The organism is Paenibacillus sp. FSL R7-0272, assembly GCF_037969905.1.
GTDB classification, from domain to species: Bacteria; Bacillota; Bacilli; order Paenibacillales; family Paenibacillaceae; genus Paenibacillus; species Paenibacillus polysaccharolyticus.
Map to the genome: position 1 here is coordinate 1,095,756 of NZ_CP150221.1, position 461,373 is coordinate 1,557,128.

Consider the following 461,373-nt stretch of genomic DNA (forward strand, 5'->3'; position numbering starts at 1 on the left):
GTCGATGTATTCGAAGATCGTCTGGAACTGGCGGCTAAACTTGGCGCAATTCCGGTAAATAGCAGTAAGTTGGATGCAACACAGGTCATTACGCAGCAATCGGGTGGAATCGATGTCGCGTATGAAGCAGCTGGCGTGCAACCGACGATGGACAGTGCTGTGTCCGTGATTAAAAAAGGTGGAGAAGTTGTGGTGATCGCCGCGATTCCGAACCCGCTTCACGTGAACTTCTTCGACATGCTGGTAAAAGAAGCGAATCTGACCGCCACATTGGCGTACCGACACATCTTCCCTGAGGTCATCTCACTCATTGCAGAAGGTGCACTCGATGTGAAGCAGGTAATCACCAAGAAAATTAAGCTGCATGATGTTGTGCAGGACGGACTTGAGCTGTTGATGAGCGACAAGAGTCATGCGAAGATTCTGATTGAGATTGGCGGTTAAGCTCGGGATCAACATGATAATCATGTAACTAATCATGTAAAGTTAAGATATCAAGTTTAAACAAAGAGGGCTGTTCCTCTTGTCATCTACAGATGGCAGGAGAACAGCCCTTTGTTTAATGGTATAAAGAGACATAACATTCTCCAGAATGCAAGAATACTTTTAATAAACCTTGTAAATCCGCACCTCTATGTTGTCCGTTAAGGCCCTATCTTATCTTATTTTATCTCGTAACGATAGCAGATTGCCTGCCCTCCGCCCTCCACGGGACTGAACTCCGGATCTTCAATAAAGCCAAAACGTTCATATAACCGGATGGCATTAACCATCTGACTACCCGTATAGAGATAAACTGCATTTTTGCCCAGCTCCTTCGTGGAATCCACACACCGCTGAAGCAGCTCACGCGCAATGCCATGTCCTCTCCACTCGGGATCAACGCCGAGTAGACGAATAAATGGATAATCGATCGGCAGATCAAAATTCGGGTAGGCTTTATGTGCCGTTTCAAATAACTGAACGGTACCGACAATTCGTTCTTCGATCTTGGCTACCCATAATTCAGTCAAGTATGGATTGTCCACGGATTCGCGGATATCTTTCAGGTAGGCTTCCCAACGATCCGATTGCTCAAACGAGCTCTGGTATTCCGCGTAACTGGCAACCAGAATGTCAACAATCTCAGCATGGTCAGCTGGGGAAGCGGGATGAATCGTAATGGCAGCCGTCGTCATATCTAAATTCTCCTTTTCTTATGAGTAAAGTAGGGAATAGTATTTCCTTGCATTATAACACAAGGGATTCAATCCTCTATATTAGAATCTTCTATAAGCGAATTCAACATTTCTATGAAGGGATCGGTTCAGTAACCAAGGTTTAGTTGCTCAACAAGCTGGAAAAAAGCTGTGAAAAAAATCTAACGATCTCCAGAGACGCTATTTGCCGCTTTTTAAGCGTTTTGCAATTTTAACGATCCCCAGAGAGCTTATTTTGGGAAAATAGCCCTTTTTCTAGCCACAAAGGCTGGTTTCAGACCAAATAACGTTCCTGGTGATCGTTAGATTTTCAATTGATCTATTTCGGGCTAAATAAGCTTCCTCGTGATCGTTAGAATTTGGCCTAGCATGAACTGAAGTGTCAAGCGTTCATTTTGTCCAAGTATCCACGTACTGGAGTGTTAAAGTGCTTATGTGTGGGAGATTTCACTAAGCCTCATCAAGCATTACTAAGAATCATATAGTAACCATTATGCTAGGCAATATAGATCTTCGCTTGTGTGGAGTCTATACAGTTATTCATCTCTATACGGAGCCTACAAACGATTCAGCTGTGTACTGTATAGATGATTGCGATATTCAGTTGGCGTACTTGCCTCGTGTTGCTTGAAGGTACGCAGAAACAGCTTGTAATCACGAAAGCCGCATTGGGCTGCAATCTCTTTCACACTGGCATTGGTGTTGAGCAACAGTCGTTTGGCACGGCGCATGCGTTCGGTGAGGATATACATTTTGAGTCCGATCCCCTTTTCCCGCTTCACCATTTTGGAAATGTAGTCCTTGTTGAAATTAAAGTTCTCCGCAATCTCACTCACCGTAATATTCAGATGCAGATGGATATCGACCCACTTACAGATATGATCCACCACGGCGTTATGCTGGCGATAGTCTGAGCGCAGGTTACGTTCCATTTCTTTGAGAAGTAATAGCGCAGCAGCATCCGCCTCTTCGGACGAGAAGGAAGATACATGCAATAACTGCTTGAACAGTTGATTTGCCATAGAAGGAATCTGAATGGTTGAATGGGTTGGGAAATCACCAAATGAGCCTGGTGCTGTCCCGTAATGTATCCAGTAGAAGCTCACAGGTGCATCACTAATCTGGTAACCATAATGCGTTCGGCCCGCCTTTAAAAATAAAAGATCATCCGCACGAACAACGTATCGTTTGTCCTCCTCCGCAATATACATCTCACCTTCCAGCATCAAAATGATCTCATGAACCGGCATGCTTCGACGCATATGACTCCAGTTGCCCTCTGATATGAATTTCCCACATAAATAGTGCTCCACTGGTTTTGACATAGGACGGATTTATCCACCTTTTCTTGGATTCTGAGTCTGCTGTAACTGTAGTTTATTTGATAATATGAGGACATTCAAGGGTGAAAGCTAGATGGCAGAGATAAGTTCTAGCCGGAGTGGAACACGGATTTTATCCTTTATCTCTAAATACAGCCCTACTAAAAGAAAGCATATGAAGTTATTTCATATGCCAAAGGAGCGAGCCACATGATCGATACGAGAAAAGGATTTCTGGGCCCCTCACAGGTTAACTTGCTGAAAGGTCCATTTCAAACGTCACAACATATCGGTGAACGTTACTTGTTATCACTGGAGATTGACCGCTTTCTGGCTCCATGTTATGAAGCCCACGGATTAACACCACGCAAGGAACGATATGCAGGCTGGGAGGCACGCTCGATTAGCGGACATTCCCTCGGACATTACATGTCGGCTCTCGCGGTGACGTATCAGGCGACGGGTAATTCTACTTTAAAGCAAACGCTCGATTATGCTGTGAATGAACTGGCGGCAATTCAACAGACGACGGGCAGCGGATATGTCGGAGGTTTGTCTGAGGAGGCTTTCCGTATGGCTTTTCGTGCGGAGAACATTGGCGGATTTAACATCGGTGAATATTGGGTTCCGTGGTACAGCGTGCATAAAATCTATCGTGGTCTGATTGACGCCTATCAAATGACGGGCAATGAGCAGGCGCTTGAGGTGGTTGCACGTTTTGCGGATTGGGCAGTGACGGGACTGAGTGCCATGACCGAGGAGCAGATTCAGACGATGCTGATGTCTGAGCATGGCGGGATGAACGAAGTGTTTGCCCAATTGTACGGGATTACAGGAAACTCAGCCTATCTGAGGGCTGCCCGTCAATTCACGCACCAACTCATTCTGGAACCGCTGGAGCAGGAGCGGGATGAGTTGCAAGGAAGGCATGCCAACACCCAGATTCCGAAAGTCATCGGCGCAGCCGAAATCTATAACCAAGACCCTGCACGGACATCGTACCGGACAGCGGCACAATTTTTCTGGGATACAACCGTGAAGCATCGTTCTTATGTCTTTGGCGCGACGAGCATATCCGAGCATTATGAAGCAAAGGGCATGGAGAGCCTTGGCATCAAAACCGGGGAGAGCTGCTGTACGCACAACATGATGCATCTGACGAAGCAGCTGTTTGCCTGGAAGCCGGACAGTGCCTACATGGACTATTATGAGAACGCGGTCTATAACCATATTCTTGGCACGCAAGATCCGGATACGGGCAACAAAACCTATTTTGCCTCCACTCTGCAAGGGCATTACAAAATCTACGGCACACGTGATACGGCTTGGTGGTGCTGCACCGGATCAGGCATGGAGAACCCGGGCAAGTATGCAGAAGCTATCTATTATGAGGATGAACAAGACTTGTATGTGAACCTGTACATCGCTTCCGAGCTGGAGTGGGCATCACAGGGACTGAACTTAAAGCTGGAAACGGACTTCCCCTATTCGGAAAAAGCAACCCTGACAATCACCGAAGGCAGCGCCTCGGCTTGTCTAAGGCTACGCGTGCCGTCCTGGCTCCAGGAGCCGATGACTGCAACTGTAGGCGGGGATTCGGCTCAGTCGTATACACGTCTGGAACCCGGCTATCTGTCCATCGATCGCACCTGGTCAGCGGGCGATACGATTACTGTTACGCTGCCGATGGCACTGCGTAAATATACAGCACGGGATGATGCCCACAAGGTGGCATTCCAGTATGGCCCGATTGTGTTAGCTGGTGCGCTTGGCAGTGAAGGACTTCCCGAGGATACCATTATCGACGAAACTGCACTGAATCCAAAAACAGCTCCCGTACCCGTTATCCAAACGGAAGAAGAGGATGTGAGCAAGTGGATCAAGGTTGTCGATAAAGAGACGCTTACATTTGAGCTTAGTGAGGAAGTGACATCTACAGATGAAGCGGTGAAACTAATTCCGTTTTATGAGGTGCATCATGAGTTCTATACGGTGTATTGGGCGTTGAATGATGAAGGGGATGCGCTGGAGAAAGCGTTGAACGATATCACCATCGATAGCGTGCAGCCGGATGGTCAGCAGGATGAGATCGGGCATCAATTGGAGAGCAACTGCCTCGGGGAGCAATATAATGGCTCCGGTACAGACGGACGCAACAGGTTGTATATGTGGCGTGAGGCTTACGGAGTAAACGAAGCAGCATTCGGCTACCGCTTGGCTGTAGACTCGGGTGCTATGAACTATTTGTGCGTAGCCTACTGGGGCGGGGATTATTTGCATTTTGACCGAGAGGGCATCCGGTATGAAAGGCAGTTTAGTATTTTGGTGGAAGATGTAGTTGTAGGGGAACAGCGCATTCATATGAACAAGATCGGCGAAGTATTCCGTGTCAGCTATGAGATTCCGGAAGAGGTCACCAGAGATAAAGAGACTGTGAAGGTAACATTCCAGGCAGTCGGGGACAACGGCTGTGCGGGAAAAGTGACAGAGGTTCGTACAACACGTAGCAGACCGGATTTTTGCGTGTGAGCGTTTGAGGAAGAAGCCTAATAGATGACCCGGCACAATGCTCAAAATTCTAACGATCCGTACGGAGCTTATTTAGGTGATTTTCCCCCTTTCGGTATTCTAACGATCACCAGCGACGTTATTCCTGCCAAAACGGACTAAATTCAATGAAATCACGTCTCAAATGTGAAAATAACGTTTCTCATGATCGTTAGATTCTGGATTCAGCTAAGAAACACCAAATAGCGTCATCTGTGATCGTTAGCCTGATGGGTAGTGAGTAGGTTGGATGCGGATGTGACGAACAATAGCTTACACAAGACGAAATGGGAGGTATTCGCCGTTTCGTCTTTTTGGCATGCAATTCCCTCAAGAAATCTCTTTCTCGCACCGAATCCTACTCCAGCCCGCTAAGACAAGTCTATATAAAAAATGACACGTAACCTGATTTTCCACGTATTACCGGATAACATTTCATTTACCACTAACGCGCCTCCGTAGTTCCTGGTTGTCCAGCAGTTCTTCTAAACAACAAGTTGTGAAGCTCGTTCTGTTTTGTCCGTGAAAAGGATAATGGGATAAGCTCTATCCACGTATATTACTATGAAGAATACTGCTCCGACATCATAGCTTATGGAGTACTGTACCAATACCAGCGCGAGTTCCTTTTAAATATCTGGCAAGAATCATTTAAAGATCTTTCAAATCCACTGGAAGACCACTCGAACTTCAAGTCAAACATCTACTTTATAGCGCTCTAATATTAACGTAAATATCCCTTCCATTTTCCAATCCTATCCACCTGAGAGCGTTCACATCATGTACAATAAGAAGATGAGAGACAGGGAATATACGACATTTAATCCTAATATCTAACATGAAAGGAGGCCTTAGGATCGACCATGACCAGGTACATACAATTGTTTGGGCTCATCATCGGCATCGTGGCCGTGAATGTTCTGGCCTTCTCCCCGGGTTTTGCTGGACTTGGATTCGGAGAGAATGCGTTCCAGACCGCACTTTCCGTGACGCTACTCTTCGGAAGCGTACTTGCACTTTTCTATGGCAGTTACAATGTATTGTTCAAACAGCCGGTGGTTTTACCTGTGAGACAGATCGAAACCCATGAAGATTATGTAGAAGCTTTATCTTTTTACAGACGCATCAAAATTCTTGAAGAAGATATTACGCTGGGGCTGTCCCAACTGAACCGGATGAAAAAGAAAAAAGAAACCCTGATGAATGTGCTTCATCAACGGTTTGACCCCGGCGAACTGAGTTTTAAGAAATTCGCTTCGGTCACGGAAGAGGTAGAGAAGCTGTTATATCTGAACATTCGCAGCATACTGAATCGACTGAACGTCTTCGATGAAGCCGATTATGCCAGCATGATGAAAGCCAAATCTTCCACGATCCCGCAGAGGATTTTTCAGGAGAAAACGAAAGTGTACAACGATTACCTGACCTACGTGAAGGATTCACTTCACACGAATGAAGAGATTTTATTGAAGCTGGATCAGCTGTTGCTGGAGATATCGCGCCTGGACAGTGTTGAAGCTGGAGATATTGAGCAGATGCCTTGTATGCAGGAGATTGATCAGTTAATCAAGCACACCAAATTATATAGACAGTGAGGGGTTGCACCTATGGCAAAGAAGGGAAAGTTTTTTCTCATATCCATGATCATGTTAGTCCTAGTATTTGGTCTCGTTTATGGAGGAATCACACTGACATCGAACTTTGGCAAGTCTACCACACAGGTCACGACCGAAAATGCAGGTAAGGAACTTGGCAAATTGTACGCGGACATTGCACCAGCTACGGCGGAACCGGTGAAAGGACAGATTGATCTTGATCCGGTTGATGTTGCAGAATCCCTTCCGGACATTTCAAAATTCCCGGTTACAGTGGAGAACACCACCAATGATTTCGTCGAAATTTTCTCCTCCACCGAGAAGTCGGGTAGTGGCGTGGATGGATGGTTAACCGAGGTTGCAGAGGCTTTTAACCAAGCAAAGATCACGGCCGGAGGCAAACAGGTATCGGTCAAAATCCGTAATATTGCTTCCGGTACCGCAACGGATTACATCAAGTCCGGTAAGTATGTGCCCGATGCCTTCACCCCGTCCAATGAGTTGTGGGGCGAGATGGTGGAAGCCAGCGGAGTGAAGACGAAGCTGATCTCGAAGCGGCTTGTTGGCAACGTACCGGGGATCGTCATCTCCAAAGCCAAATATGATGCACTGGTGAACACCTACGGCTCCGTGAACGTCAAAACGATAACCGAAGCTATTGCCAACAATGAGCTTACGATGGGATATACCGACCCGTTTGCGAGCTCTACAGGACTGAACTTTTTGGTTACCGCATTAAATACGTATGACAGTGCGAATCCGCTGGGTGAGAAAGCCATTCAAGGCTTTGAAAAATTCCAGGCGAACGTGCCATTCACAGCGTCCACCACGATTCAGATGAGGGAAGCGGCCAAGTCGGGCAGACTGGATGCTTTTGTACTGGAGTATCAGACCTATGTGAATACAGCCGATCTGAAGAGCGGATATGTGTTTACCCCATTCGGTGTGAGGCATGACAGCCCGCTATATGCTCTTGGTCAACTGCCGCAGAACAAACAGGAGATCATCCAGAAGTTTGCTGATTTTGTCACGCAAGAGCAGTATCAGAAAAAGGCAGTAGAGTTCGGCTTCAACGGCCTGCAAGATTACAAATCCGAGCTGGCTACGGTGGATGGTGGAACATTGCTGTCCGCGCAGAAAGTCTGGAAAGAGAAGAAGAATGGCAGTAATCCAATTGCCGCTGTGTTTGTGACAGATGTATCCGGGAGTATGGCCGGAGAACCACTCAACCGTCTTAAAGAATCTTTGCGCAAAGGCCAGAAGTACCTTGGTACGGACAACAGCATTGGTTTGGTTTCTTACTCCAGTGACGTGACGGTGAACCTGCCAATTGCGAAATATGATACGAACCAGCAATCCATGTTTGTCGGAACGGTGGATAGCCTGCAAGCAAGCGGGGGGACAGCGACATTTGACGGCATTGTGGTTGCGATGAAGATGCTGGAGGATTACAAAGCAGCCAACCCTAACGTGAAACCGCTGATTTTTGTTCTGAGTGATGGCGAGACGAACGAAGGACATTCCCTCAAAGATATTCGAGACCTGGTGGAGACGTACAAAGTGCCGATCTACACGATTGGATATAACGCCGACATCAAAGCGCTGGAGAGCATCTCCAGCATTAACGAGGCGGCGAGCATTAATGCGGACACCGACGATGTTGTCTACAAAATCGGAAACCTGTTTAACGTGCAGATGTAAATCCGAATGAATGGTTAGGAATGTTCAGATGTAAGCCTATAGTTGGGAACGAAAAGGGGGAGCTGTGAATGTCGTTTACGATGGAAATACCGAGCCAGAAGGAAATTCAGAAGGTGATTGAAGAAGAGATCAAACCGGTGCCCGCCGAGGTCGCGGAACTGCAACAGGTAGCAACTTCGAATGTGGATATGATTATGAATCTGGACCTCGAATCTCTGGAGAAGCGCAAAGAAATTTTGCAATCCATCGACGGCTTTGGCATGAACACCATGCGATCCTCTTCCGAGAAAAACGCGCTGCTTCAAGTCTCCGTTGGACATCTGTCCAAGACGGGAGACGAGGGCGGTCAGGTCGCCAAAGGCTTGACCGAGCTGCATATGCAACTGAAGGATCTCGACCCAAGCGTGGTCGATTTCGCCAAAACAGGTTTTCTGGGCAAGCTGTTCAACCCGCTGCGCGCGTATTTCCTCAAGTACCAGAAAGCCGACGCCGTCATCGCCGACATTGTCGTTTCACTCGACAAGGGCCGTGCCACGCTGCGTAATGACAACACCACGCTTGAGATCGAGCAGCAGAGCCTGCGCGAACTGACCAAGCGGCTTCAGAAGGAGATCCAGCTTGGTATGTTAATGGATGAATCCATTGATACACAGATTGAGACAGCCAAGGTTCGCGGGGAAGACCCTGAGAAGGTGCGGTTTATTACCGAAGAAGTATTGTTCCCGCTCCGTCAGCGTGTTATGGATTTGCAACAGATGCTGGTCGTAAACCAGCAGGGGATCATGGCGATTGAAGTGGTCATTCGCAACAACAAAGAGTTAATTCGTGGTGTGGATCGGGCGAAAAATGTGACGATCTCCGCGCTGAAGATTGCAGTCACCGTTGCCAGTGCACTATACAACCAGAAGATCGTCTTGCAGAAAATCGAATTGCTTAACCGTACTACGAATGATCTGATCGCCGGTACATCCAAAATGCTGAAGGATCAGGGCACGGCCATCCAGAAGCAGGCCTACGAAGCAAGTATCTCGGTGGATACGATGAAGCAAGCCTTTACGGATGTGCTGTCTGCGCTCGACTCCATCTCGGTCTACAAACAAGAGGCCTTGCCAAGAATGCGCGAGACGATCGGTCAGTTCCGTGAACTGGCGGAGAGCGGGGAACAGCAGATTCAGCGATTAGAAAAAGGACAGAAGCTTGGTCTGTAACTAATCCATGAGAATAACTAGAAAAAGCAACCATTCCCTAATAACTAGTTAAGGATGGTTGCTTTTTTTTGCAATAGTCGCATGCAGGTATTACTCGTACCCAATTTTGTCAGCATACGCTAACAATGAATCAGTAACTTGGTCAAGAATAACATCAGCAGCTTTAACTTTAGCATTACCTTGTTGAAGGATCGTGTAGTTCACTTTGTTTTTGGAAACAGCTTGTTTGTAAAGCATATAACCTTCAAGCTGCATATAAGTTCCTTTGATGAAGGAGGTATGAATTTTTTTGATTTCTGGGTTGTTGGATTGGATCAGTTTTGCTTTGGAGACGAATTTGGTATAATTCGGAATTACCGTATTCGTTAGCTTGAGAAACATCGATTTTCGATTCGCTGAAGATACGGTGCCACCTACACTACTTAAGGAATCAATGGCTTTAGATTCATAGGACCCGATAGCAAAAATCTGATCAAGATATTGTTTTAATTCCGCTTTTTCCTGAATAAACTCATCTTCTGCCTCAGGCTCTTCTGTATCGTCTATTAAATCTCCTTCAGATTGATATTCGTCGTCAAACTCGTCCTGTTCCCAATATGTAGAGAATTCTCCTTTGGAAGCATTGGCTTGAGGAGCAGGAAAGAGAAGCACCCCGCCAAGCAAAATGAAACTGGTCATTAATGTGATAATACTTGATTTTTTCATGTGAAATGTCACCTCCTTTTATCTTATTTCTGCACTCCTCTATAGTATACATGAAGCCGAGTGGGATTTCCTAGAACTAAAGGTGAAAAACGGTTGGCCCTTTTATTCAGGGTCAACCGTTTTTCAGACGTTGCATATAAACGACATAGGGGATAACCAGGACAAGAAACAACAGAGCCGCAATGAGGGATAGGAGCAGACCGCTATTAACGAGCATCCAGGCGCCCAGCGCCGCGCCAATGACAAAAATAAACCAGGATAGTGCCAGCACGGCCCATTCCGATACAGGAGCTTTGCCACGTATAGCTTTGGCCAGAGCCTGACCGATCCCAAAAAGCGTACCCGAAACAAAGCCTTTGCCTACATCTGCATGTGCAACCATCTGGTGCATCGTATTTTGCATGCCCATCGCCATGGTGATCGGGAATATAATATAATGCGTGTGGAACAGGAGCGACAACAGGATTGCGAAGAGAAACAATACACACTCCATGCCCAAAATAAGGGTCAGATGCCATTTCCCCCATGACTCTGTAATGAAAGTGCCGACAAATGCCCCTGCAATAAATAAAAGAACGACAGTCCCTGTCGTTGCCCATAACGCATAATCTGCTTCAAATAGAGCGATGCCCAGCTTGGTGCTGTTGCCGCTCATGAAGGATAAATACACTTTACCCAGCCCCAAATATCCAATGGAATCGATGAAACCGGCAAGCAATACAAGAACGGAAGATAACAAAAGCCGGGAAAATCCCGGCTCTAAACGTTCTACCGTGTGTCCGATACTCTCGTTGTTAACGTTCGGGGAAGACGAGTCATGTACGGAATGCATAGGCATCTGTCCTCCATTTTCAGATAACAATAGGGTTCACTTAATCTAGCTTAAGTTTATGTTGCATTCCCTTTACTGAGCTAATCTCCGGGAATGAACCTTGCGACTCACGTATAGCCTTCTTCGTTATTTTCCCTTGTTCTGATCGGGTGCAATAAACAGCGTATCGTTAGGAAGCTGTTCTGCCTCATCACGGGACATGCCGAGATTCGTGGAGAGCACGTCTACCGGGTTGCCTGCGATCCATTCACTCAGATCAATGGCTTCATAGTGTCCGCTGTTGAATCCAATCAGTACACGGCAGACGTCATCACCCGTGTTTTTGATATAATGCCCCGCACCCATCGGAGCGTACCCGACATCTCCAGCTTCGAATTGTTCAGTGACAGCCTGCCCTTCGGCGAGAAATACCGTCATTTCGGCACTGCCACTAATGTAATACTGCCACTCATCCGCATTGGGATGCCAATGCAGTTCCCGCAGAGCGCCTGGTTGAAGCTCGATCAGAGAACCCGCCATCGTGGTGGAGATGGGGAAATCTTCGACGGTTACCGTACGCTGCGTACCGCCACCTGGCGCGCGGCGTGGCTGTTTGGCATGCAAGGGATAACGATGCGGCGTGGTCAGTTCCGAGTTACGGCGATAAGTCGCAGAGGAGGAACTGTCATCGGGTACCGGGCCTTTGGCAAAATAGGCTTCGCCCTGATTGAGCTTGGCTGCTTGTTCGAGGGAGATACCAAGGTTCTGTGCCACGATATGATCCGGTGTCTGAGTCAGAAAGTCGGTAATGCTGAACGTATGATCCTCCGAAAAATCCCCATTGTCGAAAATCAAAATGAAATGGCATTCGTCCGGCCCGAGTCCCTGGATGGAATGACCGTATCCGCGTGGGAAATACCATACATCTCCGGGTTCAAAGGTATCGGTATACGCGTGTCCGTCCGGATGGATAACGGTGGTACGACAGGAACCGCTGATCACATATGCCCACTCGGCCGCATTTGCATGCCAGTGCAGTTCACGCATGCCGCCTGGTTCCAGGCGCATGGATACTCCCGCAATACCGATAGATGCGGGGAAGTCATGAACCGAGGCTCCGCGAGTGATGCCGCCGGGACCGGTACGGGGTTCTTTTTGCTCAAGACGATACTTGAAAGATTTCATCATCATTCCTCCTGCTTCAAATTTGAATTCACTAGACAATGTGTAAATAATTGAATAATAACTATATTATTATACCCATATTTTGAGAAATTATTCAGTTTTTAATCGTTGTGCGGGCGTATAATGAATAATTTTGAATAACTCTTCCGCCATGTAGGTGGGACTGTGCTTGAAATCCTGTCTGATCCACTCCATGATCATGCCAAATATGGCATGAGACTGATAACTTGCGAGCAGTTCGGGATTAATATGGGGCGGGAAAATATGATTCAGATCTTGTAAAGACAGATCCCGCAGCACATCACAGATCATACGCTGAAAGCTGGAAGAAGCTTCGGATTGCACAACGAGGGTGTAAAATTGGGCGTGCTGATGCACATGTTCGAAGATGGTAATAGCGGAAGAGGGCATAAGACCCACCTGAAATTCCTTCATTCCCTCATAAGGCTTGCGAAATGAAGTCACCAGATCCTGAGTCACATCATGCAGGATTTCGTTGAACAGGTCTTCCTTGTATTGATAATGTCTGTAAAAGGTTCCCCGATTCAGATCAGCTTGCTGCACAATATCCGAAATGGAGATTTCTTTGAAATTTTGCTTCTGCATCAAATGAAGGATTGCCTCCTTCAGGGCGGCTTTGGATTTGCGGATTCGTCGATCCATCGCGTCTGATGTTTCAGGCATTGGAATTCCTCCCGGGTGTATTTATAAAAAATAACGTACAAACAGGTGAGAGCCTGTTGTTTAACGTACATTTGGACAGGCTTTTACTGATTGTATCGAAAAGCTATGACTTATTATACTAAGGATAAGAGATAATGAACATTTGTTTGTTATCTTTATGTAAACGAATACATTTTAAAGGAGGAATAGACAAATGAAACTTCAAAATAAAGTGGCCATTGTCACAGGGGCAGGATCAGGAATGGGCAAAGCCATTGCCACATTGTATGCACAAGAAGGAGCCCAGGTCGTTGTTTCCGATATCAACGAAGAAGCTGCTCAGGCTGTCGTTCAAGAGATTCAGGCGAACGGTGGAGAAGCCTTCGTTCTTCTGGCTAATGTAGCGAAAGAGGAAGATGTACAGCAACTTATTGATCAAACGGTGAGTAAATACGGTACAGTAGACATTCTGGTCAACAATGCGGGGATTATGGATGGGATGGAGCCAGCTGCGGATATTAGCGATGAGCGGTGGGAAAAGGTTTTTGCGGTGAACACAACAAGTGTGATGCGAACCACACGCAAAGTGCTGCCAATTTTCCTAGAGAAACAGCAAGGGGTTATTGTGAATATTGCTTCAGCAGGGGGCTTGCACGGTGGACGGGCAGGAGCGGCATATACCGCTTCCAAACACGCTGTGGTGGGCTTTACCAAAAATACAGGATACATGTATGCCGAGCAAGGTATTCGTTGTAATGCCATTGCACCCGGAGCGGTTGCGACTAACATCGGGGCATCCATGACAGGTATTAACCCGTTCGGTGCGGGACGGCAGCAGCAGGGGATGGCGATCAACCCGCGAGTAGGAACGAGTGAAGAGATTGCCAAAGTGGCTCTGTTCCTTGGATCGGACGAGTCCAGTTTTGTAAATGGGACTGTCATTACGGCTGATGCAGGCTGGAGTTCGTATTAATTTGTTGGTAAATTAATTGTGCTTAGGAACTGGAAATAGTACTGACGCTTAGCAAGGATAGGGAAATAAAGCAAAAGAAAAGCCGCAGAAATGCGGCTTCTTTGGCATCTGTGCTCATCACAGATCTTGCCTGAGTTGTTAAAGGACAAACGTTTGCACTTCCCAAAAGATGAGGTAGAGCGCTTAACTCAGGAAGGGCTTTGCCTTCAAATATAGGGAGGACTCACGTACAATCAGGCGGTGCGGGATAATAACCGGGTTCTGAGCGAGAGGCTCGTTGCCAAGAATTTTTAGTAAAACCTGAACTGCGGTATACCCGAGCTGGTATGTGCCAATATCAATGGAACTGAGCGGAGGTGAAGCAAGTTCGGACAACGCGATATTGTTAAAACTGACCACACTGATATCCTCAGGCACTCGATATCCCAGCTCCGCAAGTGCTCTTAACACACCGAAAGCGACATTGTCATCGATAACTACAATGGCGGTAGGCCTGTCGGGCAGCGACATAAAAAGGGACATTGCCCGGAAGCCGCTTTCCTGTAAGAATTCACCCTCCACGATCCAGTCGTTCGTTGCCGTTAATCCGGATTCTTCAAGAGCCTTCCGATATCCACGCATGCGATCATGCGATAACGTAATATCAGGCGGGCCGCTCACAAAGCCGATGCGTGTGTGTCCCTGTGCAATAAGATGCTGCGTTGCATCATACGCGGTCTGCACATTATCGTTGTCGACCATAGGGGCATTCGGATGTGTCTCACTTCGGCCAATGAGAACAAACGGGAATTTTTCCTCTTCGAGAAAAGAGATGATGGGATCGTCCCGTTTGGAACCGAGCAACAGAATACCGTCGACCCTGCGACCATGCACGAGACGGGAAATGGCCTGTAATTCATCATCGGAGGACGTCTCGGTGGACAGCAGTAACTCATAGTTGTTACGAGTCGCGTGGGTAATAATGCCGCGCAACAACTCTCCAAAGAAATAATTTTGAAAAAGCTCCTCCGCAGGACGGGGCAGCATAATTCCAAGCGTCTGTGTTGTTTTGGATACAAGGCTCTTAGCCATCATATTGGGATGATAATTAAGTTCTTTCATAATTTGTTTAACTTTAAGAGATGTTTCCGTACTGATTCTGGGATGGCCTGAAATCACCCGTGACACTGTAGAAGGGGAAACACCCGCCAATTTGGCAATATCCTTGATCGTAATCATGTAAAAAACCCCTTCTGATTCAATCATTTCAACATTCTCCTATGGTAATGCAAAGGGTACCAGAAATCAATTGTTAACTCGTTAACCCGGAATGCAAGTGGAGCAAAATAAAGGAAGATAGAGTTAGATCAAGGAAATAGGAAATTACTGTGAACAAAATTCAGGATATGGTTAAATTTGAAGGAATACAGCTTGTGCAAACGTTTGTACAAATAAAGTTCGGTATTGTATGATGTGGTATATATTATAGCGCTTACATCATTGAATTTACATACTTTTAACTTATTTACCCCTACATATCGAATGCATCAGTGACATTGTGTTTCATTTTGAGCAAACGTTTGTACAACGATTCACATGGAACACAAATCCTGACAATCTACGGCGTTTAAAGGGTGAAAAGCGCAAAATTTTCTTGAACTACACAGAGGGAAAGGGGACATTTCACATGAGAAAATGGCAAGGCACAGTTCTGTCCATCGGAATGGCTTTTACACTAGCTGCATGTTCAACCGGAGGAGGAGGAAGTTCTACTCCTGCAGCGCCAAGTGATAATCCAGAGGATACCGTGCAGCTGACTGCTGAGAATCTCCAGCCAGAAGAGGGCGCAACACTGGTCATCTGGGAGGATAAAAACCAGAGTAGCTTTATTCAGCAACGAGTCAAAAAATTCGAAGAAAAATATGGCGTCACGGTCAAAATGGAGGAATTACCGCCAACAGATCAGGTAACCAAGTTAACGACGGATGGCCCTGCCGGGCTTGCTGCGGATGTCGTTGTGTTCCCGCATGACAAGATTGGAAGCGCCTCGGAAGCAGGACTTATTTTGCCTAATGATATCTTCGAAGCTGAGACCACAGCTAATACCAGCGAGAATGCGCTGAAAGCGGTGACGTTCAAAGACATTTTATACGGATATCCGTACAGCGTCGAGACGTATGCCCTCTTTTACAACAAAGCCTTGTACCCCGAAGCACCGAAAAACTTTGATGAAATTATCGATTTTGCCAAAACGTTTAACAATACCAAATCCAATCAGTATGCGCTGATGTGGGAATTACAACAATTCTATTATAACTATGCTTTCCTAGCGTCTCAGGGTGGATATATCTTTGGGAACAACGGGATGGATAGCAGTGACCTCGGTTTGAACAACGAAGGAGCGCAGAAGGGGGGAGAATTCCTCCAAAAGCTGAAGGCTGAGGTGCTGCCGCTCAAGATGGGCGATGTGAACTACGATATCAAAAAGGGATTGTTCTCCAGCGGCAAGCTGGCCATGGATATTAACGGACCTTGGACCATTGCCGACTATCGCAACGCCGGAATTGATTTTGGAGTTGCTCCGCTTCCCGCTATTGATGGCAAGCCAATGACTTCCTTCTCGGGTGTGAAAGCCTATTACGTCAATGCGTTTACCCAGTATCCTAATGCTTCCAAGTTGCTGGCTGCATTCCTCTCGAACGAAGAAGCCCAGATGGAGAACTTTGACATGAATGGTACACTTCCGGCGAACAAAAATGTGGCGGCAGACGCCAAAGTACAGGAAGATCCGATCAACAAAGCCTTCCTTGAACAATTCAACAACTCGACACCGATGCCTTCCCTTCCAGCCATGGACAGTGTATGGGGACCTATATCGTCAGCTATTACAGATATTTGGGATAGCGGCAAGGATGTGAAAGCCTCCCTTGACAATGCTGTGAAACAGATTAAGGAGAGCCTGGCAACCACACAATAATGACGAAACAGCGATGACACGAATGAACGGTGAACGATGAATGATACCAAACGGAGAGGAGGGAGCATATGCGGCAACAGCATGTCCCGGTGTCTGCCCAGCCCAATCGGGAAAAGCAGCACCGGATGACAGCAGCCATATGCTCCATCATACTGCAAGGTCTCGGACAGTTATACAATCGGCAGTGGATTAAAGGCATTATTCTATTGCTGCTGGAGGGAGCAGGGCTTGCATACCTGCTTCCTCGGCTGTCCCAAGCGGTATGGGGAATATGGACACTGGGGGAGAATACACAGCGTTTTGTGAAAGTGAATGGTTCAACGGTGCTTCAAAAGGGCGACCATTCTATCTTTTTGTTGCTTGACGGAATTATTGTGCTGCTGGTCTTTTTTGTGTTTGTGCTTGTTTACATTCTGAATATCCGGGATGCGTATATGACCGGACTTGCAAGAGAGCAAGGGAAACCGACGCTGGGAGCCGCGGCAACGATGCGCAATGTAATGGACAAAAATTTTCCGTATCTGTTCCTGTCCATCCCGGCACTCGGTATTCTGTTTTTTACAATCATGCCGATTCTGTTCACCGTTACGATTGCGTTTACGAACTATGCGGCACCGGATCATATTCCACCAGCCAAACTGGTGGACTGGGTAGGGTTCAAAACATTTACGGATCTGATCCAGCTCAAATCCTGGAGCCAGACGTTCTACGGGGTGCTCACCTGGACAGTCATCTGGGCTGTCTTGGCTACCGTAACGACGTACTTCGGCGGAGTTCTTGTAGCTTTGTTAATTGAACAGAAAGGCATCCGCTTCAAAAAGTTGTGGCGTACCATTTTTATTTTGCCTTATGCCATTCCACAGATTATCTCGTTGCTACTGATGCGCAATCTCTTCAACGGTCAGTTTGGACCAATCAATACGTACATGCGAGCATTCGGACTGGAAGGCTTGCCTTGGCTGACGGACCCGTTCTGGGCCAAAGTTACTGTCATTGTCGTCAACATGTGGATCGGTATTCCGGTCAGCATGGTGCTCATTTTGGGTGTGCTTACCGCTATTCCGCGTGATCTGTATGAGGCAGCCGAAGTAGACGGCGCTTCTGCGTTCCAGAAGTTCAAGATTATTACGATGCCGTTTATTTTATTTGCCACGACACCGGTGCTGATTATGCAGTTTGCCGGAAACTTCAACAACTTCAACGTCATTTTCCTGCTAACGAACGGTAATCCGCTTCGCGGAGACTATCAGTATGCTGGGGCAACGGATTTGCTGGTGACCTGGCTCTACAAACTCACACTCGACAATAATAAATTCAATATGGCTTCTGCGGTAGGTATCATCATCTTCCTGATTATTGCTACCTTCTCCATCTGGAATTTCCGCCGCTCCAAATCATTCAAGGAGGAGGACATGATCCAATGAAGAAACGCAACAATCCGATTCGTTTGACGCTTAGTTACGTGCTTTTAGTGATTATTGCTGTCGTATCCATATATCCAGTTTTATGGATTTTTCTGTCGTCCTTACGTCCCGGCGCGGCATTGTTCAGTGAACGCTTATGGCCGGAAAGATTCACGCTATCCCATTATGGAGAGCTGTTTAACAATCCGTCCTTTATGTACGGCAGATGGTATATGAATACGCTGAAAATCGCATTCTTCACGATGATTTTCTCCACATTGATGGTGACGCTGGGCATGTACGCGTTATCCCGGTTCCGTTTTCGGGGGCGTAAAACGATTCTGTCCACCATGCTCATTCTGGGCATGTTTCCAAGCTTCATGAGCATGATTGCCATCTATATTATTTTGCTGCAAATCAAACTGCTCGACACGCATGCTGCGCTTATTCTGGTCTATTCCTCAGGGGCAGTGCTCGGCGGATTCATCGTCAAAGGTTTCTTTGACACCATCCCGCGCAGTCTGGATGAATCAGCTCGTATCGATGGTGCCAGTCATCTGCGTGTGTTCACCAGCATCATCCTCCCATTATCCAAGCCGATGCTAACTTACGTTGCCTTAACCAGCTTCACGGGGGCATGGATGGATTTTATTTTTGCCCGACTCGTGCTGCGTACCAAAGAAAATTGGACTCTGGCTGTAGGAATGTGGGATCTCGTGAATCGATATCAGGACAGTAACTTCACGATGTTTGCTGCAGGAGCTGTACTGATTGCTATTCCAATTACTTTGTTGTTTGTATTCCTGCAACGTTTCCTCGTTCAGGGGCTGACCACAGGGGCGTCCAAAGGTTAACTGCACTTTATGACCTCCAGAGATCAACATTACTTCATAGCATACAAAGGGTAAGATGACACCGTGCCTTCAACAGTATAGTCAGCCGCATTAATGGCAAGATAAGCCGCAGTTGCGGCAATTCAACCAGGCACTTCCGCAACGTCATGTCTTTGTTGACTGGCCATGCTTCGGAAGTGTCTGCTTGTGCTTACGGGTATGTAGAATTATATCCAGGCTTTCTGATTAAGGCTTGCTTGTCGAGGGCTTCTAATGAAGAAAAAGGAGGAAGGTGATGTATGGGCATGAACCCTTCCAGTGAGCCTGAAGCTACAGTCTATCCAGGGGGACAAGCTACTCTGCAGAGCAGTGAAGCTCCGCGCACCCTATGGCGTAACAGGACGTTCCGCAGAATCCTGTACGGGTATGGCATATCTGTTTTTGGTGACTGTTTTAATAGTATTGCCATCAGCCTGTGGGTACTTCAGACAACGGGCAGTGCTAAGAGCATGGCTACTGTGCAGATCTGCAATATGGTGGTCAGTTTTCTATTTGGATCAGTAGCGGGTACGGTGGCCGATCGGCTGGATCGAAGGAAGCTGATGCTGGCTTCAGACGTGTTTCGCGGTGTGATCGCTTTGCTGGTTGCAGTTAGCCTGTTCAGCTGGCATGTACCTTTTCCTGTATTGCTGTTATTGCTCTCTTTATCGATGTTTTCCAGTTTGTTTCAGGCTCCAGCATTTCATGCTTCCGCTGCGAGCATCGTGGGTAAAGAGCGCATCCAGCAGGCAACGGGTACCATTCATCTGGTGGACAATCTGGCTCGTATAAGTGGTTTGGCGGCCGCCGGGGTCGCTGTAGCTGCGTTTGGCGGTTTTGTCGCCATCCTAATTACGGGGGCAACTTTCCTATTGTCTGCAATCTGTGTGCTGCTGGCAGGGCGTTTTCCACAGGTGATGCGTGCCAGTGGTGACCCGAAATCTTTTGCACAGGCGTGGCGCAGTTCGTTTGCTTACATCTATCGGAGTCGACTCATTCGTTCCATTGTATTACTCAATCCGCTGATACTTCTCTTTTTTATGTCAGCCATGATGCTCATTCAGGTGATGGCTGTTAACGTATGGAAGGCGAATCCAGTTCAATTTGGTTTGATCGAGACCTGTATTCCTCTGGGATACATGATTGGTTCAGGGGTATTGATTGCTTCGGGAAAAAGATTGAAACATCGCGGGCGCTGGGTCTTTATCGGCCTACTCGTGTTAGGGCCTGTTTATATGCTTCTGGCGAATGTATCCTCGCCTCTCATGGCCCTGCCGCTCATCATAGGCGGTGGAGCTATGTTTGCTTGCTGTACGATGCTCACCCAGATTATGCTTCGCACCGCCGTGCCAGATGAGATGCAGGGTAGCGTTTATGGTGTCGTTGGCACCATTACGAGTACGGCGCCGATCCTGGGCCTGACGGTAGTCTCGATCTTCGCGGATCACTGGGGTGCCGCCGCCGTATTGGAAGGCGTAGGGATGATGTTGCTTGCAACAGGAATCATTGCCATCACAACCTTGAAGTCCATTCGAACCTATACTTAGACATTCATACAAATGAAGACAGGCGGTTCTTTTAATAAGATCTTAACGAAACCTCCTCTGTCACCGATCCGATCGCATAGCAAAAACCCGGAGCATACGCTGCATTCGCGTACTCCGGGTTAGCTTGTGTATTAAATGATATGAAGCTTTACTGCCAGTTCACCGTAACGGTGGCTGTTCCGCTCGCTGGTGTAGTGAATGTGTGGTTAGAACCGTTTTCCCATGTAATCGTCGAACCGTTTTTCTTGAAAAATTTGAACTCCAGCTGTTTGCCTGCCGGTACGCTGACATCATAGTACCAGGTTGGGTATTGATGAATGACCTGATTGAATGCGGGTCCAATGGCAGTCGAACCGGTGCTCCAATTACCCAGTTCAGCCACATTTCCTGTCAAATAGAGGTTCTGTCCAAGCGTTGTGGACGCATTGTTTACGACGAAGCGAACGGTGACCTGATCGCCGGTCAGGATGGTGAAGTTGTTATATGCATTGCTGTTTACCCCGCTTGCCGCAACTTTGACTGCATAGTTGCCAGCGGCAACGGAAGGGATGGTTACTTTAATCTGTGTATCTTCCCAAGACGTAATCGCTGCTCCGGTAACCGCTGTAGTGCCGAAGTAGACCGTGCCTTTCGTCGAGCCGAATCCACGGCCATCAATTGTCACCACATTACCGGGTTTCCCCATAACCGGACCAACATGACCGATGGTTGGTGTTGTTTCGGCAGTTGTGTATTGCCATACTGCCGTTGCGCCCGCAGCAAGGGTGAAGTTGTTAATACTGCCGTTCGTGGAGGTGATGTTATTTCCGTTCAGCACACCGCCAAGTACATCCGTGTATGAGCCTGTAGGCAGGGAAGTACTTAATCCTGTAATGCTTGCTGACGTGGAAAGATTGCGGTTTACCGCGACAACGGCTACGCTCTTGCCGAATTTACGCTCATAAACATATACATCATTATTAATCCAGCGCTGCTGTGTGGAACCGTAGGCAATGGCCGGATTGGATTTGCGCAGAGGCGCGAGTTTACTTATGACGTTAAAAGCTGTAGTGGATTTGGAGAACGAAGGCATTTTGGCACGGTTATCCGGATCGCCATTCCCCGTCAAATACTGTTCAGTACCATAGTAGATGGCAGGTACACCACGTGAAGTCAATGTGAAGGCCAAAGCCTGTTCCAGGCGGCGATTGTTGACCGCGCTTGTTTTGAAACGATCCATATCATGGTTGTCGATGAACGTCACCTGATCGTTCACTTGGTTGTAGTCCGTAGCTGTGCTGTTAATCATGGAATCCAGAGCGTACATGTTGGACGTGTTATCACGGAACACATTACGCACCGCAGAGTTAAAGCGGAAGTCGAGCAGGCTCATACCAGACTTGTTAGCAAAGTCATTGTTATCTGCATCGGATGCAGCTGATCCCAAGAACCATTCTCCAAAAGTGAACACGGGTTTGTGTGCGTAGATGGAGGACATCCAGCTCTTTTGCCAACCGAGAGGCATATGTTTCACCGCATCCACCCGAATACCGTCAACGCCCATATCAAGCCACAGTTTGATTGCATCTTTGAAGTATTTGTCGATGGTCGCATTATTGTGGTTGAAGTCGGCCAGGTCATACAGATTTTTGTAGATGCCGTTCTCCAGAGAAGAAAAATCGGAACCCCCATTGTGATGGAAATATCCGTTGGTATCATTGGTATAACCGCCTACCAGTGTACCGTTATCGTACAGTCTGCCATTTTCGGCAAAAGAGGTGTCGGTTTCCATCGCTGGAGAGGTGTGATTCGGTGCAAAGTCAATGACAATCTTGATGCCTTTGGCATGAGCCGTCGTAATCAGGTTCTGAAAGTCCGCCATCGTGCCGAAGTACGGATTGGTCTTTTTGAAGTCCCGAGCCCAGTAGCCATGGTAGGCTGTGTTGGTTACACCGCTATAGTTGATCGTTGCAAAAATATTTTCGACAGGCTGGGAGATCCACAACGCTGTGACACCCAGATCACTGAAATAGTTATCGTTGATTTTGTTGATTAACCCTTGCCAGTCTCCTCCGCAGTACAGCTTCAAATTGCTGCATGTGGCATCATAAGCGGCTCCGGTGGGGTTGTTGGAGGGATTGCCATCCAAAAAGCGATCCGTAAATACTTGGTAAATCACATCTGTACTGAAGCTCTGTTTGTTGGTCACAGCGGTGTCCGGATCGGCGTATACAGCGGAAGCTGGCAAGAACGGCAGGGCGCTGCCGGCAAGCAAGCCGAGGGTCAGTGTAGTGCTGAGGAATGCGCGTTTGGCCATTTGAAACATGGTAATCCACCCTTCGTGAATGTAGTAGTTTTTGATAAACAACCAACGGACTTTGAATTATAGCGCTTACAATAGTACAGGTTGATTCACTGAGATGTTTGGATTCCTCCTTCCAGGCGCAAACGCAGGCAACCCCGGTATCTCCATGGGGAGTTACCGGGGTTGTCCTAAACCACTGGGGTTTAAAAGCATAGCCCTCGAGTTATGATCACAACGCTATCTTAAGAAAATTTGGTTTTTATGTCAATAACTTTTTTCTGAGTATTTTTTTTCTATTTTTATATTTACAAAAGTATCCCGCTCGATTTAAACTATTCGCAGATTCAATCAAATTAAGGGCTATGCTTTCCGGATCAGCTTGTAATTCAGCTGACCTATCCGGGACAACCCCGTCTCTCCTGAGGCGGGGTTGTTTGTTGTCACCTAGGATTCACAGCAGAATCCGGGGGAGGTTTGCTTATTTAGTTTGTCCTGAGGGAAAAGGAAGAGAGAGGCGGTTGATGACAGTGAGCACAGGATCGGTTATAGAGTGTCTGAAAAACATTCAAGCATCGCAGCTCGGCAATAAGAGAAACATTTACGTATATCTTCCGTCAGGGTACGAGGAGCAGATTGAACGGCATTACCCGGTGTTGTACGTTCATGCAGGACAGCGGGCTTTTGGGCCATCCAGTCCGGGAAACGAAACGTGGCAACTTGACCTGGCAGCAGATGAACTCATCTCTGCTGGCCGGATTGAACCCATCATTATTGTTGCCATTGCCCACGTTCGTCCGGTTACCCGCAACGAGTTCTACCACTACGTTGATGCTGAGCAGGAAGCAATCGGCATAGGAGGCTCCGGAATTGAATACGAGCAATTTATTATTGATGAGCTTAAACCGATGATTGATCAGCGATACCGGACAAAGAGAGATAGAGATAACACGGGATTACTCGGTTCCTCGGCGGCTGCATTATGCACCTTGCATATCGGGATGCGTCATCCAGATGTGTTTGGCAAGCTGATCATGATGTCTCCGTACTTTGTGGATGCACAATTGGATGAACAAGCTGAGAATGGACTGCGGGAGAAAAACATGTACCGACTGCCGGATACCATTCCGGATGTGAACATGTGGGTGGATATTGGAGACACCGAAGGACTGTTCTTGCCTGAACAGGTAAGAAGGGCTGTACAGAAGATGCTGGATCGGGGAGCGGATGCAAAAAAGCTGGCTTACTTCGAACAGGCAGACGCTTGCCATCAGGAAGCGGATTGGGGAGCGCGTGTGCAATTACCCCTGTTGTACATGTTCGGCCAAGAAGGGCAACCGACTTCATTAGAGCTGTATGGCAGAGATGTCATCGGACTAGAAGGTGGAATGCAGGTAAGGGTTCAGGCGCGGTTCCAGTGTGATAACGGTCTGAGTCAGACCTTGCTAAGCGGAGAGTATGTTTCAAGTCATCCTGAAGTTCTTCAGGTTCTTGCAGACGGTACGCTGATTCCTCAGGCCATAGGGAGTGCTACGATTACGCTGGAATCGGGTGATTTAACGGCTACACGAGATTACAGGGTTATATCTGAACTAACCCCCGTTGTACAGGTCTGTATGCAAGCAAAGCTTACACCAACTTTCAGGTCATCGGAGCTATGGGAAGAATTCATCTACGGCGGGATGGGCATGAAGCTTACGCATGCAGGTGATGGTCACTATGAAGGCTGTTATCTTATTCCGCGAGACAGTGGCTTCTCTTTTCGTTTTACCCGTGGTTTCCGGTTATTCGAGACGGATCAGGAAGGCAATCCCATAGCCAATCGAATATTTCGTGCAACCGAAGACATGTCTCTCCACTATCATATTCAGGCTTGGGGCAGTGCATCTGCCAAAGTAGAAATAGGAGGCTCCCTCAAATGATAATCCATTCCTTCGCTCCAACACTGGACATCCCTTACTATTATCCATGCAATTTCCCCTTGATTCATGAAGTGCTTGAGCGGCAGGGCTCCGTTTCAAGTCTTGCCATGCTGGCTGCCAGCCGACTATATACGCTGCCATCATGCGAAGATAATGGCTTGGTGAAGACTTATTTTCACAAGCTGGATTATGAGGAACCGATCTGGAAGATCAATAATCAGCGGGAGTTGGGCAGCTTTGAGGAAGGAAAAATAGAGATTCGGCGGCAGCTTGAAACGGGCAGACTTTTTTTGGCGACAGGCACCAGTTATCATCTGCCTTATTGTGACGACTATCACAATCCCGAGTATATTAACAAACATGTCAAACAAGGCTCAAGGCATTACCTGATGGATCATTGGCTTGCCGTGTATGGCATGGATGAAGACCATATGTATGTCTACGACCCTGTGTTTTACAAGTTTAAAGGCAAGGTGGAACATGCAGCTTTTCATGATTTTTGGAGAGGGCATCAGACGATCCCTGAACTTGCGGAGGTTAAACGGAAGGAGACGCTGCGAACCTACGGAACAACGGATATTCAGGCCAAAGTCCTGCTGGATTCACAGGGGTACCGGGAGATGCTGGCCCAGGCATTGACTACTCAGGTACATGAATTTTTGACAGGTAGAACGGTCATGGAGGGAGCACGGCGTTTTTATTTTGGACATGCTGTCTCTACCAGTCTGATCGATACACTGGAAGGAAATGCAGGAGGGAGTGCAGAGAGCGAAACGCGAATATCGGGTCTGCTTTTTGATATGCGGTGGAGTCGATATTATTTCCGGGACGTGCTCAAGGAGTCTGCTGAGTGGCTGGGTGCGCCGCTTGACCAATACGCCAAGGAATATGAGAACATCATTTTCCGATGGGAAAAGGCCAATAGCTTGCTTCAGGTGGCAAGGCTGAAGCAGCGTGAAGGGTGGCAAGCTCAGTTGGCAGGTGTAGTGCAAGAGCTAGCCGCAGATGAATACAAATGGTATTCGTCGTTAAGAAAAGCACTGCCTCAAGCTTCCACATATCCGCGGCAATCCCAAACAGATATAGACAACGAAAATGAACACAAGGCAGCTCTGCTACGCATTGTACTGGATAGCTGCCGGGAGCTGAATGCGTATCATAACACATTCATTGCCTTGGATGAGGGCGGTAATGCACCACTATATGGTCGGGATGGACGACTGAATTCACTGGAACTGGTGTCTTTACTGGCTGTGGTAGAGCAGGGCATTGAAGAGCATTGGGGAAAAGGCCTGGGGAACGCTCTCGCCGAGATTGCCGCTGCTTCCTTGCCAGAAAGCCCGTATCAGACGGTAGGCTCGCTGGTGAATTATCTTGCACAGCATCAGACCTTGGGCAGTGATGGGGAGGGTGTGAGGTGATCGATTTTTTGCTAGAGCGATTTGCGGCTCACGGGCAGCACCCGGCGTTTATTTGGGAGGATCAAGAGTACAGCTACGACTGGCTGGTTCGTCAGATTTTTCTCATGGGAGAATGGATCGCAAAAGAGGGGATATCGGGGCGGGTTGTCACATTGGAAGAGGACTATTCTCCCTATGCAGCATCGGCAATGCTGGCATTGCTTGGAGCAGGGTGCATCGTGCTTCCGATCGATCGTAATTTGGTCGAAGCGAAACGGGACGAGTACGTAAAGCTTGCACATGTAGCTGTACGCTTGGGTGTAGACGCAGGCAAGCTTTTGGTGAGACAGATACGCGAGACTCATGAAGAAGAAGCGATGCCGTCCATTTTGACTGAATTGCGACTGGAGCAGGTGGGCGGATTAGTTCTGTTCTCCTCAGGCTCGACGGGAGTAAGTAAGGCGACGGTTCACCGGGCAGACCGGTTGTTACAAGCCTTTCGACGGCAGGTGCGTCCGCTGCGTACTATCCCCTTCATGATGTTTGACCACATCGGCGGGGTGAACACCATGCTACAATCGCTATCTAGCGGCGGGTGCCTGTGTATTGTGATGAACCGTACTCCGGAGGAAGTGTGCCATACCATTCAGAAACATCGTGTACAGGCGCTACCTGTATCCCCGACTTTTATGAATCTGCTGCTTTTGGGAAAACAAGACGAGCATTACGACCTTTCCAGCCTGGAAGTGGTCTCTTATGGCTCGGAAGTAATGCCTGAGTCGGTTTTGGAAGCCTGGACCCGGCGCTTTCCGAGGATCAGGACGATTCAAGCTTACGGCATGTCCGAATTGGGTATTTTACCAACACGTTCTAAAGAACCGGGGTCGCTGTTATTTTCCATTCAGGATGACGAGGTGAAGTGTCGGCTTGTAGATGGGGAGTTACAGATTTATACCGCAACGGCGATGATGGGTTACCTGAATGCTCCGTCTCCTTTTACAGAAGACGGTTGGTTGCGAACAGGAGATGAGGCAGTGGTGGAGGAAGGATATATCCGCATCCTGGGTCGTCGTTCCGAGATTATTAACGTAGGTGGCTGGAAAGTGTACCCTGCTGAAGTGGAGAGTGTGCTTGAAGAGATGGATGGCATTGAAGCGGCGGTAGTTACGGGAGAAGTGAGCGGGATAACAGGCCAGCAGGTGAAAGCGACAGTGCGACTCGCTAATCCTAGTTCACTGAAAGAGCTTCGCAGGGCTATATGGACTTATTGCCAAGACAAACTACCCGCATACAAAATTCCGCAGAAAATTGTGATCACAGAAGAAGCACTCGTCAGCTCCCGTATGAAAAAGGTCAGAAAGCCGGTATGATTGCCGCCGGATCATGCATAACCGCTTAATCAGAGGATGATCGGACTGATGAATCCAATACAATCCATGAACTGGAGAACGCATAAATCCGAAGGGATGTGCGTTTTTTTTGTTCATACAGGAGAGACGTTGCTTCAGACGTAAGGGTGTGCTTTTTATACAAAAAAGGGCCGGACGTTATTCACGTTCAGCCCTTCGGAATTTTACCCTTTACCAAAATCATGCTTCTGCTGGCTGTTTCGCCTCACATTGCAACAAAGAGAAGCCGTATGCGCCGAGCTCCAAGGTCAACTTGTTCTGTCTTGCCTCAACCGAAGCCGCAGTATACAAGTCACGCCACACGTTATGATCTCCCCATCCAAGCTCCAGTTTACGAGGCTCATCACTGGCATTGATCACCAGTACCATACGTTCTCCCGTCTCCGAATCCACACGTTCCATAGCAAGGCAAGGATCACCTGCTTCGGCATACATAATCTTTAACCCCGCGCTGCGCAAAGCTGGATGTTTCTTCCGTACCTCAATCGTATGGATGAAAAATTCAAGCAGTTCCCGGTTCTGTTTGCCCACGTCCCACTCCATACATTTGCGGCAACCCGGGTCATATCCACCGTCCAGTCCGACCTCATCTCCATAATAGACGCAAGGCGCACCCGGATAGGAGAAAAGCAACGTGACAGCCAATTTCATTTTGCGTATATCGCCATCACATAACGTCAGTAACCGCGGCGTATCGTGGCTGCCCAGCAGGTTAAACGCTGCTTCGGTAACGGGTTGGGAGTACGCAGCAAGCAGTTTGCCAATCTCGTTGGCGAATCCGAGTCCATCCAGCTTGCCGTGCACGGCATAATCCAGTACGGAGTTGGTAAAAGGGTAGTTCATGACTGCATCGAACTGGTCGCCTTGCAGCCACATTAATGAATCATGCCAGATTTCACCGAGCAGATAAGCATCGGGCTTGATCGCTTTGACCGTCTGACGGAATTCACGCCAGAACTGGTGATCCACCTCATTGGCCACATCCAGTCGCCAACCGTCAATATCCATCTCCTCTATCCAGTAGCGTGCAACCTCAAGCAGGTACGCTTTGACATCCGGGTGCTCCGTGTTGAGCTTCGGCATGAGCGGCTCAAAGGCAAAGGTTTCGTAGGTTGGAATGCCATCCTCAACCCGTGGCGGCCAATCCTTGATGTAGAACCAGTCCGCATAAGGGGAAGTCGCACCGTTTTTCATGACGTCGACAAAAGGAGGAAACTCTCTTCCCGAATGGTTAAATACAGCATCCAGAACAACTCGTATACCACGAGCATGACATGCGTCCACTAGCATTCTCAATTGTTCATTCGTGCCAAACTGAGGATCAACTTTCAAATAATCCGCGGTATTGTATTTATGGTTGGTCGTGGCCTCGAACAATGGACAGAAATAGATGGCTGTAATCCCGAGTTTATGAAGATGATCCAGATGGTCCATCACACCTTGCAGGTCTCCGCCAAAGAAATTGGTAGGTGTAGGCGTACCGCCCCAAGACTCAGCATTTGCTGGCGTTAGAGATGGGTCGCCATTCGCAAAACGTTCGGGGAAAATTTGATAAAATACAGCATCTTTAACCCAGGCAGGCGGTTCAAAAATATCAACCGGATTCATGAATGGAAAATCAAACATTTCCAGCGGATGATCCGGCAGTACCTGTTCAAATCCTCGCTCTGTCATCCACACAGAATCTTCCCCCTGGATTAGCTGAAAGGCATAACGAAGTCTGCGGTAAGGCGGAGATGTCTCGGCTTCCCAGTAATCAAACATTTCGTCCCGGGCGAAAATTTGCATAGGAATATGTGTGATCGTCCGATCCCAGGCATATTTATCCCCTGTAATCGCAATAACGGCATCCAAATCTCCCCGTTTGGACCGCAAGCGAAGATGCATGGTTGTTCGATTATACGCATAAGACCAGTTCAGTTTGGGACGATGATAAATGGCTTCTAAAATCATAGATATCACTCCTTGGCACATGGTTAAATGCAAAATAGGGCTAGAGAATGCCGTGAAAAACGCGTAGAAAACGCAAAAAAGGCACAACCTCTCATGTTCACGAGGTTGTACCTTTCGGCAGCATAGCCTTTTGATTATACGGATATTATACGAATTATTTTTGCAAAAGAAAACACTTTTTTTCCTTAATTATCAATTAATTATGGAGCCGAGTATACTACATCTGGAATCCCAGTTGTTCTCCGTATGTCTTAACTTCTTTGAGGTACTGCTCGATGCTCTTCTTACCCGCAGCAACCTTGTCATTGCCCTGCTTGAGGAACGTACGGTTTATTGTTGTTTTAGACACGGCCTTTTTGAACAACTGATAACCTTCCAGTTGTGCGTAGCTGCCTCTAATCAATTTGTCATGGATTTTTTTCAACTCCGTATTCTCCGGTTTGATCTGCTTCAGCATGGAAACATACTTTGTGTAATTCGGGATAGCTGTGTTGTTTAACGTCAAAAAGAAAGATTTGCGATTGGCAGAGGTGATGTATGTGTTTCCGCCTATGGCGTTTATAGCTTTCGTTTCATAAACAGCCGCTGCTTCCAATGCATCTAAATAATCCAGAAAATCTTGGTTATCCGCCGTAAGTTCCTGTTCTTCCTGGTTGATTGTCTCTTCCGTGTTTACCTCGTCCGAAATCACAGTGGAATTGTCTGCTGCCGCAGCGTAATGCCCTGTTGGAAGAACTATGCCGCCGATCAACGCCATACTCATCAGGATCGAAAGAATCCAATTTTTTTTCATAATGTCCGTCCCCTGTCTCTATATGTGATTTTATTCCAAGGGATAATCTAACATAAGAAGAGTTTCATTTACAGGAATAATTTAGGAATAAATGATGAGTTATATGAGCCGACTCTAAGTACGAAAAGTACAAAGTACGGTCAAATTATTCATAAATATAAGACTTTTATGTATAAATATTAATTTACTTGTATACCGTCACATCATGAAATAGAAGGATAGTTCAAGTTGTATTTGGACCAGAAGAAGTAGGTGACAATTGGCATAAGTGGTTACACCAACGTTGGATAATATCGATTTATATTATATGTATTCACCTGAAATTTGCTTTTATAGCGGCGTTTATAGAATAAATGAAGCTGGATATGAATCGTAAATATTTTTCCAAATAAGTGCTTGTCTAAATCATCCAACTCCATTACAATACAATTGATAATGAGATTCAATATCATTTAGGGTGAAAAGGGGAGACGGGTTCCATGTTTCGATTCAGCAAAAAGTTATATATTTATGCAGTACTTATTCTTATGATTTCGCTGCTGGCTGGCTGTGCTTCAGGGGGAAGTGCGGGTACAACCAATACAGCAAGCTCAGCAACAAGTGGTAAAAGTGCTGAAGGTAGCACGGATGGAGATCAAGCGGTCAAAGCTACAGACGAGACTCGGGTAATCAAACATGCCATGGGGGAAACAAAAATCATGGGAACTCCGCAACGAATCGTGACACTGTTCCAAGGTGCGAATGATGTCGTTGTTGCACTTGGCGTGAAACCGGCAGGTGTCGTGGAATCATGGGTGCAGCAGCCGGTATATGAATATCTGCGTAAAGATCTGGATGGCGTACCGCAAGTAGGTCAGGAATCCCAGCCGAATCTGGAAGAAATCAACAAGTTGAAGCCTGATCTTATTATTGCTACCAAAATTAGAGATGAAGAAATCTATGATCAGCTGTCCCAGATCGCACCAACGGTCGTGACCGAAACGCTGTTCGATTGGAAAGAAACATTGAAGATGGTCGGGGAAGCAATGAACAAAACAGAGCAATCGAATAAGCTACTTGCCGATTGGGAGACACGCGTAGCGGATTTCAAAGAGAAAATGGGTGACCGTCTGCCGATTGAAGCAACCATTACTAACTTCAGAGCAGATCAGGTTCGTATTTTCTACATGGGTTATGCAGGTAAAATCCTGAAGGAACTTGGATTTACAAGACCAGCGGGCCATGATGCAGATAAATGGGGTGTTGAACTGACATCCAAAGAGGCCATTCCGGATATGAATGCAGACATGATTTTTAATTTCAATTCAGGTACGGATACGGCTGCGATCGAGAAAAATTATAAAGATTGGACGAGCAGTCCGCTCTGGAAAAACCTTGATGCTGTGAAAAACAATCAACTGTACCAGGTCGATGAGGTAGCCTGGAACATGGCAGGCGGATATACATCAGCCAACATGATGCTGGACGATCTATACAAGCTGTTCAACCTGAATAAATAATAACCGGATCAGGATCCGCCATGCACCAGAACTTTCGTTAGCAAAGTGTATGGGCAGGCAGGTCCTGTTTCACTTCATAGATGAAAGAGTGAGAGTATGTTTCCCCTTTTTACCAAGGCGAGTGCCAAAATATACGGGTTGGTTGGGTTGTTCATTCTTATGTTGCTCGCTGCAACCGCCAGCATGATTCTGGGACGCACCCCTATTACGTTTCATATGTTGTGGGATGCGGTTCAGTCCTATGATGAAACATCAGTAGAGCATGTGGTGCTTCTGACAGAGCGATTGCCACGCACGATTATTGCGGCTGTTGTAGGGGCAAGTCTGGCTGTTGCAGGCGGACTGATGCAGGCACTGACGCGTAATCCGCTCGCTTCCCCGAGTGTGTTCGGGATCAACGCAGGTGCAATTTTCTTTATTGTTATTGCTGTTGTCGTATTGTCCGTGTCTTCGTTAACCACGATGATGTGGTTTGGATTTGCCGGAGCGGCAATCTCGGCAGCTATTGTATATGGTTTGGGTTCACTGGGGCGTGATGGTCTGACGCCAATCAAAATTGTATTAGCGGGTACCGCTATTTCAGCCTTGTTTGCCTCTTTTACGCAAGCGATTCTTGTTCTGGACGGCACGGGACTGCAGGATGTTCTGTTCTGGCTTGCCGGTTCGGTAAGTGGGCGAACACTAGAAATGCTGTATCCCGTTTTACCTTATATGGCGGTAGCCGCAGTGGTGTCGTTATTTATGGGGAGAGCTATCAATTTGTTATTAACAGGGGATGACATTGCAAAAGGGATGGGGCAGAACGTACTACTGGTCAAAGTGATGATGGGAATCGTTACGGTAGTACTCGCGGGTGGTTCTGTAGCAGTTGCCGGTTCCATAGGTTTGGTGGGTCTGGTCGTACCACATATCATGCGTGCATTTGTTGGTAATGACTACCGCTGGCTTGTCCCGTATTGCTTCTTGGGTGGAGCGATATTGCTAATGTCAGCTGATGTCGTAGCAAGGCTTGTCATTATGCCGCAGGAAGTTCCACTGGGTGTAATGACGGCATTAATCGGCGGACCCTTCTTCATCTATATCGCCCGGAAGGGGGTGACGAAGATATGAGGAAGATGCTGACGTATCGGAATAAAAAAGATACTGTTTCCATTCAAGTGGAACGTAAGTCCGTGATGGTTATCGCTGTATGTGTCCTTCTGTTTCTGGTAGCAGGGGTAGTCGGAACAAGCTTAGGCAGTGACTTTATTTCTCCACTGGACGTCCTTCGCACCATTTTTGGACTGAATGCAGGAGAGCATGATTTCGTCGTGCTGACACTCAGGCTTCCACGTGTGTTGTTATCTCTGCTTGTCGGGGCCGCACTGGGAATGTCGGGAGCACTGCTCCAGGGAATTATCCGTAATCCACTTGCCTCACCTGATGTCATCGGTATAACTGGTGGTGCTGCAGTGGCAGCTGTAGGATTTGTAACATTACTGGGTGGAGCCGTAAGCATTAAATTGCTACCACTCTTTGCGGTCATCGGTGCGATGGTCACAGCATTCATCATTTATATCTTGGCCTGGAAAAAAGGAGTCAGTCCGATCCGGCTGGTGCTGATCGGTATAGGCGTATCGGCTATAACGGGCGCTGGCACGACCTTTATGTTGATTTTAAGCCCGTTCTATACAGCAAGTCAGGCTTATATCTGGCTAACTGGAAGCATCTATGGAGCCACATGGACAGATATTCAGACGATATTACCTGTGATTATCATCGTCCTGCCCCTCGCCATGTGGTTTGGTCGCAGTTTGAATGCACAGGAGTTCGGAGATGACCTTGCCACAGGGCTTGGCGTTACGGTGCAGTGGCATCGATCTGCCTTGTTATTATGCAGTGTGCTTCTCGCCGGGATTGCTGTGTCTGTCGCAGGTACGATTGGCTTTGTGGGTTTAATTGCTCCTCATATTGCACGAAAACTGGTAGGGCGGATGTTTGGCAGTTTGCTGCTGGTATCCGGCTTTGTAGGTGCTTTATTGGTATGTACAGCCGATCTCATTGCCCGAACGGTATTTCTGCCGATGGATATCCCTGCAGGCGTATTTACCGCAGGAATTGGTGCACCGTTTTTTCTGTATCTATTATTTAAGAATCGAAACCATTATTGAGGAGGAGAGAGCCGTGAGTATTCTGGAAGCCAAACAGCTTACCATCTCTTATGGAGCAGATCCGATTATAGAAAACTTGAACCTGACCATTCCGAAGGGAGAGATTACAGTCCTGATCGGCAGTAATGGTTGCGGCAAATCGACGCTGCTACGTACGCTGGCAAGACTGCTGAAGTCCAGCTCAGGTACCGTGTTGCTGGATGGTGAAGAGATTGCAAAGCTACCCACCAAAGAAATCTCAAGACGCATGTCTATTCTGCCCCAAGGACCGACGGCACCGGAAGGTTTGACCGTGATTCAGCTGGTTCGTCAAGGACGCTATCCTCATCAGACATGGCTTAAACAATGGTCGCGTGAGGATGAGCGCATGGTTGAACTGGCTCTTGCGTCCACACATCTGACAGAACTTGCAGATCGTCCTGTTGATGCGTTATCCGGTGGTCAGCGTCAACGTGCATGGATCGCGATGACCTTGGCACAAGGTACAGAAACATTGCTGCTGGACGAGCCTACAACGTATCTGGATATGACACATCAGATTGATATTCTGGATCTGCTGTTTGAATTAAATGAACGGGAAGGGCGTACCATCGTGATGGTGCTTCACGACCTGAATCTGGCTTGTCGATACGCACATCATATCGTTGCAGTGCACAACAAGTCCATCTACGCAGAGGGCAAACCGGAGGATATTATTACTCGTGATCTCGTACGAAACGTTTTTCAGATGGAGTGTGACATTGCTGTAGATCCGTTATTCGGTACACCCACCTGTATCCCGCACGGAAGAGGCAGGAAGCTGCATGAAACGCAGCAACGTTATACACAGATGGCTTGATAAACAGGAGCTTCGAGGCACCTGTTGGTCAAAGATACCCGTAATGCTGAATCGGTACGTTTGCTATGCCTTTTTTGGCAAATGCTACGATTCTTATAACATCATGGACACAGGCGTATACGTCATGTTCTTACGGCCATTCATCCCCAAAATTATTCCTCAGTACCATCAATTTATTGTCATGGGGATAACGAAACAGGCAAGCAGAGGATTTTGAAACTCCATAGCTTGCCTTGTTTGTTATGCCTAAGTATGCCAATACTCCACGATTACAATGCCAATACCCTTCTAAAATAAAGATATTTTTTCCTTAAAAGTTTCATATTGACAATGGGTGAATAATTACCATAAAATAGATTTTGCGTGATACTGATAATCATTATCAATAAAATCAACCGATAGGAAGGTCGGATATGAATTTACTTCGTTCCAAATGTTCCGTATTTCCAGAAGGTTTTGAGAATCTACAGAATCGGCTGATTCTGAACAAAGCAAGAGAGATGGGGATCGGGTGCGAGTTGCTGGTGGATGGTTGTGAGGATTTTCTAAAACTGTCCTTGGAGCACAAACAGATCATCATTAACAAAACGAGAACTCACCGGCTACCGCTGATCGCAGGACTGCTTGCCAAGAATAAACAGGCATGTAATCTGATCCTGCATGAACAGGGGATGCCAGTTCCCCCTCATATCGTTGTAGAGGCCATGGGAGAAGAGGCCGAAGTTTTCCTTCATCAATACAGTTCCATCGTAGTCAAACCGCTGGATTCGAGCAGCAGTCAGGGGGTTACGCTGGATGTACGCACCGTTGCTGAGCTGGAAGCGGCAATTCATCTCGCAACTCAATATGGCAGTAGCATTCTGCTGCAACAATACGTCATTGGAACCGACTACCGGGTGTTAATTATCAACGAACAGGTAGCGGCGGTTAACCAATACCGTCCTGTGTATGTGACGGGTAACGGCAGTTCGTCTGTCCGTGAACGGATTGAAATGCTGAACCGGAACCGCATGCAGGACACAGAGATCGGTATGTACGAAGCTTTCCCCGCGATTGACCTAGACAATACTCATCTGCTGGATACATTGCGTAAGCAAGGACTTGCTTTGAATGACGTGTCTCCTGTAGATCAGGAGATTGAACTGTATGACCTCCGTAATTCGGCGGCCGGAAAGATCAGTGAATTTTACAGGGATTGTACGGATGACATTCACCCTGATAATGCCCGCATGATGATACAGGCAGCCCGAGCGCTCCAGATTGACGTTGCAGGTATCGATGTTCGCTGTAAGGACATTCGAGTACCTATTACAACGGAACAGGGAGGCATTCTGGAGGTCAACGCCTTGCCAGATCTCACTCACCATGTGTATCCACATGGCGGCACGACACGAGACGTTGTTCGGCAGTATCTGGAATATCTCAGTCAGAGTTAGCGCTTAGCATTATTCAATAACGAATGTACAGGCAATTGGGCCTGAATCGATGATAAGGAGCGTTAGAGAGTTATGTCAGTAGAGGTTCAGACGGAATACCTGAAGCTTCAGAACGAGAAGGAGTCCAACGCACGAGCGTACCCACGGCATTTCCCGCTCGTCATCAGCAAAGCTCAAGGCATCAAGATCACGGATACGGAAGGCCGTGAGTATTACGATTGTTTGGCAGGTGCGGGCACACTCGCGCTTGGACATAACCATGAATCAGTCATTGGCGCTATTCGGGATGTTCTGGATCAGCAGATTCCATTACATACACTCGATTTGGCCACACCACTTAAGCTTTCGTTTATGCAAGAGATATTCTCTTTACTGCCCGAAGAGATGCGGAATACATCCAAAATTCAGTTCTGCGGCCCAACGGGAGCGGATGCGGTCGAAGCCGCAATTAAGCTGGTGAAGCATGCTACAGGCGGGAAGTCCATTCTGGCTTTCCAAGGTGGATATCACGGTTCAACCCAAGCGACGATGTCCATGAGCGGCAATTTGAGTAAAAAAGAAAACCTGCAAAGTCTCCTGCCGGATGTGCATTTCTTGCCATTTCCCTATGAATATCGTTGTCCGTTTGGGGTTGGCGAAGGCATGACTGCCCGATTAAGTGCACAGTATATCGAGAATGTACTGGATGATTGCGAGAGCGGAATAGCTGCACCGTGCGGAGTGATCGTAGAAACGGTACAGGGAGAGGGTGGAGCGATTCCTGCAGATATTGAGTGGCTGAAAGAGTTACGCCGAATTACTGCGGAACGAAATATTCCGCTCATTATTGACGAAGTGCAGACTGGCATTGCACGTACGGGTCGGATGTTTTCGTTTGAACATGCGGACATTGTGCCTGATGTCATTATTTGCTCAAAAGCCGTAGGTGGCAGTCTTCCCATGTCGGTTGTGATCTATAAGGAGGAGCTGGATCAGTGGAAACCCGGTGCGCATACGGGCACATTTCGTGGCAATCAGCTGGCCATGGCAGCAGGTCTAGCCACGCTCCGTTATATTCGGGAGCAGAATGTGATGCAGAACGTGCATCTGCGTAGTGAGCAGTTCATGGCAAGGTTACAGGCGATGAAAAGCCGTTTTGCCGAAATTGGTGATGTTCGTGGCCGCGGGCTAATGATCGGTGTTGAAGTGGTTAACCCGCAAGGGGGTAAGGATCGTCTTGGACATTATCTACAGCATGGTGAACTAGCGTCCATTATACAGCAGCAATGTTTCCGTAATGGACTCATTGTGGAAGTCGGCGGACGTCATTCTGCGGTTGTGCGTTTTTTGCCACCGCTGAATATTACGGAGAAGGAAGCAGGCGAGGTACTCTCGATCTTTGAGCGATCGGTATCGGAAGCCATTGCATTAACGCCAACTTTATGCTGAGTGTATCGCTGCTTCGGCGGCATGCGGTTTTACTTGCCATTCTGCTGGGAGCCTTCACGCTTGTGCTTACCAACAGTGCCTTTAACCTGCTGCTTCCGTATTTTATCGAATATTATGACATTTCCGCTACGGCGGGCGGCTGGATCATTGCCCTGTATATGCTCGCCATGACATTAACGATGCCGCTGGCTTCCCTGGTCGTAGATCGGCTGGGACGTAAGCGGACCTATATGCTCGGTATTTGCATCTATGGGGTATTTTCGGTGCTCGGAGCATTGCTCCATTCCTATATTGAAGTATTGTTGCTTGTAAGGTTCATGCATGGTGTGGCTGCTGGCCTGATGATTCCTTTATCCCTTGTGTTGCTGTTCGATGTCTACGGCCCGGAGGTTCGAGGACGCATTACGGGTGCGTGGGGACTGCTGCTGATGCTTGCTCCTGCGGCTGGACCGACCCTTGGCGGATTCATCATTCAGTATGGAAGGCTGGAGATGCTGTTCTGGCTGAATGTACCCTTGGCTGTTTTTTCACTGATCGGCTGTGGACGAGTGATTCAAGCCTACACACCTGCTCGCAGGAAAAAGTGGCATCCATCCAGTGTGATACGGCTTGTTGGCGCAGTGGGTGCACTCAGTCTGGGCGTACAGGTGTACGCCAGCCCGGGAGTAGCTCCATGGATATCCTGGACACTGATTGTGCTTGGCGTAGTGCTGCTTATTCGTTTTATCCAGGTTGAGAATGAACGTGATGAACCGCTGATCCGTTATTCGTTGCTACGGAGAAAAGGTGTATTTCCTCTTACCGTTCTGATCTCTACGATTCAGGATTGTGTCATGTTTGGCGTGATTTTTGCGGTTCCCCTGCTTTTTCAGGAGGTATTTCAGTTGTCTCCAGCGCTTTCCGGTGCCTTGTTCATTCCGCTCTCCATTTCTACGAGTCTGTTCATGTGGATCGGAGGAAACTTGCTGGATCGCGGGAGGTCACTTCAGTTTATCGCTTGGGGCACATTGCTGGTATCGATATCTATTCTGACGTTTGCCTTTCTGCCCATGGGGGCGTCCATATGGATCATCGGGGTGCTCATGGCGTGCCGGGGCATTGGCGTTGGCCTGTCCGGTATGAGCATTTCTGCAATTGGACTGCAGGCATTACCAGAGGAAGACATGCATGAAGGATCGGTGCTGTCCACAACGATTGAACGACTGGCTTCATCGTTTGCAGTCATGGGCATGACGCTGTATTACGATATGCGCTGGCAATGGCTCGCCGAACATGGAAGAGCGATTGAGCTAGCGAAATGGGGAGCCGTTAAAGAAATATGCGTAGGTCTTGGTTGTGCCATTCTGCTGACGTTACCTCTAGTCTTACTTATAACTCGAAAGAAGGTTGGCTTCATTGTTCAAAATGGAAAACAAACTCCGGTCCAAGGCGGAGCAACAGGCCGATGAGCATTCCTGCAAGTTGCTACTGAACTGTTATATCCGTGAGCTTGGGCCGAAAAAAGCTGAACATATGCAGCTTAACCCGGATACGCTGACGTATACGATTGCTTTTCCAACCAGCCGTGTAAGCGTGATGGGGTTGCTATCCTACTACTCGGCGATGGGGGAGCATGAATATCTCAGCATGAACTGGAATGGACAAGCCGTGCATAGCCGGGATCTGGTACGCTGGATCGCTTCTGAAATTAGTGGAGATCAAGGTCGGGGAGCCGAACGCGTTCGTGAATTTACTCAAAAAGTGGAGAACAGTGTGGCTAACATGACCTTGTACATGGAGCAGGCGTCCGATCTCGGGATATATGACTATATTACCTCTGAACAATCCCTGCTGTACGGTCACCCGTTTCATCCTTTTCCCAAAAACTCCAGAGGTTTCACTGCCACGGATGTACAGCGATACAGTCCAGAACTTCGAACCTCTTTTCAGCTCTGTTACATCGCCGTAAGGCAGGATGTGTATACAGAGGAATGGGTAGAACATGCGGACAAAATGGATCTGCATCAGCTTCTTGGAAGCCATGAATGGTCTGTCTCCAAAGAAAAGCTGGCCATGTATGGGATTGTGCCAATCCATCCGTGGCAGTATGCGTATATCTCGGGTCTGGACGAGGTTCAGTCCTATATCGTTGAAGAAAAGATATTGTTGCTCGGCCAGGCAGGGCCCCTTGCCTATCCGACTTCTTCCGTACGTACAGTATACATTCCGGACTGGAACTGCAACATCAAGCTGTCGCTGCATATGCAGATTACGAATATGATTCGCACCAATAGTGCCGAGCAGATGCGGCGGACACTGGATGCGTCCAACTATGTGTGGCAACAGGGCTGTTTCGAAGCGGAGCCTTGTACCCATATCGCATATGAGATAGGTGTAGCGACATGTAAGTTTGAGGACGAAGAACTTACCCGATTATTCACCGTTGCTTATCGTCCGATTGAGTTCGACGCTGCGAGTACCTATGTATTGTCCAGTCTGGTGGAGTCGCCATTGCCAGGAGCACCTTCCCGCTTAGTGACCATGCTGTGTGGTAGACAGGATGATGCCGATGTCGTTGATCGTGACAAGGTAGAGCAATGGTTGTCACGATACTTGGACTGTTCACTGTTGCCGCTTGTGCGGGCGGCTGGAGAGAAAGGCATTCATTTTGAAGCCCACTTGCAGAATACGTTAGTGACGCTGGAGCAGGGCATGCCGGTTGCTTTTATCGTACGTGATCTGGAAGGGGTCAGTGTAGATGAGCAGCTAGTGGATGGATGGCAGCGGCATGAGCAAAGGGAGATTCTAAGTTCAAAAGTGTCTGAGCTGTTACGTTATTCGCGTGAGAAGGCATGGGCGCGAACCTCGTATTACTTTATCGTAAACCATCTGGGATCGTTAATTCATGTATTGGCTCGGGATGTGAACGTATCGGAGAAATACTTCTGGATGCAGGTACGTGAGGTGCTTGAGGAAGAATGGGCACGAACAGGTAACGCTTATGTGGAGCATTTGCTGACCGCAGACGCTTTTCTGGCCAAACAAAATCTGGTGAGTTGTCTCACGGGCATTAGTCAAACTCCGGCTTATGTGCCGGTAGGTAACGTCATGAAACGTTTAGGGAGTGAAGCATGTGAGATTCGCGAAAATCGGTAATGAGGCAGAAGAGAAGAAGGAAAGTAAACCAGCAGAAATGTTAAAAACAGAGACAACTGAAATAAGCGGAACAAGTGGAACAAATAAGATTAACAGCACGAGTGAACGAAGCGGAAAAAACGAACAAAACGAACAAAACGAACCTAATGAATCACACGAATCACCTCAATCAAATGAATCACATCAACCAAACATAGCGAGTAAAGGACGTAGAATGCCAAATGACAACGCAGTCCCTGTGTACGTGGAAGTTCAGGAACGGATCATACGCCAGGCGCTGGAAGCGATGTGGTTTGAAGACATCTTGGATCGTCAGGTGAACGGGAATGAGTGGTCGACCTGCGGTGTTACTGCATCTGGTGAATCCGTGGTGTATACGTGTGACGCAGAGCAGAAGTTTTCGTTTGCACGGGTGAAGGTGAAGGCCGGGTCGATCAAGCGCGAAGGCTTGGTCTGCACGGATCTGGATCTGTTTTTGGAAGAGATGGTACTGAATCGTTTGCAGGGTGCGAAACTGACGGCATTTGTTCAGGAGTTGCAAGAAACGATGGCCAAAGACAGTCAGTGCCGGGCTTTGCTGTCTCTTCGCATTCCGGCAGAGGAGCGTCACTACGATGCGCTGGAAAGTCACATGACCGACGGCCATCTGTATCATCCAAGCTACAAGTCCAGACTGGGATTTTCGCTGAAAGACAATCTCGCCTATGGCCCCGAGTTCAATGCCGATGTTCCACTCGTTTGGGTTGCGGTGAGAAAAGAATTGGCTCAAGCGGCTACATCCGATGGATACGAACTGGCAGCACTGCTGGAACAGCATCTGACCAAGGAAGATTTGCAGCAATTCCGTCAGGTGATTTCGGACAAAACGGCTTCCTTACATATGGATGCTTACGTATTCATTCCGATTCATCCGTGGCAGTGGGAGCACGCGATCGAATCCATATTTGCCAAACAACTCATGGATGGAGACATCATATATCTGGGGGCTTCGGCGTCAGCCTATCGTGCGCAACAATCCATTCGTTCCCTCTCCAACCGGGAAAATCCAGAAGCACCTTACATCAAGCTGGCTTTAAGTATTACGAACACATCTAGCACACGTATCCTCGCCCAACATACGACGCAAAACGCCCCCCTGATTAGTGACTGGCTGGATCAACTGGTACGCGAGGATGAGGTGTTACAGCGGGAGCAGTTTGCCATTTTAAAAGAAATCATGGGTCTTTCGTTCCGTTATGAACAATTACCTGTTACGCAGTACGGCCGCGCTTACGGCACCCTGGGAGCGATCTGGCGGGAGAATGTATCCGTTCACCTGAATGAGGGCGAGACGGCTTGGCCACTGAATGCTCTTATGCTGGTGCAACGAGACGGGGTTCCTTATATCCAGGAGGCGATCGAGCGTCATGGGGTTCAGCCATGGGCAGAGGCCTTGGTGCGTACACTTACACTGCCTGTTATTCATCTTTTGTATGCGCACGGAATTGCGTTTGAATGCCATGCCCAGAATATCATTTTGGTGTTGGAAAACGAGTTGCCGAAACGCATCATCCTTAAAGATTTACATGATGGCGTTCGTTATATCCCGGATCAGCTGCTACACCCGGAACGTGCACCGCAGCTGCATCCTGAACCGGAAACTCATCGCAAATTCAATCGATATTCGTTCATCTATGCCGGAGATGTGTCGGAGGTACGTGACTATACGTACGATGCGTTCTTTTTTATCTGCATGACGGATATTGCGCTGTCGCTGGAGCCATATGGTTTGTCCGAAGAAGCCTTTTGGCAACTGTGTGCCGGAGTGATTATGGGTTATCAGCAGCAACATCCCGAGTATGCCGAGCGGTTTGACATGTTTGATCTTTTGGCAGAGGATGCCCTGATTGAAGAGATGACGAAGCGTCGTTTGTATGGGGATGGGGAGTTATATTTCCGCAAAACAAATAATCCACTCCGGCTAGCCAAGGATATGATTGAACAGAAGGATGAACACAAACAGAAGGATGAAGACGAACAGAAGGCAACAAAGCGATGAGGAAGAATACGCTTCAGGAAAAAATTGCTCGCAAACAGCAGGTATTTGGCCTATTTGTATCGATTCCGCACCCGATCATCATCGAGATGATTGGTCATGCCAATTATGATTTTGTCATCATTGATCTGGAGCATACGGCAACGTCGATGGAATCGGTAGAAGAGATGATAAGAGCCGCCGAACTGGTTGGTATTACACCACTTGTACGTATTGCGAAGGTCGAGCGCACGGAAATTCTAAAGGTACTAGACTGCGGGGCACAGGGGATCGTGATTCCTCATGTGGAGACGCTCTCGCAAGTGAAGGAAGCTGTACATCATGCATATTACCATCCATTGGGTATGCGCAGTCTTAACAGTGGACGTCCAGGTGTATTCGGTAAATTCCCGCTAGCGGAGTACATTACGGAAGCCAACTCGCAGGTGATGATTGTGCCGATGATTGAGAGTGTGAAAGGGGTACGTCAGAGCTCGGAGATTTTATCTCATCCGCAGGTGAGCTTTGTGCTGGAAGGTGCAGCGGACTTATCACAATCACTTGGTGTGCCTTGGCAGACCAACCACCCGGATGTGAGAGAAGCATTAGGCGTATTGTACGAGAACGCGCAACAATTCGGCGTACCTTATGCAACAGTCACAAGAGGCATCGAAGATATGGCGGTATGGCGTGAGCGTGGTGTGCACATCTATGTGCTTGGAGATGATCGGAATACGGCATTTCGGGCCTACGCCCAAAAGCGGAATGACTATGGAAGTGCAGGTGGACAGTTATGAAAACCAGTGTACAGCAAGCCTTAGATGTGATCCAACGCGAAAATAATGAACCGATCTGCGCGTACATTTACGATCTGGCAGGTATGCAGGAGCAGGTACGTGGTATGTTACAAACGATGCCATGGAATACGAAGTTATTTTATGCTATCAAAGCCAATCCCGATCCACGCATTATTGAAGCGCTACTTCCATTGGTGAAGGGTTTCGAGGTGGCATCTATTGGCGAGCTGCTCAAGGTTCGGGCGGTGAGCCAGGAAGTTCCAATCCTGTTTGGCGGCCCGGGTAAGAAGGAGAGCGAGCTGAAGCTGGCGATCGAGCATAACGTGAGTTATATCCATGTAGAGAGCCTGCTGGAGTTGCGCCGGATTATTGCGATTGCCAAAGAGAGAGAGCAACAGAAGCCCGAGGTGCGTGTGTTGCTCCGCATCAACTTGCGAAGTAACACATTGCCACAGACCAAAATTGTGATGGGCGGTGGCCCTAGTCCTTTTGGTATCGATGAAGAGACGGTGGAAGAAGCGATTGAGCTGATTCGTGTGGAAGGCGCGGGTACGGTTCACTTGTGCGGATTCCATTTCCACTCCTTGTCGAACAATATGGACGCAAGTCTGCATGCCGAGATGATCGAGCTATATTTGCAAAAGGTAGAGCGCTGGCAACAGCAATATAACTTGCAGGTGGACGTGGTCAATGCAGGCGGAGGGTTTGGTGTGACGTATGACGGCAGTCCGGGCTTCGACTGGTCGTTGTTTACCACGCTTTTGCAGCAGAGTGAAGCTAGAAATCGTCTAGCTACCCGAGGTGGAGAGTTGTTTTTTGAATCAGGTCGCTTGTTAGTGGCAGATCACGGTTATTATGCAACCGAGGTAACGGATATTAAACGTTCGCACGGACAGATGTTTGTCATTTTAAGGGGAGGTACACATCATCATCGGCTGCCTGCGTCATGGGGACATAATCATCCCTTCCACATTGTATATACGGATCGATGGAAGCATGAGTTTACAAGACCCGAGGTGCGGGGAGAGCGAGCCCATATTGTAGGTGAATTATGTACGCCGAAAGATCGTATGCACTCTGATGCAGAGATTGACCATTTAAGAGTCGGCGATGTGATTGTGTTCGAAAAATCCGGTGCGTACGCCTGGACGATCTCGCATCATGATTTTCTGGGGCATCCGCACCCGGCATTCCACTATTTGATGGAGGGTGATGAATATGTCAACGTTAATGCAACGTTCCAGTCGGCAAACTGCTGAACAGCAGGTGATGTCCGATCTGATGAATAGTCTGTTCGCTGAGCAGCTACTTCCACTGCAAGGTCATCATTTTGTTGATTTTGCTACTGCACCTGCACAACTTCGACAGTTATATGATGGGGTTGGAGCGGACTGGGAAAAGGGTAGCGCGAAGAAACATGTACATGGTCACATTGTCGATGAGCAGAACAAGAGTGGGTATAACTCCAATGAGTATAACTTTACGCTGGATAATTTCAGTGAGAGTAACTCTACTGAGGATCACGCTAGTGCTCAGGATATGTCCGTTGTTACGCCGATTTTCAGTCTGGGTTTGCATACCGAAGGAGTACTTTGTCTGGTTGAAAACGGAGTAAGGCAAGGCATTCAGTGGGTACAGGGATCACCGATCTATCAGCAACAATCGGATGGAAGCTGGACGATGCTGGATACTCCGGCGGCCGTGGGGCGTGCGGTATTACAACGGTCATTATCCGAAGATGCATACGCGCAGCCGGGTGTGGCAGATTTTCTGGCAAGTTTGGACCTGGCTGTAGAGCAATATGAACTTGGTTGGAATCAGGTGCAGACGTTGTCTGCTTATCATCCGAAGTCCGCATATGAATGGTTTGTGAAAAGTGAGCGCATTGCTGCGCTCCGGGATCGCCCGTTCCATCCTTCTTCCAAAGCAAAGGTTGGATTCAGCGTCGAAGATGTTAAGGCATACGCAGCCGAGTTCGGTAAGGAGATTCGATTGCGCTGGGTAGCGATCAAACGGGATGCTGTGCAGCAGGGATGTGAGGACGGCTTGTCGATTCTGGATATGCTGTATGATGCTCAGCGAGAGGAAGTCCAGGCTGAATGCTCTCGCAGAGGTTTGTCGATGGACGAGTACTTGCCTATGCCCGTGCATCCTTGGCAGCTGGAACACATCATTTTGCCGCGGTTTACGAAAGAAATCGTAGAAGGTAGCGTTGTGGTGCTGGATGCGCAGATTGGAGATGTATTTGCTACGTCATCTCTGCGGTCGATGGCCCAAGCGGCTGAGTCTGCACTCATGCTCAAGTTGCCCGTTAGTGTGCTGTCGCTCGGTGCCGCGCGATATCTTCCGGTTGTTAAGCTGCTGAATGGACTTGTGGGAGAGAAGATGTTAAGGCAGGCAGTGGCTTGTGACGAGACATTGAAAGAGAAAGTGTACATGTGTGAGGAACAGAACTGGTGGGGTTTCATGCCGGAGTCCATGGGATTGTTCGACGATCACCCGCGGCATCTGGCAGCACAGATACGTGTCTATCCCGCCGAACTGCTGGATGATGCCTACAAAATTGTGCCGATGGCTGCACTCGGCGTAAATCTGGATGGGCACCATCTGCTCACCGAAATCATGGGCAGGAACCTGAGTGTAGAAGATGTTCTGGAGTTCTACAATCAAATTGCGACTACATTCTATGATATCGTGATGCGTTTGTTCAAGGTGGGGGTTGTACCGGAGATTCATGGTCAGAACTGCTGTCTGGTGTTGGAGCATAATCAGGTGAAGGGACTATTATTCCGGGATCATGACTCTGTGCGTTTGCATCAACCGTATCTGGACAAACATGGAATTGTTGATCCGGGATATCATATTCGTCCGGGGTATTCGAACAGTCTCTATAATGAGACGATCCAGAAGCTGATCTTTTATGTGCAGTCCCTTGGGACGCAGGTGAATCTGGCTGCGATCATGGAGGCGATGAGCGAAGTGTACAACATCCCGGAAACGAAGTTCTGGGAGATCACGGAGCAGGCCTGGCGGGAAGCGCTGCACCAGGTGCAGCTTCCCGAGACGGATCGGGCCACGCTGGAGCGCGTGATCTTCGAGAGCGAGGCGTGGCCTGTGAAGTTGGTTGTCCGTCCGCTGCTTGAGGCGGACGGTGTGCCAGGTGCGATGCCATCGGGCAAAGGCCAAGGGTGGAACCCTTTTTACAAGGCATAAGATGGGGTGGGGAGTGTTTCTCCGATACCTTAACCGTGCTAACGATCTCAGATGAGCTTATTGGAGTGATATGGGGTTCTCTGGAATTCTAACGATCACCAGGGAGCTTATTTCGCAAAAAACATAGGTTTATCGTCTGTTTCCGCTCCCATTTCTCAAAATAGGGTTCCCTGCGATCGTTAGAAAATAAAACGGTGTGATTCTGCCCAAATAGCGTCTCTGGTGATCGTTAGAAAAAGGGACAGGTGGTAAGGGGATTGATTTAAGTTAGTGAGGCTTAATTAGAGAGATAATACGGGGAGTGCAAAACAGAATTTTAACTGATATCAGCCATTTAGAGGTGGCCCGTGCGCGGGTTGCCTTCTTTTTTTGCCTTTTTTTGATGTTGTTTTCGTCGTAGATCGTGAGATTATATTAGGGTAGCATGCGATAAAAGATCGACGTAAAGAATGAAGGTGAGTTATGAAAACGTTCACTTTTTTTGTTTGATTAGTTAGATTAAATTACGTTACAAAGATGAGATAAATGGTATAATTGTTGCATTGTTAACTAGCAAGTATTATTTTTTATCATTTTGCGAAAAGGTTTTCGATTATAAAGCGGAATTAGGCTGTTTAACGTAATAAACTATTCAACCAGAAGAGAGTGAGAGATGGCATGAATGTGAAAAGACTTTTTAATAACGGATGGCAATTTGCCAAAAGTGATTTAAGCGTTACAAAGCGGACGGAGTCTAATACAGATACTGATCTTACTAAAGATGCGGATTCTACTGAGCAAACTAATCTCAATGAGCGAACGGATCGGTTTGACCCTATTGATCTGACTGAGCTTTCCTTCGAGGCGGTTGAGCTGCCTCACGATTGGCTGATCTACAATACGCTGGATTTATATGAGAACAGTATTGGGTGGTATCGCAAGACGTTTGAATATACGAAGGATGAGCAGCAGGTGATTCTGTGTTTTGACGGGGTATACATGGATTCATCCATATATGTGAATGGGCAGTTTGTTGGGGAGTGGAAGTATGGTTACTCTGCGTTTGAACACGAAATTACGAATGCGTTGTTGGACGGGGTTAACGAAATTTTGGTCAAAGTTGTGCATCAGAGTCCGAACAGCAGATGGTATTCCGGGGCGGGTATCTATCGTAATGTGTGGCTGAAAACGAGGAGTCGCAATCACATCGTAACGGACGGCATCTATGTTTCCATAGAGCAGCAACCCGATGGTTGGCAGGTGGAGGTAGATACAGAGCTGTGTCTGGAACAGAATCAGCGTGCGCAGTTGGTGCATACGATTCTGTATAACGGTGAAGTCATTGCATCCTCTCAGGCGGAGATGGTGGCGAGCGCTATAGATGAAGGTGTTGAAGCACATGAACATCCAATTCAGTTTACAAACAGCCAGCAGCTTAACGTCCTTAATCCCAACTTATGGAGCCCGGATAAACCCCATTTATATGATCTCGTAACAGAACTACGTCTGATCTCGGGAGAGCAACATGAGGAGCTTATCGAGTCTGTTCCACAGCGGATCGGGTTCAAACAGGTCAGACTGGATGCCAGCGAAGGCTTTTATCTCAACGGTGTCAAAATGAAATTGAACGGTGTCTGCGAACACCATGATCTCGGCGCATTAGGGTCTGCGTTTAATGTGGCAGCGCTGAGAAGAAGGTTTGTTTTGCTGAAAAATATGGGAGTCAACGCGATTCGAACCGCGCATAACATGCCGGCGAAAGAGTTCATGGAACTGGCCGACGAGATGGGCATGCTGGTGGTGTCCGAAGCATTTGATATGTGGGAACGGGCGAAGACGCCGTATGACTATGCCAGGTTTTTCAAGGAGTGGACACATGCCGACGTAAGAAGTTGGGTAAGACGTGATCGGAATCAAGTCAGTCTAATCATGTGGAGTATCGGGAACGAAATCTATGATACCCATGCGGATGAGCGTGGGCAGGAAGTGACGCGCATGCTGATGGAGTATGTGCAGGAATTTGATCCGAAAGGAAACGCACGGGTGACGATTGGTTCGAACTACATGCCTTGGGAAAATGCTCAGAAATGTGCGGATATCGTGAAGCTGGCTGGCTACAACTATGCGGAAAAATATTATGACCAGCATCATGCCGAACATCCGGACTGGATTATCTATGGTAGTGAGACCTCTTCAGTTGTGCAAAGTCGGGGCATTTATCACTTTCCATATGAACAACCTGTTCTGGACGATGATGACGAGCAGTGCTCGGCACTCGGAAACAGCACGACCAGTTGGGGAGCGAAATCGCCGGAGTATTGCATCATCGCTGAGCGCGATCATCCGTTTTCCTTGGGGCAATTCCTTTGGACAGGGTTTGACTATATTGGCGAACCGACGCCGTATCATACGAAAAATTCGTATTTTGGACAGTTGGACACAGCCACCTTCCCGAAAGACTCGTATTACATCTATCAAGCCGCCTGGACGGATTATAAAAAAAGTCCAATGGTGCATATCTTCCCTTACTGGGATTTTAGCCCTGGTCAGATCATTGATGTTCGTGTGTGCAGTAACGCGCCCAAAATTGAATTGCAGCTCAATGGTGAAACCATCGGCACGTATGATATTGACCATGCTCACGGAACCCAGTTGTCCGGCTGGTGGAAAATACCTTTTGAAGAAGGTGAGCTGAAAGCTATCGCATACGATGAGCATGGTACGGTGATTGCTACCGATGTACAGCGTTCTTTTACCGATGCGAAGAAGCTTCTTCTGCATGCTGATCGGCAGGAGCTCCAGGCTGATGGGAAAGACCTTATTTTTGTGGGAATTACGGTTGAAGATGAAGCAGGTCATCCCGTGCACAATGCCAATAACCGTGTGCAGGTGAAGGTGTCCGGTGCGGGACGTTTGCTCGGTCTGGATAACGGGGATAGCACGGACTATGACCCGTATAAAGGGCTTAGCAGAAGGTTGTTCAGCGGCAAGCTGATGGCGATTATCGGTTCAACGCAAGAGGCAGGAACAATCCAGATCGAGGTGTCTTCGGAAGGATTAGAAGGAGCAACAGCGACATTCGAATCTAAGGTAGCGGATGTGGAGCGAGAATCCATAACAGTGGATGCAAAACCTGTCTTCATGAAAAATGAAAAGCGTCCGGTACTGACGGGTCACGCTCAGGAGATTCCTCTGCGCAAAATTGAAATCATCAGTGAATCAGGACAAATTCTTGATGCCTCTAACCCGGAAGTGATAGTTATAGCCAAACTGTACCCGGAAAATACCACTTATCGGGATGTGCAATGGTCTGTTGTAAATGATGCTGGCATCGTGTCCAATATTGCCAAGGTAGAAGTGATCACTTCTGGAACAGGCGACGAGCCAGGTTCACAGAGTATAGACGTAGACGAGAAAAGGCATAGGGTCAGAGTATCAGCTATGGGCGACGGGGATTTCCGCCTGCGTGCAACCAGCAACAATGGTACAGACAAACCCAAACTCATCTCCCAACTGGAGTTCAAGGCAGAAGGTTTGGGTACAGCCTACAAAGATCCGTATGGATTTATCTCAGGTGGCCTGTATGACTATACCAAAGGTGATGTGGGCAACGGTAATGAACGTGGCGTAGCTACCAGCAGGGACAGCGAAACTCATGTGGGCTTCCGCAATATCGACTTCGGCCCATACGGCTCGGATACGATCACGATTCCCATTTTTGCGCTGTCGAGTGAAACATATTTCATTCAAATCTGGGAAGGCATGCCGGGTGAAGAGGGCAGTGTGATGATTGCCGATGTCGTGTACGACAAGGAATCGATATGGAATGTATACCAGGAGGAGACGTATCGTCTGTCCAAACGACTCAGCGGCATTACGTCGATCTGCTTTGTGCTGAAACAGAAGATTCATATTAAGGGCTTTTCATTTGAACGCCAAAGCATGGCTTTTGAAACCAATGCGGCTGCGTCTTGCGATCATCTGTACGGAGATACGTTCACGATTGAGGACGACCGTGTGGCAGGCATCGGGAATAACGTTTCGCTGGAGTTTGAGCAGATGGACTTCACGAGTGAAGGTACGTCAAAACTAGTGATCTATGGCGCTTCAGCGATAGATAAAAACACGATTCATATCCGCTTCTCGGGTGCGGACGGGCAGAGCAACCAACTGGTGGAGTTTATTCAATCCGTAGGTTACGAGGAACGGACATTTGAATTAGAACCGGTATACGGGGAGCAAAAGGTAACTTTTATTTTTCTGCCAGGTAGTCAGTTTGATTTTGGCTGGTTCCGGTTCGAGAAGTAAATAAGGAAGAGCACATACACCTAAGTACCATGCACAAGGAAACGTACGAAAAATACAAGTTTATATCAGAAACCGCTTCTTGCATAAATAGATACAAAAATCCTCCTCAAATCTCAGATGCTGCTTCTTAACAGCCACTGATTTCAGGAGGATTTTTCAGTTCGTGTGTATGCTTAGCTTTCTAAGTTGGCTACAAGTGATAATTAATTTGTCCATGTGCGGGTAGTATCTTCCGTCATTTCACTTCATCAATCGTTACTTTGGCGGTGTTACTATCCCAGGTTACGTCCAGCCCAAGCTCCTGAAACATGTCATAAGGTGCTGTGGTGGCTCCAGAGTAGTTGCCAATGGGTTCACGTAGCGATATAACCTGTTCTTCCTGCGGGTCAAGCTTATTTAAGGTGGATACCGTGTATTGCAGTTCATTCGGCTTAATGGTAATGATCCGATCATTATATATTAATGTATAGTGGCTTATTAATCCTTCTGCGGTATGCACCTCAAATGTTGCTCCAAGTGCTAACGCAATCGTTTTGATCGGAAGTTGGAGCGTTCCGCTCGTTTCTACTGCAGGATATACGGATTGTAGTAACTTGCCGTTCACATAGATATCTGTACCTAGCTTAGCTTGAACAGGGATGTACACCATACCTCCCGAAGATGTGGCCGGCGCACCTGCCTCCTGATATTTGTCACCACCCCATCCCCAGATGTTTCCATCGGAGGAAAGTGCAAGACTATGGTAGTACCCGGCAGACACCTCTTTGATATCCGATAACTGCTTTATTTTCCCTTGTTTGCCTGTTACGGTCTTCCCGAAGCTGTATACCTCCCCTTTTGTAGTCACCAGAAGTACATAATAGGAGCTTGCATCCAACGTTTTCACTTTAAGCTCGTGGTGATATGGAATCGGTTTTCCTTGCGCATTCATTCTCCAGACTCTGCCTTTCGAATCGAGCGCTATCAGTTGTCCGCCTTTACCCGTGATGAACGTGATATTGGTGAGGCCTTTGACTGGCTTTGCTTTGGAAGGGGGACTGCCTGCTTTATCCGCTTCTTTCCATGTCCATACAGAACCGTCTTTTTTCAACGCATATCCATCGTAACCAGATAGCGTCGTTTGCACGACATTTTTCAAACCGCTGATTCGGTGCAGGGTGGGCTTCTTCCCAGCCTCCTCGTTCATCATGTTAGGAAGCTTCTGAGGTGGGGTCTGCCAGGATTGAACGGTACCGTCCTGAAGGAGGGCTACACTCGTGAAAGGTCCTGCGGTAACACCTCTAGCATTGGTGATTCCATGAACTTGACTGGGGGTTCTGCCATCTCCCCATTGCCACACGGTTCCGTCTGCTTGAACAGCTAAACTGTCCCCCCCACCGGAGTTAGAGATTGCTGTGACATTGGTTAAGTGCGGAATCCGGACAGGACTGAATGTATGGCGATACCTCACCGTGTCGCTGATTCCCAGCTCTCCTAACAGATTTCGTCCCCATGTCCAGACAGAACCGTCACTTCTTAACGCCACCGTGTAATAGTACCCCCCTGCTACTTGAGTGTAGTGGAGCTCCTGAGCTGTATTTGAAGTTAGAGAGGATTTAGGGGAGGAGCCTGAGGATGAAGCCGAAACTGCTCGATCCGGAGCGTTCCCTGTGAAAGCCTGCTCGTCCTTGGCTGCGTACGTAGTAGACACTGAAGGCAGCGTAGCTATGATCAGAGTAGAGACAACACTAGCTGAAATGATGATTTTACTGAAGCGGCGAAGGGATGCACTTTGTTGCTTGCGGGCCGGATTGACCAGCGATGAAGAGAGTGCTTTTTCTGTTGTTACATGATTAGCATGATTATCGGAATACATAAGATCGCCTCTTTTGGAAGAGTAATGGTAAAAATGGATGTGCTGTTAAATAAACGTAGGAACTGGGATGAAGGTTACATGAAATGTAGAGATTTCACTAAAAAAGTTGCAGGGGATGTTCCAAAATTCGGACGCTCATTTTCAAAAAATGTAACTTATCCAGTCCAGGTCACGTTGTACATATGAGGTGATTGCAATGGGAAAATATTTAATTATGTTATGTTTAGCAACTGTACTTGTAACAGGGTGTAGTTCGAATGATCCGCAGCAGACTGTCGATCCGGTAGAGAAGAAAAATCCTTTTCCTGCTATAGTTGAGCCGCATAACGGGGAGCAAGCAGAAAAAAGTGGAGATGTTGTCTTCCTCCATGGAGAGATGCGAAACCGAGAGAAGTGGGAGTCTTTTATGCAAAATGTGAAACAGAATCAACCGGATCACGTCCGGGTCACCATGTATACGATTGAAGGGGATCCCATCATCCATGAGCTAATCTATGACGGTACGCTGTTTCAATCCACCTATGATGCGACAAGAGATAAGTATGGCTCCAGAGAAGAGATCATGACGAATACTTGCAAGGGATTGGAACTGACCAAAATGGAGCGAGGAGAATCAGTGTACGTTTTAACCAATTGTGAGAAGCAAAATAGTTTCTACTTTCCAAAGATGTAGAAGAAAGATAAGAGTTACGAATGATGAATTATGAAACATGAAGCATGAATGATGAATGTTTAAGAATGAACACTGAAAGGCGCAGCGATGAAAAAAGGGTGGTCTGGTGGGATTCTTTTGGGATATGAACAGGTTTATATAGAGTAGGGTAGATTGCCGAAGTTTTATTTTTTCCTATGAAAGGGGTCATCACATGAGAGATGTACTAACAGATTGGCAAGCTTCATCTCAGTTCTATCATTCGGTTCTTGTCCAGAGACAGCTGGCCCCGATCTTGCAGGAGGCATGGTTGAAGCAGCTTATGGAAGGGATCATGTGGGTGCTTCTGGGTATTATTGTCGTTCAATTGCTGATCCGGGTGAGGGCTCGCTTGAGCAAGGGACCTTTCACAGACGAAGAAGTGGAGCAAGCAGACCCACTGTTTCTCGCCTATTTGCGGAGCAAGGGCAGGCTGAAGTTGAAGGACACGCAGGCGTCCATGTTCCAGTTAATTCGTAAAGGCATATTGTCGATGCGAGTTGTGAAAACCAAAGGACGATATCGGAATGATCCAGGTGAAAGCAATCCTCAACTTAGACCCAAAACAACGTTGGAGTACAGTGTGGAATCCTCGGTTACTAGCAGTTCGCCGGATGAACAGGGGCTGTTGCAGTGGCTATTCTCTACCTATGGTTTCAGTAAACAACGGCTGAGACTCGATGCTTTAGCCGGACCAAGCGAAGGGGAAAGTAAGCGGAGAGAAGCCATGCAGTACTACCGGCTTAAAGAAAAGGCGCTGAGCGAAGGCGTTCAGTCGTGGAAGGAACAAGTCGTAGAGACGAGAGACTGGGGACAGCTGATTCGAACACCGTTGCTTTTGCGATTGCTTGTCTATGTCATATTTCCTATTCTGATGCTCCTTACAGGTATCGTGTGTTTTGTAGATCGTGTGTCTGTGCCGGGCGTGATAGGTCTGGTAGTTACGGTGGTGATCTGGTTCTTGGTCATTCGGAAAATTCATGTGCGTTTGCTCTATCAAGCGGCTTGTGTAGGATTAATAATCAGCCTCACCGTGGCGATCAATGGCAATTCAGCGTTTACTTCATCGCTATACAGTATTATATTTCTATCTATTTTTGTTCGTCTGTTCTTGCCTGCTAGAGAAGTGGCTCCATCTGAGAGGGATTGGGAGGCCTCCATGCGTCACTGGCGTAAACGATACAGAAAGGGCATTCCAGTCGAGCGCCTGAGTGAGTCGCCAGAAGTGTTGGAACAGATCATTCAGACCGCTCTGGTACTGGGCATTGGATCACGATGTGTACGCAAAACGGATTGGTCTGTGTTACAGCAACACCATGATCCAGAGCTCAGACGCCTTGCGGATCGTGAACCTGCATCAGATAACAGTGTACCTGGATCAACAACATTAAAACATACACCTCTATTGGTGCTAGCTTTGCATCTGCGAGGCATATTCAGGCCGATGTTCGCGGCAGAGTTTCCGTTTGATCGCACTAATTATGTCTTCGCCACGATATTCCCTGATTCGGGTGGAAGCAGCGGTCACACTTCGGTCAATACGGATAGCTACAGCGGGGACGGTCATCATCACGGATCAGACAGCGGGGATTCCGGCGGAGGCGGGGACTCGGGCGGTGGTGGAGATTAATTATCATGGATTGAAATGATGCCTCCGCTGAACGCCTGTTCTTCATATGGGAGCCTAATAATACATCAAATTAGATAGGGTATGCGTACATGTGCAAGCTTGGCTGTGTAGAGCAGTTACCTAATTACTGAATCTTTGAGGGAGAAAATGATCCTTCTGTTCAATTTCAAAGATAAATTCCATTTGTTAAAATTTAGGTATAACGACTATGAACAGGTTTGGTGGTGAAAACGGCATGTTGCGGATTCAGGTACACCCCGATGAATTGGATGCCAAGGCACGTTATGTTCAGCAATGTAAATTGGATTTGGACCGAATGGTTCGTGAACTGGATAAATCTCTTAATATGCTACAATCCGAATGGTCGGGGGTTACACAAGAAAAGTTCTTCTGGGATTTTATGGAGATCAAACATGTTTTCCCGTCAACACTTGGTATGCTGGATAATATTCAGAAGGAGTTTACCTTCATTGCAAATAATTTTAGGACGACAGACAGCACAGGTGAGGTGGCTCTGTACATCCCCAATGAGTTGAAACCAAGTTTTTTCACTGGAGCAGTGGACAAAGCCATTGGTGACACCGTTACAGGTCTGGGCGAGACAGCCGAAGCACTCATCTATAATCCGTTAAGTACATTAGGCAGTTTGGCTTATGCGATGACTATAGGTAAGGTAGTTGACGCTGGACGTGGACTCGCATTTGCTTGGGATGCAGCCTGGGGCAACGGAACAGCAAGGTCTGAGATCGAGCAGTTTGTCGATGAGAAGAAGAAGCAACTCGACGAGGACGAGTCAGGTTATGTTAAAGGTGCGATGGTCGGCCAAGCCCTCTCTTATTTTATCTTCGGCAGAGCCTTACACCCGAAGGAACGTCATGAATCGGGTGGAGGTGGGGGAGGTAAGAAGGAGACTGATAAGGAGAGTGGCCTGAGTCATAACGGGAAAATAAGAATGGAAGGTACTAAAACCATATATACAAATTCATATGGGAATGAAATATCCTGGACGAATCAAGGCCCAAAAGATTTAGACGCAATTATTGAGAAGAATTTAAAAAGCTCGAAAACTGGCGATATTTTAGAAGGGCAAGTCGCAAAAGCGATAAAAGAGACAGGTAGATTACAAGGTACAGGTATAGAATTAAAACTGCAAAATAAGATGAAAGCAGGCGATATTGATATTTTGACAGATTCACATATTATTGAGGTCAAAAAGTCTTTGAGTGCTTTAGACGAAAAACAACTTGATAAGTTGATCAATCCATCTAATAAAAATTATTTTAATTATAATAATCGAGAAGTTATTTATTACATCGAAGATGTAACTGTGAAAAATAAAACCCAGTCTGACTTAGTTGAGAAATTAAAAGAGCAGAATATAAAATTAATTAGCTCAATAGATGAACTAAAGGAGGTTATAAGTAAATGAGTTCAGTAATAATTCTAAAAAAAATATCAAATTATTCTCCAGAGCAGACCCTTGAGAACTTCAAGAAGGCAGCGCGGAGAGCGAATATGTACTATTTTCACATTACAGTTGAACTTGATAAAGATCAGAACTTTCAATCTGCAGAAGGCACCTTATCTGAAGTAGATGAAGAGACTCTATTAAGTTCTGAAAATGAAGATACAATTAGGTACTTTACGTTTAACGTAAACAAAGTTGTTGAAAATTCATATGATAGTTTCACGTGGCTCACCCAATCAACGGATTATTTTTGGGCGATGGATATTGTGAATATCAATCATGAGTATGAATTTATTTACAAGTTTGTAGTGGAGTATTTTAAAGATAATCCAGAAGATTACTTGTGGTTTGATGATGCTGAGTGGTACTACACGGCTGATGATATCTTAAGGCTAAGTCAGGGACCTTATAATCCTAAGTGGTGTAGTGAAAAGGTTATTTGAGTGAAGAGGGCTGAAATAATGGGAATTTCAACTTTTGTATTATTTAGGCAAGGAGAAAGTATCTCGGCAAGCGATTTATTAAAAATTATTAGAGAAATATCTATTAATTACAGGCTCTACTTTGCTAACAATTATGACAAGTATGATGAAACTGGGAAATTAAAGTTTTGCTCAATATATATTAGTGACATTCCGTTTGAAGACAGTTATTCAAGGCAAATACCTTGGAATTTGTATGATGAGCCTTATAAATTTCAAACCGTAGAATTTGATTGGGATGATTCCAAAAGCCAATATTTTAAGGCATTAGTATCTGAAGATTTCTATGAGAATGAAGATTTATTATTTAAGATACTTTATGGAATTCTAAAAATATATCCTTCTGCAAAAGTATGGATTGAAGATAATTGGTTTTATACAATAAAGGATTTAGAAAAAATAAAAAATAAGCCATTGGACAATGAATGGTGCTATAAGAATCCCATAGATTTGTAAGAGAACTTACTTGAATGATTTGCTAATGCATTAAGAGAAAGTAATTCTCTGTTGAAATGTTGAAATGTTATTTGAGGCAGGGTGGGATGTGAATAGATTGGGCAATCTTAAAGGTGAGAAATATGCACTTAAATGATACGGTATGTAGAATAAACGAAATTAATTGGAGAAAAGTTGGTACTATTGTGTCTAATGAAGATGCAGATTTAGGGTATGAATTTCTAAGAAGGTTGGCTTTATTTTATAAAAATGAGGGTCTTAGACCCCAACCACCGATGTTTACTAATATTGCCAAATTACTTGGTGATACTGAGAATGAATTTCCGATTGCCATGTATTGCAATCCAGAGGTTCTGGAATTTATTGATGATTACCAGTATTTAAAAAAATATTTGAATTTTATATACAATTATCAATATTTGTTGAAAAAAAACCGGAATACACTGTTTATTTAAATGTATATGAGCCATTAATCAGAATATTGGAAAAAGGAGGATTTTTCGTCCTTAGGCCACAAGAATTAGAAATACAAAATGTGAAGTATATACCATTAAACAACTGGTATGATACGTTTTCAACAACTGAACCTTATAATATCAGTGAATAACTTCTACTACATAAAAAGTAGAGGAGACAAGTCTATGGAGTATTCACTTAAACTAAACGGAAAACAGAATGCCTTACGGATGAAGAATCTATTAATAAGTAAAAATCTTAAGGTGAGTTATAAAAAAAATGAAAACAATGATGAGTTTGATCTGGGCAACGGTTTGAAAATAAATATATATGATAATCATTTTCCGCCAAATCATCCAGCCTCTTCTTATGAAACGATGTTCCAAGAAGAGGATTTTATATATGAACAGACTATATCTTACGAATTAAAAAAAAATCAACATTATGAAATCTGTTATAAAATGATGTACGAAATCTCATTTGCAATTCTAGAATCGCTCCATGTAAGTGGAATATTCTATCACACATCCGGAGAGGAAATATTTTTTTATGCAGAAGGAACATATACGTTTAACATAACTTATCTTGAAATGCTTCAGACGAATTATGAAGAGCTTCTTGAGCATATTGAATATGAGAACTTTATGGAACGTTAAAGTTAGATTTAAAGGCACTTCTGCCATGTAAATGTAAGAGGGACTTCTTGTGTTGAATGTCTGTACGTTGTATTTATAGAAGAAGCGCTAATAAAGAAATTATTTTAAAGCGATAGTTTCTGACGATTTCGATGGTAACGAGGATTTATTATTTCAATTCCTATTTGCTCTCTTACAGGAGTATTCTGATGCAAAAGTATGGATTGAGGAAGAGTGGTTCTACACTTTTCCTGATCTTGAAAGGATAAAGGATTCATATAATAACAGTTGGTGTTACATTGATTCGATAATCATCTAGATAAAATTTCACAACTAAAACTATGAAAGACTTAAGGCACTTCTACCACATAAACGTAGAGGTGCTTCTTACTATAAAATCCAAGGAGAGCACCTCGCCATGATCCTTAAAAAACGGATTTTCAAGATCGGTTGTTGCCTTGCGTTTGTGATCTTGCTTGTTCTAACCTACAGTTTCTACAAAGAGAAAAGAATGTATGAACAATACCTGATCTCGAATATCAGCCAAGATATCGTTGATATGAAAAGTGCGATCATCACGAATGATCGTATTTTTAACCGCATACTGGAGGATGGCAAAATCATTAACGAGATGGTTGAGGACGGAGAGCAGGCAAGGCAAGTCTATTACGGTCTAATAGATATGATGCAGATCATCAATAAATATAACTTCATGAATCTCACTTTAAGTCAGGAAGCGAATTGGCTGGCTCAACCTGCAGCGTTATTTATCAATCATATAGAAGTAGGAGACATATGGCCGCAGGCGCTTCGCCGGATGCAGATGACATTCGAAAGGCTGGATATCAGCAATTATCCTGTATCCGCTGAACTAAAAGACAGAATACAGGACTACCAGGAGTTAAATCAGCGGTGGTTGAATATCGTCGGAGATTTTGAAACGAAAGTGATCGAAGAGAAGGACTGGCCTCAAATCCTATATGATCTGGAGCAAGAGACACGATCTTATTTTAAGGAGAAAAATGTTGATTTCGTGGAAGATGACGTTTGGAGAGATGCGTTGAATCCCAGGTATGATTTAAGAAAATAAGGGTGAAACAGTAAGAGGGAGGACTATAGCAGAAGCTGTAGTTATTTTTTATTGGGCTGTGGTCATAGTTATTCGCACACTCTCCGCATGTGCAGAAAACATAGTATAGGGCATATATACTGTGTTTACCGGCCTAAGGAGGGTGGCGACTTTGAAGCATACGAACAAGGTGAAAACGACTCTTCACTCAGTAAGAAAGAGACATCCTTCAACGAAACGCTGTAACAAGATTCCAAGAAAACGTAAGAAACGGTATACGATACGTAAAGCTGTGGGAAGAACAAGATGTGCTTGCAAGCAACGCGTGAGACAAAAGAAAGTATCTCGCAGATACAGAAATATTGCATTCTCTGGCAGAGGCAATGTTCCTCTCGCCTGTCCTGAGCCCACTTTGGATTCTGTCCCCGTTAAAATTGAAGAAATAAAAACAGTCAGTCTTCCCGAAACGCAGGGACTGATCGTACAACAAGGTTCCCAAAGCTTGGCAGGCCCTCGGGCTGAACAGGGTGAAGCAGGCAGTTCAGGGGCACAAGGTGTCGCTGGTTCTCGCGGTGAACCGGGAAGTCCGGGAGCTCAAGGTCCGGTTGGCCCTCAAGGTGTCGGCGGTGAGCAAGGCCCCTCTGGAGTGCAGGGACCTGCTGGTCCTCGTGGTGAACAAGGCGAACCGGGAAGTCCGGGAGCTCAAGGTCCGGTTGGCCCTCAAGGTGTCGGCGGTGAGCAAGGCCCCTCTGGAGTGCAGGGACCTGCTGGTCCTCGTGGTGAACAAGGCGAACCGGGAAGTCCGGGAGTTCAAGGTCCGGTTGGTCCTCAGGGTGTGGCTGGTGAGCAGGGGCCTCCCGGAGTGCAGGGACCAACAGGGCCTCAGGGTGAGCAAGGCCCACCGGGCAGTATCCCCGGAATTCAGATCATTCCTACATCAGACTGCTACTTTTATTTCCCTGACACTGATTTGGATTTATCGAACTCGGTTACAGTTGCTGCTGGTGAATTTGTTAATGATGAGGGAGGAAGTATATCTCAATTTGCAGGGATCGGCATGACGAGTTACTACAATCTTTATATTAATGGGATTGTACAACCTGGCAATTCGTATGTGTTAACTACAGATGATTTATTTATTCCGTCTCAAAGCGGTGTTCTGTTTGCTGAAACACCGGTCATTATCGAGATTGTTCAATTAACAGCGGTAATCATAAACAATTGAAAATGGTTATATCATCTCATCCCTCTGCCTTCACTACTCTCAAATCTACTACATATACTATGTCAGGTAGGAGGTGAGAAACATGCCACTTGTTACACCATTTCAGAACAGTTTAAGATTCGCCGCGACTATAGGGGATGGAACAGGAACCGGAGCAACGTTTGCAATTGCTGCAACGGCTTTTACGAACGATGCAGGTACAGCCGCAACAGCTTTTCCAGGCACGTTTAATTACTACAATCTCTACGTTAATGGCCTTATGCAAACAGCTGACACATCTTCGGTTACCACCACTACACTTACAATCCCCGGCGGAGATGCATTAAATGATGGCACCCCAATTGTCGTACAATTTGTAGTGTCATAAGGATTGCTTGAAGTGATTTAACAAAGCATTGTACGGCTTCTATCTGTGATAGGAGCCGTTTTTTTACTATACACTAAAATGAAAAGTTCTCTTCATTTATCTTCCTAGGGAAAGTTATTTCATTTGGGTGTATCTATACGGGAATCCTAATCATTTCAAATAAATTGTCGAATTTTCTTGGGATAGGATTTCAGACTATTCATTCAATAGTCATATTCAAAAGCAGTTTTTTAGGGTCTTTTTCCTCATTTTTAATGATAACGCTTGCGATTGGAAATCGGATTCAGTAATATTCATGTGAGTTTGTTATAACAACGATGGTTCACTGATCAAAGGGTTCGCCTAACAATCTAAATATGCTCTTTATGATTATTATATTTCTTTATACGATCAACAATTAAGATGATATATAAATCGAAGAGAGTACTTCAACGGCGAATTTCAGAATGTGAGCTAAGAATCTCTTAAGCTGGCCAGCAGACAAACGAAAGAGTTTCTTTATTTTCTTATTTTAACAGGAGGTTTATCCCTTGAAAAAAAGTCTAATGTTTCTAGCTTTGATTTTACTTGTTACCCTGTTTTCTGAGTCAACATATGCTGCAACGGATAGTCAATTTACAATAAAAAATGTATATGAATATGACAATGAAACTTATGATAAAATTAAACAATACGACAGTCTAAGCCTTGATCTGGTATCAGATAACACATTATCTATGGTTTTGGATACAGGTGAAGAAATCTTAAATGTCGATGATATTGCTTATGATTTGAATTATGATAGCGAATCGAATACAACGCTTATTTCAGCTACTGGAATGTTCCAGAATGGCAAATATTTTGTGTTGAAGTTGGGTTATGATAAAAAAGAGAACGCTAACGGGGATATCATAATTACATCAACTTCAGAAGAAGATGAATTTCCTAAAGAGAATTTTATCCGTTTTAATAATAATGAATGGATTTCTTTGAAAGATATGCATGAGGGTATCCAGGCTAATGAAAAGCCGATAGAGATTCCTTCTATGATAGGACCGATGGCTGCTGCCAATTTGCCTGTTGTAAAATCATCTAAATATGGTAAATATACTTTTTCCAATGTACAATGGAATACAACAAATTTGATGTCAAATAATGATAATAATATGCAAATTAAATTTCAACCTTTGTTATCTAATTTAGCAACATGGAAGGCACCTAATGGAAGTACAGGTCAGCTTATCAAAAAACAATCAGATATTCATACCATTTTAACTCGTTATGAATCTTATGATGTTAATTCAACATATGCTATTGCGTATACTAGACCACTTGTTAAGACGTCGAGTCAACGTACAATTCCTATTGCAATATCTTATGCAGGAATTGGAACTGAATTTCAGATTCCTATTGGCTCAAGCAATACCAGCACTGAAGGTAATCCTGCTAGATGGGATCTCAAAAGCATGTCGATTCCGCTTCAAGACAAAAGTGGGAGAGACCTCGATAAGTACACAATACAAGGTGTTACAAGCATTACGGGTAAAGGTAAAAATGTGAAGATTCAAGCTGGCGTCTATGTTAAAATTGGGGCATTTTATTCATTTGCTAACAAACCTGCTCAGTGGACTACCTTCACAGATACTTACACACACGATATAACTGCTAAAGTCCAATAATTACAGTTGCGGACGTCAGCTTTGAGGAGGAAATATGAAGAAACTGTTGCTTTTGGTATTAATGGTTACAATCATTTCTGGTTGCACTTCAAGTAATCAAGAAAAGGCTATAGATTATCTTGTGAAGAATCAAATCAATGATGCGACTGTTATCGTTTTTGGTAATAAACCGTCAGAGCGTACCTACATCATAGATTTGCAAAAGGGTCTCCAATTCATCAATGAGAACCTGAGAACAGATAATCCCATTGCAAATGTAAGTTATATTGATATTAGTGAAAAGCAACAGTATGATTTTGAGAAGATTTTTCAGATTGAAACGTATCCTCATATCATAGTATTTGAAAAGAACAAGATTGTCTTGGAAGCTCAAAAACCAGAAGAGATTGTTGAATTCTACAAGAAACAGAAATGAGTATCTGCTAAAGAGAATGTCTGTAAGTTATAATGCTTTGGACGTTCTGTTCCCGAAAATATAAAACGATAGAAGCCTCTCCTTGGTAAAATGGAAGTGTCGAGCAACCATTTTGAGGAGGGCTTCTTTAGTTTATTTAAGATATTTTTCTGGCAACGGATTTGTGGATAAAAGCAATGCGTTCCTGTACACTTGTCCACTGGATATCCACTGTATGTACTCCATAACCAAGTGCTCGCTGCCTTCGGCTACTAGAGGAAGCTGGCTATACGTCCCCATTTATCTTCTTGGATGAAGTAGATTTTGTGAGTCATGAGGGTGGACAGACCGGTGAACTTTTGGTGATTATGAGACGAGATGTCTGTTAAGATGGTGGCGATGGAGAAGAAGAACATTTTTTTGAAGAATATGTAATGATAAGTCTAATGCAAAGTGGGTTTACCTTTCTAATTACAAATGATTTAACTTAATGGTAATATGTAGAAGTAAGGATGAGAGAGGAGGGGAGTGTCATGAGAAATTTAAAGGGGTATAACTCCAGTGATAAACGAGGAAGTTATAAGTTTTGGATCATCATTGGATTCGTATTCGTTTTACTTGCTATAACGAACCCTAGTAAGGATGAGTTCGTAACATGGGTTGTAAACTCAGCAATAGAAGAGTCGGATAATGAATGGGTCAGTGCAGGAATTAATCTGCTTGGAAACCCAGTGATTAACGGAATTACGGCTCAGCAAGATTTAATATTTGTTTCTATTTTTAAAATGGAGCTGGGGTCAGAAACAACTTCCGTGTTGGGCTTTGGAAAAAGATTTTTTATTAGGCTCCCTTAACTGAGTTGAATTACGGTTTCACAGACAACGGAATAGGAGAATTATACGATGAAGTATTTAATAATCATCACTTTGATAATTGTAATTACAGGTTGTGAGTCTATTACGGATGTGGATAAGAAAGAGAATATCGTAACAAATGAGTCGAATACATATACGAGTGTTGAACATGACGAGAGCGATGTGGGATGGACCACATATCATAACAGCAGATTCGGCTTCAGTATTAGTTACCCTGGTGATTGGACAGCTGGAGAAGAATCAGATAATGGAGACGGAAAGCAGTTATATGTAGGAAACCCCGATGTTGATATTCGTGCATATGGTAGCCAAGTTTTTGAAGGTGTAGAAAATGCAGTATCAGAATCAATGAAATATCAAAGTTTAAAACTCGATAGCGAAATAAAGGCAGATATGTGGGTTGGTTATGAGGATGATATGGTTGTGATTGAAGTATCTTGGATGTCTGATGATGAAATAGAGTACCATTATTACGTTAAAGTGTCTAAAGACTTTTTTGATCGAAATGAAAATACAATAATACGTATCGCTAAAAGTATGAAAGCTATATAAGGAGAATAATTGTGAACGATTTTATATGGATTGTCATTGGTGTTGTTACATTGTTGGTTATTGCTGGGTTAGTACAACCCTCTAAAAAGAAAAAACGGAGAAACTCTAACACGCGAAAGAAACAAGCTACCAAAAAGTCGAAAAGCAATAGCTTTAATCGCTCCTCTTCTACGTGTAGAACAGATGATTTGATTCTAACCTTACCACTAGATAAAATGACGGGAGCAGAGTTCGAGCGACTACTGACACTCTATTTTAGAGACAATGGATATACGGTAAAAGAAGTTGGTGTTGGAGGTAGAGATGGTGGAGTAGATTTGGTTATCACCGATAAGCGTGGCGAAAAAACAGCGGTACAGGCAAAATGTTATGCAGATCATAACAAGGTGCAGGTGATGACTGTTCGGGAACTGGTAGGTGCAAAAAGAAATCATGATTGTATTCTCTCTTTAATCGTAACTACTTCTGATCTTACGGGTCCAGCAAGAAAAGAAGCTGATCAATTTAAAGTAGATTATTGGCACGGCGGTTTAGTTGACAGTAAACTGCGCAGTTGGGGAAAGTGGGTGCCATCTAATAAAAAGATAAAAACGGCTATCACTAAGAAAGAGCAACCTGTTTCTAAAGCAGTATCTAATGTTAAATGTAACTGCGGTGCTGCAATGGTAAAGCGTAAAAATAAAACTGGATCGGAATTTTGGGGTTGTAGTAATTTCCCAAATTGCCGTAAAACAAAGGCTGTCTGAGTAGATTTAAAAAATAAATGACCGAAGGGAGAGCGGCTTATATGTCGCTCTGCCTTCGGTCATTGTGCATCTTCAGTGTTCATTTTAAAATCTCTCGTATCACATTTTTGACTAAATGAATATTATCAGGAGAAGCTTCTCTCAGCATTGTTACAACTTCTTGGATGATTATTTCGGACTCTGTAAATTGATATTCTTCCTCCACATACGCAAATAATTGAATTAAGTTCACTTCAAGGGACTCAGCGATCTTTGCCAAGTTGACCAAAGAAACGTTCTTTTCACCACGTTCAATCTGACCTATGTAAGAAAAATGAAATCCGCCTTTTTCTCCGAGGGATTCTTGTGAATACCCTCTTTCTTTGCGTAGTGCACGAATTCTGGCTCCAACCAATTTCAAAACTTCTCTATCTTCATTCATGGTATTCACCTCTCTATGTTCAAAAGTGTAGTCAAGTTTCCTAAAGGTAAACACCAAACGAAAAGTACAAAATAAATATTTGATTACTATAAGTATCGTTTTGTTGTATAATATTGGTATTAATTCATTGGAGGGATGACAATGGCAAGAAATTGGTCCATTATCGAAGCACATTGTAATCACCAAGAAGCTTTCACTCCACGTTTTCAAGGATCTTATGACGCTATGAAATCTGAGTTCACACATAATCTAGATGACTATAGACTTCGTAATACAATATTGGACTATCACCAACATTCAAGGTATCACATCAAACTTGCCAACATAATGCATAGTCACAATCAGTCCCAGGCTTGTCTGATTCTCTGCGATTGGGCGCTGGCTTCCATGGTCAAGGCATTATATATCCAAGAGTACCATGTAGTACATCCACCGAAGGAGCTTACCATGAATGAGATTTTGCATATAGTGCATACGGATACTGAGCCCGGACTGGATATTGCTATGTTCATCGGTACGATTCAACATAGGTCTTCCATAGAAGAGTTTAACCATGATAGGAATCTACAACCAAACAACATCGAAAAGCTGCTTCAACGAACACAAGAAATACTAGAGGAGCTAGAAAACCAATTAAAGAATGATATAGAAATAAAGTAATATATTGATTTAATTTGTTATGCAAAGAGGCCGCTTTTTGAAGATAGGACTCCAGGAGTAACGGAGGCTGTGACTGTGGAAAATTTAGAGATTATCCTAATGGATTTTAGCTCCCACTTTTACGATAATAGCAGGGGAGAAGATACTGAATTTCAGGATATAACAAGTTTAGAGGAGATACTCACTCCTAAGGGAACGGGAAACCTGTTTCTGTCTGACCTTAACTTAGGGCACAATTTTATTGATGTGATGATTGTGTTTTCGTTTGATGAGAAAGACGGAGATATGACAATGAATTTCCCTGAAGAAGAGTTGTTTAGTGGAGAGAAATCCGAAACAGAGTTAAAAGTTGAAGGGTTAGTAAGATATATCTTTGATATAATGGATAAGTACGAAATTAAAAAGGTTAGAGTCGGATATGAACCAGCTACGGATGATGACACATGCTTGGTAGAGATCAATAACGGAATGAAGAACAATTTCAATGATATTGTTACAAAGTTATTGAGATAGATTCATATCATTCAAAAGCCCATTTCAACTCCCAAATGAGTAGTTATGGGCTATTTCAATTTTCCTCAATCGCTCCCGCCACTTTACAAAATCAACCCGTTCACCATTCATGGCAAATGGTATAATGGCAAAAAGGGAGATTCTGGCGCGGTGCTGGAAAGCTGCCACAGTAGAGAGGATGATATACCACATGCCTACATACAACAAATTGGTGCGAGACAAGATTCCGCATATTATTACATCCAGCGGTAAGGAGTGTCGGACGCGCATTCTGGACCCGGAGGAATATAAGCAAGAATTGAGAACAAAGCTGAGTGAAGAGTCGGAAGAATACATGAGCGCTGGAAGTGATCAGGAAGCGCTGGAGGAACTGGCGGATATGCTCGAAGTGATCCGGGCGCTGGCAGAGGTGCATGGAGCCAACGTCGCGCAACTGGACAAGCTGCGTGCAGATAAAGCCGAGGCGCGCGGAGGATTTCAGGAGAGAGTGTATCTGATCGATGTCGACGAAGCTTAATGTAAAACTGATTACCGACAATCTGGCCGATGAACTTATTACCCGGATGCAGCATGCGTCCGGGATTTATATTATGACGTCCTTTATGATGCAATCTGGAGTGAAGCTGCTTGCTCCACATCTCAAGCGGGCGGCAGAACGCGGAGCAGAAGTGCGGATGCTCGCGGGAGATTATTTATACATCACACAGCCAGAAGGGTTACGGGCGCTCTGTGAAGTTGATTCACGAATCGAAGCAAGACTTTGGCGAAGCATGGGGACTTCTTTTCACCCGAAAGCGTATCTGTTTGATCATGATCATGGAGAAGGCATGTTGATTGTCGGCTCATCCAACTTTTCATTCACGGCGCTCAAGACGGGTTATGAATGGAACTTGGCAATGAATGCGGAGGCGGAGCCGTATACGTTCCAGTCGGCATTGGAAAAGTTCATGCAGAGTTTCTATCACGAGACAACTTTGCCAGTGAACCCGGATTCCATTGCACAATATGAAGAAGAGTATCGGCAGTATCACCAGAAGAACCCGGAGATGATCCAGCGGATCACTGAGATGGAGGAAGCGGAGTTTGGCTCAAGGCTGCCAGATGTGGAGACTGAACAAGAGTCTGCTGTCTTGTCTCTTTTGTCTATTCAGCCGCGATTTGCTCAGTTGGATGCACTCGAAGCATTGAACGCCACGATGGAAGAGCAGTATGAAAGAGCCATGGTGGTCATGGCGACTGGACTTGGCAAAACCTATTTGGCGGGCTTTTTCGCCCAAAGGTTTGAGCGGATTTTGTTCATAGCGCACCGGGAAGAGATTTTGAATCAGGCGAAAAAATCGTTCCATCAGATCATGCCAGAACGTAGTCATGGAATATTTAACGGCAAGCAAAAGGATGGAGAGGCAGACTGTGTGTATGCTTCGATCTATACGCTGAGTTTGCAACGACATCGGGATGTGTTTGCTACTGATGCCTTTGATCTGATCGTGGTGGATGAGTTCCATCATGCGGCGGCGAAGACGTATATGAAGGTCATTGAGTATTTCCGTCCACAGTTTCTACTTGGCATTACGGCAACCCCGGATCGGCTGGATGGTAAGGATGTATATGCGCTGTGTGATGGGAATGTCGCGTACCAGATGCATTTTATCGAAGCAATCCGGCGCGGGTGGCTGGCTCCATTTCAGTATTACGGTGTATTCGATGATACCGACTATTCCAAAATCCGCTTAATCGGCACCAAATATGATGAAGAACAGCTTATGTCCATTCAGCTACAAGAGGAGCATGTGGAAACGATCTATGCGGCATGGATGCGACACAAGCAGACGAGAACCATCGGTTTTTGCTCATCCATTCGTCAAGCGGACTACTTGGCTGCGTATTTCCGCAGTCAGGGGGTGAAGGTGCTAAGTCTGCATTCACGTACGTCGGAAATGTCACGCGAGGAAGCCATCCGGCGGCTGGATACGGGAGAACTGGAAGTTGTGCTGACCGTAGATTTGTTTAACGAAGGAACGGATATTCCGAGCGTAGATACGTTGCTTTTCGTGCGTCCAACCGAGTCACTTACTGTATTCACCCAGCAGGTAGGTCGCGGTTTAAGATTGTCAGAAGGGAAGTCGCACTGTGTTATCATCGACCTGATCGGGAATTACCGCAATGCCGATGTGAAGCTTAGCCTGTTTGATGGACGGGGAGATGAGGAACGCGGTGGAAAAGCGCTGGACGTAGCTATACCGGAGATTCCGGATAACTGCGGCATTCATTTGGAGACCCGAGTGGTAAATCTGCTTCAGGAGTTAAGCCGCAAGCGGATGCCACGACGCGAGAAATTACATCAGGATTTTCTGGCTGTCAAACGTGAGCTTGGTCGCATCCCGACTTACCTGGAGCTTCATCTTATGGGACAGTCTAAAAGCATCGGATACCGGAGCGAATTTGGATCATATGTCGGTTTCCTGTACTGGGCGGAATTATTATCCCCGGCGGAGGGGGAAATCTATGTTCGGCACGAGGCGTGGCTGCGGGATGTAGAGAAGACGATTATGAACAAAAGCTATAAAATGGTCGTGTTGCTCTATATGTTGGAGCGAGGTGAGATACACTGGATGGAACCGATCACACCGGGTGAAATGGCTGAATTTTTCTATACGTACCTGACAGAGAAAGAGTATCGGAAACGAAAGGACTTTTCAGATAAAGGTAAGGTCGCGCTCACGGAATGGAATGAGAAAACGGAAAGTGAGATCAAGAATCTGATTATTGATATGCCCATGTCCAAGTGGAGCGGAGTCAAGGGAAGTATGACGCGGTTCGAAGATGACGTGTTCTCGCTGAATGTAGAAGTGCAGGATGCGGAGGAGCGTACAGTGTTATATCGCTGGACACAGGAAATATGTCTGTATCGGTTGCATGCGTATTTTGAGCGGGGATAATCCATTTTGAGTTAAGGAAGAATAGTACTAAAATTATCTAATAAGTAATTAAATAAATCAACAATACTAATCCATACGATTAAATATTTAGGGGAAAACAGCTTAGTAGTTAAAGCAAAAATGCCCCGAAAAATCGAATAGGATTAATGAATAAGGTGTGTGTATGATAAGAAAACCGGTTCATGTAGCAATGTACAGTGGTGGAGCTTCATCAGTATATGTGGCCTATCATATGCTAAAGACCTATGGGAGAGAAAATAGCCTTCTGTTTTTTGCCAATACTTTATGGGAACATGAGGATAGCTATCGCTTTATGCATGAGGTAGCAGATTACTTAGATATGGAAATTACCTATCGTGTAGATGGAAGAACACCAGAGCAAGTAATTTATGATTATGAATTTATTGGGAACTCTCGTCTTGTAAAGTGCGCAGATGAGCTAAAAGTTAGACAAATAATTATTTTCCTTGAAGAGCTTAGGGATGAGCATGATCTTGAACCTATTCTTTACTTTGGTACCGGGAGCCAAGAGCAACAAATGGTGGAGAATTTAAAGGAATTCTTTGCTGATTTTTTGTTTGAGCCAGTTGAAACGCGATTCCCGCTAATTTCTACTATTCTTGAAGAAATTGACATTAAGCAAATTATTGAGAAAGAATGGGGGATCAAGTTACCTATCATGTATAAACTTGGCTTTTCACACACGAATTGTGGCGGAAGATGTGTAAGAGGAGGATTCCAATATTATGCTCAGTTGTTTCAAACGTGGCCAGAAATTTATCGAGAACAGGAAAGAATGGAGGAGGAATTTCGGGGGAATTTCAATAAAAATATTTCTATTTTAAAGCGGGATGAAGGCCCTCTTACACTTCGTGAGTATCGTGATGAGTTGGAGCAGAATGGTTTACAACGATACTTAAGTTTTGATGATAATACAGTTCCATGTGTTTGTAAGTAATTAAAAAACAATTTTTTTGAAGTATCCTAAATTACAATACTCTCCGATATCTTGTCTTTGTTCGTGGCAAAGAATAATATTCCACAAACTAAAAAAAGCTTTCTTGCTTTGTCTATATAGAAGCAGATAAGCTTTTTTGCCATATCAAAATGATTTCTGAGGATTAATTAATCTTCCTTTCTGAAGAAGAATCTCGGCAATGTCGACTAACTCTTCCGAAGTAAGATCTCCTTAAAATCACCGACATATTTTCTTGTAATCATATCCTGCGTGTGAAATATACATATTCTGTTTTTGTTATTAAATATAATTGAATATATTGGATTTATGCTTAAAATATTGTAATTTAGAAAAGGTAATGATAAGATTAATATGTAAATTATAGTAAAAAAATTATAGGAGGGTTGAAGGTAATAATAAACAACTAAAAAAGGAGTTATTTTATATGAAAAAGTTTATGTCTTTAATAACAGTATTTCTATTAATGTTTGGTGTTTCTAGTTCTGTATATGCTGGTGACAGCCATATGGTAAAATTGGAATCGTTAAATATCAATTTAGATACTTACGATGAAGCTCTTCTGGAAAAACTACTTGAGGACAAGTCTTTAAGTTATGATGATGCTGTTTATTATGCTAAATTAGATAAAATAGTAAAAGAAATGGAAAAAAACGATATTGAATTTAAATTAGATGATCAACAAATTACTACTTCTATTAATGATGATTATATAAGATTAAATACTCAAGAATTCAGAGACCGAGTACTTTCTTTAGAAAAGGAAGCTGTTAAGAGCGCTTTGTTGTCTGATATTAGACTAAGAAGTGAAGGGCTTAGTGATTTACGAAATCTTTCTAAAAATTATTTATCAACTAATCAATATTCTCAACAATCATTTAAAGTTGAATATCCAGATGGCAGTTCAGTGAACTATTTCACTGAAACTGTTGAAGATGACCCACAAAACGTGATTTCCGTATTTTCTCCAGAAGAAAAAAGAGAGATTGAAAATGGATATAACAATAATAGTAATACAGATATAAAAATAGCGAGTTCACCATTTGACGGCTGCAGTCCGACGGGAGCGAGGCCTAATATAGTGGGACCTTGGAATAGTACATCTTGCATAGATCGTGAGTTTAACAAAATATATTATGATTATGGTGGTAAATGGCCAAGTGGGAAAACTTTACAGTATACTAGTAGAACGGAGTGGAGTTTCTCTTCTCCAACTAGTCACTCTAAAATTCAAGATTTATTTACTTGGCAGTGGTACGGTGTGGTTAAGAACCCAAACACATCACCTGAGTATAACTTTAGTGTTGCACCAGTAAGAGATGCAGGTAGTTCAACAAGTTCAGGGGCGGTACAAGTTGATACTGAGAGAATGAACAATATAAGTAAAAAGGGAAGTGGAACAAATGGGAGAGTACAAGGTTATGCAGACACAATTTTTAAAGTTACAAAAGCTTTTAGTGCAAGTTGGGGTGTTCTGAGTATTAACGTTGAAACAGGGCAAAAGTGGCACCAATATGCTATAACAGAGGTTGATGGTTGGTCCGAAGTAATGAAGTTTGCAGGAGAATATAAGTAATTCTCTTAAAAATAGGTAATTATATGTTATTGTATAATTACCTATTTAATCTATTTACTAAGGGAGTTCAATAAAAATGTATATAAAATTAAAACTGATTGCAATTCTCTCTGTTTTTTTTATATTACTTTCAGGGTGTGATCTTACAGACAGTAGCATAACTACAGAAAGTTCTTCGGAATCTGATAACGTTAAGAAGAAAAATATTAATGCGGAAAATATTTCACAAATATTAGAAACATATATAAAAAAGGAAAAGAGTAATATGAGTCATTTTCTAGTTACCGATTTAAAAAATTTAAAAGAACCTGATAATAATTTTTTTGCTCATTATACTTATAGAGTTAATGAAACAGACTACGAAGGAATTGCATATTTAGACAAGGTTAGCGGGATAGTAAATATTTCACGTACAGAGGAAGTAATGAAGGATACGGAGTCTCGTGTTACCAATCTTATGACAACTGGGGACTTTAACAATGCTAATAAACGATATGTTATCACAGCTGGTACAGTAAACGATCGAGATATTGATACGGTTCTTGTAACATATGTTAACCAAAATAATGTCTTCTTTAAGCTAAGTTCTACAAAAAGGAGTTTTTTAGATATTCAAGTGGTTGAGAGCGATGAACAAAGGATTGGTTTGGAACAAGTAATTGGATTAGATTCAGAACGAAATGAAATTTATAAAAGGGTTGAATAATGGGCTCGTTTTAATTTAAGTAAGTTACACCTCTTTGGTTCAATAGACAGGCTATCAATTGAAACAGAAGGGATGAGATTGCTATGAAAAAATGGATACTGTTCGCTACTGCACTATGCGTTGTCACCGTAGCCGGTGCGCTATATGCTTCAGCTACCAAAGCCAGTGCAGCAGCGTCCACACCAGAATACACCTTAACCGTGAACGGTAAAGAGATACAGACGAGTAAAACGAAATTGATGCCTTTCGAGCAAAAGGGAACGGTCTTGGTGCCTTTGCGCGCTACGGCAGAGTCTTTGGGATACAAGGTTAGCTGGATCGCAGCGGATAAAGCGACTCGTGTAGAAGACAGCATTCAATCCGTTATCGTGAAGGAAGGTAACACGCTAGCCAAGTTTACAGGGAAGTTGAAAGTCATCAATCTGACTCAGGATGTAGAATTGCCTGTGCCCGTTCAATCCAGAAAAGGCATAACGTACGTGCCTGCTTCATTCTTTGAACATTTTTTCAACGAGGTTATTGTAAAAGAGGGGAACGTGTCCATCTCAGCGCAAATGTCGAGCATCCAATAGCTACATGTCCACAACGATGTTTGAGTTAGATACGATATGGCTTGATGTTTGCAAACTGTTCATGGAAGGAAGCCCGATCGTTCCGAACCTAACCTTTGAAGATATGCTTCCACAATGGAGCATAAGTCTTGAAGGTTTTTCTTTTTTCAGGCGAGCGAACAAATCAAACAAAACAAACAAAACAAACAAAACAAACAAAACAAACAAAACAAGATCAGACCCGATACGCAACCCAACAGGCAAAAGTACATCAGCACGTATATTACTCACATAAATTACTGTAATCCGTATGTATATATCCACTCCTTTTCAACGAAAATATGGAAGAAAATACACCATCAAGATCCATATTCCATATTCTCGTCAACGTTTGAGATTACCTATGTCCCAAATGGACACATGTTTCAAAAAACGCTTCCAAAATTTCAATTCTGCCCTACCTTTTCGGCTCAGAAGCTGAGATAATGGGGATGGCTAATCCGATGAAGGATTTTAGACGACATAAGGGATAGCGGTTACATGCCGCTTGCATATGAAATGGGAGGAATAGAGATGACCACACAGGTAACAGAACTCATTCAATCAAAACAGGGACAGGCTTTGCTTGCGCAAATGTACGGACCACAGCATGTAGAGGAGCAGGGTGCCCGTTACGAGAAGCTGGACGCTTCGTTCCGCGAGCATTTCGGTGAGCAGGAGCACATGCATCTATTCAGTTCCCCGGGCCGCAGTGAGATCGGCGGTAATCATACGGATCATAACCATGGTAAAGTGCTCGCGGGAAGCATTACGCTGGACACGATTGCCGTGGCTGTGCCGACAGGCGACAACGTCATTACGTTCTACTCCGAGGGATACGACAAAAAGTATGTCATCAACCTTGCGGACTTGAAACCTAATGCGGAAGATGACGGTACTACCGGATTGATTCGTGGTATGGCGGCGGGCTTTGTAGAGCTTGGATTCAACATTGGTGGATTCAAAGCGGATATCTCCAGTAACGTATTTGCGGCTTCGGGTGTCAGTTCTTCTGCATCCTTCGAAATGTTGATCTGTACGATCCTTAACCATTTCTATAACGATGGCAAGCTGGATGTCGTAACACTGGCAAAAATCGGACAATATGCGGAAAATCACTACTGGAACAAACCGTCCGGCCTGCTGGATCAGATGGCTTGTGCATACGGCGGTCTGATCTCGATTGATTTTGCTAATTCGGCTGAACCTGTGATTGAGCCTGTGGAGTGGAATTTCCAAGAGAACGGATATTCCCTGGTCATCGTGAATACAGGTGGCAACCATGCCGACCTGACAGAAGATTATGCTTCTGTACCTAACGAGATGAAAGCCGTTGCGAAAGCACTTGGCGCTGAATACGTGCGTGAAATCTCAGAAGAAGATATTTATGCAAAATTGCCTGCGATTCGTGAGGCAGCAGGAGACCGTGCGGTATTACGTGCATTGCACTTCCTGGCTGAGAACAAACGTGTGGATGGACAGGTATCCGCTTTGCGCGAAGGACGTTTTGCTGATTTCTTGTCACTGATCACTGCATCGGGTAACTCTTCATGGAAATGGTTGCAGAACGTGTATCAAGGCGGGGCTTCCCGTGAACAAGAGATTTCCGTGGCGCTTGCCTTGACTGAGAATTACCTGTGCAACCTTGGCGATGGCGCATGTCGTGTGCATGGTGGTGGATTCGCAGGTGTTATTCTGGCGATTGTACCAAACGAGAAGGCAGAAGAGTATATGAACTGGATGCGCGGTATGCTGGATACACCAGTCATTGTCGTTAACGTGCGTCAGCACGGTTCGATCTGCTTGAATGCAGAACTGAATTAATCCGGCTTGATTATAGCTATATAAAGACAGAACGAATTCAAAAGCGGACTCGGGTAGGATTATTCCTTCCGAGTCCGCTTTTTTTGTTTTAACATGGAGATCCACCAATAGCCTCATGCTGCAACGATAGTTAAGATGGTCACTGTTTTCGAAGGATCGAATCAACGATATGTGTATATTGACGCTTGCTACTGTTTACTGCTCAGCTACATTTCGCATTTTGGAAGCAAACAGGAAGCAGGCCAGGATGTAAACGACGCTAAGTAATAGATAAGGCAATTGCAGTGAGAACAGACGGTCGAAAAAGGTTTCGCTCACGCGAACGAGCAATCCGCCCAGCAAGGTGCCGATGGCGCTTATGCCAAACGACAGAAAACGGAACACACTGCCTACACGTCCGAGCAGTTCATTTGGAACGGAGCGTTGCAGGATCGACGAACGGACCACGTTGTAGACAACAATGAAGAAGGCTGCGCAGAAGTATAGACCACCGACCACATACGCATTGGACGTTAGACCAACAGCTCCATAGAGTAGCCCCATCGACAGGATGGAGAGCAGAATGAGTTGCTTGGAACTCCAGCGTTTCCGCATATAAGCTACAGCCTGACTCCCCAGAATACTGCCGATGGTTGCAATAGAGATTAGAATACCGAAGGCATACGCTTCCAGCTGTAATACTTCACGTACAAAGAAAATTTGAGTCACCAGAATCATCGAGAACATTAACGTGATCGTTACCGACAAGATGGCCAGGCCGCGAAGAAACCGGTCTTGAAACACATACTGAATGCCGGACCACATCTCACGTTTCCAATTTTTCATCGGGCGAGTTTCCTTATCCGCCTTTTCTTCAACTTGGGATTCTTTTGATTTCGCGGGATGGAAGCTGCCGCGCAGGCCACTAATGAGTAACAACGAGAGTATAGCCGTCACGGTGTCAATGGCAAAAGGGTATACGATATGCATCGTAATAATGAAACCGCCAAGCGCTACGCCCAGAATATCACTGGTGATCAGTTGCCCGGCAGTAAATTGGCCGTTGGCTTTTTCCAGTTTTTTCTCCTCTACAACCTGAGGAATGATCGTCTGCACGGTGCTGTCAAAGACAACGCGGCTTAGACCAATCCCGAACATAAACAAGGCAAGCAGAGGTATGCTGATCCAGCCTCCCCAGATACAGATCGTCAGGAACAATAGAAATATCATCCGGGTAAAGCTGGCTCCAACCAGCATATGTTTGCGTGAATATCGGTCGATCAATACGCCAACCGGCAGGCTAAAAATCAGCCAAGGTAATCGCAGGGCAGTCATCGTAATGGATGCATATAACGTATCCGTTGTTAGGGTGGAGACAAGCCAGGGTACGGCAGCGAGCGTTAATCCATCTCCTAGAAACGTAAGGGAAAAGGCACCGAACAGCTTGGAGTAGTTTAATTTTGATTTCATATATTCCTCCGTTCGTAGATATGGTACTGGTATGTAGCGTGTAGATCGGATTCTCATGTAATAGATTAAATTAAAGGCTTTCTCTAGTACTAATTTATGTTATTTGGTAGAAATCCGCAAATTTTGGAGAGTGTATGATTCCTGTTTTCTTCAAAAGATATTGTTCATATATGCATTTATTGTCGAATTATGATGTCGAATATTGTAATAAATTGTAGATTAAATGAATAAATTACGCATTATATTAGAAAAAAGTATGGAGTGGTATAAAAGATTGGTTTTTGTTTTTTATTGTAGAAAATTGGCACAGAAAAGAGTATAGTTGAGGAAGAATTTAACTGTTGATTTCTGACATTTAGGTTGTAAACAGTATACTGGAATTTTACAGTGTATTGACCAGAATACATGCATTTATTATGAAGTTAACGGAGGGTACATATGAGTGCTTTTAAGAATTGGCTCAATTCAACCAAGCAAGGGTTAGAGGATCAAGTCAAGCGATTCAAGAACAAAGATTTCATGGATGCTGTAGTAGCTGGTTGTGCCCTGGTTGCTTTTGCAGATGGGTCCGTTGATGCCTCGGAGAAGAACAAGATGGCGGGTTACATTAACCTGAGTCAGGAATTGAAGGTTTTTGATATGACAACCGTGATTGAAAGATTCAATCATTATGTGAATAATTTCGAATTTTCCCCTGAGATCGGGAAGCAGGAAGCTTTGAAGGCGATTGCCAAGTTCAAGTCCAAACCTGAAGTAGGGCGTGTCATTGTAGGTGTATGCAGTGCTATTGGTGCTGCTGATGGTAACTTTGATGATCAAGAGCGCAGAGTAGTGGCGGAAATTTGTACTGTTCTGGGCCTGAATCCAGGTGAGTTTAGTCTCTAGAGTCTATTAGATAGAGAAGTTGAAAGGAGGTGAATATTAGTGGCCGGTATTAACTTGGTAAAGGGACAGAAAATTGATTTAACCAAAGGTAAAGCTGGATTAACCCATGTGATCGCCGGTTTGGGTTGGGACCCTGTAGCCTCGAAAGGGTTTTTCGGGAGAAAAAAACAAGCCAATATCGATTGTGATGCTTCAGCTTTGCTATTAGGTGAAAATGGAAAGTTAACCAAAGAAACAAATCTGGTTTGTTTTCATAACAAACAGAGTTTATGTAGATCTGTCGTTCACTCCGGAGATAATTTGACGGGCGAAGGTGAAGGGGACGATGAGCAAATCAAAATTAACCTCTCCGTCGTACCTGCTGATGTTCATAAAATTCTGATCGTCGTGAACATATATGACTGTGTTAATCGTAAACAGGATTTTGGAATGATTGAACGTGCTTATATTCGTATCCTGGATGGTAGAAGTTCGCAAGAGTTGGTTCGTTTTAACCTGTCGGATAGCTATGCAGGGATGACAGCCCTCATCTGTGGTGAACTGTACCGACATAGTGGCGAATGGAAATTCTCAGCTATTGGTGAAGGTGCTCATGCTGTACATATCGATGAGCTTGCTCGTCGTTATACGTAAAAATGAGGATTACCTGAAATGAATTCAGCAACTAAAATTATAGTGAGCGGAGATGAATCTTAAATGGCTATTAATCTGTCTAAAGGTCAAAAGATTGACTTAACAAAAACAAACCCGGGACTGGCTAAAATTACTGTAGGTTTGGGCTGGGACACGAACAAATATGACGGCGGTAAAGATTTTGACCTCGATGTCTCCGTATTCTGCGCTAATGCTGACGGTAAAGTAAACGGGGAGAAAAACTTTATTTTCTTCAATAATCCTCAAAATGAGAACGGTTCTGTCGTGCATACAGGGGACAACCGCACTGGAGAAGGCGATGGCGATGATGAGCAAGTGAAAATCGACCTGCCTAACGTTCCGGCTGACGTTGAGAAAATCGCATTTACCATTACGATCTATGAAGCGCAGGAGCGCAGCCAAAACTTTGGACAAGTATCACGCGCTTACGTACGCATTGTAAACGAAGCGAATTCCGAAGAATTGATCCGTTTTGACTTGGGCGAAGATTTCTCTATTGAGACAGGTGTTGTCGTTGGAGAGTTGTACCGTCATAGCGGCGAGTGGAAATTCAGCGCAATCGGTAGTGGTTACCAAGACGGTCTGGTTGGACTGACTCGGGATTATGGCTTGCAATAGAATTGTTAATCAAGCTGTGCATGTATAGCAATACCGGAAAGCCGTCGATCTGACGGTTTTCCTTTTCATTACATTAAGATCTTTTAAAATCTTTTGCTGAAAAGAAGGGCGGACGAATAGATGACGATTAGCTTGGCTAAAGGACAGCGGATTGACCTTACGAAAACAAACCCTGGTCTGACTAAAGTTGTAGTGGGCCTGGGATGGGATACCAACAAATATAGTGGCGGAGTCGATTTCGACTTGGATGCTTCCGCTTTCCTGCTTCATGAGGATGGTAAAGCCAAAGGAACAGATGATTTTGTCTTTTACAACAATCCAACAGGCGGCGCAGGATCATTGACTCACACAGGAGATAACCGGACAGGTGAGGGAGAGGGCGATGATGAGCAGATCATCGTAGATTTCAGCAAAGTCCCTGCAAACATCACGAGAATCGGCATTACAGTAACGATCTATGATTATGAAGCACGCGCACAGAATTTTGGTCAGGTATCCAACGCTTTTGTTCGTGTTGTCGATGCTTCTAGTGACCGTGAAGTTTTACGTTATGACCTGGGCGAAGACTTCTCTACCGAGACGGCTGTTGTGTTCTGCGAATTTTATCGTTCCGGTGCAGATTGGAAGTTCCAGGCGATCGGCAGTGGTTTTGCAGGCGGGCTCGCCGCGTTATGCCAGAATTATGGACTAGACGCGAAATAAGAGAAGGATAGGTGAATCTGTTATGGCTGTAACAGTCGTCAAAGGGCAAAAAACGGACCTCACTAAAACGAATCCCGGGCTTACCCGGCTGACGGTAGGCATTGGCTGGGATTCTTCTCCTGCGCTTGAACTAGACACATCTGCTTTTCTTCTTGGTGCTAGCGGGAAGGTATCGGGTGATGAAGATTTTATCTTCTACAACCAGCCAACAGGCGGTTTTATTACCTACAAAGACACACCGCAGCAATCAGATAAAAAGCAGTTCGAACTCGATCTGAGCCAAATTCCCGCCCGTATTGAAAAGATTGCGTTCAGTCTGACGATTTATGAAGGGGAGTCCAAAAACCAGAGTTTTAGCCAGGTTCAGAACACCTATATTCGTTTTGGTCATGCGAATAGCGGACAGGAAGCGTTGCGGTATGATCTAGCGAGTGGTTTTACCGTGGAAACGGCGATCGTTATTGGCGAGTTATACCGACATAACGGAGAATGGAAATTCAACGCTGTAGGTGCTGGTTTTTCCGGTGGACTGGATGCACTATGCAGTAACTTTGGCGTGAGTGTGGAGAACGACACGACTTCTTCACAGCCCGTCCCTCCAGTGCCTCAGCCACCTGCGCCTAAACCTCCTGCTCCACCAGTTCCACCGCCTCAACCCAAGATTGAGTTGAACCTGAGCAAGATTGAGCTGAAGAAAAAGGGCGATACCATCAACCTGAAGAAAAATGCAGGTGGACTTGGTGAGATTCTAATTAATCTGAACTGGAATCAACAGACGAGCAAGGGATTGTTCGGACGAAACAAGAGCGTGGATCTGGATCTGGGTTGCCTTTTCGAAATGAAGGATGGTAGCAAAGGAGTAATCCAGGCGTTAGGTGAATCGTTTGGTTCTTTGAATCGGTATCCTTATATTGCTTTGGATGGGGATGACCGGACAGGTTCAGTGAAAACGGGAGAGAATCTGCGTATTAACGGTGCACGTATTTCCGAGATCAAACGACTCCTTGTATTCACCTACATTTATGAAGGGGTTACGAATTGGTCGCAAGCGGACGGTGTCGTTACCATTAACCAGAAGGACGGCCCGGATATTATCGTGCGAATGAATGAATATGGAAGTTCCTTAGGGATGTGCGGAATCGCTATGTTCAGCAACGTGAATGATGAAACATTTAGTATTGAGAGGATCGTTCAGTTTTATAATGGACACCGCGCTCTGGATGAAGCCCATGGATGGGGTATGCGCTGGACTGCCGGCAGTAAATAACAATTTGAGTTAGCGGAGGCTCTCTGTTCATGTTTAGTGATTTCTTTAGAAGTATTAGTGAGAATTACGGTCATTTTTTCTCTTGGACCGAGATTGTGGCTACTCTCTCCGACCCCGTAAGTTGGGGAATCATCGGCAGTTTGATCTTGCTGGAAGGGCTTTTGTCCGCAGATAACGCTCTGGTGCTTGCCGTAATGGTTAAACACCTACCTAAGGAGCAACAGAAACGGGCATTGTTCTATGGTATTTTAGGTGCATATATTTTCAGGTTTATTGCTATTGGGCTCGGAACATTCCTTGTCAAGATTACCTTGATCAAGGTACTTGGAGCATTATACCTCCTCTATATTGCTTACAAGGGACTATTCAAGTCTCAGGAAGAGGAGAATCAGGAAGGAAAGCAATACTCGTTTTGGAAAACCGTACTTATGGTCGAACTGATGGACATTGCTTTCAGTATTGATAGTGTTATTGCTGCATTTGGTATCAGTGAGCAGATTTGGGTGTTGTTCCTCGGAGGGATTATCGGGGTACTCATGATGCGTGGAGTTGCACAAGTGTTCCTCAAACTCATTGACAAATTTCCTGAATTGGAAAAAGCGGCATTTATTCTTATCGCGATCATTTCCGTAAAAATGATGTTGAGTGCTTTTGGCTTCCATATCCCTAACGTACTCTTCTTCTCGTTACTGATTGTTGTATTTGTTGGAGCAATGCTGATAAGTTCCGCAAGAAAGAAAAAAGAAAATCAAGGCCAGGTTTAGTTTTAAAAATCGCCACACCTACTACCAATCCCTCCGCATCTTGGAGGGATTGGTTTTTATACCCCGACAGCATTCATTTTATAATGCAGAACTGACTTCAAGTCAGAAGTGCAAGGAGGAGAATAACCTGAAATATTTTAGTTTTTTGAATGCAGAGGAAGAAGAAGCTTTATTTTTTTCTTCGCCCATATCGTTTAGTCACCGAACCTCCAAAGAAATGCTGGCATACGCTGTTGGGGCTGCTTTGTACATGCCAGCCACACGTCCGCATATAGCAGACGATATTCTACAACGTAAACATGAAGGACTTACAACCATCGTTATTGATCTGGAAGATGCGGTAGGCGACGAGCAAGTCGAATTTGCGGAACAATGTCTGTCTCAGCAACTTGGACTTATTACAGACTACATGGAGGCAGGGAAATTACACACCAATGACATGCCTTTATTATTCGTCCGGATGAGATCCCCTGAACAGTTGGAACACCTTATAGAAATGTTGGGAGAACGAATCTCTTTATTAACAGGTGTTGTACTGCCGAAGTTTAGCTGTGAGAATGGACGTGCTTATTTGCAGCTTGTTCACCAGTATAATCAGCAGAAAGATCATTCACATCCACTCTTATATGCGATGCCCATTTTGGAGACGGCGGAAGTTATTTACCGTGAGTCACGTTGGCAGACATTAATGGATCTGAAACAGATTGTGGATGAGTATGCACCATATGTATTGAATATCCGAATCGGAGCGACAGATTTCTCAAGCCTGTTCGGTCTGCGGAGAAGCCCGGAGCTTACGATTTACGACATTGCAACGATACGTGATTGCATAGCTGATATTGTCAATTTATTCGGGCGTGCAGATCAGGGATATGTGATATCCGGGCCGGTCTGGGAGTATTTTAGCCAGCGTGAACGTGTATTCAAACCCCAATTAAGGCAGACGCCATTCGAGGAATCTCTGGGCAAGACAGGGCGGAACCTCAGAATGAAATATATTACGAACTCCATGGACGGGCTCATGCGTGAAGTGATGATGGATAAGGAGAACGGCATTGTAGGTAAAACGATCATCCATCCGACACAGATCAAACCTGTTCAGGCGATGTATGTGGTTACGCATGAGGAATTCATGGACGCACAGGGAATTATCACTCGAAATGATGGGAGCCTGGGTGTTTTTAAAAGCACGTATACCAATAAAATGAACGAAATTAAACCGCATTTAAGTTGGGCTAAACGAATCTTGATCCGATCACAAATATATGGGGTGTTACATGAACAGCAGCATTTTGTCGGGCTCTTGCCCAAACACGAACAGACTTACGTTTCCTATTCTTGATCAGTTTGAAGTCACCGTCGAGGCTACACATAATCCGCTTGCGATCCCATTGGAGAATCTGTTCTCCATGGCGGCACGCCTGAATAAAAAGAGATCTTTTCTCTTTGTCAGTAAGTTGCTGGGCAAGCATATTGCCGTCAATCCATATACCTCACTTCTAAGCGGCGCTGCTCTGGCCGTTCTATTGTATGAGGATGTAACGCACGGAGAAGACAAGCGTACTATAGAGTGGAAGCAACAAATGGTCCGTGGACTAATCGATCCAGAACAGGCCCGTGAGGCTTATGAATATCTAATGGGTGTGCAGATGAGTTTGCCTGAAGAGGTTCGCTTTGTTGGTTTTGCCGAGACGGCCACAGCTTTGGGACACAGCATGTACGAGCTATTTGCTAACCGTGCAACGTACATTCATTCTACGAGAGAATTCCTTCCCGAGATTGAGCCGGATATCCAGTTCGAGGAGGAGCATTCCCATGCCATGTCTCATCGCTGTTATGCAGTGGATTCTGCCTCCCTTGCTGAGGGTGGGCCGCTAGTCCTCGTGGATGATGAGATTACAACAGGCAACACCACGTTAAACATCATTCGGGATATTCAGCGTAATTATCCACGTAAACAATATTATATTGCGTCATTACTGGATTGGCGTACGGATGCAGATGAGCAAAAATTTTCTTCATTAGAAGATGAACTTGGAATAATTATCACCCCTCTCTCTTTGTTAAAAGGAAAAATTCAGGTCACGGGTGAGCCAGACATTGATATCTCGGGGGAAAAGAAAATCTCTGAATCCACATCTCTGATAAGTGTTATATCTGTAGCAGGTGAACTGGAGCCTTGGGCTATGGTGTCCGCAGATTCCGAGGGGAATCGCTGTTCACTGCCCTACCTGAAATATTCGGGACGATTCGGCATTCATTCCGGCCTTAATTCAATGCTGAGTGCAGGCATCACAAGGATTGCATCCATTTTACGTGAAAAAAGAAAAGGACAACGAACCCTTGTCATGGGAACGGGTGAGTTTATGCACATTCCGATGCGGATTGCAGCTGAGATGGGCGACGGTGTTCTCTATCAGTCTACGACTCGAAGTCCGATCTATACGGTCAATCGCCCGGGATATGCTGTTGTTGCAGGTGAAGGATATGCTTCTCCAGAAGATCCGGCTGTCCGAAATTATATTTACAACATATTGCCTGGGCAATATGATGAGATCTTTGTTTTGATGGAAAGACATATGTCAGAGGAACGCATGCGGCCTATGCTTGATGTGTTGTTACAACTCGGATGTAAGCAAATACATGTGGTGTACTGCGGTGCTCCACAGGAAGGCTGAGAAGACAAGCGATGAACTTACCTGCTATGGAAAGCATAATCAAGAAACAGATTAAACCTCCTGAACCCATGGGGAGTTATGACCCGTCCGATGTTATATTTTTGTTGAAGGATCTAAGTAACATTTCATTAGAAAAAGAGACCGGAGAACGTGAACATGCAATTCAGTCGGGCGTGCATTATTCAGAGATGCTACCTGTCGAGTATCACCCTTCGGATGAATATATTGAGCTATTTCACGAGACTTTAGCACAATCCGCTGAAAAAGTAGCCAGAGCCGCCGCAACGGTAGCGGAGATTATTGTACGCAAGCGGGGATTGAACACCGTTCTTGTCTCGCTGGCTCGTGCAGGAACGCCCATTGGCATTCTGGTGAAACGTTATATTTCCATGAAATATAACGTGGACTTGCCTCATTACAGCATTTCGATTATCCGTGGCAAAGGAATAGATGAGAATGCCATTTTATATATTTGGCAACAGCATGGGGTTGATATGCCAATCCAATTCATCGATGGCTGGACAGGCAAAGGGGCCATTCGCAAGGTGCTGGTCGATGCCTGCGACAGCCTGGATCAACGTTATGGTATTCGGTTGAATGATAATCTAGCCGTACTCGCTGACCCCGGTCATTGCTCAGATACCTATGGCACCCGAGAAGATTATTTGATTCCAAGTGCCTGTCTCAACTCGACCGTATCGGGCTTGATGAGTCGGACTGTGCTACGGGATGATCTCATTGGACCGAATGACTTCCATGGAGCCAAATGGTACAAGGAGTGGGCTTCTTCTGATCTGTCGACGATGTATGTAGACAAGATTTCAGAATATTTTACCAAGGTTGAAACGGAGGCCTCGCTTCAAGCAGAGGATGCGTTAGCCGATCCTCCAGAAGTCACATGGCAGGGAATGAAGGATATTCAATCCATTCAACAGACGTTTGATATCCAGGATGTAAATCTGATCAAGCCAGGGATTGGAGAGACGACGCGGGTACTGCTACGCCGTGTGCCTTGGAAAATACTGATTGACCGTCCGAACAATCCTAACCTGAAACATATCATGCTACTTGCTCAAGATCGTGGAGTTCCCGTTGAGGTATTCCCTGGGCTAAGTTATTCATGTTGTGGCATTATTCGATCTGTAAAGGGGGGCGGCGAATGATCTATGCAAGTGATTTGGATCAGACACTGGTCTATTCTCGTCGTTCTATGGGCGTTGGTGAGGATGCGCCCGGATTGGTTCCGGCAGAATGGATTCGTGGTGAGTTGTCTGCCTTTATGTCAGCCGAGACGTTGAACCAACTGATGACACTCCCTAAGGATATCCTGTTTATTCCTGTAACGACACGAACAGTGGCGCAGTATCAGCGGATACAGATCTTTCAGCAAGAGGTTATTCCGTCCTATGCGATAACTAGCAATGGTGGCAACATTCTAATGAATGGCAAGGTTGATCCCTCCTGGAACGAACATGTTCGTTCCAAGCTTCAAGAGCATGCAGCAACGCCTGCCGAGGTGCGTCAGATATTTGACGATGTACTGAACAAGGAATGGATTGTAGGAGAGCGACTATGTGATGAGTTGTTTTTCGCTTTTGTCATCCATCGTGATCTCATGCCGGTAGAAGAAGTTACAGAGAAGATCAAGCATGTGGAATCCCTGGGCTGGGAGGCTTCCATACAAGGCCGTAAGTTATATCTGGTTCCCTCGGCGGTGAATAAACGAGCTGCGGTAGAGCATATTCGCCATCAGATTGGCGATGTACCCGTTGTTGCGTCCGGTGATTCTTTACTGGATCGTTGTCTGCTCGATTTTGCAGATTATGCGATTGCTCCACGGCATGGAGAGTTATACCGCGAGAAACAGCGGAATCCTGAAACGGTTCACTACCAGTTCACCGAACAATCCGGTATTTTTGCCGCAGACGAGATATTGAAATATGTTCGCTCTATACACCACGCTGCGATAGGAGATGTTGTCTCATGACCAAGACTCGTATATATTTTAATCGCTGGTTTTCGGTGGCATATCACTATATGAATATGATTCGGAACAACGAAGATGGGATGCAGTTCGAAATCTATGGCACACATTCTGATCCGAACAACATGGCGCTTCAGGCATGTGATCATGCAGAGCTGGAGCCGAAGGTGACAGGAAAAGAGTATATCGATTTCTGTGTTGATTTTTGCCGCAGACATCAGATTGATCTATTTATCCCACGTCTCCACATGCTGGATATCAGTCGGAATATACATCTCTTTGAAGAGGTAGGAACCAAGGTTTTGGTTTGCAGAGATACAGACTTAATGGAAAAGTTGATGGAGAAGGATCACTTCTATGAATCTGTTCGTGAACTCGGGATCATGAGCATTCCAGATTACTTTACGGTCAGCAATGCATCTCAATTCAAACATGCTTATGAAGCACTCACTAACGCAGGACATGAAGTATGCTTCAAGCCTTGCAACGGTGAGGGCGGAATGGGATTCAGGGTGATTGACAATAGTCGTAATCCGCTGGAAGAACTGTCTGGACATACGCAGAATCGTATATCATTTGAAGACGCATTTCGAGCCTTTTCCTCTGTAGAATCTTTTCCGAATCTTATGGTTATGGAGAGACTTCAGGGATATGAGTACAGTATCGATTGTCTGGCTGACAGTGAAGGGAATCTGCTGGCAGCTGTGCCTCGCCGCAAAGCAGGCGGGCGTTTAAGAAAACTTGAGGAAAATGCAGACCTGTTGAACATTGCGAGTGAGGTGGCTAGCGCATATCGCATTCCATATAACTTTAATATTCAGATGAAATATCAGAATGAAACGCCAAAACTGCTAGAGATTAATCCAAGGATGTCTGGAGGGTTACATGTGTCTTGTCTTTCAGGAATCAATTTCCCTTATCTGGCTGTAAAACTGGCTTTGGGTCATGAGGTTGGGCCTCTACACCCGCAGTATGGCATATTGGGTAGTCATGTGGAGCAGCCACTCATTATGGATGAGCAGAAGGTTAGGAATCATTAAAGAACCGTTGCCAAACATTGACACCTTCTGACTGATTTTTTTACAATACGATTATATAGATGATCTTGAGAAGTACACCGCAGCGAAGTGATCAAGTGTAGTCTTCATTTGTTCATTGTATACGGTAGTGTTGTTACAGGCAGGAGGAAAATAGATGTTACGCAAAACAAAAATTGGATTAGGTGCACTGATCGGGTATGGACTTGCCGCTGTAAGCAGTTTTTTTGTCCCTGAATTTGTAACCTGGGCTATCCCGGCTGTGGCTACAATGGTTGGTGCCTTGATTCCATCCAGGCCGCATGAGCCCGTAGTGAAGACATTGGATTCAAATCGGTACCCTGAACCTTCGGCGTTGAATAGTGCATCCAGTGAGCAGGGGACAGTTGAACGTGTTGAACGTTCGGCTAATCAGCGAATCCATCCAACAATTGGACAAGCAGAGATGACCAGCGCTTCCGAAGTCAGTTCAAAGCATAAACACACGGATATGGACCCTGTTTTTGGGCCGGTCATTGAGTATCTTGAGGTGCTTGAGGATATGGTGATCTCCGAAGGACAAAAGAATGAACTGGACAATGAAATTGTGGAGAAGTCGTTAGCTTTGTTTGCCAGATTACAACGAGTTATTCCGGCACTGAAAGAGTTAAACAATGGTGATATTAACCATACGATGCGCAGACTGATTTTGAAAGATCTCAATGGATTTATTAATCCCTTCCTGCGTTTGAGTGGAGAAGCAAAGCGCACAAATCGTCGGATGTTGTTAAATGGTTTGAAGGATGTAGATTCCAAAGTTTCAGAGATTGTATCTACCATTGAGCATAAGGATTTAATGGAGCTTCAGAATAAAGCAGAGCTTATTCATCAAAGGTATAGTAGCTCCGAATTATAGGAGGGATGGTCAGAGATGGCAACGAAATATATTCAACTGAAGCAGGATGATCAGCAGCGAATTAACCAGGAAGCAAGCCAATTAATCCAGAAAGTATCACAGACGGATGTTGTTCAGCTAGATCTGTTAATGGATGATATCGGCAAACTGGGTGTCAAAACGCAAGAAAAAGCGGGTCAAACGCTAAAAATGCTGGACCGACCTGTTAATGATCTGATGTCTGGTAATCGGGCAGAAGTGTCAACGATGATCTTGAAGCTACGTGATGAGTGTGAAAGCTTGCAACAGAGCAAAAATGTGAGTTTTGTAGGACGGTTACTGCGCAAAAGCCCACTGAAAAACTATGTCTATCGCTACCAGTCTGTAAGAACCAACATTGATAGTATCATTAATGGGTTGAGAGATGGTAAGGACAATCTGGAAGAAAGCATTGTAAGCATGCGTCAGTTAAAACGCTCTTCCATTCAGGAAATCTATAACTTGCAAACCAAAATTGCTTTTGGTAATCAGTTGAAGGAACTATTCGAGGCGGAGATTTCCAAGCCGGAAAATGAGAACCGCAAGGCTCACTTGGAGCGCGGATTGCGAAAGGTCGTTACGCGTACACAATCCATGACCGAGATGATTATGCTCTATAATCAGGCGATTGCGGCTACCGATATTATTAATGATAACAATGATAAACTAATTGATTCCGTAAACAATGCGATTGATAAAACGGCTAATCTGATCACGGTATCGGCCATGATTGCGATGGCGTTGAATGATCAGGAGAAGGTCATCTCGGCTGTGGAAGCCACCAATAGAACGATTGAAGAACAGTTCAAGGAGAATGCAAGATTGCTGCGAACCACGACCGAAAAGACGAATGATCTGTTAGCCAAACCGGCAATGTCGATGGAATCGGTTAATCAGGCTATTGGAGATTTGATGTCAGCTCTGGATCTCTCGGAGCAGTCGAATCGTCGTATTATTGAAAGTTGCAATGATTATACAGCCAAGATGACTGCGCTCAATGCTGGCATGAGTGAACGGTTAGGCCTGGAAGCTCCCAAAGCCGGCAGTATCCAGACTAAAAAGCAACCGGATGCGAATGCGTTAAGCTCTTATCTGGATTAGTTCGGTGCCTATATAAGTTGAACTAAAGAGTTTACACAGTCCACTCCGATGACAGAAGAACCTGGAGAGTAGCGGTTATCCCCAGATTTTTTGGATTTCCTTTCACAAAGGTAAAAATCCGGTGATAAGCGTATGCTTCCGATGCAGCTTTCTTGCAGAAAGCTTTTAGGCGAGCGCTTCGCTTTTCCAGGTTTTTTCTGTCCTCTCCGTTAACGTGTAAAAGAATAGTTCAATTTATATAGCTTCTAGTAAGTCAGTTCATATATTAATCATAATATAAGCAAAAAGAGAGGCGCCGTGGCGTCTCTTTTTGTTTTTCTGTAGTTGCATCCATCAGAAGAAACTCTCAAGTCCGAAATTGGAACAGGTTTATTCCAATCTCATGCGGACGATACTGGGCATACATTGAAGTTTGTTGGCATACACATGTGAACATGTACATCTTCATCGTGAAGGGGGCAGGACATGTTATCTCTCATTATTGCCGGTATCGTGGGTGTTCTGATCGTCGTAGCAAGCAGTGAAAAAGCAGAGTCCATTGCGGAATTAAATGAACGTTAATATGCTGTATTTTCCGGGGAGTCTTTGATAAAATTAAGGCAAACCTTGGAAGTCGAAGAAGGAGCCGCCTAACATGCTGGAGTTTACTTTCGAAATCATTGATGAGGCCAAAATTAACATTCAATACAAGTATGGTAGTCAGTTTTTCAACTTTAATCTGTTCTGTTCCAATGGAGAATGGAAGCTGCATCCGTTTGATGGCATTCTGATTGAGAACCGGGAGATGTGTCGTCTTGTCGTTTCGGATCTGTTACAAAACAAGGATTTTCATGTGATGCTTGCCAAAGAAAAAATCGTATTATCGCGTCTGCGAACCACGGTTAATCTACAATCAGATGATTTGGAAGAGTTCGAGAGGGATCATCGGTGGGATGATCGATCATCACAGAACGATGAGTTAATGGATTACATAGAGAATCATAGTTTTGAAGAGGTGCTTGAACTAGAGAAACAGCAGCTGGGTGCAAGGGTGGACTTTTTTCAACAGATCATTCAGAGAATGTTTATGGAGGGAATCGGGCCTGAAGATCCTGACTTTCGCAAGGTTCAGTCTCTCATTAAAATTTATAAAGATACCATAGAAAGTCTGGGTGATATTAACGGTCATCAATCTGGAGATCATCCGCGTAAGAGATGGTAGATCCAAAAGTGAATTAACTTGGATTCGCTTTAATTTCAATATGTCTGATAAGAAGTTAACAAGCCCAAGAAAACTTGGGCTTTTTTCTATTATTAAAATGTTGAACGTATTGTCATCGACTTGTCTTTTTTATGAAATGGACCAAACTTTAGGGTGGGTTCGTTTGTTGAGTAGGTATAGGGATCATGATATGGGAGGTTAGAAGATGAGTAATCCACATATAGAAGAAACAAGTCAGGAAGAGGCTCGTTTATATGAGGAGCTTCGTCGTGCACTGGAAGACGTGCCGCAAGGGAAAGAACGGGAGCAAGTGATGCAGCGAATGATTCGTCAGTTAAAGTCCGCTAACTGGCGCAATGGACGTTTGAATGGGGTCAAGAAGTATTGGAGAGACGCTAGACCGGTTAAGTTATGGATATGGATTGCTGCCGGAGCGCTGGCTCCCGTTGTATTTTTCTGCTTATTTATCTGGGCATCCCTTTGGGTGGAGTGAAGCGCAAGACGAATGTCTCAATAACTATAGATATGACGATAACGAAGAAATAGTTAGAATCGGCAGATCAAAGGCTCCGAGTCTAACTATTTATAATATATGTGGCTGGCCTGAGATAACAGAGGCTTGTTGTTACTTATTCATCACCTTGACCTGATCTTGTACATATTCATGGTAGTCACGAAAGCTGTTGATATGGTGCAGGGCATCCGTCTTCGCAGACTGGATTTTAATTTTTCCGGACGGAGGATTGTTTTTCATTTCGGTGACTGCATTTTTGGAGCCCTCAATATCTCCTGACATTTCCTGAATCCGTTGTAACAAAGCAGGATGGCCTTCATATTGGAGCATCTCGGCGAGTGGTCTCATCTCTTCAAGTTTTTGACTTGAACGCTCCAGCGTTGTCATGACCTGATCGCCATCCGTGTTGACGCTCAGAGAAACCATGCGATGGATATGATCTTTCTCCATTCTTTCCAGAGCTTCCAGGTGAGAAGCTTCTAACCGTTTGGGATCTCCCCAGCTTCGGGTTTGTTGTTCGCTCGGGTTCGTTTGCTCGGCAGTGGGCATGTTGTTACTGTTGTTGCCGTTACCGCATCCCCAAACTAGAGATGTACATGCCAGAATCGCTCCAATAGCAACGATGCGTTTTAAACTCATGTTGTCACTCCTTCAATATTTTCCTGAAGGTAGTATGAGCTATTTTTTCCAAAAACATGCCTGAATTTTAAGGGTACGTTCCTATTCGGAATGGAATGATTAGGACGTAACAAGGCAGTGCTTCGATGTTAAACACAGGTTAAACAAGGAGGAAGGTCAAATATGAGGATTTATAAAAATCCAATCTGGAGATGGACGACTATTCTTCTGTATCCCGCCATTATTTTCATTTTTCAGAGCTGGGCCCTATCTTAAACTCATGGACGATTCCAATCTTATTTGTGGCTATATTTTGCTTTCTCTGGAGTGACGTCAAGGATATGCTGGCTTCGACGATATTAACATGGGTTGTTGCTATTCCGATATGGTGGTACTTTGTGGAGCGACCAAAGCCATCGTTTGGTGCTGAACATTTTGCCGCGCATCTGTGGCTAATTATTCTGATATATATGGTTTTTGTGTTTATTCCACAACTCCTGATTCTCGTTACTCGATTGCGAGTGATGGACTATTATTGGAAGTGAAACCGGAATAGGAGAGGATAGAATGAAGGTAATTAAACGCATTAACAAGCCGTATCTGATCTTCCTGATATGGAATGTGCTCATGGTTTTTGCCGTAGATGGAATGACGATCAAGCATGAAATGGGTAAAGGTGTATCTGGGAATGGCAATTTGGGCATTCTTGCTTTATTTCCATCCGTGCTTACTTTTCTGATCTTATGTTTCTGGACGGCATATGTCACGAAATGGTGGTTCTATGACCAACGCGAGTACTGGGGCAAATGGGGCAATGCGGCGGTCAGTATTGTTGCTGCAGCGTTGTGTATATTGTCTGTCTTCTGGGAAATCTACATCTTTGAAGACCTTCGTGTGCAGCTTAACGGTTATACACATGACCCGGAATCGGCAGTGTATCGTTTTGGCTGGCTGAACCAATATACGAATACGCTATACTACAACTTCCCGATTTTGCTGTTTGGCGTATCTTTCGCAGTCATCATCGGTTGGGTGCTGGAGCAGGTGCAGCGGTTACGCTCTAGATCTTGATGACAACGTTTGTTACTTGTACGGGTGCAGAACTTGATTGTTATTTCCCTACGATTATACTCACACCTACGCTAAAAAAACGAAATTTATAAACCCTTCTGCTGAACATGTTTTGTTATCAGCAGAAGGGTTTTTCCTTTACACTTTCCTCTTATATTTACCGGTATACGGAATCGTCAGGTGGATATTTAAAGTTTCAATGGAATCCTCCGTGAGAATGAGGTTTTCCCCATCCCCGGATAACTTGTGCCACAGTTTTGGGTTTTTGCGATACAGTTTTTCTTGTAGACCGTATACATCGACTCCCCGTTTTAATCCATTTCGATAGGTTTCCATGATCTGCTCTTTAAGCGTATCCTCGCTTACTTGGGTCATTTCGTCATATGTCATGGGAACGAGATATTCATACAGTGCAGTCAGATATTTGGCATCAATTCGAAAGGTAACTTTCTCTCCTCGGATGATCGGTTCAATTTTTATTGTGGGCAGTCCTACACTGAGTGCCCCATAGATTACCCCGTTTTTTTGAACCAGTAGAGGAGCCCGACGCATACCTTTAATCAACCAATGATAGCCGGACAATTCGTCTCTCGACAAAAAATTGAACTTTTCTCCCATCCTTTCGAAAAAAGCTCCTTCAATTAGAAACAAGTCATGTTCTTTTTTATTTTGCAGCCATAAGTCCTTGTTTAAAGCAATGACAGGTAGATATGTCGTAGTTGCGGGATCATTGTGCTTGGCAATCAGTTCGAAGCTGAGTACAGGTGCAAACAGTGAATTTTCCATGTAGCTGGGCAACGGATTGTGCAGGATACTGTCCAGTGGAGACAAGTTGTAGATTGAAGCGGTGCTCAGAATGTCCAGTAAAGGCTCTCGCGTGCCGTATACCCATGTCGTATATCGTGCTTCCGGAAATCGTCCGAGCATGTCAAACACATCCTTGATGTGCTGGTTGTTCAGCACGCTCTCTGCCATAACGATGGCCGTCACATGCCCCCAGGCAATGTGAAGCTGAGATGCACGCCATAACTCGTTCATGGCAAGGCTCATCGTTTTCCCTTGAGCATGTCCGACCCAGATTGGAGGGGATTCGGCTGTTTTTCCTGAATTATCCGTTTTGGCTATACTTGAAAAATCAAGAGTTTGCACGTAAATATGATACATGCCGTCCTTATATTCAATGCCAATGGCCTTAGCATAATCCACCTGCTGAATCTCATATGCACTCCAGCATCCCGTGGTCAGAAGGCAAAGCGATAGACTTAACATGCCAAGCAACCAGCGGTGTAGTAAGTTGCTCATCGGCCTTTGCCATCCTTACGCGGTTTTTGTGTTTCCAGGTAGACAGGTCTACGTTTTCCCAAACCCGTAGGGACTTTGAACAGAGAGGCAATGGCTTGTTTGAAATTCAGCGGTGTTAAGGGTGTAAGATATGGGATTCCAAACGATTTTAAGTCCGTCAGATAGATTAGAAAAAGGATCATGGACAGAATGAACCCGTAAATTCCCAGTGTCGCTCCCAAGATAAAGCAAAGGAAGCGCAAAATGAGTATAGAACTGGTCATGACTTGATTGACAATGGTTGCTCCAGCTACAACGGTTACGGCAATGACGACAATCATGAGCGGGGAGACCATACCGGCCCGGATAGCTGCATCTCCGATAATTAGACCTCCGACCACCGTTAAGGTCTGTCCAATGGCGCTGGGCAAACGGACACCTGCTTCCCGGAACAGCTCCATGAGCAGCATAATGAGAAACATCTCGATGCCAGACTCCATAGGAAGCCCCATGCGGCCGACAGATATCGTCGCGACGAGGGGAAACGGAATTTGATCCATATGGAAAGAAGTCAGCGCGATATAGAAACCCGGCAAAAATATAGTGACAAATAGACCAATGAATCGAAGCAAGCGACCCATATTCACCGGAAGGAAGGGGAAGCTGGCATCCTCTGGTGATTTGAGCAACAGAAACAGGTTTACTGGCCCGATAATCACACTGGGATTACCGTCTACGATCAGAACGAAGCGACCGCTTAGCAAGCATTCCGATGCAAAATCAGGTCTGCCCGTGTAATGCGTCAAGGGAAATAAGGTGATCTTGGCAGGTGAGAGCAACTCTTCCAGATCATTTGCCGTCATAAGACGTTCGGTTTGAATGGCATGGAGACGATGTTTTATATCTTTGATCAACTCTGGGTTGGCAATGTTTTTCATATACATCAGAGCCACTTTGGTTGCTGAACGTGATCCGATGAGTTCGATACTGCATGCAAGTTCAGCCGTACGCAACCGGCTACGAATCAAGGATACATTGACTGCAAGTGGTTCAATAAAACCATCCCTTGCTCCGCGGATCGAGACTTCTGTCGTTGACTCTTCTGGTGTTCGTGTAGCCATATTGGAGATATCGATGCTCCACATGGTCTGCAGAGAGGGCAAGCATAGGAGCAGATGCCCTTCAAAAACACGAAGCGATATTAGCTCCGTTCCATACTGCGCATCATCAAGGTCAACGCTGTTCCATTGCAGGTTAATATTTTTTTCAATGTCAGGCTTGTGAATGAAATGTGTGATGTCGTAGGTTCGTTTCATTTCCGGCAAGATGATGTCATGGATAATCTGTGTATCGACCATGCCACTGCAATAAGCGACAACCAGCTTCATCTGTCCGTCACCAAGCCGGTGGCTGTCGATAATAACATCATCGGAGCCTGCAAAAAAAGTTTCCAGATGATGCTGATCGATACGGAACGGTTTAGTCCCTGGACGGGTTGGTTTCGTTCGCGGCGTTTGAGCCATGAGCAGGAGCCTCCTTGTCCTTTTTATGAATAAGAGCGGCCAGTGTCAGAAGAGTGGTGATGATTGCCACGTAAGAGAGCATGGCTGGAAATTGAATGTGATCGACATAATAATCAACGTAATCAATGCGCCACCACTGAATGGCCAAAGCGCACATGATCAGCGTGAGACAGAGGATGGTAATGTAGCGTTTCTTAGGTCTGCGGATATCCAGCAGATCAACAATCAGGTACATGGAGATGGCAACACGTGCAAAGGAACCACTGAGCCATTGGTAGATCGAGAGAAAATCAACGTGCTGAAACAGCTTGCCGATATTGACGAGTTTCCATTGTTCGTATGGACTATTCCGCTGTTTCGCCGCTTCTTCTGGCCCGAATTCGACAATGGCTCCGAGCGTAGGCCCCAGCGCCATGCTGATCATGAAGAGGCCGAGCAACAACACATGCCACCAGCGTAGTTTGCCTTTAATGTCATGTTGAAAGAGCATCAACACCCAGATCTCCATGAGTCCCGCTAGAGAGTAGATCATTCCTCGGATAACGGGAGTCCAGCCATGTTCCATGATGGGGAAGAGCTGACTGTAATCTTTGTATTTCATATTGGCCGACATGACAAAGTAGCCAAGCAGAATGACCAAAGGCAACAGGATACTGGAAGTCATCGCGATTGAACGAATGCCTTTGGCTGCTGACCAGGCAGCAACCAGAGCACCTCCACCAGCCAGCACATAGGTCGGTGTAAAAGGGAGATAGGTGGATACCGTCCAGTTGGTGGTTTCATATAAGGTGTGTGTCCCTAGCGAGAAGAGCAACAAGACCGCAGTAATGCGAAAGATCCAGGAGGGAACGACGCCAAACTCACGCGTGATCCAATCGGTCAAGCGCTGTCCGCGAATACGGCGGATAATGATGTACATCATACCTAGGAACAGCATGAACAATGGCGCTGCAGCGAGAACAGAGAGCCAGCCATCTCTTCCGGCCACATCCAGAATGGCGGGGACAGACAAGACGTGACAGACCAGCCCGGCACTGAGCAAAATAATGGAGATGGATAACCAGATGGTGAGCTGTCCTTTTTCCTGATCCATGTCCATCCCCTCCCATTTCGATGTGTTTTCGTTAGATTGTACAGTCTATGAGAAAATGATTCGTTTTTCAGATTTTTTCACAGAAAAATCAGCCCGAGATGGACGGAGGGGAAAGAAAGCTATAACATATAAGAATAAGGTATAGGTCAAGGTATGAGGTGAAAGCTGTGAGAAGTGAGCACTCGCTCACCACTTAAATATTCTAACGATCTCAGATGAGCTTATTTAAGCGAAATGGAGAGTTACGGAATTCTAACGATCACCAGAAGCCTTATTTTGCTGAAAAGACAAGATTAACGCCCATTTTTGAACCAATTCTCCGAAATAAGGTCTCCTGAGATCGTTAGAATATAAAAAGGTGTGATATTGCTCAAATAGCGTTCCTGGTGATCGTTAGAGAATGATAGCATCAGTATCCACTTACTCACTCGCATCGGTGTCCCTGTCCGCGCTCGCCGCAGTATCAGCATTCGCTTCAACAGAGCTATGGACAAGCACTTATAGCACCCGATCTCACTATGTAGCACTTAATGTCACACTATATCGCTCAAGAACAGGGAGGAAACTTGCAATGACGCAATCAACTAAATCACCTGAAGAGATTAAAGTAGGCTTTATTGGAACAGGCGTTATGGGAAAAAGCATGGCTGGTCACATTCAGCGTGCAGGCTATCCGCTTCATGTATACACGCGCACTGCCGCTAAGGCAGAAGCGCTCGTGAAGGAAGGAGCTGTTTGGCATGGAACGCCTGCAGAACTGGCTGCTGCTTGTGATGTGATCATCACCATGGTCGGTTATCCCAAGGATGTCGAGGAGATTTATCTGGGAGAAGGCGGGCTTGTTGCTCATGCCAAATCAGGTTCAACCCTGATTGACATGACCACTTCCAGCCCGCTGCTGGCTGCGCGCATCGCCGAAGCTGCGGAGGCTAAAGGTTTGCATGCCCTGGACGCGCCTGTATCCGGCGGCGATATCGGCGCACGGGACGGCAGGCTGTCCATAATGGTGGGTGGTGACGCGCAAGCTTTTGAAGCGGTGCGTCCGATCTTTGAGCAGATGGGCACCAATATTGTGCTGCAAGGCAAGCCGGGCGCCGGGCAGCATACCAAAATGTGCAACCAGATTGCCATCGCCTCTGGCATGCTGGGCGTATGCGAAGCACTCGCCTATGCCAAGACGTCGGGACTGGACGCGGAGAATGTGCTGAAGAGTATTGCGACCGGTGCAGCCGGAAGCTGGTCCCTCAGCAACTTGGGTCCGCGGATGATCGCAGGCGATTATGAGCCTGGATTCTATGTGAAACATTTTATCAAAGACATGGGCATTGCACTGGAGTCTGCTCAAGCGATGGGCATGAACACACCGGGACTGGCTCTGGCGGAATCGCTCTATCAGGAAATATCGAAGAATGGCTTGGATGAGAAAGGTACACAAGTGCTGTATACGTACTATCTCCAGGCTTAAAAGATGAACATGGGAAGACAGCAGCGGACTCTTTTGATTAGGAAAAAGGGGATGCTGCTTTTTCCTTATATTTTGGAATTGAAGGGAACTTCATATGGATTTGATATGGACTTATTATGGACTTGATGTGCGTCTAAAGTCGCAGGTTTGGGTATATACTGTCGTGCACATTTAACGAAACAATGAATTTGGCCAATGTCTCTTTATTTTTGTTCGACTTTATCCGACATAAGGTATAGAAGTTTTCATGTAAAAGGTACTAGACATCTACATAAACCATAATTCATAAGCCATATTTCATTAACCATTCCAAATAGAACGGAGCTTGCCCATGTTCAAGAAAATTTGGTCTCTGTTCAAGACGCAGCCAGAGCTTGTGAGCCCGCTTACCGATTCTGTTGCAGCTTCGGTTCTGCCGCCAGTTACAGCAATTCCTCCCCGTCTGGCCCGTAGTCGGCGCAAAAAGAAGAAGTCCGAACCCGATTGGATCAGCACACCGCAAGAACCAACAACCGCCGAATTACTGCTTGGTTTGCCCAGTGAATATAGAGTGTTGAACGATCTGCTGGTTACCAATCCAAAGTCACGTTCGGGATATTCCCAGATTGATCATGTTGTGATTGGCCCGCGGGCGATCTTTGTCATCGAAACCCGGAATCTGACAACTGGAGAGATTCGTGGGGGACGCCGCGAAGCGAATTGGTCCGTTAGCAGCAGCAGGGTCAAAATGTATAATCCGCTCATGCAGCACCGCGCCCATGTTGAAGCGATTCAGGCACACCTCGGGGATTACAAGCGTGTTCGGCTGGTTTCCATGGTGACGTTCACGAACCGTTGCCGGATCAGTGTTGATCCAGCCGTAAGGTATGTCAATTCCGATGAAATGATTATTTATGATCATGAAATTGTGGAGACCATTCAGCGCAAAACAGAACGACTGGAGACAGAACTTCCGGAGACCTTATATCAAGAACAGGACACTCAGGCGATCTGGAACATGCTGAACGCAGTGAATTCAACGGATCATCAGATTCGGGCCGAGCACATGGCGAAGGCTAAAGGAATTAAATAAGCAATATATAGACAATTAAATCGCCAGTGCACAGATTAACGATTAACAAGTAAAGGTTCGCAAAAAAACATGAAACAGGGGTATTCCAGGCCATAGTGCCATTCTCCGGAATATCCCTGTTTGTGTTCTATTTTAACCATTAAGGTAAATGAAGCGTTTGAACATGGCTGGTGTGCATGAACCGCGTACCACCTTCAGCATCGATGACTTCAAGCAACTTGTCGTTGATACTTTTGAGCAATCCTGTCTGTTCGGGTTTGTAACCCAGATTTAAAATGACGAGTTCTCCGGCCATTTTTTGCAGCTGTTGATCGAGTGTGCGAGAGAGTGAGATGGATGATGGCTGTATGGGGAAATGTTGATGTTCCATCGCGAACGGTCTGCTATTGGAGGGAGAAGGGATAATATATTTCAGATGATGGATGGAAACATAGACCGAATGATGCAACGGAGAATAGAAGATAAAATAATCGTTCATGATGCTGGTGATATAACCGTGTAGCGTTCGCCGACCAATGGAAATTTCACTAAATCTTCCGCGAGCATTCATTAGTACTTTTCGATAAGAGATGTTGTCATGGTCCATTTCGGGATCAGGTGCAGGTACGTTCAGGCTAGTTGAAGTTTCCTCTGATTTCGTAAAATGCAACGTTTGAATATGATGTAGCGGCACATAAATGTAGCGCTGATTACCGTAGACAACGATGATATCCTCTCCTGCATCAATGACCTCCCCCTGAATAGGCAACTTGCAGCCGGACAATTCAAACTCTATCGTTTTACCTAACCACGTCGTTGCAGATTTCACAGTATACCTCCTCTCAATACAGCATAGCCACCCAGATATATAAGGAAAATAGGCTGATAATTAAACTGATGGGTATCACAATGAAGGTTACTTTCATATACTGTTTCCATGAGATCCGAATATGGTGGGTCCGTAATATATACATCCAGATTAGGGTAGCAAGCGTGCCTATGGGTGTTAATAATGCTCCGATGTCACTGCCTAGTATATTAGCGAGATATGCTAGATGAAGTTGAGTATCGCTCAAATGAAGGTCTGTAACGGCGAATGTTCCAATCATGACCGAGGGCAAGTTGTTGAACAAATTAGACAGCACCGTTAGTAATAACCCGGATACAGCAATCAGACTGGCATTGCCTCTTTCGGCAATCGGGCCTGTAAATTCGGTAATCCATGTTGTCATCCCGGCTCGGTGAAGACTGTCCACAATAATATAAATGCTGAAGGCAAAGAGAAGAATATGCCACGGCGTCTGTGTGACGACATCTTTCAGTCCCGATCGTGTACGATACCACCGTACAGCAAGCATCAGAACTACACCAGTAATGGCGACAATCTCCATGTGTATACCGATCTGCTCAGCCAGAAAGTATCCTGCCCGGATGAACACAACAATCCCGATACAGACACGGAACAACCACCAATCTACATTTGTTTTGGAGTTATCCGATTCAGATTCTGTGGTCTGCAGTGGATGATAGCCTGATCCAGATGAACTTTGCATGGATACGGGGAACTGATGAATAACTTTGGGTATGCTTCTGCGAAAATAATAGAGTAACAGCAAAGTCATGGCGATAATTCCGAGCATGGATGGTACAAACATCATCTGAGTGTAGGTGTTCAGGTTTAATCCAACCATTTTTAAGGCGATCAGGTTAGCGAGATTACTGAGTCCGATCGGAGCGCTGGAAGCTGTAGCGATGAGTGCACCAGAGATGAGGTAGGGCAACTGCTGATGAATTTTGAGACGTAACATGGAACAGATTCGAATGATGATGGGGGTAGTGATCAGAATGCTGCCGTCGTTGTTGAAGAAGATGGTCATGAGAAAACAAAGTAATAGAATCAGCCAGAACAATCGGAAGCCGGAACCTCGTGCCTTTTCAATCATGTTCACAGCGATCCAGCGAAAGAAGCCGATGCTATCCAGAATAATGGACATGACAATGGTGGAGAGAATCGTAATCGCTGCGCCAGATACAATTTCGAAAATGCCCAGGATATGCCCCAAACTGCTTACACCGGTCAGGATAAGAAGCAGCGCCCCAAGCGAAGTAGGAATAGATTCATTTAATCCGCCAGGCCGCCACATCAGGAAAATGACAGTGATGATAAATACCCCGAAGGTTAACCACAACTGGTAATCAGGCATTTACTGTGATTCACCTCCCAGGGGGAGAAGTCCTTGTGAAGACTGTTTCAGATGCTCATGAGTCGAAGTGGGCCTTCCCGGCATAACAATCCAATACAAAGGCACACCTGTCAAGACGATTGCGATAAAGATCAGCATGATCATTCCCCCCTTTAAACTGGTAGTAACTTAGCTCCTTGTGCTTCTCTAATTACCGTTTGCCACCAGACTTATTTCCGCGAGATTGATTTCCCCGTGATTTGTTACCACCAGACTTGTTACCACTCGATTTATTCCCGTGAGACTGATTGCCACGCGACTTGTTGTTGCCTGATTTATTTCCCTGTGATTTGTTTCCGCACGCTTGGTTGCCTGCACTGCGATTCCCTTGGGAACGATTGCCGCCAGACTGCGTATTTTGTGTTTTATTCCCTTGGCTTGTGTTTTTACCGTTGTTGCCGCTGTTATTGCTATTGTTGTTGTTGCTACTTCCACGAACCAGGGAGACGGATTTCACATGTTGTAAAGGAATGCGGATGATCTCCTGATTTTTCAAAGTCAGAATTAATTGACTCTGGTTGGCATCGGCCAGGATGCCTTCCACTTTTTCCGGGCCTCCGCGGTTGATCTGCACAGGACGGAAGCGAAGTGCCTGCATAACGCCAAGGAATGTGTTCGCCGGAATCGCATTCCCCATAGGTCCTCTGGCTCCGCCGGAACGACCTGTGTCTGTAATACTTTTGACATGAGCATCATTCACATACACCATACCTTCTTTGCAGCTCACAGCCATGTAGTCCCAGCGTACATCCATTAATGTGCCTTGGATTGCATCGGGTCCACCACGATTAATCTTGACTTCTCTTCCAACCAAACCTCTCATTCCCTGACCATTCATAGACATTGTATTTTGCCCCTTCCCAGATATAAGTTCAGATAGGCCGCTGACGGTTGTTCGTTGAATCCCTGCCACTCGTCATTGGAGTCTGTCTGTAGTTTAATCATATGTGTACCTAGCATCTGAGGAACCAGCAGACAACCATTTATATAGTAAATTGGCAGTAATCTATGAGAAAAATGGTGATTTATAGATTAGTGTGATATGTTTTCAGCAAATTTACATTGTGACTTCGCGGATGGTTCCATAAATGGGCTGTGCATTCGCCCTTACGGCCTGCTGTGCTTGTGCATAGGATGATGTAATAGCCTACGGGCTTAACTCACAGGTGACCGAAAGGCGGATGGAAATGACTCTACCTGTCTACCACATCCATGTGTCGACGAATGAATACCAGCGATTAACATCGAACATATGGTCAGAAGCGTTTGTAAACGGCACGATGCAGATGGACGGCAAGCAGCTTCCCATTCGAATTCGGTACCGGGGTGGGCATACACGCGCTTATGAGAAAAAATCATTCGAGATTCGTACGGCAAGCCGTACGTTCCACTTCAATGCGGAATATGATGACCCTTCACTGTTACGGAACGCACTTTCATTTCAGTTCTTTGAGTCCATTCGAGTTCCGGCACCTGCTACGCGCCACTGTGTGCTGTATCTCAATGATCAACTCGCAGGGGTGTATGTAAGAATTGAAGGCGTGAAGTCTTCTTTTTTTCGCCAGCGGAGAATGCCTGTCCGGAGTATTTTCTATGCCGTCAACGACAACGCCAATTTTGCATTATCAACCGGATCAACTCATTCAGAAAACAGCCAGTTATCTGGATACAGCCTGATCCGCGGCGATACAGAGGACCGCCGAAGGCTACGCAGGTTTATTCAACAATTGAATATGAAGTCCAAGATGGATCTGTTTCGTTTTTTACAATCGCGGGTGGATATCGATAACTATTTGCGATGGTTGAGCGGGGCTGTGCTGACAGGCAACTTCGACGGCTTCCATCAGAACTATACATGGTACGAAAAAGTAAAAAGTGGAAAATACGGTATCCTTCCTTGGGATTACGAAGGGACTTGGGGGAGGAATTGTTACGGCGCCAAGGTCAATCCGAATCTGGTTCGCATTCAGGGGTACAATAAACTTACGGGGCGTTTGCTCGCATTCCGCACGTTCCGTGAGCAGTATAAGAAGCTGATGAAACAACATTTGGAGGGTACCTTTACGGAGAAAAGAATCATGCCGCTAGTATATCGATTACACGATGGAATTCGGGAAGATGTAGGGAACGACCCTTATATGAAGTGGCCCATGAATGTCTTTCTGAATGAACCGGAGAAGATTCGCACGTATGTGAGAGAGCGGCGTGAGTACGTAGGCACCGCGTTGAAACAGCTGTAAAAGGGTGCCGAGGCAACGGGCGACGCTGCCTTGGGGATTTTATTTATAAGTTATATTAGTTGAACTATTCTTTTTACACGTTAACGAAGAGGATAGAAAAAACCTGGAAAAGGGCAGCTTTCGCCTAAAAGCTTTCTGGAAGAAAGCTACTTTGAAAGCAAATGCTTCACCGGATTTTCCCCTTGAAAAAGGGAATCCAAAAAATCTGGGGATAACAGCTACCCTCAAGGTTATTCTTTCATCGGAGTGGACTGTGTGAAATTTTTAGTTCAACTTATATAGCCTGTTTTTGAGCAGTCGATTGCAGCTTAAAATTTGAGGTTAATATTAAGAATGAGAAGAACATAACGGTGTGCAGATGGAAAATGCGATATAATAGTCGTATTGGTTACGTGAAATTTTACATAGCTTTAAAGAAAGAGAATAACGGAGCTGATGGTGTGATTGTAATGCAGTACCGCCAGTAACGTGCTCCGGGCCGGAGGAATGGGAATGCTCAAGCTGTTCGTTCACTTGAAAAAGTACCGGGTTGCCGCCATTGCAGCATTGGTTATGATGCTGATTGAATTAACGGTGGAGCTGGCTCAGCCTTATCTGATCTCCAAAATCATTGATAATGGCATTCAGCAGGGAGATCTGACCGTCGTATGGATGTGGGGGGGCGTGCTGGTCGGCAGTGCGGTTATCGCGTTTGCGGCCGGGATTGCCAGTTCATTCTTTGCCTCGCATGCGAGTCTTGGATTCGGGTATGATCTGCGAGAGAAGCTGTATGACAAGATGCAAACGTTTTCCTATGCCGTGTTCAACCGTTTTGCGACATCATCGCTAATCACACGGTTAACTGGGGATGTGACTCAGGTGCAGGATACCATCTTCATGAGTCTTCGCTTCATGACCCGTGTTCCGCTCGTGGTGATCGGGAGCATGATTATGGCGATTGTGGTCAGTCCGAGGTTGGGCTTGTTGCTTGTTGTCATGGTGCCGGTGTTGCTTGTTGTTGTGATCTGGATGATTAAAAAGGCAGCGCTGCTGTTCCGCAATGTGCAGCGCAGACTGGATGCCGTGAACGGTGTCATCCAGGAGAATCTGACAGGCATCCGGCTGATCCGTGTTTTTGTACGGATGGGCCATGAGATTGAACGCTTTGCCGGTTTCAGCGGCAAGCTGATGAAAGGCACGATCTCTGCGCTTCGCCTGACGGAGACCACGATGCCATTCATGTTGCTGATGATGAACGGTTGTATTATCGCCGTACTTTGGTTTGGACGGAAGGATATCGTATCAGGTTCTGCAACCGTTGGTGAAGTCGTTGCGGTCATTAACTATCTGTTGCGTACGATTGGAGCGATGTCGGCGCTCTCCTGGATTTTGGTTACATTCTCACGGGCAAGTGCTTCAGCACAGCGTCTGAATGAAGTGTTTGAAACCGAGGATACGTCAGAGACGGAGCGTACGAGTCAGCGGGAACAGGCCGGACACATGGATACCCAAAGCTCATTGAATCCTTTGCATAGCTCTGGTTCCTTACAGCATAAGCAGGAACAACGAGCCGTACAAGGTGAAGTTGAGTTCCGCGGAGTTGGTTTCAGTTATCCCAATAGTGAGATTAAAGTGCTGGAAGATATTACGTTCTCTGCAAAAGCAGGTGAGCGGATTGCGATTATGGGAGCTACCGGATCAGGAAAATCCTCTCTGGTGCAACTCATTCCACGCTTGTATACGGAAGAACAAGGTAAGGTACGTATTGATGCTGTGGATGCATCCGAGCTGGATTTGCCTACCCTTCGTAAAGCCATTGGTTATGTTCCTCAGGAAGTCGTACTGTTCACGGGTTCTGTGCGTGAAAACATTGCTTGGGGACGAGAAGATGCCACGATGGATGAAATTGTGGAAGCGGCAAAGCGGGCTCAGATTCATGAGACCATCGAGCAGTTGCCGAACGGATATGATACGTTGCTCGGTCAAAGGGGTGTTAACCTTTCGGGTGGACAAAAGCAGCGCCTCTCCATTGCGAGAGCTTTGGTACGCCGTCCGAGCATACTTATTCTGGATGACAGCACAAGTGCACTCGATGTAGCTACTGAAGGCAGGCTTCTAGGTGCACTGGAAGACCTCTCCTGTACGACGTTTCTTATTACGCAGAAGATCAGTTCAACCACTTCGGCTGACCTGATTCTGCTCCTGGATGATGGACGCCTGATTGGACAGGGAAAACACGAAGACTTGATGGAGTCGTCGGAGTTATACCGCCGAATTCATGAATCACAATATGGGGAGGGCGCACAGTATGTTCAAAGCAGTCATTGAGCCTTTCCGTCAGCCACAGCCTGTTCTGGATTCCGAGTCACTCCGTTCAGGGAGCCAGCGTAAGCCGAAAGTGAGAGCCAAAAACTGGTCAGGCACGCTTGGTCGGATCTGGAGTTATCTCTCACGCCGCAAAGTCAAGCTTTCACTTGTGCTTCTGATGGTATTTGCCAGCTCTGCGCTGGCTCTGCTTGGGCCTTATATGGTCGGTGTAGCAGTGGACCAATTTATCGCCGGAGAGGTGACCAGTTCAAGCTGGACCTGGTTTCTACTCGGACTGGTAGCGGTGTATGTACTCTTTTCACTTACATCCTGGCTCCAGAATATATGGATGATTGAAATTGCGCAGGAGACAGTATTCCGTATGCGTTATGATCTGTTTGCTCATCTACATAAGCTGCCGATTCCGTTCTTTGGGAAGCGCCAGCAAGGTGAGATTATGAGCCGGGTCACCAACGATATTGAGAACGTCAGCAGTACGCTGAACAGCTCAGCGATTCAGATTTTTTCGAGTGTGTTAACGCTAATTGGCACATTAGGTGTGATGTTGTGGCTCAGCCCGTTGCTCACGTTACTCACATTTATTGTTGTACCTCTAATGGCTCTGGGGATGCGCTGGATAACGCGCAGAACGGGTCCGCTTTTCAAAGAGCGGCAGCGAAATCTGGGGGAACTCAACGGTTATATTGAGGAAACGTTATCCGGACAGCGGATCATCAAGGCTTTTTCGCAGGAAGAACGGGTCATTCGCGGCTTTGAGGAGCGTAATATGCGCATTCGTATTTCCGCATTCTGGGCACAGACGATTTCAGGTTTTATTCCAAAACTGATGAACGGACTCAACAACCTGAGCTTTGCAATCGTCGCGGGGATTGGCGGTATTTTGGCGATACAGGGTTCCGTTACGGTAGGGGTTATCATTATTTTTGTGGAGTATGCGCGTCAATTCACACGTCCGTTGAACGATCTGGCAAATCAGTGGAACACGCTGTTGTCTGCGATCGCAGGGGCAGAGCGGGTGTTCGAGGTGCTGGATGAGGATGAGGAATCCAAGGATGAAGGGGCTGCAATTGCCTTGGATAATATTCAGGGCAACGTTCGGTTCGATAAAGTCTCCTTTGGATATGATGAGGGTCGTGATATTCTTCGTGACATCAGTTTTGAAGCGAAGCCAGGCGAGATGATTGCGCTGGTCGGTCCAACAGGAGCAGGCAAAACAACGCTGATTCAGCTCTTATCCCGTTTTTATGATCCGACAAGTGGAACGATTACGGTGGATGGGCAGAAGGTGACAACCATTCGGAGGGAAAACCTGCGGTCGCACATGGCGTTTGTGTTGCAGGATTCATTTTTGTTCCAGGGAACGATTCGTGAGAATATCCGGTTCGGACGTCTGGATGCAACCGATGAAGAAGTGGAGATTGCCTCCAAGCTGGCAAATGCACATTCCTTTATAATGCGAATGAAGAACGGGTATGACCGTGTGCTCCAGGCGGACGGGAGTGGCATTAGCCAAGGACAAAAGCAATTGCTTGCTATTGCCCGGGCCATCCTGGCTGATCCGTCCATTCTGGTATTGGACGAGGCGACTAGCAGCATTGATACGGTGACCGAGATCAAAATTCAGGAGGGATTGGAACGTCTCATGCATGGCCGCACCAGCTTTGTTATTGCCCACAGGCTGAATACGATTCGTCAGGCTGACCGCATTCTGGTACTTAAGGACGGGAAATTGCTGGAGCAGGGTTCACATGATGAGCTGCTGAAACAGGGTGGATTTTATAGTGAGCTGTATAACAGCCAACTGCGGAAGAAAGCACAGTAGAGTGTAGGCTGGCATGAAGCAAGCAGGAGAGTGGGACTTAGGCTAGCGATGTAACAGCAGAAGGATTGGAGCTCGGAAGGGGGCTTCAATCCTTTTTATATATGTTGATATGTGCAGTGAAGAAAAAGATATTGATCCTTGACAGAGAGGAAGTCACAGTTGTATATTTAGTTCGTGAATAGTTAGATATCTAACATTTAGAGATTTGATCTGTTCGAGTAAGTAAGTAAGTAAGTAAGTAAGTAAGTAAGTAAGTAAGTAAGCGAACAGTGATGAAACAAATTAAAGAGAAAGAAAAACAGGAAGGAGAGAATTCATGCGCGAAAATACGCCGTATTCGGATCTGTTTCAGACGATCGGCATCAAGATCAAACGCAAAGCCGATGAGCAGGTTAACGAACTGGGATTGAACGCACAGCAAGGAAGAATCATTGGATATATCTACGAGCATCAGGACGAAGGATTGATTCAGAAAAATCTGGCTGACGTCTTCAACCGCAGAGATGCAACGATTACAAGTATGTTAAAGGGACTGGAGAAGAACGGTTATATCGTTCGTAAAATTCCAGCGGATAATGAGCGGCAAAAGAATCTGTACGTGCTGCCGAAGGGCGAGCAGGTGATTCAAGATATAGAGCAGATGTTTGCGACCGTGGAGAACGAGATTGTGAAAAGTTTGACGGATGAAGAGCAGGCAACATTGATGCGTTTGCTGACCAAGGTGAATCAGAATTTATAAGCTTGATTACGGTAACTGGGGATGTATAGAGCAGATGAACTGCTCTTCAGCAAAAACTTAGAATTCAAACTATTAATGTTCTATTAATCAAGTTGTAAATGTAGCTGTCATTGTAAATGTAGCTGTAAATGTAATTATGAACGTAAATGCATCAAGCTGTATATTTCTTTGCAGAATATTATGAACTTCGATTCGTATTTTTTTAAACAAATACTTAGAAATCTAATTGTTAAAGGGTTAAGAAAGGTGGAAGTTAACATGAAAGAAAAACATTCAAACTCCTATTATCTGGATAAAGCGCCTGTCCACAAGTCGATTATGCATTTGTCCATTCCGATGATGCTTGGTATGTCAGCGGGAACGTTATACAACCTCATCAATGCGTTTTTTATTGGTCTGGTTCATGATACGGGCATGTTTAGCGCCATTACGCTGGGACTGCCGATCTTTACGGTATTAATGGCTTTTGGCAATATGTTCGGGGTTGGCGGTGGCACATTCATTACACGCTTAGCGGCAACGGGAGAGCAGGAAAAAGCAAAACGGGTCGCAGGATACTCCTTCTATTCCAGCTTGGGCATTGGTTTACTGATTGCCCTGATCGCCTGGTTGTTCATCTCACCTATTGTTCAGGGACTGGGAGCGGATCAGGCTGTATATGAATACACCAGTCAATATGCCATTACACTTTTGGCAGGCGGGGCTATCGTTATTCTCAATTTTACACTGGAACAGCTCGTTCGATCGGAGGGAGCTTCGAAAGAATCCATGATCGGCATGTTTATTAGCATCGCAGCCAGTATCGTTCTGGATGTGCTACTGATTCTAGTATTGAATTGGCATGTGGTTGGAGCTGCATTATCCATTGTATTAGCCAATGCGTGTTCTGCGGCCTATTATGTTTGGTTTTTGTCCCGCCGCAGCGAGAATTTGAGAGGGTTTCTGGGACATTGGAAACTTCAGGTCAAAGACCAGATGGAAGTATTCAAAATCGGAGTTTCCGAGTTGCTACAGACCTCTTTTCTAATCGTATCTACGCTGTTACTGAACCATTATGCCATGATCTATGGAGAAAGCGTAGTCGCGGGATTCGGTATTGCTTTACGGGTTGTACAGCTTCCCGAGTTTCTTGCAATGGGGATCTTTATGGGGATTATCCCACTGGTGGCACACAGTTTCGCGAGTAAGAAGTTTGGTCGTTTAAAAGCCACGTATAAGCAGGCTTCGCTGTATATCATCGGTATTGGTGTTCTGTTTATAGGCGTTGTATATATGTTCAAGGAACCTGTCATTCGGTTATTCTCTTCGGATGCAGCCGTACTGGAGGCGGGAAGTTCAATTCTGGTAGCGATGTTGATCTCTGCTCTGTTCACTGGATTAACAGGATTGTTTACAGGTATTTTCAAAGCAGCGGGAGAAGGCATCCCGACCAATGTCATGGCGATATGTCAGGGTACGCTGTTTATTCCGGTAATTATCGTATTCCATAAATTCTATGGCCTTACAGGTATCATCTGGTCTATGACAGTAACGGAGATCATTACAAGTGCGCTGGGACTTATCCTGTTTGCTTACCACTACAGACGCGTGAATAGAATGCACAAACAGGTTGCTGTTTGAAAGGAGATGTACATGGATATATACTATTGCTTTTAATGGTAAAATATACCATTACGTGATAGAAACAGGTGGATATACTGAAATGAGTTCATTGTTCACAAGGAGGTTGTCCATCTGTTTTGAAAAATCCCAAACTTGCATATCGGCTTATATTCTTCAATGTGATTTATGGAATAACCCTCTTGCCTTATCCGGTTGTGCTGATCATGAGTGTGTATTTATATGCCTATCGGGAATCAGGTGCACATCCATTGTTAGATACAATTGCGGCGGTCCTCATGGCTACGTATCCCATTGGTGTGTTAGCTTCCTTATTATGCTGGGCGTTCTATCATTCTGGCAAAAGCAAATGGGCAACCGCAACTGCAAATTTGTTTCTGCTCTGGTTAGGGGCTTTTCTCATTGTACTGCTTCTCTCGGATTCATTGTTTTAATAGGGCAATGTAGATCCTACTACTGATTCCATAGTCTTCGTTCCATAAAAAGTAAAAAGGGCGAAACCGGATAAAGCCGGCTCCGTCTTTTTTCACGTACTCGTCTAATTCTCGTTTTCTCACAATCCAAACTTCAGTTGGTGACCTTCCAGTTATTCACTTCCCGAACTTGTAACGGATGGTGCCTGCGAATGAAGTCTTCCACCAGTGCGGCCATGTCCGTGGCGCCTTCGTGTAGCACCTTTTTGCCCGGATACATCGCATAATCTCCACCGCCTGCCGCGCGGTAACTGTTCATCACGACGGAGTATGTACCATCCATCTCCAGCGGTTTTCCATCACGTTCCAACTTCACCACACGGCTATCTACAGGCTGTGAGATGTTCAGTTCGTATTCGATGCCAGCCCACATGTCGTAATTGTAGTGTTGAGGTTTGGGCTGCATATACGCCGGATTTACGACCACTTCTCCGGATATGTTCAGTTCGAAATAACGTGCAGTCTGCTCTAAAGCCTCCCGAATATCCTTTCCGCTGAGTTCAAGCACAGTTAGAGTGTTGGGATAAATGAAGTTTGATAACACATCCCGCACCGTAATTTGCTTGCCGAAACCACGAGCTTCTTCGCTAAGCATAGCCGTATTGGAAAGCTGGGCTCCGGTTGCTTCCATCTGCACCTGATGTACAAAATCAATAAAAGGATGCGCCTGCAGCCGTAGCTGGGTGGCACTGGATATCGATAAATCCCCGTCTCCGGCTACTTCGCCTATCGGCTGATCCAGCCATGTTTGTGCCGAAGCTTCCAGCTCATTAGTTAGCTTCATTACTGCAGGATCAGGCCTTAGATCAGGGTAATCCTCAAGCAACTGCAACTTCGCTTTTTTCTCCGTTACCACCCATTTGCCCGTGTCCGGCGATTGCTGAAGTTGCACAGACACTTGACCGAGTCCACTGCCATTAAACCCTGGTTGAATTACAGTTACTCCATGGATTTCGCCTGTCAATTGGCGATGCTGATGACCCGTCAGTAGTACGTCAATGCCATCAATCTCTCGGCAGATGGCATATGCCTGATTTTCCCCCGTTAAGCGCTCCGCGGGTTCACCCGTCTCCAGATCACACTCGAATCCCCCATGATAACTGACCACCAGCACATCGGGTTGTTCATGTTCCCGAATGTACTTCACCCAAGTACGAATCGTATCCATCGCATCCATAAAATGCAGCCCTTCAATATTTTTTGGATGCTCCCAGTTGGGGATGTAATGGGTGGTTGCACCGAGCAAGGCGATTTTTACACCACTAGAGAGTGTCTTGATCAGATACGGTTCGCCAAAAGCCGGAATGGCTGCTCCTTCAGGGACAAGCGGAAGTTCTGCAATATTGGCAGACAGCCAAGGAAAGGAGGAACCTTCCACCGCATCGCGCAGCAATTCCTGACCATAGTTAAACTCATGATTACCCATGACCGCTGCATCATATCCCAGCTCATTTAAGACGTGAATAAAAGGATGAGTCTGCGCTTTGGAGCCATGAGAAGCTGCATAAGAAGCCAGAGGGGAGCCTTGCAGCAAGTCTCCATTATCGATTAGCAGTAATTCAGGCGAACGTTCACGTTCCTGCCGAATCAGGGAAGCCAGCAAAGCAAGACCGGCATGACGATATGCGTTGGTATTGTAATGGATCGGGCGAATTGCTCCGTGAAGGTCACTTGTGAACAAGATATCGAAGTTTGTCGTAGGGGGAATGCGTGTCATTTTACAATCTCCTCTAATATATAAGTTTAGATATATGGCATAAACCGTAGAAAGAAGCAGAAGAACTAGCCTGAATAACGGGTGTAAAGCCTTAATCCAAGCGTAATTTCTCCGAATTCATCGACCATAATGAGCCTATTTTAACAGAAGAATGTCACGTTGACAGCCTGCCAGGAAACTTTACAAAACTCCAAATTTCGTTTCACATCACGCAAATATTTGCCAATTATAGTAGACAAGTATTGAAAATCAGAAAAACTTTTGGAGGGTGTTCGATTGAAGAAGTCTGCTTTATTTTTACCATTGTTGATTTTGGTACTGTTCCTGAGTGCATGTGGGTCTAATGCTACATCCAATTCGTCAAACGGCGCTGAAGCCAATTCAAGCGCGTCCGGCACATCAACCGACACAGCAGAGAAAGACAAAACCGCTGAAGGTTATGTACCTACGGAACTGACAGTGCAATTCGTTCCTTCACAGAATGCAGACACCCTTGAAGCAAAAGCAAAACCGCTGGAAAAACTGCTTGGCGACAAGCTGGGTATTCCGGTAAAAGTCAGCGTATCCACGGACTACAACACGATTATCGAAGCGATGGCTTCCAAAAAAGTAGATGTAGGTTTCCTGCCTCCGACGGCTTATGTACTTGCGAAAGAAAAAGGAGCAGCACAAGTCATTTTGCAAGCACAACGTTTCGGTGTAAATGATGAGACTGGCGCTCCGACAGAGCAACTGGCAGATTCGTATAAATCGATGATTATTGTCAAAAAAAACTCCCCGATCCAAACGGTTGAGGATCTGAAAGGGAAGAAAATGGCTTACCAGAACGTAACGTCTTCCGCTGGTTATGTATGGCCTGCAGCCTTGTTGCTGGATCGCGGCATTGATCCGCTCAAGGATGTACAGCCTGTAACCGTTAAAGGCCATGACCAAGCTGTTCTTGCCGTATTGAACGGTGACGTAGATGCAGCAGCTATTTTCCAGGATGCCCGTAACACGGTTTCCAAAGACTACCCGAATGTGTTCAAAGATACACGTGTACTTGCTTTCACTGAGCCTATTCCTAACGATACGATCGCCGTTCGTACCGACATGAACGCAGATTGGACAGCGAAGATCAAACAAGCCTTCATCGATATCGGTAAAGATACAGAAGGTCACAAGATCATCAAAGAAATCTACACGCACGAAGGTTATGTGGAGTCCGATGACAGCAAGTTCGATATCGTTCGCCAGTATAACGAGAAAGTGAAAACCGAGTAGTTTTTCGTTCCAACAAGCCATTCGTGACTTTGCACAGTGAACAGGCCAGTTCAGCGTAATTGACGCTGTTCTGGCTTGTGCCGTTATTATAAGTTTCTGCTAGGGAACAGCGGAAACGATATATGTCGAACTTTTAATTTACACAACAACGGAGAGGGCAGAAAAAACCTGGAAAAGCGGAGCGTTCGCCTTTATCACCGGATTTTACCCTTGAGAAAAGGGAATGAAAAAATCTGGGGATAACAGCGATTGTAAGGTTATTCTGTCATCGAAGTGCCTGTGTAAATCATCCTTTAGTTCAACTTATATCGATAAATATTATGGATGAAAGAAGGATTAACGCGATGATTGAGCTTCACAACGTGACCAAAACGTATGCAAACGGCACGAAAGGCCTCAATAACATAAATTTGAAATTTAAGCAGGGAGAATTCATCGCGGTGGTCGGTTTGTCTGGTGCAGGCAAATCCACATTGCTGCGGTCGATCAACCGGCTGCATGATATTAGTGAAGGTGAAATTTTGATTAACGGCAGTTCCATCACCAAGGCGCAAGGCAAACGCTTGCGTCTGATCCGCCGGGATATCGGCATGATCTTCCAGAGCTTTAATCTGGTGAAACGATCCAGCGTGTTGCGCAATGTACTGGCTGGTCGGGTGGGGTACCATTCCACACTTCGTACCATTTTGGGTCGTTTTCCGAAAGAGGATGTGGAACTGGCCTTTGATGCATTGGATCGGGTGAATATCTCGGAGAAGGCTTACTCTCGTGCAGATCAGTTGTCTGGTGGACAACAGCAGCGTGTGGCGATTGCCCGTGTACTCGCTCAGGAAGCCAAAATTATTTTGGCCGATGAACCGGTGGCTTCACTCGATCCGTTGACAACGAAACAGGTCATGGATGACCTCAAACGGATTAATCAGGATCTCGGCATTACAACGATTGTTAATTTGCACTTTATTGATCTGGCGAGAGAATATGCGACACGTATTGTTGGTTTGCGGGCAGGAGAGGTTGTATTTGATGGTCCGGTGGAAGAAGCGACGGATGAGCGTTTTGCTGAAATTTACGGAAGACCGATTCTGGCGGATGAGTTGTTGGACAAGCAGGCTGTGCATGAGCAGGGAGAAGTGCTGGTATGAAAGGACAATCCAACGTTTCACTTGAACATGAAGGGCGCTCAGGTGCAGGCAAGGAACCTGGTTCAAGCCCGAAGCAGATCGTGAATCGCCCCAAACCACCGGGGAAGACCAAACATCTGCTGACATTAGTCATCATTGTGCTACTCTTGTGGGCGAGCGCCAAGCAGACGGATGCGAGCTTTGCAGAACTGTTCACGGGTGGCCCGGAGATGTGGAAGCTGCTGAAGGAGATGTTTCCGCCGCGCTGGAGTTATTTTGACAATATCGTACAGGGCATGCTGGAGACGATCCGTATGGCTTTGCTCGGGACAACCATCGGTGCAATCATTGCTATTCCTATTTCCATCATCTGTGCAGGTAATTTGGCGCCGAGCCGCTGGATCTACTATCCGGCACGTTTTCTATTAAATCTGATTCGTACGGTCCCGGACTTGCTACTTGCTGCGTTGTTCGTTGCTGTATTTGGTCTGGGGCCGGTACCGGGTATTCTCGCACTGGCTGTATTCTCGGTAGGTCTGATCGCCAAGCTCACCTATGAAACGCTGGAGACGATTGACAAAGGACCGCTTGAAGCGATGACCGCTGTGGGCATGAACCGAATTCAGCTTATTGTCTATGGTGTCGTGCCGCAACTGGCAGCTCAGTTTACGTCTTATGTACTGTATGCCTTCGAAATTAACGTACGTGCCGCCGCCATCCTTGGACTCGTCGGAGCGGGTGGTATCGGACTTTATTATGAAGCTACACTTGGATTCCTGGAGTATGACAAGACGAATACCATTATTATTTTCACACTGGCCATCGTTCTGATTATCGACTATGTGAGCACTAAGCTGCGGGAGAAATTGTTATGATGAAAAATGAAGCGAGCCGTATTCGGCCAAGACCCAAACCACGGAAAAATCCGCTGCGCTGGCTTATCATTCTGCTGTTAATTCTGGTCTATGCGTGGGCGCTTGCGGGTGTACCCTTTACCGGATTCAAGGAAACTGCCGGACAGATCATGAAAGCTATTATTGCGGGTATTTTCTCGCCCGACTGGAATTTCGTATATTTGCCGGAAGGCGAGGATTTGCTGCGCGGACTGCTGGATACTCTGGCGATTTCTGTGCTGGGTACTGTGATCTCCGCTGTGCTTTGTATCCCGTTTGCCTTCTGGTCTGCACGGAACATGAGTGGCCATCGGGCGATCTCTGGGGCGGGTAAAATGATGCTTAGTTTCATCCGTACATTTCCCGAGATTATTATGGCTTTGCTTTTTATCAAGGCTGTAGGTCCCGGATCATTCGCAGGAGTGTTAGCCCTCGGACTTCACTCGATCGGGATGCTGGGTAAACTGTACGCGGATGAGGTTGAAAATATTGACTACGGCCCGTCCGAAGCGTTACTGGCTTCCGGAGCGACCCGGATGCAACAGCTCTGGTTTGCCATCTTGCCGCAGGTTATCCCGGGGTTCCTGAACTATACATTGTATCGGTTCGAAATTAATGTTCGTTCTGCCACGATCCTCGGTGTGATCGGCGCAGGCGGGATCGGAACACCGCTGATCTTTGCACTCAGCACACGTAACTGGCCGCGTGTCGGTATTATTCTGCTCGGCATTATCGTGATGATCACGATCATTGACCTGATCTCGGGTTATATTCGGAAGAAGCTGGTTTAGGTAACGGAATGAAGTGGTGGAGAGAAGGACTATCTTTTGCTGGATGATACGGCAGTGGATAGTCTTTTTTGTTGGTTTTAAATCAACAAGCTCTAAATGTAGTTATATGTTGGTAGTTGCCTAATTTTTCACTTGAAATAATTTGTAAAAATAGTTGTACAATTTGCTTAATTCTCTATTCAATTATTTGTAATTTATTCCGATTTTAATATGAGAAGGAGGTGAATTTCATTTTGAGAATTATTTTACCTATTATTGCATCGATATTGAGTATTGGAGGAGGATGGCTTTTTGGCTATTTAATAATGCTATTGATGCTATCTGGAGACGAAGGCCTCATTATCTTTGACGTTCCTCCAGCAAGTCATACTCTCTTGTATCTTGTGTTAACACTTCTTCCGTTTGTTGTCGCGGTGTATGTACTTAACAAGAAGGAGAAGTCAGGAATAATTGGAACCATTATCGTTTGTTTTATAGCATCTGTTGTAATGTATTTTATAGTAATTTTTAACCAAAGCGCAATTCAAGACTTCTTTAGAACGCCTTCGAAACATGTCCAATCGGAGATTCGAAGTCAAGTGCAGCAAATTATTGATGAACAACAGTTGCCTTATGTCATAGACCAGAAGGAGAGTGAGAGCCGGACCGATCACGAAGTCATACGAACCGTTGTTTATATGAGAAAAATACAAGAAGGAGATATAGAAAAAAACGAGGTAAAACCATTTGTTAATACAACATTTGAGACGGATGTTAAGCTAACTTTTAGGGGCCGAGCGGAAGATAATTATGTAACACAGTTGTAATGGACAGGAGCAAAGAAATATATTGTACAAATGAGTCTTATTGTAGGTAGATGAGTCGGAATTAACTATACATATTTTTTCCCGCTCGCAAGAATTTTTAGTTATCATTCATTTACCCGTATAAGATACCGATGCTCAAAGAGGCGTGGGTTATTATACGGATTATTTTGTTGATTCTAAAGGGCATTCTGAGTATTGCTGAAGGACCCGTATCATACTGAACATGGCGCTAACGCTGTTCCCATTTGTTGTTATGGTGATATATTTCCTTAAGCGAAAAAAAGAATATGTGTTCATTAAAATTATCGTGTATCTGTTTAGTACATCCTGGATACTTGGGTTTATGTGGTTCATTCATTCTTAGAAATTAGATATATTGGTAAAATTAGAATATTGTATGTGTTACAATTGCAGTAGTTGCGAGATGAATAGATAGCGCCGGTGAGTAAATCGAAGAGGTTTGAGAAGTCAGTTGCCCTGATGAATATAGCTGCTGGACAAGTTGGAACGTACATAATGATGTTGGATATATGGCTCGACACGTTAACTTTTAACGTTAAAGTTGACCTTTTTGCAAGGAGGTAACTATACTATGGAAAAATTTTATTTGATATGGATCGTCTTTATGGTGCTTATATTGCTGTACCGAATGATCTTTCAGAAGTTTAAAAAGCATAACCGGGAAAATATCGGACTCAGTGCAATTCTTATTATTTTTATGGGTAGCGGCGCTTCATTTACGCAGATGAACCTTATTTTTGTCATTGGTATCTTGGCCTTTTCGGCTTATTGTGCGGTGTGGAACAGTATTCTTTTTGTAAGGGACGGTTATGAGAAACCTCGACTGAGATGAGCTGATTTACGTTATGTGTAGCGAAAGTGTAGAGAGATGTGTACAAGTAGGTGAGTTAACTCTCTAGGATTGAGGGGGCAAGGTACTGTTGAACCTAGCTTGAATCGCTAACGATCACCAGAAGCCTTATTTAGCCAAAAAAGTCTGCATTAAAATTCTAACGATCCGCACAGACGTTATTTGTTGCAAATTGCCCGATTTATCTCTCGAAATATTGAAAAATAGCCAAATAGCGTTGCTGGTGATCGTTAGAATTTTAAATGTGGGAAAAAGGGGCAAATAAGCTCTCTCAGGATCGTTAGCGCTGAGGGAGTGGGGGTTCAATGCTTGGTTCAAAGGTACGTTAGAAATGAAAACACCATGCAACCATAATAAAACCACAATAGAACTACAATAGAGCATTCCAAAAACTGCAAAGACCTACAAAAGACTAAAAAAACTAAAAAAACCGAAATCACCGCAGCCTCTTTCCTGGCCGTTAGGGTGGTTTCGGTTTTTCGTTATGGTTTACGTTACTACTTTCATTTCTACTTACGGTATTACTAACTTTCGTTCCTGCATTCGTTTTTATTGGTGGTTACTATATTCGGTTTGATCTACGTTATGCCTAAGTTTCTGTTCATTTTCGGTGTGTTTACTTCTACTTTCTAAATTTACTCTTACCTCTAAACTAGCTCGCCAAAGGCAAAGCTGCTTTGCTGACTTGTACCGTGACGGTTTCCGTGTTAGTTACGCCAGCAGCATTAATCAGTTCCGCGCGATACGTGTATGTTCCGTTTGCACGACCGCTCAGGTCGGTTTTTGCCATTTGAGCAGATGGTGTAGCAGCGTTCAATGCTTGCGTATCGATCAGTACGTCATTTTCATAGAGGCGATACTCGGTTGCGTTGGTACCCCACCAGAGGTTCATCGTTACGGTGTAGTTGCCATCGCCGTCCCAGTTGTTTTGAGACAAAACGGCTTTACCTGGAGCCGCGTTCGCAATTTGAACCGTTAACTCGTCACTGCGAGTAGCGCCTTTGTCGTTGATCAGCTCGGCAACATACGTATAGGTTCCGTTCGCTTTGTCTTTAATCGCCGTTTTAGCAAACTGTGAAGAAGGGGAAGTTGCTGTTAACTTTTGCGTATCCACAAGGACACCGTTCTCATACAGCTTGTACTCGGTGGCATTTTCACCCCACCACAGATTCATGCTAACGTTGAATGAACCATCAGACAGCCCGGTGGTATGTCCGTTATCGGAAGAAAGCACCGGTTTACCCGGCGCTCCTTCGGCTGGAGTAGAAGGGTTTTCGCCTCCACCTTGTTCTTCCGAAGCTACAACGTCATCCAAGCTTCTTGGTTTCAATTGATAGACATCTTTGAAAATGGCAGACACACCTGTGATATCAATCTTGTCACCAGCAACATAAGGGAAAGTCGTTTCACTCACACCGGTACGCGTATCCACACGCACATGTGTGCTTGTCCCGTCCGCAGCTACCGCATCAAATTCAAATGAACCGGCTGGTGTAGCGCTGATGATGTTCTGAACTGTTACATTTTTCAATTGAACGAGTTGACCTTGATTCGCATCATTTATGGCTGTAACCAGCGCTGGAGCTGGAACAGAAGCGGTTCCAGTTTTCTCAATCGCAACCACATCGGTTAATTCGAACTCGCTGTTGTAGATCGTTGTGGGTGCAGTCACTTTCACTTTGTCACCTACATCGAATCCGCTCGTGTGCTGGAACACGTAGATTCCCGCTGTATCATCCTGAAGATAGAAGGCTTGTCCACCGAAAGAACCCGGTTTCGTTGTGACAACACCTTCAACGGTAACTGTAGTGCCAGCCGCTTTGGTGCGTGCCTCGGCAACGCTAATGGTTGCTGGAATTGGACCTTGTTCTTCTGGTAGTGGCTGTGCCGGTACGTTAGCAATGCTTACCGCACTGGTAATCAGGTTGCTACCGTTCAGACGCAGACGTAAGCTGGCGTTGCCATTCGTGCCTGGTTTGATGCGTACATTCAGATCTTTGATCCCGCGTCCCTTGCTATCTGACGTTACACTAAACGCCGAGCTGTATCCGTATGAAGTTGGCCATGTTCCGCTATCATTCTGGATCATAGCTACCTGTGTTCCACCCGTCAGATAAATACCTGCACTGTACCCGGAAACGGTAGTGTTTGGAGCCATATTTTCTACAACCACACGAATCTGGAAGTCCTCGGCATTCGGCAATGTATCTTGCTTCACGAAGCTGTAAGCTGCGTTAGCACTGGATGCAGGGCCGCCATAAGAGCCTGGCTTGAACGTGGAACGATCATACCACTTGTATCCGGCCGCAGGCGCAGCCCAAGGTTCAGCTTGCGGTTCAGTGGAAGCCGCTGGCTCCTCGAATGGTAACAGCGCTGTAGCTGTATCCAATGTAAGGCCGTTTACTTCGGACAGCTTAGTATAGTTTTCTTGTGTCGCCAGCCAGTTTACCGTATTCACGAGTAATACAGCATCATCGACTTCTTTGAAGCCGTCATATGTCGTTTTGCGTGTGCCTGTTTCTTCGCGCAAATATTTCGGGGATGCATCTTCCACCGGGGAAGAGTCACCGATGAAGGCCGCTTTACCTGCACCCAGTTTGGATACAGCCACATATGGACCTTCTTCGATACCGCCACCGTTATATACACCTTGGTCAACGGCGTTATTCCATTTGGCATTCGTTTTTGGCAAGTACACAATACCTTTGGCTTTCTCCGGATCTGTGATCGCCAGCGTGGAGCCTGCGTGCATCGCTACAGCAGATACGCCTTCGGTAATGCCGAATGCTTGATTCGCAGGTACGATGATATTGGCATTAATATCCCCGAGTGCGTTATACCGGAAACGTACGCCGAAGTTATCGGACAACCAGTCCGTGCTGGTTACATCTTGCATGGCTGCTGAATTGCGCTCATCTGTGCTCATGCCTTTGGTTGGATCTTCATATGCACCGCGGCGATAGCCGTTAATGACTTCAGAGCCATCCCAGCGGTTTTTGTTACGGTCAGCGTTGTAGTGATCTCCAATGAAGAAGATACTTCCGCCAGTTTCAACATATTGTTTCAATGCTGCCTGTTCAGACGTTTTGAAAGGAATTTGAGGTTCTGCAATGACAAATACGTTGTATTCTTTCAGATCATCATAGGTAAAAGGTGTCGTTTTGCGCAGTTCTTTCACATAATAACCGTCGTTCGCCAGAGCATTACCGAAATCCGAGAAGCCACCATCAATAACCCAATCGGCTGCTCCGGCAGTCTGACCGTGTGAATTGTCGAACAACACTTTCTTGCCAGCGTTCTCGTTAACGACCTTGGCTTGAATGAATGGTGCCGGGTCTGTCGGTCCTTCCGCATGAACCGAAGCATCTCCGTTCCATAATCCGATCTGAAGTGGCAAAGCCATGGATAATGCCAGGAGTGATTTTAACCAAACTCCCCGCAAACGTTTCATTTTACCCAACCAAATCCCTCCCAAATATTAGTTGATTCATGAGTTCGTCCATATTCTACCACATGAAAATCTCACATAGTCATAACAAAATGTAAAAATTAGATCGAACTTTGTAAAATTAGGCATTTTGGCATATGAATAGGTCATTTGGATTATTGGTTATTACAGGAATGGAAATAATAATGTGGTGGATAACGGAGTAGGGGAACACAAAGTAAAAAAGCCATCTCTACGAGATGACTTTGGCACGAATACGATTGACGGCGTGGAAAACGGAAGATTTGATCATGCCTTCACTGCGGTTCACCATCTGGGCTGTTTCTTTAATGGAATACCCATGGATCAGGCGCAGCTCCAAAATTTTGCGATGCTCGGTATTGTGGATATGGGAGACAATTTCGTTAACCCCCTCATTAATCTCCATCTGAGGAGTATCAACATGGTGGGCAGGGGTTTCCAGCCGGCTGTCTCGGCGTAAGGTCCGGGTACGTCTGCGAAAGCTGTCCATAGCCAGGTTACGGGCGATGCGTTTAAGATAGTAGAGAATTCGGTCTTCAGGAATATGGACAGTGACGTTCATGAGACGGATAAAACAATCCTGCGCCAAGTCTTCCGCATCCTGCGGCTGTTTGACGATTTGGGATAGATACCTGGTGATTTCTGATTTATAGTTAATGTAAGCATCGTTAATCTGTGTGTGGTTCATAAGATGTGAATCCCCCTTGGATATGGATCAAACCTTGGTTCCGGTCCGTTTGGCGTTCTGTTAATGCCAGTATAGCGGGAGGTTGTTTCCAAAAGGTTCAGAGTTGTATCGGAGTTGTAACATTTCTTGATTTCCTCTGTTCAAGCAGTCGGCTTGGGATACAGAATATAGACAGATGAAATTCATAGAGCAGGGAGATTACGAATGTATTATGAGACCAAAAGAGATATTAATCATCGAAGATGAAGAGTCCATTCGCGATATATTGTCCTATTCGCTTCGCAAGGAAGGGTTCGAGATCAAGGAGGCGGCTTCCGGTAGAGAAGGACTGAATCTGCTTCGGGAGTCGAGGCCTGATCTGATTCTACTGGATCTGATGTTGCCCGATATGAGCGGCTTCGATGTGTGCAGACAGTTGTCTGTGAATTCCAAAATCCCGGTAATCATGATTACGGCAAAGTCCGATATGCTGGACAAGGTGCTTGGCATGGAGCTAGGGGCTGACGATTACATTACAAAGCCTTTTGATATCCGCGAAGTGGTTGCCCGCATCCGGGCGATTTTCCGCCGGATCGATCTCATCAGCGAAACGCTGGAGAACCAGTCTTACGAAGTCGTTAGACTAGGCAAACATATCGAGATTCGTAAGGATGAGCGCGAGGTGTGGAAGGACGGGGAACGGGCAGGGCTCACCAACAAGGAGTATGATCTGCTACTCTTTCTCGTGAACCACCACCGCAAAGTACATACACGTTCAGAGCTGCTGGACAAAGTGTGGGGATTTGATTTTGCAGGAGATACGCGTACCGTGGACATCCATGTGCAGCGCATTCGCAAAAAGCTGGACAGCGGCGATCAAGGCATATCGATGATTGAAACGGTATTTGGCGTAGGGTACAAGCTGAATATTCAGGTGCAGACATGAAATGGACGATTCAGTTCAAGATGGTTGTGCTGTTCTCGGTGATCGTTTTTATCGGTTTCTCGGCACTGCTGATTCTGTCCAACAAGGTTGCTCAAGAGAATATGTACCGTGAAGTGCGAGAGGATATGGTGCAATCCAAAAAAAATCTGGATATCGCCCTGAATCAGTACTTTCTCATCCATAACAAACGGATCAGCAAAGATTCGCTGGAAGCAGGCAGCCGGGAGTTGGAAGAGCAGATTGGCTCTGCTGTGGGTGGGAAAATTACCCTCTATCGTCCCGATGCCTCTATGTATGGCTCCAGCACCAGTGAAGGGAAGCTGGTCAAACATACAGAGATAGAGGATTTGAGAGAAGCGATGCAATCTCGCATTGCCTATACGACAAAAGTGGATCAAGGACGGGTTGTCGCAAGCCTTTCTTTTCCGATTCAGAGTGACCAGCAACTTGTCGGCATTGTACAGCTCGAAAAGGATTATACGGATCTTTACCGGCGCAATATGCGCTTTCAGGATACAATTAAGCTGTTCGCAGCGACGATATTTGTGTTCGTTTTCATTGCTTCGATTTTTATTTCCCGGAAAATTACACAGCCGATTCGTGTGCTGACGAAACGTTCTGCCGAAGTGGCCCAAGGTAGCCTGAATGCGGATATTCAAATTGCCACGAAGGATGAGATTGGGGAACTGGCGGCGAGCTTCACGGTCATGATTGACCGGGTAAGAGAGCAGATCGATGTGATTGAGCGAGAACGGGACGAAGTGAAACAAGTACAGGCACGAAGCAAAGTTTTTTTTGACAATGTGACACATGAATTAAAAACACCGCTGACGACTATTCTGGGCTATGCACAGATTTTGCGGGATAATGGATTCACCGACCCGGATTTCTTCGACAAGGGCATGAATTATATCATCAAGGAAAGCCGTCGTCTGAATACGATGGTTGCGGATATTTTGGAAGTGTCCGTGTCTTCGGCAGTGATTGAGAACTACCGTTTTGCACGGGTTGACGTCTCGGAAGTTATTCGGGAAGCGTGTGAGGACATGTCGATCAAGGCAGGCAAATACAATATCGGCATTCATTATGAACTTGAAGAAGAGCTATATGTACGGGGGGATCGGGACAAGCTGAAAGAGGTATTCCTGAACGTACTGGATAACTCCGTCAAGTATAGTGATGTGAATTCGATCATTGAAGTGCAGTCCTCGCGGGAAGAACAGTCTATTGCCATTATGATTCGAGATCAGGGTGAAGGCATTGGTGCAGAAGCCCTGAATCATGTGTTTGAACCCTTTTACCAGGATAAGGGCATGAACCGTGTCGAAAAAGGCAGCGCCGGCTTGGGGCTGTCGATTGTGAAAAACATTGTGGAGCGTCATGGAGGAACAGTGGAGATGAAAAGCATCATGCGGGAAGGGACGCAAGTCCATATCCGCCTGCCGGGGGATCGAAACACATGAAATATACCGGCTTTTGGCGTAAACATCGCGATAAGCTGATGCTGTCCGGGCTACTCATTGCCTTTGTCGGGGGGATATTCGGGATTGGCAGCCTGTTCAGCATGAGTCACCTTAAACCACGTACTGTGATATTGCCTGGTGAGCAATTCAACAGTCGTCTCGCGCCCCCATCGAGCAGTACAATCCAAATCGAGTCAGCGACTAAAATTCCGAATGATTTTGTTATTTACGATTTTGATATGGGGGATCGGAATACGATTGTTGTTAACAGTACCGAACGTTCGTATACAGGACTGCGGCTGCTCAAGTTGCATCTGGATGATAACCAGGTGAAAGAGATCAGTGGCAACACGGATTTTGGCGTTGTACTGAGCCCGGATCGAACCAAGCTGATGTATGCTCAGTATCGTTCGGGACAAGCCCAACGCACGGCTTTTATATACGATATGAAAAGTGGTGAACGAACCAAACTGGGCAAGGAACATTCCTATTTCAGGGAGTTTCTCAGTAACGACACATCCATCAGTCATGATGATCGTGGTTTCATTCAGACCGATCTGAGAACGGGCAAAGAAGAGATCCTGTTTTCCGATGAGGTCATGATGAAGAAAGTCGGAGTAGAGACACATGAGGATAAATCGGGCAAGAATTACATCGTTATTGACAGTTTTGAGATTAGTCAGGATATGAAGCAGGCTTATGTTCTGGTCATGCACAAGGATGATTTTGCCGTCTATCGTGTGTCGCTGGAGAAAAATCCGGACGTGTCCTTATACCTGAGATCGAAGGATATCCAGCAATACCATCTGTTGAAAAATGGGGATATGATCTTTCAGGGTGAAGTGAATCAGGTGCAGGGACTATATCGATATCAGGTGGAAAAAAATAAGCTGAACTTGCTGGCCAAGGGCACATTCTGGAATTTTGATCTGAGCGCGGACGAATCCCGAATTGCTTATCTGAATACATTGGAAAATCAGAAAAATGAGCTTCATATTGCCTTCCTCAATGATCAGAACTTGTCCTCTGATACGGTGATCTACCGGAATATCAACAATTTTATCAAGCTGAAATGGTTTGAGGAAGAACTGTTCATGGCAAGCAGCACCGCCAGCAAGAGTGAGTTGTATCGTTTTAGCTTTAAGGCATGGTAGGTTTATGACAGGAGCACTACCCAGCGAGAGGTCGATTCATGTAGAGAATTTGCTGCCACAGCCTTAGTTTTATTCAGATATTAGAAAGAACATATATCCCTGCGGACAAGCATTGTACGCTCTGCCGCAGGGCTTTTTGTGTTGACATGTTACAAGTTGGATACAACTGCGTCCTGCCCCGATACATCTGCGCACTATAATAAAGTGAGATACACAGAAATACATAATCAGGAAATGGAAAGGAAGACAAGCCACGAATGCTTCAAGTTGAACAGGTATCCCATGCCTTCCGCAATGCACAGGGCGATGTTCCCGTGCTGCAAGATATTAATCTGACGATTCAAGAGGGGCAGATGGTTGCGCTGCTGGGTAGTTCAGGTTCAGGGAAGTCCACACTGCTGAATCTGATGGCTGGTTTGATGAAGCCAACACAAGGCAAGATTTGGATCGCAGGACAGGATATTGTGCGTTTCAGTGAGAATCGTCTGGCGGAGTTTCGGCGTAGTCACATTGGATTTATATTTCAATCCTACGAGCTGTTGTCCAATCTGACGATCCGGGAAAATGTAGAGTTGCCTCTGGTATTTATGGGAATAAGACCATCCAAACGTAAAGAAAAGGCGCTTCGCCTACTAGAACAAGTGGGGCTCGGCGATAAGACGAATCTCTTTCCGTCGCAGTTATCAGGTGGTCAGCAACAACGGGTCAGTATCGCCCGCTCGCTCATCACGGAGCCTTCGGTCATCTTTGCAGATGAACCGACGGGTAATCTGGATACAGAGACCGAGGAAGAGATTCTTTCCATTTTGCAGCAACTGAACAGAGAGATGAAAACAACCTTTGTCATTGTGACACACGAAGCCGAGGTGGCTGAACAGATGCAGGTTGTACTGACGTTACAGCAGGGGAGATTGGTCGAACAGCAACAGGTTGCCCAGTTGTAGCATATATGAGAGTTCATGTAAAAGGAGAGGAACAGTGAGAATACGGGACGTAGTGCGCATGGCCTGGGGACAGATCATTCGGCGCAAAGTGGTCACATTACTCTGTATGACCGGTCTGTCAATCGGTTCGGCAGCGATGATTATTGCACTGAGTGTGGGGCAGTCGGTACAGACATACAGCGAGAAAACGTTGAATGATAACTACAAGATGGACGAGATTACGATCAGCCCGAACGAGGGAATCAAAACGGGAAATGGAAGCGGCGGAGGCACGAAGAGTAAGTTTGAACGCGGCGCGCTGACGATGGAGAAAATTCGGATTATTCAGCGCCTTCCTCACGTTGTCGCTATGGCTCCTATGCTGAAACTGGATGCGCTCGATATGGTGCTTCCGGATGGGCGCAGCTCCTACGTGGAAGTGATTGGAACCGAGATGCAGACGTTGAGCGGGTTCGGATACAAATATGCACAGGGCAGCGGAACTGGCAATGGCCGAGTTGCAATTGTGAATTATGGAGCGACCTACGGCTTTATCGATTCCAAAGTGACTCAGAAGCTCTTTGAGCAGTTGAATTCCGATCCCTATAACAATGATCTTTTGCAACAGTACAATGAGATGATGATGAAGCAGGATCAACTGATGCAGCAACGTATACAATTTCGGTATGAGGATTTTACGAATGGCAGAAAGACCAAGATGAGTGGAACGATACGTGTATCGGGTGAACTAGCCAAACCGTCCAATATGGATGATATGAGCGCTCAGAATGACAAAAAAGTATATGTTCCGCTGGATACAGCACGTGCTCTGCAGGATGAGCTGGGATTGCAACAAACGGACAGCCCGGCACTCAAACGTCTCAATTCCGCATTGGTGAAGGTAGATAACAAGCGGCATGTAGCTCAGGTGGAAGAGCAGATCAAAAAGCTGACGTTAAACACGCAAAGTAATCTTTTTCAGGAAGAGGCCATGGCAGGACAGCTTGCGATGTACCAGAAAGCAGCCATCGGTATTGGCGGTTTTATTATGGTGCTGGCTTCACTGTCTATTATTGTGGCGATGATCATGTCCACGCATCAGCGGCGTAAGCAGATCGGGGTTATGAAGGTGCTTGGCGCCAACCTGTGGCAGATCCGTCAGATGTTTATTGCGGAGGCAGCCATGCTGGGGTTCATTGGTGGTGTGGCTGGGGTGGGGATTGCCTTTGCCGCGCTCGGCGGGGTGAACCAGCTACTTGCAAGTCAGATGGCGGATCAGGCGGGCGGACCGATGACAGTAATCATTCAGCAATCGGCATTGCCGCTGGGGATTGTTTTTGCCGTACTTGTCGGTGTGGTATCGGGTATCTATCCAGCCATCAGCGCATCGCGAACCAATGCGCTAAGTGTTATTAAATCGATGTGATGGATCTACGGAAAGGCTAACGTGCATGGCTGAACGTGGAACATTTGGAAATATGAACAGACTCAAACTTTTCAGTGGAAGGGAACTAAGCATGAAGAAATGGATCAGCATCATCACTACGATTGTACTTATGGCAGGTGCAGGGTATTGGGTATATGAGAAATACAAACCCCAGCCGGAAGCGCCCGTTGAGACTCCTCCGCCTATCACTTTTGATGTGACACAGGAGACGATGACACAGACCATCCAAGTGAAAGGGAAATCGGTCTATACCGAGCAGACGGACGTGTTTGCACCGTATGCTTCCAATATTAAACAGTGGCATGTCAAGAACGGGGAACAAGTGAAAAAAGGGGATGTTTTGTTCACGCTCGATACGTCGGCATTACAGACAGAAGTCAGTCAGATGCAGAGTGACCTGGACAAAGCACGGTTAGATGTGGAGATGAATCAGATCAGCATCGACCAGGCCGGCATGACTGAAACATTAGGTGTGACGGAAGAGGAACGTAAAAAAGCATTCGCGGACCGGGAGAGCAAACGTCTGGCGAACGAGCTTAGCCAAAAGGCTTTGGTTCTCAAAGAGCAGGAGATCCGCAAGAAGCAGGATGTTATGAGCAAGGCAGTGGTGCATGCTACGACCACAGGGATCTTTCAGTTGAATGAGCAGGATAACAAAACACGGGCCGTTACGGAAGGGCAGTTAATCGGCTCAATCACGAACACGGGCAAAATGAAATTCAATACTATTGTCGGTGAGGAAGAGATGTTCAAGCTGAAGGAGGGCATGCCGGTACAGGTGCGCATGAGTGCGCAGAAGGATCTGAAATTTACCGGAAAAGTAAGCAAGGTATCCAAATTTGCCCGGAAAAGTACGGATACCGATCTGAAGCAGGCCTCTCAGTTTGATGTTGTCATCGATCTGAAGCCAGATGCTCGCATGTATGGAGGTGTCAGTCTGGAAGGAGACATTGAAACGATGCGCAAGGACAAGGTGACTGCCGTATCGAGTCTCGCCATTATGCGTGATCAGCCCGAACCTTACGTGCTACTGGATAAAGGGAACGGACAGACGGAGCAGCAAGCGGTTAAGACAGGCATGGAATCCGGAGATAAAACCGAGGTTGTTAGTGGATTGAAGCCAGGGGATGTTGTTGTTATTCCATAGAAGGAGGTAAAAGCTTATTGCGGTTTTGTGCCGTAATGAGCTTTTTCTATTGCGACAGAGAGGAGCAAATTCCTTCTTTTTATGTGGAAAAAAATATAATTTAATTTATATAATTCAATTTACAGTAATATTTACATGTCGTATAATCACACTATAAGGAGGTGAACAAGCAGTCATACGCGAGATCACATTTTTTTTCAAGTTTTAATGGAAAGCGCTTACGCAAAGTTAGTTCGCATTCAACGTTCTCTTCACACTTCAATTCCAAGATGATGATTTAACTACTCCACCACGGTTTACTCTCAAGATTCAACCCCCACACAAGCTCACACACAGCAATTCTACTGAAAACACCCGACGTTTATTTTTATTTGCTCTTTGACTTCAGCCCTTTTAATGATGGAGGTGACCGAAACACCACACATTTTTTCATGCACTTTGTGCCATGCATCCTGCTTCTACACAGAGGAACAGCAGACATGAGTCGAGACCAATCTTATCTAAGGGAAAGGTGGAACTATGAAGAAAACATTGAAAACCAAATCAAGAGGCCAGAAGCTGCTGCGTAAAGGTGTAAAACAAATGATGGCAGCTGCGCTGCTTGCAGCAGGGATCTTCCCTGGCATGTCTCCAGGTGTGACACAGGCAGCGGAGGCGCATGTGAACAATCCGTTTGTGGGCGCCACGGCTTATCTCAATGAGGACTACTCTGCACTTGTGGACACCTCTATTGCAATTACCAGTGATGCTTCGCTGAAAGCGAAGATGGAAACGGTGAAATCTTACCCTACTGCGGTATGGATTGACCGTATTGCAGCCATCTATGGCGGGGCCGAGAATGCTGGTCGCAAGAGCGTGGAAGAGCATCTGGATGCGGTTCTCGCTCAGAAGAAGCCAGGCGTACCTATTACGGCTTCCTTTGTCATCTATAACTTGCCGGGTCGGGACTGCCATGCCCTCGCTTCTAACGGGGAGCTTCCTTTAACCCAGGCAGCATTGCAAACGTATAAAACGGATTACATTGACGTGATTGCAGATATTTTTGCTGATCCTAAATATCAAGACATCCGCATTATCGCTGTTATTGAGCCAGATAGTTTGCCTAACCTGGTAACCAATCTGAGCACACCGGCTTGTGGTCAAGCGGCTTCAACGGGGATTTATGAAGCTGGGATTAAATATACGCTCGACAAGCTCCATGCGATTCCAAACGTATACAACTATCTCGATATCGGTCACTCCGGCTGGCTCGGATGGGATAACAACCGTTCTGGAGCGGTCGCGCTCTATACCGATGTAGTCGGGGATACGCTGGGTGGACTGAGCAGTGCGGATGGATTCATTACGAATACTGCCAATACTACACCGCTGGCTGAACCAAACCTAACCAACCCGGATCTCAACATCGGTGGACAACCGATTCGTTCAGCGAAGTTCTATGAATGGAATCCGTACTTTGACGAAACCGATTTCACAGCGAAGTTGTATGCCGATTTCGTACAGGCAGGATGGCCAGCGAGCACGGGTTTCCTTATTGATACCAGCCGTAACGGATGGGGCGGTGTGAATCGTCCAGCTACAGCTACAGGCAGCAATATCAATGACTATGTAAATTCAGGTCGTGTGGATCGCCGTGAGCACCGGGGGAACTGGTGTAATGCAAGCGGAGCAGGTATCGGAGAAGCACCGAAGGCAGCTCCGGGACCAGCGCATCTGGATGCCTATGTATGGGTGAAACCTCCAGGTGAATCCGATGGCTCCAGTTCCGAAATTCCGAACAATGAGGGTAAAGGCTTCGACCGGATGTGTGATCCAACGTATACAACGAAAGATGGGGTGCTGACTGGTGCATTGCCTAACGCGCCGGTATCAGGTCACTGGTTCCATGATCAGTTCGTACAACTGGTGAAGAACTCCTTCCCTGTACTCTCTGAGAATGGTGGAGGCAACCCTCCAGGTGGAAACACAGCACCGGCAGCTCCTGCTACACTAACAGCTGCGGCCGGTAATGCTCAAGTGACGTTGACATGGGCGGCATCGACAGGTGCGACGAGTTATACGGTGAAACGTGCGCTGACGGCATCCGGTCCATTTGTAACGGTTGCTGCCAATGTCAGCGGAACAACTTACACCAACACGGGCTTGACGAATGGGACAACGTACTATTATGTCGTGACAGCAAGTAATGCAGCAGGTGAGAGTGTGAACTCTGCATCGGCCATGGCAACACCGGCAGCCGTTGCAACGGCTCCGGCGGCACCAACAGCGTTGACAGCAACAGCTGGCAATGCACAGGTGAGCCTGTCATGGACAGCTTCGGCAGGTGCGACAAGCTATAACCTAAAACGTGCCCTGACGGCATCGGGTCCATTCACGACGGTTGCATCGAATGTAACTGCAACGTCGTATATTAACACTTCGCTGACCAATGGCACAACCTACTATTATGTGGTGAGTGCGGTGAATGCAGCTGGGCAAAGTGCTAATTCTACTGTAGCCTCTGCGACACCAGCGGGTGTGGTTGTACCAACAAGTGATCTGGTGGTGCAATATCGTGCAGGGGATACCAATGCAACGGATAACCAGATCAGACCGTTGTTCAACATCAAAAACCTGGGCAGCACTGCAGTGGATCTGAGTGATTTGAAACTTCGTTATTATTTCACCAAAGAAGGTTCGGCGGCGATGGATTCTGCCATTGACTGGGCAGTGGTTGGCGCAGCCAACATCGACCGTACCTTTGGAGATGGATATGTTGAGCTGAGCTTCAAGTCCGGCGCAGGAAGCATTGCTGCGGGCGGGCAATCCGGAGATATTCAGCTTCGCATGTTCAAAACGGACTGGTCCAACTTTGACGAGAGTGATGACTATTCCTATGACCCAACGAAAACATCCTATCAGGATTGGGATAAAGTCACACTCTATCAAGACGGCAGTCTTGTATGGGGAATTGAGCCTTAAAGGTCATACATTTGGTGATTTAGTGCTAAGGTACGTGTGAGTGTACGCACAACTTATCAAAACAGAGCTGTTTTCTGGTCATTCATTGACCGGGGGCAGCTCTGTTTTTGTCTAACGATCTCAGGAGAGCTTATCTGGTAAAAAAGAGGCATGATGAAATTCTAACGATCCGTAGCGACGCTATTTCGATGAATTTCGGTGATTTCGATGTAATTTGCCTTGTTTGGGAGGAAATAAGGTCACTGGTGATCGTTAGAATTCAAAAGTGGTTGAAAACGACTGAATAAGCTCCGTGGAGATCGTTAGAATTTTTTAGAAGGACGTGTTTGGTGAAAAAGCATAATAGGATGAATGAGCTTGGAGCGCTATCCGACGGTTTGGAAGAATGAGCTATCCTGATATGACTTTGGGAACGGTTCATTTTTCATCATTCACCGTTGTACACTCTGACTGAGATACACTGAATATTGATCGTTTTGCACGGATATTTGCCTATGGTTAGGCGGTAAGGATGTCTATAATAGTACCCGATGGATGGTAACTCTTGCTACGAAGAAAGTGAAGGCGTGGAAGGGGGATCGGAGGAACTGGAGAAGGAAGTACGTCAGGCCAACTAAATGCTTTCTTGAATTTCATTTCGCTTCATAATGTAAGCGCAACCATTTTTCCTTTGATGTATGAAAATGAACCTGACCTAACATGAGCACGAATCTGATCTTCGTATGAACACGAAATTGACCAGACCATTAACATGTTCAGGTAGAAGTATCATTACCCATTCTAACCAGGGAGAGTGAAGGTTGATGAACTTAAGATCAGTAGAAGATAATCGAATTAAACATAGTAACAGCACTGACGATAGAACCCATGTCAGTACGAATGTCAGCCAAAAGAAGAGCGCTAGCACTCATAGGTCAAAACGATCACGCATGCCTCTCGGGGCCAAAGTGCTCTCTTCTGCACTCAGCTTGGCTTTAATTCTTAGTGGAACCGCCGGGATCAGTGGAGCGGATGCTTCACAATCCCAAGCTCAATCTCAGGGGAAAAGCATTCAACTGGAGAAGCTGGATCGCGGGCTGGTAGCGGCTTCGACGTCCGAAGGTGTGTTTCTAAGCTGGAGATTGCTTGGGGACGAGGCAACAGGGTACAGTGACAAGGGGCTGACCGGGACGGATTTCAACGTTTATCGGGATGGTAAAAGAATTGCAACGGTCACAGACAGCACGAACTATGTGGACAGCGCAGGTACGACATCTTCACGTTATGAAGTTGCCGCCGTGAATAACAAAGGTAAAGAAAGCAAACGAAGTGCATCCGTCAAACCTTGGGCGAACGGGTATATGGATATTCCTTTGCAAAAGCCGGCTGACGGTGTGACACCTGCGGGTGAAGCTTACACCTACAGTGCCAATGACATGAGTGTTGGTGATGTGGATGGGGATGGTCAGTACGAATTTTTTGTGAAGTGGGACCCCTCGAATGCTAAGGACGTATCGCAAAAAGGATATACCGGTAATACCTACGTTGATTGTTATACGCTGGACGGTCAGCTGTTGTACCGGATCGATCTCGGGGTTAACATTCGTGCGGGAGCGCATTACACGCAGATGCTTGTCTATGATTTTGATGGAGATGGCAAGGCTGAACTGATGTTCAAGACTGCCCCGGGCACACAAATTATGAAGTACAACAAAAAGGGCAAACCAACCTCACAAAAGTACATCACACTGCCGAAGGAAGATCGCAAAGCCGGGGTGACACACGAGGACGATTATCGCCTCAGTGCGGAAGGGTACTATGACCATGTGGTCGATATGTTCCGGAACTGGCATAAACACGAAGAGGTTGTAAAAGGAAACTGGCCTGCGACACTGGAAGAGGCATTTGGAATCGAGAAGAAGTACAGCTATCCGTTATCCCGGCAGGATGCGGAAAGTCTGGCTGACTATTTTATAGATGTATACGCACCGCAGCGGAGCGCCCGCAATGAATTGCGCAAGTTCGAAGGGTTTATTGTGGACGGGCCGGAGTATATTACCGTGTTTGAAGGCAAGTCGGGAAAAGAATTACAGACCGTCCCGTATGAACCCGAACGTCATGATGACGGCCTGATGTGGGGCGATTATGCGATGGCACGCATTGAACCGGCAAACCGGGTAGACCGTTTCCTGGCCGGGGTTGCGTACCTGGATGGCAAGAAACCGTCTGCGATTTTTGCACGCGGATATTATACTCGCTCCACCATGGCTGCCTACAACTGGGATGGCAAGAAACTGAAAAAAGAGTGGATGGTAGACAGTGGCTGGACACCGATGAAAAATCCGTTCAATGACGGGCCACATGGTGTAGATGGCACAGACCCGCAGTACGGTTCGATTACAACACAGGGAGCGCACTATTTCAGTGTGGCGGATGTAAACGGTGACGGCAAACAGGAGATTATCTATGGTTCGGCTACGATTGACCACGATGGTAGTGTGTTATATAGTTCCACCGATGTGATGCCGCCCGAGAGTGCTGCACCGGGAACGATTGCCCGTCTAGGACACGGCGATGCACTGCATGTGGCAGATATCGACCCGGATCGCCCGGGACTGGAGATCTTTATGGTACATGAGGGCGGACCTTGGGCGCCGTACGGGTATTCCCTACGTGATGCGAAGACCGGAGAAGTGATTTATGGCGGATATACAGGCAAAGATACTGGACGCGGTATGGTCGGAGATGTCGATCCAACCCGGCGCGGGCTGGAGACATGGGCTGTCGGATTATGGACGGCACAGGGTGAAAAAATAAGTGATCAGGCGCCCGGAACCAATATGAGCATTCGCTGGGCCGCCGACATGACCACCCAAATCGTAGACGGTGCCATCGATGTCACGCCTACAATCAAAGACTGGACACGCGGCACAGTGCTGACCGCGACAGGAACCTTAACCAATAACCACACGAAAGGTACACCATCGCTGGTTGCCGATGTATTCGGAGACTGGCGTGAGGAGATGCTGGTGCGTACAGCCGACAGTTCAGCGATCCGCATCTATCTGAGCACCGAGAAAACAGATCGCAAGCTGTATACGCTCATGCATGATGCGATGTATCGTGTAGGTATTGCTGGACAGAACAGCGGATATAACCAGCCTTCGTATCCTTCCTTCTACATGGCATCGGATATCGATTGGTCGAAGGTGACGTTGCCGAACTTCTATACTCCGGGGAAAGGCAAAGGGGATAAATAAGACTGTCCACTCAGATTAGAAAGAGAAATGATGTAAGCTAACCGCAAATAGCTCTGGAATTCGCTTCTGTGTAATGATCACGCAGAGACATTCCAGAGCTTTTTTGTACATCCAACTACTTCTCGATGTCTTCAGTCAAGTGTGTTGCGGAAGCGAATGATTCCAGTGTATATTGACCATCCTGAATCAGTAACTTGGTGATGGAACACTCGGGAACGAGACGTTTCTGCTCAACCAGGAAATTCGGATGCCATCTGTTCAGTTCTTGTTCGGAAAACGTTTGCACCAGGAAATCGGTAATCAGACCGCCATGGGTAGCCAATACAATATGACTGCCGGTTGGCACCTGTGTTGCCAGTTCGCCGAGCAAAGAGGCCAGCCGTGTGCCTGCCTGTTTAGCGGAGTCACCAACATGTGGAATGAACTCCGGGTCTGCGGTACACTGGTCCCACAAAGCTACAAATTGTTCGAAAGTCTGCTCGGGATCATCACCCCAATTGGCTCGCTCACGCAAGCGTGCATCTTCCGAGACGTCAGACCCGGTAAGGGAAGCAATGGCTTCGGCGGTTTCTTGTGCTCTCCGGAGTGGACTCGCTACGATCCGGTGGATGGGATATGGAGCTTTCGAGAAATGCCGGGCGGTCAATTGAGCCTGACGGCTACCTTCGGCAGTAAGTGGCACGTCTCCAATATCACTTTTTTTGACACCATGTCTGACCAGATAAAAGGTTGTACTCATCGCATGAAATCTCCTTCAACATTGGATTTAGAAATGGCAGATCATGATATAATGATTTTATACTAAGCTTATAGGAACTGAACGTTTCGATCCATTACAATTTGGAGGATATTAATATGAAAAAATTGTTTTTGTCATCTTCTTTTGTTGACACAGCAAGCTTGTTGAACACACTGGAAGAAACGTTAAACGGAAGGACCGTTACCTTTATTCCGACAGCTGCCGTTCCTGAACCATATGATGCATATGTACATGCGGGCAGGAAGGAGCTTGAGAAGTGGGGACTTATCGTACAAGAGTTGGAAGTATCCACGGCATCTTCTGAAGAAGTAGCAACCAAGTTGCAACAAAGTGACCTGATCTACGTGTCGGGTGGCAACACCTTTTTTCTATTACAGGAGCTTCGCAGAAGTGGGGCAGAGAAATACATACAGGCTCACATCCAAGAAGGGAAAATATACATCGGAGAGTCGGCGGGTTCCATCATTCTCGCCCCGGATATTGCCTATGTGAAAGCTATGGATGATTGCGCGGTAGCACCGGACTTGTCCAGTTACGAAGGGCTGAATGCGGTTGATTTTTATCCCGTGCCGCATGTGGGTTGTCCCCCATTTGTAGAGTCGGCAGCTCAGGTCATGGATGAGTATCAGTCCACATTGCCTCTCGTACCGATAACGAACTCCCAGGTTATTATCATGGATGGGGAGCAGTACCGGATTAGTAGCATTTAACGTCGATTTCAATGATGTTTATTCAAAAATAGAGCGAATACATCTGTACGCCATATCGCGCTTGAAGGGAGGTTGTAGAGATGGGGACAGGATCAGGATCAGTAACGAATCATACACCATCCTTTTCAGGCAGTCTTTTTCAGGAACGCCTTCGCACCGAAGATTGGGGTCCGCGTTTTTTCGCTTATTATTACAAACAATGGGATGATTATCAGATGTCCTACCACACTCATGACTCCACGGAAATTATGTACATCATTACGGGTATGTGTCGAGTGGATGTAATGATGGCAGACGGAAGCTCGGAACAGGCGGTGTTGAAAAAAGGACAGTTCATCCTGCTGGATGCAGGGGTTCCCCATCGGCTGTTGGTGCAGGACGGCGTGCCGTGCCGAATGCTCAATGTAGAATTCGGTTTTGCGCGTACTGCATCTGGACAACTTACCATAAAGCAACTTGCGCTGGAAGAGGATACGGTTCATGCTTTTCTAACTCGATCTACTCCTTATCTTGTTTTGCCTGACCCGGAAGAAGTGTATCACACGATGAAAAGCCTGGTGCTTGAACTGGATCAGCGTGGTTTGCTGGAGCAAAGGCAAGTACAGACACAGGTACAGGCACAAGGGCAGAAACAGAAACAGGAACAGGAACAATCACAAGAGCAGACGAAATCTGGACCTCCTTCTGTATACATGCGGGTGATTCCTGCCGAAGAGCGAATGCTTCATCGTGAAGCCCGAAACCTGAGCTCCCCGGAGCAGGGGATGCTGGTACGCACTCTTTTTGTCCAATTGCTCGTTCGGATTGCAAGACTGCGAGGCGAGATGGAACGGAGTGCACTGGATCAAACGGAGCTCTATGTCAAACGTACGATTGAATTTATGCATCACAATATGGATCGCAGTATTCAGATGAAGGATATCGCGGCAGCAGTCAATTTACATCCAGGGTATTTGCACCGTATTTTTCGTAATTATATGCAATGGACTCCGACCGATTATTTGACGATGCTACGGATGGAGAAGGCCAAGATGTTGCTGCAGCAGACCAATATTCCGATCTCCGAAATTTCAGACTATGTGGGTGTGGGCAGTAGGCAGTATTTTCATATGCTTTTCAAAAAGTATACGGGCCAGACACCTGTTCAATATCGGGGTTCCATGGAGCGAGAACAGTGGAGCTACCCGGAGGAATCGGAATAGAAGCAGGGCCGCCGTACTGGAACAGGAGGGTAGAAACTAAATGTTGAACTGAAAGGGTATTCATGATATCCTTTGTTCAGAAGTAACCATTCGTTGATAATGTAGTAGTAATTTAATATATTCAGGATTGTGACTGTTCGGCAGGCGATACCTAAATTGTTCGTAGTAAACATGAGTTGTGCATGTTACTGCTTCAATTTAGGTTTTTTTTATAGGAGATTTTGATTTTTCGAAGAATTTTATGGAATATTAACGGGACGAGCATGTGATGAGTTGGGGGTGATGCAGATGAAGATTAGGAAAATTTTTAATAATAATGTGATTTTACTGACGGATGATAACGGGCACGAAATGATCGTGATGGGAAAAGGGATCGGGTATAACAAACATAACAGTGATGTTATCGACTTTTCACAAGTAGAGAAAAAGTTCGTCGTTGAAAAAGCAACGTCTGACAAACTGATGGGGCTGATTGGCGAGATTCCAACTGAACATCTGGAGTTGTCGAACGAAATTATTGAATATGCCGAACAACAGCTTGCTCTCAAATTCAGTGACAACATCTACATCACCCTGACGGATCATATCAGCTTCGCACTGAGAAGGTTCCCTGAAGGCATCATTGTGAAGAATGCTTTGCTGTGGGAGATCAAAAAATTCTATGCAGCCGAATATGAAGTTGCCTTTAAGGCGCTCCACATTATTGAGCAGAAAACAGGAGTGAAGCTGCCAGAGGATGAGGCGGGTTCCATTGCCCTTCATTTTGTGAATGCACAGCAGCGTGGGCAGGATATGAAACAAACCTATCAGATGACGAAGATTGTTAACGATCTAGCCAATATTGTGAAATACCATTTTGGAATCAAACTGGACGAAAACTCGATTAATTACAGCCGTTTCCTCACACATTTGCGGTATTTTGCGTACCGAATTCTTCATGATGAGCTGATTCCGGAGGATCGAGATTCTTTATACGATCATGTAAAGGACAAGTACCCCGAATCGTACGCGTGCGCCAGAAAGATTAGAAACTATCTGGAGATTAATTACGAGAAAAAAACAACGAATGAGGAGATGGTTTATTTCATGATCCACATTCACCGGGTCACGAACCGTGAGCATGATCTGACGGAAGAATGAAGAAATATGGATACAAACTTATACATTAGGGATTGTGACTGTTCGGCAGGCGAAACCTGAACTGAGGCTTGTGTATTGACTAAGGTCAGTAGACGAGCTTCAGTTCAGGTTTTTATTTTGTCATCGTAATATGTCATCCGAAATGATGAAGTGAGATCTGAATTGTAGGGATTATACAAAGTATGGGGGGAACAACATGGATCATCTCAAATTAGCTCAAAACATTGTGGACCGCGTTGGAGGAAGGGAGAACATTCAATCGCTGACTCACTGCGCTACCCGTTTACGATTTGTCTTGAACGATAATCGGAAAGCCGATGCAGACACACTCGAAAACACAGCAGGTATCTTGAAGGTGGTTGAAAGCGGCGGACAATTTCAGGTTGTTGTAGGCAATGATGTGTCGGAGGTGTACAAACATATCGTTGCAGAAGGGGAGTTCGATGGAGCAGGGTCCGGTGCAAGCTCTGAAAAAGAAAAGAAGAGTATTCGTTCAGCCATCTTTGGTCTGATATCGGGCAGTCTAACGCCATTAATCCCGGTATTTGCCGGAGCTGGTCTGGTCAAAGCACTGTTAATCGTTCTTGAGAGAGCAGGCTGGATTGCTGTGGATAGTGGAACATACGCGATATTGGCTGCTGCGGGGAACTCGATCTTTTATTTCTTGCCGATTCTGCTTGGGATTACGATTGCTAAGGTTCTGAATGTGAACTCTTATGTTGCAGCGGCGATCGGTGCCGCATTAATGGAGCCAAATTTTACGGCCTTGACAGCAGCAGGAACTACAACTCATTTTCTAGGCATTCCGGTATCGTTAATGAACTACGCTTCGTCGGTCTTTCCGATGTTTATTGCCGTTAGCATCTACGCGGTTCTGGAGAAGTTTTTGAAGAAGATCATGCACAAAAATGTGCAGTTGTTCGCAGTTCCGTTCTTCTCTCTTGTCATTATGGTACCGCTCACGGCCATGTTGATTGGTCCTTTTGGGCAGTATGTAGGTCAGTGGATTGGGGATATTGTTAATTTCCTGATTAACAGTAACTCTGTCATCGCCGGAATTATTCTGGGGGGAACGTGGTCGTTTCTTGTATTGCTTGGATTACACTGGGCAACGGTGCCTATTATTATGGGGAATTTGAGCGCTGGCGGCGATCTTATTGCACCTCTTGCGGCAACATCCGTTGCGGCTTCGATGGGGATTGGTCTCGGGGTATTCCTGAAAACAAAAGATAAAGATCTTAAGGCTTTGAGCGGTTCATCTTTCTTGTCTGCGATCCTGTCCGGGGTTACTGAACCTATTCTGTATGGTATCATTCTGCGTTATCGTAAAACTCTCATCTATCTGGTAGCCGCTGGAGCCATTGCCGGTGGATTGATGGGATATCTCGGTGTGAAGTTGATTGTATTCAATTTCTTCCTTAATGTGTTCACACTACCTGCCCAGAGTCCAATGTTGTATTACATTATTGGCGTGTTGACTGCGATTGCAGGCGGAGCCCTGTGCGTGGTGCTGTTTGGCTACGAGAGCAAGAAAAATGATCAGGTTGCTGAAGGTCTGAAGGTACAGAAAGACAAGAGTCATCAAGTGGCAAGCGAGAATGGAAGTGGAAATAAAAATGAAGGTGAAAACGAAAGAGAAGGTAACCAGCAATTGATTTCTGGATCAGGTACGGGGAAAATGGAACAAAACGCTGCCGGGATCGACGCGAACGTTGCGATGGAAAGCTTGATTACGAGTCCACTCGAAGGCAAAGTGATTCCACTTCATGAAGTGGAGGATGTCGTATTTTCCTCGGAGTCGATGGGGAAGGGTGTAGCCATCATTCCGTCCAAAGGCCAGCTCGTATCCCCGGTAGACGGCGTCGTGTCGGTCACGATGAAAAGTGCACACGCCATCGCAGTCACCTCGGAAGAAGGCGTTGAAATTCTCATGCATATCGGCATAGATACGGTGAGATTAAAAGGGCAGTATTTTACTCAGAAGGTCCAGCAGGGGAACCGAATCCGTAAGGGAGAGGTACTGATTGAATTTGATATGGATCAGATTCGGAACGAAGGTTTTAAGCTGACCACGCCAATTGTGGTGACGAACTCCGATCAATTCCGCGATATTACGCCGTTGCTGTCAGAAGGAACGGTTGCTGTCACAGAGGAACTGTTATCTGTTCGATCCTAAATCAGATCAGAGGGGAGAAGAGCAAGATGAAGCTGATTGTTAATGCAGATGATTATGGCATCACGATGAGAGTGAGCGAAGGCATCATTCATGGAATGAAACAGGGTCTGATTACAGATACCTCGGCGTTGGTGAATTCGGTACATTTTGAGAAGAGTAGCATTATGGCCCTTGAAGCGGGCATTACGTCTATGGGGGTTCATCTGAACCTGACATTCATGACCCCTGTGCTGGAAGCTTCGGCTGTTCAGAGTATCGTGGACGAGTCGGGCCGTTTCTATCGAAAACCTGGACTTATTCCTTCGACCTATGATCCTGGGGAAGTACGCGCGGAGTTGAAGGCACAGATCGAGAAGTTTCTCGCTTCCGGGTTAACGTTAAATCATCTGGATACCCATCATGGGGTGAGTGTGAAAGATGCACAAATGTTAGATATTGTGATGGAACTGGCCCAGGAATATAATGTTCCCATGCGAAGAGATGATATCTTATCTCCGGAGTTGAACGGCAAGCTTGTGGATGTGGGGATTCGGTCTACGGATATATTGTGTGGTGATCCGGCTATGCCTACTCTGCAGGAATCATGGTTGCGCGGGGTACTGGATCAGTATAAGGATACGGAAGATATCGTTGAGATTGCTGGACATCCAGGTTATGCGGATGAGGAACTGCGCAGCATTTCATCTCTGGTAGATGAGCGTGAGCACGATCTTGCGGTATTGGTTAATCCAGCGTTGATGAACTATGTGAAGGAACAAGGGATTGAACTCATTAGCTACAGCCAGTTGTAGTGGAGGAGATGAGAAGAATCGAGAATAATATGAGATGAGAACAATCAAGAGATTAAGTTAGGATTTTTGACACTCTGCCTCCGAACAGGTCATGATTTTGATAACGCTCTCCATCTCACTGTTGCTACAATGAACCCATGAAGCAAGTCATTAACCGAAGCCGGAAGGTTCGGATTACGGGAGGACATGTACATGTCGTTCAAAGTAGCGTTTATCGGGGCGGGCAGCATTGGTTTTACAAGAGGATTGTTGCGTGATCTGCTCACCGTACCGGAATTTAATAACATCGAAATCGCATTCTGCGATATTAATCAGCACAATCTCGACATGGTCACCGAGCTGTGCCAGCGGGATATCCGAGAGAATGGATTGAATATTCAGATTCAGCCGACAACCAATCGGAGAGAAGCGTTGAAAGACGCCAAGTATGTTCTGTGTACGATTCGTGTAGGGGGACTGGAAGCTTTTGCAACCGATGTCGATATTCCGCTCAAATACGGGGTGGATCAATGTGTCGGGGATACGCTGTGTGCAGGCGGCATTATGTATGGACAGCGCGGAATCGCCGAGATGCTTGAGATCTGCAAAGATATTCGCGAACAGAGTGCGCCGGATGTGCTGCTCCTGAATTACTCCAATCCAATGGCGATGCTGACATGGGCCTGCAACAAATACGGTGGTGTGCGCACGATTGGACTATGTCACGGGGTTCAGCATGGACATCATCAGATTGCGGAAGTGTACGGGCTAGAAAAGAGTGAAGTGGATATTATCTGTGCAGGCATCAATCATCAGACATGGTATATTCAGGCGTCCCACAAAGGCAAGGATCTTACGGGTGGATTGCTGGAAGCTTTTGAGAAGCATCCCGAGTACAGTCGTACGGAGAAAGTTCGGATCGATATGTTGCGCCGCTTTGGTTATTACAGTACAGAATCCAATGGTCACTTAAGTGAATATGTGCCATGGTATCGCAAACGTCCTGAAGAGATTAATGACTGGATTGACATGGGAAGCTGGATTAACGGTGAAACGGGTGGATATCTGCGCGTGTGTACCGAGGGGCGTAACTGGTTCGAAACGGATTTCCCAAACTGGATGAAGGATGATCCGATGCAGTATTTACCGGAGAAACGCGGCGAAGAGCACGGCTCCTATATCATAGAGAGCCTGGAGACGGGACGTGTGTATCGGGGTCATTTTAACACTGTGAACAACGGGGTGATCTCCAACTTGCCGGATGATGCCATCATTGAAGCACCGGGTTATGTGGATCGTAACGGCATTTCGATGCCGCATATCGGCGAACTACCCCTTGGCCCAGCGGCGGTGTGTAATGTAAGCATATCCGTGCAACGTCTTGCGGTGGAAGCGGCAGTGCATGGGGACGATAAGCTGTTGCGACAGGCGTTTATGATGGACCCGCTGGTTGGCGCGGTTTGTAATCCGAAGGAAATCTGGCAGATGGTCGATGAGATGCTGGTTGCACAGGCGAAGTGGCTGCCACAGTACGGTGATGCCATTGCATCGGCAGAAGTGAGACTTGCTACGGACGATCTTATTCCAACCAAGGCATACGAAGGCGCAGCACGTCTGAAGGTCAAAACGGTAGAAGAGATGCAGCAAGATCGGGAGGCCGCGAATAAAAACGCAGGTGAGTCCGATAAAGGCAAGGACCGCGAGAAAGTGTAGCAGTAGAGAGTGCAGGAATAAGAGTCATTACAGCAGCATAACAATAACCAGAGAAAAAGCATAAAAACAGCATGATAATGAGGCATAAATAACAGCGTGAATGAAGCGGAAGAGAAGAGAAAATGAGGACGGAGCAGCATTAGAGCTGCTTCGTCTTTTTGTTGTGGGCACATAAAACCAATTACAATGCACAACATATTACCTTTACAGACATAGTAATATGTCTTATAGTATACTCAGAGTAAGAGGGAGAGCGGTGAGACGCACAGATGGATGTTCAAGTGATTAACAGTGACCTGATTCGGGGCAATATTGACCCCATTATTTTGAGTGTGCTTATTTCAGCAGACAACTACGGATATGGCATTATTAAGGAAATATATCGTAAAAGCGGGGAGCAGTTTGAACTCAAGGAGCCAACGCTGTATTCCAGTCTGAAACGGCTGGAGAAGAGTGGGTACGTGGAGTCTTATTGGGGTGAGGAGACGCAGGGTGGAAGGCGGAAATACTACCGGATTTCCAGCCAGGGACGTGAAGTTTATCAATTGCAGGTTCAAGCTTGGCATGCAGCCAAAACGTTAATCGATTGCATGATTGCCACCGGTGAAGAAGGAGATGAGTAAGGATGACGCTCGAAAGACGGATGAATCGGCATTTGGAGAGTTTATTTGCAGGTGCACAGGATACACTGGAGCATCGGGAGTTGAAAGAAGAAATTCGTAGCAACCTCGCCGCACGAATAGATGATTATCTGGCTGAAGGCATGAGCGAGGAGCAAGCTTTCCAGACAGCGATACAGCATATGGATGGTATGGAACAATTCATGAGTGATTACCGACATGTGAAACGTGTTCCTTATTGGACAGCGCTGTGGCAATCGACCTTGATCTACAGCCTGGTTGCCTGGATTATCACGATTCCTACACGAGTGATGTTAGGCGGTGCTGCTCTGAACAATCTGCTTTTGATCATTAGCCTGATTGTGGGCGCCGTTTATGTAGTTTATTTGATGAGCAACAGAGAGAATGGCAGTGGATCTTCCGATACAGAAAAGACCACACGGATTCGTGTGGTAGTGTTGAAGCAGTGGCAACGCAGAGCATGGTGGCTGTGGGTGGCAGTCGTACTTGCGCTTTGGGGTACGCAGGCAGCATTGCGATTTGGAAGCAATATTTGGTTTGACCGACCCATTCAGGTGAATGGACCCTACCAGCTCGCTGTCATTTTGTTTGCTTTTGCATTACCGCTACTTAGTATCCTCATTCCTCTGGTCGTTCACCGGGCATACCGGATCGTTAGCAAATACGAAGTGAGTGATAACATATGAACGGAAAAAATCGGTGGATTGTTTCCTTATTTATTATCGGGTTATTGGGTCTTGTCGTGGTGGAAGGGTTCGTTAATCCTAAAATTGCGGCAGATCAGAGTCGATATGAAGCCGAGCAGAATAGTCCGCTGACGCATGATTTTACGGCCTTGGCCAAATATCAGAACGCGTACATGGGGAATTTCTCGAATCTAAGTCATCTGAATCAGAATCTGCCGTTACATAAGCAGTTGGATGGCTATCAGCTGTTTCCTGAAACATTGACCGCTCAGATTAATTACAGTCTGAATACAGATGAGATGGATGCGGTGCAGCTTGATCGAATCCTCGTATATAACGCGCTTGCGAATTTTGTACTGATCGATAATCTGGAGCAGGTTGTCTACCAGTTCAAAGACACACGGGTTGTGTTCGACCGCAAGCTCGCGCAGCAATGGGCTGGAACAGAGCTTAAAGCGCTACAAAAGCCGGAGCGCTGGGATTCTATCGTTCGCGAGAAGCTGGTGCAACCGGCTGATGTGCGGGCTTTATTTTCACAAATTGTTGACAATTTTTAGGGTTGAATTCGCTGGAAATGGGCAAGGTGCTCGACTCTTCTCTCATGCTATGTTATTATAAGTCTCTGATAACGTGGTAACGAACTAAAGCGTTTGAGCTTGGTCATAGACATGGAGGGGTACGAGAGATGAGAAAGAAAGCAATTCTACTATTATTTATTAGCATATGTATGATCATTATGGCGGGCTGTTCCAGCTCGGCAAGTAAAGACGAGAATACGATTATTGTAGGGATCGACGATAAGTTTGCTCCAATGGGATTCCGGGATGAGAAGAATGAAATTGTCGGGTTTGACATTGATTATGCCCGTGCAGCTGCGGAGAAAATGGGTAAAAAGGTGACTTTCCAGCCGATTGACTGGTCTTCCAAAGAGTCGGAGCTGAACAGCGGCCGGATCGATATGATCTGGAACGGATATACGATTACAGACGAGCGTAAAGAGAAAGTGCTTTTCACCAAGCCTTATCTGGAGAACAGTCAGGTTGCAATTACTCTGGCAGACTCCCCGATTACGAAGCTGGACGAACTGGACGGCAAAAATGTAGGATTGCAGGCACTGTCCTCAGCAGCAGATGCGCTGGCGGCAAGTCCTCTGAAGGATAAAGTCAAAGCTTCCGAATTCAAAGATAATGTACTGGCGCTGACTGATCTGAAAACGAAACGTCTGGACGCAGTCATCATTGATGAAGTGGTCGCAAGATATTATATGTCGAAGGAAGAAGGCACCTTCAAATTGCTGGATGAATCACTGGCGCCAGAGCAATATGGCATCGGGATCAAAAAAGGCAATGAAGAACTTCTCAATCAGCTGCAAAATGCGCTGGATGAGCTGAACACGGACGGCCAAGCCGCTGAAATCTCTAAGAAATGGCTTGGTGAGGATAAGGTTCTGAAGTAAGAAGAATCATTTAGAATTTAATTTGCGAATTTGAAAGTAGCAGGGGAAATACACCTGACAAATAATGATGTGAGCTTTTCCCAGTTGGGGAAACTGTACTCACGAAAACGATGACCCCGTATTCCATGATGGAGCAATATGCTTCCAAGGAGTGCGGGGTTAACAGATTAGAGGAGAACTAATTCATGAATTGGGACTATATTTCAACGATTATAAAACCGATGCTGGAAGGTGCACAAACGACGATTTTCTTATTTTTACTTGCGATTGTGCTATCGGTCCCCCTAGGATTCGCGGTAACGTTGGCGATGCGGAGCCAGTTCAAACCGCTGGCGTGGATTGCACACACATACGTATATGTGATGCGTGGGACACCATTACTTTTGCAAGTTTTATTTTTCTGTTTCGGCCTTCCATTACTTCCGGTCATCGGAGAGTATCTGGTCTTTGATCGTTTCATTGCAGCGGCTATCGCATTTATTCTGAACTATGCAGCTTACTTTGCAGAAATCTTTCGGGGCGGATTGTTGTCCATTGATAAAGGTCAGCATGAGGCGGCCAAAGTGCTTGGACTCACGAAGTGGCAGATCATGACGAAAGTTATCATTCCACAGATGGTTCGGGTGGTGCTCCCAGCCACAGCGAACGAGGCTATTACGCTGGTTAAAGATACGGCATTGCTCTACGCTGTAGCTGTACCAGAGTTGCTCTATTATGCGCAAGCCGCAGTGAATCGAGATTTGCAACTCATTCCATTTTTCGTAGCGGCGATTATGTATTTGCTTATGACTCTGGTGCTTACCTTGCTATTCAAGGTTCTGGAGAAGCGCTTTTCGTATGAATAAATCAAATCTGTTCAATCAAAGGACTGTCTGCATATGACCTATAGTATAGAAGTAAATCAGTTGAAAAAATCATTTGGCACACTGGATGTGCTGAAACAGGTATCTTTTAACGTGGCGCCAGGGGAAGTCATTGCGGTCATCGGGCCTTCGGGTTCGGGGAAAAGCACAATGCTGCGCAGCCTGATCCACCTGGAGGATATTACGGGCGGAACGATTCGCATTCAGAATCAGACACTGGCGGATGACGGAAGGTACGTAGGTGCTGCCGAAATTCGGAAGATTACCGATCGTATGGGCATGGTGTTTCAGCATTTTAACTTGTTTCCGCATCTGACTGTACAGGCTAACCTGGAACTCGCACCGAAGACGTTGAAAAAGGAAAGTACCAAAGTCATTCGTAGCCGCAGTGCGGAATTACTTGCCAAAGTTGGACTGTCGGACAAGGCCGATGTTTATCCGGCCAATCTGTCCGGTGGACAGAAGCAGCGGGTAGCAATTGCCCGCGCTCTGATGATGCAACCGGACATCCTGCTCTTTGATGAGCCAACCTCAGCACTCGACCCGGAACTGACGGGAGAAGTACTTCGCGTCATCAAGCAATTGGCACAGGAAAACATGACGATGATGATTGTCACGCACGAGATGAGCTTTGCTCGTGATGTTGCGGATCGTGTCTTCTTCATGGACAATGGCGAAATTGCCGAGCAAGGCCCACCCGATCAACTGTTCGGTGCACCCAAGCTCGCACGTACCCAGACGTTTTTAAAGAGAGTAGATATGGAAGAATAACGGTGGAGCGTGATTTAAAACAGGTGCGAATGCCAAGCTCACATGAAATCCCTGGGAGATTCGCACCTGAGAAGAGGCTGATTTGAACCCTTTTGGCATATTACCTTGAATATTTTAAGTGTTTTATATTAAGATGAAACTAATTAGTAGAAGAATTAAAGGAGAACACGTAATAAAGTATACAATCTATGCTTTTATTACGTGTTTTTTCGCTGTCGCACTCCGTATGGAGTGCGTGGATTGAAATGAGTCGTTGTATGAAGCTTCGCGCAGGGTTATTAGTCGCACTCCTTCTGGAGTACCTGGATTGAACTCTGATTTTCCCGGCTTCGCTTACAACCAACACGCTAACGATCACAGAGAAGCTTATTTTGTCGTTTCGGCGACCTTTGGAATTCTAACGATCACCACAAGCGCTATTTGGGCTGAAACCCTCAAAATGTAGCGTAAATCGCTGTATTTCAAGTAAATAAGCTTTCTGGTGATCGTTAGATTTTATAAATGCCTAAAATAGGCTGAATAGCGTGGCTGGGGATCGTTAGAATCTGGCAAACCGGAGATCACCGACACGAGTGTGCATTTGGAACGAAACTTCCCCATAGGTAACATGGGTGGGAAAAACCTTGATTTAATCTGATTTTTCCGAGAGATACCACCTCAATTTCACATGGTTTTATGTGAGACACGCACCACTATTTTTGATAAAACTATGCCAGTTGGTTGATGCAGTCTTTAGTGTTATAGTTTTGACTGCGGGTGTATTTTACATATTAGGAGTACGAACAATATGCTACTTATTACTAGAAAATTAATAAATCGACTAAGCGAACCTTACAAAGAAGCAGATATGCTGGCCTGTTATGTTACGTCACAAGCGATTTCCTCAACGACAACTCGAGCTATATTGCTGATCAATCATGACGTGCTTAAAATTTTGTTTCTCAACGTATTTTCTTCCAAAGTTGTTCAAATGGTTCGAATATCACTTTCGGATCTGGAGCAACAGCGACTCAAATCCGGGCTTTCGTTAGCATCGATATGGTCTTTTCAGTCTCATGGTATTCATTATCGGTTTAGCATTATCAAAAAAATGCTTACTCTCGGCTCCATGCAAGCAGAGTTTCTAGCGTTTGTTGAAGAACATGTTGTGAGAGCCTGACGATAAGTATAGAATTTTATAGAGTATAATATGAAGCCGACAAAGGTTATTTTATGAAAAAAACAAATTAGCAAAAGCAAACTAAAAAGGCATATCCTTATGTCAGACTTGCTGTGAGGAAGCGAGTCAGAACAATGGATATGCCTTTTACATTTCTATAACAGTTTGTTGTGTACCAGAGCTAATTTTTGACCTAAGCTTGAAGCACAGCTTCACTACCAAGACTTTCGTTTTCTACCGTGCGATGTTTCAGGAAATACGTCAATGTACCGACCAGACCGAGAACAGCGAAGATGCACAGAATGCCGATCTGATCCCAGGCAACGCCGAATTGTCCGCTGGAGATGACCGCTTTGTATCCCGTTACGGAGTACGTCATTGGTAACCATGGGTTGAACACTTTCAGCCAGTTTGGAATGAGTTCCAGTGGGAACGTTCCCGCGCTGGTGGTGAGTTGGAAGATGAGCAGCAGGATGGCAATGAATCGTCCCGGATTTTCCAGCCAAGTTACCAATGCCTGAATGATGTACATAAAGCTCAGACTTGTCACAAAGCTGAACAAAAGGAATAACGGCACACTCTGTACCTTCAGGCCAAGCCCGTTCAATACCAGTCCGGAAGCGAGCAAAGATTGAACGCCACTCATAATGGTGAAGGCAAGGGTTTTGCTGACAAATCGATTCCAGCCACTTGCGTCACTTACACTACTACCACGTGTTGGCACAACCAGCGTTGCAATCAACGCACCGACAAATAATCCGAGTGATAGAAAATAGGGTGAAAAACCTGTGCCGTAGTTGGGCACTTCGTTTAATTTGTGTTCATCGACATGAACAGGTTCGGCATACATCGTAACCAGTTCATCGGTCTTTTTGACACTGCTCGTTTGTTGCGCAGCATCGTTTAATTTGGTGGCGAGTTCACCGGAACCGTCCGTTAACTTGATCGTGCCTTCTTGTAGCTTACCAGCACCATCAGCCAGCTTATGAGAACCGTCCGTAAGGGTGGAAACTCCGCCCTCCAGCTGGCTTACGCCAGACAACAGCTTACTTGCGCCAGTATTCAGTTGCTCTGATCCTGTTGCCAATTTGGCACTGCCAGCGGCGGCTTCGTTTAATTTGGCATTGAATTGGTGGAGTCCGGCACTGAGCTTTTCTTGTCCGCCGGATAACTGTGCAGCGCCTTGTACCAGCTGTTCTTCACCTTGAACCAACTGGCTACTGCCTTGATGCAATTGTTGCTGTGCAGCTTGCAGTTGCTGACTTCCGGCAACGAGTTGCTGTCCGCCTTGATATACCTGCTCACTGCCAGCGGCAACGGCCTGACTAGCCGCGAGTAACTGTTGAACAGCGGGGCTGGCTGCCAGTTCGGGACTGGACTTTGCTAATTGAGCCAGACCTTGGGCGACCGCTTTTGCGCCTTCGCTGACTTTGCCGCTACCTTCCACGGAAGTTTGCAGTCCGGCGGTCAGCTTGGCACTGCCTTGTTCGGTAGCTGCGAGTCCGGCGTCCAGTTTGGACGCGCCTTCTTGCGCAGCTTGGATACCGGCATGCAGCTGTTTACTGCCAGCTGCAGCCTGCGTTGCGCCGTCACCCAGCTTGGTGCCGACGGCAGCTAATTGTGCGAGACCACTGGATAATGTGCTCGCGCCGGAGTGAAGATCACCTGTGCCTTTGGCGAGGGTGGCTGTGCCTTCTTTTAACGAAACGGCGCCGGTTTGCAGCTTGCCTGCCCCGTCAGCCAGTTTCGCCAGGTTTTCTTTTAACGTAGCCGCCCCTTCGTCCAGTTTGCTTGCTCCATCATGGATTTTACCTGCGCCATCTCCGGCATCCGCCAAACCGTCCGAGATTTTCTCAACCTTATCCAGCAGGGTTTCGGTATATGATTCTGTGACTTTGGCAGAGACTTTGGAGCGAATCTGTTTCACCGCCGTACCACCGATCTGACCCGCAAGGAAGTTGTACCCTTCGTTGGGCTCGTAAATCAATTCTGCCGGAGCCGGATGCTCATTCATCAGCGTGGTTGCTTTGGCAGAAAAATCTTCTGGAATGACAATGGTCATGTAATATTTGTTATCCTTCATGCCTTGTTCTGCCTGGTCGCGGGTGACGAACTGCCAGTTGAAATCATCGCTTTTTTTCAGCTCATCGACCAGATTCTGACCGACTTCAAGCGATTTGTCATTGTAAACTGCACCCCGATCCGTGTTGACCACGGCGACAGGTAATTCATTCATTTTGCCATATGGGTCCCAGAAGGCGTTCAGGAACAGTCCGCTATATAACACGGGAATGAACAGCACCACGAGAATTGGAATAAATACTTTTGGTTTCTTGAAGGCGGATTTCAGATCCTGCCCAAATACACGAAATGATTTCATGATGTTCTCTCCCTATCTTACGCTTATCCCTTGTTTCTCTATTTAGTATGGTATGTGTGCGTCTGCGGGCGTTTTTCTAGTTGGGGGATAATCCATTTTTGAGAAAAAGACCTACAAACGCTTTGATCTGATCCTTGTGCAAGGTAGGATGCGCTTTATTCCAATCGGATGTTAGGCTGACGTATAACTTCAGTAGCACAAACGAAACCAGCTTGGGATCGTCGCTACGAATCTGCTGTAATTCCATGGCCCGACTCACTTGACGCTCGAGGTATTCGAGAATGGCTTTCTCTACTTTTTGCAGACCCTCTCTGGCTTGGGGTGTTCCGAAATCGTTGACCTCTTGGAAAAGCTTGATCAGCAGCTCATGCTCCTCCCGATATTCCAGCAACGAGTCCATACTCTGGTGTACGTTATCCAGAAAAGAGTTTTCTTCCTTCACCGTCTGCTCCGTAATCCGTTTCATGTCTGCAATAATCGAGCGCAGGATCTCATCAAACAATTCTTCTTTGTTCTCGAAAAAGGTATAGATCGTTCCTTTGCCCACATTGGCCAGTCTCGCCACTTGCTCCATCGTTGTGGCCTTGTAGCCAAACAGGGCAAAGGATTTCTCGGCAGAGTCCATCACCTGTTGCCTTCGATCTATCGTTTTCACGGCTATGCGCCTCCTTGGGGTCTGACGTGTGTAGTGGGTGAAGCGAGTAAAACATAAATTAGGATTGACCAGTTTACTGCATTGGTCAGTTGGTCGTTATTTAATGTAGCACTTGTGTATGGAGTTGGATGTGATCTATGTCATAGTTTGGAAAGTGAACGTTGTGATGGTGGGGAGAAGTTGGGAGAGTAGAGTAAGGTTCGAATGTGAAGCTCACATGAAAACCCCGGGGGATTCGCACCTTGAAAATAGTGAAAATAGGACATTTTGATGCCTTTTGGCAACAATACGCTGGAAAAAGATTGAATTCATTGGCGGTAACACATAGAATAGTAGTGAAAAAACGTAGTTTTGTGATGTGTACGAACGTACTATATGTGTTTTTCGCTGTCTCACTCCGTATGGAGTGTGTGGATTGAAATCATAGGTGGGAGTCGGTATCAAAATGAGCAATCGGCTACTCACTCGAGATTAGAAGTTTTGAAGATGTTATCCATATATCAACCGATGAGGAGTGTCAGGACATGTCCATACATCACATAGGTCAAAAGGTTACTTTTGCCGATATCAAAACGAGGTTGCCTCACGAAAGTTGGATGTATACACAGAATGATGCACATGATGGTGAATTTGATGCCGAGGAAGCATGGCTACATTCAGGTGATCTTCATATCAATGAGCTGTTGCTGGATGAGGGGCCTTTTTTAATTATGGTGGAGGGAAATCTGATCGTTGATCGTTATATTGGAAACACAGGATCGGACGCGGCTGCTTCTAACCTGGTTGTGCTTGGTGATCTTACAACGCCTTATATGCTCGTTGGAGGGCAGGAAATATATATTACAGGTAATCTTTATGTGGAGGATATGTTCTGGGGAGATTACAACCATGGAGAATTGACGGTGAGAGGCAACGTAGAAGGTGGGCTGCTAGTAAGTACAGAGCAATATAGAATTCAGGTTCAAGGACAGCGGAAAGTGAAGCGTCAGCTTGAAGAGTGGGAGGATCTCGGACCATGGCAAGGCTTTGACATGCTGGAGTTATTTGTTCCGGAGTGTGTCATTGACGAAGATACAGAAGAGCCTTTTCCATGGCGAGAAGAGATGATAAAGAGGCTACAACAGGGCCAGCCTATCATTAAACGAGAGTATATTTATGCCGCAGAACTAGCGCCAGATGTACCGGATTGGTTCGAAAATCATCAGTTCACCGCTGAGAACATTGAGCGTCTTACTCACCCTTCATTATTACCTGTAAGAGAGCAGGGTGAGTTGCTGAACAGCTATGAGTTTTGGGTGGATGGACAGTTTTGCCGAGGTTCTGTCTACGGGGATGAGTATACGGAAGGCTATTTCCGGAGTCTGTATTTTCAAGACGACCAAGGCTGTGCATTGTTGCTCAAAATAGAGCCAGCAGGCCAAGCTTCAGGCTCTCTTAATGAACTTGCTGAGCAAGCGGGCACTCCTGTCTGGATGATCTCAGGCGCATATCGTTATGTGAACAGTGAGAACTCCGAATGGAGCGTATTTACGGAAGACTCACCTTCGGATATTCAGCAGTTAAGCAACCGTGGATGGGATACTTTGCTGCAGTCCGTATCGAATTACCAGTATGTCCGCACCTTGATTTCGCCGCAACGTATTCGTGAATTATTAGCGTTGCCTATCGCGGAGCCGTATGACGATTATTATGATGATGACCGGCATGGGTTGTGGATTGAAGACTTCTATTTTGCATTTCGACAAGCAGGTCAAATGTATAATGATGTTCCCCAGCCAGCTATGCTGCGTATTGGTAGAGAGTATACGGATACACAAGGGGAGACGAAGGTCGAGAAATACTTCTATACGCTACACCGGCATGCGGACGGCACGGAAATTGTGTTAATTGAATACTCGGCTCAGGAGCAAGAGGATGAGGAAGAGCCATTGTTGCTTGAACTTCATTATGTAGGTGGTCCTCAATTACTACATGCCGTTCAATTGCTGGAACGAGGACGCAAAGAGCTGATGCAAGCGAATCAGGATTTGCTGAATGGGGAATTGCCCTATGCTGTTGAATCCTTTGCGAAGCGATATTGGAAATCCAAAGGATACCTTAAATAAAAGAGCTACACCATAAAACAAGGCGCCTAGACAGGATATTGCACCTGACCAGGCGTTTCTGTTTGGAGTTCGTCGATTGAAATATGTGAACTTAAGTAAGTTGTTAAAAAATAAAAAAAGATGCTCGTCTGAGCACCTACACACTGGGATAATTTAAAATGTACAGCCAATTTGTGGTGTCTATGAATTTCTCTTTTTCAGATGTAATCATGTTCGCAACGTTAATTATTGCGCTCCTGACATACATTGATCGAAAAAAGAAATAACCCGCCATAGGTTGGAGGCCTAGCGGGTTATTTCTTCACCTTACGAAACACACTTGGAGGATTATCCATCGCAAATGCTGTACAGGAGTAGCCATTGGCCTGGCTACTCTTATTTTTCCTTACTTTCATTTTATTAAACATTCATGCGACATACAACCGATGTATACATATTTTTATTCTTTAACTTTAATAACGAAGCGCAATAGTACAATATTGATAGAGACTCGGAAAGGTGCTGACGAACAAACGATGAATAACGAGCAAACCAAGTTACTTATCGGCGCGATCTCTTTGGAAGAGTATGTGCAAAAGGGGAAGTTGCCGCAGTGTTTACCAGCAGGTGTTCAGATCACACTGGAGAAGGTTAGAGCACAGGCGGATGAAGTGTGGAGTGTGGAAGCGGAAAAACTCGAAGTAATTAGCTTTGATTACGAAGGATACACGGTAAATATGACATTCCAGATGGACGGGACGTACTTGTTTGATAGTGTGGATGTTTGGGCCGAAGTAGGGAACAGCGTAAGAGTAGCGACAGAAATAGATGTAGAGTCAGATTCAGGTTCAGTAGAGTCTACTTTAGTTACTTCTAAATTAGCTGCAATGGAGACAGTAGAACGTATTCAACAATTTGCGGCAAATTTGGGAATGCAGCTGGAATGGTTCGAAATGGGTGATGAGCGAGTATGCCTGATGCCCAGCGCGGTGACGTTACACTATTTGAAGCAGCAAAATAGATGGAAGCTGGTTAAAATTGCGGGAGCTTACCGAAGCGTGGATGAAGTTAGGGCCGGCCTGAGCCGCATAGCTGATGCGGTGAATTAGTCTCGGACGAGCGCTAACGATCACAGGCTTTAAAGCCCCCTAATCCAATTGGACACTCGAAGCCACCTCAGATACACTAAATGAAATGAGGAGAGTGTTCATGAAAAGACGATTTAGATGCCCGGTTGAGGCGAAAAAGGAGTATGTCGTAGAGGTGCTTTCTGGCCTCCGGACAGAGGTCGTGGCACGAAAGTACGGCATGTCTCCTAAAACGCTGACGACTTGGGTTCGTCAATATGAAGATGAGGTGGGGGAACTGGTGGCTAAAAAACAAAAAGAAACGCAACAAATACAGCAAGATGCAGCCAACTATCAAGAATTACAAGAGAAATACGATGAAGCTTTGAAACTTCTCGGCGCAAAAGAATTAGAGAACCAGATTCTCAAGGATCTCGTTAAAAAAAAGTACCCCGACTACAAACCGCGATAGGTTGGATTGAGCGAGGATATCCTGTCCGTACGGTGCTTCGGATCTGCGATGTCCCTCGCTCAACATACTATTATCACTTGAAACACCCTGAACGCCAGCAACCCATAAGTAGCGGACGAAAAATCCCTGGATACTCTTACAACCAGCAGGGGAAGCGTATCTCGGACACTCGGATTTTCGGGTTTCTTCGTCGTTTGATCCAAGGGCCGGATGCGGCGTTTGGCTACCGAAAACTAACCGTGTTGTTGCGCCGGAAATACAACTTGGTGATTAACAAAAAGAAGGTATATCGGCTCTGTAAGTCTCTCTGTATCCTTCTCCCTCAGCGCGAACGAACGCATACTGTACCGAGAAAAGTAGCTAATAACCGAACGGTAGATGGGCCTAACCAATTGTGGCAGATGGATATCAAGTACGGTTATGTTGCAGGGAAACGCCGGCACTTTTTCCTCGCAAGTATTATTGATGTTTTTGATCGCCGAATCGTCGCTCACCATCGAGGTAAAGCCTGCGACACGCAGAGCATCTTGAATACGCTCCGGCAGGCTATGGTAACACGACGTATCCCTAAAACCGAGCCAAAGCTCGTGATTCGTACCGATAACGGCCCTCAGTTTATAAGCAAAGCGTTTTATAACTTCTGTGAAGAAGCAGGTTTAGAGCATGAGCGGACACCCGTTCGAACACCGAATAAAAATGCTTTTATTGAATCGTTTCATAGTGTTCTGGAACGTGAGTGTTACCAGCGACATTGTTTCGAAAGCTACGAAGAAGCCTTTTCCGAGGTAGATCGATACATCCGTTATTACAACAAAGACCGTATTCACGGCAGTCTACACGACTGGTCGCCGACAGATTACCTGCGCCTGGTCAACGAAGGAACCATAGAACCCAAATCCATTGCGTTATGATGCGTCAATCTGAGAAAAAGCTAGCTAGTGTCCAATATTAAGGGGTTGAACCGCAGGAGAGCTTATTTGGTCAGTTTATGACCTTTTCCAATTCTAACGATCACCACAGACGTTATTTGGAAGAAATACAGCAGAAAACGTCGGAAAACAAGGTGTTTCGAATAAATAAGGTTTCTGGTGATCGTTAGAGTTCTATGAGGCAAAAAAATAGGCAAATAGCGTCTCCTGAGATCGTTAGAATTAACGTCAATCAGAGCAAGCTAAAAAACCAAGGCATGAGTGCACAAACACTCAAGCCTTGGTTGATGGTACTTCTATGGCGCATACCGCCTATGATCAGTACTTGGTGATTGCCTGCAATTCCTCACAATTTCTGCGGGTTCTTATGCAATACAATTCACAACGACCGCATAATCTGTACTTCTCTCCTCCGCGGTATGCCTGCCAAGCCAAACTTCTCAGCTTACGCTTCTTTTACCTTAAAGAACGAGATGAGTTCTTGCAATTGCTCGGATACTTCAGCTAATTCGTCGGATGCGCTGACGATGGCAGCCATGGAAGTTTCCTGTTCGGCGATGGAGTTCTCGATGAGTTTGCTGCTGCTTGCTGCTTTGCTGACACTTGCAGAGAGTTCGTCTGCTGTCGCGGACATTTCTTGTGTACTTGCTGAGATTTCTTCGGTGGAGCTGGAGATATCCTGAATCTGGTTCGCTACTTTGTTGGTAGCGGTCAAGATATCTTCGAAGAAAGCTCCCGTTTCCCGCGTAACGTTGAGGCCTTTTTGTACTTCTTCCGAACCACGTTCCATCGCGTCTGCCGATTGGCCGATATCTCGCTGAATCTCATCGATCAACGCACGAATCTGGGTTGCAGATTCTTGGGACTGTTCAGCAAGTTTACGTACTTCTCCAGCCACGACTGCGAAGCCTCGGCCTTCCTCCCCAACGCGTGCTGCTTCGATGGAAGCATTCAGGGCGAGCAGGTTGGTCTGACCAGCGATATCCGTAATGATGCCGACAATGCTACTGATCTCATTGGAACGGTTCTCCAGAGATTGAATCGACGCATAGGTGTTCTGAACAGCACTTGAGATCAGGCCCATCTGGTCGATAACCTGTTGCATAATTTCATGTCCGTTATTCGAGCGTTGCTCCATGCTGAGCGCTTCATCGGCAACTTCAGCCGAACTTCCGGCAATGTTCTGCACTACGGTAGACATCTCGGTCATGGCGCGTGCACTTTCTACAGTTGCTTTGTCCTGAGAGACGAGACCTGTAGAGATTTCACGGATGTTGGTGCTGATCGATTGAATATTATCGTTGTTTTTCGCCGAAATATCCAGTAGTTCTTTCGACGAATTCGAGAGATGACGAGATGTATTTTTGACTTTGAACAGAGTCGTGTTGAAACGCTCAATCATCTCATTGAACTTTTCGTTAATGACTCCCAGATCATCTCGTCCTGTCCGAATCGTAACGTTTAGATTACCTGTGCTTACTTCCTCAATGCCTTTCATGAGGTCACGAATCGGGCGCATGGTTTTCTTCAGCATAATAAATTGCAGTACCATGAACAGAATCAGGAAACCGACCAGGTACATCAGGCCGTAAAGCAATAATTTATTCAGCCCATTGGGCACGGCACTTGCATCAACATCAAAGTACAGCGCTGCGTAGATGGAACCGTCTGCTTTTTTGATTGGATACATCAGTGTTGTCCATGTTCCGAAATCATCGGTATAGAAATCACTAAACGCAGGTGCACCGGTTGCATTCATATCATCGAGACCATGCTCAATCTGAGGAGATAACGGATAGTTTGTACCGGGCAGATACTTATCTTTCTCAAACGGTTCAACCAGACTGGTTGGAATCGCATAAATCGGAGCACTCTTTTCTTGATCCAGCTGTGAACCGAAAATGTAAGCTTGCGCGATATTGGGATTAAAGGTGTGGATGGAATCTAGATATTCCTTAAGCTTACTCTGATATGTATCGGAATAACTCTTCTCGGATGTGGCCTGTTCAACCTGACTTGTGTCCAGATCCTGAGACCATTTCAAGGTCGTAATCTCGGCTTGATCTTGCAATTGCTTGATTAATATACTTTTTTGCAACTGATAAGCTGCGGTGATCAGAATAATTCCAATCAGAGCGATGCTCCCGAATGAAATGATCAGATTTTTGGCGAAAAATGGAATGGTGCTCCAGCGAAGCTTTTTAAACAAGGTCATTCACTCCTCCTGTAAAATTAAAAAGGACTTCACCTGGACGTCGTATACGCTAGTGTTGCATTGCTTTCATGATGGATAGACATCTCCAATTACGATGAGATTTTCAATGTCGTTACAGATAAGAAGACTATAGTTGCTAATTATATTGTGTTTGTTCTTCACGTATATGAACTCCAGGTAAGTTCTACTCCTCAGTTATATCGTTATTTCGACATATTAATGTTAGATTTTTCAAACAAAATAGGACTTATGGACTGGAACTTTTGGATTATCTTCGTATTTTACGTAAGAAGTGTCATATTGTTAAGAGTGTTCTCTCCTGATTCGAATTACGAAAATGTTATTTTCTAAACAAAGAGTTATCTGCACTTTTAGGACATGTGGCATGGAATCCTGATCTTGAATATCCCAGCCCCATACATCTTTTGACACAATTACGGAGAATACGTAAACGACTAGTTAATATTTCGGAAAAAATGTGATAAAGGTCACAGTCAAGTTATAAAAAATGTGTATACCCACACCGATAAGTCTATATGTGAAATCTCTAAGCAGAACCCAATCTGCCAGAGATCAAGACAATTTAATCGTGAAAAGGGTGGCTCACACACATGCGTAGCATGAGTATTGGTACTAAAATCAGTTTGATCGTGATCGGTATTTTCATTTTGTTTTCCTCGGCCGTAGCGGTCAGCGTTGTGATGGAGATGCGAAATGGCATTAAGACCTTCGCTACCGAAAAGGCGAAACGGGATCTCGAGATGGCGAATCACATTTTGTCATACAAATACCCGGGAGACTGGGCCATTAAAGATGGACAGTTGTACAAAGGCGATGCATTGCTGGAAGAAAATTTTGATCTGGTGGACGAAATCGGCAACGCGTCAGGGGATACCGTTACCCTTTTTCGCGGAGATGAACGAATCGCTACGAATGTAATGGTTGACGGGAAACGCGCCATAGGCACGAAGGTGTCCGAACAGGTGGCACAGACTGTTTTGCAGAAGGGTGAAAAGTATTTTGGGGAAGCAGTTGTTGTCGGACAAAAGACTCAAACTGCTTATGAACCCATTAAAAACGCATCAGGAGAGATCATCGGTATTTTCTATGTGGGTGCTTCTCAATCATTAATTGATGTGATTATCTCTTCGTTTCTTCGAACCTTTCTGATCGTCGTTGGTATTGCGATGTTGATTGCCATTGTATTGATTGTTTGGTACGTCCGCAGGGTGAGAGCCAGAATTAACCGGGTATCTCTTGCCATTAAACGTGCAGGAACGGGAGACTTCACACAGCCAGTGGTCGATCATGTTAGAGATGAGATTGGTATGCTAGGTGCAGGTTACAATGAAATGAGAAGTAGCTTGCAGGGCATTATTCAAGGCGGGCTGGACGCAGCGGATAAAGCAGGTCATTCCACGGGATTGCTGCTACAGATTGCGGAACAGACCGCAAGTGTGTCAGAACAGATTGCTGTCTCTGTGGAACAGGTCGCCCGAGGGGCCGAAAGTCAGACTGTAAGTACGGAAGAGAATCTGCAAGCGATGGAAGAAGTGGCTATCGGCGTACAGCGTATAGCAGATAGAGCTTCCAGCATTGCAGATGCCGCAGTGTACTCACGGGAGCAAGCGGACACTGGAGGACAAGCGGTACAGCTAACGGTGGAACAGATGGCAGCCATTGAAGCTTCCGTCAGTGCGACGGATGAAGTGATTCGTATGCTGGAGGAGAAGTCTGCTCAGATCGGTCAGATGGTTTCTGCTATTCATGAGATTGCAGGCCAGACGAATCTGCTCGCGCTTAATGCTTCCATCGAGGCTGCAAGAGCGGGAGAGCAAGGTAGAGGTTTTGCCGTTGTATCTACCGAAGTGCGGAAGCTGGCTGAACAGGCTGGACAATCGTCGAGCCAGATTGAAGCGCTTGTCGGAGCGATGGAACAGGACATGTTGCATTCCTTGGCAGCGATGGCCAAAGTGAAGCAAGAAGTAAGCGAGGGTTTGCGACTTACAAAAGAAACCGAACAGAGCTTTACCCAGATTCGGGATACGAACCTGCGCATTGCAACAGAGATCGAAGATATGGCGGCGACCAGTGAAGAGATGTCGGCAGGTGTAGAGCAGATTGTGGCATCGGTGAACGAGATTGCACGTCATGCACAGACGGCCAGCACCAATTCTCAACATGCCGCCGGGTCTGCACAAGAGCAACTCAAATCTGTGGAGCAGATCAAGGAGTCCGCAGCGATGCTGTCTGATGTTTCGGCAGAACTGCAAGCATCCCTGAAACCTTTTAAGATATAACATGTAGCCTAGGCTTCTCCTTAATCTTTCAACACGATCCACCTACAGATTGAAGTGAAATTGCATCAAGTCCACCTGCGGGTGGACTTTTATTTACTTTGGGCTGGTTATACTGTTCCTAGATGGAGCGGTAAGAAGAGACGTAATATGAAAGAAAGTGAGGAATGTTAGATGTTGAATATGGTGATTACAGGTTTGATTATTGTATTGTTATCGATGAGGGAAAAAGAGGTTAAGCTTGATCGCATGTGGATACTACCTGTGATTGTTGCGGTTGCCATCTTTTTCAATATATCTCAAGTACCTCTTACAGGGCTGACGTTGCTTTTTTATATTATGTTTCTGGTCATTGGTTGCGGTATAGGCTTGTGGCGTGCCTGGATGGAACGGTTGCGGGTGGATGCGTTGACTGGCAAAGTGATGTCTAAAGGTTCCATGGGCACAGCTATTGTACTTATCATCATTATGCTGGTTAAGCATTACATCAGTACACTGGATGTACATCACAGTGTGGTTGCTCTGAGCAGTGCATTGCTATTTATACCGCTCGGGAGTATTGCTGCTCGTCGGTTTATCATTTATTATCGGGTTCGTCACATGCAAGCTGTCAAGGTATAGTTTTCAACGTATAGTCGAAATTAAACTGGAATCCTTACGAGGAGTCATCTGATCAGGCTCGCTGGATTCAAGGTGATGCGAAAGGGAAACTTATGCAGAATCAAATGGTCACGTTGAATAACATACGAAAATTTATAGCTGATCACACAGGGGATATGATTCTCAGTCTGTTGCTACTGTATAATCTGGTCAGTCCAATGGAACCATTCACCTGGCTCGGTTTGTGTGCAGGTCTCGTTATCCGTTTACCTTACTTTGTACTGGTCTGGACACCGAACTGGCTAAAAAAAGATCGGATTCGTACGATCATGATTGGTTTAACCTGGGCGGCTACGCTTCTCTATGCGGCATTGTTCCATGCAGAGTATCGTATTTTTGAGCTTACCTTTTATCTCATCGGATATGCTGCGTTGAATCTGCCCGTATTCCGTTCCTGGTGGCTGGGGTTAATCATTCTCGTGGGTAACGGGCTATTGTTGTATGCTGCCGGAGTGGAGTTACATCTGATTTGGTTATATACGATGGCTTATATTGTCACGTACATTTTCTGCTGGGGAGCACGGATCAAGCGGGAGAGCAGGCGAGAGAGCGAGCGTCATTATGCCGAATTACAGGCTGTACATGACGAATTGAGCCAGGCACATGATGAGCTTCAGCATACGCATGAAGAACTGGAGCGGGCAACCGTGCGTTTAATGTACTATGCGGTGATTGAAGAGCGGGGACGAATATCGATGGATTTGCACGATAGTATCGGGAATCGTCTGACATCGGCTATTGTGCAACTTCAAGCTATTCCATATATGATGAAGGTGGACGCGACTGAAGCGGATAAAGCCATTGGCACCGTGCTGGATGTGGTGCGGCAAAGCTTGCAGGAAGTGCGGACGGTGGCTCATCAGATGGGGAGCAGCGAAGCTGGGCTTGGGCTGGTTGCGCTGAACAGTCTGGTCAGTGAAGTACAGAAGTTAACCGGTTGTTCCATTGAACTGCGCTATGCTGGGCCAAAGGAAGCATGGTCGCAGGAGACGTCCGAACTACTGTACCGGATTCTACAGGAGGCGTTATCGAACATTATTCGTCATGCCCAAGCTACCCAAATAAGCGTACATATCAAGGAACAGGAAGAGGATCTGTTCATGCAGGTAGAGGATAACGGCGTATTCATCCAGCAACAACTGCTTGTACCGGGTTTTGGCTTATCCAGTATGAAAGCAAGGTGTGAGAGGGTTGGAGGATCAATGACCATCGAAGCGATCTATCCGCACGGGATGAAGCTGACTGTCTGCATTCCACATGGAGGCATAAAATCGACATCAGGAGGAGGGGAGCTATGACAGAGAAATCAACGATTCGTGTGCTTCTAGTGGATGACCAGCATCTGGTCAGGCATGGGTTGCGTTTTATTATTAATGCCCAGCAAGATATGGAAGTGGTTGGTGAGGCAGGGAGCGGACATGAGGCGGTGAGGCTTGCGGTAGAGTTAAACCCCCACGTCGTGTTTATGGATGTGCAGATGGAGGACGGGGACGGACTGGAAGCCACACAGGCTTTACTGGATTTGCAGCCCGAATGCAAGGTCGTCATCTTAACGACGTTTGATCAAGAAGATTATGTATATCAGGGAATACGTGCCGGGGCCGTAGGTTATCTGTTGAAGGACGCCGCGCCGGAAGAACTGATTGATGCGGTCAGGGCGGCTTATCGCGGTGAAGCGATCTACAGAACTGCTGTTGCGGCGAAGGTGATCGGCATTGCAGTACGGTCGCCCGGAACATCAGCCCAGGATGACAAAAAAGCCAAAGAAGCTGTAGATTCAACCTTCAGACAGGAAACGAGAGAGCTCGCATCGCTCGCAGATGCCTTCACGGGACGTGAACTTGAAGTGTTACAACAGATGGCTTACGGTCTAAGGAATGAAGAGATTGCCCGAAAGTTGTTCATTGGCGAGAGCACCGTAAAGACGCATGTGCATCGCATTTTGCAGAAAATTCAGGTGGAGGATCGCACGCAGGCAGTGGTTTTTGCCATTCGAAACGGTTATGTAAAATAAGCATACAGATGTAGGACTACAAATAAAATAGAAATAGGCCCTGTACCGTTCAAGCGGTTCAGGGCCTTCTGCTTTTGTCGGATAGGTTGCTGTCTTTTCGTGGTTAACGTTCGGCCTTATAATTCGTGTGATCCGTGTGTTTGGATGGATCAGCCGCACGCGCAGGACGTGAGTGAGCTTCGGTACGTTCAGTGCTCGTTTGCTGAGGCGAGTAGAAGTTAATGATGTCGTCAACCGTGGAAAATACAACGTGTTCACTTGCTTTATAATGATCTGTTGGAATAAAAACCTCTTTTCTGTGATGGATGTAGATAAAACAACAAAAAGTAAGTGTCGGTGGGCATAAATAAAGGGCTGCCGGAGGCAGCCCTCGTATCAATTACAGTTTAGTAACGTTCTCCGCTTGTGGACCACGGTTACCTTGAGTTACTTCGAACTCTACACGTTGACCTTCGTCCAACGTTTTGTAACCATCACCTTGAATGGCGCTGAAGTGAACGAATACGTCTGTTCCTTCTTCAGTTTCGATGAAGCCAAATCCTTTGTCTGCGTTGAACCATTTTACTGTACCTGTTTGCATGTGATTCCTCCAAAAATAATAAGTTTTGTACGACCATTGGTATGAGCTGCATTCAATAATTAATGCTCATTCGGTGGTTAGACCGTAGACGTTCTGTCCACTAATGTATCGACCTATATCATCATAACACGCGTACCAATATAAGTCAATTTTTGAATGTATTTTCTAAAAAAAAGAGCGCCCATAGAGGCGCAATCCCTTGCCAGACGGGATAAAATGATTCATCGGTAGATCATATTTTCTCACCAAAAAGAAAGCGATTACATGAATTGAATTTTATTGTATATTATGTTGGAAACCTTGCGCTTTATGATATCGGTTAAAGACCGTGCATATTCGTTCGTTAGAGAAAAAGGGAGGAAGCATATCATGTACCGGGTTCTGCTCGTGGATGATGAGGAAGATGTTCGTGAAGGGTTGGTTGTCGAGGTGGATTGGGAGGCACTGGATCTACGCATTGTGGGTCTGGCCGAGAATGGCCGTGAGGCTCTGGAGATGGCAGAGAGGATAGAACCCGACATCGTGATTACTGACATCAGCATGCCGTTTATGGATGGATTGGAGCTGGCACGAAGATTAAGAGAGCGAAATCCACTAGTGAAGGTCGTTATTTTAACGGGATATGATGAATTTGATTACGCTCGGCAGGCGGTATCGCTTAGTGTGGATGAATATTTGTTGAAGCCCTTCTCGGCTGGACATCTTACCGAACTGCTCACCAGATTGCGTGCTCAGATGGAGGCGGAGATCGCGGAACGTGAGGACGTGCAACAATTGCGAGAACACTATCGCACCAGCTTGCCTTTATTACAGGCTGATTTGATTGCAACGTTGTTACATCGCCAGAAATCATCAGCATATATATTAAGCCGGGCAAGCCAGTGCGGACTGGAACTGGGAGGTAAACGTTATGGTGTATCGATCCTTACATTGCATCCGACCGAAGATCCGGAATTGAAGCTGTTTGCAGCGCTGAATATTGCGGCAGAGGTGTGGGCGGATCACAAGGCAGGCTATGCCTTTATGCACCAAGAGACGGTTGTATTGCTCTACGTGGAACCGCTGGACGGAATAGAAGGGAAGGCGGAAAACCCGCAACAGCATGCACTGGAAAATGTAGTGCGAAGCATCCGTCACTATTTGCGTGTGCCTGTAACGATTGGATCGAGCAGGCTTGTGAACACCCTTCCCGATGTGAAACATGCCTATGAGGATGCCTTGCTGGCGCTGGATTACCGACTTGTGCCAGGGACGGATTCCTTGATCTACATTGGGGACGTGGATCGGCAGGCCGCAGGCAAGCTACGTTTTGATGAATTGAAACAACAGACGTTAACCCGCTGTTTGAAGGCGGGAACGCAGGCAGAGCTGGAGCAAGGGCTACAGCTCATTTTCCGGGAAATTACGGTGGAACACGGGCGCAGTGATATTCAGTTGTATTTGATCGAAGTATTAACTACCGTTTGGAAGGCCGCACAGGCTTCGGGTGAAGAGATGGAGGATATATTCGGTGCCGGATTCCAGCTGTATACGGATCTGTTCCGACTTCCGGGTCTGTCCGAGGCACAGCATAAGGTGAGTGAAGTCTGTCTGCTTGTACAACAGCGGATATCCAGCGGACGCCAGCATGTATACAAAGATATTGTGGAGCAGGCGCTTACGTTTACGAAGAAACATTATGCCGATCCGGATCTGTCCATTCAGAAGATATGTGCACATCTACATATCAGCTCCGGTTATTTTTGCAGCATTTTCAAAAAAGAAGTACAGCTTACCTTTCTGCAATATCTGATGCAGATTCGAATGGATGAAGCGAGGGAACTGCTCCGCTCTACGGAGCTGAAGTCGTTTCAGATTGCCGAGAAGGTGGGCTTTGCCGAGCCGAATTATTTCAGCTTTTGTTTTAAAAAGCATACTGGCGTCTCGCCCAAAGAGTATCGGAAACAGGCCATTATGACCCCAGAAGGTTCCCTTCAATGAACTGGAGCACGTTAACCGCACGAATCAAGTCTATTGTGATGAAGCTCCGCTTGGTTGTTCGTTCGTCCAAGGTCAGCAGCATTCGTTCCATTATTACGTGGTCTTTCTCCATCTTCATTGTGCTGGTACTCACCATTATGGCGATATTACTGCATGACAAATTCACCCAGGCTGCCGAGCGCAGTGCAGAATTGTCGACCAGACAGATCGTGGATCAGGTCAGTTATAACCTGGAGGATTACGTGCGCAGCATGTCCCATCTGTATCGTGCCATTGAGGAACATATGCTACGGGACGGTACATGGGAAGGGGAACAGGTGGACAAACAGCTGGATACATTGCTCAGTAGCCGGGAAGATATCATTTCCATTACACTGCTCGACGCCGACGGACAGTTGCTCAAGAACAGGCCGGCTGCCGAACTGAAGCGCAGTGCTCACGTCACTCAACAAGGATGGTTTCAATCGGCCCTACGTGTACCTAATCATCTAAGTTTCTCCTTGCCTCATATTCAAAACATGTACGCTGGACCCTATCAATGGGTCGTTTCCATGAGTAAGGGCATTACCATCAAACAGCAGGGCCAGGAGAAGCAAGTGATCCTGCTGGTCGATATCAATTTTAAACAAATGGACGAACTGAGCAGCCGGGTCAGCCTGGGGCAACGGGGTTACGTCTATATTATTGATGAGAGTGCTGGCAATATTGTGTATCATCCACAGCAGCAACTCATGTATATGGGACTGAAAAAAGAAAATATTGAGCAGGCTCTCGTGGCTACGGGGAGTTACGAAGATGAGGCGGATGGGCAGAAAAGGCTGAATACCGTCAAATCGGTGGCCAATATCGGTTGGAAAATTGTTGGTGTGGCGTATCTGGATGAAATCATGACAACACGTCAGGAAGTGAACGGATACCTGATTCGTGTGCTGGTTGTTGTGCTGGTGCTTGTCATTGTGGTATCCCTGTTTCTCTCTTCGAGTCTGACACGTCCAATCCGGTTGATGGAGAGAAAGATGAAGGCGGTGGAGCGAGGGGATTTCAACGTGGAGCTGCCCATAACGGGACCGCTTGAGGTCGAGCGCCTGGCGCGTAGGTTCAACCTGATGGTGAACAAAATCCGTAACCTCATGGATGAGATCATTCATGAACAGGAGCAGAAACGCCGTCTGGAGCTGGAGGCACTACAAGCCCAGATTAATCCGCATTTTCTATATAATACGCTGAATTCGGTTGTGCGCATGGTCGGCATGAGCCGTAATGATGAAGTGATTACGATGATTACGTCGCTTTCGCGCTTATTTCGCATCAGTCTCAGCCAGGGTAAAACGATCATTACCGTCCGCGAGGAATTGGAACATGCCCGTCATTACCTGACCATTCAGCAGATGCGTTTCAAACACAAGTTTACTTTCAATATTCATGCGGATGAGCAGGTGCTGGACTGCCTGACACTGAAGCTGATACTACAGCCGCTCATTGAAAACGCCATTGTGCACGGTATCGAGTATCACATGGACGAGGGAAGTATCGAGGTGCATGTGCAACGTGAAGAGCAGATTCTGATATTTCGCATTACAGATAACGGTGTAGGCATGTCGGAGGAACAGATGGCAGGATTGCTCAGCGGCCGTCCGGTTGTGAAGAGCGGGGCGGGTTCCGGTGTCGCTGTACGCAATGTGCATGATCGCATCCGGCACTATTATGGCGAGGGATATGGCCTGGAATTTGCAAGTGAGCTGGAGGAAGGCACTACGGTATGGATTCGGATTCCTGTTCAGGAGGAACAGAAGGAGGACGGGATAAATGATGGACGATAGCCTAATCAGTAGCAAAACCACTGGTGAAACCAGCAGCAAGATCAATAACCAGAGCATAACCACACGCGGTGTATTGGCAAAAGAAAGCCAGGCCACTCTTCCCGGTTCCCCGGGATTATGGCTATTCAAAACCTTGTGCCAGGCAGCTGCAGCCTGCTGCCTGTTCATCTGTGCCGCCTGCGGCATGGCAGGGGCGGATCAATCGGCGTCGCCACAGCGCATAGCGCTGATTACGCCTGCGGGCACGGGGGAGCTCGCCGAAGCGATCCGCCTGGGAGCTGAGGCAGCCGCCAAAGAGCGCGGCGCACAGCTCATCACCGTTGAAGCGTATCCCGTGGACTCCGCTTCACACACCTCATCTAATGCGGACTATGCAATAAGTCCGCCATCTGTGGGTACACCTGCCGCAGCAAATCGGGATTATACCCGCAGTGAGCGTGAACAAGCCCAGGTCCAGGCAGCTGAACTCGCATTGAAACAAGGGGCAACCGCACTGCTGGTTGATCCGTTAAGTGAAGATGTTCTTGGCGATATCATTCGGGAGGCAGAGACGGTGAGAACAGATGGAGGTATCGTACCTGTTATTGTGTTGAACGATGAGTTCCCCGTCAAAGGCATTACCAGTGTCATCTCCATGGATAATCTTGAGGCAGGACGTCAAGCCGGGCAGGGCATGGCTGAATTACTGGAAGGTCATGGCCTTATTGCTTTAGTAGGCCCGGACCCGCTAAGCGCAGGCCTGGTTCTGAGGGAACAAGGGATCGAGGAAGCGTTGCAGCAATACCCGGACATCAACATCATTCCCAAATCCGTATGCAACAACAGGGATGCGTGCTGGCAAACAGTCAAGCAACTACTGGATCAGCATGAGCTGACCGGAATCATTGCCCTGCAAGAGCCGGCATCGCTCGGGGCGGCAGATGAATTGCATCGTCGCAAGGATGGAAGGCAGATCAGCATTGTTGGGTTCGGTAGCGAACAACAGCAGTTAGAACAGTTGCAGGAAGGCGTTTTTCAACGATTGATTGTGCAGAATGGGTACAGTGCTGGCTACCTGGGGCTTAATCAGGCACTTGCCAAACTGAAGCGGGAGCATGTTCAGACAAGGGTCATCCTGGAAACCAAGGTCGTTAGCACAGATAATATGTTCTGGATGGATAACCAGAAGCTCTTATTTCCGTTTGTGCAATGAGTATAATTCTCCTGATTCATGTGAATTTGCTATATAAGTTGAACTGTTTATTTTACACATTAACGGAGAGGACAGAAAAAACCTGGAGAAGCGAAGCGCTCGCCTTTATCACCGGATTTTCCCTTTTAGAAAAGGGAATCGAAAAAATCCGGGGATAACAGCGATTGGAAGGTTATTCTGTCATCGGAGTGTATCGTGTAAAAACTTTTAGTTCAACTTATTTAGTATAGATGAACTGATGAGGATTTCGATAGAACAGATGAAGATATTGTATTCGAAAATAATGTAAACCCTTTCATAATAAAGACATCGGTAAAGCCGAATGAACTTGGGGGAGGTCATGAAGAATGAAAAAGAAAACGTGGATGACATTGTTGCTTACGGTGTGCATGGCTGTAGCGGCAGGATGCAGCAACGGGGGAAACAATGCTGGTGGGAGCGGAAGCGCGGGAACAGACAGTGGCACGAAGGCGGAAGCCGGAACGCAAACGGAAAACCCGAAAATTGGCGTTGCCATCTATAAGTTTGACGATACGTTTATGACAGGAGTAAGAAACGCAATGACTGCGGCAGCGGAGGGCGTAGCTACCCTTGATATTGTAGACAGTCAGAATGCGCAGCCGACACAGAATGAGAAGGTCGACCTGTTTGTATCCAAGAAATACAACGCGATGGCGGTGAATCCAGTAGACCGGACTGCAGCAGGTGTAATCATCGACAAGGCGAAAGCGGCTAATATTCCGGTAGTATTCCTAAACAGGGAGCCTGTAGCGGAGGACATGAACAAGTGGGATAAAGTGTACTATGTCGGGGCAAAAGCGGAAGAGTCCGGTACAATCTCAGGTCAGTTGATCGTGGATTACTGGAAAGCACATCCGGAAGCTGACAAAAACGGCGATGGCAAGCTCCAATATGTCATGCTAAAAGGTGAACCGGGTCATCAGGATGCCGAGCTACGCACCAAATATTCCGTTCAAGCTATTCAGGATGCCGGCATTGAAGTTGAAGCACTGGCCGAAGATACGGCAATGTGGGATCGGGTAAAAGGCCAAGAGAAAATGCAGGCATTCCTTGCTTCGCATGGCGACAAAATCGAAGCGGTACTGGCAAACAATGATGACATGGCACTTGGTGCGATTGAAGCATTGAAAGCAGCGGGTTACTTCAAGGATGGCAAAACGATGCCTGTCGTAGGTGTGGATGCTACAGCTCCAGCAATTCAGGCGTTGCAGGATGGGACCATGCTGGGCACCGTGCTGAACGATGCCAAAAATCAGGGAGCGGCAACGGTTGCACTGGCGGCTGTTCTTGCCAAAGGTGAGACACCAACCAAAGAAAATACCAAATTTGATATTACAGACGGGAAATATGTCTGGATTGCTTACAAAAAAATTACGAAAGACAACATTGCCGACGCCCAATAATAGCAGCAGAGAGGGACGTATGTCATCTTGGCAACGTCCTTTTTTTGCCGGTCAGATGAAAGGGGAAGATAGAAGATGCAGTCACCTTATCTGCTGGAGATGAACGGGATTTCCAAAGCATTCCCCGGCGTGCAGGCGCTCAGTGAAGTCACACTGAAGGTGAAGCCGGGAACCGTTCATGCGTTGATGGGCGAGAACGGGGCGGGAAAGTCAACCTTGATGAAATGTTTGTTCGGAATGTATCGTCCCGATACAGGCACAGTGCGCATCGAAGGCAAGGTTGTAGAGATTCCGAATTCGAAGGCCGCATTACAGCAGGGTATATCCATGATTCATCAGGAGTTGAATCCGGTTCCGCACCGTCCGGTGATGGAAAACATATGGTTGGGACGTTTCCCGATGAAGGGGCTTCTGGTGGATGAGAAACGGATGTATGCCGATACGCTGGCACTCTTTCAGGATTTGAATCTGGATATTGATCCGAAGGCACTTGCTGGAACGTTGTCTGTGTCCAAAATTCAATCCATGGAAATTGCCAAAGCGGTATCGTTTCACTCCAAAGTGATTGTGATGGATGAACCGACCTCATCCCTTACGGGTAAAGAAGTGGAGCAATTGTTTACGATCATCAATAAGTTGCGAAGCCGCGGCGTGTCCATCATCTACATCTCACACAAGATGGAGGAAATTTTAACGATCTCGGATGAAGTGACTATTATGCGAGATGGAGTTGTTGTAGGCACTTGGGATGCTGCGGATCTGACGACAGACCTGATCATTACACGTATGGTTGGACGTGATTTAAGTGAACGATTCCCGGAGAGGCTTAATGTCCCTGGTGAAGTCATTCTTCAAGCAGAGGGTCTGACGTCGAATCAGCCGAATTCGTTCCGGGATGTTTCGTTTCATCTGCGCAAAGGCGAGGTACTTGGCATTGGCGGTTTGGTAGGTGCGCAGCGGACGGAACTGATGGAATCCTTATTTGGACTGCGAGGACTGGCTTCCGGCACGATTACCATTCATGGTCGCAAGGTGAAGATTAACTCGCCCGCTGCCGCCAAGCGTCATAACATAGCACTATTAACCGAAGAGCGACGAGTGACCGGGATATTCCCCGTGTTATCCGTTTATGAGAATACGATTATCGCAAGCCTTGGTCGTTACCGAAATCGTCTGGGTTTGCTGGACGAGAAGAAGGGACGGGAAGAGGCGCGGGAACAGACGCAAAAGTTCAGAACCAAAACGCCTTCAGTTAACACGCTTATTCGGAACCTGTCTGGAGGCAATCAGCAGAAGGTACTGCTGGCTCGCTGGCTCTTGACTGACCCTGAGATTCTGTTGCTGGATGAGCCCACACGCGGAATTGATGTTGGAGCCAAGTTCGAAATCTATACGATCATTACGGAACTGGCCCGGCAAGGCAAAAGCATTATCATGATCAGTTCCGAGATGCCTGAATTGTTAGGGATGTCAGATCGCATTATGGTCATGAGCGAAGGACGCCTCACCGGTATTGTGGACGGAGCCGAGGCGACAGAACAGCATATTATGAGGCTGGCCGCGCAGCAGCGGATGGCTGGTCAGGAGGAACACAAATGAATACAACCCTTGTTCATCAAGTGAAGCAATATGTGGCTCAGCGTGCGATTTTTATTGTGCTGATCCTGCTTGTTATCGGTATCGCCATTGCCGATCCGAACTTTCTCGCATTTTCCACCCTGCGAGATATTTTACAACAATCTTCCACTCGCGCGATTATCGCACTGGGTGCGGCGTTCATCCTGGTGACGGGAGGCGTCGATCTGTCGGCTGGACGCGTAGTTGGTCTGACCGCAGTGGTATCGGCATCGATGTTACAGATTGATACGTATGCCAATCGCTTTTTCCCGGATCTGCCGCAATTATGGGTGGGCTTGCCGATCGTAATCGGCATCATAGCAGGGTTGCTCGTTGGTCTGGTGAATGGCCTTATCGTTGCCAAGCTACATGTCCCCCCTTTTATTGCCACACTGGGTACGATGGTCGCTGTTTATGGTCTGAACTCGATCTACTTCGATACAGAACCCAACCAGTCGCAACCCATCGGAGGACTTAGACCGGATTTCACCACAATAGGATCAGGTTATATTGATCTGGGTGGAGGCTATTCGATCCCCTACATCGTGCTCATCGCCATTGGAGTAGCACTGATCTGCTGGGTTGTTTTCAACAAAACCCGTCTGGGTAAAAATATGTATGCCATCGGCGGAAACATTCAGGCCGCTCACGTATCTGGTATTCACGTCGCACGAAACCTGATTGCGTTGTACGCGATTGCTGGGGCGCTTTATGGACTGGGCGGCGTACTGGAAGCGGCTCGTACCGGTGGAGCAACGAACAACTACGGTAATATGTACGAACTGGATGCCATTGCTGCATGTGTTGTTGGCGGGGTATCTACGGCTGGAGGAATCGGAACTGTACCCGGTGTGATGGCAGGCGTGCTGATCTTTGGCGTCATTAACTACGGCCTGACTTTTATCGGGGTAAGTCCTTACTGGCAACTGATTATTAAAGGGTTAATTATTGTTGCAGCTGTAGCGTTTGATATTCGCAAATACATGGCTAAGAAATAATAGAAGATCCGCTTATTCTTCCAGAACAAGTTACCTAATATGGAAAAACAACAAAGAAGCCAGCCCTCATCCCTCGAGAGCTGGCTTTGAATAGTTTATGATGAATTTTGCGTTGCGAAATACGTACGGAAATATTAATGTGCACATTTTTACATTTCAATGCATTCATATGTCCTGTTGTTTGTGAAAATTATATATTCTTGCGAATTTTAACATCTTCCAATAATCGACAACATCGGCTAATCATAATCGATATAATATTTGTGTATATGTTTGAAAGTGTGACTTTTGTCTAAGGGGGCGAGGCTATTTGCTAAGTTACACAATGAAGATGGTAATTTTCCCAATAGGTTGTCTGCTTGTCATGGTATCCTCTACTGTACTGGGACAAGCATCGCATCCAACCTTGATGATCGTCACAGGCATTCTGCTAATTATCAGCATATGGGCGGAACGGCGTTATCCATTTTTAACATGGATTCAATGGTTAATCCTTGGTGCATTTCATTATTTCAGTCAATTAAACTGGTGTAATCTGCTCTATTATATGCTCATCATTTCAATGATTCAGGACAAGCAGAGAATGGTACAGACCTTACCGATTTCGCTGTTGCTTATGCTCCAGTATACGATCATCAGGTTGTCATATGTTCCGATAGAAGCATACAGTTTGCTGGTGTCATTATTTGATTTGCTGACCGCGGTAGTGGTTATTTGGCTATATCATACTTTAATGAACAGTGAGTCTGAACAACGGAAACTTCGGGAAAAAAATCGGTTTCTTACCCTTCATGATCCGCTTACGGGATTGTTAAATTATGAAGGATACATGCAGGTGCTTCATAAGACGTTGGAGGAAGAACGATCCTTCCTCTTGATTCTTTTGAATGTTAATAATTTTAGTGGTTACAAAAAGGAATCAGATGATCCCTGGTGTGCAGTCATTAAGGGTATCGGACAAAAGATCACGAACCAGTTTCCCGAATCTTATGGTATATCGCGGTATGCGGGTGACCGATTTGCCATTGTGTTGCCGCAAATACCCTATATCGAAGAACGGATATCTTCCTTGTTGTCTAATCAGCTACAGGGATTGCAAGTAAGTTATAGCATATCGCGTTATCCGAGGTTATCACAGACTTTGCAACAATTCATGACCATTGCGGAAGATCAACTGATTGAACAACAGCGTAGTCAATGGATTAAAAATGAAGAGGAAGTGTTCCGTTCCGAAAGACTGCGTGCTGTAGGTGAGCTTGCTGCAGGGATGGCCCATGAGATCCGTAATCCACTCACCGCCATCCGAGGGTTTTTGCAACTGTCACGTGGGCAATCCTTTAATATCGCACCGTGGTATGAAGTTATTATGAGTGAGGTCACAAGAGTCACCGATTTAACGGGAGAATTTTTACAATTTTCCAAACCTCAAGCCCATCATATGAAACCGGAGAAGCTGGCACATTGTCTGGAGCGTGTGATGTCTTTGACCGAATCGGATGCGGCTTCCAGAGGACATCGGATTACCCTTCATGTGCGGGATGAGTCGGTTTGTGTGAACATGGATCGGGATAAAATTGTACAAGTTCTAATCAATCTGATTCGTAATGCTTTTGAAGCGATGTCAGACCCCGGAGAGGTACATATCGATATGATACAGGAAGGGGATAACGCGCTGATCTCCATAGCCGATACGGGGAGCGGGATTCCCGAGCGTTCGTTAACCGCAATTTTCAACCCGTTTTTCACAACAAAGGAGGAGGGAACGGGATTGGGGCTTGCGCTATGTCAAAAAATTGCTCAGGATCATAACGGTAGTATTTCCGTTTCCAGTGAAATGGGGGAAGGTTCCACTTTCACCTTGTGTTTGCCTGTGGAATCGGGCGAATAGTTAGTGTTGTGTGTCAGACCAGCGCAAAAAGGGGGGAATAAGGCGTGCTGGGTTCTTTAGCAGTATGGAATAAACAAGGGCTATCCTACGAACTCCATCGGTCATTGATTACGATCAATCATCGGTGGAGTTCCGGGATGCCCTTATTTGCGTAAAAAGGATTTATACAGAAGTATCTTGAGACGTACGTCCGGGTTTGGGAGAAGGGGAGATCGACAACCTGCGCCACAACCATTCGATTGGACCTAGTGGATATTTGCGTAGCCAGAGGTGTGAGAATAGCATTTGTAACACACAAATGCCAAGCCATATCAACAAAATAAATAGAGAAGACGGACGTCCGCCCAGGCCAAGTCCCCATCCATAGAAGAGCACAGAGGCGATGATATTCTGCATAATGTAACAACTCAGCGCCATCTTGCCAATTTCACCGAAACGCTGGAACAGCTTGGGGAAAAGACCTTTTTCCAATCCATAGGCAATGATTCCGAGATAACCAAGCGTAAGTACTGGCGCGCTGATATAGCGTACCCAAATATCCATAACTCCACCGGGAACGAGCAACAGCAGATTTAGAGGAATACCTGCCGCAAGTCCGATCATCATCAGTTTACGGCGCTTACGGCGTCCGGACTCTTCGTTAGAAAATACTCCCGTTCTCATAAGCAGTGCCCCTAGTAGAAAGAGAAAAACATTCAGTGGGATGATAGCTATCGATTCTGTACGGAAAAAACCAAAATTATTCAGCCGGAACATCACTTGTTCCCACCACGTTCCAGAAGCATACAGGTGTGTAAGGGTATCCATCCCGTTAAAGGATGAACCGGATTCGAATGCCAGCAAGGCTGTAATTCCCGTAACGCCGATCACATGTATGCCTCCTGCAATCACCATCATCGTTAGCATAAAGCGCCTGGAGCGGTGAATAATCAGGGATACAATCATGCCAGTAATGGCATAACTCATCAACACGTCATACTCCATTACTAAAATATAATGCAATAGTCCGTCCAGCAGCAGAAGTGCACATGACCAGATATAGACACCGGGCCATGCATAGCCTTCACGAGCTGCTTTTTGGCGTTTCAATTCCATGCCGGCTCCAAATAGCAAAGTGAGCATACCAAGAAATTTTCCATTCACCAAGATGAGCATGATCGTCTGCATCAGGCGATCTCCTGAACTCCACCACGGCTCAAGCACGTTACCGAATACCAGGTTCAGATCACCAAGGTAAGCGAAAATCCAAATGTTGGTTCCCAAGGTGCCAATAATTGCAAAACCCCTAAGAATATCGAGTAGGGCAATTCGTTTCATGAAGTCCTCCTTTTTGTGGTACATATGAATTAAAAACAATATAACACAAATGTACTAAAAAGAATTATTCAATTTTAAAGGAAATTAGGTTCTTGGAGAAGTAGTCGTTTCGTGATGTGCAATTTATGATTCGTAATTTGGAAAATATGGTATTATCTATTGAATGCGGTATCGTCTCAGAGACCACCTAACATATCCGATGTATCCCGTACTTAATGAAAAAGGAGGCACCTGTGTGATTAAAAAACAATCTCTCAACCTTACAACAATGAAGTGGAAAACGATCGTAGCCGCTTTTCTGGCAGTAATGCTATTTATGATGTCTGTGGTCCCGGCTCTTGCAGCTTCTCCAGGAAAAACCGTAAATGCTTCAGCCAAACTGGCTTATAACCTCAAAGGACTCAAATTTAACCGGGTGGTGCAGAAGGCTTATATAGCAGACAAATACGTATACGTAACGCAGCGGGTGAATACGACATGTCAACTATCCAGACTACTAATCAAAGGAAATAATGCCGAATACGTGGATCATATGACGATTACGAACAGCGGGCATTGCCAGACGCTGGATATGTATACGTACAACGGAGCGAACTATTTTTATTTTAGCTCCAAAGCGGATTCATCATCTGATAACGTCTGGTCACTTCAAGTAGCTCGACTTCAATATGCTGCTGGCAAAACTGTAGATTATACCGACCTTCATCGGTTTACTTATATGAACTATGCGAATAAAAAGGGTACGAAACAGGGAACGACATACCGAGTGGATGGCGGTGGCAACAGCAACTACACCGTGTTCCGAATTCAAACGAGGGAAAATGGAAAATCAAACACGGATAAGGTAGTCTGGTCTGTCTACGATACGGCTGCATTAAACAGATTGCTTGATCAGAACAAACAGGTCCGCATGGACAGCCCTGCAGCAATTAAGGCGGCTGTTTCCAGTTTCACGCAGTCGGGCAGCGGAATTATTCGGCCAAATGGGTCATTCCAAGGGGTAGACTTGCTCGGTAAGACTCAAATATTTACATCCGGCGGGGCGGAAGGAGATACGCCTCAGATTGCTAAAATCTCAAGTTCTGGCGTGTATCAGTCTCTTGTAAAAATAACGAATGTCGGAAAACACGAAATCGAGGGTGTACAAAACAAGAACGGGAACGTCTACTTTCTGATTGTGGCCGATCCAGGAAATAAATCCAGTGGGCAGAAAATATACTACGTTCCGGATAGCGTGTTTTAAGAAAGATTAGGTGGGTCTCTGAGACTGCACCGCGTTATAAATTCTATGGAATATTAAACGGGTGTGTTAGCCGCCACCTTTGCTATGAAAGTGTAGAGCAAAGGTGGCGGCTTTTTGGCTTTATGGAAGATTTGACCTGCTACATACGAGTATGCTACATTGTTATTAACGATTTGTTAATAACATATTGTTAATAACAGAATGAGGTGTGTGAACCATGTCTCATGGAGACAAAGCGTTTGATCCAGTCAACATTAGCGAGGAAGAGTTTTTAAAAACCTATGATGCCGGAGAATACGAACGTCCCTCGGTTACTGTGGATATGCTCGTATTTACGATTCGAAGCGGAGAACAGGAAAATTATCGTAAGCTGGCAGAACCGGAGCTTGGTTTACTGCTGATTCGCAGGGGAGGTCACCCCTACCTGGGGCAATGGGCACTGCCAGGGGGATTTGTCTCCATGGATGAATCACTGGAGGATGCTGCCCGTCGGGAATTGCATACGGAGACAGGACTGGACGGTATCTACCTGGAACAGCTGTATACATGGGGAGATGTAGGCCGCGATCCGCGCACACGGGTCATTAGTTGCTCTTATATGGCTCTGGTGGACAGCAGTGAGCTGGAGCTCCAGGCGGGTGATGATGCCAGCGACGCAAGCTGGTTCCGGGTAGAGAAGAAACTCATTGAAGAGAAACGTCATATTCATGAACGCGGCCGGGTAACAGAGCGCAGATTGCAGCTTATTTTGAGCAATGAAACAGAACAGCTGTCAGCCACTGTGGAGACCACAGAGCAGGTAGAAGGGCGAGTGCGGAACAGCAAGTTGAGTTTGGTGGATGTTCAAGGGATCGCATTCGACCATGCCCAAATTATTCATTACGCGCTGGAGCGGCTACGTTCCAAGATTGAATATACGGATATCGCGTTTAATCTGATGTCGGAGAAATTTACGTTAACGGCGTTGCAGAAAGTGTATGAGATTATTAGCGGCAGAAAACTGTTGGCAGCTGCATTTCGGCGCAAAATGGCAGACTGGGTGATTGAAACGGGGGAATATACAAGCAGTGCGGGTCATCGGCCATCCCGGCTGTACCGATTAAATCCGGAGAGAGAAGTACTGTAGTTGGAGTTGGTTATGAGTAGAAATAGTTCAATCCGAAGGATGTAAGCAATCGTTTGGAATGGAACGAGTAAGAGGTGATATGTATGGAAAAGTTTACGTTTTTCTGGCGGACAGCATCGCCGTTCTCCCAGTGGTTTAAGGCTGATTTTACGGTGAACGGGGTTCAGTATACAAGTGCAGAGCAATATATGATGCATCAGAAAGCACTGCTCTTTGGCGATCAACAGATTGCGGATAAAATCATGAAGACCCGTTCGGCTTCGGTGCAAAAAAAGCTAGGCCGCCAGGTCTCAGGTTTTGACCAGACGACATGGGAAAGCGAGTGCCAGCGCATTGTCTATGAAGGCAATCAGGCAAAATTTACACAGAACGAGGATTTACTGGCGGCTCTGCTCGCCACCCAAGGCACAACACTTGTAGAGGCAAGCCCGGATGATCGGATCTGGGGTGTGGGGCTGGCGGAGGAAGATCCGCGTATTCGTAACAGAAAAACATGGCGAGGAACGAACTGGCTAGGTGAGATTCTTACTCGTCTGAGAGAAGAGATAGGAAGGGATCGACATGAGTAACTTCGATAAACAAAACAAACACAGCAACATCAGTAATTCAAATAATACGACCACCGGGTCTCGTAATTCTAACGCATCAACAGATAAGACTGGCGTTAGCTCGCGTTCCGGACGCTCGCGTATAGCACATCAGACGTTGGAGATTCTGGAAGAAGGCGTGTATGTAAACGGATATGATCGTGCTGTTCATATCAAGAAAGACATGGAGCAAGCCATTCAAAATTCAGTTCTCTATAGGCCCTCGGAGCTTTCTCAACTAGGGGAGAAATTGCGCAAAGGAGGAAACCCGGCCCGGATGGAAGTAACCGGTGAAACGACGCTGGCAGCAGCAGCGCGTCTAACCTTAGAGGAAGGCAGAACGGATGTAGTTTGTCTGAATTTTGCATCGGCCAAAAATCCGGGTGGTGGTTTCCTTGGTGGAAGTCAGGCTCAGGAGGAAAGCTTGGCACGGGCAACAGGGCTATATCCATGTATTGCCCAGATGACAGGGATGTATGAGTACAATCGCAAGCAACGTACGTGCCTCTATTCAGACCATATGATCTATTCTCCAGATGTTCCCGTGATCCGTGACGACTACGACCGATTGCTGGATCAATATTACACAACGGCCTTTATCACCGCTCCAGCGGTAAATGCAGGTGTAGTCAAAGAGCGGAAGGAAGCAACAGATGCAGAGATCAAGTCGGTCATGAAGCAACGCATTCGATATATATTGGAGGTTGCCGCTGTACAAGGTCATAGAACTATCGTACTTGGGGCCTTTGGCTGTGGTGTGTTCCGGAATGAACCGGCACAGGTGGCATCGTATTTTGCCGAGGTTTTGGATGAAGAAGGATACAGGGACTACTTTGATCACATCGTATTTGCCATATATGACCGGAGTGCAGGACAGCGAACGTTGGAGACCTTCAAGCGTCTGCTAGCATGAGTGTGAGCAGGAGAAAGCACGGACGTCATGTCATAGAAAGGGGAACTAACATGCAATTTCATGAACGACAGCAGGATTTGTTTGAACTAGAGGATCACTATGCGCTGGCACACTGCATATCCGCCGATGCGAGAATGGGTAAAGGAATTGCTGTGCAATTCAGAGAGCGGTTTGATCTACGGACACTTCAGGAGCAAGCGAAGCTAGAGCCGCTGGAGATTGGGCGATGTTATCCGGTTGGAAGGACGCTGAATCTTGTGACCAAAGCCAAATTTTCGAATAAACCTACGTATGCATCATTAACCCAGGCGGTTGAGTCTATGCGGGATGTCTGCTTAGAACAGGGAATTACTGGGCTGGCTATGCCTCGAATCGGTTGCGGGTTGGACAGATTGAAGTGGGAGAAGGTCAGCGTAATTATTCAGAATACGTTTGCGGAGATGGATATCGAGATCGTTGTATGCACAGTATGATCGAGTACAATCGGTATGTTGTATCTAAAAGAAAAAACCTCAGCTGGGTAAGGAAGTGTGCGAGGTACAGGGAGTAAGACTATTACGAAGTCTGATCCCTGTATTCATTAAGCTCGGAGCATGAATCATATGCCCTGTGCTCTCGCAATCGCACTTCCGTTACTGAAGCGAGGTTTTTTGTTGTTTTTATGAATAGGCGAAGCTGGGTTTATTTTTTGGAAAACATCTCTTTTGCTTCATCCATAGCCATTTTGTTCCCGATGGAAGAGTAATCAAGCCAAGGCTGTGCCCCGATCGGATACACATGACCTGCTTTGACCGCTTTCAGCCCTTGCCAGATTGGATTGCTTTGCAGCTCTTTGAACATGGTTTGGGCTTCATCATCTGAGTTAACCACGACAAAGATGGCATCGGCATCATAGTCTGGCAACACTTCACGGGATACGACCTGATATGGCTTGGAGGTATCCATGTCTTTGATGCCTTTGGCTGGAGTCAGTCCGAGATCATCGTACAAAATAGGGCCCATAGGACGGCGTGTGCTGAATACGCGTAATTCCTTGGCTGTGACACGAATGGCCATGACAGTGCCGTCACCGATCTGATCATGAATCAGTGATTGGACTTCTTTTGTTTCTGTTTCGTAGTCCTGAATATACTGCTCCGCTTCTTTCTCGCGATTTACCAGCTTGCCAATCTCTTTCAGGTGATCCCGCCATGTGCCGTTGTCCAGATTGAACACATGTACAGGTGCAATTTTTTCGAATTTGGCCACATCATCACCGGAAAACTCCTCGTCGAGATAGATCACATCTGGTTTAAGCGCAAGCAAGGCTTCCATATCCGGGTCTTTGACCGGGCCGAGTGGTGTCGTCTCTTTCAGACGATCAGCGACATGGGACAGGAAACCTTTTGCTTCCCCGCCGATGACAGAACCGACAGGCGTGATCCCGAGGGAAAGCAGATCATTGGTCAGGTGGATGGACATGGAAGCGATACGCGGTGCACCTGAAGCAGCAGTGCTATTTGAATCGTCTGCGGATGTGTTTGTGTTAGCATTGGTGTTTGAATCGTTCGCGCCCGATGTGGACGTTTTGGCTGTCCCGCAGGCTGCAAGTACCAGCACCAAACAGATCGTTAGCAAAAGCATAAGATTTTTCTTTAACATAAACATAATTCGCGTTCTCCTTAAACATCTCATGGATGAAATTCATATTTTGGATAGCATTATTTCGTCCGTACCAGCAGGTATAAAAAATAGGGCGCGCCAATCGCAGCTACAACAACACCCGCTGGTATGGCATTTGGTGCAAATATTGTCCGGCCGACCGTATCGGCCGTTACCAGAATCACCATGCCGATCAGTCCTGCGGCGGGAATCAAGTGCCGGTGCAGTGGCCCGACCAGTCTGCGGGCCAGATGCGGGGCGGCGAGTCCAATGAAGCCAATACCTCCAGCGACAGATACGCTGACCGCAGATAAGGCAACGGCACAGAGCAGAAGCAGGATGCGCCGCGAGCGCACAGGTGTGCCGATGCTGGTCGCAGCGGCATCGCCTAGATGGAAGGCGTCCAACGTTTTGGAACGGCTCCAGATATAGGCGATGCAGATTACGGTCCAAGGCAACAAAGCCTGTACATGAATCCAGTCACGCCCCCATACACTGCCTGCAAGCCAGCGTGCAGCGAAGGAATACGTGTCCTCGTCGAGACGTAGCGACAGATAGAGCGTAAGCGCATGAAATCCAGCAGCAACAGCAATGCCGACCAGAATCAGTTTAATTGGTGATACGCCGCTGTTTCGGTCATAGGACAGTAGCATAATAATCAGCGCTGCAACTACACTGCCGGCAAAAGCAAAGAGTGGGATCAACAGTGCTACTGAGGTATCCATGCTGAACGACAGGCTGACAAAAATCATTAGCCCAAAAGCCGCCCCAGCATGCAAGCCCAGAATCCCCGGATCGGCAAGTGCATTACGTGTAATGCCTTGTAGCGCAGCACCTGCAATGCCCAATCCAGCTCCGGCAAGAACGGTGACCAGAATGCGGGGCAATCGGTAGTCAAACAGGATGATCTGATCCTGTTCACTCCCTTGTCCCAGCAAGGTCTGCACCACGGCCAGTGGGGATACGCGAACTGTGCCTGTATTCAGACTAATGAGAACCACCAATGTTGCGAGACACAGCAGAACAGAGCTGATAAGTACGGCTCTTTTGCCCCGAGAGGTTTGATTAAACTTCTTTAAAGGGATTCTGACGACGGATTTCATTCCCCGTTTCATCACTACAAAGCCCTCCTTTCTTTACGGGCCAGATAGAGGAAGAACGGTACGCCGACAAAAGCGACCATAATACCTACCGCCAGTTCCTGAGGCGGATTCACGATGCGTGCCCCGAGATCAGCGAGCACAAGCAGAATCGCCCCAAGCAGGGAAGACATCGGAATGATGAGCCGATAATCTACGCCCACCAGTTTACGGGAGATATGAGGGATGACCAGCCCGACAAATCCAATCGAACCTACAGCGGAGACGGACACCCCTGCGAGCACAACGACAGCGGCAAGAGCAAGAAAGCGAGTCCAGCGCAGGTTCATCCCGAGATTAATGGCGACTTCTTCCCCGAGGGACATCAGCGAAATACGACGTGCGAGCAGCATGGTTAATAGTAGTGTGAGCAGTAACACCGGAAGAATCAGTTTCAGATGACGCCATTCTATTCCTCCAAAACCTCCCGCATACCAGAAGGCCAGATCCTGGCTCAGATCAAAATAAATGGCTACTCCTGTGCTCAGAGACCCGAGCATTGCGGCAATCACTGCACCAGCCACGGTGAGCCTAATGGAGCTCAAGCCCCCTGGGGCAGCCATGCCCAGCAGAAAGATGAGCAATGTACCGAGCACGGCTCCTATAAACGATAAAAGCATAATCCATCCGTAAGATAATCCTGGCCAGAACGCAAAGCTTAATGCGACGACAAACGTTGCTCCAGCGTTAATGCCAAGGATGCCGGTATCGGCCAGTGGATTACGGGTAATGCCTTGCATCAAGGCTCCGGCTACAGCAAAAGCAGCTCCGATCACAGCGGCAGCAAGCACGCGTGGCAGTCTCAATTCATGGATGATCTGATGTGGTGTCAGAGCCGGGTTGTACTGGAAAATGGCTGTCCACACGGTTTCCAGTGTTAAGCCTTTGGCTCCTAATGAGATGGCAACAAACATGCTGATCAGCAGGATCGCGATGGCAGACAGAAACATCAGCCCAACGGTGACTGCGGATCGTGGAGTCTTGGACGGGCGATGAGGCAGTCCCGGATGTTGGATACGGGTCACTCCTTTATAACAAATAACATCTTTCGTTGTTATTGATTATCATTATCAATTAGTGAATATTATAAAATCTTAATCCAGGCCCGTACATGGCATAAATTAAGATTTGGGAAATGGACATTTTTTAGATTACAAAAGTGCGGGCCTGTTCGTCAACATCGAGAGCGCTTCCTCAAGCTGGATGTTAATGGAATATGGAGCGTATACAACCCAAGCGTTCCAATCTACAAGATGCACACGGCCGCTGCGAACGGCGGGATGGCTGTTCCATAGAGGATCATTCTTTAATTTTTGCAATAATGTTGCCGGGTTATGCAGGTTGTCTGTCGCAAGCACAAGCACATCGGCTTCCAGACCGTCCCATTCTCCGGGTGTAAAAGGCATCCAGTTGAAGCCGATCCCGGGAGCCTGGCCGTTCAGTTCCGTCTGAATACGCTGAGGTGCGCCGAGTTGTAGCGTCCGGTAAAACACATGACCGAAGTTACGGTGGCTGTACATCCGCGGCCCTTTGGCAGTTAATGTACCTACAGCTACAGTGAGGCCGCCAGCCTGTTCTTTGATCTTCTTGCGTGCACGCTCTGCTTTGCGCTCATGCTTGTCCAGCCATTCTTTGGCCGCCTGAGTCCGGTCTACAATCGAAGCGATCTGTTCCAAATGGCCGAACACGTCGGTCTGGTTCCATGGAATGGTTATGATGGGTGCAACATCACCAATATGTTCCATCGCTTTAGCCGTAGCGTTATCTTTGGTCAGAATCAGGTCGGGATTCACATCGAGAAATGCCTGCCGCCCTTGTTCCCACGGTTCATAGGCATGAAAAGGCATGGTGAGCGAACGGGGCAGATGTGGCAGATGGCCTTGAATCTGTGCTGCACAGGGTGTGATGCCAAGTGTCATCAGGTGATCGGTATAGGGATAAGAAAGTGATACAATGTTACGATGAACTTGCTTGGCATAAGCCGTTGGTGCGTAGCCGGCATAATTACGAAACCGTCTGCTGAAATAAAACTCGTCACGGTAACCGACCTCACGGGCGACATCACGAATACGCAGATCGGAGGTCAGTAACATTTCCTTCGCCCGGTTCATACGCAGATGAGTAATATACTCGATCGGATTTTTGTGCATTCGGCTTTTGAACAGTTGAGAATAATACGACGGATGCATGCCAGCCAGTTCGGCCAGGGTATCCAGCTTAATCTCATGCATATAATGTTGCTGTATATATTGCAATGTTGATTTTAACCAGGACTCGGGATGATCCCGCCCCTGTTCCTCGATAGGGCTTGAATTTTCTTCAGGCCAGAGTAGATAGAGTAGCTCGGTTAATAGCAATTGTGCTTTGATTTCACGGGATGCTGTTTCGTTATCGGGATGTGTAAGTTCGATCAGTTGGGTAGCGATACGTTGAATGCCGTAAAAGGGCCCTCGAATCCATCCGGCAACAGGTGAATGAAGTTCACGTTCATAGATGCGCTTCGCTTCTGTTTTCTCCGTCACTCGAAACAGGTCAAATTCAAGCATGTACAACTCTGTATCATGATCTGCATCCGACACAAGTTCAAGACGTGTTCCGGGTGGGTACAAACAGGCCGCTTTGCGAACAACACGGGATGGCTCGGCATCCACAATCTGTGTTCCTGTGAAGCGATGCATATAGATGAAGGTATGATTCGGGAGTTCATCCGTCAGCCACCGGAAACGTTGCTGTGTGTTAACATGCTCTGCCCGGCGAAGTTCAACCAAGGCATGATCCAGGAACTGGTGAAGTTCATTGCGAGCCGTTGCACGTGTATTTATATGATTTAAATTGCCGCTAGGGCGTACAGTCAGTTCGTCATCTGAAGGTATGCGGTTATGGCCTTCATTAGGCTCAGAGATCATGGCGTACCTTCCTTTCATTGGGTCATTGTGTTCTTCAATAGGGTACATGTGCTCATGGTATGTCTCCAAGTTATCTTAGCAAATCTGTTGCGGAATTGAAATGTGATAAGGGGAAGCAAGCTTTTCTGACGAAAACGTTTCTTTTTGGTAAAATAAGAGAGATACCATGTTGGCTGGTCTGAATCATGAACCTTGTAATACGCAAATTGGTAGTAGGGAGGATGTACGTATGACACAGACAGCGGGACAGGATAAGGTACGATGGGGCATTATGGGCACGGGATGGATTGCATCCCAGTTTGCCAAGGATTTGGCACATGCGGGGAATGCGGTGAAAGCAGCGGTTGGTTCACGAACCGCAGGTAGTGCGGAGAAATTTGCAGCCGAATATGGTTTTGAACGCGCTTACGCTTCATATGATGAATTGCTGCGAGACCCTGAGGTGGATATCATCTATGTGGCAACGCCGCATCCGGTACATAAGGAAAATGTGATGGCCTGCCTCGAAGCGGGCAAAGCGGTACTTTGTGAGAAACCGTTTACGATGAACTCACGTCAACTGGAGCCGCTCGTGGAAACGGCGCGAGAACGGAAACTTTTCCTGATGGAGGGCATGTGGACACGCTTCCTGCCGCCGATTGTACAGGCACGGGCATGGATTGCGGAAGGTCGTATTGGTGAAGTACGGATGGTACAGGCAGACTTTGGATTCCGCATCGGCTGGGAGCCGGAGGGGCGGCTGCTTAATCCCGATCTGGGCGGTGGTGCGCTACTGGATGCCGGAGTTTACCCGATCTCTTTCGCGTCGATGATCTTCGGTGAACAACCTCAACATGTATGGAGCACAGCACACATTGGGGAAACCGGTGTGGACGAGCAATTCTCTATATTGTTGTCTTATTCCGAGGGGCGTTCGGCGTCACTAAGCGGTGCCATTCGTTTGAATCTGAACAATGAGGCGGTAATCTATGGTACGGAAGGCCGAATTCGTCTGCCTTTTTTCCTCGCAGGCAAAGAAGCTTATTTACATGTGAACGGACAGGACGAGCCAGAGAAGTTTGTGGATGATCGGACTTGTCTCGGGTACGCATTCGAAGCAGAAGAGGCGGGACGTTGCATTCTGCAAGGTCGAACAGAGAGTAATACTATGAAACTGGACGAATCCCTGGAGATCATGAAGCTGATGGATACGGTTCGTCGACAATGGGGATTACGCTATAGATCGGAGTAAGGGCCGATGTCTTGTAATGGGAAAGCACTTATTTATAGTGACTTAGATACACGCAAGCTGGATGGAACGCTGGAAATGCCGGGCGTGTGAGAAGTCCCACGCTTATGGCGAGTGTTTTCTTTAAGTGATGTAGTCCAGTCAGTTTATTGTGATGGCATCTGTTGTTGTATCCGCAGAAATAAACAAAGGGTTGGCGGGTTGATTAAAAAGGAGCGCTGGAGTTGTACAAGCCTTGCAGTTGTATAACGGAAGAGTAGCGTTACTAATTAGGCGAAGCAGGTTGTAGCATTTGAATTGTTCCATCGGGAGGGAGTGCAGCAGTTGATGAAGTTTCTGATTTCGGGGTTTGAACCTTTTGGCGGTGATGCTGTCAATCCGACGGGAGCGTTAATGGAAGCATTAGCGCATGAGGTGATCGAGGGAGCAGTATTAAAAACCGTGTTGCTACCTGTGAATTTTGATGAGTGTGCAGACATGCTGATTGCAGAGATGCAGGTTTTTCAGCCGGATATCGTTATCGCCTGCGGGTTAGCAAAAGGTAGAACGGCAATTACGCCAGAGCGCATCGCCATTAATGTGAAGGATATTCCGCCCGGATCTTATGCGGACAATCAGGGGCAGCGCCCTGTGGATGAGCCGATTGCAGCCGGAAGTCCCGATGGTTTATTTTCCACCTTGCCTATCCGGAAGATGGTCAATGATATGTCGGCTAGAGGCATACCAGCAACAGTCTCCAATACGGCGGGAACATATATATGTAATAACACGATGTACCGGATACTCGATTACATTCGGTTGCAACAGTTGTCTGTGCGAGCAGGCTTTGTTCATTTTCCGGCTTCGACAGAAATGGCTGTTCAGGCACCTTCTGTCCCATCTCTGCCACTTCCAGTGATGCTGGATGCACTGCGATCGATGATTCGCACGGTTATGTCGGAGACGGAAACAAGTAATTAAACTGCCGATATATCAAGCAGTAACGAATAACTAGGTAACCAACAAAAAGCGGATCCGGACAATCAACACTAATCAGGCAACCAACAATGATAAACTAATAACGAGGCAAACAATATATCAATAACCTGGCGACAAACAACAAACAAACCAAACTAACAACCAAACCGATACAACGATACAACGAGGAAACGAATACGAGGAAATCAATAACCTAGGTAATCAATAAACTAATAAACAATCAACAACCAGGTAACCCACAAACAAACCATAGGCTATAAGCAAGCCATAACTGATAAACCAACTCAACGAATAAAAGGGCAACTCCAATACGTCACAAAGGTGGCGAGAAGACTTGCCCTACTCGTATTTGATTAGTTTGGTTTTTACACATAATATCTCCCAATCATAGGGGAGTTTTACGAGCTAGTACCCAATATGAGGGTGGAAACCTTGTGTAGACTCAATCTTACGGCGTGTTAGGGCCAATGATACTGCATGACTATCTGGCGCAATTTCTAACGATCCCCACAGACGCTATTTACACCAATTTGGCGGTTTTAGAATTCTAACGATCCGTAGGAACGCTATTTCACCGAAATAGACCAGATTGAGATGAAAAAGGACCATTTTCGGCTAAATAAGGTTTCTGGTGATCGTTAGAATTTGCAGACTGCAAAAATGAGTCAAATAAGGTCTGTCAGGATCGTTAGAGATAGACGGTACATAAAAGATAGGTCAAAACCTTAAGGAGTAGTAGCTCCGGCTAAGTTCAGAGTTAAACAACATGGAAACATTCCAATACCAGCCGATAGAGAGCATTGCAACGTGAAGTTTAGATTTTTAACAAGTTCAAGTCAAACTCGGGAACAAGTTTTTCTTGCATGGCACGACCAAGCAGGGCCGTAATCGCAGCATAACCGTCTTCACCCAAATTAGCACTGAATTCGTTGACGTACAGATCGATATGTTGAGCGGCTACTTTGGGGTCCATCTCTTGTGCATGCTCCATGACATATGTTTGCGATTCTTCAGGATGAGCCCAAGCGTACTCCACAGAGGCACGTGCCCAGCCGGCCAAAGCGTGAGCATCCAGATCACGGCGGGCAATAATGGCACCGAGCGGAATCGGCAGGCCTGTGTCATTTTCCCACCAGTTGCCGAGGTCAGTCATCAGCTGCAAATTATAGTTTTGGTACGTAAAACGTGCTTCATGGATAACCAGCCCGGCATCGATTTGACCATCACGAACGGCAGGCATAATTTTATCAAAAGGCATGACAACAATTTCACCGACACCGCCAGGAACATTTTGCGCGGCCCATAGACGGAATAACAGATAGGCTGTCGAGCGCTCGCTTGGTACGGCAACACGTCGTCCAGACAGGTATGACGGGTCAGTTGTTCCATCAGCTGTTAAAACCAAAGGGCCGCAGCCTCTGCCCAGAGCACCGCCAGCAGGTAATAAAGCATAGTTTTCCAATACATAAGGTAGCGCTGCATAAGAGATTTTCATCACTTCCGGAATGTCTGGTCCAATTGGACTTGCAGCAAGACCGTTCGTTATATCGATATCCGCATAGCGAACGTCAAGCTCAGGTGCACCAGGAATCAGACCGTGTACCCAAGCGTGAAAGATAAAAGTATCGTTAGGACAAGGGGAAAAAGCAATATTCATGATGTAATAACCTCCCGTAAAATAGAACTTGCTGCCTGGAGCGCATCCAGGGCATCCTTGATGCGCCAAGCGTCGCGGTCGCGTGGACCGACTGCGTTAGAAATACCGCGCAGTTCGAGCACCGGCAGGCCGAACTGATGCGCAGCTGTTGCCACGCCGAAGCCTTCCATGCCTTCGGCGGCAGCATCCGGCACGCGGCGCAACAGCTCCGCGGCCGTCTGCGCGGTTCCGGTCGCCGTGGACACGGTGACCGTAGTGCCTCCGCTGACAGCGAGCCCTGCCCGCTGCAGCTCATGGCGCAGGCGCGCGGCAAGCACCGCGTCCGCAGCCACACGGGACGAGCCGAATCCGAGCTCGTCCACAGAGAGGAAGCCGTCTGGCGTCTGCGAGCCCAGATCGGCTGCAACCATGGCGTCGGCTACCACGAGGGAGCCGACGTCTGCACGGCCGGGGAACCCGCCGCCGATGCCGGCACTGATCACCAGCCCATAGGCTGTTGATCTGGCGCCTGTCCCGGCAACGGGCCCCGGCCCTGAAGATGCGGCTGTGCCTTGCGCCGCATCAAGTTCCTCTGGCGCGGCCTTGCCGTGCGCCAGTTCACGTGCCGCTGCTGAAGCAAAAGCTAGGGCAGCGGCAGTTCCGGCAGCGGCCGAGGCAGGGCCAACGCCCGCTGCAATAACATCAAACTGTGTTGCGGCATCATCACCCAAGCCGCGAAGGATGGCGTCTTTTTCCGCGTCCACAGCCGTTACAATCAGTATGCGTGAAGAAGCCCAGAGCCCGGCTGCAGAAGAAATCTTATCAGAAAACGTACCTTTTGTTATGTTCATGAGTTGTTTACCTCGATTTTAATTGTAATAGTAGATAGATCGCCGTTTCCAAGCCTAGCATGTATACGGTTATAGTGTTCAGAAGGCTATCTGCTTTAGTATTTTGCAAAAATTCTTCATTCGTGTGCATACACATACACATACACATAACCCGAACTCAAAATCGTAACCATACACTTATACGTTTATATGTCCACTGTATGGAAACAAATTCATTCTTTTTGTCTTTCAAAGAGTGGACAGTACTCTCCAAAAGAGCATGTCCCTCCACTAATGATTGTAACACCATATATAGATGGGAAAATCAAAATTGTTATTTTTGATCTATATGTAGGTTGGTAGGTGAAGTGTGTTCTTTTAAGAAAAGTGTCCACCTTTTGATAAACAAAATCCCCAAATGTACACGACAAGTGGACAAGTTACAAACAGATCATGTCCTTTCCGAAAGCCGGAACAGCGAATAGCGAATAGCAAAATGAAAACTTTACACCATACTGTTACTCACACTCACTCATCACACTCACACTGACTCTAACTCATCCCATCTTAGCTCTTCCCACCTCACACTAACCCACCCTGACTCATCCTAACTCATTCTATCATTTTAACTCATCACATCTCTAACTCATAACTACCTCTCTATCTCACATTCATTGATCTTATTCATACCTCGTCATACCTTGTTATACCTCATCTTAATTCATCCTAACTCATACTAAGCCATTGTAACTCATCATAACGAAGGAGCAGGTGCAAAACAATATTTCGAGCTTATTCGTACCAAGTCCAGTTTCGAGCATATTCGCACCAGCCAAATAAGGAGGAACGATATTTATAGAAGCGATCAAAAGCTCTCTCGTTAAACTATAATTCAAAAGAAATATCCCTCTGATCTTTTAGAAAATAACATGATCGTTTTTTTGCGCTCTTTTTATATGTCAACTATACCATATGGATTGGTTTTATATACATTTTGCTATTCCCGAATTCAGGCATGGAGTTAAAGTTAAAGATTGACAAACTGTATTAACTGTATTATTAATAGTAGTACAGATAGTACACCGAGAGTGCACTATCAGCAAAACAAGCAAGGCGACATACTAAGTTAAGAAAGGAGGTGCGGGATGTTCGAATTGGATGTACGTAGCCGGAAGGCGATCTATGAGCAACTGGTAGATAAAGTCAAAGAAATGATCGTATACGGTATTCTGAAACCCGATGAGCAGCTTCCTTCCGTTCGGTCATTATCAACACAGCTCACCGTGAACCCGAATACAATTCAGAAGGCATACCGTGAGCTTGAGCGAGAAGGTTATATTTATTCCGTGCAGGGTAAAGGAAGTTTCGTATCACCATCTGTGGAACATCCGAAGGAGGCTATGAAAGACGAGATCAGAGAATCCTTGGTGAAACTGATTGCCGAAGCTTCGTTTTCCGGTTTATCCAAGGCGGAGATGACTCTTTTATTCGAAGAAGCGATGGCCCGTATAGAGAAGGAGGTGCCCCATGATTGAGCTGAATCAAGTCGTCAAAGCTTTTGAACAGGAAAAGGCTGTCGATGGCGTAACAATGTACATAAATAAGGGGTCGATCTATGGTTTACTCGGTTCCAACGGGGCAGGCAAAACATCGTTGCTCAAAATCATTGCCGGTATTTATCGTCAAGACCGTGGAACAGTGCGCATTAACGGAGCCGAGGTATACGAAAATTTAGACCTGAAAGGCCGCACTATTTTCATGGCAGATTCACCAAACTTTTTCCCGCAATCTTCGATTACGCATATGGCTTCATTCTACCGCTCAATCTATCCAAGCTGGAGTGAGGAACGTTTCAACCAACTCGGGGCTGTCTTCAAATTAGATGTAAAACGCAAGCTTCATCGCATGTCCAAAGGCATGCGCCGTCAGGCTGCGGTATGGCTGGGACTCAGCTGTATGCCTGAGGTGTTGCTTATGGATGAACCGATTGATGGACTCGACCCTGTCATGCGCCAGCAGATCAAAAACCTCTTGTTTCAGGAAGCGGCGGAGCGTCAGGTGACCATTATCATCTCATCCCACAATTTGCGGGAGATCGAAGATCTCTGTGACCATGTAGCCATCATGCACAAAGGCCAAATTATCGTGCAGAAGGATCTGGATGACCTTAAGTCTGATACACACAAGATTCAGGTTGCCTTCCGCCACCCGGATCATGCTGATTTATTGAAAGAACAGGTTCATATTATGCATGAAGAAAAAAGAGGAAGTGTCTCTTTGTATATTGTTAAAGGTCATCGTGAAGATGTTACGGCGCAATTTCGTTTGCACGATCCGTATCTGCTGGATGTGTTGCCGCTGACACTGGAGGAGATTTTTATCTATGAAATGGAGGGTGCCGGGTATGACATTCAACCAATTATACTTTAACCGCGGTATCCTGTACCAAAATTTCAGGCAGCACGGATGGCTTGGTATTGTTTATCTCTTGTTATTATTAACGCTTCCGCTATTTATCGGCACAGAGTATCGAGATTATACGGAGGAGATTAGTACTCTATTTAAAGTAAACGGGGAGTTTCATTGGTTTCTTGCAATTACGGTGCCGGTTGTGATGGCTTTGTTCCTGTTCCGTTACATTCAAGCAGGGGGGCCTGCGGATGTATATCACAGTTTGCCTCTGAAGCGTAGACATTTGCTCACGATGAACCTGATGACCGGATATGTAATGATTCTGGTCCCCATCTGGATTACGGCTGGAGTTACCAAGTGGATGTCCGTAGCTCTGAATGAACCCGCTTATGTTTTTAACGACAGTGCAATCTGGATGTGGGGAGTAACCATAAGCATTGTCTCTCTGTTCATGTTTACGCTGACAGTTGCGGTAGGGATGTGTATCGGGCAATCTATTCTACAGGGTCTGACTGTATACGGTATCTGCCTAATTCCAGTAATCTTTTGGGGAGTCTTTGGACTGCATCTGAAGCATTATCTGTTTGGATATCCAGAAAACATTTTCCGATTCAAAATCGAGACGATTTCTCCAATTTCCCGCGTCAGCAGCCTCAGTTATGCGATTCCTGGATGGGGCGAACTTAGTATTTACGCTGGGATGACCGTACTTATGATCGTTCTATCATATCTCTTTTACCGTAAGCGCCATGTAGAATCGGCAACCCAAGCCATTGCATTTCGCATTGTCAAACCAATCTTCCGTTTTGGCTTCATGTTCACGATTGTATTGCTTAGTGGCGCTTATTTCTCAATGATTTCCCCAGGCGATTCCCGGATATGGGGCGTTGCAGGTTACATCATTGGAGGCGTTGCGGGGTACATTGGAGCTGAGATGATCATTCGCAAAACCTGGCTGATCTGGAACAGTAGCTTATTACCACAGTTTGCTGTATATGGAATTGCAACTGCACTTATTCTTTACGTGCCTGTGGCAGACTGGAATGGTTATGCGACAAATGTGCCATCGAAAGACAACGTCGAGAAAGTTCGAATTGGCGGGGACCATACGATCTATGTAGATAATCAGATTGTAAAGCTGGATGATGAACAATTCTACTCTAATGACATGGGATATATTGATGCTGTTCTTGCACTTCATCAGAAAATTGTAGATTCCCGTCAGACGTTGAATGAGAAGGGACAAAGCCGGATTATACCTGACCAAGAGAGCGTCAGGGTTGACTACAAATTGAAGAATGGAAAGACAATATCACGGCAATATACCGTTCAAGAGAGCCGTTTTCAACAAGAGTTTGAGCATATGAAAAACTTCGAAGATTATAAAGCAGTCAGTTATGGAACCTATGCACTCGACGATGACGTTCGCAGCGTTGGGATCCGGTCAAGATTGACTAGTGATCGCGCTGTATACATCAGTAACCCGCAGCTCATTCGTGAGTTCAAGGCTCTCTTGAAAGCAGAAATTTTAGATCAAACGTATGAAGATCAAAAATCCCATTGGGATTCATATGCATCAGCTGAGATTTATCAAGATTACCGGGATGGATTATCGTCCAAGCAGATTTTGAATCAACCTAATCTTAGCTCCACATACGAGATTAAACCAACCTACACCCGTTTAATTGCATGGCTCAAAGAGAACAAATTGTATGATCAGTTGCAGGTATCTGTAGATGAAATTGCTTCTGCCCAGTTTATTAAACAAGAGATTAACAGCCCGGGTAAAGCTATATATGTCTATCCTGACCCGCAATTCATAGATGAAAATCTAAAAGGAAACAAGAAGGTAGCCACCAAGAACAAAGAAATTATCAGTCAGTTGCTCCAGCGGCAAAGATCAGGTTACTACACCGATCAGGGTATCTTCTATCAGATCAAGCTTAATTTTAATAAAGGCCAGAACGTCTATATGATGTTAGAAGAGGATGATCTTACCGAGGATATGAGAGCCATTCTAATCGATCTTTAAATTTTTCTTTACTTCAGCTTGACCAAATGAAATATATGGAATATATTTGAAAAAGTGAAGATCCAAGCGATTCGTTGAATCACTGAATCTAATATGGAACGGCTCAAGAGGGAAGCACCCGTAAGAGCAGGCATAGGCCTGACTTGCGGGTGCTTTTTTTGTCGTTCGCCGAACGGATCGCTGATGTTGAATCTTGAACTGCAAGGGAGTCTTACTCTGGACGCTGTACGGAACAATTATTGGATATATACAGGGTGAATAGTGTCGCGGACTTCCATACTAATTTTGAGAAAAAGGGGTGCAGAAGGATGATGTATTTAAGACCGGAGAAGAAACGATTGGTAGAGCAATTTACGTTGCCTCGACAACCAATGGAAACGTGGAAGAGGCAGTCAATGTGGGTGCAGTTTTTTCATTTTTGGTTAAAGCTACTGGTCGGACATTCGGTTTTAAGAAGATTGAGTGTGATGCTTGTTGCAACGTACGGCATTGGAATGATATGTAGTGCAACAACAGTTCACGGTGAAGGGATTGAGCTGAATGTTACTGCGCAGAAAGCCTGGAATACAGTAGTGAATAAGGCAGATGTGCAAACGGAACGTTCCTTACTACAGACATACGAAAGTGCCGGGAAATGGATTTCTCAAAAAGAGATGTGGGAACAAAAGATCAAGCAACTACATACAACGAACGCTACTGAGTTGGTGCAGCTTCGAAAGGCAATCAGTAATACCGATGCAGCGAAGCTGGCTGCTCTTCAGAAGTCAGTGGAACTTACACAGGCACGTTATGAACCTTTATTCAAACTTTATAGCTCACTGAACAAACAATTGTCTGCTTCCAAGGCTCTCCAGAGCAAAGAGTGGAGTTCGGCCATTCGTACACAGGCTGACACGCTAAAACCCTTGGTGCAATTGGCACGTGAGGATATTCGTGCGAAGAAATTGAGCCTTTCTGAAGCACGGAAGCGGAAAAATAAGGAGGTGAAGCGGCTACGAGCGATGTTAAATGGCACAAATGCTGTAAAAAAGCAGATACAAACGGCCAAGAAACAAGTCAGTTTGTCCAGAGAACGGTACTCGGATGCGCTTCGTAACTTTAAACAAACCCTAAAAAAAGGTGAGCCTTCACGTGTGCTGAGTAGCCTGAATTCCCTGGTTTCTTCTGCTGAGAGATGGACGGTTGCGAGCCAACATATTCACACGTTAGAGCAAAAGGTGTCTACGATCTACGTTACAGTAAGCCAAGAAATCCACAACAGATCCAAATGAATGAGCCTGATCCTGCAAGAAAATTGCATGGGAGAAACTAGATTTTTTCTGGTGCGTACACCTCTATAACAGAACCATTCATTGAACATGGAGCGAGGTGCAGGCTGGTGCAGATAGAGAGCAGAACGGGTTTGAAACGAAAGCGTTACTGGATTCCCATCAGTTTATTGCTCCTGATTATCGGTGTTGTAGGAGTAGGCTCACAATTCACACCCAGAATAACAGTACTTTTGCTAAAGACAGGGATTGGATTGTTTACTACAAATGAAAGCGACAAGGCATCGTTTATTTCGGAAGGGATAACCCGTGTTACCGATGTGGCCTATGCAGATGGAGGTCGTAACAACAGTACGCTGGACATTTATTATCCTTCCGCAGCAACTAAACCCTTGCCAGTCATATTGTGGGTTCATGGCGGCGGTTGGGTTATGGGTGATAAAAAAGACATAGCCGATTATGCGGTGCAGTTAAGCAAACGTGGTCATGTGGTGGTCAGCATGAATTATGCACTTGCGCCGAATACGACATACCCTGTGCCCGTAATGCAAACCAATCAGGCTCTAACATATATCAGAGATCATGTGAGTGAATATCAAGGTGATCCGAGCAACCTGTTTCTTGCTGGTAATTCGGCTGGTGCCCAGATTGCAAGTCAGACTGCGGCGTTGCTTACGAATCCCAATCTGGCAAAACAAATGAATATAACGCCATCAGTGAAGCCTGAACAGTTAAGAGGTACACTTTTGTTCTGTGGGCCATATCAATTGCGTACTGTCGAGAGTACAGGCTTTCCGTTTATGCGAACGTTTCTCTGGTCATATACGGGAAGCAAGGCATACGAGAATGATCCACATCTGGATGAAATGTCAACGGTCCTTCAGGCCACAGCCGCCTTTCCACCATCATTTATTACTTCTGGTAATGATGATCCTTTGACCGTACAATCGATTGAACTTGCAGAAGTGTTAGAGCGTCAAGGTGTCACGACAGAAACATTATTTTTTCAATCATCTTCGGAGAAGCTGGGACATGATTACCAGTTCGATCTGGGGAGTGAAGCAGCGCAGCAGGCGCTACAGGCATCCGTGCAATTTATTCAGGCTCATAAAAAAGAAAACTAAAGATACAAAGAATTCAAGTTAAATCGGCATTTTAAAAAGGGTGTCACAGCGATTCACCATGAAAAAAACATGACATACGACTGGGACACCCTTTATTTATTTATTTATTGGCCAGAACTAATAATCTGCGCATAGCTTCTTCAACTGTTGCACGTGGACAGGCTACGTTGATGCGCATGAATCCGGCATATTCTTTGCCGAAGACAACCCCGCTATTGAATGCGAGTCCTGCTTCATGAAGCAGTTTCTTGCTTAATTGCGCATGAGTCAATCCTAATTCCCGGAAATCGACCCATAACAAATAGGTGGCTTCAGGAAGGTACAGACGGATACCTGGCAGATGCTCCGCAATAAATTGCTGCACGTATTCCATGTTGCCCCGAATATAAGCAAGACATTGATCAAGCCAATCTTCGCCACCGTTATAAGCGGCCTCGGTTGCTACGGCTCCTAGTGTACTAATACTGGATAACCCCATGGTACGCACGCCTTTGGCGAACTGTTCCCGCAATTGGGCATTAGGAATGATAATGTTTGATGAACTTAATCCGGGGATATTAAACGTTTTGCTTGGTGCTGTGCAGATGATGCTGCGAGCTGCGATCGCTTCCGAGATCAGACTTAGCGGTGTATGTGTTCCACGTTCATACACCAGATCAGCATGGATTTCATCCGATACGATGAGCACATTATATTTCAGACACAGTGATGCAAGAGCCTCCAGTTCCTCACGGCTCCATACTCGTCCAACCGGATTGTGAGGACTGCACAGGATCAGCATTTTGACCTTTCCATTCTGGAAACTTCTCTCCAGATGATTCAGATCCATGCTGTATTTCCCATGTTCTTCGATCAGTGGATTCGTAATGAGTTCCCGTCCCTGATCTCTCACGACATCATAGAACGGAGGATATACGGGTGTCTGGATGACTACAGCATCCCCTGGTGAAGTAAATTGTTGTACCGCTATACTGAGCGCAGGTACGATCCCTGGCGTGAATACGATCCAGTCCGCATGGATTTTCCAGTTGTGGCGGCGTTGCATCCAGTCTGTGACGGCTGCATGATAGTCCTCGGTTCGCAGAGTGTAACCAAAGATGCCGTGTCCCATCCGGGCCTGTAAAGCTTCAATAACAGATGGAGGAGCAGCAAAATCCATATCAGCTACCCACATAGGAAGAGCATCTGTTACACCGAATAATGCCTCAAGCCCGTCCCATTTCTCGGAAGCGGTAGATATTCGGTCAATCGGTGTATCAAACAAATATTGATCTATCATAACAAAGAAGTCCTCCTTGGTTCATTGATTCGTTGTTACGTCCTACAAACAAGACATCATTATCTAATACATCTTGTATTTTCGCAACTTCTAAACCATTTTTATATGACCCAAGTCCTGATTTAGCGAGATATCGTTTACAACCTGCCATCAAGTACTTATGATATGGCTAACATGAGGTGGGAGTTGAAGGATTGTCGATACAGTTCATTGTTATATGAACTAAATTCATCTGCACTATACCTTTCATAACCTCATGATTCAATTCAATATGTAATATTCATCTTTTATTATACTGAACTTTGGAGGCGAAGGAATATGAAAAACAAAAAGTGGTTGATTGCAGCAGGCGTATTTGGGATGGTGTTAACGGGATCAGCAGGTGTCTATGCAGGTACGCAACTGGAAACGATCAAAGCCTATCTGAATCACGGACTTGCCATTGAAGTAAACGGACAAAAATTCACACCGACAGGTGATCAGGGCAAAAAACTTGCGCCTATTACGTATCAAGGCAGTACATACCTTCCGGCTCGCTCCATTGCTGAAGCTTTAAATACAGAAGTGAAATATGACGCCAAAAATAATAAGGTAAGCATCGGTGCTTCAAGCTCATCAGGCGGGTCTGCATCCACTGGAGGCGGTCAATCCACATCTCCATCGACAGGTACGAACACACAAGCTCCAGGCGTAAAATCCAAGTACTTGCCAGCAGATTTCCCATTGCCTAAGGATGCAAAAGCGACCAGCTTGATTGAGAATGTTGTAGATGGAAACAAAAAAGTAGTGCTGATCTATACATCCAAGGAGAGTCTGAGCACTCTCGCTTCATCTTACAAAAACTATTATCAGAATAAAAACCTGACTCAAAACAGTGAGGATATTCAAGCTGACGAATTCAGCATTTTAGGTCGTGAGGAAGGCAAGTACGCTGTAACGATTACAGGTAACGCATCTTCAAGCGATAAGGATTTGAATGAAGTTACGGTCATCTGGGGAGAAGAATAAGCAAGTTCATATGTTGTCTAATTCTTAAAATAAAGCAAGCCGATATGCCTGTAATGATTCGTGATTACAGGCATATCGGCTTTTTGCGTTCAAAGTGCAGAGTATCCATGTAACAGTCTTTAGGTCAATCTTTTCGTTCAACTTCCATGGGAGGTTTACAGATACTCGTTAAACCACTGGGCGATATGCTCTAAACGTCGCACCCTCAGATGTGGATTACCGGAGCGAGATAGTTCATGGTTGGCTCCAGGGAAACGAACGAGTCGGGTCGTTTGCTTGCGCCGTTTCAGTGCAACATATAATTGCTCGGCTTGCTCAATGGGACAGCGGAGATCCTGTTCGCCATGAAGAATAAGCAGTGGGGTCTGCATATTGCCCACATAAGCCAGCGGAGAATGTTTCCACAGTTTTTCCGTGTCTTCCCATGCATTACCGCCAATCTGATCTTCCGTAAAGAAATATCCAATATCACTGACGCCATAGAATGACAACCAGTTGCAGATGGAACGCTGGGTAACAGCGGCTTTGAAGCGGTTCGTATGTCCCACGATCCAGTTCGTCATGAACCCGCCATAGCTACCGCCGGTTACGCCCAGTCTGGATGGATCGATGAAGGCATAATGGGATAAAGCATAGTCCACAGACTCCATCAGGTCTCGGTAATCCCCACCGCCATAATCTTCCCGACAAGCATTCACGAACTGTTGACCATATCCTAATCCTCCACGCGGATTGAGATACATCACAGCATAGCCCTGAGCAACAAGGAGCTGGAACTCATGCATAAAAGTAAAACCATACATCATATGCGGGCCGCCATGAATTTCAAGAATCGTCGGAACCTTGACACCCTCAACGATGCCATGAGGTTTCATGATCCACCCTTGCAGCTGTAGCCCATCCGACGAGTCAAACCAGAAGGTTTCTGGCGTACTAAGCCAAATGTCCTGTTCTAACTGCGGGTTACTGTTCGTGAGACGGACAGGTTCGATTCCGGGGTCTCCTGGTTGTTCATACAGATACAAGTCACCGGGATGTTGTGTATTCGCAACAGCCGCGACGATCTGGCCCTGTGCCAGCTCTGCAAACTGATAGATCTCGCATTCATCTGGCAAAATGTAATCGGCACCACTTCCATCTAATGCGAATCTAGCTATACGCACGCTGCCATGTATCGTAGCAAGACACAGAATGGAAGAGCCATCTCGTGAATATAGCGGACCTGTCGTGACGAGGTGAGAGCGCATATCACCAACAAGGCTATGATTCAACTGTACATCCCAATCTGCACTTAGGCATTCAGGTGTTCCACCCGATATCGGGAGTGTATACAACTTCGCCAAGGTAGCATTGCCATAAGAGCGGTCACTGGCGAGAAGGGCCAGAGATTGCGCGTCAGGTGCATATCTAAGCCGATAGAAGGCATATCCTTCCGGGGTTAGTTGCTGTAGATCTGATCCATCAGGTCTGGATGTATACACATGATTGGTCAACGTAAAGTCGCTATGATCCGCGCCCTCTTCAGGCATTTCAGTAATCCAGGCGATGCGTTTTCCATCCGGAGACCAAGCATAGTCCCCGATATCATAGTGACCCGTCGTAACAGGAATAGCCTCTGCGCTGATTGGCGCGATAACAAAGAGATGGGAACGTCGTCCATTCCATAACCCTCCGCTGTCGGATTTCATGCGAATTCGGTCCACGATGATTTCTTGAGGCAGTGAGTTTTCCTTATGATCTGTGTTGTAGCCTTCCGCGGACATTGAATCCGGTTGTTTATCTATCATTTCCACAGAAGACTTTACAAGCAGAGTCCCGCCATCTGGCGCCCATAAGAAGGAACTGACGCCATGCTGAAGGTGACTGATCTGCTGAGCTTCTCCGCCATCTGAAGCCATGAGCCATACCTGGGATTTTCCCTGCACTTCGCGTATAAAAGCAAGCTGTGCCCCATCCGGCGACCAAGCTGGGGAATGATCATTTTCTCCAGAAGTGAAAGGTCTGTCCTTTCGACTATCCAGATGAAGTAGTCTCAGGTGTGAGCGATAACCATCGTGTTTTTCATTTACTTGCCGGCTAACATACACCAGATGTCCGCCTTGAGGAGAAGGGACCGGATCATTAACCCATGTAAGCTGGTACAAATCTTCCGATGTCATGCCACGTTGCTCGTTCATCGCTTGTCCTCCCACTAGTATTCAGATTGAATAATTTCCTAAGCTTTCCATTTATATTAACGGAAAGACAAGTACAGGACAACAACTTGTCGAATGGAATGACGTTAAGTTTTTTTACAAGGAAGGAATAGACGCACAGGAAATGTTTAGGCCTAGCCCGAATGGTTTAATGTACAATGCAATTCCTGTTTTGAACTGCACATGATTTAGTCACAAGAAGGAGGAAGTTATGCTTGAATACATCTTATGAACAGCATGTGGAATATCCGAGCAGGAAACGAATGGCTTTGATTACGGCAGGGGCAGCGCTTTTTGTGAGTGCCGGATTCTTTCTGATGTTTGACCGATCTTCAGGTGCAGGTACTTCCATCATATCCAGTGTTCTTGGTCTGTTGTCTGTCCTCTTTTTTGGCACGTGTTTCTTCTATAGCCTGGTAAAGATGATCCGAAAAGAACCTTCCTTTGTCATTAATGAACAGGGGTTTGTCGATTCTTCCTCTTATACCTCAGGCGGGGCAGTGGCCTGGAGGGAAATTGAACATATGTTTATGTATGAGCTGATGGGACAAAAAATGATTGGGGTTAAACTGCAGGATGAGAAAGCATTTATGGAGCGTCATAACGGAATGAAGCGCAAGCTGATGGCGGCGAATAGCCATATGGTGGATGCAACCATCAGTATTGCGCAAAGCAGTATCACTTTGCCAATCGACGAACTGTATCTTATGATGATGAATCATTGGCAGCATGGTAAAGGCGGCAGGATTTACGTTTTGAACGGGAGGAAATAATACATATGGCTTAGAACGGCAGGTCTTTGAGACCTGTTTTTTTGTGTGTTCAAATAACAACTGAAAATAGGCTTTACAATACCAATCCACTAGTGTACTATGTAACTAACACACCGATACAGAAAGGAGCGAGAACATCGTGCCTATCGAATTTGATAACAATTTACCGATCTATCTGCAGATCATGCAATATATCAAACGACAGATTGTAACCGGCGCCCTCAAGGCAGGAGATAAAATTCCTTCGGTTCGTGAACTGGCTGCCGAACTGCAGATTAATCCAAATACAGTACAGCGTACGTTCCAGGAGCTGGAGCGTGAAGAAGTGGTTGAAACGAAGCGGGGTTTGGGCAGATATGTGACAAGTGAGGAGAGGAAGATCATGATGATCAAGAAAGAAATGGCCGGCGAATTGCTGGATCGTTTCCTGACCGGAATGCAAGAGCTTGGAATCGAAGAACAGGATATTGTGTCCATCGTGACGGACGCTTTGGCAGAAGGTAGTCAGGGGAAAGGGGAGAAGACACATGAGTAACATTCTTGAAATTAACCAGGTCAACAAGACATATGGGCGTAAACAGGCGTTACACAATGTCTCCCTGAATGTTGCTCCAGGACGAATTGTAGGTCTCCTAGGTAGCAACGGAAGTGGAAAGAGTACACTGATGAAACTGGTCGCAGGTTTGCTACATCCCGCTAGCGGTAGCATTCAGGTTACAGGTAAGGCGATTGGACTGGAGACGAAGTCACTCGTTTCATTCATGCCGGATCGTCCGTTAACCGAGAAGTGGATGAAGGTTCGTGATGCGATCGCATACTACCGTGATTTTTATGGCGATTTTGATGAAGAAAAGGCACGGGAGATGTTGGAGTTTATGAATCTTTCAGCGGATGAGCGTGTTAGTCATTTGTCCAAAGGCATGAATGAACGACTACAGTTAACACTGGCATTGTCTCGTAAGGCGCGGCTCTATTTGCTGGATGAGCCGATCGGCGGCGTTGACCCGGTAGCCAGAGGTAAGATTCTGGACGCGATCGTTAAATTTTACGATGAAGACAGCAGTCTAATCATTTCCACACATCTGGTGAATGATATTGAACGCATTTTCGATGAAGTGGTCTTTATTCGGGAAGGCAAGATAGTTATGCATGAGGAAGTCGAGACAATCAGGCTGAAGCATGGAAAAAGTGTGGATGAGATGTTCAAGGAGGTCTATGCAGAATGATGACATTGTTGAAGTATGATTTTAGAAGAAGCTGGAACACCCTACTGGCAGGGCTGGTCGTCTTGATTATTGTTCAATTAGGTCTGATGATATTTTTGTCGTCTGGTGTCACTGCAAATTTGCTTGGTATCATGGCATACGTCGGAGCAGGTGTAGCCATCTATGTGAAGACGATAAAAACCTACGCTGCCAATATCCGCTCCTACAATCGTCGTCTGATCCCGGTCACGGGTCTGTCTCATGTGTTATCACCTATCATTTTTGGTACAATTTGCGGACTGGGCTTGCTGCTGATGGGCTTCCTCCACGCCTACCTCTACATTACGATGAAACTGGGGCTTGATCTGTCTGCTTATATTGGTGTCAACATAAGTGTAGCTGAGATATGGAGTACTTTGTTTTTTGCAGGTTGGATTGTTCTGTTTATGACGATCATGATCTTTTTCTCCATTAGTGTAGCGGGAACGTTCCGCTGGAAAACAGGCCCATGGATCGGGATTGTCACGTTTATTGTTCTGATTAACCTGCTTAGCTGGTTGGAAAATGTTATTTTTTCAGGAAAGTTCAGTCCGAATGATCTGTTTCAGTTCACCGAAGAAAGCACGGGCATCTCATTTTCAGCCAACGGTGTTATATGGGCGGATGGACGGTGGGGGACCACGGTGTTTGAAATGGCACTTGCCGCGCTTCTCGTATGGGGTATTATTTATATGAACACGAAAAAAGTGGAAGTCTGATCCCTGCTTTAGCAAAAGAATACAGAATGGATACAACGGGTGGCAGAGCTGCTCGTTTTTTCTTTTGGCAGAAATGAACGGATATATGCACCCTATTCCAGTTTGAATACGTAAATATATGTATAATAACCGCGAATAGGGTAATTAAAGATGGATTCGCATGATGAGCATCATTAGACATTACAACATCGGGAAGGGGAGATGGATATGCAATTGTACTTCAGAGATAACTTTTTCAACGCCGGATATACCGAAATTTTGAATGCCGACCAGGAACGGGCAGGGCACCTGGATTTGAAAAGTGTATTTGGATCATCACTCGATGTATCGGATGAAAATGGCCTTGTCTGTAGCGGCAAATTCCGCATGTTGACGAATCGCTGGGACGTGACCGCAGCAGATGGCACACATCTGGGGGTACTAAGAGCGAGATTCAGCTTTTTTAGCAAAAAGTATGAGTACGATACGGGCTCACGTGGCATATATGATGTATCTGCTCCGGCATTTTCGCAGGAATATGATGTGACTGATGGATCGGGCCGCGTTGTAGTAAGCTTCCGTCGTACCAGCGGTTGGTTTAGTTCAGGGGCGTTTGTGCTGGATAATCAATCCGAATACTTGGACACTTATGAATTGGTTGCTGTGGTCATGGGCGTGCACGCGATTAACAAAAGACGGAACGCAGCCAGTAGCAGTAGTTCGTAGATCTGGAATGTATAGGGATGTAGCTCTCAAAATTACGTTCATCTACAAGGACGAAGTTGAGGCGATTGATCTGTTCTAGGCCGATGGAGTAGCGGTCAGGTCAGATGCACGCCTGCATCATTTTGTCCTTTTTTACTGTGTATCGTGCATCCAACAGAGAAGATGAGAGCGAGGAGTTTGCTAAGTGATAGCTCTTAAAGCGCTGGTTTGTGCTAATCCCCTTGCGCAGCCGTTTCACCACCCGGCTGTATGGACTCGGATTGCGCATATCGTGCCAGCACCTTGGCAGCAGTCTCGGACATACGCTCCTGCAGAGCCGAATGATCGATGATGCGAACACGTTTACCGAGAAAACGCATTTTGGACAACACGTAATCGACCTCGTTTCGCGGAACAGTCAGCAGAATCCGGTATATATGACTCGCTTCGTTATATATAACCTCTCTCTCAAAGCAGGAGAAGGCATACAGTATTCGGGACAACTCCGCATTGAACTCAGGCAACACCTCGATGGTGATCGACGTTTTACGTTTTTCCGTGATCAGGGCGATGCTAGCTTTGTATCGTGATGCGGCCTCCGGTTTAATGGATCTGGCCTCAAGCTTGGTGATGCTATGCAGCTTGGTAGACATTAATCTGGCAAAGTGCGGGGCATACCAGAGCACATACCATTCCTTTTTGACCATGGAATATTCCAGCTTATACGGGAACCCGAACTGCTCCTGGCTTGTGCGTCCGCTACGGATACGACCTGTCATTTGAAACCCTTCGCCGTTTAGGATCATCTGCCGTAACGGCCTCAGCAGGGGATGAGAGACACTGCTTTCTTCACTTTTGGCTTTTTCCGTCAGGTAATCTTGCAGATTCAAGTGCTTTTCCCCGTCCAGCATGTTGTTTAGTTTGGTCAAGGTTGCGGGGGTTAAGGCTTCTTGTGCAGCCGGATGCTCCATCATCATACGGAGCCAGGCTCGCTCCTGCGAAGTCCAGGTGAACAGTCCGGTTTCATTCAGTCTCGTCATGATCTGGTAGTTGAACATCTTCTCGAACAGGTTCATAATACGCCGCAATCTCCTTCCATTCTTCGATCATTTCCTCACGCAGCTTACGCGGAGCCAGAATCTCACAGCTTGAGCCAAAACTGCGTAGCCAAGGTTTAATCTCTGTTGTACCGTTTACTTGAATTTCATACAAAAAGCTATGATCCGTTTCGGGTGTAATGATTCCCCATTGTCCTTGCAGCCGGACGCGATCCAGAATAAAGTTACGCTGACCATCTCCCGGGTGGAAAAAGCGTGCTTGCACCGTCACGGTGCGGCCTGTATCGACAAGCCAGCTGTACCGGCTGATGTCAGCCCATTCTTTTTTCAATGCAAGCATATGCTCTTCTTCAATAGGCTGAAGCTCCTCCAGCTGGGTGATGCCCTCCATCCGAAACTTCACGAATCTCCGCCGACTCTGATAACCGATGACATACCAGCGCCCATACTGGTGATCATAAACGACTTCAATCGGGATGATCCGATTGGAGCTTCCGCCAGCCTCGCGTTCAAACTTTGGATTCGTATTTTGCGAGCTATAGCTGGATGGTTTCTTCGGTGAAAAATACTGAAACTGCACACGTCTTCGCTGACGGATCGCTCCAAGCAGGGTGTACAGATGGGCTTCGTCCAGAATGCGTGAGTAATAATGATACTTATAAATATATGGCTCCGTCGCTTCTTCTTGCGGATAACTGGCTTTAATTACTTTTTTCATACTATCCCGCAATAGATATCCTTGCACCGATGGAACCTGTGTGTTCGCCATCATATCAACGAAGTCGTATAACTCCAGCTGTTCTTCCGGGGTAAGCCGTGTCAGTACATCCTGCTGTAACGAATAACGATAAGGACGTCCGCCCGGCTCTTTACGAATAACACCGACTTCCTCCAGATATTTGAGATCCGAACGGATCGTTTTCTCATCCGGCAAGGCCAGTTCTTCCGGCAAATCGGCACAGCAGGCATCCAGTAATTCCATCGCGGTCAGCGCGGAGTCTTGAAGGGTATGTAAAATGACGGATAAGCGCTCCACTTCGGTTTCTTTCATGGATTTGGCACGGAAAAGAAATAGTAGCAGAGGCTCGGCAGACTCGCCGTACTGGAAACGAACAAGGTCGGTCATCTCTGAGCCCAACTCACTGTCTGTGCGTTGATTGGTCAAGCTCTGACGAATATCTCGCAGCTTGCGCTGTGTTTTATCAAAGGTATGTACAGAGATGCCAAGCCGTTTGGCATACTGCTGACGGTTATATGCGCCGCTGGTCAGAGACAGCATACGCAGGAACTGAATTTCTTTATCAAAGCTTTCTTTAGCCATGTGTCTCACTCCCGATTGGACTATGTATTTTTCATTGTATCAAGATAAACGCCTGTTTTCATGGCAAAGTTGCTTGAAATTGTTCTAAGTTACGTCAATCCACGCCAAGTTACTGCAACTCACTCTAATTCACGCCAAGTCGCCATACTTTCACCATGTTCGTGGTTGATGGTTTCCATGCATAATAAGGATGTGAAGCGGGGCAGTGAATTAGCTCGGCTGATCTGATTTCCGAGGCGCCTGGGAGGGTTACTTCGACTGTTAATCGACCAGGTCGTTGGTTCGAATCCAATCGCCGCCGGTTATGGCGGTGTAGCTCAGCGGTAGAGCAGGTAAAACCTTCCCCCTTTTTCCTCGGAAACCTTTTATTAGAAACGAAGAAATGTTGACCAACAACGTTAGATGTTCCACATAGATGAAGCACAGCATTTTACGCGTAGGGAGGTTATGTGCGATGAGTAGAGCCAAATCATTATTTAATACACCTCAATCTGTAGTACATAATCATGATGGATATGCAGCTTATGAGCGATTGGTCGAGGAACAATATGTACAGATGTTGACGACGAATACGCTTAACAATACGTTTTATGCGGATGAACAACAGCTGATGCAAGAAGCGGGAAGCAGCCATCAGGAGATGGCGGAACTGGATGCAAACTTCATGGCGAAGGCTTTGGTATATGCTCGGAATGAAGCTTTCATGCGGCTTCAGCCTTTGTATGGGCTCGCCGTATTGTCCAAGATTAATCCGGAGCAGTTCGCAAAAGTGTTTGCTCATGTAGTGAAGACGCCAGCGGATCTGGCTGATTTTCTGACTATCCTCAGAGGAAGCGGGCGGGGAGAGGGAGGGCGCGCAGTGAAGCGTCAAGTCAATCAGTTCCTGAACGAAATCAGCGAATACTGGGCGATCAAATATAATGGACGAGGGCGTGGGTACAGTCTGGGAGATATGATCGTCACTGCACATCCCAAGCCGAAGGATGAGAAGCAACAAGCCTTATTCCGTTATTTGCGGGGGCATGAGACCAGTCTGGTGGACCTTCCGCAACTTCAGGCACTGGAGAAACTGAAAACGACACGTAACCCTGCCAGTCAGCTTCATCAGATTGAAAAAGGGAAACTACCTTATTCGGTCGTGACCTCGATCCTTCAGCCGACGCGTCCGATTTGGGAAGCTTTGATGCTCCAGATGCCGATGTTTGCGCTCCTGCGTCATTTAAATACGATGGATCGTGCCGGAGTTTTTGCCAAAAAGAAAAATATCGCTTACGTCACACGTCGTCTGACGGATGCCGAGGCATTGCGTCAATCGCGGATATTACCTTTTCGCTTCGTCAAAGCTTATGAGATGGTTGAGCGGTCAGAACTCCGGGAAGCGTTGCAACAGGCCGTGGAGCTATCCGTGCACAATCTACCACGGTTGCCGGGAAGAACGGCTATTTTCCTCGATCGCTCAGGCTCTATGCAGGGAGACTACTTACGTATCGGTTCCGTGCTCGCACTGGCGCTATACAAACAAACTCAGGGCAACTCCTTGTTCTGGTTGTTCGATCAACAGGTCGAAGATGCCCGCCCGAAGCTGGACGAGGGTATTCTGGCGCAGGCATATCGAATTCGTGCACAAGGCGGAACCGATACAGGAAGGCCTGTACGAGAGCTAAGAGAGTCTCAAGAGACGGTGGATCGCATCATTATGATTACGGATGAGCAACAGAATGAGGGGAGTCCAATGTATGCCGAGTTAGAACGATACCGACGCGCCATGAATCCGGAGCTGAAGGCATTCATTGTAGATATTACCCCTTACCGGCAGGCTATGGTTCCGCCGCGGGATGGTCAGACTTTTTACATCTATGGCTGGAGCGAAGCCGTACTGACATATATTGCAGAGACAGCAACAGGGTATGAGACGATTGCCGAGCGTGTACGGAAAAGTCAATTTTAAATGAAGGAAGAGAAGGAGGAGGGGGACAGATATGAGTGAGGTGGAACAAACAATGAGAGACATCATCGCGAAGCAGCTAGCGCAGATCGAGCAGGAGGAGCAAGTTCGCATTATTTATGCCTGTGAGTCAGGCAGCCGGGCGTGGGGATTTCCTTCGCAGGACAGTGACTACGATGTGCGTTTTATTTATGTCAGACCGTTGGAGTGGTATCTGTCGATTGAAGAGCAACGTGATGTGATTGAACGTCCGATCAGCGACCAGTTGGATATTAACGGATGGGATATACGCAAAGCGTTGAAGCTGTTTCGCAAGTCCAACCCGCCGCTGCTGGAGTGGTTACAGTCCCCGATTCAATATGATGAGCAATATAGCGTCGCCGAGCAGATTCGGAGTCTGTCGCCGCTAACGTTTTCACCGAAATCATGCTTGTACCATTACCTGAACATGGCTAAGGGAAACTTCCGTGATTACTTGCAGGGCGAACAGGTAAAAATCAAAAAATACTTTTATGTGTTGCGCCCTTTGCTGGCCTGTGGCTGGATTGAACGTTATGAAACCATGCCGCCGATGGCTTTTGACAAACTCGTTGAGACCTTGGTTCCAGCGGGCACACCTCTGTATACGGAAATTCATGATCTGTTACGCCGGAAAAAAGCCGGAGACGAACTGGATATGGAGCCGCAGCTTCCGGCCATTCAAGCGTACATTACGGCTCAAATTGCACATGTAGAGCAACTGGCTACCGAGATTCAAGGACAAGCGACTGTGGAGATTGAGGTCTTAAATCGGATATTTCAATCAGCTGTACAAGAAGTTTGGGCATAAATGAATGGATGGAATTAGAACTCACAAAATGGGTTGAAGATCAACGAAAGGAGGAGAAGGTATGCATTTGATTGTAAAAGCATGTGGAGTAAACGCAGGGGTTGTATCCCACCTGCTCGCCAAAAATCCGAATAATGTGTATGACCGGACAGATAAAGGTGTGCGTGTTCGGATGGTCTACACCAAAGCGAGTGAGCAAGAGACGGAGGTGTTGATTCATGCCGAGCCTGATCCGGTCGATCTCGTTAGAGGCACACCGGATGGATATGATATCACACAATACATCAATGACCGTGAGTTTGTGACCAGCAGTTTATTCTGCTCTTACATACGGAATGCGCTGGGCACAGCTCTGAATGGCAAACCGAAGGAAGACTATGTGCGATGGGTGGATCATGCCTTTGAACTGGAGCTGAAGTTTGGCCCGGTTGCCTCTGATCTGCCTGACCGTGTGGTGGAGGAGCTGTTCTCCTGTTTGGGATATGACATTACGGTGGAACGGGGAGAGTCGGCGTATTCGTTTGACCTGAAAAATCGAAGTACGGTTCGTCACATCACCCTGCGAGGTAAACAAACGATACAACAGGCTTTACGTCAGCTATTTCTGCTCATTCCGGTGCTGGATAACTACAAGCATTATTTCATCAGTGAGGATGAGATTGATAAAATCAACCGTTACGGTGAGGGTTGGTTAGATACCCATCCGCTTAAGGGACTTATCGTTAGGCGTACGCTTCATTTTGCCGAACTGATTCGGACGTATGAACGTCTGCATGGCGCGCTGAATGATCGGCCTTCACGATTAGAACAACAAGCTGAGGAAGCAGAAGGTGATCTGAAAAAAACATTAAAATCGGAGTCGGCAATATCCAGGCATGAGGATAAGAATCCGAATGCAGACACAGTTCGGGCCACAAGTGCAGATCGAGCTGATGACTCGTCCGAAATACCTGTACGATTAAATGATCTACGTTACCGCGCGATCACGGACATTGTGGATTCTTTGCCTGAAAAACGCCGTATTGTGGACATGGGGGCAGGTGAGGGGAAGCTGTCTGCACGTCTCGCTTATATCTCGGGGGTGGAATCAATCCTTGCTGTTGAGCCATCGGGTCAATCACGTTTGCGGGCTATGGAACGTTTCGCCAAGATGCAGGATCGGGCAGGGGTTCAAGCTATGCCGGAACCGATGCTTGGTTCTCTGTTTTATTTTGACGAGCAGTTACAGTATCAGGATGTCATGATCTTGTGTGAAGTGATTGAGCATATTGAGGCATATCGTCTGAATGGCATTATGGAAACGATTCTGAAAGAGTATCGGCCGCAAGTGCTACTGGTTACTACTCCGAATAAGGAATATAACGAAGTGTATGCGATGGAGCAAGAGCAGTTCCGTCACCACGATCACCGCTTTGAATGGACACGTGAGGAATTCAATGGCCGATGTGCGGAGTGGGCAGAGAAAGGCAATTATGCTTACGAGATCAGGGGTATTGGTGAGGAAAAGGAAGGCTACGGACAGCCGACACAACTGGCGATGTTCACACGGGGAAAGGAGGAGCATGTATGAGAAACGAAAGGCAGACAAGTGCGGGTGATCACCATCGTTCGCACCACGAAACAGATGGAGTGCAGCGACAAATCGCAAGCCATACGCAGGATAGACAGCGAGAGATTCAACTGCCGCATGCAGGCATCGTAGTGCTGATTGGTCCATCGAACAGTGGAAAGAGTACACTGCTTGCAGAACTTGTGGAAAAGGATGTCATCCGCGCTACCGAGGTCGTCTCGTCCGATCAGTTCCGCATGTTGGTAGGCGACGACGAGTATGTGGAATGGAGGCAACGGCCTCGTAGTGAAGCGGATGTGCTGTATGCAGATTACCAGCAAGTATCGGCCAAAGCATTTGAAGCGATGGAAGCCATACTCGCCACACGTTGTCGTCTGAACAAGCTGACCTGGGTGGATGCGACTCATCTGTATCCCGAGGATCGCGGACGGTTAATCGAGCTGGCACGCAAATCCCATGTCCCTGTTATCGCGGTAGTACTGGATGTACCGGAGCATGTATTACTTGAACGTGATGATCAGCGTAAACATCCGCGTGGCCGTCAACGCGTAAAACAACAGGCACAGCAATTCAAACGTACGCTGCGTGCGATCCGTGATGAAGGATTCGATGCCAGTTATGTGCTGAAACATCCATATCCTGTGACCTTTGTACGCACAACGAATCCGTTGATGTTAGACATGGGAGCGGGGATTGATATCATTGGCGATATCCACGGTTGTTATGATGAAATGATAGAAGTTGTTCAACGTCTGGGATACGTCGCTGAACAGGAAGATGGCCTGATGCGCCATCCCGAAGGGCGGAAGCTCGTTTCCGTCGGGGATGTAAGCAGCCGTGGACCGGAATCGTTAAAATGTTTGCTTTTCTGGCAACAACACTGTGCCGCTGGTCTTGCTTATATGGTTGACAGTAACCATGGCTGGAAAATTGCACGTTATCTGGACGGCCGTGATGTCACCTTAAGTCATGGGGATGAACGGGTGGAAGCTGAATTGCTCCAGCTTGAACAGGAACAAGGCAGTGAAGAGGCCAAAAGGGTATGGGAATCGTTGAAGCATTTTCTGCTGAATGCACCTTCTCATCTAGTGTTTACACGGAATGGAGTAAGACAAGTGGTTGTCGCCCATGCCGGGATACGGGACCATTTTATCGGCAAACAGTCCAAACGCATTCAGGATTACTGTCGATATGGCGATGTGGAAGGAACGGATGATAAGGGGCGGCCCGTACGTAAAGACTGGTACGTGGATCATACGTCCGGTGAATGCATTGTCTGGGGACATGATCCAAGGCCATACCCTACGATTGTGAATGATACGGTGAATATCGATCAGGGTGTTGTGTTTGGCGGTATGCTCACGGCGTGGAGAATGCCGGAACGGGAGAGTGTTAGTGTACCGGCGAAGCAAGACTATGCCCAAGATCCAGACAGTCCGTTGAAACGCTGGAATCAGCAACGGTTTGCACCGCCCAACATCCGCAAGTTCAAGGACGGTTTTACCGTTCAGACGGGTTCGCGGTTGAATGTCGCTGTGCAGGGAGAAGTGGCGCAGACGGCACTGGATACCTTTTCTCATTTTACGGTGCCACTGGAGGAACTCGTCTATATCCCGCCAACGATGAGTCCACCGCCGGGTGAATGTTCGGTAGAAGGTTTTATGGAGCATCCGAGGGATGCGTTCCGCTATTACCGTTCTCAGGGCGTGACCCGTATGGTAGCAGAGAAAAAACATATGGGTAGCCGAGCGATACTGCTTCTGTTCCGCGACGAACAGGCTGCATCGCAGCGAGTAAGCAGACCGATGTTGGGGAGCATCGTGACACGTACAGGCCGATCCTTTTTTGATCCCGAGACAGAACAAAAGGTGCTCACCAGATTACATGCAGACTTGACCGTAAGTGGTTATTTTGAACGGTATTCCACCGAATTTGTATTGCTGGATGCAGAGATTGTACCTTGGAACCTGAAAGCGCGGGAGCTTATTGCATCTCAATATGCGCATGTCGCTGAGGCAGCGCAGATGGATCGCAGCATTGTGATGGACAAAATTCGCGAGGCTATGAGCGCGGGCCGCCACGTCGCGGACTGGTTACAGGAAACAAAGGTTAAACTGGCGAATGCGCAGACATTCCGGGATGTGTTCCAATATTATTGCTGGGATGTGCAGGATATTGCTGACATTCGCATTGCACCGTTTCATACGCTGGCTCACAGTACGGGAACCTTCTGGGAGCGTACACATGAGTGGCACATGCTACAAAACCGTGAGCTGGCTCAGTTGTCGTCGCTGATGATGGAGACGGAATACCGGATTATTGCGGATGAAACGGATGAGGAAGAGGTCATTCGCTGGTGGGAGGAAATGACGGCTGAGGGACATGAGGGGATCGTCATCAAACCGGAGACATTCCGCAGCTGGAATGGTAACAAAATGATGCAGCCTGCGCTCAAAGTTAGAGGACGTGCCTATTTGCATCTCATCTACGGCATGGATTATTTGGCTCCTGAGCATGTGTCCCGTCTTCGCAAACGTAAAACGTCCAAAAAGGAGCGACATGCTCTACTTGAAAGTGCTTTGGGCATGGAAGGGATCGAACGTTTTGTGCGAGGAGAGTCCGTAGAACGAATTCATGAATGTGTGCTCGCCACATTATCGCTGGAATCGGAACGCGTAGATCCTCGTTTGTAGGTCGTGGTTCATGAACGAACTTGAAAAGGAATGTAATTGGATGATCTTCCATCCAGTTCCATTCCTTTTTTGCGTTGTACAGTTTTATCGGTATATACCGTTTGTACTTCGCTTTCTTTCTTTGTTTGGTGAAGCCTGGTGTTGGTGTTTTTGTATAAATAGCAACTTTACATGCACCGATAGTAATGGTGAGTTTTCCAATAAAAGGACTCAGAAAGGAAGCGAAGACCATGTTTAAACGGGTAGAAAATGAATTGGAGTTTGCCATGTTCAATGGGATATGGACAACGGTATGGAATGAGAAAGGATTTGAGTTTGAGTTCTCAGAGGTGTTTCTGGAAAGATATGTGGTGGTTACGGAGGAAGGCCATTATGTAGGTTCGATTGAAATCAAACCTTACGCCGAAGATAGTTCCATGAACGAAATCGGTCCCTTTCTGGAGCATCCATTGATTCAGGCAGAGATGGGGCATATTGCAGAGATCGATAAACTTGCTATTTTATCTACCTTTCGGGGGCGATATGTTACTGATTTATTATCTGCGATCGTTCATTATGCAGAGAAGCACCAGATTAGTTATTATGCCATGTTACTTGAACCGGTGCTGATGAGAGCTTTGCGCATCTCTTACCATGTGCCGATTCAGAAAGTCGGGGGGAGAGTATTCTATAAGGGGGAGGATGTGATTCCATCCATAGTGAACGCTCGGGAAGTATATATGAATAAGGAACGGTTTACATGGCTCATTGATCCAAGACATAATGTGATAAAAAAATACAAATAACTTCATGTAACAACATTAATTCGACATTATTTTTGTTGTGTTTAGTGTATATTTTCATTAAAGTCGCTATTTCAGCGACTTTTTTTCGTTCCCAGACAACAGTGCTTATCTCAATATATAAATTGCTTTATGGTATAATAACGAGTTAAGAACAGGAATTTTTTGGTCAAGACGGTTTTTTCTAAAAGTGACGGGTTAAACTCTGGATGAAATGATAGGGTGATCGGGATGAGAAGACTTGAGTCTGGTATGACGGTAGACAACGAATGTTTTTCTGATATTTTAAGGTATGAAAACGAAACGATAAGCGGAACGACCGTAACAAACTCGAATGTTGGTTCGCCTATATTCTGGAATTGCACTCTGCATCAGCTTGTATTTGATACCTGTGATCTTACGAATGCGAGATTTTTTGAAGGTAGCACAGTGGATCAATGTACATTTATTCGGTCCGACTTGCGCTCTGTTGGCATTGGCAAGGGCGAAGCCGTGTTCACCAATTGTGAATTTACCTCCTGTGATCTGAGAGGCATGACATTGGAGAATGCTACGTTTATCGACTGTACCTTTGTTAAATGTAGATTCAATGATCGAGTTTTGCAAGTTGCAAATATCGTCAATTGTTCTTTTGCTGGCAAGTTAGTGGATATTACGTTTGAGGGAAATGGTAAACAGAAGCTAATCGTCAATTTAGAAAACTGCATTCTTGACGGTGTTCGTTTTGTAGGCTGTGACCTGACGCAATGTATTCCGCCGAAGTCCAAAAACCATCTGTATATGGAAAAGGTATCCCTACGTGTGAAAAATGCTTTAATGAAGATTGATGATGACCTTGATCTATCTGATGATGATCGGAAAGTACTGATACGCAGTCTGCGCAAGCTTGACGGTATGGAACAATATATTTTTAACACGGCACATATGAAGAAAATATATGGTGATGTTTTTGTTGAGCGATTTTTTAGTAGTCTGGAATCAAACTAGTTGCTTGGTATGATGAAAATGGAGGCCTAAGGGCCTCTTTTTTTGTAAGAAAGATGGGATTATTGAATCATTCTGATAAACCAAAGCCCTATATCTTATCTCTCTATTCTAGGTAATAATTATAAGAGGATAGAATAGCATTGGAATCTCACTACGTAACGAGGGGGTAACCTGTATGGCGTCATTGATTTTGCTGGTGAAACAGACGGAGGACGATGAAAAGGTTATTTATCGATTCGGACCGAATGAGCGGAAGATGGGACTCATTGAGATGAACAAGATCAAGGAAAGTGTGAAGGAACTAGAGCCTGTGCAAGTGGATGGAATCAGTCCCAGCTTTTTTTTCAATAAGGCAGCTCAGTGGCTGGTAAGATGTTTGTTCAGAGAAGGCGGCAAGTTTCCAGACCGAACCACGGTTGAATCATAGTCTTTCGTAAGTCTTCTCATAAAAAGGCCGACAGACCATTGGGATAGTATCAGGTGATAACTGAATTGGCGTATCATAGAAGAAGTTCAAGTGCAACGACTCATCGCTGCGCTTGGACTTCTTTGTATTAGATATACTTTAATGATGAGAGACAGGGGATGCAAAGCGATCGATCCAAGTCCGCAATTTATGACGAAAGGATGGTTTGGAAATGCTTTAAATTGTTTAAAGAAATGAGGCAATCAGCTAAAGATGATGATCTTGATAGATTCACCGGATGGAAGCTCGTGGCTGATCGGATTACCGAAAAGGCATATTTGGAAGAGATGAACATTAGGAATGGATCCTATCACGGGTGGCTCACCAGTGATTTATGGTAAATGGAACGAGAGTGTGTACCGAAGAATCACTAACGTTATGTGAGTTTTTTGCTGTAAGAACTTACTTTGGGAAGTAATTGGAGATAGTGTATACATAAAATTGGAGGGGATAATTTGTTGAAAAGAAAGTCAATTAAATCATTTTTTCGTATTAAAGCTCTAACCATGGGTCTGGAAATTATCAGAGAAGATGATTCTATAACAACTGACATGAGTGCTAACCCAACCAAACTATATTTTACATTTATATAATAATATATAATATTATATAAATTATAAATTTGATTATTTAAATAAGAGCAGCTAATCCTATTGATCAGCTGCCTTTATATTTCTTGTCGAGCTAACTTTCCCGTTAGCTCAATAGGGCCACGAAAGAGTTATTTTTATATTGAACTTTTTTGTTGTGATTGGTGAAACTCTTGTTTATCTGGAACATTTTTGTATGGACAGACTAAAAACTACTTTTGGAAATTGCGGGATTTTTTCTCCCTTATGCTTAAGAACAGTTGAGTAAGCACCAGTAAAACACCAATAATCAATAGAGTTACAGGGAAAAGGGTGTATTTAAAGGCGAAATAATTTAAACTTTCTTCTCCACCAGCCCCCAAAATACCAATAGGATAAATATTAGAGAGTAACCTCAATATAAAAAACATAGAGACAGAAAAAGAAATACATACAAATCCAGAAATAAGAAACAAATTATCAATTCCTTTCTTTTACACTATTGTAATTATTAAGGAGCAATGTTATGGTTATATATGTATAATGACATATAATAATGTGAGGAGCAAGCAAATGAAGAAAAAAATGACTGTAATTGCTTTAACAGCTGTATTCTCTCTCTCATTAGGAACTTCTGTTTTTGCTCAAGAGGTACCTAGTCAAGATGCAACGTCAGAATCAATTAATTTACAAAACATTCCTACGAGAGAGGGAGGAGAGATTACAACTCTCGCTCTTTGGAATGTCGTGACCAATCAAGGATACCAAGGTTTATCATATGGTGCATGGGTTGATGGAGTTTCCGGCCCCGGACCAGGAACATTAACACTCTCAAAAACTGTCTCAGTGAGCAATACTTACTCCGGAACACTGACTGCAAAAGTTGATGATATTACTGCTGCAGTAGGTTTTAGTATCTCAGCAACCAACAGCACAACGGCTTCTTACTCTATTAAAGTACCTAATGGTAAAAAGTATAAAATTAGATATCGACCAGTATATCAGATGTACAAAGCTACTCAATATACTTACAGCACTGATGTCGGAAGCTCAGTATTACTCAGTACGGACGTTATTTACCCTAAGAAGTATGCTTATTTAGAATATGATTATGTTGAAATTAAATAATCTATAAAATAATGAAAATGAGAGTAGGGCTATCGAGCAAAAAACGCTAGCCTTACTCTCACTTATTTTTTCAAATATTACATATGTTTAATAGTGTAAAATGTTCAGAAAAAGTGATGAAAATTGTGTTGAATGTGATATGCTTCGTATTTGACTATCCTTGTAAAAAAATAGACTGTTATTAATGGGACAGAAGAGTTTAAATTGTTTTTCTAAGATATTTGTTCTGTCTACTCTTCACATACTTAGAGTATACATAAAATCATAAGAATCAATGACACGTTGGTATAAGGTAGGCCATTTACCTCGAAACTCATATACTAACGATTACTCAATAACGAATACTTCTGTTGTCATCAGTCAGATTAGATATTAAAATCTGATGATTACCTCCCTTATTTTCACTCATTTTTATATATGGATAACCTTTATGAACTTGAAACTGTTCAAATCCATTGATCTACAGTTCCTTTCCATAAATTCCAATAAGTTTCATTTCTTTGTATCTGAAAGTAACCTCCTGAATCATAAATGGTATACTGACAACCTCTTTCACCCAATCCTGCGATGAAAACCTAATATTCAATTTAACCTATAACCCATCAATCTTTTGGCCATTTCTTTAGGTGGGAGATCCGGAAGTTCTTCAACGTACTGCAGCAAAGCTTTTTTCCTGCTTAATCGATTTAATTCATCCAACATTAAGTAATCTCTACAGCTCACTTTGTCCTGTTTATCCTTGCCAGTTTCAGTTAGAGGGTTATTCATATCAATAGTTCCTCCCCAAAGAAAAAAATCAGAGGTGAAACGGGATTTCACAACGAATAGTAACCTTTTGACGCGCGAAACAGTTCTAAGGTTGGATCAGAAATGATATGGCCTTAAGACTTTATGTCTATAACCGGGACGAATGAAGCTAAATGAAAAAAGCCCACTAACTCTAATAAGGATGTGAGCTTAGGTTAATTATTTAGAACGTTTTGGCATACGAAATCAGTGCCGTAATCGTAATAATATTAAGTAGAGTGGAGATCAGCACCGTCTGGGCAGCAAAATCAGGCTCGTTGTCATATTCCTCGGCAAGAATGGAAGAGTTCACTCCGGTAGGCATGCCCGATGCGATAATGAGTGCCTGAGCCGCTATGCCTTCCAGTCCGAGTAGCAGCACAATGCTGATGCCGATTGCCGGACCAATCAGCAGGCGCAAAAATGTGCTAATATACACATCAAGACGATATAAACGAATCGGGTATTTCACGATTTGTGCCCCGAGAGTCAGTAGTGCAACGGAAACCATACTTTGCTGTGCATAGGTGAGTGGCATGGACAGAAATGTAGGTAAAGGCAGCTTCCACGCCTGAAACAAAATGCCTAATAGTAGCGCATAAGGTACTGGCATTTTCAGAAAGCCGATAATTACCGCACGGTAGTTGCCCTTTAGCTTCGCGCCTTGGATCGACAAAACACCATAAGTGAAGGTGAGCAGAGCCTGCAAGGACATGACCAGTGCCTGAATGGAAGAGGCGAGCGGGTCACCCCGGAATACCAGTGCGTTAATCGGTAGACCATAGTTGCCTGCGTTATCCAGCATGATACTATTGTTGAAGGCGGCTTTCATGCCTTTGTTCATACGGAACGAGCGGGATACCACAGAGCCTATAATATAGAAAATGAGTACATAGATCGCGTAAAAAAGCGTAACCGTGCCAAGCAGCTCACCGGACATATTTGAGTGATACATGCTCATAAAGACGGCTGCGGGGGTAATACAATAGAAATTGATTTTGGCGAGGGTGTACAAGTCCAGCTTGAACACCTTTTGCATCCAGGACCCGACAGCAATCAGGAGAAAGACGGGCAGGACGACTTCTAACATGATGTCTGCAATCATTGGTTCAACTTCCTTTTTCATGAAAATTTCAGTTCTTTACGGAAAACACTTCGATCATTATATCATTTTATACACAGCTACATGGAGATTTGGTCAAAAAAGTTCAGGAGGTGTTTCCTTATGATCCCGGATCATCTGGATACTGGCTTATCGATTTTGTTTATTGGATTCAATCCCAGCATTACCTCGGGAGAGACTGGCCATCATTATGCGTACAAAGGCAATCGTTTCTGGCGCATTCTGGAGCGTTCCGGGTTAACCCCGCGTTTATATGATGCAACAGAGGATGGTGAACTATTGAAGCTGGGATATGGTTTCACCAATATCGTAGCCCGTCCAACGAAAGGCATTGAGGATATTACGAAGGAAGAGTATGCGGAAGGGCGCGAGATTTTGCGGAAAAAGCTGGAAACATACCGGCCGGATATCGCTTGTTTTGTCGGCAAAGGTGTATACACCCAGTACAGCAAACGCTCCAAAGTTGAATGGGGATTCCAGGATGACCCGGTTGTGAAAGAGATTCAGGAGTTCGTTGCGCCTTCATCCAGTGGACTTGTACGCATGTCGATGGATGACATTGTGGCAATCTATGCCCAGCTTGCGGATTTTGTGGCTGAGAAGAACGGTGCAGAATAGGAAAAATCGGCGTACTTCACGATATCATTCGTAGATTTGAGTTCACCCCGTTCGGCGATGGCCGGAGAGGGTGGATTCTTTTTTTTTGACGATAAAGTGAGAAGTTTCAGGGAGGGCTTCCGTCTATATAGTACAGAACCATGCATGGACGCTGTAGAGAAGGGGGATTACATGACACATCCGATACCAGAGGAGGAACTGATTCAGCGCATTATAGATGGGGATAAACAGCTGTTCAGCGTGCTCGTGGATCGATATAAAAATAAAGTCTACGGCATCATACGCGGAATGGGCGCAAGTCACCCGGATGCGCAGGATCTCGCACAGGACACATTTATTCGGATCTATCGATATATGCCGACCCGTAGAGAAGGCAGCAGTTTCTCGGCGTGGGTGTATACCATTGCGGTGAACATCATGAGGGATCATATGCGGAAAAAGATACCGATGATGACCGCCGATCAGGAGATCGAATCCGTCAGTGAAGACACACCAGAGAAAAGCTTGCTACACAAGGAGATGAAGCGGGAAATCCATCTTCAGCTTGAACAGTTGCCGGAAACGTACAAGCTTGTACTGCTCTTGAAATACACCAATGAGTTGACCTATGAAGAGATCGCCACAATTACAGATATGAGTGACGCACAAGTGCGTAATGCACTCTATCGAGGGAAGAAAATGCTGAGAAAGCAGATGGAACGCAAAGGAGGTTTATCGACCTATGAAGCCTATTTCAAGTGAGCAGGACAAGAAGCAGGATCGCAAGTGGGAAGAGGAGCTGTTCCGCGAGGGGCCGGATGTAGATTTTACATTACAAGTGATGCAGAAGCTGGATCATGTGTCTATGGAAGAACCTGACGTGCAGGTACCATGGGAAACCAAAAAGTCGCATAAGAGGACATGGATTTATCGAACGGGGATCGCCGCAGCGGTTGCGGTACTGATTGCAGGAGGAGCTTGGGCTGCTTGGGATCAAACAACGGAAAAGCCAGTTCAGCCGCCTGTAAACGCCGTAAATATTCCTCCTTTGCCCAACATTCCCGTCCCGAAAGTTCTGAGATATGCCAACTTGTCAGACGACTACAAACGGCTTCAACCGCTTGGGCTTGTCGTGAACCCGAACATTGATATCGATGATCAGGGGTACAAACTCAAGATTGAAGATGTGCTTGTAGACGGTTCCCAACTTATACTTATGTTGCAGCAAACGGCACCTGATGGCACAGGAATGTATCTGCTGGGCTCGAAAGTGGAGGATATCCACATTACAGATGAAAAGGGGAATAATGTTGCTGAGCTTGCGCGTGATACAAGGCAAGGGAATGGTGCTTTGAATAAGCTGGTGTTTCAGTTAGATCGAGACATCCCTGATGAAATAACGGTTCGTGGAGATTTCGGGCATTTAGATGTAGGAGATGGCTATGGCTATGATGTGAATACCAAAACCTATACGGATAAAAAGGTCTCCGTAGACTGGAGCTTCGAGTTCAAACTGGATATGACCCAAGCCAAAGTAATGTCCAAAGAAACGCCGATGAATACGTCCTATACAACACCGGAAGGGCTGGAACTGGCTATGACACAATTGGTGCAGACGCCAAATGGAACCCGGCTTGATCTGGAAGTGAATCTGAACGACGAGCTTCGCGCTAAAGCAGGAGAAGATTGGGCGAGGGACATGGATATTCTGTATCATATTGAAGTGAAGGACACGGGGGAGTATCGTATTTTCAACGGGGGCAGACCCAATGCGCGACAGGCCAAATTCCGTTATCGAGATTTAAGTCAAGTGAGTTCAGGAGGCCCACTTAAGATATCGGAGACATGGGACCCGTCTTTGGTGACACTGAATGCAGACAATATTCGCTTTGTCCTGGACGGTTACACGATACCTGTGAAAGAGGGACAGACGATGGACGTTGATCTGGATAAAGCTAGTAAGGAATCTAAGTTCTATACGTTTGCCTCGTTTAATCAACTTGGAGATCAGATCGATCTGCGTAGGTTTAATTATCAGCGTGGACTGTCATCGAATGGCCAAACAACGGGTGGATCGGGGAATGAAACTTCTCTTGTGCTGGAAGGAAGCGCTTTGTTCCAAAATGAGTTTTATGGTGATGAGTGGGTCGCAACGGACTCAACAGGGAAGGAGTATCCCGTTGAGATCATGGGGACTAGAAACCCAGCCAATCTGAATGAACAGTATGTTATCGATGAAGTGAAGCTGATTGTTATTGGTTTTAACAAGGATAAGGGGACGAAATTGACGTTGAAACGAACCGTGGTGCATCGTGATTTCGGGGATGTGGACTGGAGAGTAAAACTTGCGAGTGATTCAAGTATGCCTTGGGATCAATAAACATCTTCAATTATGAATTATAAAGAAAAGAGCCTTGCATCATTAATAATGCGAGGCTCTTTTTTTGACGTAGATAGAAAATTAAGCCGAATCCCTTGGAATCAATGTGGTGGATAACATGACCGTCTCTTTCGGTGTACCTGGGCGTTCGATTCGACGCTTCAAAGCCTCGACGGCTCGTTGCCCAAGTTCTTCTTTGCACAAATGTACCGTAGTCAGCGGGGGAGATGAGGTGGCAGCGGTGTACACATTGTCAATTCCGATGACCAAGCAATCCTTAGGCGTGGATAATCCCATATGCTGAAGTTTGTGCATCCATTGTAAGGCGATATCGTCATTCGCGCCAATCCACGCATCGGGGCGTTCTTCAGCAGGAAGTCGCTCGATGGTGTCAGCGAGCTTGTTCACCCATTCTCCGTTTTCATAGGCTACATTCCAAGCTTGAAAGTCCACTTCTTCCCTTGCCTCGGTATAAAAATGATTCAAAGCCAGCTCGATTCCAATCTTACGCTGTGCAAAACTTGCGGCACGTCCGTCATCGGTAATCAGACCGATGCGTCTGCATTGCTTCGACAGGAGATATCTGGCCGCAGTAATGCCAGCTTCCAGATTATCATGACTGATCGTATCACAGTTCAGCAAAGGCTCCTGATGATCGACCAAAATCATGGGGTGGCCTGTCTGTACCAGCGTTTGCAGCACGGTATGCGGAAAAGCGCCCATAACGATAATTCCGGCACAACGTGTCCAGTCGAGATGAGGTGCGATGGCTTTTTCAGGTGAAATCTCCTTGCCCGGTAAGTCCAGTGAAGGTGACACAATGACGTGATGCCAGCCTTGCTCGTTACAGCCAGAGATGATGCCTGACAGCACACGCTGCCAATAGTGCGGCTCACCCCGGTTAAGCTGATTCATACATATTAGGACAAATGGAGGTTCGATTGCATGAGCCTTATTGGTATTGGCAGTATGGCTCGCCGAGCCGGGTATATTCTGGCGATACCCGAGTGCACGGGCAAGTTCCAGAACCCGTGCACGCGTAGATTCGCTGACACCGGTTTTACCGCTGAGTGCGCGGGACACGGCATATTTGGATAACCCCAGCTGGTCAGCTAGCGTCTGGATCGATACTTTTCGAGACATATGATTACTCCTTTTATGTACAGATGGATAAACCTGATTTTATCAGTAGGTAAATGACTTGTGTCATATGGGTAGCCGATTGAATAGGAAACTGATTAATTGTGAATTGACGTGCTTACATGGAACAGGTAAACTTACAGGATAATAACGTTATTATAAATTATAATAACAAAAATAACAATAGTCCTATTGAAAGGTTATTCTGTCATTGGAGTGCAGATGTAAACTCTTTAGTTGGGCTAACTTATAAAAAAGGAGAGGACTCCCATGGATCAGTTCAGATTACCTAAAATTCCGATGCCCGAGTTGGAATTACCCCAAGCTGTTCGTGATGTTTTGGCTGAAGCGAATGAGCATTTGAAGCACAGACCGAAGCTGCTGGCTCAGTTCCATAATTGTTTTCCGAATACGCTCGAAACGACCACTAAGCTGTTAGATGACGGTACAACCTTTGTTATTACGGGAGATATCCCCGCCATGTGGCTCCGGGATTCGGTGGAGCAAGTGACCCATTACGTTCCGCTGGCGAAGCATGACGCGCAGTTGCAACGGATTATCGGAGGGCTGATTAAACGGCATACGTTCTATGCAGATATAGACATCTATGCGAACGCTTTTAACGAAACGGCCAATGGCTGGCACTGGGACGCGAATGATGAGACAGAAATGTCACCTTGGGTATGGGAACGGAAGTTTGAACTGGATTCGTTGTGTTTCTCCATGAAGCTGGCCTATACATACTGGCGTGAGACTGAACTTACAGACATCTTTGATGAACGTTTTAAAAAGGTCATGGAGCAGATCGTGCACCTGTGGGAGACGGAACAGCGTCATGTAGAGCAATCTCCGTATCGTTTCATGCGGCGTAACTGCCCGGCGCACGATACACTGCGTAACGAGGGAATGGGGATGCCAGTAAACTATACGGGCATGATCTGGTCAGGCTTTCGCCCAAGCGACGATGCCTGTGATTTTCACTACAATATTCCGTCCAATATGTTCGCCGCGGTGACGCTGAGCCAGATGGGGGAGATTGCAAAATGGGTGTTCCGTGACGAACAGCTGGTGAGCCGTATGGCGCGCCTGGAGGAGGAGATCCGGCACGGCATTGCCCTGTATGGTACCTACCGTCATCCGGTGTATGGTCAGATTTACGCTTATGAAACGGACGGATATGGCAACGTCTGTCTAATGGATGATGCGGGCACACCAGGACTGATGTCGATTCCGTATATCGGATATGTTTCCGTGGATGATGTGGTGTATCAGAATACACGGCGTTTTATTTTGAGTAAAGAAAATCCGTATTACTATGAAGGAACAGCGGCCAAGGGCATCGGTAGCCCGCACACGCCTCCAGGGTATATCTGGCATATGGCATTATCCATGCAAGGACTAACGGCAGACAATGACGCCGAGATGCTGGCCATGATTGATTTGCTGGAGAACACCGACGCGGGAACGGGGTATATGCACGAAGGTTTTCATGTCGATGATCCGCACACGTATACGCGTCCATGGTTCGCATGGTCCAACAGTTTGTTTGCGCAACTGGTGTACAAGGCGATGAAGAAGCGTATTTTGTAGGTGAATAAAAACAGCCGTTCCAATGTTGGAACGGCTGTTTCCTTATGCTACAGGAACCTTCGTTACTTGAATAACTTATACCAGTATAAAGTGGTATCGATATTAGGAGTATAGGACTGCTTGAGTGTGTCGGCTCCACCTAGTACGAAGCCCTGTTTCACATAAAATCGGCATGCACCCAGATTGTCATCTTGTGCTTCGAGGGACATTCCAATAAGATTTTTTTGTTTTGCCCATTCTTCTGCTTTATGGAGGAGCAGCCTTCCGACTCCGCTGCCTCTATACTCTTTTTTGGTCGCAATGTTTTCAATATAACAGAAGCGATTCCAATCCTTAATGATTCTAATCTGTCCTATACAAACCTGATTCATATACGCTAAAAACAACATTTTATCGTTCTGGTTGATATATTCGTCCCAATCCAGGTTGTCATCCGGAAAACGCGTTTCTTTCGGTTCATCAAAAAGAACTTCTTCATAGGACCATTGTCCAGCTTGTAAACTGGGGATGATTTTACCGAATAACGTAAAATCATCGTTTGTCGTATGGATATCATCTATTAAGTCCGCATTTAATGGAGAAATAATAATTTCACTTTCCCTATCCAATAAGTCTCACTTCCTTTCTCATTCAAGATGGCTCACCTGTTGTTTTCAATAAATCTGCAATCCATACCTTTTGTCCGGTACGTGCGCTTTCAAGGGAAGCGAGCACCATAGCCATGCTGTACTGGTTGTCACTGCAATCCGTTTCGGGCAGTCGACCTTCTTCAAGTGCAGCAAACATCTCTTCAAGACAGCCGTGGTGTCCGGTTTTGTCCATTACAGGCAGTTCGGCTTCGATTCGTTCAGCACGCTGGAGGAAAGATGGCTTGCCATCAGCCTCCAGCGCGAGTGTGTTGACCACTTCAGCATAGATGTTGTCATGACCATCCCAGATGGCGGTTCCTTTTTCACCTGTCACACGCCAGCTTGCTTCCCAGGATGTAGGCACACCCTCGGTACACCAGGACCCCCGATAATCGAACACAGATCCGTCGGACATCTCGAAAATACATATCGCCATCGCATTGCCCTTATACCAGGAACCTGGAGGGTTGAATTCATGACAGTACACCGACACCGGATCTGCACCAAGGATATAACGCGCCTGATCAAAGGTATGTATCGCCATATCCAGCAAAAGCGGGCTGTCCATGAGGTCGCGGAAACCACCAAAGTGTGCCCCAATAAAGAAGTCCGCTCCTGCATATCCCGGCTGTCCAATCGTTCCGCTGGAAATGAGCTGCCGATAGGCACGGATGCGAGGATCGAACCTGCGATTCTGCATCACCGCTTGAATACGTCCTGTACTGCGGGCGGTATGCACAATGTCCGTACAGTCCGAGAAGGATTCTGCCAGCGGTTTTTCGCCAAAGACGTGACAACCTGCCTGTAGTGCGGTCATCGCAATATGATAATGGCTGGAAGGGATGGTCACATCAAATACGATGTTGGCATCGACAGCTTCAAGGGCATCGCGAATATTCGTAAAGGTTGGACAGGATAAATTGTGTCGCTTGGCAAATGATGATGAAGCTTCCTCGTAGAGATCAACGAGTCCCACGATTTCCGTATCTGGTCGTTCTTTGGCATAGTCCGCCCAAGTGTTTGCCATTGCCCCGCAACCTGCGATGATAACCCGATAAGGGTAGGTCATGTGCTCAACTCCCTCATATAGATGCATAGATGTTATTGATCCATGTTATAAGTTATTGCTCCATGCGAGAAGTGCATGTGATTGTGACGAGCATTTGTATTTTATGGGCACATGAGTAACTGAGTCTTTCAGTCTTCATGCCGTTATGTCTTTACACCGGATTGGGCACAAAGCTGCCCCCGCGGCAATGTTTTAAGTAATTCAATGCATGTACTTGCCCGGTCATCTCCAGTTCGTCCCGATACACCGGATCATGCCAGCCTTCAATGTCGATCGTGCCCTGGTAACCGTTCTGGCGTAAAATGGTGATGATATCTGCCCAATTGCTGTCCCCAAAGCCGGGGGTGCGATGCCAGACAAATTCATGCGGTCCATGCACACCATGTTCTTTAACAATATCCCAGGCGATGGTGGCGTCTTTGCCATGGACATGGAACACTTTCGGAGCCCATTTGCGAAGCTGTGGAATCGGGTCAATCAAGCTGACCATCTGGTGGCATGGTTCCCATTCCAGCCCCACATTTTCATCAGGAACGGCATTAAACATCATTTCCCAAGCGGTCGGGTTGTGAGCGATATTCCAGTCGCCGGTCTGCCACGTTCCACCCATATCACAATTTTCAAAAGCAATGCGTACACCCCGGTCTGCCGCCCGTCGTGCCAGTTCACCGAACACTTCCTTGAACCGTGGAATCGATTCGTCAATCGGTTGATTGGTCAGACGTCCGGTAAAGCCGGAGACGATATCTGCCCCAAAAAGCTGTGCGTGGTCAATGACTCGCTCCCAGCTTGCCAAGGTGTCAGCGTTATCCCCTGTGCCGGTGAGCGGATTACCAAATACACTTACAGCCGAAATGGTGATGCCTTGTTCGTCAACGATATCGCGGACACGCTTGGCGGTTTCTGCAAGATCAAGGTTGCCCGTGCTTTGCCAGAACGTCAGGTTAAAGGATTCGAAGCCATGTTGTATAATCTGCGGAATGACCCGAACGGCATCATGGCCGCCTACAAGGGTTCCGATACGAATGGATGGATTCATGGTTGTAATTCACTCCAATATTGGCTTATAGTACTTCGTGACACACTCATTATAGCCTTGGATCTATGGGAAGGCTCTAAACAATTTTGTGCTTTATTAGTCGGATTTTGTGGTAAGGGGGAAAAAACCATGCTGGACTTGAAAGCGCTTCACGAAGATACAAGAATAGATCATAAATCCCATCCGTTTCAGTTGTTTGAAAATCGTTGTTCCGCGAAAAAAACGGAAGAATGCATTTTATATTTGCACTGGCATGAGCACTTTGAGTGGATCATCATGCGTAAGGGTAGAGCCGTATTTCATATCGATAGCCGCCCTTATGAAATTGAAGCAGGAGAGGTAATTATCATTCCGGGTGGCGCTCTGCATGTTGGATACGCATTGGATGAGGGAGATGTGCATTATGACTCGGTTGTGGTCAATCGAGCATTGTTTCACGATTTTGCGAGCGATCCAGTGCATGAGCAGTATGTTGCGCCTTATCTGGAAGGCAGTGTGCGGTTTCCGGTCAAACCAGCCGCAGAGAATGCGGCCTGTGCCGGGTATTATTCTTTATTAAATGAAGCTGTGGAAGAGATGGCGACGCAACCTCCGGCGTATCAGCTTGTAGTGAAGTCCAAGCTGCACGCGTTGTTTACGCTGATGGCCCGGACGTTTATGCCGCATCAGTTGCGGGATCGAGCGAATGCAGTGTATTTTCCTAACCGCGAGCGGTTCAAACAGTTGATTGCACAGATTGAGGCTGATCCCCAGGAGAAATTGTCGGTTGGTGAAGCGGCAAGCCAAGTGGGGGTGAACGTATATCATTTCTGCAAAATGTTCAAAAAGCTGACCGGACGTACGCTCGTAGAATACGTAAACGGATGCAGAATGAGTGAGGCTGAGCGCCTACTGCAAGGTAGCAACCTCACAGTTACGGAAATAGCCGCTCAGGTGGGATGTGACAATGCGAACTATTTTACAAAATTATTCAAGCAGTACAAAGGCATGACGCCTTCGCAGGCACGGGGAATGAAGGAAGGGTGAGTGGGAAGGGGAGGAAGATACTGTTGAAAGGGGAGAAGGCTTGAAGAAAAGGAATGTGAAGTCAAAAACCACCCTGATCTAGCCCATTATCGGCTAAATCCGGGTGGTTGGGGGAAGGGTTGGATTCATCGCTCGCTGCAGTGCGGTCTATTTCAGAAACCTGGAGAACAGTCGATTAGCTTTCTTTGAGAGATCTTCCATTTTGAGATTGGCCTGATCGAGCTGGTTATAAGCCCATTTGATCGTTTGCAGCATCCGTGGGGAGATGGGCGTACCTTTAATACGTGGATAGATGTTGTGATAGGCCCATACGAGATGCTCCCAGCGATGATCGTCTCCCTCTTGAATATACTCCGATACGTCGAGCACTTTGCCGCGTCCATTCTGGAGAAGCACATTTTTGAGATGGATGTCGCGTGGATTCAGTCCAAGGCGACGAACCGCTTCTCGCGCTGCGTCTACATCGAGCATGACCTGCTCGGGGACGGGGATTCCTTTTTCCAAACATTCAAGTAAAGTGTCTCCAGGTTCGTAACTGATGACCAGTATATTTCGGCCGCTGCCATAATACGTTGGGAAGTAAGATAGGCCCTGAAGCTGGGCGTAGACCTGTTTTTCATTATTTAATTTATTTAAAGCATGATCCGAATACACTTTGAAGGCATACTGTGGCAGCTGGTCATACGTAAATACAGCCGCATCCGTACCAATACCAATGCAGTTCACTCCTGCTGCCTCGCCGATGATATTCACCAGCTCATTCCGATCGCTTCCGATGACTTGAATTTGTTGTAATGCTACTTCTGCCTGGAACCAATCCGGCTGCTTCATGGGTGGCGCCTCCTTTTGGATATGCCCGTACATATTTTCCGTAGTTATTTACGTAATAGATTAATACCGTTCGTGCTCGAATTCAACTTTTTCTAACGATCACGAGAAAGCTTATTTCGTCCTAAACAGTCACGTTCAAATTCTAACGATCCGTAGGGACGCTATTTTGGCTAATTCGTCCGTTTTATCCCGTTTTCAGCTGAAATTCAGCTAAATAGCGTCTCTGGTGATCGTTAGATTTTGAAACTCCATCAAAATGGACAAATAAGGTCTGTGGTGATCGTTAGCGTCGCCAGAGAGAATTTTGCTGAAAAATCTCACCTCAATATTCTGCCGCCTATGCGTCATAACCTCTTGCCTCCGCACGAGATAACCTCTACATTCTAACGCCTCGCAATGGTTGGGATGCTCTCCTTTTTATGAAGACGAGCGGCACTTCTCTTCATCCTGATGTAACTATATAAACGATACGTATCGTTCCTCAAACGGTTGCGTACACAAGAAAATAACGGAAGCCGGGTTGCGGCATGACGGCCAGGGCTTTATACTGTGAGCAATAAAAGGATTGTTCAGCCAGATGTATGCTAAAGGTGGATATATAGAGTGAGTTCAGATGTTATGTTTTACAGATCAGTCCTACGATACGTCCCTACAAACTCACCCTACGGCACGCAGCATTGGTATGAGTAGATCCGATATACAGAAAGGCAGATTATCATATGGCACAATACCCGCAGTGGTCTTATTCGCAGTCGCGGGCGAGTATGTTCGATGAGTGCCTGCGCAAATATTATTATCATTATTATGGTGCCCATAACGGCTGGAAAACAGAATCAGCGGATGAGATGCAGGTACGCTTGTATCGTCTGAAGCAACTGAGTAATCTTTATCTGGTATTTGGTGATCTTGCACACCGGATGTGTGAGTCGGCAGTACGAAGCAGAGAAGAGGGAAAACCGAAGCCACGTGAAGTTTTTTTGGAGAAAACGATACGTGATCTGCTGAACCAGGCATACAAAGAGTCGATGAATCCGGAGCAATGGCGACTCAATCCGAAAAATCATACGATGTTGTCGGAAATTTATTATGGCGATGATACACTGAACGACCGGGTCGCAACCATTAAAGAACGCGCAGGAGCCTGTGTAGGCAACTTGTATCAGACGCTGACGTGGGAAGATTTGTCCCGTGCAAGTACAACGATTCTGGAGATTGAGAAATGGGATACGATGCAGCTACATGATACGCGTGTGTATGTGAAAATGGACTTATTATATCGACGCAGCAACGGTAATATTGTCATTGTGGACTGGAAGACGGGCAAGGAGGATGACTTCTCCGATCAGTTAATTTTATACGCTTCCTATGTAAGAGAGCACTACCAGGTTCCACTGGAGCAGATTGAGATTCGGGTGGAGTATCTGTTGACTGGTAAACACAAAGAATTTGCTGCAACCGAAGAGGACATTTGCAAAGTAGAGGAGAACGTTGGGCGCTACATCGAGGAAATGCGCTCCTGTGTGGCCGATGAGTATTACAACCGTCCAAAGGACATGTCCTATTTCACCCCAATGCCTTCGCACCGTGCATGCCGGGATTGCAACTTTCGTGAGGTATGCAGTGAACGAGTGGTTTAATGAGCTTGGCGCGTAACCTGTACTATAATCCATCCTAATATGCGTCCTGTATGTCAAAAAAAGAAGCGCAGTGCCCGGAGGAATCCTCCATGGGCACTGCGCTTGTGTGCGTTCCACAGGCTGGACAATTTGCTTCCAGGTGGAACGGCCAGAAGATTTATTGGACAGCGGCGGCATCTTCCAGCGCCTGTCCTGCAGGTACGTAGGCGTGCCCGAGGTCACGGGCAACCGCCTCATATGTGATATGTCCATTCAGCGCATTCACCGCGCTGCGAATGGAGGAACTACCGCGAATCGCGGTGGCTGCACCATGGTTCGCCAGTTGCAGCGCATAAGGCATGGTGGCATTGGTCAGCGCCACCGTGGACGTGCGCGGTACGGCGCCAGGCATGTTCGCCACCGCATAATGCACGACACCATGTTTCACATAGGTGGGTTCATCGTGGGTGGTGATATGATCAATGGTCTCGACGATCCCGCCTTGATCAATCGCCACATCCACAATGACCGACCCGGGTGCCATGGTCTTCACAACCTGCTCGCTGACAAGTGTTGGCGCTTTGGCGCCTGGAATCAGCACCGCACAGATCAGCAGGTCCGCCCCGGTGACGGCGGACGCAATATTGGAAGGGCTGGATACCAGCGTCTGGATCTGATTGCCAAAAATATCGTCAAGCTGGCGCAACCGATTCAGATTCAGATCCAGAATCGTGACATCCGCCCCCAGACCAAGTGCAATTTTGGCCGCATTGGTACCTACCGTACCGCCGCCAATAATGACAACCTTGCCGCGGCTTACGCCAGGCACGCCGGATAACAGAATGCCTTTGCCGCCTTCTGTTTTCTCCAGAAGCTGCGCACCGATCTGCGCAGCCATTCGACCTGCCACCTCACTCATAGGTGTGAGCAGCGGGAGAGAGCCGCCGACTTCCAAGGTTTCATACGCAAGGGCAGTCACCTGTTTTTCGACCAGTGCTTTGGCGAGAGCCGGCTCTGCGGCGAGGTGCAGGTAGGTGAACAAAATCAGCCCGGGGCGAAAATAACCATATTCACTGGCAAGAGGTTCTTTCACTTTTAGGATGAGCTCGGCATCCTGCCATACCTGAGCGGCTTCTTCAACAATCAGGGCGCCAGCTTTAACATACTCTTTATCCGTAAACCCACTGCCAAGTCCCGCACCTTGTTCGATAAAGACCTGATGCCCGGCTGTCACAAAATCAGCTGTCCCGGCAGGAGTCATCGCTACACGATTTTCATTGTTTTTGATTTCTTTGGGAATCCCGATTCTCATAGCCATGCACCTCGTCCATTTTTTGGTTGTTAGCTTATACTACAAGTTTATGACTCCATGCGTCGTTTTGCACCTTACACAATGTCTAATTTTTAGGATCAAGACTCAACAATTCGTCGAAATAGACTGTTCAGGACACATGTCTTTGGATTATAATGTAAGAAAAAATAACACTAAGAGGGATCGACTTTGCGAAATGAGCGTGTTTTTACTGTCAGAGATATCCTGCAACGTCCGGTATTTAGTCAAGCACGGCTTGCGGCAGGGAGAGAAGGGTTGGAACGTCAGGTAGGCTGGGTTCATGTGCTGGAAATTACCAATGTGTCCCCTTTTGTAAGCCCACATGATCTTATTTTATCCACGGGTCTATGGCTTCAGTCTGAAGAAGGGCGTGAAGCTTATCTGATGCAGCTGATCAACCGTGATGCAGCTGGATTATGTGTCGAGTTTGGCACCAGCATACATGCGATACCAGAGTCATTGATCGAACTGGCAAACCAGTATCAGTTTCCACTCATCGTATTTGAACAACCCGTGCGTTTTGTTGAGATTACGCAAGATATCCATTCTCTACTTATTAACCACCAACACCAGCTATTAAAGAGCCTGGAGACGTATTCCCGTGAGCTTCAGCAACGCACGTTGCAGCGTACAGATATGTCGGCGGTTCTCGACCTGCTACATGCCTATGCGGCAAAACCTGTGGTATACATCTCGTCGATGGAGGCCGGGAGTTTTGTGCCAGAACTCGCTCCAGACATGGAGCAGGCCATCTATAGCTGGTACAGCCAGGAAGTGGAACGGCTAAATCTGAACGACTCCGATACGGAGCTGTGGTTTCATATGGATGAGGAGAGGGCTTTGCTCTGTTATCCCGTGGTTTGTTTTGGCCAAGTATTTTCAGCCATAGGTATGATTGTGCACCCGTCGGCAACGGTAGAATATCTCAAGCTGTTGCTTGATTACACAGCCAAAGCTGCAGCTACGCTTACGCTTCGTTCACAATTTCTTGAAGAGAAGATGGTACGCAACCAGAATGAATTGATTCAGGATTTGATGAATGGCCACATTCAGCAGGAGGAACAGGCCAGAACACGTATGGGGCTTCGCTTGTTAGTGAAGGGACAATACTGGTTCGCGGGAGGTCTATTGCAGATTGAACATCGCATGAAGGGGACGGGCCGGGAGCGAATGGAGGCGAATCATCAGGACATTCTCGTATTGCTTCGCTCACTTCTGAAGAAAAATCATCTAACCAGCCTCATCATGCTGAAAAATAATCAAATCTACCTCTGTTGTGCCAAGGAAGAAACACAAACTGTCTCTGAACAGCCACTGATCCAAATGTTAGAGAGCATCACTCAGGATATGAAACGGTTCGCTCGCTCGAATCTGAAACAAGTCGAAATTCATGCGGGCTTCGGCAAACTTCGAAATCAACTAACTCTTCTGAACGATAGCCTTCAGGAAGCGGTCCAGGTTATTGAAGTGGCGAGGTCTGTCAAATTAATGAAACATGTTCACTTTTACGATCGTATGGGTATATATCAAATGTTAAAAGCCATGCCGCTTTCATTCCTGCAATCCTTTGCGAACGATCATCTGGGTGTGCTTATAGAGCATGATCGAAGCCATCAGTTGCGATTGGTCGAAACATTGGATGCCTATCTGGCGAATTTCGGGTGCAAAAGGGATGCGGCCGCCCAGCTGTTCGTTCATCGGCAGACTTTGTATAACCGACTGGAGAAACTGGAAGAACTGCTGGGACCGGGTTATATGCAACAGGGAAAACGTGTGTGCTTGGAGATGGCATTGTTAGCTAATGCCATGATTGAAGGTGGAGATGGACAATTGTCATGACAGCAACGTTTTTAGATATGGGCATTGCTTGAATAGAAGGTGTTTTTTTGCTCATTTACAGCTTGTTGATCCGTCGTATACCTCGTAAGGCACGAGACCGGCGACGGGACCCTGTATTGGAGAAACGGCTCCGATAGCGTTCGAATGCACGGGAAGATGTAGCCTGAAGTGGTGAGGTAGGTGTTACAAGGCGATATGGAAATGTCATACGCTCAGACCTTCGTTCCCGTCTGTCTTGTGGATCTGCAACAGTTAAACCGGTAAGGTTTAACCATGCCTGAAGCTTACTGGAATGGATGCCAAGTTGTCCGCTCAAATGAGAAATGTCGAGATGTTTTTTCACACAAATCCGCCTTTCCTGAATTATCGGGCTGGAGTAGGATACGAAAGGAAAGCATGAAACCAAGTCGGTAAAATCGTGTGTGCAGGCTTGCTCAGGGTGATTGGCGGAGTGTTGCGTTTTGTGATATCCATAAACGGCGTGGTTCGATAAATGTAGAAGAGGCACAGATTTGCCTTTTTCTATAAATTGGCTTTTATCAAGATTCTAACATTTCGGAAGCGATTGCGCGTCTCAATATAGTCTCATTTTTATATAAAAGTAAGCTACAGTAAAAGTACCAGTATCTAGTACGGAGGATATATATGGGGAACGGAAGTGAATCTCGAAAGCAGAAGGTTGCCAGGGACGAAAAGCGTTTCGTTGGTCGAGCCAGAGAGCTGATGATCCTAGAGCAGTGGTTTGAAAATGATGAAGCGCCTATGACTATATTTTCAGTTACGGGTATGGGTGGTATTGGGAAGTCTTCGTTACTTTCAGAAATGCTGTCCATCGCTAGAGAGCAGGAAGCAACCGCTATATGGATGGATGGACGGGCATGTGGCACAACGCCCTCCGTGTTTATGGATTATTTTATTTCAACCCTGGGACTGGAACTTGGGCTGTTGAATAACCAAGGCACCCATCTGCTATCGTTGTTGAAAAGCATGCCCAGAGAGAAACGGCTTGTTATTGCAGTAGATAACTACGAGGAACTTGCATTGCTCGAGAACTGGTTTATGGAAGTTTTCATAGCAAAACTTCATCTAAGTGGGATACTTATCATACTTGCATCTCGTTCAGAGCTTTCAGCAACATGGCGAACGCATCCCCGGCTGTATCAGCATCTGGTTCAATTGCAGCTGCAACATTTTACCGCGGATGAGATTACGGAGTATATTGCAACTGCCGGTTCATTAAAGCCTAGTATGGCTGGAGTCATTACGAGAATGACGGATGGACATCCGCTGGGACTTGCTCTTGCAGTGGAAGCGGCTGATCAGGAGCGGAATCTTCCTCATGCCGAGTGGGCTGAACTGTCACATATGATCAGTGCCCGGCTGTTACTTGAACTCACCACGCCACGTCTGCATCCGATGGTGGAGGTGTTAACCTTGCTGGAGACAGCGAACCAGGAACTCTTATCCACGGTACTGAATGTACCCGTTAAACAGGAAGAATATCACATGCTGAGACGGATGTCTTTCATTCGTTCCGCGCCGGACGGTCTGGCCTTGCACGATATGGCCCGGGTACATTTGATGCGGGATTTCCGGCAACGCGAGCCGCATCGTATGCAGTCCATGCGGATTCGGATTGCAGAGTTGCTGAAACCACTCCATGAACAGGCATGTGCGCATGGGAAGCGTCAAATTGCGAGAAAGATGCTGTTACTCTGTCAGGAATCTATGCTCCAGTTTCGCAAGTATGCTGATGTCTCACGCGATTCTTTGTTCTCGCCGCTTGAACCAATGAAGCAGGCTGACCTACCTTCCCTACACAAGCTGCTAGGGCAATGGTGTGAATATAGCGTTGAGCCTTGGCAGGCCGTGAACTATGGCCCCTTCCTGGATGAACTGGCTCTCCGATATCCTGAAGGCATCGTAATAAAGCGGGATATGAAAGGCGAAACGATTGCGATGTTTATTACCGTACTGGTGCACCGGGAGATCAGTGATTTACTTTTAAAATATTTTCCAAATGAGATGAAAGAGTGCTTTACGCCAGAGGAATTACAGAATGATCCGGATGAGAGTGATACACACTTCGCATTGCTGGCTGCGGCGAGAGATGATGTGCCTGGATATACACGTGAGGAACTTGTCGGATATATGACACTGGATCGTTTGTCGCTCCTGGGAGATGGGGCGAGAGCCATTCTTGTTGCGACCAATCCACATCTGAAGCTGTTTCTGCGGAGTATCGGCTTTCAGATGCGGAGAACGTCCACACGTGCGTGTGATCGATATGAAGATCAGGCGGATGTGCTGGAACTTGATCTGCGTAGCGGACAATTCGGTGCATGGGTGATGTCCCTTTTGCATCCAGACCTCCCGGCTAATGCAATACAGCCCCAGACAACGGGATCCAATAACAGGGTTTGGTCTGAACAAGAAGTTCGTAAAATGCTCGGACACCTTCGCTCACCGGGAGAGTTACAAGAGTATGCAGACAGAATTACAGGTGTGAGGGACGGCATTCAGTTGCAATTATATGTTCTGGATCTGTTGGAAGGCAGGATACATGGAGTGTCTCCCCAGGATCAGAAACTGTTACATGCGGCTTACTGGACCCATGCTGGCAATCCGACTGCCGCAGCGCAGGTGTGTTCGATGAGCAGGGCTACTTTTTATCGTCATATTAGAACTGCACTGATTCGTTTAGCGAGAATATTGTAAAGGGTGAAGAAAGATGGTTGCACAGAAATAGCAGAAGCCATCGGTTGAAATAACAAGAACAAGAACAAGGCAAAAATGAAAACCAAAACAAAAATGAAAAGCTACAACCAATAAACCCGCAGTAAAACGGGAAAGATCCGTAACTGCGGGTTTTTCTAGCTGATTCATCTAGCTGTTCATAAGTAGCATCCCCGCAAACTCTAACGATCAGGAGAAACCTTATTTTGCCCAAAATCGCCATGTTGAAATTCTAACGATCCGTACGGACGCTATTTCGAGCAATTTGCCCATTTCATCCCATTTTCAGCAGGACATTAGCTGAATAGCGTCACTGGAGATCGTTAGATTTTGAAACCACGCCTAAATGGGCAAACAAGGCTTGTGGTGATCGTTAGAGTCGCCAGAAACCTTATTTGGTGGTTTCTGCTCTCGGCGCTGAGCTTTCTCTGATTTTTACTCAAATTCTCTGTATTCTATCGCCTGCAACGGCAAGGGTGGAATGTTCTTCGTTTGTTAGCCGTGCATTATGTTCAACTGTAAAAGCAAGCGGTAATCATCGCGGGAGTTATAGGTTATATACCAAGCCGATTCATACGGTTGTAGAGTGTAGCTCTGGAGATGCCAAGTTGTTTGGCGAGTGTTCGTTTGTTGCCGCCTGCGGCCTTCAGGTATTGAAGCAAAAGCCGAGCCTCATACGCATCCATCTGTTGCTGATAAGAGGAGCCCGAACTTTGTTCGGGGAATGTAACACTTGGGTTAGCCGCTTCCCGAGCAACCCCTGCAAGATGGTCATGTCCGTGACTCTCTTGTTGAGAGTCTGTCACATTGGGGTCATGGGCTACTTCTTTTCCCGCAGACTTGAGGTTGGCTACTGTCTGTTCCGGCTCAGAAGGTACGTTTACTTTCGCTGATGTCAGCGAATCAGGCAAGTATTCCGGCTTGATCTCACCATCCATCGTTAGAATCGTCAGGCGCTCAATTACGTTGCGCAGTTCCCGGACATTCCCCGGCCAATCGTACTCGAATAAATGTTTGAACAATTCTGGAGGAATCACTTCAATATGACGATTGTAGAGTAGCGAGAATTCTTGCAGAAAAGTCTGGGTGAGCTCATAGATATCTTCTTTACGCAGCCGGAGCGGCGGAATAATCAGATTGATGACATTCAGTCGATAGTAGAGATCCTCCCGGAATTGATTACGCGTAATCATGGCAGGAAGGTCTTGATTGGTTGCAGCAATGATTCGGCAGTTAGCTTGTTTGGTGCGGGTACCCCCAACCGGAAAATAACTTCGTTCCTGCAACACACGAAGCAGCTTGACTTGCAGTTCAAAAGGCATCTCCCCAATCTCATCCAGAAAAAGAGTGCCACCCTCCGCCAGCTCGATTTTCCCCTTTTTCCCCTTAGGGTCTGCCCCGGAGAAAGCGCCTTTCTCGTAGCCAAACAACTCGCTCTCAAACAATGAAGCGGGAATGGCCCCGCAGTTAATCGCGATAAAAGGAGCAGTCTCCGGTTCACGAAGATCATGGATGGCTTTTGCGAAGAGTTCCTTGCCCGTGCCACTTTCCCCCATAATGAGTACCGTAGCAGGGGTGGTGCTAATCTTGCGAATAGTCTCCAGACATTGCCGTATAATTGGACTGCTACCTTTGATACGCGCAAAAGGATCGGTCTCAGGATGAAGCCGGGCAACGGCTTTTTCCAAATGCTGAATTTTGGAGGACATATGCAATAATTCCTGGTGCAGACGAATTTCAGTTGTGATATCGACCTCCGCAGCAACTGCACCAACAATACGACCATCCAGCCTGACAGGGCGGGCATTGATTAGGGCGAACAGATCAGACCTGGGTTGATGCTGTTTGCGGTAGACCGATTCACCGGTGTATAACGTTTTGAGTGATTGAAGTCTTTCGGGTGGGAAAAAGTTGGCGGCAGGCTGACCGATAATATCGGTTTTGCGAATAGAAAATATATTCTCCGCACCGGATGTCCAGTACGCCACCTTGGCTTCTTCATCGATTAAAGATAGTGCGGAACCGGCTGTCTCAAGCGTAGTTTCCAGATAGGCTTCCATCAGTCGGTAGGCTTGATGAATTGAGTTCATGACATCGGATGCCGTGATATAGCCGGTCCATTCGTCACGATTATTTTTGACGATGAGAATAGAGCTCTTGGCAAACAAAGGAATCACTTGTGCCAGTTCCATAGAAAGTGAGATCAAAGGGACAGGGACAAAGAACGATGGGATAACCGGAAAAGGGTCGGGTTCTGTTGATTTAGCAGAAGATGTGGAAGGCAGGCCTTTTTCACCAGGCAAGTTTGGTTGATCCAGGAAGGAGCAATAGAGATAAGCGCTTCCTGTACCAGAACGTACAAAAACAGGTCGAGTTACGTTGATATCTGAATCCGTATACGGGCGTGGAAGAAGCTTTTCCTGAACGGAGGATTCATCGTAAATGTGCATGTCTGTTCGTGTCAGTTCTTTTAGAGTAGGTAGTAAATGTCTCATCAGGATCACCTCGATTACAACATACGGATTAAAGTGATTGGAAAAGTGATTGGAATTAGTACTATTATATCGCTCTAACAGAGTTGTGTATATATTTTTTGACATCGATTGTTCGATTGTTTTGTTTTAATAACGCTCACCCGTTTTGTAGTTTTTATGTATACGTTTTCTTTAGTTGAAGATATGAAAAAATGTTGATTTAGCTACAGTTTTTAACTTATTTCAGGTTTTTTTATTTATTTTTGTGTCAATTTATATCACGCTCATTATTTGTTAAAATGTATAAATATAAGAAAATATGTAAAGATAGAGATCAATGTGAGGGTAAGATACAAGATTATTAGTGTAGAATTTGTCTAAAATTTTGTACATTAAATTTTGTGTATTCTTATTTTTTAGACATATATTCTTGTTTAGAGTGAACGTTTAAGTTTGGCAGTGCTGCATCATCGGAAAAAGGAAAAACCATGCACTCCAGAATGACTGGGTTGCATGGCGTGAAGGGCTATCTCTTACATCAATTCTAGCGAAACATGTTCTTCACAACCATCCAGAGATTCGCAGGTTTCTCTGCCAGACGGCGGGTATAGTACGGGTACCACATCGTGCCATAAGGGACATAACAACGAATGCGATAACCTTCTTGTGCCAGACGCTCCTGTTCACTCATACGCAGACCATATAACATCTGGAATTCAAAGGCTTCAGGAGAGATATCCCGATCCTTCGCGTATTGTTTCGTCCAGTTAATGATGTGATTATCATGGGAGGCCACAGCGGTATAAACACCTTGATCCAGATGATGACGAATCATCGTTTTGAACTGGTGAATGACCTCGGACGTATTTTGATATGCGACGCTTGCAGGTTCTTTATACGCTCCTTTGACCAAACGCAGCCGAATACCTTCCCGAATCATATCGCGGGTATCCTCTTCCGTTCGATGCAGATAAGCCTGCAATACGGTACCTGAGTTATCCAGCCCTTCCGCATGCAGTCTACGTACGATATCAATGGTTGCTTGGGTGAACGGACTGTCCTCCATATCAATCCGGACGAACAGTTCATGTTCCTTCGCTCGGGCGGCGACCGCACGAATATTCTGGTACCCTTCTTCCGGATTAAGTGCCAGCCCCATCTGGGTCGGTTTCAGTGAAACATTGGAGTCCACACCGCTATGCGCTATACCTTCAACTAACCTCACGTATTCATCTCTGTAAAGTGCCGCCTCGCGCAGATGGGTGATGCCCTCTCCCAGATGATCCAGTGTTGCCATAATGCCTTTGCTATTTAAAATGCGAATTTCTTCCAGCGCTTCTTCCAGCGTATTACCAGCTATGAACTTGCCAGCCAGCTTTTTGCCGTATTTGAGAGACAGGTTCTCTACGGCTTTATTGCCAGCTACGGTTAACAACGTTTTGCGATATAGTTCCGTTCCGACACTCATCGTGGTTCCTCCCTAAACATCCATGATTGTATATTTACATATCTAGCAAAAATCGTGCCAAAATCTGTTGAATGCGATTGCTGATGCCCTAATTATTTTTATGAACATTTTTATCTCCGTGAAACAAAAAAATATTTCATGTTCTAGCGGAGTTGGCACGCTTCTTGCTTCATATATTTGAATGAGACGTAAGTGCTGCGCGAATCCGAGCAGCGATCGATATAAGTTGAACACTTTTTTACACAAATAACGGAGAGGACAGAAAAAACCTGGAAAAGCGAAGCGGTCGCTTAAAAGCTTTCTGAAAGAAAGCTGCATCGGAAGCATACGCTTATCACCGGATTTTTCCCTTAGGAGAAGGGAATCCAAAAAAATCTGGGGATAACAGCGAATGGAAGGTTATTCTGTCCTCGGAGTGCTCGTGTAAATTATCTTTGTGAGACTTATAAAGTGAGTAGAAACCACATCCTGAAGGAGGAATCATTGATGAATATCCCTTTTGTTAACGAACCATTTACAGCTTTTACGGTGCAAGCGAACCGGGAAGCCTTTGAGGAAGCGCTCCATAAGGTGAAATCCGAACTGGGACAGGAATATCCGATGATTATCGGTGGAAAAAAAATAACCGGCAACCGCACGTTAACCTCCGTGAACCCAGCTGCTAAGGACCAGGTGATTGGAACGATTCATCAAGCGGATCGGGAGCTGGCCGAGAAGGCCATCCAAACGGCTGCGGAAACGTTCCATACCTGGAAACATACGGACCCGAATGAACGGGCCCGTTATCTCTACAAAGCAGCTGCAATCATGCGCCGCCGCAAGCATGAATTCTCTGCCTGGATGGTCTATGAGGCGGGCAAAACCTGGCCTGAAGCAGATGCAGATACGGCTGAAGCGATTGATTTTATGGAGTTTTATGCAAGGGAAATGCAACGTCTCAGTGAGCCGCAGCCGCTTGTACGGATTGCTGGTGAAGATAATGAACTAACGTATATTCCGCTTGGTGTTGGCGTAGTGATTCCTCCGTGGAATTTCCCGCTGGCGATTATGGCAGGCATGACCTCGGCTGCGTTAGTTTCAGGCAACACGGTGGTGCTAAAACCGGCAAGCACTACACCGGTCATCGCTGCAAAGTTCGTGGAACTGCTGGAAGAAGTGGGTCTGCCGGACGGCGTAGTGAACTTCTTGCCAGGGCCAGGGAGTGAGGTGGGCGACTATCTTGTCGATCATGCACTGACACGTTTTATCAGTTTCACAGGTTCCCGCGATGTCGGTCTGCGGATCAATGAACGTGCTGCACGCACCGCTCCGGGTCAGAAGTGGATCAAACGTGTGATCGCCGAGATGGGTGGCAAGGATTCCATTGTGGTTGACAGTGACAGTGATCTGGAACTGGCAGCCGAGTCGATCACAGCTTCGGCTTTTGGTTTCTCGGGACAAAAATGTTCAGCGTGCTCCCGTGCCATTATCCATAAGGATGTATATGATGAAGTATTACAAAAGGTGCTGGAGCGTACGAAGAAGCTGACGATGGGCAGTCCGCTTGAAGTGGGAAATTACATGGGACCTGTCATTGACGATAAGGCGTATGCAAAGATCACCGAATATATCGAGATTGGCAAAGGGGAAGGACGTCTGGTTCATGGGGGAGGTACCGGAGATCCGGCAGGATATTTTATCGAGCCGACCATTATTGCAGATGTGGAACCGCATGCCCGGATCTCGCAAGAGGAGATTTTCGGCCCGGTGCTAGCTTTCATCAAAGCCGATTCATTCCAGGATGCGCTGGAGATTGCCAACAATACGGATTATGGTCTGACAGGTGCGGTTATCTCGCGCAACCGGGCACATCTGGAGCAGGCAAGACATGAGTATTTTGCAGGCAACCTGTATTTCAATCGCAAGTGTACGGGAGCTTTGGTAGGGACGCATCCATTTGGTGGATTTAATATGTCGGGTACCGATTCCAAAGCAGGAGGCAGGGATTATCTGTTGCTGTTTACCCAAGCGAAGCTGGTGTCTGAAAAATATTAAATGACGTTTGAGACCGCATGTATGTATTGACATGCTGACAAGGGCTGAACTGTATGGTATTATTCCTGCAAATCCCAGTGTTGCAATGAATAGTATCCAGCTTGACATAAGGAGGGCACCCGATGTTAGGTGTTCAGTTGGTGCAGGAACAGCGCTTCCGGCTGTCCATCACGCCGGAAATGAAGCAGTCCTTTCATTTGCTGACCTTGTCCGGTCAGGAACTGATTCGTTATTTGCAGGATGTTGCAGCGGATAATCCGCTTCTTGAACTTCAAGAGCAGTCCGTTTATTCTTTTAAGCCATCAAGAAGAAACAATCAGCAGGTGTATCCTTCCTATGACCCTCTGCTTCAAGCCAAAGGAACAGCGCCTACGCTGGAACAAATCCTTGCTTCGCAAATTCGCACGATGAAAATTCCGCATAGGCTGGAGAAAGTGGCGGTCTATTTGGCTGGATGTGTGAATGCTGATGGTTACTTGAAGGTTGAGCTATCTGAAGTACAGGTTGAACTCGGATTGTCCATGAGCGAACTGAACGCAGGAATTGATTTGTTGCAGTCCCTGGACCCTCCGGGTGTAGGGGCGCGAAATCTGCAAGAATGTTTGCTGTTGCAGATTCAGCGTGACCCAGCAGCGATTCCTTATGCCGAGCGTATTGTGCGGGCAGGGCTGGAGGCGTTGGTTCCTTTTCATCCCGGGCGGACAGCAGGCAAGTATGGTATAACTTCGCGGGAAGCACAAGCAGCATACGAGTATATTACTCGTCTTGACCCTAAGCCTTGTCGATCGATAGGCTGTAATGAACGTGCACATTATATCGTCCCCGATGCTACTGTGGATATGGTTCATGGGGAAATGGTGCTCAAGCTGCTTGCAACAGGCAATCCGCGCGTAACCGTAAATGAAGCTTGCAACAACTGGATACAGGAGTCGTCTCCCGGTGAGATCTGGGTGACTCGGGCAGCTGAGGCGAGAGCCGTTATACGCAGTGTGCAACAGCGGCGCAGGACATTGTTACGTGTGATGACGGCCATTATGGAAGAGCAAAAGCGCTTTTTAAGTGAGGGCCCCGCTGCACTGGTGCCGCTTAATCTGGCTGCGATTGCTGAGAAAGTACACATGCATGAATCAACAGTTAGCCGGGCCGTGAACGGAAAATATATATACACTCCGTATGGGGTTTACGAGGTTAAGGCTTTTTTCGATTCCGGTATTACGACCGTGTCTGGAGAGCAGACGTCTGCATCGGCTGTCAAACGGCGGCTGAAGGAAATCATTCGAACCGAGCAATTAAACAAGCCGTACTCAGATAGCCAATTATCTGCTCTCCTTGAAGGCGAGGGCATCATCATTTCTCGAAGAACCGTTGCGAAATACAGGGAGGAGCTTCGAATTCTGTCATCCCTGGAACGAAAACGCTGGGCTTGAAGTGTATACGTCTTATCACGTTAAGTCTGAACGACTCTTTATAAATCGGAAATTTATCGTATCGAATTATACTTCAAATAGCCCCGTTATCCGTTGACTAACGGATAACGGGGCTTCTTTAGAATTTTCAATCTGAACTCATAAGATCAGTGTGTTTACATGCGCTCCATGTTACGCAGGAAATGTTCTCCGGCAATCCCCGGCGTGGTCATCTGTTCTGGATGTAGAATCTCTTCCAATTCTTCTGGAGTCAGCAAACCTCGCTCCAAGATGATCTCCTGCAGGGTCATGCCAGTTTTCAATGCTTCTTTTACAATCGAAGCCGCTACGTTATAACCAAGATGCGGGTTCAGAGCAGTCACGACACTGAAGCTTTGTTTCATAATCAACTCGCAGCGCTCACGATTGGCCTCCATCTCTTCCACAGCATACCGTGTGAAGACGTCAATACCATTATTCATGATTTTCAGTGATTGTAACAGATTGAATGCAATAACCGGTCCCATCACATTCAGCTCGAATTGTCCGGCTTCACAGGCCATGCAAATCGTGTGATCATTTCCCATGACCTGGAAGGATACCTGGTTGATTACCTCTGCCATGACCGGATTGACTTTCCCTGGCATAATGGAAGATCCCGGCTGACGTGGCGGCAGAAGCAGTTCATTAAATCCGGCACGCGGACCTGAGGCCATCATACGGATGTCATTACAGATTTTGGACAGGCTGACAGCGCATACTTTCAGTGCAGCTGAGAGTTCCAAGTACGCGTCTGTATTCTGTGTCGCGTCAACCAAATCATCTGCGGTCTGTAGCGGCAGGCCAGTCACCTCAGACAGATACTCGGTAACCTTGACGATATATTCCGGTTTGGCATTGAGTCCTGTACCTACAGCTGTTGCACCCATGTTGATCATAAGCATACGTTTATTGGCGAATTGAAGACGTTCAATATCCCGTCCAATCACGCGCGCATAAGCACCGAACTCTTGTCCAAGTCGGATAGGCACGGCGTCCTGTAGATGTGTACGTCCTACTTTGACAACATCGTTGAACTCAATCTCTTTTTTGTGAAAGGCTTCCTGTAGTTTTTTCATCGTGCCTAGCAGGGTCTCGGAGAGCTGATAAGCCGCAATGCGTAAGGCTGTTGGCACAACGTCATTGGTAGACTGAGACATGTTCACGTGGTTGTTCGGATTACAGTGGAAGTAGTCTCCCTTGTTTTTCGTTAACAGTTCAAGTCCGCGATTGGCCAAAATTTCGTTGATATTCATATTCATGGAGGTGCCTGCACCACCCTGAATGGAGTCTACAATAAAATGATCGAGATGATGGCCTTTCATCATTTCATCCGCTGCCATGATGATGACTTCCCCAATCTTGTTTGGGAGCATTTTCAGTTCCATGTTCGCCATCGCTGCCGATTTTTTAACAGCAGCCAGTGCCGTAATCAGTTCGCGGTGAACCGGAACACCGGTAATCGGGAAGTTCTCTACAGCCCGCACCGTCTGAATTCCATAATACGCATAAGCTGGAATTTCTTTTTCGCCGATAAAATCTTTCTCCGTCCGTGTGGACATAGTAGACATCTCGTTCGCCTCCAGTGGCATCATAAAAATAGTTCGGCTCCAGCGTTGCTGAAGCGCACTCAGTATATCATTTAAGCAAAATAGATGCCAAGCTAAATGATTCTTTCATTGAAACCGATAATAATTTAAATTGGGGAATTTAAAATTTCATATCATGAATTACAGCTACAAGGGAGGGATACCAAAGCTTGTCTTATTCATTATGAGCTTTATGGTATGAAAGTCATGCATGAACGATATGCAAAAGCTAAATAGAGCGTTTTCAGTGATATATGTCACATGAAATTTGGTACAAGATTGGTAAAATAGGAAAAAAGAACTACGGGGTGCGAACATGAAATGGACTTTAGGGGCGAAGACTGTCGCAGGTCTGGTACTAATTTCAATTATTACTTACGGAACTAGCGGCTTTTTTATTTTCTTTGTAAAAGATTGGATTTCGCTTGATATGCCAAACTGGCTGTACATATCTATTATTTTGCTTATGGGAGTATGTTGGAACGGGATTCTCGGCTGGATTGCTTCCCGCTATCTGACTCGTCCGATTGTTCAGCTGTCTCGTGCAGCGCAGCAGGTATCTTCCGGTGATCTCACCACGGAGATTCCGCAGCGCCGTACACAAGATGAGCTTACCGTATTATATGATGCGTTCAACGTAATGGTTTCTAATCTGAGAAGTATCGTGAACGATATTGCGGATAGTACGCGGACAACCTCTCAGAACGCACAGTCATTGAGTGAAGCCATTACGCAGGCTGCAGAACAGATCGAGATGATGTCTGAGGCCGTGGATCATATTGCGGTTGGCGTAGAGGATCAGAAAGTGACTTCCCAGCATTCCCTGATTACCGCCGATGAGATGTTGAATGATTTTCAGAAAATGCAACATCAGTCTTTAGGTATGACCGAATTGTCCGGTAAGATGGAACGTTCGGTGGATCATACCAAAGAAACCTTCTCATCATTGATGAAAGGCATGGATGAACTGGCCGAGTCTCACAATCGTTCCCGTGATATTATGTTGCTCTTGGAGAAGGAAGCTTCCGATATTGAAGCGATTACGCAATCGGTCAAAAATATTGCTGAAGAAACAGGGTTACTCGCATTAAATGCTTCTATTGAAGCGGCGCGTGCAGGAGAAGAGGGCGCAGGATTTGCCGTTGTAGCGCAGCAGATTCGCAAACTTGCTGATGAGAGTAAAGATTCCGTTCATCGTATTAATGAACTGATCAGTCGTGTACAACAACGAATTCGGGAAACGGTGGAGCTGAGCCATGAACAGCATGGACTTGTTGTGAACGAATCAGAACGAACGGTTTCCGTTGATCAGACGTTGCTTGAATTGACAGGCACGGTTGAAGTGTTTATGCAAGGCGCTCATGATATTGGTTCCAAAATTGCTGAGCAGACAGGGCGCGTAGAGCAAACGCATGGTCATGTGAAGAAGATCCAGGGGAAAGCCGGTTCCTTCTCTGATGAAGCGAAGCGCATCATGGATGCCGCGCATGAGGAGACCGCAATCATGGAGGAGATATCCTCTTCTGCAGAAGAGTTGAGACAGTTAACAGATCGATTACTCGATAAAACTAAAGCATTCCGGATGCAGCCTTGAGCTGCTTCCGGAGTGTTTTTTATTTTCCGGGAAATTAGGGCGTATCTTGAAAGCTAATCAGTTTTCCAGGCATGAACTAGCTTATTATGGTAAAAGACGAACGTTTTTTCGTGTGATTGAAGATTTGTAAAGAATTTTTAAGAAAGATTAACAAAATTGCAACGCGCGGGCGATAAATGAAGATATAATAGGATTATCACAACAGAAGAAGGAGCCCAGTATATTGAAAACTTGGACAGGTATCCTGCTGATGATTATTTTGGCGGTGGCCACACTTTCAGTAACTTCAACTGCCAAAACGACAAATGAGTCGCAACAACAGCTTAATATAGATGAATCATCCAGCCAGGCCACAGCGGTCGAGGCTTCCCATATAGATCGAATGAATGATGCACTGAACAGCAACAAAGATATGATGCCGATTAAAGCAGATGATGTTTCCGTAGCTCCAGAAAATAAGGATGTTCGAGTGTACCCAATGAGTATTGGGGGCTCGGGATATATATATAATGGCCTTGTGGTTGAGGCAAACGGCAAAAAACGTGAATTTAGTGATTGGAGAGCAGAGGGGGGGGCGTACAAACCTGAAGTACATGAACTGGATTTAAACGGTGATGGTAAAAAAGAGATTGTGGTGTTGTATTCAGAGGGACACGGCACCGGAATTTATCTGGGTCAGGCACACATTCTTGATCCGGTTTCACTGGATGTAATGAAGATGCAGACTCTGGATGAGATTGTGAAAGAACATGTGGATTCCAAAGTTACGGTAACCTCCGACCAGATCGAGATTGGGGTGACTTTAAATGGGGTTCCAGCCGAGCCCTCCAATGTGGAGAAGGGAGCAGGAGATGTTCTGTATCATGAAAAGTTACAATTTGGTCGTGTAACTTATTATAGCGTGGAGGATAACAAGCTTGTTGTCTCTACATCGGGTGCATATGGCGAAGGGGTTTATGCGGGCGATTTAACGTTTTCTTATGTGTTTCAGAATGGGGAATGGAAGGCGAACGACTTGAAATATAGTATGGAAGTGTATGAAGAGGAATACTACGAATCATTTGATTGAGCAAAGGGTGATCTTGTGCTGCAGCACGAGGTCTTAGATGTAAATACCTAATAAAATATAGGACATGCCATGGCAAGCGTGACCATTGGATGGGGCTGAAAAAAAAGGAGTGACTACAGCCTCATTTTGTGCTGTCTGGAAATAAAAAAAGTTGCGGAAAAATGCTGAAAACAATTGACATTCACGCTTTAGTCGTTTAAATGTATAAAGGACAACTCATTTAAACGTCTGGGAGGGAATTTGATGAAGAAAAAAGTCGTACTTGGTTTGATGGTGGGCACATTGACACTCGGTATTGGTACAGGTGCACTGGCAGCTACAGGTTTGGAGCAAATCAAAGCATATCTCAACAGCAAAATCACCCTGAAATTAAATGGTGAGACAGTGACAGCCAAGGATGCCAATGGCAAGACGGTACTTCCGATCACATATAACGGAACCACATATCTGCCGGTTCGTGCAGTAGGTACGTTGCTTGGAACAGAGATCAATTATGACGGTGCAACTTCATCCGTCCTTATCGGTGGGACGAATGGTTCTGCGCCGGTAACCAACGGAAAAGTAACGCTGAGTGTACTTGGAACATCCGTACTGGGTTCTACCGCTTGGCACACCAAAGATCCTAAGGATACCACATACAAAGGCAAGGACTACAAGGATGTCTATCTGCATAATGACCCTGCAAAGCAGGGAAAAGATATCCAGATCAATACGGGTAAAAAGTATTCTTCTCTACACTTGGAACTTGCCGCGCTTAAAGGAAATCAGGAGATTCATATCTACGATCAGGATCTCGCGACACTCAAAAAATTCAATATCACTCCGGAAAACGGTATGATGAGTCTAGATGTAGATGTGAAAGGTACAGATGCTGTCTATGTCGAGATTGTATCTGAAGATCCGGGTTCAGCCCTGTTTGTACCGCTCACAACATCGTATCTGACAAAGTAGACAGAGTACGACTACGTTATGCCGGCTAATAAAAAAACGATGATTCACCAGGCATCCTCTGACTCAAGTTTTGAATACAGAGTTGTGTGGGGATCATCGTTTATTTTCATTTCATTGAAAATTCAATGCTGACTTACCCGATAGTCACGAATATTAGCGGATCATGGTATCCAGCGGTTTCAGGTTTGCTTCAATCTGAGCACGGCGTCCTTCCAGGAACGGAGGTAACGCCAGTGATTCTCCAAGTGTGGCGAAGTCCTCGTCCGTATCAAATCCCGGGCCATCTGTCGCAAGCTCAAACAGAATGCCGTTAGCTTCACGGAAGTACAGGGAACGGAAGTAGAAGCGATCTACAAAACCGGAGCTTGGGAATCGGAACTGATGTACTCGGTCAACCCATTGTCTCAATTCTTCCTCATTGTCTACACGGAAGGCCACGTGGTGAACACTGCCGCGTCCTGGCCGTTCTTGCTCCAGATCATTGCGTTCCTCCAAATGAACTTCTGAACCGCTACCACCTTCACCAGATTCGAACACAAGTACATCAGGTTGACCTGGAGTAAACGCGGGGTAGCTGCCTTTTGCTCTAAACCCAAGCAATTCGGTGAGAACAGGTGTAGTGAGTGAAGCATCCCGTACGGTCAGATGAATTGGGCCGAGTCCAATGATGCCATACTCCGCTGGTACAGGGCTTCGATCCCAAGGTTTACCCCCGGCGACACCCGAGTTATGTTCATCAGAAACGAGAATCAGCCGCATACCTTCAAAGTCTGTAAATGCCAGTGTTGCACGGCCTCCACGCTCTACAATCTCGCCGTGAGTTACTTCATATTCATCGAAGCGCTGTGCCCAATACGCAAGAGCTGCATCACTTGGCACACGAAGTGAGGTGGCAGAGATGCTGTTTACACCTTCACGTGTGCGTCCAGCCATTGGAATTTCGAAGAAGGTGAGCTCTGTGCCGGGATTTCCTTTCTCATCTCCATAGAACAGGTGATAGACCGAAACGTCATCCTGATTGACCGTTTTTTTGATCAGACGAAGGCCCATGATGTCCGTATAGAAACGGTAGTTTTGATCGGCATGCGCGGTGAGCGCGGATACGTGGTGAAGTCCTTTGATTAACATAATATGTTCCTCCTAGATAGAGATAAAGTTGAAGTTTTATGAACGTTCCTTAAATGTACTAGATCGCGAATGTTTTAAATAACAAGTCAGGGTAAGGAGTTAAGTTCGACTAGTATCAATTCAATATTTAAAGTTACTAACTTTTTGTATGTTTATTTCTCGGTTTTATCTTAACATAAAGATATTTAAAATACAATACTTATTTGAATGAAGCTGGACAGGTATAGTGATCAGTGGCAAAATGAAAAAAGTTACCAATCGCGTTATAAGAAGTTACCTCTGTTAACCGGAAAAGGAGAGAAGAAAAGGCATGGCCTATCCACCTTGGCTTGACCCGTATGATGCAGAGCCTTTTGCGGCATTCTCGACTTCACATATTGCATCGATGATCATTATTTTTGTACTTGTTATTCTGTTATTTCTTTTTAGGCATCGTCTTCGTTTCATGTCTGAACGTTCAAGCAGAACCGTACGCATCGGTTTGGCAGGATTCATGGTAAGTTGTGAGATTGTACTGCAAATCTGGTATGTGTATGGAGGAATTTGGAGTCTGCAGACATCGCTACCGCTGGAGCTGTGCAGTCTGTCGTTATTATTATCAGCGTTGTTATTACTGACACGCCAAAAATGGTTATTTTCTGCCTTGCTTTTTTCAGGTATTGCAGGTGCTCTGATGGCTATAATTACGCCGAATCTTGGTTATGCTTTTGCTCATTTCCGCTTCATTCAATTCTTTGTTGCACATGCGATGATCATTCTTGCTCTTCTCTATATGACTTGGGTGGAACAACTTCGTCCTGGATGGAGATCTGTTGCAGGCTCCATGATATTTGTAAACATTGCTGCGCTCATGGTATACGGTTTGGATGTGTTGCTCGATGCGAATTATATGTTCCTGAGACATAAACCGGGCACACCGTCTGTGTTAGATATGCTTGGGCCTTATCCGGTCTACATTCTCGGAGAAGAGATCCTGGCTCTGGTGTTATTCTCCTTGTTGTACCTTATGCTCTTTGCGATTCCTGAGTGGCTGAAACGTATCAGTGGCAAAAAGGAAAAGCAGCCGCAGACGTATTCCAAAAACTAACTTTCCTGAATCCGAGTTTTAATTAAGATAACCCGCAAACATTCTGATCATCCAGAAAATTTGCGGGTTTGTTATATTTCTGTCATCGGAGTGGGCGTGTAAATAAATAGCTCATCCACGCAGAAGTGATTCGGCACCATCCACGTAGATACGTGTGCCTGTTACATGTGAGGCTTCATCTGAAGCGAGGAACAGTACCAGATTGGCGACTTGCTCCGATGTTCCTGGTTCGCCTTTGAGCGGGTGCTCATGTCCCTCAGGAAACTCCACTGGAATCTGAACATCTTTCAGATCATCCGATGGATACGTATTGTCATCAATGTTGGTATCGATCGCTCCTGGGCAAACGGCGTTGACACGAATCTTGTAACGAGCTAGCTCCAGTGCCGCCATTTTGGTGAAAGCCGTTTGACCTGCTTTGCTGGAAGCGTATGCAGAAAATCCGATGCCGGAGAATACGCGGTTGCCGTTAATGGAACTCGTAATGATAATACTGCCGCCGCGCTCTTTCAGATGAGGGATGGCATACTTCACTGTTGCAAACGTGCCACGCATGTTAATCTCCATCGTCTGATCCCAATCTTCGATTTTCATCGTTTCAATTGGAGCCATGGCGCCATTAATTCCTGCATTAGCAAAAACGATATCCAGCTTGCCTGCTTCGGTTGCCGCCTGGTTGATGGCTTTCTCTACATGTTCCGGCTTGGAGATATCACATTCAATCACATAAGCTTCGCCACCGGCTTTTTCGATGATCTGTTTCGTTTCCTCTGCGTTCTCGGGTGTACGATCTAACATGTATACTTTGGCCCCTTGCTCGGCGAATCGAATGGCAGAGGCCTGACCAATACCGGAGCCGCCTCCAGTAACAATTGCTACTTTACCTTCCAAACGTTGTTCAGCCATTCATTGATCCCTCCATGTATGAATTGTCCTTGAACACTCTACTTCTAAATACCCGACATGGGGGAGGTGAATCATATGTGCTCATATTAAAAACAGGGCCCCATCTGGGCCCTGCTTTGTTCAGAAATTATAGTATGAAAATAATCTCATGAAGTAAGATTAGCTTCATACGTTTCATTCGTATAACTTGTATCATAGGATGTATGGACAGCTTGGTGTGACCACTTCATCTCTTGGTTACTTATGTTTCTTCCAGTCCATGGAGCTATTGTTCAGCAGATACTCAAAGTCATTGTCCCGGCGCTTCTGTTCCGCCTTACGAGCTTCCTCTGCCTGTAAACGCTCCTGCTCTTTGCGCTGTGCTTCAGCAGCTTTGGCTTCGTCAGCTTGCGCTTTCAGTTTCTCGAGCACATCACTGCTCAGTAAATCTTTCAGCGTGGTCGGTTGGTCCTGATTTTGATTCTGAGCCTTGGGTGCTGGAGTACGTCTTTTGGATTTAGCCACTTGGAAAATCTCCTTTCAAAAACATGAATCATCATCCATATCATTATTGTAGTCATAGTATATCAGGTTCGTGTTGCGCATTCCATGAAGTTGCAGAGCTCATGCAGGAAAAAGGGCATGTCACGGCGAATGAAGACAGGTATAAAACCATATAATGGTACCGATACTACGACTATTCCCTGAAGAAAGGAGTCGTTGTTCATGGAGGCAAACCGTAGTTTGTTGAAAGGGCTTGCATGGGGGATGGCTTTTAGTTTCCCACTGTGGATTGCGGTTATCGGGTGGCTGAATTTATTGGGATGGATACATTGAGGTATTATCCGAGACCGAAAAAGAGTTTTTGATCCATTTACTTATGTAAACGTTATCATTAAATAAGCTCTGCTCTGCGCCAAATGCACAGAACAGAGCTTTTGTTTGTTCTTAGAAGAGGGTTACTTTTTCTCCTCTGTAATCTTAACAGGTTCTGGATATTCCAGTCCGTGTGTATCAACGGTTACTTTCTTCATGACTTGGTCCGTAACCGGCTTGTCACCTTCGCCAATTTGCTGTGCTGCAATTCCATCAACTACATCCATTCCTTCGGTCACTTTACCAAAAGTCGCATAAGAGTTATCCAAATAATCAGCGTCAGCCAGCATAATGAAGAACTGAGATCCGGCAGAATCCAAATTATCTGATTTGCGTGCCATGGAGAGTATCCCACGGGTATGCTTCAGATGGTTTTTATGACCGTTAGAGGTGAATTCACCTTTGATCGCATAACCTGGTCCGCCTGAACCATTGCCGTTCGGATCACCGCCTTGAATCATAAAGCCCGGAATAACCCGATGGAAGATCAGGCCATCATAAAAGCCTTTGTTCGCCAGGGAGATGAAATTGTACACCGTATTGGGGGCAATCTCAGGATACAACTCAATGACGATCTTCTGTCCGTCCTGCATCTCAATCGTGGCTACAGGATTAGCACCCGCTGGTGGTGCTGGAACCGGAGTTTGTGTAGCATTGCTTGCCGGGCGTACGCATCCGCTCATAACGATCAACAGCATCGCAAACACAAGCGAGACTGCGGTTGTTTTTTTCCACCGTAAAGACATGAATATGTTCCTCCTTGGTTCGTTGTTATAACGAGTTTCATCCAATATAGTTTGGTGAATTCTTCAACTATCATACCGTTTCTTGGCTCAGAATGGCAATGCAAGCCATGTTAATTCGGTGAACTGGGGATGGTCATCATGAGAGCATGGGTGTAAAATAAGGAAAATGCTTCCGCATCAGGGGGACGTACGGGTCTGATCCGTCCGCTCCAAACACGGCAGTCCCGGCGTCAGTTACGGAAAGGACGGGCGGGTATATGAACTTCTCGTGGAAGCGTAATCTGATCATTTTATGGATCGGTGTCTTTTTTTGCAGTACGGCGTATTCCATTTCGATTCCGTTTCTTCCCTTATTTCTAAGCAGTGATCTGGGTGTGCGCAATCATCTGGAATTCTGGTCAGGACTTTCTTTTGGCATTACTTTTCTTGCAAGCGCTCTTGTATCACCCTTCTGGGGATCATTAGCCGATAAATATGGGCGCAAGCCGATGTTAATTCGTTCAGGGTACAGCTTGGCTGTCCTGTATCTGATTAATTTTTTTGTACAAGATCCGTATTCACTGATTGTGGTTCGACTGTTCCAAGGATTGCTTGCCGGATTTGTTCCTGCGGCGATTGCTCTTGTGGGCACGAACACACCTGAAGAGAAGACTGGATATGCTTTGGGCATTATGTCCACTGCTGGAGCTACAGGGGGGATTATCGGTCCACTGATCGGCGGGTTTGTCAGCCACTATTATGGCAACCGCAGTGCGTTTCTATTTTCGGCGATAGTCGTGCTGGTGTCCGCAATCATTGCAACCTTCTGGGTCAAGGAAGAGAATTTTAATCGTAACAAGGCACGTTCGCATGTTATGGATGATATCCGTGAAGCGAGAGCGAATCGTGTGTTTGTCACCGTACTTGGTATGATGGGCATCTGTACTTTTTCTGTCATGATTCTGGAGCCGCTATTAACGGTATATGTCATGGAGATGGGAGTTCAGCCTGATCGGGCTTCCTTAAGCTCAGGGATTATTTTCTCGGCGGTAGGTGTTGCGACGGTCATTATGGCTCCGCGCTGGGGCAAGCTTGGATCAAGGATCGGTTTTGGAAAAGTGCTGGTAATCGGACTCATTGGCGGCGCGGTGGGCAATCTGTTGCAGTTTTTTACAACAGGTTACGTTGCATTTGGCATTTTGAGATTTGTCTACGGACTCTTTTTTGCAGCCGTGTTTCCTGCGATCAATGCGATGATTGTACAGGTGACTGAACCGGCATTTCGGGGACGTGCATTTAGTCTGAACCAGTCCGCAGCCCAGATCGGAACGATGGCAGGGCCGATTATCGGCGGTGTCCTTGGCGGCTGGCTGCCGATTCGCTGGATATTTATCATTAATGGCCTTGCGCTTCTGGCTACTGCTATTGTGGTCAAGTGGTCCAGGTTGGAGCATAAGCTCCCCGGAGTGGCTAAGCCAGTGGAGAAGTGACCCTTGCAATGGCAATGGTGAACTGGAGAGAACTGCGTTTAGCTATAGATTTTGGATTCAGGTTTTTGAAAGAAACGTTATAAGTATGGGAAGAAGATGACGCTGGAAATGCAATTGTCATCTTCTTTTCTGTGTAAGCTAGAGCAAGCTTTGAAGAGAAAATAAAAGAAACCCCTTGTTGAGGGGGCTTCCAGCATCACTTTATTACATTCAGCGCGACGTTTACGCATACCGATCTGCAAATCAGTTCATGAGGTTTACTCGGAGGTCTGTTCGTCGGGAATGGCATGTTTGACCGCATCGCGCTGATCTTCATCTTCAAGTGCATCAGGAAAAGAATCTTCTGTAAAGAGGCCAAAATCAGGATCGATATCCCGCTCGGTAACAAGGTTCTTATTTTCTTTAACCTGTTCTTCCTCATTCTTTTTGGTCATGTCAGCACCTCCTATTGTCAGAATACGCAAAACAAGACATCCACTAACGCGGAGGCAGAATATTCTGCTGTGGTTTAGCGTCAGCTCCAGCCCCGTTTAACAGATCTGTACCATGCAGGGCATCGGGGTCGGGTGCGGCAGGATCAACCGGGCTGCCCGGTTGCACCAGATCTGCATCGGGTACGGCTTCCAGTGGAGTTTCCGCCAAACGGGATTCCAAACCTTCTTCGTCTACAGCAGATGTAGCAACGGGTGGAAGCTCCGATTCTTCCATTTCAATTTCAATGCGGCGTCCAGAAACTTCATCAAAGGTATCCATGTCGCCTTCGGGTACTTCGGTTTCAGGCGGAATATCACGGGACCTCTGGTAACGGTCATAATAGCGTTCACTTTCCACGTTGCTAATGGGTTTATCAGACATCATCAGCACTTCCTTTCATAATTTGTTTATAGTACAACGAATTCAAACAAAGTAATGCCATCATTTCAGCATTTTATCGTCATTCCAAGCATGATATTGTCCCCGTAAACAGACCAGATTATGTCAGGAATTCGTTAAAATTTCGGGAATACATATTTCACAAGGAAGTAGAGAAATCCGAAAAAGATAATGATATATGCGGCATATTTAATAAATGTAGAGGCGACCATACTTGAATCCGATTTGTGTTGTACATCCTTATGTTCAACTTCTACCGTGCGATGAGGCTCATTCATCATAATCATCTCCTTGTTTAAGTGAGTTTTGCTTTGAAAAACCATTACACATGATCCACTGGATTGAATCGTGCCAGCCGATTTTCCAGCATTTCTTGTTTTTCCTATGTTATGATGAAGCATGACTACTCAAGGAGGGGTGCAACGTGGACTGGTACACATTAGGCAATATGATCACACGTATTCGGATCGGACAGAAAGCGTCCACACCCGGATTTTCTCGTACAGTCATTCGTCGTCCGGATGGATTGTTCTGGGTTGGCGGTATATGGTCTGGACAGGTTGTTCAGTTACGTGATTTTTTATTCTCTGATATATGGACCATTTACGATGATGAAGAAACGGAGCAGTGGTTGGAGTTTCGTACGAAAGTGGAACAGAAGGAACGTGAAATGATCGAAAACCAGTTTGAGGACTTGCGAAATTAACGGCTTTTATAACAATAAAATGGAAAAAAGACTATAAATCTACTTATATGTGAATTTTAAATTTGTGTAAGAAGGTGACATGATAAACGGTGGCGAATTGATAGGGTGAGGGAGAAATGAAGAAGCGAAAATAAAAACTTTGAGGTGCTGTGAATGAGAAATGTGCCCAAAGCTATTATCATCTTGTGGATGACGATATGCACGATTCTGTGTATGCCGCATGGACTCGTGCTTGCCGCACCAGAAGAGATTCGGCAGCCTGTAGCCATTACAGGATGGGAAGTGAAATGGGGGAACGCTGGAGATCAGGGCTTCATTAGTGAGGTTATGGGCCAGGATGAAATATGGGAGAAACGTAGTGTTGAGCGAATTGTAGACAGTACGAAAGAACCATCAGGTTCTTTGTGGACACGTTTGACAATTCCCCGTTTGCATGACGGAAGTTCAGCGATTCGTTTCGAAAATATTAAAGGCACTCATATTGTGATCTATCTTGAAGATCGGAAAGTATATGAGAATTACCATTATAATTACGACAATAATGCCGTTTTTTTACCGCTATCTGCAGAAAATTCGGGTAGTACACTCTATGTTTGGGCGCAAAATGAGAGAGGATGGTTGGGCATTCAAGGTGATGTCCAGGTCGGGCCATATGCCATGTTGCAGGAGAAGTATCTCCATAATGGGTTAATGGATATCATTTTGGGTTCAACTTTTGTATTTACCTCGCTTATTATGCTGAGTTGCACATTTTTTCTGGGTCAGTTTCATAAAGGGCTATGGATATCACTGTGTGTCGTGATGGGTTCCATCGGGACAATGGTGATCACTTATTCTCAATTCTTGTACACTTTCTATCAAGTGTATGGGGACCTGTATTCTATTCTGTTTGATTTGGCCATGTTACTCGGAATGCCTGCACTTTGTTATTTCTTTGAACAAGTTATTGGCCCCGGTGTACACGGGATATTCACCAAATTAAGGAAGGCTCAATGGGCCTATTCCATCGTTTCTGTGTTTTCATTGTTTGTATATGTAGTATCGGGTGGGCAATGGGATCTATTGTACAGTCTTCTTGTACAGCATGTAGTGGGCATTATACTGGTTATTGTGCTGACCATCCTGCTGGTTGGTACGATAGCCCGGGCGCTACAACGTAACCGTGAAGCGATCCTGTTAGCAGTTGGTTTCGGCACCTTTTCGTTAATTAGTGTCATGGAACTTCTTTGGTACTATCAGCGAAGCGGGGCATATCACCTGCTCTGGTGGAAGTGGTCGATGGTTGCATTTGTTATCTCATTGATTGCTATTCTTGGTAGCCGGTTTGCTGAAAAACATAACAAAGTGTTAGAGTACTCCAAGGAACTGGAACTATTCAACAACGAGTTGCAGCGATCTGAAAAAATGGAAATCATTAGCGAACTTGCCGCTTCAGTTGCTCACGAGGTGCGTAACCCGCTTCAGGTGACGAGAGGGTTTCTTCAGCTTATGACAGAGCAGGAAGATAACAAGAACAAAGGATATGTACGTATTGCATTGGAAGAACTCGACCGGGCTTCCGGTATTATTACGGATTTTCTGACTTTTGCAAAACCTGAATTTGATCACATTATTTCATTGAATATTTCAGATGAATTTGATCATATCGAAGGTATACTGGTACCGATGGCTAATCTGGAAGGTGGAAAAATTACAACGGATATCCCGCCTAATATTTATATTCGTGGAAATTCTTCGAAGTTCAAGCAGGCCTTTATCAACATTATTAAAAATAGTATTGAGGCGTTTCAGGGAGGACAAGGTCAGATTGATATCTGGGCATACTCACAGGATGGCAAAGTTAAAGTGCATGTCAGAGATAATGGTGAAGGGATGAGTGAGGAAGCCTTGTCCCGACTGGGAGAACCGTATTTCTCTAATAAAATCAAAGGCACTGGGCTAGGTATGATGGTTACCTTCCGCATCGTGGAAGCGATGAATGGACAGATCAGTTTTACAAGCACAAAAGGGGTAGGAACAGAAGCTGTTGTATCTTTTCCCGAGTTCGTTAAATGATGGACTCGGGGAGGATATCCAGTTTAATGTTCTACCCCTGATTTTTTTATTTAGCTAAGATTAAAATGATCTCCACGGTCCGCAATTGACGTCATAATTGACTTTGGAAGGGTTAGGTGGAATGACCAGAACATAATCATTTTGTTGCTCCTCGACTGTGCGAATCTTGATATGATCAGGAATCGTAATACCAAACGCCTCGCGAAGTGCCTGCTTAGGATTAGAATGGAGTTGTTGTCTGAAGTGTTCATCTGTCCAAGCTTTCTCAATAATATCCTCATGCAACGTTTTTTCTGACACCATCATCGTCAACATTCCCTTCATATTTAAATTAAACTGAATCGGCTTGTCCCGTATTAGAAGGCCCGGATTGTGGTTCGCTGATCCAGTAGTGAAACCCACCTCGATAAAGTCTTTTTTTACGTTGTTCTATTTCCTGAATTGCTTGTACCAATGAGTTGCACAGATAAGAATTCAGGGCAATGAATTGTGGAAACTCCAAGTTAGAAGATGCAATGATGTCATTGAAGTGTTGAGCTACGTCTGCATAACTGTTCATCAGTTGTGAGTTATATACATTGTGGTGTATAGATTCGTTAAGTACATGACTCGTCGGATATTCCTGTTGGAGAGCTGTGGATAGGTGAGAGAGGTAGCTATTGTAGTTGCCGTTTACAGCATCCATTTTCGTGTCTGTAAAGTCATCTGTCATCTGTAGAGTCATGAGAACGATATTCAGTGCACCGCAGACCGAAGAGATTCGAGCCGGTTGCTCTAGTAAAATCAAGGAACCAATGACTCCTAATTGCGTTGGTGAAGCTTTCTGGGCGATGAGAAGTGGGTTATGCTGAAAATAATCCACGTGTAATTCACCATTTACGCTTACTGCCCAGTCCTGAATAACGTGTCTGAAATGGTTCCAGAAGACAGAAGAGGGTTCAAATAATGCATTATAGACTTGAAGGGCATCCACATAGCAAAGATTCCCAAGAGATAACTTCAGCACCGCATCCTCAGTTGGCTCATCCATGACATCATCCAGATTAAGAAAATACATCATGTGTAACAGGCAAGCTGTGCTAAGCTGATGAGCTTGATCGGACGGGAGTCCCTCTGTGTACTGCATCCATAGCGGAGTGATGTAACCGATGCAACTGTGTCCCGGATCCCCCCTGAAGGGGTTGAGCAAACGGAGTTGTTCAAGCGCATGCCCTACCAGTGAATCAGGGTATTGCCGAAGACGCTCTTCAACAGAATCAAACACGGCCTTCACGTCAAGCATATACGGATCTAGCCATTCTCGATGCATGATATGAAAACGTCCCTCCTGCATTAAATGTTGGAATATGCAGTAAGATCAAGAAGTTAAATACAGTATATCTTAAGTTAGTTGAAAAAAATAGGATTTTTTGTGATCATTTGTGAGAAATTTGATGACATTTTGGATTTTATAGCATAAAAAGTTGCAATTTGGGTTCAGACTAAGAAGGCAGAGGATATCGAGACAAAGAAAGGTGGATAAAGAATGAAGATAAATTGGAAATCATGGCTGGCTGCCAGCGCAGCTGTTATCATTTTTGCTGTTGCACCAGGCCAAATGGTTTTAGCTGATCCCGTTTCTCCTGCGGAGCAGCAAGATGAAAACCTGGCTGAATCTGCCGGTGGGAACCAAAAGCCTTGTATGCAGGCAGGCCATGGTTTGTTTATGATCGGAGAAACAGCCGATTTGCTCGGAATTGGACTCCGTGATTTGAAGCAGCAGATGCAACTTGGCAAGACCTTAACCCAGATCGCGAAGGAACGCAAAGGATTCAGTGAAGAACAGTTACTGCAAAAATTAAAGCCCACGCTGTCAGAGCGCTTGGATCTGGCCGTGAAAGAAGGTTGTCTCACCAAGGAACAAGCTGCAGCAGCGAAAGCCAATATGGATGTGAAGTTAAAAAAAGTAGTGAATACCCCGCTTGCCGAATTGCGACGTGAATTTACGCACCATGGAAAACATCCGATGGTAGATAAAGGGGCAATAGCGAAATACATCGGGATTACACCTGAACAATTGCAAGAACAACTGCATGCAGGCAAGTCTTTGGTTGAAATTGCGCAAACGAAAGGCATCAGTGAAACACAGCTGGTGAATCAGTTAAAAGAACAATTAACAGGTGATCTGCAAAGGTTCGTTCATCAAAAACGGCACGGTCATTCCATTCCAGTTCATCCGGGACACGTGCCTGGCCGATCCACCTCAACCGAAGTGAAATGATCAACTTCATAGAACAAGATGACTGATCTACTGAGCAAGATGAGGAAAAAATTCAAGAGCGTCCTCCGCAGGGGAGCACGCTCTTTGTTTGTTTTACACGTCTGAGGGCCTAAGGGGCGAATTTTGATTCGGGGTGCGTCTTCCAGAACCCGCTAATGGATCACTAAAAGCAGAAGCTTGCCGAGCCTTGCTACGTGTCAATCCAACCATGAAACGAGAGCCTGGCAATTTAGACAGTGTCCAGCTAATGCCAAGAGCGGTCACAACGGTGACTATGAATGAGATTATCGTTAGAGGCAGATGCCACCCGCTAAGGTGTAACGGTCTGGTAACATATGCGATGGCATAAATCACCAAGGCATGGACTAGATAACCGCCGAAGGAGTAGCGTCCAATCCAAGTGAGAAGACGCTGAAACCATAGGTTTTTACCATGTAGCAGAACAAGGAAACCGTAGAGCATTAACATCTGAGCCATAATACTGATGAACGTACTGGGTTTTAGGTACGTAGAGATATTGAGGTTCATCGTATCTTCTGACCCGCGCAGTACAGCGTACCCCATCCAGATATACATCGCGACAAAGACCGCAATCATGCAAGGGAGCATTCTCATCGTCCAATTCCTCCAGCTTTCCACCGTCCAGGCGCATACCGCGCCAAGGAAAAAGTAGAACCAATACATGAGCCATGAATATGAACGATATTCCAGCATGCTAGACCAGGGCTCTGGCCACCATTGTGTCCAGTCAGCCATATCATAATAAGACCATTTCATAAGCCAGAGATAAAATAGTGCTGCAACGAGTATGATGGTTAACGTCACCTGTTTCGGCGTAAAACGCTTGAGGTTATCGAGCCTTTTACGAACAGCATGAGCCCCCGCGAGAAATAAAGGAAACAGGATATAAAATTGGAACACCATCAGCACAAACCACAGGTGATATCCTGTCTGCGGTATAAATAACTCATGTACAAAGCTTCCCAGATCCGGCATACCGGAAGTCCAGAACGTAGGAGTAAACACACGTACAGCTAACCAGTAGATGAGCGTCCATATGAAGAAAGGCATATAAATATCACCAAATCGCTTCCCGATGAAGCGGGGATAATCCGGCTTCGTATGGCGATGGTGATAGAACAACAACACACCCGACAGAAATACAAAAGTAGGTGTGCCAAACCTTGTCAAATGATAAATCATGGTCAGCATCACGGAATCAGGTTGCTCAATATCTGGCCGATAGATGTATTCAGCAATGTTATGCTGCATGACGATAGCCAGAAAAGCTAATCCGCGAAGTTCGGTCCATTCGGCTATTTTCGGCTTTTTCATTTCCATTCCTCCCTTATGTAGCCAGGGTCATCATATAAGACTACCCTCCAAACATTAAGGCTGCATTAAATGGCGAAAAAAGGAATCAAAAAAAGACGGCCTAAGCCGTCTTTTTACTGGTGATTATGTGATAGTCACTCGTTTGATTTCCCAGTTACTGAGCCACCCGACGAAGACTGGTTATCTTCTTCAAATAACTTCTGAATGTAAGCTTGAAGCTTGGGCACATTCACACCTAATACCTGAGCAGATCCAGCCCGCTCATTTGTAAGCAACTTGTTCGGTGGAATCTGCTGCTGGTCGATCTCGTTCACACGAATATCAAAGCCGAGTGAAGCGAGCTTCAGCATTTGGGTTGGGCTTAGATCTGTTTTGATATAAGGAGCAATGGCTTCCAGCATCTCAGGGATTTTAAAGAGCGAAGTGGTGCTCTGCATCTTCTTGGCAAGTTCGGTCATAAAGATGCGCTGACGCTCTGTACGTGTGAAATCGGAGGTTGCATCATGCCGGAAACGAACATACTGGAGGGCTGTCTTGCCATCCATATGTTGCAGCCCTTTTTTCAAATCAATATCATACATGTGTTTATCCGCTTTGCTTGTGTAGTACATATCTTTTTCCACATCAATATCGATACCATCCAGCGCATCAACGAGAGCCATGAAGCCTGTAAAGTCCGTGTAGACATAATGCTGAATCGGTATACCGAGCAGATCGCTGACCGTCTGTTTGGTTAATTCGGCTCCCCCGAAGGAATAGGCGGCGTTAAGGCGGCTTTTGCCATGGCCTGGGATGTTAACGTAGGTGTCGCGAAGTACGGAGAACAGGTGGGCCTTTTTGGAAACTGGATTAATCGAAGCAACCATCACCGAGTCTGAACGCCCTGCGTCATCCCCTCTCGAGTCACCACCAATTAATAAGATATTTACTCTCTCTTTGCCGTCCCACTTCGGAATGACCACTTTGGGTGTATCGGAGCTTTCCGTACTGTTCGAGGCATTACTAGAATTAGGCGAATCGCTAGATGCGGCAGTCGAAATGCTATTGGCAAAATGAACGATTGAATATCCGTAGTAGACAATGACTCCTGTTACAACAAGTGCCAAGGTCAGGGCTGTACCCCATAACCATTTTTTAAACATAATCTCACCTTTCTTATGTAGAACTGATAGATCCCCAAACTAGTTTAACAAAAAGAAAGTGAAATGTCCTCCTTGATTCCGAAAATAAATTTAAATTCAATATTGTTTTACGAATAGTTTGCTTGTTGTGGTTGGGACAATCATTATGGAGTTTCATCGCTTTCTTGGGAAATTCGTGAACATCCACAAGTGTGGAAATCTACTTCGGTTAGTTCAATGAAAATATAGTCTATTAAATATACTTATTTCATTGTTAAGAGAAATTTTCTTAAAACTAAGATTTCATATATTCACTCGAAGAATATCTATGTCGATATATTATATAGATGTACTAGTTTATTGGGGAAAGTTGGAGGAGTGGGAACATGGGAAAAATGCGGGGGAACGCATCGGGGAAAGTGAAATTTTCGATTCGTGCCAAATTATTAACTGGCTTCTTAATTGTGTTGGCATTGCTTATCTTTGTTAGTGTGTACTCATTAAGTCAAGTTTTTGCAATGTCTGATAAATCAAGACAGATCGATCAGAAATCGATGCCGAGTATAAGTTTACTCGGAATCATGAACGGTGATGTGTCGGATGTCGAAAGGTTGGCACTAGCCATCATTGTAGAACAGAATCCGAGTGAGACGGAGAAACTGAACGAAGCGTTGAAAGTGTTGCTTGCCAAGATTGAGGATGAGCGCAAACAACTGCTTACCTTCATTAAGGGTGATCCTCAAGCGGAGCAGCTGTACGAACAGTTTTCTACTAATTATGATTCGTATTTACAGAAAATGCCGGAGTTTGTCGACTATGGTCTCAAAAATGATTATACTACGGCCAGCATGCTACATACAGCAGCCTATCCAATGTGGTATACAGCCAATGATCTGATTACTCAGTTGATTAATCTCGAAAATAGCGGTGCAAAAGAGATTTCTTCCGGATCTGTCAAGCTAGCTGAGAATGCTTTTACAATCATTTTAGTTGTAGCGATCGTTGCAACATTGTTATCCTTATTCATTGCATTTTTCATCGCGAGTATGATCTCCCGTCCGGTTAAAAAGATGAGTGAAGCTGCCGCAGCGATTGCTGAAGGTGACCTGACAGGTGAGGCAATTACATTGAAGAACCGGGATGAGCTGGGTGTCCTGGCAGAATCCTTCAATACAATGAGTCAAAATCTGCGTTCGATGATTCAATCCGTATCGGAAACATCGGAGCAAGTTGCGGCTTCATCCGAAGAACTTCTCGCAAGTGCAGAGCAAAACGCGAAAGCTTCGGAGCAAATTACTGAAACGGTGGAAGAATTGTCTGTAGGAACATCGAATCAGGTTGATATCGTGAAGCGTTCTTCGCAGGCAATGAATGAGATGGCTTTGGGTTCAGAACAGATTGCCGAACTGGCTCAAAGTGTATCCGTATCCGCTGTGGATGCGGCGAATCAATCATCGGAAGGAAACAAAATCATTCAGCAAGCGGTTGAACAGATGGGATCGGTTCGTAACTCCATCGCTTCCTTGAGAGAACTGGTTACAGGACTCGGCGAACGTTCTGCCGAGATTGGCACGATCACTGAAGTGATCAATAACATCGCCCGTCAAACCAATTTGCTCGCTTTGAATGCAGCGATTGAAGCCGCAAGAGCAGGGGAGCACGGTAGAGGCTTTGCTGTCGTTGCAGGAGAGGTGCGCAAGCTGGCGGAAGAATCCTCCGCTTCTGCACAGCAGATCACACAGATTGTACAACTGATTCAGCAAGATACGGATCATGCGGTACAAGCTGTAAAAGTAAACAGTAATGAAACAGAAACCGGCATTGAACTGGTTGCTGCAGCTGGTCAAGCCTTCGAACAGATTTCGGACGCTGCCAACAAGGTCGCTGGTGAGATTCAAGAAGTATCTGCCGGTTCTGAGGAGATGTCAGCTAGCACAAATGAGGTTGTAAGTTACGTAGGTCAAATCTCCAATATTGCTTCGGAAGCCGCGGGTTCTGTACACAACGTATCTGCTGCAACCGAAGAGCAACTGGCTTCCATGGAAGAGATTGCTTCCTCAGCTGGATTATTATCCAAAATGGCGGAGGAATTGCAGGGACAAGTGAACAAGTTCAAAGTATAGATCGCAAAAGCAGATCGTCAAAAAGGCTGTTTCTTCCCGGCATGTCCGGTGCAGAAACAGCTTTTTTGTCATATCACGCTGATCAAGTCACAACAATGTTATTTCAGAAGTCACCAATGTTGATATTTCAAGTCAAACAAACGACTATAATGGTAATTAATGGTGGAAATTACATCGAGTTACCACCATGGAGAGGAGCGAGGTCACTCAGAATATTGGGAAGCATTCATCTGGAACTTTCGAGAAAAGGAGATGAACATGATTTATGAAAGGGCGCTGGTGGAGACGCGTTGCTATGGTAACGTTATCGGCAGGACTTCTCGCAGGGAGCTTTTCTATGAATACAGGATTACGTCAGGCGGATGCGGCCGCCGGAGATCATAACTATGCCGAAGCACTACAGAAGGCTATTTATTTCTATGAAGCGCAACGCTCAGGCCCGTTGCCTGCCAATAACCGGGTTGAATGGCGGGGCGACTCGGGACTGCAGGATGGCGCCGATGTCGGTGTCGATCTGACCGGCGGCTGGTATGATGCTGGAGATCATGTGAAATTTGGATTTCCAATGGCTGCTTCGGCAACCATGCTAGCCTGGTCTGTCGTTGAGTATGCCGACGGCTATGAGCAAGCCGGACAACTGGAGGAAATCAAAGATAATATCCGGTGGGCAACCGACTATTTTATGAAAGCGCATACCAAGCCAAATGAATTATGGGGACAAGTCGGTGGTGGCAATATCGATCATGCTTGGTGGGGACCTGCAGAGGTGATGCAGATGAACCGGCCTTCGTTCAAGATCGATGCTTCCTGTCCGGGAAGTGATCTGGCGGCAGAAACGGCTGCTGCACTGGCGGCGGCATCCATCGTGTTTGCAGATGATGATCCAACCTACTCGGCGAAGATGCTTCAGCATGCGAAAGAACTGTACAACTTTGCAGATACATATCGGGGAAAATACACCGATTGTATTACCGATGCTGCTGCATTTTATAATTCGTGGACGGGATATGAGGATGAGCTTGCGTGGGGCGGAGCATGGCTTTATTTAGCTACCAATGATAACGCTTACTTGTCCAAGGCGATGGCAGCTGCAGATCGGTGGTCTACAAGCGGAGGTTCCGCGAACTGGCCTTATACCTGGACACAGGGCTGGGATAGTAAACATTACGGCGCCCAGATTCTGCTTGCCCGAATCACCTCCAGTTTGAATATGCCGGAGGCAACAAAGTTCATCCAATCAACCGAGCGCAATCTCGATTACTGGACGGTTGGCACGAATGGAGGGCGTGTGACTTACACCCCGGGCGGATTGGCGTGGCTGGATCAGTGGGGTTCACTCCGATATACAGCCAATGCAGCATTCATTGCATTCGTGTACTCCGATTGGGTTAGTGACCCTGTGAAAAAATCCAGATATCAAAACTTTGCGACTTCACAGATGAATTACATTTTAGGAGATAATCCTCGTCAGAGCAGTTATGTTGTGGGGTACGGAAAAAATCCGCCACAGCATCCGCATCATCGTACCGCTCATAGTTCATGGATGAACAACGAAGATATTCCGGCGAATCACCGTCATATTTTATACGGCGCCATGGTGGGAGGACCCAATGCGTCAGATCAATATACGGACGATATTTCGGACTATGTGAGCAATGAGGTGGCGACGGATTATAATGCTGGCTTCACGGGTGCACTCGCCAAGATGAATCTGCTCTATGGACAGAATCATCAACCTCTGGCGAATTTCCCTGCTCCTGAAGTCAAAGGTGACGAGTACTTTGTAGAGGCTGCCGTGCGGTCATCAGGCTCCAATTATACGGAAATCCGCGCATTGCTTAACAACCGCTCAGGTTGGCCTGCACGGATGGGAGATAAGCTTTCCTTCAAATATTTCCTCGATTTGAGTGAAGTGTATGCTGCGGGACGCACCGTATCCGATGTTCAAGTCACAGTATCCTCTACTGAAGGTGCAACCGTTTCTCAACCTGTCGTCGTGGATGCCGCCAAGCGGATCTACGCCGTTACAGCAGACTTCAGTAATACCAAAATTTATCCAGGCGGAGAGGGGAATTATCGCAAGGAAGTTCAGTTCCGGATTACCGGACCGCAAGGGGCATGGAATCCAGCGAATGATCCTTCCTACCAGAACCTGACGACAGGAACTCCGGTAAAAAGTGCACACATTCCTGTATATGATGCTGGAGTGAAGGTATATGGACAGGAGCCGGGTATTACACCCGTGACCGTGCCAGTCGCTCCTACTGGAGTGCAAGCTTCGCCTGGCAACAATCAGGTGACGCTGAGCTGGACTGCCTCCGCTGGGGCTGTATCATACACGGTGAAGCGTGCCGAGGTTAGTGGTGGCCCGTACACAACCGTTGCGACAGGTGTGAATGGATTGACTTACACCAACACAGGATTGACGAATGGCAAGGCGTATTATTACGTGGTGACCGCTGTAAACGCAGCCGGCGAATCGCCAGCTTCTGTTCAAGTGCTCGGGACGCCGCAGGCCGGTTCAACTGTGCCAGGAGCTCTTACTTTAAGTGGAACAGCTGGCAACAATCAAACGGTGTTGTCATGGACAGCAGCATCTGGAGCTGCCAGCTACAAGGTACAACGTGCCGCTGCCAATGGTACGTTTGCGGATGTAGCGACCGGGCTGACTGTGTTGACCTACACGGACACGACAGCGCTTAATGGAACTTCGTATAATTACCGGGTTGTTGCCGTAAACGCAAGTGGGCAATCGTTATCTAACGTGGTTGTACTGACACCTTCGGGACCGCCTGTGTCAACGGGTACGCTGGAAGTGCAGTATCGAAGTGGAGGGTCCGGGAATTCCAGCAATGCGGTAACCCCCCAGTTTAATGTGAAGAACACAGGCACACAGCCTATTGATTTGAGCACGGTGAAAATCCGGTACTACTTTACCAAAGATGGCACAGAGGATCTGACCTTCTGGTGTGATTACGCCGTGGTGGGTACAGCCAATGTGCAAGGCAAGTTTGTGAACGTGAATCCGGCAAAAGGAACGGCGGATACGTACCTGGAGATCAGTTTTACCTCTGGAGCGGGAAGTTTGGCAGCCGGAGTAGAAACGGGCGTGATTCAGGGACGTTTTTCAAAAAATAACTGGAGTAACTTCGATCAGAGCAATGACTACTCCTATGATGGTTCCAAGACTGCTTTTGCTGCATGGAACAAAGTGACCGCGTATCAAGGCAGTACCCAAGTATGGGGGCTAGAGCCGTAAATCAAAGAACTTTGACGGGCAAGAGGCAAAAGAACAGCATGGGCAGACCAGCAGCATCGATATTAAATTTCCACTATTCCAGGGAGGTATATATTCATGTTGAAAACAGCTGCAAAAAAGAGTTTAACTGCCATGCTGGCAGGAACCGTCATGCTGACGGGATACACGGGACTCTGGGCTGGTCCTGAAACGGCACATGCTGCCGATCAGGCGATTGAAATTCAGGCCGATGGAGTGAATGAAGCTCGCTTTTTGCAATTATACGCTCAATTAAAAGACCCGGCGAACGGATACTTTTCTCCAGAAGGGATTCCTTATCACTCCATTGAAACGTTGCTGAGTGAGGCACCGGATTATGGACATATGTCTACGTCGGAGGCGTACAGTTACTGGTTGTGGCTAGAAACGATGTATGGTCACTATACGGGCGATTGGAGCAAACTGGAAGCGGCCTGGGATAACATGGAGAAGTACATTATTCCGGTGAATGAAGGGGACGGCAAGGAAGAGCAACCAACGATGAGTTTCTATAATCCGAACAGTCCTGCAACATATGCAGCGGAAAAACCATTCCCTGACCAGTATCCTTCCAATCTGAATGGTCAGTATGCAGCAGGTAAGGACCCACTCGATGCCGAGCTCAAGGCAACCTATGGTAATAATCAGACGTATCTGATGCACTGGCTGATCGACGTGGATGACTGGTATGGATACGGAAATCTGCTGAATCCTTCTCATACAACAACGTATGTGAATACGTTCCAGCGTGGGGAGCAGGAGTCCGTGTGGGAGGCTGTTCCTCATCCATCCCAGGATGATAAATCATTTGGTAAAGCAGGCGAAGGGTTCATGAGTCTGTTTACGAAGGAAAATCAGGCTCCATCGGCACAGTGGCGTTATACCAATGCAACGGATGCGGATGCGCGTGCAGTACAGGTACTGTACTGGGCGAAAGAGATGGGCTATAACAATACGGAGTATCTTGATAAAGCCAAAAAGATGGGTGACTATCTGCGGTACGGGATGTACGACAAGTATTTCCAGAAGGTTGGAAGTGCGAAGAACGGTACACCAACCCCAGGTACAGGTAAAGACTCCAACATGTATCTCATGGCTTGGTATACGTCATGGGGCGGTGGATTGGGTCAAGGCGGGGATTGGGCATGGCGTATTGGGGCAAGTCACACGCACCAAGCCTATCAAAACCCGGTTGCAGCATATGCCCTGTCTGATCCGGCAGGCGGCTTGATTCCAGAGTCACCTACAGCCAAAGCGGACTGGAATGCGACGTTAAAACGTCAGCTCGAATTCTACACATGGTTGCAATCCCATGAGGGTGCAGTTGGCGGCGGGGCAACCAATAGCATTGGTGGTTCTTACGCATCTTATCCGGCAGGTGTGAGCACGTTCTATGATATGGCTTATCAGGAAGCACCAGTATATCGTGACCCGGATTCCAATACGTGGTTCGGATTCCAGGCATGGCCGCTGGAGCGTGTGGCGGAGATGTATTACATCTTGGCAGAGAGCGGTGACTTGACCTCTGAGAACTTCAAAATGGCTAAACAGGTCATTACAAAATGGGTGGACTGGACCAAAGATTATGTGTTTGCTGGTGAGCGCCCTGTAACGGATGCTCAAGGCTACTATTTGAATGCGGCAGGACAGCGTATTCTCGGTGGAAAAAATGTTCAGGTAGCAACAACTCCGGCTCCAGGCGAGTTCTGGATTCCAGGTGGTCAGGAATGGCAAGGACAGCCGGATAAATGGAATGGATTCAGCACCTATACGAATAATCCAAACTTCCATGCCATTACTAAAGATCCAGTACAGGATACAGGGGTACTGGGAAGTTATATCAAAGCATTGACGTTCTTCGCAGCTGGAACTGAGGCAGAGAACGGTACGCTCAGTGTGAAAGGTCAGGAAGCCAAAGACTTGGCTCAGACGTTGCTCGATACAGCTTGGGATTACAATGATGGTGTAGGTATTGTTACAGAGGAAGAACGTAAAGATTACTTCCGTTACTTCGCGAAAGAGATCTATCTCCCGGCGAACTGGACGGGTACGTTCGGTCAAGGTAATACGATTCCAGGCACCGCAGGTGTACCTTCCGATCCGGCAAAAGGCGGGAATGGCGTGTACATCGGATACTCCGATCTGCGTCCTGCAATCAAGCAAGATCCGGCTTGGGCTTATCTGGAGAACAAGTACAAAACATCTTACAACCCGACCACGAAGCAGTGGGAAAATGGTGCACCGACCTTTACGTATCACCGTTTCTGGTCACAAGTTGATATGGCTACCGCTTATGGAGAGTTCGACCGTCTCCTTGGTGACAGCGAAACACCAGGCGTGGAAGCACCTGCCGCTCCTGCAGGTGTAACTGCTGCAGGCGGTGACAAACAAGTGGTCTTGAACTGGAATACTGCGGCGAGAGCAACTTCCTATACCGTAAAACGTGCCGAAGTGAACGGTGGCCCGTATACTTCTGTAGCAACTGGCGTTAGCGGTTCTACGTTTACAGACACCGGACTGACGAATGGAAAAGCATACTATTATGTCATTACCGCTGTAAATAGTGCTGGTGAGTCCGCGCCATCTGCGCAGGTTACGGCAACACCGCAGGCCGGAGTAGCTATACCAGGAGCCTTTACCCTGAGTGGAACAGCAGGGGATGCCAAAGCTGTGCTGAACTGGACGGCTTCAACCGGAGCGGCAACCTATAACGTGCAGCGTTCGACAGGTACAGGTGCGTATGCCAATCTTGCGACAGGGCTGACGGCACTGACGTATACCGATGCAACAGCAGTGAATGGTACGGCCTATAACTACAGAGTGGTTGCCATCAATGCCGATGGACAGACGAACTCGAATGTGGTTGTGCTGACACCGATGGCTGCTCCGATTTCAACCGGAACACTTGAAGTGCAGTATCGCAATGGAGGCTCGGGGGCTTCAGGCAACTCGCTTACACCACAATTCAATGTGAAGAATACAGGTACGACGGCCGTCGATCTGAGCAAAGTGAAACTTCGTTATTACTTTACGAAAGATAGTGCCGCTGATCTGAGCTTCTGGTGTGACTATGCACAGGTTGGCAGTGCCAATGTGCAGGGCAAATTTGTAGCTGTGGAGCCGGCAAAAGGTACGGCAGATACGTATCTGGAGATCAGCTTCACTGCCGGGGCAGGTAGTCTGGCCGCTGGTGCTGAGACAGGAATCATTCAAACACGTTCCTCCAAAAACAACTGGACGAATTTTGATCAATCGAATGATTACTCCTTCGACGCTACACAAACCGCATTTGGTGCATGGACAAAAGTAACAGCATACCAGGATGGCGTGAAGGTATGGGGAATGGAGCCATAATTGAATCAGCAAGCAGAGCATGGAATGAAGGGAAAGGGTTAGTTTCAGGAATTGGGGCCGGGAACGGAAAGCCTGATCTTTTATTCCAATCTGCTGTTGATTATACTTCCGATGAAAGGCCGGGGAGAAATCCCCGGTTTTTTCTCGTGTTCAACGATTTAAATCCATTTATTTTCATTTGTGAAAGAGGGATTCCAGATTGAAGCGGAATGAAACGTAGTAATGTTTTCCAGTTAGATGAGGAGAAATATTAAAATCTAGTGCATAGGTTGCATGCGCGTGTAGCAAAGGTCTGCCTGACCAAAACGTGGAAATCTAAGGTGTATCAATTAGTTACAAAAAATTAACCGTTCATTCCGTGTAGGGTATGCTCTATTTTTCCAGCCGAAGAACGTTTTCCCTGATCCTTAGTGCTCACACTTGTCTCAACCCTTGCAGGACTTTGGGCTGATGAACGTTAGAGAATGCCCGTTTACAATAAGGCGAGCCAGGAAGATGGCTTCTTGGTTAAAATTTTGTAATATCCGGAGGGACACGACATCATGAACTGGAAGAATACCATTGTTACGGCAAGTGTAACAGCAGCAATGCTGATGGGAAGTCTAACAACGGCAGCGCTCACAGGACAGGTATCCGCAGCAGCGGCAGATCAATCGAAAGTAGAAGTCATCTGGGGTGTAAACCTTCGAACCTCACCAACGTCATCTGGTAAAGTCATTCGTATGGTTTCCAAAGGAGAAACATTAACTGTGCTTGAGCAATCCGGATCGGATTGGTATAAAATCAAAGATGCTTCTAATCGGACAGGTTATATCTCGTCTTCATCCAAATACACACAAGCGATAAGCGGTGGATCAACAGCAGGCAATACGGGCACGACTAGCGGTTCAAGTGGCTCGGGTTCTAGTCAGGGCTCAACAAGTCAGGGAAGTGTTGCAGTAGAGAAGGTTATTGCGGCCGGAATGAAATACATGGGGACACCCTATAAATATGCATCGGATCGCGACAGTACGGCAACGTTTGACTGTTCCAGCTTTGTAAGGCGAGCTTTTATTGACGGACTTGGCATTACACTTCCAGCAGACTCACGCCAACAAGGAGATTATGTGAAGAAGAAAGGTACGGTCACAACGAATTGGAAGAACCTGAAACGTGGTGATCTCATGTACTTTATGTCTTACAAAGGCACTTCTGCATCAGCCTACAGTAGCGTGAACAAATCTCGGGCGACGATTACACATACGGGTATTTATTTGGGGAATGGTAAAATATTGCATACATACTCCAACGCTGGCGGCGGCGTGACAGTAAGTGATATTGCCGGCAAGCACTGGGAATCCCGCTTCCTGTTCGGAGGCAGTGCGTTGTAGGACAGTGACATAAAATTAAAACACCTTTCATTTGACCGTTATTTTGGCAAATGAAAGGTGTTTTTTTGTGCTTTAGTTTACAAAGGTGCTATTCCATCGTGATAGAACAATCGGAACAAAATGTCTTGATTGTAGTTACCAAATCCTTCACCATACAGGGTCATTCCGCCGACGTGACGTGCATCTTCCTCCACAGAAAGGCGCAACGTCCACTGATTGCGTTCCACTGGAATGTCAGCGAGTGTGATGCTCGACAGATGCTGTCCATCGATAAACGTACCTTCATGGGTTATGCGTAACACTTTAAGCATGCCATACTGATTAACGATATCACTCCACCAGTCAGGCGTGAATATGCCGCGACCATTGCCGGAGTCACCCGGGCTGGTCCATTCCCCTAAACGAATGCCGTTAAGTGTGAACGTAATATCTGAAGGCCAGTTTGGATTAACGGAAGGGGCTTCTGACCCGATCTCCAGTGACAGCTCAATGGCGTCAATCTGCTGCCCGGTTAACATGTAGTTTGGAATTTTATACTCCACAAATCCGCGTCCCATCCACAAGATATGAGCATGCATCCGGTCCGGGTCCAAAAAATAACGGGGATCATCATATTGTCCAATGACATGGTCAGATGTCGCTAAACCGCAGGTAGGATATACGTCAAAATGCGTGTAGTGCCCAACAGGGATAGAAACCTCGTGAAACTTGCGGGATGTTCCGGTTTCTTGAGGCATGGAGATGCCAATCCAGTCGACAGCCAGGCTGTTCATTTTATGTGTGCCGCCGTCCTTGCGTACCATTTTGGACTGAATAATGCCGACATCTTGAAGCTTGCGGACATGCATAGTAACAATTGCGCTACTCAGTCCGAGGGAAGCCGCTATATCTTTCACATTCATTGGTGTCTCAGCCACAAGGCGGATAATCTGTAGCCGAACTTCACTGGCAAGTGCTTCATATAAAGGGAGCCATTCGGCATCGGTATTTGCTCTGATCACAGATGTTCCTCCAATTTCGTTTATAGAATTAAGTTAAACATAAATTCAATAAAAAGAATAATATTTTTCGAATTTCGGGTTGAAATATGTGTTGTTATCGATTTTAATATAAATATGAACGTTGATCCATAGAATATCAATTAATTTTTATATTAATCTTGGGGAGATGAGATCATTCATGGAAAAAGCGAAAATGACGGTAGATAAAGATTTTACGATTGGTGAAGTGGATAAGCGTTTGTATGGCTCATTCATTGAGCATCTGGGACGTGCTGTATATGGCGGAATTTATGAGCCGGGGCATGCTTCAGCCAATGAGCAGGGGTTCCGTACAGATGTACTGGAAATGGTGAAGGAGCTTCATGTGCCGATTGTACGTTATCCAGGTGGTAATTTTGTATCCGGTTACAATTGGGAGGATAGCGTAGGTCCGGTATCTGAGCGGAAGCGCAGGCTGGATCTGGCATGGAGAACGATTGAAACCAATGAATTTGGTTTTAACGAATTTGTGGATTGGGCTAAACAGGCTAACTCCGAAGTGATGATGGCGGTTAACCTTGGAACACGCGGTGCGGATGCTGCCCGTAATATCGTGGAGTACAGCAACCACCCGGAAGGTTCGTATTACAGCGATCTTCGGATTAAACATGGATACAAGCAGCCTCACGGGATCAAAACATGGTGTCTGGGCAACGAAATGGACGGACCTTGGCAGATTGGGCATAAGACAGCTGAAGAATATGGACGTACTGCCGTGGAGGCAGCCAAAGTCATGAAGTGGACGGACCCAACGATTGAACTCGTCGCGTGTGGAAGCTCGAACCTGGGCATGCCTTCTTTCCCGGACTGGGAAGCAACAGTACTGGATCATACGTATGATCATGTAGAGTATCTGTCTCTTCACCAGTACTATGGTAATCCGGAGGATGATACACCAACCTTCCTGGCACGCTCGTTGGAGATGGATCGTTTCATCGATACGGTGAAAGCGACATGTGATTATATCAAAGCGAAGAAACGCAGTAAAAAGACGATGTATCTGTCCTTTGATGAGTGGAACGTCTGGTATCACTCCCATGAGAATGATTCCAAAATGGACGCATGGCAGATAGCTCCGCCGCAGCTGGAGGATATTTATAATCACGAGGATGCACTCTTGGTGGGTTGTATGCTGATCAGTATGCTTAAACATGCGGATCGGGTTAAAATGGCGTGTCTGGCTCAACTCGTTAACGTCATTGCTCCGATTATGACCGAAACGGGCGGAGCATCATGGAGACAGACCATCTTCTATCCGTTCATGCATGCATCTGTATATGGCCGTGGCACAGCACTTGTGCCTCTGATTCAATCACCGAAATACGATACGAAAGAAATTACAGATGTTCCTTATCTGGAAGGTATTGCGGTGCATAACGAAGAGCAGGGAGAAGTAACTGTGTTTGCGGTCAATCGTCACTTGCAAGAATCTCTGCCGCTTGAAGTGGATCTGCGCAGTTTTGGCAAATGCACTCTGATCGAGCATATCGTTCTGGAAGCGGACGATCTCAAAGCGGTTAACACAGCTGCACAGCCTAACAATGTTGTTCCGCACAATCGTGGAGGAGCAGTAGTATCCGATACGCTCATCACCGCGAGTCTGGCGAAAGCATCCTGGAACGTGATTCGTTTGAAGGTGCAATAAGAGGCAGGCAGTGGCTTTATGATGGTATGCAAGCCACTGAATTGATGCTAAGGCTGGCGTGAGATAAGGTTAAGACTGAAACGACACGAGTGTTTAAGTAGGTTCAATCTGAAATAGAGTAAGTTTGAAGTGTGTAAGTAAGGCCGACGTGCAACAAAAAACGGTATGCGAATATTCGCATACCGTTTTTTTGTTGCTCCCCAGTAGAGTTCCTTTTCAACATCCAATTGCGCTAACGATCACAGGAAACCTTATTTAGGCATTTAACGCCGCATTTTAATTCTAACGATCATGAGAGACGTTATTTTAGTAAAAAGGGGTGAAATTCCAGGGAAAAGTGGGCATTTCGCTGAAATAGGGTCCGCTGTGATCGTTAGAATTTTAAAGTGGCGAAAACACTCCAAATAGGGTCTACTGTGAGCGTTAGAAAGGCCAGCGAGTAAGTTACATCATACGAATGGATGACTGGAGGGAATCAATATCATCTAATATAAATTAGAAATTGAAATTTTTAGCGAATAAAGTCGAAAAATATCAACTTATATTATATTTTCTATGATAGTATAGCATTATATTCCAGACGTTATCGGCAATACGGGGGTGTTCCGCGTTAAAGCGTCCCGGAGTATACACAGGTGAATAAGGGAGAGCGATGCTATGGAGCGAAGGTTGGTTTTGAGGGTTACAGCAATCTGCTTGATTGTGAGTTTGGTTTTAACAACGTTGGGGAGGGTTCCTGTTGTGTTCGCTGCTCTGGCTAAACCGACAGTTACCTCCAAAGTAGAAAGCATTGAGGTTACCGGCTTTGAAGCCGATGCTGTACTGAAGCTCTACCGGGTCAATGGCGGAGGACTGGTAGCTACGTCTCCACCCGTTACAGGCACATATTTATTTGAGCAAGTCGTCCCTGATCGGGACGGATATTATGTGGAACAAACAGTGAACGGGGCGACAAGCCCAAATTCTGACTTTGTTAATGCCAGTCTCCGCACTCCGCAAGCGGAAGGTGATGTGGAGCAAGTCAAGGTTACCGATGTTTATCCTGGAGCGGAAGTGAAACTGTATGAATCTAACGGGACACCTGTTAGCATCACCGCTGAATTACAATCCCCTAACACGGTGCTGTTCAAAAACGTGCCAGCAGGAACAGGTTACTATGTTGTTCAGAAATTTAATGAAGTCGTTAGTACAGGCTCGAACCAAGTCACTGTAACTCCAGAAAGGCCTACAGCGGAAGCCAAACTGGAACTGGAACCCGAACAGATTGTAGTCAGCAACTTTCATTAGGGTGCTATTCTAAAGCTGTATCAGGTGAGTAATGGTGAATTAATATCTACTTCGCCTTCCGTTTCCGTGACGGATGTTACGTATACGTTTAAGGCCGTGGTGCCTCAAAAGTTAGGCTATTATGTAACGCAAACGTTAAATAACGTAGAAAGTAAAAATTCCGATTTTACGAATTCCATCTTGCGAAAGCCACAAGCCATTGTGGATGCTAATTCAATCAAAGTCAGCAACATTTATCCAGGAGCAGCCGTTACGCTGCACAATCAGGATGGAACTTTATTTTCTGACACGCCTGAGCAACAGGATGGAACGATTATTTTTTCTAATCTGAACAGTCGTTCCTACTACTTTGCGAAGCAAACCATCAATGAAGTTGTCAGGGATTCTGATGTCGTTTACGTATCACCAAACATTCCCGGGCAACCTGTAGCTGTAGGCAAGGAGGAAAGCATTGAGGTCAGCGGTTTTACATCCGGAGCGATCCTGAAACTGTACCGCGCATCGAATGGCTCCCCTGTAGCCACGTCGCCTCCTGTAACACAGAGCCCATACCTTTTTCAATTAGTTGAGCCTCAATCCGGAGGAGGATACTACATTACTCAGACGGTTAACGGAGAGGCAAGTAAGAATTCTGAATTCGTAAATTCCACTTTGCGAAAACCTCAAGCTAGTGCTGATTCCACTTCGGTCACGGTCAGCAATGTATATCCAGGTGCAACCGTTTCTTTATACAAAGGAACTGGGGGATTGGTTTCATCAGAGACAGCAGGCATGGGACAGTCAGAAAAAGTAATTTTTACAGGGTTGGAGAAACGAACCGAATATTATGCTGTACAGCAGATCAACGGTGTAGTAAGTGAATCCACCAGCAACGTCGAACTTTCCATCTCCAAGCCTGGCAGTCCGACAGTAGTAACTGGAACGGAATATATTGACGTAAGCGGATTCACCACTGGAGCTGTATTGAAGCTCTATCTGGTAGAGGGCAACGGCATATTGAAAGCTATCTCCGAACCCGTTACAGGAAGCACATATCGTTTTGAAAATGTATTACCTGATAATAGAGAGTACTATGTAACACAAACCATAGACGGTGAAGAAAGTGATAATTCCGTTTTTGTCGGTGTTCAATTGCGGAAACCTGTAGGGAGTGTAGGTGTTGGATATCTGGATGTCGATCAGGTTTATGATGGAGCGACGGTCAGCTTATATCTAACGAACGGTATACCGGTTTCGAATGCGCCTGAATCGCAACTCGACGGCAAAATGCGATTTGACAATCTGCCAGCAGGCGGAGAGTATTATGTGGTGCAAAGTATTAACGGTGTGGTTAGTGAAGCGACACCTTGGCTGAAAATCCCTACCGTTCCTCATGCGCCAAGAAATGTAAAAGCAATTGCAGGCAATGGTCAGGCGACGATCACCTTTGATGTTCCACGTGAGGATGGAGGCAGCCCGATCACCGAATATGAAGTGACAGCTTCCCCAGGTAATATTCAGGTAAAAGGAACTTCAAGCCCAATGACCATAACAGGTCTGACCAATGGCGTAAGTTATACGTTTGCGGTTAAAGCAATTAATGTAGTAGGTAGCAGTCTCGCATCTACTCCTTCAAATACCGTTATTCCTGCGTTGCCTTCAAGCGGAGGTGGTTCAGACAACAGCTCTGGTTCAGGTGGGGTAACGACCGGTGGTACATCATCGACACCTCAGCCGGGCATCAATCAAGGCATCAATGTTTTGGTTAATGGTGTATCCGAACAGATCGGCTTCTTAACTCAAACGACCAAAGAGGGTCAAATTGTAAGCAAGGTTAGCATGGATCCAGAAAAATTAAAACAGAAGTTGGCTACCGAAGGTTCAGGTGCTGTAGTTACCATTCTGGTGCCTTCTGGCGCAGATGTGTTGGTCGGTGAACTGGACAGCTCCATGATCCAAGAGATGCAAACATCCCGCGCGGTTCTGAAGTTACAAACGGATTTTGCAACATACAGCCTTCCTGTCAGCCAGATTTCACTTGATTCACTTGTTAAAGGTTTTGGCGAGGGAACTGCCTTGCAGAGCATGAAGGTACAAGTGGAGATAGGCAAACCTGCTCAGGCGGCAAATGATGCTGTAAATCGCGCTGCGCAACAAAATCAATTTACAGTTGAAGGTGCACCCGTTGAATTCGCAGTGAGGGGAGTGTACGGCGATCAATCCGTAGATATCCATCAATTTAACACGTATGTCGAGCGAACAATCACTCTTGAAAATGGTAAAACCAATTCCGGTATTACCACAGGTGTAGTTGTTAACCCGGACGGAACCGTACGGCATGTACCTACTCGTATTTTGCTCAGAGATGGAAGCTATGTAGCGGTAATCAACAGTCTGAGCAACAGCACGTATGCCCTGATTCTGAATCCCGTTCAATTCAAGGATATGGTTGGACACTGGGCACAGAACACCGTAAATGATATGGGTTCCAGAATGATCATTGAGGGAACAGGAAATGGAAACTATAGTCCGGATCAGCAGATGACCCGTGCCGAGTTTGCCACGATCATTACACGAGCGCTGGGAATTGCACCGAGAGCTGTTGATAATATGTTCTCTGATGTATCTCAGAAAGCGTGGTATTCAGCTTCGATTGGCAGTGCCAATGAGTATAATCTGGTTAACGGTTATGCAGATGGAAGCTTTAAACCTGATCGTAATATGACCCGGGAAGAAGCTATGGTTTTATTAGCCAGAGCATTGGAACTGGCAGCACCATCCGCAACGATATCAGAGGCACAGGCTCAACAGATTCTTGCGGATCATGGGCTTGAAAAAGGCATATCTTCCTGGGCCGTCAAGAGTGCAGCGCAGATGATTGAAGCAGGTGTGATCACTGGTCGAGGCAGAACTAATTTGGCACCTGATGCATTCGTTACCCGCGCCGAGGTGGCTCAGATGGTAGCACGTTTGCTTGCTAAGACTAATCTGATTTGAGCAACATGTAAACTAGAGTAATTAACTTAATTTAAAACTAAAGTATCCATAAAAGACCGCATCACCCTAACAAAAGGGGATGCGGTCTTTTATTCAAATATACTCTCTTCAAACAATGACCCTTCGCTTACGTCTGTGATTCAAAACTCGAAGCTTTCCCCGTCCATTGGAATGAGTACATTATTGTCCAACTGCTCTTTTGTCAGATAAGCGGCTAGATCCGCGCGTGTTGTCATGCAGTGGTTGATGACATCCATGTGAACGGCGATGAGGTGAGCAGAAGGTGCAGCGTGTTTCACGGCAGCAACGTCGGGTCCATCCATCGTGATGGGATCACCCTGCAAGAAGCGTGCACCCCCGGCGTTGAGTACAATGACCTCCGGTTTATATTGCTTGATCGCTGTCGCGGGCTCATCACACCAGATCGTATCTCCGGCAATGTAGGTGACGGGTTCTTCATCCGCTTCTAGCACAAAACCGGATACCTTGCCCATACGTTTGCCAATCTCCCCTGTACCGTGCTGACCGGATGTACGCGAGAATTGCACCGAATGATGCACATGCTCTACGTCGACAGGGGTTACATCCGTAAATCCTGCTTTTATGAAAATAGGCTCGTCCCCCGGCTGACACAGCAATGGGATATCTTTTTGCAGTTGATTTGCGGCTGCTTCATCCCAGTGGTCGGGATGGGTATGCGTCACGATAAGCAGATCAGGCTTGAGATAATCCGTTTCAATCTCGGGCAGATGGATTCCAGGATTCCGTAGCTCATTTGGCGTGTTTGGAAAAGCAGGCATACTTTCGGCATCCATTAGCATGGGGTCAACCAGAATCTTTAGACCGCCGTATTCCAGCCACAGGGTGGCATGCCTTATCAATTGGATTTTCATTTGATTTGCACTCCTTCGGGTTCTCTCTTAGTATTATCCTATATGTTATACAACCCGATTCATGTCGTACATAACCTGCTGAATGCATATCGGCCCGACTATTTTCAAGGTGAAAGGAATGCTGAGTACCTATGAACGAAATGATAGACGCCACGGATGTACGCATTTTGCAGATTCTGATCCGGGATGCCAAGCGTTCGAACAAGGAGATCGGGGAGGAAGTGCATCTGACAGGACAAGCGGTTGGGGCGAGAGTTCGCAAGTTGCAGGACCTGGGGGTCATTGAAGGGTATACGGTAAAATGGAACCCGGACCGCCTCGGCCTTGGCTTGAAGGCATTTGTCACGGTATTTCTGAACTCTGGCGATAAACATGCTGCCTTCCGTGCGTTTGTGGCAGGGCGTGAGGACATTGTTGAAGTCCACCGTGTCAGTGGAGAAGGTTGTTACCTGATGCAGGTGCAGACAGGGACAACGGAACAACTCGGTGAACTGCTGGAAGCACTGCTACCGCTAGGTAATTATAGGGTGAGTTTATCCATTGGAGTGGAGAAATCATCATCCTGAAGGTCCTGACCTGGACAAGTTCAATCCAGGTCAGGACCTTGATGTTCCCTTAACGTCTTTTGGAGAGTAGACAAGGAGGACTGTAGCTCTTTTTTTCCAAACAAATGGTCCGTATGAATATGAACTCGAGTGCCGTCCTTCAGATACAAGGCGTACATGGGGGAGGCGGATAATTGCCATTTGCTTCGGGCAGGTGTAGCAAGCTCGATCTTGCGAATCTGGTTCCATGGAATATGGCGCTGACCCGCATGGAGAGATTGTTCATCCCATGAGACGAGGATCGCCACGCGCTGAATGGAACGGGTCCAAAACATAAAGAAAAACGGTCCCACCATCCACATGCCGAGTATCGCAGCCATAGGGTAATAGATTTTCTCCACACTCTCGGTCTGCCCGGCAACGATAACCCATAAGAGCAGTACACATAAGGCGAGAAACAGGAAACAAAGGCTCCCTTTCCAGATCGCTGTGATGCGACGATAGCGAATTTCCCCCTGATGGTGTTCCTCAGAAGTTGCAGGCAACATCATCGTCACCTCCTTTCATTGCAGATTCATATGTAAAAAATGCCGCCTGCACGAGCAGAGCGGCCTGTTTGACCTGTGCATCCTATATCAAGTTTACGAGTTCTTGCGTCATTTAGGTAGGGCAGTTTTGAACAATTAGTTAATTTAATCTTAGCGGTTCTAGGGCCGTATGTCCTGTTGAGAGGAATGTTGTAATTCAAACTAACGCTAAAAATATTACCCCAACTTGCTAGGTTGTTGTCCTGCTTCCCGTGCGTGCTGGTACAAATCCGCATACACGCCTTGGCTCGCAACCAACTCCTGATGTGATCCTTCCTCGACGATAGACCCTTGTTCCATGACCAGAATTCGGTCAGCATGCATGACTGTAGACAGGCGATGTGCAATCACTATTGTGGTTCTGCCTTGGGATACGGACTCCAGCGCATTTTGTACGAGTTGTTCAGTATGTGAGTCCAGGTTGGCGGTAGCTTCATCGAGAATAAGAATGCGTGGCTGGAATACAACGATTCGTGCAAACGAGATCAGCTGTCGTTCACCGGCAGATAACCCGCTTCCGCGCTCGGACAGACGGGTGTCATAGCCTTGCGGCAAACGACTTATCATCGCATCTGCCCCAACAAATCGGCATGCTTCCATCGCTTGCTCACGTGTAATATCCTCCCTGAACATTCTCACGTTATCAATAATGGTGCCTGAGAACAGGAAAGGCTCCTGTTGAATCAGCCCCACAATCCGGTGAAGTGTTGCTTGTGGAATGTGGCGAATGTCGGTGCCATCGATTTGAATGCTGCCTTGATTAACGTCATAGAACCGATTGAGCAGGGAGATCAGTGTGCTTTTGCCCGCTCCGGTTGTACCCACAATACCGACCATCTCCCCAGGGTACAGGTGCAGATTCATATGTTGAATAATAGGGCGATCTGCCTTGTAACCGAAGGATACATCATTAAAATCAATCTGACCCATCACAAGTTGCGGTTCCAGCGGCGAAGCCTGATCCGGGGACGGGTCATGTACTTCAGGCCTCGTGTTCAGAATGTTCCAGATCCGATCCATCGAAACCGTGGTCGATTGAAAGGTATTCCACTGCATTGTAATCTGGTTGATCGGTTGAAAAAACTGACGAATGTAGCTGATAAACGCATACAGCACCCCGACTTGCAAAGACTCACCCAGTACGGCGCGACCACCCAGCCACACCATCATCACCAGCGCCGCGTTACCGAGGATGTCAAACGTCCGGTTAAAAATAACATTGGAACGTGCCTGTGTAATGTTTGCCTCCAGATGAAGGGCGTTCTGTTCTTTGAAGCGTTTCTTCTGCTCTTCTTCTTGGTGGAACGCCTGAATCAGGAACATACCCGACAGGTTTTCCGCCGTAAACGCGATCAGACGAGAAAGGCGTGTGCGTGCATTCTGATAGGCGCTCCGCAGCCTGCGGCGGAACAGGGCAGCCACGACAGCGATGACCGGAAGTACGATGAGTGAATAACCGGCGAGCATAGGATCGAGCTGAAACATGAAAAAGATAATGAGCACCAGCATCATGCCATCCCGAATCAGACTGAGCAATACTTGGGTGAAGAAACTGCTGATCGTCTCCGTATCGCTGGACACATTGGTCACCAGACTGCCGATATGAAAGCGGTCAAAGAAGGACATGGACATTTTGGAAATATGTCTAAACAAATCCTTGCGAATGCGAGCGACGATGCTCTGTCCGACATGTTGCAATAGATTATTTTGTATATAGGTAAAAATAAAACTGATTACAGCCAGCCCCAGAAAAACGGCGGCGAGTTTAACGAGAAACAAGGTGCTGGTTTGACCTACAGCCAGATGGTCATCGATAGCGATCTTGACCAGATAAGGCTGCAACAAATCGGCGGATATGCCGAGCAAGGAGCAGAAAAATATGCCGGCAAAGGCCCAACGATGCGGTTTGGCATAACCCATCATTTCTTTAAATGAAGCACGTTTACTGTGCTGATCGTTGGTGGAGGCCTCCGATTGATTGGTACGTTTAGAATTATGGTTGGTGTGTTTAGGATTCGCATCCGCATCAGACATGATGTAATCCCTCCTCCTGCAAACGATAGGTCGCTGCATACAGCCCTTTGGCAGCCATCAACTCCGCATGTGTCCCTTGTTCAACAATCTGTCCTTCATCCAACACGAGGATGACATCCGCATGACGGACGGCACTGATACGGTGAGAGATGATTAAGGTGGTTTTGCCTTTGCCGATCTTACGTAGACTGCGGAGAATGCCTGTTTCGGTAACGGCATCTACGGCACTCATACTGTCATCCAAAATTAAGATTTGAGCCTGCTTGATCAATCCGCGAGCGAGACTGGTACGTTGCCGCTGTCCGCCAGACAGTGTAAGTCCACGTTCACCCAGCAGGGTATCGAAACGATCAGGGAAACGCACAATATTTTCATAGATCATCGCTTGTTTGGCGCTGTCTTCTACGTCACCCATAGGCGCTTCACGGTCGCTGAATGCAATGTTGTCCCGTATGGTGGTGCTGAATAAAAAGCCGTCCTGAGGCACATAAGCGATTTGAGACCTGAGACTGTCCAGTGACAGTTCCCGAATGTCTGTGCCATTGATGAAAATGCTGCCTTCCGGCGGTTCGTATGTACGGAGCAGCAGCTTGACCAGTGTGCTTTTGCCTGAACCTGTTTTACCGACAATGCCAACCGTACGCCCCGCATGAATCTGGAGCTGGATATGTTTTAGCGCAGGCGATGAGCTACCTGGATAATGGAACGTCAAATCGTTGATCTTAATTTCCTGCATGTTCTGCAGTGTCTCTGCCTCAGGGATCTCCTGTACATCGGGTTCTTCACTGAGGAGATCATTCACTCTTTCGAGCGAGGCTCCTGAACGTTGCATCGTATTAATCACGTTACCAATCTGCTGAAGTGGACCCATGATGATTCGCAGATACAAGGTCAGAGCGACAAAGCTACCTAGCGTAATGGAGTTTTGCATTGTCAGAATGCCGCCAACCAGCAGCGAAATTACGAGAGACGTTGCACCGAGCAAAGGAAGTGTAGCCTGAAAAAGGGAAGATAGACGAACTAACCGTAGCTGTTTATTTTTGATATCCTCCACGGTTGCGCCAAAACGTGAACGAGCGTTATCCTCGATGGCAAATGTTTTGATGACGCGAATACCGCCAAGCTGCTCCTCCGCAGATTCCGTCATTGTGGCGAGCGCCTCTTGCACATCACGGGAGCGCTTTCGAATCCGTGGGCCGAAGAACACAACCAGGAATGGAATGGCCAGCAGAGGTACAATGCTGATCAGGATCAGTGTCAGCGGAATGCCGCTAAGCAGCATCATCACTACACAGGACAATAATAGAAAGGCAGCATTGGTCATCATCGTAACCCCGTTGGATATGGCTTCCCGGACGGAAGTGACATCATTCATAAAATAGCTGAGCAGCTTGCCGTTGCCCTGTTTGGAAAAATAGTGCTCGCTAAGCTCGGAAAACTTGCGGAATATCCGCTCGCGCGTTATAAATTCAAATCGCCGACCCAGTTTCATAATCATGAACTGGCCGGTACCAAACAGCAGATTGTATGCAATTGCAATCGCAAGTAGCGACAAGCTGTAACGGATCACCGTCTGCATCTGTAGTGTTTTCTGTAGGAGTTGATCCGTAAAGTTGCCCAGAATACGGGGCAGTGAGGCCTGACCGACATTGGACGCAATGATCAAAAGAACAGCGAGGAGATAGATAGGCCAGTTGGATAACACATAACCGCGCAGCAAACCTTTTTTGGACATAGGTGTGGGTTCTCCTTTGTTACGAAGTCAAGAAAAGGGCAGACACCTTATCGTAGCGTGTCATGCCCTCTTACTTTATGCGAACTTGTTTGTTATTTATCCGTCAACCGATGAATCTTTATATTTATATTTTCGCGCTAATATAAGTCGTTGTCAACGTACTAGTACAGCTTGAAATAGGCTACCGATACACCGCAAATCATATGCCTTGTTATGAAGTTGTATTCACCAAATGCGAAAAGAACTGAAACATTTTACGAAGATGTCCCGTCTGTAGGGATGAAAAGATGAAAAACAGGTTTTACTAATCATAATGGAGGTGCCAGGAAATGAAACATAAAAAAGGATTGGCTGCTACACTTGCGCTATGCGTTTCTTTGACAGCAGGAGGTGCTTCTGTATTTGCATTTTCCGACATTAAGGATGAGGGCCAGAAGACGGTTGTGGATACTTTGAAATCGAAGGGAATTGTGAATGGAGTAACGGCGGATCTGTTCAGGCCGGATGTTGCTCTGTCCGAACCGCAGGGAATTCAGTTAATTGTTAAAGCATTTGGTTTGAAAAATGCATATGCGGAAGCTTCCGCTCAGAATAAAATCAGTCCGGATACCTGGTATGCAGATGCTGTGCAAGCGGCAACTCAGAATGGCCTTTCCGTTCCTGTAGAAGTGAATCCGCAAGGCAAGATGACGCGTGAACAATTTGTTATTTTGCTGCATGAGGGAATTAACACGACCGGTAATTATCCGGTAATCATGAAGTATAATGAAGTGAAGGATGAAAAAAAATTAAGTAAGGACGCCATATCTGCGGTCCAGAACTTGCTGAACATGAACATCATTGAACTGGACAAGGACGGAAACTTCCGCCCGGATCAGTCGCTTACTCGTATGGAGGCAGCCAGTATGATTTTCAATGCGCTTGAGTTTGTGGATCAGCATAGTGATGACGGTTCAACTGAACCGGCCCCAACGAATCCCGGTGAAGGTCAGCAAGCCATCGTACCTGCGGTAACGATCAGCAAAGTGGATGACAAAACAAGTAAAGTAACCCTGACGGCTGAAATGCCGCACCCGGGTTACGGATTGAAAATTGATGAAGTAAAGCTGGATAAGGATAAACATGCTATTGTCAAATACTCCATCGTGCAGCCTGATCCGGATATGATGTATCCAATGGTTATTACCAAAGTAACGGCAGAAGCCGAAATTCCAACGGGCTACACCGCTGAAGCACAGCCTTCTGGCAAGTAAAGCATATGTAAGGTTGCTCACATTACCAGTTGCCTCCAGAAAACTAGAAAACCATCTAACTGATCGTATGCTCTATGAAAGGGTGCCAGCCAGTTGCCAGTCAAGTGATCTGATTAGCATCCAACTATGGGAAAGTTCGGTCAGATGGTTTTCGTGTGATCAGGTTAGCCAGTCATTACTGGCTGGCCTTTTTTTGCGTGGAGAGCCTGAGTGATGAGTAAGCTTGAAGCGCTAACGATCACCACAGAGCTTATTTTGGCGAAAATGAGGTGTTTTAAAATCTAACGATCCTCATGGACCTATGTCAAGAAAGTAGACACTTACGCGACGGATTTGTCCGTAAACTTCTTCGCAAAACGAGTAGGGGAAAGATAACCTAGCGCACCATGCATTCGCTTGCGGTTGTAATAGAACTCAATGTACTGGTAAATGGCGTTATACGCCTCTTCTGGATTCTTAAAACGAGGGTTACAGTAAATGAGTTCCTTCTTCAAAATACTGTGCCAAGACTCGATACATGCGTTATCGTAACAGTTTCCTCGGCGGCTCATACTGAGCTCCATACCATACGATTTCAGTTGCTCCACGTATTCTTTTGACGTGTACTGTGAGCCACGATCCGAGTGATGGAGCAATCCTGAAGCGGGGCGTTTGGCCTGGTAAGCATCTTTCAATGCATCTAACACCAAGCTCGTTTCCATATGGTTGTACAGGCGCCAGCCCACAATCTCACGCGTACACAAATCCAGAACACTGGCGAGATATAACCGGCCTCCACGGCAGGGAATGTAGGTGATATCGGTGACCCATGCGGTATTCGGTTTGGACGTTTGAAATTGCTGGTTCAGCGTATTTGGTGCAATGGGATGATGATGGTTAGAATCCGTCGTCTGGACACGATACCGAGGACTGTGCACGGAACGAAGATTCATTTGACGCATGTATATACTGACGGTACGGGAAGAGATTTTGTATCCTTCCAGATGGAGCGCATACGTAATTTTCGGACTTCCACACCGCTTCTGGTGGTCGTAGAAATGAAACCGAATACGCTTCATGATTTCAGTTCTCCGATGCTGTTGCTTACTGGTTAGATCCATCCGCCACTTGTAATATCCGCTCCGTGACACGTGTAACAGAGTGCACATCTTCTCCAAAGAAAACTGGGAGCGATGGTCTTCCACAAACTGAAACCTTAGCGCTTTGGTTTGCTGAAGATGTGCACTGCTTTTTTTACAATAGCCAGTTCCTCTTGCGTGTCCGCAAGCGTATGCTCTTTCTCTTGAAGTAACCGGCGCATTTCTTTAAGCTCTGCTTCCAGTTCTTTCACTCGATCTACGCTAGCTACAGGCTCATGTTTAAGTTCGCGATACTTGCCCATCCACTGGTGTAGTGTACTTTTTGGAATGTTGAGTTCTTCTGCCAAGTCTCCGAGTGTCTTGGTCTGTTCTTGAATAAATTTTACCGTTTGTTTTTTAAACTCTTCATTGTATCGTTGCCGCTGTTCTCCCATGTGAACACACCTCCGTTAGCCTTATTATCCTTCCGTCCGTTAACGGGTGTCCACTTTTTATTCTAGCTCCATCAGAGACGCTATTTCAGCCAATTAGGCTAATTTCGCCTGAAAAAAAGCTAACAATCGGAGAATAAGGTTTCTGGTGATCGTTAGAATTTCAGTCTGGCGAAAAACAGCTAAATAGCGTCTCCTGTGATCGTTAAAACTCGGTAGCAGGGTGAATCACAAACAGAAGCCGGGCGGCTAAACTAATACACTCATGTTTTAGTCCTGTAACAACCTCCCGTTATCATGCCACTGACCATACAGTTGATTTGCCTTCGTATGTTGGATGAACTTATCAAGTCGGCTTTGAAAGAGAGCAGGCTGCCGTTTAACGCTCTGGATCGTGTCGATGCGTACCCGTTGATAGAGGAGAGGAAAAGCTACGAAATGATCATGTACTTGTCTGTCCGTAGTTAACCTCTCTTCAATCTCGGCATCCACAACAAAAGCTTCAGGATTCATGTCGGGCAGAACCTTTCTACCCGCATCTTGCATAAGACCTAGCCTTTCTAATCGGCGCACACGCTCCTTATTGAGCTCTGTCCATGAGCTTTTGCGACTACGTGGAGATAAGCGTTGTAATAACAGGCCATCGGAAGTTTTCTTTTTGACGCCATCAATCCAGCCAAAGCACAATGCTTCTTCAACAGCATCCAGATATAAAAGGGTATTCGGGAGTGGTTTCAAACTCACAGGAACCCAGCAGCAGGACTCTGTAGTTCCGTGCTCCTGTAACCAATTTCTTAACTCTTCCCTGGAGGTAAAGGTGAGTATTCGTTCAAGTGGAACAGATGGCATCATATCCAAGACCTTTCATGTTGCATTGTATATAACACCTTCATATTACATGATATCTAAGAGTTTCATACTACATCGTATCCAAGACCTCTTATCAGGCACAATGGATTTCAAGCATCAGAGAATTACTCTGAAGTATTGGAGTTTTCGTACCAGAATCTGGAATAGTCATTCATGACAGAAGCATGGCCGAGCTGACGCAACATGGTGGATATATTACCCCGGTGATAGGTCCCGTGATTCACCAGATGTAAGATGATTTCCGCGAAACGGGTTTGACGTACGCCTGCAAAGGGATTGTTAAGCAGAAGCACCTGCTCCAAATCCGTCTGCTGACTGAACCAAGTCAGGTATTGATTGGATAGTTCGGCATAACGCTCGAAATATTCTTCTATGGTGGCAAACGTTTCCCCGTTACGCGGCATGCAGATTTGTAAAGCTTCAGGCATGCTGGTTCCGGTTAGCACCAGGTACCACATCTGATCTACGGCATTCATATGACTGAGCGCATGGGCGAGGGTAGGAAAAGAACTGTTCACTTCCTGATGCAGCACAGAAGCCGGCAACTCCTGAATGCGTTGCATAATGATCTGCGAAGCCCAAACATGATAATGAACCATTTCTTCTAGGTAATTCATAAAAAATCGTCTCCTTTATTTTGGCGAATGATGGGATGTTCATGGTGCCTCCCTTGTTACTGAAATGAGTATAAAAAAAGAAGTATGACAACAGCGTGTCATACTTCTTCTTTCACTTCACAAGACTCCCATTATGGGGCTTCAATGATTGAGTTTGTCATAACGTCTCAGTGCATTTCGTAGTTGCGTCTCTAATACATCCCTCAGTGCTAGAGGTTCCAAAACCTCTGCGCCACCTCCCAAACTTAGCAAAAAAGACCATAACCACGGGGCTTGGAGCGGTTTGTGAACCTGAACGCGCATCGTCATACTGCCGTCCTCATGAAATTGTTTGTCTGCCTGCTGAAAATGATCGAGCGCCTCCGCGAGTGCATCCGGATATACGCGAAATACCACATCTGTCATGATCTCCTGGGTGACAGGGGGAGTGGTAGATGGCTCTTCCATGGGGAGAACATGCGCTTCAAAATGACGGTTGGTCAGATGTACGTTTAACATGCGTGACAGCCGGAATTCCCGATAATCCCGCCGGCTTCGGCAATATCCATACACATACCAGCTACGGTATTTAAACTGCAATCGAACAGGTTCAATTTCTCGGCTTGTGCGCTCATTTTTGGAATTAATGTAATCAAACTGAACGACATGATGTTCCATGATTCCTGCACGAAGATGCGAAAGCGAGTCAGGCTCAGTTCGATATGTATTTAGGTCTACAGTTAAGTTTGGTCTCTCATGTTGTTCTCCAATGGTCTGCAAACGCTCGATTGTACCCTGTGCACGCACATCGTTAAATACGGTGGAGAGGCTGGTGAGCACTGTAATCAAAGCATCCACATCATAGGAGCCGAGCAGGCTTTTATCCATTTTATACCCATCCATAATGCCATACCCGCCATTCATTCCCTGATGCGAAACAACCGGAAATCCGGCTGCGCAGATCACATCAATATCCCGATAGATCGTTCTGGGCGATACTTGATATTCCTCGGCAAGGGTAGAGGCAGACAACACCTCGTTATTAAGTAACTTGTATATGATCGAGACTAACCGTTCAAGTTTCAATAGAACCCCACCCATCATCACTTCTTGTTCAATACAGGTCATAAGTATATCACTAAAAAAAGAGTGCAAATTCGCACTCTTCTAAAATAAGGAGCATTTACAAGCCAACTCTCCAGCCAGATCCTGTCTAGTCCTCCTGCACGTTATAAAGCACCCGTGCGAGCAAACCTTGGCCGTAATTACCGAAGTTTTTTCCGAAAATCGTCAGGCCGCGTTTGTTGACTGGGCCGTCTGTGACAGCGATGCGGAAGTGAATATCACTTTTGTAATCGAGCCCGATATCATCCAGGGTAACGTCCGAGATTTTGCATCCGTCGATATAACTGCCTTCCTTCGTAATGCGAATCAGCTTCAGCATACCGTACTGATTCAGGTGAGGAGGCCACCAGTCCGGATTAAACGTACCGCGTGTATCGCCGAAATCTCCTGGACTCGTCCAGAGTCCGATCTTTTTGCCATTGATGTAGAAGTAAATATCCGACGGGTAGTTGTCACAGAATCCAGGGGCTTCTGAACCGAGCTCCATGGAGAGTTGAATCTCGCTAAACGTCTGGTTGGGCTTCAGGTAGTTGGGAATTCGGTATTCCAGATATCCTTCCGCTAGCCAAATCATCTCGGCATCGATCCGAAGCGGGTCGGCAAAGTAACGGGGATCATCAAACTCCCCGATAATGCTGTCTTTCGTAGCAATGCCGCATGTGGGTGCTGCCTGATAATCACTGTAATGCCCAACCTGGATTTCTACCTCGTACCGGTTATGGATCTCCTGTGAACGCAGGTCAACCATCAACTTTTCCTCGTTAAGATAACAGATCTTCTGAATGCCGTGTTTGCCGACCGCTGTGTTAATCTCAATTAATCCGCTTTCCTCCAGCTTTTTGATATGCATTGTGATCGCGCCGTTACTAAGTCCAAGCTTGGTTGCGAGGTCATTGAGATTAAGACTTTGGTTTCTGGCCAGCAACTCAATAATCTGAATGCGAATTTCGGAGCTGAGTGCTTTGAAAATGTTCACACCTGACATCAGATCTTTAATATAAATCATAGGTGGATGTCCTTTCCCCGTTCTGAACAAAGCCTATTTACACAGACTCTTGCACATTTGACTGTTTTATTTCAGATAATTATAAATCATTACATGCTCGAAAGAAAGAGCGGAGAAAAGTGAGATATACCCTATATAAACAATGAAATTTTTAAAACCTATATGAGATTTTATCCCCACATACTTAAAATAAAAACTTAAATTAATTCATGTATATTTGAAATATACCATTGAATTGTAATGTAACCGCTTTTATAATCCTATTATACTTAAATTGATTTAATACTTCATGAACCAAAGCAACCATTTAATCAGGAGAGGCGGCGTTCCGGTATGGAAAAGTTCAGTTCATGGAAGAAGTTGAGGAGTTTAGAGTGGAAGACATGGAAGGATTCTAAAACGGTGAAAATGGCATCAGGTTCAGGCGAATTAAGGGATTCTGATCATTCGCATGGAATGAACAGCTCGAAGTTCTCCTCCAAAAGGCGTTGGTTTTTACCTGCATTGTTGGTGATGGTGTTAGTGCTTGCAGGACAGTCTCGGGCTTTAGCCGCGTTTTGGAATCTATCGGGAGACATTGCCGTTCATGATCCGACGATCATCAAAGAGGGCAATTCCTGGTACACCTTTTCCACGGGTCCAGGTATTCAGGTGCTAAAATCCGATAACGGAACGTCGTGGTATCGTGTGCCGCAGATTTTTCTAAGTGAACCGTCCTGGTGGAATTCGGCTGTCCCTGCACAGAAAGACCTGGATGTATGGGCACCGGACGTACAACGGTATAACGGCAAGGTTTGGCTCTATTATTCCATCTCGACCTTTGGTTCCAACAGGTCTGCGATTGGGTTAGCGTCCGCAAACAGCGTTGGCGCGGGGCAATGGAAAGATGAAGGGCTTGTACTGCAATCCAATACATCGAATAACTACAACGCTATTGATCCGGAACTGGTTATTGATGCTTCGGGTAATCCATGGCTGGCCTTTGGTTCGTTCTGGAGCGGTCTGAAAATTGTAAAACTGGACAAAAACACGATGAAACCGACAGGTAACATCTCCTCGATTGCAGCACGTCCGAATAACGGTGGCGCAATTGAAGCGCCAAGTATCACGTATCGCAACGGATATTATTATTTGTTTGCTTCGATCGACTCTTGCTGTAAAGGTGTGAACAGTACTTACAAAATGGTCTACGGTCGATCCACGAGCATTACGGGGCCTTACGTCGACAAAAACGGAGTAAATATGATGAACGGTGGCGGCACAATTTTGGATACAGGTAATGTGAGATGGAAAGGACCGGGTGGACAGGACGTGGTCAACGGCAATCTAATCGTACGCCATGCTTATGATGCAACGGATAATGGCAATCCGAAATTGCTGATTAACGATTTGTTATGGGACGGGAATGGCTGGCCAACGTATTAGTATGATTTTGTTTTATAAAAATATAAAATGTTTTAATAAAGTATTGACTAAAAGGATCTGGATTTGATAAATTTAACAACAGAAATGTTGATTCATGGTATTGAATACGTTTACAAGTCCAGATCAGGAGGGGTTCATATGGTCAAGAGAAAGAGTTGGGTCACGTTTATGTTGCTAATGCTGGTCAGTGCACTGGTGCTTGCAGGTTGTGGAGGGGGAAGCGGAAGTTCGAGCGGAGATAAAGAACTGACGTTTATGTTCCGCGGCGGCACGGATGAGCAGAAGGCGTATCAGGCTGTCGTGAAGAAGTTTGAAGAAGAACATCCCGGCGTCAAAGTTAAAATCATCGTTACCGCAGCGGACCAATATGCGACAAAGCTTCGCGCGGCGATTACAGGTAATAGCTTGCCAGACGTATTTTATTTCACACCGGGTGATATGAAGGCCTATGTGAACAGCAATGTGCTCATGAATCTGACACCGTATATCGAGAAAAACAAAGATATCAATCTGGATAATATCTGGAAGTATGGCGTGGACTTGTATCGTTATGATGGCAAGATGGCAGGGCAAGGTGATCTCTACGGTATGCCTAAGGATGTCGGGCCATTTGCACTGGGTTATAACAAGACCCTTTTTGAAAAAGAAGGCATTCCGCTCCCTGACAAGGACAAGCCTTATACGTGGGAAGAGTTTATCAAGGTAAATCAGCAAGCAACGAAAGATACGAACGGAGACGGTAAACCGGACGTATTCGGTACAGGTTTTAACGTACAATGGGCACTGCAATCTTTTGTATGGAGCAACGGGGCTGACTGGCTGGACGAGAGCAAAACGAAAGTCACGATTGATGATCCAAAATTTGCCGAAGCGCTACAATTCTTCGCGGATATGCAGAACAAGTACAAGATCACTCCTTCCATTGAGGAAGCACAAACGCTTGATACGTATCAACGCTGGATGAAGGGTGAGATGGCGTTCTTCCCTGTAGGTCCGTGGGATATGAGTACATTTGAAAAGCTTCCATTCGATTATGATCTGTTGCCTTTCCCGGCAGGATCAACAGGCAAATCAGCGACATGGATCGGCTCCCTCGGAATCGGTGTATCTGCCAAAACCAAACATCCGGAAGAAGCTGCTGCACTGGTAAACTACCTTACTGCGTCGAAAGATGGCATGAAACAACTGGTAGACGCGAAGGTGCAAATTCCGAACTTGCTTGATATGGCTGATGAGTGGGCGAAGGATACTTCGACCAAACCGGAAAATAAACAAGAATTCATCGATATCGTAAAAGACTACGGACGAGCGTTGCCAGGTAATTACACGTACAACGCGGAGTGGTACGACATGTTCTTCACCGACATTCAGCCGGTACTCGATGGCAAGATGACCGCCGCTGACTATGTGAAGCAACAACAACCGAAGATGCAGAAACTGCTGGATAAAGCGGTGGAGCAGGAGAAGAAATCACAGAATAAATAGATAGACAAGGGATGCCAGCAGCCTGAACCGATGCTGCTGGCATCATTTGCTCTTTAGAAGATACAGATTGAACTATTTTTTACATGTTGTAACGGAGTGAACGATATAAACGTTTAGTTTAATTTTATCGCCAGATTCCATACGAGCATGTGGCATGTATTGACCGGAACAGAGCAGAAGCCATGATTCAAAAAGGCCAATCGATGTATGCCACATGCTGATCTTAGAAACAGGGGTGAACACGTGAATACGAAATCGAGTTTGTATCGCAAAGAGATGATGTATGGATACTTGTTTATTTTGCCCCCCGTTTTGGGGCTTGTGATCTTTGTATTGTTCCCGTTCCTCTATTCCCTCTATGGTTCGTTTACCGATTGGGACGGCCTGGGGCAGATGAATTTTATCGGGCTTGCCAATTTCAAAGATTTGTTGACCGATGATCTTTTTTACAAGGCCATGTTTAATACGTTTTACCTGATGCTCGGTATTCCGATTGGTCTGTTGTTGGCACTACTGCTGGCAATGGGGCTGAATCGTAAAATTCCGGGTACGACCACATTTCGTGTGATCTATTACATACCGGTTATTTCTTCCTTGGCAGCGGTATCCATCATGTGGAACTGGGCGTACAACGGAGACTATGGTCTGGTGAACCAGTTCCTCGATCTGTTTGGTATCAAAGGCCCGAACTGGCTGGCTAACAAAGATACGGTGAAACCCGCACTGATCATCATGACCGTCTGGAAAGGTCTCGGATATACGATGCTGTTATATTTGGCGGCACTGCAAAGTGTATCCCGTACCTATTACGAAGCCGCCGAGCTGGACGGAGCGAATGGATTTCAGATTTTCCGCAATATCACCTGGCCGATGGTGAAACCCGTAACTTTTTTCCTCGTGGTGACCAACATCATCGGGGGTTCGCAAATCTTCACGGAGATGAACATTATGACGCCGACAGGCGGACCGGAATATGCATCGGCTTCGATCGTCTTTTATATCTGGCAGAAGGCCTTTAGCAACCTGCAGATGGGTTACGCTTCAGCGATGGCCATGATTCTGGGTATCTTCATCTTTGTGATTACGCTTATACAATTCAAACTTAACGAAAGATCAGCCTACGACGGGGATTAATGGGCGAGGAAAGGAGTGGAACGGAAGATGTCTTATAGTCAAAGAAGGAAAGTAACAAACTCCATTATATTTATCGTTCTGTCCATCGGTGCGATTGCGATGATTGCGCCTTTGCTCTGGATGCTGTCCACCTCGCTCAAGGAGAAGCAGGATGTATTCGCGCTTCCGCCGGTCTGGATTCCGGAAGTATTTCGGTTTGATAAATATAAAGAGATCTGGGAAGCAGGACCGCTGCTCAGCGGAATTAAAAACAGTCTCATTGTAGCTCTTAGTGTGACGGTAGTAGGGACATTTACGTCGAGTCTTGCGGCATTTGCTTTTGCCAAGTTAAGATTTCCACATAAAAACAAACTGTTTCTCGCCCTGCTGGCCTCGATGATGATTCCGTATCCGACGGTCATGATCCCGCAATTTATCATGTTCTCCAAGCTGGGCTGGGTGGACACTTTGCTGCCGCTGATTGTACCGGGACTATTCGGGAATGTGATTATGATCTTTTTCCTGCGGCAGTATCTGCTCAGTGTGCCAGATGCAATTATTGAAGCGGCGAAGATCGACGGAAGTTCCTACTTCCGGTTGTATTCGAGCATCACGTTTCCGCTGATCAAACCTGCGGTGGCTGCACAGCTGATTCTCTGGTTTATGGGGATCTGGAACGATTATCTGGCACCGATTATTTATCTGAATTCACCTGAAAAGCAAACCTTGCAACTTGTCATTGCGAACTTTAACGCGACCTATGCGATTCAAACAGATTATCCGCTCATTATGGCGGCATCGATTGTGGCTCTGCTACCGGTTCTGATCATTTTCCTGATTTTCCAGAAGCAGATTATTGAGTCGGTTGCGATTTCAGGGGTCAAAGGGTGATGGGAATGAAAAGTTGGAGAGTAAGGAAGGAACGAAAAGAGCGGAAATATGATAAATATTGGACAGGACTTAAGGAGTGGCATAGGGCGAGGAAAGGAGTTGCGATGTTGATGTTACTGATGCTTATAGGTACGGTAGGCTGTGCAGATGGCGGGGATGTGGTGAAACCTCCGATTTTTCCGGAAGCTCCGCAGGAACCAAAAATGTATGATCTCTCTATTTTGGATGATGAATCCAAGTGGACGGTTAACAATGCACATGATCCTGCGATTATCAAAACGGATCAAGGCTACTATGTCTACTCCACGGACGTTCGAGTAGCGGGAGAACCTAAACCAGGCGTAATGGTACGAAAATCAGATGATTTGATCAACTGGAAATGGGTGGGGCAGGCTTTGCCGGGTATCCCGAAGGAAGCGCTCGATTGGACAGGAGCAACGAACCTGTGGGCACCGGATATTATTAAAGCGGGGGATACGTACCGATTGTATTATTCGGCTTCGAGCTTTGGTAGTACACAGTCAGCGATCGGATTGCAAACCTCCAAGTCTCCTGAGGGGCCGTGGAAGGATGAAGGACTGGTTGTGAAGACGGCTGGTCAGGAAAAGGACGGCCTGAATGCCATTGATGCCAATCCGGTGCTTGATGCCTTAGGCAACCCGTGGATGGTATATGGTTCATTTTTTGACGGAATCTACATTGCACCGCTTGATCCGGATACGGGCAAGTTCAAGGAAGAGGGGTATGGTACACGCATCGCAGCAAGGGATCGTGCAACCGAAGAAGGCGCAGTCGAGGGGCCATACATTGTGTATAATCCAGAGTTTCAAAAATATTACCTGTTCGTGTCTTATGATTCTCTGTTCGAAGACTATAATGTGCGGGTAGCTCGTGCCGACTCCATCACAGGGCCTTATACGGATATGAACGGAAATAAAATGTTGGATACGGAGCATCTGCCACAGTATGAGATTGGCACCAAAATTCTGGGCGGATACCGCTTCACCGAAGGTGAAGGCTGGGTTGCTCCTGGGCATAATTCCGTGCTGAAGGATGGCGACGATTATTACATCGTGCATCATGCGCGGGGCGAGACGGATAAAAACTGGCCGTATCTGCATGTGCGTAAAATGCTGTGGACGAAGGATGGCTGGCCTGTCGTGTCGCCTGAACGTTATGCCGGAGAGACCGCACAAGATATTCCGAAATCGATGATTGCCGGAACGTGGGAAGGCATGGCGCTTGATCCGTCTGTGAACGGGCAGGTGCAGGCTGTGCCATATACGCTGACGAGTAAAGGCAAAATTGAAAGCGAGAACGGTTCGGGAACCTGGACGTTTGATGGCAAACAAACGTTAACGCTGACGTGGAAGGAAAGCCCGTGGGGCGGTGCTTCCACGGAAGAGCTAAAGCTGCTCCCATCCTGGGATTGGGAGCGAAGCCAGCCTGCGCTGGTGGTAACTGGTCTGAACGACCGCGGCATCGCGGTCTGGGGCAAACAAATCAGCGCAGCTGAGAAGTAGACCGCTGACCCCGTAGGGTGGTTCAGCGAGGGTGTGCCGGCGAGCGAATGGATCGCGAGCGTTCCACGCGTGGGCACAAGCAGAGAGAGGGAGGAAGGAGCCGCGTGTGCGAGTTTGCCATCCGATTTCCACCGCCAAGAGCGGTGAGTGGAAAGAAATCGGAGGTCAAGGAGAGCACCAAGGCCCTGCCGCCCGCGAACGTCCGCAGTGCCTGAGCACGGCTACGGGGAGAGTTGACCCAGCCAAGCGGTCAACGCCACAAGTTATCGAGCCAACTAAAGGCTCGAAGCCCGATGTGTACTAGCGAGTGAAAATATCGCGAGCAACCAGTACAGAGGGCACCAGCAGAGAGAGGGAGGAAGGAGCCGCGCGTGCGAGTTTGCCATCCGATTTCCACCGCCGGGAGCGGTGAATGGAAGAAATCGGAGGTCAAGGAGAGCACCAAGGCCCTGCCGCCCGCGAACGTCCGCAGTGCCTGAGCATGGCTACGGGGAGAGTTGACCCAGCCAAGCGGTCAACGCCACAAGTTATCGAGCCAACTAAAGGCTCGAAGCCCGATGTGTACTAGCGAGCGAAAATATCGCGAGCAACCAGTACAGAGGGCACCAGCAGTGAGAGGGAGGAAGGAGCCGCGCATCCGAGTTTGCCATCCGATTTCCACCGCCGGGAGCGGTGAATGAAAGAAATCGGAGGTCAAGGAGAGCATCAAGGCCCTGCCGTCCGCGAACGCCCGCTGTGCCCTCCCAACTCTGCTCTCCATATTTTTGCAAGCACACTGAGCACATCATAGATTCAAGCCATACACACACATATGAAAGGGGTTCATTCCCATGATTAATTCCATTACATTCACCAATCCCATGCTGGAGCAGCGCGCTGACCCTTGGGTGTACCGTCATACGGACGGGTACTATTATTTTTCCGCTTCCGTACCAGCCTTTGACCGAATTGAAATTCGGCGTGCAACGACACTGGAGAGCTTGAGAGATGCCGAACCAGTGACCGCTTGGACGAAGCGTGAGACTGGGCCAATGAGTGCAAACATCTGGGCACCAGAGATTCATTTTATTGATGGCAAATGGTACATATACTATGCGGCCGCACATACAAGTGAAACCAACGAAGGTTTGTTTGATCACCGCATGTATGTACTTGAGAACGATTCCGCTAATCCGCTTGAAGGAACGTGGGAGGAGAAAGGGCAAATTCGAACCAAATGGGAGAGTTTTGCGCTAGATGCCACGACCTTTGAACACAGAGGCATTCGTTATCTGGTCTGGGCCCAGAAAGATCCGAGCATTGACGGCAATTCAAACCTCTATATTTGTGAAATGGAAAATCCTTGGACGTTGCGCGGAGAACAGGTCATGATCACGACACCTGAATATGACTGGGAGATTATCGGCTTTAAAGTAAACGAAGGTGCAGCCGTGCTGCATCGAAATGGTCGTCTGTTTATCAGCTACTCAGCTAGTGCAACCAATCATCACTACTGCATGGGGCTACTTACGGCCGATGAAGATGCTGATCTGCTTGATCCGACAAGCTGGGAGAAATCACCGAAACCGGTATTCCAGACTTGTGAAAAGAATGGACAATATGGTCCGGGACATAACAGCTTTACTGTTTCACCAGATGGCAAAACCGACATTCTGATCTATCATGCGCGCAACTACAAAGAGATTGAGGGAGATCCGCTGTACGATCCGAACCGTCACGCCCGCGCTCAGGTCATTCATTGGAATGAAGATGGAACGCCGAACTTTGGTATTCCGGTTCCCGATGGCCAGTCCGTGGCAGAGGTGAAGTAGTATCTATTTGGATAAAGTATAAAAGATAAGAGTCTTTGGTGAGCAGATCATGCTGACGAAGGGCTCTTTTTGATATGTATGATCTAGGAAAAAGTTATCTAAACAGTGGGAGTTAGAAGTCTGGATTAAGAAAGTTTAGATCGTGAAAGCAACCGAAGAGAGGCAGAAGCGTATACCATTACATCGAAAAAAATGAATTAACAAAATATAAACGGAATTGCTTATTACTTTTTGTTTTAAAGCCTTGGACGTGGTGTGCAGATTTCTAACGATCACAGGAGACGCTATTTAGCCGTTTTTGTACTGATTGAAATTCTAACGATCTCAGGAGAGCTTATTTGGTAGATTTGATGTGAAAAAGGGCATTTACCTTGCGTTTTCAGCGAAATAAGGTTTGTGGTGATAGTTAGAATTGGAGAAAGCTCGATATTGATCAAATAAGCTCATCTGAGATCGTTAGACTAAATAGAGTGTGTGCGAAACGCTTAAAACCCAAAACCCAAAACCCAAAACCCAAAACCCAAAACCCAAAACCCAAACCCAAAGCCAAAGCCCCTCAGTTTAACCTGTTTCCTACATATCCTCGGTGTTTTGTTATGATGTGTTAAGCTGAGAATGAGCTGTGTGATATTCAGAATTTTGGGATAATACTACAACCCTAAGGAGGATTACATATGGAATCACGCGAGATATTAGACGGGGAGCTTGAGCAGATTTTAAAGTGGGAGAAGGAACAGAAGGACTTGTTCATATGGGATAAAATCGGACGTTTGCCATTTGCAATGCTAGATAAATTGATGCCGAAAGCGATCAAACAGAAGATTGGCGACTCCCTGAACGAAGTGGGCCAATATTTGCAAACGGGTGGCAAGTTCCTTGTTCAGAAGAAGAAAGTGGCCAAGCTTCTGCAAGAAGAAGCCGAGCGTTCGGGTTACCCTATGACATCTGATGACATCTACCGATTAGAGCAGGATACGAACACAGAGAACACGGCCAAAATTCATAGTGTGGAAAAAATACCACTTGAGGTGTTGGACCGTGTGGCGGATAATATCACCGAAAGTCGAAGCAAATTTGCTGCGGCACAAGGAGCTGCAACAGGATTTGGAGGCATCGTCACCATTGCTGCGGACATTCCGCTCGTGATGGGACTTTCACTGAAAGTATTGCAAGAGATGGCGCTATGTTACGGGTATAATCCCGATGATCCACTGGAGCGTGTCTTCATCGTGAAATGTCTGCAATTCTCTTCCGCCGATATTGTAGGCAAGAAAGCCATCATTGAAGAGCTCGCCGACTATGACAATCCGGAGAAACAAGTTGAAGTGATCTCTCAAATGCAGGGATGGCGTGAAGTGTTCAACTCATACAGTGAGTCTTTTGGCTGGAAAAAGCTGTTCCAGTTGGTGCCCATTGCAGGCATGATCTTTGGTTCGGTCAGCAATAAAAATACCATTCAGGATGTCGCTGAGGCAGGCAAAATGCTGTACAAAAAACGGCTGATTCTGAAGCGTTTGAAATAGATAAATCCGCCTAAGGCAGTTGGTTATAGGTTAATATTACTCTAGATGACTAGGGAAGCGTGTTCTAAGATAGGATTATATGATGAAAAAAAGGCTCCTGCCGATCTGCATGAATTCAGATACGGGCGGAAGCCTTTTTGTACGTGTTTTATAAGTATACTGGAAGCAGATTTTTTAAAAATCTAACGATCTCCAGAGCAGGATATAGCCAAAAGAACTTACTCCTCGCTCCCGTTTTCTTTTGCCCAGCGATGAAGCAACTTGTCAGATGGTAGCAGGAACGTAAAGATACCGATCAGTGGCAAGAAGCTGCATATCTGCATGACGGGTGAAACGCCGAAGGCGTCGATCCAGTTGCCGAGCACGAGTGCCCCAAGGCCACCCATACCAAAGGCAAGACCAGTAATCAGACCAGAAACCGTTCCGATTTTGCCCGGAATGAGCATTTGAGCGTATACCACAGTAACGGAGAAGCTGGATAACATGATAAAGCCAATAATCGTCAGCAATACGCCAGTCCAGAACAAGTTGGCATAAGGTAACAGCAACGCCAGCGGTGCGGCCCCGGCCATGGAGAGAAAGATCATGTTACGTTTGCCGAATCGGTCTGCGAGCGGGCCACCAAAGAATGTGCCTAGTGCACCGGCAGCCAGGAAGAGGAAAATATAAATTTGCGCATCTTCCGTGGATAAACCAAACGTATCCTTCAGATTAAAGGCATAAAAGCTTCCGATTGAAGCCACGTACCACGAACGGACAAATACGAGCAGAATCAGAATCGTAATTGCGGCAGCAATTTTTTGACGTAACGCTGGATTGGGAGCGCGACGAGCCGCCGCTTGTTTACGCAGATATGCGCCGGATTGCAACATCTGCCCATACCAACGTGCGACATAGAGTTGTACAGCAATTCCCATCGCGGCAATGCCCGTAAAGCCGATGGCACCAAACAACCCAAACGGGATGAAAATCCAGCGTGTCAGGAGCGGTGCAAGGGATTGTCCAGCATTACCGCCCACTTGAAAAATAGACTGTGCCAGTCCGCGGCGCTGGCCCGCAGCCATATGGGATACCCGGGAGCCTTCCGGATGAAAAGCAGCGGAGCCGAGCCCGACAAAAATGACAGAGATGAGCACCATCATATAACTGTCGGCAAAAGCGAGCAACAACATGCCCGTGAACGTGAAACCCATGCCTATGGGCAGGATCGACGGAGTAGGTTTTTTATCAGCAAACCAGCCAACAACAGGCTGCATAATCGATGCGGTAAAGTTGATCGCAAAAGCGATCCAGCCGATCTGAGTGTACGTTAGATGCATGGAGTCTTTTAAGATAGGAAATATTGCCGGAATGACAGACTGAATGGAATCGTTGAACAGATGCACCAGACTGATGGCAATTAGTATCCGGTATACGGTGCCTTGGGCATCCAATCCGGGTGGGGCTTTCGAACGCGCTGCGGCGTCCTTGGCTAATGTGGTTTGTGTAGACATGTCCAGTTCTCCTTTGGTCGCGGTCACGAGGGATCAGCGCCTATGTTAGATTCTATGCAATTAAGCATATTGTTACATAATAGGATAGATCGGATCGACCGACAAGGGGAACAGAGGGGGGAAATGAAAACAACTTTTGTACATGTGGAGTTTTGGGAAATGTTGTGATAAACTGTAGGCAACAAGGATAAAATAAAAAAGAGTAAGGATGCGTCAACATCCTCACTCTTTTACAACAGCCGCTTTCAAGGGCGGTGGCTGTGGACAGGTAATCGAAATAGGCTGCTACCTTACCGAGGGCGGCCTATTTCTTTTTGTTTTGATTATTCAATGCAATGACGATGGTTACAATCAGTCCGATCAAGGTTACTGTAAACCCCGCAAAACTGATCATCAACGTCAGTACATCTTTTATCTCCACAGGCATCACCTCCTTACTCAGGAGACTAGCCGACCGCCCATTCAAGCCATTCTGTTGTTGTAACAAATTATACCACATAATCCAAATCGCGGACATCTACTTAAAGCAAGCAGTATCTACAGACTCAAATTAACGATTATCAATCGTCTCCGGGTTCATGTCATGATTCATCATTCGGTGCTCGGCCATTTGCTCATATTTGGTTCCCGGTTTGCCATAGTTGGTATACGGATCAATAGAGATGCCGCCGCGCGGAGTGAATTTGCCCCAGACTTCAATGAAGCGTGGGTCCATCAGTTTGATCAGGTCGTTAATGATGATGTTCACACAGTCCTCGTGGAAATCACCATGGTTGCGGAAGCTGAACAGGTATAGTTTTAGTGATTTGCTCTCAACCATTTTGATATCGGGAATATAGCTGATGTAGATCGTAGCAAAGTCAGGTTGACCCGTAATCGGGCACAGACTAGTGAACTCCGGGCAGTTAAATTTTACAAAATAATCACGGTACTGATGCTTGTTATCAAAGCTCTCCAGAATACCAGGATCATACTCAAATGTATATTTCACATTCTGGTTGCCCAGCAATGTTACATCTTGCATCTCGTCAGGTTGTCTCATTCCAATAAACTCCTCGTATTCAATTGAAGCCGTAGGCCTCTTATTTATATCTCGTATATATTTAAACCCCGCGTTTATTACCCCATACCAGCGTATGAAGCTGCGGAAGCACGCGCACGTTGTTCAGATCGTCCGAGGCACTTACCTGATCAATCAGCCACTCGTAACGCTCCAGCAGGGAAGCCGCCAGATCCGGCGTATCCGCCGAAGAAACATCCGGGTTCCCCGTTTGTAAAAATAAAGCCGTGCCCGGATATCGTGCATGCACACGGCGGGCATAGTTCAGGTCTGTCTGATCGAAGATCACGATCTTCAGACTATGGTTTCGATCCGCCGTGCCAGCAGCCAGACGGCGGATCACATCGTCCAGCACAGCCCAGTCGGTGTCCATGCCTGAGCTGGGTGGCTTGGGCGAGACCGTGACTTCGTTAACGTCTGCCAGCCATGACTGCCAGCGCGAGCCCTGCGTCTCAACCGCGGTGCGGACGCCGTTCTCCCGCAGCAGGGCAACCAACCCGCCCAGCGAAGCCAGCAGGGCGGGGTTACCGCCGGAGAGGGTCACATGGGAGAAACGCGTGCCGCCCAGGCGGCGCAGTTCATCCCATACCGCCTCCGGCGTCAGCATGCGAATCTGGTCCTTGCCGCTGCCGTCCCAGGTAAAGGCCGAGTCGCACCAGGAGCAGCGATAATCGCAGCCCGCGGTGCGCACAAACATCGTTTTTTGCCCGATGACCATGCCTTCGCCTTGAACCGTCGGACCAAAAATCTCCATGACAGGGATGTGTGCTTTCTTACTCATCGATCATCCACTCCCGTCTTGCTTCGGCATAACTGGTCGGAGTCTCGAAGAGTCGCACGAATTCCGTGCGTGCGCCGTCTGTAAGTCCGGCATAAGGCTCCGTTCGTAGAGCATGTTCCATCTGCTCGAACAACCAGACCACCATATTTTCAGCCGTCGTATTCATCAGAGGCAATGTTTCATTCAAATATTGATGATCCAGATAACCTTCAATCCGGTTTTTCCAGATGTCCTTAATATGTCCAAAATCAACCGTCAGCCCGGTTTCGCCCGGATAACCGCTGATGCCAAAAACCACTTTGTACGTATGCCCGTGCAGATTTTTGCACTTGCCTTCATAACAGTGCAGATGATGCGCCGCATCAAAAGTGAATTCTTTGCTGACTAGCACCCGTTTGCGATGATATCTCAGCTGCGTGGGCAGAATATCCTGGTCAATCCGCTGCAACCGCTCAACGATACGAAACGTTCCAGGCTCTCTCATCGCGCGTCCACTCCAGTGGAGGGAGTACTCGTATGAGCAACGGCACGTTCCTCTACATAACGATCGAGTCCCGCTTTGCGTAGCTTGCAAGCGGGGCATTCGCCGCACCCGTCACCGATGACGCCGTTATAACAAGTCAGAGTACGTTCACGCACGTAATCGAAAGCGCCCAGTTCATCGGCCATTTTCCACGTTGCTGCTTTGTCCAGCCACATCAACGGCGTATGAATGACAAATGGGTAGTCCATCGACAGATTAAGAGTTACATTCATCGACTTTACAAACGAATCCCGGCAATCGGGATACCCGCTAAAGTCAGTCTCGCAGACACCTGTGACCAAGTGGCGAGCACCTTTTTGTTTTGCCATAATGGCCGCGAAGCTGAGGAAGAGCAAGTTCCGTCCATCCACAAATGTGCTGGGCAGCTCCCCTTCTTCGTGGGTGATTTCTACATCATCTCGTGTGAGCGCATTCGGTGCGAGCTGGTTCAGCAAGCTCATATCCAGAACCGTTTGCTGCACGCCCAAATCCTTGGCAATCGCTGCTGCACATTCAATCTCCAGCTTATGACGTTGCCCGTAATCAAACGTAACCACTTCAACTTCGGCAAATTGTTGTTTTGCCCAGAACAGACACGTTGTGCTGTCCTGGCCGCCGCTGAATACAACGACCGCTTTTTCTTTGTTCAACATAAAAAAACCTCTCCATCTTCTTGAGATCACCCCAGCATAGTAGCAAGGAATGTCGGAAGAACAGAGAAGTTCATGAACTGGCATCCATCAAAAAACACACCTTCTTAATAACCGCTTCAAAAAAAGCTGCTATAAGCAAGTGTCCTTAGTTTTTTACGTACATCGTGACAACGTTATTACGTCAGCCCATATCCTTCTACAACTTAAACCTTAAGTCTAAGCATGTATATAAGCTACGTGTAATCACGGAAAGCGGTACGCAAGACTGTAGCGACCTTACATAGGTCAAGTCTTGTAGAGGGAGTTCGCGAACCTCTCCCATGCCATAGGCATGGATTTTCTTCTTTAATTGTCCGGGTACAGTATACCATATCATTTACCGGATCGGCACATTTTTTAAAATCCCAAAATTACTTAATAATGACGTTGCCGAAGGGGATGACTTCTTTTAATATACGTTTGAATAAACCTTCATCATTGACGTCCTGTTGCAGTCTGTAGTTTTCGCGTCCAGCTTGAAAAAGCACCGGACCGTGTCCTGTCATTTTCCAATGATAGTTCATATGCTGACTGGCCAGGTTGTTTCCATATACGGTTAGTTCCAGATGGGCATTTTCAGGGTAAGCAATGACGCTTCCAGCATCTACATAGAGTGGGGCGGTGGGGTGAAGTTCTTGTTGGCATACCTGACCCTGTGTGAGCAAACCAATGGTTCCTTTGCCCGAGAATTTCATTTTCACCGCATCCCGGGTAATCAGCATGTTTTTGATCTTCTGAATTTTGGTCTGCATCGTGACACCTTCGGAATAGAAGAACAAGTGGCGAAAATCATAAAGCAAATCACTGTTCTCCGTAAGCTGCACTTCTTTCATGGTGAATCCCGGTGGAAGGGCGGCTACAAATTGGCATGGTCCAGTAATTTCTGATTTAATCAGCTTTTTTTTGCGATACATACCCGAGATATTCATGAATTTATCTTGTCTGTTGCTGCTGGCACCGCGAAAAGCAACGATTTGCTGCGGATGCAGAATATGAAGACGGTCATCCTGAATCAGTGAAAATGTAACCACTTGTCCGACTCCGCCAGCTTCAGCATGGTTCAGATGTATATGCATGCAGTAACTCCTGTTCTTTTATAGTCGGCCAGATCGCCGGCGCATTCCCCAGCGCATCACGCGAATCAGAAGGAAGTAACCTAATATGAGAGCAACAATGGTGATCACCATCGTTTGAATTCGCTGTGCGGTGGCTGTTCTGGCATCCTGTTCGGTTTGAAGTTTGCTGACCATTTCGGTCAGTTTCTGGTTCTGAGCCAGGAGTTGATCATTTTGTGCTTTGAATGCTTCGACATTCGCCTGGGCTTGTCCGAGCTGGGCGGAGGTTTGATTTAGTTGCTCCAGGGTTTGCTTGTAACTCTCCTGTAATGCGTTCACTTCCCCAGGTAGTTCCGACACGCGCTCCCAACCATTATAGATATCCGAGAATATATTCGCACTCGCTGCATTTGCAGTAGAACCGAGTATGACTGTAAATAGAATACATGTGGAGATAAACACCCGAATGAAATATCCCTGAATGGATTTTGGCATGATTAACACCTCTCTCTTCGGTAGGATCGATTCAGAGCTGAATTCGTCGTCATTTGTTGAATTCTCGCTCTTTCATTATACGTCAAAAACCTGGAGTTGGGTTCAAGAGGATTACGTTTTATTACCCGAATGTTTGGTGAAAACAAATGTTTTATTTTAAAAATCAGAGGGTAATACAAGAATAGCAGTACCCCGGACAGAGCAAACACAAAGATTTACTTCCGCTCCGGGTATATCCTGTTCACAAATATGCAATATAATGCTTAAAATTAATATATTTCGATTTTGAATAAGATCGTTAATAATGAAGGAGTAGAATAATATGTACGTATCAAACCAGAGCGCGTCAACGAAAACAATCATGATTACTTTAAATGGCGAGCCAGTCGGACGCAAACTGATTATTGACAGTGTAACTTATGCACCGGTTAATCAAACGGACAGTGCACAGTACATGCACAAAATGGAGCATAATCATCCAGCTGTTTAAGTTGGGACTTGTCATAGAGAAGGGTGTGAAAAGCTTGGCTAATAGCCAAGCTTTTTCGTCGTTTATTGTCGCTTCTAGGCGGATCAAGGGGAATAAAACTAATATAATGGAAAAAATTAATGAGAACATATGTTCCGTGACAATATAGTGTCCATTCACCCTGCTAACTTAGAAGATAATACACATAAATCGGGGGAGAGACTACCAGTGAACTCAGTCTTTGAAGTATCTTATTCGTGGAATAAAGAGGCCATACCGACAGGGGGAGCCGATCCCGTATATATGATGGTAGAGTGGCGTTACGGAGCCCCTGCCAAAAGACTTAGGAAAATAGCACCCAAAATTATGTCGAGAGATTTAGAGCTTTTGCTCAAACCGGAATATGGCGTTCAGCTTAAAGGCATTTATGGATGCCGATCGAAAGAAACAGATATTGGTTGGGTACTGCGACTTGGTGATGTACTCAAGGGAGAAAGTAAACAGATTTTGCTGGAATTTGCCTTAGGACCGCATCTATCAGGAAAAGCAGCGATATGTTCTGCCTATTGGAGTACCCGCAAGTTAAAGCAAAGTCAGCGTGTGCTTCTTCGTCGGGAACAACTCTATATTCAGTATACAAGTCACCTGGGGATGCTAAGACAGCCTGAAGACCCGAAAGTAGAGAAAACGATTAAATTGAACGAAACCGTACCCTTGCTTAAACAGGCTCTACGTGCTTATGAACGAGGCCGTACCCAGGAAGGTAGCGACATGTTGCGCCGTCATGCCGATGCACTGTTAATCGAAGCTGCACGCAAACAGGATCTGGATTATTTAACAGAAGCGGAGATTGTTGAGAAGCTTCGTTATCATTATGGTATTACGTTTACTGCCAATCGCCAAAATGTGAAAGAACATTGTTAGATCAATGAAAACGTAGTCAAGTGATGACCGCACAGAGAGAACCAGTTTACATAAGTTTTGAAGGTGAAGTTAAACAACAAGTCGAATGTATATATCCATACTATATCAGTCGAGGATGGAGCTGTATCATACTATTTGAAACAACATCATGGAGGGCCTGGCCAAATGACAGACCGACTAATCCGATTAATGCGCATTATTACGCTGGTACAAGCCAAGCCGGGCATTCTGGCTCGGGAGCTTGCGGAGAGGTGCGAGACAACGGAAAGGACGATATACCGTGACATGGAGGCCCTCAGCGCAATGCATATTCCGATCGCCAATATGGGACACGGAAGAGGGTACATGTTTATCAGCCATTTTGCCATGTATCCGCTAAATTGGTCTGACGAGGAAGCCCAAGCTTTCATACAGCTTGCAGACGTTATGGAAGATATTCGTCCGCTATTAAAGCCTGCATTTGAGAGTGCCTACGAGAAAGTAGTAGCTTCAAGCCAGAAGAACAGAACCGAGCGAGTGGAATGGGCTGAGCAGGTCAGAGGAATGTTTAAAGAAGGAGGAATCGTCTGTCAAAATATGGACGATGATGAATCGAGTGATTCACTCCTTTTGTTGCTTCAAGCAGGAATTTCACAAAACAGCATGGAAGGGAAATATCAGTCTCAGGGAGAAATGGAGATGATTCGCTTTGATCCATATTGCCTGATTCCTCGGGAATATCAATTTGATCTGTTAGCTTATTGCCATCTCTCCGAGAGAATGAGAACGTTTCAGGTAAACCGGCTATACGATTTACGAATTATTCCACGTACCTTCCGCAAAAATGATTATTTAATCCAGTCTTATTTCCGTACTGCCTGGATCACGAGAGGAAGTACAGAAGAGACCGTGGTTAAAATTCGATTTTCTTCCCTAGTTGTGGACCGCGTGATGCAGGAACGCTTTTTTGTGCGCCCCGTTCTGACCAGAGAGCCTGAAGGTACCCTATTGTTTGAAACTGTAGTGAGTGATGCTGAGGGATTTTTCGTGTGGATATCCAGATACGGGCCAGAGGCTGAGATCTTGGAACCGGAACATTGTCGTAACCTGATGCAAGAACATTTGGAGCGCTGGCGGCAAGTGTACAATCCAAAATGAACTTCAGATTACAGGTTTAACGTCTGGATACCGTCTTACTCCTTGGCTTTAAAAAGATTGGCAAGATTGCCAAACGGTGATTCCTTTTCCTCATCATCCACAGCACTGGAGTAAACCACTTTGGAAGCAACGCCTTCATCATCCGCTGCGCAATTATTTTCTAATTTGAACTTGTCGAACTGGTGCATAAACACTTTAGCCGTATTAATGGCATCATCCAAAGCGCGGTGTTGTGTACCGTCAAATTCAATTCCACAGAGTTCAAGAGCCTGGGCAAGTCCGAGTTGCCGAAACTTTCCTTCTTTGTGCATGGCCCGCGACCATTGTTGCTGTAAATCATTATGATTGGTAATCCAGGCCACATCCAAATGATGTGTTCTGCAATGGGAGATGAATTTGTTGCGGTCATCTGGTCCCCAGGAACACATATAATAAGGCTCATTGCCCATCCAATCGATGAATTGACGCAGTGCTGCCGGGAAAAGAGGGGCTGCATCGATGTCTTTCTGTGTGATTCCTGTGAACTGAACGGTGTCGGTAGACAGGACGGATTTGTTAGATGGACGAACATACGTATGAAAGGTGTCCGTGACTGTAAGGCCTGTATCCGGGTTCTCACTCACTTTGACAGCACCGATATCGATAATTTCAGAGGAGTAGCGTGTATTGCGACTTACTGTAAATTCAAGATCATATATAATATAGGACATAAGATAAACTCCTTTATGAAAGATACAAATTTCCATTCAGGGATCCGTACGTTAGATCCGTAAAATGTTAATCTCTATTCTACAGTGAACCTGGGGCTGTGTCAGCCATTGTTATGGATTTCGCCTGAAGTAGCTTGGCATAAGGGTTTCGAGTGACCCCTTCATTTAATTGTATTGATTGACAAGTTCGTCTAAATGTTCTAATGTGATCAAAAATGAAAAATAGCGTTTACCGAGGACATAATCACGTAAGCTTGCTTCAACAGAGAGGGAATGGATTGCTGTAACATTCCTGTTGCTGCTGCGCAATTCCTACCTCGTTAGCTGCCAAGGGGAATGTCTGTTTCATAACAGGTTGCAACCTTCGCCGGAAGGGTCCGTTATGCCCCAAAGGACTGTATGTTAGCGCGCGAGATATGAAACGACTGTATGCAGTTAAATAAGGGTGGTACCACGACGCATTCGTCCCTTGACGAATGCGTCTTTTTGCTGTTCGAGATTTCATGTGCGTAGTGCCTACCTATCTGATCAATAAAAGGAGTGTATTCAAGATGCGTCAAAGTGAAATGCTTGTTCCAACGTTACGTGAAGCACCAGCTGAGGCTGATGCAACGGGACACCGCTTGCTACTGCGCTCGGGTATGATTCGTCAAGTGGCCGCGGGAATATACAGTTATTTACCACTCGGGCGACGTGTGCTTCTGAACGTCGAGCGAATCGTTCGGGAAGAGATGGATCGTGCCGGGTGCCAGGAAGTATTGTTACCCATTATGCAACCAGCAGAGTTGTGGGAGGAATCCGGCAGATACACGCAATATGGTCCAGAGTTGATGCGTCTGAAGGACCGGCACATGAGAGAGTTTGCGCTTGGACCAACCCATGAGGAGGTAGTTACGGCCTTAGCTCGTGACGAGGTCAATTCTTACCGTAAGCTTCCCTTTACCTTGTATCAGATCGGAACCAAGTTCCGGGATGAGCGCCGTCCACGTTTTGGTTTGTTACGTGGCCGAGAATTTATCATGAAGGATGCCTATTCATTTGCTTCGGATTGGGAGGAACTGGATCGAACCTATCAGGCAATGAATACAGCATATTGCCGCATTCTGGAACGCTGTGGCCTGGACTTTCTTCGAGTTGAGGCAGATGCGGGAACCATTGGTGGACAAGGTGAGACACATGAGTTCATGGCTCTGGCTGATGTAGGAGAGGATACCATTGTGACGTGTAAAACATGTGGTTATGCTGCGAATCTGGAGAAGGCGGCGTTTCAATCCGTAGAACCTGCTATCCTTACGAATGAACCAAAAGCTAATGAGCACACGGAAGTGTTACGGATTGAGACACCAGGTGTTCGAACCATCGCAGAATTATGCTCTTTCCTTGATCAGAAGGCCGAAGATATGATCAAAACATTGCTTTATCTGGCGGATGGTCAGCTTGTTGCTGCCCTTGTCCGTGGGGATCATGAACTGAACGATATTGCCTTGAAACAGGTGCTTGGCGCAGAGGAATTGGAGCTGGCTGACGATGCAACTATCGCCGCGCATTCCAATCTCACCGTCGGTTATCTTGGACCAGTGGGGCTTGGGTTACGTATGGTGGTAGACGCTGATGTGGCTACCATGAAACATGCAGTGACCGGAGCGAATGAGGCTGGCATGCATCTATCAGGTGTTCGTCCAGGCATGGATTTTGCGCTGGATCAAGTCGAGCGTATTCGTTTTGCCACTGCAGGGGATTGTTGCGTATCATGTGGTGAACCACTTGTGTTCACCAAAGGTATTGAAGTAGGGCACATATTCAAGCTGGGTACAAAGTACAGCGATGCCATGGGAGCTTCTTTCCTGGATCGCAATGGCCGTCAGTGTGCACCTGTAATGGGATGTTACGGTATCGGGGTATCTCGTTTGATGGCAGCTATTGCTGAACAGTACGCGACGGAAGAGGGCATTCAGTGGCCTGCATCTGTAGCGCCTTATGATGTGCATCTTATCCCGGTAAGCTGGAAAGACGAGCATCAACAGAAGCTAGCTCTTGAGTTGGAGCAACATCTAATGGATTGTGGATTCCGTGTGCTCGTGGATGATCGGGATGAACGGCCGGGTGTGAAATTCAAGGATGCCGAGTTAATCGGGCTACCTGTACACATTGTTGTAGGCAGAGGAGCGGCCGAAGCGCAGGTAGAACTGGGCTCTCATATGCTTGCTGATTCAGGCGAGACGAAGCGAATCAGTATAACGGCACAGGAAGCTGTGAATTACGTGAAAGAGCAAATGCGCCGAGATTAAGCAGGACTTAGCATATGTAGCGATGAAAATACATGTCATATGTGATAGATAACATTTGCCTATATAATAGGACTGAATATTGTGTCGATCTTTATTTTTAGCTGAATAAGCTAGAGGTTCCTTGGAAAACGGGACTCTAGAAGTAGAAAGAATGTCTAATCACAGAAAATAATCGTACCAAGTGACTATATCTGGAAAATAAAATTCAGGTTAATTGTGCTTTTGCTCATAAAGACACGTTAGGCTTGGCTATTCGAAGTGATACCGGTATAAGTATGCAAAACTAGCGGAAGCGTGGTTGTGCATCATCCGCGCCGTAAATCGCATAAATACGGATATTACAGGCATATATGTTCTAGTTCAGCAGGGGGTAGACATCAACTTTGAAGCCGAAAGCGGCATGCAAGAGATTTATTTTTGAAATAGAAAACGAAAGGGAGTCCTTAGCCAGTGATCTGGGTAAGGACTCCCTTTCGTCGTTTATTCGGAATGGTGCAGATTAAGAAGCAGCAGGCAACTTCAATGTTTGACCTGGATAAATCCAGTGTGGGTTTTTGATTTTGTTGATCTGTTGAAGTGTCTGCCATGTTGTACCATATTGTTTGGAGATCGAATACAGAGACTCGCCTGATTTTACGATATGCAATTTAGCAGGGGCTGGAGCTGGTTTCCCCGGTGCTGGTTTGACCGGTTTCTCCGGCTTTGGTTTTTCTGGTTGAGGCTTGGTTGGTGTTGGTGCTGGAACAGGGGCCGGAGCCTCAGTACCCGGTGCTTCTGGTTCTACAGCGGCTTTCTTGCCTTCACTTATGCGGCCGTCGGTTTTAATATCGACTGCGCCGAGTTTTTGCATGTAGTTGATCAATGCCTCATCCAGTGCACCGTACATACCGGTTGTTGGATACTTGGCGAACATCGTGTACTCATCACCGCCGACAGCTGTGAAGTCATTGGTTGCAAGGGTGTAGGTCGCGGCTGGATCAAGAGCTTTATCACCGACCATTACTGTATGAACACGGCTACCTTTTGCAGCAGCGGCGTCAATTTTGAATGTAATTCCGGATACTTGCGGGAATCCACCACTTGGTTCCGGGTAGGAACCTACACCGTTCTCCAGGGCTGCGAGTACATCAGAGCCTTTTACATCAAGGGTAACGACTTGGTTGCCAAAGGGAAGAACGGTAATGACATCACCTTTAGTTACGATGCCCTTTTCAATAGAAGAACGAATACCTCCGCCGTTAGTCAAAGCGATATCGGCTTTGCTGACATCACGGATTGCATCAGCCAGCAAGTCTCCTAGATTGGTCTCGCCAGCACGTACTTGTTCACGTTTGCCGTCGAGTAGAACAGCGGTATTTGCTACTTCTTCTTTCAGGATCGGTTCTTGTTTTTTCTGAATGGAACTTACGAGTGCTGCAACATTCCCATTGGGTTTAATGTCTTTGGCCCCGGTTTCATCCACTAATGTTGCTGTTTTCTTCGAAACTTTGCCGCCGTCTACCCACAGGTCAATGACACCTACATAATTGGTATATTCACCTGCACTTGCAATCAAAGTTCCATGATCAGATACAAGTCCGTTTTTCAATACGGTATGGCTATGTCCATCGATGAACACATCGATGCCTGGCACCTCTTTAACGACTTTGAAGCTTGTATCCGTACTGGAAACATCTTGTCCAAGGTGTCCGAGAACTACAACAACATCGACTTTGCTGCGAATTTCATTCACGAGAACTTTTGCTTCTGCAGAAGGGTCAGTAATTTGCAAACCTTCTACGTTTTTCGGATTCGTTTTGTACATCGTTTCTGGCGTGGTCAATGCGATAATCCCGATCTTCACACCATCAACTTCTTTGATAAGGTACGGTTCGAAGATACGAGTTCCGTCTTTTTTCTTTACGTTTGCACTGAGCATGGGGAATTTCATCATCTTCGCTAGCTCTATGAGACGTTCCGAGCCATAGTTGAATTCATGGTTACCTGGCACCATCGCCTGATAGCCTATTTCGTTCATGACCTGCACAATACTCTCGCCTCTAACAAGAGTTGCAAATGTGGTACCGTGTACCGCATCGCCTGCATCCAGCAAGAGGGTGTTTGGATTTTCGCTGCGATATTTATCAACGATGCCTGCGACTTTGGCAAAACCCATAGCAGGTGATTGTTCCACTGCTCGAGCATGCATGTCATTGGTATGTAGGATAGTGATATGTTTACCTGTGCCTGGAGCAGAATCCGTTGCTGCTGCCGCAATGCCTACACTGCCAAACAGTAAACAAACCGTTAGCAGAAGTGAAACAACGTTTTTCCAGTTTTTCATGAATCCGAAACCTCCCAAAATAGTAATCTATTAGAGCGTTTATACAGCTCATGTAGTATTTTAACAGACTATGTTGAGGAAATCTCGTGATTTGCGTAAAAATAAGTAACCTGAAAGTGACATCTGATTCTGTCTGGAAAATGGGTTCAACACTACATGATAAAGAACGTATGTTCTTAATTACTGTAAAAAAAATGCTGCGCATCACGCGGCAGTCCGGTACGTAAGCAAAATTTCTCAAGAGATTCTTCCGGTTCCGGTGTGACTCCAGCCGTCAATAGTTGAATGGCAAAAAGATTGGCTTGTCTCTCCAATTTGCCTGGAGCGAAGTAGGAATGCTCCTCAAGGAAGAAACGGTTAATTCCTTTGTGCAGTCTGTCATGCCCCAGTTCATGTGCACATACAAATCGCTGCCATTCAGGGGGCAAGTCATTGTGAATCACAATAAATCTGCGACGAAGTTTACGGAAATACAGCCCTTTCGTAGACTTGCCCAGATTCGTAAAACGAATCTGTATTCCTACAGCACGGGCAATGCTGAACGGACAGTTGGTTCGGTGTTTGCGAATCAGCTTGGTTACGATGTCATCCATATGATCTCACCTGCAGTTTCAATAAGTTTGAACTCGCGTCCTGGTTTCATGGGCGTTGATCCGATTCGCCTGGCTTTTTCCGTTTATTCATCTGTTTGGCTTCCCAGAACAAACCAGTCAGCACGTCTTTGATCCGTTTCTTGTCCTCTTCATCCAATGGAATTCCGTCGAACATCAGATCGTCGTCATCCTCCAGCATTTTTTTAAAATCCCGGCGATCCTTGTACGTCGCCCATTCCGGTACTTCCTGAGGGTTCGCTTCAAGGCCTGTCTCCATATAACCTGCCTGTTTCATCATGTCTGAGTAAGGTACGGCGAGTGCGTCGGCAATTTTTCGGATCGTTGCTGGTTTAGGCACCCCGCGCACACCATTTTCAATCCGTGAAATCTGTGAATTGCTTATTCCAGCCGCTTCGGCGAGCTGGTTGATGCTGAATCCCTGCTGCTCTCGCAGTTGTTTCATATAAGGACCAAAAGCGTGCTCCACAACTCATGCATCTCCTTCGACTCGTCATAAGTGCTTGTGATTATAAAGAAGTTCGTTCTGCTCATGTGACGTTCTGCAAACTTGCCCGTTCCGAAAGCGGATCATTCTTTCGATCGCTGTTATCCCCGGATTTCCTATCATTTCTCCTTAAAGGGAGAAATCCGGGGATAAAGGCGAGCGCTCCGCTTCTCCAGAATTGATTCCGCCTCCTGCACTTCGTCTGTGCGCCTGCCAACGTGGAATCATTCCCAGAGCCATAGACTTCTTCATAAAAACAAATGACTTATACGAGTTCAGTAATTATCTGTACTATATCGTATATATACCATTAGGTAAAGAGATATGAAACAATTATGCCAAAAGGTATAGAAAATGAGAGCGAAGGTTTTATTTTATCGTCTAAATGACCCAAAATGAAGGTTTACTCTTTTCTCCAGAAAGTGGTATCCTCTAATAGAAATACGAACAAAGTACGAACATAATGTAAACAGGGAGCCATTTCCAAAAGGCAACGGAAGAAAAAAATAAAAAACGTTATGTTTTGAAAAATCGGAACAATTCTATGTGGGAGACAGTCTTCGCTAGAAGATGGGGATGAGCAGAAATATCAGTATGAGTCGTCAAAATGGAATGAAATATAGAGTGAATTAACATTAGGAGGAGAATGACTATGGCAACGATGACAAATATGGAATTGATATTACCGGAATTGGATCGTCGGAAAACGCAGGCAGCTGTCGAGGCTGTATTGGAGAAGTATCGGATTTATAAAACGATTGCTTTTGAAGAACGTGAGGTGCAGGTGACTGCAAGTTATACGGAACGTTTTCATGGGGCTACCAATGTCACAGGAGATTCTACCGCGAAAACAGCAATCTTTAATGTGGATGTCCAGCGTGCGCGTCAGGCTTACTGCGATACCATTGATCATATCGTATCTCGGCTCAGTGAGAAAGAACGGGTATTAGTAAACGAGCGCTATATGAAGGACGATGATGTCTTTGACTATAAAATATACAACCATGTTTTTGATCCGCCTGTGAGCAAGGATACCTATACCAAGATTCGTACCCGTGCATTTTACAAATTGGCGCTGGCTTTGTCTGACCGTGGGCTGATGAATATGGAACCTCTGTCATGCACAAGAAAAGAACGGAAGAAGTTTGGCTGAGCATTAGGCAAAAAGTTGAAGCTTTCATATCCTCGAAGGATTGGTTACAATGGTTTGGACAAAATCACAGACGGAGCATCTGAGGGGGAGTGCCAATGCCGGAAGAGGCTGGAATGCAGGAAATGGTGACACTGAAAACCATCGCGGAAACGTTAAACACCTCCAATGACCTTAGTCTGATGCTGGATACGGTGGTTGGCAAATTACTTGAGCTAACCGGACTCACGGCGGGATGGCTTTTTCTCATCGATGAACGCGGAGAGTATGCCTGTGTATCAGACTATAACCTGCCGCCAGCTTTAATTCGAAACGATAAAGAGCCCATGAGAACGGGAACGTGCTGGTGTATCAATCGTTTCAGGGATGGAAGGCTGCAGCATGCGGTTAATATCATTAACTGCAAACGTCTTGAAGATGCTGTGGAGTTTAAGTGGGGAGACACACAGGATATTACACACCATGCTACAGTCCCACTGCGCTCGGGTGAACGAATGTTGGGACTGCTCAATGTGGCAGCGCCAGGTAAAGAGGTTTTCAGCGATAGCGAACTCGCACTTTTGCAGGCGGTAGCCTATCAGATTGGCAGTGCAATGGAGCGAATGCGATTGTATCGTGCGGAGCAACGACGGGCAGAACTTTATGCCCGGCTCGGAGATTTCGGTACAGCATTGAGTCTTGCGATCAATGAGTGTACCGAGTCGAATGCATTGCCTGACACCGTAGTAAGGTTACTTGGCAAGCATTTTGATTGGCCGTTCGCTGCGCTTGTACAACAAACGAATAGCACATTTCATATACATGCAATGTATGCTCATGGTGAGGTATGGACGGACACGCCAGATCCCCTTTCCTTGGAAGGGACACGCCTTATGGATCGGATCGTGGATCACTATCGTGCCGCCATCCTATCCGCAGATGAACTTGCTGAAATATTCGGCCAATTCAGGCTTGAATTTCAATGGGGTGAATTTGCATCAGGAGTTGGTGTACCTCTTCCATATCATGCACCAGAGGAACCGGGAGTGCTGATCGTTGGTACTGAATCACGATCCCTTGATCTGATCCGGGCAGACAAGGAAGTCCTTGAGGCTCTGGCAGAACATATCATTGCTTCACGTGAGAGCTTGAAGCTGGCAGATCATCGGCGCGAACTGGCGAGGCTTGAAGAGCGGAATCGGCTTGCTCGGGATTTGCATGATTCGGTGAATCAGATTTTATTCTCCCTATCGCTGACGGCGAAAGGTGCAGAGAGTATGCTCTCCGGTTCGGAACCGGTGCATCCGGCAGCAGAAGTGATGAGAGATATACGAGCTTTGTCCCAGGAAGCGCTCAAGGAGATGCGAGCGTTGATTATGCAACTTCGTCCATCAGGTTTGGAGGCCGGATTGGTAAGCGCGCTTCAGGAGTACGGTGCAAAACAGGGGCTTCAAGTTATCGCTGATCGTAAGGGGATGCGCTCCATACCACGTTTTATTGAAGAAGGCTTGTGGCGTATTGGTCAGGAGGCGCTGAACAATATTCGGAAGCACGCAGGGGTATCCTCGGCATGCATACAGCTTGAATTCAGTGAACGTGAAGCGAAGCTCACGATCTCCGATCGGGGGAAGGGCGGTGCCAAGCGACGGATGCCATCATCGGAAAGTTCACTCGGATTGTCGATTATGAGAGAGCGTGCGCAATCACTCGGAGGCAAGCTCAATATATGGAGTTCTTCGCGTAAAGGAACAACCGTGACGGCAGTTATACCACTTCCGTATGAATCGGAATAGAGTCAGGAGGCAGGCAAAGATGCCGATTAGAATATTACTTGCCGACGATCATGTCATGGTCAGACGGGGACTACATGTTTTTCTGAAAACGCAGGAGGATATGAAGGTTATCGGTGAAGCATCGAACGGGCAAGAAGCCTTGGAGCAAGCGCAGGACCTGGAGCCGGATGTTATTCTGATGGATCTTCATATGCCTGTCATGGACGGTATTGAAACAGCCAGGCGTTTGCGTAATCTGCTGCCACATACACGGATCATCGTGCTAACTTCGTTCTCGGATCAGGATCATGTCGTTCCTGCCGTTCGTGCAGGCGTAAAGGGCTATCTGCTCAAAGATATCGAGCCTGAGGATTTAGCCGTTGCGATCCGTAATGTGCATTCCGGTCAGGTCGAATTACATCCGGCGGCTGCAAGTCAATTGATGCACGTCATGGCGTCGATGGATATGCTGTCAGAAGCAAGTCGAGTGGAGGACAACTCTCAAGAGGAAACGCTTTTCCAAGGTTCGAACCAGACTGTACACCAAACGAGTGGACCAAGTGAACGGAGTAATCCGAGTAAGTTAGATGAACCAGGTTATTCAAGTCATTCAAGTCATTCATGGAACTCTAATCCATCGAGTCCTCCGTCCGATGAAGGTCTAAATGCACTCACTCGCCGTGAACGCGAAGTGCTGGGGCTGATCGCTCAAGGGCTGAGCAATAAAGAGATTGCGGTTCGGCTTGTGATTACCGAGAAAACAGTCAAAACACATGTCAGTCATCTACTGGATAAACTGGGGCTTGCAGACCGTACTCAGGCAGCGCTTCATGCTGTTCGGAATGGCTGGGAACTGTAATGAGTTGCAGGCTATCATTGTAGTCGCCAAATTCAGACAAAATTCAGACTAAAGTCGTATGAACTCAACCGAAAGGTTGAGTTTTTTTGTGCTGAAGTTAAGTCCATTAGCTGACGAATGCCGACCTACATCAAGGTAAAATAAGGATAACCAAAGTCGAGAAGCAAGAGCATGGATGACAATAATAACAGCGATCAGGAGAGTGATTGTAATGAATATTGTGATATTGGCAGGCAGCAACCGAAGAAATGCAACGAGCACACGTCTGGGTGAATATGCCGTAGAGATCATTCAAGGACAAGGACACGAAGCGAGCTTGTTTAATCTGTATGAAAAACCACTGCCATTCTATGCTCCGGATGAAAAGCAAGAGACTGACGAGAACCTGGCAGCATTGAATACCTTGATGCTTGCGGCGGATGCCATCATTCTTTCTACACCGGAGTACCACGGTAGCATAAGCGGTGTGCTTAAAAATGCGCTGGATCATCTAAGTCAGGCTCATTTCAGCGGCAAACCCGTTCTGTCGATCAGCTCCGCGGGAGGAGCGGTTGGGGTAAGCTCACTTACCCAAATGCAAACCATGGTACGTAATCTGCACGGAATTAATGCTCCAGAATGGATTTCCATTGGTGGTGCGCAGCGCAGACGATTTGAAGCGACGTTTGACGGATATGAGGAATACGAAGGAAGTCAGGATATTGAGGAACGGGTGCAGCGTGTACTCGGATCTTTTCTGAATCTGGCTCAGACGTTAACGGCGGCAAGGAGCACACTGTAGAGTAATCCAGGCTGACAATTAGGGCATCATTTCAATTAATAAAATTCATCATTTTAACGAAATAGAAGGAGGGAATACAGCATGATTAAAGGTTTATATGAAACCCATCTGAATGTTACAGATCTTCAAAGATCACATCATTTCTACGAGAAGGTACTTGGATTACCTCTTGCTAGTGAAAACCCGGAACGCGGATACTTATTTTACTGGATTGGCGGCGAGCGCCATGCCATGCTAGGGTTGTGGGAGAAAGATCCCGCGCAGGTGCAACGTCAGCACTTTGCTTTTCAAGTATCCCTGGAAGATATGAAACATGCCGTTGAATACCTTGAAAACAAGGGCATCGCCACCCGTAATTTTCTGGATGATGACATTGGAGAGCCATATGTTTTTGGCTGGATGCCAGCGGTTTCTGTTTACTTTGCCGATCCGGATGGTCACTCGCTGGAATTCATTGCCGTGCTGCCGGACGAAGCGAAGCCAGAGCTTGGTTTGGTGCCGTGGAGTGAATGGGAGAAAATGCATGGGAGAAGCATATGATCATAGAGGAAGTACTGTTTTATAGCGTAAAGCTGGAGGAACTGCATCATTTCTATGGAGTTACGCTGGGCATGAGGGTATCCGAGATTAATCCTGTGGAGGAAGCCTTCACTTTGCAGGCCGGAAGTACCAAAATGATATTCAAACATTGGAACACTGCATCCCAAGTAGAGGGAAAGGGCCGAGCGCCGTTCTATCATTTTGCCTGGATGATCCCGACGAATCAGTTTCAGGAAGCCAAGCAGTGGGCGGCGTCACGAGTGAGGCTAAGCACAGATGGAGAGCGGGATGAAACTTACTCTAACAACTGGGACTCCCACTCACTATATTTTGAAGATCCGGCTGGGAACATTGTGGAGCTGATTGCTCATCACAGGAAAAACAACGAGCAAGAGCGCGCATTTTCGGTGGAAGATATTTTGAAGGTGTGTGAAATCGGGCTGGTTTCGGAGGATGTGCCAGCCACAGTGCACGAACTGGAGAAAACAGGATTATCCCGCTGGGGCGAAGGAAGTGACACGTTTTCTCCTGTAGGTGATCGAAACGGTTTGTTTATTGTGGTGAGGAAGGAACGAGTATGGTTTTTCTCTAATCAAAAGGCACAGATTTTCCCGTTAGAAGCTACGATCCATCAAGTGGGCAAGCTTCAATTCGAGGGAGACGGCAGCGACTCTCCAGGATATTCCGCCACTGGAGTGTCCGTATAAAATATCTTTAGATCAGATATAGCGCAAAAGGGGAATAAGTATCTGAACTCCATCATGTTATAGAAGTAAACGCTTTATTTTATTGGAATCAGGAGTAGTCCGGCTTGTAGCGAAGCTTCCATAACTTGAAGGGGGATGGCACACTTGGATCGACGTTTGTTGGAAGAGGGACTAGCGACAATTGCCTCCAGTCGGGAACGCACCGGTGATCTATGGCATGCCCATTATGGGGCAGGGGCAATTGCGGCTTACTTTTGGGTAAGGGAAAATCGTCTCACGGCCCTTGCCGCTGGCAGTGTTACCGCGGAAGCGAAAGCGATGCTTCGCCAGCATGGGACATATATCAGTCATACGGCTTCACCAAGTGAACGTATGCCGTTAGAAGAAGCCGAAGCGCGTATTGCAGACGCACTGGAGCACACGATTGGCGAGTTGCACTGGGTAGGACACCAAGTGATCTATGGAGCGATTAGTCTCAAAGCCATTCGTGAACTGGAAGGATGGGGCACCGTAGAAGAGATTGAGCAGATTGCTCAATTAATAGAATCATTTAAACGCACGATTCCAGGCAGATCCTGGGTGAATACAACGGTGAAAGAGATTCGCCATATGCAGCTGAACGAGAATGACAATTTTCCTGAGATACTGCATCCGATTCAGTTGTCTCAGTTCATTCTGGAGGAACTTGGTGCGTTTCGTACGATTTATCAAGCGGAAGCCCATCATGATCTGATTGGACATATGCTTACCTACGGTCATGCGCTGAACATGCTTTATGAGCTGGGATATCAGGCTCTTTTTTATAAAGGCATTCCGCCTTTTCTCAAAATGGTCAAGGCCTTGCGCTTGAGCCGTGATATCGATCTGACGCCGGAGGCAGCCACGCTGCAATCCCCTGTGGACATGTTACCATTAGAACAAGCTGAGCGGTCACGTGCTCTTCCGCATGAATTGGAGTACTGGTTGACGGATCGGCGCTGCCGTGACTGGTATGGCGGGCATATTTTCAAATTTCCGTTCAGCTTCTATCACCATGCCAAACATGAGGAACCTATGCCTGAAATTTGGGAGAACTTCCGTTATATTATTGCGTAGGAAGTATAACGAACAAATCACATTCTATACAATCTATATGTATCTAGTAAACCTTAGAAAGATCCATTACTCAAAATTAACGTTCATTAAATCAAGCACTTGTCCAAGCGGCAGGTGCTTTTTCGTCATTTCCATTTTCTCGCAGAAAACCAACGAGAAATCGGCGTAATTCATCCGCAATACCGTCTGTATGAGGGAGAAAAGAAGGTAAGATGATATTATCGGATCAGAAGCAAGGGAGCAACGTGTAGTGTACAGTGTACAAAGTCTATACGACGTGCAAGAAACAGAAAAGTAGATCCCGTACGAAAGTCAGGCCAGCAAATGCTGGTTTTTTTTCATTTCGGTGATTGCGCCCTTGCCCTGATCGGGTATTGAAGAATATCAAAAAACAGGAGGCTACATGATATGAAAACAGTATTGTATGTACCACTCGATGATCGTCCGGCGAATCTGGATGACGTAATTGTACAAGGTAAAGCAGCCGGTCTTCACATCGTTACACCCAACCTGAAAGATATCAAGAACCGTTTGGATACGAAGAAGACGAGCGACGGCACAACGCTAATGGGCACTTCGACGCCCATTTACGGGAATCCGTCCAACATCTATGATTTCATTGTCAAACATGCAGCGAAGGCAGACGGTTTCATCATTTCAACGGATATGCTCGCTTACGGTGGATTGATCGGCAGCCGTCAGCTTCGCGAAAACGGCGGCGGAACGTATCCGTCATATGACGAGCATACGACTCATTTGCTGGACGTCATTCGAATCATTAAAACGAAGTACCCGCGCAAACCGCTGTTTGTGATGGATACCATTATGCGGCTGGCAACGACTTCGTTTGCAGATGGATTGGCACTGGATGCGTATAATGAATCTCGCTCTCTGATGCAACAACCACGCCAAACCTTCACGGAATTTGAAGATATTATTCAAGGATATAACGTTTCTCCAGATGGAGTAGAGTATGGGGGAACCACATATTTCGATAAACAGAAATACTACAATACAAGACAGCACAAGTTTAAAACGAACCGTTACATTCTGGATCAACTGGCTCGTACAGGATATATTGATTTCCTTGCCGTTGGTGTGGATGATGCAAATACCCAAGGGGTTCAGATCAACGAGATCAAGTATGTCGAAGCGCGGATTAACGAATGGCTTGGCGGTACGGATGGACAGAACCCGGATCGTGCGATTATTTTGCCGGATGCCGATGGATTGGGACATGCTTTGGTCGCACGGATGGCGAATCAGCTGTTCAGAGGTGGGGCTAAAACAAAATATGGGGTGAAGTATTACGGGCCACACGGCTCGACGATCATCAACACCTATGAATATATGGATGTACACCAAAACGTTGTCCACCACGTCGATATCGTCGGCGGTGTTATGATTGAGGATGGGGCAGATTCCGCAGTGGATATGGAGATCATCGCCATTACAGCACTTGATCAGGTGCAGGAGGCGGTGGAGCGTTTGGCAACGAATGGGGAGCAGGGGTTGCCTTCGATCCTGATCGATTTTGTAGGTAAAGGGCCTGCGAACGTCGATGTGGCTGAAGCGTTGCTCAATAGTCCATATACCGGACGTGTACTTGGATACAGTGCCTGGAATACACCGGGAAACAAAATTGGTCTTGCGGTTGGCATGGCACAATCAAGATTTGCGCTGATCACTACGGAAAAGCATAAACATAAGTTGCGAGATGCCATGAATGCACACGGCTCACTATTGTTCAAACGTTTCCTGAAGGACTACAGCTACAAAGCGGTAGCCATTGCCGATGTTCGCACCTATTCGCGTGCGCATGCCCTGTATACCAATGTGGCAACACTGGCGGATCAGAATATGGTGCTGTTTAATTCGGAAGAAGACTACGCTCATCTGCAAAGCTTGTTACGCGATCTCATGCAGACACACACCGCTGAACTGGCAAGCAAACCTGCCTTTGGACAAGGCAACCCGGCCATTCGCCAAATCTGTGACGACCAACTCACGTATGCCACGTATAACGGTGCACTTCTGGAATACAATAACCCTGATTTCATCTGGGGACGCGCGTTCGAAATTACGCTGAGCCCGCAGGTGAGGATGAATTAAAATCATGTTTTAGAATGACAGGAGAAATGGGCTGTAGTTTAAGTTGAGAACGAATAAAGCGAGCTACTCATGAACGGTAGCTCGCTTTCCTATTCTCAATTCCAAGCAACTATAATGACGAACGTCATAGCTACGACAAAAGAAAGTATGAGAAATGATTTATTATTGTGACGCTTATGTGCGATCCATAACCCATAAGAAGACATGAGAGATGAGATAAAGAAAAATAGGTAGAACAACATTCCTTCTGGAGAAAATAGAGAAGCACTGCTTGTAAAGTTCCAAAATCCAGAAAGAATAGGGATAAAATATACGGGGACAATGGCTGCAAGTGTGAATAACAGCGTTTGTGTCCAAAGAAAGTTCTTATTCATCAATTTCAATAGAAGAATGGATAAGAGAAATAATAGCAAGGTTACTGTGAAAAAAGAGGGGGCTGTCCACATGAGAAGTTGTCCCCAACCTCTCATTTTTTCATCATAAAGTAGAAATAAACTCAAAGTATAAGCAACTACACCTGCCAAATAACTTGAGATGAACACCCAGATGTAAAATAGATCAGATTTCTTCATTTAATCGCCTCCATTCTAATAGAACACGATCACTTTAATAATGGTATATTTTTAACATTTATTTGTCTATCTACATGAGAAATAAATCACATAAGAAGTATCGTCTTTTTACCGCCCAACCTCCTCCCTTATTCACGCACAAGTCAACCCAATCACCATCCGCGGTAGGGGAAAAAGGCTGTAAGATAGTACTATCGGATCAATTGCCGAGGGACACACCGAAAGCACATACGCTAATGTAAAGACCAGCCAATACGGCTGGTCTTTTTGATGCGGTGAGATTGTCCCTGCATTTTGATCCGGTTTCTACATGGAGTATGGAAAAAGGGGGAGTCCCGAACTGCCACATGGTTGCTGTAACATGCGGGCAGTATTCACTTTTACGGCGGAAGGGGGCGAAATGAATGTGTCTATTAGCACACGTATTAAAAAGACGTTAAAGCAGAAGCTTGCGGCTCTTATACCTGCTTGGGAAGGCCGCGTGCAGGATATTCCCGCTTCGGGTGAAGTATTGTCAGGTCCATGCGCAGTTGTTGCTTTTGCCGAAGAAGTACCGAAGTCAGCTTGGGCAGGATACAGGCGAATCATCAAGATTTCACCGTATGCCCGATCGGAAGACGGGGGTGCAGAGCTGGTGGAGGTCTGGTCAGCATCGTTAATCGCGGGCTTGCATCAGGTGCGGCTGGAGGATGAGGAAGGTGGAGCTTTTACTTGCCTCTATCTGGGTTCTACGGACAGCGACCGTGCAGATGTTTCCTCAGGTTTGATCACACGTAGTTTGCGCTTTGGTGTGTACGTTCCTGAACCGCAAGGCGCCGCCGGGAATAGCCCTGTCATGGGTGATCCTTGGCTTGTTGCACTGCAGCTTTGGACAGCGAACATGCTAGGATCGAACTGGTCTGTGTATGCCAATAGTTGGCCAGGTGGGTACAGGATGCCGTCTGTACTGTGGCGATTAAACGGGAACAGTACCGCCGTGGCGGGAACATCGGCGCTTGAAGTACGCAAGCAGTGGATCGGGCATGTTCTTACCGATGATACAATTCTGACGGATCAGGCGGCAAGTCATCTGGTCCAGCAATTGGCACTTCAATCGCGGATTCCAATGACTACATTGGATAGTGAGGAAGCTGGAACTAACGCGATCGGCGAGAGTCATACACGTTATGTGACAGTAGATGAGGTAACAGCGGATTTGCAAGCCGATGCGTATCTGAATGGACAGATTCGTCTAACGTTAACACAGCGAATGCGTCGTCCGGTTACAAGTGCACCTCTTATGCGTGAGATCCACCATAACAAAGGAATCGAGTAAAAGTAAGCCCCAGAGAAGCTATCATTAAGGGATAGTTTCAGATCGTTTTATACCTTATCTTATGTAGACTCATAGCTTTAGTAAGACTGCTTCTTCGTAGAAATTTTATAGATTACAGGATCAAAAATTCATAGGTGAGACGAGATCATTTGAACTTTGTTAAACCAACGAGGTGAGAGATACATGGCAAGCTTTTTGAAAAAAAAGTTACCGGTTCTCCCGCAGTATACGCGGGCTGAACTGATGAATCATTCGGAAGCCCTCTTTGCCGTGAAGGCAGAGGTGCTGGCTGGTGCGCTGTTCGAAGCGGCGCACGAGACGTTTTCCATTGAAGAAGCACAGGCAAGAATCAACCAATTTTTGAAAGCGAAGGTGAATGAATAATGGCAGGTGGAACTTGGGAACAAACAAATCGTCCGGTCCTTCCGGGATTGTATATGAATTTTCAGACGGCGGCGTCTTCGGCTATTCAGGCGGGCAATCGTGGAACAGTCGTTGTACCAGTAAAGGCAAACTGGGGCCCGGTGGGCACATTTGTGGAAGTAAGCAGTGAAACGGCAATTGAACGTACATTTGCGGCAAATGCGCTAGATAACGGCACGGCCTATGCGTCTTTGAAGCTGGCTTTACTTGGCGGACCGAAGAAACTGCTCGCTTATCGGGTGGCAAGTTCGGTTGCGAAAGCAGCTACATTGACGTTGAAGGACAGCGGTGGTGCGGATGTGCTCCAGCTTGATGCGAAGTATCCGGGTGACCGCGCCAATGGCTTCTATGTAACGATTCAGCCAGGTGTGATCGACAATACGAAGTTTGAAGTGCGTTTGTTTGAAGGCAATCGCATGTTGTATGCGCTCTTGACTGCAGATGTTACAGCAGTAACTCTTGCCAAAGAGATCAATGCCGATGAGCAAAACCTGTGGATCACGGCTCAGGCGATTGGAGAAGGGACTGGGGAGGTTGCGAACGTATCGGGAGCGGCTTTCAAAGGCGGCGTAAGCGGCAATGATGCACTGACGAATGCAGAGTACATTACTTTGCAGGGCGCACTGGAAGGCGAACAGTTTGATGTGCTTGCCCTGGATCATGCGGCGGATGCAGCGTTGCTTGCGAGCTTTGCGGCGTGGGTCAAACGGGTTCGCAGTGAAGGCAAGCCAGTCATGGCTGTATTCGGTGGCTCCACAGCAGACGATACGTCCGCTTCGGCAGCTCAGAAGGCTGCAACGCGCTCCCTTACGCTGAACCATGAAGGTGTGATTAATGTGGGCACGGGCGTGCGTTTGGGCGATGCTTTCTATAGCTCCGCACAGACCTCGGCTTATGTTGCAGGTCTTATCGCCGGACAACGTCTGAACGAATCCACGACCTATGCGGCAACACCGTTCGATGATGTTACACGCCGCTGGACACGCGCCGAACAGGAGCAGGCTGTAAAGAATGGCGTATTTATTTTCTTCCACGATGGACGCCGGGTTAAAGCTCTTCGTGGCGTGAATACGCTGGTTACCCCTGCTGCCGGACAAAATAATGCGTGGAAAAAAATCCGGTCGATCCGGGTCATGGATGCGATCAATACAGATTTGCAGCGCTCCGCAGAAGATACGTATATCGGTAAAGTGAACAATACCGAAGAAGGTCGTCAGGCACTGATTGGTGCGATGAAGGCTTATTTGGCGTTGCTCGCACAGAGCAATGTTATCGAAGCCGAAGGGTATGACGTTGTTCTCGACCCGGCTTATTATGGCGCAGCCCCTGTGCTGAAACCGGAGGCAGATCAGGTATTCCTGCAATGGAATGTGAAGCTGACGGATGTGATGGAGCAACTGTTTGGTACGTTTTACGTGCAATAAGGTAAAAGGCTTGAAAGCAGGCTAACAGGCTAGTAGATCGTTTTGTGAAAAAAAGTAGAAGGACATGTTGAGTGGTTGGTTTACACAAATAACGGGGAGAACAGCGAAATTCTAGGGATACAGTGATTCGGAGGATTTCTGACGGCATCGTTATGATGTGTGAACAATAACCACTCAACCATAATAAGGAGGAAATATACATGTTGGATGCGTCAAGAGTAATTCTCGGTACCCACGGTCAATTGCATATGGATGGTGTGTGGCAGACCAATATTAACAAGCTGGAGGCCAGCGTAGAGATTGAGAAACGTGAGCTGAATCTGGTCGGCAACGAGTGGAAGGTTCACAAAAACGGTGCTAAAAAAGGTACAGGTACGATGACAGGTTACAAGGTTACGTCCGATATGATCAAGCGCGGCTTTACCAAATTTCAGATTATCTCCAAGCTGGACGATCCCGAGTCGTACGGACATGAAAGTGTACTGCTGAAAGGGTGCATGGTAGATAAAATTCAGCTGGCGAACTGGACGGCAGGCGAGGAAGTGCCGGAAGAAACGGGCTTTACCTTTGAGGGATTCGAATTGCTTAATCCGATTGTAGCGAATTGATTTTTATGAAACGTTACTGAATTTGTTCACAATAGGCAAGGGCACTGAAGCAGACCGGGAACCTCTCGGTCTTTTTGGTGTCTGGAGATGATTATAAAAAACACGGAAGCACATCGAATTCAGAGAATACATGAGAAAAAGGAGATTTTAACCGATGAGTATGAACGAAAATTTGTCCGAAGAGCAGATTTTGGATCAGTTGTTTGAGGCGGCAGAACGTCTGCCAGAAGAAAATGTGCGTATCCAGCGTCTGGATCTGCTACTCACCTTGCGTGGATTAACTTCTTCCAAAGTGGATCAGATTCGCGAACGCTGTACGATTCGCAAAACGACAAAGGGGCGCACCGAAGAAAAGGTGGATACCGAAACGTTTAATGCCCTGCTGATCTCCGAGGCTACGGTGAAAATGAGTGTACGCGGACTGGAACTGTCCGGCTGGGGAGACAACCGCATCACGGGACGTATGAAGCTGTCAGGTGGAGAGCAGGCGGTGCGCCGTATGTTGCTGGCTGGTGAACTGGATGCGGTTGGTGACAAAGTGCTCGAACTATCCGGCTTCGGCGTGGAGATTGAAGACCTAAAAAACTGATTCACTCCGGCGGGATGACCACGTTCCTGTATCACATGTGGGTGCGTCATCATCTCCGTCCCGGAGAGTTCTGGTCTTTGCCGCGCGGGGAGCGCTCGTTGTTGCTCGCGTTCTCGGAAGAAGAGATGGCGGCCATATCCGCTCAAATGAATCGTTAAGCCAAACAGGCAGGAGGTGAAACAAATGGCAGAAATGATTATCGGGTTATCCCAATCCAACACACAAATGAAGACGACGCTTCGTTACCTTGATCAGATTCAACGCTCTACGGATCGTTTAAACCGGGTGCGTTATCAAGGGTTGATCAAAGTGAATGATGAGCTGAGAACCACCGGACGCAGACTAGAGAGCATCTATAGTACTGTTGTCCGCCTGAGCCGCTTGCGAATCACACCGAGAATTGGATTGGATGATCAAGCTACTCTGGCGCTCAATGGTTTGATGAATAAAATGAAGAGCATTCCTTCTAAATTGTTGAATGCTACAGCAAGTGTGAAGCTCAAAGTCAGCCACCAAATCTCGGGCGCATCCGTTAATGTAAATTCACAGCCTCTGATTGATGCTTTGAATAGGAACACACTATCGATCTATATGCTTAGTAACAAACTGAATTCTCTTAATTTTGCAGCAGGAGGAAAAGAGGAGAAACCGAAAACTTTTTTGCAAAAGATGAAAGGCATGTTTGATCGGGGAAAATCAATCTCATCTGGTGTGGGGAAAGTCTTTGATGCTAGAGATAGTGGGAAGAAGTTTTGGAAAGAAATTAGAACACCCGCCACACCGGGTAATAAATTCAAAAAGGCGTTCAAGGTTACAAAACGTGGGGCAAAGTTTATGAATGACTTCTCGTCCGCAGGGTCTGATCTAATCGGTGGATTCGATGGATTGTGGGGAGATGTAAAAGGTCTCTTTGGCGGAGGTGGAAGTGGAGGTGGGGCAGGAGGCAGTAGTGGGGCTGGCATCATAAGCAAGCTTGGTGGCAATATCGTTAAAGGAGCAGGGAAATTGTTCGCACCACTCCGTATGTATAACAATATTCAAGAACTTGCAAGCGCCCCACCTGAGGATCGTGCTCGTGCGTTAGGTTCGGTTGCTGGTAATACAGTAGGAACAGCTATTGGTACCGTGCTTGGTAGTGTGATTCCAATTCCGGTGATTGGGAACATGCTGGGCGGTTCAATAGGCGGTTGGCTTGGTGAAAAGGCAGGTGGATGGCTGGGTGACAAGGTAGGTGGATTTCTAAAAGACAACGCGGAGGACGTCTCAAAAGTAGTGAAATTTGCTTCTGAGGGAGCGAGTTACTTGGCGGAGAAAACGACAGATTTCTTCAGTGGGGTTGGAAGTTTTTTTGGTTTCGGTTCTAAAAAAGAAGAGCAAACTGCACCAGTAGCAGCGGACATAACGTCATCCTCAACACCTGCAGCACCACAGACGCCACCCCCTCCACCGGCAGCACCTCAAATGCCGCCAGCGTACAGACCGGCAGTTCTCTCAATCACCGGACCCGAAGCTTACATGAACAATCGATTGAGCTCACCGACGGCTGCCGGTCTCATGGGAACAAGTGTGATGCAATCTCAAGCGATGGCGTTAAATCAAACGGGACAGCAGAGCGGTAAAGCATCGCCACTCACAGTAAGTATCTCCGAAGAACAGATGAGCAGTCTGGCAGGTTACCTTAAGGATTTCAAAACGGAAACGACCAACCAGATTTCGGTGAATGTTGCGCCGGGAACGGTACAGGTGACGGTCCGCGAGAACGCAATTGATTACGATGCTGTGACTCAACAGGTGGGGCAACGGATCTCGAACGAGCTCCGCCGGGCGATGCAAAATCGCAAAACGATTATGGCCTAAGCAGAAAGGAGGCCGCAGATATGTCTACACTTAAAGATGAAGTTGGTACTAACGAAATGTCGTTCACGTTGAAGGATGGCAGTACTTCGTTTGTATTCCCGGTGAATCCGGAAGAAGTTAACATTTCCAGGTCCAAAGGATACGAAACGATTAATATGCTGGAGCATGGCGAGTTTGATTTTGCACAAGGGGAGAAGGTGAAGGAGATCACCTTCTCTTCTTTTTTTCCAAAACAATATGATCCGTCCTATTGCATGGACGAGAAGTATTTTCTAGATCCACGCGTGGCGCTGGATGTACTGAACAACTTTCTAATCTCCAAGAAACCACTGCGTTTCATCATCTCCGGAACCGGAGTGAATGTGCCCGTGTTTCTGATTTCACTCAACTCGAGTTTTCGCGGCGGGGAGCCTGGAGATATATATTTCGATTTGACGCTGCGAACGTGGCGGGATTCGAAAGTGGAGAAGGTGGGTTCGAGTGCTGCTGGTAGCAAGTCTGGTTCACGTACCGATCTGAAAAAAAATAGCAAGACGTATACCGTCAAAGCCGGGGATTCCCTGTCCAAAATAGCCAAGCTTGAGCTCGGAAATAGTTCCAAATGGAACGAGATTTACAAGCTCAACACCAAGATCATCGGTAGCGATCCGAACCGGATCAAGCCGGGGCAAAAGCTGGTGATGCCATGACCTACAAGGTCATTGTCGATGACAAGTACGATATCACCAAGATGGTGGAGACGATTACGCTGAAGGACTCACTCGACCAGATTGCCTATCAGGCGAACATCCGGCTGGCCGTGTCGGCATCTTCAGGTCTTCCTGTGATTTCACCGGGCATGGCGGTACGGATAAGCGGGGTTCCTTTTGGCGAAAAATCAATGGTCTATCTTCTCCATCCAGCGGTCATTTGGGAAGCGGAAAGCTCCAATAGCGGTACCAAGCGTTTGTCCCTCACGGTCTACGACCGAATGATTTATCTCGAAAAATCGGAGGATGAATTCCTGTTTCCCAAGGATCAGACGGCAGTACAACGGCTCAAAGCTTACGCTAAGGAATGGAAAATTCCTCTGGCTACGTTGCCAGAGATCAAGACTAAGCTGGGTAAGGCGGTGTATCGGTCACAGACGATTTTTTCGATGATATTTGCCGATCTGAAAGAAACAGCCAAGTCCGGTGGAGACATGTACCACCCACGGATGATGCCTGGCGGGTTGCAGTTGTTCAAGGTAGGTAGTAACACGAAGGTGCACGCGCTGGATCGGCTAATCGATCTGACGCAGATGCGTACACTCGAAGGCGCAGTCACGAAAGTAAAGGTGATGGCAGCGTCTGAGTCCGGCGGTAGCGGTAAAGAGGTGCCTTCGAAAGTGCTGGCGATTGAGCAGGGGGATACAGAGCAGTTAGGTACATTGCAAAAACTGATCGAGGACGATCAGGTAAAAACAGTCGCCGCCGCAAAGAAGCTGGCAAAAAGCAAGCTGACAGGCATTCAGGAGACGTTTACGATCTCGGCCCCGGATATCAACACGATTCGAGCAGGAGATGCGGTTACGTTGAAAGGTCTAAAGCTGATCGTCATGTCTGTCAGCCGGGATCTGTCAGCCGGGCCGGGCACGATGACGCTGGAACTGGGCACGGCGGAGCTGGTGAAAAGGAGGTTTTATCTTGAGTAAAGAAGATCCGTACGGGCAGTTTGCCGACGTGATGCGGGGAGCGATGAGCACACATTCCCGTCAGGCGGTGAGCGGTTTGGGCGCAGTGCTGGGCACGATCACGGCGTCCGGCGTGAAGCTGGACGATTTCAAGCACGAAGTGCAGGACTATCTCGTGGCTGAGCTACCGGGCACGCTGGGGTTGCCGGAGCGCGAGATGGCTGGCGCGATTTCCGGGATATCTGACGTGGCTGGCGGCGGTATGACGGGCACGGGACGCTTTCTTTTGCAAAAAGAGGAAGTGGAAGAAGCAGTCTGGTCTTTGGGCAAAGGTTTGAAAGCCGGGGATCGCGTGCTAGCGATGCGGGTGAATGGCGGGAACGATATTGTGGTGCTGTGTAAGGTGGTGAGTGCGAATGCCTAGTTTGTTTCCGGAAACGGGTATGGTCTGGGGAGATGAAGAGGACCTGTCGGGTGCGGCTTCGGAAGAAGTGCGTTTTGGGCGAAGCTGGCGCTATGACTATGATGCTGGTGATTTTGTGTTGACTCCAAGTGGCAAGGTGGCTACGGCAGACGCGCATGAAGCATGGGTGCAATGGTGTATCAAGGCGGTTAAAACTCCGCGGTACAGACATGTGATCTACTCTCGGGACTACGGTTCGGAGCTGGAGGATCTGATCGGTCAGGGGGATAGCCGTGGTGTGACGGAAAGTGAGATTGCCCGGATGGTGACGGAAACGCTGCTCGCTGATCCTCGTACGGATGCGGTGGACCAGTTTACATTCGATTGGGACCGGGAGCAGTGCGGGTTTACGTGCCGGGTGATGAGTGTGCAGGATGAGATGTTTATTCTGGAAAGTGAGGTGATCTGACGGGATGGCTGAGATTCCGCGTTATTTGGAGGGCCAGACGGAGGAACAGATTATGCAGCGCATGCTGGATCGTCTGCCCGCGGATCTGGACAAGTCGGAAGGTTCGTTTTTGTGGGATGCGGAGGCTCCGGTAGCTTTTATGCTGTCCGAGGCGGCGCTTTGGGCGCAGGAGTTACTGAGGCGCGGATTTGCCAGTACAGCGGCGAGCCGTGATCCGAATTTTCGTTCGGAGGAGCTGGATTTGCGGGCGGGAGAACATGGCATTACACGCCGGGCGGCGGTGGCGGCACAGGGCACCGTGAAATTTACGGGTGAGCCGGGGAAAGTCGTGCCAACTGGTACGGTTGTAGCTACGCTCGCAGATGAGGTGTCCGGTGAAGCGTCGCTGGAATATGAAACGGTGGGCCGTGTGGAGCTGGATGAAGATGGTGTGGGGAGTGTAGGGGTACGTGCGCTTGTTGCTGGAAAAGAGAGCAATGTACCCGCAGGCACATTAACCGTGCTGTCTACACCGGTAAGCGGCGTGACGTCCGTGGTGAACACGGACGTCATCAAGGGCGGTGCGGACATCGAGGCAGATACCGCGCTGCTGGAGCGCTTTTATGCCAAAGTCCGCAATCAGGGTACAAGCGGCAACAAGGCACAGTATGTGCAATGGGCCAGTGAAGTGCCGGGTGTCGGGGCCACGCGGGTGATCCCGCTATGGCAGGGGCCGGGTACCGTTGGGCTGTATCTGCTCGATACGGACAAGCGCGCTGCGGGATCTGATCTGGTGGCTGCGGTGCAAAAGTATGTTGACCCCACGCAAGATGGACAAGGCGAGGGCGTTGCCCCGGCTGGACCTGTGGTGACGGTGATGCCGGCAGAGGAAGTGCCGATGAACATTCAGGTGAAGCTGACGCTGGCAAGTGATGCCACGCTGGCGGATGTCCGGGCATTAATCGAACGCGGGGTTACCGCGTATTTGAAGCAGCTTGCATTTGCCGATCCACTTGTGCGTTACACGCGCATTGCTGCGATTCTGCTGGACATCCCGCCGATTATCGATTATTCGGAGCTGACCGTAAACGGCGTAAGCGACCAAAATATCGAGATGACCACCAGCCAAGTGGCTGTGCTGGGGACGGTGGATGTGCATGAGTAGTGTGGGGATTGAGGTGGTCATGGAAAAGGTGGCGGGGGAAGCACCGGCAAGGGTGCTGGATTCCCGGGTGAACAAACTTGACGGAGCCGAGGTGCATCCAGTCCAAGGATACCGTCATTACTGGGCGGAGCAGCCCGGTGAGTATTCCTCTTCCTCGAATGTGAATAGAAAGGAGGACACAGGACATGAGTGCTCCTTCTGTTGTACATGCTGGACTGACGAGTGAAAAGGGGAGGGAGATGTTCTCGTATTTGCCCCAATATTATGAGACTTCGCGTGTGATGCAGGCCGATATGCAGGCCAAGGGCAGTGAGATGGATTTGCTGTACCAGGCTCTGGACGAGACGTTGGAACAGTTTTTTGTCCGCACGGCGACATGGGGGCTGGACTTCTGGGAGCAGGAGCTTGGTATTGAGACGGATCGTCTCAAACCTGTGGAGCAGCGGCGTGCTGTAGTAGAGTCTAAGCTGCGCGGGGCAGGTAAGTTTTCGGGTAGGCAGGTCGCAAATGTGGCCGAAGCGTATGCCGGGGGCAAGGTAGACGTAACGTTCCAGCCGGAGGCGTGGAGCTTTATGGTGAGTTTTGTAGATACGATGGGTATTCCGCCTAATATCGATGATCTGAAACGAGCCATTGATGAACTGAAACCGGCCCACATGGCCGTGGAATATAAATACCGATATCTAGTCTGGGATGACTTGGATAAGAAGCATAAAACTTGGGATGAACTCGATGCCGCGTCCCTGACGTGGAATGAACTGGAGGTGTGGGCTTAATGCCACAGGAAACGGATCGATTGAAGCTACCGCTCCCCTTGGGAAACGAGACAGTAACGAGGGAAAGTATTAATGGAATTTTTGAAAAGATTGACGCAGGCGTTGCCACACAAGCGGATTTGGATACACTTCGTGAAGCAGTGAGCAAGATGGATATCCCCGATGCGTCCTTGACACAAAAAGGGAAGGTGCAGTTGTCTAGTAAGACGGATGGTACGTCCGAGACGGTGGCTGCGACGGAGAAAGCGGTTAGGGATGCGAGGGTTGCGGCGGAGACGAACGCGAAAAATGCGAGTTTACCGCGTACAGGCGGTGTCATGACTGGGAGACTAATTATGAATCAATGGGGGACTTTTTCTGCTTCTTCAAATGGTTCTGTTTTGTATGGAAGTAATTGTTTTCTAGATGGAAATACATTTAAATATGAGAACAGTCACACGAATTTAGGTGCACGAGGGATTTACATGCGTTACACAGGCGGTGCTGGTCCAGAGGTTTACATGTTTGATACCGGTCCAGTGGCAACAACAGCGGGTACATCTTTCGTTCCAACACTTAACCGTATCGTCAATATGGGGGATTCGCTTCAAAAACATAGAGTGTCACAGGATGACGGTAGAGCTACTGATATATCAGGGCAAAATCTTAACAATATTCTGCAAACGGGTTGGTACAAAGGAAATAGCTTATCAAATTCGCCTTCGTTATCAGGAGGTTGGGGTTACGTTGAAGTTATTAGACACGATGAAAATTGGGTTTTACAAAAAGTTTACGACCTGCACGCTGACCGATTCTATATGCGTAGGAGAATGGATTCAGGTTGGACACCTTGGACCCAAGACCTTTTTCAATCTGGCGTTGATGCTAAAAATGGTATTGTGGGTGCCATTAACGCCAAGGGTGGCAGTGCATCCACGAGTGATACATGGGCGATTTTAATTAATAAAGTAGAGGAAATTAAACAAAGTAATTATCAGCAATTTAGCAATATAAGTACAGGTAGAATTAGAGCGCAAAAATCTTCAGTAACAGTCCCTGAAAATAGGACGATTACAACTTTTCCGGCTGGATCTAGTTTGATTGTACTAGGAGATTTAAAAATTACTTCAGACAATGTAAATTATACATTTGATTGGATACCTGTAATTCAATTATATTTTAAAGATCAAAATGGAGTAAGAGTTCAATTGAACGGGATTAATGGCTATGCTTCCCTCCCAAGTGGCAGTGCGAGTAATTATGTGTATCAGCTATCTTTGTCTACTGTTTATATTAATAAACCTTTAAAACGTGGACAGGTGAGCGGTAATATTAACTATCGTTATGGTTCAGAAAACAACATAACTTCGTATAATATCACCATACCTGAAAATTTTGATACTAATGGGCCTATAGAGTTATGTATTCAGTTGCAACGTAACATATATCCAAATTATGATCAAAATATTAGTGAGTTTAGTCAGTATTTTGTGGTGACAGTAGATACAATAGTATCAGTTTGAGTATATAGAATGCACATATAGTAAATAGTTTAATTATAAGGGTTATACTTGTTTGAGGTTATGTTAATAACCTTTAAATCAAAAAGAGGTGAAGCCATGGAACGATGGGACACCCTATGGAAATGGGGGATTGCGCTGATGAGTAGCTCGGCATCCTACTTCTTTGGAGGCTGGTCAGGAGTGCTCGGCGTATTGCTAGTCTTCGTCATTCTCGATTACCTGACAGGCATTGCGGCGGCGGGAATGACGGGCAAGCTTGAGAGTAATATTGGACTGTTTGGCATTGCACGAAAGGTATTTATATTTGCAATGGTATCGGTGGCTCATCTGGTGGACGGTGTTCTGGGAGACGGACATTTGTTCAGGGATGCGGTCGCCTTTTTTTATATCGCGAATGAGTTGTTATCCATTATTGAAAATGGGGGCAAACTGGGCGCTCCGATCCCACCTGTCATTCGGCAGGCGATTCAAGTGCTCAAAGGAAAGGCGGGAGAAGATGTGTTATCTTCTCCATTGCCACATCCCCCTCCGTCGTTGAATCATTCCGAAGGCGAAAATGATCATCCTCCAGAAATTGAACAATCCGAAGTAAAAGCCTCGGATCAAGAGAATTCAGATAGTAAGAAAAGCACAGCGTAACAATAAGAAAAGCACCCAACGGGTGCTTTCTTTACCTTCAGTCGTCACTCTGTATTTATCTTGCTTACAGATTATTGGTTCAACTTAATAATAAGATCGTAGTAGTATTTGAGCTGTTCCAAATAGGAGTTTTCTTTCATAAGGCTAGCTCGGTATTCTGGGTCATACATCGTACAACAAGGGACACGCACACAAGCAATCTTCAACCCGTCCGCATTTACTAAATACAAACGGCAACTAGCCGAATAAAGGGTGTGAGAAATTTGCAAAATAGAACCCCGGGCAACACGCAGGGCATTGATGTCTCCAGGTATCAGGGCAATATCGACTGGGCCAAGGTAAAGGCAAACGGCATGACCTTTGTATTTATCAAAGCAACCGAAGGGCGAACATATATTGATCCGAATTTTCAGAAAAATGTAAACGGCGCGCTGGCGGCGGGCATGATGGTCGGAACCTATCATTTCTTCCGCGGAACGACTGTGGAGATTGCGAGGGCAGAAGCGGCACATTATGCCAATACGCTGAACCAGATCGGGGGAGCCAAGGCGCTGCAATTGCCACCGGTTATGGATTACGAGAACAATCCCGGCAATCTGAGCAGAGCACAGATGAATACGGTAGCCAAAGCCTTTTTAACAGAATTGCAACGTCTCACAGGTGTAAAACCGATCATATATACAGGCAATTCATTTGCTAGTAATTTCGATGCTTCTTTGGGCTCGTACGATCTGTGGGTTGCGCGTTACAGCACGACACGTGTACCGGATGCTCAGCCGGCATGGAAGCGCTGGACGTTCTGGCAGTATACGGACTCGGGCAAGGTGAACGGTATTAGCGGTAATGTAGACATGAATGAATTCGAGGGAAGTGCAGCACAGCTTAGAGCGAGATATGCGGCGGCTACGTCAAACCCAAATCCTACGAATCCAACAGAGCCAGCCAATCCGACTAATCCTGGCAACCCGTCGAACCCGACTACACCATCCAATCCGAATCCACCAACTGTACCACCGAAAGGGGGCGAACCAATGACAGCCGAAGAGAAAGCTGCGTTTGATGCGCTGAAAGCACAGGTTGATCGTTTGCAAGCACGTCAGCAGATGGAGGTACCTGTCTGGGCGAAGGCTGCTGTAGATGCAGCGCTGGCCTATGATGCCAAAAATCCGTTGTTTAGCATCGATAACGGTGCGAGCTACGATTTTTATCGTTTTATTACCGTGATGCACCGTAGAGGTTTGTTTAAAAAGTAAATGCTCGATGTAAGCCTCTATAGTTTTACTAGAATAGAACAGATTTGACTGTGGAGGAAAAGCAGGGAACATGAGCTATTTTGTCGAGCTATGTTCCTTTTTTGTACATAATGTCACTAATTCTGACGCGTGTAATAAAGTTGAAAACGTATGTCTGTAAATCTCTTGTCTATTTGGTAAATGTGATGTAAAGTAAGTTACACGAAAATGTTTTTCACCACGATTTAATACACAAACCTCCTCATCATGACAAAACCATAACATGAAAAGTTATTGTAGTGTCGATCTGTTCTATTCTCTTTTCTACCCATAAATCCAATTAAATCCAATTCACACCTCATGAAGACGAACTCACGGAACAAAGTCCGAAGGCCAACATTTGTGTTCTATTTTTATCCCCATTCAAGGGTAGATTTGCTGTTTCGAATTGACCTTGGTTCAAATAGATGCATCGCCCTATCTCAGAATGCTAGAAGCTTATACTCTAACGCTGCTGATCCGTTGATCCGTGTTTTTCAACGGTTCTACATTTGCCTTACTATCTCATTAGTCTAATTAACTTGTGTCCAAATTCTCAGCACTCTAAAACAGGTATCACAGGCATATAAAGCCTTTAATAGATGATACAAGAATTTAAAGATTATAACTAGGGATAATCTGATGACTAGCTAGCACCACCACATCATCGCACGCACGGCCAGAGGTACCGTTTTTCGGTCGCAATCATCACACACATTATGAGACAGGGAAGGGTGTTGTACGTATGCGAATGAGAAAAAAATGGATGTCCGGTTTACTGACTTTGGCACTGAGTACCGTACTTGTGTTATCTGGTTGCTCCAGCAGCAAAGATGGCGGGGAAGGAACGCCGGCACCTGCGGAAGGTAATGAACCTCCAACAGAAGCAGCCGCCCAGGATACGATGATTATGGGACGTGGCGGGGACTCGGTCGCCCTTGATCCTTCGATTGTGACGGATGGAGAATCTCTCAAGATTGGGCATCAGGTATTTGATTCGCTCCTCGATTACAAAGAGGGTGGAACCGAAGTGGTTCCGGCGCTGGCCGAGAGCTGGGAAATTTCCGCGGACGGGCTGAAGTATGTATTTAAGCTGAAATCCGGGGTGAAGTTCCATGATGGAACTGACTTTAACGCGGATGCCGTAGTGTTTAATTTTAATCGCTGGAGCGATCCGGCAAGTGAATATAAATTCGAAGGCGATTCCTTCGACTATTATGATTCCATGTTTGGGCCAGATGGCGCGCGTGTGATCAAAGAAGTGAAGGCACTCGATGAATCGACAGTGGAGTTTACCCTGAACCAGCCACAAGCTCCTTTCCTGCAAAATATTGCGATGACTCCGTTTGGCATTGGCAGTCCGGCTGCCATCCAGGAGAAGAAAGAAAACTTCAAGAGTGAGCCTGTCGGCACTGGGCCATTTGTATTTAAAGAGTGGAAACGGAACGACTCCATCACGCTGGAGAAAAATTCAGACTACTGGAGGGAAGGTTTTCCGAAGCTGAACAAGGTAATTGTGCGCTCCATTCCGGATAACACGGCTCGTTTCAATGCATTGCAAAATGGCGAGATCGATATTATGGAAGACCTGAATCCGGATGATCTGAGCATTCTGGAGGGCAATAGCGAGCTGCAGAAGATTGAACGCCCGCCGTTCAACGTGGCATATATCGGGTTTAATTTTAAGAAAAAACCGTTTGATAACGTGAAAGTCAGACAAGCCCTGAACCATGCCGTGAACAAACAGGCCATTATTGACGCGTTCTTTGCTGGACAGGCAGAGCCTGCGGTGAACCCGATGCCACCTACGCTATGGGGTTACAACGATGAGATCGAAGATTACGCGTATGATCTGGAAAAAGCAAAAGCGTTGCTGGCTGAAGCCGGCTTCCCTGACGGATTGCCAGATCCGGTAACATTTTATGCCATGCCGGTATCCCGTCCGTACATGCCTGATGGCAAGAAGGTAGCAGAAGCGATTCAGGCTGATTTTGAGAAAATCGGTGTCAAAACAACGATCGAATCTCCGGAGTGGGCGACCTATCTGGAAGATTCCAAAGCCGGGGAGAAGGACGACATATACATGCTCGGCTGGACAGGGGATAACGGTGACCCGGATAACTTCCTGTATACCCTTTTGGATAAGGACGCCATCCCGGGCAACAACCGTAGCTACTATGTAAATGAAGAGTTGCATTCCTTACTCACAAAAGCACAAACGGAGACGGATCAGGATAAACGTGCCGAGCTTTACAAACAGGCTCAGGTCATCATCAAGGAAGACGCTCCTTGGATTCCACTTGTGCATACCACACCGATTCTTGCCGGGAAAGCCAGCCTGAAGGGTTTTGTAACCTCTCCGCTGGGAACGGAATCGTATGTGGGGGCTTATTTTGAATAAAACTTTCGAGTGAAAATAAATGAAACGCAAGTGTTAAACCAAGTTATGCGCTGGCGGACATGCAATGCTTATTAGATTCTACATCCGGGTCGTAACGAGCCAAAGCATACGTGTTCGCCAGCGCTATTTCTTTGATTTTGCCAAAGTTGAAATCATGCAGATGAACCCTTTAGGGCAGGTGATCTGGAAGTGAACAGCTATATTGTCAAACGTGTGCTGGTACTGCTGCCCGTTTTGCTGGGCATGACGTTGATCGTTTTTTCCATCATTCATGCAATACCCGGTGATCCGGCCGAGACGATTCTGGGGCAAAAAGCAACGGAACAATCCAAGCAAGCTCTCCGGGATCAGCTCGGACTGGACAAACCCTGGTTCCAGCAATATTTCGCCTATCTAGGCGACTTGCTGAAAGGGGATCTGGGCACATCTATTCGCACCAAGGTACCTATTGCCCAGGAAATCGTGCCTTATCTGACAGCGACACTCGAACTTACGATGGCAAGTATGTTGTTTGCTGTCATTATTGGTGTGAATGCAGGGATTGTCAGTGCTTGGAAGCACAACTCCTGGTTTGATTACTGCTGCATGGTAATTGCGCTTGTAGGGGTATCCATGCCGATTTTTTGGCTCGGGTTGATGGAGCAATGGCTGTTTGCCAACAAACTGCAATGGCTACCGTCCATTGGACGAATGAACGCACGTGATCCGGTGGATACGATTACAGGTTTGTATGTGCTGGACACGATGCTTGCAGGACGCTGGGATCAGCTGTGGACGGTGACCAAACATCTGATTCTCCCAAGTGTGGCGCTGGGCACCATCCCGATGGCTGTGATTGCGCGCATGACACGTTCCAGCATGCTGGAAGTGATGAGTTCCGATTATATTCGTACCGCCAAGGCGAAAGGATTGGGGCCGTTTTTTGTCGTATACGGGCACGCGCTGAAGAATGCATTTATCCCCGTGCTGACTGTTATCGGCATTCAAACGGGGTCTCTGCTGGGTGGCGCTGTGCTGACGGAAACGATTTTTGCCTGGCCGGGTGTAGGGCGTTACATATATGAAGCGATTAGTTCACGGGACTATCCTGTGATTCAGAGCGGAATCCTGATCGTGGCTTTCTTTTTTGTATTGATTAATCTGATCGTAGATTTGCTCTATGCGGTGTTTGACCCAAGAATCAGTTACAAGTAGGAGGGACAGGATAGCAGAGCAAAGCATCCTACGATACAACGATAAAGTCCCGATGGCTGGTTTATTCTTCTGTGTAAACAAACCGTTTATCTCTTCCATTATCTAAGTTCAGCAAAGGAGAACCTGTATGGCCAAATTGTCGACCAATACCGGACAAACCGTTGACGCAGTCAGCGCGAGTAGATCGGGTCCCTGGCGTGAGGCGTGGAGGACGTTTCGACGGAATCGGCTTGCGTTGGCAGGGTTGATCATTATTCTTTTTTTCATCGTATTAGCCTTCCTTGCCCCCTATATTGCGCCCTATGATTACAAAGAGCAGGTACTACAGGACAGGCTTCAAGCTCCATCGGCTGAGCACTGGTTCGGAACGGATGACCTGGGACGGGATGTGTTTTCCCGTGTAATTCATGGCGCAAGAATATCGCTGTGGGTTGGATTTTTCTCCGTCATTGGGTCTATTGTTGCTGGAGCACTTCTTGGACTGGTTGCGGGGTTCTATGGAAAATGGGCGGACATGCTGATCTCGCGTCTGTTTGATATTTTGCTGGCATTTCCGGGCATCTTGCTGGCGATCGCGATTGTCGCGATTCTGGGCCCTTCTTTGCAGAATGCGTTGCTCGCCATTGCGATCGTGAATATTCCAACGTATGGACGGTTGGTGAGATCGCGTGTACTTAGCTTGCGGCAGGAAGAGTTTATTACATCGGCACGGACATTGGGAGCGGGGAACGGCCGAATCTTGTTTCGACACATTTTACCAAACAGTCTTACGCCCCTTATTGTGCAAGGTACCCTCGGAATCGGTACAGCGATTATCGAGGCAGCGGCGCTCGGATTTCTAGGTATGGGTGCGCAACCACCGGACCCGGAGTGGGGTAAGATGCTTTCGGATTCACGTCAGTACATCCAAAAGGCTCCGTGGACGCTCATCTTTCCCGGTCTTTCCATTATGCTGACGGTACTTGGTTTCAATCTGATGGGCGATGGCCTGCGTGACACTCTTGACCCAAAGATGGCGAAGAAATAACCGATATCACCCAACCGTCCCGAATTTGAATTCGTGGCGGTTTTTGTATTGCTGGAGCAAGTGCGTTACACTGGGAAGAGTGGTTGTCAGTATAGAAGTTTAATCGGTTTTTTACAGAATGAAATCCATGATTTTGTTAAAATAACCGTCTTCGTATTGACACCCAATTTTCCCATATGTTATATAAAAAGAAGGGTTTAGCACTCTGAGTCTTTGAGTGCTAACAAATGAAGCTAATATACACCACTACATATGGAATGGTTCAGTCACATATGGCTCAGCTTGCCTCTGTACTCAACTGAATCATTTGATACCCAAATTCGAAAGGAGCACTTCATTCATGGCGGTTAAAAAAGAATTTCAGGCAGAATCCAAACGTTTGCTGGATATGATGATCAACTCCATTTACACACAGAAAGAAATTTTCCTCAGAGAACTGATCTCCAACTCCAGTGATGCCATCGACAAAATATATTACAGAGCATTGACGGACGACACGCTCGTTTTCAACAAAGAGGACTATTATATCAAGCTTACCATTGACAAGGAAAATCGCACACTTACCCTTACCGATACCGGGATTGGTATGACACAGGAAGAGCTGGAGAACAACCTCGGAGTCATTGCGAAGAGTGGTTCCCTGGCATTCAAAAAAGAAAACGAAGCCAAAGACGGCCATAACATTATCGGTCAATTCGGGGTAGGTTTCTACTCGGCGTTCATGGTGGCGGACAAGCTGACGGTAACGAGTAAAACGCTGGGCAGCAACGAAGCTTGGAAATGGGAATCCGAAGGTGCTGACGGGTACACGATTACACCTGCGGAAAAAGATACCGTGGGTACAGAAATCGTTCTAACGATTAAACAAAATACCGAAGAAGACTCGTATGACGAGTTTTTGGAAGAATACCGCCTGAGATCCATCATCAAGAAATACTCTGACTTCATTCGTTATCCAATCAAAATGGATGTGACCAATCACCGTCCGAAGGAAGGTACGGAGAACGAGTTCGAGGATTACAAGGAAGAACAAACGGTCAACAGCATGGTGCCGATCTGGCGTAAAAATAAAAGCGAACTGACCGAAGAAGACTACACCAACTTCTATATGGAGAAACGGTACGGTTTTGACAAACCGCTGAAACATCTGCACATTAGCGCGGACGGCGCTGTAGTGTACAATGCGATCCTGTTTATTCCGGAGAATACACCGTTTGACTACTACACCAAAGAGTATGAAAAAGGTCTGGAGTTATACTCCAACGGCGTATTGATCATGGATAAGTGCGGCGACCTGTTGCCAGATTACTTTGGTTTTGTCAAAGGGATGGTGGATTCCGAGGATCTGTCTCTGAACATCTCACGTGAGATGCTTCAACACGACCGCCAGCTTAGCCTGATTGCGAAGAATATCAAAAACAAAATCAAAGGCCAACTGCAAAGCCTGCTCAAAGACGAGCGCGAGAACTACGAGAAGTTCTATCAAGCGTTTGGTCGTCAGCTGAAGTACGGCGTATACAGCGATTATGGCGCAAACAAAGATACATTGCAGGATCTGTTGCTGTTCACGTCTTCTAAAGAGAGCAAGCTTGTGAGCCTGGACGAATACGTCTCCAGAATGCCGGAAGATCAGAAGTATATCTATTATGCTGCGGGTGAGTCCATCAGCCGAATCGAGAAACTGCCACAGATCGAGGGCGTATTGGAAAAAGGGTACGAAGTGCTCTACTTCACCGACGATATCGATGAATTCGCGATCAAAATGATTACGAATTACAAGGAGAAAGAGTTTAAATCCATCTCCAGTGGTGATCTTGGTATTGAAGACAGTGCGGAAAAAGAAGAGACTGAAGCGCAGGACAATGACAACAAAGAATTGTTCGAAGCGATGCAGACACAGCTGGAGGGCAAAGTTAAAGCGGTGAAAGCGTCCAAACGTCTTCGCAGCCACCCGGTATGTTTGTCCACCGAGGGTGATTTGACGATTGAGATGGAGAAAGTGCTGAAAGCTATGCCAAACAGCGGAGATGTTCAAGCGGATAAAGTGCTGGAAATCAACGTGAACCATGATGTGTTCAAATCGTTGAAAGATGCTTTTGCACAGGATAAAGAGAAGCTCAGCCTGTATACCAGCCTCTTGTATCACCAAGCATTACTGATTGAAGGATTGCCGATTCAAGACCCGGTAGAGTTTACGAATGATATCTGCAAGGTGATGGTGTAAGTCTGCTAGATTTAAAACTTCATTTGAAGTTTAACCCGACAAGACGTCATTCGTCTGTCGGGTTTTCTTTTATATCGAGGTAACTACTCACCGGCTCAACTATCGACGTACAGTTCTTCATTCTATGCACAGACAGTAGTCTTGCAGGGTATAATATACATAGAGAGGACTGTGCATCATATGTTGATGTAAGAAGAGATGACATGACAGACGGATTTTGCTTTTCGAAACCGCAGATGTTGTGTATAATCACTCAAAATAGAGACAGTCGGCTAGGAGTGATCTACATGCAATGGCATGATCTGAGAGAACATAGACAATACCCTGAACTTACCAAGCTGGAGGGCTCTCGTGCAGCGTATGAGCGAGACTATTCCCGATTGATTCATTCCCCAACGTTCCGGAGACTGCAGGGCAAATCGCAAGTGTTTGGCGCAGGTACGGGTGATTATTACCGGACACGTCTGACCCATTCCCTTGAGGTGGCACAGATTGCGCGAGAAGCGGCGAGAAGCCTGTTGCGTCATTACCCGGAGGTAGATTGGGGCCGGGCAGAGAACCCCGGTCTGATTATCGATTCGGAAGTTGTAGAATGTGCGGCGATCGCACATGACTTTGGTCATCCACCTTTTGGACATAAAGGGGAAGAAGTGCTCGATGGCATTTTGGATGATCTGATCAACAGTGAGACGAAGAAGATTATGAAAAAAAGTCGGGCCGCGAAAGCCCCTAAGGCTGAGTCTGACGTACGAGCGGAGCTCAAACGGAAATACGAGCATTTTGAAGGCAACGCACATAACTTCCGCCTGATCATGTATTTGGAGAAACGTGAAGATATCGACGGACTGAACTTGTCGGATGCTGTGCTGCTAGGGATCAACAAGTATCCGTACCCTGGAACAGAGAGCAAGAAAGGCATGTATCACCACGAGTGGCAGTACATTCGTGAGATTCGGGAGCGCTGGAACATCCCGGCGGGCAAGAAAACGCTCGAAGCACAACTGATGGATCTATGCGATGATATTGCGTACTCCGCACATGATCTGGAGGATGGCATCAAGGCAGGCAAAATCGAGGTGCATGAGCACTTTCTGCAAGACCAGCATGTCAACCGGCTCATCGTAGACAAAGTTACAACATTGGAGGATCTGTTCTGGAAGGGCTGGACAAGAGAGGCGATCGCGGAAAAAGTAGAAGAAGTCCTCGCATCGTTCCTGCGCATCTGGAATGAGAAAATGCCTTTCTGCGAGCATGATTACTCGCGTACTCGTCGTGAGGTAAAGGCCTATTGGGTCAGTCTTTTTGTCGGCAGTCTAGGAGTCATTGATGACGGGGATTGGAAAAAGGTAACCTTTGTCCGCGAAGGTGTAGAAGACCTTGACATGCTGCGCACCGTTAGTGTGCTTAAGAGCTTCGCCTGGGTGACGATGATTCGGGATCTGCGTGTTCAGCGTTTGCAGAAGCGCAGTGAGTGGATGATTAAACGGCTCTGGGATGCATTTCTCGATCCGGAAACGTCAAAATCCATCATTCCTTCCGATTGGTTGCAACGATATGAGAAGGATCAAGCCAAAGCACATCCGATCTGGACTTGGGAGCATATGGTGATTGATTACATTGCGGGGATGACCGATGCATTTGCCGAGAAAATTTATAATGAACTTTATGGCCTGAAGGTCGGTTCGATCTACGATCTGGACTAGGTGCAAAATCAAAGAGAGGCAAGAGATCAAAGGAGTTGTACAGTGTGGTTGCAAATTTAAGTGAAACCTTTACTGAGAGCTTAGGTGCCAGCACACAAGATTGTTTCGGAGAAAAGTTCAGTCTGGGAGTGCTGGATCTCGTTCCTAGACTTAATAGTGCATCCGCAGAACAAGCACTTCAGCAAGCGGTGCTTTTGGCTCAACAAGCTGAAGCATGGGGTTACACACGATATTGGACGTCTGAGCATCATGATATGCCTGAACTTGCTTCTGCTTCTCCTGAGGTGTTGCTATCTCATATTGGTGCAAAGACAGATACCATTCTGCTTGGGTCGGGAGCTGTTCTGCTTCCGCATTATAGTCCACTCAAGGTTGCAGAGTCGTTCCGTCTGCTGGCTTCACTCTATCCGGGACGGATCGAGCTCGGCTTAGGACGGGCTCCTGGCGGAGGACCTCATGCAACGATGGCGCTCAGTGGAAATTATTTGCAACATGTCTCGAACCTTCCCGCCAAACTGGCTTCGCTTACCGAATTGCTGGAAGACCGTTTTACGTATGAGGATGTTCCGGTTACAGCGCGTCCAGTTCCAGAAATTCCATTATCCTTATGGATGCTAGGGACCAATGTCAAAAGCGCAGTATATGCTGCGAAATTTGGTATGGGTTATGTTTTTGGACAGTTCATGAGTGATTCGGATGGAACTCAGGCTGTACGCCGCTATCGTGAGGAATTCGTGCCTAGTGCTGGGCTGAAGGAACCAGCAGTGATGGTGGCGCTCAGTGCAATGTGTGCGGCAACGGAGAACGATGCTTTAAGGTGGAGTCGTGAGATTGAGAACCAGCGCCAGGAAAGTCGTGAAGAGCACACAAATGAGCGAGATACCAACGTGGGTATCGTCAAGGCTAACCCTCAGAGTTTTTTTGTCCATAAAGAGGACAACGAGGTGAAGCGGCATATTGCTGGCACACCCGAACAAGTATGGCAGTACATTCGGCAAGCAGGGCAGAGGCTTAATACCAACCAGATACTCTTGGTAACGGCTGGTCCTGATTATGAACGTAGGCTGGAGTCCTACCGCTTGTTAAAATCTAGAATGAGTTAAAGGGCAAATTGAATCTAACTAAACCTGATCAAGTGTTAGGGGGATGTTAAGATGGCGATGAGCTGCAGATCTGAATCATACAGATGTTGCAGCTCATTTTTAATTCGATAAAGTTCAACAAAATTTCATAGATTACAGCGTTTACCGACAAAAGAATGCTATAATACTTTATCGCTATAATGCAGATAAATATAGAAGAGTGTAATTTGCAAGGGGCCAATAGATGGGTTTATTTGCGAGAAAAGCACTAAATTGTAAATGTGGCGAAAGTTGTCATGAGGGGGAAATTATATGTTTAGCCGATTTAAAATCAAGAGCATCGGTCTGCGTATCAGCATCGCATTTTATCTGTTAATCCTCTGTTTAATTATTCTGAGTGTTACCATCATTGGCCGGATGAATTCAATTGAGACTAACACAAATGACATTACAGGTAATTGGATGCCTTCGATCCAGAAGATCAACCAATTAAATTATTCAACCGAACATGTTTTGTCACTGAGTTATCGTTACTTTGACGCTGAGGAAGCGGACAAGTCCAAAATTAACGAAGAGCGCACTAAATATATTCGTGAAACTGCACAGACGATTGCCATCTACGATAAACAGGCAAAGTCTGCAGAAGAGAATGAGCACTGGACAGCGTTTAAGAGTAAATGGGAAGACTATCTTAAAATGAATGCACAAGCCATTCGGGTTAGTGACGAAGGACAGGCTCAGCTTGCCAAAGAAGTCGCTGACAAAGGATCTGCTTCCTTTGATTTGATGCAGGTTGATCTGGATTATCTCGTCAATTACAACCAGCAGCAATCAGATATTTCGGCAGCTCAAACCATTCGTTCTGTTCAAGATGGCAGGTTGTCTGTGCTCATAGGAGTGCTTGCGATGATTATCATTACTGCCATATTTGTTCCAATCATCCGCACACAGGTGGTTAAACCGTTGCTTCGTGTCATCAGTGCTGTTAAATTGATCGCGGAAGGTCAATTAAACGTGCAGGATGTACATACCAAACATGAAGATGAAGTGGGCGCCCTGGCGAAAGCAGTCAATGAGATGAAAGGTAACCTGACCTCGATGGTGATCAATGTAAGGCGTGTAGCTGAATCGGTGAATCGTCAGAGTAGCGAACTGGCGATTGCTTCGGAAGAAGTGAAGATCGGCAGTCAGCAAATTGCGATCACAATGGAGGAATCGGCTAAGGCAGCTGAGAGTCAGGCTCAGACCGCTGTGGAGTCGGCTCGCACAGTGGAAGATTTGAATATTCATATTCAACAACATGCGGAGCAGGGGAATCAGCTTCGTTCGATGTCCAAACAAGTGTTGGAGCAAGGGCAGAGCGGCCGCAAAGCGATGGAAGAATCCGTGCAACAGATGCAACAGATTGCTAGCGCAGTGTCTTCCTCAATGAGCAAAATGGAGCAGTTAAATCACAAAAATGAAGACATTTCCAAACTGGTTCTGGTAATTCATGACATCGCTCGTCAAACGAATTTGCTGGCGTTGAATGCTTCGATTGAGGCGGCACGGGCAGGAGAGAGTGGACGCGGTTTTGCCGTTGTCGCATCCGAGGTACGGAAGTTGTCTGAAGCCGTGCAGGCGTCTGTTGAAGAAATCACGACCATCACGCAAGATATTCAGCAGGATTCTCAAAGAGTAGTTAATGAACTGCGAGTAGGTGTTCAGGAGACAGAACTTGGGCAACAGCATGTGCTCACGTCAGGGGAGTTGTTCAGAACTATCAATACATCGGTTGAAGGTATGGTGGAGGTTATTGGTACCATGTCAGAAGGACTTTCAGGTATGGAACAGAGCAGTGGCCTGATGAATGACTTCAGTCAGCAGATTTCTGCAGTGTCTCAACAATCGGCGGCCAGTGTGGAGGAAGTCTCTGCTTCGGCTGAGGAACAAGTCGGTTCTATGGAGACCATCAGCAGTAATATTCAAACGTTGAAGGAACTGTCTGACGATCTGCTCACATCCATTGAAAAATTAAAAGTATAAGCCGTTCTTTATAATAGAAGAAACAGGGTAAAACGATTGTTTGAAAAGGTGGATTTGTGGTCAGATTTTGAATGTAAGACCAGGTCCTAAAATTAAGGTTGAAAGGGATATCCAGCAATGGGATCCCTTATTTTTTTGAAATAAACTTGAAAAGCAGAACCAAGAAATGAGGGTAATTATGATGGCAGCCAAATATGTATACATCTTCGCCTGTCATGAAAATGAACGTGAGTTATGCCATCTTGAATTGAGTACGTTGCTTAAGTTGGATTCAGAAATACGCATAACCAGTGGTTCTTATATTAGGTCTGAGCGGTGTATCCCGCCGGGAAGAAGTCCATTTATGCATGGACGGTTGAATGTATTGGGTGAAGGAGACTCGATTACGGAGCTGCTTCCTATAGCTCGAAACATTCGTTTGCAGCAGGATGAGACATTTAAGGTAGTTTGTCTAAAAGCAGGAGATACGCCACCTGACTATGCTCAGGCACGGAATTTTGAAAAAGAAGTCGGGATGTGCATCCATGGAAAAGCGCAGATGAAACAACCTAAAGTGACTTTCGGACTAATTAAAATAGGTCTAAAATGGATCTTGGGTCAGTGGACAGAAGCGGAAAAATCGTGGCAAAACCATCAGCAGAAGCCGCAAAACTACTCCACGGGCTTCGGTGTCACCTTAGCTAGGGCGCTGGTGAACGTTGCTGTTCCAGAGACGGAAAATCATCGTTTGCTGGATCCATGCTGTGGAATGGGAACGGTGGTCATTGAAGCTTTATCCATGGAAATTGATGCAGTAGGCAATGATCTTAATGCACTTGCTGTGCGCGGAGCAAAAGTTAATCTACCTCATTTCGGCTATGATGCCAATCGAATTACTTTGGGAGACATGAGGGATCTGGAAGGTGAGTATGATTCGGCAATTTTCGACATGCCCTATAATCTTTGTTCGGTTCTTCCCGATCAAGAACAGCGAGAGATGCTCCGGAAATTACGCAAGTTATGCAAACGAGCTGTCGTCGTATCCACAGAGTGGGTACAGGCTCACTTGCTGGAATCAGGATGGACGATAGAAAAGTACATAACGGTGCGTAAAGGCACATTTGTACGTCATGTCTGGGTGTGTATGTGATGATCTGGATGTGCATGTAATTATACGTTAGAGTGCATAATAAACACTCCACGAAGGAAGAAAGAATCCTTCGTGGAGTGTTTTTGTTCAGAATTCATCCAGAATGATCAAACATCATTTTGACAAGTTGCATGGGAACGGGTGTTTGTGTTAATATTTATGACTATAATCGACAAGATTGAGCGGAAGAGTTTTACCCGCAACGTAGGCTTCCAGATTTTTGATGAAAATATCGAGAGCGCGCTGCGTATATTGTTCTGTGCTTCCTGCAATGTGAGGTGTAATTAACACATTATCCATGCCCCATAGCGGGTGGTTTGCTGGAAGGGGTTCCTCTTCGAATACATCCAGAGCAGCGAAGGCAATTTTGTCGCTTTGCAGGGCGGCCAGCAATGCCTCCGTGTTTACGCTAGGGCCGCGACCTACATTGACAAAACACGCATCAGTCTTGAAATGGTTAAAGGTATTCTGATCGTAAATATGCCGGGTTTCATCGGTCAATGGCAGAATGTTAATCACATAGTCACCTTGGCTGAGAGCTTCAAGCAGTCCAGACATATCATACATACGGTCAACATGGGGCACGTCTTTTCCTGAGCGTCGTACTCCAATTGTACGCATGCCTAGTGCTTTTAATACACGGGCTGTTTCGGTACCAATCTCGCCGACTCCGACGATAACAGCTGTCTTACCATGTAACTCTGGCAGTGCTTTGCCAGGATTCTTCCATTCAGCCTGCTGCTGATGCAGCATAGCTTGTCTTAACCAACGACTGTGGGATAACATCATGCCCAGAATGATTTCTGTAATGGGAATGGCATGAACGCCGTTGGCACTGGTCACCTGAATATTTTTTTGTTGTAGCTGCGCGAATGGGAGATTATCTACACCGGCTGACCAGACCTGAATCCATTTCAAAGGGCTGTCCTGATGCAGTGCATGTTCAGTTACAAGAGGAGACCAGCCCAGTATAATTTCGGCTTCTTTTAATTCGCTCGGATCCAGATCCTTGGCTTTACCCACTTTGATCGTGTATCCTGGCGCAGCCTGCTGGATATGTTGCTGTTGTTCTTCGGATAGAGATGGAAAACATACGATTTTACCCATAATGGTGTGCCTCCTGAGATCGATGAATTAGTCTTGTCAAGTGTATCAGATTCAGTGTATCCTGTGCATGGAAATGGAAAATTCAGGAACGGAGTCTGATATGCAAAATCTATATTGTGTGTCACTCTATGTTTACCCAGCTTGAAATGATATGCATAGTTATGGAATAATAGAGCGAACTTTAGAGAGGTGTATGCAATGAATGCCCCAAAACTTCAAGAACATGCATCCAGACGGGAACGTCTGTTTATTGCTGTGCGTCTGCCTGAATCTGTTCAGCAGTTTCTTCATATGCAGGCCAAGTTAATACGGAACAAGCTTGATTTTCGTAAGTGGACTGACCCAAGAGACTATCATATTACCTTGCAATTCCTGGGGGATACGTTGATGAGTGATGTCGGTCATCTTCGAGTAGCTTTGCACAACGTAGCCGCTGATTTTCATACGTTTGACCTACAGCTATCGGAATGGGGAACATTTGGTCTGGAGAAAACACCGAAAGTTCTCTGGAGAGGTGTTAACGGAGATGTAGAGCGATTACATCACTTACAGCAAAAAATTGTAGAGGCTACAAAAAGTCTGGGTTTTGAAGCCGAGTTAAGACCTTATCGTCCACATGTTACTGTAGCCAGAAAATATCTTGGATCGCTTCCTGGTATGGAACATTCTGGAGTTTCCGAAATCGTTACAGAACATGCTTCTCATGGAAATTCATGGTCAGTAGACGGTTTTGTACTTTATGTGACAAGGCTTGGACAAACGCCAATGTATGAGACAGTGGATACGTTTTCATTTTCCTGAAAAACTTTTTAATACCATAAACTCACATTGACATTGTGTCTATCCCTATGTAATATTAGCCATCGTTATTCAAATTCTTTTTTTTTGGTTACTAAGATTAGGGAATTGTTTCGATAGGAGGAATCTTCGAATGGAAATTATAAGCAAGAATCGTTGGGTAGCACCGATGTTATCAGTGCTGCTTGTATGTATAGTGGGGGTAAATGTCGTTCAGGCGACGGGGAAATGGAATGAAGCGAGTGACAGTAAACAGATGACGGAGCTTGCGTCTTCGGCGCATAACAACCCATCATTGCCGCAAGACCAGAGGCGAATGATGGAAGATGGGACAAGTCTATCTTCTGACACGTCCGGACAATCCGTAACATGGACGAATGCTTTGCCAGCAAAAAACTGGCTTTTGACTGCTCAGGAAGAGCGCGAGAAACAGGAAGCTGCGGCTAAACAAAAAGCCCAAGCTATCGCTACAGCCAAAGCCAAAAAAGAAGCTGCTCTGAAATTGGCTAAAATGGAACATGCCAAAGCAGCGGCTGCGATGTCAACTCCCCCCCAACAACTTTACTTTACGCGGACCAAACTTTTGAATCAGGAAGATGCGAAACTCGCAACCTGGTCTTACAGTGTGTCCGATAAAGAGCTGCATCTGCTACAAAAAATTGTCATGGCAGAAGCGGAAGGCGAACCGTACAAAGGCAAAGTGGCAGTTGCCAACGTTGTCTTAAACCGGCTGCGGTCAGCCAATTTTCCCGATACCATTTACAAGGTTATCCATCAAAAATCACAGTTCAGCCCTGTGGCGAATGGACGACTAAAACGGGTAACCCCGAATGAAGATAGCATCAAAGCTGTGAATGCTGCGCTGAACGGCCAGAAGGAAGTGTCTGATGATACGTATTATTTTTTATCTTTGACGCTTGCTGATGATCTGACAGTGGCTCGTACGAAGAAGGAAGTAAAAACGATTGGGCATCATACTTTTTACAAGTAAAGTACCTTAAAATTCTGCAAACAGGCAGGGTAGTTAACAATGTGAGTGTCACATAAGCCCTGAATCTTGTAAAAATGCAGTTTTATTTCGTCGTTTTTGTAAGTATCTTTGATTGTAATTTACCCATTTTTTTGGTAGATCATACGATGAAATGCAATAGAAATAAAAAAGGTTCCCCTTCATTTCTGAAGGGGAACCTTTTTTGCGTTTTCGTATTCGTTTAAGCACTTGATTGATTGTGTATTGAATATTGCGTCCTCAGACCGATGCTAAGGCTCCTTAGAGGGATTATAAAGGCAGTCTGGTACCAGACAAAGGTCTGGTTGTAATACCCGCTGAGAAACGCTCTAGAGACGTAGTTGTAACTTCTGTTGTTGCAGGAAAGAGTAAATCGTGAACAGCTTGGGCACAACAGGTTGGATCATAAGCTGGTGAATGTCCTGTTATATACCTTTTGTTCTTCTTAGGTAGACTACCTTGCTTGTGCTGATTTTCAGACAAATCCCGGAATCGATTCGTTATGACATCCTTAGAGTGAATGATCTCTCCATATCCGGCTTGTACAAAATATTCGCAGTTCTCCTCTTCCTGTCCTGGCAGTGGAGGGATAAAGAGCATCGGAAGGCCTTTAGCCATCGCTTCCGTACATGTCATGCCTCCTGGCTTGGTGATCAGGACGTCTGAAACATCCATGAGTCTGCTGACTTCCTTCGTGTATCCCAGAATACGGATGTTGGGATGCTGGAAGCAAGGGATTTCTTTCATTTTGTCGATCATCTTTTGGTTGCTTCCGAGGCAGAAGATTAATTGAACCCGGTCTGCCCAGGATGCGAGAGTTTTCATATGTTCCTCGTCAAAAGAAAGCCCCCAACCGCCCCCCATAAGCAGAGCTGTTGGCATATTCTGCAGTCCCATCTCTTCTCTGAGCTTGACCTTATCCCCGGACTCCCAAAAATCAGGATGTACAGGAATACCTGTAGTCTGGATCTGAGAGGAAGGAACCCCCCGAATCTCTAACAGGGCTTTAACTTGAGGAGTGGATACGAGATATTTGTTTACCTCAGGGTTAATCCACGTCCCATGTACGTCATAATCCGTGATCAACGTATAGAGCGGAATATTCAGTCCTTGACGTTTAAGTCTGGAAATAACCGCATTAGGAAACGGATGGGTACAGATTACAATATCCGGCTTCAACTGGGATACGACCTGCGCCGTCTGGGTATAGAAGATACGGTGCAACGCCAGTTTGGTTAAGCCGTTTAAAGATTTGTTGTACTGTGTGCGGTACAACAGGCTGACAAGTTTGGGTTGAACCGATAGTGTCTTTCGATATGCAGAAAAGATCAGTGGAGCGACGGTAGGATTCAAAAATTTCCCTAGTTCAATAACACGACTGTGAACATGAGGACTTACTTTTTTGATGCCATGTGCCAGAGCATGAGCCGCCTGTGTATGACCAGTACCGAATCCTTCTGATAATAAGAGCACTCTTGGTTTTCGCATGAGTTCACCTTTATTCATAAGTTTGAGTTAAAATTAAAATTTGAATGAGAACAGTTTCGTACGTTTTAAGTAGGGACAGTTATGCTAGGTTTGTTACTAATGAATATACAGCAAAACACGGAATCATGTTTCATCCAAAAATATTTACACCGTATAACCTGATTTGAGACAGCAAACTTCAGTTATATGCGGATTGTTTGAGTCATCTTACACTATAGACGACGACGCTGACAGTTTCCACTGCATTTCGGTTAAAAAATATTAATACATTTTTTTATTGTTAGGCTTGCATTCTTATTTTCAAGGTGATATTGTAGTTTTTGACCGAATGACCGATTTGTATTTTTGGTCATTTTATAGAGAGCGATGGAATCACCCGTCACATTATATGAAGCAAGGAGGGGATAAAATGGCTCCGATCGACAGGAGACAGCAGGTGATTCATGCAGCCGCCCAGTCGTTTGCCATGTTTGGGTACAAAGCGACTACGATGGATCAAGTAGCCAAGATCGCCAATGTAGGCAAAGGCACAATCTACACCTTTTTCACCAATAAAGAACAGCTGTTTGATCAAATCCTGGTGGAAGTCATACAGGAGATGAAAAACATTGCGCAGCGTGAAGTGCATCAGGAAAGTGCTTTTTTTGATAATCTGTTTCGTGTACTCGATGCGCTGTTGGAATTCCGCCGTGATCACGAGTTGCTCGTGAAGTTGTCCCAGGAATTGAAGGATTTTGGAACATTACAGGCCAAAGAAGGTCTGGAAAAAGTCGAGAAGGTCATTTCCGATTTTCTGTCCCGTGAACTGGAGAAAGCCAGAGCTGGGGGAGAAATACGCGATTGCGATCCGCAAGTTGTTGCTTTTATGATGATTCGATTGTATATTGCATTAACTTCGGACTGGAGTAAACATCATGATCCGCTTAGCAAAGAGGAAATCAAGAACTACTTTCGTCTTTTCTTAATGGAAGGCATAGCTGCGATCAGTTCTGTTGATTGAAACTTGCTTGTCGAAAGACAAGTTTGTTTTTTGCTCTCAACTGACCGTTTGAGAGATTTGGTCATCACGTATTCCGGTAAAAATACCAGAGTTTTTCATTCTGTTTTCATATTGGTTATTCCTGCTGTCTAGCAGAGAGATTAAGGGGAGAAAATGACATGAAATCATTAAACGTGTTTTTCAAGGATTTGGGATCAGCCGTGAGAAACCCGAAGGTGTTGATCCCTGTAATTGCGATATTATTTATACCGATCCTGTACAGCGGCATTTATTTGGCGGCTTACTGGGACCCGTACGGTCGTGTTGATAAACTCCCGGTAGCCGTAGTTAACCTTGATAAAGGAGCCGAACTGGAAGGGAAGTCACTTCATGTAGGTAAAGACCTTATTGATGAACTGAAGAAAAATAAAGATTTCAAATGGGACTTTGTGGGTGCCGCTCAGGCTAAGGACGGCATGCAAAACGACAAGTATTACATGCAGATTACGATTCCAGAGAACTTCTCGTCCCAAGCCACAACATTGCTGGATGATAAGCCTGCACCAGCAGACTTGATCTATGAGCCGAACGGTAATTATAACTTTGTAGGTGCGCAAATCGGTAAAACGGCAATTAAAGATCTGAAGGCTAAAGTTTCAGCCAAAGTTACAGAGTCTTATGCAGAGACGCTATTAGATAAGTTCTCCGAAGTGTCGGATGGCTTGGCTGAAGCAGGCAACGGTGCCGGAGATTTGAAGACTGGTGCTGGAAAACTCGACGACGGGGCTGTGAAACTTAAAGATAATCTGGCTAAGCTTGCATCCGGCACGTTGAAACTTCAGGATGGACTAGCTCCATTAAGTAACGGAGTTACTGCACTGCATAATGGAGCTTCCAAACTTGAAAATGGAACGACAAGCTTAGTTTCAGGTTTACAGCAACTTCATGAAGCAGCTACGGGTCAGCTTCAAAGTGGTGCTGACCAGTTGAAAGAAGGAAGCGACAAGCTGGCCTCCGGCCTGCAATCTTCATTGGATGGCACAAACAAGCTACAAGCAGGTCTGCAATCATCCGAACAAGGCAGTGCGAAGCTGTCTGACGGTCTGCAATCGGCAGTTCAGGGCAGTGGAACATTGGCAACCGGCCTGCAATCCGCTGTGGATGGTAGCAGTAAAGTTGCCGATGGCGCACAGGGAGTAGCAGCCGGATTGAAACAATTGGCCGCAAGCAACCCGGAACTGGCAGCAAGTGCCGATGTTCAAAAGCTGATAGCAGCGAGTCAGGCTGTTGCTGACGGCAGTACACAGCTACATGAGAGCGAGCAGAAGCTGGCACAAGGCGCGGATCAACTCCACCAAGGTAATCAGCAGCTGGCTGCTGGCGCAACTGAACTGCATGGAGGCCAACAACAACTGCTTGCAGGTGCAAGTCAACTGGTTGATGGACAGAAGCAACTGCTTGCAGGTGCTGGACAGCTTAGTCAGGGCGGAGCCAAACTCTCAGGCGGCTTGCAACAATTCAGTAGCAAATTAGGTGAAGCAGCTACAGGCGGTACACAACTGGCAACTGGTGCGAAACAGCTAGGTACAGGTACAGCAGCATTGCAGACAGGTGTTGGTAAACTTAGCGGCGGTGTTTCATCTCTGGCTGATGGTTCCAAGCAACTGGGTGACGGAGCTGGTAAACTGGCTAATGGTCTTACAGAACTGAAAGACGGTTCTGGTGAACTGGCAACGAAGCTTAAGGATGCTGCTCAGAAAACATCCAAAGTGAAGAAAACAGATGAAGTTGTCAATATGTTTGCAGAACCGGTTAGCTCTTCCGAGAACAAGGCAGAGAACGTAAGTAATTACGGAACAGGCATGACACCATTTTTCCTGTCCATCGGTCTGTTTGTGGGATCACTGATCTCTACCATCGTTCTGAAAATGCGTGAAACGTCTGTACCTGGAGCAACAGGCTGGAATCGTTTCGTAAGCCGCACACTGATATTTGGTTCGGTGAGCATCTTCCAGTCGGTTATTGTAGCAAGCTTTATGCTATACGGTCTCGGACTAGAGACACATAGTACAGGACTGTTTTATCTGTTTACGATTATAACGGGTCTAACCTTCATGCTGATCGTTCAGGCGCTGGTTACTTGGCTAGATCTGCCTGGACGTTATGTAATCATCTTGTTATTGGTCTTCCAGCTTGCAGGAAGTGCGGGTACATTCCCAGTAGAACTGATTCCTTCATGGCTGCAATCCATTAGTCAGTGGCTACCAATGACACACAGCATTATGGGTCTCAGAGCCGTTGTCTCCAGCGGTAACTTCAATGTGATGTGGCATCAGGCTGAAATATTGAGCGTCTATGCAGCTATATCTGTGTTGCTTACGCTAACGTACTTCCTCCTGAACGGCCGACGTACTAAGAGAGAAGCTGAAGTTGCCGAAAGCGGTCAGCCTTTGACCGTATAATATTTAATGAAGCAAGACGACAATTCGCACAACTTTCTGCAAAAAAAAGTTAAAGCATATGTATCGAAATTATGCAATATAGTAGTCAAATAGTACAAATGGCCTGCGGCGCGAAATTAAGCTGCAGGCCATTTTGTATTCAATAGTATGAAAATAGAAAGTTATATTGGAAGCTGAAGCATGAAAATTGCGAAAATATGGTCAAACGTAGGCTGGATATGGAACGATTTTCTTTTATCAGCAATTAAAATCAGTTGTGCTCTGCTATAAAATGTGTATAATTATTCGAAAAAGAGATGTTTTTAAACGTCAATACACTAAAGCTGTACTGCAAAGCAATTCTTATCAGAGGTATTAAAAAGTTTAAATTGCGCTGATGTTAGGTCGGTGTTAAAATAATAGAACTATATCAAAAAACGTCGCTCCATCTTGAGTAGTCGTGCCAGCGGCTACATATTGTTGTATATATGCTGTTACCGGATCACCGGATTCAGTCCTTCGCAATAATCGCGGTCTTTACCGCAATACCAGGCTTACAACAGATGGCTCAAGCTATCACCTCTCCATCTCAGCAGGCAGGCTTATCGCAAGCGAAATGCCAGCTCCTCCCGTTTCAATGTTGCCTGTTGTTATGTTCTTGATCTTTCCGAAATACTTCATTATAGAAAGGTTGCGTTCCATGAGACACATCGGATTACCTCCAAAACAAGGTCTGTATGACCCACAATTCGAAAAAGATGCATGTGGTATGGGTTTTGTTGCCAACATCAAAGGAGTACCTTCACACGATATCGTTAGTCAAGCACTGACCATGCTCAGTAATATGGAGCACCGTGGGGGTCAGGGAAGTGAACCGAATTCCGGTGACGGAGCAGGCATCCTGATTCAGATTCCACATCGTTATTTTGCAAAGGAAGCAGATCGACTCGGTTTTGCATTGCCTGAACAGGGATTCTATGGCGTGGGCATGTTGTTCCTGTCTCATGATCCGGCAGTCCGTACTGCACATGAAGAGAGCCTGAAGAAGATTATTGAAGAAGAAGGACAGACCTTCCTGGGCTTCCGGGATGTACCTACGTATGATGAGATGCTGGGCCGTTCTGCATTGGCAGCGAAGCCTTATGTACGTCAGGTGTTTATCGGAAGATCAGATGAAGTGAAAGATGAACTTGCATTTGAACGCAAATTGTATGTCATCCGCAGACGTGCTGAACTGGCCATTCGTTATTCTGCAGACGAGGCGGAAGGAGAGTCATTCTACTTGCCAAGTTTGTCATGCCGTAAAGTGGTCTACAAAGGCATGTTGACAACCGAGCAGGTCGGCAAGTTCTATCTGGATTTGCAGGAAGAGCTGGTTGAGTCAGCGATTGCACTCGTACACTCCCGTTTCAGTACAAACACCTTCCCGAGCTGGGAGCGTGCTCACCCGTATCGTTTCATGATCCACAACGGTGAGATCAACACGATGCGTGGTAACGTGAACTGGATGCATGCACGTCAGTCCTTGTTCGAAAGCGAACTGTTCGGCGATGATATTGCGAAAGTAAAACCGGTTATTAATCCGGACGGTTCAGATACAGCGATGTTTGACAACACGCTGGAATTCCTGTACCTAAGCGGACGCTCCCTGCCACACGTGGCGATGATGATGGTTCCTGAGCCATGGAGCACTGATGAAGGGATGGACCCTGCGAAAAAGGCATTCTATGAATACCACAGCACGATGATGGAGCCATGGGATGGCCCTGCGGCTATGGCATTTACAGATGGTTTACAGATCGGTGCTACGCTTGACCGTAACGGTTTGCGACCTGCCCGTTATTATGTAACGAAGGATGACCGAATCATTCTTTCTTCCGAAGTCGGTGTTCTGGATATCGCACCGGAAGACATTCTGTACAAAGATCGTCTGCGCCCAGGACGGATGTTGCTCGTAGATACTCAAGAGGGCCGTATTATCTCTGATGAAGAAGTCAAAGCACTCATTGCTGCAGAGAATCCTTATGAGGATTGGCTTGAAGAGCACTTGATGGATCTGAACGAATTGCCGGAAGCACCGGAGCTTCCAGACCCTAAACATGACAATGTTACGCAACTTCAACTGGCTTACGGATATACATTTGAAGAACTGCGCAAAGTGTTGGAGCCAATGGCATCTACAGGGATGGAAGCTACAGGTTCCATGGGTTATGATGCACCTCTGGCTGTTCTGTCAGATCGTCCGCAACGCCTGTATAACTACTTTAAACAGATGTTTGCACAGGTAACCAATCCGCCGATTGACGCGATTCGTGAAGAGATCGTTACCTCTACAGCGACAACGATTGGTCCGGAGCGTAACCTGCTTAACCCTGAACCGGAGAGCTGTCGCCAGATTCGTCTGGATACACCGGTATTGTCTAATGAAGACTTTGCGAAGATCCGCCATGTTCGTCGTCCGGGCTTCCGTTCCATGACAATCCCGATCTTCTTCACCGCTGCAGAGGGAGCGGAAGGGTTGCGTAAAGCAATGGACTTGCTCTTTGAAGCGGCAGACCGTGTCATCGACAAAGGACATAATATTCTGATCTTGTCTGACCGCGGTGTGGATGCCGAGAATGCAGCAATCCCGGCATTGCTGGCTGTAGCAGGTCTGCATCACCATCTGATTCGTCAGGGTACAAGAACGAAAGTCAGCATTTTGCTCGAATCGGGAGAACCACGTGATATTCACCACTACGCATTGCTTCTGGGTTATGGCGTAAGTGCGGTTAACCCTTATCTGGCATTTGAAACACTGGATGATATGATTCAGCAAGGTTTGCTGCGCGGTATTTCCCATGAGAAAGCCGTTAAAAACTACATTAAAGCCGCAACAAAAGGCGTTATTAAAATATTGTCCAAAATGGGAATCTCCACGATCCAATCGTATCGCGGTGCTCAAATTTTTGAAGCCGTTGGTCTGAAATCAGATTTCGTTGACCGTTACTTCACTTGGACACCTTCACGAATCGGTGGTATCGGTCTGGAGGAAGTAGCAGCAGAGGCGCTGACACATCACAACCGTGCCTTCACGGATAAAGACGGCAATGATAAAGTGCTGGATTCCGGCGGTGAATACCAATGGCGTAATGACGGGGAAGAGCATTTGTTCAACCCGCAAACGATCCACACGTTGCAACACGCTGTACGTACGGGCGACTACAAGCTCTACAAAAAGTATTCCAAACTCGTACAGGGTGAGAATGATCAATTGCTTACGATTCGCTCTATGCTGAAGCTGAAACCGGTCGGAGCATCCATTCCGCTCGAAGAAGTGGAATCGGTGGAAAACATCATGCGTCGTTTCAAAACGGGTGCAATGTCCTTCGGTTCGATCAGTAAAGAAGCTCACGAAGATTTGGCAATTGCCATGAACCGTGTAGGCGGTAAATCCAACACAGGTGAAGGCGGAGAAGATCCAGCTCGTTTCGTGAAAGACAGCAATGGGGATTCCCGTCGCAGTGCGATCAAACAAGTTGCATCCGGACGTTTTGGTGTAACTTCCAACTATCTGGTCAACGCTGACGAGATTCAGATCAAAATGGCACAAGGGGCTAAACCAGGTGAAGGCGGACAGTTGCCAGGTCGTAAGGTATATCCTTGGGTAGCAGAAGTTCGTGGTTCTACACCAGGTGTAGGTCTGATCTCACCGCCGCCGCATCACGATATCTATTCGATTGAGGACTTGGCTGAGTTGATCTATGACTTGAAAAATGCTAATCCGCGTGCCGAAATTAACGTGAAGCTGGTATCTGAAGTGGGTGTCGGAACGATTGCTGCAGGTGTAGCTAAAGGTCGTGCGGATATTATCCTGGTCAGCGGTTACGACGGCGGTACAGGGGCATCTCCTCAAGGTTCCATCCGTCATGCCGGTATGCCGTGGGAGCTTGGACTTGCAGAGACACATCAAACGTTGATGCTGAACAATCTGCGTGATCGTGTTGTTCTTGAAACAGATGGTAAAATGTTGAACGGGCGTGACCTGGCGATTGCAGCGTTGCTTGGAGCCGAAGAATATGGTTTCTCTACTGCACCACTCGTTGCACTGGGCTGTATCATGATGCGTGTCTGCCAAATGGATACTTGTCCAGTTGGTGTGGCAACACAAAATCCGGAACTGCGTAAAAACTACATGGGAGACCCTGAACATGTCGTAAACTTTATGCGTTTCGTTGCTGAAGACATGCGTGAGATTATGGCTGATCTTGGATTCCGTACCATTCAGGAAATGGTTGGACGTACAGATTGCCTCGAAACGGTAGAAGCTGTGGATCACTGGAAGAAAAAAGGTGTGGATCTGTCGGTATTGCTACATGTGCCTGAACTGCCAGAAGGCGCTGCACGTTACCGTACACAGCATCAGAATCACCAACTGGAAGAAACGCTGGATATGCAACAACTCGTGCCACTCGCACAGCCAGCTATTGAATCTGGTCAACCTGTAGAAGCGGTTCTGCCAATCACCAACGTGAACCGTGCAGTGGGTACCATCCTGGGTAGTGAGATTACACGTAAGTATGGTCTTGCTGGTTTGCCTGAGGATACGGTTAAATTTAAATTTGTCGGCTCCGCTGGACAAAGCTTTGGTGCTTTTGTACCAAAAGGTATGACGCTCACGGTTGAAGGAGACTCTAACGACTACGTGGGTAAAGGACTGTCGGGAGGCAAGCTGATCGTTATGCCTTCACCAAAAGCGACATTTGAAGCGGAGAATAACATCATTATCGGAAACACTGCTTTATATGGGGCGACTAGTGGGGAAGCGTATATCCGCGGTATTGCTGGTGAACGTTTCGCTGTACGTAACTCCGGAGCTAAAGTCGTTGTTGAAGGTGTAGGCGATCATGGCTGTGAATACATGACAGGCGGGCGTGTCGTAGTACTCGGCGATACAGGTCGTAACTTTGCAGCAGGGATGTCTGGAGGTATTGCTTACGTGTATGATCCAAAAGGCACATTCCTGCAACGCTGCAATCTGGAAATGGTTCTTTTGGAGCGTGTAGAAGATACTGCCGAAAGTGCAGATCTACGTGGCATGATTCAACGGCACGTAGCACTCACTGGAAGTGATGCAGGTCAGCGTATCCTGGATACATGGCAGGATTCCCTGAATCAATTTGTTCGTGTCATTCCGAAGGACTTCAAACGTATGACGGAACAGATCGAGCGTGTACAGGCAACAGGTCTGACAGGTGAAGCCGCTTTGCTGGCCGCATTTGAAGCAAATATGCGTGAGCTTGCGCGCACCGGAGGGTAATGTTTCGTTTATTTTCCTAATAAAAGAAAAGATTTAAAACAAAAGGAGTCTTATAGCCGCCAGAACGGCGTTATAAGGCTCCTTTTTGCTTTCGACAAAATTAGAACCCGCTCAAAAAACGTTATCGCCATGAGACGACAACATCAAGGAACGTTCTAAAGTATAATTAGGTTTAGTTTTTGGCGTGCAGAGAAAGTATAAAGATAAGAGAGGTTAGCGGAATGAAGATGAAGCATCCAAACATGGGCGATTCTAAGCCGACAAGTAACAAAGTCGAAGCAACCCGAGTGGACATCATGAAAGTTTTACTGCAATGTGGAATCGACCCGGAGCGTTTGAAACATTTCGTATCCTCCGACAGCAAGCGTACATGAGCCGTTGCACACCAAGGAATGGAGGGAAATCATGATACACAAAAAGGCCCAGAAACCGGAGCAGGAAGTACTCGGAAACTGGGTTTTCTTTTCGGGTGTAGCATGATTAATCCATACTGCGTTCCATTCGTACAAAAGCGATAAAACGACGAGCTTCTTCCTCTGTTAAAGGTTTACCATCAATCATCAGATCAAAGCGCTCTAACACTTCCTTATCTGACAATTCAAGCGCATCCACGAATTCACGCACGTCTTCATCCATAACCACATCACTTTGCTTCGTACGTCCAATCAAATAATCAATGGACACATCGAAAATGTCAGCAAGCCGCGTTAACACCTCGAAATCCGGTTTGCGCCGGTTTTTCTCGTAGTGGGAAAGAGCTGCTCTCGTAATATGAATGGAGTTCGCAAGTTCTTCTTGAGTAAGTCCCCGCTGTTCTCGTAATTCAGCAATGCGATTTCCGTAGCTCATAAGCTATTTCCCCCTGAACACCATCATATATATTGAAACAATCCTGAGCCAAGTTTTTGATCAGGGTAAACTTTCCTGCAAATGTACTACGCCTCATTCGTCTCATATACCACTTATTAAATAGGTCTGTCTAAGGACAGCTCATATTGTCGTAAATCAAAAGAACCATGTCCAAATACCGCTTGACATGATACGTATTGTATCGTAAATTGAACGTATGGAGTTACAAAATGTATCATAGTTAGTAGTTTAAGTATTTCCTCATGGTTTGAGCGTTATACCTGTCAAAAATAACGTTCTCGTCCATGCTGGCCAATCCATTCTAAAGGAATGAAATCATGAATTCAAAAATTCTTCAGGAATGGGCCGATCTGAAACCAAATGTCCATATGTACATTCAGGAATTTCATGGGAAAATGGTAGACCGCAAAAGACGACCCGTCCTGTTACTTGGTATGGATACACAAGCGATCACTTTCCTGAGCGACCTGAACTTACCCGTAATATCAGAAATGGTACTAGGTTTAGATGTAGAAGACAGCCGTATATGCGTCAGGCTTCATGCCAAGCTGCAATGGAAACAACCTTTTGGAGAACTGATATTGTATCATTCAAACTTGCATATTCAGAAAGACCAAACACTATATATAACTGGACAGTTAAACAGAATGCTTACTGAAGTTGAATTTGAGGCAGTTTCCCGTTCTACATATGGGAATGCAACAGATCCATCTCCTCAGCTGAAGCCTTATCGTTACATTGATTTTATTATATAGGATGAGGTAGACTCTGAACAATTTCTGAACAAGCATGTACTTAACGCCATTTTACTATATTTCGTAGCGTTATGCATTAGTTCTTTAACACCAAAAGCATTTGCGCAATGAATAAAGGGGCAAGGGGGAGCATACTATTTCAGGAAGTTTGGATATGGTTGAAATGCACTGCCACATTCTATTCGGTTTGGATGATGGTCCTGTTCAAATGGAGCAGTCCGTTGCGATGGCTGAGAAGGCAGTAGCTTCAGGAATTACCTCCATTATTGCAACTCCGCATCACCTGAACGGACATTACAACAATGAACCAAAGGTAGTCAATCAGGCTGTTTATATGTTTCGTGCCGAGCTTGCCAAACGAAATATCCGTTTGCAGATTGATCCCGGTCAGGAGATCAGAGTGCATGATAGGCTGATTGAAGACTTGTATGCAGGAAAGTGCTGCACACTTGCCGGTAGTCGTTATATGTTGCTGGAGTTGCCCTTTGGTCATATTCCCTCACAGTTCCCCGGAATACTGCACGAACTGCGAATCGCGGGAATTACCCCTATTATCGCTCATCCGGAACGCAACCTTGTCATTTTGAAAAAGCCATTGCTGTTGTCCGAATATTTGTTTCAAGGTGGACTATGCCAGCTTACGGCGGAATCATTCACTGGGCTTTTCGGGCGAAAAGTTCAGAAGTGGTGTTTTCATTTTTGCAAAGAAAACGGGTTTCATTTCATTTCATCAGATGCACACGATACGAAACATCGAACGTTCAAACTGGATGTCGTATATCCGTTGCTCGAAAGACGTTTGGGACGTTGCTGCATTCAACATTTTCAAGATAATGCACAATCCATATGGAATAATCAACGTATTTCAGCTGTATTACCAGCCAAGAAAAAGCGCAGCTTTTTATTCTGGTGAGCAGCTACTGATGTACCAAATACATAGTCACTTAATATGGCTGACTTAAATGGGAGGAAAATCGAATGGAACTCAAAGAGTATTTACACATTTTACGTAAACGCATCTGGATTATTGTTGCCTTCGTAGCTGTGGCTTGTATTGGTGCAGGTGTCAAAAACTACTTTTTTACTGTACCGATCTATGAAGCAGGCGCCAAATTAATCGTCAACCAGGCATATAATGCCCAAGGTGTTCCAAGTTTGGATATTGGAACTATTCAGACAAACATCAAAGTGATCAACTCTTATATGGAGATTATTAAATCTTCTGCAATCCTCGATAAAGTGGCATCTACATACCCCGATCTTGGTATGACTGGTAATCAAATAGGGCAGAACATCCGAGTTTCCACCGCCAATGAGTCCCAGGTTATGAGTCTAACGGCTACGGGACTATCATCCGAAAAAGCCGCAAAAACCGTAAACGCAGTTGCGAAAGTGTTTAAATCTCAAATCCCCGTAATTATGAAAGTAGACAATGTCACGATCCTAAGTGAAGCGAAACCTACGGATTCCTCCAATCCTATTAACGTCAACCCCATCATCAATATTTTGATCAGCTTTATTGTTGGACTATTGCTGGCAGTAGGCTTTATATTCCTGCTGGAATATTTGGATGACACCTTGAAAACGGAAGATGAATTGGAGAAAGAATTAAATCTCCCTGCACTTGCTGTCATCTCCAAGATAAGAAAAGAAGAGAGCCGTATGTCAAAACAGTCATCCATATCTCAAAAACAGGTAGGTGATGGACAGTATGTCACGATTAACCAATGAACGAGTAGGCCTGGTAACGATGGCTAATCCCAGATCCACTTCATCAGAAGCCTATCGAAAGCTACGAACCAATATTCAGTTTTCATCCATAGACAGTCAGATTCAAACGATCATGATTGCCTCGGCATCCTCAGGGGAAGGGAAAACAACGACGATTGGCAATCTGGCAGTCACCTATGCGCAGGAAGGGAAAAAGGTTCTGGTAATGGATACGGATCTCCGTAAACCGGCAGTACATCTGATGTTTAATGTGCCCAACCATGTAGGCCTAACCAGTGTGTTATCGAGTCAATACAAAGTGACGGAAGTGCTTCGGGAAACGGGGGTGGAGGGTCTTCATGTCTTATCTTCCGGGCCGATTCCCCCTAATCCTTCGGAGATGATCGGATCACGTAAGATGACAGCACTCCTTGAGGGCTTGAAGGAAGAGTATGACGTTATTCTCTTCGATACACCGCCGGTTCTAACCGTGACAGATGCATTGATTATCAGTTCATTGTGTGATGGTGTCATTCTTGTGGTGAATGCAGGCAAGGTGAAAAAGGATCTGGTCAAAAAGGCGAAGGCTCATCTTGAACATGTGAATGCACGTATTCTGGGCGCTGTGCTGAACAATGTGCAGGTTCCGAAAAGCCGCAATAACAGTTACGGGGAAAAATAACAGGCAAGACAATGGAGTTTCATTTTCAAATCATTTTCAAAGGTCATGTCTACTATACCTCTATCAAGGTAGGCACTCGGTCACACTGTGGGTAGTGTACCTTAGACGTGTATCGTCAGGGGTGTGATGTGAGGAGGGGTTCAATGCCCTATTTATGAATGATATGTTTCATGTTTTCATGGTTTTGAGTTAAATAAAAAAACTAATGGATAGGGTGATATCTATGACAAAGGTGAGAAAAGCAATTATCCCTGCTGCTGGATTGGGAACCCGTTTTTTACCTGCTACAAAGGCAATGCCTAAAGAAATGCTCCCTATTGTGGATAAACCGACTATCCAGTACATCGTTGAAGAGGCGGTTGCTTCCGGGATCGAAGATATTATCATCGTGACGGGAAAAGGAAAACGTGCGATTGAAGATCATTTTGACAGTGCGTTTGAACTGGAGCATAACCTCCTTGAGAAAGGGAAACTCAGTTTACTGGAAGAAGTCCGGAAGTCCTCCAACGTGGATATCCATTACATAAGACAGAAGGAAGCCCTTGGACTTGGGCATGCGGTCTGGTGCGCCCGGAATTTCATAGGCAATGAACCCTTTGCCGTGTTGCTTGGCGATGATATCGTCGTGTCGGAAGTGCCGTGCCTGAAACAGCTCATCCAGCAGTATGAAAAGGTAGAGCAGTCGGTGCTTGGCGTGAAAACGGTAAGTCCGAGTGAAACATCCCGCTATGGGATTATTGATCCGTTGCACACAGAAGGACGTTTATCTTCTGTTAAGAGTATGGTTGAAAAGCCTCCACTAGGTTCGGCTCCGTCTAACCTGGCCATCATGGGACGATACATTTTGACTCCGAAAATTTTTGAGTATCTGGAAGAGCAAAATGTCGGTGCAGGAGGGGAAATTCAGCTTACAGATGCGTTGCAAAAGTTGAATGATGATGAAGGAATTAGCGCCTATGACTTTGAAGGCTCCCGGTTTGATGTAGGGGAGAAGCTGGGCTATATTCTCACGACACTCGATTTTGCACTCAAAAATAAAGAGTTGCGTGCACCGGTGCTGATGGCGATTGAAGAGATTCTAATGAAGGAACAGATGAATCAAATCCTTGTAGCTGGAGGGGATAGTCTGTGAAGCTATCAGGACCGGAATACTTTGGGAGTGGGGAAACCTTGGTTAAAGAGGGGAATGCCGCTGTACTTGAGCAGCCATACTCACAACGTGTTGGCGGGTATACGGATGTGATGAAGCCATTGGCCGATTTTGTTATCGCTATTTTGTTACTGCTCATCACATTACCGGTCATGCTGCTTTCGGCTATTTTGATTAAACTGGATTCCAAAGGGCCCGTGATCTTCAAGCAGGAGCGGTACGGGAAGAATGGAGTCAAATTTAACATTTATAAATTCAGAACGATGCGTACAGACGCACCGAAATATGGCCTTTCGCCAACGACCAGCCATGATCCGAGGATTACACGACTAGGCAGAATTCTGCGCAAGACGAGTCTCGATGAACTGCCGCAGCTGCTCAATATTATCAAAGGCGATATGAGTTTTATCGGCCCAAGACCTGAGATGAAACGTATTGTGGAGGAATGTTATACCGATCTGGAACGCAGGCGTTTTCTGGTGAAACCGGGAATTACGGGATTGTGGCAGGTGAGCGAGGCTCGGAAGGAGCCTATTCACCATAATCTCCAGTATGACTTCCACTATATCTCGAATGTATCCATGAAAATGGACATTACGATCATTTTTAAAACTATCGGTGTAATGATTAAAAGCAACACCTTTTGACCATTTTGGATCATAATTTGGAGTGTGATGTAATGAAACATATTGTAGTGACAGGTGCTGCCGGATTTCTGGGCTCTCATCTCGTGCAATCTTTGATCGGCCAGGGCCATCGGGTTACAGGGATCGATAATCTTTCAACAGGTGTGATTCGCAATCTGGCAGGGGTTATGGAGAACCCTAACTTTGTATTCCATGAAGCAGATGTTACACGTCCCGATACAATGGATATTTTCGTTGATCAGCAGGTGCACGAAGTCTATCATCTGGCTTCGCCTGCTTCACCTAAATTCTATCAAGCAGATGCGATTGGCACGATCTGGGTGAACACGCGAGGAACATATCATATGCTGGAACTGGCTCGGGTCAAAGGAGCCAAGTTTCTGTATTCCAGTACAAGTGAAGCCTATGGCGATCCCGAGATTCATCCGCAGCCGGAGAGTTATCGAGGCAATGTAAATACGTGGGGGCCACGAGCTTGCTATGATGAAGCCAAACGGTTAGGCGAAGTTTTTTGTTATGAATACTACACAAAACAACGAGTTTCCGTGAAAGTTGCGCGTATTTTCAACACGTATTCTTCCGGGCTTCGCAATGATGACGGCAGGGTGATATCTAATTTTGTAACGCAGGCGCTGACGGGTCAAGATATTACAGTGTATGGAGATGGTTCACAGACCCGATCCTTCTGTTATGTGGATGATAACATTCGGGGATTACAAGCTTTCATGGCGGAAGATCGGGCTGATGGAGAGATTATCAATATCGGCAATCCTACGGAATACACGATTCTTGAGGTCGCTCATTTGGTGAAACAGCTCACACAATCGGACAGTAGAGTTGTATTCTTGCCTTTACCTGAAGATGATCCGAAGGTTAGGCGTCCAGTGATTGATAAAGCTCGTGAAATATTAAACTGGGAGCCGGAGATTGGTCTGGAAGAGGGATTGAAACGCACGATAGAGCACTATCGATCGATGCTGCAGGTACAGGAAACTTGATAACACTGAACTGATAACAATGAAGCTGAATAAAAGCGAGTTGAGAACCATGCAAACTATATTGATTGCTCACAGTTTATATCCACCCCATATTATTGGGGGAGCCGAGATATCGACACAGATTTTGGCCCAGACGCTGGAGTCCAGTTATGACGTTAAAGTCATTACAGTTGGTGGACACAAAGAGGGCGGGGTGCAGACGGATACAGTGAACGGGATTGAAATCTCGCGGCTACCATTTAATAATCGGTACTGGATCGGTGATACAGCAAGGCAGGCCAGCACTTCTGACAAAGTGTTATGGCGTATCCAGGATATTTTTAATGTGAAGCAGTACCAGCATATTAAACAATATCTGATGATGAAACGTCCTGCTCTGATCCACACTCAGAATATACCGGGACTAAGCCTTGCGATCTGGAAAGCGGCGTTTGAACTGAACATCCCGGTTGTGCATACCCTGCGCGATTTTTCGTTAATTGAACCCATCGCGATCTCGGCATATTCCAGGTTCTACAGACAGATTTCCAAACACTACAGCCGCAGAGTTTCTTCCGTTATTGGCATATCCGAGCATGTGCTTAACAAGCATATCGAACTGGGATTTTTCGCGCACGCGTCCAAACATGTCATTCATAACATTGTTGAGCGTGATAATCAGGTTCAGCATGTTAATGTAGGGAAAACGGTTAATCATGAGCAACCCCTGCACGTTGGATATTTTGGACAACTAACCGAGGTCAAAGGAGTTCAGTATCTAATTGAAGCAGTGCAAAAGCTCGATCAGCAGATTGTGGGGAAGCTGTTCATCCATGGGGATGGCCCTCTGCTTCAGACATTACAAGAACTTGCAGGGGCTGATCCCCGGATCGTGTTCGTGGGCAAAATCGATAAAAAGGAGATCACTTCCCAGATGAAAAAGATGGATCTCACAATTGTACCGTCCACCTGGGATGAACCTTTTGGCAGAGTGGTCATCGAATCGTATCAAGCAGGTACGCCAGTTTACGCTTCCAAGGTTGGGGGCATGCCCGAGATTTTGCTGGATGCGGATACCTTCTCTTTCACCGCCCATCGTGCGGATTCGATCCGTGACGCAATCCTCCATTATTATGCCTTATCTGAAGCGGAGAAAAATGAATTAATGCTACAATGCTGCGAACACAGCTTATCCTTTAATGAAGATTATCTTCTCACCAGACATGCGATCATCTACGAGAAGTTAATTGGAGGTGAAGGCTAAGATGTACATGACTTCTCTGAACGTCAAATCGCCATCATTAGTTCAAGCGAGGTCTGATGCGCCTTCCTCTGTCATCATGATGTTGATTCATTTCTTACTGCTCTATCTGTCCATTTATGGTCTGATTTCGATCTATGTCGATAATATTGTGATTCGTTCGTTAAAGGATGCAGGCATGTTGCTACTTGCGGTATACACACTTGCCCGGGTATATCGCCAGCAGATTCATTTTCTGAATCTATTCCTGTTTATACTGGCCTCCCTTATCGTGCTCGGATCGTTAAATGTACTTGTCGGTTCCAGCGTGGTCACGTTAGTCTATGGAATCAAAATTACGCTTTTACCGCTGGTGATGCTGTTTGCAGGCATGTTTATGGCCGAGCAGGGTGGAATGTACGCATTTGCCAGAACCAATCTGGTTATTTTTATTATGCTCATTGCAGGATGGTGCGCCCAATATGCGCTGGGTATAGAAAAGTTAATCACTATGGGATTCGTATACGGCGTAAACATCAAAAACTATCTTGAGGGTGTGCCGCGTTTATCCTCCATTACGTACTCGCCGGATGGTTATGCGTATGCACTGTTAATGACAGGCATCATTGCAGAACAAACCAAGCTGGCAGTGAAGCACCGTAGCTTTCGCCTGATGATCCAGTTGCTGACGATCGGCTTTTTGCTTTTATCTACGATTCGATCGGCTTTGTTGCTCTGGTTTGTATATCAGGTGGTTCTTTTTTTAATTCAGATTCGCAAGTACAGCAAAAAAAATATGTTAGTTCTGGCGGTTGTTTTTCTGACACTGCCTGCAGTTGTGTTTTTTGGAGGCAGGTTCCTACAGTCCAAAAATCTGCTCTCCAGTTCATCCTTGCTTGATCGATTACAGATATGGGGAAGCAGCCTTACCTCGCCATTCACCATGAATGGCATGATCGGCAACGGAATTGGTTCGGTTGGTGCTGCCAGTCGGCGCACACATATGATGGGTCTGAACTCCAGTAATTTTGCAGTGGATAACCAGTACTTTTCCTTGTACGAACAGACAGGTTGGATCGGTCTTGCCTATTTTTTGATGTTATTCATGTGGTTGTTGGTCACACTGGTTAGACGAATGAATGCCTCACCTTACTCGGCAGGTTCCAGACTTCCTCAGGTGGCTATAGCCCTCGGCGCAGGAGTGGCTGCGGCAAGTATGACGACCAACGTTCTTGAGTTGTTTCCTGCGAACGTTTTTTTCTGGATGTTCATAGGCATAGCTCTGTATCAGCATCGTAATGCAGGTGATATACCATATAAAGCGGGTGAGCGAAAATGAAGGTTTTGCACATCGGAGAATATGTGGTGGGCGGTGTTGCCACGTATTTAAACGAGCTGGTGTCCTACCAGCGTAACCGGTTTGAGGTTTATGTATTGATGAGTGATTATAACTCGGCAAAGGATTTTGATCTGGAGCCAGAGCATATCTTTCGTTACAGTTACAAACGCCACCCGAAACACTTTTTCTCAGCGATGAGACAGATTCACCAAGCTATTCGGCGGATCGAGCCGGATATTATTCATGTACACAGCTCATTTGCGGGTATGCTCGCAAGGGGCTTATTTTTTTTCACACCGCGCAAAGCGAGTATCTTTTACTGCTCACATGGCTGGTCTTTTTTGATGGATACCAAACCCCTGCATAAAAAGGCTTATTTCATGATCGAGAAAATACTGGAATTCAAAACAGACTATATCGTGAACATTTCAAAATATGAGATGCAGCAATCGATTCGCATGGGCATGTCTCCAGCCAAATCCCGATTCGTTTATAGTGGCCTGCGTGACCGCAAGTCTCACAAGCCTCACAATCACGAAGAGCAGCCGCAAGTAATTGTGCAAAAAGATCAGGAGCAAGAGGATGACAGCATGATTCGGCTCTTGTTTGTGGGCAGATACGATCGGCAGAAAGGACTGGATCTGCTGCTGGATGCATTCAGGCAGTATCCCGAGCTGCAGCAGCGTATTCAGTTATACATCATTGGAGACAGCGTATTGGAAAAAAATGAATGGACCTTTACCGACAATATGGTCCGGTTAGGGTGGGTCAATAATGCAGAGATTGATCACTATTACGAGCAGTGTGATGCGATCATTATGCCTTCCAGGTGGGAAGGGTTACCCTTGGTCGCGCTGGAAGCAATGAAAAATCACAAACCCGTCATCGCTAGCAATCGGGCCTCGTTGCCAGAGCTGGTGACGCATGGGGAGAATGGCTACATCTTTGAACTTGAACGACTCGAAGGGTTGAGAGAGATTCTAATGCAACTTGATAAAGAAACGTTGGCAACTATGGGTGAAGCGGGACATCAGGTGTATAAAGAGAAGTTCAGCTCGGATCGAATGAATGAGGAGTTCGTGAGTCTCTATTATGAAGCGAGAAATGTAGAAGTTAGCTTCCAAACCGCCGGGCCGGCCTCCCGTTTGGAAATTTCAAAGAGAAATGGAGATTAACATGAATACAATCTATATCAATGCCCGTTTCCTGACACAGACCGTTACCGGGGTTCAGCGATATGCCATTGAACTCGTGAAGGAAATCGATAATTTGATTGACGCTGGAGAAGTAGACGGTACGAAAGTAGAATTTTGCCTGCTCTCACCCGCGAATGTGGTTACTCATCTTGAACTGAAACATATTCGCCACCGAATTGTTGGCAGACTGAAGGGACATGTATGGGAACAGCTGGAGTTGCCATTTTACGCGAAAAAAGGATTGCTAATTAACCTGTGTAACACAGGCCCGGCATTCAAACGCAATCAGGTCGTGACGATCCATGACGCTTCTGTATTCAGTTATCCGAAGGCATTTTCCTTCGCGTTTCGGTCATGGTATCAGTTTTTAACGGTTCGCTTAGGCAAGATTTCGAAAAAGGTCATTACCGTGTCTAACTTTTCCAAAGGTGAACTTATTCAACACTGCAAAATTGCCGCCCAGAAGGTATCCGTTACACACCTGGGCATCGATCATATTCATCACAGGCAGGCGGCTCAAGGTACACTTGAGAAATATGGGATTAACTCCCCGTATGTACTGGCTGTCAGCACGATGAACCCTTACAAAAACTTTAAGCTGATCTTGGAGATTTTACCTCAGGTGAAAGCACAGAATTTGAGTGTTGTCATCGTGGGCTCCAAGAACAGTAAGGTGTTCAGTAATCATGCTGTGAATGATTCGGAAGGTGTGAATTGGGTAGGGTATGTGACGGATGAGGAGTTAAAAGCGCTCTACGAACATGCCACCGGTTTTATTTTCCCATCCTTGTACGAAGGGTTTGGCTTACCGCCACTGGAGGCGATGGCGCTTGGTTGTCCGGTTATCGTGTCTTCCCGTGGTTCGATCCCGGAAGTATGCGGAGAAGCAGGGCTATACTTTGACCCCCATCACCCGCAGGAAGCAGCTTCACGTCTGGTAGAGATGATGTCTGATCCGGAGCTTGGGCAGCGAATGTCCATTCAGGGCAAAGAGCACTCAGCCTTCTTCTCTTGGAACAAATGTGCCAAGGATACAGTAAACATTATTATGAGCACGGTGTAAGCATGCGAAATGTATTCTTGTGAGGGAGATAAAGCTATGAACAAAGTGTTTGTTGCGATTGATTTCCCGCCTGAAAAGGGAGGGATTCATGATTATGCCTACGGGCTGATATCACAGATTCCAGCAGAAGAGACAACGGTGCTGACCAATAAAATAAATGATACCGCAGAGTCTGAGCAATTCGACCAGAAGCATGATTTTGAAATTATTCGGAAACGTATTTTTTCAGATTCGAATAAATGGCTGTTGATTCTCTCACAGCTTGTTCTGGTGGCGCAACTGATTCTGTTGAAATGGCGCAAAAAAACAGATGAGATTCATTTTGTGAATATATTCCCGGTTGGCTTAGCCGGTCCATTCATGAAATTCCTTTTTCGAGTAAAATACTTTCCTTATGTTCACGGCCTGGATGTGATGGGGATGGTTAATAGCCGATTATTCCCACTGCTGTTGTTCATCCTGAAGCGTGCGGACAAAGTGATTGCCAATAGCCAATATACGAAGTCGAAGCTGGTTGAACTGGGGATTTCGGAGTCTCAGATTGTCATTATTCCACCGGGACTTAACGTGAACAAGCTTAACGCGGATACAGGGAGTCAGGGGGATTTACGGGATAAGTATGGTCTGCATGGCAAAAAAGTGATGATCACCGTCTCGCGACTTGTAGAACGCAAAGGTCATGATGTCACACTGAAAGCCGTGAGTCAGGTTATTACGCATATTCCTGATCTGAAGTATGTTATCTGCGGAGATGGGCCGTATAAGGGAGAACTCGAACGACTGGTAACTCAGTACGGACTCGAATCTGTTGTTGTATTTACAGGACGTACTACAGACGATGAGCTTCAGCAATTATATGAATGTGCGGATCTCTTCATTATGCCAAGCCGGGATATCAAGGAGAAGGGTGACGTGGAAGGGTTCGGAATTGTATTCCTGGAAGCCAACTATTATCGATTACCTGTCATTGCAGGCAACAGTGGCGGTATTCCCGACGCCGTGAAGGACAATATCACCGGTTATCTCGTAGACCCGGTTAATGATCAGGAGATTGCTGCGCGTATCGAACAATTAATGACCGACGATGGGCTAGCCAGAGCGATGGGGGATAACGGATACGACTGGGTAGTCAACTATTGTTTGTGGTCGCATCGTGGAAAGTTGTTGAAGCAATTGGCCTAAATATCAATGTGATTGGGGTGAGAGCATGAGGGCTTCTGTAGCCATTTGTACACACAACAGAGCGTTAGACACTATGCAGGCTGTTGAGAGTGTATTGAAGGGAGATACCGATCCTGCCGATTACGAAATTTTGGTCATAGATAATCATTCGACAGATCATACTAGGGATTTATTTGATTCGTCTCACATGCCGGAGCATGTACGGTATATTTTTGAACCACAATTAGGCCTTTCTTATGCAAGAAACCGGGCAATCAAGGAAGCAAAAGGTGAGTTTATTTTATTTCTGGATGATGATGCATTGGCATGTCCTACTTGGATCAACGAAGTCATTAAGATATTTGATATGGATTCCCGGATTGGTTGTGTGGGTGGGAAAATCGTTCCTATATGGGAGGGCGGAAGGCCCGAATGGATACCACAAGATATTGTGAGCTTGTACACTCTAATGGATTTTTCTGAAAAAGTTGTTGAGATGCCTGCGCCTTCTATTCCTTTTGGGGCGAATGTAGCATTCAGAGTGAGTATTTTCGAAAAGTTAGAGCCATTTAGAGAAGATTTGGGGCGGGTTGGTACAAATCTAATGTCAAGTGAAGAGAGTGAGCTAATCAGTCGAGTCCGCCAAGAACATAAAGTTTTCTACAGTCCATATGCAGTTGTTGAACACAAAATAGCAAAAAGCAGATTAACCAAACGTTGGCTATTACGCCGAGTGTATTGGCAAGGTATAAGTGATGCCACGCGGTATAAGAAAAGTGCATGGGGCGTATTCAAACACACGATAAGAATTGTGCAAGCAGCTCTACTAATCGTCATCTCTTTCAATAATGTGCAGAAAGTCATGAGTGAGATGGCTAAAATATCTTATCGGAACGGCACGATTGTGGGATCTTTCCGAAATGGCAGAGGGCTGAACACCTGATGAACATGGCGATTGCCCGAAAACCAAGGCAGCGAAGCATTATTCAGACCATTGTCATGACAAGTATGGCTAATATTCTCATTATGGCTGTGACTACGCTAACTTCCATTATTACAGCTCGCATGTTCGGAGCGACGGGGAAGGGAGAGCTTGCGGCTGTTTTATTCTGGCCTGCATTCATTTCGGGTCTGGCCGCATTTGGTCTGCCCACCTCGTTAATTTACAATGTCAAAAAAAACAGCCAGCAACTCCCTGTTTATATCAGCATGAGCTTTGCCGTTCAGATTCCGATCAGTATCATTGCCGGGGTGATCAGTTGGTTTGGTATCCCTATCTGGCTATCAGCATATTCGGAATCTGTTATTGCGATTGCAAGGTGGTATACCGTATCCATGGTTCCAGTGATGCTGTTCATGGGTGTGCTTGCGGCAGCCGCACAAGGTACCGACAAGTTCCATATTTATAATCTGTCGCGTTTGCTGGCTCCCTTATTGAATCTTGCAGGCTTGGTACTACTGTGGGTAGCGCAGGTATTAACCGTGGAACGAGCCATAATTATCAGTTTTGCCAGCACTATACTGGTGTTGACCTGTTATATGATTGCCATGCGTCAGCAAATATTCAGTTCCGTCAGCAAGCTGGTGGCTCAGATTCGAACGGGGATTCATCTATTCAGCTATGGCCTTCGTGTATATGGGGTAGAGTTGCTAGGCACGTTGTATAGCCAGTTTGACAAAATTATTATTTTGGCTCTGCTGACACCCAAAGATTTCGGGTTATATTCGGTTGTGTTTGCCCTATCGCGTATGTTTAATGTTGTGCAGACGGCCATCACCAATGTCATATTTCCAAAGGTAGCCGGCATGGAGCAGCAACAGGTGTTGTCTCTTGTTGGCAGAGCTTTCCGCATTAGTATGGTACTTATGACGATCATCATCATACCGAGTATGCTGATTGGTCGTTTTTTTATTGACTTGTTGTTTGGCCCGGAATTTCTGGAGGCCAGCGGTGTATTCTATCTGTTGTCTCTGGAGTGTATCGTTGGCGGAGGATCTTGGATTCTGGCTTCGGCTTTTAATGCGCTCGGTAGACCAGGCGTTATCGTGCTTCGGCAGGTTATCGCACTTGCTGTGACGATTACGTTGTTCTTTGTGCTTACGCCCATGTTCGGGTTATACGGTTTAGGGCTGGCGTTGTTACTTGGTTCCTTCGTCCGTATGTTGATGTCATTAATATCCGTTTCGATTATTTTCAAAATGCCGATGCACAAGATGTTATATAACAAGGAAGATATGGTCTTCCTCAAGCAAAAATGGAGAGAAAAAAATCTATTTAAAGGAGCCAGAAGAGATGTCAAACGTGCAAAAGATTCATCCCATGGATGAGTTGAAAAAACGGCTTGAATCGATCCTTGAAGTTGTGCCCCCTCATTCGAAGATCTATTACATTGATTATCCCGTTCACAGCAATTGTGGTGATCTGCTTATTATGAAAGGAACAGAGGCTTTTTTCAAAGACCATCATATTTATGTGTCTCAACGATACAGCGTCCATGACTTTCATGACCAAGTTGAAATTCCCCAGGATCATATTATTGTTCTTCATGGTGGTGGGAATTTCGGTGATTTATACGAAGCTCATCAATCATTAAGAGAACGTATCGTTCAGCATTACCCGCATCATCGAATCGTGATTCTTCCTCAGACGATATTTTATAAGGATCAAGCTATTCTTCAAAGAACTGCATCTGTTTTTGCTCAGCATACAGATCTGCATATCTATGTTCGCGATGAGATATCGTTTCAAATTGCCTCGGATCATTTCTCCAACTCTAAGGTGAACTTAGTTCCCGATATGGCGCACCAATTATGGCCGATGGAGATCCAACGTAACTCTCGTAAAGAGAGATTGAATTTCTTTAGAACAGATATCGAACAGACAGCAGCTCAACAATCTCTGAATTCCGCAGAGCAGCAAGGAGATTACCTGGATTGGCCCACCTTGTACAACAAATATGAGCGAAAGCTAATCTACTATATCAGTAAAGGGTTGAAGAAACCTGCTTCGCGAGCCCTCTCCCAATTCATATGGATGAAATATAGTGACTACCTTGTGAATAAGGCGGTACGCTGCTTCGCGGATTATCGCATGATTCACACATCCAGATTACATGGTCACATCCTGTCTTGTCTGATGGCGAAACCTAACCTATTGATTGATAACTCTTATGGGAAGAATTCGGGATATTATCGGATATGGACACATGAAGTGAACACAGCCAATATGGACTCCTCTTCCAAGGCGAGTGCTCCACCCGTGACCAAGTATATGGAATCAACGGCAACCGTATAACGAACGAAAAGCTGTCCCGTATCATCTTAAAAATATATAGAGTGGAGTGGTTGCATTGAGAATCGTACTTCTCTCCGGTGGATCAGGTAAACGGTTATGGCCTTTGTCCAACGACACGAGATCCAAGCAATTCCTGAAGGTGCTTGAAGGCGAGGACGGACAGACGGAATCGATGGTACAGCGCGTATGGAGGCAATTGCAGCACACGGGGTTAAGTGGCCAAGCAACGATAGCAACGAGCAAACCGCAGGTGGAGATTTTGCGAAGTCAGTTGGGTTATGAAGTGGATCTGGTCGTTGAGCCTGAACGAAGAGATACCTTCCCCGCAATCGCCTTGGCGGCCGTATATTTGTACTCCGTGCAGGGAGCCAGCTTAAATGAAACGGTAGCCATGCTTCCGGTTGATCCCTATGTGGAGGAGTCCTTCTTTTATAAAGTAACAGAGCTGGAGGACGTGCTGGATGACTCCGGTGCAGAGCTTGCGTTAATTGGCGTGAAACCCACGTATCCTTCGGAAAAGTATGGTTACATCATTCCAGAGCGGTCTGAAACTAAAGAAGAACAACGTTACGCCAAAGTATCCCGTTTTCAAGAGAAACCCCGTGAAGCTGAAGCGGCAGAGATGATCGAACAATCTGCCCTTTGGAATTGCGGGGTTTTTGCATTCAAACTCAATTATTTGATTAATCTGCTCATCTCGCTTGAACTGCCTATCCAGTATGAAGAAATGTTGAAACAGTACGGGAGACTGCAGAAAATCAGCTTTGATTATCAAGTGGTGGAGAAGGCTCAGCATATTGTGGTTACACCTTACGAGGGGTACTGGAAAGACCTTGGTACATGGAACACGCTGACAGATGAGATGAGTACCAATATTGTGGGCAAAGGTGTCATGACGAACAGTACGGTGAACACACATCTGATTAATGAATTAAACATTCCGGTCTGCGTACTGGGAGTATCCAACTTGATCGTGGCAACAAGTCCTGATGGCATTCTGGTCAGTGAAAAAGAGGCGAGTCCTCAGATCAAGGAAGTGTTAAAAGATAGCGCTGAGCGCCCCATGTATGAAGAACGTCGTTGGGGCTGTTACAGAGTGCTTGATTACACACGCAATAAAAAAGGCGAAGAAGTATTAACCAAACGCATCATCATCGAGCCCCATAAAAACTTTTCGTACCAGTACCATCTCAAACGAAATGAAGTATGGACCGTTGTCTCGGGACAAGGTGAATTCATTATGGACGGCGAGCTCAGACCGCTTCATCAAGGAGATGTCATTGTGATTCCGGCAGGAGGGAAGCACAGTGTCAAAGCGTTGACCGAACTCGAAATTATTGAGGTGCAGATGGGCAGTGAACTGGTGGAAGAGGACATCGTTCGCGTTGAGATGGAATGGGAAGATATTATCCAAAATTGCGTGAATTGGGGGAAAACAAGATGAATATTGCGGTGATTGGAACAGGCTACGTAGGTCTGGTATCAGGGGTTTGTTTTTCGGAGATTGGCAACCAGGTGATCTGTGTAGACAACAATGAGGAAAAAGTACAAATGCTGAATGAGGGCGTCGTTCCAATCTACGAACCTGGTCTTAAAGAGTTGATGATTTCCAATACGCAAGCAGGTAAACTGTCGTTTACCTCAAACATTGGTGAGGCGATACACCGGTCAGATATTGTCTTTATAGCCGTAGGTACACCTTCTCTACCAAACGGTGAGGCGAATCTGAGTTATGTAGAGCAAGTGGCTATGGAGATCGGCACCCATCTCGAAAGCTACAAAATCATCGTGACTAAAAGCACGGTTCCTGTAGGTACTAATGACCGTATCCGCGATCTGATTCGCAGCATATCCTCCCAGCCCTTTGACGTGGCCTCTGTTCCCGAGTTTTTGCGAGAAGGCTCCGCTATCAAGGATACGCTTAACCCCGACCGGATTGTCATCGGCACGAGCAGTGATCGGGCCATCCAGACGTTAAAGAAACTTCATCGGCCATTAACAAGTAATCTGATTATTACAGATATCCGCTCAGCGGAGATGATTAAATACGCATCCAATGCATTTCTGGCAACCAAAATATCATTTATTAATGAAATTTCGAATATTTGTGAGAAAGTTGGGGCGGATGTTACACGTGTTGCAGAAGGCATGGGGTACGATAAACGCATCGGGTCTGCTTTTTTGAAGGCAGGGATCGGTTATGGCGGCTCTTGTTTTCCTAAAGATACACAGGCGCTGATCCAGATTGCAGGTATGGTGGATTATGATTTCAGACTGTTGAAATCTGTAGTGCAAGTCAATCAGGACCAACGTATGCAAGTGATCTACAAGCTGGAGGAAGCGCTGGGGTCACTCGCAGGCAAGACAATTGCTATCTGGGGACTGGCGTTTAAACCGGATACCGATGATGTGCGAGACGCACCAGCCATTGATATTGTTCAACATCTTATTGATGCTGGAGCATCGGTCAGGGCCTACGATCCGATTGCAACGGCTAACTTCCGTAAAGAGATCGACATTGCCTCGATTTCGTGGGAGGATAGCCCGCTTCATGCTGCTCAAGACGCGGATGCGCTATGTGTACTGACAGAATGGAAGGAATTTGCCCAGGTTGATCTGACAACCTTAGCCCAAACGATGAAGGAGCCTGTGATGATTGATGGTCGTAATGTGTATAGTGCGGAGCAGATTCAAGCATCTGCCTTCCACTATTATTCTGTCGGACGTCCAGGTCTCGTGAAGGTGGAAGGGAAAGCAACAGCAATTATCTAATCTGTCAGTGAATATCAACAATATGAGTGAGGAAGATCCCCATGAAAAAGTGGATGAAATGGACGGCTTGGATCGTTTCCCTTTTAATCATCGTTGTATTTGGTTATGCGATCTATCTCTATCAATCGGTTAAATCAACCGCTGATCAGATTTATGAGCCTCGTAATCCCGTAAAGCCTGTTTCGGTAACCGATGCGAAGGGCGGACTCCAGGTTGAACTCAATCGCAAAGAGCCCTTTAATGCCTTGATCCTGGGAGTAGATGAACGCCAGAATGATCGAGGACGTTCAGATACGATGATTGTTCTAAGTGTGAATCCGGGGAAAAAGAAAGTGCTGATGTTTAATATTCCGCGAGATACACGAACGGAAATTGTAGGACGCAACACCGAAGACAAAATCAATCATGCTTACGCCTTTGGGGGCGTGGATATGTCTCTTGCAACAGTCGAACAATTTTTGGGAATTCCCATTCACTATTATATGAAAGTAGATATGGAGGGGTTCTCCAAAATCATTGATCTTGTTGGTGGTGTGGATGTAAACAACCCGTTTGCCTTTGACTATGAGGGTAAACGTTATGAGCAGGGCAATATTCATCTGGATGGTGTCGCTGCTCTCGGGTTCTCCAGAATGCGTTATGATGATCCGAAGGGCGACTTGGGAAGGAATGATCGTCAGCGAGAGGTCCTGAAGCAGATGCTCAAAAATACGATGCAATTCTCCAGTGTGCTTCACCTTCAGAATATGTTAGATGAGCTGGGTACACATGTCAGAACAGATCTGACATTTGATGAGATGAAAGAACTGCTTCTGGATTATCGTAGCGACCTGGAAGAAATCGATACAGTTGAGATCAAGGGAAAAGGCGAGAAGATCAACGGTATTTATTATTTTATTGTAGGTCAAGAGGAAAAGGAGCGCATTCACGGATTACTGACGCAGCACCTAGAACAGTAAGGGCAACGTCCGTGAAACAGCAAGGAAAGTGGTGAAAACATTGCTGAATGCGGAGGGAAGAGAAACAAGAAAACAGAAATATCAACGGAAGAATCGTTCGTATAAAATGTTGTTTTGGCTAATGCTAGCAGGGGTCTGGATTGCGATAATCTGGCTGATGTCTTCCCAATCCTATCAACAGCAAAATATTCAGCCATGGCTTCAACGTTTGACCAAACAGGTGCACATCGGGGTGACATTGCCCGATGTGCACCTGTTTTATAATGGGCACGAGTATTCACTAAGAGAAAGGCCTTATGCTTTTGTAGAATTCCTCTTTCGCAAGACTGCGCATCTATTAATCTACGCTGTACTCGCAGTATTAATCTATGGCAGTCTGCGTTACAAACGGGTGAGAGTCATAACTTGTATTACGGTGGCGCTGATGTTCGTTGCAGTGATTGCCTCCATTGACGAGTATATCCAACAGTTCAGCCCCAATCGTACGAGTTCAATCTGGGATGTCGGTGTAGACTTGATTGGCGGAAGTTGTGGCATCGCGGTTTATACAGGAATTCGAGCTTTGCTGGGTAGGAGACATCATTGATTTCCCAGGAAATGCAGTGTGTAGTCCAGGCATAGCTTCTACTTGTTTGCAAACCATCATACATATGGGGTAGGCAGGACAAGGGGGCTGAATGATGATAAGAAGAAGAAACCGCAATGCACTGTTCAAAAAAAGTGGACTTATTTTATTTGTAGTGCTTTTGCTGTGGCTGATTATTAGGAGTGTACCTGCACTGTTTCGTGCAGATGCGCCTACAGAGGCTGCTGCTGTAGCAGAAGAGTTTTACAAATACGAGCAAACGGGTGACTTCGGAAGCTCCTGGGAGCTTTTTCATCCTTTAATGAAAGAGCGATTTCCGAAGAGTGCCTATGTGCAGAATAGAGCTCACATTTTTATGCAGCATTTTGGTGTGCAGACGTTTGAACTGGAGATGGAACCGCCAGAGCGGGAATTTGATGTGGAGATCATTCAGGGCGTGAAGCCTTTTTCTGAAGCATACAAAATCAAAGTTACACAAACGTATTCCGGAACCTTTGGAAAGTTTGATCTTGTGCAGATCTGTTACCTTGTGCAGGATGGTAAGCAGTGGACGCTGTTATGGTATTATCCAGATGATAGGAAACACAACACTGAAACTTCATCGTGATGCATGATAGGGTGCAATATCAGGATGAGAAAAAAATATTACATATGATGTAATTTAAATGGAGGTTGAGTATACCGTTTTGTATCATTAGTCCTTGATCAAGCGCTATAAATGCGAGACTTTTGTCGCATTTATAGCGTTTCTTTGAATTTTCAACCTAAATCCATGCTTAAAAAGCTTGACAATAGTCCCGGTGTCAAGTAAATTACGAATTAGGATACAAAATGTATCAATTTTCAGCGTCTAACGACAAATAACAGGGACTAGAGACTCCCTGTGAGGGGAAGGTATTCCATTGAATGAAACGGGCCGCTTTTACTGTGTCAGTTGTGGGATGATTGTGTCGGTCGCTAGAGACGCCGCCCAGAAGCCAGAGGGCAATGGAGGCAATCACGTGTTTCGTACTGGATTTTACCGGAGTGAAATGCCACTTGGATGCTGTGAGGCGTGTGTAGTTGAGTCAAAACGAGAAGGTAAGTCCCAGTTTGCAGGACAATATACTAAAGATTATGATACACTATGCTCATATGAGAAACGGGCATGAAATAAGTCCGTCCATGAAGGAGAGGATTGAATGCAGCAGGAGCCGGTCGTCCGACTTCAAGGCGTCAGTAAAATCATTTCCTCCCGATCATTGGTCAGTGACCTGACCCTGGATATTTCTCCGGGGCAGGTTTTTGGTTTTTTAGGACCAAATGGCGCGGGGAAAACAACAACGATTCGAATGATGGTAGGTCTGATGTCCATTAGTAAAGGAGATATTTTCATCTCTGGACACAGTGTAAAGAATGGGTTTGAAGAGGCGATAGCCCAGGTGGGGGCGATTGTGGAAAATCCGGAAATGTACAAGTTTCTGACCGGATATCAGAATCTGGTGCATTTTGCCCGTATGTCACCTGGCGTTACCAAGGAACGTATTGCAGAGACCATTGAGCGTGTGGGCCTAACAGCGCGGATTCATGACAAGGTAAAAACCTATTCTTTGGGTATGCGTCAGCGCCTTGGTGTCGCACAGGCTATATTACATAGACCTAAGCTGTTAGTTCTGGATGAGCCAACGAACGGTCTCGACCCACAGGGCATAAGGGAGTTGAGAGATTATCTGCGGCTCCTCACCCATGAAGAGGGGATTACCGTGTTTGTATCAAGCCATCTGTTGTCCGAGATGGAATTGATGTGTGACACCGTAGCTATTATTCAGAACGGTAAACTGATTGATGTTCGAAATCTGCGGGATGAGCAAGGTTCAGATGCTTTAATTGAAGTTGCGTTTGAAGTCGATGACGCTGAACGTGCTGTTGAACTCATGGAGGGTGAGGCAGTTATTCAGGGTAAGGTTATCGTGTTGTCTCTCTCTCGAGAGCAGATTCCAGCGGTCAATGCCAAACTGGTACGTGAAGGCGTGCAGGTTTATGCCATTCGTAGTGTGACTCGTACGCTGGAAGATCAATTTTTGCAAGTGACTGGAGGTGGCGGCATTGGGTAGTTTCGGCAATCTGCTACTGAATGAAAATATGAAGGTGTTCCGTCGTGTACGTACCTGGATTATGTTAGCTATTCTTGTTCTGATCTCATTGCTCATGCCTGTCTTAATGAGAGAAGGCATGGGGTCAAGTGATACCTTGTTTTGGCAACCTGCGGCTACAACAGTTCAGATTGCATTTTTTCTGAATACCATCTTCTGTGTAGTCATTGCAGCAGAAACGGTGGCGGGTGAATTTACATGGGGAACCATTAAACTGTTACTGATCCGACCATGGTCACGCAGTAAAATTTTGGCTTCCAAATATCTCACTGTAGTAGGCTTTAGTATATTAAGCACACTACTGGTGATTGGTATGGCCATGCTTAGCTCGTATATTCTCTTCTCTCATGAGGTTTCGGTAGACAGCAGTATAATCGCAGCTGATGTGTTTACGAGATGGGGATATCTGTATATCGATCTGTTTATTACACTTGCGATTGCCTTTATGGTCTCCTCGGTATTTCGTTCAGGTGCACTTGCGATTGGTTTGTCCTTGTTTATTATGTTTACACAAAATATATTCTCACTGATCTTTAATCCGGATCGTTATGAATGGGCTAAATATGTTCTGTTCAATAATATGAACTTGAGCAAATATATGAACTCTTCATCGGATATGGGCTTGATGAATGGAGCAAGTGAGGGCATGACTCTCGGGTTCTCCCTGGCAGTTCTCGCTGCATATTATGTCATCTTTATGGTGATTTCCTGGGTTGTGTTCAACAAAAGAGATGTGGCAGGTTAACTCCTGCCTCTTTTTTGTTTTCATGTGGCATAGCTGTCTATTCAGGGTACATACTGGTATTGTAATGTTAGAATCATATTATCGTCGCAGTCACTTTGGCATGGCAGCGCATGGAGGGATCATTTTTCTTGATTAACAACAAATTTTACCGCATATGCACAGCAATTATTTTACTGTTGCTGATCGTGTATTTGGGGGATAAGGTCAACTTTATTTTCCGCCCTCTCACTTCGCTGATTCATATCATTATTATCCCGCTCTTGATTGCAGGATTTTTCTACTATCTGTTGCGTCCGCTCGTGGACTTCATGGAGCGGCACAAAATCAAAAGGGCACTGTCTGTCCTGATTATTTATGTGGCTGTTGGACTCCTCATCGCAGGATTCAGCGTTCTCGTGTGGCCTTCCCTGCGGGAGCAGTTATGGAATTTTATCGAAAATACACCTAAGCTTGTCTCATCTCTTGTAGAGCAGATTAAAGCACTGGAAAACAATCGTTTTCTTGCCCGTTACCTGCCTGAGAATTCGGACTTGTTTACTAGATTGTCCGATTATTTAAGTCAGGGGATTACGCAGGTTACGGATTATGTCTCTGGTCTGTTTTCCGTCGTGTCCAACTTGGTCATTATTTTGGCAACATTTCCGATTATGCTCTATTACATGCTCAAGGAAGGCAACAAATTTGGAACCAACTTGACGCTGTTATTGCCGAGACATTACCGAAAAGATGGGGAAGAGACGGTGCATGAAATTGATGAGGCTCTGAGTAATTATATTGTAGGCCGGGTTATCGTTAATGTGGCGCTGGGCATTCTCATGTTTATCGGTTTTCTTCTTATCGGGTTGCCTTATGCGCTATTGTTAACGGTTGTGTCCATTATTCTGAACTTTATCCCTTATGTAGGGGCGCTACTGGCGGCGATTCCTGTTGTGATTGTTGCTTTTATCGACTCGCCTTCCATGGCTCTCTGGTCTCTGATCATTATCGTCGTTGCACAGCAAATACAGGATAATCTTATCTCTCCTTATGTGTATGGCAAACAGCTAGATATTCATCCGTTGACTACGGTGATCCTGCTGCTCGTTGGAGCCGACCTTGGCAACATTCTAGGTATGATTATTATTATTCCGCTCTACATGATCCTTAAGATTATATTTAAGAAAATCCAGAACCGGATTGTTGAAGATCGAGCAGATGCCAAATAAGATGTAGGTAAGATATTTCATCCCTCAGCATAAAGAAAAGGTCTGTCCACGTCGGAAATGACGTGGACAGACCTTTTAAATCAAACGTTTGTTTCTTTCTCGTCTTCATCGGTGTAGTCTGACATGTTCAGTGGTTCTTTCGGGACGATAGCCACCTTGTAAAAGCGATTTTTATCTTTTTCCAGCAGGACAAAGGTTAGGTTTTCGTATTCATATTCTTCCTGTTCGTTCATCTCCGGACGGTGGCTGTATAGCCATCCACCAATCGTATCCCACTCGTCCGCATCAAGCGAAGACATGAACATATCGTTGACCTTGGACAGCGAAACCTTACCATCCATGATGATATAATGCTCATTCACAATCTGAATTTCTTCTTCTTCGTCTGCGTCGAACTCATCGCGAATCTCACCAACAATCTGCTCCAATACGTCTTCAATCGTTACAATCCCCGACGTGCCTCCATACTCGTCGACGAGAACAGCAATATGCACGCCATCCTTCTGCATTTTTTTAAGCAGATCCTTGACTGGAGTTGTCTCATGAACAGCCGAAACGGGCTGAATGAGGGAAGACAGGTCGACGGGTTCATCATTACCATACAGTTCTAAGAAAAATTGTTTCGTATTTATGATACCGATAATATCGTCTTTGCTCTCATTAACGACTGGAAAGCGAGTGTATTGCTCTTCGCGAATGATCTCTAGATTTTCCTCGTTCGTTTTATTTAGATAAAGGCAGACCATGTCGGTCCGGGGAACCATGATCTCTTTGGCCAGCATCTCATCAAATGCAAAAATTCGGCTAACATACCCAAATTCCGCCTGATTGATTTTACCACTCTCAAAGCTCTCGTTAATAATGATCTGGAGCTCTTCTTCAGAGTGTGCGTCTTCATGTTCCGAAGCAGGCTTGATGCCAAACAATTTGACCAGTTGGTTCGCAGAGCCGTTTAACAGCCAGATAAAAGGATACATCACTCGGTTAAACAAGATGATAGGACCGGATGTCAACAGTGCGACAGTCTCGGCTTTGCGGATCGCTATCGTTTTGGGTGCAAGCTCACCCACAACAACGTGTAAATACGTGATCGCTACAAAGGCAATGACAAAGGACAAAAATGAAGCGAGTGCATCCGGGATGCTCATGCTTTCGAACACCGGGTGGAGGATTTTCTCTACCGTGGGTTCACCGAGCCAGCCCAGTCCGAGAGACGTAATCGTAATCCCAAGCTGACAAGCAGACAGATATCCGTCTAGGTTAGCGACGGCCTGCTTCACAGCGAGCGCCCGTTTGTTCCCTTCTGCAATCATTTGGTCGATCCGACTCGGACGAACCCGTACCAGAGCGAACTCCACTGCCACAAAAAATGCCGATAACCCTATCAAAAATGCAACCAAAACCAAATTTAACGCATACCTCTCACTGTCCATTCACTACTCTTCTCCTTTTATGTAATAAGTTTTAACGAGTATTATATCTAATTTTACGTAAGAAGACCACCTTTACCGGAAGAAAAGAGGAAGAGTCTGGAAAGGGAGTTATGCAAAACAGTGTTGAAGTTAGGTTATGTAAAGTTTTATCTAAGTATTCGTTACGAATGAGGTCTACATTGGGTATCTATGATTAGCTGGGAACAATATCGTCAAAGCTGTTTAGAATGAGAGCGAAGAAAAGGATGGAGATCCAGATTACGGAATATTACAAAACAGACAATTAAAATATTATAGCGTATGTACTAAGGGGGAGGCCACATGTTCTGGCTGGTCATTATTTTACTTGTTTTTATTTTTCAAGCGGCTACGATTCTTGTGCTGGAGTTCCGCAATCCAGCCAAAGCAGTGGCTTGGCTGTTCATCTTATTTTGTGTGCCCTTAATCGGATTTGTTGTGTATTATTTCGTGGCTCAGGACTACAGTAAACGCAAAAAGCTGCGAAAGGGCGGGTCCCGCATCTTCAGAGAAATGCGGGAAACGATCTGGAAACAGGCGCACATTATAGAAGAGATTGCCCAAATGCCAGGGGATAGGTATAACCACCAGCAACGTTTATTCAACCTGTTATCCCACTTGTCCGAAAGCCCGATTACGGGATGTAACCGGAGTAAAGTGCTTACCAATGGGGAAGAGGCATTTGCCGCTATGCTTAGAGAGATGGAGAAGGCGAAGCACCATCTACATGTCGAGTTCTATATTTTCAGAGATGATGTGATCGGTACTCGCTTTCAACAGGTCATGATCCGTAAAGCGCAGGAGGGAGTGAAAGTCAGGTTCATCTGTGACGGGCTTGGCAGTCATAAACTGAGCTGGAGTTTTATCCGCAAGCTTCAGGATGCGGGTGTTGAGTTTCATTTTTTCCTGCCACCGCTCATTGCGACGATTGATCGCAGAGTTAATTACCGAAACCACCGTAAAATTGTAGTTGTGGACGGAAAGGTTGGTTTTGTTGGCGGTATTAACGTCGGAGATGACTATCTGGGTCAATACCCGGAGGTTGGATTTTGGAGAGATACCCATGTGCAGATTGAAGGAGATGCTGTCTATTTCCTGCAAAGCACGTTTCTTAACGACTGGAAGCTGGCCTCGGGAAAACGGATTATGGAGCCGCAGCTCGGAGAGTTGTTTCCACCTCATATTTGCAGCGGCGGAGAACGAATTCAGATTTTAGGTAGTGGACCTGATCAAGATTGGGACGCCATTCAGGAGATGTGTTTTGGCGCGATTTCAGTAGCCTGTGAACGGATATATATTACAACACCGTATTTCATTCCTGATCCAGCTCTTTACGAGGCTCTCAAGACCGCCGCGGTCAGTGGAGTGGATGTGCGAATTATTATTCCGTATCAATCTGATTCACGGTTAGTGCATCTGGCATCTCTTTCTTATGTTGAAGAGTTGCTACGTGCCGGTGTGAAATTTTATCAATACCGCAAAGGTTTTGTACATGCCAAAGTGATGATTGTCGATGAATTACTGGCGACAGTAGGGACGGCCAACATGGATATGCGCAGTTTCTTTTATAATTTTGAATTGACGGCTGTATTGTTTGAAAGCTCTGCGATTCATCGTCTGATGCATGATTTTGAACGTGACCTAGAGGAGTGTAGCCAAATAGATACTTTCGCTTTCCAACATCGCTCACGTCTGCAAAAAGGGGCTGAAATGCTTTCTCGCATGCTTTCTCCGCTTCTTTAGCCGATTTAGGGCAGATTTCTGAAGATAAATTCACTTTTTTTGAATTTATCTTCTTTTTGCTAAGTCTTTTGCTCCAATTTGATCTTTTATGATATAATAGTTACATAAATCATGTCGTGATGAAGGAGGGGAGTCTGGGGAAACAGGCTCCCTTTTGCTCTCTTTTGGAAGTGTGATCCGGCAAGCAGTACATCTTGAATCTATTTTATATCGCCTTTAGATGCCCGTTTTGATGGTGGGTTAAAGTACATGAAGAATACAGTTTGGCTCGTTTTCTACATGCAGCTTCCCCGTGGAGTGATTTAATGGATATATAAAATGGATTCACATTCTGATTTTACGGGGGGGATACCATGTCCAATGTAACGGTGAAAGAATTAACGGCCAAGCAAGCCGACCGCGGCGTCAAAAGCTCGGTGTTTACGCTGAAATTTCTGCAACGTATTGTAATGATCCTGATCGGTGCTGTGCTCATGGCTGTATCGCTTGAAGTATTCCTCGTGCCAAACGGCGTCATCGACGGCGGTATCACGGGGATCTCGATTATGGTTTCAGAGCTTACACATCTGCCGCTGGGGATATTTCTGACTTTGCTCAATATGCCTTTTCTAATCCTTGGTTACAAGCAGATTGGTAAGACCTTTGCATTATCTACTTTGCTGGGAATCGTCGTGATGTCTATCGGCACGTCTCTATTGCATGAAGTACCGGCACTGACACCCGGTGAACCACTTCTGGGTGCTGTATTCGGCGGATTGATCCTGGGTGTGGGAGTAGGTCTCGTCATTCGTTCAGGTGGTTCACTGGACGGTACAGAGATCGTTGCTATTCTGTTTAGTGAGAAATCACCGCTGTCTGTGGGACAGATCGTATTGATTATTAACGTATTTATTTTCGCGGGTGCTGGATTTGTATTCGGCTGGCCGAACGCTCTGTACTCGATGATTGCCTATTACATTGCCATGAAGATGATTGATATCGTGAATGAAGGGCTGGATCAGTCCAAGTCGGTCTGGATCATCAGTGAGAAGTATCGTGATATCGGTTCCGCGTTGACAGATCGTCTCGGACGTGGTGTAACGTATTTGGACGGAGAAGGCGGATTCAGCGGGGATGAGAAAAAGATCATTTTTGTTGTCATCACTCGTTTGGAAGAAGCCAAGCTGAAGTCCATTGTTGAGGATTGGGACCCGCAGGCCTTTGTAGCTATCGGTAACATTCACGATGTGAAGGGCGGACGTTTCAAGAAAAAAGGCATCCATTAGCGAAGCTTTCTGCTCGATATGACTCTACTATACCAATAGCCGATATCCTGAATCACAGGATATCGGCTATTTTTTCTTGAGATGTTTCAGAATCAGTTCGATAGGTTGCGGTGGCACTGCTGCAATCAGGTCGCCAACGGTTGTCAGGCGTTCAATAATATTCATAAGGTGATAATCCTGAATAGAGACATCACGGCGCACTTCATCCCAAGTCAGGGGAGTGGAGACTGTTCCCCGTGGCTTTGCGCGAGGGGTATAGGGAGCAGCTAATGTTTTGCCGCCATAATGCTGGAGATAATCAAAGTAAATTCGATCACCCCGATCTTTTTTGAGCCGTTCCAGCGTAAACAAATCAGGATGTTTTTGCGTGACATATTTACCTACAAAATGACCAATATCCCGTAACTCATCAAATGTTACACCCGGAGTAATTGGTACAATAATTTGAACACCTGTGGCGCCAGAGGTTTTGGGAACGGATTGCAACCCGAGGGAGGACAATGTTTCACCTACAATCAAGGCGGCCTGCATGATCCGCGGCTCGTGCTCCATCGAAGGGTCGAGATCAATCATCCATTCACAGGGTAGCGTACTGTTAATCGCATGAAGCGAAGGATGGAATTCTAGTGCGGCCAGATTTCCTAACCAGAGAAGTTCAGGTAGCCCGTTCATGACAATATACCGTATACCTTCATGATCCTGTGTTTGAACGAAATCAGGCACAGGCTCCGGTGCATTTTTCTGATAAAAGAACGTGTCACCAGCGCCATGAGGGTAGCGAATGGTTGTCAGTAAACGGTTGTGAGTGTAGGTTAGCAGATAAGGAGCCAGTGCGGCCAACTTTTGCAAATAGATGGCTTTGGTAATCCCTGCCTCTGGCCATAACAGCTTGTCTGGATTCGTAACCGTGAGTTCTACACCCTCAATCTTGATGGAGCCTTTGACTTTGTGTGGCACCATTGCACCTCCTTTTACTGGAATTCATGTTGTAACTGGCTCGCCAGGCAGTCCTCCCGTGTTACTTCTGCAAAGGTTTGGATGCTAGGATGTCTCAGTGTGCGATGATGCGTCAGTTCCATATACTGCACCTTAAGTCCAATCTCGGGTTGTACCCAAGTTGTCTCTGCGCTACGCTCAGGAATGTTATGGAACGGCCTATCCTTTATGATAAGTGGTTGCACCTGTGAAGTGAGTTCCCGCCAGCGATTAATGTTTAACTTCCCTGTTCCTACGTGACCAATATAGATAAAATTTGGTCCGTCATATACGCCAATCGCAACGGCGTTGACGATTCCATCACGATATGTAACGCCCCCGATCATGGCGTACAGATCATGCATGATCTTCACCTTCTGCCAGCGTGAGTCCTTGCTACCGATCCCGTAGGTGCTGGTGAGATCCTTGCAGACGATGCCTTCCATCTGATGTTGCCTCATAACGCTTAGCAAAGTAGATGCATCCGTTGAGTTGGTTACTTCCTGAACATGAGTGCTGGTATGTAGCACTTGGTGAAGCAGCTGCTGACGGGCAGATAGCGTCAGATCTGTGACCCAATTTCCATCGTAATATAGAATGTCAAAAACCATATAAGTTATCGGTATCTGCTGTTTGGCTTGAGCAATGTTATCCGGCTTGCTCATGCGATCTCGGCGAAGTACGTGATAAAAGGAAGGACGTCCCGTATCCGGATCGAGAGCGATGATCTCACCGTCCAAAATGTATGAGTTGCCCTCGCATAGATTGCGCGGTCCCACTAGTTCTGGATACTGGGTCGTCCGGTCGTGTAACCTGCGATTGACCAGCCGTAACTCTTGCCCGTTCTCATAGGCGAGCATGCGTACACCATCCCACTTGATCTGGGCAATCCACTGGGAGCCTGTGGGTAAAGTGTCTCGGGATACAGGTTCAAACGGACTAACAGGTTTGATCATGTGTTACTCCATTCCTTCCTTAAGCCAGCCACGTATGAGGATTAAATCAAATGCGTGGAGGGCATTAATGTTTTTGCAACTTATGTTTCAAATGATGAATCAGGATCAACAGCAGCGGCAGAAAAATGCCACAGGTTAAATCCCAGTCAATCCAATAGGGAATGATCACTTTCAGATAGAAGGTTTCATTCGGAGCGATCAGGATGGAACATGTTAAAATAAGAAATGCCGCTGGGAAGATGAGATTCCGATAGCTGGACAAGCGAAACAGATGAGCGAGCCCAAGCACAAAGCTGTAGAAGAAGAGCACACTTTTGAAAAATACAGCGATAACCCAGACGGAAGCCATAATAGCCTCAATGCGTTCTAAAAAGTTACCAATGTTAATCAGACGGGACAGATTAAATGAAGTAAACCAGTAATGCTGTGTCATGAATGGTCCCATAATAAGCAGACACATACTTATGGTTAGCGTTAACATTAATCCGCCGATCATACCCATGAGCAAAAAATCTCTTTTCAGATGAGGGCGTTGCTCTGTGTAAGGCAATAACATCATGAAAATACATAATTCACAGTACGGATATGTAAGTACAGCGATAAAGCCTTTGAACGGATCAAGGAATCCCCGACCAAGAATGGGTTTTATATTGTCGAGCTCTGCCTTGGGGAGTAGGCATAGGGTGAGAATAATCAAGAACAGGACAACGATAGGCAACAGGATTTCTGCAGTCCTTCCCATGTTAGGGAGTCCCGATCGCAATCCCCAAGTCAGGGCGCAGATGAATGTCAGGTGCAACACCCATAATGGCGAATTTCTCAGAATGTTCGTCGTCATAAAGTCTCCCATTTCACGGATAAACGTCGATGCACCAATCAGAAAATAAAAAATATAGAATGCGCTGATCACAGCACCCACCCAAGGCCCCAGCACCCGGAGTACATGTTCAATTAAATTCAGACGCGGATCCAAGCGATATACAGCGAGCATGATCAGAAGCACACCTATTCCGCCTCCTACGCCAAGCAATGAAGAGACCCAGGCATCCTGCTGGGCATAAGATGTGATCATCGAGGGGAAAAAGAGGATCTGCTCACCGATTGTGCAAAGGAACATCAGCGAAGCAAGCTGCCTGACGGTCAAACGTCCCTTTTCAATCATTCAATAAATCTCCTTCGTCTGACAATGTTTAAGTCTGAGTTAGGATGTACCAATATTTACGGTTTTATCAGAAGTATAAAAAAAGCCCGACCCTTTACCTCCTAAGGAAGCTTTGGAGGAACGAGGTCAGGCTTTTTTTTGCAGTAACAAGTTTGATCAAGAGAAGGAATGCAGAATGAAATCGGTAGAGTGAATGGATGGTAACAGTTTGTGTTCAAAGTAACATGAATTGAGCTTTAGGCCTCTGCAATCAGGCGGATTCCGATGTTTTGCGGGTCTGCTGCATACCATGCATCACCATCGGGACGTACTTCAACGCCAGACTCGCGCAGACGTTCAACGGCCTGCTCAACTTCATGGTTATGGGCATACACAATGGTGAAATAGTTGATTCCCGTAGCATTGGCAGGATTGATTGGAGCGTTAACTCCGGCCCAAATATTCAGTCCCAGATGGTGATGGTAGCCTCCGGCAGACACAAACAGTGCTGACATATTGGCAAAGTTGCCTACAACATCAAATCCGAGAATACCGGAGTAGAAGCTGCGGGCTTCCTCCAGACTGCGAACGTGAAAGTGAACATGACCGATAACGGTGCCAGCTGGCAAGCCATCCCAAGTTTCACTTGCCGACAGATCAAACAAGCTTTGCACATCCACTGGATCGCTTGCCATGACGTAATTATTGTCAGCATCCCGTTTCCAAGTATCACGAGGGCGGTCGGCATAGATTTCAATCCCGTTCAAATCGGGATCAGAGATATAAAAGGCTTCACTCACTAGGTGATCTCCTTGACCAATATCGATCCCGGATGCGACAAGATTACGAACGGCAAGTCCAAGCGACTTGCGGTCAGGTAACAGAATGGCAAAGTGGTACAGTCCGGCATGGGAGCGCTCGGGCAAAGTGATGCTGTTGCTCACTTCTTCAAGGCGAAGAAGGACGTTCTTTCCGTCCGCTGTCATTGTGGCAATATGATCTTGGCGTGTCAGTAGTTTAAGGCCAACAACGTCCGTATAAAACTGGATGGACCGATCTAGATTGCTAATTTTGAGACTGACTTCACCTAGATGGGTTGTGGCTGGGATTTGATAAGTCGTACTCATGGTTATATCCTCCTTATAATGACTTCTCATCGTGAACAAATCACAAATTATAATGTGTGAATATTAAATATTGGAACGAAGTGCATATCGATGTAAAAGTGAGCCTTGAAACATGTTATTTTTTGAAAATGAAGCTCATCACTTTATAAATATAAATAAGTTACTTTTCATAAGTTAATATAAAATATTTACTTTGTTTAGTCAATAACTTAGTCGATATTGTTTCATCAAAAGTGTCTGAGATGTTTGTTTAATTGGGGATGGTCATAGTGGCGAGTCGAGGGTGGTGACAGATAAATGATCCACCACTTGCTAACGAACCGATAGGGCAGTCTTGGGATCATGGTGACCCAATTACGTCCGGTCCGTTAGATATAAGCGGGGCCCTCAACCCTCCTACTCCAACAGCACGCTTAAGCTTTGGGTTTAGCGGGGGATTTTTTGCGTTTCGGAGTTGCAGGTGTAGCATCGGTTTCTCCTCCAGCAACAGCCTGGGCGGTTGTTTTGCGCGGAGCGCGTTTTTTAGGTTTAGCCGTGGTTGTTCCAGGGTCTGAAGGAATGGGCTTTACTGCTTCAATACTTGCTTGAAGTGCAGCCATAAGATCCATCACATTAGCTTCCGGTTTGGCTGGAGCGATCTTGATCTCCTCCCCAGCAACCTTGTGTTGAATGAGGTCAAGCAACTTTGCCCGATAATCATCTGTATATTTACCAGGTTCAAACGGAGTTGAAAGTTGGTCGATTAGCAGTTTGGCCATCGTGAGTTCTTTTTCGTTTACATTTTGAACTTCAGGAAGGTTAGGAACCTGAGACACGGGACGGATCTCATCCGGGTAAAAAATAGTTTCCATCGACAAGCAGTCTTCCAGAACGCGGATGGCGGCGAGACTACTTTTGGAGCGAATGGAGATTTTAGCAATGCCTATTTTTCCCGTATCCCGCATGGCGTTCATGAGAAGCTGATAGGCATTACCACCAGCCTGATCAGGAGAGAGATAATAGGTTTTTTGAAAATAGATCGGGTCAATCTCAGTCAAATCCACAAAATCCAGAATGGTAATGGTTTTGCTACTGGACTCGTTTAAAGCCTCAAGTTCTTCTTTTTCGAAAAGAACAAATTTGCCCTTTTCATATTCATAGCCTTTGGTGATCTCTTCCCATTTGACTTCGACCTCACAGGAGGGGCACTGGCGTACATAAGCGAGCGGACTTCCGCAAACGTTATGAATGTAACGCATGGAGATATCTTTGTCCTCCGTAGCCGAGAACATTTTGACAGGGACATGCACGAGACCAAAACTGATCGCACCTTTCCAGACCGTATGCATAAAGGCGACTCCTTTCAAATTTCTTATTTGTTAATAGTATGGGCAGCTGTTGTAAGGGATAGTCGTAAACCCTTGATTGTATGGTGGTTAGGGATATCTAGATGGGGGTCTTCAGCATTTTGTATGGTTCAGCAAGAGTCGGGGATGATAACAGAAACATGATGGGGAGGTGCCAGATGAAGAACAGGCGAGATGAGGAAGAGGCGCACAAGCACACGTTTACCCCCTACCCTCTGGAGGATGCCGAGAGTGCAGAAGAGTTTTATACGCCGGCAGCAGATGTCAATTGGGAAGCGGTAACTTCAGAGAAACTGCCGCTCGATCGTGAATCCTTTATGCTGGATATCGATCGTATGGTGAATGAAGGTTTGGGCGGCGGTCAGGTTACAGAGGATAATGGTTATATTGGGGATAGTACGACAGATACGATTGTGCAAGAGGATCACAATGATGACCCGGAAGGAGACTACGAATAGTATGATGGATGCTAAACGGGCAAAAGCTATTTATAATTCCAAAGATACAATCGCGGTGACGCTTGAAGGCGAGCCTGTCTGGATTGAAAATGTGGATGAGGCAAACGGCATGGCAACGGTACAGGTGGGCAGCAGACCAGGGAACACCCAAACGGTGCGAGTGGATCGTCTGGAAGAGTAGCAGTCATAAAAATGTGACAAGTACAGCGGAAACTAGAGGTTATTGTCATTCTGGAATTCAATGAAAGTGCGGCCGATACCGGGAGGTATCGGTTTTTTAGGTTCAGATCCTTTCTGTGATTACGCAAAGAGATGGTTATAAAGTCTAACCTTTCCAGCATGTTCCTTCGATGTTGCGGGCAAGGAAAGGGACCGATATAATAAGGTTCAAAGTGAACTCAGACGGAAGACCGTCAAAGGTGGGGCGTATATTGAATCAGACGCACGAGCAGTGGGTGTATCACTCCCACAGCATTGCAGATACAGAAACGCTTGCGGCTGCACTTGCGGCGCAGGCACAGGCTGGCATGGTTATTGCACTGGACGGCGATTTGGGTGCGGGTAAAACCGCTTTTTCTCAGAAGTTTGCCTGGCATTTGGGCGTGAGAGATGTTGTAAGCAGTCCAACTTTCACGCTGATCAAGGAATACGAGGGTCGATTGCCGCTATATCACATGGATGTGTATCGCATATCGTTGGAAGAAGCGGATGAGCTGGGTCTTGAAGAATATTTTTATGGTGCGGGAGTCAGTCTGGTGGAATGGTCCAGCATCATTCCTGAGTTGTTACCCGAAGAGCATCTTCATGTGCAGATTGAGACGACAGGTCTGGAAGATCGAACGATAACGCTGGATGGGTATGGTGAGGGATATGCCGCGCTATGTCGACAGTTCAGACAGAATGGAGTTATAGGATGATACAAGGTTTTGGAAATGAAGGGACGAACGAAGGTTTAGGGAAAGAAGAAGCATTAAGGAATGATGGGACGATCGAGGAGCAAAAAAAGCCGCGTCAGCGGTTTTTGGTGTTGGATACATCTACCGCGGTGATGGCTGCAGCGGTGATGGAGGAGCGGTCGCTACTGGAAGAGCGCAATGAGCGAGCAGAGCGTAATCACTCGGTGCACGTCGTGCCTGTGATGGAGCAGTTGCTCGCTGCCAGCGGCACGAAGCCAGGCCAACTGGACGGGATTGCCGTCGGCATTGGACCGGGCTCGTACACGGGCATCCGCATTGCGGTGACCGCGGCAAAGACGCTGGCCTGGGCGTGGGACATCCCCGTTGCCGGGGTGTCCAGCCTGCAGGCCCTCGCCTGGGGCGGCTGGCACAGCGGCCTCGCCGCCAAGGCGCAAGCTGCGGCAGATGATGCCGCAGCCGGGGCTGGCGGAACGCCATCCGCGGACCAGGGCGGCACGAGTGCCGCCCCTGTCCACTGGATCGTTCCGCTCGTGGATGCGCGGCGCGGTCAAGCCTATACCGCGCTGTTCGCCTCAGCCGGCGGCGATACACCCCGCCGGCTGGCGCCGGATGCCATCCGTCAAGTGAACGGATGGCTGGAAGAGCTCGCCGCCCGCTTGGCGGAGGCGGCGCCGGAAGAGCGGCCCGCTGCCGTCTGGATCGTCGGCGAGACGGGCCAACATGCGGCGGCAGCGGCAGAGCTTCGCTGCCCCGCAGGAACGGCGCTCCAGCTCGTACCGTATGAGCTGGAAGGCCGCTGGATTGGGCGCCTCGGCGCCGAAGCGCTGCTTGCAGGTCAGCGCGATGACGTACATGCCCTGGTGCCGAACTACACCCAGCTGTCCGAAGCCGAAGCCAACCTGCTGCGCAAAGGCTGAAGGGAGAGGGAGAGCGGATGGACAACGTAGCGAATGAAGGACAGGAGACCATGTTTCAGTTCAGACTCATGACCGTGGCAGATATTCCTGACGTGATGGAGATTGAGCATGAAGCATTTACCCTCCCTTGGACGGAAGAGGCATTTCACAATGAATTGAAGCATAATCATTTTGCTAAATATATGGTCATGGAGCTGGACGGGACTGCTATTGGATATGCGGGAATGTGGACGATTATGGACGAAGCGCATATTACCAATATAGCGGTGAGAAAAGCCTACCAGGGCCGCAAACTGGGCGAGAAACTGCTGGACGAGTTAATGAAGACAGCGGCCTACCTCGGCATGGAGCGAATGACACTGGAAGTTCGGGTGTCGAATGTCGTGGCTCAGAATTTGTATCAGAAAAAAGGGTTTGAATCGGCAGGTCTGCGCAAAGGGTATTACTCCGATAACGGAGAAGATGCAATGATCATGTGGGCGGTACTTCCGCCTGCGGGCCGGAGCGGCGAAGAGGAAGGAAGCGTAATGGATTCATGAATGATCTTATAGATAATCAAGGCGGAACTCCATCCTACATTCTGGCGGTAGAGACCAGCTGCGATGAAACATCGGTAGCTGTGGTCAAAGATGGACGTGAAGTGCTGTCCAATCTCATCTCTAGTCAGATCGAGACACATAAAGCGTTTGGCGGAGTTGTGCCCGAGGTGGCTTCACGCAAACACGTTGAAGTGATTACGCTAATGCTGGAGCAAGCGATCGAGCAGTCTGGCATTCGCCCGCGTGATCTGAGCGCGATTGCGGTTACGCAGGGACCTGGATTGGTCGGCGCATTGCTAGTGGGTATCGTAGCAGCGAAGACGCTTGCGATGGCTCTGGGTAAACCGCTGATCGGCACCCATCATATTGCGGGTCATATTTATGCGAATCGTCTTGTGCGAGAGTTGCAATATCCAGCGATGGCACTAGTCGTATCCGGGGGACATACAGAGCTTGTACATCTGGAGTCCGAGGGCAAGTTCAAGCTGATTGGACGCACTCGGGACGATGCTGTCGGTGAAGCATATGACAAAGTCGCTCGTGCGCTCGGCTGTCCATATCCGGGAGGGCCGCATGTAGACCGCATGGCATCTGAAGCTGAAGATGTTGTTCCTTTGCCACGAGTGTGGCTTGAAGCAGGGTCCTATGATTTCAGTCTAAGTGGCTTGAAATCGGCTGTACTCAACGCACTGAATCAGGCCAAGATGCGTGGTGAAACACTGGAACCGTCTGCGGTGGCACGTGGTTTTCAAGAAGCTGTCGTTGAAGTGCTTGTGGAAAAAGCGGTACGTGCTGTTCGTGAATATGGCTCACGTCAATTACTTCTGTGCGGTGGGGTTGCTGCCAATCGCGGTTTGCGGACTGCTCTGCAGGAACGCTGTGCGAAGGAAGGACTTGAACTCGTCATCCCGCCAATGGAATATTGTACGGATAATGCAGCCATGATCGGCGCGGCAGCACATCTGAAATGGATTCGCGGCGAGGGGACTAATTTTGACGCGAAGGCGGACCCGGGACTTTCTCTGGAAGCCTGGTCGGTTCAGACCGAAGCGTAAAGTTCTCTCTTTTTTGAAATGAATGGTTGACAGCGGTTTGTGGAGAATGTATATTAGTTACAAATTTAAACAGGAATTATCTCCTGAACTGAAAAACGCGATGAACAGGAACAGTAAGGTCACTCCGGGTCATTAGAGAGCTGCGGGATGGTGCAACGTAGCCGAAGGAAACCTGAAACTCACCTGGAAGCGGAACGATGGAACACGGCTAGCAAGAAACGGGCCGAAGGCTGAAGCCAGCCGACAGTATATCGTTACGGGTTGCCTCCGTGAATGGGCCATTGTGCTCGGGTCGAAGCATATTAGAACGAAACGGAGACAACTTCCGTTACGCTAATTACGAAGTGTAGAGATCGATGCACAATACTAAGGGGACTTTCAAGCTGCTATTCGAACAGGCTTGAGGTCAACAAGAGTGGTACCGCGAAGGTGAACAGCCTGTCGTCTCTTGCATTATGCAGGAGAAGGCAGGCTTTTTTGATTTTTATTTTTTGATCAATATTCACAATAAATATCATATTAACAAACGTAATGAACGGGAGCAGTAGAACGGCAAAAGCGCTCAGAGAGCTGCGGGGTGGTGCGACGCAGTGGCTGGAATCGTTTGAATCTCGCCCGGGAACAGAGCTTTGGAAACATGAGAAGAGGCAGAGCTTGCTCGTCACGAAACGAGACGGTGTCAACTCATGTGTACTTAGCAACGGTTAACCTCCGTTACAGGGTGTTTCTCTGAAATGTTACGGTTTCGCCGTAGTTAGGATGAAGTCTAATGAACTTTTTGGAGAACACGAGGTGGATGGTGTCAGTGCAGGCTGAGCCATCAAGCGAGAGTGGTACCGCGGAGGGGAGAATAACCCGCCGTCTCTTTGATGAGATGGCGGGTTATTTGTTTTGCTGCCGGCAGAAGGGTGGGCGAAAGGGAACAACCATATGGATGCAAGTCTGATCAGGAAATCTGGAACAACAGTTGTTCAGGGTGTAAGTCGACGTACACTTTGAACCATCACACATCACATTGAACATAACTTTTCACAAACCAAACATATACGAAACCGATATCCCAAAATTAATGGAGGTTAATGAATATGACAACCAATCCGAACAAACGCAAGATTGACATTTTTGATACAACGCTTCGAGATGGAGAGCAAGCACCCGGAGCTAGCCTGCATCCTGAGCAAAAAATAGAGCTGGCTCACCAGCTGGCAGCGCTTGGCATTGACGTCATTGAGCCTGGATTCCCCATCTCCAGCCCAGGGGAGTTTGAGGCGGTTCAGGCGATCTCGAGACAATTGCAGCAGGTGGAAATCTGCGGATTTGCACGTGCAGTCAAAGGCGATATCGATGCTGCGGTGAAGGCTACAGCAGATGCGGCCCGGCGACGAATCCACCTGTTTATATCCTCGTCTGATATTCATATTGAGCATCAGCTACGCCGTCCACGCAGTGAAGTGGTGGCAACGGCTCGGGAGATGGTCTCCTATGCACGCCAGTTTACGGATACCGTGGAGTTCACGGCCATGGACGCTGCGCGTACCAAGATGGATGATCTGATTGAAATGATTGAAGTGGCCATTGAGGCAGGGGCGAGTATTATTAATCTGCCGGATACCGTTGGTTATGCGCTGCCGCATGAGTATGGAGAGATGTTCCGACGCGTACGTGAAGGGGCGCGGGGCGGCGATAAAGTTCGCTATAGTGCCCACTGCCATAACGATCTGGGGCTTGCCGTGGCAAACAGTCTGGCTGCCATTGCGAATGGTGCTTCCCAGATTGAAGTGACGATTAACGGGATTGGGGAACGGACAGGAAATTGTGCGTTAGAGGAACTGATTATGGCGCTGGAAACACGCGGAGATGTGATCGGAGCCACGACCAACATCAAGCTGAATCAGCTGTATGAGACATCTCGCCAGATTAGCCGGGCCATGCATTTCCCGATTGCTTACAACAAACCGGTTGTTGGACGTAACGCCTTCCAGCATGAGTCGGGCATCCATCAGGACGGTTTGCTGAAAAACCGCAATACGTATGAGATTATGGACCCGGAAGCACTGGGCATTCCGCGCAGTATGATTATTCTGGGGAAACACTCCGGTCGTCACGCTCTGAAGGATCGGGTGCGCAAATACGGATTTGAACCGGATGAGCAACAAATGGAACAGCTGTACGAAGTGTTCAAAGTTACCGCAGATCAGCAAAAAGTGGTAAGTGATGACCAGTTGTTGCAAATGGTAAGCCAAACGATGAATATTCCGGCACAGGACTATGAATTGGTTGAGCTGCAAGTGACGGCAGGTAGCATGACAGACCGCATGGCTGCGGTCCGTATTCGTACGAGTGCAGGGGAACAGTCCTACTCTGCCGTAGGCAAAGGTCCTGTAGATGCGACGATCCAGGCTATCGGGCAGTGTATCTCAGATGACATTACGTTTGTTGATATGGAGATGCATGCCTTGAGTGGGGGAGAAGGAGCCAGCGCGGAAGCCGTGATCACCGTAGAACGTGCCGGACGAGAGTTCAGGGGTACAGCAACACATCATGATATTGTCATGGCTGCAGGTTTGGCTTACGTTGCGGCATGTAATGCAGCTGGACTGAAAGCGGAATCTGTTGCGGATAGTGAAGAGGTGTCTGTACATTAAGGTGCATTAGATATGTGATTATGATATAGCAAAAAAAAAGCTAAAAAGGGTTCCTTCCCGCCATGATTTGTGCGGAATGGAACCCTTTTTCTGTTTTTAATGATAGGAGCAGAGTAGGAACACGCTCGCTTGCCCATTTAAAATATGAAAGAATGGAATAAACGAAAAACCATATAGCAATAATCAAATCTGTCAAGGTGTGACTATAGTTATCCACATATCCAGTATAATTTGTGGGTAACTAAGGTGAAGTACTGCAACATGTGTTTTCGAAACATGAGGTTCTCAGGGGATAGAATGCATCTGAGTTACCAACATTGCTGTGGATAATGTGGATAAAACGGTGGATAAATATGGTTTTTTCATACAAAGCTTATTATACCAACGTTTGATTACATGAAAAGGGTTGTGAAATGTTACTCATTGTTGTGGATAATAAAAGGGGATGCCTTCCGAAATTTATTTTACGTAATCCATGGATATTTGACAAATGTGAAAATATGATATTTGATCTCTACCAAGCTGAGAGTGTTGAAGTTATTTTATCAGCGAGTCCCGCGTCTTCTAAATCGCTGGTTTCCTACACAATACAAGAGGCTCCACGTTACTTTCGTAACACGGAGCCTCTTGTACATTTTCAGCTGTTTGTCGTTCACATCACTACATCCGATATACCCGACCTCATGTCTTATCGTGGGCTATAACTCATTTTATTAAAATTGAGATGTAGAATCACAGACAGAATCATCACGCGGAATCACAGCTTAGCCCATCGCTAGGTTTTCCCACTCTTCATAAGCTTTTGCAAGAAGACTTTTGTGCTCCTCCGATGACTGCTGCAACTCCTGTAATTTCATATAATCCTGATACACTTCTGGCAAAGTCATCTGTTCTTCGAGCGAAGTGATTTCGGACTCCAATTCGGCAATCTGTTGCTCCAGAGCTTCCTGTCTGCGCTGTCTGTTTCGTTCTTCGCGTTTGGCTTGTTTATCTGCCTCGAAGGAAGCGGCACCGGATTTTTCAGTTGTTGCTGAACCGGCACTTGCTGTTGAAGAAGCGGATTTGGAAGCGGCCTGGCGAGCCTCGGCGGCCTCACGTGCAATGTCCTCCAATTCCTGCTTTTTCTCCACGTAATCGTCATAGTTACCGAGGTATTGCTCAGTGCCGCCCGGATGAAGCTCAACGATCCGTTCTGCCATTTTGTTCAGGAAGTACCGGTCATGTGAGATAAAGAGCAGCGTTCCTTCGTAATCCATTAAGGCGGCTTCCAGCACTTCTTTGGCGAAGAGGTCGAGATGGTTCGTCGGCTCATCGAGAATAAGCACATTGGCTTCCTTCAGCATGAGCTTGGACAGAGACACACGAGCCTTCTCTCCACCGCTGAGCGAGGATATTTTTTTGAGCACATCGTCACCGCTGAACAAAAAGTTACCCAGTACGGTCCGAATGCGCGCTTCTTCCATGCCTGGATAAGCACTCCACAGTTCTTCGAGCACCGTGTTGGACGGATTCAGTCCAGTCTGCTCCTGGTCATAATAACCGATCTGTACTTTGGTGCCCCACTGAATATCACCCTGCACAGGACGAAGACTGCCGGTAAGACATTTCAGCATCGTTGATTTTCCGATCCCGTTAGGCCCAATCAGGGCCACGGTTTCACCACGTCGTAACTCGAAGGACACATTGCGGAACAGAGGCGACCCCTCATCGTATGCAACGGATAACTGATCGACACGCAGGACTTCCTTGCCAGACATAACAGCGGTCTCAAATGAAAAATGGGCTTTTTTGAGATCGCCAAGTGGTTTATCCAGACGATCCATTTTCTCCAGTGCTTTGCGACGACTTTGGGCACGCTTCGTCGTTGAAGCGCGTACGATGTTCTTTTGCACAAAGTCCTCCATCTTGGAGATTTCATCCTGTTGTTTCTCGTATTGTTTCATCTGAATCTCATACTCTGCTGCCTTCAGCTCCATATAGCGACTGTAATTACCCGTATATTTTTTGGAGCGATGACGTTCGATTTCAACGATTGTCGTTACAAGTCTGTCGAGGAAGTACCGGTCATGGGATACAACTAACAGTGCGCCAGAGTATCCTCTCAAATAATCTTCCAGCCATGTCAAGGTTGCGATGTCCAGATAGTTGGTAGGCTCGTCCAGCATAAGCAGATCGGGAGCTTGCAACAGAATGCGGGCTAATGCGAGTCTGGTCTTCTGACCGCCGCTGAGTGTGCTGATGGGGGTGTCTGGGGAGAATTCACCAAAACCCATACCATGCAGTACGCTGCGAATGCGCGTTTCCATCTCGTAACCGCCATGATCCTTGAACCAGTCCGAGCGTCTTGCATAGCGTTCCAGCAGATCAGCGTATTGCTTTTCATCTCCCATTCGTGCGGGATCGGCAATATCATGCTCCATCTGTCTCAGTTCAGCTTCGGTCTGGGTCAGATGAGCGAAGACATGCATCATTTCTTCCCAGATACTGCGGTTAGACTGCAGGCCGCTATTCTGCGCGAGGTAACCAAGCGTTGTTTCTTTGGATTTGAAGATTTGTCCGCCGTCATGGGACATTTCTCCAGCGATGATTTTGAGTAAAGTGGATTTTCCTGCACCGTTAACGCCAACCAGTCCGATGCGCTCACGTTCTAATATTTGTAAGTTCACGCCGTCCAGGATTGGATCGACACCAAAACGTTTAATAATTCCGGATACTTGCAGCAACATAGAATTAAGTTCCTCCATAGGTCGAGTTCTGAAATAGACACTTACTTCTCAGTTTACATGAAATACAGAGCAAATGCACCGGTTGGGAACGGCTACGGCTTGTAGTCTTTTTGGTCAATCAGTGATAAACTGAAAGAAGGCATGTTATACCATGACGATTTTGCAGAAAATGAATCATTTGAACCTGATCATCCAGATGACATCTTGTCTTAACATATAAGTGCAATGGCTTGAATTTATTTTTTACCTTCCACATCAACAGGAGGTTCGTCAGCATTATGCAGGATCATGCGGAACAGAAGAAGCAGCTTCGCTCCCGGCTTAGACAGCTACGCGATCGTTTGGACGAGCAGATGCGTCAGCAAGCCAGCATGCGGATGAATGACGGACTAAAGCGTGAACTGGATCGCCTGCGGCTAAGCAAGAACAGGCAAAAGCGTGAGCCGCTGGTTATTTTCAGCTACCTGTCTTATGGCAGTGAGGCTTCCACCGATTTTCTTTTTGAAGAAGGGTGGAAACAAGGGGATGTGTTGCTAGCGCCCAAAGTGCTCGCTGATCCGCCACGAATGGAACTGCGGCGAGTGACGAGCCAGGAGGATATTGAACCAGGCGTTTGGGGCATACCTGAACCTAAGGCGTCTTGTGAAGTGTTGCAACCCGAAGATTGGCCGGCTTTGGATCTGGTGCTGGTACCCGGACTGGGTTACGACCTTCAAGGAGGACGTATCGGATACGGTGGTGGTTATTACGACCGGTTTGCAGCGAGTCTTGAGAACCATTGTGCTAAGCAAGGTAAAAGACCTCTCATGGCTGCTTTGGTATTACCTGGCCAGTTGGAGCCGGACATTCCGATGGACCCGCTAGATCTGCGGCTGGATCTGTTGATAACACCCGAAGGTATATTACATATCGAATAAAGGGTTGTGATGTGATTGAACTCAGAAGTAAACCAAGGTCAATCTTCCAGTGGGAAGCTGACTCATTTTAATGAACAGGGACGAGCCCGGATGGTCGATATTTCGGGTAAGGATGTTACGGTACGTACAGCTGTCGCTGTAACGAAAGTCACGATGAACCCGGAGACACTGGAAGCCATCCGCCAAGGCCGCATTGAAAAAGGCGATGTGCTCGCGGTTGCTCAGATTGCCGGTATTCAAGGCGCGAAAAAAACGTCGGATTGGATTCCGATGTGCCATCCGCTTGCACTGAATGGTGTGGATATTCGTTTTCATGATAACGGCGTGGACGAACTCCATATCGAAGCAACCGTTAAGACAGAAGGCAAAACAGGTGTCGAGATGGAGGCACTCACGGCTGCCTCGGCTGCGGCACTTACGGTCTATGACATGTGCAAGGCGATGCAAAAAGATATGATCATCGGCCCGACAATGCTGCAGTCCAAGAGCGGCGGTAAAAACGGTGATTTCAACCGATAACGGATAATTATTTTCATAGAGGAGAAGGGTGATCTTTATGGTGTGGAGAACAGCAATCCTGACAGCCAGTGACAAAGGGGCCCGTGGAGAACGTGAGGATACAAGTGCGCAGGTGATACGGGAACTTGTAGAAGAAGAACTGGGTGGTCAGATCGTGGAGTATCGGATCGTTCCGGATGAGCCTGATGAGATTATTGCGGCATTAATCGAGATGACCGATTATTTTCACGCCGATCTTGTACTAACAACGGGTGGAACGGAGCTGGCCATTCGGGATATTACGCCTGAAGCGACCAGACGAGTGATTGAACGTGAAGTTCCCGGCATGGCGGAAGCGATGAGATATAGTGTGATGAGTAAAAATCGCTCTGCGATGTTGTTCCGCGGGGTATGCGGAATTCGCGGCCGCACATTGATTGTGAATCTGCCGGGTACGCCGAAGGGTGTGCACGAACATCTGGCAGCCATTATGGACCAGCTTCCGGAAGCGCTCCTGATGGTAACAGGCCAATTCAAGCAATAAGGAAAATAAAGCACAGTTATAACATTTTGCGGGTTATGTAAGTGGTTACATCTGTGGTATGATGGGCATAAATCCAAATGCAGTTCAGACATCTGATGAATCGGGCTTCGGATATGCGCATGTTGAACGCTTGAAACAAGGAGGAAGATCTATGTTAAGTCAAATTGGACCAACAGGATTTATTTTGCTGGCCGTGATTGCATTGCTGTTGTTTGGGCCTAACAAGTTGCCGGAATTGGGACGGGCTGTCGGGCGTACGTTCCGCGAGTTCAAGGAAGGCGCACGTGATATTATTTCGGACGATGATGCTTCCAGCCGGAAAGAGCAGGAAAAAGCGAAACCGGTAGCAGCTGATACAACGGCCGCTGAGAAACCTGTGGATAAACGCCTGCCGGAATAAGTTTCATGGCTATGAGAGAGACCCCTTCCTGCCGGAAGGGTTTTGTATTTTAAAGCTGAAATTCCAGGGGAGGCAGGCATGACGCGGCAAAATGAAGAAATGACGCTTACCGAACATCTGAGTGAGCTGCGCAAGCGGCTGATCTATGTATTGAGCATTTTTATTCTGGGACTGATTGCAGGTTTTTTCGTGGCAGACCCGGTTTATCAGTATTTGACGAAGGCAGAGACGGCCAAGGGCTTCGTACTGCATGCGTTCTCGTTCTGGGACGGTATCGGGATATATATGAAGATTGCCGGGCTCTTTTCCATTATTATCACGTTGCCTTTTACGGTGTACCAGCTCTGGAAGTTTGTGAGTCCTGGTCTGCGGCCACAAGAACGTAAGGCATCTCTGAAGTATGTGCCTTATGTATTTCTACTGTTTCTGGTGGGTGTCGCCTTTTCGTATTATGTTGTTTTTCCAATGGCGCTCGCGTTCACAACCACGATTACAGAGAAAATGGGACTTGTCGAGACATATGGTATGAAGCAGTACTTCAGTTTCCTGTTTGGCATTGTATTGCCAGTGTCACTGCTGTTTGAGTTGCCACTGCTGATTATGTTCTTGACAGGGCTACGCATTCTGAATCCGATTCGTCTGCGTAAAATGCGCAAAATTTCTTATTTCGTGCTGATTTTTATTGCAGTGGTCATTACGCCGCCAGATTTCATATCTGATCTGCTCGTCATGATCCCGTTGTTGCTCTTGTATGAGATCAGTGTGTTTCTATCCGCCATTGTGTATCGCAAGCAACTTGCAGCCGATCAGGAGATTGAAGCTCGTTATGTGCGGACCGAGGACAACCAGCATACAGGGTAGAGAATTCTATAGTTTATGTATTTAGAGGGAGAATGCTGCCTGCATCAAAATGAAGTGCGGGTGGAGGAAAAATCTACTCGCCTGAAGACCCGGAGAAGACGATTTGTTCTGATCCGGGTCTTCTGGTTCTATTGGAAGATGAGAAGAGATCTGGACATGCAGGCATATTATACGGGACGATGGATACAATGGAAAAGGGGATATGAGGCGAAGTTTGCATCTAAGGCAACGAATCTCGTAAAATAGAAGGCATGAATGTAACATTCATCCAGCTGTACCAGGCGTGATTTGGCTTATTGGATATAAGTGGTCAAGCTGTATGGATGTAAATTCAACGTAAATTCTCGCAAGAATTCATCAAAAAGACTTGAAATCATGCTTCAAGTTGAGTATCATAAAGTTGGTTGTTAGCACTGAACACTGTCGAGTGCTAATACATATGGCTGCAACCTACAAATGCAAGGCTATATAATTTTAAAAGGAGGCTATTTTTCATGATCAGACCTTTAGGTGAACGCGTATTGGTAGAACCACTGGAGCAAGAGCAAACGACTTCTTTCGGGATCGTACTTCCGGACTCCGCCAAAGAAAAACCGCAAGAGGGTAAAATCATTGCAGTTGGTGCGGGTGCATTGAAAGACGGCGTACGTGTAGCTCTGGAAGTGAAAGAAGGAGACCGCGTTATTTTCTCCAAATATGCCGGTACAGAAATCAAATTCGAAGGTAAAGAATATTTGATTATGAAAGAGAGCGACATTCACGCGATTCTCGACTAATCTCAAATTTTAATCGGTTAACCGAACCATATAGCAGTACCATTTTACACAATATACTAGGGAGGTTTTCTTAAATGGCTAAAGACATTAAATTCAGTGAAGACGCTCGTCGCTCCATGCTTCGTGGTGTGGATGCATTGGCTAACGCAGTGAAAGTAACGCTCGGACCAAAAGGCCGTAACGTGGTTCTGGAGAAAAAATTCGGAAGCCCGCTCATCACAAATGACGGTGTAACCATTGCAAAAGAAATCGAACTGGAAGATGCATTCGAGAACATGGGTGCACAACTGGTTAAAGAAGTTGCAACGAAAACAAACGATGTTGCCGGTGACGGTACAACAACTGCGACAGTACTTGCTCAAGCCCTGATCACAGAAGGTTTGAAAAACGTAACTGCAGGCGCTAGCCCAATCGGTATCCGTAAAGGGATCGACAAAGCGGTTAAAGCAGCGGTTGCTGAACTGCAATCCATCTCCAAACCGGTAGAAGGCAAACAATCCATCGCACAAGTAGCGGCAATCTCTGCAGCTGACGAAGAAGTAGGCGAACTGATTGCTGAAGCTATGGAAAAAGTGGGTAAAGACGGAGTAATCACTGTTGAAGAATCCCGCGGATTCGCAACGGAGCTGGAAGTGGTTGAAGGTATGCAATTCGACCGCGGTTACATCTCTCCATACATGATCACAGATACGGACAAAATGGAAGCAGTTCTGGATAACCCGTACATCTTGATCACAGACAAAAAAATCTCCAGCACACAGGACATCCTGCCATTGCTTGAGAAAATCGTTCAACAAGGCAAACCGCTCGTATTGATCGCTGAAGATATCGAAGGCGAAGCACTGGCGATGCTGGTTGTGAACAAACTGCGTGGTACATTCAATGCTGTAGCGGTTAAAGCTCCAGGATTCGGTGACCGTCGTAAAGCGATGTTGCAAGATATCGCTGCCCTGACTGGTGGCCAAGTAATCACGGAAGAACTGGGTCTGGACCTGAAATCCGCAGTTGTGGAACAATTGGGTACTGCTCGTCAAATCCGTGTTACAAAAGAAAACACAATCATCGTTGACGGTGCTGGTAACAAATCCGATATCGATGCTCGTGTTAGCCAAATCCGTACACAATTGGAAGAAACAACTTCCGAGTTCGACAAAGAGAAACTGCAAGAGCGTCTGGCTAAACTGTCCGGCGGTGTAGCAGTAATCAAAGTCGGTGCGGCAACTGAAACTGAATTGAAAGAACGCAAACTGCGTATCGAAGATGCCCTGAACGCAACTCGCGCTGCGGTTGAAGAAGGTATCGTATCCGGTGGTGGTACTGCGCTTCTGAACGTATATCATGCTGTTGCTGGTGTAGCATTGTCCGGCGACGAGCAAACAGGTGTTAACATCGTACTGAAAGCTCTGGAAGCGCCAATCCGCACAATCGCGGCTAACGCTGGTGAAGAAGGTTCCGTAATCGTGGAACGTCTGAAAAAAGAGCAAGTTGGCGTAGGTTTCAACGCTGCAACTGGCGAGTGGGTTAACATGATCGAAGCAGGTATCGTTGACCCTGCGAAAGTAACACGTTATGCACTGCAAAACGCGGCTTCCGTAGCAGCCATGTTCCTGACTACTGAAGCGGTTATCGCTGACAAGCCAGAACCTGCAGGCGCTGCTGGCGCTCCTGACATGGGCGGCATGGGTGGAATGGGCGGCATGATGTAATAAAGGTGTAAAAACCTTTGTTATGCCGATAGAAGAAAGGCTCCCGAAAGGGAGCTTTTTTCTTTTTAATTAACGCAACCGTAATACTTTTAGAGCGTATGTATGAGAATACATAGAGTATGATAGAGTAAATAATTACAACCGAGTAAGGAGGGACAGCGATGAGAAAAAGTACAAAATGGGTATTGTGGATTCTAGGTTTCATATTGGCCGGAATCTTTGTCAATTTCTATATGAATCAATTTAGTTTTGCTTATGCGTTGATTGCTGTGCTGCTCATGTTCTTTACAGGTTGGGGCTTCTTGGCTAAGCTGAAAAATGACGTTCATCAGCATGAAGAATATCACAAAAGAATGCACGAGTCAGCGGAAGAGGATATAGATCGTTACACGAGATAACTACAGGGTGTTCGAATATTTCTATCACCGTTTCCAATATGGGGTAAATACCAATTAGGAGGGGATAGAATGAAAATGAAACGAATGAAATTACCGCTGGTATTAGGTATTGTATTAATGTTCACTATGCTGACCGCCTGTGGTGTGGATGACATCAAACATGAGAAGAGTGCGCATTGGGATGTTTCCTTGCAACGTTCAACAGGTTCATACGGGATTGTTTACATAGGAGATGAGAGTACTGTCAAAGATTTCGTCTACAATATCAAAGGACCAAATTTTGAGCGGTGGGGACGGGCACTCGCCAAACAACCGACACCGGTTACCGAGTCCGGTGCATTAAATCCGGTGGATAACAAAGAGCCCATTACGTTTAACATTAGCTGGAATGACAAAAGTGAGAGTGTAACGTTTGAGTAGTTAATAATCTCCATCACAAAAATCCCTGCCAGCATCATGCTAACAGGGATTTTTGGTGTTTGTTACGAGGATGGAACCTAAGAAATTAAGCTAAATGGAGCGGGAGCTCTATACAGGCTTTACCGTGAACGTAAAATGATATGGACGATTGGCTTGCAGCGTATACTCTGGATGTGTACGGGCACTCCAGCTGTCGTCACCGCCAACACCCATCTGCATGTAGTTGATACGAGCGATGGTATGTGAACTTACTGGCAATTTGTAGACATGGTCATTCGCTTCCAGTTCTTCAGGCGACCATGGCAGTGCATTGATTTCAAACGGTGCGTTAGCTTCAAAATGCAACCCGATGCTGCCCTTTGCAGCATCTTCGCCTACAGCCGATGTAATCTCAGCAAAACGGACATCCGTTTTGTTACCACATTCCTGTGGTTTCAGGTAAGGAACAAACTGATCCCGAACGGCTCCGGTGTAATAGCCAAGGCGTGCACTGGTCAGACGGTCGATATAGTTGTCATGCGGCCCTCTACCATACCAGGAGATCGTATCCAGACTGTCTTTTAATTCAAACAGCATACCGAACTCAGGAAGTTCAGGCAGACCTGCACCGGAGACGAGGGTTTGACTGATTTCAAGCTCGCTATTCGGCTTGATGTGATAGGTGATGGACAGCGTACTTCCCGGGCTAACATCCCACGTATAATCGGTTGTCACATGACAGCCCTGCGCATCCGTATGATGTTCAAAACGAATCAGCTTTTTCGTCGCATGAGCATCACGCCAGAAAGCGGCACGTTCATTCAGTTTATTACCCAGATCGTTATCGGTCATCGCACGCCAGAAGTTCGCACGAGCGGGTGCCAGTAATTGCTCCTGAGAGTTAATCTGATAGGAAGTAAGTGCGCCAGTAACCGAACTGAAGCTTATGGAGACTTCACCCGCATTCACTTTCAATCCGCCAACTTGCAGTTCCTCCACTTGAAGCGCGTCACTTGCTCCCGCAACAGGTTGCTGAATTGCACGCAGACGAGGAGATACGACGAATTGCTCCCAACCAATCTCATGTCCTGCCTCTGCCCACTTCGTAGCTTTCTTGGTTTCCAGAGAGACAGTAAGAACAGCTTCTGTGTACAGGTCGGAAGATGGTGTGTAAGGGATATGGACTTCAACGGATTCGCCAGGCTGTGCAGCAATGTCCAGATGCCCTTTTTCCACAGATACTCCGTTATGGGACAACGTCCAGGCGAGTGCATATTCGTTCAGGTCTGTGAACAGGAAATGATTCGTGATGCGAACCAGTCCGGTTTGCAGATTGAGCGCCTGCATGCGAACGTTCTGATAACATTTTTTCACTTCTTCCAGCTTCGGCGTAACCGTTTTATCTGCCAAAATCAGTCCATTACCGCAGAAGTTGCCGTCATGCGGCGACTCGCCAAAATCTCCACCGTAAGCGAGATATTCTATACCGTCTGCTGTCTTGGTACGAATGGATTGATCCACCCAATCCCAGATAAATGCCCCTTGTAAAATCTCATATTTATCAAACATTTCCCAGTACAGGTGCAGACCGCCACAGGAGTTGCCCATCGCATGGCTGTATTCACAGATGATATAAGGTTTTTTGTCCCCTTTCATCCGTGCATACTGTTCGATATCGTTCGGGCTGATATACATCGTGGATTCAATATCACTTGCCGAATCGGTAGGGCGGTAGTGATAAGTTCCTTCATAATGAACGAGTCTTGTTGGGTCGGCTTGTTTCAGATAGTCGTACATGGCGATAAAGTTATCGCCGCCAAATGATTCATTACCAAGCGACCAGATGATGATGGACGCATGGTTTTTGTCCCGCTGGAACATGGAGTTACAGCGATCGATGACGTTGTCGCGCCATTCCGGCTTGCTTGCCGGGATGTTGTCGTCGTTCATTTCTTTTTGCCCATAGTACCAAGTACCATGTGTCTCCAGATTCGTCTCGTCAATCACATACAGTCCGTATTCGTCACACAGCTCATACCAGAGCGTCTGGTTTGGATAGTGCGATGTACGCACGGCATTGACATTGTATGCCTTCATCAGCTCGATATCACGAATCATATCCTCACGGCCGATGGCCCGTCCTGAATCTGGCGAGAATTCGTGGCGATTGACACCCTTGAACACGATGCGTTTGCCGTTAATTTTCATCAAGCCGTCCTTGATCTCAAATCTGCGGAATCCGACACGGGTACGAACAGCCTCGACCGTTTCGCCCGAAGTATTCTGGATGGACAGCACCAATGTGTACAGGTTAGGCGTTTCGGCACTCCACAAGAGCGGGTTCGCAACTGGAGTAGAGAGGTGTAACGTTATTTCTTCTTCATTGGCAAAAGAAACCTCTGCCGCGAGCGGCTGATCCAAAACAAGCTTCTGCTCCGCATCATAGAGCTGTGCTTGAACCGTCAAGCCGTTCACAGGCTGTCCGGCGTTATGATTGAAGAGCTTCACATCCAGTTGTAGCTCTGCATTTTTAAGAGCATCATCGAGTTCCGTCCGAACGAAGAAATCAGCGATCTGAACCGGCGAAGGCGAGTGCAGATATACGCCGCGGAAAATACCGCTAAGCCGCCAGAAATCTTGATTCTCCAGCCAGCTTGCATCACACCAGCGATAAACCTCAACCGCCAGCTTGTTCTCACCTTCCGTCAAATATGCCGTGATATCAAACTCTGCAGGTGTGAAGGTATCCTCACTGTAACCAACAAGTTCTCCATTCACCCATACATAGAAGGCAGATTCAACACCTTCAAAGTGCAGCAAGACCGGACGATCTTTCCAGTCCGCAGGGACTGTGAACGTGCGAATATAGGAACCGACAGGGTTATAGGTTGCTGGTGCGAAGGGTGGTTTTAACTCAGGCTCGCGTTCCACCCAAGGATACGTCATGTTCGTGTAATGAGGGTAATCATAGCCTTGAAGCTGCCAGTTGGATGGGACAGCGATCTCATCCCAATTGCTTGCGTCATAACCGGCTTCGTAAAAAGAAGTAATGCGCTGTTCTGGCGTTTCAGCAAAGCTAAACTTCCATGAACCATTTAGCGTCTGGTACCAAGGCGACGAAGTGAATTCATTGGACAAGGCTTCTTCTATTGTTGGAAACGCTACCATATTGGCATGGGCTGGCAGACGATTCACCTGAAACGTCTCGGGATTGTTGTTCCATTCCGGATATCCGTTAGCCGGAGGGGTGTGCACAAGTTTCTTTCGCATATCAGCAGCTCCTTTGATCATGTTATAATATATTCACAGTATAGAATTGATCAGGTACTTAGAAAATAAAGAATATTGCCCATATATATCACAATATGAAACTAAAGTTGGAGAGCGTGGTATGCCGCATGAATACACGAATTTTTTTTGGTAAAACAGACGAAGCCGCACGTCTACCAGTCTATATGACGACCGTTGGGTATTGGGAACATCAATTTGAAACGGAGCGCCCGGAAGGCTTTCCCGATTACCAGATTCATCAGGTCATTCAGGGACAAGGCAGGCTGATTATAGAGGATGAAGGAGAATATATCGTTGGTCCAGGGGAGGTATTTATCACCTACCCCGATATTCCGCATGAGTATAGGCCTATTACGGATCACTGGGAGCTGGCTTGGGTATCCTTTCAGGGTCGGGAGGCAAGTCAGCTACTGGCCTATGCGGGAATCACCAGTTCAGGAGTATATAAGCTTAGAAAACCCGAACTGCTGAACGCTTTGGAATTGTTGCTTGTAAGGGAGGAAGGCACGGGGGATGCGATGAATGCTGCCGATGATCGGGACAGTTCCAAACACCTGTATGCCTTGCTACTGGATCTGAAGCCTTTGCTCATTGTGTCGGACAACGATAACGACGAGATGGAACGGTTGAAACCCGTGCTACGTTACATTACAGAGCACCTGGATCAGCCTTTGTCGCTGAAGGAACTGGCGGATGTGGCTGTTGTATCTCCTCAATATCTATGTCGGTTGTTTCAAAAGGCACTTCGTGTCAGACCTGTGTTTTATGTCAACCAGGAACGAATCAATCGTAGCAAACAGCTGATGTTCAGTGAGCGGGAGCTCCGAATTTATGAAGTGGCTGACCGGGTAGGGTATGAAAATGCGAGTTATTTCTGTACGATATTTAAACGACATACAGGCATGAGTCCCGAGAAATTTCGCAAACTGCATGGTTTAGGCTGAAAAGACGAGTAATAGTGCCTAACTTATTTTTCTTCTGTTCTTCATCTGTCCTTCGTTCATTTTTTGATCTGTTCTTCATCTGGATTTCAGTTTCTCTTAAGGTTGAGGGATTAATATAAATCTTGTAAACCCCTTCTCGTGTTAAATAGATGTGTGACTGGCCCTGTTCGGATTGTCCTCCGAGCAGGGCACTTTTTTTATGTTTAGCTGAGCGATCATACTCATGATATGATGAGAGAGAAGAATGAGCATAATAATATAATGTGAACCAAGAGATATTGAGAGATACCGGGAGATACCGATTAGATGAGGCTCTTTTTCGCATAAAAGGGAAAGGCAGGGAAATGCATGGACGCTCGTCTGCACGCATTGTATCGTCCGGTACAGATGAATGGGATGGACCCCCGTACATACTACATAGAGAATAGTCCTTCCCCTGTGCTTACACCTTATGTAGCCTGTTATTGGGAATCAGGAACTCGGGAACATAGGGAAGATGGCAATTATGGCATAGATGGAATGGACATGGACATTAAGGTCAATGACTTAAGGTTGAAATTTCCGGCCTCTGCCCGGGTATTACCAGATGGTTGCACTGACATTCTGATCGATTATAATCCAGAGCAAGAAAGGTATACGTATAGCTATTGCGGCAATTACATGCAGCCTTTTGCTTTTCCGTTATCGTTGACAGCGCCTACTACGGGAGCATATACGTTTGGGGTTCGCTTTTTTCCCGGGGGAGCTCCTTTTCTACACGGTCAGTCACTGGATTTGTTTACAGACCGTCGTGTACCCCTGGAAGACTGCTGGCCAGACCGATGGGACGAGCTGCAATTGAAGATGGAGGAAACGAGGGATTTTGCCCAGCGTGTGCAGGTGATGGAGTCTTTCCTCCGCCGAGTGACCCTGCGTAGCAGCCCGATTCATCATCATGCTGATCAGGATCTGCTTCGTAATGTGCTCTACCGGATCTTCAAGGATAATGGCCGCTTGAGTATACAAGACATTGCCCAGGGGGAAGCTGTCAGTGAACGTCAGTTGCATCGCAAAATGACCGAACAAGTGGGTATCAGTCCCAAGCGTTTTAGTGAAATTGTTCGTTTCCATCAGGTGTTGCATGGCATTCGCAAAGGCCTGGCTACGGACGGAGCTGAACTGGCACAGACGCATGGATTTTACGATCAGGCGCATCTGATCAGGCAATTCCGCAAGTTTTACGGTGATACACCGCTAGTTGCTGTTCAGGAGCATCAACAGATGTTGTCCGAAAAGTACAATGATGCGGCCGTATCTTCCGTTATACTATGAATCATAGACTTATCACAAAGGAGTAATGAATCATGAATGGAACATTGCAAATTCGAGAGCATCTGTTAACGGAACTGGAAACAGGCGTACGCACAGGCGCTTCGTTAATTCGTCTAATTCGTCCAGAGGACTGGGCGTATCGTCCGCAAGACAATATGCGTTCCCTTGTGGAACTGGTGCATCATTTTATTCAGATTACGGCTTCGGATCTTGTCATCATGCAAGAGAAAGGTGAGGCTGAAGTAAGTCAAGTGGAGAACCGTTTATCTGGAAACCAGGATATTGAGCAACTGGAAAAGACATTATGGAGCAATTTCGAGGCGTACAAAGCATATATTACAAGTCTCAACGAAGAGGACTTTCTGAACCGCTCTACCAAAGCTTTCTATGCAGAGCATGGACACTTGCAGGTGCAGTGGCAGATCGAAACGCTCACACATGTGTTCCACCATCGCTCCCAGCTCTATAATTATCTCAAACAGCAAGGCCATGAATTGAACTTTTTTATGCTGTATGCCTAGTTTGTTACTGGGTATGTTCTTGGACAAGCAGCTCTGCCGGATCATCCGGTGGGGCTTTTTTTGTTTTTCGCGGGATACGTTATCTATTAAACTTGCATGTTAGCTATAAATGTACGTTCTACCATGGTCAATTCACCGTGGCTTTACTAGATTTGAAACATAGAATACCGTATCAAAGCAAAAAGGAGGTGATTTTGATGGCCATCCTTTTACCATTACAGTTCTACAATCTGCCAGCAGGTGTGGGTAAATCCTACTATGAAAACCTGTCTGGCGGCACCAATGCAAGTGTTACGGTGAACAACAATGGACCGTTTCCGGTATCTCTCGTCATCACTCGTGTAAATGCTCCAGTTGTCACTTATATTGTTCCGGTGAACAGCAGTTTGAGCATTACTGCAAGTCAGGTGCTGGTCTTCGCTTTGCTGGCGAACCAGGGAGGTGCTGCTTCCGGTACGATTGAAGTTGCTTTGGCGTAATCTATCAGATGTTAGTAGAACGTATGAACCTCTGCCGACCGGGTCGGCAGGGGTTACTTTTTCATATTGAAGCCTTGTCGTAAACAGGGGAAGGCGTATCAAACTACATAAAATGTTGGGGCCCGAGAGTTTACTCTGAACCGTACACGATTAATGGAATAGTATAGACCGCACGTTGAGACTGTGCCTGGGATTCGGGAGGTTGATAGAATATGAACCGTAAGCAAACCAAAATATTGGAAACGCAGCGACTTGTATTTACGACATGGGACGAAGGTGATCGTGCCCTCGCGTTTGCGCTCTGGGGTGATCATGAGGTGACCCGTTGGGTTCGTGGCAACGAGGTTCTGAGCGAAGAGGAAGTAGAGGCGAGGCTAACTCAGGAGATCGAGCGTGAGAAGCAGGAGGGAGTGCAGTACTGGCCCCTTTTTCAGAAAGATTCAGACGTGTTTATCGGTTGCTGTGGCCTCTGCCCTTATGATCTGGAGGAGAACATCTATGAGCTTGGTTTCCTGCTGACTCGGGATCATTGGGGACAAGGCTATGCGCAAGAAGCGGCGCAGGCTGTTGTTCGTTATGCTTTTGACAAATTAGAGGTAGCGACGCTGGTGGCAAGTCATCATCCGGATAATAAAGCGGCATGTCACATTTTGAGCCAACTGGGATTTGAGCAAATGCACGAACGACGGGATGAAGCAACAGGTGTGATGAAGCCTTTCTATAGATTACGGAAAAATAATACTGCCCGCTGATTAACGTTCTAGGGTATCTTATCTTGAGTCGTTTTCATGCATTTTTTATTTCGCGTTCAGCTTCTATTAAGGTGGGAAGGATATGATAACTCTTGTAAACCCCTTCTCGTGTTAAATAGATGTGTGACTGACCCTGCCGGGCGACGGCGGGGTATTTTTTTGCTTGTTTTCGACGTTTTACAATAAAATAAAGATAAACAAAAATAAATAAAATAATAATCTGTGTTTGTTATTGACTAACAAACAGAAACAAAGGTATAATGAATGTGAAAAAAGGAACTTAATTTGATCGTGACAGCCCCATTTTATACTTGAACATAGGAGAGGATAGACATGAACGTGACCCTTCAGACCGAAAGACAGCAACCTGCCGGATTCAATATTCCATTTGTACGCGAGATGGCAGAGATTACGCAGCATATGTGGAAAAATGGATGGGATGAGCGTAATGGCGGTAATGTCAGCTATTTACTGAAAGAGGAAGAGGTTGCACCGTACATTGACATTCATCGTGTGATCCGCACTATCACACCTGCCTTTTCCGTGCAAGAACTGGCAGGACAATATTTTATCGTTACGGCATCGGGCAAATATTTCAAAAACGTGCTGGCAGACCCGGAAGGCAATCTGGGTGTACTGCGTGTATCTGCGGATGGACAGGTGCTGGAGGTATTGTGGGGGCTGAACGGTGGCGCGAACCCGACAAGTGAACTGCCGACCCATTTTATGAGCCATATTGAACGTTTGAAAAGAGACCCGAACCACCGGGTCGTCATGCACAACCACGCGACACATGTACTTGCGATGACCTTTATCCATGAGCTGGATGAGGCCAAGTTTACCAAGACACTCTGGCAGATGTGTACCGAATGTGTAGTGGTATTTCCAGATGGCGTTGGGATCATCCCTTGGATGATGCCCGGTTCGAATGAAATCGGCCGCGCAACGGCGGAGAAAATGCGGGAGTATCACGCGGTGATCTGGCCGCAGCACGGCATTTTTGGAACAGGTACAACGATTGACGAAGCGTTTGGTCTGATTGAGACCATCGAAAAAGCAGCACAAGTGTACATGCTTGTTGCAGGTCACGATATCAGGCAGCGGATTACGGATGAGCAACTACTTGCTCTTACAGAACAATTTGGCGTAACTCCTCGTCCCGGTATCATTCAAAATGAAGTGTAAACAAGCTCGATATGACAATTGTGTTATATGAAGCTGACCATATGAAATCGTGATCGTGGCCTTTGGTTCTTTGAACCGAAGGTCTTTTTCTTTTTTCAGGCAAACAATCGTCGTTTTGGGTCAAAAACGTTCATTTTGCTTAGCAAGAAAGGCTTTGTTATCGAATATTGAATCGTAGAATGCATTATCACGCGCTGGCGATTTTCGGGTGAAATGACGTATTGTCAATGGCTCTGCGATTTTGCATAATAACTATGCTTCATAGATAAGAACAGACATTGTTAACCAGATGAGAAGCAAAGAAGCTTATAGACAAGAGATGGAAGGAAGTTATGATCATGCTTGGCAAAATGAAGAGAATCTTAATCGGCAAGCCAATGAAGTCGGCTGAATTGGATGCAGAAAAATTGGGGAAATGGAAGGCGCTCGCCATCCTGTCTTCCGATGCTTTATCATCCGTGGCCTACGGTACGGAACAGATTTTGCTGGTGCTGGTTGCGGCGGGATTCGCCGCCTTGTGGTACTCGGTTCCGATTTCCATCGCCGTGCTGGGATTGCTCGTCATTTTAATTTTTTCGTATCGCCAGACCATATTTGCTTATCCTACAGGGGGCGGCGCGTATATCGTAGCCAAGGATAACCTGGGCACCACACCGAGCTTGATTGCCGGGGGTTCATTGCTAGTCGATTATATCCTGACTGTGGCTGTAAGTTCTTCCGCAGGTACCGATGCGATCACATCCGCTTTTCCTGTATTGCATGACTATAGTGTCATTATTGCGCTTATTATGATTGTGTTTCTGACCGTTATGAATCTGCGAGGGGTTACGGAGTCAGCTTCGGTGCTGGCGATCCCTATTTACCTGTTTATCTTTTCGATTGCGATTCTCATTATTTCGGGTGGATTCAAATTTCTGACTGGTGGTATGCATGCTGCGGCTCCGGAATTCGGAACAAGTCTGTCGCATGTCAGCATCTTTCTGCTGCTTAAAGCGTTCAGCTCTGGATGCTCGGCTTTGACCGGGGTTGAGGCGGTTAGTAACGCCATTCCGAACTTCAAGCAACCTGCGGAGAAAAATGCGGCCGGAACCTTGCTGCTGATGGGATGCATCCTTGGTGCCATGTTTATCGGTATTACGCTGTTAGCCTTTGGGTATGGGATCAAACCTGATCCCAAAGCAACGGTCATTTCCCAGATTGCCGAAGCTACGTTTGGCAGAGGATGGATGTATTTTATTATCCAGGGTGTTACAGCCCTGATCTTGTTCCTCGCGGCGAATACGGCATACTCTGCTTTCCCGCTGTTGTCCTTCATGATGGCGAAGGATAAATATATGCCGCATATGTTCATGGTGCGAGGAGACCGTCTAGGCTTCTCGAACGGGATTATTTTTCTCAGCGTCATGTCGGCACTCCTGGTCGTTGGATTTAAAGGGGATACCGGAAACTTGATTCCGCTCTATGCGGTCGGGGTGTTCATTCCGTTTACATTGTCCCAACTCGGCATGATGATACGCTGGATCAAAATCAAACCGTCTGGCTGGAAAACAAAACTGCTCGTGAATACAATCGGTATGCTGACTACGTTGTCCATTACGCTGATTTTTATTTTCACCAAGTTCACGCAGACATGGGTTATCTTTATCTTCCTGCCACTGGTCGTTTATGTGTTCATGCGCATTCGCAGCCATTACTGCAACATCGCAGACGAACTGCGTATCGATATTCAGGTGGATAAACCGGCCAAGAAAGGCAATACAATCGTTATTCCGGTGGCGGGCATTACTCGGGTGGTGATGAATACCATCAGTTACGCCCAGACGATGTCGGATCATGTGGTGGCACTGTACATCGGCTTTGATGATGAGGCTATACGGAAGATGGAGCAGAAGTGGGAAGAATGGAATCCGGGCGTCCGTCTGGTCGTAATCAAATCGAGGTACCGCAGCATTATGGGCCCGCTGAAGAAGTTCATTGATACGGTGGAATGGAAAACAGCCGAAACCGATCATATCACCATCCTGATACCGCAATTTATTACGAAGCACTGGTGGCAAAATGTACTGCATAACCAGACCAGCTTCATGATTCGGGCTTATCTGATTAATTATAAAGATGTGATTGTGACGACGGTGCCGTATCATCTGAATCGTTAATGGGAGGATGGGCCGCAACGATATAAAAAGGTTCATCGCTGTACGATGATATTTAGTATAGAATGTACACATCATGTTACCGCAAGGAAAACTCCGGGTTGGAGTGTCCTTGCTTTTTTCTTCAGACCAGAATCATGATTATGTTAACAATGGAATTGGTAGAAGCAAATATTTCCTAATTACGACAGCAGCCTACGATCAGCAAGTATTAAAGGATAATATGACGAAATATCCGCAGTTCCAGGGCAGCAGTCGACCAATTGCACGCTTCAGCCGATTCGACAGCAACATCCGGCGCAGTTATGGATGTTTTTCCAGAAGCGAGACAAATTGTCGAAGGAGCAATTGAAACCGTGCTGAATGGACAAGGTTCGCCACAAGAGATACTAGATGCCGCTGCGAAGCAGATTACGGAAAAAATCAATCAGTACAATAGTACAGTCAAGAAGTAATTCATACCTTGCAGGGTTGACGAGTGGGAAACTGAATGCGGTCTGTATGCCGCATTCGGTTTTTTGTAATTGATTAACTAAAAGGAAGAATTTTTTTAAAAAATATCGAAAAAAGATGTATAGTAAGGAGGGGAGGCAAAGTTATCAATAGACATAGATTATTTGAAGAAGTGAAGAAGTAAAGAGACTACATACGTGAAGGAGAAGAAAGAATGAAGAAACTGGGTTTACTTGTGATGTTCTTTATGCTTTTATTTAGTTCCAATGTGTTTGCAGAGGATTTGAAAGTGAAGGATGTTGAGCTCGATCCTGCCATTACGGCTTCTGTAGGAGATAAGTTTAATTTGAATATCTACGTTATTTATGATGACGAATTCACATTACATGATGCCAATGATCCGTATTATAAGAGACCGGTAGGTCTTACGAAAACAGATTATACTATTAGTGATCCCCACCTGCTTCAAGTATTAAACAATGGCATGGTCAAAATTCTGGGAGTTGGTTCTTCCAAAATTACAGTTAAGGTTGAAAATATAGAAAAGTCAGTTATCATTTCAGGAAGCTTAGACAACCCAATAGATGGGGGATATTTAAAAAATGGTGTGACACTTGTTCCTATGAAAGAGGTAGTCCAAGCTTTGGGAGGCAGTGTCAATTATTTGGCTCAGCAGGGCCTCTTTGAAATTAAAGTTGGTTCTACGCAAGTGAGTTTGCCTAAATCAGGTACAAAGGCTAGTTTAAATGGAAATTCTCTCACTTTAAAGTCTCCACTTCTTGTAGAGAATGGCGTGACTTTAATGCCTGCTTCAGTGTTATCTGATGCTTTCGGAGCAGGATTAAAAAATAATGGCGAAACGATGCAAGTATCTGTTGGTCAAGGGAAAATGGATATCCAAATTGAAAAGCCAAAGAAACAAAGCAGTACAACAGTGACTAAACCGACTAAAAAAGGAAAACTATATGCTGTACCGGCAACAGGGGATATGAAAGGCTGGAGTATTCTTAAAGGTCATCCATATGAGAAGAGTGTTATTGTATACTTCAAAGTCGACGGATCGATTGTACAAATCCATACGAAGGACATCAGTAAGGTGGACCTGAACAAAAAGGTAAAGTGGACAGACCTGAACGGTAAAAAGCATACGAATACCGTAAAGGAGCTATACCTCTTTTTCGGAAAAACAAGTGGTCTGTATTCAAGTGAACTACTGTATAAAATGTTCGGAGAGACCTACGCTAACTGGATTGCCATAGGTTCTATTAATGCAGAACAATATGTTGATCAGTATTTACAAAAATAGGGTTCTGTTGATTGTCTTCGGAAAATTTAATTCAAGACTTGTTATTTTCTTCACTATAGAAACAGCTTACAGGCAAAAGTCTGTAAGTTGTTTTTTTGCGAACGAATCGATTTTTCTTCGAAACAAGTGTATGCAGGCGATAAACTAAAGGATAAAGGAGAATCCGGCAATTCGTTTCAAGATGATTGACATGCTATCGACTCATATCATATAATCAACTCGTTCATTAAATTGATAATGATTATCATTAACGATTAGGGGAGACTATACAGATGAAAAAGCAATGGATTCTACCGTTCATCGTGCTGATGTTATTTACGATGATTGCCAGCGCATGTGGTAACGGGGCTTCAAGTGGTGCATCAGACAATGGAAAACAAGAGGCAACTGCAACGGAAGGGACAAGCAGTGAAGCAGCGAATACTTCGGATACGATAACGTATCAATCCGAAACAGGGCCCGTGGAAATTCCGGCTAAACCTCAACGTATCGTTGCTTTGACGAACGGTCCCAATATCCTTTCTATGGATGTAACGCCAGTGGGCGTAGATAAATGGACAGCAGAAAATCCGCTGTTCAAGGATAAATTAAAAGACGTTGCTATCGTAAGTGATGAAGATCCGGAGAGTGTCTCCGCTTTGAATCCTGACTTGATCATTGCAGGTTCACATATGAAAAATCTTGAACAACTTTCCAAAATTGCCCCAACGATTGTATACACATGGGGTAAACTCGATTATTTGCAACAGCAACTGGAGATTGGTAAAGTGCTGAATAAAGAGTCTGAAGCACAAGCATGGATTGATGATTTCACCAAAAGAGCCGGGGAGATCGGCAATGAGATTAAAGCGAAGTATGGAGATAAAGTAACGGTGTCCACCATCGAAATCGCTGATAAAGAAGTTTTTGCCATGGGGGATCACTGGGCACGTGGAACGGAAGCGCTGTACCAGGCGATGAAGCTGAACATGCCTGAAAAAGTAAAGAATGATACGTTAAAAGAAGGTTACCACTCCTTGTCACTTGAAGTGCTTCCGGAGTACATGGGTGACTTCGTTGTGGTCAGTAGAGATATGACCCGGGATAACGAGATTATGAAGTCGGGAATCTGGAGTAAAATCCCGGCCGTTCAGAACAAACAGGTTATCGAGCTCGATACCAAAGCGGTGACGTACAGTGACCCGATTACGCTCGACTATGTATTGAATATTTTCAAAGAAGGATTTCTTGGCACAGGGAAATAATCATGCAATTAACACCTAAGGGATTACGCGTAAACCTTTCATAATAAAAATGCTATAAGAGAAGAGACGAAGAGGCACAAAGGCCCTTTTCGTCTCTTTGTTAGTTAAACGAAAACGGCCTATCTCGTACATTCGAGATAGGCCGTTTCCATTAAAAGAAACAATGCTATAAGAACAAAATCAACTTACTGCAAAGAATGTTTGAACAAGAGAAAAGATTTATTTATCCTTTAAGTCTGCGATGGATTTGATATCCATGTATGCTGGTACAACAAGCCCCGTTTTTACACCTGTCATATTGGCACCAAGGTCATCCAATTGATCCTTGTATTTAGCCCAATAATCAGCATGTGTCAGAGGAAGCCATGCAGCCGGAGAAGCATCCACGTCGCCTGATGCAACACCCGTCCACATTGGTCCGGCTTCAACTTGCAGTGCATTGACTTTATAACCGAGATTTTTTTCCATTACATATTTCAGTAGGTTCGTACTTGCAATCTCGGAGTCCCAGGCAACATAACCGAGACGGAACGTATCACCGTTCACGGGTGTCAGACCTTTCGTCCATTCATCAATCTGATCTTTGTGTTTCTCAGCATAGTCTTTGGCAGCTTGTTCCGGTGAGGTACCGTCTTGAATGGCAATCATCATCTCGCCCATCTCATCCGAAGTCCATTTGAAGCGGGACAGGAATTCATAAGCTACCGGATGATCTTCTTTCAGACCTTTACGAGCGATGGTATGAATTTCTTCGGCATCTCCATAGACTTTATCGGGATCTTCCAAATATTTCAGGTCATATTGGTTGAACATCCAATGCGGAGTCCAACCTGTAATAATAATTGGTTCTTTATTCTTGTAAGCTTTGTCCAGCGTAGCCGTCATGGCTGCGCCGGACCCTTCTACCAAATTCCAGTTGGTCAGGCCATATTTTTCAATGGCACTGGCGGTGGATTTCATAATACCGGCACCTGGGTCAATACCGATAATCCGGTGGTTGACTTCATCTCCAACGTTGGCATTTGCCGCAGGTTCAGAGGATGAACCAGAAGTTGAAGCCCCCGTTTCCAAATCTTCAATCGAGTTAACGTCCGTCATATATTTAGGAACGACCAGACCTGTGCGTACACCTGTCATATTGGCTCCAAGGTCCTCAACTTGATCTTTGTAACGTTCCCAGTAGTCAGCATGTGTCAGTGGTAACCAGGCCGCAGGAGATGCATCTACGTCACCTGAGGCCACACCCGTCCACATAGGTCCAGCTTCAACTTGAAGTGCGTTGACTTTGTATCCGAGTTTGTTCTCCATGACATATTTCAGCAAGTTGGTACTTGCAATCTCGGAATCCCATGCAACATAACTCAGTTTGAACGCATCGCCGTTCACCGGTGTCAGACCTTTTGTCCATTCGTCAATCTGATCCGCATGTTTCTCTGCATAATCTTTGGCAGCCTGTTCAGGGGATGTACCATCCTGAATGGCAATCATCATCTCACCCATCTCATCCGAAGTCCATTTAAAGCGCTTCAGGAACTCATAAGCAACCGGGTGATCCTCTTTCAGGCCTTTACGAGCGATGGTATGAATTTCTTCGGCATCACCAAACGATTTTTTGGGGTCTTCCAAATATTTCAGATCATACTTGTTGAACATCCAGTGAGGAGTCCAGCCAGTAATGATGATTGGTTGTTCGTTTTTGATGGCTTTGTCGAGTGTAGCGGTCATCGCGGCACCCGAACCTTCAATCAGGTTCCAGTCTGACAAGTTATAATCCTTGATGGCTTTGGCGGTTGATTTCATAATGCCTGCACCTGGATCGATACCAATAATCTGATAGTTCACTTCCTTACCTACAGCATTGGCTGCTCCGTTGTTGCCACCAGCAGATGTTGTGCTGCCCGTGAAGTATTGAGAGAAGCCAGCAACAAGTACAAGTAGTGTTGCCGCTGCAGTAATCCATGCCTTTTGTTTCGTAGAGACACGGGAAGTTTTTTTACGGCCAGGCATAAACAGATTTTGCGTAAAGCGGTCAAGCACGATGGCAAGTACCACGACAGCAAGACCGGCTTCAAAACCTTTACCAATCTGAAGCTGCGTTACAGCACGGTACACTTCTGCACCGATACCCTGTGCACCGATCATGGATGCAATAACAACCATGGACAGGGACAACATGATGGTCTGGTTAATACCGGACATCACCGTAGGCAAGGCGAGTGGAAGCTGTACCTTGAACAATTTCTGAGCCGAAGTTGATCCAAAAGCATCCGCTGCTTCAACCAGTTCACTGGAAACTTGCTTAATCCCCAGGTGAGTCAGACGAATGGTTGGCGGAATAGCGAAGATCACCGATGCTATAACGCCGGGAACAACGCCGAGACTGAAGAACGTAACGGCTGGCAACAGATAAACGAATGCTGGCATCGTCTGCATGAAGTCAAGCAGCGGTGTGATAATCCGTGCAGCAGTTTTGCTGTATGCCAGCCAGATACCAACAGGTACACCGACCAGAATTGAGATCAATCCTGACGTGATAACAAGACCGAGCGTGTCCATGGATTGAGACCAGTAGCCCAGGTTATCGACAAGCAGGAATCCGATAACAGTAAACAGGGTAAGAGGCAATCTGCCTACCAAAAACGCCAGTACACCTAGTATAGCAATAAACAGGAGCGGATGAGGCAACATAAACAGCCCCGAGAAAAATCCGACGACTTCCTGAATAACGACAGAGATCACTTTAAACAATCCGGAGAGCGAGGAGCTCATCCAGTCAACAATGGATTCAATCCACGATGCTAGTGGTATTTTGGGAATCATTCACAGGTTCCTCCTTTGTTGCGACTTCACCGCTAAGTGCACCCAGCAGGGCACCGCGGACGATAACACCTTGCAGTCGGCCGTTCTCACCAACAACGGCAAGCGGCACATGGGCTGAACTTGTGATTTCAAATAGTTCATGTATTAAGGTTTCTGGTCCAACGGTTGGCCCGTCGGTGATCAGAATATCATTCAAAGTTTTGCTCTCACGCATAGCACGGGAAGCATCTTCTGCTGTAATGACACCCAGCAATTTTTTGGAGCGATCAATGACAAACAGGTTTGATATCCCGCGTTCACGCATTAACTCGAGAGCAACACGGGGACCACGATCGGTTGTAATGGTCTCAGGACGGCGCATAACGTGTGATGCTGTGAGGACCTTGGACAAGTCCACGTCTTCGACGAAGCGGGCCACGTATGAGTTGGCCGGTTGAATCATAATTTCCTCCGGTGTACCGATCTGCACAACGGCGCCGTCTTTCATAAGAGCAATCCGATCGCCGATGCGCAGCGCTTCGTCCAAGTCATGGGTAATGAAAATAATCGTCTTTTTCATCTTATCCTGAAGCTCAATCAACTCATCTTGCATATCACGACGAATCAATGGATCAAGCGCACTGAAGGCTTCGTCCATCAGCAGTACTTCCGGGTCATTCGCAAGTGCCCGAGCGAGGCCGACACGTTGCTGCATCCCGCCGCTCAGTTCATCCGGCATTTTGTCTTCCCAGCCTTTAAGGCCAACCAGTTCGAGTGAGGTCTTGGCTTTCTCACGGCGAACTTCCTTATCTACCTTTTGAATTTCTAAACCATATTCCACATTATCAAGAACAGTGCGGTGCGGAAACAACGCAAACTTCTGAAACACCATACTGATCGTTTTCCGGCGTACTTCACGCAATTGTTCTTTGTTCATTTTTCGCAAATCTTTGCCATGAACCAGTATTTCTCCGGATGTTGGTTCAATCAGGCGATTGAACATCCGAACCAGTGTGGACTTACCACTACCGGACAGGCCCATAATAACGAAGATTTCGCCTTCTTTAATTTCCATGTTGACCCGATTGACACCAACCGTTATTTGTTTTTCTTTGGCCAACTTTTCTTTGCCCCAACCTTGCTCCAGTAATTCAAGACCTTGCTCGGTTTGGGGGCCAAACAGTTTACTTACGTTTTTTACTTCAAGTATGGTCATGTTTTCACCCCTTCTGATGTGTTGTGCACTTCGAACGGCCTTCAGCAACCACAAGCCCATACACTTGTGCGCCCAGCCACGAAATCCGGTAATTTTTGCTTCGCTTCCCGTCTTTCTGGGTAACGGTTTGTATTCTAACAATAGTTAACCAGTATAGCAACCGAATAAACAGTACATAATGTTTATACAGTAAAAACTGTACAAAGTTTTCCTTCGAAATGCTCTGTTTATCTCCTTATTATGGCTAATCAGACATCTTTACATTTATTATTGCTTTTCCTACAATAGAAAATGAGCTGAATTAAAGCTTATTTTTTTGGTTAAATGATCATCGTAGGCAAATTGAAGCATGGTAAAGTTCCCAAGATAATCCATTGGGTGTGAGGTGTTTTCTAGCTTATAGAATATCCAGTTACATGCTTTCCCATGTAAGCAGAGCTTGAACATGCTGATTTTTTGCCAAGACTGGAATGTCAGAATGGAGGTTGCAAGCATGAGCTTGGACCATTTGCAAGAGGATCAGCAGACAGCGGTGCTGAAGATCCGTAAACGCGTTATCGAAGCCATTGGACGAAATATGGATCTATACGGCGTAACGTTGTCCACGGGACATTTATATGGATTGCTATTTTTCGCAGAAAAACCGATGACCCTTGACGATATGGGCCGGGAAATGGAAATGAGCAAAACAAGCATGAGCACCGGAGTACGAACTCTGCTGGATCTAAAAATGGTAAATAAGGTGTGGAGCAAAGGCTCCAGAAAAGATCTATATGAAGTGGAGTATGACTGGCATCAGACGTTTACGGATTATTTCGCCATTAAATGGAGAAAAGCGGTGGAGAGCAACCTTCAGATTCTTCGTAAATCCGTAGATGAGATGAACCGGTTGATGGATCAGCTTGATGAACAGACTGACGCTGAGCTTCTGCAAGTACTGCATGAGGACAAGCGTAAAGTATTGCAAGCGGAAGCATACTACCGATGGCTCGACAGGCTTATTGATACGATGGAAGATGAAGAAATCTATAAGCTTGTTCCAAAAGAAGAGATTAAAGAAGAAATGAAAGAACAGTTATAAGCTCGAAACAAAGGACCCATTCCGTCAGGAAGGGTCCCTTTGCTTTTTAACGCCCGATGACACTCAAGTTTTCGTGTACCAATGCCGTAGAAGGATGCATGACAACGGGCTTCAATAGGTTTTTCTTTTTCCGCTGTATATGTTGTGAGGGAATCCGCAATGTGGAGCCTTTGGCTTGTGAATGAATAAGCGGAGAATTCATTCGGTCTGTCCAAACGACATGCTTCCGGTCGCGACTCGATGTAAATGTAGAGGATGGAGCGACTTCCAACCGATGAAGTGCAAGTTCCTTGAAATGGTGCTTTGCTTGCTTCTCACGCCCGGTAAGCTCTGCCAACCGAATATGAGTCTCTTTCCAATCATCGGTCACTTCGACAATGACGACAGGGGCAATACCTTTCAGTTGATCAGTATAAGGTTGACAGGACACGTCACCAATAATCAGATCAGGTTTAGCTTTGTGAAGTTGTTCCAGTTGGTTCGTTAGATTACGTTCTTGCTCCGCTGTCTTCTTATTCTGACTATGGTCCAAATTCAGTGATTCAACTGGCTTCAATCCCAAGGAGTGTAGGTGCTCATCAAAGCCAGCGCTAGATATTGTGGCTACACGTAACCGATGTTTCTTCATATATATACTTGGCGCAATGCCAGTCATCTGCTTGAATTTACGACTAAAATAATATTCATTGCCATATCCAACGGATTCTGCAACCTCTTTGAGAACACAGTTTTCCTCTATCAGTTGCTTTTTGGCTTCTTCAATCCGTAGCCGATTGAGATAATCGGTAGGTGACATGCCTTTTGCTTTTTTGAAGCTGCGGGAATATGAGCTTGGGGTCAGTCCGGCGATTTTGGCCAGATGATCCATGCTAATACCTTCACTCATGAAACGACGCATATATGAAATGCTACGCTCCAGTGCGGGATCTACCTTTTCAAGGTTTTCTTCCAATCGATGCTCTGACAGGAATTGTAGAAGTTCATGTAACTGACTATGTATGCTGACAAAATGCTCTGCAAGTTCCCCTCGATAGGAATCATACAACTTGGCCATTCGTTCTGCTGCCTGCTGTTCATGCCGGATGCGCATTTTGCCAGCCTGCCATTCAAATGGAAGATAGGAAGAAGCGGTCATGTTCCATTTGCCTCGTACTCGCTGCATATTGACTTGTTCCATACTTAACATAAGGAATTCAGTGATTCCTGAATGAGCCACTGCATCGATAGTCAAGCCGGGTTTGATCAGAAACAGTTCACCAGCCTGTGCTTCGTAAACGATGTCGTCCAGAACCAGAAGGCCGTTGCCTTTTAAAATAAGACAAAGTATGGGCCGGCTTACCGTGATGCCTTGTATACGGAAATTTTTCCCGCGACGTACTCGGCACATTGAAGAGAGTAGCGGTAAAGAAGAGGTTTCGGTTAATACGGGAAACGATTCATTCATACGGACCATCCTTTTGTCTTATTTTCTTAATGATAACAATTATCATTCTCAAATGGAAGGCGTTTTTGAAAAATAATTTCGACAAATCAGAAAACGTGGAAAGAAAAATGAAAATTTTATACGTCGAATGTAACATATACGTCAAAATGTGAGCATCACAAAAAAAGATGACACTCAGCACCAAAGCTGTAGAGTCATCCTTGTTCTGACGTGAAATGAACGAATCTGTAACGGACTTAATTCAGTGTAATCAAAAGAATGTTGTCCAGGAAAATATCACTTAATGCTTGTTGCCCTGTTCCATTGGCCTCTGAATGATATAAACGGAATTCATCTTTCGCATGGATGTAGAAGATTCCTGGAACATCATCTCGCAAGTGGAACGTTTCCCATTCGTCAGCGGCTATTTTGCTTACTTTTAGAGATGGATTGACTGCATAAAGGCCGTTTTTTCCAGAAATGTAGGCAACATCCGGTTTATCATTCATCCATTGATTCGTAACGTAGGTTACGTTGCTCAAGTTGAGATTAGACGTTTTACTCACCTTGCTCGCAGTAACCGTTTTGGCGTACGCTTTTTGATCCGCATCAATGATTACCACCTTGTCTGTTCCAACTGCACTGACTTCTCGCACGCTTTTGGAGTGAAGCTGAAATGTTTTACCGGATGTTGTCAATGCATAAGCTTTGCCCAGGGAATAGTTATAATCCTTGTTGCTGTCCAGCTTAATACCACTATTGTACACATATAGATTGTTGCTCCAGCCACCGGAATAAACGGCGTTTACATCAAGCTTGGCTTTTGCATTCACGGCCGTGCCTTTACCTGTGTTGTAGTTGGCCTTGTACATCACAATAGCTTTTGTAGAGTAATATTGCTCGTCAGGATTGGTGTTGACCATGAGTTGTAATTCATTTTTGGCAAAGTTCACAAAATAACGACTCTCTACAGCACCTTGGGCCAGCTTCTGTACGTTTCCAGTACCGTTTGATGCTTTGGAAGCCACCCACGTATTCCCGCCAACCAAGGTATTGTAGTACACACGTCCTTTGGTCACGATTAGAAGTGGGTGGTCCGTATTAACTTTGTCCGCAATTTTGGTTGCAGATGATATACCTTGGTCGCCATTGGCACGATATATGCTTCCCTTGGAGTCTATGTAGTAGATAAATCCGTTATCCGCATAATAATTGATGACATCAGAAGCGAATGTCTCTGGTGCATCACTGGAACCGTCATTTGGAACGCGAAGTAATTTTGTGGAAGTAGAGGACTGAGTGTAGTAGAGATATGATCCCGCTGCAGTCAAATCTACGCCTTCAAAATCAATTAATACTTCTGCTGGATTGCTACCATCTCCGGATACTTTGTAAAGTACGCCATCAGATTCATAATAGACGGTTGACTGGCTTAGCGAAGCTGCTTGGGCAGCGGTTCCGCCTGTTAATGTAACTGCTGTAATGAGTGTAAATAACAGCAATGCACAGAGGGTGCGTTGTACGTATGTATACCCTGTTTTCATTCTTGCTTCCTCCCCTTAGATATATATGTCGTCAATTTCTTATGTTATATCGGTAAACTATGGAATTTATGTTAGATCTAGAATGGGGATGAGAGCGGGGATAGAAGGAGAAAAAGCAAGAGAATGAAATTGAATTTCATACTCGGTTCAACTTGAAATAAACTTGCGCATGATGCGACCATTCTCGTCCTGAAATATCCTCCACCTAATTTGGACGTGGTAACATGGTTGTGACTGAACCACAACGACAGGAGAGAAACGATATGATGAAGATAGCAACCATAGGTACAAGTTCCATTGTAGATGCCATTTTATCCGCGATCAATGAACTGGAGGATGTCAAGGTCACAGCGATGTACTCCCGTAAGAGAGAGACTGCGCAAGAGCTTGCAGGTAAATATGGGGTAAGTACAATCTATACAGACCTGGAGTCCTTACTTTCGGATCAAAATGTAGATCTCGTTTACATTGCTTCGCCCAATAGTATGCATTATGAACAGGCCTATCAGGCACTTCAACATGGTAAACATGTTGTATGTGAAAAACCGTTCACGTCCACGCTTCAGGAAGCAGAAACGCTGATTGCACTTGCAAAAGAAAAGAACCTGCTGCTGTTTGAGGCCATCTCCAACATTCATTTGCCCAATATCAAAATCATCGAGGAGCAACTACCAAAGCTTGGTGCGATCAAACTGATTCAGTGTAACTACAGTCAATACTCCCGTAAATACAATGATCTTCTAGCGGGGCAGACACCGAACGTATTTAATCCCGAGTTCTCTGGTGGAGCGCTGATGGATATCAACATTTACAATCTGCATCTGGTTATGAGTTTGTTTGGCAGTCCGGATACCGTATCGTATACAGCGAATCAGCATGCGAACGGCATTGATACATCAGGAGTTGTGGTCCTCAAGTATCCCGAGTTCATTGCAGAATGTGTAGGTGCTAAAGATACGAATGGCATGAACTTTGTGCTCATCCAGGGAGAAAAAGGGTACCTTCAGGTTGTAGGAGGAGCGAACGGTTGCCGGGAAATCAAGCTTCAGATCGGGAAAGAGCCATCTGAGGAGTATAGTGCGCAGAACAAAGCCAATTGGCTGTACTATGAGTGGGAAGTGTTCAGAGATATTTATTTGGCTAAAAACTATAAGCGGTGTTATGAACTGCTTCAACACAGCCGTTCTGTAATGAACGTACTGGCGGAAGCTCGCAAAAATGCGGGAATTGTTTTTGCCGCGGACGCGGATAAATGATTAATAATTAATCTCAGTAGTTGTCGCTGATGCTCGCCATATACAGCATATCAAACAGATAGAGTACCGAGATCATGGAAGACATTTTGGATAACCTCAATTGTTCGTTATAACCATAGCTTAGCAGTGTTTCATCACAATGTCTGGACAGTGTTGAAAGATTGTTTTCGGTCACGGCGATGACTTCACGTTGCATATTCTTCAGTACTCTGGCAGCTTCAATCATGGATGAGTTCTCTCCCGTATGAGATATGACAAAAGACAGGATAAACTGACTGGTATTCATTGTATTTAAATAATGCATGTTGGGACCATTGTGTGCCACCGCCGCAATGCCAAGCTCGTTCCATTTGGCACAAGCTTGCTGTGCCAAATAATAATTTATATCGCTACCGTAGATATCGATACGTGCGGATTCTTTGACCCAATTCGCGATTCGTACTAAAACAGGAGCGTTTAACATACGGTGTGTCTCATCCAGCGCCTGGTGATATAGGTAGGGAACAGAGTCAATCGCAGCCAGTACATTGCCTTGTTCTGTGATTGTATGATCCGGCGTCCGTAAGGGGGAAGGGGGTTGTTGTTGATATTCTAGCGCAAGCTTTAACTGAAAGTCTGGGTACCCTTTGGTACCCAGCTTTTTGCATAGACGAACAATAGTGGACGCACTTGTATAAGTCTGCTGAGCCAGTTCCTGGGCTGTAGAGTGGAATACAACTTCGGGGTCGTTCAGGATAAAGTCCACAATATGCTTCTCCTGTGCCGTTAATGATGAAGCATATTTTAATTTCTGGAGTAGGTTGTATTCCATGCTGTTGTTCCATTCCTCTCTATAATCATCCCAGTACATGTCTCCACATCATAACTCGCGTCTGTTTATTTCTCAATCAGATCTGACTCTCCGCAAGTTGCTGACGGCGGTTCCACATGGTTACGAGGCGGAGTAAAATAAAGCTCGTGAGCAGCATCGCTGCACCGGAGCCCAGCAACATCCATGGCCCAATCATTAACATGCCGGTGGCCTGACCAGCAATCAGGGCAATCAGGGGCAAGACAACAAGTCCGCCAAGCTGGTAAGCTTCCTGAAATCCCCGTACTTTAGCCGAGATCAGCACATTGAGGAGAATAACGGCTAAACTGCATGTAGGGACCACCCAAAGGATCAGAATGATCCAGTTCCAGTTCGGAAACATCAGTGTGCCGAAGATCGGGTACATCAGGATGTTGGCAATGACCCCATAGATGATGAAGGTCACCCAGGACAACAACACTGACGGAATGAAAGCAGCCAGAACTTTACCTCTAAACAGTGTACTCATGCTCATTGGTGTAAATAGCAAACCTTCCAGTGTCTTGCGTTCCTTCTCGCCAGCGAAACTGTTGGCAGTCAGGATGCTGGAAGCCATCACTGGAATGATGAGAAACAAGGGGGCGAACATATACAAGCCAAGAAAATAAACAATGCGTTGATTGTCTGTGGTCATGGTAGCAAGGGAGGGCAACTGTCCACCCTGAATGAGCTTGTCTAATGTGTCCAATACAACATTTAGGTTACTTATCGAATGTAGATTCACGCGGGATGCAACCCACAACATAGCAGAAGGAACAATGATTCCGATGATTAGCGGTACAATCAGCATAGGCAGCCATAGTTGCACGCTGGATGTGACAGAACGAATATCTTTACGAATGAGTGCACGTATCGCTTGGCGATTATTCATGTGCATTCGCCTCCCTTATCGCAAAATAGATGCTTTCCAGATCATTACCTTCCATACGTGCCTGATAGACCTGACCATGCTCGGTCAGCTGCCGAAGCAGCAACGGAATATGTTCACGAGACGAGAGTTGGTATGTTGCTGTATGCGCTGTAACCGTCTCGGGCGAATACTTTCCTACCTTCCAACCGTTTGGCATATCTGCTTCGACCTCTAGCCGCGGTGCGGATTGATAACGCTGAATGATCTCCTTTTCAGTCCCTTTCTCAACAACACGACCCTTTTCCATAAAAATATAATGATCACACACGGCGGAAAGCTGAGTAAGCACGTGTGAGGAGATGAGAATCGTCAGGTTCAGCTCCGTATTTAACTGACGAATGATACGAAGCACAGTCTGGATTCCGTCAGGATCGAGACCGTTGGTCGGCTCATCGAGAAACAGAATCGAAGGGCGGTGCAACAGCACACGTGCCAGACCTAAACGTTTCTTCATCCCTGTGCTATAGGTACCGACCTTACGATGCTGGTAATCCTGAATCTCAAGGAGATGCACCAACTCGTCAATGCGTTCAGTTGCACGTTTTAGCCCAAAGGCATCCGCAAAAAACAGAAGATTATCCCGCCCACTCATATTTTCGTACAAGCCGCTTTGCTCGGTCAGTGTTCCGCAGATTCCCAGCACCTTTTCTGTTTCTATTGATGTATCCATGCCTTGGATGGTAACCAGCCCGCTGTTTGCGCCCAGAACTCCGTTCATGATCCGAATGAGGGTTGTTTTACCCGAGCCGTTTGGGCCAATAAGCCCGGTTATACTGCCCTGCTGAATCGTGAAGCTGACATCTTGCAGTGCTTGATGCTCACCGAAATATTTGTTTATATTGAGAACCTCAATCATGTATAATCACCGTCCGTTTTCTAAATTTGATGATTATACGTCCAGAGGTGTCAGATCGTTCAACTAAGACTAAAGAAATATATTATTGCTTCAATAGTCCTGAAAACCTAGTGCATAATTCCCCGGGAAATTTCACCAAATCGGGTCTAAGGTTTGTTTTTTTGGCAGGCTGTACAATGTATCCTTGAAAAGAAGGTATGAAGGCCGTTTGATTGCTGTTTCATTGCTGTAGATAATGGAGTAATAGAGTATAGGCCGATATATACATAATGAGTTCGTCTAACACATCCATTTATTCAGTGTGAAGATGTTAAAGCCGGCTAAGTGCTGTGTTAGACCCAAAGGAAAGGTGAAGTGGTTCATGAGTACACCCAATGAATATCGCTTTCAGGTGAACCTGAGCGGAATGATCCAAATTTTATCGAATCATTTATACAGTAGTCCAAAAGTTTTCCTGCGTGAGCTTATGCAGAATGCAACAGATGCGATTACGGCACGCAAGGAAGTGGAGCCGGGATATCAGGGAGAAGCTCGTATTGAGCTAACAGGAGCCGGAGATCAATTGACGATGATGGTGGAGGACAACGGAGTTGGTCTGACCGAAGCGGACATCCATGAGTTTCTAGCGATGATAGGACAATCCTCGAAGCGGGGACAACAGGCATTGCTGGATGGCGAGACATCGTTTATTGGACGTTTTGGTATTGGTCTGCTGAGCTGTTTCATGGTCAGTCATGAGATCGTCATGCTGACTCAATCGGTGAAGGGCGGCCCTTCCATGGAGTGGCGCGGCAAGCCGGATGGTACGTATACGATCAGACAGCTGGACACGCAATTGTCTCCCGGAACGAAAGTATATCTGCGTTGTACGCCGGAGGCGGCACACTACTTTGAAGCGGAGTATGTGAAAGAAGCTTTATTTTATTATGGTGCGCTTCTTCCATATCCGGTCACGTTGATTCATGACGGGAAGCAATCTGTAGTTAATCAGGATTCTCCGATCTGGTTAACACGTCCAGAGCTTGCTCGTTCCTGCCGTGCGGAAGTGCTTGCCTTTGGTGAACGTCTGCTTGGGGAGAAATTCCAGGATTTCATCCCGCTGACAACGGCTTCGGGGCGCACGGGAGGCATTGCCTATGTGTTGCCGCACGCCGTGAATTTGAATGCCAAGCGTTCTCACCGGGTCTATCTGAAGCGAATGCTTATTTCGGAGAAGGCCGAGAATATTTTGCCGGAGTGGGCGTTTTTTGTAAAATGTCTGATCTGGACCGACGAGCTGCAGCCGACAGCTTCAAGAGAGCATTTTTATGAAAATGAAAAGCTGGAAGAAGTGCGCTCCGAGCTCGGAGACGCCTTGCGGATGGGACTTACCGAAATGGCTGAACAGCAGACTGAACGTCTACAGAAGTTGATTCGTCTGCACGCCCTTTCGATGAAGGCGCTGGCTGTTCAGGATCAGGAATTTTACGCGATGATTCACCGCTGGTTGCCTTTCGATACAACGCGAGGACACCGGGAACTGGGTGAACTGATTGATGAAGGAGAGACACTGTACTATACCAGTACCATTGATGAATACCGCCAGATCCACCATGTGGCTTCTGCACAGTCCATGCTGGTTGTTAACGCAGGTTACATCTACGATAAAGAACTGATGGGGATGCTACCTGTCATACTGAATAACGTAGAGACCGAGCGTATTGAACCAGATGAAGTATCGATGACATTCACGGATGTTGCACCGGCTGAACGTAACCAGTATTATGATGCGCTACGCCTGGCAGATTCGGCATTACAACGTTTCCGCTGCCGCGCAGAAGTGAAAGGATTCAAGCCCGCTGACTTGCCGGTGTTGTTCACCCTTTCGCAGGAATCATCCACGCTGCGTGCGCTGGAAAAAGCGAGCGAAGAGAGCACAGACTTATTTTCCTCTGTTCTTGGGTCGTTGTCATCAGGTATTAATTCGGCAGGGTACTCGACGTTGTATTTGAATGTGAACAATCCGATCATTAAACGGGTGTTGACGTCACCAGATAATCAGATGACACCGATTGCTATTGAAATGTTGTATGTCAACGCACTGATGATGGGACATTATGCCATGAACAAGCAGGAGCTTGAAGTATTGAACCAGGGAATTGTACGGTTTATTGATTGGGGTTTACGCGCAAATACGAATCATGAGGGAGATGCCTGATGAAGACAGAGATGGAATTCGAAGATTTGATGGAAGAGGCCTATCAGCTGCCGAATGGTTCCGCAAAGCTTGGTTTTTTGGAGGAAGCAGCGCGGGTGGCTGATCTCAATGGTATGGTTGAGGAGGCATACGAAGCACGTTCAGAGATTGTGGATGTCGCCACCTTCTGTGGATATCCGATGAAAGCTTTGATCGCTTTCTCCTGGCAACTAGGCAAGTTTGATCAGCAACCAGAGCTGTATGATGAAGAAACGTTATTGTGGTCTTATAAATGGATTCTTGGCAAAATGCCCGATTTCCCGGAAATCTCACGTGAAAAGATCATGGAGCTGCTCGAGGATTTCGGAGCAAGGTTTAAGTCCTATGGGTACAGCGAGCGTTCTTACTGGTACTACCGTTTCCGCATTTTTATGGATTTCGGAGAGCTGGAAGAAGCGGGGCGCAGTTATGACAAGTTTAGAGCGTTAGACCGCGACTTCATGAGTGACTGCGAGGCGTGTGAGCAGGACGAGATTTTGCGTTATTTTATGTTAAAGGGAGACGACGAGAAGGTGTTGGAAGTCGCCAAGCCGATTCTCAAAGGACGCATGAGCTGTGCGGAGATCCCACATCTGACCTTGTCCGAAGTTCTGATGCCGCTGTATCGTTTGGGACGGAAGGATGAGGCAGATAAACATCAGGTTAAAGGATATCGTTTGATCAAAGGTGAAAATGATTTCGTGCAGAGTTTTTCCGAGCAGATGGAGTATCTCGCACTTACGAATCCTGCCAAAGGGATTGATATCCTTGAAGAAACACTGGTGCTCGCAGCCGATCATGAGGATGCGTATGCCAAAATGATGTATTATGCGAAGGCAGCTTCGTTATTGCGGCGCTGGGCTGAAGAAAAGGACTCAGAAGGGTATCGTCTGCGTCTGCCAGCTTCCTTCTCGTATGAGGGAGATCCGGGAAACCTACTCAAACTTGCAGATTATTTTGAAGAGTATGCCCAGGCTACCGCAGCCAAGTTTGATCAGCGCAACGGAAACACACATGTATCCTCATTAATTGCATAATTTAAAAGGCTTGTTCGTAAAGGAGAAATCCTTTCGAACAAGCCTTTTTGTCATTTACTTGTATAGCATAATTATTGAACGGATGTTGCTGGAGGAGCGCTTTCTGTCGCTTGATTAGGCGCATTCTCAGCTTTGCTCTCTGGCGTCGCGGCTTCTTTAGTAATCTTCTCAGATCCTGCCTGCTCTGGTTGCTGTGCAGCCATCAATTCAGCGACAATACGATCGGTCGGCTGTGTGATTAACGCATACATGATCGCAGCGTGTTCCTGACGAATGAGAGGTTTGCGTGAGAGGTAATCTGCAGCATTGTCCTCCAGCATTTTGACCTCAGGGCCGTAGATACCCAGCTTCACCATCATTTGCACTGCAGGCACAGCCCAAGCATCTGTGTGGCCTGCAAGTTTAACGTCCTTAAACAGTTCGCTTGGATACTGCAGCTGAAATACTCTCCATATCATAACTGCTGCTTCTTGCCGAACAATGGCTTGATCGGGTTTAAACTGTTTCTCGTCTGCACCTGTAATCATACCCATTTCATAAGCAAGCTGGATATAGCCAGCTGAGGTATGGCCAGCCCAGTCGGTGTCTGCAGGCGCTGGTGTTTTGCTAGGCTTGAGTCCACTTAATTTAAGAATATCCTCGATAAATTCCGCACGAGTTACAGTCGTTTTAGGCATGAAAGACTGGTTAGCTTCATTATCGAAATATCCAAGCGATTGCAAGCTATGGATCGCTTGAGCATAAGGATTGTTCTTCTTAACATCCAGGAAGCCCGCCGCTTTTCCCCCTTTTTTGGCATATCCGAATGGGTTGAGATACGGCTCTCTCATGTAGGTTGTTCCATCTTCATAGGTTTTGAAGGCTGTGAACTGTCCTGTTAATTCATCCGTGAACAGATTGTCTTCCACTTGAATCAGCTTACGTTCACCCAGATACGGATCACTAATGCTTAATTGACTGGACGTTTCACCGCCAGTTTGCAGTTTGCTGATGAGTGCACTGATCCGAAGGTCGGCATAAAAACCGTTGAAACGTTGCAACTCTTCCGCAGGTTGCGGTGTGTAATCCTTGAATTGTACGGGTTTAGCGTACTGAGGAAAGAAGTTTTGAATAAAGGCCGAGTAGAGCAGGTTACGCAGAGCTCCATTCTGATTATAGGTAAGGAAGACGCCTGTGTTCTGCTCAGGAATAAAAAATAGATAAGAGCTGTAACCTGACAGGTCGCCTGCTTTGGTGATTACTTTGGAACTGCTTCCCGCCCCAGGGAGCTGAAATGGTGCTTCGAATCCGTACGTGCTATCCGGCAGCAACGGGTGAATGGAAGAGCGATACTGCTCCATACTTTTCACGGTTGCTGGTTTCAAAATCTGCTGGTTATCTTTCTTGCCGTCATTCAGAAAGGCAATCATAAACTTGCCGATGTCATCCGCGGTAGACAGCATGCCGCCTTGAGGCAATGGATTTGGATCAATGAAGTACATGTCAACCGGCTTGTGAGCTGCATCATAACCAGTGGCCAGCTGTTTCTGAAATTTTTCATCTAGCATAAAACTGCTGTTGTTCATGCCTAATGGCTTAAAGATGTGCTCCTGCATGTACGTCTCAAACGGCTCGCCGCTGACATTTTCAACAATCAACCCGAGTAGCAAAAACGAGAAGTTATCGTACATGTAGGCGCTACCAGGCTTTCGCACAACAGGAGGCATATGCTTCTCGGCGTATTCCCCCATCGTTATGTACTTGCCTTGGTCTGTGTGGATGTCTTCTGGCTGTGGATCACGGATTTCAAACCCGGTGGTGTGTGTCAACAGATGTTCTACTGTTACTTCCGCATCGAATGGATTCTCGAAGTGCAACCCCTTCACATAGGTCTGAAAATCAGCCTTCAGGTCGACCTTACCTTGCTCAACAAGCTGCATGACCGCAGCAGCTGTGAAGGTTTTGGAGACTGAGGCGACACGAAAAGCGGTGTTTTTCGGATCGACAGGTGTTTTTTTGTCCAGATCGGCATGGCCGTATCCTTTTTCTGCAATTACTTGACCATCCTTTACAACGACGACAGACGCGCCAACGTAATGTGGTTTGGTTTCAGATGAAGCAAAGAACTTATCCAGAAAAGCATTAGCCGATTCGGCATTCAGTGTTACAGGCTGCTTCGAACCGTCAGAGTCAGGGGCTGTTGCTCCGGTCTGAGCCTGAACCTGGGGAGCCCAGAGGCTGAGAGAAAGAACAACTGCCATACATGCGCTGGTCAGCGCCGTCCATTTGGACCGGGTATTTCGATTGAATAAATACACATCATCACTCCTTTAGTCATTTTTACCAAAGTAGGTAGTTCACTGTGTATTACTGCTTCTGGGCACGATAAGTTTCACGAAAATAAACGCCGAGGTTGATGATCCAGATGACTGACAGCAGTATGATCGGGAAAGCGGCAAAGGAAAATAAGATCGAATATACGACTAAAGCGGCCATACCGACGCCAAGCAGGAGATTCATCATCTGAAACGAGCGATAGGCTGCGCGATACACGATCCATTTCTCGCCCTCATCCAGCTTTTCGAAGTGATTTTTCTGCATGTTGCGGGAGTTCAAGTCCAGTGCGCGATCAGGGAAGTAGCGATTGTAACGTTTGATCGTCACGCTCTGCAGGACAACGACGATGATTACAGCGATGCAGGCGGCGACCAAATTTCCAAGCGTAAACAGATTGCTAGACTTGGGCAAGTCTCTACTCGATGCGTATAACGACAAGGCAAGGGCGACCCATGCAAATGAAGTAATCACACTGAACGTGCTAAGCATCATGGCGCTTCCCAGCGAACGTTCAGCAGGGGACATCAAGGAGGGATGGTCACTTATATCATCCGCTTCATCTTCTCCAGGACGGGCAGAAGGAGTACGAGCCAGACTAATGCTGTTCCAAATGGTCATAACAAGCACCGCCAGAGCGATCAGGGCAAACAGCAGGTCGTAATCGTAATAAACGGACAGGGTCCAGTTCAGACCAGAGGGAAGCTTGGTGATTGCGGCTGAGGAAATAAATCCGACAACAGCACCGCCAGCGGCATAGAGCGGAAGGCGCATTCTTCTTTTTTTGGATGAGGTATTAGCGGTTGGATTCATCTATATTTCCACCTTTCAATTCAAATATTTTTTCAACAGATTCGCCGAACACATGAGCTATTTTTAATGCCAGAACGACCGAGGGAGAATAATCTCCGCGTTCAATCAGAGCAATAGTTTGCCTTGATGCTCCGATGAGCTTCGCCAGCTCTGCCTGAGACAATCGGTCTCTGGCTCGTAACTCCCGAACGTGATTGTGTAATTCTTCCATGTACTCACCTCCATGAATATAATGTATATGATAATCGACTAAATGTAAAGTATAATATACAAAATGAATATGATTATTTACTTTTTAGGATGATGCATAAACTCAAATAAACGTAAAAAGAGCCTGAAAAGCTCTCAAACTTACGTGGCCGAGCATCTATTTGATAGGGGTGAAGTCTGGAAGCTTCCTGCAACTGACTTGTCTGAGTCTGTAGTTAAGGCTGTGGGACAACAAAAATCCGTTTCAACAACGTTTCATGCCATGCTTGTCAAACTAGTCCGCATATATCGAACAAGTCCCTCATAACATGTACTAATCAAGTAGGGGTTCTGCTGTACGCACAATCCTGAAGTGAAAACATGTGCTAAAGGGGATGATGTCATGCGCCGAATATCATGGATGCTTGCCATGGTATTGGTCTTATCGGCCTTACTTGCCGCCTGCGGGAAGAAGGATGCGGCAGCTGTGGTCAAAGATCTGAACGAAGTCGTTGGAGAGATGGAAAGTTACCAAGGAGCAGGTGTCATGACGCTGCATACCGGAGAAACGCCGCAGCAGTACAAGGTCGAGGTATGGCATCAGAAGCCTTCGTATTACCGTATTGCATTAACCAATGCCAAGAAGGATGTTACGCAAATTGTACTTCGTAACGATGAAGGTGTGTTTGTACTGACACCGAGCCAGAATAAAAGCTTCCGTTTCCAAAGTGATTGGCCGGATAACCAGGGTCAGGTTTACTTGTATGAAACGTTGATTCGAAGCATTACAGGGGATACGACCCGTCAGTTTGCAGATGAAAAGGAAAGCTACGTATTCGATGTTGCTGCCAACTACAATACACATGCTCTCGTAAGACAAAAAATCTGGCTGAACAAGAGTGATTACGCACCAAAACAAGTAGAGGTGTCCGACTCCAACGCCAATGTGGTGGTGGACGTGAAGTTTGACAGCTTCAAATTCGGAGCCGAATTTGGAAAAGATGCCTTTGACATGCAACGCAACATGACGGCTGCAACCGAAGAAGGGAATAAGACAGGAACAGATGCAGGTGCTGCTCCAGCCGAGAAAACCGATGACGCCGCCGGACAACAGCCTGCTAATCCTCAGGCTACGCCAGGCTCCGAGGGAACCGGGGGAGCTGTTGATGGGCAGACAGGCGTAAGTGAGGGTACGGATCAACAAGGAACACAAGGAGCAGAAGGTTCAGAAGGGGCAGCAAGTGGGCAGGGTACTGAAGAACCTACTGTGGCTGAACCGCAAGAAGCAGAGAGCTTTGGTGTTATTCAACCGACATATGCGCCGGAAGGTGTCAAGCTGAAGGATGATCAGATTCTGGAAGAAGCCGGGGATTATTCCGTTCTGCTTCGGTATGAGGGAACCTATAATTACACCATATTTGAAGCAAGACCTCAGGATCGTGCTGTATCCCTTGCCCCTTCCCGTCTGGTTGATCTTGGATTTACAGCGGGTATGATTAGCGGAGATGCTTTGCAGACGCTGACCTGGACTTCCGATGGCGTGGAATACCGAATTACAAGCGCGGATCTGCCTGAGAATGAGATGGTACGTATAGCGACCTCCATGCAGGAAGAGTCAGGTAAATAAAACGAGAACGCATAGCCGTTCTATCCCAAGGAATGCTATAGAGCATCGGAGAATTCAATTCTCCGGTGCTCTATCTATTTTTAGAGTGCCCAAGAACATGCCTAGTTCAGTCTAAAAATACAAAATACGCTTCTACGCGCAGTGAACCGGGTAATAAGCTGATATAAGCAAGTTATATACAGCTGTATATTGAGACCCAAGCGGACTGTAATAACTGTGCTTATCGGCCGTCTTCTGCACTTGATTGTGGTTCTCTGCAGGCTCCTACAGCATATGATGTGAGAAGTGAAATTTCTGCATATTTGACAGTGACATGCTGGAGCATTACGATGGAGTCTGACGTGAGCCGGATTAAGAAGATTAGAGAAGGTGACTTAACGTGCAAGGACAATATAGGCCAACCCAGGCGGAGATTAATCTGGACCATCTGAGAGGCAACGTAACCGCCTTTCGTAAGGCGTTACCTCAGGGTACGAGATTTCTCGCTTGTGTAAAGGCCAACGCTTACGGGCATGGTGCAGTAGAGACAGCCAGAGAATTGGAACGAGTAGGCGTGGATTATTTAAGTGTAGCGTTCCTTGACGAAGCTATTGAACTGCGTCTGCACGGCATCACAAGCCCGATTCTGGTATTGGGGTATACGCCGCCCGAAGGGGTCGCTGTAGCGTGGCAACATGATGTGACGATTACATTGTTTAGCAGAGAAGTGCTGGAGGCAATCAAACAGGTGAATCCAGGCACATTCGCAAGTCAGTTGAAAGTTCACATCAAGATCGACAGTGGCATGGGCAGATTGGGTCTGCTACCTGGCAATGAGGCCATTGACTTTATACAAGAGGTTTCCTCACTTGATCAGGTAATGCTGGAAGGTATGTTTACTCACTATGCCAAAGCAGATGAAGAAGACAAGACCTATACACTGGAACAGTATCGACGGTTTCAGAGCGTTACAGAGACGCTTCGGAATCAGGGATGTGTCATCCCGATTATACATACGGCGAACAGTGCCGCTACTATTGATACACCTGAATTATCCTATGGTATGGTACGTGTGGGCATAAGTCTGTATGGACTGTATCCTTCGGTAGAGGTGAATCATCAGGTAGTGAAACTGCTCCCGGTAATGACACTGAAGACAAAAGCGGTTCTGGTCAAAACACTGCCGTCCCATTGGGGAGTCAGTTATGGAACCCGTTATTTTACACATGAAAATGAACGAATAGCGACCTTGCCTATCGGCTATGCAGACGGATTCTCAAGAATGCTGACAGGCAAAGCACAAGTGCTTGTACGTGGCCGCCGCGTTCCTGTCGTTGGTACGATCTGCATGGATCAGTGTATGGTGTCGCTACAATCTTTCGCAGAAGAAGCGGAAGCAATTCAAGCCGGCGAAGAGGTTGTTCTCATCGGTCACCAGTCTGGTGGTGTAATTACCGCTAGTGAAGTGGCAGACCAGCTTGGTACGATTCACTATGAAGTGATCTGCATGATGGCACATCGTATTCCTCGGGTCTATACCCGGGGAGGAGAGGTAGTCGCCAGAATCAATCCCCTTTTGACAACGTAATTCGCAAATTGGACACGATTACCAGTAAAGTTTTTTTCAGAACAGAAGGAATACTGTCGCAGTATCTCGAAATATGTACGTTGTCAGGAATTAAATCCTGAAATGCGATGTTTAGTCTGTACGAATAATGATTCCCGTGTTTATAATGGAGTACAGCATACTTGATATACGCGGGGCATATATATTCCTTTGTATAAAAGTTCTGGAAAAGCGTAATACTGGTTCACAATGGCGAAAGGTTTGTGGGGGTGGAAGAAAGGTGGCCAACTTGCAGAACACCAAGCGGATTATGATCAGTTTACCTGATTATCTTTTGCAGGAAGTGGATGGCATCGTAGCGCTGGAGAATTCCAACCGCAGCGAATTGATTAGGCAAGCAATGAAGCTGTACTTGACGGAGCGGAAGAAACGTTACATCCGTGAATCAATGCAGCGAGGGTACATGGAAATGGCGAAAATTAACCTGACCATGGCATCCGAAGCCTTTCACGCGGAGGAAGATGCGGACAGCACTCTGGACCGCTTAGTTAGCGGGGTGTAGACAGTGATCGTAAAACGTGGTGACGTTTTTTTTGCGGATCTTTCTCCCGTTGTCGGTTCTGAGCAAGGTGGCGTCAGGCCGGTTCTGGTCATCCAGAACGATATCGGCAACCGGTTCAGTCCAACCTGTATCGTGGCGGCGATTACCGCCCAGATTCAGAAGGCAAAGCTGCCAACACATGTCGAGATTGATGCAGCGGCGCATGGCTTTGACCGGGACTCGGTGATTTTGCTCGAACAGATTCGGACGATCGATAAGCAGAGGCTGACCGACAAGATTACGCATTTGGACGAGGAGACCATGAAATTGGTTAACGAGGCCTTGCAGATCAGCTTGGGTTTAATCGATTTTTAGGGTAAAGCGTAGCACTTGATGTGCTTGCTCGCCTGTCTGTTGACAACGGATGTTCCTGTGAGGGAACACACAATTTCAGAATGTAATCTTAAGAGCGTACGATACCTTTATGGGTGTTGTGCGCTCTTTTGATTAAGACTTGGTGAAAGCGTAGAACATTGATGATCTTTTCGTTATAATGGAACCTGAGAAACCGTTTACCCGAAAGACCTATATAGATAGATGGAGGAGACATATGAGCATTTACATCAATCAGGAGAAACTTCAGTTTCATTTACAGACCCGCGAGGCGAGCTACGTATTTCAGGTATTGCCTTCGGGGTATTTGGTGCATTTGTATTATGGTAAAAAACTGCGTGATACCGACCTGAGCTGGCTTCATGTTCGGACGGAAAGAGCATCCTTTAGTCCAAATCCGGTGCCGGAGGATCGTACGATTTCGTTTGACACCCTGCCAGTGGAACTTCCGGTCTATGGAACGAGCGATTTCCGCAACCCGGCCATCCAGCTGGAACTGGAGAATGGTTCAACGGTATCCGAGTTTACGTATACAGGCCATCGTTTGGTCAAGGGAAAAGAGGCGTTAACGGGACTTCCGGCAACGTATGTAGAATCCGAAGATGAAGCGGATACGCTTATTATTGAAATGCAAGATCAGGTGTCGGGTGTGAAAATTGAGTTAACGTATACTGCGTTTACTGCCTTTAACGCCATTACACGCTCGATGCGTATCGTGAATGAGAGCGCTAACGTGGTAAATGTACTGCGAGCACTCAGCTCGTCTGTAGACCTGCCACATGCAGATTACGAATTGCTGCAACTCTCGGGTGCTTGGACTCGTGAACGTGACATCGTTCGTCGTCCACTCGCTTCCGGATTGCAAGGAATCGAGAGCCGCCGTGGCTCCAGCAGTCACCAGCAAAACCCGTTCATTGCCTTGATGACACCGGGAACGGATGAAGATCAAGGTGAAGTGTATGGATTCAGTTTAGTATATAGCGGTAGCTTTACTGCACAGGCAGAAGTGGATCAGTTCTATACCACTCGTGTATCTGTTGGTATTAATCCGTTTGAGTTCAGCTGGAAGCTTGAACCGCAGGAGTCGTTCCAGACACCTGAGACTGTTATGGTCTACTCGGCTACGGGCCTGGATGGCATGTCTCAATCCTACCACGAGTTGTACCGCGAACGTCTGGCGCGTGGACAATTCCGCAATGCTGAGCGTCCTGTGCTGGTTAACAACTGGGAGGCAACGTATTTCGGATTTAATGCCGATAAGATTGAGCAGATCGCACGTGCAGGGCAGAAGCTCGGCATTGAGTTGTTCGTGCTGGATGACGGTTGGTTCGGTCACCGGGACAGCGATAATTCATCCTTGGGCGACTGGATTGTGGACAAAAACAAGTTGCCTCAAGGACTGGATGACTTGGCTAACCGTGTCACAGGTCTGGACATGCAGTTCGGGCTGTGGTTCGAGCCAGAGATGATCTCCCCGGATAGTGAGCTGTATCGTAAGCATCCGGACTGGTGCCTGCATGTGCCGGATCGCCGCCGTACCGAAGGAAGACAGCAACTTGTGCTCGACTTCTCCCGTCAGGATGTGCGTGACGAGATCGTTCGGATGTTGTCCGATGTTCTGGGCTCTGCACCGATCACTTATGTGAAGTGGGACATGAACCGTAACATGACAGAGGTTGGCTCTGCATTACTCCCGGCGGACAGACAGCGCGAAACGGCGCACCGTTATATGCTCGGACTGTACGAAGTAATGGAGCGTATCGTTACTTCCTTCCCGCATATTTTGTTCGAAAGCTGCTCTGGTGGAGGCGGACGTTTTGACCCGGGCATGCTGTATTACATGCCTCAAGCATGGACCAGTGATAACACCGATGCGATCTCCCGTTTGCGGATTCAATACGGTACAAGCCTTGTATATCCTGTAAGTTCCATGGGTTCACATATTTCGGCTGTGCCAAACCATCAGGTGAACCGGATCACTTCTCTGGAGATTCGCGGTCATGTTGCGATGTCGGGTAATTTTGGATACGAGCTGGATCTGACGAAATTTACAGACGAAGAGAATGCGATTGTAAAAGCACAGGTTGAACTATACAAGGAAATTCGCAGCACCGTGCAATACGGTACATTCCGCCGTCTACTTAGCCCATTTGAAGGCAATGAGACAGCATGGATGTTCATTGCACCAGATGGCAGTGAAGTGATTGTATTCTACTTCCGTGTACTCTCTGAACCGAATGCACCGCTTCAACGTCTGAAGCTGAAAGGGCTTGATCCAAATGCGGATTACCGCCTGAAAGGCGGCTCAGAGACGTTTACAGGCGATGCCTTGATGTATGGGGGTATTGCTGTAGGTAGTGAGTCTGGAGACTACCTGAGCGAAATGTTCCGGTTTGAGCGGGTGTAAATAAGTTTAAAGATTCTTTTACACGTTAACGGAGAGGACAGAAAAAACCTGGAATAGCGAAGCGTTCGCCTTTATCACCGGATTTTTCCCTTTAAAAAAAGGAATCAAAAAAATCTGGGGATAACAGCGAATGGAAGGTTCTTCTGTCATCGGAGTGGACTGTGTAAAATATCTAGTTCAACTTATTTAGATGAATTAGATATTTTTTAAGAAGACCAGGGGATGTCATGATGACGTTCTCGGTCTTTTTTTTTGTTCAACGGGGAAGGATGTTAGGAGTGCAATAACGCAAATGACAGACGTGTCATAGGAATGATAGAAATTTCAACGTGATTTTGTGATAATATAGAGAAGAGTGTTATTTAGAGCTTGAAAAGCTTGAGATCAACTTCGGATGATCGACCATACTGTTATTATGCAGCACAGCTGCCCTGAAATGAGTATTATGAACGATTCAGGAAGGAAAGAGGGATTTATTTGTCTGAACAGGAAACGGTTCTGGAACCCAATGAAGAAACATTAAAGGCGGAACGCCAAGAACGAATCATCAAACAGGTAGCCAAGGAACTGTCACTGTCCTTGAAGCAGATTCGCACCACATCGGAGCTTCTGGACGAAGGCAATACGATTCCATTTATCGCCCGCTACCGTAAAGAAATGACTGGAGAACTGGATGAGAACCAGCTGCGGCAGATTGAAGAACGCTTGGTGTATTTGCGCAATCTGGAAGACCGTAAACTGGAAGTTATCCGTATTATAGAGGAACAGGGCAAGCTGACCAAAGAGCTGGAGAAATCCATTAAGCAAGCTGTCAAGTTGCAGGAAGTAGAGGATCTGTACCGTCCTTACCGTCAGAAACGTAAAACGCGTGCCAGTGTAGCCAAGGAAAAAGGTCTGGAGCCGCTCGCCGTATGGATCTGGGAACAGCCGAAACAAGGAGATGCACTTCAGGAGGCTACACGTTATATTAATGCAGAACTCGGGGTGGAGGATGCAGAGTCGGCCCTTCAAGGGGCTAAGGATATTCTCGCTGAAAATATTGCCGATGATGCAGCTATTCGCGCCTGGATTCGCAGATATACACTGGATCACGGCATGCTGACTTCAGAAGCCAAGGATACGGAGCAAGAATCAGTATACGAGAACTATTATAGTTACCGCGAATTAGCTAAAAAGATGCCGCCGCACCGCATTCTTGCGATTAACCGCGGGGAACGGGAGGGTATTCTCAAGGTTGGACTAGACGTGCAAGCCGAACCAGCTCATCGCCATATGGAAAGCCAGATTATTCGTGGTGCTTCTGCGGTGCAAGATATTTTGCGTGCCGTCGTTGAAGACGCGTACAAACGTCTGATTGCACCGTCCATTGAACGTGAAGTGCGTGCCGAGTTGACGGAAAAAGGGGAAAATCAGGCGATTTCGGTGTTCTCCGCGAATCTTCGTAACCTGCTGTTACAACCACCGATTCATGGCAAACGTGTACTGGGTGTCGATCCGGCATACCGGACAGGCTGTAAACTGGCAGTTGTCGATGATACAGGGAAATTGCTCGAAGTAGCTGTAACTTACCCGACACCTCCGCATAACAAGAAGCGTGAAGCGGCTGAAGTGTTCCATCGGATGATTAAGCAGTACGATATTGGCTTGATCGTTATTGGTAACGGGACAGGTTCGCGTGAGACAGAGCAGTTTGTGGCCGAGATCATTCAAGAGAATGGCGATGACAGTCTGGTTTACCTGATTGTGAACGAGGCTGGTGCAAGTGTGTACTCTGCATCCAAGCTTGCCCAAGAGGAATTCCCGGATCTGGATGTTGCCGAGCGTAGCGCGGCTTCTA

At 46.3% G+C, this 461,373-nt stretch carries 390 protein-coding genes, 1 tRNA gene, 1 pseudogene and 2 other annotated features (2 of these 394 running past the window's edge); of the genes and pseudogenes, 284 read left to right on the top strand and 108 right to left on the bottom strand.

Going from position 1 to position 461,373, the window contains the following annotated elements; translation table 11 throughout:
- On the top strand, positions 1-444 hold the 3' end of the coding sequence (locus MKY23_RS04700; RefSeq protein ID WP_339835760.1) for a 2,3-butanediol dehydrogenase. 600 nt of this gene lie to the left of the window's left edge; the window shows 444 of its 1,044 coding nt (coding positions 601-1,044); its start codon lies off the left edge, out of view; the stop codon is at positions 442-444.
- 218 nt (positions 445-662) lie between these two features.
- On the opposite strand, the gene MKY23_RS04705 is transcribed toward MKY23_RS04700, so the two are convergent.
- Both MKY23_RS04705 and MKY23_RS04710 read right to left on the bottom strand, forming a co-directional pair.
- Positions 663-1,178 (bottom strand): GNAT family N-acetyltransferase, encoded by a 516-nt coding sequence (locus tag MKY23_RS04705; RefSeq protein ID WP_339835763.1) that lies wholly within the window; start codon positions 1,176-1,178, stop codon positions 663-665.
- Between the two features lie 578 nt (positions 1,179-1,756).
- Positions 1,757-2,524 (bottom strand): AraC family transcriptional regulator, encoded by a 768-nt coding sequence (locus MKY23_RS04710; protein WP_339835767.1) that lies wholly within the window; start codon positions 2,522-2,524, stop codon positions 1,757-1,759.
- Between the two features lie 207 nt (positions 2,525-2,731).
- Between MKY23_RS04710 and MKY23_RS04715 the strand changes: the two genes are divergently transcribed.
- From MKY23_RS04715 to MKY23_RS04730, 4 genes are all read left to right on the top strand, one after another.
- The gene (locus tag MKY23_RS04715) at positions 2,732-5,050 is read left to right on the top strand and encodes a beta-L-arabinofuranosidase domain-containing protein (protein WP_339835770.1); all 2,319 of its coding nucleotides are present in this window, start codon (positions 2,732-2,734) and stop codon (positions 5,048-5,050) included.
- An 881-nt stretch (positions 5,051-5,931) separates the two neighbouring features.
- Positions 5,932-6,663, top strand: a complete 732-nt coding sequence (locus tag MKY23_RS04720; RefSeq protein WP_339835773.1) for a hypothetical protein — start codon at positions 5,932-5,934, stop codon at positions 6,661-6,663.
- 12 nt (positions 6,664-6,675) lie between these two features.
- The gene (locus MKY23_RS04725; RefSeq protein WP_339835776.1) at positions 6,676-8,364 is read left to right on the top strand and encodes a VWA domain-containing protein; all 1,689 of its coding nucleotides are present in this window, start codon (positions 6,676-6,678) and stop codon (positions 8,362-8,364) included.
- 68 nt (positions 8,365-8,432) lie between these two features.
- Complete coding sequence (locus MKY23_RS04730; RefSeq protein WP_090917471.1) at positions 8,433-9,572, top strand: toxic anion resistance protein; 1,140 nt, start codon at positions 8,433-8,435, stop codon at positions 9,570-9,572.
- A gap of 90 nt (positions 9,573-9,662) precedes the next feature.
- Here the strand turns inward: MKY23_RS04730 and MKY23_RS04735 are convergent, their stop codons facing one another.
- The 4 genes from MKY23_RS04735 to MKY23_RS04750 all read right to left on the bottom strand — a co-directional run bounded on the left by MKY23_RS04735 (position 9,663) and on the right by MKY23_RS04750 (position 12,957).
- The gene (locus MKY23_RS04735) at positions 9,663-10,277 is read right to left on the bottom strand and encodes a hypothetical protein (protein ID WP_339835781.1); all 615 of its coding nucleotides are present in this window, start codon (positions 10,275-10,277) and stop codon (positions 9,663-9,665) included.
- 112 nt (positions 10,278-10,389) lie between these two features.
- Positions 10,390-11,109, bottom strand: coding sequence for a YoaK family protein (locus MKY23_RS04740; RefSeq protein ID WP_339835784.1), 720 nt, complete (start codon positions 11,107-11,109; stop codon positions 10,390-10,392).
- Positions 11,110-11,235: 126 nt separating this feature from the next.
- A complete protein-coding gene (locus MKY23_RS04745) occupies positions 11,236-12,279 on the bottom strand; it encodes a cupin domain-containing protein (protein ID WP_253497020.1) in 1,044 nt (347 codons plus the stop codon).
- Between the two features lie 84 nt (positions 12,280-12,363).
- Positions 12,364-12,957: a TetR/AcrR family transcriptional regulator gene (locus MKY23_RS04750; protein WP_339835795.1), complete on the bottom strand. Its 594-nt coding sequence runs from the start codon at positions 12,955-12,957 to the stop codon at positions 12,364-12,366.
- 193 nt (positions 12,958-13,150) lie between these two features.
- On the opposite strand from MKY23_RS04750, the gene MKY23_RS04755 reads away from it, so the two are divergent.
- On the top strand, positions 13,151-13,909 hold the full coding sequence (locus MKY23_RS04755) for an SDR family oxidoreductase (protein ID WP_154891176.1): 759 nt from the start codon (positions 13,151-13,153) through the stop codon (positions 13,907-13,909).
- Between the two features lie 183 nt (positions 13,910-14,092).
- Here MKY23_RS04755 and MKY23_RS04760 read toward each other — a convergent pair whose 3' ends face one another.
- The gene (locus MKY23_RS04760; RefSeq protein WP_154891249.1) at positions 14,093-15,127 is read right to left on the bottom strand and encodes a LacI family DNA-binding transcriptional regulator; all 1,035 of its coding nucleotides are present in this window, start codon (positions 15,125-15,127) and stop codon (positions 14,093-14,095) included.
- Positions 15,128-15,575: 448 nt separating this feature from the next.
- On the opposite strand from MKY23_RS04760, the gene MKY23_RS04765 reads away from it, so the two are divergent.
- The 4 genes from MKY23_RS04765 (at position 15,576) to MKY23_RS04780 (ending at position 20,687) form a co-directional block, all read left to right on the top strand.
- Positions 15,576-16,865, top strand: a complete 1,290-nt coding sequence (locus MKY23_RS04765; protein WP_308722302.1) for a maltose ABC transporter substrate-binding protein — start codon at positions 15,576-15,578, stop codon at positions 16,863-16,865.
- A 68-nt stretch (positions 16,866-16,933) separates the two neighbouring features.
- Positions 16,934-18,289, top strand: coding sequence for a sugar ABC transporter permease (locus MKY23_RS04770; protein WP_090917488.1), 1,356 nt, complete (start codon positions 16,934-16,936; stop codon positions 18,287-18,289).
- The gene (locus tag MKY23_RS04775; protein ID WP_339835802.1) at positions 18,286-19,122 is read left to right on the top strand and encodes a sugar ABC transporter permease; all 837 of its coding nucleotides are present in this window, start codon (positions 18,286-18,288) and stop codon (positions 19,120-19,122) included. Before MKY23_RS04770 ends, MKY23_RS04775 begins: the two co-directional genes overlap by 4 nt.
- Before the next feature lie 278 nt (positions 19,123-19,400).
- Positions 19,401-20,687 (top strand): MFS transporter, encoded by a 1,287-nt coding sequence (locus MKY23_RS04780; RefSeq protein ID WP_339835805.1) that lies wholly within the window; start codon positions 19,401-19,403, stop codon positions 20,685-20,687.
- A gap of 148 nt (positions 20,688-20,835) precedes the next feature.
- On the opposite strand, the gene MKY23_RS04785 is transcribed toward MKY23_RS04780, so the two are convergent.
- Positions 20,836-22,992 carry an alpha-amylase family glycosyl hydrolase gene (locus MKY23_RS04785; protein ID WP_221789279.1) on the bottom strand — a complete coding sequence of 719 codons (2,157 nt, stop codon included), beginning with the start codon at positions 22,990-22,992 and terminating at the stop codon, positions 20,836-20,838.
- A gap of 500 nt (positions 22,993-23,492) precedes the next feature.
- On the opposite strand from MKY23_RS04785, the gene MKY23_RS04790 reads away from it, so the two are divergent.
- Genes MKY23_RS04790 through MKY23_RS04800 form a run of 3 tightly spaced genes read left to right on the top strand, consistent with a single transcriptional unit; the run spans position 23,493 to position 27,660 of the window.
- Positions 23,493-24,890, top strand: coding sequence for an alpha/beta hydrolase-fold protein (locus MKY23_RS04790; protein ID WP_339835810.1), 1,398 nt, complete (start codon positions 23,493-23,495; stop codon positions 24,888-24,890).
- A complete protein-coding gene (locus MKY23_RS04795; protein WP_339835813.1) occupies positions 24,887-26,311 on the top strand; it encodes a hypothetical protein in 1,425 nt (474 codons plus the stop codon). Before MKY23_RS04790 ends, MKY23_RS04795 begins: the two co-directional genes overlap by 4 nt.
- Entirely contained in the window at positions 26,308-27,660 is a 1,353-nt protein-coding gene (locus tag MKY23_RS04800) for a fatty acid--CoA ligase family protein (protein WP_339835816.1), read from the top strand. The genes MKY23_RS04795 and MKY23_RS04800 overlap by 4 nt, the downstream gene beginning before the upstream one ends.
- Before the next feature lie 219 nt (positions 27,661-27,879).
- On the opposite strand, the gene MKY23_RS04805 is transcribed toward MKY23_RS04800, so the two are convergent.
- Both MKY23_RS04805 and MKY23_RS04810 read right to left on the bottom strand, forming a co-directional pair.
- Positions 27,880-29,652 (bottom strand): glycoside hydrolase family 13 protein, encoded by a 1,773-nt coding sequence (locus MKY23_RS04805; RefSeq protein ID WP_339835818.1) that lies wholly within the window; start codon positions 29,650-29,652, stop codon positions 27,880-27,882.
- Between the two features lie 217 nt (positions 29,653-29,869).
- Positions 29,870-30,445 carry a hypothetical protein gene (locus MKY23_RS04810; protein WP_339835821.1) on the bottom strand — a complete coding sequence of 192 codons (576 nt, stop codon included), beginning with the start codon at positions 30,443-30,445 and terminating at the stop codon, positions 29,870-29,872.
- 479 nt (positions 30,446-30,924) lie between these two features.
- Here MKY23_RS04810 and MKY23_RS04815 point away from each other — a divergent pair, with 479 nt between their 5' ends.
- From MKY23_RS04815 to MKY23_RS04875, 13 genes are all read left to right on the top strand, one after another.
- Positions 30,925-31,944, top strand: coding sequence for an iron-siderophore ABC transporter substrate-binding protein (locus MKY23_RS04815; protein WP_339835824.1), 1,020 nt, complete (start codon positions 30,925-30,927; stop codon positions 31,942-31,944).
- Positions 31,945-32,040: 96 nt separating this feature from the next.
- Complete coding sequence (locus MKY23_RS04820; RefSeq protein WP_154891183.1) at positions 32,041-33,054, top strand: iron ABC transporter permease; 1,014 nt, start codon at positions 32,041-32,043, stop codon at positions 33,052-33,054.
- A complete protein-coding gene (locus MKY23_RS04825) occupies positions 33,051-34,094 on the top strand; it encodes an iron ABC transporter permease (protein ID WP_339835828.1) in 1,044 nt (347 codons plus the stop codon). The genes MKY23_RS04820 and MKY23_RS04825 overlap by 4 nt, the downstream gene beginning before the upstream one ends.
- Positions 34,095-34,107: 13 nt before the next feature.
- On the top strand, positions 34,108-34,932 hold the full coding sequence (locus MKY23_RS04830) for an ABC transporter ATP-binding protein (RefSeq protein ID WP_154960233.1): 825 nt from the start codon (positions 34,108-34,110) through the stop codon (positions 34,930-34,932).
- Positions 34,933-35,345: 413 nt separating this feature from the next.
- Positions 35,346-36,368 carry a hypothetical protein gene (locus MKY23_RS04835; RefSeq protein WP_154960234.1) on the top strand — a complete coding sequence of 341 codons (1,023 nt, stop codon included), beginning with the start codon at positions 35,346-35,348 and terminating at the stop codon, positions 36,366-36,368.
- A 72-nt stretch (positions 36,369-36,440) separates the two neighbouring features.
- Positions 36,441-37,796 carry a diaminobutyrate--2-oxoglutarate transaminase gene (locus tag MKY23_RS04840; protein ID WP_339835833.1) on the top strand — a complete coding sequence of 452 codons (1,356 nt, stop codon included), beginning with the start codon at positions 36,441-36,443 and terminating at the stop codon, positions 37,794-37,796.
- Positions 37,790-39,244 (top strand): MFS transporter, encoded by a 1,455-nt coding sequence (locus tag MKY23_RS04845; RefSeq protein ID WP_154960236.1) that lies wholly within the window; start codon positions 37,790-37,792, stop codon positions 39,242-39,244. Before MKY23_RS04840 ends, MKY23_RS04845 begins: the two co-directional genes overlap by 7 nt.
- Positions 39,201-40,931: an IucA/IucC family protein gene (locus tag MKY23_RS04850; protein ID WP_339835837.1), complete on the top strand. Its 1,731-nt coding sequence runs from the start codon at positions 39,201-39,203 to the stop codon at positions 40,929-40,931. Before MKY23_RS04845 ends, MKY23_RS04850 begins: the two co-directional genes overlap by 44 nt.
- A complete protein-coding gene (locus MKY23_RS04855; RefSeq protein ID WP_339835840.1) occupies positions 40,909-42,969 on the top strand; it encodes an IucA/IucC family protein in 2,061 nt (686 codons plus the stop codon). The genes MKY23_RS04850 and MKY23_RS04855 overlap by 23 nt, the downstream gene beginning before the upstream one ends.
- On the top strand, positions 42,966-43,742 hold the full coding sequence (locus MKY23_RS04860; RefSeq protein WP_154960238.1) for an aldolase/citrate lyase family protein: 777 nt from the start codon (positions 42,966-42,968) through the stop codon (positions 43,740-43,742). The genes MKY23_RS04855 and MKY23_RS04860 overlap by 4 nt, the downstream gene beginning before the upstream one ends.
- On the top strand, positions 43,739-45,001 hold the full coding sequence (locus tag MKY23_RS04865; RefSeq protein ID WP_154960239.1) for a type III PLP-dependent enzyme: 1,263 nt from the start codon (positions 43,739-43,741) through the stop codon (positions 44,999-45,001). The genes MKY23_RS04860 and MKY23_RS04865 overlap by 4 nt, the downstream gene beginning before the upstream one ends.
- Complete coding sequence (locus MKY23_RS04870; protein ID WP_339835846.1) at positions 44,961-46,955, top strand: IucA/IucC family protein; 1,995 nt, start codon at positions 44,961-44,963, stop codon at positions 46,953-46,955. The genes MKY23_RS04865 and MKY23_RS04870 overlap by 41 nt, the downstream gene beginning before the upstream one ends.
- Before the next feature lie 657 nt (positions 46,956-47,612).
- Positions 47,613-51,242: a glycoside hydrolase family 2 TIM barrel-domain containing protein gene (locus tag MKY23_RS04875; RefSeq protein ID WP_339835849.1), complete on the top strand. Its 3,630-nt coding sequence runs from the start codon at positions 47,613-47,615 to the stop codon at positions 51,240-51,242.
- Positions 51,243-51,477: 235 nt separating this feature from the next.
- On the opposite strand, the gene MKY23_RS04880 is transcribed toward MKY23_RS04875, so the two are convergent.
- Complete coding sequence (locus MKY23_RS04880) at positions 51,478-53,097, bottom strand: stalk domain-containing protein (RefSeq protein WP_339835852.1); 1,620 nt, start codon at positions 53,095-53,097, stop codon at positions 51,478-51,480.
- Between the two features lie 196 nt (positions 53,098-53,293).
- Here MKY23_RS04880 and MKY23_RS04885 point away from each other — a divergent pair, with 196 nt between their 5' ends.
- The 15 genes from MKY23_RS04885 to MKY23_RS04955 all read left to right on the top strand — a co-directional run bounded on the left by MKY23_RS04885 (position 53,294) and on the right by MKY23_RS04955 (position 65,801).
- The gene (locus tag MKY23_RS04885) at positions 53,294-53,770 is read left to right on the top strand and encodes a DUF4362 domain-containing protein (protein ID WP_339835855.1); all 477 of its coding nucleotides are present in this window, start codon (positions 53,294-53,296) and stop codon (positions 53,768-53,770) included.
- A 193-nt stretch (positions 53,771-53,963) separates the two neighbouring features.
- The gene (locus MKY23_RS04890) at positions 53,964-55,418 is read left to right on the top strand and encodes a hypothetical protein (RefSeq protein WP_339835858.1); all 1,455 of its coding nucleotides are present in this window, start codon (positions 53,964-53,966) and stop codon (positions 55,416-55,418) included.
- A 208-nt stretch (positions 55,419-55,626) separates the two neighbouring features.
- Positions 55,627-56,847, top strand: coding sequence for a WXG100 family type VII secretion target (locus tag MKY23_RS04895; RefSeq protein ID WP_339835861.1), 1,221 nt, complete (start codon positions 55,627-55,629; stop codon positions 56,845-56,847).
- The gene (locus MKY23_RS04900) at positions 56,844-57,329 is read left to right on the top strand and encodes a hypothetical protein (RefSeq protein ID WP_154984627.1); all 486 of its coding nucleotides are present in this window, start codon (positions 56,844-56,846) and stop codon (positions 57,327-57,329) included. The genes MKY23_RS04895 and MKY23_RS04900 overlap by 4 nt, the downstream gene beginning before the upstream one ends.
- Positions 57,330-57,824, top strand: a complete 495-nt coding sequence (locus tag MKY23_RS04905) for a hypothetical protein (RefSeq protein WP_154984626.1) — start codon at positions 57,330-57,332, stop codon at positions 57,822-57,824.
- Positions 57,825-57,937: 113 nt separating this feature from the next.
- Positions 57,938-58,279, top strand: a complete 342-nt coding sequence (locus MKY23_RS04910; protein WP_154984625.1) for a hypothetical protein — start codon at positions 57,938-57,940, stop codon at positions 58,277-58,279.
- 186 nt (positions 58,280-58,465) lie between these two features.
- Positions 58,466-58,936, top strand: a complete 471-nt coding sequence (locus tag MKY23_RS04915; protein WP_339835866.1) for a hypothetical protein — start codon at positions 58,466-58,468, stop codon at positions 58,934-58,936.
- A 397-nt stretch (positions 58,937-59,333) separates the two neighbouring features.
- The gene (locus MKY23_RS04920) at positions 59,334-60,005 is read left to right on the top strand and encodes a hypothetical protein (protein WP_154984623.1); all 672 of its coding nucleotides are present in this window, start codon (positions 59,334-59,336) and stop codon (positions 60,003-60,005) included.
- A gap of 304 nt (positions 60,006-60,309) precedes the next feature.
- Positions 60,310-61,209 carry a DUF4183 domain-containing protein gene (locus tag MKY23_RS04925; RefSeq protein WP_154984622.1) on the top strand — a complete coding sequence of 300 codons (900 nt, stop codon included), beginning with the start codon at positions 60,310-60,312 and terminating at the stop codon, positions 61,207-61,209.
- 82 nt (positions 61,210-61,291) lie between these two features.
- Positions 61,292-61,576 carry a DUF4183 domain-containing protein gene (locus MKY23_RS04930; protein WP_090917548.1) on the top strand — a complete coding sequence of 95 codons (285 nt, stop codon included), beginning with the start codon at positions 61,292-61,294 and terminating at the stop codon, positions 61,574-61,576.
- A 530-nt stretch (positions 61,577-62,106) separates the two neighbouring features.
- Positions 62,107-63,234 carry a hypothetical protein gene (locus MKY23_RS04935; RefSeq protein ID WP_154984620.1) on the top strand — a complete coding sequence of 376 codons (1,128 nt, stop codon included), beginning with the start codon at positions 62,107-62,109 and terminating at the stop codon, positions 63,232-63,234.
- A 34-nt stretch (positions 63,235-63,268) separates the two neighbouring features.
- Entirely contained in the window at positions 63,269-63,649 is a 381-nt protein-coding gene (locus MKY23_RS04940; RefSeq protein ID WP_154984619.1) for a hypothetical protein, read from the top strand.
- Positions 63,650-64,161: 512 nt separating this feature from the next.
- On the top strand, positions 64,162-64,482 hold the full coding sequence (locus MKY23_RS04945; protein WP_154984618.1) for a hypothetical protein: 321 nt from the start codon (positions 64,162-64,164) through the stop codon (positions 64,480-64,482).
- Between the two features lie 48 nt (positions 64,483-64,530).
- The gene (locus MKY23_RS04950; protein ID WP_154984617.1) at positions 64,531-65,055 is read left to right on the top strand and encodes a PsbP-related protein; all 525 of its coding nucleotides are present in this window, start codon (positions 64,531-64,533) and stop codon (positions 65,053-65,055) included.
- A gap of 11 nt (positions 65,056-65,066) precedes the next feature.
- Positions 65,067-65,801, top strand: a complete 735-nt coding sequence (locus MKY23_RS04955; RefSeq protein WP_154984616.1) for a restriction endonuclease — start codon at positions 65,067-65,069, stop codon at positions 65,799-65,801.
- Between the two features lie 79 nt (positions 65,802-65,880).
- Here MKY23_RS04955 and MKY23_RS04960 read toward each other — a convergent pair whose 3' ends face one another.
- Positions 65,881-66,222: a helix-turn-helix transcriptional regulator gene (locus MKY23_RS04960; protein WP_154984615.1), complete on the bottom strand. Its 342-nt coding sequence runs from the start codon at positions 66,220-66,222 to the stop codon at positions 65,881-65,883.
- A 141-nt stretch (positions 66,223-66,363) separates the two neighbouring features.
- Between MKY23_RS04960 and MKY23_RS04965 the strand changes: the two genes are divergently transcribed.
- The 9 genes from MKY23_RS04965 (at position 66,364) to MKY23_RS05005 (ending at position 76,006) form a co-directional block, all read left to right on the top strand.
- Positions 66,364-66,882 carry a hypothetical protein gene (locus tag MKY23_RS04965; protein ID WP_339835873.1) on the top strand — a complete coding sequence of 173 codons (519 nt, stop codon included), beginning with the start codon at positions 66,364-66,366 and terminating at the stop codon, positions 66,880-66,882.
- A gap of 75 nt (positions 66,883-66,957) precedes the next feature.
- A complete protein-coding gene (locus tag MKY23_RS04970) occupies positions 66,958-67,395 on the top strand; it encodes a hypothetical protein (RefSeq protein WP_339835876.1) in 438 nt (145 codons plus the stop codon).
- Positions 67,396-67,585: 190 nt separating this feature from the next.
- Positions 67,586-67,912 (top strand): nucleoside triphosphate pyrophosphohydrolase, encoded by a 327-nt coding sequence (locus MKY23_RS04975; RefSeq protein ID WP_339835879.1) that lies wholly within the window; start codon positions 67,586-67,588, stop codon positions 67,910-67,912.
- Entirely contained in the window at positions 67,896-70,334 is a 2,439-nt protein-coding gene (locus tag MKY23_RS04980; protein WP_339835882.1) for a DEAD/DEAH box helicase family protein, read from the top strand. The genes MKY23_RS04975 and MKY23_RS04980 overlap by 17 nt, the downstream gene beginning before the upstream one ends.
- A 163-nt stretch (positions 70,335-70,497) precedes the next feature.
- A complete protein-coding gene (locus MKY23_RS04985; protein ID WP_339835885.1) occupies positions 70,498-71,292 on the top strand; it encodes a phosphoadenosine phosphosulfate reductase family protein in 795 nt (264 codons plus the stop codon).
- Between the two features lie 445 nt (positions 71,293-71,737).
- Positions 71,738-72,886 carry a hypothetical protein gene (locus MKY23_RS04990; RefSeq protein ID WP_339835888.1) on the top strand — a complete coding sequence of 383 codons (1,149 nt, stop codon included), beginning with the start codon at positions 71,738-71,740 and terminating at the stop codon, positions 72,884-72,886.
- A gap of 76 nt (positions 72,887-72,962) precedes the next feature.
- A complete protein-coding gene (locus MKY23_RS04995) occupies positions 72,963-73,592 on the top strand; it encodes a hypothetical protein (protein WP_154984609.1) in 630 nt (209 codons plus the stop codon).
- Positions 73,593-73,675: 83 nt separating this feature from the next.
- Positions 73,676-74,164: a copper amine oxidase N-terminal domain-containing protein gene (locus MKY23_RS05000; protein WP_339835893.1), complete on the top strand. Its 489-nt coding sequence runs from the start codon at positions 73,676-73,678 to the stop codon at positions 74,162-74,164.
- A gap of 552 nt (positions 74,165-74,716) precedes the next feature.
- On the top strand, positions 74,717-76,006 hold the full coding sequence (locus tag MKY23_RS05005) for a galactokinase family protein (RefSeq protein WP_154984607.1): 1,290 nt from the start codon (positions 74,717-74,719) through the stop codon (positions 76,004-76,006).
- A gap of 195 nt (positions 76,007-76,201) precedes the next feature.
- Here the strand turns inward: MKY23_RS05005 and MKY23_RS05010 are convergent, their stop codons facing one another.
- Positions 76,202-77,455: an MFS transporter gene (locus MKY23_RS05010; protein ID WP_186812339.1), complete on the bottom strand. Its 1,254-nt coding sequence runs from the start codon at positions 77,453-77,455 to the stop codon at positions 76,202-76,204.
- A 438-nt stretch (positions 77,456-77,893) separates the two neighbouring features.
- Here MKY23_RS05010 and MKY23_RS05015 point away from each other — a divergent pair, with 438 nt between their 5' ends.
- From MKY23_RS05015 to MKY23_RS05085, 15 genes are all read left to right on the top strand, one after another.
- Positions 77,894-78,340: a tellurite resistance TerB family protein gene (locus MKY23_RS05015; RefSeq protein ID WP_090917587.1), complete on the top strand. Its 447-nt coding sequence runs from the start codon at positions 77,894-77,896 to the stop codon at positions 78,338-78,340.
- A 39-nt stretch (positions 78,341-78,379) separates the two neighbouring features.
- Positions 78,380-78,973, top strand: coding sequence for a TerD family protein (locus MKY23_RS05020; protein WP_154984605.1), 594 nt, complete (start codon positions 78,380-78,382; stop codon positions 78,971-78,973).
- Positions 78,974-79,036: 63 nt separating this feature from the next.
- Positions 79,037-79,612 (top strand): TerD family protein, encoded by a 576-nt coding sequence (locus tag MKY23_RS05025; protein WP_090917591.1) that lies wholly within the window; start codon positions 79,037-79,039, stop codon positions 79,610-79,612.
- A gap of 120 nt (positions 79,613-79,732) precedes the next feature.
- The gene (locus MKY23_RS05030; RefSeq protein ID WP_154891226.1) at positions 79,733-80,314 is read left to right on the top strand and encodes a TerD family protein; all 582 of its coding nucleotides are present in this window, start codon (positions 79,733-79,735) and stop codon (positions 80,312-80,314) included.
- Positions 80,315-80,336: 22 nt separating this feature from the next.
- Positions 80,337-81,581, top strand: a complete 1,245-nt coding sequence (locus MKY23_RS05035) for a TerD family protein (protein ID WP_154984604.1) — start codon at positions 80,337-80,339, stop codon at positions 81,579-81,581.
- Between the two features lie 29 nt (positions 81,582-81,610).
- Positions 81,611-82,345 (top strand): TerC family protein, encoded by a 735-nt coding sequence (locus tag MKY23_RS05040; RefSeq protein WP_339835900.1) that lies wholly within the window; start codon positions 81,611-81,613, stop codon positions 82,343-82,345.
- 145 nt (positions 82,346-82,490) lie between these two features.
- Positions 82,491-83,687 carry an HpcH/HpaI aldolase/citrate lyase family protein gene (locus tag MKY23_RS05045; protein ID WP_339835903.1) on the top strand — a complete coding sequence of 399 codons (1,197 nt, stop codon included), beginning with the start codon at positions 82,491-82,493 and terminating at the stop codon, positions 83,685-83,687.
- A complete protein-coding gene (locus tag MKY23_RS05050; protein WP_339835906.1) occupies positions 83,623-85,023 on the top strand; it encodes a phosphoribosyltransferase family protein in 1,401 nt (466 codons plus the stop codon). Before MKY23_RS05045 ends, MKY23_RS05050 begins: the two co-directional genes overlap by 65 nt.
- Before the next feature lie 11 nt (positions 85,024-85,034).
- Positions 85,035-86,186, top strand: a complete 1,152-nt coding sequence (locus MKY23_RS05055; RefSeq protein WP_339835910.1) for a cysteine protease StiP family protein — start codon at positions 85,035-85,037, stop codon at positions 86,184-86,186.
- On the top strand, positions 86,183-87,010 hold the full coding sequence (locus MKY23_RS05060) for an HAD family hydrolase (protein WP_339835913.1): 828 nt from the start codon (positions 86,183-86,185) through the stop codon (positions 87,008-87,010). Before MKY23_RS05055 ends, MKY23_RS05060 begins: the two co-directional genes overlap by 4 nt.
- Entirely contained in the window at positions 87,007-88,047 is a 1,041-nt protein-coding gene (locus tag MKY23_RS05065; RefSeq protein WP_339835916.1) for an ATP-grasp domain-containing protein, read from the top strand. The genes MKY23_RS05060 and MKY23_RS05065 overlap by 4 nt, the downstream gene beginning before the upstream one ends.
- Positions 88,048-88,201: 154 nt before the next feature.
- The gene (locus tag MKY23_RS05070) at positions 88,202-88,939 is read left to right on the top strand and encodes a hypothetical protein (RefSeq protein WP_339835919.1); all 738 of its coding nucleotides are present in this window, start codon (positions 88,202-88,204) and stop codon (positions 88,937-88,939) included.
- A gap of 15 nt (positions 88,940-88,954) precedes the next feature.
- Entirely contained in the window at positions 88,955-90,058 is a 1,104-nt protein-coding gene (locus tag MKY23_RS05075; protein WP_339835922.1) for a toxic anion resistance protein, read from the top strand.
- A gap of 634 nt (positions 90,059-90,692) precedes the next feature.
- A complete protein-coding gene (locus MKY23_RS05080) occupies positions 90,693-91,259 on the top strand; it encodes a hypothetical protein (protein WP_339835925.1) in 567 nt (188 codons plus the stop codon).
- A gap of 205 nt (positions 91,260-91,464) precedes the next feature.
- Positions 91,465-91,752 carry a hypothetical protein gene (locus MKY23_RS05085; protein WP_154984598.1) on the top strand — a complete coding sequence of 96 codons (288 nt, stop codon included), beginning with the start codon at positions 91,465-91,467 and terminating at the stop codon, positions 91,750-91,752.
- 132 nt (positions 91,753-91,884) lie between these two features.
- On the opposite strand, the gene MKY23_RS05090 is transcribed toward MKY23_RS05085, so the two are convergent.
- A complete protein-coding gene (locus MKY23_RS05090; protein WP_339835928.1) occupies positions 91,885-92,412 on the bottom strand; it encodes a hypothetical protein in 528 nt (175 codons plus the stop codon).
- 191 nt (positions 92,413-92,603) lie between these two features.
- Here MKY23_RS05090 and MKY23_RS05095 point away from each other — a divergent pair, with 191 nt between their 5' ends.
- The gene (locus tag MKY23_RS05095; protein WP_339835931.1) at positions 92,604-92,936 is read left to right on the top strand and encodes a hypothetical protein; all 333 of its coding nucleotides are present in this window, start codon (positions 92,604-92,606) and stop codon (positions 92,934-92,936) included.
- Positions 92,937-92,958: 22 nt separating this feature from the next.
- On the top strand, positions 92,959-93,462 hold the full coding sequence (locus MKY23_RS05100; RefSeq protein WP_339835934.1) for a hypothetical protein: 504 nt from the start codon (positions 92,959-92,961) through the stop codon (positions 93,460-93,462).
- Positions 93,463-93,600: 138 nt separating this feature from the next.
- Here the strand turns inward: MKY23_RS05100 and MKY23_RS05105 are convergent, their stop codons facing one another.
- From MKY23_RS05105 to MKY23_RS05115, 3 genes are read right to left on the bottom strand one after another with little or no spacing between them, the layout of a single operon-like run.
- A complete protein-coding gene (locus tag MKY23_RS05105; protein WP_339835937.1) occupies positions 93,601-94,764 on the bottom strand; it encodes a Ger(x)C family spore germination protein in 1,164 nt (387 codons plus the stop codon).
- Entirely contained in the window at positions 94,761-96,266 is a 1,506-nt protein-coding gene (locus MKY23_RS05110) for a spore germination protein (protein WP_154984593.1), read from the bottom strand. Before MKY23_RS05110 ends, MKY23_RS05105 begins: the two co-directional genes overlap by 4 nt.
- Entirely contained in the window at positions 96,223-97,359 is a 1,137-nt protein-coding gene (locus MKY23_RS05115; protein ID WP_339835942.1) for an endospore germination permease, read from the bottom strand. Before MKY23_RS05115 ends, MKY23_RS05110 begins: the two co-directional genes overlap by 44 nt.
- A 571-nt stretch (positions 97,360-97,930) precedes the next feature.
- Here MKY23_RS05115 and MKY23_RS05120 point away from each other — a divergent pair.
- Together MKY23_RS05120 and MKY23_RS05125 are read left to right on the top strand one after the other, a co-directional pair.
- The gene (locus MKY23_RS05120; RefSeq protein ID WP_154984591.1) at positions 97,931-98,824 is read left to right on the top strand and encodes an NAD(P)-dependent oxidoreductase; all 894 of its coding nucleotides are present in this window, start codon (positions 97,931-97,933) and stop codon (positions 98,822-98,824) included.
- A 331-nt stretch (positions 98,825-99,155) separates the two neighbouring features.
- The gene (locus tag MKY23_RS05125; protein ID WP_339835946.1) at positions 99,156-99,896 is read left to right on the top strand and encodes a nuclease-related domain-containing protein; all 741 of its coding nucleotides are present in this window, start codon (positions 99,156-99,158) and stop codon (positions 99,894-99,896) included.
- Between the two features lie 139 nt (positions 99,897-100,035).
- Here the strand turns inward: MKY23_RS05125 and MKY23_RS05130 are convergent, their stop codons facing one another.
- Genes MKY23_RS05130 through MKY23_RS05145 form a run of 4 tightly spaced genes read right to left on the bottom strand, consistent with a single transcriptional unit; the run spans position 100,036 to position 102,962 of the window.
- On the bottom strand, positions 100,036-100,704 hold the full coding sequence (locus tag MKY23_RS05130) for a DUF2642 domain-containing protein (protein ID WP_308722344.1): 669 nt from the start codon (positions 100,702-100,704) through the stop codon (positions 100,036-100,038).
- 13 nt (positions 100,705-100,717) lie between these two features.
- On the bottom strand, positions 100,718-102,079 hold the full coding sequence (locus MKY23_RS05135; protein WP_308722345.1) for an arsenic transporter: 1,362 nt from the start codon (positions 102,077-102,079) through the stop codon (positions 100,718-100,720).
- Entirely contained in the window at positions 102,080-102,217 is a 138-nt protein-coding gene (locus MKY23_RS05140; RefSeq protein ID WP_167375667.1) for a hypothetical protein, read from the bottom strand.
- Positions 102,218-102,269: 52 nt separating this feature from the next.
- Positions 102,270-102,962, bottom strand: a complete 693-nt coding sequence (locus MKY23_RS05145) for a hypothetical protein (protein WP_339835952.1) — start codon at positions 102,960-102,962, stop codon at positions 102,270-102,272.
- Between the two features lie 337 nt (positions 102,963-103,299).
- Here MKY23_RS05145 and MKY23_RS05150 point away from each other — a divergent pair, with 337 nt between their 5' ends.
- From MKY23_RS05150 to MKY23_RS05175, 6 genes are all read left to right on the top strand, one after another.
- Positions 103,300-104,358, top strand: a complete 1,059-nt coding sequence (locus tag MKY23_RS05150; RefSeq protein ID WP_339835955.1) for a CotH kinase family protein — start codon at positions 103,300-103,302, stop codon at positions 104,356-104,358.
- A gap of 486 nt (positions 104,359-104,844) precedes the next feature.
- Positions 104,845-106,665, top strand: coding sequence for an ABC transporter ATP-binding protein (locus tag MKY23_RS05155; RefSeq protein WP_339839216.1), 1,821 nt, complete (start codon positions 104,845-104,847; stop codon positions 106,663-106,665).
- Positions 106,646-108,487, top strand: coding sequence for an ABC transporter ATP-binding protein (locus MKY23_RS05160; protein WP_339835958.1), 1,842 nt, complete (start codon positions 106,646-106,648; stop codon positions 108,485-108,487). The genes MKY23_RS05155 and MKY23_RS05160 overlap by 20 nt, the downstream gene beginning before the upstream one ends.
- A gap of 316 nt (positions 108,488-108,803) precedes the next feature.
- On the top strand, positions 108,804-109,226 hold the full coding sequence (locus MKY23_RS05165; RefSeq protein WP_090917655.1) for a MarR family transcriptional regulator: 423 nt from the start codon (positions 108,804-108,806) through the stop codon (positions 109,224-109,226).
- Positions 109,227-109,484: 258 nt separating this feature from the next.
- Positions 109,485-110,846, top strand: coding sequence for an MATE family efflux transporter (locus MKY23_RS05170; protein ID WP_339835961.1), 1,362 nt, complete (start codon positions 109,485-109,487; stop codon positions 110,844-110,846).
- Positions 110,847-110,965: 119 nt separating this feature from the next.
- The gene (locus MKY23_RS05175; protein WP_339835964.1) at positions 110,966-111,280 is read left to right on the top strand and encodes a hypothetical protein; all 315 of its coding nucleotides are present in this window, start codon (positions 110,966-110,968) and stop codon (positions 111,278-111,280) included.
- Between the two features lie 133 nt (positions 111,281-111,413).
- Here the strand turns inward: MKY23_RS05175 and MKY23_RS05180 are convergent, their stop codons facing one another.
- The gene (locus MKY23_RS05180) at positions 111,414-113,036 is read right to left on the bottom strand and encodes a bifunctional UDP-sugar hydrolase/5'-nucleotidase (RefSeq protein WP_339835967.1); all 1,623 of its coding nucleotides are present in this window, start codon (positions 113,034-113,036) and stop codon (positions 111,414-111,416) included.
- Positions 113,037-113,312: 276 nt separating this feature from the next.
- Here MKY23_RS05180 and MKY23_RS05185 point away from each other — a divergent pair, with 276 nt between their 5' ends.
- The 6 genes from MKY23_RS05185 (at position 113,313) to MKY23_RS05210 (ending at position 118,763) form a co-directional block, all read left to right on the top strand.
- Complete coding sequence (locus MKY23_RS05185; RefSeq protein ID WP_339835970.1) at positions 113,313-114,299, top strand: phosphate/phosphite/phosphonate ABC transporter substrate-binding protein; 987 nt, start codon at positions 113,313-113,315, stop codon at positions 114,297-114,299.
- A 344-nt stretch (positions 114,300-114,643) separates the two neighbouring features.
- Positions 114,644-115,441 (top strand): phosphonate ABC transporter ATP-binding protein, encoded by a 798-nt coding sequence (gene phnC, locus MKY23_RS05190; protein WP_090917664.1) that lies wholly within the window; start codon positions 114,644-114,646, stop codon positions 115,439-115,441.
- The gene (phnE, locus tag MKY23_RS05195; protein WP_260510943.1) at positions 115,438-116,295 is read left to right on the top strand and encodes a phosphonate ABC transporter, permease protein PhnE; all 858 of its coding nucleotides are present in this window, start codon (positions 115,438-115,440) and stop codon (positions 116,293-116,295) included. Before phnC ends, phnE (MKY23_RS05195) begins: the two co-directional genes overlap by 4 nt.
- A complete protein-coding gene (gene phnE / locus MKY23_RS05200) occupies positions 116,292-117,104 on the top strand; it encodes a phosphonate ABC transporter, permease protein PhnE (protein ID WP_154890680.1) in 813 nt (270 codons plus the stop codon). Before phnE (MKY23_RS05195) ends, phnE (MKY23_RS05200) begins: the two co-directional genes overlap by 4 nt.
- Positions 117,105-117,337: 233 nt before the next feature.
- Entirely contained in the window at positions 117,338-117,910 is a 573-nt protein-coding gene (locus MKY23_RS05205; protein ID WP_339835974.1) for a hypothetical protein, read from the top strand.
- A 592-nt stretch (positions 117,911-118,502) separates the two neighbouring features.
- Positions 118,503-118,763, top strand: a complete 261-nt coding sequence (locus MKY23_RS05210; protein WP_339835977.1) for a hypothetical protein — start codon at positions 118,503-118,505, stop codon at positions 118,761-118,763.
- A 670-nt stretch (positions 118,764-119,433) separates the two neighbouring features.
- Here the strand turns inward: MKY23_RS05210 and MKY23_RS05215 are convergent.
- On the bottom strand, positions 119,434-122,184 hold the full coding sequence (locus tag MKY23_RS05215) for a chitinase N-terminal domain-containing protein (protein WP_339839220.1): 2,751 nt from the start codon (positions 122,182-122,184) through the stop codon (positions 119,434-119,436).
- 277 nt (positions 122,185-122,461) lie between these two features.
- A complete protein-coding gene (locus tag MKY23_RS05220; protein ID WP_090917672.1) occupies positions 122,462-122,938 on the bottom strand; it encodes an RNA polymerase sigma factor in 477 nt (158 codons plus the stop codon).
- A gap of 211 nt (positions 122,939-123,149) precedes the next feature.
- On the opposite strand from MKY23_RS05220, the gene MKY23_RS05225 reads away from it, so the two are divergent.
- The 8 genes from MKY23_RS05225 to MKY23_RS05260 all read left to right on the top strand — a co-directional run bounded on the left by MKY23_RS05225 (position 123,150) and on the right by MKY23_RS05260 (position 136,197).
- Positions 123,150-123,863 (top strand): response regulator transcription factor, encoded by a 714-nt coding sequence (locus MKY23_RS05225; RefSeq protein WP_090917674.1) that lies wholly within the window; start codon positions 123,150-123,152, stop codon positions 123,861-123,863.
- Positions 123,860-125,326, top strand: a complete 1,467-nt coding sequence (locus tag MKY23_RS05230) for a HAMP domain-containing sensor histidine kinase (protein ID WP_339835982.1) — start codon at positions 123,860-123,862, stop codon at positions 125,324-125,326. Before MKY23_RS05225 ends, MKY23_RS05230 begins: the two co-directional genes overlap by 4 nt.
- The gene (locus tag MKY23_RS05235; RefSeq protein WP_090917677.1) at positions 125,323-126,480 is read left to right on the top strand and encodes a hypothetical protein; all 1,158 of its coding nucleotides are present in this window, start codon (positions 125,323-125,325) and stop codon (positions 126,478-126,480) included. The genes MKY23_RS05230 and MKY23_RS05235 overlap by 4 nt, the downstream gene beginning before the upstream one ends.
- Positions 126,481-126,737: 257 nt before the next feature.
- Positions 126,738-127,424 (top strand): ABC transporter ATP-binding protein, encoded by a 687-nt coding sequence (locus MKY23_RS05240; RefSeq protein WP_339835987.1) that lies wholly within the window; start codon positions 126,738-126,740, stop codon positions 127,422-127,424.
- Positions 127,425-127,458: 34 nt separating this feature from the next.
- On the top strand, positions 127,459-128,829 hold the full coding sequence (locus MKY23_RS05245) for an ABC transporter permease (RefSeq protein ID WP_339835990.1): 1,371 nt from the start codon (positions 127,459-127,461) through the stop codon (positions 128,827-128,829).
- Positions 128,830-128,920: 91 nt separating this feature from the next.
- Positions 128,921-129,997: an efflux RND transporter periplasmic adaptor subunit gene (locus MKY23_RS05250; RefSeq protein WP_186809737.1), complete on the top strand. Its 1,077-nt coding sequence runs from the start codon at positions 128,921-128,923 to the stop codon at positions 129,995-129,997.
- Between the two features lie 519 nt (positions 129,998-130,516).
- The gene (locus MKY23_RS05255; RefSeq protein ID WP_339835994.1) at positions 130,517-132,958 is read left to right on the top strand and encodes a glycoside hydrolase family 6 protein; all 2,442 of its coding nucleotides are present in this window, start codon (positions 130,517-130,519) and stop codon (positions 132,956-132,958) included.
- Between the two features lie 929 nt (positions 132,959-133,887).
- Positions 133,888-136,197, top strand: coding sequence for a rhamnogalacturonan lyase (locus MKY23_RS05260; RefSeq protein ID WP_339839223.1), 2,310 nt, complete (start codon positions 133,888-133,890; stop codon positions 136,195-136,197).
- 115 nt (positions 136,198-136,312) lie between these two features.
- On the opposite strand, the gene MKY23_RS05265 is transcribed toward MKY23_RS05260, so the two are convergent.
- Entirely contained in the window at positions 136,313-136,936 is a 624-nt protein-coding gene (locus tag MKY23_RS05265; protein ID WP_339835997.1) for a histidine phosphatase family protein, read from the bottom strand.
- A gap of 116 nt (positions 136,937-137,052) precedes the next feature.
- Between MKY23_RS05265 and MKY23_RS05270 the strand changes: the two genes are divergently transcribed.
- The 13 genes from MKY23_RS05270 (at position 137,053) to MKY23_RS05330 (ending at position 150,244) form a co-directional block, all read left to right on the top strand.
- Positions 137,053-137,667, top strand: coding sequence for a Type 1 glutamine amidotransferase-like domain-containing protein (locus MKY23_RS05270; protein ID WP_339836000.1), 615 nt, complete (start codon positions 137,053-137,055; stop codon positions 137,665-137,667).
- A gap of 80 nt (positions 137,668-137,747) precedes the next feature.
- Positions 137,748-138,869: an AraC family transcriptional regulator gene (locus tag MKY23_RS05275; protein ID WP_339836003.1), complete on the top strand. Its 1,122-nt coding sequence runs from the start codon at positions 137,748-137,750 to the stop codon at positions 138,867-138,869.
- 288 nt (positions 138,870-139,157) lie between these two features.
- Positions 139,158-140,009, top strand: a complete 852-nt coding sequence (locus MKY23_RS05280; RefSeq protein ID WP_339836006.1) for a PRD domain-containing protein — start codon at positions 139,158-139,160, stop codon at positions 140,007-140,009.
- A gap of 196 nt (positions 140,010-140,205) precedes the next feature.
- On the top strand, positions 140,206-142,185 hold the full coding sequence (locus MKY23_RS05285; RefSeq protein WP_339836009.1) for a beta-glucoside-specific PTS transporter subunit IIABC: 1,980 nt from the start codon (positions 140,206-140,208) through the stop codon (positions 142,183-142,185).
- A 26-nt stretch (positions 142,186-142,211) separates the two neighbouring features.
- On the top strand, positions 142,212-142,976 hold the full coding sequence (locus MKY23_RS05290) for a ChbG/HpnK family deacetylase (protein ID WP_339836013.1): 765 nt from the start codon (positions 142,212-142,214) through the stop codon (positions 142,974-142,976).
- A gap of 192 nt (positions 142,977-143,168) precedes the next feature.
- On the top strand, positions 143,169-144,668 hold the full coding sequence (locus MKY23_RS05295; RefSeq protein ID WP_339836016.1) for an alpha-glucosidase/alpha-galactosidase: 1,500 nt from the start codon (positions 143,169-143,171) through the stop codon (positions 144,666-144,668).
- Positions 144,669-144,937: 269 nt separating this feature from the next.
- Entirely contained in the window at positions 144,938-145,291 is a 354-nt protein-coding gene (locus MKY23_RS05300; protein ID WP_339836019.1) for a PadR family transcriptional regulator, read from the top strand.
- Between the two features lie 2 nt (positions 145,292-145,293).
- A complete protein-coding gene (locus tag MKY23_RS05305) occupies positions 145,294-145,995 on the top strand; it encodes a permease prefix domain 1-containing protein (protein WP_154959791.1) in 702 nt (233 codons plus the stop codon).
- Positions 145,992-146,552: a DUF4825 domain-containing protein gene (locus MKY23_RS05310; protein WP_339836023.1), complete on the top strand. Its 561-nt coding sequence runs from the start codon at positions 145,992-145,994 to the stop codon at positions 146,550-146,552. Before MKY23_RS05305 ends, MKY23_RS05310 begins: the two co-directional genes overlap by 4 nt.
- 128 nt (positions 146,553-146,680) lie before the next feature.
- A complete protein-coding gene (locus MKY23_RS05315) occupies positions 146,681-147,451 on the top strand; it encodes an amino acid ABC transporter substrate-binding protein (protein WP_090917704.1) in 771 nt (256 codons plus the stop codon).
- Positions 147,452-147,636: 185 nt separating this feature from the next.
- On the top strand, positions 147,637-148,296 hold the full coding sequence (locus tag MKY23_RS05320) for an amino acid ABC transporter permease (protein ID WP_339836027.1): 660 nt from the start codon (positions 147,637-147,639) through the stop codon (positions 148,294-148,296).
- 33 nt (positions 148,297-148,329) lie between these two features.
- Positions 148,330-149,085 carry an amino acid ABC transporter ATP-binding protein gene (locus MKY23_RS05325; protein WP_090917707.1) on the top strand — a complete coding sequence of 252 codons (756 nt, stop codon included), beginning with the start codon at positions 148,330-148,332 and terminating at the stop codon, positions 149,083-149,085.
- A 787-nt stretch (positions 149,086-149,872) separates the two neighbouring features.
- A complete protein-coding gene (locus tag MKY23_RS05330; RefSeq protein ID WP_339836030.1) occupies positions 149,873-150,244 on the top strand; it encodes a hypothetical protein in 372 nt (123 codons plus the stop codon).
- Between the two features lie 193 nt (positions 150,245-150,437).
- Here the strand turns inward: MKY23_RS05330 and MKY23_RS05335 are convergent, their stop codons facing one another.
- Both MKY23_RS05335 and MKY23_RS05340 read right to left on the bottom strand, forming a co-directional pair.
- Complete coding sequence (locus tag MKY23_RS05335; RefSeq protein WP_339836032.1) at positions 150,438-152,624, bottom strand: YhgE/Pip domain-containing protein; 2,187 nt, start codon at positions 152,622-152,624, stop codon at positions 150,438-150,440.
- Positions 152,625-152,700: 76 nt separating this feature from the next.
- The gene (locus MKY23_RS05340) at positions 152,701-153,279 is read right to left on the bottom strand and encodes a TetR/AcrR family transcriptional regulator (RefSeq protein WP_154890699.1); all 579 of its coding nucleotides are present in this window, start codon (positions 153,277-153,279) and stop codon (positions 152,701-152,703) included.
- Between the two features lie 524 nt (positions 153,280-153,803).
- On the opposite strand from MKY23_RS05340, the gene MKY23_RS05345 reads away from it, so the two are divergent.
- From MKY23_RS05345 to MKY23_RS05360, 4 genes are all read left to right on the top strand, one after another.
- Positions 153,804-155,384, top strand: a complete 1,581-nt coding sequence (locus MKY23_RS05345; protein WP_339836035.1) for a hypothetical protein — start codon at positions 153,804-153,806, stop codon at positions 155,382-155,384.
- A 515-nt stretch (positions 155,385-155,899) separates the two neighbouring features.
- Entirely contained in the window at positions 155,900-156,472 is a 573-nt protein-coding gene (locus tag MKY23_RS05350; protein ID WP_339836037.1) for a hypothetical protein, read from the top strand.
- Between the two features lie 100 nt (positions 156,473-156,572).
- On the top strand, positions 156,573-156,902 hold the full coding sequence (locus MKY23_RS05355; protein WP_221791733.1) for a transposase: 330 nt from the start codon (positions 156,573-156,575) through the stop codon (positions 156,900-156,902).
- 5 nt (positions 156,903-156,907) lie between these two features.
- Positions 156,908-157,813 carry an IS3 family transposase gene (locus MKY23_RS05360; RefSeq protein ID WP_336122791.1) on the top strand — a complete coding sequence of 302 codons (906 nt, stop codon included), beginning with the start codon at positions 156,908-156,910 and terminating at the stop codon, positions 157,811-157,813.
- Between the two features lie 463 nt (positions 157,814-158,276).
- Here the strand turns inward: MKY23_RS05360 and MKY23_RS05365 are convergent, their stop codons facing one another.
- Positions 158,277-160,046: a methyl-accepting chemotaxis protein gene (locus MKY23_RS05365; RefSeq protein WP_339836040.1), complete on the bottom strand. Its 1,770-nt coding sequence runs from the start codon at positions 160,044-160,046 to the stop codon at positions 158,277-158,279.
- Between the two features lie 611 nt (positions 160,047-160,657).
- On the opposite strand from MKY23_RS05365, the gene MKY23_RS05370 reads away from it, so the two are divergent.
- The 4 genes from MKY23_RS05370 to MKY23_RS05385 all read left to right on the top strand — a co-directional run bounded on the left by MKY23_RS05370 (position 160,658) and on the right by MKY23_RS05385 (position 165,017).
- Complete coding sequence (locus MKY23_RS05370; RefSeq protein ID WP_339836043.1) at positions 160,658-162,346, top strand: methyl-accepting chemotaxis protein; 1,689 nt, start codon at positions 160,658-160,660, stop codon at positions 162,344-162,346.
- A 171-nt stretch (positions 162,347-162,517) separates the two neighbouring features.
- Positions 162,518-162,964 carry a hypothetical protein gene (locus tag MKY23_RS05375; protein WP_339836046.1) on the top strand — a complete coding sequence of 149 codons (447 nt, stop codon included), beginning with the start codon at positions 162,518-162,520 and terminating at the stop codon, positions 162,962-162,964.
- Positions 162,965-163,077: 113 nt separating this feature from the next.
- Entirely contained in the window at positions 163,078-164,301 is a 1,224-nt protein-coding gene (locus tag MKY23_RS05380) for a sensor histidine kinase (RefSeq protein ID WP_339836049.1), read from the top strand.
- Positions 164,298-165,017 (top strand): response regulator transcription factor, encoded by a 720-nt coding sequence (locus MKY23_RS05385; protein ID WP_339836052.1) that lies wholly within the window; start codon positions 164,298-164,300, stop codon positions 165,015-165,017. Before MKY23_RS05380 ends, MKY23_RS05385 begins: the two co-directional genes overlap by 4 nt.
- A 379-nt stretch (positions 165,018-165,396) precedes the next feature.
- Here the strand turns inward: MKY23_RS05385 and MKY23_RS05390 are convergent, their stop codons facing one another.
- Positions 165,397-165,597, bottom strand: coding sequence for a cold-shock protein (locus MKY23_RS05390; RefSeq protein WP_090917732.1), 201 nt, complete (start codon positions 165,595-165,597; stop codon positions 165,397-165,399).
- A 369-nt stretch (positions 165,598-165,966) separates the two neighbouring features.
- On the opposite strand from MKY23_RS05390, the gene MKY23_RS05395 reads away from it, so the two are divergent.
- The 7 genes from MKY23_RS05395 to MKY23_RS05425 all read left to right on the top strand — a co-directional run bounded on the left by MKY23_RS05395 (position 165,967) and on the right by MKY23_RS05425 (position 176,516).
- A complete protein-coding gene (locus MKY23_RS05395; protein ID WP_339836056.1) occupies positions 165,967-167,577 on the top strand; it encodes a response regulator in 1,611 nt (536 codons plus the stop codon).
- Between the two features lie 38 nt (positions 167,578-167,615).
- The gene (locus MKY23_RS05400; RefSeq protein WP_339839231.1) at positions 167,616-169,397 is read left to right on the top strand and encodes a sensor histidine kinase; all 1,782 of its coding nucleotides are present in this window, start codon (positions 167,616-167,618) and stop codon (positions 169,395-169,397) included.
- Positions 169,384-170,589 (top strand): substrate-binding domain-containing protein, encoded by a 1,206-nt coding sequence (locus tag MKY23_RS05405; RefSeq protein WP_339836059.1) that lies wholly within the window; start codon positions 169,384-169,386, stop codon positions 170,587-170,589. The genes MKY23_RS05400 and MKY23_RS05405 overlap by 14 nt, the downstream gene beginning before the upstream one ends.
- Before the next feature lie 347 nt (positions 170,590-170,936).
- Complete coding sequence (locus tag MKY23_RS05410) at positions 170,937-172,013, top strand: galactose ABC transporter substrate-binding protein (protein ID WP_339836062.1); 1,077 nt, start codon at positions 170,937-170,939, stop codon at positions 172,011-172,013.
- Positions 172,014-172,088: 75 nt separating this feature from the next.
- The gene (locus MKY23_RS05415) at positions 172,089-173,612 is read left to right on the top strand and encodes a sugar ABC transporter ATP-binding protein (protein WP_154984563.1); all 1,524 of its coding nucleotides are present in this window, start codon (positions 172,089-172,091) and stop codon (positions 173,610-173,612) included.
- Complete coding sequence (mglC, locus tag MKY23_RS05420) at positions 173,609-174,628, top strand: galactose/methyl galactoside ABC transporter permease MglC (protein ID WP_154890711.1); 1,020 nt, start codon at positions 173,609-173,611, stop codon at positions 174,626-174,628. The genes MKY23_RS05415 and mglC overlap by 4 nt, the downstream gene beginning before the upstream one ends.
- Before the next feature lie 325 nt (positions 174,629-174,953).
- A complete protein-coding gene (locus tag MKY23_RS05425; protein ID WP_339836065.1) occupies positions 174,954-176,516 on the top strand; it encodes an ATP-binding protein in 1,563 nt (520 codons plus the stop codon).
- A gap of 162 nt (positions 176,517-176,678) precedes the next feature.
- Here MKY23_RS05425 and MKY23_RS05430 read toward each other — a convergent pair whose 3' ends face one another.
- Positions 176,679-177,833: a DUF418 domain-containing protein gene (locus tag MKY23_RS05430; protein WP_339836068.1), complete on the bottom strand. Its 1,155-nt coding sequence runs from the start codon at positions 177,831-177,833 to the stop codon at positions 176,679-176,681.
- Positions 177,834-178,101: 268 nt separating this feature from the next.
- On the opposite strand from MKY23_RS05430, the gene MKY23_RS05435 reads away from it, so the two are divergent.
- The 5 genes from MKY23_RS05435 to MKY23_RS05455 all read left to right on the top strand — a co-directional run bounded on the left by MKY23_RS05435 (position 178,102) and on the right by MKY23_RS05455 (position 182,175).
- Positions 178,102-179,076, top strand: coding sequence for a helveticin J family class III bacteriocin (locus MKY23_RS05435; RefSeq protein ID WP_339839234.1), 975 nt, complete (start codon positions 178,102-178,104; stop codon positions 179,074-179,076).
- Between the two features lie 217 nt (positions 179,077-179,293).
- On the top strand, positions 179,294-180,202 hold the full coding sequence (locus MKY23_RS05440) for an NUDIX domain-containing protein (RefSeq protein ID WP_339836071.1): 909 nt from the start codon (positions 179,294-179,296) through the stop codon (positions 180,200-180,202).
- Positions 180,203-180,285: 83 nt separating this feature from the next.
- Positions 180,286-180,771: an NADAR family protein gene (locus MKY23_RS05445; protein WP_339836074.1), complete on the top strand. Its 486-nt coding sequence runs from the start codon at positions 180,286-180,288 to the stop codon at positions 180,769-180,771.
- The gene (locus MKY23_RS05450) at positions 180,764-181,702 is read left to right on the top strand and encodes a TIGR02452 family protein (RefSeq protein ID WP_339836077.1); all 939 of its coding nucleotides are present in this window, start codon (positions 180,764-180,766) and stop codon (positions 181,700-181,702) included. Before MKY23_RS05445 ends, MKY23_RS05450 begins: the two co-directional genes overlap by 8 nt.
- A 50-nt stretch (positions 181,703-181,752) precedes the next feature.
- Positions 181,753-182,175, top strand: a complete 423-nt coding sequence (locus tag MKY23_RS05455) for a macro domain-containing protein (protein WP_339836080.1) — start codon at positions 181,753-181,755, stop codon at positions 182,173-182,175.
- A 208-nt stretch (positions 182,176-182,383) separates the two neighbouring features.
- On the opposite strand, the gene MKY23_RS05460 is transcribed toward MKY23_RS05455, so the two are convergent.
- From MKY23_RS05460 to MKY23_RS05475, 4 genes are all read right to left on the bottom strand, one after another.
- The gene (locus MKY23_RS05460; RefSeq protein ID WP_339839237.1) at positions 182,384-183,343 is read right to left on the bottom strand and encodes an iron-hydroxamate ABC transporter substrate-binding protein; all 960 of its coding nucleotides are present in this window, start codon (positions 183,341-183,343) and stop codon (positions 182,384-182,386) included.
- 59 nt (positions 183,344-183,402) lie between these two features.
- Positions 183,403-184,446, bottom strand: a complete 1,044-nt coding sequence (locus MKY23_RS05465; RefSeq protein ID WP_339839240.1) for an iron ABC transporter permease — start codon at positions 184,444-184,446, stop codon at positions 183,403-183,405.
- A 14-nt stretch (positions 184,447-184,460) separates the two neighbouring features.
- Positions 184,461-185,432 carry an iron ABC transporter permease gene (locus MKY23_RS05470; RefSeq protein WP_339839243.1) on the bottom strand — a complete coding sequence of 324 codons (972 nt, stop codon included), beginning with the start codon at positions 185,430-185,432 and terminating at the stop codon, positions 184,461-184,463.
- A 201-nt stretch (positions 185,433-185,633) separates the two neighbouring features.
- A complete protein-coding gene (locus MKY23_RS05475) occupies positions 185,634-187,388 on the bottom strand; it encodes an AraC family transcriptional regulator (protein WP_339836083.1) in 1,755 nt (584 codons plus the stop codon).
- Between the two features lie 229 nt (positions 187,389-187,617).
- Here MKY23_RS05475 and MKY23_RS05480 point away from each other — a divergent pair, with 229 nt between their 5' ends.
- Both MKY23_RS05480 and MKY23_RS05485 read left to right on the top strand, forming a co-directional pair.
- Entirely contained in the window at positions 187,618-188,619 is a 1,002-nt protein-coding gene (locus MKY23_RS05480; RefSeq protein WP_154984555.1) for a Gfo/Idh/MocA family oxidoreductase, read from the top strand.
- A 324-nt stretch (positions 188,620-188,943) separates the two neighbouring features.
- Entirely contained in the window at positions 188,944-189,576 is a 633-nt protein-coding gene (locus tag MKY23_RS05485; protein WP_339839246.1) for a pyroglutamyl-peptidase I, read from the top strand.
- 832 nt (positions 189,577-190,408) lie between these two features.
- On the opposite strand, the gene MKY23_RS05490 is transcribed toward MKY23_RS05485, so the two are convergent.
- Both MKY23_RS05490 and MKY23_RS05495 read right to left on the bottom strand, forming a co-directional pair.
- Positions 190,409-191,251 carry a 1,4-dihydroxy-6-naphthoate synthase gene (locus MKY23_RS05490; RefSeq protein ID WP_251507888.1) on the bottom strand — a complete coding sequence of 281 codons (843 nt, stop codon included), beginning with the start codon at positions 191,249-191,251 and terminating at the stop codon, positions 190,409-190,411.
- Positions 191,248-192,081 (bottom strand): futalosine hydrolase, encoded by an 834-nt coding sequence (locus tag MKY23_RS05495; protein WP_339836091.1) that lies wholly within the window; start codon positions 192,079-192,081, stop codon positions 191,248-191,250. Before MKY23_RS05495 ends, MKY23_RS05490 begins: the two co-directional genes overlap by 4 nt.
- 1,124 nt (positions 192,082-193,205) lie before the next feature.
- Between MKY23_RS05495 and MKY23_RS05500 the strand changes: the two genes are divergently transcribed.
- From MKY23_RS05500 to MKY23_RS05520, 5 genes are all read left to right on the top strand, one after another.
- The gene (locus MKY23_RS05500) at positions 193,206-193,595 is read left to right on the top strand and encodes a GntR family transcriptional regulator (protein WP_090917764.1); all 390 of its coding nucleotides are present in this window, start codon (positions 193,206-193,208) and stop codon (positions 193,593-193,595) included.
- Positions 193,588-194,490: an ABC transporter ATP-binding protein gene (locus MKY23_RS05505; protein ID WP_339836094.1), complete on the top strand. Its 903-nt coding sequence runs from the start codon at positions 193,588-193,590 to the stop codon at positions 194,488-194,490. Before MKY23_RS05500 ends, MKY23_RS05505 begins: the two co-directional genes overlap by 8 nt.
- Positions 194,444-196,504: a hypothetical protein gene (locus MKY23_RS05510; protein ID WP_339836097.1), complete on the top strand. Its 2,061-nt coding sequence runs from the start codon at positions 194,444-194,446 to the stop codon at positions 196,502-196,504. The genes MKY23_RS05505 and MKY23_RS05510 overlap by 47 nt, the downstream gene beginning before the upstream one ends.
- A 308-nt stretch (positions 196,505-196,812) precedes the next feature.
- Positions 196,813-197,775: a hypothetical protein gene (locus tag MKY23_RS05515; protein ID WP_339836101.1), complete on the top strand. Its 963-nt coding sequence runs from the start codon at positions 196,813-196,815 to the stop codon at positions 197,773-197,775.
- 107 nt (positions 197,776-197,882) lie between these two features.
- Positions 197,883-198,896, top strand: a complete 1,014-nt coding sequence (locus MKY23_RS05520; protein WP_339836104.1) for an alpha/beta hydrolase — start codon at positions 197,883-197,885, stop codon at positions 198,894-198,896.
- Positions 198,897-198,996: 100 nt separating this feature from the next.
- On the opposite strand, the gene MKY23_RS05525 is transcribed toward MKY23_RS05520, so the two are convergent.
- A complete protein-coding gene (locus tag MKY23_RS05525) occupies positions 198,997-200,175 on the bottom strand; it encodes a MalY/PatB family protein (RefSeq protein WP_339836107.1) in 1,179 nt (392 codons plus the stop codon).
- A gap of 318 nt (positions 200,176-200,493) precedes the next feature.
- Here MKY23_RS05525 and MKY23_RS05530 point away from each other — a divergent pair, with 318 nt between their 5' ends.
- The gene (locus tag MKY23_RS05530; RefSeq protein ID WP_154959816.1) at positions 200,494-201,183 is read left to right on the top strand and encodes a stalk domain-containing protein; all 690 of its coding nucleotides are present in this window, start codon (positions 200,494-200,496) and stop codon (positions 201,181-201,183) included.
- Positions 201,184-201,338: 155 nt separating this feature from the next.
- On the opposite strand, the gene MKY23_RS05535 is transcribed toward MKY23_RS05530, so the two are convergent.
- Complete coding sequence (locus MKY23_RS05535; protein ID WP_339836111.1) at positions 201,339-203,360, bottom strand: S9 family peptidase; 2,022 nt, start codon at positions 203,358-203,360, stop codon at positions 201,339-201,341.
- A 233-nt stretch (positions 203,361-203,593) separates the two neighbouring features.
- Between MKY23_RS05535 and MKY23_RS05540 the strand changes: the two genes are divergently transcribed.
- The 5 genes from MKY23_RS05540 (at position 203,594) to MKY23_RS05560 (ending at position 206,819) form a co-directional block, all read left to right on the top strand.
- Complete coding sequence (locus MKY23_RS05540; protein ID WP_339836114.1) at positions 203,594-204,151, top strand: STM3941 family protein; 558 nt, start codon at positions 203,594-203,596, stop codon at positions 204,149-204,151.
- A gap of 139 nt (positions 204,152-204,290) precedes the next feature.
- The gene (locus MKY23_RS05545; protein WP_090917783.1) at positions 204,291-204,686 is read left to right on the top strand and encodes a GntR family transcriptional regulator; all 396 of its coding nucleotides are present in this window, start codon (positions 204,291-204,293) and stop codon (positions 204,684-204,686) included.
- On the top strand, positions 204,679-205,377 hold the full coding sequence (locus MKY23_RS05550) for an ABC transporter ATP-binding protein (RefSeq protein ID WP_339836116.1): 699 nt from the start codon (positions 204,679-204,681) through the stop codon (positions 205,375-205,377). The genes MKY23_RS05545 and MKY23_RS05550 overlap by 8 nt, the downstream gene beginning before the upstream one ends.
- Positions 205,374-206,114, top strand: a complete 741-nt coding sequence (locus MKY23_RS05555) for a hypothetical protein (RefSeq protein ID WP_339836119.1) — start codon at positions 205,374-205,376, stop codon at positions 206,112-206,114. The genes MKY23_RS05550 and MKY23_RS05555 overlap by 4 nt, the downstream gene beginning before the upstream one ends.
- A gap of 201 nt (positions 206,115-206,315) precedes the next feature.
- The gene (locus MKY23_RS05560; protein ID WP_339836122.1) at positions 206,316-206,819 is read left to right on the top strand and encodes a hypothetical protein; all 504 of its coding nucleotides are present in this window, start codon (positions 206,316-206,318) and stop codon (positions 206,817-206,819) included.
- A gap of 212 nt (positions 206,820-207,031) precedes the next feature.
- Here MKY23_RS05560 and MKY23_RS05565 read toward each other — a convergent pair whose 3' ends face one another.
- Positions 207,032-207,856, bottom strand: coding sequence for a WYL domain-containing protein (locus tag MKY23_RS05565; protein WP_339836125.1), 825 nt, complete (start codon positions 207,854-207,856; stop codon positions 207,032-207,034).
- Positions 207,822-209,177 (bottom strand): WYL domain-containing protein, encoded by a 1,356-nt coding sequence (locus MKY23_RS05570; protein ID WP_308722371.1) that lies wholly within the window; start codon positions 209,175-209,177, stop codon positions 207,822-207,824. Before MKY23_RS05570 ends, MKY23_RS05565 begins: the two co-directional genes overlap by 35 nt.
- A gap of 201 nt (positions 209,178-209,378) precedes the next feature.
- Between MKY23_RS05570 and MKY23_RS05575 the strand changes: the two genes are divergently transcribed.
- From MKY23_RS05575 to MKY23_RS05615, 9 genes are all read left to right on the top strand, one after another.
- Positions 209,379-209,478 (top strand) — tRNA-Asn (locus MKY23_RS05575).
- A 153-nt stretch (positions 209,479-209,631) separates the two neighbouring features.
- Positions 209,632-211,125 (top strand): TROVE domain-containing protein, encoded by a 1,494-nt coding sequence (locus tag MKY23_RS05580; protein WP_339836129.1) that lies wholly within the window; start codon positions 209,632-209,634, stop codon positions 211,123-211,125.
- Between the two features lie 31 nt (positions 211,126-211,156).
- Entirely contained in the window at positions 211,157-211,951 is a 795-nt protein-coding gene (locus MKY23_RS05585; RefSeq protein ID WP_339836132.1) for a nucleotidyltransferase domain-containing protein, read from the top strand.
- Positions 211,952-212,012: 61 nt separating this feature from the next.
- A complete protein-coding gene (locus MKY23_RS05590; protein ID WP_339836135.1) occupies positions 212,013-213,521 on the top strand; it encodes a methyltransferase domain-containing protein in 1,509 nt (502 codons plus the stop codon).
- On the top strand, positions 213,518-216,214 hold the full coding sequence (locus MKY23_RS05595; protein WP_339836138.1) for a polynucleotide kinase-phosphatase: 2,697 nt from the start codon (positions 213,518-213,520) through the stop codon (positions 216,212-216,214). Before MKY23_RS05590 ends, MKY23_RS05595 begins: the two co-directional genes overlap by 4 nt.
- A 230-nt stretch (positions 216,215-216,444) precedes the next feature.
- Positions 216,445-216,999: a GNAT family N-acetyltransferase gene (locus tag MKY23_RS05600; RefSeq protein WP_090917803.1), complete on the top strand. Its 555-nt coding sequence runs from the start codon at positions 216,445-216,447 to the stop codon at positions 216,997-216,999.
- 228 nt (positions 217,000-217,227) lie between these two features.
- Complete coding sequence (locus MKY23_RS05605; protein ID WP_339836141.1) at positions 217,228-217,983, top strand: pentapeptide repeat-containing protein; 756 nt, start codon at positions 217,228-217,230, stop codon at positions 217,981-217,983.
- 175 nt (positions 217,984-218,158) lie between these two features.
- Positions 218,159-218,410: a hypothetical protein gene (locus MKY23_RS05610; RefSeq protein WP_090917806.1), complete on the top strand. Its 252-nt coding sequence runs from the start codon at positions 218,159-218,161 to the stop codon at positions 218,408-218,410.
- 1,181 nt (positions 218,411-219,591) lie between these two features.
- Positions 219,592-220,146 (top strand): hypothetical protein, encoded by a 555-nt coding sequence (locus MKY23_RS05615; RefSeq protein WP_154959822.1) that lies wholly within the window; start codon positions 219,592-219,594, stop codon positions 220,144-220,146.
- A 582-nt stretch (positions 220,147-220,728) separates the two neighbouring features.
- Here MKY23_RS05615 and MKY23_RS05620 read toward each other — a convergent pair.
- A complete protein-coding gene (locus tag MKY23_RS05620; RefSeq protein ID WP_221787721.1) occupies positions 220,729-220,914 on the bottom strand; it encodes a hypothetical protein in 186 nt (61 codons plus the stop codon).
- Between the two features lie 202 nt (positions 220,915-221,116).
- Positions 221,117-222,037 carry an AEC family transporter gene (locus tag MKY23_RS05625; protein ID WP_339839249.1) on the bottom strand — a complete coding sequence of 307 codons (921 nt, stop codon included), beginning with the start codon at positions 222,035-222,037 and terminating at the stop codon, positions 221,117-221,119.
- A 120-nt stretch (positions 222,038-222,157) separates the two neighbouring features.
- Between MKY23_RS05625 and MKY23_RS05630 the strand changes: the two genes are divergently transcribed.
- The 3 genes from MKY23_RS05630 to MKY23_RS05640 all read left to right on the top strand — a co-directional run bounded on the left by MKY23_RS05630 (position 222,158) and on the right by MKY23_RS05640 (position 225,032).
- Positions 222,158-222,673 carry a mismatch-specific DNA-glycosylase gene (locus tag MKY23_RS05630; protein ID WP_339836146.1) on the top strand — a complete coding sequence of 172 codons (516 nt, stop codon included), beginning with the start codon at positions 222,158-222,160 and terminating at the stop codon, positions 222,671-222,673.
- A gap of 171 nt (positions 222,674-222,844) precedes the next feature.
- Positions 222,845-223,414 (top strand): sigma-70 family RNA polymerase sigma factor, encoded by a 570-nt coding sequence (locus MKY23_RS05635; protein WP_339836149.1) that lies wholly within the window; start codon positions 222,845-222,847, stop codon positions 223,412-223,414.
- Positions 223,395-225,032 carry a hypothetical protein gene (locus tag MKY23_RS05640; protein WP_339836152.1) on the top strand — a complete coding sequence of 546 codons (1,638 nt, stop codon included), beginning with the start codon at positions 223,395-223,397 and terminating at the stop codon, positions 225,030-225,032. The genes MKY23_RS05635 and MKY23_RS05640 overlap by 20 nt, the downstream gene beginning before the upstream one ends.
- Positions 225,033-225,113: 81 nt before the next feature.
- Here the strand turns inward: MKY23_RS05640 and MKY23_RS05645 are convergent, their stop codons facing one another.
- Positions 225,114-226,175 carry a LacI family DNA-binding transcriptional regulator gene (locus MKY23_RS05645; protein ID WP_339836155.1) on the bottom strand — a complete coding sequence of 354 codons (1,062 nt, stop codon included), beginning with the start codon at positions 226,173-226,175 and terminating at the stop codon, positions 225,114-225,116.
- 267 nt (positions 226,176-226,442) lie between these two features.
- Between MKY23_RS05645 and MKY23_RS05650 the strand changes: the two genes are divergently transcribed.
- Positions 226,443-227,762 carry a glycoside hydrolase family 125 protein gene (locus MKY23_RS05650; protein ID WP_339836157.1) on the top strand — a complete coding sequence of 440 codons (1,320 nt, stop codon included), beginning with the start codon at positions 226,443-226,445 and terminating at the stop codon, positions 227,760-227,762.
- A gap of 62 nt (positions 227,763-227,824) precedes the next feature.
- Here the strand turns inward: MKY23_RS05650 and MKY23_RS05655 are convergent, their stop codons facing one another.
- From MKY23_RS05655 to MKY23_RS05665, 3 genes are all read right to left on the bottom strand, one after another.
- Positions 227,825-228,370, bottom strand: coding sequence for a GNAT family N-acetyltransferase (locus tag MKY23_RS05655; protein ID WP_339836160.1), 546 nt, complete (start codon positions 228,368-228,370; stop codon positions 227,825-227,827).
- Between the two features lie 22 nt (positions 228,371-228,392).
- On the bottom strand, positions 228,393-229,460 hold the full coding sequence (locus MKY23_RS05660) for a Gfo/Idh/MocA family oxidoreductase (RefSeq protein WP_339836163.1): 1,068 nt from the start codon (positions 229,458-229,460) through the stop codon (positions 228,393-228,395).
- Between the two features lie 151 nt (positions 229,461-229,611).
- On the bottom strand, positions 229,612-230,499 hold the full coding sequence (locus tag MKY23_RS05665) for a sugar phosphate isomerase/epimerase (protein ID WP_339836166.1): 888 nt from the start codon (positions 230,497-230,499) through the stop codon (positions 229,612-229,614).
- 129 nt (positions 230,500-230,628) lie between these two features.
- Between MKY23_RS05665 and MKY23_RS05670 the strand changes: the two genes are divergently transcribed.
- Positions 230,629-231,525 (top strand): AraC family transcriptional regulator, encoded by an 897-nt coding sequence (locus MKY23_RS05670; protein ID WP_339836169.1) that lies wholly within the window; start codon positions 230,629-230,631, stop codon positions 231,523-231,525.
- Positions 231,526-231,672: 147 nt separating this feature from the next.
- On the opposite strand, the gene MKY23_RS05675 is transcribed toward MKY23_RS05670, so the two are convergent.
- Positions 231,673-232,356 (bottom strand): serine/threonine protein kinase, encoded by a 684-nt coding sequence (locus tag MKY23_RS05675; protein WP_154890744.1) that lies wholly within the window; start codon positions 232,354-232,356, stop codon positions 231,673-231,675.
- A gap of 719 nt (positions 232,357-233,075) precedes the next feature.
- Between MKY23_RS05675 and MKY23_RS05680 the strand changes: the two genes are divergently transcribed.
- Complete coding sequence (locus tag MKY23_RS05680; protein ID WP_221787733.1) at positions 233,076-233,993, top strand: PD-(D/E)XK nuclease family protein; 918 nt, start codon at positions 233,076-233,078, stop codon at positions 233,991-233,993.
- A 157-nt stretch (positions 233,994-234,150) separates the two neighbouring features.
- Here MKY23_RS05680 and ald read toward each other — a convergent pair whose 3' ends face one another.
- Complete coding sequence (ald, locus tag MKY23_RS05685) at positions 234,151-235,284, bottom strand: alanine dehydrogenase (protein WP_154960574.1); 1,134 nt, start codon at positions 235,282-235,284, stop codon at positions 234,151-234,153.
- A gap of 189 nt (positions 235,285-235,473) precedes the next feature.
- Between ald and MKY23_RS05690 the strand changes: the two genes are divergently transcribed.
- Positions 235,474-237,144, top strand: coding sequence for a PucR family transcriptional regulator ligand-binding domain-containing protein (locus MKY23_RS05690; protein WP_339836176.1), 1,671 nt, complete (start codon positions 235,474-235,476; stop codon positions 237,142-237,144).
- Between the two features lie 55 nt (positions 237,145-237,199).
- On the opposite strand, the gene MKY23_RS05695 is transcribed toward MKY23_RS05690, so the two are convergent.
- Entirely contained in the window at positions 237,200-237,487 is a 288-nt protein-coding gene (locus MKY23_RS05695; RefSeq protein ID WP_221787737.1) for a hypothetical protein, read from the bottom strand.
- Positions 237,488-237,789: 302 nt separating this feature from the next.
- Here MKY23_RS05695 and MKY23_RS05700 point away from each other — a divergent pair, with 302 nt between their 5' ends.
- Positions 237,790-239,862, top strand: coding sequence for a hypothetical protein (locus MKY23_RS05700; protein ID WP_339836181.1), 2,073 nt, complete (start codon positions 237,790-237,792; stop codon positions 239,860-239,862).
- A 572-nt stretch (positions 239,863-240,434) separates the two neighbouring features.
- Here MKY23_RS05700 and MKY23_RS05705 read toward each other — a convergent pair.
- Both MKY23_RS05705 and MKY23_RS05710 read right to left on the bottom strand, forming a co-directional pair.
- Positions 240,435-242,375 (bottom strand): sigma 54-interacting transcriptional regulator, encoded by a 1,941-nt coding sequence (locus MKY23_RS05705; RefSeq protein ID WP_339836184.1) that lies wholly within the window; start codon positions 242,373-242,375, stop codon positions 240,435-240,437.
- Between the two features lie 523 nt (positions 242,376-242,898).
- A complete protein-coding gene (locus MKY23_RS05710; RefSeq protein WP_339836187.1) occupies positions 242,899-243,822 on the bottom strand; it encodes a proline dehydrogenase family protein in 924 nt (307 codons plus the stop codon).
- A 486-nt stretch (positions 243,823-244,308) separates the two neighbouring features.
- Between MKY23_RS05710 and pruA the strand changes: the two genes are divergently transcribed.
- Complete coding sequence (gene pruA, locus MKY23_RS05715) at positions 244,309-245,856, top strand: L-glutamate gamma-semialdehyde dehydrogenase (protein WP_339836191.1); 1,548 nt, start codon at positions 244,309-244,311, stop codon at positions 245,854-245,856.
- A 122-nt stretch (positions 245,857-245,978) separates the two neighbouring features.
- Entirely contained in the window at positions 245,979-247,283 is a 1,305-nt protein-coding gene (gene rpoN, locus MKY23_RS05720) for an RNA polymerase factor sigma-54 (protein WP_339836194.1), read from the top strand.
- 155 nt (positions 247,284-247,438) lie between these two features.
- On the opposite strand, the gene MKY23_RS05725 is transcribed toward rpoN, so the two are convergent.
- Positions 247,439-248,872, bottom strand: coding sequence for an aspartate ammonia-lyase (locus MKY23_RS05725; protein ID WP_339836197.1), 1,434 nt, complete (start codon positions 248,870-248,872; stop codon positions 247,439-247,441).
- 334 nt (positions 248,873-249,206) lie between these two features.
- Here MKY23_RS05725 and MKY23_RS05730 point away from each other — a divergent pair, with 334 nt between their 5' ends.
- The 3 genes from MKY23_RS05730 to MKY23_RS05740 all read left to right on the top strand — a co-directional run bounded on the left by MKY23_RS05730 (position 249,207) and on the right by MKY23_RS05740 (position 252,504).
- On the top strand, positions 249,207-250,484 hold the full coding sequence (locus tag MKY23_RS05730) for a methyl-accepting chemotaxis protein (RefSeq protein ID WP_090917850.1): 1,278 nt from the start codon (positions 249,207-249,209) through the stop codon (positions 250,482-250,484).
- Positions 250,485-250,707: 223 nt separating this feature from the next.
- Positions 250,708-251,553 (top strand): hypothetical protein, encoded by an 846-nt coding sequence (locus MKY23_RS05735; RefSeq protein ID WP_339836200.1) that lies wholly within the window; start codon positions 250,708-250,710, stop codon positions 251,551-251,553.
- A gap of 243 nt (positions 251,554-251,796) precedes the next feature.
- Positions 251,797-252,504 (top strand): stalk domain-containing protein, encoded by a 708-nt coding sequence (locus MKY23_RS05740; RefSeq protein ID WP_154984527.1) that lies wholly within the window; start codon positions 251,797-251,799, stop codon positions 252,502-252,504.
- 153 nt (positions 252,505-252,657) lie between these two features.
- On the opposite strand, the gene MKY23_RS05745 is transcribed toward MKY23_RS05740, so the two are convergent.
- Positions 252,658-253,632 (bottom strand): ring-cleaving dioxygenase, encoded by a 975-nt coding sequence (locus MKY23_RS05745; RefSeq protein ID WP_339836203.1) that lies wholly within the window; start codon positions 253,630-253,632, stop codon positions 252,658-252,660.
- Positions 253,633-253,942: 310 nt separating this feature from the next.
- On the opposite strand from MKY23_RS05745, the gene MKY23_RS05750 reads away from it, so the two are divergent.
- Entirely contained in the window at positions 253,943-254,719 is a 777-nt protein-coding gene (locus MKY23_RS05750) for a TIGR02206 family membrane protein (protein WP_154890756.1), read from the top strand.
- A 111-nt stretch (positions 254,720-254,830) separates the two neighbouring features.
- On the opposite strand, the gene MKY23_RS05755 is transcribed toward MKY23_RS05750, so the two are convergent.
- From MKY23_RS05755 to MKY23_RS05765, 3 genes are all read right to left on the bottom strand, one after another.
- Positions 254,831-255,625, bottom strand: a complete 795-nt coding sequence (locus MKY23_RS05755) for an SDR family NAD(P)-dependent oxidoreductase (protein ID WP_154890757.1) — start codon at positions 255,623-255,625, stop codon at positions 254,831-254,833.
- Positions 255,626-255,862: 237 nt separating this feature from the next.
- Positions 255,863-256,129 (bottom strand): YqkE family protein, encoded by a 267-nt coding sequence (locus MKY23_RS05760; protein ID WP_090917861.1) that lies wholly within the window; start codon positions 256,127-256,129, stop codon positions 255,863-255,865.
- 434 nt (positions 256,130-256,563) lie between these two features.
- Positions 256,564-257,163 carry a peptidylprolyl isomerase gene (locus MKY23_RS05765; protein WP_261769378.1) on the bottom strand — a complete coding sequence of 200 codons (600 nt, stop codon included), beginning with the start codon at positions 257,161-257,163 and terminating at the stop codon, positions 256,564-256,566.
- A gap of 320 nt (positions 257,164-257,483) precedes the next feature.
- On the opposite strand from MKY23_RS05765, the gene MKY23_RS05770 reads away from it, so the two are divergent.
- The gene (locus MKY23_RS05770; protein ID WP_090917867.1) at positions 257,484-258,695 is read left to right on the top strand and encodes an MFS transporter; all 1,212 of its coding nucleotides are present in this window, start codon (positions 257,484-257,486) and stop codon (positions 258,693-258,695) included.
- Between the two features lie 257 nt (positions 258,696-258,952).
- On the opposite strand, the gene MKY23_RS05775 is transcribed toward MKY23_RS05770, so the two are convergent.
- The 3 genes from MKY23_RS05775 to MKY23_RS05785 form a co-directional block, all read right to left on the bottom strand.
- Complete coding sequence (locus MKY23_RS05775; protein ID WP_186812331.1) at positions 258,953-259,129, bottom strand: hypothetical protein; 177 nt, start codon at positions 259,127-259,129, stop codon at positions 258,953-258,955.
- 43 nt (positions 259,130-259,172) lie between these two features.
- The gene (locus MKY23_RS05780; RefSeq protein ID WP_154984524.1) at positions 259,173-259,553 is read right to left on the bottom strand and encodes a hypothetical protein; all 381 of its coding nucleotides are present in this window, start codon (positions 259,551-259,553) and stop codon (positions 259,173-259,175) included.
- A gap of 131 nt (positions 259,554-259,684) precedes the next feature.
- Positions 259,685-259,849 carry a hypothetical protein gene (locus MKY23_RS05785; RefSeq protein ID WP_167433721.1) on the bottom strand — a complete coding sequence of 55 codons (165 nt, stop codon included), beginning with the start codon at positions 259,847-259,849 and terminating at the stop codon, positions 259,685-259,687.
- A gap of 143 nt (positions 259,850-259,992) precedes the next feature.
- Between MKY23_RS05785 and MKY23_RS05790 the strand changes: the two genes are divergently transcribed.
- Together MKY23_RS05790 and MKY23_RS05795 are read left to right on the top strand one after the other, a co-directional pair.
- The gene (locus tag MKY23_RS05790) at positions 259,993-260,274 is read left to right on the top strand and encodes a hypothetical protein (RefSeq protein ID WP_090917871.1); all 282 of its coding nucleotides are present in this window, start codon (positions 259,993-259,995) and stop codon (positions 260,272-260,274) included.
- Positions 260,275-260,427: 153 nt separating this feature from the next.
- Positions 260,428-262,329: a HAMP domain-containing sensor histidine kinase gene (locus tag MKY23_RS05795; protein WP_090917873.1), complete on the top strand. Its 1,902-nt coding sequence runs from the start codon at positions 260,428-260,430 to the stop codon at positions 262,327-262,329.
- A 60-nt stretch (positions 262,330-262,389) separates the two neighbouring features.
- On the opposite strand, the gene MKY23_RS05800 is transcribed toward MKY23_RS05795, so the two are convergent.
- Both MKY23_RS05800 and MKY23_RS05805 read right to left on the bottom strand, forming a co-directional pair.
- Positions 262,390-262,635 (bottom strand): NHLP leader peptide family RiPP precursor, encoded by a 246-nt coding sequence (locus MKY23_RS05800; RefSeq protein ID WP_123063138.1) that lies wholly within the window; start codon positions 262,633-262,635, stop codon positions 262,390-262,392.
- A 25-nt stretch (positions 262,636-262,660) separates the two neighbouring features.
- Positions 262,661-263,638 carry a hypothetical protein gene (locus MKY23_RS05805; protein ID WP_339836217.1) on the bottom strand — a complete coding sequence of 326 codons (978 nt, stop codon included), beginning with the start codon at positions 263,636-263,638 and terminating at the stop codon, positions 262,661-262,663.
- Between the two features lie 216 nt (positions 263,639-263,854).
- Here MKY23_RS05805 and MKY23_RS05810 point away from each other — a divergent pair, with 216 nt between their 5' ends.
- Positions 263,855-264,589: a hypothetical protein gene (locus MKY23_RS05810; protein WP_339836220.1), complete on the top strand. Its 735-nt coding sequence runs from the start codon at positions 263,855-263,857 to the stop codon at positions 264,587-264,589.
- A 93-nt stretch (positions 264,590-264,682) separates the two neighbouring features.
- Here the strand turns inward: MKY23_RS05810 and MKY23_RS05815 are convergent, their stop codons facing one another.
- Both MKY23_RS05815 and MKY23_RS05820 read right to left on the bottom strand, forming a co-directional pair.
- The gene (locus MKY23_RS05815) at positions 264,683-265,924 is read right to left on the bottom strand and encodes an acyltransferase (protein WP_339836223.1); all 1,242 of its coding nucleotides are present in this window, start codon (positions 265,922-265,924) and stop codon (positions 264,683-264,685) included.
- Positions 265,925-266,058: 134 nt separating this feature from the next.
- Entirely contained in the window at positions 266,059-267,066 is a 1,008-nt protein-coding gene (locus MKY23_RS05820) for an LCP family protein (protein WP_339836226.1), read from the bottom strand.
- Positions 267,067-267,431: 365 nt separating this feature from the next.
- Here MKY23_RS05820 and MKY23_RS05825 point away from each other — a divergent pair, with 365 nt between their 5' ends.
- The 4 genes from MKY23_RS05825 (at position 267,432) to MKY23_RS05840 (ending at position 277,169) form a co-directional block, all read left to right on the top strand.
- Positions 267,432-269,168, top strand: coding sequence for a methyl-accepting chemotaxis protein (locus MKY23_RS05825; RefSeq protein WP_339836229.1), 1,737 nt, complete (start codon positions 267,432-267,434; stop codon positions 269,166-269,168).
- A gap of 337 nt (positions 269,169-269,505) precedes the next feature.
- Positions 269,506-272,427 (top strand): glycoside hydrolase family 9 protein, encoded by a 2,922-nt coding sequence (locus MKY23_RS05830; protein WP_339836231.1) that lies wholly within the window; start codon positions 269,506-269,508, stop codon positions 272,425-272,427.
- A gap of 96 nt (positions 272,428-272,523) precedes the next feature.
- The gene (locus tag MKY23_RS05835; RefSeq protein ID WP_339836234.1) at positions 272,524-275,799 is read left to right on the top strand and encodes a glycoside hydrolase family 48 protein; all 3,276 of its coding nucleotides are present in this window, start codon (positions 272,524-272,526) and stop codon (positions 275,797-275,799) included.
- Between the two features lie 542 nt (positions 275,800-276,341).
- The gene (locus MKY23_RS05840) at positions 276,342-277,169 is read left to right on the top strand and encodes an SH3 domain-containing C40 family peptidase (protein ID WP_339836239.1); all 828 of its coding nucleotides are present in this window, start codon (positions 276,342-276,344) and stop codon (positions 277,167-277,169) included.
- 77 nt (positions 277,170-277,246) lie between these two features.
- Here the strand turns inward: MKY23_RS05840 and MKY23_RS05845 are convergent, their stop codons facing one another.
- Positions 277,247-278,170 (bottom strand): ArsR family transcriptional regulator, encoded by a 924-nt coding sequence (locus MKY23_RS05845; protein ID WP_154960547.1) that lies wholly within the window; start codon positions 278,168-278,170, stop codon positions 277,247-277,249.
- A gap of 178 nt (positions 278,171-278,348) precedes the next feature.
- Between MKY23_RS05845 and MKY23_RS05850 the strand changes: the two genes are divergently transcribed.
- The 3 genes from MKY23_RS05850 (at position 278,349) to MKY23_RS05860 (ending at position 284,117) form a co-directional block, all read left to right on the top strand.
- Positions 278,349-279,854: an alpha-N-arabinofuranosidase gene (locus MKY23_RS05850; RefSeq protein WP_154890768.1), complete on the top strand. Its 1,506-nt coding sequence runs from the start codon at positions 278,349-278,351 to the stop codon at positions 279,852-279,854.
- A gap of 741 nt (positions 279,855-280,595) precedes the next feature.
- Positions 280,596-281,141, top strand: a complete 546-nt coding sequence (locus tag MKY23_RS05855; protein WP_339836245.1) for a hypothetical protein — start codon at positions 280,596-280,598, stop codon at positions 281,139-281,141.
- Between the two features lie 24 nt (positions 281,142-281,165).
- Positions 281,166-284,117 (top strand): S-layer homology domain-containing protein, encoded by a 2,952-nt coding sequence (locus MKY23_RS05860; RefSeq protein WP_339836248.1) that lies wholly within the window; start codon positions 281,166-281,168, stop codon positions 284,115-284,117.
- Between the two features lie 140 nt (positions 284,118-284,257).
- Here the strand turns inward: MKY23_RS05860 and MKY23_RS05865 are convergent, their stop codons facing one another.
- Entirely contained in the window at positions 284,258-285,010 is a 753-nt protein-coding gene (locus MKY23_RS05865) for an MBL fold metallo-hydrolase (RefSeq protein WP_339836252.1), read from the bottom strand.
- A gap of 131 nt (positions 285,011-285,141) precedes the next feature.
- Between MKY23_RS05865 and MKY23_RS05870 the strand changes: the two genes are divergently transcribed.
- A complete protein-coding gene (locus MKY23_RS05870; protein WP_339836254.1) occupies positions 285,142-285,576 on the top strand; it encodes an Lrp/AsnC family transcriptional regulator in 435 nt (144 codons plus the stop codon).
- 20 nt (positions 285,577-285,596) lie between these two features.
- Here the strand turns inward: MKY23_RS05870 and MKY23_RS05875 are convergent, their stop codons facing one another.
- From MKY23_RS05875 to MKY23_RS05885, 3 genes are all read right to left on the bottom strand, one after another.
- Complete coding sequence (locus MKY23_RS05875; protein ID WP_339836256.1) at positions 285,597-286,106, bottom strand: hypothetical protein; 510 nt, start codon at positions 286,104-286,106, stop codon at positions 285,597-285,599.
- Between the two features lie 213 nt (positions 286,107-286,319).
- On the bottom strand, positions 286,320-288,065 hold the full coding sequence (locus MKY23_RS05880) for an ABC transporter ATP-binding protein (protein ID WP_339839252.1): 1,746 nt from the start codon (positions 288,063-288,065) through the stop codon (positions 286,320-286,322).
- Positions 288,066-288,168: 103 nt separating this feature from the next.
- Positions 288,169-289,911 carry an ABC transporter ATP-binding protein gene (locus MKY23_RS05885; RefSeq protein WP_339836259.1) on the bottom strand — a complete coding sequence of 581 codons (1,743 nt, stop codon included), beginning with the start codon at positions 289,909-289,911 and terminating at the stop codon, positions 288,169-288,171.
- 329 nt (positions 289,912-290,240) lie between these two features.
- On the opposite strand from MKY23_RS05885, the gene MKY23_RS05890 reads away from it, so the two are divergent.
- Entirely contained in the window at positions 290,241-291,164 is a 924-nt protein-coding gene (locus MKY23_RS05890; RefSeq protein ID WP_339836261.1) for an S-layer homology domain-containing protein, read from the top strand.
- A 320-nt stretch (positions 291,165-291,484) separates the two neighbouring features.
- On the opposite strand, the gene MKY23_RS05895 is transcribed toward MKY23_RS05890, so the two are convergent.
- The 6 genes from MKY23_RS05895 to MKY23_RS05920 all read right to left on the bottom strand — a co-directional run bounded on the left by MKY23_RS05895 (position 291,485) and on the right by MKY23_RS05920 (position 296,271).
- Positions 291,485-292,348 carry an IS3 family transposase gene (locus MKY23_RS05895; protein ID WP_339834079.1) on the bottom strand — a complete coding sequence of 288 codons (864 nt, stop codon included), beginning with the start codon at positions 292,346-292,348 and terminating at the stop codon, positions 291,485-291,487.
- 11 nt (positions 292,349-292,359) lie between these two features.
- Positions 292,360-292,677: a transposase gene (locus MKY23_RS05900; protein WP_090924849.1), complete on the bottom strand. Its 318-nt coding sequence runs from the start codon at positions 292,675-292,677 to the stop codon at positions 292,360-292,362.
- A gap of 267 nt (positions 292,678-292,944) precedes the next feature.
- Complete coding sequence (locus MKY23_RS05905) at positions 292,945-293,523, bottom strand: YdeI/OmpD-associated family protein (protein WP_339839255.1); 579 nt, start codon at positions 293,521-293,523, stop codon at positions 292,945-292,947.
- Between the two features lie 125 nt (positions 293,524-293,648).
- The gene (locus MKY23_RS05910; RefSeq protein WP_154958590.1) at positions 293,649-294,161 is read right to left on the bottom strand and encodes a DinB family protein; all 513 of its coding nucleotides are present in this window, start codon (positions 294,159-294,161) and stop codon (positions 293,649-293,651) included.
- Between the two features lie 141 nt (positions 294,162-294,302).
- A complete protein-coding gene (locus tag MKY23_RS05915) occupies positions 294,303-295,226 on the bottom strand; it encodes a YafY family protein (RefSeq protein WP_339839258.1) in 924 nt (307 codons plus the stop codon).
- A 127-nt stretch (positions 295,227-295,353) separates the two neighbouring features.
- Positions 295,354-296,271: a winged helix-turn-helix transcriptional regulator gene (locus MKY23_RS05920; RefSeq protein WP_090918400.1), complete on the bottom strand. Its 918-nt coding sequence runs from the start codon at positions 296,269-296,271 to the stop codon at positions 295,354-295,356.
- A 513-nt stretch (positions 296,272-296,784) separates the two neighbouring features.
- On the opposite strand from MKY23_RS05920, the gene MKY23_RS05925 reads away from it, so the two are divergent.
- From MKY23_RS05925 to MKY23_RS05960, 8 genes are all read left to right on the top strand, one after another.
- Positions 296,785-297,696 (top strand): glycoside hydrolase family 43 protein, encoded by a 912-nt coding sequence (locus MKY23_RS05925; protein ID WP_261771617.1) that lies wholly within the window; start codon positions 296,785-296,787, stop codon positions 297,694-297,696.
- 138 nt (positions 297,697-297,834) lie between these two features.
- Entirely contained in the window at positions 297,835-299,181 is a 1,347-nt protein-coding gene (locus MKY23_RS05930; RefSeq protein ID WP_090918398.1) for a sugar ABC transporter substrate-binding protein, read from the top strand.
- A gap of 243 nt (positions 299,182-299,424) precedes the next feature.
- Positions 299,425-300,315, top strand: coding sequence for a sugar ABC transporter permease (locus tag MKY23_RS05935; RefSeq protein WP_090918396.1), 891 nt, complete (start codon positions 299,425-299,427; stop codon positions 300,313-300,315).
- A 27-nt stretch (positions 300,316-300,342) separates the two neighbouring features.
- Positions 300,343-301,185, top strand: a complete 843-nt coding sequence (locus tag MKY23_RS05940; RefSeq protein WP_090918394.1) for a carbohydrate ABC transporter permease — start codon at positions 300,343-300,345, stop codon at positions 301,183-301,185.
- Between the two features lie 104 nt (positions 301,186-301,289).
- A complete protein-coding gene (locus MKY23_RS05945; protein WP_339839261.1) occupies positions 301,290-302,708 on the top strand; it encodes an arabinan endo-1,5-alpha-L-arabinosidase in 1,419 nt (472 codons plus the stop codon).
- A gap of 106 nt (positions 302,709-302,814) precedes the next feature.
- Complete coding sequence (locus MKY23_RS05950) at positions 302,815-303,012, top strand: hypothetical protein (protein WP_339836266.1); 198 nt, start codon at positions 302,815-302,817, stop codon at positions 303,010-303,012.
- Between the two features lie 526 nt (positions 303,013-303,538).
- Complete coding sequence (locus MKY23_RS05955; RefSeq protein ID WP_339836269.1) at positions 303,539-304,519, top strand: family 43 glycosylhydrolase; 981 nt, start codon at positions 303,539-303,541, stop codon at positions 304,517-304,519.
- A gap of 674 nt (positions 304,520-305,193) precedes the next feature.
- Positions 305,194-306,042, top strand: coding sequence for an EcsC family protein (locus MKY23_RS05960; RefSeq protein WP_339836272.1), 849 nt, complete (start codon positions 305,194-305,196; stop codon positions 306,040-306,042).
- A 218-nt stretch (positions 306,043-306,260) separates the two neighbouring features.
- Here the strand turns inward: MKY23_RS05960 and MKY23_RS05965 are convergent, their stop codons facing one another.
- The 8 genes from MKY23_RS05965 to MKY23_RS06000 form a co-directional block, all read right to left on the bottom strand.
- Complete coding sequence (locus MKY23_RS05965; RefSeq protein ID WP_090918386.1) at positions 306,261-307,535, bottom strand: MFS transporter; 1,275 nt, start codon at positions 307,533-307,535, stop codon at positions 306,261-306,263.
- A gap of 304 nt (positions 307,536-307,839) precedes the next feature.
- Positions 307,840-307,956: a putative holin-like toxin gene (locus MKY23_RS05970; protein WP_221787759.1), complete on the bottom strand. Its 117-nt coding sequence runs from the start codon at positions 307,954-307,956 to the stop codon at positions 307,840-307,842.
- A 129-nt stretch (positions 307,957-308,085) separates the two neighbouring features.
- Positions 308,086-308,583, bottom strand: a complete 498-nt coding sequence (gene queF, locus MKY23_RS05975) for a preQ(1) synthase (RefSeq protein WP_339839264.1) — start codon at positions 308,581-308,583, stop codon at positions 308,086-308,088.
- 55 nt (positions 308,584-308,638) lie between these two features.
- On the bottom strand, positions 308,639-309,376 hold the full coding sequence (gene queE, locus MKY23_RS05980) for a 7-carboxy-7-deazaguanine synthase QueE (RefSeq protein WP_339836279.1): 738 nt from the start codon (positions 309,374-309,376) through the stop codon (positions 308,639-308,641).
- Entirely contained in the window at positions 309,369-309,860 is a 492-nt protein-coding gene (queD, locus tag MKY23_RS05985) for a 6-carboxytetrahydropterin synthase QueD (RefSeq protein ID WP_339836282.1), read from the bottom strand. Before queD ends, queE begins: the two co-directional genes overlap by 8 nt.
- Positions 309,857-310,549, bottom strand: a complete 693-nt coding sequence (queC, locus tag MKY23_RS05990; protein ID WP_154958622.1) for a 7-cyano-7-deazaguanine synthase QueC — start codon at positions 310,547-310,549, stop codon at positions 309,857-309,859. The genes queD and queC overlap by 4 nt, the downstream gene beginning before the upstream one ends.
- A gap of 413 nt (positions 310,550-310,962) precedes the next feature.
- Entirely contained in the window at positions 310,963-311,667 is a 705-nt protein-coding gene (locus MKY23_RS05995) for an AIM24 family protein (RefSeq protein WP_090918381.1), read from the bottom strand.
- An 18-nt stretch (positions 311,668-311,685) separates the two neighbouring features.
- Positions 311,686-312,141, bottom strand: coding sequence for a hypothetical protein (locus MKY23_RS06000; protein WP_090918378.1), 456 nt, complete (start codon positions 312,139-312,141; stop codon positions 311,686-311,688).
- Between the two features lie 322 nt (positions 312,142-312,463).
- Between MKY23_RS06000 and MKY23_RS06005 the strand changes: the two genes are divergently transcribed.
- From MKY23_RS06005 to MKY23_RS06015, 3 genes are all read left to right on the top strand, one after another.
- Positions 312,464-312,631 (top strand): hypothetical protein, encoded by a 168-nt coding sequence (locus MKY23_RS06005; RefSeq protein ID WP_167375691.1) that lies wholly within the window; start codon positions 312,464-312,466, stop codon positions 312,629-312,631.
- Positions 312,632-312,838: 207 nt separating this feature from the next.
- A complete protein-coding gene (locus MKY23_RS06010) occupies positions 312,839-313,534 on the top strand; it encodes a hypothetical protein (RefSeq protein ID WP_154982680.1) in 696 nt (231 codons plus the stop codon).
- Positions 313,535-313,699: 165 nt separating this feature from the next.
- Positions 313,700-314,671: a WYL domain-containing protein gene (locus tag MKY23_RS06015; protein WP_154982681.1), complete on the top strand. Its 972-nt coding sequence runs from the start codon at positions 313,700-313,702 to the stop codon at positions 314,669-314,671.
- Positions 314,672-314,706: 35 nt separating this feature from the next.
- Here the strand turns inward: MKY23_RS06015 and MKY23_RS06020 are convergent, their stop codons facing one another.
- The gene (locus MKY23_RS06020) at positions 314,707-315,381 is read right to left on the bottom strand and encodes a 3'-5' exonuclease (protein WP_090918371.1); all 675 of its coding nucleotides are present in this window, start codon (positions 315,379-315,381) and stop codon (positions 314,707-314,709) included.
- Positions 315,382-315,932: 551 nt separating this feature from the next.
- Here MKY23_RS06020 and MKY23_RS06025 point away from each other — a divergent pair.
- Positions 315,933-317,669 carry a proline--tRNA ligase gene (locus MKY23_RS06025; protein ID WP_339836289.1) on the top strand — a complete coding sequence of 579 codons (1,737 nt, stop codon included), beginning with the start codon at positions 315,933-315,935 and terminating at the stop codon, positions 317,667-317,669.
- 499 nt (positions 317,670-318,168) lie between these two features.
- On the opposite strand, the gene MKY23_RS06030 is transcribed toward MKY23_RS06025, so the two are convergent.
- The 3 genes from MKY23_RS06030 to MKY23_RS06040 form a co-directional block, all read right to left on the bottom strand.
- Positions 318,169-319,992 carry a 5'-nucleotidase C-terminal domain-containing protein gene (locus MKY23_RS06030; RefSeq protein WP_336120920.1) on the bottom strand — a complete coding sequence of 608 codons (1,824 nt, stop codon included), beginning with the start codon at positions 319,990-319,992 and terminating at the stop codon, positions 318,169-318,171.
- A 176-nt stretch (positions 319,993-320,168) separates the two neighbouring features.
- On the bottom strand, positions 320,169-320,585 hold the full coding sequence (locus tag MKY23_RS06035) for an ImmA/IrrE family metallo-endopeptidase (RefSeq protein WP_090918365.1): 417 nt from the start codon (positions 320,583-320,585) through the stop codon (positions 320,169-320,171).
- A gap of 46 nt (positions 320,586-320,631) precedes the next feature.
- Complete coding sequence (locus MKY23_RS06040; protein WP_261771610.1) at positions 320,632-321,072, bottom strand: transcriptional regulator; 441 nt, start codon at positions 321,070-321,072, stop codon at positions 320,632-320,634.
- A 688-nt stretch (positions 321,073-321,760) separates the two neighbouring features.
- On the opposite strand from MKY23_RS06040, the gene MKY23_RS06045 reads away from it, so the two are divergent.
- From MKY23_RS06045 to MKY23_RS06080, 8 genes are all read left to right on the top strand, one after another.
- Positions 321,761-322,243, top strand: a complete 483-nt coding sequence (locus MKY23_RS06045; RefSeq protein WP_339839269.1) for an ArpU family phage packaging/lysis transcriptional regulator — start codon at positions 321,761-321,763, stop codon at positions 322,241-322,243.
- A gap of 95 nt (positions 322,244-322,338) precedes the next feature.
- Complete coding sequence (locus MKY23_RS06050; RefSeq protein WP_090918363.1) at positions 322,339-324,012, top strand: GAF domain-containing sensor histidine kinase; 1,674 nt, start codon at positions 322,339-322,341, stop codon at positions 324,010-324,012.
- A 19-nt stretch (positions 324,013-324,031) separates the two neighbouring features.
- Positions 324,032-324,850: a response regulator transcription factor gene (locus tag MKY23_RS06055; protein ID WP_339836296.1), complete on the top strand. Its 819-nt coding sequence runs from the start codon at positions 324,032-324,034 to the stop codon at positions 324,848-324,850.
- A 211-nt stretch (positions 324,851-325,061) separates the two neighbouring features.
- Positions 325,062-325,631, top strand: a complete 570-nt coding sequence (locus MKY23_RS06060) for an NADPH-dependent FMN reductase (protein WP_339836299.1) — start codon at positions 325,062-325,064, stop codon at positions 325,629-325,631.
- An 81-nt stretch (positions 325,632-325,712) separates the two neighbouring features.
- Entirely contained in the window at positions 325,713-326,171 is a 459-nt protein-coding gene (locus MKY23_RS06065; protein WP_221787775.1) for a VOC family protein, read from the top strand.
- Positions 326,168-326,878, top strand: coding sequence for a ring-cleaving dioxygenase (locus MKY23_RS06070; protein ID WP_154982686.1), 711 nt, complete (start codon positions 326,168-326,170; stop codon positions 326,876-326,878). The genes MKY23_RS06065 and MKY23_RS06070 overlap by 4 nt, the downstream gene beginning before the upstream one ends.
- Before the next feature lie 144 nt (positions 326,879-327,022).
- Positions 327,023-327,973, top strand: a complete 951-nt coding sequence (locus MKY23_RS06075) for a hypothetical protein (RefSeq protein WP_339836303.1) — start codon at positions 327,023-327,025, stop codon at positions 327,971-327,973.
- A 408-nt stretch (positions 327,974-328,381) separates the two neighbouring features.
- Complete coding sequence (locus MKY23_RS06080) at positions 328,382-330,085, top strand: DUF4127 family protein (RefSeq protein ID WP_339836306.1); 1,704 nt, start codon at positions 328,382-328,384, stop codon at positions 330,083-330,085.
- Between the two features lie 95 nt (positions 330,086-330,180).
- Here the strand turns inward: MKY23_RS06080 and MKY23_RS06085 are convergent, their stop codons facing one another.
- Entirely contained in the window at positions 330,181-330,657 is a 477-nt protein-coding gene (locus MKY23_RS06085; protein ID WP_339836309.1) for a hypothetical protein, read from the bottom strand.
- A gap of 406 nt (positions 330,658-331,063) precedes the next feature.
- On the opposite strand from MKY23_RS06085, the gene MKY23_RS06090 reads away from it, so the two are divergent.
- From MKY23_RS06090 to MKY23_RS06215, 26 genes are all read left to right on the top strand, one after another.
- Positions 331,064-331,972, top strand: a complete 909-nt coding sequence (locus tag MKY23_RS06090) for a hypothetical protein (protein ID WP_339836312.1) — start codon at positions 331,064-331,066, stop codon at positions 331,970-331,972.
- Positions 331,973-332,155: 183 nt separating this feature from the next.
- On the top strand, positions 332,156-332,356 hold the full coding sequence (locus MKY23_RS06095) for a hypothetical protein (RefSeq protein ID WP_154958572.1): 201 nt from the start codon (positions 332,156-332,158) through the stop codon (positions 332,354-332,356).
- On the top strand, positions 332,356-333,819 hold the full coding sequence (locus tag MKY23_RS06100) for a phage tail sheath subtilisin-like domain-containing protein (protein ID WP_339836316.1): 1,464 nt from the start codon (positions 332,356-332,358) through the stop codon (positions 333,817-333,819). Before MKY23_RS06095 ends, MKY23_RS06100 begins: the two co-directional genes overlap by 1 nt.
- A gap of 200 nt (positions 333,820-334,019) precedes the next feature.
- The gene (locus tag MKY23_RS06105; RefSeq protein WP_123063182.1) at positions 334,020-334,427 is read left to right on the top strand and encodes a phage tail tube protein; all 408 of its coding nucleotides are present in this window, start codon (positions 334,020-334,022) and stop codon (positions 334,425-334,427) included.
- Positions 334,428-334,581: 154 nt separating this feature from the next.
- Positions 334,582-335,016 carry a hypothetical protein gene (locus tag MKY23_RS06110; RefSeq protein ID WP_090918338.1) on the top strand — a complete coding sequence of 145 codons (435 nt, stop codon included), beginning with the start codon at positions 334,582-334,584 and terminating at the stop codon, positions 335,014-335,016.
- Between the two features lie 14 nt (positions 335,017-335,030).
- Positions 335,031-335,174 carry a hypothetical protein gene (locus MKY23_RS06115; protein ID WP_186811683.1) on the top strand — a complete coding sequence of 48 codons (144 nt, stop codon included), beginning with the start codon at positions 335,031-335,033 and terminating at the stop codon, positions 335,172-335,174.
- Positions 335,175-335,199: 25 nt separating this feature from the next.
- Positions 335,200-336,873, top strand: coding sequence for a hypothetical protein (locus tag MKY23_RS06120; protein ID WP_339836321.1), 1,674 nt, complete (start codon positions 335,200-335,202; stop codon positions 336,871-336,873).
- Positions 336,874-336,929: 56 nt separating this feature from the next.
- Positions 336,930-337,562, top strand: a complete 633-nt coding sequence (locus MKY23_RS06125) for a LysM peptidoglycan-binding domain-containing protein (RefSeq protein ID WP_339839271.1) — start codon at positions 336,930-336,932, stop codon at positions 337,560-337,562.
- Positions 337,559-338,548, top strand: a complete 990-nt coding sequence (locus MKY23_RS06130) for a phage portal protein (protein ID WP_339836324.1) — start codon at positions 337,559-337,561, stop codon at positions 338,546-338,548. Before MKY23_RS06125 ends, MKY23_RS06130 begins: the two co-directional genes overlap by 4 nt.
- A 31-nt stretch (positions 338,549-338,579) precedes the next feature.
- Positions 338,580-338,951 carry a hypothetical protein gene (locus tag MKY23_RS06135; protein WP_339839274.1) on the top strand — a complete coding sequence of 124 codons (372 nt, stop codon included), beginning with the start codon at positions 338,580-338,582 and terminating at the stop codon, positions 338,949-338,951.
- A complete protein-coding gene (locus MKY23_RS06140) occupies positions 338,944-339,399 on the top strand; it encodes a DUF2634 domain-containing protein (RefSeq protein ID WP_339836327.1) in 456 nt (151 codons plus the stop codon). Before MKY23_RS06135 ends, MKY23_RS06140 begins: the two co-directional genes overlap by 8 nt.
- 4 nt (positions 339,400-339,403) lie before the next feature.
- Complete coding sequence (locus MKY23_RS06145; RefSeq protein ID WP_339836330.1) at positions 339,404-340,543, top strand: baseplate J/gp47 family protein; 1,140 nt, start codon at positions 339,404-339,406, stop codon at positions 340,541-340,543.
- Positions 340,536-340,769: a hypothetical protein gene (locus MKY23_RS06150; RefSeq protein WP_339836332.1), complete on the top strand. Its 234-nt coding sequence runs from the start codon at positions 340,536-340,538 to the stop codon at positions 340,767-340,769. The genes MKY23_RS06145 and MKY23_RS06150 overlap by 8 nt, the downstream gene beginning before the upstream one ends.
- Positions 340,729-341,319 (top strand): YmfQ family protein, encoded by a 591-nt coding sequence (locus MKY23_RS06155; protein ID WP_090918328.1) that lies wholly within the window; start codon positions 340,729-340,731, stop codon positions 341,317-341,319. The genes MKY23_RS06150 and MKY23_RS06155 overlap by 41 nt, the downstream gene beginning before the upstream one ends.
- Positions 341,319-342,821 carry a pyocin knob domain-containing protein gene (locus MKY23_RS06160; RefSeq protein ID WP_090918325.1) on the top strand — a complete coding sequence of 501 codons (1,503 nt, stop codon included), beginning with the start codon at positions 341,319-341,321 and terminating at the stop codon, positions 342,819-342,821. Before MKY23_RS06155 ends, MKY23_RS06160 begins: the two co-directional genes overlap by 1 nt.
- Positions 342,822-342,917: 96 nt before the next feature.
- Positions 342,918-343,460, top strand: coding sequence for a phage holin family protein (locus MKY23_RS06165; RefSeq protein WP_244159258.1), 543 nt, complete (start codon positions 342,918-342,920; stop codon positions 343,458-343,460).
- A 263-nt stretch (positions 343,461-343,723) separates the two neighbouring features.
- A complete protein-coding gene (locus tag MKY23_RS06170; RefSeq protein WP_090918321.1) occupies positions 343,724-344,713 on the top strand; it encodes a glycoside hydrolase family 25 protein in 990 nt (329 codons plus the stop codon).
- Positions 344,714-345,482: 769 nt separating this feature from the next.
- A complete protein-coding gene (locus MKY23_RS06175; protein ID WP_154890944.1) occupies positions 345,483-347,132 on the top strand; it encodes an ABC transporter substrate-binding protein in 1,650 nt (549 codons plus the stop codon).
- 64 nt (positions 347,133-347,196) lie between these two features.
- A complete protein-coding gene (locus MKY23_RS06180) occupies positions 347,197-347,325 on the top strand; it encodes a hypothetical protein (RefSeq protein ID WP_261769367.1) in 129 nt (42 codons plus the stop codon).
- Positions 347,322-348,326 carry an ABC transporter permease gene (locus tag MKY23_RS06185; protein ID WP_154890804.1) on the top strand — a complete coding sequence of 335 codons (1,005 nt, stop codon included), beginning with the start codon at positions 347,322-347,324 and terminating at the stop codon, positions 348,324-348,326. The genes MKY23_RS06180 and MKY23_RS06185 overlap by 4 nt, the downstream gene beginning before the upstream one ends.
- A gap of 127 nt (positions 348,327-348,453) precedes the next feature.
- Positions 348,454-349,353 carry a nickel transporter permease gene (nikC, locus tag MKY23_RS06190; RefSeq protein ID WP_090918316.1) on the top strand — a complete coding sequence of 300 codons (900 nt, stop codon included), beginning with the start codon at positions 348,454-348,456 and terminating at the stop codon, positions 349,351-349,353.
- A 340-nt stretch (positions 349,354-349,693) separates the two neighbouring features.
- On the top strand, positions 349,694-351,577 hold the full coding sequence (gene htpG, locus MKY23_RS06195) for a molecular chaperone HtpG (protein WP_154958560.1): 1,884 nt from the start codon (positions 349,694-349,696) through the stop codon (positions 351,575-351,577).
- Positions 351,578-351,864: 287 nt separating this feature from the next.
- Entirely contained in the window at positions 351,865-353,280 is a 1,416-nt protein-coding gene (gene dgt, locus MKY23_RS06200) for a dGTP triphosphohydrolase (protein WP_339836342.1), read from the top strand.
- A 122-nt stretch (positions 353,281-353,402) separates the two neighbouring features.
- The gene (locus MKY23_RS06205) at positions 353,403-354,383 is read left to right on the top strand and encodes an MsnO8 family LLM class oxidoreductase (RefSeq protein WP_339839277.1); all 981 of its coding nucleotides are present in this window, start codon (positions 353,403-353,405) and stop codon (positions 354,381-354,383) included.
- A gap of 291 nt (positions 354,384-354,674) precedes the next feature.
- A complete protein-coding gene (locus MKY23_RS06210) occupies positions 354,675-356,387 on the top strand; it encodes a methyl-accepting chemotaxis protein (RefSeq protein ID WP_090918310.1) in 1,713 nt (570 codons plus the stop codon).
- A gap of 178 nt (positions 356,388-356,565) precedes the next feature.
- On the top strand, positions 356,566-357,516 hold the full coding sequence (locus tag MKY23_RS06215) for an RNA methyltransferase (RefSeq protein ID WP_339836347.1): 951 nt from the start codon (positions 356,566-356,568) through the stop codon (positions 357,514-357,516).
- A 150-nt stretch (positions 357,517-357,666) separates the two neighbouring features.
- On the opposite strand, the gene MKY23_RS06220 is transcribed toward MKY23_RS06215, so the two are convergent.
- A complete protein-coding gene (locus tag MKY23_RS06220; RefSeq protein WP_339836350.1) occupies positions 357,667-358,623 on the bottom strand; it encodes a D-2-hydroxyacid dehydrogenase in 957 nt (318 codons plus the stop codon).
- A 198-nt stretch (positions 358,624-358,821) separates the two neighbouring features.
- Here MKY23_RS06220 and thpR point away from each other — a divergent pair, with 198 nt between their 5' ends.
- Positions 358,822-359,424 carry an RNA 2',3'-cyclic phosphodiesterase gene (gene thpR, locus MKY23_RS06225; protein ID WP_339836353.1) on the top strand — a complete coding sequence of 201 codons (603 nt, stop codon included), beginning with the start codon at positions 358,822-358,824 and terminating at the stop codon, positions 359,422-359,424.
- 130 nt (positions 359,425-359,554) lie between these two features.
- Positions 359,555-360,412, top strand: coding sequence for a cell wall hydrolase (locus MKY23_RS06230; protein ID WP_339836356.1), 858 nt, complete (start codon positions 359,555-359,557; stop codon positions 360,410-360,412).
- 288 nt (positions 360,413-360,700) lie between these two features.
- On the opposite strand, the gene MKY23_RS06235 is transcribed toward MKY23_RS06230, so the two are convergent.
- Positions 360,701-361,918, bottom strand: a complete 1,218-nt coding sequence (locus tag MKY23_RS06235; RefSeq protein ID WP_339836359.1) for a glycosyltransferase — start codon at positions 361,916-361,918, stop codon at positions 360,701-360,703.
- A 409-nt stretch (positions 361,919-362,327) separates the two neighbouring features.
- Between MKY23_RS06235 and MKY23_RS06240 the strand changes: the two genes are divergently transcribed.
- The 4 genes from MKY23_RS06240 (at position 362,328) to MKY23_RS06255 (ending at position 371,011) form a co-directional block, all read left to right on the top strand.
- Entirely contained in the window at positions 362,328-362,918 is a 591-nt protein-coding gene (locus MKY23_RS06240; protein WP_090918298.1) for a TetR/AcrR family transcriptional regulator, read from the top strand.
- Between the two features lie 158 nt (positions 362,919-363,076).
- Entirely contained in the window at positions 363,077-365,359 is a 2,283-nt protein-coding gene (locus tag MKY23_RS06245) for a YhgE/Pip domain-containing protein (protein WP_339836363.1), read from the top strand.
- A gap of 679 nt (positions 365,360-366,038) precedes the next feature.
- The gene (gene gltB, locus MKY23_RS06250) at positions 366,039-370,637 is read left to right on the top strand and encodes a glutamate synthase large subunit (protein ID WP_154890815.1); all 4,599 of its coding nucleotides are present in this window, start codon (positions 366,039-366,041) and stop codon (positions 370,635-370,637) included.
- A gap of 221 nt (positions 370,638-370,858) precedes the next feature.
- Positions 370,859-371,011 carry a hypothetical protein gene (locus tag MKY23_RS06255; RefSeq protein WP_222591802.1) on the top strand — a complete coding sequence of 51 codons (153 nt, stop codon included), beginning with the start codon at positions 370,859-370,861 and terminating at the stop codon, positions 371,009-371,011.
- A 106-nt stretch (positions 371,012-371,117) separates the two neighbouring features.
- On the opposite strand, the gene MKY23_RS06260 is transcribed toward MKY23_RS06255, so the two are convergent.
- Positions 371,118-371,486, bottom strand: coding sequence for a helix-turn-helix transcriptional regulator (locus MKY23_RS06260; protein WP_090918292.1), 369 nt, complete (start codon positions 371,484-371,486; stop codon positions 371,118-371,120).
- 338 nt (positions 371,487-371,824) lie between these two features.
- Between MKY23_RS06260 and MKY23_RS06265 the strand changes: the two genes are divergently transcribed.
- From MKY23_RS06265 to MKY23_RS06375, 23 genes are all read left to right on the top strand, one after another.
- Positions 371,825-372,262: a hypothetical protein gene (locus tag MKY23_RS06265; RefSeq protein WP_090918290.1), complete on the top strand. Its 438-nt coding sequence runs from the start codon at positions 371,825-371,827 to the stop codon at positions 372,260-372,262.
- Positions 372,263-372,416: 154 nt separating this feature from the next.
- The gene (locus MKY23_RS06270; protein WP_260510778.1) at positions 372,417-373,175 is read left to right on the top strand and encodes a CpsB/CapC family capsule biosynthesis tyrosine phosphatase; all 759 of its coding nucleotides are present in this window, start codon (positions 372,417-372,419) and stop codon (positions 373,173-373,175) included.
- Positions 373,176-373,240: 65 nt separating this feature from the next.
- Positions 373,241-373,993: a Wzz/FepE/Etk N-terminal domain-containing protein gene (locus tag MKY23_RS06275; protein WP_090918286.1), complete on the top strand. Its 753-nt coding sequence runs from the start codon at positions 373,241-373,243 to the stop codon at positions 373,991-373,993.
- Positions 373,974-374,654, top strand: coding sequence for a CpsD/CapB family tyrosine-protein kinase (locus MKY23_RS06280; RefSeq protein WP_090918284.1), 681 nt, complete (start codon positions 373,974-373,976; stop codon positions 374,652-374,654). Before MKY23_RS06275 ends, MKY23_RS06280 begins: the two co-directional genes overlap by 20 nt.
- Positions 374,655-374,877: 223 nt before the next feature.
- Entirely contained in the window at positions 374,878-375,786 is a 909-nt protein-coding gene (galU, locus tag MKY23_RS06285) for a UTP--glucose-1-phosphate uridylyltransferase GalU (RefSeq protein WP_090918282.1), read from the top strand.
- Positions 375,783-376,451: a sugar transferase gene (locus MKY23_RS06290; protein WP_208606761.1), complete on the top strand. Its 669-nt coding sequence runs from the start codon at positions 375,783-375,785 to the stop codon at positions 376,449-376,451. Before galU ends, MKY23_RS06290 begins: the two co-directional genes overlap by 4 nt.
- A gap of 32 nt (positions 376,452-376,483) precedes the next feature.
- A complete protein-coding gene (locus tag MKY23_RS06295; protein WP_339836376.1) occupies positions 376,484-377,449 on the top strand; it encodes an NAD-dependent epimerase/dehydratase family protein in 966 nt (321 codons plus the stop codon).
- A gap of 19 nt (positions 377,450-377,468) precedes the next feature.
- A complete protein-coding gene (locus MKY23_RS06300; RefSeq protein ID WP_339836379.1) occupies positions 377,469-378,692 on the top strand; it encodes a glycosyltransferase family 4 protein in 1,224 nt (407 codons plus the stop codon).
- Position 378,693: 1 nt separating this feature from the next.
- Positions 378,694-380,007, top strand: a complete 1,314-nt coding sequence (locus tag MKY23_RS06305) for an O-antigen ligase family protein (protein ID WP_339836382.1) — start codon at positions 378,694-378,696, stop codon at positions 380,005-380,007.
- Complete coding sequence (locus MKY23_RS06310; RefSeq protein ID WP_339836385.1) at positions 380,004-381,182, top strand: glycosyltransferase; 1,179 nt, start codon at positions 380,004-380,006, stop codon at positions 381,180-381,182. The genes MKY23_RS06305 and MKY23_RS06310 overlap by 4 nt, the downstream gene beginning before the upstream one ends.
- Position 381,183: 1 nt before the next feature.
- Positions 381,184-382,266 carry a glycosyltransferase family 1 protein gene (locus MKY23_RS06315; RefSeq protein WP_167375686.1) on the top strand — a complete coding sequence of 361 codons (1,083 nt, stop codon included), beginning with the start codon at positions 381,184-381,186 and terminating at the stop codon, positions 382,264-382,266.
- A gap of 36 nt (positions 382,267-382,302) precedes the next feature.
- Positions 382,303-383,448, top strand: a complete 1,146-nt coding sequence (locus MKY23_RS06320) for a glycosyltransferase family 4 protein (RefSeq protein WP_339836388.1) — start codon at positions 382,303-382,305, stop codon at positions 383,446-383,448.
- Positions 383,449-383,473: 25 nt separating this feature from the next.
- On the top strand, positions 383,474-384,370 hold the full coding sequence (locus MKY23_RS06325; protein WP_154890823.1) for a glycosyltransferase: 897 nt from the start codon (positions 383,474-383,476) through the stop codon (positions 384,368-384,370).
- The gene (locus MKY23_RS06330) at positions 384,370-385,755 is read left to right on the top strand and encodes an oligosaccharide flippase family protein (RefSeq protein ID WP_154958546.1); all 1,386 of its coding nucleotides are present in this window, start codon (positions 384,370-384,372) and stop codon (positions 385,753-385,755) included. Before MKY23_RS06325 ends, MKY23_RS06330 begins: the two co-directional genes overlap by 1 nt.
- Entirely contained in the window at positions 385,721-386,722 is a 1,002-nt protein-coding gene (locus MKY23_RS06335; protein WP_339836393.1) for a polysaccharide pyruvyl transferase family protein, read from the top strand. Before MKY23_RS06330 ends, MKY23_RS06335 begins: the two co-directional genes overlap by 35 nt.
- 55 nt (positions 386,723-386,777) lie before the next feature.
- Positions 386,778-388,166, top strand: a complete 1,389-nt coding sequence (locus MKY23_RS06340; RefSeq protein WP_154890826.1) for a sugar phosphate nucleotidyltransferase — start codon at positions 386,778-386,780, stop codon at positions 388,164-388,166.
- Positions 388,163-389,494 (top strand): UDP-glucose/GDP-mannose dehydrogenase family protein, encoded by a 1,332-nt coding sequence (locus MKY23_RS06345; protein ID WP_339836396.1) that lies wholly within the window; start codon positions 388,163-388,165, stop codon positions 389,492-389,494. The genes MKY23_RS06340 and MKY23_RS06345 overlap by 4 nt, the downstream gene beginning before the upstream one ends.
- A 41-nt stretch (positions 389,495-389,535) precedes the next feature.
- Positions 389,536-390,453, top strand: a complete 918-nt coding sequence (locus MKY23_RS06350; protein ID WP_154958543.1) for an LCP family protein — start codon at positions 389,536-389,538, stop codon at positions 390,451-390,453.
- A gap of 31 nt (positions 390,454-390,484) precedes the next feature.
- Positions 390,485-391,039 carry a VanZ family protein gene (locus MKY23_RS06355; protein ID WP_154890829.1) on the top strand — a complete coding sequence of 185 codons (555 nt, stop codon included), beginning with the start codon at positions 390,485-390,487 and terminating at the stop codon, positions 391,037-391,039.
- 91 nt (positions 391,040-391,130) lie between these two features.
- Positions 391,131-391,646 carry a hypothetical protein gene (locus MKY23_RS06360; RefSeq protein ID WP_253496420.1) on the top strand — a complete coding sequence of 172 codons (516 nt, stop codon included), beginning with the start codon at positions 391,131-391,133 and terminating at the stop codon, positions 391,644-391,646.
- A gap of 574 nt (positions 391,647-392,220) precedes the next feature.
- Positions 392,221-393,132 carry an ABC transporter ATP-binding protein gene (locus MKY23_RS06365; protein WP_339836403.1) on the top strand — a complete coding sequence of 304 codons (912 nt, stop codon included), beginning with the start codon at positions 392,221-392,223 and terminating at the stop codon, positions 393,130-393,132.
- Positions 393,125-393,916, top strand: a complete 792-nt coding sequence (locus MKY23_RS06370) for an ABC transporter permease (protein ID WP_339836406.1) — start codon at positions 393,125-393,127, stop codon at positions 393,914-393,916. Before MKY23_RS06365 ends, MKY23_RS06370 begins: the two co-directional genes overlap by 8 nt.
- Before the next feature lie 128 nt (positions 393,917-394,044).
- Positions 394,045-395,121, top strand: a complete 1,077-nt coding sequence (locus MKY23_RS06375) for an AI-2E family transporter (protein WP_339836409.1) — start codon at positions 394,045-394,047, stop codon at positions 395,119-395,121.
- 80 nt (positions 395,122-395,201) lie between these two features.
- On the opposite strand, the gene MKY23_RS06380 is transcribed toward MKY23_RS06375, so the two are convergent.
- Positions 395,202-396,554, bottom strand: a complete 1,353-nt coding sequence (locus tag MKY23_RS06380; protein WP_090918245.1) for a hemolysin family protein — start codon at positions 396,552-396,554, stop codon at positions 395,202-395,204.
- 321 nt (positions 396,555-396,875) lie between these two features.
- On the opposite strand from MKY23_RS06380, the gene cls reads away from it, so the two are divergent.
- Together cls and MKY23_RS06390 are read left to right on the top strand one after the other, a co-directional pair.
- Complete coding sequence (cls, locus tag MKY23_RS06385; RefSeq protein ID WP_221787839.1) at positions 396,876-398,315, top strand: cardiolipin synthase; 1,440 nt, start codon at positions 396,876-396,878, stop codon at positions 398,313-398,315.
- 353 nt (positions 398,316-398,668) lie between these two features.
- Positions 398,669-399,580, top strand: coding sequence for a YitT family protein (locus MKY23_RS06390; RefSeq protein WP_154890835.1), 912 nt, complete (start codon positions 398,669-398,671; stop codon positions 399,578-399,580).
- Between the two features lie 66 nt (positions 399,581-399,646).
- On the opposite strand, the gene ligD is transcribed toward MKY23_RS06390, so the two are convergent.
- From ligD to MKY23_RS06415, 5 genes are all read right to left on the bottom strand, one after another.
- A complete protein-coding gene (gene ligD / locus MKY23_RS06395; RefSeq protein ID WP_336122732.1) occupies positions 399,647-400,537 on the bottom strand; it encodes a non-homologous end-joining DNA ligase in 891 nt (296 codons plus the stop codon).
- A 14-nt stretch (positions 400,538-400,551) separates the two neighbouring features.
- Positions 400,552-401,511, bottom strand: a complete 960-nt coding sequence (locus MKY23_RS06400; protein WP_339836413.1) for a DNA ligase — start codon at positions 401,509-401,511, stop codon at positions 400,552-400,554.
- Between the two features lie 64 nt (positions 401,512-401,575).
- Positions 401,576-402,673 carry an endospore germination permease gene (locus MKY23_RS06405; protein WP_339836416.1) on the bottom strand — a complete coding sequence of 366 codons (1,098 nt, stop codon included), beginning with the start codon at positions 402,671-402,673 and terminating at the stop codon, positions 401,576-401,578.
- A 236-nt stretch (positions 402,674-402,909) separates the two neighbouring features.
- Positions 402,910-403,779, bottom strand: coding sequence for a VOC family protein (locus tag MKY23_RS06410; protein WP_090918232.1), 870 nt, complete (start codon positions 403,777-403,779; stop codon positions 402,910-402,912).
- A gap of 413 nt (positions 403,780-404,192) precedes the next feature.
- Positions 404,193-405,107, bottom strand: a complete 915-nt coding sequence (locus tag MKY23_RS06415) for a Ku protein (RefSeq protein ID WP_154982735.1) — start codon at positions 405,105-405,107, stop codon at positions 404,193-404,195.
- 176 nt (positions 405,108-405,283) lie between these two features.
- Here MKY23_RS06415 and MKY23_RS06420 point away from each other — a divergent pair, with 176 nt between their 5' ends.
- The 7 genes from MKY23_RS06420 (at position 405,284) to MKY23_RS06450 (ending at position 411,656) form a co-directional block, all read left to right on the top strand.
- Positions 405,284-405,583: a hypothetical protein gene (locus tag MKY23_RS06420; RefSeq protein ID WP_090918228.1), complete on the top strand. Its 300-nt coding sequence runs from the start codon at positions 405,284-405,286 to the stop codon at positions 405,581-405,583.
- Between the two features lie 4 nt (positions 405,584-405,587).
- The gene (locus MKY23_RS06425; protein WP_090918464.1) at positions 405,588-405,764 is read left to right on the top strand and encodes an H-type small acid-soluble spore protein; all 177 of its coding nucleotides are present in this window, start codon (positions 405,588-405,590) and stop codon (positions 405,762-405,764) included.
- A gap of 250 nt (positions 405,765-406,014) precedes the next feature.
- Positions 406,015-406,500 carry a tRNA (adenosine(37)-N6)-threonylcarbamoyltransferase complex ATPase subunit type 1 TsaE gene (tsaE, locus tag MKY23_RS06430; protein ID WP_154982736.1) on the top strand — a complete coding sequence of 162 codons (486 nt, stop codon included), beginning with the start codon at positions 406,015-406,017 and terminating at the stop codon, positions 406,498-406,500.
- Positions 406,497-407,417 (top strand): tRNA (adenosine(37)-N6)-threonylcarbamoyltransferase complex dimerization subunit type 1 TsaB, encoded by a 921-nt coding sequence (gene tsaB, locus MKY23_RS06435; protein ID WP_244159257.1) that lies wholly within the window; start codon positions 406,497-406,499, stop codon positions 407,415-407,417. Before tsaE ends, tsaB begins: the two co-directional genes overlap by 4 nt.
- A gap of 17 nt (positions 407,418-407,434) precedes the next feature.
- Entirely contained in the window at positions 407,435-407,956 is a 522-nt protein-coding gene (gene rimI / locus MKY23_RS06440) for a ribosomal protein S18-alanine N-acetyltransferase (protein WP_090918224.1), read from the top strand.
- Positions 407,953-409,011, top strand: a complete 1,059-nt coding sequence (gene tsaD / locus MKY23_RS06445) for a tRNA (adenosine(37)-N6)-threonylcarbamoyltransferase complex transferase subunit TsaD (RefSeq protein WP_090918222.1) — start codon at positions 407,953-407,955, stop codon at positions 409,009-409,011. Before rimI ends, tsaD begins: the two co-directional genes overlap by 4 nt.
- A 91-nt stretch (positions 409,012-409,102) precedes the next feature.
- Positions 409,103-409,463: a binding site (T-box leader), on the top strand.
- Positions 409,464-409,533: 70 nt separating this feature from the next.
- Positions 409,534-409,880: a binding site (T-box leader), on the top strand.
- 216 nt (positions 409,881-410,096) lie between these two features.
- Positions 410,097-411,656, top strand: a complete 1,560-nt coding sequence (locus MKY23_RS06450; RefSeq protein ID WP_154982739.1) for a 2-isopropylmalate synthase — start codon at positions 410,097-410,099, stop codon at positions 411,654-411,656.
- Positions 411,657-412,420: 764 nt separating this feature from the next.
- Here MKY23_RS06450 and MKY23_RS06455 read toward each other — a convergent pair.
- Positions 412,421-414,382: an ABC-F family ATP-binding cassette domain-containing protein gene (locus MKY23_RS06455; protein ID WP_154890845.1), complete on the bottom strand. Its 1,962-nt coding sequence runs from the start codon at positions 414,380-414,382 to the stop codon at positions 412,421-412,423.
- 278 nt (positions 414,383-414,660) lie between these two features.
- Here MKY23_RS06455 and MKY23_RS06460 point away from each other — a divergent pair, with 278 nt between their 5' ends.
- The 9 genes from MKY23_RS06460 (at position 414,661) to MKY23_RS06500 (ending at position 420,902) form a co-directional block, all read left to right on the top strand.
- Positions 414,661-415,299 carry a 5-formyltetrahydrofolate cyclo-ligase gene (locus MKY23_RS06460; RefSeq protein WP_339836432.1) on the top strand — a complete coding sequence of 213 codons (639 nt, stop codon included), beginning with the start codon at positions 414,661-414,663 and terminating at the stop codon, positions 415,297-415,299.
- Positions 415,300-415,314: 15 nt separating this feature from the next.
- The gene (moaC, locus tag MKY23_RS06465; RefSeq protein ID WP_339836434.1) at positions 415,315-415,818 is read left to right on the top strand and encodes a cyclic pyranopterin monophosphate synthase MoaC; all 504 of its coding nucleotides are present in this window, start codon (positions 415,315-415,317) and stop codon (positions 415,816-415,818) included.
- 37 nt (positions 415,819-415,855) lie between these two features.
- The gene (locus MKY23_RS06470) at positions 415,856-416,341 is read left to right on the top strand and encodes a MogA/MoaB family molybdenum cofactor biosynthesis protein (RefSeq protein WP_017690080.1); all 486 of its coding nucleotides are present in this window, start codon (positions 415,856-415,858) and stop codon (positions 416,339-416,341) included.
- Positions 416,342-416,492: 151 nt separating this feature from the next.
- Positions 416,493-416,741: a twin-arginine translocase TatA/TatE family subunit gene (tatA, locus tag MKY23_RS06475; protein ID WP_090918211.1), complete on the top strand. Its 249-nt coding sequence runs from the start codon at positions 416,493-416,495 to the stop codon at positions 416,739-416,741.
- A 78-nt stretch (positions 416,742-416,819) separates the two neighbouring features.
- Positions 416,820-417,602, top strand: coding sequence for a twin-arginine translocase subunit TatC (gene tatC / locus MKY23_RS06480; protein ID WP_154958534.1), 783 nt, complete (start codon positions 416,820-416,822; stop codon positions 417,600-417,602).
- A 494-nt stretch (positions 417,603-418,096) separates the two neighbouring features.
- The gene (gene groES / locus MKY23_RS06485; protein WP_090918205.1) at positions 418,097-418,378 is read left to right on the top strand and encodes a co-chaperone GroES; all 282 of its coding nucleotides are present in this window, start codon (positions 418,097-418,099) and stop codon (positions 418,376-418,378) included.
- A 74-nt stretch (positions 418,379-418,452) separates the two neighbouring features.
- The gene (gene groL / locus MKY23_RS06490; RefSeq protein ID WP_154890849.1) at positions 418,453-420,084 is read left to right on the top strand and encodes a chaperonin GroEL; all 1,632 of its coding nucleotides are present in this window, start codon (positions 418,453-418,455) and stop codon (positions 420,082-420,084) included.
- Positions 420,085-420,245: 161 nt separating this feature from the next.
- Entirely contained in the window at positions 420,246-420,482 is a 237-nt protein-coding gene (locus MKY23_RS06495) for a hypothetical protein (protein WP_154958530.1), read from the top strand.
- A gap of 69 nt (positions 420,483-420,551) precedes the next feature.
- Complete coding sequence (locus MKY23_RS06500; RefSeq protein WP_339836443.1) at positions 420,552-420,902, top strand: hypothetical protein; 351 nt, start codon at positions 420,552-420,554, stop codon at positions 420,900-420,902.
- Between the two features lie 108 nt (positions 420,903-421,010).
- Here MKY23_RS06500 and MKY23_RS06505 read toward each other — a convergent pair whose 3' ends face one another.
- On the bottom strand, positions 421,011-424,151 hold the full coding sequence (locus MKY23_RS06505) for a glycoside hydrolase family 2 TIM barrel-domain containing protein (RefSeq protein WP_339836446.1): 3,141 nt from the start codon (positions 424,149-424,151) through the stop codon (positions 421,011-421,013).
- Positions 424,152-424,279: 128 nt separating this feature from the next.
- Between MKY23_RS06505 and MKY23_RS06510 the strand changes: the two genes are divergently transcribed.
- The 10 genes and pseudogenes from MKY23_RS06510 to MKY23_RS06555 all read left to right on the top strand — a co-directional run bounded on the left by MKY23_RS06510 (position 424,280) and on the right by MKY23_RS06555 (position 434,520).
- Positions 424,280-425,116 carry an AraC family transcriptional regulator gene (locus MKY23_RS06510; protein ID WP_251510098.1) on the top strand — a complete coding sequence of 279 codons (837 nt, stop codon included), beginning with the start codon at positions 424,280-424,282 and terminating at the stop codon, positions 425,114-425,116.
- Between the two features lie 348 nt (positions 425,117-425,464).
- Positions 425,465-426,427, top strand: coding sequence for a helix-turn-helix domain-containing protein (locus MKY23_RS06515; protein ID WP_339836450.1), 963 nt, complete (start codon positions 425,465-425,467; stop codon positions 426,425-426,427).
- A gap of 32 nt (positions 426,428-426,459) precedes the next feature.
- Positions 426,460-426,948: a DinB family protein gene (locus MKY23_RS06520; protein ID WP_339836452.1), complete on the top strand. Its 489-nt coding sequence runs from the start codon at positions 426,460-426,462 to the stop codon at positions 426,946-426,948.
- Positions 426,949-427,145: 197 nt separating this feature from the next.
- Positions 427,146-427,427: a hypothetical protein gene (locus tag MKY23_RS06525; RefSeq protein WP_090918184.1), complete on the top strand. Its 282-nt coding sequence runs from the start codon at positions 427,146-427,148 to the stop codon at positions 427,425-427,427.
- Positions 427,428-427,639: 212 nt separating this feature from the next.
- Positions 427,640-428,179 carry a GNAT family N-acetyltransferase gene (locus tag MKY23_RS06530; RefSeq protein ID WP_339836456.1) on the top strand — a complete coding sequence of 180 codons (540 nt, stop codon included), beginning with the start codon at positions 427,640-427,642 and terminating at the stop codon, positions 428,177-428,179.
- 333 nt (positions 428,180-428,512) lie between these two features.
- The gene (rhaD, locus tag MKY23_RS06535; protein WP_339836459.1) at positions 428,513-429,364 is read left to right on the top strand and encodes a rhamnulose-1-phosphate aldolase; all 852 of its coding nucleotides are present in this window, start codon (positions 428,513-428,515) and stop codon (positions 429,362-429,364) included.
- A gap of 338 nt (positions 429,365-429,702) precedes the next feature.
- Complete coding sequence (locus tag MKY23_RS06540) at positions 429,703-431,520, top strand: APC family permease (RefSeq protein ID WP_090918178.1); 1,818 nt, start codon at positions 429,703-429,705, stop codon at positions 431,518-431,520.
- Between the two features lie 147 nt (positions 431,521-431,667).
- Positions 431,668-431,972, top strand: a pseudogene (locus MKY23_RS06545) (ABC transporter substrate-binding protein); the annotation flags it as partial.
- A gap of 212 nt (positions 431,973-432,184) precedes the next feature.
- Positions 432,185-433,276 (top strand): copper amine oxidase N-terminal domain-containing protein, encoded by a 1,092-nt coding sequence (locus MKY23_RS06550; protein ID WP_339836462.1) that lies wholly within the window; start codon positions 432,185-432,187, stop codon positions 433,274-433,276.
- Positions 433,277-433,548: 272 nt separating this feature from the next.
- Positions 433,549-434,520 (top strand): ABC transporter substrate-binding protein, encoded by a 972-nt coding sequence (locus MKY23_RS06555; RefSeq protein WP_339836465.1) that lies wholly within the window; start codon positions 433,549-433,551, stop codon positions 434,518-434,520.
- Positions 434,521-434,739: 219 nt separating this feature from the next.
- Here MKY23_RS06555 and MKY23_RS06560 read toward each other — a convergent pair whose 3' ends face one another.
- Positions 434,740-437,340, bottom strand: coding sequence for a glycine betaine ABC transporter substrate-binding protein (locus tag MKY23_RS06560; RefSeq protein WP_221787869.1), 2,601 nt, complete (start codon positions 437,338-437,340; stop codon positions 434,740-434,742).
- Positions 437,306-438,535 (bottom strand): glycine betaine/L-proline ABC transporter ATP-binding protein, encoded by a 1,230-nt coding sequence (locus MKY23_RS06565; RefSeq protein WP_090918167.1) that lies wholly within the window; start codon positions 438,533-438,535, stop codon positions 437,306-437,308. The genes MKY23_RS06560 and MKY23_RS06565 overlap by 35 nt, the downstream gene beginning before the upstream one ends.
- Before the next feature lie 493 nt (positions 438,536-439,028).
- Here MKY23_RS06565 and MKY23_RS06570 point away from each other — a divergent pair, with 493 nt between their 5' ends.
- Positions 439,029-439,616 (top strand): GbsR/MarR family transcriptional regulator, encoded by a 588-nt coding sequence (locus MKY23_RS06570; RefSeq protein ID WP_090918165.1) that lies wholly within the window; start codon positions 439,029-439,031, stop codon positions 439,614-439,616.
- Between the two features lie 46 nt (positions 439,617-439,662).
- On the opposite strand, the gene MKY23_RS06575 is transcribed toward MKY23_RS06570, so the two are convergent.
- Together MKY23_RS06575 and MKY23_RS06580 are read right to left on the bottom strand one after the other, a co-directional pair.
- Positions 439,663-441,060, bottom strand: coding sequence for a helix-turn-helix domain-containing protein (locus MKY23_RS06575; RefSeq protein WP_339836468.1), 1,398 nt, complete (start codon positions 441,058-441,060; stop codon positions 439,663-439,665).
- A gap of 236 nt (positions 441,061-441,296) precedes the next feature.
- Positions 441,297-442,583: a DUF5050 domain-containing protein gene (locus MKY23_RS06580; protein WP_339836471.1), complete on the bottom strand. Its 1,287-nt coding sequence runs from the start codon at positions 442,581-442,583 to the stop codon at positions 441,297-441,299.
- Positions 442,584-442,849: 266 nt separating this feature from the next.
- Between MKY23_RS06580 and MKY23_RS06585 the strand changes: the two genes are divergently transcribed.
- Positions 442,850-443,839, top strand: a complete 990-nt coding sequence (locus MKY23_RS06585) for a Gfo/Idh/MocA family oxidoreductase (RefSeq protein ID WP_339839284.1) — start codon at positions 442,850-442,852, stop codon at positions 443,837-443,839.
- A 13-nt stretch (positions 443,840-443,852) separates the two neighbouring features.
- On the opposite strand, the gene MKY23_RS06590 is transcribed toward MKY23_RS06585, so the two are convergent.
- Genes MKY23_RS06590 through MKY23_RS06600 form a run of 3 tightly spaced genes read right to left on the bottom strand, consistent with a single transcriptional unit; the run spans position 443,853 to position 446,455 of the window.
- Positions 443,853-444,689: a MurR/RpiR family transcriptional regulator gene (locus tag MKY23_RS06590; RefSeq protein ID WP_339836474.1), complete on the bottom strand. Its 837-nt coding sequence runs from the start codon at positions 444,687-444,689 to the stop codon at positions 443,853-443,855.
- A gap of 37 nt (positions 444,690-444,726) precedes the next feature.
- Positions 444,727-445,560 carry an ABC transporter permease gene (locus MKY23_RS06595; RefSeq protein WP_339836477.1) on the bottom strand — a complete coding sequence of 278 codons (834 nt, stop codon included), beginning with the start codon at positions 445,558-445,560 and terminating at the stop codon, positions 444,727-444,729.
- On the bottom strand, positions 445,553-446,455 hold the full coding sequence (locus MKY23_RS06600) for an ABC transporter ATP-binding protein (protein ID WP_339836480.1): 903 nt from the start codon (positions 446,453-446,455) through the stop codon (positions 445,553-445,555). Before MKY23_RS06600 ends, MKY23_RS06595 begins: the two co-directional genes overlap by 8 nt.
- A 361-nt stretch (positions 446,456-446,816) precedes the next feature.
- Between MKY23_RS06600 and MKY23_RS06605 the strand changes: the two genes are divergently transcribed.
- Entirely contained in the window at positions 446,817-448,652 is a 1,836-nt protein-coding gene (locus MKY23_RS06605) for an HSP90 family protein (RefSeq protein WP_339836483.1), read from the top strand.
- A complete protein-coding gene (locus tag MKY23_RS06610) occupies positions 448,652-449,707 on the top strand; it encodes a hypothetical protein (protein ID WP_221787875.1) in 1,056 nt (351 codons plus the stop codon). Before MKY23_RS06605 ends, MKY23_RS06610 begins: the two co-directional genes overlap by 1 nt.
- Positions 449,708-449,778: 71 nt before the next feature.
- On the opposite strand, the gene MKY23_RS06615 is transcribed toward MKY23_RS06610, so the two are convergent.
- Genes MKY23_RS06615 through MKY23_RS06625 form a run of 3 tightly spaced genes read right to left on the bottom strand, consistent with a single transcriptional unit; the run spans position 449,779 to position 453,044 of the window.
- A complete protein-coding gene (locus MKY23_RS06615) occupies positions 449,779-452,004 on the bottom strand; it encodes a serine hydrolase (RefSeq protein WP_339836488.1) in 2,226 nt (741 codons plus the stop codon).
- A gap of 49 nt (positions 452,005-452,053) precedes the next feature.
- On the bottom strand, positions 452,054-452,833 hold the full coding sequence (locus MKY23_RS06620; protein ID WP_339836491.1) for a DUF3169 family protein: 780 nt from the start codon (positions 452,831-452,833) through the stop codon (positions 452,054-452,056).
- The gene (locus tag MKY23_RS06625) at positions 452,817-453,044 is read right to left on the bottom strand and encodes a helix-turn-helix transcriptional regulator (RefSeq protein ID WP_090918145.1); all 228 of its coding nucleotides are present in this window, start codon (positions 453,042-453,044) and stop codon (positions 452,817-452,819) included. The genes MKY23_RS06620 and MKY23_RS06625 overlap by 17 nt, the downstream gene beginning before the upstream one ends.
- A gap of 381 nt (positions 453,045-453,425) precedes the next feature.
- Between MKY23_RS06625 and MKY23_RS06630 the strand changes: the two genes are divergently transcribed.
- The 6 genes from MKY23_RS06630 to MKY23_RS06655 all read left to right on the top strand — a co-directional run.
- Positions 453,426-454,649 carry a DUF4367 domain-containing protein gene (locus MKY23_RS06630; protein WP_253496326.1) on the top strand — a complete coding sequence of 408 codons (1,224 nt, stop codon included), beginning with the start codon at positions 453,426-453,428 and terminating at the stop codon, positions 454,647-454,649.
- Positions 454,650-455,028: 379 nt separating this feature from the next.
- Positions 455,029-456,216, top strand: a complete 1,188-nt coding sequence (gene alr, locus MKY23_RS06635; RefSeq protein ID WP_339836498.1) for an alanine racemase — start codon at positions 455,029-455,031, stop codon at positions 456,214-456,216.
- A gap of 259 nt (positions 456,217-456,475) precedes the next feature.
- Complete coding sequence (locus MKY23_RS06640) at positions 456,476-456,757, top strand: ribbon-helix-helix protein, CopG family (RefSeq protein WP_024630715.1); 282 nt, start codon at positions 456,476-456,478, stop codon at positions 456,755-456,757.
- 3 nt (positions 456,758-456,760) lie between these two features.
- A complete protein-coding gene (locus MKY23_RS06645) occupies positions 456,761-457,111 on the top strand; it encodes a type II toxin-antitoxin system PemK/MazF family toxin (protein ID WP_024630714.1) in 351 nt (116 codons plus the stop codon).
- Between the two features lie 235 nt (positions 457,112-457,346).
- Positions 457,347-459,536, top strand: a complete 2,190-nt coding sequence (locus MKY23_RS06650) for an alpha-galactosidase (protein WP_154982760.1) — start codon at positions 457,347-457,349, stop codon at positions 459,534-459,536.
- Positions 459,537-460,013: 477 nt separating this feature from the next.
- On the top strand, positions 460,014-461,373 hold the 5' portion of the coding sequence (locus MKY23_RS06655; protein WP_339836505.1) for a Tex family protein. The gene runs 857 nt beyond the window's last position; only the first 1,360 of its 2,217 coding nucleotides appear in the window; the start codon lies at positions 460,014-460,016; its stop codon lies off the right edge, out of view.

Excerpts from the sequence above, each read along its gene's own strand:
- MKY23_RS04705 (WP_339835763.1), bottom strand. The coding sequence starts at position 1,178 with ATGACGACGGCTGCCATTACGATTCATCCCGCTTCCCCAGCTGACCAT.
- MKY23_RS04710 (WP_339835767.1), bottom strand. The coding sequence starts at position 2,524 with ATGTCAAAACCAGTGGAGCACTATTTATGTGGGAAATTCATATCAGAG.
- MKY23_RS04715 (WP_339835770.1), top strand. The coding sequence starts at position 2,732 with ATGATCGATACGAGAAAAGGATTTCTGGGCCCCTCACAGGTTAACTTG.
- MKY23_RS04720 (WP_339835773.1), top strand. The coding sequence starts at position 5,932 with ATGACCAGGTACATACAATTGTTTGGGCTCATCATCGGCATCGTGGCC.
- MKY23_RS04725 (WP_339835776.1), top strand. The coding sequence starts at position 6,676 with ATGGCAAAGAAGGGAAAGTTTTTTCTCATATCCATGATCATGTTAGTC.
- MKY23_RS04730 (WP_090917471.1), top strand. The coding sequence starts at position 8,433 with ATGTCGTTTACGATGGAAATACCGAGCCAGAAGGAAATTCAGAAGGTG.
- MKY23_RS04735 (WP_339835781.1), bottom strand. The coding sequence starts at position 10,277 with ATGAAAAAATCAAGTATTATCACATTAATGACCAGTTTCATTTTGCTT.
- MKY23_RS04740 (WP_339835784.1), bottom strand. The coding sequence starts at position 11,109 with ATGCATTCCGTACATGACTCGTCTTCCCCGAACGTTAACAACGAGAGT.
- MKY23_RS04745 (WP_253497020.1), bottom strand. The coding sequence starts at position 12,279 with ATGATGATGAAATCTTTCAAGTATCGTCTTGAGCAAAAAGAACCCCGT.
- MKY23_RS04750 (WP_339835795.1), bottom strand. The coding sequence starts at position 12,957 with ATGCCTGAAACATCAGACGCGATGGATCGACGAATCCGCAAATCCAAA.
- MKY23_RS04755 (WP_154891176.1), top strand. The coding sequence starts at position 13,151 with ATGAAACTTCAAAATAAAGTGGCCATTGTCACAGGGGCAGGATCAGGA.
- MKY23_RS04760 (WP_154891249.1), bottom strand. The coding sequence starts at position 15,127 with ATGATTACGATCAAGGATATTGCCAAATTGGCGGGTGTTTCCCCTTCT.
- MKY23_RS04765 (WP_308722302.1), top strand. The coding sequence starts at position 15,576 with ATGAGAAAATGGCAAGGCACAGTTCTGTCCATCGGAATGGCTTTTACA.
- MKY23_RS04770 (WP_090917488.1), top strand. The coding sequence starts at position 16,934 with ATGCGGCAACAGCATGTCCCGGTGTCTGCCCAGCCCAATCGGGAAAAG.
- MKY23_RS04775 (WP_339835802.1), top strand. The coding sequence starts at position 18,286 with ATGAAGAAACGCAACAATCCGATTCGTTTGACGCTTAGTTACGTGCTT.
- MKY23_RS04780 (WP_339835805.1), top strand. The coding sequence starts at position 19,401 with ATGGGCATGAACCCTTCCAGTGAGCCTGAAGCTACAGTCTATCCAGGG.
- MKY23_RS04785 (WP_221789279.1), bottom strand. The coding sequence starts at position 22,992 with ATGTTTCAAATGGCCAAACGCGCATTCCTCAGCACTACACTGACCCTC.
- MKY23_RS04790 (WP_339835810.1), top strand. The coding sequence starts at position 23,493 with ATGACAGTGAGCACAGGATCGGTTATAGAGTGTCTGAAAAACATTCAA.
- MKY23_RS04795 (WP_339835813.1), top strand. The coding sequence starts at position 24,887 with ATGATAATCCATTCCTTCGCTCCAACACTGGACATCCCTTACTATTAT.
- MKY23_RS04805 (WP_339835818.1), bottom strand. The coding sequence starts at position 29,652 with ATGATTTTAGAAGCCATTTATCATCGTCCCAAACTGAACTGGTCTTAT.
- MKY23_RS04810 (WP_339835821.1), bottom strand. The coding sequence starts at position 30,445 with ATGAAAAAAAATTGGATTCTTTCGATCCTGATGAGTATGGCGTTGATC.
- MKY23_RS04815 (WP_339835824.1), top strand. The coding sequence starts at position 30,925 with ATGTTTCGATTCAGCAAAAAGTTATATATTTATGCAGTACTTATTCTT.
- MKY23_RS04820 (WP_154891183.1), top strand. The coding sequence starts at position 32,041 with ATGTTTCCCCTTTTTACCAAGGCGAGTGCCAAAATATACGGGTTGGTT.
- MKY23_RS04825 (WP_339835828.1), top strand. The coding sequence starts at position 33,051 with ATGAGGAAGATGCTGACGTATCGGAATAAAAAAGATACTGTTTCCATT.
- MKY23_RS04835 (WP_154960234.1), top strand. The coding sequence starts at position 35,346 with ATGAATTTACTTCGTTCCAAATGTTCCGTATTTCCAGAAGGTTTTGAG.
- MKY23_RS04840 (WP_339835833.1), top strand. The coding sequence starts at position 36,441 with ATGTCAGTAGAGGTTCAGACGGAATACCTGAAGCTTCAGAACGAGAAG.
- MKY23_RS04845 (WP_154960236.1), top strand. The coding sequence starts at position 37,790 with ATGCTGAGTGTATCGCTGCTTCGGCGGCATGCGGTTTTACTTGCCATT.
- MKY23_RS04850 (WP_339835837.1), top strand. The coding sequence starts at position 39,201 with ATGGAAAACAAACTCCGGTCCAAGGCGGAGCAACAGGCCGATGAGCAT.
- MKY23_RS04860 (WP_154960238.1), top strand. The coding sequence starts at position 42,966 with ATGAGGAAGAATACGCTTCAGGAAAAAATTGCTCGCAAACAGCAGGTA.
- MKY23_RS04865 (WP_154960239.1), top strand. The coding sequence starts at position 43,739 with ATGAAAACCAGTGTACAGCAAGCCTTAGATGTGATCCAACGCGAAAAT.
- MKY23_RS04870 (WP_339835846.1), top strand. The coding sequence starts at position 44,961 with ATGTCAACGTTAATGCAACGTTCCAGTCGGCAAACTGCTGAACAGCAG.
- MKY23_RS04875 (WP_339835849.1), top strand. The coding sequence starts at position 47,613 with ATGAATGTGAAAAGACTTTTTAATAACGGATGGCAATTTGCCAAAAGT.
- MKY23_RS04880 (WP_339835852.1), bottom strand. The coding sequence starts at position 53,097 with ATGTATTCCGATAATCATGCTAATCATGTAACAACAGAAAAAGCACTC.
- MKY23_RS04885 (WP_339835855.1), top strand. The coding sequence starts at position 53,294 with ATGGGAAAATATTTAATTATGTTATGTTTAGCAACTGTACTTGTAACA.
- MKY23_RS04890 (WP_339835858.1), top strand. The coding sequence starts at position 53,964 with ATGAGAGATGTACTAACAGATTGGCAAGCTTCATCTCAGTTCTATCAT.
- MKY23_RS04895 (WP_339835861.1), top strand. The coding sequence starts at position 55,627 with ATGAACAGGTTTGGTGGTGAAAACGGCATGTTGCGGATTCAGGTACAC.
- MKY23_RS04900 (WP_154984627.1), top strand. The coding sequence starts at position 56,844 with ATGAGTTCAGTAATAATTCTAAAAAAAATATCAAATTATTCTCCAGAG.
- MKY23_RS04915 (WP_339835866.1), top strand. The coding sequence starts at position 58,466 with ATGGAGTATTCACTTAAACTAAACGGAAAACAGAATGCCTTACGGATG.
- MKY23_RS04920 (WP_154984623.1), top strand. The coding sequence starts at position 59,334 with ATGATCCTTAAAAAACGGATTTTCAAGATCGGTTGTTGCCTTGCGTTT.
- MKY23_RS04930 (WP_090917548.1), top strand. The coding sequence starts at position 61,292 with ATGCCACTTGTTACACCATTTCAGAACAGTTTAAGATTCGCCGCGACT.
- MKY23_RS04940 (WP_154984619.1), top strand. The coding sequence starts at position 63,269 with ATGAAGAAACTGTTGCTTTTGGTATTAATGGTTACAATCATTTCTGGT.
- MKY23_RS04945 (WP_154984618.1), top strand. The coding sequence starts at position 64,162 with ATGAGAAATTTAAAGGGGTATAACTCCAGTGATAAACGAGGAAGTTAT.
- MKY23_RS04950 (WP_154984617.1), top strand. The coding sequence starts at position 64,531 with ATGAAGTATTTAATAATCATCACTTTGATAATTGTAATTACAGGTTGT.
- MKY23_RS04960 (WP_154984615.1), bottom strand. The coding sequence starts at position 66,222 with ATGAATGAAGATAGAGAAGTTTTGAAATTGGTTGGAGCCAGAATTCGT.
- MKY23_RS04965 (WP_339835873.1), top strand. The coding sequence starts at position 66,364 with ATGGCAAGAAATTGGTCCATTATCGAAGCACATTGTAATCACCAAGAA.
- MKY23_RS04975 (WP_339835879.1), top strand. The coding sequence starts at position 67,586 with ATGCCTACATACAACAAATTGGTGCGAGACAAGATTCCGCATATTATT.
- MKY23_RS04980 (WP_339835882.1), top strand. The coding sequence starts at position 67,896 with ATGTCGACGAAGCTTAATGTAAAACTGATTACCGACAATCTGGCCGAT.
- MKY23_RS04985 (WP_339835885.1), top strand. The coding sequence starts at position 70,498 with ATGATAAGAAAACCGGTTCATGTAGCAATGTACAGTGGTGGAGCTTCA.
- MKY23_RS04990 (WP_339835888.1), top strand. The coding sequence starts at position 71,738 with ATGAAAAAGTTTATGTCTTTAATAACAGTATTTCTATTAATGTTTGGT.
- MKY23_RS04995 (WP_154984609.1), top strand. The coding sequence starts at position 72,963 with ATGTATATAAAATTAAAACTGATTGCAATTCTCTCTGTTTTTTTTATA.
- MKY23_RS05000 (WP_339835893.1), top strand. The coding sequence starts at position 73,676 with ATGAAAAAATGGATACTGTTCGCTACTGCACTATGCGTTGTCACCGTA.
- MKY23_RS05005 (WP_154984607.1), top strand. The coding sequence starts at position 74,717 with ATGACCACACAGGTAACAGAACTCATTCAATCAAAACAGGGACAGGCT.
- MKY23_RS05010 (WP_186812339.1), bottom strand. The coding sequence starts at position 77,455 with ATGAAATCAAAATTAAACTACTCCAAGCTGTTCGGTGCCTTTTCCCTT.
- MKY23_RS05015 (WP_090917587.1), top strand. The coding sequence starts at position 77,894 with ATGAGTGCTTTTAAGAATTGGCTCAATTCAACCAAGCAAGGGTTAGAG.
- MKY23_RS05025 (WP_090917591.1), top strand. The coding sequence starts at position 79,037 with ATGGCTATTAATCTGTCTAAAGGTCAAAAGATTGACTTAACAAAAACA.
- MKY23_RS05030 (WP_154891226.1), top strand. The coding sequence starts at position 79,733 with ATGACGATTAGCTTGGCTAAAGGACAGCGGATTGACCTTACGAAAACA.
- MKY23_RS05035 (WP_154984604.1), top strand. The coding sequence starts at position 80,337 with ATGGCTGTAACAGTCGTCAAAGGGCAAAAAACGGACCTCACTAAAACG.
- MKY23_RS05040 (WP_339835900.1), top strand. The coding sequence starts at position 81,611 with ATGTTTAGTGATTTCTTTAGAAGTATTAGTGAGAATTACGGTCATTTT.
- MKY23_RS05050 (WP_339835906.1), top strand. The coding sequence starts at position 83,623 with ATGAACAGCAGCATTTTGTCGGGCTCTTGCCCAAACACGAACAGACTT.
- MKY23_RS05055 (WP_339835910.1), top strand. The coding sequence starts at position 85,035 with ATGAACTTACCTGCTATGGAAAGCATAATCAAGAAACAGATTAAACCT.
- MKY23_RS05060 (WP_339835913.1), top strand. The coding sequence starts at position 86,183 with ATGATCTATGCAAGTGATTTGGATCAGACACTGGTCTATTCTCGTCGT.
- MKY23_RS05065 (WP_339835916.1), top strand. The coding sequence starts at position 87,007 with ATGACCAAGACTCGTATATATTTTAATCGCTGGTTTTCGGTGGCATAT.
- MKY23_RS05070 (WP_339835919.1), top strand. The coding sequence starts at position 88,202 with ATGTTACGCAAAACAAAAATTGGATTAGGTGCACTGATCGGGTATGGA.
- MKY23_RS05075 (WP_339835922.1), top strand. The coding sequence starts at position 88,955 with ATGGCAACGAAATATATTCAACTGAAGCAGGATGATCAGCAGCGAATT.
- MKY23_RS05080 (WP_339835925.1), top strand. The coding sequence starts at position 90,693 with ATGCTGGAGTTTACTTTCGAAATCATTGATGAGGCCAAAATTAACATT.
- MKY23_RS05085 (WP_154984598.1), top strand. The coding sequence starts at position 91,465 with ATGAGTAATCCACATATAGAAGAAACAAGTCAGGAAGAGGCTCGTTTA.
- MKY23_RS05090 (WP_339835928.1), bottom strand. The coding sequence starts at position 92,412 with ATGAGTTTAAAACGCATCGTTGCTATTGGAGCGATTCTGGCATGTACA.
- MKY23_RS05095 (WP_339835931.1), top strand. The coding sequence starts at position 92,604 with ATGGACGACTATTCTTCTGTATCCCGCCATTATTTTCATTTTTCAGAG.
- MKY23_RS05100 (WP_339835934.1), top strand. The coding sequence starts at position 92,959 with ATGAAGGTAATTAAACGCATTAACAAGCCGTATCTGATCTTCCTGATA.
- MKY23_RS05105 (WP_339835937.1), bottom strand. The coding sequence starts at position 94,764 with ATGAGCAACTTACTACACCGCTGGTTGCTTGGCATGTTAAGTCTATCG.
- MKY23_RS05110 (WP_154984593.1), bottom strand. The coding sequence starts at position 96,266 with ATGGCTCAAACGCCGCGAACGAAACCAACCCGTCCAGGGACTAAACCG.
- MKY23_RS05115 (WP_339835942.1), bottom strand. The coding sequence starts at position 97,359 with ATGGATCAGGAAAAAGGACAGCTCACCATCTGGTTATCCATCTCCATT.
- MKY23_RS05120 (WP_154984591.1), top strand. The coding sequence starts at position 97,931 with ATGACGCAATCAACTAAATCACCTGAAGAGATTAAAGTAGGCTTTATT.
- MKY23_RS05125 (WP_339835946.1), top strand. The coding sequence starts at position 99,156 with ATGTTCAAGAAAATTTGGTCTCTGTTCAAGACGCAGCCAGAGCTTGTG.
- MKY23_RS05135 (WP_308722345.1), bottom strand. The coding sequence starts at position 102,079 with ATGCCTGATTACCAGTTGTGGTTAACCTTCGGGGTATTTATCATCACT.
- MKY23_RS05140 (WP_167375667.1), bottom strand. The coding sequence starts at position 102,217 with ATGCTGATCTTTATCGCAATCGTCTTGACAGGTGTGCCTTTGTATTGG.
- MKY23_RS05145 (WP_339835952.1), bottom strand. The coding sequence starts at position 102,962 with ATGTCTATGAATGGTCAGGGAATGAGAGGTTTGGTTGGAAGAGAAGTC.
- MKY23_RS05150 (WP_339835955.1), top strand. The coding sequence starts at position 103,300 with ATGGAAATGACTCTACCTGTCTACCACATCCATGTGTCGACGAATGAA.
- MKY23_RS05155 (WP_339839216.1), top strand. The coding sequence starts at position 104,845 with ATGGGAATGCTCAAGCTGTTCGTTCACTTGAAAAAGTACCGGGTTGCC.
- MKY23_RS05160 (WP_339835958.1), top strand. The coding sequence starts at position 106,646 with ATGTTCAAAGCAGTCATTGAGCCTTTCCGTCAGCCACAGCCTGTTCTG.
- MKY23_RS05165 (WP_090917655.1), top strand. The coding sequence starts at position 108,804 with ATGCGCGAAAATACGCCGTATTCGGATCTGTTTCAGACGATCGGCATC.
- MKY23_RS05170 (WP_339835961.1), top strand. The coding sequence starts at position 109,485 with ATGAAAGAAAAACATTCAAACTCCTATTATCTGGATAAAGCGCCTGTC.
- MKY23_RS05180 (WP_339835967.1), bottom strand. The coding sequence starts at position 113,036 with ATGACACGCATTCCCCCTACGACAAACTTCGATATCTTGTTCACAAGT.
- phnC (WP_090917664.1), top strand. The coding sequence starts at position 114,644 with ATGATTGAGCTTCACAACGTGACCAAAACGTATGCAAACGGCACGAAA.
- phnE (WP_260510943.1), top strand. The coding sequence starts at position 115,438 with ATGAAAGGACAATCCAACGTTTCACTTGAACATGAAGGGCGCTCAGGT.
- phnE (WP_154890680.1), top strand. The coding sequence starts at position 116,292 with ATGATGAAAAATGAAGCGAGCCGTATTCGGCCAAGACCCAAACCACGG.
- MKY23_RS05210 (WP_339835977.1), top strand. The coding sequence starts at position 118,503 with ATGGAAAAATTTTATTTGATATGGATCGTCTTTATGGTGCTTATATTG.
- MKY23_RS05215 (WP_339839220.1), bottom strand. The coding sequence starts at position 122,184 with ATGGCTTTGCCACTTCAGATCGGATTATGGAACGGAGATGCTTCGGTT.
- MKY23_RS05220 (WP_090917672.1), bottom strand. The coding sequence starts at position 122,938 with ATGAACCACACACAGATTAACGATGCTTACATTAACTATAAATCAGAA.
- MKY23_RS05225 (WP_090917674.1), top strand. The coding sequence starts at position 123,150 with ATGAGACCAAAAGAGATATTAATCATCGAAGATGAAGAGTCCATTCGC.
- MKY23_RS05230 (WP_339835982.1), top strand. The coding sequence starts at position 123,860 with ATGAAATGGACGATTCAGTTCAAGATGGTTGTGCTGTTCTCGGTGATC.
- MKY23_RS05235 (WP_090917677.1), top strand. The coding sequence starts at position 125,323 with ATGAAATATACCGGCTTTTGGCGTAAACATCGCGATAAGCTGATGCTG.
- MKY23_RS05240 (WP_339835987.1), top strand. The coding sequence starts at position 126,738 with ATGCTTCAAGTTGAACAGGTATCCCATGCCTTCCGCAATGCACAGGGC.
- MKY23_RS05250 (WP_186809737.1), top strand. The coding sequence starts at position 128,921 with ATGAAGAAATGGATCAGCATCATCACTACGATTGTACTTATGGCAGGT.
- MKY23_RS05255 (WP_339835994.1), top strand. The coding sequence starts at position 130,517 with ATGAAGAAAACATTGAAAACCAAATCAAGAGGCCAGAAGCTGCTGCGT.
- MKY23_RS05260 (WP_339839223.1), top strand. The coding sequence starts at position 133,888 with ATGCCTCTCGGGGCCAAAGTGCTCTCTTCTGCACTCAGCTTGGCTTTA.
- MKY23_RS05265 (WP_339835997.1), bottom strand. The coding sequence starts at position 136,936 with ATGAGTACAACCTTTTATCTGGTCAGACATGGTGTCAAAAAAAGTGAT.
- MKY23_RS05270 (WP_339836000.1), top strand. The coding sequence starts at position 137,053 with ATGAAAAAATTGTTTTTGTCATCTTCTTTTGTTGACACAGCAAGCTTG.
- MKY23_RS05275 (WP_339836003.1), top strand. The coding sequence starts at position 137,748 with ATGGGGACAGGATCAGGATCAGTAACGAATCATACACCATCCTTTTCA.
- MKY23_RS05280 (WP_339836006.1), top strand. The coding sequence starts at position 139,158 with ATGAAGATTAGGAAAATTTTTAATAATAATGTGATTTTACTGACGGAT.
- MKY23_RS05285 (WP_339836009.1), top strand. The coding sequence starts at position 140,206 with ATGGATCATCTCAAATTAGCTCAAAACATTGTGGACCGCGTTGGAGGA.
- MKY23_RS05290 (WP_339836013.1), top strand. The coding sequence starts at position 142,212 with ATGAAGCTGATTGTTAATGCAGATGATTATGGCATCACGATGAGAGTG.
- MKY23_RS05295 (WP_339836016.1), top strand. The coding sequence starts at position 143,169 with ATGTCGTTCAAAGTAGCGTTTATCGGGGCGGGCAGCATTGGTTTTACA.
- MKY23_RS05300 (WP_339836019.1), top strand. The coding sequence starts at position 144,938 with ATGGATGTTCAAGTGATTAACAGTGACCTGATTCGGGGCAATATTGAC.
- MKY23_RS05305 (WP_154959791.1), top strand. The coding sequence starts at position 145,294 with ATGACGCTCGAAAGACGGATGAATCGGCATTTGGAGAGTTTATTTGCA.
- MKY23_RS05310 (WP_339836023.1), top strand. The coding sequence starts at position 145,992 with ATGAACGGAAAAAATCGGTGGATTGTTTCCTTATTTATTATCGGGTTA.
- MKY23_RS05315 (WP_090917704.1), top strand. The coding sequence starts at position 146,681 with ATGAGAAAGAAAGCAATTCTACTATTATTTATTAGCATATGTATGATC.
- MKY23_RS05320 (WP_339836027.1), top strand. The coding sequence starts at position 147,637 with ATGAATTGGGACTATATTTCAACGATTATAAAACCGATGCTGGAAGGT.
- MKY23_RS05325 (WP_090917707.1), top strand. The coding sequence starts at position 148,330 with ATGACCTATAGTATAGAAGTAAATCAGTTGAAAAAATCATTTGGCACA.
- MKY23_RS05330 (WP_339836030.1), top strand. The coding sequence starts at position 149,873 with ATGCTACTTATTACTAGAAAATTAATAAATCGACTAAGCGAACCTTAC.
- MKY23_RS05335 (WP_339836032.1), bottom strand. The coding sequence starts at position 152,624 with ATGAAATCATTTCGTGTATTTGGGCAGGATCTGAAATCCGCCTTCAAG.
- MKY23_RS05345 (WP_339836035.1), top strand. The coding sequence starts at position 153,804 with ATGTCCATACATCACATAGGTCAAAAGGTTACTTTTGCCGATATCAAA.
- MKY23_RS05350 (WP_339836037.1), top strand. The coding sequence starts at position 155,900 with ATGAATAACGAGCAAACCAAGTTACTTATCGGCGCGATCTCTTTGGAA.
- MKY23_RS05355 (WP_221791733.1), top strand. The coding sequence starts at position 156,573 with ATGAAAAGACGATTTAGATGCCCGGTTGAGGCGAAAAAGGAGTATGTC.
- MKY23_RS05365 (WP_339836040.1), bottom strand. The coding sequence starts at position 160,046 with ATGACCTTGTTTAAAAAGCTTCGCTGGAGCACCATTCCATTTTTCGCC.
- MKY23_RS05370 (WP_339836043.1), top strand. The coding sequence starts at position 160,658 with ATGCGTAGCATGAGTATTGGTACTAAAATCAGTTTGATCGTGATCGGT.
- MKY23_RS05375 (WP_339836046.1), top strand. The coding sequence starts at position 162,518 with ATGTTGAATATGGTGATTACAGGTTTGATTATTGTATTGTTATCGATG.
- MKY23_RS05385 (WP_339836052.1), top strand. The coding sequence starts at position 164,298 with ATGACAGAGAAATCAACGATTCGTGTGCTTCTAGTGGATGACCAGCAT.
- MKY23_RS05390 (WP_090917732.1), bottom strand. The coding sequence starts at position 165,597 with ATGCAAACAGGTACAGTAAAATGGTTCAACGCAGACAAAGGATTTGGC.
- MKY23_RS05395 (WP_339836056.1), top strand. The coding sequence starts at position 165,967 with ATGTACCGGGTTCTGCTCGTGGATGATGAGGAAGATGTTCGTGAAGGG.
- MKY23_RS05400 (WP_339839231.1), top strand. The coding sequence starts at position 167,616 with ATGAAGCTCCGCTTGGTTGTTCGTTCGTCCAAGGTCAGCAGCATTCGT.
- MKY23_RS05405 (WP_339836059.1), top strand. The coding sequence starts at position 169,384 with ATGATGGACGATAGCCTAATCAGTAGCAAAACCACTGGTGAAACCAGC.
- MKY23_RS05410 (WP_339836062.1), top strand. The coding sequence starts at position 170,937 with ATGAAAAAGAAAACGTGGATGACATTGTTGCTTACGGTGTGCATGGCT.
- MKY23_RS05415 (WP_154984563.1), top strand. The coding sequence starts at position 172,089 with ATGCAGTCACCTTATCTGCTGGAGATGAACGGGATTTCCAAAGCATTC.
- mglC (WP_154890711.1), top strand. The coding sequence starts at position 173,609 with ATGAATACAACCCTTGTTCATCAAGTGAAGCAATATGTGGCTCAGCGT.
- MKY23_RS05425 (WP_339836065.1), top strand. The coding sequence starts at position 174,954 with ATGAAGATGGTAATTTTCCCAATAGGTTGTCTGCTTGTCATGGTATCC.
- MKY23_RS05430 (WP_339836068.1), bottom strand. The coding sequence starts at position 177,833 with ATGAAACGAATTGCCCTACTCGATATTCTTAGGGGTTTTGCAATTATT.
- MKY23_RS05435 (WP_339839234.1), top strand. The coding sequence starts at position 178,102 with ATGAAGTGGAAAACGATCGTAGCCGCTTTTCTGGCAGTAATGCTATTT.
- MKY23_RS05440 (WP_339836071.1), top strand. The coding sequence starts at position 179,294 with ATGTCTCATGGAGACAAAGCGTTTGATCCAGTCAACATTAGCGAGGAA.
- MKY23_RS05445 (WP_339836074.1), top strand. The coding sequence starts at position 180,286 with ATGGAAAAGTTTACGTTTTTCTGGCGGACAGCATCGCCGTTCTCCCAG.
- MKY23_RS05450 (WP_339836077.1), top strand. The coding sequence starts at position 180,764 with ATGAGTAACTTCGATAAACAAAACAAACACAGCAACATCAGTAATTCA.
- MKY23_RS05455 (WP_339836080.1), top strand. The coding sequence starts at position 181,753 with ATGCAATTTCATGAACGACAGCAGGATTTGTTTGAACTAGAGGATCAC.
- MKY23_RS05460 (WP_339839237.1), bottom strand. The coding sequence starts at position 183,343 with ATGTTAAAGAAAAATCTTATGCTTTTGCTAACGATCTGTTTGGTGCTG.
- MKY23_RS05465 (WP_339839240.1), bottom strand. The coding sequence starts at position 184,446 with ATGAAATCCGTCGTCAGAATCCCTTTAAAGAAGTTTAATCAAACCTCT.
- MKY23_RS05470 (WP_339839243.1), bottom strand. The coding sequence starts at position 185,432 with ATGTTTCTGTCTGCCATCGCGATCCTGCTGATCAGCATGTTTGTTGCC.
- MKY23_RS05475 (WP_339836083.1), bottom strand. The coding sequence starts at position 187,388 with ATGATCTCTGAGCCTAATGAAGGCCATAACCGCATACCTTCAGATGAC.
- MKY23_RS05480 (WP_154984555.1), top strand. The coding sequence starts at position 187,618 with ATGACACAGACAGCGGGACAGGATAAGGTACGATGGGGCATTATGGGC.
- MKY23_RS05485 (WP_339839246.1), top strand. The coding sequence starts at position 188,944 with ATGAAGTTTCTGATTTCGGGGTTTGAACCTTTTGGCGGTGATGCTGTC.
- MKY23_RS05490 (WP_251507888.1), bottom strand. The coding sequence starts at position 191,251 with ATGAATATTGCTTTTTCCCCTTGTCCTAACGATACTTTTATCTTTCAC.
- MKY23_RS05495 (WP_339836091.1), bottom strand. The coding sequence starts at position 192,081 with ATGAACATAACAAAAGGTACGTTTTCTGATAAGATTTCTTCTGCAGCC.
- MKY23_RS05500 (WP_090917764.1), top strand. The coding sequence starts at position 193,206 with ATGTTCGAATTGGATGTACGTAGCCGGAAGGCGATCTATGAGCAACTG.
- MKY23_RS05505 (WP_339836094.1), top strand. The coding sequence starts at position 193,588 with ATGATTGAGCTGAATCAAGTCGTCAAAGCTTTTGAACAGGAAAAGGCT.
- MKY23_RS05510 (WP_339836097.1), top strand. The coding sequence starts at position 194,444 with ATGAAATGGAGGGTGCCGGGTATGACATTCAACCAATTATACTTTAAC.
- MKY23_RS05515 (WP_339836101.1), top strand. The coding sequence starts at position 196,813 with ATGATGTATTTAAGACCGGAGAAGAAACGATTGGTAGAGCAATTTACG.
- MKY23_RS05525 (WP_339836107.1), bottom strand. The coding sequence starts at position 200,175 with ATGATAGATCAATATTTGTTTGATACACCGATTGACCGAATATCTACC.
- MKY23_RS05530 (WP_154959816.1), top strand. The coding sequence starts at position 200,494 with ATGAAAAACAAAAAGTGGTTGATTGCAGCAGGCGTATTTGGGATGGTG.
- MKY23_RS05535 (WP_339836111.1), bottom strand. The coding sequence starts at position 203,360 with ATGAACGAGCAACGTGGCATGACATCGGAAGATTTGTACCAGCTTACA.
- MKY23_RS05550 (WP_339836116.1), top strand. The coding sequence starts at position 204,679 with ATGAGTAACATTCTTGAAATTAACCAGGTCAACAAGACATATGGGCGT.
- MKY23_RS05555 (WP_339836119.1), top strand. The coding sequence starts at position 205,374 with ATGATGACATTGTTGAAGTATGATTTTAGAAGAAGCTGGAACACCCTA.
- MKY23_RS05560 (WP_339836122.1), top strand. The coding sequence starts at position 206,316 with ATGGATATGCAATTGTACTTCAGAGATAACTTTTTCAACGCCGGATAT.
- MKY23_RS05565 (WP_339836125.1), bottom strand. The coding sequence starts at position 207,856 with ATGTTCAACTACCAGATCATGACGAGACTGAATGAAACCGGACTGTTC.
- MKY23_RS05570 (WP_308722371.1), bottom strand. The coding sequence starts at position 209,177 with ATGGCTAAAGAAAGCTTTGATAAAGAAATTCAGTTCCTGCGTATGCTG.
- MKY23_RS05580 (WP_339836129.1), top strand. The coding sequence starts at position 209,632 with ATGAGTAGAGCCAAATCATTATTTAATACACCTCAATCTGTAGTACAT.
- MKY23_RS05585 (WP_339836132.1), top strand. The coding sequence starts at position 211,157 with ATGAGTGAGGTGGAACAAACAATGAGAGACATCATCGCGAAGCAGCTA.
- MKY23_RS05590 (WP_339836135.1), top strand. The coding sequence starts at position 212,013 with ATGCATTTGATTGTAAAAGCATGTGGAGTAAACGCAGGGGTTGTATCC.
- MKY23_RS05595 (WP_339836138.1), top strand. The coding sequence starts at position 213,518 with ATGAGAAACGAAAGGCAGACAAGTGCGGGTGATCACCATCGTTCGCAC.
- MKY23_RS05600 (WP_090917803.1), top strand. The coding sequence starts at position 216,445 with ATGTTTAAACGGGTAGAAAATGAATTGGAGTTTGCCATGTTCAATGGG.
- MKY23_RS05605 (WP_339836141.1), top strand. The coding sequence starts at position 217,228 with ATGAGAAGACTTGAGTCTGGTATGACGGTAGACAACGAATGTTTTTCT.
- MKY23_RS05610 (WP_090917806.1), top strand. The coding sequence starts at position 218,159 with ATGGCGTCATTGATTTTGCTGGTGAAACAGACGGAGGACGATGAAAAG.
- MKY23_RS05615 (WP_154959822.1), top strand. The coding sequence starts at position 219,592 with ATGAAGAAAAAAATGACTGTAATTGCTTTAACAGCTGTATTCTCTCTC.
- MKY23_RS05620 (WP_221787721.1), bottom strand. The coding sequence starts at position 220,914 with ATGAATAACCCTCTAACTGAAACTGGCAAGGATAAACAGGACAAAGTG.
- MKY23_RS05625 (WP_339839249.1), bottom strand. The coding sequence starts at position 222,037 with ATGATTGCAGACATCATGTTAGAAGTCGTCCTGCCCGTCTTTCTCCTG.
- MKY23_RS05630 (WP_339836146.1), top strand. The coding sequence starts at position 222,158 with ATGATCCCGGATCATCTGGATACTGGCTTATCGATTTTGTTTATTGGA.
- MKY23_RS05635 (WP_339836149.1), top strand. The coding sequence starts at position 222,845 with ATGACACATCCGATACCAGAGGAGGAACTGATTCAGCGCATTATAGAT.
- MKY23_RS05640 (WP_339836152.1), top strand. The coding sequence starts at position 223,395 with ATGAAGCCTATTTCAAGTGAGCAGGACAAGAAGCAGGATCGCAAGTGG.
- MKY23_RS05645 (WP_339836155.1), bottom strand. The coding sequence starts at position 226,175 with ATGTCTCGAAAAGTATCGATCCAGACGCTAGCTGACCAGCTGGGGTTA.
- MKY23_RS05650 (WP_339836157.1), top strand. The coding sequence starts at position 226,443 with ATGGATCAGTTCAGATTACCTAAAATTCCGATGCCCGAGTTGGAATTA.
- MKY23_RS05660 (WP_339836163.1), bottom strand. The coding sequence starts at position 229,460 with ATGACCTACCCTTATCGGGTTATCATCGCAGGTTGCGGGGCAATGGCA.
- MKY23_RS05665 (WP_339836166.1), bottom strand. The coding sequence starts at position 230,499 with ATGAATCCATCCATTCGTATCGGAACCCTTGTAGGCGGCCATGATGCC.
- MKY23_RS05670 (WP_339836169.1), top strand. The coding sequence starts at position 230,629 with ATGCTGGACTTGAAAGCGCTTCACGAAGATACAAGAATAGATCATAAA.
- MKY23_RS05675 (WP_154890744.1), bottom strand. The coding sequence starts at position 232,356 with ATGAAGCAGCCGGATTGGTTCCAGGCAGAAGTAGCATTACAACAAATT.
- MKY23_RS05680 (WP_221787733.1), top strand. The coding sequence starts at position 233,076 with ATGGCACAATACCCGCAGTGGTCTTATTCGCAGTCGCGGGCGAGTATG.
- ald (WP_154960574.1), bottom strand. The coding sequence starts at position 235,284 with ATGAGAATCGGGATTCCCAAAGAAATCAAAAACAATGAAAATCGTGTA.
- MKY23_RS05700 (WP_339836181.1), top strand. The coding sequence starts at position 237,790 with ATGGGGAACGGAAGTGAATCTCGAAAGCAGAAGGTTGCCAGGGACGAA.
- MKY23_RS05705 (WP_339836184.1), bottom strand. The coding sequence starts at position 242,375 with ATGAGACATTTACTACCTACTCTAAAAGAACTGACACGAACAGACATG.
- MKY23_RS05710 (WP_339836187.1), bottom strand. The coding sequence starts at position 243,822 with ATGAGTGTCGGAACGGAACTATATCGCAAAACGTTGTTAACCGTAGCT.
- pruA (WP_339836191.1), top strand. The coding sequence starts at position 244,309 with ATGAATATCCCTTTTGTTAACGAACCATTTACAGCTTTTACGGTGCAA.
- rpoN (WP_339836194.1), top strand. The coding sequence starts at position 245,979 with ATGTTAGGTGTTCAGTTGGTGCAGGAACAGCGCTTCCGGCTGTCCATC.
- MKY23_RS05725 (WP_339836197.1), bottom strand. The coding sequence starts at position 248,872 with ATGTCTACTATGTCCACACGGACGGAGAAAGATTTTATCGGCGAAAAA.
- MKY23_RS05730 (WP_090917850.1), top strand. The coding sequence starts at position 249,207 with ATGAAATGGACTTTAGGGGCGAAGACTGTCGCAGGTCTGGTACTAATT.
- MKY23_RS05740 (WP_154984527.1), top strand. The coding sequence starts at position 251,797 with ATGAAGAAAAAAGTCGTACTTGGTTTGATGGTGGGCACATTGACACTC.
- MKY23_RS05745 (WP_339836203.1), bottom strand. The coding sequence starts at position 253,632 with ATGTTAATCAAAGGACTTCACCACGTATCCGCGCTCACCGCGCATGCC.
- MKY23_RS05750 (WP_154890756.1), top strand. The coding sequence starts at position 253,943 with ATGGCCTATCCACCTTGGCTTGACCCGTATGATGCAGAGCCTTTTGCG.
- MKY23_RS05755 (WP_154890757.1), bottom strand. The coding sequence starts at position 255,625 with ATGGCTGAACAACGTTTGGAAGGTAAAGTAGCAATTGTTACTGGAGGC.
- MKY23_RS05765 (WP_261769378.1), bottom strand. The coding sequence starts at position 257,163 with ATGAGCGGATGCGTACGCCCGGCAAGCAATGCTACACAAACTCCGGTT.
- MKY23_RS05770 (WP_090917867.1), top strand. The coding sequence starts at position 257,484 with ATGAACTTCTCGTGGAAGCGTAATCTGATCATTTTATGGATCGGTGTC.
- MKY23_RS05775 (WP_186812331.1), bottom strand. The coding sequence starts at position 259,129 with ATGACCAAAAAGAATGAGGAAGAACAGGTTAAAGAAAATAAGAACCTT.
- MKY23_RS05780 (WP_154984524.1), bottom strand. The coding sequence starts at position 259,553 with ATGATGTCTGATAAACCCATTAGCAACGTGGAAAGTGAACGCTATTAT.
- MKY23_RS05785 (WP_167433721.1), bottom strand. The coding sequence starts at position 259,849 with ATGATGAATGAGCCTCATCGCACGGTAGAAGTTGAACATAAGGATGTA.
- MKY23_RS05795 (WP_090917873.1), top strand. The coding sequence starts at position 260,428 with ATGAGAAATGTGCCCAAAGCTATTATCATCTTGTGGATGACGATATGC.
- MKY23_RS05800 (WP_123063138.1), bottom strand. The coding sequence starts at position 262,635 with ATGATGGTGTCAGAAAAAACGTTGCATGAGGATATTATTGAGAAAGCT.
- MKY23_RS05805 (WP_339836217.1), bottom strand. The coding sequence starts at position 263,638 with ATGCATCGAGAATGGCTAGATCCGTATATGCTTGACGTGAAGGCCGTG.
- MKY23_RS05810 (WP_339836220.1), top strand. The coding sequence starts at position 263,855 with ATGAAGATAAATTGGAAATCATGGCTGGCTGCCAGCGCAGCTGTTATC.
- MKY23_RS05815 (WP_339836223.1), bottom strand. The coding sequence starts at position 265,924 with ATGAAAAAGCCGAAAATAGCCGAATGGACCGAACTTCGCGGATTAGCT.
- MKY23_RS05820 (WP_339836226.1), bottom strand. The coding sequence starts at position 267,066 with ATGTTTAAAAAATGGTTATGGGGTACAGCCCTGACCTTGGCACTTGTT.
- MKY23_RS05825 (WP_339836229.1), top strand. The coding sequence starts at position 267,432 with ATGGGAAAAATGCGGGGGAACGCATCGGGGAAAGTGAAATTTTCGATT.
- MKY23_RS05830 (WP_339836231.1), top strand. The coding sequence starts at position 269,506 with ATGAATACAGGATTACGTCAGGCGGATGCGGCCGCCGGAGATCATAAC.
- MKY23_RS05835 (WP_339836234.1), top strand. The coding sequence starts at position 272,524 with ATGTTGAAAACAGCTGCAAAAAAGAGTTTAACTGCCATGCTGGCAGGA.
- MKY23_RS05840 (WP_339836239.1), top strand. The coding sequence starts at position 276,342 with ATGAACTGGAAGAATACCATTGTTACGGCAAGTGTAACAGCAGCAATG.
- MKY23_RS05850 (WP_154890768.1), top strand. The coding sequence starts at position 278,349 with ATGGAAAAAGCGAAAATGACGGTAGATAAAGATTTTACGATTGGTGAA.
- MKY23_RS05865 (WP_339836252.1), bottom strand. The coding sequence starts at position 285,010 with ATGAAAATCCAATTGATAAGGCATGCCACCCTGTGGCTGGAATACGGC.
- MKY23_RS05870 (WP_339836254.1), top strand. The coding sequence starts at position 285,142 with ATGAACGAAATGATAGACGCCACGGATGTACGCATTTTGCAGATTCTG.
- MKY23_RS05875 (WP_339836256.1), bottom strand. The coding sequence starts at position 286,106 with ATGATGTTGCCTGCAACTTCTGAGGAACACCATCAGGGGGAAATTCGC.
- MKY23_RS05880 (WP_339839252.1), bottom strand. The coding sequence starts at position 288,065 with ATGATGGGTTATGCCAAACCGCATCGTTGGGCCTTTGCCGGCATATTT.
- MKY23_RS05885 (WP_339836259.1), bottom strand. The coding sequence starts at position 289,911 with ATGTCCAAAAAAGGTTTGCTGCGCGGTTATGTGTTATCCAACTGGCCT.
- MKY23_RS05890 (WP_339836261.1), top strand. The coding sequence starts at position 290,241 with ATGAAACATAAAAAAGGATTGGCTGCTACACTTGCGCTATGCGTTTCT.
- MKY23_RS05900 (WP_090924849.1), bottom strand. The coding sequence starts at position 292,677 with ATGGGAGAACAGCGGCAACGATACAATGAAGAGTTTAAAAAACAAACG.
- MKY23_RS05905 (WP_339839255.1), bottom strand. The coding sequence starts at position 293,523 with ATGCCATCTGTTCCACTTGAACGAATACTCACCTTTACCTCCAGGGAA.
- MKY23_RS05910 (WP_154958590.1), bottom strand. The coding sequence starts at position 294,161 with ATGAATTACCTAGAAGAAATGGTTCATTATCATGTTTGGGCTTCGCAG.
- MKY23_RS05920 (WP_090918400.1), bottom strand. The coding sequence starts at position 296,271 with ATGATTTATATTAAAGATCTGATGTCAGGTGTGAACATTTTCAAAGCA.
- MKY23_RS05925 (WP_261771617.1), top strand. The coding sequence starts at position 296,785 with ATGGTGTTAGTGCTTGCAGGACAGTCTCGGGCTTTAGCCGCGTTTTGG.
- MKY23_RS05930 (WP_090918398.1), top strand. The coding sequence starts at position 297,835 with ATGGTCAAGAGAAAGAGTTGGGTCACGTTTATGTTGCTAATGCTGGTC.
- MKY23_RS05940 (WP_090918394.1), top strand. The coding sequence starts at position 300,343 with ATGTCTTATAGTCAAAGAAGGAAAGTAACAAACTCCATTATATTTATC.
- MKY23_RS05945 (WP_339839261.1), top strand. The coding sequence starts at position 301,290 with ATGTTGATGTTACTGATGCTTATAGGTACGGTAGGCTGTGCAGATGGC.
- MKY23_RS05955 (WP_339836269.1), top strand. The coding sequence starts at position 303,539 with ATGATTAATTCCATTACATTCACCAATCCCATGCTGGAGCAGCGCGCT.
- MKY23_RS05960 (WP_339836272.1), top strand. The coding sequence starts at position 305,194 with ATGGAATCACGCGAGATATTAGACGGGGAGCTTGAGCAGATTTTAAAG.
- MKY23_RS05965 (WP_090918386.1), bottom strand. The coding sequence starts at position 307,535 with ATGTCTACACAAACCACATTAGCCAAGGACGCCGCAGCGCGTTCGAAA.
- queE (WP_339836279.1), bottom strand. The coding sequence starts at position 309,376 with ATGAGTAAGAAAGCACACATCCCTGTCATGGAGATTTTTGGTCCGACG.
- queD (WP_339836282.1), bottom strand. The coding sequence starts at position 309,860 with ATGAGAGAGCCTGGAACGTTTCGTATCGTTGAGCGGTTGCAGCGGATT.
- MKY23_RS05995 (WP_090918381.1), bottom strand. The coding sequence starts at position 311,667 with ATGCATATACATCTGAACCATGCTGAAGCTGGCGGAGTCGGACAAGTG.
- MKY23_RS06000 (WP_090918378.1), bottom strand. The coding sequence starts at position 312,141 with ATGCCAAAATCCATTCAGGGATATTTCATTCGGGTGTTTATCTCCACA.
- MKY23_RS06005 (WP_167375691.1), top strand. The coding sequence starts at position 312,464 with ATGTACGTATCAAACCAGAGCGCGTCAACGAAAACAATCATGATTACT.
- MKY23_RS06015 (WP_154982681.1), top strand. The coding sequence starts at position 313,700 with ATGACAGACCGACTAATCCGATTAATGCGCATTATTACGCTGGTACAA.
- MKY23_RS06020 (WP_090918371.1), bottom strand. The coding sequence starts at position 315,381 with ATGTCCTATATTATATATGATCTTGAATTTACAGTAAGTCGCAATACA.
- MKY23_RS06025 (WP_339836289.1), top strand. The coding sequence starts at position 315,933 with ATGCGTCAAAGTGAAATGCTTGTTCCAACGTTACGTGAAGCACCAGCT.
- MKY23_RS06030 (WP_336120920.1), bottom strand. The coding sequence starts at position 319,992 with ATGAAAAACTGGAAAAACGTTGTTTCACTTCTGCTAACGGTTTGTTTA.
- MKY23_RS06035 (WP_090918365.1), bottom strand. The coding sequence starts at position 320,585 with ATGGATGACATCGTAACCAAGCTGATTCGCAAACACCGAACCAACTGT.
- MKY23_RS06045 (WP_339839269.1), top strand. The coding sequence starts at position 321,761 with ATGGAATTGATATTACCGGAATTGGATCGTCGGAAAACGCAGGCAGCT.
- MKY23_RS06050 (WP_090918363.1), top strand. The coding sequence starts at position 322,339 with ATGCCGGAAGAGGCTGGAATGCAGGAAATGGTGACACTGAAAACCATC.
- MKY23_RS06055 (WP_339836296.1), top strand. The coding sequence starts at position 324,032 with ATGCCGATTAGAATATTACTTGCCGACGATCATGTCATGGTCAGACGG.
- MKY23_RS06060 (WP_339836299.1), top strand. The coding sequence starts at position 325,062 with ATGAATATTGTGATATTGGCAGGCAGCAACCGAAGAAATGCAACGAGC.
- MKY23_RS06065 (WP_221787775.1), top strand. The coding sequence starts at position 325,713 with ATGATTAAAGGTTTATATGAAACCCATCTGAATGTTACAGATCTTCAA.
- MKY23_RS06070 (WP_154982686.1), top strand. The coding sequence starts at position 326,168 with ATGATCATAGAGGAAGTACTGTTTTATAGCGTAAAGCTGGAGGAACTG.
- MKY23_RS06080 (WP_339836306.1), top strand. The coding sequence starts at position 328,382 with ATGAAAACAGTATTGTATGTACCACTCGATGATCGTCCGGCGAATCTG.
- MKY23_RS06085 (WP_339836309.1), bottom strand. The coding sequence starts at position 330,657 with ATGAAGAAATCTGATCTATTTTACATCTGGGTGTTCATCTCAAGTTAT.
- MKY23_RS06095 (WP_154958572.1), top strand. The coding sequence starts at position 332,156 with ATGGCAAGCTTTTTGAAAAAAAAGTTACCGGTTCTCCCGCAGTATACG.
- MKY23_RS06100 (WP_339836316.1), top strand. The coding sequence starts at position 332,356 with ATGGCAGGTGGAACTTGGGAACAAACAAATCGTCCGGTCCTTCCGGGA.
- MKY23_RS06105 (WP_123063182.1), top strand. The coding sequence starts at position 334,020 with ATGTTGGATGCGTCAAGAGTAATTCTCGGTACCCACGGTCAATTGCAT.
- MKY23_RS06110 (WP_090918338.1), top strand. The coding sequence starts at position 334,582 with ATGAGTATGAACGAAAATTTGTCCGAAGAGCAGATTTTGGATCAGTTG.
- MKY23_RS06115 (WP_186811683.1), top strand. The coding sequence starts at position 335,031 with ATGACCACGTTCCTGTATCACATGTGGGTGCGTCATCATCTCCGTCCC.
- MKY23_RS06120 (WP_339836321.1), top strand. The coding sequence starts at position 335,200 with ATGGCAGAAATGATTATCGGGTTATCCCAATCCAACACACAAATGAAG.
- MKY23_RS06125 (WP_339839271.1), top strand. The coding sequence starts at position 336,930 with ATGTCGTTCACGTTGAAGGATGGCAGTACTTCGTTTGTATTCCCGGTG.
- MKY23_RS06130 (WP_339836324.1), top strand. The coding sequence starts at position 337,559 with ATGACCTACAAGGTCATTGTCGATGACAAGTACGATATCACCAAGATG.
- MKY23_RS06135 (WP_339839274.1), top strand. The coding sequence starts at position 338,580 with ATGCGGGGAGCGATGAGCACACATTCCCGTCAGGCGGTGAGCGGTTTG.
- MKY23_RS06140 (WP_339836327.1), top strand. The coding sequence starts at position 338,944 with ATGCCTAGTTTGTTTCCGGAAACGGGTATGGTCTGGGGAGATGAAGAG.
- MKY23_RS06145 (WP_339836330.1), top strand. The coding sequence starts at position 339,404 with ATGGCTGAGATTCCGCGTTATTTGGAGGGCCAGACGGAGGAACAGATT.
- MKY23_RS06150 (WP_339836332.1), top strand. The coding sequence starts at position 340,536 with ATGAGTAGTGTGGGGATTGAGGTGGTCATGGAAAAGGTGGCGGGGGAA.
- MKY23_RS06155 (WP_090918328.1), top strand. The coding sequence starts at position 340,729 with ATGAGTGCTCCTTCTGTTGTACATGCTGGACTGACGAGTGAAAAGGGG.
- MKY23_RS06160 (WP_090918325.1), top strand. The coding sequence starts at position 341,319 with ATGCCACAGGAAACGGATCGATTGAAGCTACCGCTCCCCTTGGGAAAC.
- MKY23_RS06165 (WP_244159258.1), top strand. The coding sequence starts at position 342,918 with ATGGAACGATGGGACACCCTATGGAAATGGGGGATTGCGCTGATGAGT.
- MKY23_RS06175 (WP_154890944.1), top strand. The coding sequence starts at position 345,483 with ATGAGAAAAAAATGGATGTCCGGTTTACTGACTTTGGCACTGAGTACC.
- MKY23_RS06180 (WP_261769367.1), top strand. The coding sequence starts at position 347,197 with ATGCTTATTAGATTCTACATCCGGGTCGTAACGAGCCAAAGCATACGT.
- nikC (WP_090918316.1), top strand. The coding sequence starts at position 348,454 with ATGGCCAAATTGTCGACCAATACCGGACAAACCGTTGACGCAGTCAGC.
- htpG (WP_154958560.1), top strand. The coding sequence starts at position 349,694 with ATGGCGGTTAAAAAAGAATTTCAGGCAGAATCCAAACGTTTGCTGGAT.
- dgt (WP_339836342.1), top strand. The coding sequence starts at position 351,865 with ATGCAATGGCATGATCTGAGAGAACATAGACAATACCCTGAACTTACC.
- MKY23_RS06210 (WP_090918310.1), top strand. The coding sequence starts at position 354,675 with ATGTTTAGCCGATTTAAAATCAAGAGCATCGGTCTGCGTATCAGCATC.
- MKY23_RS06215 (WP_339836347.1), top strand. The coding sequence starts at position 356,566 with ATGATGGCAGCCAAATATGTATACATCTTCGCCTGTCATGAAAATGAA.
- MKY23_RS06220 (WP_339836350.1), bottom strand. The coding sequence starts at position 358,623 with ATGGGTAAAATCGTATGTTTTCCATCTCTATCCGAAGAACAACAGCAA.
- thpR (WP_339836353.1), top strand. The coding sequence starts at position 358,822 with ATGAATGCCCCAAAACTTCAAGAACATGCATCCAGACGGGAACGTCTG.
- MKY23_RS06230 (WP_339836356.1), top strand. The coding sequence starts at position 359,555 with ATGGAAATTATAAGCAAGAATCGTTGGGTAGCACCGATGTTATCAGTG.
- MKY23_RS06235 (WP_339836359.1), bottom strand. The coding sequence starts at position 361,918 with ATGCGAAAACCAAGAGTGCTCTTATTATCAGAAGGATTCGGTACTGGT.
- MKY23_RS06240 (WP_090918298.1), top strand. The coding sequence starts at position 362,328 with ATGGCTCCGATCGACAGGAGACAGCAGGTGATTCATGCAGCCGCCCAG.
- MKY23_RS06245 (WP_339836363.1), top strand. The coding sequence starts at position 363,077 with ATGAAATCATTAAACGTGTTTTTCAAGGATTTGGGATCAGCCGTGAGA.
- gltB (WP_154890815.1), top strand. The coding sequence starts at position 366,039 with ATGAGACACATCGGATTACCTCCAAAACAAGGTCTGTATGACCCACAA.
- MKY23_RS06255 (WP_222591802.1), top strand. The coding sequence starts at position 370,859 with ATGAAGATGAAGCATCCAAACATGGGCGATTCTAAGCCGACAAGTAAC.
- MKY23_RS06260 (WP_090918292.1), bottom strand. The coding sequence starts at position 371,486 with ATGAGCTACGGAAATCGCATTGCTGAATTACGAGAACAGCGGGGACTT.
- MKY23_RS06265 (WP_090918290.1), top strand. The coding sequence starts at position 371,825 with ATGAATTCAAAAATTCTTCAGGAATGGGCCGATCTGAAACCAAATGTC.
- MKY23_RS06270 (WP_260510778.1), top strand. The coding sequence starts at position 372,417 with ATGGTTGAAATGCACTGCCACATTCTATTCGGTTTGGATGATGGTCCT.
- MKY23_RS06275 (WP_090918286.1), top strand. The coding sequence starts at position 373,241 with ATGGAACTCAAAGAGTATTTACACATTTTACGTAAACGCATCTGGATT.
- MKY23_RS06280 (WP_090918284.1), top strand. The coding sequence starts at position 373,974 with ATGTCACGATTAACCAATGAACGAGTAGGCCTGGTAACGATGGCTAAT.
- galU (WP_090918282.1), top strand. The coding sequence starts at position 374,878 with ATGACAAAGGTGAGAAAAGCAATTATCCCTGCTGCTGGATTGGGAACC.
- MKY23_RS06295 (WP_339836376.1), top strand. The coding sequence starts at position 376,484 with ATGAAACATATTGTAGTGACAGGTGCTGCCGGATTTCTGGGCTCTCAT.
- MKY23_RS06300 (WP_339836379.1), top strand. The coding sequence starts at position 377,469 with ATGAAGCTGAATAAAAGCGAGTTGAGAACCATGCAAACTATATTGATT.
- MKY23_RS06305 (WP_339836382.1), top strand. The coding sequence starts at position 378,694 with ATGTACATGACTTCTCTGAACGTCAAATCGCCATCATTAGTTCAAGCG.
- MKY23_RS06310 (WP_339836385.1), top strand. The coding sequence starts at position 380,004 with ATGAAGGTTTTGCACATCGGAGAATATGTGGTGGGCGGTGTTGCCACG.
- MKY23_RS06315 (WP_167375686.1), top strand. The coding sequence starts at position 381,184 with ATGAATACAATCTATATCAATGCCCGTTTCCTGACACAGACCGTTACC.
- MKY23_RS06320 (WP_339836388.1), top strand. The coding sequence starts at position 382,303 with ATGAACAAAGTGTTTGTTGCGATTGATTTCCCGCCTGAAAAGGGAGGG.
- MKY23_RS06325 (WP_154890823.1), top strand. The coding sequence starts at position 383,474 with ATGAGGGCTTCTGTAGCCATTTGTACACACAACAGAGCGTTAGACACT.
- MKY23_RS06330 (WP_154958546.1), top strand. The coding sequence starts at position 384,370 with ATGAACATGGCGATTGCCCGAAAACCAAGGCAGCGAAGCATTATTCAG.
- MKY23_RS06335 (WP_339836393.1), top strand. The coding sequence starts at position 385,721 with ATGTCAAACGTGCAAAAGATTCATCCCATGGATGAGTTGAAAAAACGG.
- MKY23_RS06345 (WP_339836396.1), top strand. The coding sequence starts at position 388,163 with ATGAATATTGCGGTGATTGGAACAGGCTACGTAGGTCTGGTATCAGGG.
- MKY23_RS06350 (WP_154958543.1), top strand. The coding sequence starts at position 389,536 with ATGAAAAAGTGGATGAAATGGACGGCTTGGATCGTTTCCCTTTTAATC.
- MKY23_RS06360 (WP_253496420.1), top strand. The coding sequence starts at position 391,131 with ATGATGATAAGAAGAAGAAACCGCAATGCACTGTTCAAAAAAAGTGGA.
- MKY23_RS06365 (WP_339836403.1), top strand. The coding sequence starts at position 392,221 with ATGCAGCAGGAGCCGGTCGTCCGACTTCAAGGCGTCAGTAAAATCATT.
- MKY23_RS06380 (WP_090918245.1), bottom strand. The coding sequence starts at position 396,554 with ATGGACAGTGAGAGGTATGCGTTAAATTTGGTTTTGGTTGCATTTTTG.
- cls (WP_221787839.1), top strand. The coding sequence starts at position 396,876 with ATGTTCTGGCTGGTCATTATTTTACTTGTTTTTATTTTTCAAGCGGCT.
- MKY23_RS06390 (WP_154890835.1), top strand. The coding sequence starts at position 398,669 with ATGTCCAATGTAACGGTGAAAGAATTAACGGCCAAGCAAGCCGACCGC.
- MKY23_RS06400 (WP_339836413.1), bottom strand. The coding sequence starts at position 401,511 with ATGATCAAACCTGTTAGTCCGTTTGAACCTGTATCCCGAGACACTTTA.
- MKY23_RS06405 (WP_339836416.1), bottom strand. The coding sequence starts at position 402,673 with ATGATTGAAAAGGGACGTTTGACCGTCAGGCAGCTTGCTTCGCTGATG.
- MKY23_RS06410 (WP_090918232.1), bottom strand. The coding sequence starts at position 403,779 with ATGAGTACGACTTATCAAATCCCAGCCACAACCCATCTAGGTGAAGTC.
- MKY23_RS06415 (WP_154982735.1), bottom strand. The coding sequence starts at position 405,107 with ATGCATACGGTCTGGAAAGGTGCGATCAGTTTTGGTCTCGTGCATGTC.
- MKY23_RS06420 (WP_090918228.1), top strand. The coding sequence starts at position 405,284 with ATGAAGAACAGGCGAGATGAGGAAGAGGCGCACAAGCACACGTTTACC.
- MKY23_RS06425 (WP_090918464.1), top strand. The coding sequence starts at position 405,588 with ATGGATGCTAAACGGGCAAAAGCTATTTATAATTCCAAAGATACAATC.
- tsaB (WP_244159257.1), top strand. The coding sequence starts at position 406,497 with ATGATACAAGGTTTTGGAAATGAAGGGACGAACGAAGGTTTAGGGAAA.
- rimI (WP_090918224.1), top strand. The coding sequence starts at position 407,435 with ATGGACAACGTAGCGAATGAAGGACAGGAGACCATGTTTCAGTTCAGA.
- tsaD (WP_090918222.1), top strand. The coding sequence starts at position 407,953 with ATGAATGATCTTATAGATAATCAAGGCGGAACTCCATCCTACATTCTG.
- MKY23_RS06450 (WP_154982739.1), top strand. The coding sequence starts at position 410,097 with ATGACAACCAATCCGAACAAACGCAAGATTGACATTTTTGATACAACG.
- MKY23_RS06455 (WP_154890845.1), bottom strand. The coding sequence starts at position 414,382 with ATGTTGCTGCAAGTATCCGGAATTATTAAACGTTTTGGTGTCGATCCA.
- MKY23_RS06460 (WP_339836432.1), top strand. The coding sequence starts at position 414,661 with ATGCAGGATCATGCGGAACAGAAGAAGCAGCTTCGCTCCCGGCTTAGA.
- MKY23_RS06470 (WP_017690080.1), top strand. The coding sequence starts at position 415,856 with ATGGTGTGGAGAACAGCAATCCTGACAGCCAGTGACAAAGGGGCCCGT.
- tatA (WP_090918211.1), top strand. The coding sequence starts at position 416,493 with ATGTTAAGTCAAATTGGACCAACAGGATTTATTTTGCTGGCCGTGATT.
- tatC (WP_154958534.1), top strand. The coding sequence starts at position 416,820 with ATGACGCGGCAAAATGAAGAAATGACGCTTACCGAACATCTGAGTGAG.
- groES (WP_090918205.1), top strand. The coding sequence starts at position 418,097 with ATGATCAGACCTTTAGGTGAACGCGTATTGGTAGAACCACTGGAGCAA.
- groL (WP_154890849.1), top strand. The coding sequence starts at position 418,453 with ATGGCTAAAGACATTAAATTCAGTGAAGACGCTCGTCGCTCCATGCTT.
- MKY23_RS06495 (WP_154958530.1), top strand. The coding sequence starts at position 420,246 with ATGAGAAAAAGTACAAAATGGGTATTGTGGATTCTAGGTTTCATATTG.
- MKY23_RS06500 (WP_339836443.1), top strand. The coding sequence starts at position 420,552 with ATGAAAATGAAACGAATGAAATTACCGCTGGTATTAGGTATTGTATTA.
- MKY23_RS06505 (WP_339836446.1), bottom strand. The coding sequence starts at position 424,151 with ATGCGAAAGAAACTTGTGCACACCCCTCCGGCTAACGGATATCCGGAA.
- MKY23_RS06510 (WP_251510098.1), top strand. The coding sequence starts at position 424,280 with ATGAATACACGAATTTTTTTTGGTAAAACAGACGAAGCCGCACGTCTA.
- MKY23_RS06515 (WP_339836450.1), top strand. The coding sequence starts at position 425,465 with ATGGACGCTCGTCTGCACGCATTGTATCGTCCGGTACAGATGAATGGG.
- MKY23_RS06520 (WP_339836452.1), top strand. The coding sequence starts at position 426,460 with ATGAATGGAACATTGCAAATTCGAGAGCATCTGTTAACGGAACTGGAA.
- MKY23_RS06525 (WP_090918184.1), top strand. The coding sequence starts at position 427,146 with ATGGCCATCCTTTTACCATTACAGTTCTACAATCTGCCAGCAGGTGTG.
- MKY23_RS06530 (WP_339836456.1), top strand. The coding sequence starts at position 427,640 with ATGAACCGTAAGCAAACCAAAATATTGGAAACGCAGCGACTTGTATTT.
- rhaD (WP_339836459.1), top strand. The coding sequence starts at position 428,513 with ATGAACGTGACCCTTCAGACCGAAAGACAGCAACCTGCCGGATTCAAT.
- MKY23_RS06540 (WP_090918178.1), top strand. The coding sequence starts at position 429,703 with ATGCTTGGCAAAATGAAGAGAATCTTAATCGGCAAGCCAATGAAGTCG.
- MKY23_RS06550 (WP_339836462.1), top strand. The coding sequence starts at position 432,185 with ATGAAGAAACTGGGTTTACTTGTGATGTTCTTTATGCTTTTATTTAGT.
- MKY23_RS06555 (WP_339836465.1), top strand. The coding sequence starts at position 433,549 with ATGAAAAAGCAATGGATTCTACCGTTCATCGTGCTGATGTTATTTACG.
- MKY23_RS06560 (WP_221787869.1), bottom strand. The coding sequence starts at position 437,340 with ATGATTCCCAAAATACCACTAGCATCGTGGATTGAATCCATTGTTGAC.
- MKY23_RS06565 (WP_090918167.1), bottom strand. The coding sequence starts at position 438,535 with ATGACCATACTTGAAGTAAAAAACGTAAGTAAACTGTTTGGCCCCCAA.
- MKY23_RS06570 (WP_090918165.1), top strand. The coding sequence starts at position 439,029 with ATGAGCTTGGACCATTTGCAAGAGGATCAGCAGACAGCGGTGCTGAAG.
- MKY23_RS06575 (WP_339836468.1), bottom strand. The coding sequence starts at position 441,060 with ATGAATGAATCGTTTCCCGTATTAACCGAAACCTCTTCTTTACCGCTA.
- MKY23_RS06580 (WP_339836471.1), bottom strand. The coding sequence starts at position 442,583 with ATGAAAACAGGGTATACATACGTACAACGCACCCTCTGTGCATTGCTG.
- MKY23_RS06585 (WP_339839284.1), top strand. The coding sequence starts at position 442,850 with ATGAAGATAGCAACCATAGGTACAAGTTCCATTGTAGATGCCATTTTA.
- MKY23_RS06590 (WP_339836474.1), bottom strand. The coding sequence starts at position 444,689 with ATGTACTGGGATGATTATAGAGAGGAATGGAACAACAGCATGGAATAC.
- MKY23_RS06595 (WP_339836477.1), bottom strand. The coding sequence starts at position 445,560 with ATGAATAATCGCCAAGCGATACGTGCACTCATTCGTAAAGATATTCGT.
- MKY23_RS06600 (WP_339836480.1), bottom strand. The coding sequence starts at position 446,455 with ATGATTGAGGTTCTCAATATAAACAAATATTTCGGTGAGCATCAAGCA.
- MKY23_RS06605 (WP_339836483.1), top strand. The coding sequence starts at position 446,817 with ATGAGTACACCCAATGAATATCGCTTTCAGGTGAACCTGAGCGGAATG.
- MKY23_RS06610 (WP_221787875.1), top strand. The coding sequence starts at position 448,652 with ATGAAGACAGAGATGGAATTCGAAGATTTGATGGAAGAGGCCTATCAG.
- MKY23_RS06620 (WP_339836491.1), bottom strand. The coding sequence starts at position 452,833 with ATGAATCCAACCGCTAATACCTCATCCAAAAAAAGAAGAATGCGCCTT.
- MKY23_RS06625 (WP_090918145.1), bottom strand. The coding sequence starts at position 453,044 with ATGGAAGAATTACACAATCACGTTCGGGAGTTACGAGCCAGAGACCGA.
- MKY23_RS06630 (WP_253496326.1), top strand. The coding sequence starts at position 453,426 with ATGCGCCGAATATCATGGATGCTTGCCATGGTATTGGTCTTATCGGCC.
- MKY23_RS06650 (WP_154982760.1), top strand. The coding sequence starts at position 457,347 with ATGAGCATTTACATCAATCAGGAGAAACTTCAGTTTCATTTACAGACC.